433 protein-coding genes, 8 tRNA genes, 1 other RNA gene and 2 pseudogenes (1 of these 444 only partly in view) are annotated in these 456969 nt (G+C 66.9%); 256 read left to right on the top strand and 188 right to left on the bottom strand.

The window, feature by feature from the left end:
* The 3 genes in view from ACYVG2_RS15650 to ACYVG2_RS15640 are tightly spaced (at most 42 nt apart) and all read left to right on the top strand, a layout consistent with a single transcriptional unit that may run on beyond the window.
* A protein-coding gene (locus tag ACYVG2_RS15650) for a pyruvate carboxylase (protein WP_460781818.1) crosses the window boundary here: on the top strand, nt 1-432 show its 3' portion. 2976 nt of this gene lie to the left of the window's left edge; the window shows 432 of its 3408 coding nt (coding positions 2977-3408); the start codon falls outside the window, past its left edge; the stop codon is at nt 430-432.
* A gap of 42 nt (nt 433-474) precedes the next feature.
* A complete protein-coding gene (locus ACYVG2_RS15645; RefSeq protein ID WP_460781817.1) occupies nt 475-2472 on the top strand; it encodes a MinD/ParA family ATP-binding protein in 1998 nt (665 codons plus the stop codon).
* Nucleotides 2472-2963, top strand: coding sequence for a peptide deformylase (locus ACYVG2_RS15640; protein WP_460781816.1), 492 nt, complete (start codon nt 2472-2474; stop codon nt 2961-2963). Before ACYVG2_RS15645 ends, ACYVG2_RS15640 begins: the two co-directional genes overlap by 1 nt.
* Nucleotides 2964-3058: 95 nt before the next feature.
* Here the strand turns inward: ACYVG2_RS15640 and ACYVG2_RS15635 are convergent, their stop codons facing one another.
* Nucleotides 3059-4888 carry an AMP-dependent synthetase/ligase gene (locus ACYVG2_RS15635; protein WP_460781815.1) on the bottom strand — a complete coding sequence of 610 codons (1830 nt, stop codon included), beginning with the start codon at nt 4886-4888 and terminating at the stop codon, nt 3059-3061.
* 182 nt (nt 4889-5070) lie between these two features.
* Between ACYVG2_RS15635 and ACYVG2_RS15630 the strand changes: the two genes are divergently transcribed.
* Both ACYVG2_RS15630 and ACYVG2_RS15625 read left to right on the top strand, forming a co-directional pair.
* On the top strand, nt 5071-5757 hold the full coding sequence (locus ACYVG2_RS15630) for a lysophospholipid acyltransferase family protein (protein WP_448966164.1): 687 nt from the start codon (nt 5071-5073) through the stop codon (nt 5755-5757).
* 38 nt (nt 5758-5795) lie between these two features.
* Nucleotides 5796-7136, top strand: a complete 1341-nt coding sequence (locus ACYVG2_RS15625; protein ID WP_448965947.1) for a class II 3-deoxy-7-phosphoheptulonate synthase — start codon at nt 5796-5798, stop codon at nt 7134-7136.
* Between the two features lie 75 nt (nt 7137-7211).
* On the opposite strand, the gene pknB is transcribed toward ACYVG2_RS15625, so the two are convergent.
* A complete protein-coding gene (pknB, locus tag ACYVG2_RS15620) occupies nt 7212-9155 on the bottom strand; it encodes a Stk1 family PASTA domain-containing Ser/Thr kinase (RefSeq protein WP_460781814.1) in 1944 nt (647 codons plus the stop codon).
* 74 nt (nt 9156-9229) lie between these two features.
* Entirely contained in the window at nt 9230-10417 is a 1188-nt protein-coding gene (locus ACYVG2_RS15615) for a LysM peptidoglycan-binding domain-containing protein (RefSeq protein ID WP_460781813.1), read from the bottom strand.
* Between the two features lie 129 nt (nt 10418-10546).
* On the opposite strand from ACYVG2_RS15615, the gene ACYVG2_RS15610 reads away from it, so the two are divergent.
* Nucleotides 10547-10897, top strand: a complete 351-nt coding sequence (locus tag ACYVG2_RS15610) for an Rv2175c family DNA-binding protein (protein ID WP_448965944.1) — start codon at nt 10547-10549, stop codon at nt 10895-10897.
* Between the two features lie 6 nt (nt 10898-10903).
* Here ACYVG2_RS15610 and ACYVG2_RS15605 read toward each other — a convergent pair whose 3' ends face one another.
* Entirely contained in the window at nt 10904-11992 is a 1089-nt protein-coding gene (locus ACYVG2_RS15605; RefSeq protein ID WP_460781812.1) for a polyprenyl synthetase family protein, read from the bottom strand.
* Between the two features lie 86 nt (nt 11993-12078).
* On the opposite strand from ACYVG2_RS15605, the gene ACYVG2_RS15600 reads away from it, so the two are divergent.
* From ACYVG2_RS15600 to ACYVG2_RS15470, 27 genes are all read left to right on the top strand, one after another.
* The gene (locus ACYVG2_RS15600) at nt 12079-12471 is read left to right on the top strand and encodes a DUF3040 domain-containing protein (protein WP_448965942.1); all 393 of its coding nucleotides are present in this window, start codon (nt 12079-12081) and stop codon (nt 12469-12471) included.
* Nucleotides 12472-12746: 275 nt separating this feature from the next.
* Nucleotides 12747-13178, top strand: a complete 432-nt coding sequence (mraZ, locus tag ACYVG2_RS15595) for a division/cell wall cluster transcriptional repressor MraZ (RefSeq protein ID WP_230103047.1) — start codon at nt 12747-12749, stop codon at nt 13176-13178.
* A 99-nt stretch (nt 13179-13277) separates the two neighbouring features.
* The gene (gene rsmH / locus ACYVG2_RS15590; RefSeq protein WP_460781811.1) at nt 13278-14216 is read left to right on the top strand and encodes a 16S rRNA (cytosine(1402)-N(4))-methyltransferase RsmH; all 939 of its coding nucleotides are present in this window, start codon (nt 13278-13280) and stop codon (nt 14214-14216) included.
* Nucleotides 14213-14791 carry a hypothetical protein gene (locus tag ACYVG2_RS15585; protein WP_460781810.1) on the top strand — a complete coding sequence of 193 codons (579 nt, stop codon included), beginning with the start codon at nt 14213-14215 and terminating at the stop codon, nt 14789-14791. The genes rsmH and ACYVG2_RS15585 overlap by 4 nt, the downstream gene beginning before the upstream one ends.
* Nucleotides 14792-14811: 20 nt before the next feature.
* A complete protein-coding gene (locus ACYVG2_RS15580; RefSeq protein ID WP_460781809.1) occupies nt 14812-16593 on the top strand; it encodes a peptidoglycan D,D-transpeptidase FtsI family protein in 1782 nt (593 codons plus the stop codon).
* A 28-nt stretch (nt 16594-16621) separates the two neighbouring features.
* Nucleotides 16622-18034: a UDP-N-acetylmuramoyl-tripeptide--D-alanyl-D-alanine ligase gene (locus ACYVG2_RS15575; protein ID WP_460781807.1), complete on the top strand. Its 1413-nt coding sequence runs from the start codon at nt 16622-16624 to the stop codon at nt 18032-18034.
* Nucleotides 18031-19146: a phospho-N-acetylmuramoyl-pentapeptide-transferase gene (gene mraY, locus ACYVG2_RS15570; RefSeq protein WP_460781806.1), complete on the top strand. Its 1116-nt coding sequence runs from the start codon at nt 18031-18033 to the stop codon at nt 19144-19146. The genes ACYVG2_RS15575 and mraY overlap by 4 nt, the downstream gene beginning before the upstream one ends.
* A complete protein-coding gene (murD, locus tag ACYVG2_RS15565; RefSeq protein ID WP_460781805.1) occupies nt 19143-20678 on the top strand; it encodes a UDP-N-acetylmuramoyl-L-alanine--D-glutamate ligase in 1536 nt (511 codons plus the stop codon). Before mraY ends, murD begins: the two co-directional genes overlap by 4 nt.
* Complete coding sequence (ftsW, locus tag ACYVG2_RS15560; RefSeq protein WP_460781803.1) at nt 20647-21837, top strand: putative lipid II flippase FtsW; 1191 nt, start codon at nt 20647-20649, stop codon at nt 21835-21837. Before murD ends, ftsW begins: the two co-directional genes overlap by 32 nt.
* Entirely contained in the window at nt 21834-22913 is a 1080-nt protein-coding gene (locus ACYVG2_RS15555) for a UDP-N-acetylglucosamine--N-acetylmuramyl-(pentapeptide) pyrophosphoryl-undecaprenol N-acetylglucosamine transferase (RefSeq protein ID WP_460781802.1), read from the top strand. The genes ftsW and ACYVG2_RS15555 overlap by 4 nt, the downstream gene beginning before the upstream one ends.
* Before the next feature lie 12 nt (nt 22914-22925).
* The gene (gene murC / locus ACYVG2_RS15550) at nt 22926-24326 is read left to right on the top strand and encodes a UDP-N-acetylmuramate--L-alanine ligase (protein ID WP_460781801.1); all 1401 of its coding nucleotides are present in this window, start codon (nt 22926-22928) and stop codon (nt 24324-24326) included.
* A 3-nt stretch (nt 24327-24329) separates the two neighbouring features.
* Entirely contained in the window at nt 24330-25271 is a 942-nt protein-coding gene (locus ACYVG2_RS15545) for a cell division protein FtsQ/DivIB (RefSeq protein WP_460781800.1), read from the top strand.
* 188 nt (nt 25272-25459) lie between these two features.
* Entirely contained in the window at nt 25460-26614 is a 1155-nt protein-coding gene (gene ftsZ / locus ACYVG2_RS15540) for a cell division protein FtsZ (protein ID WP_448965931.1), read from the top strand.
* A 7-nt stretch (nt 26615-26621) separates the two neighbouring features.
* On the top strand, nt 26622-27332 hold the full coding sequence (locus tag ACYVG2_RS15535) for a YggS family pyridoxal phosphate-dependent enzyme (protein ID WP_460781798.1): 711 nt from the start codon (nt 26622-26624) through the stop codon (nt 27330-27332).
* Nucleotides 27333-27372: 40 nt separating this feature from the next.
* Nucleotides 27373-27855: a cell division protein SepF gene (locus tag ACYVG2_RS15530; RefSeq protein ID WP_460781797.1), complete on the top strand. Its 483-nt coding sequence runs from the start codon at nt 27373-27375 to the stop codon at nt 27853-27855.
* Between the two features lie 3 nt (nt 27856-27858).
* Entirely contained in the window at nt 27859-28158 is a 300-nt protein-coding gene (locus ACYVG2_RS15525; protein ID WP_448965928.1) for a YggT family protein, read from the top strand.
* Nucleotides 28159-28315: 157 nt separating this feature from the next.
* The gene (locus ACYVG2_RS15520; protein WP_460781796.1) at nt 28316-28942 is read left to right on the top strand and encodes a DivIVA domain-containing protein; all 627 of its coding nucleotides are present in this window, start codon (nt 28316-28318) and stop codon (nt 28940-28942) included.
* Between the two features lie 9 nt (nt 28943-28951).
* Nucleotides 28952-29566 carry a signal peptidase II gene (lspA, locus tag ACYVG2_RS15515; RefSeq protein ID WP_460781795.1) on the top strand — a complete coding sequence of 205 codons (615 nt, stop codon included), beginning with the start codon at nt 28952-28954 and terminating at the stop codon, nt 29564-29566.
* Between the two features lie 2 nt (nt 29567-29568).
* Nucleotides 29569-30489, top strand: coding sequence for an RluA family pseudouridine synthase (locus tag ACYVG2_RS15510; protein ID WP_460781794.1), 921 nt, complete (start codon nt 29569-29571; stop codon nt 30487-30489).
* Between the two features lie 61 nt (nt 30490-30550).
* The gene (locus tag ACYVG2_RS15505; protein WP_460781793.1) at nt 30551-31132 is read left to right on the top strand and encodes a GNAT family N-acetyltransferase; all 582 of its coding nucleotides are present in this window, start codon (nt 30551-30553) and stop codon (nt 31130-31132) included.
* A gap of 31 nt (nt 31133-31163) precedes the next feature.
* A complete protein-coding gene (locus ACYVG2_RS15500) occupies nt 31164-31769 on the top strand; it encodes an RNA polymerase sigma factor (RefSeq protein WP_460781792.1) in 606 nt (201 codons plus the stop codon).
* Nucleotides 31744-32883, top strand: a complete 1140-nt coding sequence (locus ACYVG2_RS15495; protein WP_460781791.1) for a hypothetical protein — start codon at nt 31744-31746, stop codon at nt 32881-32883. The genes ACYVG2_RS15500 and ACYVG2_RS15495 overlap by 26 nt, the downstream gene beginning before the upstream one ends.
* A gap of 108 nt (nt 32884-32991) precedes the next feature.
* Nucleotides 32992-36462: a DNA polymerase III subunit alpha gene (dnaE, locus tag ACYVG2_RS15490; protein WP_460781954.1), complete on the top strand. Its 3471-nt coding sequence runs from the start codon at nt 32992-32994 to the stop codon at nt 36460-36462.
* 106 nt (nt 36463-36568) lie between these two features.
* Entirely contained in the window at nt 36569-37801 is a 1233-nt protein-coding gene (locus ACYVG2_RS15485; RefSeq protein WP_460781790.1) for a hypothetical protein, read from the top strand.
* Nucleotide 37802: 1 nt separating this feature from the next.
* The gene (gene hisD / locus ACYVG2_RS15480; RefSeq protein ID WP_460781789.1) at nt 37803-39131 is read left to right on the top strand and encodes a histidinol dehydrogenase; all 1329 of its coding nucleotides are present in this window, start codon (nt 37803-37805) and stop codon (nt 39129-39131) included.
* Between the two features lie 4 nt (nt 39132-39135).
* The gene (gene nrdR, locus ACYVG2_RS15475; RefSeq protein ID WP_448965917.1) at nt 39136-39612 is read left to right on the top strand and encodes a transcriptional regulator NrdR; all 477 of its coding nucleotides are present in this window, start codon (nt 39136-39138) and stop codon (nt 39610-39612) included.
* A gap of 10 nt (nt 39613-39622) precedes the next feature.
* Nucleotides 39623-40657, top strand: coding sequence for a quinone-dependent dihydroorotate dehydrogenase (locus tag ACYVG2_RS15470; protein WP_460781788.1), 1035 nt, complete (start codon nt 39623-39625; stop codon nt 40655-40657).
* Here the strand turns inward: ACYVG2_RS15470 and ACYVG2_RS15465 are convergent.
* Complete coding sequence (locus ACYVG2_RS15465; protein ID WP_448965915.1) at nt 40632-41246, bottom strand: DUF3043 domain-containing protein; 615 nt, start codon at nt 41244-41246, stop codon at nt 40632-40634. The genes ACYVG2_RS15470 and ACYVG2_RS15465 overlap by 26 nt on opposite strands.
* Between ACYVG2_RS15465 and ACYVG2_RS15460 the strand changes: the two genes are divergently transcribed.
* The 5 genes from ACYVG2_RS15460 (at nt 41245) to ACYVG2_RS15440 (ending at nt 46310) form a co-directional block, all read left to right on the top strand.
* Nucleotides 41245-42654: a M20/M25/M40 family metallo-hydrolase gene (locus ACYVG2_RS15460; RefSeq protein ID WP_460781787.1), complete on the top strand. Its 1410-nt coding sequence runs from the start codon at nt 41245-41247 to the stop codon at nt 42652-42654. The two genes, ACYVG2_RS15465 and ACYVG2_RS15460, sit on opposite strands and share 2 nt — an antisense overlap.
* A 96-nt stretch (nt 42655-42750) precedes the next feature.
* The gene (gene erpA / locus ACYVG2_RS15455; RefSeq protein WP_448965913.1) at nt 42751-43113 is read left to right on the top strand and encodes an iron-sulfur cluster insertion protein ErpA; all 363 of its coding nucleotides are present in this window, start codon (nt 42751-42753) and stop codon (nt 43111-43113) included.
* A 96-nt stretch (nt 43114-43209) separates the two neighbouring features.
* Nucleotides 43210-44121, top strand: a complete 912-nt coding sequence (gene ctaC, locus ACYVG2_RS15450) for an aa3-type cytochrome oxidase subunit II (protein ID WP_460781786.1) — start codon at nt 43210-43212, stop codon at nt 44119-44121.
* Nucleotides 44122-44126: 5 nt separating this feature from the next.
* Complete coding sequence (ctaD, locus tag ACYVG2_RS15445) at nt 44127-45872, top strand: aa3-type cytochrome oxidase subunit I (protein WP_460781784.1); 1746 nt, start codon at nt 44127-44129, stop codon at nt 45870-45872.
* 3 nt (nt 45873-45875) lie between these two features.
* The gene (locus ACYVG2_RS15440) at nt 45876-46310 is read left to right on the top strand and encodes a cytochrome c oxidase subunit 4 (RefSeq protein WP_448965910.1); all 435 of its coding nucleotides are present in this window, start codon (nt 45876-45878) and stop codon (nt 46308-46310) included.
* A 75-nt stretch (nt 46311-46385) separates the two neighbouring features.
* Here the strand turns inward: ACYVG2_RS15440 and ACYVG2_RS15435 are convergent, their stop codons facing one another.
* The 6 genes from ACYVG2_RS15435 to ctaE form a co-directional block, all read right to left on the bottom strand.
* Entirely contained in the window at nt 46386-46805 is a 420-nt protein-coding gene (locus ACYVG2_RS15435; protein ID WP_460781783.1) for a rhodanese-like domain-containing protein, read from the bottom strand.
* 100 nt (nt 46806-46905) lie between these two features.
* Nucleotides 46906-47313: a RidA family protein gene (locus tag ACYVG2_RS15430; RefSeq protein ID WP_460781782.1), complete on the bottom strand. Its 408-nt coding sequence runs from the start codon at nt 47311-47313 to the stop codon at nt 46906-46908.
* A gap of 73 nt (nt 47314-47386) precedes the next feature.
* A complete protein-coding gene (gene qcrB / locus ACYVG2_RS15425; RefSeq protein WP_460781781.1) occupies nt 47387-49237 on the bottom strand; it encodes a cytochrome bc1 complex cytochrome b subunit in 1851 nt (616 codons plus the stop codon).
* The gene (gene qcrA, locus ACYVG2_RS15420) at nt 49234-50310 is read right to left on the bottom strand and encodes a cytochrome bc1 complex Rieske iron-sulfur subunit (protein ID WP_448965906.1); all 1077 of its coding nucleotides are present in this window, start codon (nt 50308-50310) and stop codon (nt 49234-49236) included. The genes qcrB and qcrA overlap by 4 nt, the downstream gene beginning before the upstream one ends.
* Nucleotides 50311-50346: 36 nt before the next feature.
* Nucleotides 50347-51150 carry a cytochrome bc1 complex diheme cytochrome c subunit gene (gene qcrC / locus ACYVG2_RS15415; protein ID WP_448965905.1) on the bottom strand — a complete coding sequence of 268 codons (804 nt, stop codon included), beginning with the start codon at nt 51148-51150 and terminating at the stop codon, nt 50347-50349.
* A gap of 20 nt (nt 51151-51170) precedes the next feature.
* Nucleotides 51171-51863: an aa3-type cytochrome oxidase subunit III gene (ctaE, locus tag ACYVG2_RS15410; RefSeq protein WP_448965904.1), complete on the bottom strand. Its 693-nt coding sequence runs from the start codon at nt 51861-51863 to the stop codon at nt 51171-51173.
* 142 nt (nt 51864-52005) lie between these two features.
* On the opposite strand from ctaE, the gene trpD reads away from it, so the two are divergent.
* Together trpD and ACYVG2_RS15400 are read left to right on the top strand one after the other, a co-directional pair.
* On the top strand, nt 52006-53070 hold the full coding sequence (trpD, locus tag ACYVG2_RS15405) for an anthranilate phosphoribosyltransferase (protein WP_448965903.1): 1065 nt from the start codon (nt 52006-52008) through the stop codon (nt 53068-53070).
* Nucleotides 53071-53076: 6 nt separating this feature from the next.
* Entirely contained in the window at nt 53077-54063 is a 987-nt protein-coding gene (locus ACYVG2_RS15400; protein WP_460781780.1) for a PHP domain-containing protein, read from the top strand.
* 21 nt (nt 54064-54084) lie between these two features.
* On the opposite strand, the gene ACYVG2_RS15395 is transcribed toward ACYVG2_RS15400, so the two are convergent.
* From ACYVG2_RS15395 to ACYVG2_RS15385, 3 genes are read right to left on the bottom strand one after another with little or no spacing between them, the layout of a single operon-like run.
* Nucleotides 54085-55005: a 5'-3' exonuclease gene (locus tag ACYVG2_RS15395; RefSeq protein ID WP_460781779.1), complete on the bottom strand. Its 921-nt coding sequence runs from the start codon at nt 55003-55005 to the stop codon at nt 54085-54087.
* Between the two features lie 37 nt (nt 55006-55042).
* Nucleotides 55043-55867, bottom strand: a complete 825-nt coding sequence (locus tag ACYVG2_RS15390; protein ID WP_460781778.1) for a hypothetical protein — start codon at nt 55865-55867, stop codon at nt 55043-55045.
* 17 nt (nt 55868-55884) lie between these two features.
* A complete protein-coding gene (locus ACYVG2_RS15385) occupies nt 55885-56430 on the bottom strand; it encodes a hypothetical protein (protein ID WP_460781777.1) in 546 nt (181 codons plus the stop codon).
* Nucleotides 56431-56638: 208 nt separating this feature from the next.
* Between ACYVG2_RS15385 and rpsA the strand changes: the two genes are divergently transcribed.
* From rpsA to ACYVG2_RS15335, 10 genes are all read left to right on the top strand, one after another.
* Entirely contained in the window at nt 56639-58093 is a 1455-nt protein-coding gene (rpsA, locus tag ACYVG2_RS15380) for a 30S ribosomal protein S1 (protein ID WP_448965898.1), read from the top strand.
* 247 nt (nt 58094-58340) lie between these two features.
* Nucleotides 58341-59195 carry an ABC transporter ATP-binding protein gene (locus ACYVG2_RS15375; RefSeq protein ID WP_460781776.1) on the top strand — a complete coding sequence of 285 codons (855 nt, stop codon included), beginning with the start codon at nt 58341-58343 and terminating at the stop codon, nt 59193-59195.
* Nucleotides 59192-60229: an aliphatic sulfonate ABC transporter substrate-binding protein gene (locus ACYVG2_RS15370; RefSeq protein WP_460781775.1), complete on the top strand. Its 1038-nt coding sequence runs from the start codon at nt 59192-59194 to the stop codon at nt 60227-60229. The genes ACYVG2_RS15375 and ACYVG2_RS15370 overlap by 4 nt, the downstream gene beginning before the upstream one ends.
* Nucleotides 60229-61089, top strand: coding sequence for an ABC transporter permease (locus ACYVG2_RS15365; RefSeq protein WP_460781774.1), 861 nt, complete (start codon nt 60229-60231; stop codon nt 61087-61089). Before ACYVG2_RS15370 ends, ACYVG2_RS15365 begins: the two co-directional genes overlap by 1 nt.
* The gene (gene acs / locus ACYVG2_RS15360) at nt 61086-63092 is read left to right on the top strand and encodes an acetate--CoA ligase (protein ID WP_460781953.1); all 2007 of its coding nucleotides are present in this window, start codon (nt 61086-61088) and stop codon (nt 63090-63092) included. The genes ACYVG2_RS15365 and acs overlap by 4 nt, the downstream gene beginning before the upstream one ends.
* Nucleotides 63089-64393, top strand: coding sequence for an O-acetylhomoserine aminocarboxypropyltransferase/cysteine synthase family protein (locus ACYVG2_RS15355; RefSeq protein WP_460781773.1), 1305 nt, complete (start codon nt 63089-63091; stop codon nt 64391-64393). Before acs ends, ACYVG2_RS15355 begins: the two co-directional genes overlap by 4 nt.
* The gene (locus ACYVG2_RS15350) at nt 64390-64971 is read left to right on the top strand and encodes a CoA-binding protein (protein ID WP_460781772.1); all 582 of its coding nucleotides are present in this window, start codon (nt 64390-64392) and stop codon (nt 64969-64971) included. Before ACYVG2_RS15355 ends, ACYVG2_RS15350 begins: the two co-directional genes overlap by 4 nt.
* Before the next feature lie 33 nt (nt 64972-65004).
* Entirely contained in the window at nt 65005-65604 is a 600-nt protein-coding gene (gene coaE, locus ACYVG2_RS15345; RefSeq protein ID WP_460781771.1) for a dephospho-CoA kinase, read from the top strand.
* A complete protein-coding gene (locus ACYVG2_RS15340) occupies nt 65580-66824 on the top strand; it encodes an MFS transporter (protein ID WP_460781770.1) in 1245 nt (414 codons plus the stop codon). The genes coaE and ACYVG2_RS15340 overlap by 25 nt, the downstream gene beginning before the upstream one ends.
* Nucleotides 66825-66834: 10 nt before the next feature.
* Nucleotides 66835-67626, top strand: a complete 792-nt coding sequence (locus ACYVG2_RS15335; protein WP_460781769.1) for a GNAT family N-acetyltransferase — start codon at nt 66835-66837, stop codon at nt 67624-67626.
* Here ACYVG2_RS15335 and ACYVG2_RS15330 read toward each other — a convergent pair.
* The gene (locus tag ACYVG2_RS15330) at nt 67611-68216 is read right to left on the bottom strand and encodes a DUF4126 domain-containing protein (protein ID WP_460781768.1); all 606 of its coding nucleotides are present in this window, start codon (nt 68214-68216) and stop codon (nt 67611-67613) included. The genes ACYVG2_RS15335 and ACYVG2_RS15330 overlap by 16 nt on opposite strands.
* 89 nt (nt 68217-68305) lie before the next feature.
* Here ACYVG2_RS15330 and uvrB point away from each other — a divergent pair, with 89 nt between their 5' ends.
* Together uvrB and ACYVG2_RS15320 are read left to right on the top strand one after the other, a co-directional pair.
* Complete coding sequence (uvrB, locus tag ACYVG2_RS15325; protein ID WP_448965886.1) at nt 68306-70381, top strand: excinuclease ABC subunit UvrB; 2076 nt, start codon at nt 68306-68308, stop codon at nt 70379-70381.
* A gap of 17 nt (nt 70382-70398) precedes the next feature.
* Complete coding sequence (locus ACYVG2_RS15320; RefSeq protein WP_460781766.1) at nt 70399-70731, top strand: TfoX/Sxy family protein; 333 nt, start codon at nt 70399-70401, stop codon at nt 70729-70731.
* A 15-nt stretch (nt 70732-70746) separates the two neighbouring features.
* Here ACYVG2_RS15320 and ACYVG2_RS15315 read toward each other — a convergent pair whose 3' ends face one another.
* On the bottom strand, nt 70747-70989 hold the full coding sequence (locus tag ACYVG2_RS15315; protein ID WP_460781765.1) for a hypothetical protein: 243 nt from the start codon (nt 70987-70989) through the stop codon (nt 70747-70749).
* A gap of 44 nt (nt 70990-71033) precedes the next feature.
* Here ACYVG2_RS15315 and ACYVG2_RS15310 point away from each other — a divergent pair, with 44 nt between their 5' ends.
* From ACYVG2_RS15310 to ACYVG2_RS15260, 11 genes are all read left to right on the top strand, one after another.
* The gene (locus ACYVG2_RS15310) at nt 71034-71489 is read left to right on the top strand and encodes a MarR family winged helix-turn-helix transcriptional regulator (RefSeq protein ID WP_460781764.1); all 456 of its coding nucleotides are present in this window, start codon (nt 71034-71036) and stop codon (nt 71487-71489) included.
* Between the two features lie 81 nt (nt 71490-71570).
* The gene (uvrA, locus tag ACYVG2_RS15305) at nt 71571-74459 is read left to right on the top strand and encodes an excinuclease ABC subunit UvrA (protein ID WP_460781763.1); all 2889 of its coding nucleotides are present in this window, start codon (nt 71571-71573) and stop codon (nt 74457-74459) included.
* Nucleotides 74459-76363, top strand: a complete 1905-nt coding sequence (uvrC, locus tag ACYVG2_RS15300; protein WP_460781762.1) for an excinuclease ABC subunit UvrC — start codon at nt 74459-74461, stop codon at nt 76361-76363. The genes uvrA and uvrC overlap by 1 nt, the downstream gene beginning before the upstream one ends.
* 46 nt (nt 76364-76409) lie before the next feature.
* Complete coding sequence (gene rapZ, locus ACYVG2_RS15295; protein ID WP_448965880.1) at nt 76410-77282, top strand: RNase adapter RapZ; 873 nt, start codon at nt 76410-76412, stop codon at nt 77280-77282.
* Between the two features lie 70 nt (nt 77283-77352).
* On the top strand, nt 77353-78330 hold the full coding sequence (gene whiA / locus ACYVG2_RS15290; protein ID WP_305686052.1) for a DNA-binding protein WhiA: 978 nt from the start codon (nt 77353-77355) through the stop codon (nt 78328-78330).
* Nucleotides 78331-78481: 151 nt separating this feature from the next.
* Nucleotides 78482-79108: a superoxide dismutase gene (locus tag ACYVG2_RS15285; RefSeq protein WP_460781761.1), complete on the top strand. Its 627-nt coding sequence runs from the start codon at nt 78482-78484 to the stop codon at nt 79106-79108.
* A gap of 103 nt (nt 79109-79211) precedes the next feature.
* The gene (gene gap / locus ACYVG2_RS15280) at nt 79212-80222 is read left to right on the top strand and encodes a type I glyceraldehyde-3-phosphate dehydrogenase (RefSeq protein WP_460781760.1); all 1011 of its coding nucleotides are present in this window, start codon (nt 79212-79214) and stop codon (nt 80220-80222) included.
* Between the two features lie 7 nt (nt 80223-80229).
* Nucleotides 80230-81450 (top strand): phosphoglycerate kinase, encoded by a 1221-nt coding sequence (locus ACYVG2_RS15275; RefSeq protein ID WP_460781759.1) that lies wholly within the window; start codon nt 80230-80232, stop codon nt 81448-81450.
* A complete protein-coding gene (gene tpiA / locus ACYVG2_RS15270; protein ID WP_460781758.1) occupies nt 81435-82232 on the top strand; it encodes a triose-phosphate isomerase in 798 nt (265 codons plus the stop codon). The genes ACYVG2_RS15275 and tpiA overlap by 16 nt, the downstream gene beginning before the upstream one ends.
* A gap of 82 nt (nt 82233-82314) precedes the next feature.
* Nucleotides 82315-82563 carry a preprotein translocase subunit SecG gene (gene secG / locus ACYVG2_RS15265; protein WP_448965874.1) on the top strand — a complete coding sequence of 83 codons (249 nt, stop codon included), beginning with the start codon at nt 82315-82317 and terminating at the stop codon, nt 82561-82563.
* A gap of 2 nt (nt 82564-82565) precedes the next feature.
* Nucleotides 82566-82922 carry an RNA polymerase-binding protein RbpA gene (locus ACYVG2_RS15260; RefSeq protein ID WP_448965873.1) on the top strand — a complete coding sequence of 119 codons (357 nt, stop codon included), beginning with the start codon at nt 82566-82568 and terminating at the stop codon, nt 82920-82922.
* Between the two features lie 18 nt (nt 82923-82940).
* Here the strand turns inward: ACYVG2_RS15260 and ACYVG2_RS15255 are convergent, their stop codons facing one another.
* The 7 genes from ACYVG2_RS15255 to ACYVG2_RS15225 all read right to left on the bottom strand — a co-directional run bounded on the left by ACYVG2_RS15255 (nt 82941) and on the right by ACYVG2_RS15225 (nt 87423).
* Nucleotides 82941-83429 carry a hypothetical protein gene (locus ACYVG2_RS15255; protein ID WP_460781757.1) on the bottom strand — a complete coding sequence of 163 codons (489 nt, stop codon included), beginning with the start codon at nt 83427-83429 and terminating at the stop codon, nt 82941-82943.
* A gap of 35 nt (nt 83430-83464) precedes the next feature.
* Complete coding sequence (locus tag ACYVG2_RS15250) at nt 83465-84094, bottom strand: hypothetical protein (protein WP_460781756.1); 630 nt, start codon at nt 84092-84094, stop codon at nt 83465-83467.
* A gap of 8 nt (nt 84095-84102) precedes the next feature.
* The gene (locus tag ACYVG2_RS15245; protein WP_460781755.1) at nt 84103-84729 is read right to left on the bottom strand and encodes a signal peptidase I; all 627 of its coding nucleotides are present in this window, start codon (nt 84727-84729) and stop codon (nt 84103-84105) included.
* A gap of 19 nt (nt 84730-84748) precedes the next feature.
* The gene (locus ACYVG2_RS15240; protein ID WP_460781754.1) at nt 84749-85312 is read right to left on the bottom strand and encodes a SipW-dependent-type signal peptide-containing protein; all 564 of its coding nucleotides are present in this window, start codon (nt 85310-85312) and stop codon (nt 84749-84751) included.
* 64 nt (nt 85313-85376) lie between these two features.
* Entirely contained in the window at nt 85377-85982 is a 606-nt protein-coding gene (locus ACYVG2_RS15235) for a SipW-dependent-type signal peptide-containing protein (protein WP_460781753.1), read from the bottom strand.
* 140 nt (nt 85983-86122) lie between these two features.
* Nucleotides 86123-87331 carry a hypothetical protein gene (locus ACYVG2_RS15230; protein WP_460781752.1) on the bottom strand — a complete coding sequence of 403 codons (1209 nt, stop codon included), beginning with the start codon at nt 87329-87331 and terminating at the stop codon, nt 86123-86125.
* An 18-nt stretch (nt 87332-87349) separates the two neighbouring features.
* Nucleotides 87350-87423, bottom strand: a tRNA-Gly gene (locus tag ACYVG2_RS15225).
* Nucleotides 87424-87531: 108 nt separating this feature from the next.
* Here ACYVG2_RS15225 and ACYVG2_RS15220 point away from each other — a divergent pair.
* From ACYVG2_RS15220 to ACYVG2_RS15180, 9 genes are all read left to right on the top strand, one after another.
* Nucleotides 87532-87608, top strand: a tRNA-Pro gene (locus tag ACYVG2_RS15220).
* Nucleotides 87609-87668: 60 nt separating this feature from the next.
* A complete protein-coding gene (tig, locus tag ACYVG2_RS15215) occupies nt 87669-89177 on the top strand; it encodes a trigger factor (protein WP_460781751.1) in 1509 nt (502 codons plus the stop codon).
* Nucleotides 89178-89243: 66 nt separating this feature from the next.
* Complete coding sequence (locus tag ACYVG2_RS15210) at nt 89244-89726, top strand: tetratricopeptide repeat protein (RefSeq protein ID WP_460781750.1); 483 nt, start codon at nt 89244-89246, stop codon at nt 89724-89726.
* 80 nt (nt 89727-89806) lie between these two features.
* Complete coding sequence (locus ACYVG2_RS15205) at nt 89807-90403, top strand: ATP-dependent Clp protease proteolytic subunit (protein WP_448965865.1); 597 nt, start codon at nt 89807-89809, stop codon at nt 90401-90403.
* A 20-nt stretch (nt 90404-90423) separates the two neighbouring features.
* Nucleotides 90424-91065 carry an ATP-dependent Clp protease proteolytic subunit gene (locus ACYVG2_RS15200; RefSeq protein WP_460781749.1) on the top strand — a complete coding sequence of 214 codons (642 nt, stop codon included), beginning with the start codon at nt 90424-90426 and terminating at the stop codon, nt 91063-91065.
* A 286-nt stretch (nt 91066-91351) separates the two neighbouring features.
* Nucleotides 91352-92287 carry a sugar-binding transcriptional regulator gene (locus ACYVG2_RS15195; RefSeq protein ID WP_460781748.1) on the top strand — a complete coding sequence of 312 codons (936 nt, stop codon included), beginning with the start codon at nt 91352-91354 and terminating at the stop codon, nt 92285-92287.
* Nucleotides 92284-93285 carry a deoxyribose-phosphate aldolase gene (gene deoC, locus ACYVG2_RS15190; RefSeq protein WP_448965862.1) on the top strand — a complete coding sequence of 334 codons (1002 nt, stop codon included), beginning with the start codon at nt 92284-92286 and terminating at the stop codon, nt 93283-93285. Before ACYVG2_RS15195 ends, deoC begins: the two co-directional genes overlap by 4 nt.
* A 9-nt stretch (nt 93286-93294) precedes the next feature.
* A complete protein-coding gene (locus ACYVG2_RS15185; RefSeq protein WP_460781747.1) occupies nt 93295-94737 on the top strand; it encodes an aldehyde dehydrogenase family protein in 1443 nt (480 codons plus the stop codon).
* Nucleotides 94734-95585 carry an aldehyde dehydrogenase family protein gene (locus tag ACYVG2_RS15180; RefSeq protein WP_460781746.1) on the top strand — a complete coding sequence of 284 codons (852 nt, stop codon included), beginning with the start codon at nt 94734-94736 and terminating at the stop codon, nt 95583-95585. Before ACYVG2_RS15185 ends, ACYVG2_RS15180 begins: the two co-directional genes overlap by 4 nt.
* Here the strand turns inward: ACYVG2_RS15180 and ACYVG2_RS15175 are convergent.
* Nucleotides 95582-96184 carry a LysM peptidoglycan-binding domain-containing protein gene (locus tag ACYVG2_RS15175; protein WP_460781745.1) on the bottom strand — a complete coding sequence of 201 codons (603 nt, stop codon included), beginning with the start codon at nt 96182-96184 and terminating at the stop codon, nt 95582-95584. The two genes, ACYVG2_RS15180 and ACYVG2_RS15175, sit on opposite strands and share 4 nt — an antisense overlap.
* Nucleotides 96185-96312: 128 nt before the next feature.
* Here ACYVG2_RS15175 and clpX point away from each other — a divergent pair, with 128 nt between their 5' ends.
* Nucleotides 96313-97581, top strand: a complete 1269-nt coding sequence (gene clpX / locus ACYVG2_RS15170) for an ATP-dependent Clp protease ATP-binding subunit ClpX (RefSeq protein ID WP_460781744.1) — start codon at nt 96313-96315, stop codon at nt 97579-97581.
* Between the two features lie 101 nt (nt 97582-97682).
* Nucleotides 97683-98792 carry an epoxide hydrolase family protein gene (locus ACYVG2_RS15165; RefSeq protein WP_460781743.1) on the top strand — a complete coding sequence of 370 codons (1110 nt, stop codon included), beginning with the start codon at nt 97683-97685 and terminating at the stop codon, nt 98790-98792.
* Between the two features lie 94 nt (nt 98793-98886).
* Here ACYVG2_RS15165 and ACYVG2_RS15160 read toward each other — a convergent pair whose 3' ends face one another.
* A complete protein-coding gene (locus ACYVG2_RS15160; protein WP_460781742.1) occupies nt 98887-100938 on the bottom strand; it encodes a M3 family metallopeptidase in 2052 nt (683 codons plus the stop codon).
* A gap of 79 nt (nt 100939-101017) precedes the next feature.
* On the opposite strand from ACYVG2_RS15160, the gene ACYVG2_RS15155 reads away from it, so the two are divergent.
* The gene (locus ACYVG2_RS15155; protein WP_460781741.1) at nt 101018-101635 is read left to right on the top strand and encodes an ArsR/SmtB family transcription factor; all 618 of its coding nucleotides are present in this window, start codon (nt 101018-101020) and stop codon (nt 101633-101635) included.
* Nucleotides 101632-101865, top strand: a complete 234-nt coding sequence (locus ACYVG2_RS15150; protein WP_460781740.1) for a hypothetical protein — start codon at nt 101632-101634, stop codon at nt 101863-101865. Before ACYVG2_RS15155 ends, ACYVG2_RS15150 begins: the two co-directional genes overlap by 4 nt.
* A gap of 12 nt (nt 101866-101877) precedes the next feature.
* Here ACYVG2_RS15150 and ACYVG2_RS15145 read toward each other — a convergent pair whose 3' ends face one another.
* Both ACYVG2_RS15145 and valS read right to left on the bottom strand, forming a co-directional pair.
* Nucleotides 101878-102093 (bottom strand): hypothetical protein, encoded by a 216-nt coding sequence (locus tag ACYVG2_RS15145; RefSeq protein WP_460781739.1) that lies wholly within the window; start codon nt 102091-102093, stop codon nt 101878-101880.
* The gene (valS, locus tag ACYVG2_RS15140) at nt 102093-104681 is read right to left on the bottom strand and encodes a valine--tRNA ligase (protein WP_460781738.1); all 2589 of its coding nucleotides are present in this window, start codon (nt 104679-104681) and stop codon (nt 102093-102095) included. The genes ACYVG2_RS15145 and valS overlap by 1 nt, the downstream gene beginning before the upstream one ends.
* Nucleotides 104682-104850: 169 nt before the next feature.
* Between valS and ACYVG2_RS15135 the strand changes: the two genes are divergently transcribed.
* Genes ACYVG2_RS15135 through ACYVG2_RS15120 form a run of 4 tightly spaced genes read left to right on the top strand, consistent with a single transcriptional unit; the run spans nt 104851 to nt 109790 of the window.
* The gene (locus tag ACYVG2_RS15135) at nt 104851-106470 is read left to right on the top strand and encodes an ABC transporter substrate-binding protein (protein WP_460781737.1); all 1620 of its coding nucleotides are present in this window, start codon (nt 104851-104853) and stop codon (nt 106468-106470) included.
* Nucleotides 106471-106477: 7 nt separating this feature from the next.
* On the top strand, nt 106478-107431 hold the full coding sequence (locus ACYVG2_RS15130) for an ABC transporter permease (protein ID WP_460781736.1): 954 nt from the start codon (nt 106478-106480) through the stop codon (nt 107429-107431).
* On the top strand, nt 107428-108291 hold the full coding sequence (locus ACYVG2_RS15125; RefSeq protein ID WP_460781735.1) for an ABC transporter permease: 864 nt from the start codon (nt 107428-107430) through the stop codon (nt 108289-108291). Before ACYVG2_RS15130 ends, ACYVG2_RS15125 begins: the two co-directional genes overlap by 4 nt.
* The gene (locus ACYVG2_RS15120; RefSeq protein WP_460781734.1) at nt 108291-109790 is read left to right on the top strand and encodes a dipeptide ABC transporter ATP-binding protein; all 1500 of its coding nucleotides are present in this window, start codon (nt 108291-108293) and stop codon (nt 109788-109790) included. Before ACYVG2_RS15125 ends, ACYVG2_RS15120 begins: the two co-directional genes overlap by 1 nt.
* 15 nt (nt 109791-109805) lie before the next feature.
* On the opposite strand, the gene ACYVG2_RS15115 is transcribed toward ACYVG2_RS15120, so the two are convergent.
* Nucleotides 109806-110453, bottom strand: coding sequence for a pentapeptide repeat-containing protein (locus ACYVG2_RS15115; RefSeq protein WP_460781733.1), 648 nt, complete (start codon nt 110451-110453; stop codon nt 109806-109808).
* A gap of 291 nt (nt 110454-110744) precedes the next feature.
* Between ACYVG2_RS15115 and ACYVG2_RS15110 the strand changes: the two genes are divergently transcribed.
* From ACYVG2_RS15110 to ndk, 5 genes are all read left to right on the top strand, one after another.
* Nucleotides 110745-111551 carry a DUF559 domain-containing protein gene (locus ACYVG2_RS15110; RefSeq protein ID WP_460781732.1) on the top strand — a complete coding sequence of 269 codons (807 nt, stop codon included), beginning with the start codon at nt 110745-110747 and terminating at the stop codon, nt 111549-111551.
* A 352-nt stretch (nt 111552-111903) separates the two neighbouring features.
* Entirely contained in the window at nt 111904-115260 is a 3357-nt protein-coding gene (gene ileS / locus ACYVG2_RS15105; protein ID WP_460781731.1) for an isoleucine--tRNA ligase, read from the top strand.
* Nucleotides 115257-116609 (top strand): bifunctional folylpolyglutamate synthase/dihydrofolate synthase, encoded by a 1353-nt coding sequence (locus ACYVG2_RS15100; protein ID WP_460781730.1) that lies wholly within the window; start codon nt 115257-115259, stop codon nt 116607-116609. Before ileS ends, ACYVG2_RS15100 begins: the two co-directional genes overlap by 4 nt.
* Nucleotides 116606-117031 (top strand): DUF4233 domain-containing protein, encoded by a 426-nt coding sequence (locus ACYVG2_RS15095; RefSeq protein WP_460781729.1) that lies wholly within the window; start codon nt 116606-116608, stop codon nt 117029-117031. The genes ACYVG2_RS15100 and ACYVG2_RS15095 overlap by 4 nt, the downstream gene beginning before the upstream one ends.
* Nucleotide 117032: 1 nt before the next feature.
* Nucleotides 117033-117449: a nucleoside-diphosphate kinase gene (gene ndk, locus ACYVG2_RS15090; RefSeq protein WP_448965842.1), complete on the top strand. Its 417-nt coding sequence runs from the start codon at nt 117033-117035 to the stop codon at nt 117447-117449.
* An 84-nt stretch (nt 117450-117533) separates the two neighbouring features.
* Here the strand turns inward: ndk and ACYVG2_RS15085 are convergent, their stop codons facing one another.
* Nucleotides 117534-118145, bottom strand: coding sequence for a vitamin K epoxide reductase family protein (locus ACYVG2_RS15085; protein WP_460781728.1), 612 nt, complete (start codon nt 118143-118145; stop codon nt 117534-117536).
* A gap of 299 nt (nt 118146-118444) precedes the next feature.
* On the opposite strand from ACYVG2_RS15085, the gene ACYVG2_RS15080 reads away from it, so the two are divergent.
* The gene (locus tag ACYVG2_RS15080) at nt 118445-120901 is read left to right on the top strand and encodes an Rne/Rng family ribonuclease (protein ID WP_460781727.1); all 2457 of its coding nucleotides are present in this window, start codon (nt 118445-118447) and stop codon (nt 120899-120901) included.
* Here the strand turns inward: ACYVG2_RS15080 and ACYVG2_RS15075 are convergent.
* Nucleotides 120851-121132, bottom strand: coding sequence for a DUF4031 domain-containing protein (locus ACYVG2_RS15075; RefSeq protein ID WP_460781726.1), 282 nt, complete (start codon nt 121130-121132; stop codon nt 120851-120853). The two genes, ACYVG2_RS15080 and ACYVG2_RS15075, sit on opposite strands and share 51 nt — an antisense overlap.
* 212 nt (nt 121133-121344) lie before the next feature.
* Between ACYVG2_RS15075 and rplU the strand changes: the two genes are divergently transcribed.
* The 10 genes from rplU to ACYVG2_RS15025 all read left to right on the top strand — a co-directional run bounded on the left by rplU (nt 121345) and on the right by ACYVG2_RS15025 (nt 128870).
* A complete protein-coding gene (gene rplU / locus ACYVG2_RS15070) occupies nt 121345-121653 on the top strand; it encodes a 50S ribosomal protein L21 (RefSeq protein WP_033107562.1) in 309 nt (102 codons plus the stop codon).
* Nucleotides 121654-121673: 20 nt separating this feature from the next.
* Nucleotides 121674-121934: a 50S ribosomal protein L27 gene (gene rpmA, locus ACYVG2_RS15065; protein ID WP_033107563.1), complete on the top strand. Its 261-nt coding sequence runs from the start codon at nt 121674-121676 to the stop codon at nt 121932-121934.
* A 75-nt stretch (nt 121935-122009) separates the two neighbouring features.
* Nucleotides 122010-123521, top strand: coding sequence for a GTPase ObgE (gene obgE, locus ACYVG2_RS15060; protein WP_460781725.1), 1512 nt, complete (start codon nt 122010-122012; stop codon nt 123519-123521).
* The gene (gene proB / locus ACYVG2_RS15055) at nt 123518-124312 is read left to right on the top strand and encodes a glutamate 5-kinase (protein ID WP_460781724.1); all 795 of its coding nucleotides are present in this window, start codon (nt 123518-123520) and stop codon (nt 124310-124312) included. The genes obgE and proB overlap by 4 nt, the downstream gene beginning before the upstream one ends.
* A 48-nt stretch (nt 124313-124360) precedes the next feature.
* The gene (locus tag ACYVG2_RS15050) at nt 124361-125695 is read left to right on the top strand and encodes a glutamate-5-semialdehyde dehydrogenase (RefSeq protein WP_460781723.1); all 1335 of its coding nucleotides are present in this window, start codon (nt 124361-124363) and stop codon (nt 125693-125695) included.
* A gap of 52 nt (nt 125696-125747) precedes the next feature.
* Complete coding sequence (locus ACYVG2_RS15045) at nt 125748-125972, top strand: hypothetical protein (RefSeq protein ID WP_448965835.1); 225 nt, start codon at nt 125748-125750, stop codon at nt 125970-125972.
* A 5-nt stretch (nt 125973-125977) separates the two neighbouring features.
* Nucleotides 125978-126580, top strand: a complete 603-nt coding sequence (gene nadD, locus ACYVG2_RS15040) for a nicotinate-nucleotide adenylyltransferase (RefSeq protein WP_448965834.1) — start codon at nt 125978-125980, stop codon at nt 126578-126580.
* Entirely contained in the window at nt 126577-127758 is a 1182-nt protein-coding gene (locus tag ACYVG2_RS15035; protein WP_460781722.1) for a hypothetical protein, read from the top strand. Before nadD ends, ACYVG2_RS15035 begins: the two co-directional genes overlap by 4 nt.
* A complete protein-coding gene (gene rsfS / locus ACYVG2_RS15030; RefSeq protein WP_448965832.1) occupies nt 127758-128138 on the top strand; it encodes a ribosome silencing factor in 381 nt (126 codons plus the stop codon). Before ACYVG2_RS15035 ends, rsfS begins: the two co-directional genes overlap by 1 nt.
* A gap of 18 nt (nt 128139-128156) precedes the next feature.
* Nucleotides 128157-128870, top strand: coding sequence for an SDR family oxidoreductase (locus ACYVG2_RS15025; RefSeq protein WP_460781721.1), 714 nt, complete (start codon nt 128157-128159; stop codon nt 128868-128870).
* 77 nt (nt 128871-128947) lie between these two features.
* Here the strand turns inward: ACYVG2_RS15025 and ACYVG2_RS15020 are convergent, their stop codons facing one another.
* The 5 genes from ACYVG2_RS15020 to ACYVG2_RS15000 form a co-directional block, all read right to left on the bottom strand.
* Nucleotides 128948-129082, bottom strand: coding sequence for a putative transporter small subunit (locus ACYVG2_RS15020; protein WP_448965825.1), 135 nt, complete (start codon nt 129080-129082; stop codon nt 128948-128950).
* Nucleotides 129079-130752: a sodium:solute symporter family protein gene (locus ACYVG2_RS15015; protein WP_460781952.1), complete on the bottom strand. Its 1674-nt coding sequence runs from the start codon at nt 130750-130752 to the stop codon at nt 129079-129081. The genes ACYVG2_RS15020 and ACYVG2_RS15015 overlap by 4 nt, the downstream gene beginning before the upstream one ends.
* A 421-nt stretch (nt 130753-131173) precedes the next feature.
* The gene (locus ACYVG2_RS15010) at nt 131174-132331 is read right to left on the bottom strand and encodes a calcium:cation antiporter (RefSeq protein ID WP_460781720.1); all 1158 of its coding nucleotides are present in this window, start codon (nt 132329-132331) and stop codon (nt 131174-131176) included.
* A 128-nt stretch (nt 132332-132459) separates the two neighbouring features.
* Nucleotides 132460-133965: a carboxylesterase/lipase family protein gene (locus ACYVG2_RS15005; protein WP_460781719.1), complete on the bottom strand. Its 1506-nt coding sequence runs from the start codon at nt 133963-133965 to the stop codon at nt 132460-132462.
* 1 nt (nt 133966) lies between these two features.
* A complete protein-coding gene (locus ACYVG2_RS15000; RefSeq protein ID WP_460781718.1) occupies nt 133967-134881 on the bottom strand; it encodes an MBL fold metallo-hydrolase in 915 nt (304 codons plus the stop codon).
* 161 nt (nt 134882-135042) lie between these two features.
* Here ACYVG2_RS15000 and ACYVG2_RS14995 point away from each other — a divergent pair, with 161 nt between their 5' ends.
* The 6 genes from ACYVG2_RS14995 (at nt 135043) to ACYVG2_RS14970 (ending at nt 144390) form a co-directional block, all read left to right on the top strand.
* Nucleotides 135043-137844 carry a helix-turn-helix transcriptional regulator gene (locus tag ACYVG2_RS14995; protein ID WP_460781716.1) on the top strand — a complete coding sequence of 934 codons (2802 nt, stop codon included), beginning with the start codon at nt 135043-135045 and terminating at the stop codon, nt 137842-137844.
* Nucleotides 137845-137911: 67 nt separating this feature from the next.
* Entirely contained in the window at nt 137912-138895 is a 984-nt protein-coding gene (locus tag ACYVG2_RS14990) for an FUSC family protein (RefSeq protein WP_460781715.1), read from the top strand.
* A gap of 671 nt (nt 138896-139566) precedes the next feature.
* Nucleotides 139567-140040, top strand: coding sequence for an FAD-dependent oxidoreductase (locus ACYVG2_RS14985; RefSeq protein WP_460781951.1), 474 nt, complete (start codon nt 139567-139569; stop codon nt 140038-140040).
* Between the two features lie 288 nt (nt 140041-140328).
* Nucleotides 140329-141858, top strand: coding sequence for an aminopeptidase P family protein (locus tag ACYVG2_RS14980; RefSeq protein WP_460781714.1), 1530 nt, complete (start codon nt 140329-140331; stop codon nt 141856-141858).
* On the top strand, nt 141855-142847 hold the full coding sequence (locus ACYVG2_RS14975) for an EamA family transporter (protein WP_440748376.1): 993 nt from the start codon (nt 141855-141857) through the stop codon (nt 142845-142847). The genes ACYVG2_RS14980 and ACYVG2_RS14975 overlap by 4 nt, the downstream gene beginning before the upstream one ends.
* Before the next feature lie 10 nt (nt 142848-142857).
* On the top strand, nt 142858-144390 hold the full coding sequence (locus ACYVG2_RS14970; protein ID WP_460781713.1) for a leucyl aminopeptidase: 1533 nt from the start codon (nt 142858-142860) through the stop codon (nt 144388-144390).
* Nucleotides 144391-144501: 111 nt separating this feature from the next.
* Here ACYVG2_RS14970 and ACYVG2_RS14965 read toward each other — a convergent pair whose 3' ends face one another.
* Genes ACYVG2_RS14965 through ACYVG2_RS14955 form a run of 3 tightly spaced genes read right to left on the bottom strand, consistent with a single transcriptional unit; the run spans nt 144502 to nt 147504 of the window.
* On the bottom strand, nt 144502-145884 hold the full coding sequence (locus ACYVG2_RS14965; protein WP_440748374.1) for a M14 family zinc carboxypeptidase: 1383 nt from the start codon (nt 145882-145884) through the stop codon (nt 144502-144504).
* 11 nt (nt 145885-145895) lie between these two features.
* Nucleotides 145896-146810, bottom strand: coding sequence for an ornithine cyclodeaminase family protein (locus ACYVG2_RS14960; protein ID WP_440748373.1), 915 nt, complete (start codon nt 146808-146810; stop codon nt 145896-145898).
* Nucleotides 146800-147504: a GntR family transcriptional regulator gene (locus ACYVG2_RS14955; RefSeq protein ID WP_460781712.1), complete on the bottom strand. Its 705-nt coding sequence runs from the start codon at nt 147502-147504 to the stop codon at nt 146800-146802. Before ACYVG2_RS14955 ends, ACYVG2_RS14960 begins: the two co-directional genes overlap by 11 nt.
* 191 nt (nt 147505-147695) lie before the next feature.
* Here ACYVG2_RS14955 and ACYVG2_RS14950 point away from each other — a divergent pair, with 191 nt between their 5' ends.
* The 7 genes from ACYVG2_RS14950 to ACYVG2_RS14920 all read left to right on the top strand — a co-directional run bounded on the left by ACYVG2_RS14950 (nt 147696) and on the right by ACYVG2_RS14920 (nt 156021).
* Nucleotides 147696-149255 carry an ABC transporter substrate-binding protein gene (locus ACYVG2_RS14950; RefSeq protein ID WP_440748371.1) on the top strand — a complete coding sequence of 520 codons (1560 nt, stop codon included), beginning with the start codon at nt 147696-147698 and terminating at the stop codon, nt 149253-149255.
* A gap of 72 nt (nt 149256-149327) precedes the next feature.
* The gene (locus tag ACYVG2_RS14945; RefSeq protein ID WP_440748370.1) at nt 149328-150278 is read left to right on the top strand and encodes an ABC transporter permease; all 951 of its coding nucleotides are present in this window, start codon (nt 149328-149330) and stop codon (nt 150276-150278) included.
* The gene (locus ACYVG2_RS14940; RefSeq protein WP_440748369.1) at nt 150275-151138 is read left to right on the top strand and encodes an ABC transporter permease; all 864 of its coding nucleotides are present in this window, start codon (nt 150275-150277) and stop codon (nt 151136-151138) included. The genes ACYVG2_RS14945 and ACYVG2_RS14940 overlap by 4 nt, the downstream gene beginning before the upstream one ends.
* Entirely contained in the window at nt 151135-152964 is a 1830-nt protein-coding gene (locus ACYVG2_RS14935) for an ABC transporter ATP-binding protein (protein ID WP_440748368.1), read from the top strand. The genes ACYVG2_RS14940 and ACYVG2_RS14935 overlap by 4 nt, the downstream gene beginning before the upstream one ends.
* Nucleotides 152961-154250 (top strand): aconitase X, encoded by a 1290-nt coding sequence (locus tag ACYVG2_RS14930; protein WP_460781711.1) that lies wholly within the window; start codon nt 152961-152963, stop codon nt 154248-154250. Before ACYVG2_RS14935 ends, ACYVG2_RS14930 begins: the two co-directional genes overlap by 4 nt.
* Nucleotides 154247-154669 (top strand): aconitase X swivel domain-containing protein, encoded by a 423-nt coding sequence (locus ACYVG2_RS14925; protein ID WP_440748366.1) that lies wholly within the window; start codon nt 154247-154249, stop codon nt 154667-154669. Before ACYVG2_RS14930 ends, ACYVG2_RS14925 begins: the two co-directional genes overlap by 4 nt.
* 437 nt (nt 154670-155106) lie before the next feature.
* Nucleotides 155107-156021: a hypothetical protein gene (locus ACYVG2_RS14920; RefSeq protein WP_460781710.1), complete on the top strand. Its 915-nt coding sequence runs from the start codon at nt 155107-155109 to the stop codon at nt 156019-156021.
* Nucleotides 156022-156254: 233 nt separating this feature from the next.
* Here ACYVG2_RS14920 and ACYVG2_RS14915 read toward each other — a convergent pair.
* Both ACYVG2_RS14915 and ACYVG2_RS14910 read right to left on the bottom strand, forming a co-directional pair.
* Nucleotides 156255-156327, bottom strand: a tRNA-Ala gene (locus ACYVG2_RS14915).
* Nucleotides 156306-156467 carry a hypothetical protein gene (locus ACYVG2_RS14910; RefSeq protein ID WP_460781709.1) on the bottom strand — a complete coding sequence of 54 codons (162 nt, stop codon included), beginning with the start codon at nt 156465-156467 and terminating at the stop codon, nt 156306-156308. The genes ACYVG2_RS14915 and ACYVG2_RS14910 overlap by 22 nt, the downstream gene beginning before the upstream one ends.
* Here ACYVG2_RS14910 and ACYVG2_RS14905 point away from each other — a divergent pair.
* The 4 genes from ACYVG2_RS14905 to ACYVG2_RS14890 all read left to right on the top strand — a co-directional run bounded on the left by ACYVG2_RS14905 (nt 156466) and on the right by ACYVG2_RS14890 (nt 159657).
* The gene (locus tag ACYVG2_RS14905) at nt 156466-157545 is read left to right on the top strand and encodes a flavin-containing monooxygenase (RefSeq protein WP_460781708.1); all 1080 of its coding nucleotides are present in this window, start codon (nt 156466-156468) and stop codon (nt 157543-157545) included. The genes ACYVG2_RS14910 and ACYVG2_RS14905 overlap by 2 nt on opposite strands.
* A 32-nt stretch (nt 157546-157577) precedes the next feature.
* On the top strand, nt 157578-158369 hold the full coding sequence (locus tag ACYVG2_RS14900; RefSeq protein ID WP_460781707.1) for a hypothetical protein: 792 nt from the start codon (nt 157578-157580) through the stop codon (nt 158367-158369).
* Nucleotides 158366-158899 (top strand): hypothetical protein, encoded by a 534-nt coding sequence (locus ACYVG2_RS14895; RefSeq protein ID WP_460781706.1) that lies wholly within the window; start codon nt 158366-158368, stop codon nt 158897-158899. The genes ACYVG2_RS14900 and ACYVG2_RS14895 overlap by 4 nt, the downstream gene beginning before the upstream one ends.
* 101 nt (nt 158900-159000) lie before the next feature.
* A complete protein-coding gene (locus ACYVG2_RS14890) occupies nt 159001-159657 on the top strand; it encodes an SDR family oxidoreductase (protein WP_448965820.1) in 657 nt (218 codons plus the stop codon).
* 18 nt (nt 159658-159675) lie between these two features.
* Here the strand turns inward: ACYVG2_RS14890 and ACYVG2_RS14885 are convergent, their stop codons facing one another.
* Complete coding sequence (locus ACYVG2_RS14885; protein ID WP_460781705.1) at nt 159676-160224, bottom strand: DUF805 domain-containing protein; 549 nt, start codon at nt 160222-160224, stop codon at nt 159676-159678.
* A gap of 63 nt (nt 160225-160287) precedes the next feature.
* Between ACYVG2_RS14885 and ACYVG2_RS14880 the strand changes: the two genes are divergently transcribed.
* A complete protein-coding gene (locus ACYVG2_RS14880; RefSeq protein ID WP_460781704.1) occupies nt 160288-161508 on the top strand; it encodes a glycoside hydrolase family 3 N-terminal domain-containing protein in 1221 nt (406 codons plus the stop codon).
* On the opposite strand, the gene ACYVG2_RS14875 is transcribed toward ACYVG2_RS14880, so the two are convergent.
* Genes ACYVG2_RS14875 through ACYVG2_RS14865 form a run of 3 tightly spaced genes read right to left on the bottom strand, consistent with a single transcriptional unit; the run spans nt 161412 to nt 164083 of the window.
* Nucleotides 161412-162362 carry a 3-methyladenine DNA glycosylase gene (locus ACYVG2_RS14875; RefSeq protein ID WP_460781703.1) on the bottom strand — a complete coding sequence of 317 codons (951 nt, stop codon included), beginning with the start codon at nt 162360-162362 and terminating at the stop codon, nt 161412-161414. The two genes, ACYVG2_RS14880 and ACYVG2_RS14875, sit on opposite strands and share 97 nt — an antisense overlap.
* Before the next feature lie 4 nt (nt 162363-162366).
* On the bottom strand, nt 162367-163395 hold the full coding sequence (locus tag ACYVG2_RS14870; protein WP_460781702.1) for an App1 family protein: 1029 nt from the start codon (nt 163393-163395) through the stop codon (nt 162367-162369).
* Nucleotides 163396-163399: 4 nt separating this feature from the next.
* A complete protein-coding gene (locus tag ACYVG2_RS14865; protein WP_448965815.1) occupies nt 163400-164083 on the bottom strand; it encodes a DedA family protein in 684 nt (227 codons plus the stop codon).
* A 42-nt stretch (nt 164084-164125) separates the two neighbouring features.
* On the opposite strand from ACYVG2_RS14865, the gene ACYVG2_RS14860 reads away from it, so the two are divergent.
* The 5 genes from ACYVG2_RS14860 to holA all read left to right on the top strand — a co-directional run bounded on the left by ACYVG2_RS14860 (nt 164126) and on the right by holA (nt 172369).
* The gene (locus ACYVG2_RS14860; protein ID WP_460781701.1) at nt 164126-165442 is read left to right on the top strand and encodes an anthranilate synthase component I family protein; all 1317 of its coding nucleotides are present in this window, start codon (nt 164126-164128) and stop codon (nt 165440-165442) included.
* Between the two features lie 41 nt (nt 165443-165483).
* Nucleotides 165484-168102 carry a leucine--tRNA ligase gene (gene leuS / locus ACYVG2_RS14855; RefSeq protein ID WP_460781700.1) on the top strand — a complete coding sequence of 873 codons (2619 nt, stop codon included), beginning with the start codon at nt 165484-165486 and terminating at the stop codon, nt 168100-168102.
* Between the two features lie 311 nt (nt 168103-168413).
* Nucleotides 168414-168962, top strand: a complete 549-nt coding sequence (locus ACYVG2_RS14850) for a ComEA family DNA-binding protein (protein WP_460781950.1) — start codon at nt 168414-168416, stop codon at nt 168960-168962.
* Nucleotides 168959-171322, top strand: coding sequence for a ComEC/Rec2 family competence protein (locus ACYVG2_RS14845; protein ID WP_460781699.1), 2364 nt, complete (start codon nt 168959-168961; stop codon nt 171320-171322). Before ACYVG2_RS14850 ends, ACYVG2_RS14845 begins: the two co-directional genes overlap by 4 nt.
* A 9-nt stretch (nt 171323-171331) precedes the next feature.
* Nucleotides 171332-172369, top strand: a complete 1038-nt coding sequence (gene holA, locus ACYVG2_RS14840) for a DNA polymerase III subunit delta (RefSeq protein WP_448965810.1) — start codon at nt 171332-171334, stop codon at nt 172367-172369.
* Nucleotides 172370-172557: 188 nt separating this feature from the next.
* Here the strand turns inward: holA and rpsT are convergent, their stop codons facing one another.
* On the bottom strand, nt 172558-172818 hold the full coding sequence (gene rpsT / locus ACYVG2_RS14835) for a 30S ribosomal protein S20 (protein ID WP_448965809.1): 261 nt from the start codon (nt 172816-172818) through the stop codon (nt 172558-172560).
* A 199-nt stretch (nt 172819-173017) separates the two neighbouring features.
* On the opposite strand from rpsT, the gene ACYVG2_RS14830 reads away from it, so the two are divergent.
* Together ACYVG2_RS14830 and ACYVG2_RS14825 are read left to right on the top strand one after the other, a co-directional pair.
* Complete coding sequence (locus ACYVG2_RS14830) at nt 173018-174385, top strand: GH1 family beta-glucosidase (protein ID WP_460781698.1); 1368 nt, start codon at nt 173018-173020, stop codon at nt 174383-174385.
* Nucleotides 174382-175644, top strand: coding sequence for an MFS transporter (locus tag ACYVG2_RS14825; RefSeq protein ID WP_460781697.1), 1263 nt, complete (start codon nt 174382-174384; stop codon nt 175642-175644). Before ACYVG2_RS14830 ends, ACYVG2_RS14825 begins: the two co-directional genes overlap by 4 nt.
* Here the strand turns inward: ACYVG2_RS14825 and ACYVG2_RS14820 are convergent.
* From ACYVG2_RS14820 to ACYVG2_RS14800, 5 genes are all read right to left on the bottom strand, one after another.
* Complete coding sequence (locus ACYVG2_RS14820) at nt 175583-176320, bottom strand: alpha/beta fold hydrolase (protein ID WP_460781696.1); 738 nt, start codon at nt 176318-176320, stop codon at nt 175583-175585. The genes ACYVG2_RS14825 and ACYVG2_RS14820 overlap by 62 nt on opposite strands.
* 67 nt (nt 176321-176387) lie before the next feature.
* Entirely contained in the window at nt 176388-178100 is a 1713-nt protein-coding gene (locus tag ACYVG2_RS14815) for an ABC transporter family substrate-binding protein (RefSeq protein ID WP_460781695.1), read from the bottom strand.
* 132 nt (nt 178101-178232) lie between these two features.
* Nucleotides 178233-180161 (bottom strand): ABC transporter ATP-binding protein, encoded by a 1929-nt coding sequence (locus tag ACYVG2_RS14810; protein WP_460781694.1) that lies wholly within the window; start codon nt 180159-180161, stop codon nt 178233-178235.
* Entirely contained in the window at nt 180158-181087 is a 930-nt protein-coding gene (locus ACYVG2_RS14805; RefSeq protein ID WP_448965803.1) for an ABC transporter permease, read from the bottom strand. The genes ACYVG2_RS14810 and ACYVG2_RS14805 overlap by 4 nt, the downstream gene beginning before the upstream one ends.
* Before the next feature lie 2 nt (nt 181088-181089).
* Complete coding sequence (locus tag ACYVG2_RS14800; protein WP_460781693.1) at nt 181090-182073, bottom strand: ABC transporter permease; 984 nt, start codon at nt 182071-182073, stop codon at nt 181090-181092.
* Nucleotides 182074-182246: 173 nt separating this feature from the next.
* On the opposite strand from ACYVG2_RS14800, the gene lepA reads away from it, so the two are divergent.
* The 13 genes from lepA (at nt 182247) to leuA (ending at nt 196028) form a co-directional block, all read left to right on the top strand.
* Nucleotides 182247-184097: a translation elongation factor 4 gene (gene lepA, locus ACYVG2_RS14795; RefSeq protein WP_460781692.1), complete on the top strand. Its 1851-nt coding sequence runs from the start codon at nt 182247-182249 to the stop codon at nt 184095-184097.
* 61 nt (nt 184098-184158) lie between these two features.
* Nucleotides 184159-184812 carry a DUF1990 family protein gene (locus ACYVG2_RS14790; protein ID WP_448965800.1) on the top strand — a complete coding sequence of 218 codons (654 nt, stop codon included), beginning with the start codon at nt 184159-184161 and terminating at the stop codon, nt 184810-184812.
* A gap of 13 nt (nt 184813-184825) precedes the next feature.
* On the top strand, nt 184826-186043 hold the full coding sequence (hemW, locus tag ACYVG2_RS14785; protein WP_460781691.1) for a radical SAM family heme chaperone HemW: 1218 nt from the start codon (nt 184826-184828) through the stop codon (nt 186041-186043).
* A gap of 89 nt (nt 186044-186132) precedes the next feature.
* Nucleotides 186133-187167 carry a heat-inducible transcriptional repressor HrcA gene (hrcA, locus tag ACYVG2_RS14780; protein WP_460781690.1) on the top strand — a complete coding sequence of 345 codons (1035 nt, stop codon included), beginning with the start codon at nt 186133-186135 and terminating at the stop codon, nt 187165-187167.
* Nucleotides 187168-187207: 40 nt separating this feature from the next.
* The gene (gene dnaJ / locus ACYVG2_RS14775) at nt 187208-188323 is read left to right on the top strand and encodes a molecular chaperone DnaJ (protein WP_448965797.1); all 1116 of its coding nucleotides are present in this window, start codon (nt 187208-187210) and stop codon (nt 188321-188323) included.
* Between the two features lie 12 nt (nt 188324-188335).
* On the top strand, nt 188336-189064 hold the full coding sequence (locus ACYVG2_RS14770) for a 16S rRNA (uracil(1498)-N(3))-methyltransferase (RefSeq protein ID WP_460781689.1): 729 nt from the start codon (nt 188336-188338) through the stop codon (nt 189062-189064).
* A 61-nt stretch (nt 189065-189125) separates the two neighbouring features.
* Nucleotides 189126-189473, top strand: coding sequence for an HIT domain-containing protein (locus ACYVG2_RS14765; protein WP_460781688.1), 348 nt, complete (start codon nt 189126-189128; stop codon nt 189471-189473).
* A 49-nt stretch (nt 189474-189522) separates the two neighbouring features.
* Nucleotides 189523-190551, top strand: a complete 1029-nt coding sequence (locus ACYVG2_RS14760; protein WP_448966161.1) for a PhoH family protein — start codon at nt 189523-189525, stop codon at nt 190549-190551.
* Nucleotides 190545-191006, top strand: a complete 462-nt coding sequence (gene ybeY / locus ACYVG2_RS14755; protein ID WP_460781949.1) for an rRNA maturation RNase YbeY — start codon at nt 190545-190547, stop codon at nt 191004-191006. The genes ACYVG2_RS14760 and ybeY overlap by 7 nt, the downstream gene beginning before the upstream one ends.
* On the top strand, nt 191003-192289 hold the full coding sequence (locus ACYVG2_RS14750) for a hemolysin family protein (RefSeq protein WP_448965793.1): 1287 nt from the start codon (nt 191003-191005) through the stop codon (nt 192287-192289). The genes ybeY and ACYVG2_RS14750 overlap by 4 nt, the downstream gene beginning before the upstream one ends.
* Nucleotides 192286-193182 carry a GTPase Era gene (era, locus tag ACYVG2_RS14745; RefSeq protein ID WP_448965792.1) on the top strand — a complete coding sequence of 299 codons (897 nt, stop codon included), beginning with the start codon at nt 192286-192288 and terminating at the stop codon, nt 193180-193182. The genes ACYVG2_RS14750 and era overlap by 4 nt, the downstream gene beginning before the upstream one ends.
* 1 nt (nt 193183) lies before the next feature.
* Nucleotides 193184-194116 carry an NADP-dependent oxidoreductase gene (locus tag ACYVG2_RS14740; protein WP_460781687.1) on the top strand — a complete coding sequence of 311 codons (933 nt, stop codon included), beginning with the start codon at nt 193184-193186 and terminating at the stop codon, nt 194114-194116.
* Between the two features lie 157 nt (nt 194117-194273).
* Nucleotides 194274-196028 carry a 2-isopropylmalate synthase gene (leuA, locus tag ACYVG2_RS14735; RefSeq protein WP_460781685.1) on the top strand — a complete coding sequence of 585 codons (1755 nt, stop codon included), beginning with the start codon at nt 194274-194276 and terminating at the stop codon, nt 196026-196028.
* Between the two features lie 12 nt (nt 196029-196040).
* On the opposite strand, the gene ACYVG2_RS14730 is transcribed toward leuA, so the two are convergent.
* Nucleotides 196041-196727 carry a trimeric intracellular cation channel family protein gene (locus ACYVG2_RS14730; protein WP_448965789.1) on the bottom strand — a complete coding sequence of 229 codons (687 nt, stop codon included), beginning with the start codon at nt 196725-196727 and terminating at the stop codon, nt 196041-196043.
* A 36-nt stretch (nt 196728-196763) separates the two neighbouring features.
* On the opposite strand from ACYVG2_RS14730, the gene recO reads away from it, so the two are divergent.
* The gene (gene recO / locus ACYVG2_RS14725) at nt 196764-197507 is read left to right on the top strand and encodes a DNA repair protein RecO (protein ID WP_448965788.1); all 744 of its coding nucleotides are present in this window, start codon (nt 196764-196766) and stop codon (nt 197505-197507) included.
* A complete protein-coding gene (locus ACYVG2_RS14720; protein ID WP_460781684.1) occupies nt 197504-198301 on the top strand; it encodes an isoprenyl transferase in 798 nt (265 codons plus the stop codon). Before recO ends, ACYVG2_RS14720 begins: the two co-directional genes overlap by 4 nt.
* Here the strand turns inward: ACYVG2_RS14720 and ACYVG2_RS14715 are convergent.
* Nucleotides 198247-198867 carry a P-loop NTPase family protein gene (locus ACYVG2_RS14715; RefSeq protein ID WP_460781683.1) on the bottom strand — a complete coding sequence of 207 codons (621 nt, stop codon included), beginning with the start codon at nt 198865-198867 and terminating at the stop codon, nt 198247-198249. The two genes, ACYVG2_RS14720 and ACYVG2_RS14715, sit on opposite strands and share 55 nt — an antisense overlap.
* Nucleotides 198868-198919: 52 nt before the next feature.
* On the opposite strand from ACYVG2_RS14715, the gene ACYVG2_RS14710 reads away from it, so the two are divergent.
* A complete protein-coding gene (locus ACYVG2_RS14710) occupies nt 198920-199621 on the top strand; it encodes a DsbA family oxidoreductase (RefSeq protein WP_460781682.1) in 702 nt (233 codons plus the stop codon).
* On the opposite strand, the gene ACYVG2_RS14705 is transcribed toward ACYVG2_RS14710, so the two are convergent.
* Nucleotides 199618-200112: a glutathione peroxidase gene (locus ACYVG2_RS14705; RefSeq protein WP_460781681.1), complete on the bottom strand. Its 495-nt coding sequence runs from the start codon at nt 200110-200112 to the stop codon at nt 199618-199620. The genes ACYVG2_RS14710 and ACYVG2_RS14705 overlap by 4 nt on opposite strands.
* 61 nt (nt 200113-200173) lie before the next feature.
* Here ACYVG2_RS14705 and dusB point away from each other — a divergent pair, with 61 nt between their 5' ends.
* From dusB to ACYVG2_RS14680, 5 genes are all read left to right on the top strand, one after another.
* Entirely contained in the window at nt 200174-201328 is a 1155-nt protein-coding gene (dusB, locus tag ACYVG2_RS14700; RefSeq protein ID WP_460781680.1) for a tRNA dihydrouridine synthase DusB, read from the top strand.
* The gene (locus tag ACYVG2_RS14695) at nt 201321-202727 is read left to right on the top strand and encodes a deoxyguanosinetriphosphate triphosphohydrolase (RefSeq protein ID WP_460781679.1); all 1407 of its coding nucleotides are present in this window, start codon (nt 201321-201323) and stop codon (nt 202725-202727) included. Before dusB ends, ACYVG2_RS14695 begins: the two co-directional genes overlap by 8 nt.
* Nucleotides 202727-204586 (top strand): DNA primase, encoded by a 1860-nt coding sequence (gene dnaG / locus ACYVG2_RS14690; RefSeq protein WP_460781678.1) that lies wholly within the window; start codon nt 202727-202729, stop codon nt 204584-204586. The genes ACYVG2_RS14695 and dnaG overlap by 1 nt, the downstream gene beginning before the upstream one ends.
* A 36-nt stretch (nt 204587-204622) precedes the next feature.
* Entirely contained in the window at nt 204623-205399 is a 777-nt protein-coding gene (locus tag ACYVG2_RS14685; RefSeq protein WP_460781677.1) for an ATP-binding cassette domain-containing protein, read from the top strand.
* Nucleotides 205400-205493: 94 nt separating this feature from the next.
* Nucleotides 205494-205569, top strand: a tRNA-Asn gene (locus tag ACYVG2_RS14680).
* 191 nt (nt 205570-205760) lie between these two features.
* Here ACYVG2_RS14680 and ACYVG2_RS14675 read toward each other — a convergent pair.
* Nucleotides 205761-206303: a septum formation family protein gene (locus ACYVG2_RS14675; protein WP_460781676.1), complete on the bottom strand. Its 543-nt coding sequence runs from the start codon at nt 206301-206303 to the stop codon at nt 205761-205763.
* Nucleotides 206304-206424: 121 nt separating this feature from the next.
* The gene (gene def, locus ACYVG2_RS14670; protein ID WP_460781675.1) at nt 206425-206991 is read right to left on the bottom strand and encodes a peptide deformylase; all 567 of its coding nucleotides are present in this window, start codon (nt 206989-206991) and stop codon (nt 206425-206427) included.
* A 61-nt stretch (nt 206992-207052) separates the two neighbouring features.
* Between def and ACYVG2_RS14665 the strand changes: the two genes are divergently transcribed.
* Nucleotides 207053-208087 (top strand): DMT family transporter, encoded by a 1035-nt coding sequence (locus ACYVG2_RS14665; protein WP_460781947.1) that lies wholly within the window; start codon nt 207053-207055, stop codon nt 208085-208087.
* On the opposite strand, the gene pgl is transcribed toward ACYVG2_RS14665, so the two are convergent.
* The 6 genes from pgl to tkt are packed head-to-tail and all read right to left on the bottom strand — an operon-like array spanning nt 208081 to nt 216182.
* Nucleotides 208081-208860, bottom strand: a complete 780-nt coding sequence (gene pgl / locus ACYVG2_RS14660) for a 6-phosphogluconolactonase (protein WP_460781674.1) — start codon at nt 208858-208860, stop codon at nt 208081-208083. The genes ACYVG2_RS14665 and pgl overlap by 7 nt on opposite strands.
* Before the next feature lie 5 nt (nt 208861-208865).
* Entirely contained in the window at nt 208866-209801 is a 936-nt protein-coding gene (locus ACYVG2_RS14655; protein ID WP_448965773.1) for a glucose-6-phosphate dehydrogenase assembly protein OpcA, read from the bottom strand.
* Nucleotides 209798-211345, bottom strand: a complete 1548-nt coding sequence (gene zwf, locus ACYVG2_RS14650) for a glucose-6-phosphate dehydrogenase (RefSeq protein ID WP_460781673.1) — start codon at nt 211343-211345, stop codon at nt 209798-209800. The genes ACYVG2_RS14655 and zwf overlap by 4 nt, the downstream gene beginning before the upstream one ends.
* Nucleotides 211346-211366: 21 nt before the next feature.
* Nucleotides 211367-212974: a glucose-6-phosphate isomerase gene (locus ACYVG2_RS14645; RefSeq protein ID WP_460781672.1), complete on the bottom strand. Its 1608-nt coding sequence runs from the start codon at nt 212972-212974 to the stop codon at nt 211367-211369.
* Nucleotides 212971-214083, bottom strand: a complete 1113-nt coding sequence (tal, locus tag ACYVG2_RS14640; RefSeq protein ID WP_460781671.1) for a transaldolase — start codon at nt 214081-214083, stop codon at nt 212971-212973. The genes ACYVG2_RS14645 and tal overlap by 4 nt, the downstream gene beginning before the upstream one ends.
* Nucleotides 214080-216182, bottom strand: a complete 2103-nt coding sequence (tkt, locus tag ACYVG2_RS14635; protein WP_448965769.1) for a transketolase — start codon at nt 216180-216182, stop codon at nt 214080-214082. Before tkt ends, tal begins: the two co-directional genes overlap by 4 nt.
* A gap of 210 nt (nt 216183-216392) precedes the next feature.
* On the opposite strand from tkt, the gene ACYVG2_RS14630 reads away from it, so the two are divergent.
* On the top strand, nt 216393-217298 hold the full coding sequence (locus tag ACYVG2_RS14630; RefSeq protein WP_460781670.1) for a heme o synthase: 906 nt from the start codon (nt 216393-216395) through the stop codon (nt 217296-217298).
* Here ACYVG2_RS14630 and ACYVG2_RS14625 read toward each other — a convergent pair.
* Both ACYVG2_RS14625 and ACYVG2_RS14620 read right to left on the bottom strand, forming a co-directional pair.
* A complete protein-coding gene (locus ACYVG2_RS14625; protein ID WP_460781669.1) occupies nt 217244-217699 on the bottom strand; it encodes a hypothetical protein in 456 nt (151 codons plus the stop codon). The genes ACYVG2_RS14630 and ACYVG2_RS14625 overlap by 55 nt on opposite strands.
* A gap of 85 nt (nt 217700-217784) precedes the next feature.
* On the bottom strand, nt 217785-218885 hold the full coding sequence (locus tag ACYVG2_RS14620) for a COX15/CtaA family protein (RefSeq protein ID WP_460781668.1): 1101 nt from the start codon (nt 218883-218885) through the stop codon (nt 217785-217787).
* Nucleotides 218886-219117: 232 nt separating this feature from the next.
* Between ACYVG2_RS14620 and sufB the strand changes: the two genes are divergently transcribed.
* The 6 genes from sufB to ACYVG2_RS14590 are packed head-to-tail and all read left to right on the top strand — an operon-like array spanning nt 219118 to nt 224355.
* Nucleotides 219118-220536, top strand: coding sequence for a Fe-S cluster assembly protein SufB (sufB, locus tag ACYVG2_RS14615; RefSeq protein WP_448965765.1), 1419 nt, complete (start codon nt 219118-219120; stop codon nt 220534-220536).
* Complete coding sequence (sufD, locus tag ACYVG2_RS14610) at nt 220537-221757, top strand: Fe-S cluster assembly protein SufD (protein ID WP_460781667.1); 1221 nt, start codon at nt 220537-220539, stop codon at nt 221755-221757. It begins immediately after the preceding gene.
* Complete coding sequence (locus ACYVG2_RS14605) at nt 221754-222080, top strand: non-heme iron oxygenase ferredoxin subunit (protein WP_448965763.1); 327 nt, start codon at nt 221754-221756, stop codon at nt 222078-222080. The genes sufD and ACYVG2_RS14605 overlap by 4 nt, the downstream gene beginning before the upstream one ends.
* The gene (gene sufC, locus ACYVG2_RS14600) at nt 222081-222851 is read left to right on the top strand and encodes a Fe-S cluster assembly ATPase SufC (protein ID WP_448965762.1); all 771 of its coding nucleotides are present in this window, start codon (nt 222081-222083) and stop codon (nt 222849-222851) included.
* A 9-nt stretch (nt 222852-222860) separates the two neighbouring features.
* Nucleotides 222861-223190 (top strand): metal-sulfur cluster assembly factor, encoded by a 330-nt coding sequence (locus tag ACYVG2_RS14595; protein ID WP_144796387.1) that lies wholly within the window; start codon nt 222861-222863, stop codon nt 223188-223190.
* A 7-nt stretch (nt 223191-223197) separates the two neighbouring features.
* Nucleotides 223198-224355 carry a MalY/PatB family protein gene (locus ACYVG2_RS14590; RefSeq protein WP_460781666.1) on the top strand — a complete coding sequence of 386 codons (1158 nt, stop codon included), beginning with the start codon at nt 223198-223200 and terminating at the stop codon, nt 224353-224355.
* On the opposite strand, the gene ACYVG2_RS14585 is transcribed toward ACYVG2_RS14590, so the two are convergent.
* From ACYVG2_RS14585 to ACYVG2_RS14570, 4 genes are all read right to left on the bottom strand, one after another.
* Nucleotides 224274-225638 carry an acyltransferase family protein gene (locus tag ACYVG2_RS14585; protein ID WP_460781665.1) on the bottom strand — a complete coding sequence of 455 codons (1365 nt, stop codon included), beginning with the start codon at nt 225636-225638 and terminating at the stop codon, nt 224274-224276. The genes ACYVG2_RS14590 and ACYVG2_RS14585 overlap by 82 nt on opposite strands.
* Before the next feature lie 100 nt (nt 225639-225738).
* Nucleotides 225739-226407, bottom strand: coding sequence for a response regulator (locus ACYVG2_RS14580; protein WP_460781664.1), 669 nt, complete (start codon nt 226405-226407; stop codon nt 225739-225741).
* Nucleotides 226404-227681, bottom strand: coding sequence for a sensor histidine kinase (locus ACYVG2_RS14575; protein WP_460781663.1), 1278 nt, complete (start codon nt 227679-227681; stop codon nt 226404-226406). Before ACYVG2_RS14575 ends, ACYVG2_RS14580 begins: the two co-directional genes overlap by 4 nt.
* A gap of 5 nt (nt 227682-227686) precedes the next feature.
* Nucleotides 227687-228358 (bottom strand): DedA family protein, encoded by a 672-nt coding sequence (locus tag ACYVG2_RS14570; protein ID WP_460781662.1) that lies wholly within the window; start codon nt 228356-228358, stop codon nt 227687-227689.
* 192 nt (nt 228359-228550) lie between these two features.
* Here ACYVG2_RS14570 and ACYVG2_RS14565 point away from each other — a divergent pair, with 192 nt between their 5' ends.
* Entirely contained in the window at nt 228551-230149 is a 1599-nt protein-coding gene (locus ACYVG2_RS14565; protein WP_460781661.1) for an ABC-F family ATP-binding cassette domain-containing protein, read from the top strand.
* Nucleotides 230150-230179: 30 nt separating this feature from the next.
* The gene (locus ACYVG2_RS14560; protein WP_460781660.1) at nt 230180-230917 is read left to right on the top strand and encodes a class I SAM-dependent methyltransferase; all 738 of its coding nucleotides are present in this window, start codon (nt 230180-230182) and stop codon (nt 230915-230917) included.
* A gap of 46 nt (nt 230918-230963) precedes the next feature.
* Here the strand turns inward: ACYVG2_RS14560 and ACYVG2_RS14555 are convergent, their stop codons facing one another.
* Together ACYVG2_RS14555 and map are read right to left on the bottom strand one after the other, a co-directional pair.
* The gene (locus tag ACYVG2_RS14555) at nt 230964-231560 is read right to left on the bottom strand and encodes a histidine phosphatase family protein (protein WP_460781659.1); all 597 of its coding nucleotides are present in this window, start codon (nt 231558-231560) and stop codon (nt 230964-230966) included.
* Nucleotides 231561-231599: 39 nt separating this feature from the next.
* Nucleotides 231600-232382: a type I methionyl aminopeptidase gene (map, locus tag ACYVG2_RS14550; protein WP_460781658.1), complete on the bottom strand. Its 783-nt coding sequence runs from the start codon at nt 232380-232382 to the stop codon at nt 231600-231602.
* 116 nt (nt 232383-232498) lie between these two features.
* Here map and ACYVG2_RS14545 point away from each other — a divergent pair, with 116 nt between their 5' ends.
* The 8 genes from ACYVG2_RS14545 (at nt 232499) to ACYVG2_RS14510 (ending at nt 238443) form a co-directional block, all read left to right on the top strand.
* Nucleotides 232499-233014: an MFS transporter permease gene (locus tag ACYVG2_RS14545; protein ID WP_460781657.1), complete on the top strand. Its 516-nt coding sequence runs from the start codon at nt 232499-232501 to the stop codon at nt 233012-233014.
* A gap of 166 nt (nt 233015-233180) precedes the next feature.
* The gene (rplS, locus tag ACYVG2_RS14540; RefSeq protein WP_307364253.1) at nt 233181-233525 is read left to right on the top strand and encodes a 50S ribosomal protein L19; all 345 of its coding nucleotides are present in this window, start codon (nt 233181-233183) and stop codon (nt 233523-233525) included.
* 124 nt (nt 233526-233649) lie between these two features.
* Nucleotides 233650-234381 (top strand): signal peptidase I, encoded by a 732-nt coding sequence (gene lepB / locus ACYVG2_RS14535; protein ID WP_460781656.1) that lies wholly within the window; start codon nt 233650-233652, stop codon nt 234379-234381.
* Complete coding sequence (locus tag ACYVG2_RS14530) at nt 234378-235037, top strand: ribonuclease HII (protein ID WP_460781655.1); 660 nt, start codon at nt 234378-234380, stop codon at nt 235035-235037. The genes lepB and ACYVG2_RS14530 overlap by 4 nt, the downstream gene beginning before the upstream one ends.
* A gap of 20 nt (nt 235038-235057) precedes the next feature.
* The gene (locus tag ACYVG2_RS14525) at nt 235058-235384 is read left to right on the top strand and encodes a DUF2469 family protein (protein ID WP_033107234.1); all 327 of its coding nucleotides are present in this window, start codon (nt 235058-235060) and stop codon (nt 235382-235384) included.
* A 93-nt stretch (nt 235385-235477) separates the two neighbouring features.
* The gene (locus ACYVG2_RS14520) at nt 235478-235840 is read left to right on the top strand and encodes a YraN family protein (RefSeq protein ID WP_460781654.1); all 363 of its coding nucleotides are present in this window, start codon (nt 235478-235480) and stop codon (nt 235838-235840) included.
* On the top strand, nt 235837-236784 hold the full coding sequence (locus tag ACYVG2_RS14515) for a YifB family Mg chelatase-like AAA ATPase (RefSeq protein WP_460781653.1): 948 nt from the start codon (nt 235837-235839) through the stop codon (nt 236782-236784). The genes ACYVG2_RS14520 and ACYVG2_RS14515 overlap by 4 nt, the downstream gene beginning before the upstream one ends.
* A 15-nt stretch (nt 236785-236799) precedes the next feature.
* The gene (locus tag ACYVG2_RS14510) at nt 236800-238443 is read left to right on the top strand and encodes a recombinase family protein (protein ID WP_460781651.1); all 1644 of its coding nucleotides are present in this window, start codon (nt 236800-236802) and stop codon (nt 238441-238443) included.
* Here the strand turns inward: ACYVG2_RS14510 and ACYVG2_RS14505 are convergent.
* The 12 genes from ACYVG2_RS14505 to ACYVG2_RS14450 form a co-directional block, all read right to left on the bottom strand.
* A complete protein-coding gene (locus tag ACYVG2_RS14505; RefSeq protein ID WP_460781650.1) occupies nt 238427-238627 on the bottom strand; it encodes a hypothetical protein in 201 nt (66 codons plus the stop codon). The two genes, ACYVG2_RS14510 and ACYVG2_RS14505, sit on opposite strands and share 17 nt — an antisense overlap.
* A complete protein-coding gene (locus ACYVG2_RS14500; protein WP_460781649.1) occupies nt 238624-239223 on the bottom strand; it encodes a hypothetical protein in 600 nt (199 codons plus the stop codon). Before ACYVG2_RS14500 ends, ACYVG2_RS14505 begins: the two co-directional genes overlap by 4 nt.
* A gap of 9 nt (nt 239224-239232) precedes the next feature.
* Entirely contained in the window at nt 239233-239697 is a 465-nt protein-coding gene (locus tag ACYVG2_RS14495; RefSeq protein ID WP_460781648.1) for a single-stranded DNA-binding protein, read from the bottom strand.
* 46 nt (nt 239698-239743) lie between these two features.
* A complete protein-coding gene (locus ACYVG2_RS14490) occupies nt 239744-241561 on the bottom strand; it encodes a type IV secretory system conjugative DNA transfer family protein (protein ID WP_460781647.1) in 1818 nt (605 codons plus the stop codon).
* The gene (locus tag ACYVG2_RS14485; protein ID WP_460781646.1) at nt 241558-242133 is read right to left on the bottom strand and encodes a hypothetical protein; all 576 of its coding nucleotides are present in this window, start codon (nt 242131-242133) and stop codon (nt 241558-241560) included. The genes ACYVG2_RS14490 and ACYVG2_RS14485 overlap by 4 nt, the downstream gene beginning before the upstream one ends.
* A gap of 239 nt (nt 242134-242372) precedes the next feature.
* On the bottom strand, nt 242373-245321 hold the full coding sequence (locus tag ACYVG2_RS14480) for an RHS repeat domain-containing protein (RefSeq protein ID WP_460781645.1): 2949 nt from the start codon (nt 245319-245321) through the stop codon (nt 242373-242375).
* 69 nt (nt 245322-245390) lie between these two features.
* Nucleotides 245391-246404 carry a DNA-processing protein DprA gene (locus ACYVG2_RS14475; protein WP_460781643.1) on the bottom strand — a complete coding sequence of 338 codons (1014 nt, stop codon included), beginning with the start codon at nt 246402-246404 and terminating at the stop codon, nt 245391-245393.
* 181 nt (nt 246405-246585) lie between these two features.
* Nucleotides 246586-248064: an ATP-binding protein gene (locus ACYVG2_RS14470; protein WP_460781642.1), complete on the bottom strand. Its 1479-nt coding sequence runs from the start codon at nt 248062-248064 to the stop codon at nt 246586-246588.
* Entirely contained in the window at nt 248061-248843 is a 783-nt protein-coding gene (locus ACYVG2_RS14465; RefSeq protein WP_460781641.1) for a hypothetical protein, read from the bottom strand. The genes ACYVG2_RS14470 and ACYVG2_RS14465 overlap by 4 nt, the downstream gene beginning before the upstream one ends.
* A gap of 16 nt (nt 248844-248859) precedes the next feature.
* Entirely contained in the window at nt 248860-250329 is a 1470-nt protein-coding gene (locus tag ACYVG2_RS14460; RefSeq protein WP_460781640.1) for an SCO6880 family protein, read from the bottom strand.
* A gap of 3 nt (nt 250330-250332) precedes the next feature.
* Nucleotides 250333-251715: a conjugal transfer protein TrbL gene (locus ACYVG2_RS14455; RefSeq protein ID WP_460781639.1), complete on the bottom strand. Its 1383-nt coding sequence runs from the start codon at nt 251713-251715 to the stop codon at nt 250333-250335.
* 30 nt (nt 251716-251745) lie between these two features.
* Nucleotides 251746-252015 (bottom strand): DUF6112 family protein, encoded by a 270-nt coding sequence (locus tag ACYVG2_RS14450; RefSeq protein ID WP_036278399.1) that lies wholly within the window; start codon nt 252013-252015, stop codon nt 251746-251748.
* A 347-nt stretch (nt 252016-252362) separates the two neighbouring features.
* Here ACYVG2_RS14450 and ACYVG2_RS14445 point away from each other — a divergent pair, with 347 nt between their 5' ends.
* Nucleotides 252363-252524 (top strand): hypothetical protein, encoded by a 162-nt coding sequence (locus ACYVG2_RS14445; protein ID WP_185986158.1) that lies wholly within the window; start codon nt 252363-252365, stop codon nt 252522-252524.
* 8 nt (nt 252525-252532) lie between these two features.
* Here the strand turns inward: ACYVG2_RS14445 and ACYVG2_RS14440 are convergent, their stop codons facing one another.
* The 19 genes and pseudogenes from ACYVG2_RS14440 to ACYVG2_RS14350 all read right to left on the bottom strand — a co-directional run.
* Nucleotides 252533-252799: a DUF6112 family protein gene (locus ACYVG2_RS14440; RefSeq protein WP_460781638.1), complete on the bottom strand. Its 267-nt coding sequence runs from the start codon at nt 252797-252799 to the stop codon at nt 252533-252535.
* Nucleotides 252799-253980, bottom strand: coding sequence for a M23 family metallopeptidase (locus ACYVG2_RS14435; RefSeq protein ID WP_460781637.1), 1182 nt, complete (start codon nt 253978-253980; stop codon nt 252799-252801). The genes ACYVG2_RS14440 and ACYVG2_RS14435 overlap by 1 nt, the downstream gene beginning before the upstream one ends.
* A gap of 6 nt (nt 253981-253986) precedes the next feature.
* Nucleotides 253987-254673 (bottom strand): hypothetical protein, encoded by a 687-nt coding sequence (locus ACYVG2_RS14430; protein ID WP_460781636.1) that lies wholly within the window; start codon nt 254671-254673, stop codon nt 253987-253989.
* 73 nt (nt 254674-254746) lie between these two features.
* Nucleotides 254747-255814 carry a ParB N-terminal domain-containing protein gene (locus tag ACYVG2_RS14425; protein ID WP_460781635.1) on the bottom strand — a complete coding sequence of 356 codons (1068 nt, stop codon included), beginning with the start codon at nt 255812-255814 and terminating at the stop codon, nt 254747-254749.
* On the bottom strand, nt 255811-256680 hold the full coding sequence (locus ACYVG2_RS14420; RefSeq protein WP_460781634.1) for a hypothetical protein: 870 nt from the start codon (nt 256678-256680) through the stop codon (nt 255811-255813). The genes ACYVG2_RS14425 and ACYVG2_RS14420 overlap by 4 nt, the downstream gene beginning before the upstream one ends.
* 84 nt (nt 256681-256764) lie before the next feature.
* A complete protein-coding gene (locus ACYVG2_RS14415) occupies nt 256765-257199 on the bottom strand; it encodes a hypothetical protein (protein ID WP_460781633.1) in 435 nt (144 codons plus the stop codon).
* Complete coding sequence (locus tag ACYVG2_RS14410) at nt 257196-257876, bottom strand: DUF2637 domain-containing protein (RefSeq protein ID WP_460781632.1); 681 nt, start codon at nt 257874-257876, stop codon at nt 257196-257198. Before ACYVG2_RS14410 ends, ACYVG2_RS14415 begins: the two co-directional genes overlap by 4 nt.
* A complete protein-coding gene (locus tag ACYVG2_RS14405) occupies nt 257873-258787 on the bottom strand; it encodes a bifunctional DNA primase/polymerase (RefSeq protein ID WP_460781631.1) in 915 nt (304 codons plus the stop codon). The genes ACYVG2_RS14410 and ACYVG2_RS14405 overlap by 4 nt, the downstream gene beginning before the upstream one ends.
* Nucleotides 258787-259869: an ArdC-like ssDNA-binding domain-containing protein gene (locus ACYVG2_RS14400; protein ID WP_460781630.1), complete on the bottom strand. Its 1083-nt coding sequence runs from the start codon at nt 259867-259869 to the stop codon at nt 258787-258789. Before ACYVG2_RS14400 ends, ACYVG2_RS14405 begins: the two co-directional genes overlap by 1 nt.
* 195 nt (nt 259870-260064) lie before the next feature.
* Nucleotides 260065-261003, bottom strand: a complete 939-nt coding sequence (locus ACYVG2_RS14395) for a helix-turn-helix transcriptional regulator (protein ID WP_460781629.1) — start codon at nt 261001-261003, stop codon at nt 260065-260067.
* A 179-nt stretch (nt 261004-261182) separates the two neighbouring features.
* Entirely contained in the window at nt 261183-262040 is an 858-nt protein-coding gene (locus tag ACYVG2_RS14390) for an ABC transporter permease subunit (RefSeq protein ID WP_460781628.1), read from the bottom strand.
* Nucleotides 262037-262972, bottom strand: a complete 936-nt coding sequence (locus ACYVG2_RS14385; protein ID WP_460781627.1) for an ABC transporter ATP-binding protein — start codon at nt 262970-262972, stop codon at nt 262037-262039. The genes ACYVG2_RS14390 and ACYVG2_RS14385 overlap by 4 nt, the downstream gene beginning before the upstream one ends.
* Nucleotides 262969-263766 carry an ABC transporter permease subunit gene (locus ACYVG2_RS14380; RefSeq protein ID WP_460781626.1) on the bottom strand — a complete coding sequence of 266 codons (798 nt, stop codon included), beginning with the start codon at nt 263764-263766 and terminating at the stop codon, nt 262969-262971. The genes ACYVG2_RS14385 and ACYVG2_RS14380 overlap by 4 nt, the downstream gene beginning before the upstream one ends.
* Nucleotides 263763-264719, bottom strand: coding sequence for an ABC transporter ATP-binding protein (locus ACYVG2_RS14375; protein ID WP_460781625.1), 957 nt, complete (start codon nt 264717-264719; stop codon nt 263763-263765). Before ACYVG2_RS14375 ends, ACYVG2_RS14380 begins: the two co-directional genes overlap by 4 nt.
* Complete coding sequence (locus ACYVG2_RS14370) at nt 264716-265015, bottom strand: PLD nuclease N-terminal domain-containing protein (RefSeq protein ID WP_460781624.1); 300 nt, start codon at nt 265013-265015, stop codon at nt 264716-264718. The genes ACYVG2_RS14375 and ACYVG2_RS14370 overlap by 4 nt, the downstream gene beginning before the upstream one ends.
* Before the next feature lie 257 nt (nt 265016-265272).
* Nucleotides 265273-266145, bottom strand: coding sequence for a DUF5808 domain-containing protein (locus ACYVG2_RS14365; RefSeq protein WP_460781623.1), 873 nt, complete (start codon nt 266143-266145; stop codon nt 265273-265275).
* On the bottom strand, nt 266142-266489 hold the full coding sequence (locus tag ACYVG2_RS14360) for a PadR family transcriptional regulator (protein WP_460781622.1): 348 nt from the start codon (nt 266487-266489) through the stop codon (nt 266142-266144). The genes ACYVG2_RS14365 and ACYVG2_RS14360 overlap by 4 nt, the downstream gene beginning before the upstream one ends.
* A gap of 323 nt (nt 266490-266812) precedes the next feature.
* Nucleotides 266813-267253: a hypothetical protein gene (locus ACYVG2_RS14355; RefSeq protein ID WP_460781960.1), complete on the bottom strand. Its 441-nt coding sequence runs from the start codon at nt 267251-267253 to the stop codon at nt 266813-266815.
* 43 nt (nt 267254-267296) lie between these two features.
* Nucleotides 267297-267680 (bottom strand): annotated as a pseudogene (locus ACYVG2_RS14350) (DNA cytosine methyltransferase); the annotation flags it as partial.
* A gap of 292 nt (nt 267681-267972) precedes the next feature.
* Here ACYVG2_RS14350 and mobF point away from each other — a divergent pair.
* The 4 genes from mobF to ACYVG2_RS14330 all read left to right on the top strand — a co-directional run bounded on the left by mobF (nt 267973) and on the right by ACYVG2_RS14330 (nt 274163).
* Nucleotides 267973-271509: a MobF family relaxase gene (mobF, locus tag ACYVG2_RS14345; protein WP_460781946.1), complete on the top strand. Its 3537-nt coding sequence runs from the start codon at nt 267973-267975 to the stop codon at nt 271507-271509.
* A gap of 152 nt (nt 271510-271661) precedes the next feature.
* Complete coding sequence (locus tag ACYVG2_RS14340; RefSeq protein WP_460781621.1) at nt 271662-271991, top strand: hypothetical protein; 330 nt, start codon at nt 271662-271664, stop codon at nt 271989-271991.
* Between the two features lie 333 nt (nt 271992-272324).
* On the top strand, nt 272325-273455 hold the full coding sequence (locus ACYVG2_RS14335) for a hypothetical protein (protein WP_460781620.1): 1131 nt from the start codon (nt 272325-272327) through the stop codon (nt 273453-273455).
* A 66-nt stretch (nt 273456-273521) separates the two neighbouring features.
* On the top strand, nt 273522-274163 hold the full coding sequence (locus tag ACYVG2_RS14330) for a hypothetical protein (protein ID WP_460781619.1): 642 nt from the start codon (nt 273522-273524) through the stop codon (nt 274161-274163).
* 16 nt (nt 274164-274179) lie between these two features.
* Here ACYVG2_RS14330 and ACYVG2_RS14325 read toward each other — a convergent pair whose 3' ends face one another.
* The 3 genes from ACYVG2_RS14325 to ACYVG2_RS14315 all read right to left on the bottom strand — a co-directional run bounded on the left by ACYVG2_RS14325 (nt 274180) and on the right by ACYVG2_RS14315 (nt 276359).
* Nucleotides 274180-274386 carry a DoxX family protein gene (locus tag ACYVG2_RS14325; protein ID WP_460781618.1) on the bottom strand — a complete coding sequence of 69 codons (207 nt, stop codon included), beginning with the start codon at nt 274384-274386 and terminating at the stop codon, nt 274180-274182.
* A 205-nt stretch (nt 274387-274591) separates the two neighbouring features.
* Nucleotides 274592-275056 carry a GNAT family N-acetyltransferase gene (locus ACYVG2_RS14320; protein ID WP_434142317.1) on the bottom strand — a complete coding sequence of 155 codons (465 nt, stop codon included), beginning with the start codon at nt 275054-275056 and terminating at the stop codon, nt 274592-274594.
* Nucleotides 275057-275162: 106 nt separating this feature from the next.
* Nucleotides 275163-276359, bottom strand: coding sequence for a benzoate/H(+) symporter BenE family transporter (locus tag ACYVG2_RS14315; RefSeq protein ID WP_460781617.1), 1197 nt, complete (start codon nt 276357-276359; stop codon nt 275163-275165).
* 111 nt (nt 276360-276470) lie between these two features.
* Between ACYVG2_RS14315 and ACYVG2_RS14310 the strand changes: the two genes are divergently transcribed.
* Nucleotides 276471-277850, top strand: coding sequence for an aminotransferase-like domain-containing protein (locus ACYVG2_RS14310; RefSeq protein WP_434142314.1), 1380 nt, complete (start codon nt 276471-276473; stop codon nt 277848-277850).
* Between the two features lie 259 nt (nt 277851-278109).
* Here the strand turns inward: ACYVG2_RS14310 and ACYVG2_RS14305 are convergent, their stop codons facing one another.
* The 4 genes from ACYVG2_RS14305 to ACYVG2_RS14290 all read right to left on the bottom strand — a co-directional run bounded on the left by ACYVG2_RS14305 (nt 278110) and on the right by ACYVG2_RS14290 (nt 284872).
* Nucleotides 278110-281205 (bottom strand): type I restriction endonuclease subunit R, encoded by a 3096-nt coding sequence (locus tag ACYVG2_RS14305; RefSeq protein ID WP_460781615.1) that lies wholly within the window; start codon nt 281203-281205, stop codon nt 278110-278112.
* Between the two features lies 1 nt (nt 281206).
* A complete protein-coding gene (locus tag ACYVG2_RS14300) occupies nt 281207-282385 on the bottom strand; it encodes a restriction endonuclease subunit S (RefSeq protein ID WP_460781614.1) in 1179 nt (392 codons plus the stop codon).
* A complete protein-coding gene (locus ACYVG2_RS14295) occupies nt 282378-284021 on the bottom strand; it encodes a type I restriction-modification system subunit M (protein ID WP_460781613.1) in 1644 nt (547 codons plus the stop codon). The genes ACYVG2_RS14300 and ACYVG2_RS14295 overlap by 8 nt, the downstream gene beginning before the upstream one ends.
* Before the next feature lie 374 nt (nt 284022-284395).
* Nucleotides 284396-284872, bottom strand: coding sequence for an HXXEE domain-containing protein (locus tag ACYVG2_RS14290; RefSeq protein WP_460781612.1), 477 nt, complete (start codon nt 284870-284872; stop codon nt 284396-284398).
* Nucleotides 284873-285541: 669 nt separating this feature from the next.
* On the opposite strand from ACYVG2_RS14290, the gene ACYVG2_RS14285 reads away from it, so the two are divergent.
* Nucleotides 285542-287035, top strand: a complete 1494-nt coding sequence (locus ACYVG2_RS14285) for a glycoside hydrolase family 43 protein (RefSeq protein ID WP_460781610.1) — start codon at nt 285542-285544, stop codon at nt 287033-287035.
* Nucleotides 287036-287079: 44 nt separating this feature from the next.
* Here the strand turns inward: ACYVG2_RS14285 and ACYVG2_RS14280 are convergent, their stop codons facing one another.
* The 3 genes and pseudogenes from ACYVG2_RS14280 to ACYVG2_RS14270 all read right to left on the bottom strand — a co-directional run.
* Complete coding sequence (locus tag ACYVG2_RS14280) at nt 287080-287886, bottom strand: mechanosensitive ion channel family protein (protein ID WP_460781609.1); 807 nt, start codon at nt 287884-287886, stop codon at nt 287080-287082.
* Nucleotides 287887-288024: 138 nt separating this feature from the next.
* Nucleotides 288025-288465 (bottom strand): hypothetical protein, encoded by a 441-nt coding sequence (locus tag ACYVG2_RS14275; RefSeq protein WP_460781959.1) that lies wholly within the window; start codon nt 288463-288465, stop codon nt 288025-288027.
* 9 nt (nt 288466-288474) lie between these two features.
* Nucleotides 288475-288642, bottom strand: a pseudogene (locus ACYVG2_RS14270) (TetR family transcriptional regulator); the annotation flags it as partial.
* Between the two features lie 452 nt (nt 288643-289094).
* Here ACYVG2_RS14270 and ACYVG2_RS14265 point away from each other — a divergent pair.
* Nucleotides 289095-289265 (top strand): hypothetical protein, encoded by a 171-nt coding sequence (locus tag ACYVG2_RS14265; RefSeq protein ID WP_460781608.1) that lies wholly within the window; start codon nt 289095-289097, stop codon nt 289263-289265.
* Between the two features lie 29 nt (nt 289266-289294).
* On the opposite strand, the gene ACYVG2_RS14260 is transcribed toward ACYVG2_RS14265, so the two are convergent.
* A complete protein-coding gene (locus tag ACYVG2_RS14260) occupies nt 289295-290377 on the bottom strand; it encodes an SIR2 family protein (protein WP_460781607.1) in 1083 nt (360 codons plus the stop codon).
* 281 nt (nt 290378-290658) lie between these two features.
* Here ACYVG2_RS14260 and ACYVG2_RS14255 point away from each other — a divergent pair, with 281 nt between their 5' ends.
* The 10 genes from ACYVG2_RS14255 to ACYVG2_RS14210 all read left to right on the top strand — a co-directional run bounded on the left by ACYVG2_RS14255 (nt 290659) and on the right by ACYVG2_RS14210 (nt 301335).
* Nucleotides 290659-291486: a GIY-YIG nuclease family protein gene (locus ACYVG2_RS14255; RefSeq protein WP_460781606.1), complete on the top strand. Its 828-nt coding sequence runs from the start codon at nt 290659-290661 to the stop codon at nt 291484-291486.
* Nucleotides 291487-291872: 386 nt separating this feature from the next.
* Nucleotides 291873-292556 carry a hypothetical protein gene (locus ACYVG2_RS14250; RefSeq protein WP_460781605.1) on the top strand — a complete coding sequence of 228 codons (684 nt, stop codon included), beginning with the start codon at nt 291873-291875 and terminating at the stop codon, nt 292554-292556.
* Between the two features lie 197 nt (nt 292557-292753).
* Nucleotides 292754-294811 (top strand): ATP-binding protein, encoded by a 2058-nt coding sequence (locus ACYVG2_RS14245; RefSeq protein WP_460781604.1) that lies wholly within the window; start codon nt 292754-292756, stop codon nt 294809-294811.
* 83 nt (nt 294812-294894) lie between these two features.
* The gene (locus ACYVG2_RS14240; RefSeq protein ID WP_460781603.1) at nt 294895-295824 is read left to right on the top strand and encodes a hypothetical protein; all 930 of its coding nucleotides are present in this window, start codon (nt 294895-294897) and stop codon (nt 295822-295824) included.
* 147 nt (nt 295825-295971) lie between these two features.
* Nucleotides 295972-296127: a hypothetical protein gene (locus ACYVG2_RS14235; protein WP_460781602.1), complete on the top strand. Its 156-nt coding sequence runs from the start codon at nt 295972-295974 to the stop codon at nt 296125-296127.
* A 42-nt stretch (nt 296128-296169) separates the two neighbouring features.
* Nucleotides 296170-296448 (top strand): hypothetical protein, encoded by a 279-nt coding sequence (locus ACYVG2_RS14230; protein WP_460781601.1) that lies wholly within the window; start codon nt 296170-296172, stop codon nt 296446-296448.
* A 6-nt stretch (nt 296449-296454) separates the two neighbouring features.
* Nucleotides 296455-298071, top strand: a complete 1617-nt coding sequence (locus ACYVG2_RS14225; protein ID WP_460781600.1) for a recombinase family protein — start codon at nt 296455-296457, stop codon at nt 298069-298071.
* 432 nt (nt 298072-298503) lie between these two features.
* A complete protein-coding gene (locus ACYVG2_RS14220) occupies nt 298504-299154 on the top strand; it encodes an ATP-binding protein (protein WP_460781599.1) in 651 nt (216 codons plus the stop codon).
* On the top strand, nt 299151-300314 hold the full coding sequence (dprA, locus tag ACYVG2_RS14215; RefSeq protein WP_460781598.1) for a DNA-processing protein DprA: 1164 nt from the start codon (nt 299151-299153) through the stop codon (nt 300312-300314). The genes ACYVG2_RS14220 and dprA overlap by 4 nt, the downstream gene beginning before the upstream one ends.
* 118 nt (nt 300315-300432) lie before the next feature.
* Nucleotides 300433-301335, top strand: coding sequence for a tyrosine recombinase (locus ACYVG2_RS14210; RefSeq protein ID WP_460781597.1), 903 nt, complete (start codon nt 300433-300435; stop codon nt 301333-301335).
* On the opposite strand, the gene ACYVG2_RS14205 is transcribed toward ACYVG2_RS14210, so the two are convergent.
* A complete protein-coding gene (locus tag ACYVG2_RS14205) occupies nt 301298-301888 on the bottom strand; it encodes a murein hydrolase activator EnvC family protein (RefSeq protein WP_460781596.1) in 591 nt (196 codons plus the stop codon). The genes ACYVG2_RS14210 and ACYVG2_RS14205 overlap by 38 nt on opposite strands.
* Before the next feature lie 315 nt (nt 301889-302203).
* Here ACYVG2_RS14205 and rpsB point away from each other — a divergent pair, with 315 nt between their 5' ends.
* From rpsB to ACYVG2_RS14160, 9 genes are all read left to right on the top strand, one after another.
* A complete protein-coding gene (gene rpsB, locus ACYVG2_RS14200; RefSeq protein WP_460781594.1) occupies nt 302204-303196 on the top strand; it encodes a 30S ribosomal protein S2 in 993 nt (330 codons plus the stop codon).
* Between the two features lie 41 nt (nt 303197-303237).
* The gene (tsf, locus tag ACYVG2_RS14195) at nt 303238-304065 is read left to right on the top strand and encodes a translation elongation factor Ts (RefSeq protein WP_460781593.1); all 828 of its coding nucleotides are present in this window, start codon (nt 303238-303240) and stop codon (nt 304063-304065) included.
* Nucleotides 304066-304159: 94 nt separating this feature from the next.
* Nucleotides 304160-304876, top strand: coding sequence for a UMP kinase (gene pyrH, locus ACYVG2_RS14190; RefSeq protein ID WP_448965741.1), 717 nt, complete (start codon nt 304160-304162; stop codon nt 304874-304876).
* 69 nt (nt 304877-304945) lie between these two features.
* Nucleotides 304946-305500, top strand: a complete 555-nt coding sequence (frr, locus tag ACYVG2_RS14185; protein WP_460781592.1) for a ribosome recycling factor — start codon at nt 304946-304948, stop codon at nt 305498-305500.
* Between the two features lie 6 nt (nt 305501-305506).
* Complete coding sequence (locus ACYVG2_RS14180; protein WP_460781591.1) at nt 305507-306610, top strand: phosphatidate cytidylyltransferase; 1104 nt, start codon at nt 305507-305509, stop codon at nt 306608-306610.
* A gap of 20 nt (nt 306611-306630) precedes the next feature.
* The gene (locus ACYVG2_RS14175) at nt 306631-307200 is read left to right on the top strand and encodes a DivIVA domain-containing protein (protein WP_460781590.1); all 570 of its coding nucleotides are present in this window, start codon (nt 306631-306633) and stop codon (nt 307198-307200) included.
* A gap of 58 nt (nt 307201-307258) precedes the next feature.
* Nucleotides 307259-307951, top strand: a complete 693-nt coding sequence (locus tag ACYVG2_RS14170; RefSeq protein ID WP_460781589.1) for an aggregation-promoting factor C-terminal-like domain-containing protein — start codon at nt 307259-307261, stop codon at nt 307949-307951.
* Between the two features lie 9 nt (nt 307952-307960).
* Nucleotides 307961-308248 (top strand): hypothetical protein, encoded by a 288-nt coding sequence (locus ACYVG2_RS14165; RefSeq protein WP_448965736.1) that lies wholly within the window; start codon nt 307961-307963, stop codon nt 308246-308248.
* A gap of 2 nt (nt 308249-308250) precedes the next feature.
* Nucleotides 308251-308958 carry an alpha/beta hydrolase gene (locus ACYVG2_RS14160; protein WP_460781945.1) on the top strand — a complete coding sequence of 236 codons (708 nt, stop codon included), beginning with the start codon at nt 308251-308253 and terminating at the stop codon, nt 308956-308958.
* 18 nt (nt 308959-308976) lie between these two features.
* Here the strand turns inward: ACYVG2_RS14160 and ACYVG2_RS14155 are convergent, their stop codons facing one another.
* On the bottom strand, nt 308977-310029 hold the full coding sequence (locus ACYVG2_RS14155; RefSeq protein ID WP_448965735.1) for an AI-2E family transporter: 1053 nt from the start codon (nt 310027-310029) through the stop codon (nt 308977-308979).
* 176 nt (nt 310030-310205) lie between these two features.
* Between ACYVG2_RS14155 and ACYVG2_RS14150 the strand changes: the two genes are divergently transcribed.
* Both ACYVG2_RS14150 and ACYVG2_RS14145 read left to right on the top strand, forming a co-directional pair.
* Nucleotides 310206-312101: a glycosyl transferase gene (locus ACYVG2_RS14150; RefSeq protein WP_460781588.1), complete on the top strand. Its 1896-nt coding sequence runs from the start codon at nt 310206-310208 to the stop codon at nt 312099-312101.
* Complete coding sequence (locus ACYVG2_RS14145) at nt 312098-313051, top strand: tetratricopeptide repeat protein (RefSeq protein WP_460781587.1); 954 nt, start codon at nt 312098-312100, stop codon at nt 313049-313051. Before ACYVG2_RS14150 ends, ACYVG2_RS14145 begins: the two co-directional genes overlap by 4 nt.
* A gap of 18 nt (nt 313052-313069) precedes the next feature.
* Here the strand turns inward: ACYVG2_RS14145 and glgB are convergent, their stop codons facing one another.
* The 3 genes from glgB to glgX all read right to left on the bottom strand — a co-directional run bounded on the left by glgB (nt 313070) and on the right by glgX (nt 319467).
* Nucleotides 313070-315247, bottom strand: coding sequence for a 1,4-alpha-glucan branching protein GlgB (gene glgB, locus ACYVG2_RS14140; protein WP_460781586.1), 2178 nt, complete (start codon nt 315245-315247; stop codon nt 313070-313072).
* Nucleotides 315244-317334, bottom strand: a complete 2091-nt coding sequence (locus tag ACYVG2_RS14135) for a maltotransferase domain-containing protein (protein WP_460781585.1) — start codon at nt 317332-317334, stop codon at nt 315244-315246. Before ACYVG2_RS14135 ends, glgB begins: the two co-directional genes overlap by 4 nt.
* A 63-nt stretch (nt 317335-317397) precedes the next feature.
* The gene (gene glgX, locus ACYVG2_RS14130) at nt 317398-319467 is read right to left on the bottom strand and encodes a glycogen debranching protein GlgX (protein ID WP_460781584.1); all 2070 of its coding nucleotides are present in this window, start codon (nt 319465-319467) and stop codon (nt 317398-317400) included.
* A 109-nt stretch (nt 319468-319576) separates the two neighbouring features.
* Here glgX and ACYVG2_RS14125 point away from each other — a divergent pair, with 109 nt between their 5' ends.
* Genes ACYVG2_RS14125 through ligA form a run of 3 tightly spaced genes read left to right on the top strand, consistent with a single transcriptional unit; the run spans nt 319577 to nt 324219 of the window.
* Nucleotides 319577-320752, top strand: a complete 1176-nt coding sequence (locus ACYVG2_RS14125) for a cysteine desulfurase family protein (protein WP_460781583.1) — start codon at nt 319577-319579, stop codon at nt 320750-320752.
* A gap of 9 nt (nt 320753-320761) precedes the next feature.
* The gene (mnmA, locus tag ACYVG2_RS14120) at nt 320762-321859 is read left to right on the top strand and encodes a tRNA 2-thiouridine(34) synthase MnmA (RefSeq protein WP_460781582.1); all 1098 of its coding nucleotides are present in this window, start codon (nt 320762-320764) and stop codon (nt 321857-321859) included.
* A gap of 41 nt (nt 321860-321900) precedes the next feature.
* The gene (ligA, locus tag ACYVG2_RS14115; RefSeq protein ID WP_460781581.1) at nt 321901-324219 is read left to right on the top strand and encodes an NAD-dependent DNA ligase LigA; all 2319 of its coding nucleotides are present in this window, start codon (nt 321901-321903) and stop codon (nt 324217-324219) included.
* Here ligA and ACYVG2_RS14110 read toward each other — a convergent pair whose 3' ends face one another.
* The 5 genes from ACYVG2_RS14110 to ACYVG2_RS14090 are packed head-to-tail and all read right to left on the bottom strand — an operon-like array spanning nt 324220 to nt 328846.
* Entirely contained in the window at nt 324220-324495 is a 276-nt protein-coding gene (locus ACYVG2_RS14110; protein ID WP_460781580.1) for an acylphosphatase, read from the bottom strand.
* A gap of 38 nt (nt 324496-324533) precedes the next feature.
* Nucleotides 324534-325769, bottom strand: a complete 1236-nt coding sequence (locus ACYVG2_RS14105; RefSeq protein WP_460781579.1) for an Nramp family divalent metal transporter — start codon at nt 325767-325769, stop codon at nt 324534-324536.
* A complete protein-coding gene (locus ACYVG2_RS14100; RefSeq protein ID WP_460781578.1) occupies nt 325762-326742 on the bottom strand; it encodes a Gfo/Idh/MocA family oxidoreductase in 981 nt (326 codons plus the stop codon). The genes ACYVG2_RS14105 and ACYVG2_RS14100 overlap by 8 nt, the downstream gene beginning before the upstream one ends.
* The gene (locus ACYVG2_RS14095; RefSeq protein WP_460781577.1) at nt 326739-327815 is read right to left on the bottom strand and encodes a dihydrodipicolinate synthase family protein; all 1077 of its coding nucleotides are present in this window, start codon (nt 327813-327815) and stop codon (nt 326739-326741) included. Before ACYVG2_RS14095 ends, ACYVG2_RS14100 begins: the two co-directional genes overlap by 4 nt.
* Complete coding sequence (locus ACYVG2_RS14090) at nt 327815-328846, bottom strand: NAD-dependent epimerase/dehydratase family protein (RefSeq protein WP_460781576.1); 1032 nt, start codon at nt 328844-328846, stop codon at nt 327815-327817. The genes ACYVG2_RS14095 and ACYVG2_RS14090 overlap by 1 nt, the downstream gene beginning before the upstream one ends.
* A gap of 142 nt (nt 328847-328988) precedes the next feature.
* Between ACYVG2_RS14090 and ACYVG2_RS14085 the strand changes: the two genes are divergently transcribed.
* A complete protein-coding gene (locus tag ACYVG2_RS14085) occupies nt 328989-330131 on the top strand; it encodes an ROK family protein (protein WP_460781575.1) in 1143 nt (380 codons plus the stop codon).
* A 33-nt stretch (nt 330132-330164) separates the two neighbouring features.
* Here ACYVG2_RS14085 and ACYVG2_RS14080 read toward each other — a convergent pair whose 3' ends face one another.
* Nucleotides 330165-331976, bottom strand: a complete 1812-nt coding sequence (locus tag ACYVG2_RS14080) for a DEAD/DEAH box helicase (RefSeq protein ID WP_460781574.1) — start codon at nt 331974-331976, stop codon at nt 330165-330167.
* 70 nt (nt 331977-332046) lie between these two features.
* Complete coding sequence (locus tag ACYVG2_RS14075; RefSeq protein ID WP_460781573.1) at nt 332047-333747, bottom strand: long-chain-fatty-acid--CoA ligase; 1701 nt, start codon at nt 333745-333747, stop codon at nt 332047-332049.
* 72 nt (nt 333748-333819) lie between these two features.
* Between ACYVG2_RS14075 and gatC the strand changes: the two genes are divergently transcribed.
* From gatC to ACYVG2_RS14045, 6 genes are all read left to right on the top strand, one after another.
* Nucleotides 333820-334119 (top strand): Asp-tRNA(Asn)/Glu-tRNA(Gln) amidotransferase subunit GatC, encoded by a 300-nt coding sequence (gene gatC / locus ACYVG2_RS14070; RefSeq protein ID WP_448965722.1) that lies wholly within the window; start codon nt 333820-333822, stop codon nt 334117-334119.
* The gene (gene gatA / locus ACYVG2_RS14065; protein ID WP_460781572.1) at nt 334116-335633 is read left to right on the top strand and encodes an Asp-tRNA(Asn)/Glu-tRNA(Gln) amidotransferase subunit GatA; all 1518 of its coding nucleotides are present in this window, start codon (nt 334116-334118) and stop codon (nt 335631-335633) included. The genes gatC and gatA overlap by 4 nt, the downstream gene beginning before the upstream one ends.
* Nucleotides 335633-337165 carry an Asp-tRNA(Asn)/Glu-tRNA(Gln) amidotransferase subunit GatB gene (gatB, locus tag ACYVG2_RS14060; protein WP_460781571.1) on the top strand — a complete coding sequence of 511 codons (1533 nt, stop codon included), beginning with the start codon at nt 335633-335635 and terminating at the stop codon, nt 337163-337165. Before gatA ends, gatB begins: the two co-directional genes overlap by 1 nt.
* A 159-nt stretch (nt 337166-337324) precedes the next feature.
* The gene (gene dinB, locus ACYVG2_RS14055) at nt 337325-338581 is read left to right on the top strand and encodes a DNA polymerase IV (RefSeq protein ID WP_460781570.1); all 1257 of its coding nucleotides are present in this window, start codon (nt 337325-337327) and stop codon (nt 338579-338581) included.
* Nucleotides 338582-338618: 37 nt separating this feature from the next.
* Nucleotides 338619-338939, top strand: a complete 321-nt coding sequence (locus tag ACYVG2_RS14050; RefSeq protein ID WP_448965718.1) for a hypothetical protein — start codon at nt 338619-338621, stop codon at nt 338937-338939.
* Nucleotides 338923-339504: a nucleoside/nucleotide kinase family protein gene (locus ACYVG2_RS14045; protein ID WP_460781569.1), complete on the top strand. Its 582-nt coding sequence runs from the start codon at nt 338923-338925 to the stop codon at nt 339502-339504. The genes ACYVG2_RS14050 and ACYVG2_RS14045 overlap by 17 nt, the downstream gene beginning before the upstream one ends.
* A gap of 30 nt (nt 339505-339534) precedes the next feature.
* Here the strand turns inward: ACYVG2_RS14045 and ACYVG2_RS14040 are convergent, their stop codons facing one another.
* From ACYVG2_RS14040 to ACYVG2_RS14015, 6 genes are read right to left on the bottom strand one after another with little or no spacing between them, the layout of a single operon-like run.
* Nucleotides 339535-339879, bottom strand: coding sequence for a YciI family protein (locus ACYVG2_RS14040; protein WP_460781568.1), 345 nt, complete (start codon nt 339877-339879; stop codon nt 339535-339537).
* Nucleotides 339880-339906: 27 nt separating this feature from the next.
* Complete coding sequence (locus ACYVG2_RS14035; protein WP_460781567.1) at nt 339907-340419, bottom strand: DUF2017 family protein; 513 nt, start codon at nt 340417-340419, stop codon at nt 339907-339909.
* A complete protein-coding gene (gene clpS, locus ACYVG2_RS14030; RefSeq protein ID WP_448965714.1) occupies nt 340416-340712 on the bottom strand; it encodes an ATP-dependent Clp protease adapter ClpS in 297 nt (98 codons plus the stop codon). Before clpS ends, ACYVG2_RS14035 begins: the two co-directional genes overlap by 4 nt.
* Nucleotides 340709-341056, bottom strand: a complete 348-nt coding sequence (locus ACYVG2_RS14025; protein ID WP_460781944.1) for a metallopeptidase family protein — start codon at nt 341054-341056, stop codon at nt 340709-340711. The genes clpS and ACYVG2_RS14025 overlap by 4 nt, the downstream gene beginning before the upstream one ends.
* Before the next feature lie 28 nt (nt 341057-341084).
* Complete coding sequence (locus tag ACYVG2_RS14020; protein WP_460781566.1) at nt 341085-341714, bottom strand: LysE family transporter; 630 nt, start codon at nt 341712-341714, stop codon at nt 341085-341087.
* A gap of 21 nt (nt 341715-341735) precedes the next feature.
* Complete coding sequence (locus tag ACYVG2_RS14015) at nt 341736-342191, bottom strand: DUF2000 family protein (protein WP_460781565.1); 456 nt, start codon at nt 342189-342191, stop codon at nt 341736-341738.
* A 48-nt stretch (nt 342192-342239) separates the two neighbouring features.
* On the opposite strand from ACYVG2_RS14015, the gene ACYVG2_RS14010 reads away from it, so the two are divergent.
* On the top strand, nt 342240-343019 hold the full coding sequence (locus tag ACYVG2_RS14010) for a helix-turn-helix transcriptional regulator (protein WP_460781564.1): 780 nt from the start codon (nt 342240-342242) through the stop codon (nt 343017-343019).
* 2 nt (nt 343020-343021) lie between these two features.
* Here ACYVG2_RS14010 and ACYVG2_RS14005 read toward each other — a convergent pair whose 3' ends face one another.
* The 5 genes from ACYVG2_RS14005 to ACYVG2_RS13985 all read right to left on the bottom strand — a co-directional run bounded on the left by ACYVG2_RS14005 (nt 343022) and on the right by ACYVG2_RS13985 (nt 346874).
* Nucleotides 343022-345112 carry a heavy metal translocating P-type ATPase gene (locus ACYVG2_RS14005; protein WP_460781563.1) on the bottom strand — a complete coding sequence of 697 codons (2091 nt, stop codon included), beginning with the start codon at nt 345110-345112 and terminating at the stop codon, nt 343022-343024.
* Nucleotides 345113-345231: 119 nt separating this feature from the next.
* A tRNA-His gene (locus ACYVG2_RS14000) sits at nt 345232-345307 on the bottom strand.
* Nucleotides 345308-345343: 36 nt separating this feature from the next.
* On the bottom strand, nt 345344-345970 hold the full coding sequence (orn, locus tag ACYVG2_RS13995; protein WP_448965709.1) for an oligoribonuclease: 627 nt from the start codon (nt 345968-345970) through the stop codon (nt 345344-345346).
* Between the two features lie 41 nt (nt 345971-346011).
* Nucleotides 346012-346083, bottom strand: a tRNA-Arg gene (locus ACYVG2_RS13990).
* Nucleotides 346084-346604: 521 nt separating this feature from the next.
* Entirely contained in the window at nt 346605-346874 is a 270-nt protein-coding gene (locus tag ACYVG2_RS13985) for a hypothetical protein (RefSeq protein WP_448965708.1), read from the bottom strand.
* Nucleotides 346875-347071: 197 nt separating this feature from the next.
* Between ACYVG2_RS13985 and ACYVG2_RS13980 the strand changes: the two genes are divergently transcribed.
* The 4 genes from ACYVG2_RS13980 to ACYVG2_RS13965 all read left to right on the top strand — a co-directional run bounded on the left by ACYVG2_RS13980 (nt 347072) and on the right by ACYVG2_RS13965 (nt 350400).
* Nucleotides 347072-347593 (top strand): single-stranded DNA-binding protein, encoded by a 522-nt coding sequence (locus tag ACYVG2_RS13980; RefSeq protein WP_460781562.1) that lies wholly within the window; start codon nt 347072-347074, stop codon nt 347591-347593.
* An 81-nt stretch (nt 347594-347674) separates the two neighbouring features.
* A complete protein-coding gene (locus ACYVG2_RS13975) occupies nt 347675-348175 on the top strand; it encodes a DUF6993 domain-containing protein (protein ID WP_460781561.1) in 501 nt (166 codons plus the stop codon).
* A gap of 58 nt (nt 348176-348233) precedes the next feature.
* On the top strand, nt 348234-349913 hold the full coding sequence (gene ettA, locus ACYVG2_RS13970) for an energy-dependent translational throttle protein EttA (RefSeq protein ID WP_460781560.1): 1680 nt from the start codon (nt 348234-348236) through the stop codon (nt 349911-349913).
* A complete protein-coding gene (locus tag ACYVG2_RS13965; RefSeq protein WP_460781559.1) occupies nt 349906-350400 on the top strand; it encodes an acyl-CoA thioesterase in 495 nt (164 codons plus the stop codon). Before ettA ends, ACYVG2_RS13965 begins: the two co-directional genes overlap by 8 nt.
* Nucleotides 350401-350421: 21 nt before the next feature.
* On the opposite strand, the gene ACYVG2_RS13960 is transcribed toward ACYVG2_RS13965, so the two are convergent.
* Nucleotides 350422-351306: an acyl-CoA thioesterase gene (locus ACYVG2_RS13960; RefSeq protein WP_460781558.1), complete on the bottom strand. Its 885-nt coding sequence runs from the start codon at nt 351304-351306 to the stop codon at nt 350422-350424.
* Between the two features lie 50 nt (nt 351307-351356).
* On the opposite strand from ACYVG2_RS13960, the gene ACYVG2_RS13955 reads away from it, so the two are divergent.
* A complete protein-coding gene (locus ACYVG2_RS13955; RefSeq protein WP_460781557.1) occupies nt 351357-352022 on the top strand; it encodes a hypothetical protein in 666 nt (221 codons plus the stop codon).
* On the opposite strand, the gene ACYVG2_RS13950 is transcribed toward ACYVG2_RS13955, so the two are convergent.
* The 4 genes from ACYVG2_RS13950 to pepN all read right to left on the bottom strand — a co-directional run bounded on the left by ACYVG2_RS13950 (nt 352019) and on the right by pepN (nt 357852).
* Entirely contained in the window at nt 352019-353683 is a 1665-nt protein-coding gene (locus tag ACYVG2_RS13950; RefSeq protein ID WP_460781556.1) for an FAD-binding dehydrogenase, read from the bottom strand. The genes ACYVG2_RS13955 and ACYVG2_RS13950 overlap by 4 nt on opposite strands.
* Nucleotides 353680-354132, bottom strand: a complete 453-nt coding sequence (locus ACYVG2_RS13945; protein WP_460781554.1) for a globin — start codon at nt 354130-354132, stop codon at nt 353680-353682. The genes ACYVG2_RS13950 and ACYVG2_RS13945 overlap by 4 nt, the downstream gene beginning before the upstream one ends.
* Nucleotides 354129-355205, bottom strand: a complete 1077-nt coding sequence (locus ACYVG2_RS13940) for a mechanosensitive ion channel family protein (RefSeq protein WP_460781943.1) — start codon at nt 355203-355205, stop codon at nt 354129-354131. Before ACYVG2_RS13940 ends, ACYVG2_RS13945 begins: the two co-directional genes overlap by 4 nt.
* A gap of 79 nt (nt 355206-355284) precedes the next feature.
* Nucleotides 355285-357852, bottom strand: coding sequence for an aminopeptidase N (gene pepN, locus ACYVG2_RS13935; protein WP_460781553.1), 2568 nt, complete (start codon nt 357850-357852; stop codon nt 355285-355287).
* Between the two features lie 124 nt (nt 357853-357976).
* On the opposite strand from pepN, the gene ACYVG2_RS13930 reads away from it, so the two are divergent.
* The 7 genes from ACYVG2_RS13930 (at nt 357977) to ACYVG2_RS13900 (ending at nt 366584) form a co-directional block, all read left to right on the top strand.
* Entirely contained in the window at nt 357977-359161 is a 1185-nt protein-coding gene (locus ACYVG2_RS13930; RefSeq protein WP_460781552.1) for a ferrochelatase, read from the top strand.
* 37 nt (nt 359162-359198) lie between these two features.
* Nucleotides 359199-359702 (top strand): ribose-5-phosphate isomerase, encoded by a 504-nt coding sequence (locus tag ACYVG2_RS13925; protein ID WP_460781551.1) that lies wholly within the window; start codon nt 359199-359201, stop codon nt 359700-359702.
* 2 nt (nt 359703-359704) lie between these two features.
* Complete coding sequence (locus ACYVG2_RS13920; protein ID WP_460781550.1) at nt 359705-360721, top strand: Fpg/Nei family DNA glycosylase; 1017 nt, start codon at nt 359705-359707, stop codon at nt 360719-360721.
* Between the two features lie 43 nt (nt 360722-360764).
* Nucleotides 360765-362273 (top strand): alanine/glycine:cation symporter family protein, encoded by a 1509-nt coding sequence (locus ACYVG2_RS13915; protein WP_460781549.1) that lies wholly within the window; start codon nt 360765-360767, stop codon nt 362271-362273.
* A 9-nt stretch (nt 362274-362282) separates the two neighbouring features.
* Complete coding sequence (locus tag ACYVG2_RS13910) at nt 362283-362927, top strand: FMN-binding negative transcriptional regulator (RefSeq protein WP_460781548.1); 645 nt, start codon at nt 362283-362285, stop codon at nt 362925-362927.
* Complete coding sequence (locus tag ACYVG2_RS13905) at nt 362924-364402, top strand: amidohydrolase (protein ID WP_460781547.1); 1479 nt, start codon at nt 362924-362926, stop codon at nt 364400-364402. The genes ACYVG2_RS13910 and ACYVG2_RS13905 overlap by 4 nt, the downstream gene beginning before the upstream one ends.
* Before the next feature lie 67 nt (nt 364403-364469).
* A complete protein-coding gene (locus ACYVG2_RS13900; protein WP_460781546.1) occupies nt 364470-366584 on the top strand; it encodes an acyltransferase family protein in 2115 nt (704 codons plus the stop codon).
* Nucleotides 366585-366655: 71 nt separating this feature from the next.
* On the opposite strand, the gene ACYVG2_RS13895 is transcribed toward ACYVG2_RS13900, so the two are convergent.
* Entirely contained in the window at nt 366656-367141 is a 486-nt protein-coding gene (locus ACYVG2_RS13895) for a Dps family protein (RefSeq protein WP_460781545.1), read from the bottom strand.
* 130 nt (nt 367142-367271) lie between these two features.
* On the opposite strand from ACYVG2_RS13895, the gene ACYVG2_RS13890 reads away from it, so the two are divergent.
* The 3 genes from ACYVG2_RS13890 to ACYVG2_RS13880 all read left to right on the top strand — a co-directional run bounded on the left by ACYVG2_RS13890 (nt 367272) and on the right by ACYVG2_RS13880 (nt 368537).
* Nucleotides 367272-367808 carry a gamma carbonic anhydrase family protein gene (locus ACYVG2_RS13890; protein ID WP_460781544.1) on the top strand — a complete coding sequence of 179 codons (537 nt, stop codon included), beginning with the start codon at nt 367272-367274 and terminating at the stop codon, nt 367806-367808.
* A 33-nt stretch (nt 367809-367841) separates the two neighbouring features.
* Nucleotides 367842-367916, top strand: a tRNA-Ile gene (locus ACYVG2_RS13885).
* 144 nt (nt 367917-368060) lie between these two features.
* Complete coding sequence (locus ACYVG2_RS13880; protein ID WP_460781543.1) at nt 368061-368537, top strand: hypothetical protein; 477 nt, start codon at nt 368061-368063, stop codon at nt 368535-368537.
* 119 nt (nt 368538-368656) lie between these two features.
* On the opposite strand, the gene ACYVG2_RS13875 is transcribed toward ACYVG2_RS13880, so the two are convergent.
* Entirely contained in the window at nt 368657-368953 is a 297-nt protein-coding gene (locus ACYVG2_RS13875; protein WP_448965690.1) for a hypothetical protein, read from the bottom strand.
* On the bottom strand, nt 368953-370950 hold the full coding sequence (locus ACYVG2_RS13870) for a DUF262 domain-containing protein (protein ID WP_460781542.1): 1998 nt from the start codon (nt 370948-370950) through the stop codon (nt 368953-368955). Before ACYVG2_RS13870 ends, ACYVG2_RS13875 begins: the two co-directional genes overlap by 1 nt.
* Nucleotides 370951-371127: 177 nt before the next feature.
* On the opposite strand from ACYVG2_RS13870, the gene ACYVG2_RS13865 reads away from it, so the two are divergent.
* Together ACYVG2_RS13865 and ACYVG2_RS13860 are read left to right on the top strand one after the other, a co-directional pair.
* Nucleotides 371128-371901 carry a hypothetical protein gene (locus ACYVG2_RS13865; RefSeq protein ID WP_448965688.1) on the top strand — a complete coding sequence of 258 codons (774 nt, stop codon included), beginning with the start codon at nt 371128-371130 and terminating at the stop codon, nt 371899-371901.
* A 174-nt stretch (nt 371902-372075) separates the two neighbouring features.
* Nucleotides 372076-372579 carry a DUF3145 domain-containing protein gene (locus ACYVG2_RS13860; protein ID WP_448965687.1) on the top strand — a complete coding sequence of 168 codons (504 nt, stop codon included), beginning with the start codon at nt 372076-372078 and terminating at the stop codon, nt 372577-372579.
* A gap of 146 nt (nt 372580-372725) precedes the next feature.
* On the opposite strand, the gene ACYVG2_RS13855 is transcribed toward ACYVG2_RS13860, so the two are convergent.
* The 7 genes from ACYVG2_RS13855 to aceE all read right to left on the bottom strand — a co-directional run bounded on the left by ACYVG2_RS13855 (nt 372726) and on the right by aceE (nt 380806).
* Nucleotides 372726-373187 carry an ASCH domain-containing protein gene (locus ACYVG2_RS13855; protein WP_460781541.1) on the bottom strand — a complete coding sequence of 154 codons (462 nt, stop codon included), beginning with the start codon at nt 373185-373187 and terminating at the stop codon, nt 372726-372728.
* Nucleotides 373187-374422, bottom strand: a complete 1236-nt coding sequence (locus tag ACYVG2_RS13850; RefSeq protein WP_460781540.1) for a beta-ketoacyl-[acyl-carrier-protein] synthase family protein — start codon at nt 374420-374422, stop codon at nt 373187-373189. Before ACYVG2_RS13850 ends, ACYVG2_RS13855 begins: the two co-directional genes overlap by 1 nt.
* A gap of 99 nt (nt 374423-374521) precedes the next feature.
* The gene (locus ACYVG2_RS13845; RefSeq protein ID WP_259062007.1) at nt 374522-374770 is read right to left on the bottom strand and encodes an acyl carrier protein; all 249 of its coding nucleotides are present in this window, start codon (nt 374768-374770) and stop codon (nt 374522-374524) included.
* A gap of 68 nt (nt 374771-374838) precedes the next feature.
* Nucleotides 374839-375840: a beta-ketoacyl-ACP synthase III gene (locus ACYVG2_RS13840; RefSeq protein WP_460781539.1), complete on the bottom strand. Its 1002-nt coding sequence runs from the start codon at nt 375838-375840 to the stop codon at nt 374839-374841.
* Nucleotides 375837-376757 (bottom strand): ACP S-malonyltransferase, encoded by a 921-nt coding sequence (locus ACYVG2_RS13835; protein WP_460781538.1) that lies wholly within the window; start codon nt 376755-376757, stop codon nt 375837-375839. Before ACYVG2_RS13835 ends, ACYVG2_RS13840 begins: the two co-directional genes overlap by 4 nt.
* A gap of 97 nt (nt 376758-376854) precedes the next feature.
* Entirely contained in the window at nt 376855-378048 is a 1194-nt protein-coding gene (locus ACYVG2_RS13830; protein ID WP_448965682.1) for a PucR family transcriptional regulator, read from the bottom strand.
* 31 nt (nt 378049-378079) lie between these two features.
* Nucleotides 378080-380806, bottom strand: coding sequence for a pyruvate dehydrogenase (acetyl-transferring), homodimeric type (aceE, locus tag ACYVG2_RS13825; RefSeq protein ID WP_448965681.1), 2727 nt, complete (start codon nt 380804-380806; stop codon nt 378080-378082).
* Between the two features lie 153 nt (nt 380807-380959).
* On the opposite strand from aceE, the gene ACYVG2_RS13820 reads away from it, so the two are divergent.
* A tRNA-Val gene (locus ACYVG2_RS13820) sits at nt 380960-381032 on the top strand.
* 281 nt (nt 381033-381313) lie between these two features.
* Here the strand turns inward: ACYVG2_RS13820 and ACYVG2_RS13815 are convergent.
* Complete coding sequence (locus ACYVG2_RS13815) at nt 381314-382339, bottom strand: NADPH:quinone reductase (protein WP_460781537.1); 1026 nt, start codon at nt 382337-382339, stop codon at nt 381314-381316.
* A 41-nt stretch (nt 382340-382380) separates the two neighbouring features.
* Nucleotides 382381-382875 carry a MarR family winged helix-turn-helix transcriptional regulator gene (locus tag ACYVG2_RS13810; protein ID WP_460781536.1) on the bottom strand — a complete coding sequence of 165 codons (495 nt, stop codon included), beginning with the start codon at nt 382873-382875 and terminating at the stop codon, nt 382381-382383.
* 80 nt (nt 382876-382955) lie between these two features.
* Here ACYVG2_RS13810 and ACYVG2_RS13805 point away from each other — a divergent pair, with 80 nt between their 5' ends.
* Complete coding sequence (locus tag ACYVG2_RS13805; RefSeq protein ID WP_460781535.1) at nt 382956-383747, top strand: SDR family NAD(P)-dependent oxidoreductase; 792 nt, start codon at nt 382956-382958, stop codon at nt 383745-383747.
* Between the two features lie 19 nt (nt 383748-383766).
* On the opposite strand, the gene ACYVG2_RS13800 is transcribed toward ACYVG2_RS13805, so the two are convergent.
* On the bottom strand, nt 383767-384606 hold the full coding sequence (locus ACYVG2_RS13800; protein WP_460781534.1) for an aldo/keto reductase: 840 nt from the start codon (nt 384604-384606) through the stop codon (nt 383767-383769).
* Between the two features lie 49 nt (nt 384607-384655).
* Between ACYVG2_RS13800 and ACYVG2_RS13795 the strand changes: the two genes are divergently transcribed.
* From ACYVG2_RS13795 to rnpB, 4 genes are all read left to right on the top strand, one after another.
* Nucleotides 384656-385030 carry a YchJ family protein gene (locus ACYVG2_RS13795; RefSeq protein WP_460781533.1) on the top strand — a complete coding sequence of 125 codons (375 nt, stop codon included), beginning with the start codon at nt 384656-384658 and terminating at the stop codon, nt 385028-385030.
* A 45-nt stretch (nt 385031-385075) separates the two neighbouring features.
* Complete coding sequence (locus ACYVG2_RS13790; RefSeq protein WP_460781532.1) at nt 385076-385807, top strand: zinc ribbon domain-containing protein; 732 nt, start codon at nt 385076-385078, stop codon at nt 385805-385807.
* The gene (locus tag ACYVG2_RS13785; RefSeq protein WP_460781531.1) at nt 385804-387498 is read left to right on the top strand and encodes a bifunctional 3'-5' exonuclease/DNA polymerase; all 1695 of its coding nucleotides are present in this window, start codon (nt 385804-385806) and stop codon (nt 387496-387498) included. Before ACYVG2_RS13790 ends, ACYVG2_RS13785 begins: the two co-directional genes overlap by 4 nt.
* A 14-nt stretch (nt 387499-387512) precedes the next feature.
* An RNA gene (gene rnpB, locus ACYVG2_RS13780) (RNase P RNA component class A) lies at nt 387513-387880 on the top strand.
* Nucleotides 387881-387929: 49 nt separating this feature from the next.
* On the opposite strand, the gene ACYVG2_RS13775 is transcribed toward rnpB, so the two are convergent.
* Both ACYVG2_RS13775 and ppgK read right to left on the bottom strand, forming a co-directional pair.
* A complete protein-coding gene (locus tag ACYVG2_RS13775) occupies nt 387930-388412 on the bottom strand; it encodes a hypothetical protein (RefSeq protein ID WP_460781530.1) in 483 nt (160 codons plus the stop codon).
* A 95-nt stretch (nt 388413-388507) separates the two neighbouring features.
* On the bottom strand, nt 388508-389266 hold the full coding sequence (gene ppgK / locus ACYVG2_RS13770; protein WP_448965654.1) for a polyphosphate--glucose phosphotransferase: 759 nt from the start codon (nt 389264-389266) through the stop codon (nt 388508-388510).
* Between the two features lie 92 nt (nt 389267-389358).
* Here ppgK and ACYVG2_RS13765 point away from each other — a divergent pair, with 92 nt between their 5' ends.
* The 4 genes from ACYVG2_RS13765 to ACYVG2_RS13750 are packed head-to-tail and all read left to right on the top strand — an operon-like array spanning nt 389359 to nt 394874.
* Nucleotides 389359-389595: an SPOR domain-containing protein gene (locus ACYVG2_RS13765; protein WP_206476448.1), complete on the top strand. Its 237-nt coding sequence runs from the start codon at nt 389359-389361 to the stop codon at nt 389593-389595.
* Between the two features lie 10 nt (nt 389596-389605).
* Nucleotides 389606-390943: a glutamine synthetase family protein gene (locus ACYVG2_RS13760; protein WP_460781529.1), complete on the top strand. Its 1338-nt coding sequence runs from the start codon at nt 389606-389608 to the stop codon at nt 390941-390943.
* Nucleotides 390944-390947: 4 nt separating this feature from the next.
* Complete coding sequence (locus ACYVG2_RS13755; protein ID WP_460781528.1) at nt 390948-393923, top strand: bifunctional [glutamine synthetase] adenylyltransferase/[glutamine synthetase]-adenylyl-L-tyrosine phosphorylase; 2976 nt, start codon at nt 390948-390950, stop codon at nt 393921-393923.
* A 36-nt stretch (nt 393924-393959) separates the two neighbouring features.
* A complete protein-coding gene (locus ACYVG2_RS13750) occupies nt 393960-394874 on the top strand; it encodes a diacylglycerol/lipid kinase family protein (RefSeq protein WP_460781527.1) in 915 nt (304 codons plus the stop codon).
* 10 nt (nt 394875-394884) lie between these two features.
* Here ACYVG2_RS13750 and ACYVG2_RS13745 read toward each other — a convergent pair whose 3' ends face one another.
* The 3 genes from ACYVG2_RS13745 to glnA form a co-directional block, all read right to left on the bottom strand.
* Nucleotides 394885-395196 (bottom strand): DUF7882 family protein, encoded by a 312-nt coding sequence (locus ACYVG2_RS13745; RefSeq protein ID WP_460781526.1) that lies wholly within the window; start codon nt 395194-395196, stop codon nt 394885-394887.
* Nucleotides 395197-395242: 46 nt separating this feature from the next.
* The gene (locus tag ACYVG2_RS13740; RefSeq protein ID WP_460781525.1) at nt 395243-396037 is read right to left on the bottom strand and encodes an aminoglycoside adenylyltransferase family protein; all 795 of its coding nucleotides are present in this window, start codon (nt 396035-396037) and stop codon (nt 395243-395245) included.
* 94 nt (nt 396038-396131) lie between these two features.
* The gene (glnA, locus tag ACYVG2_RS13735) at nt 396132-397556 is read right to left on the bottom strand and encodes a type I glutamate--ammonia ligase (RefSeq protein ID WP_448965648.1); all 1425 of its coding nucleotides are present in this window, start codon (nt 397554-397556) and stop codon (nt 396132-396134) included.
* A gap of 121 nt (nt 397557-397677) precedes the next feature.
* On the opposite strand from glnA, the gene ACYVG2_RS13730 reads away from it, so the two are divergent.
* Complete coding sequence (locus tag ACYVG2_RS13730) at nt 397678-398073, top strand: RDD family protein (protein WP_460781524.1); 396 nt, start codon at nt 397678-397680, stop codon at nt 398071-398073.
* 27 nt (nt 398074-398100) lie between these two features.
* Here ACYVG2_RS13730 and ACYVG2_RS13725 read toward each other — a convergent pair whose 3' ends face one another.
* Nucleotides 398101-398589: an ATP-dependent zinc protease family protein gene (locus ACYVG2_RS13725; RefSeq protein WP_448965646.1), complete on the bottom strand. Its 489-nt coding sequence runs from the start codon at nt 398587-398589 to the stop codon at nt 398101-398103.
* 17 nt (nt 398590-398606) lie between these two features.
* On the opposite strand from ACYVG2_RS13725, the gene ACYVG2_RS13720 reads away from it, so the two are divergent.
* Complete coding sequence (locus ACYVG2_RS13720; RefSeq protein ID WP_460781523.1) at nt 398607-399791, top strand: RimK family alpha-L-glutamate ligase; 1185 nt, start codon at nt 398607-398609, stop codon at nt 399789-399791.
* Between the two features lie 46 nt (nt 399792-399837).
* Here ACYVG2_RS13720 and ACYVG2_RS13715 read toward each other — a convergent pair whose 3' ends face one another.
* The gene (locus tag ACYVG2_RS13715; RefSeq protein ID WP_460781522.1) at nt 399838-400548 is read right to left on the bottom strand and encodes a DUF4191 domain-containing protein; all 711 of its coding nucleotides are present in this window, start codon (nt 400546-400548) and stop codon (nt 399838-399840) included.
* Between the two features lie 146 nt (nt 400549-400694).
* Between ACYVG2_RS13715 and ACYVG2_RS13710 the strand changes: the two genes are divergently transcribed.
* Nucleotides 400695-402185, top strand: a complete 1491-nt coding sequence (locus tag ACYVG2_RS13710) for a hypothetical protein (RefSeq protein ID WP_460781521.1) — start codon at nt 400695-400697, stop codon at nt 402183-402185.
* A 12-nt stretch (nt 402186-402197) separates the two neighbouring features.
* On the opposite strand, the gene sucB is transcribed toward ACYVG2_RS13710, so the two are convergent.
* The 3 genes from sucB to ACYVG2_RS13695 form a co-directional block, all read right to left on the bottom strand.
* A complete protein-coding gene (gene sucB, locus ACYVG2_RS13705) occupies nt 402198-404027 on the bottom strand; it encodes a 2-oxoglutarate dehydrogenase, E2 component, dihydrolipoamide succinyltransferase (RefSeq protein ID WP_460781520.1) in 1830 nt (609 codons plus the stop codon).
* Between the two features lie 65 nt (nt 404028-404092).
* Complete coding sequence (gene lpdA / locus ACYVG2_RS13700) at nt 404093-405466, bottom strand: dihydrolipoyl dehydrogenase (protein WP_448965641.1); 1374 nt, start codon at nt 405464-405466, stop codon at nt 404093-404095.
* The gene (locus ACYVG2_RS13695) at nt 405466-406941 is read right to left on the bottom strand and encodes a leucyl aminopeptidase (RefSeq protein WP_460781519.1); all 1476 of its coding nucleotides are present in this window, start codon (nt 406939-406941) and stop codon (nt 405466-405468) included. The genes lpdA and ACYVG2_RS13695 overlap by 1 nt, the downstream gene beginning before the upstream one ends.
* Before the next feature lie 102 nt (nt 406942-407043).
* Between ACYVG2_RS13695 and ACYVG2_RS13690 the strand changes: the two genes are divergently transcribed.
* Entirely contained in the window at nt 407044-407988 is a 945-nt protein-coding gene (locus ACYVG2_RS13690) for a proteasome assembly chaperone family protein (RefSeq protein ID WP_460781518.1), read from the top strand.
* 88 nt (nt 407989-408076) lie between these two features.
* Here ACYVG2_RS13690 and ACYVG2_RS13685 read toward each other — a convergent pair whose 3' ends face one another.
* The 3 genes from ACYVG2_RS13685 to ACYVG2_RS13675 form a co-directional block, all read right to left on the bottom strand.
* Nucleotides 408077-408862, bottom strand: coding sequence for an ABC transporter permease (locus ACYVG2_RS13685; protein ID WP_460781517.1), 786 nt, complete (start codon nt 408860-408862; stop codon nt 408077-408079).
* Nucleotides 408859-409608, bottom strand: coding sequence for an ABC transporter ATP-binding protein (locus ACYVG2_RS13680; protein WP_460781516.1), 750 nt, complete (start codon nt 409606-409608; stop codon nt 408859-408861). Before ACYVG2_RS13680 ends, ACYVG2_RS13685 begins: the two co-directional genes overlap by 4 nt.
* Before the next feature lie 70 nt (nt 409609-409678).
* Complete coding sequence (locus tag ACYVG2_RS13675) at nt 409679-410221, bottom strand: PadR family transcriptional regulator (protein WP_460781515.1); 543 nt, start codon at nt 410219-410221, stop codon at nt 409679-409681.
* Nucleotides 410222-410476: 255 nt separating this feature from the next.
* Here ACYVG2_RS13675 and ACYVG2_RS13670 point away from each other — a divergent pair, with 255 nt between their 5' ends.
* The 3 genes from ACYVG2_RS13670 to murJ are packed head-to-tail and all read left to right on the top strand — an operon-like array spanning nt 410477 to nt 414061.
* The gene (locus ACYVG2_RS13670) at nt 410477-411721 is read left to right on the top strand and encodes an RNA polymerase sigma factor (protein WP_448965635.1); all 1245 of its coding nucleotides are present in this window, start codon (nt 410477-410479) and stop codon (nt 411719-411721) included.
* Entirely contained in the window at nt 411721-412413 is a 693-nt protein-coding gene (locus tag ACYVG2_RS13665; RefSeq protein ID WP_448965634.1) for a coenzyme F420-0:L-glutamate ligase, read from the top strand. Before ACYVG2_RS13670 ends, ACYVG2_RS13665 begins: the two co-directional genes overlap by 1 nt.
* 58 nt (nt 412414-412471) lie before the next feature.
* Nucleotides 412472-414061 carry a murein biosynthesis integral membrane protein MurJ gene (gene murJ, locus ACYVG2_RS13660; protein WP_460781514.1) on the top strand — a complete coding sequence of 530 codons (1590 nt, stop codon included), beginning with the start codon at nt 412472-412474 and terminating at the stop codon, nt 414059-414061.
* Between the two features lie 25 nt (nt 414062-414086).
* On the opposite strand, the gene ACYVG2_RS13655 is transcribed toward murJ, so the two are convergent.
* Nucleotides 414087-415121 carry a sugar-transfer associated ATP-grasp domain-containing protein gene (locus ACYVG2_RS13655; RefSeq protein WP_460781513.1) on the bottom strand — a complete coding sequence of 345 codons (1035 nt, stop codon included), beginning with the start codon at nt 415119-415121 and terminating at the stop codon, nt 414087-414089.
* Nucleotides 415122-415216: 95 nt separating this feature from the next.
* On the opposite strand from ACYVG2_RS13655, the gene ACYVG2_RS13650 reads away from it, so the two are divergent.
* From ACYVG2_RS13650 to ACYVG2_RS13640, 3 genes are read left to right on the top strand one after another with little or no spacing between them, the layout of a single operon-like run.
* Nucleotides 415217-416248, top strand: a complete 1032-nt coding sequence (locus ACYVG2_RS13650) for a sugar-transfer associated ATP-grasp domain-containing protein (protein ID WP_460781512.1) — start codon at nt 415217-415219, stop codon at nt 416246-416248.
* On the top strand, nt 416245-416937 hold the full coding sequence (locus tag ACYVG2_RS13645) for an alanine racemase C-terminal domain-containing protein (RefSeq protein ID WP_460781511.1): 693 nt from the start codon (nt 416245-416247) through the stop codon (nt 416935-416937). The genes ACYVG2_RS13650 and ACYVG2_RS13645 overlap by 4 nt, the downstream gene beginning before the upstream one ends.
* Entirely contained in the window at nt 416925-417977 is a 1053-nt protein-coding gene (locus tag ACYVG2_RS13640) for an alanine racemase (RefSeq protein ID WP_460781510.1), read from the top strand. Before ACYVG2_RS13645 ends, ACYVG2_RS13640 begins: the two co-directional genes overlap by 13 nt.
* 25 nt (nt 417978-418002) lie before the next feature.
* Here ACYVG2_RS13640 and ACYVG2_RS13635 read toward each other — a convergent pair whose 3' ends face one another.
* Complete coding sequence (locus ACYVG2_RS13635; protein WP_448965628.1) at nt 418003-418221, bottom strand: DUF7455 domain-containing protein; 219 nt, start codon at nt 418219-418221, stop codon at nt 418003-418005.
* A 183-nt stretch (nt 418222-418404) separates the two neighbouring features.
* Here ACYVG2_RS13635 and ACYVG2_RS13630 point away from each other — a divergent pair, with 183 nt between their 5' ends.
* Entirely contained in the window at nt 418405-420483 is a 2079-nt protein-coding gene (locus tag ACYVG2_RS13630) for a DNA gyrase/topoisomerase IV subunit B (protein WP_448965627.1), read from the top strand.
* Entirely contained in the window at nt 420480-421445 is a 966-nt protein-coding gene (locus ACYVG2_RS13625) for an arginase family protein (protein WP_460781509.1), read from the top strand. Before ACYVG2_RS13630 ends, ACYVG2_RS13625 begins: the two co-directional genes overlap by 4 nt.
* 6 nt (nt 421446-421451) lie before the next feature.
* On the opposite strand, the gene ACYVG2_RS13620 is transcribed toward ACYVG2_RS13625, so the two are convergent.
* Nucleotides 421452-423896 carry a DNA gyrase/topoisomerase IV subunit A gene (locus ACYVG2_RS13620; protein ID WP_448965625.1) on the bottom strand — a complete coding sequence of 815 codons (2445 nt, stop codon included), beginning with the start codon at nt 423894-423896 and terminating at the stop codon, nt 421452-421454.
* A gap of 44 nt (nt 423897-423940) precedes the next feature.
* Here ACYVG2_RS13620 and ACYVG2_RS13615 point away from each other — a divergent pair, with 44 nt between their 5' ends.
* Nucleotides 423941-425068 (top strand): alkaline phosphatase family protein, encoded by a 1128-nt coding sequence (locus tag ACYVG2_RS13615; RefSeq protein WP_460781508.1) that lies wholly within the window; start codon nt 423941-423943, stop codon nt 425066-425068.
* Nucleotides 425069-425115: 47 nt separating this feature from the next.
* Here ACYVG2_RS13615 and sepH read toward each other — a convergent pair whose 3' ends face one another.
* Nucleotides 425116-426174, bottom strand: coding sequence for a septation protein SepH (sepH, locus tag ACYVG2_RS13610; RefSeq protein WP_460781507.1), 1059 nt, complete (start codon nt 426172-426174; stop codon nt 425116-425118).
* A gap of 198 nt (nt 426175-426372) precedes the next feature.
* Between sepH and ACYVG2_RS13605 the strand changes: the two genes are divergently transcribed.
* Nucleotides 426373-426666, top strand: coding sequence for a DUF4193 domain-containing protein (locus ACYVG2_RS13605; protein WP_033107339.1), 294 nt, complete (start codon nt 426373-426375; stop codon nt 426664-426666).
* Nucleotides 426667-426781: 115 nt separating this feature from the next.
* On the opposite strand, the gene ACYVG2_RS13600 is transcribed toward ACYVG2_RS13605, so the two are convergent.
* Entirely contained in the window at nt 426782-427264 is a 483-nt protein-coding gene (locus ACYVG2_RS13600) for a DUF3093 domain-containing protein (protein ID WP_460781506.1), read from the bottom strand.
* A 12-nt stretch (nt 427265-427276) separates the two neighbouring features.
* Between ACYVG2_RS13600 and dut the strand changes: the two genes are divergently transcribed.
* From dut to dxs, 5 genes are all read left to right on the top strand, one after another.
* Entirely contained in the window at nt 427277-427750 is a 474-nt protein-coding gene (dut, locus tag ACYVG2_RS13595) for a dUTP diphosphatase (protein ID WP_460781505.1), read from the top strand.
* Nucleotides 427747-428337 (top strand): DUF3710 domain-containing protein, encoded by a 591-nt coding sequence (locus ACYVG2_RS13590; protein ID WP_460781504.1) that lies wholly within the window; start codon nt 427747-427749, stop codon nt 428335-428337. The genes dut and ACYVG2_RS13590 overlap by 4 nt, the downstream gene beginning before the upstream one ends.
* On the top strand, nt 428334-429071 hold the full coding sequence (locus ACYVG2_RS13585) for a DUF3159 domain-containing protein (RefSeq protein WP_460781503.1): 738 nt from the start codon (nt 428334-428336) through the stop codon (nt 429069-429071). The genes ACYVG2_RS13590 and ACYVG2_RS13585 overlap by 4 nt, the downstream gene beginning before the upstream one ends.
* 106 nt (nt 429072-429177) lie before the next feature.
* Complete coding sequence (gene acnA, locus ACYVG2_RS13580; protein WP_460781502.1) at nt 429178-432054, top strand: aconitate hydratase AcnA; 2877 nt, start codon at nt 429178-429180, stop codon at nt 432052-432054.
* Between the two features lie 170 nt (nt 432055-432224).
* Nucleotides 432225-434165, top strand: a complete 1941-nt coding sequence (gene dxs, locus ACYVG2_RS13575) for a 1-deoxy-D-xylulose-5-phosphate synthase (RefSeq protein ID WP_460781501.1) — start codon at nt 432225-432227, stop codon at nt 434163-434165.
* A gap of 6 nt (nt 434166-434171) precedes the next feature.
* On the opposite strand, the gene ACYVG2_RS13570 is transcribed toward dxs, so the two are convergent.
* The 7 genes from ACYVG2_RS13570 to ACYVG2_RS13540 form a co-directional block, all read right to left on the bottom strand.
* Nucleotides 434172-434759: a hypothetical protein gene (locus ACYVG2_RS13570; protein ID WP_460781500.1), complete on the bottom strand. Its 588-nt coding sequence runs from the start codon at nt 434757-434759 to the stop codon at nt 434172-434174.
* The gene (locus ACYVG2_RS13565) at nt 434756-435433 is read right to left on the bottom strand and encodes a TetR/AcrR family transcriptional regulator (RefSeq protein ID WP_460781499.1); all 678 of its coding nucleotides are present in this window, start codon (nt 435431-435433) and stop codon (nt 434756-434758) included. The genes ACYVG2_RS13570 and ACYVG2_RS13565 overlap by 4 nt, the downstream gene beginning before the upstream one ends.
* A gap of 52 nt (nt 435434-435485) precedes the next feature.
* Nucleotides 435486-436145 (bottom strand): SPFH domain-containing protein, encoded by a 660-nt coding sequence (locus ACYVG2_RS13560; protein WP_235272443.1) that lies wholly within the window; start codon nt 436143-436145, stop codon nt 435486-435488.
* A gap of 185 nt (nt 436146-436330) precedes the next feature.
* On the bottom strand, nt 436331-438475 hold the full coding sequence (locus ACYVG2_RS13555; protein ID WP_460781942.1) for a 3-hydroxyacyl-CoA dehydrogenase NAD-binding domain-containing protein: 2145 nt from the start codon (nt 438473-438475) through the stop codon (nt 436331-436333).
* A gap of 8 nt (nt 438476-438483) precedes the next feature.
* On the bottom strand, nt 438484-439689 hold the full coding sequence (locus ACYVG2_RS13550; RefSeq protein WP_460781498.1) for a thiolase family protein: 1206 nt from the start codon (nt 439687-439689) through the stop codon (nt 438484-438486).
* Between the two features lie 72 nt (nt 439690-439761).
* Nucleotides 439762-440955 carry a ribonuclease D gene (locus ACYVG2_RS13545; RefSeq protein WP_460781497.1) on the bottom strand — a complete coding sequence of 398 codons (1194 nt, stop codon included), beginning with the start codon at nt 440953-440955 and terminating at the stop codon, nt 439762-439764.
* On the bottom strand, nt 440948-441529 hold the full coding sequence (locus ACYVG2_RS13540) for a DUF3000 domain-containing protein (protein ID WP_033107125.1): 582 nt from the start codon (nt 441527-441529) through the stop codon (nt 440948-440950). Before ACYVG2_RS13540 ends, ACYVG2_RS13545 begins: the two co-directional genes overlap by 8 nt.
* A gap of 25 nt (nt 441530-441554) precedes the next feature.
* Between ACYVG2_RS13540 and ACYVG2_RS13535 the strand changes: the two genes are divergently transcribed.
* Nucleotides 441555-442712: an alpha/beta hydrolase family protein gene (locus ACYVG2_RS13535; protein ID WP_460781496.1), complete on the top strand. Its 1158-nt coding sequence runs from the start codon at nt 441555-441557 to the stop codon at nt 442710-442712.
* On the opposite strand, the gene ACYVG2_RS13530 is transcribed toward ACYVG2_RS13535, so the two are convergent.
* Nucleotides 442713-443144, bottom strand: a complete 432-nt coding sequence (locus ACYVG2_RS13530; protein WP_460781495.1) for a SufE family protein — start codon at nt 443142-443144, stop codon at nt 442713-442715.
* Nucleotides 443145-443163: 19 nt separating this feature from the next.
* Nucleotides 443164-444060 carry a sulfurtransferase gene (locus tag ACYVG2_RS13525; protein WP_460781494.1) on the bottom strand — a complete coding sequence of 299 codons (897 nt, stop codon included), beginning with the start codon at nt 444058-444060 and terminating at the stop codon, nt 443164-443166.
* A 129-nt stretch (nt 444061-444189) separates the two neighbouring features.
* Between ACYVG2_RS13525 and zapE the strand changes: the two genes are divergently transcribed.
* From zapE to ACYVG2_RS13510, 3 genes are all read left to right on the top strand, one after another.
* Nucleotides 444190-445236 (top strand): cell division protein ZapE, encoded by a 1047-nt coding sequence (zapE, locus tag ACYVG2_RS13520; RefSeq protein ID WP_460781493.1) that lies wholly within the window; start codon nt 444190-444192, stop codon nt 445234-445236.
* 116 nt (nt 445237-445352) lie between these two features.
* A complete protein-coding gene (locus tag ACYVG2_RS13515; protein WP_460781492.1) occupies nt 445353-446591 on the top strand; it encodes an ammonium transporter in 1239 nt (412 codons plus the stop codon).
* A 36-nt stretch (nt 446592-446627) separates the two neighbouring features.
* Nucleotides 446628-447191 carry a type II toxin-antitoxin system PemK/MazF family toxin gene (locus ACYVG2_RS13510; RefSeq protein ID WP_460781491.1) on the top strand — a complete coding sequence of 188 codons (564 nt, stop codon included), beginning with the start codon at nt 446628-446630 and terminating at the stop codon, nt 447189-447191.
* Between the two features lie 40 nt (nt 447192-447231).
* Here the strand turns inward: ACYVG2_RS13510 and ACYVG2_RS13505 are convergent, their stop codons facing one another.
* Complete coding sequence (locus ACYVG2_RS13505) at nt 447232-447657, bottom strand: GIY-YIG nuclease family protein (protein ID WP_460781490.1); 426 nt, start codon at nt 447655-447657, stop codon at nt 447232-447234.
* Nucleotides 447658-447742: 85 nt separating this feature from the next.
* Between ACYVG2_RS13505 and ACYVG2_RS13500 the strand changes: the two genes are divergently transcribed.
* Nucleotides 447743-448546 (top strand): MerR family transcriptional regulator, encoded by an 804-nt coding sequence (locus tag ACYVG2_RS13500; RefSeq protein ID WP_460781489.1) that lies wholly within the window; start codon nt 447743-447745, stop codon nt 448544-448546.
* A gap of 18 nt (nt 448547-448564) precedes the next feature.
* Here ACYVG2_RS13500 and ACYVG2_RS13495 read toward each other — a convergent pair whose 3' ends face one another.
* On the bottom strand, nt 448565-449659 hold the full coding sequence (locus ACYVG2_RS13495) for a DUF1611 domain-containing protein (RefSeq protein WP_460781488.1): 1095 nt from the start codon (nt 449657-449659) through the stop codon (nt 448565-448567).
* Between the two features lie 318 nt (nt 449660-449977).
* On the opposite strand from ACYVG2_RS13495, the gene ACYVG2_RS13490 reads away from it, so the two are divergent.
* Nucleotides 449978-450184, top strand: coding sequence for a multidrug transporter (locus tag ACYVG2_RS13490; RefSeq protein ID WP_460781487.1), 207 nt, complete (start codon nt 449978-449980; stop codon nt 450182-450184).
* Nucleotides 450185-450275: 91 nt separating this feature from the next.
* Nucleotides 450276-450656: an SPW repeat domain-containing protein gene (locus ACYVG2_RS13485; RefSeq protein ID WP_460781486.1), complete on the top strand. Its 381-nt coding sequence runs from the start codon at nt 450276-450278 to the stop codon at nt 450654-450656.
* A gap of 41 nt (nt 450657-450697) precedes the next feature.
* Here the strand turns inward: ACYVG2_RS13485 and ACYVG2_RS13480 are convergent, their stop codons facing one another.
* On the bottom strand, nt 450698-451357 hold the full coding sequence (locus tag ACYVG2_RS13480) for an SAM-dependent methyltransferase (protein WP_460781485.1): 660 nt from the start codon (nt 451355-451357) through the stop codon (nt 450698-450700).
* Entirely contained in the window at nt 451354-452331 is a 978-nt protein-coding gene (locus ACYVG2_RS13475; protein WP_460781484.1) for an NAD(P)/FAD-dependent oxidoreductase, read from the bottom strand. The genes ACYVG2_RS13480 and ACYVG2_RS13475 overlap by 4 nt, the downstream gene beginning before the upstream one ends.
* Before the next feature lie 87 nt (nt 452332-452418).
* Between ACYVG2_RS13475 and ACYVG2_RS13470 the strand changes: the two genes are divergently transcribed.
* Nucleotides 452419-453027, top strand: coding sequence for a helix-turn-helix domain-containing protein (locus tag ACYVG2_RS13470; protein WP_460781483.1), 609 nt, complete (start codon nt 452419-452421; stop codon nt 453025-453027).
* Here ACYVG2_RS13470 and ACYVG2_RS13465 read toward each other — a convergent pair.
* The 4 genes from ACYVG2_RS13465 to ACYVG2_RS13450 form a co-directional block, all read right to left on the bottom strand.
* Complete coding sequence (locus ACYVG2_RS13465; protein WP_460781482.1) at nt 453021-453584, bottom strand: dihydrofolate reductase family protein; 564 nt, start codon at nt 453582-453584, stop codon at nt 453021-453023. The genes ACYVG2_RS13470 and ACYVG2_RS13465 overlap by 7 nt on opposite strands.
* A 118-nt stretch (nt 453585-453702) precedes the next feature.
* Nucleotides 453703-454224: an SOS response-associated peptidase gene (locus tag ACYVG2_RS13460; RefSeq protein WP_460781481.1), complete on the bottom strand. Its 522-nt coding sequence runs from the start codon at nt 454222-454224 to the stop codon at nt 453703-453705.
* A 205-nt stretch (nt 454225-454429) separates the two neighbouring features.
* Nucleotides 454430-454702: a hypothetical protein gene (locus ACYVG2_RS13455; RefSeq protein WP_460781480.1), complete on the bottom strand. Its 273-nt coding sequence runs from the start codon at nt 454700-454702 to the stop codon at nt 454430-454432.
* Nucleotides 454703-454774: 72 nt separating this feature from the next.
* Nucleotides 454775-455113 (bottom strand): DUF7882 family protein, encoded by a 339-nt coding sequence (locus tag ACYVG2_RS13450; protein WP_460781478.1) that lies wholly within the window; start codon nt 455111-455113, stop codon nt 454775-454777.
* Nucleotides 455114-455230: 117 nt separating this feature from the next.
* Between ACYVG2_RS13450 and ACYVG2_RS13445 the strand changes: the two genes are divergently transcribed.
* A complete protein-coding gene (locus ACYVG2_RS13445; protein ID WP_460781477.1) occupies nt 455231-455530 on the top strand; it encodes a DUF7882 family protein in 300 nt (99 codons plus the stop codon).
* 3 nt (nt 455531-455533) lie between these two features.
* Here the strand turns inward: ACYVG2_RS13445 and ACYVG2_RS13440 are convergent, their stop codons facing one another.
* The gene (locus ACYVG2_RS13440; RefSeq protein ID WP_460781476.1) at nt 455534-455854 is read right to left on the bottom strand and encodes a hypothetical protein; all 321 of its coding nucleotides are present in this window, start codon (nt 455852-455854) and stop codon (nt 455534-455536) included.
* A 482-nt stretch (nt 455855-456336) separates the two neighbouring features.
* On the opposite strand from ACYVG2_RS13440, the gene ACYVG2_RS13435 reads away from it, so the two are divergent.
* Complete coding sequence (locus ACYVG2_RS13435) at nt 456337-456882, top strand: replication initiator (protein ID WP_460781475.1); 546 nt, start codon at nt 456337-456339, stop codon at nt 456880-456882.
* Nucleotides 456883-456969: the final 87 nt, after the last annotated feature.

The following is a 456969-nucleotide window of genomic DNA, read 5'->3' as shown; positions in this document are numbered from 1 at the left end:
TACCTCTACGGTCTCGTGCAGGGCCAGGAGCACCTGGTCGAGATCGACCGCGGTGTGCAGTTGTACGTCGGTCTCGAAGCCATCGGTGAGGCAGACGATCGCGGCATGCGCACGGTCATGACCACTCTGAACGGCCAGTTGCGCCCGGTGTTCGTGAGGGATCGATCCATCGCGGTCGATGCCCACGAGGTCGAGAAGGCCGACACCGCCAAGCCCGGTCAGGTCGCAGCACCGTTCTCGGGTGTGGTCTCGCTCAAGGTGGAGGTCGGGGTCACCGTGCGTGCGGGTGAGCCGGTCGCGTCGATCGAGGCGATGAAGATGGAAGCGGCCATCACCGCGCCCGTCGACGGCGTCGTGGAGCGGCTCGCGATCGGCGCCACCCAGCAGGTGGATGCGGGTGACCTTTTGGTCGTCATACGTCCAGCCCAGTAATCTTGTGCGAGCGACACGCTCGCACAAGCTTGGAGTGACACAGTGACACCGAAGAACGAATCAGACTCCGCGGAGGACGACAGCCGCGGCGTGCTCGACGAGGCCGCCTCGTTGGACACGACCGGCATCGGCATACTCGGGCAGACGGCGCAGGTGAGCGTCGCCCTTCCGCAGCATGAGGATGACGACCTGGTCGACGACGCGGTGGTCGACGGTGAGATCCTCTCGGAACTCATCGTCGACCCACCGCTCGAGGCCGCCGCGGTCTCGGTGGCCGACGAACGTGTCGGCCGGATCCAGGAAGACCGGATCGGGATCATCATCGAACTGCCGGCGGAAGAGCCTGCGGCGACGGCGACCGACCCGGTGCCGGTTCCTGAGGCCGATGACGACGTCGCCGAGGGTGTCATAGAGCCGGATGCGGCATCGGAGCCCGAGTCGGGATCAGAGCCGGGACGCGACGCGGAGCCGGCGGCGACGTCGGATTCGGACCGCGAGATCATCGTCGACCCCGTCATCGCGGCTGCTCCTGCCGCGACCGCCGCTCCGGCTGCTGCGGCCGCGAAGCCGAAGACCAAGAAGAAGCCTCGTGCTCGGCCTGCGGCGAAGCCAGAGCCGACAACGGCATCCGGGTCGGACACCGCACCCGAGCCGGCAACCGCGATTGAGTCGGAGATCGCATCCGAGACGGTCACCGAGTCCCAGCCGACATCCGAGCCCGTCTCCGCACCCGACGCAGAGCCGGCGGCCGCGTCCGAGGATGGGTCTGCGGACAAGTCGATGGAATCGGCCGTGGCACCGCGCGAAGCGAAGAGCGGCGAAGCGAGGAACGGCGAGACAGGGCCGCGCGGCGAGAGCGCGACGTCGGCATGGATCGCTGCCGCGCTGAAGAAGGACGCCTCGTCGAACCCGACTCCGGCGCCGGCGGCATCCGTTCCTGCAGAGAAGGCGAAGAGCGAGACCGTGATGAACTCCCAAGAAGATCAGCATCCGGCCGAGAAGACCGCAGAGACCGCGATCGCACAGCGACCCGCGGTCTCGCGACCGGAGGTGGCCCTGACCTCCAAACGGCTCGGTGACCAGCTCGGCGAGTCGTCTCGCGAGTCCGCGGATCTGCTGACGGCCGACCGCCTGCTCGATCCGCATCAGGTGACGAAGCCCGAGCCGGAGGGCGCGTGGAGCCACTTCCTGTACGCCGCATCCGGACGACGCATCAACATCGGCGACGGCCGACGTGCCCGCGAGCGCAAGGCGCTCACCGCACGCATCGCCGCACCGCTCGTGGGCGGCGCACGATTCGTGCCTGTGCTCTCGCGGAAGGGCGGGGTCGGCAAGACGACGATCACGGCGCTGCTCGGGATGGCACTGGCGGATGCGCGTGACGACAGGGTCATCGCGGTGGACGCGAACCCGGATCGCGGCACTCTGGCTGACCGGATCGTGCGCACGCACAGCAGGTCGGTGCGCGACCTCGTACGCATCCACGACGATGTCAAGGGATACCACGACGTGTCGTCCATCGTGGCCCGCGATTCGACGCGTCTCGACGTGCTCGCATCCGATGCGGATCCGCGCATCGCCGAGGCGTTCAGCGATGACGACTACCGTGATGTCGCCGACGTCGCGGCGCACTACTACTCCCTCGTGCTGACGGACACCGGCACGGGGATCGTGCACTCCGTGATGGGGGCGACCCTCGATCTCGCGGATCAGCTCATCATCGTCTCGGGCCTCAGCGTCGATGAGGCGCGACTCGCCTCCGAGACGCTGACATGGCTGGAGACCAACGGCTACGCCGAGTTGGCCCGACGGTCGATCGTCGTGCTCAACCAGTCGACCCCCGGCAGCCCGCTCGTGCGGCTCAACGAGCTCGAGGCGCACTTCGCCACGCGTGCGAAGAGCGTCGTGCGGATGCCGTACGACTCGCAGATCGCGGGCGGCGGTGCGATCGTGTTCGCCAACCTGCAGCCCGAGACGCGACAGGCGGCCCGCGAGCTCGCCGCCTCCCTCGTCGAGGGCCTCCGGGCGAGCGCGGCCTGATGGCGGTTCGCGAGATCCGGGTCTTCGGCGACCCTGTGCTGCGTACGGCGTGCGCGCCCATCACCGAGATCGATGAGGGCGTGCGGGCGCTCGTGGCCGACCTCGTCGACACCGTCGAACTGCCAGGGCGGGCCGGCGTCGCGGCCCCGCAGATCGGCGTGGCCGTGCGCGCGTTCAGCTACAACATCGACGGCGACATCGGCTATGTGCTCAATCCCGTGTTGACCGAGGTGCGCGGTGAGCCGGTTCCGACGGGGGAGGGCTGCCTGTCCGTACCGGGACTCTGGCACGACGCCCTCCGTCATCCGTGGGCCAGGGTCGAGGGGATTGACCTCGACGGCAACCCGGTCGTCCTGGAGGGTGAGGGGCTGCTCGCCCAGGCGCTGCAGCACGAGACGGACCACCTCGACGGCACGCTCTACCTCAACAGGCTCTCGCCGGAGGACCGCAAGACCGCGATGCGCGAGGTCCGCGAGAGCGACTGGTTCTAGCGGTTCCACCGCCGAGACCCGTCTTCGCGCCGAGACCCCGCCCTGCTGACATACGCAAGGCGGGGTCTCGGTGATGAAGCGGGGTCGCGGCGAATTCAGCCGCCGATCGCGACGTTCGTGGTGTTGACCGGCTCGTCGTAGATGGCTGCGACCTCGTCTGCGAAGTCCGCCATGATCACGTTGCGCTTGATCGACATCTTCGGCGTGAGGTGTCCGCTGTCCTCTGTCCACTCCTTGTCGAGGATCGTGAACTTGCGGATCGACTCCGCGCGCGACACATTGCCGTTGGCGATGTCGACGGCGCGCTGAATCTCGGCCCTGACCGCCTCGTTCTTCGAGGCCTCCGTCAGCGTCATTCCGGCGGGCAGGCCGTTGTTGCCGAGCCATGTCGGCAGCATCTCGGAGTCGAGCGTGATCAGTGCGGAGATGAAGGGCTTCTGATCGCCGACGACGACGACCTGTCCGACGATCGGGTTGGCGCGGATCGGGTCCTCGAGCGCGGCCGGTGCGACGTTCTTGCCGCCCGCTGTGACGATGATCTCCTTCTTGCGGCCGGTGACTGTGAGGAAGCCCTCTGAGTCGAAGCTGCCGATGTCGCCGGTGCGGAACCAGCCGTCGTGGAACGCTTCGGCGGTCGCCTCCGGATTGTTCCAGTACTCCTTGAAGACGTTGATGCCCTTGACCTCGATCTCGCCGTCGTCCGCGAGGCGGACGCCGACGCCGGGGAGTGCGGGACCGACGGTGCCGATCTTCGACTTGTCGGCGAGGTTCACCGTCGCGGGAGCCGTCGTCTCGGTGAGGCCGTAGCCCTCCAGGATCACGACGCCGAGGCTGTGGAAGAAGTGGCCGAGCCGCGGGCCCAGGGGAGCGGAGCCGGACACCGCGTAGACGATGTTGCCGCCCATGGCCGCGCGGAGCTTGCTGTAGACGAGCTTGTCGAACAGCGCGAACTTGATCTTCAGACCGAAGGGGATCTTCTTGCCCTCTTCGAGCAGACGCGAGTGCTCGATCGCGGCTGCGGCAGCGGCACGGAAGATCTTGCCCTTGCCGCCGGCTTCTGCCTTCTGCTCCGCCGAGTTGTAGACCTTCTCGAACACGCGCGGCACGGCGAGGAGGAAGGTCGGCTTGAACGAGCCCAGCGCTGGCAGCAGCTGCTTCGTGTCCGGCTGGTGGCCAGTGCGCACGCCGGCATGGATGTTCAGGTGCGAGATGAACCGGGCGAAGATGTGCGCCGTGGTGATGAACAGCAGGGTCGACGCGCCCGGGGTCTCCACGACGGCGTTGAGCGACTTGGCGGAATTGCGGCACAGCTCGACGAAGTTGCTGTGCGTCAGCACGCAGCCCTTCGGGCGACCGGTCGAACCGGACGTGTAGATCAGGGTCGCGATGTCGGATCCGACGGCGATGTTGCGACGGCGCTCGATCTCCGCGTCCTCCACGGCGACGCCGGCAGCGGTGAGAGTGTCGATGGCCCCCAGATGCAGCTGCCACACCTCGCGGATCAGCGGAAGATCGCCGCGGACCTCGTCGAGCTTGGCGAAGTGGTCCGCGGACTCCACGATGAGCGCGGTCGCCCCGGAGTCTTCGAGGATCCACTGGATCTGCGACGGAGAGCTGGTCTCGTAGATCGGCACCATGACGGCCCCGGCGTAGAACAGCGCGAAGTCGACCAGCGTCCACTCGTACGTGGTGCGCGCGAGGAAGCCGACCTTCTCTCCGGGCTGGATGCCCACGGCGACGAAGCCCTTGGCGAGGGCGATCACCGCGGTCTGGAAGTCGGCGGCGCTGATGTCGCTCCAGCCGTCGCCGGCCGGCACCGAGAACAGTGCCCGGTCGGGAGTCGCTTCGACGCGCTTCACGAGCAGGTCGGTGATGTTCGCGTCGGGATCAGCAGGGACGATCGCGGGAACTTCGAATTGAACCACGGCAACTCCTTCGGTACCGGTCGGGCACGGGTTTCCCCTGAGTCTAGGGCACATCCGTCCGCGAGTCGGGTCAATTTTGGAATCGAGTCACGCGAAAGCTGACACTCAGTCGCGCCTCCTGGAGTGCGCTTTCACGAGTGTCATGACGGATGGTGCCGAGCCCGGGGATAGACTTCGTGACGATGTTCTACTGGCTGATGAAGTACGTCGTGATCGGCCCCGTGGTCAAGGCGATCTTCCGTCCCTGGATCGTGGGTCGCAGCAACGTGCCCCGCAACGGCGCCGCGATCCTCGCGAGCAACCACCTGTCGGTGTCCGACTCGGTGTTCCTCCCGCTGCTGATCGACCGGCCGATGTCCTTCCTCGCGAAGAGCGACTACTTCACCGGGCGCGGGCTCAAGGGCTGGGCCACGAAGTACTTCATGAAGGCCACGGGCCAGATCCCCATCGACCGCTCAGGCGGGAAGGCGTCCGAGGCCTCGCTGAACACGGGGCTTCAGGTGCTCGGCCGAGGAGACCTGCTCGGGATCTACCCGGAGGGCACACGCAGCCCGGACGGGAAGCTGTATCGCGGTCGCACGGGAATCGCGCGGATGGCGCTGGAAGCGAAGGTTCCCGTCATCCCAGTGGTCATGGTCGACACGGACTCGGCGATGCCGATCGGCCGCACCGTGCCGCGGATCGTCAGGGTGGGCATCGTCATCGGCGAGCCGCTGGACTTCTCACGATTCGAGGGCATGGAGAACGACCGCTACATCCTGCGATCGGTCACCGACGAGATCATGGTCGCGCTCCAGCGTCTGGGGGAGCAGCAGTACGACGACGTCTACGCCTCCTCTGTGAAGGACCGGCTTCCGCAGCGCTCCTGACGGCGAACCGGGGCGTCTCCGGCCAGTAAGCTGGGAAGATGCCTCAGCAGCTCGACGCCGCCCTGGATGCCTGGCGTGCACTCCCGATCAAGCAGCAGCCGTCCTGGCCCGATGCCGACCGCGTCGCAGACGTGTCGGCGCAGATCGCGGGGCTCCCGCCTCTCGTGTTCGCCGGTGAGGTCGACAACCTCCGCGACCGCCTCGCACGCGCGGCATCCGGACAGGCGTTCCTGCTGCAGGGAGGCGACTGCGCAGAGACGTTCGCGGGAGCCACTGCCGAGCAGATCCGCAACCGGATCAAGACGGTGCTGCAGATGGCCGTCGTGCTCACATACGGCGCGTCGATGCCGATCGTGAAGATGGGCCGTATGGCCGGGCAGTTCGCCAAGCCGCGCTCCAGCGACTCCGAGACCCGTGGAGACATCACGCTGCCCGCGTACCGCGGCGACATCGTGAACGGCTATGACTTCACCGAGGTCTCCCGCCAGGCCGACCCGGGTCGACTGCTGCAGGGGTATCACACGGCAGCGTCCACGTTGAACCTGATCCGCGCGTTCACGCAGGGTGGATTCGCCGACCTGCGCGAGGTGCACTCCTGGAACAAGGGCTTCGCGCAGAACCCCGCCAACCAGCGGTACGAGCGGATGGCATCTGAGATCGACCGTGCGATCAAGTTCATGGAGGCCGCGGGCGCGGACTTCGACGAGCTCAAGCGCGTCGAGTTCTTCACCGGCCACGAGGGTCTGCTGATGGACTACGAGAGCCCGATGACGCGCATCGACTCGCGCACGGACACGCCGTACAACACCTCGGCCCACTTCCTGTGGATCGGGGAGCGCACGCGCGACCTCGACGGCGCGCATGTCGACTACTTCTCGAAGATCCGAAACCCCATCGGCGTGAAGCTCGGGCCGACCACGACCCCTGAGACCGCACTCGCGCTGATCGACAAGCTCGACCCGAACCGCGAGCCGGGCCGTCTCACGTTCATCACCCGCATGGGGGCGGGCAAGATCCGTGACGCGCTTCCCCCGCTTCTTGAAGCGGTGCGCGAGTCAGGTGCGCAGCCGCTCTGGGTGACCGACCCCATGCACGGCAACGGCATCACGACTCCCACCGGTTACAAGACGCGCCGCTTCGATGACGTGGTCGACGAGGTGCGCGGCTTCTTCGAGGCCCATCGCGCGGTGGGCACCTTCCCCGGCGGCATCCACGTCGAGCTCACCGGCGACGACGTCACCGAGTGCCTCGGCGGGTCGGAGCACATCGACGAGGCCGCTCTGGCGACGCGCTACGAGAGCCTGTGCGATCCGCGACTGAACCACATGCAGAGCCTCGAGCTCGCGTTCCTCGTGGCAGAGGAGCTCGAGAAGCGCTGAGTCTGCGCCGCTGGCCGGGGCGTCGCCTCCGGCTGCCGTCCCCCGGGCTGTCGTCCTTGGCGGCGCCGTCGGGGCTCAGAGCGCGCTGCGGATCAGCAGCGTGACCTCGCTGCCGGCCCTGCGCATGGTGCCCGCGGCGGGGTCGGTGCCGGTGACCTCGGTCAGACCGTTCGGGAACGGGGTCCACAGCGGGTTCCATGTGGGTTCGAAGCCGGCGTCACGCAGGGTGTTCGCCGCGTCGTCACGATTCTGACCGGTGACGTCGGGCACCTCGAAGAGCTGGGGCCCCTTCGAGATCACGAGCGTCATGGTGTCGCCGGGGCGCCAGTTCGCGCCGCCTTCGCGTTCGTAGGTGCTGATGACGCGACCCTGTTCGACCGAATCGTGGAACTCTTCGACCGTCGTCGTAGCGATGTCCTTCTCGCCCAGCGCCGCTGACGCCTCGTCGGCCGTCATGCCGACGACGTCGGGCAGGCCGCCCAGGGAGACGATCAGGTCGACGGTGTCGGCCTCGAACGCCGAGCATCCCTCACCGCACTCGTACGCGTCGCCTCCTGCGCGCGGGGTGACGCTCGCATTGATGACGATGCCTTCGTCGGCCCTCGAGTACAGCAGCAGATCCTCATCGGACACCGTGATGTTGAGATCGGCCAGATAGGCGCGTGCTTCGTCGGCGCTCTTGCCGTTGAGCGCCTCGAGAGCATGCTCCGCGGGTCCGGTGGAGATGAAAACGGTGACCTCAGTGCCCTTGTCGAGCCGCACGCCCTCTTCGGGATCGCTGCGGATCGCGATGCCGGCTGCGACGTCGGTCGAACTCTCTTCGCCCTGCACGGGGGCGAAGCCCTCCTCGGTGAGCACCGCTGAGGCATCCTCGTAGCTGAGACCCGCCACCGGAGGCACGCCGACGAGCGAACCGGGTCCTGACCCGAACCACCAGCCGACGCCACCGGCGAGGACCGCGAGCAGCAGAACGAGTGCCAGCAGGAATGCTCCGCGCGCACGGCGCTTCGACGTGCGCCGTCGCAGCACGGTCGCGTTGTCGAGCGGCTGTGACGGCGCCTGCGCCGGTGCATCGTCGATCACCATCGTCGACGGCATGACCTTGGTCAGGTCGCCCGAATCGCCCTGCGAGCGGATCGGCGTGGTCGCCGTCGTGACGGCCGCGGGGGAGACGCCGAGGGACCGCTCGATCTCGCGCAGTCGATCGAGCATCTCCTGCGCGTCGTTCGGGCGCTCGTCCGGCGACTTCTCGGTCGACCACAGCACGAGTTCGTCGAGCTGCTCCGGCACACCGGGGTTGCGCGCACTCGGGCGCGGCACTGACTCAGTCGCGTGCTGGAAGGCGATCTGCATCGGCTGTTCGCCCTTGTACGGCTGCTCGCCGACGAGCATCTCGTAGAGCATGATGCCGAGCGCATAGATGTCGCTGCGCGCGTCTGCGGTGCCGCGGGTGACGAGTTCGGGGGCGAGGTAGGCGATGGTGCCGAGCAGCTGCTGGCCCGTCGCGGTGTTCGCCGTCGTGGCGCGGGCGAGGCCGAAGTCGCCGATCTTGATGCGGCCGTCCTCGGCGAGCAGCACATTCTCCGGCTTCACATCGCGATGCACGATGCCCGCCTTGTGCGCTGCTGCGAGGCCGGCGAGGATCGCGTCCATGATCGTGATGGTCTGCGCGATCGTGAGCCGACGCTGCTCGCGCATCAGCTCGCGCAGGGTGATGCCGGGAAGGTATTCCATGACGAGGTAGGCGAGTTCGCCGTCCTGGCCTTGGTCGAAGACGTTGACGACGTGCGGGTCGGCGAGCCGCGCGGCCGCGCGCGCCTCCTGGATGAACCGGCTCTGGAACACCGAGTCATCGCTGAGATGGCCGTGCATCACCTTCAGCGCGATCCTGCGTTCGAGACGCAGATCTGTCGCCACGTAGACCGTGGCCATTCCGCCGCGAGCGATCCTGGCACGCACGCGATAGCGGCCGTCGACAAGCCGCCCGATGAGGGGATCAGCCTGCTGATTGGTCGTCACGTACAGAGTCTATGAATAAGTGGCTGACAGACCGCGGAGCGGCTCACCCTTTGGGCGATCGGATCGGCTGGGAATCAGCCATACAGCGCGATCCACTCGTAGGCCTGAGCCTCCCACTGGGCGTAGCGGTCCGGGTAGGCCGAGATCTGCACGGCCTGCGCGGCATCCTTGAAGGCCATGCCCTCCCAGCCAGCGATGTCGAGAAGGCCTCGTGTCGTCGTCCCGTTGGGGTCGTGCGCGCCGCCGTAGAAGACGCGGATGCTGCGATCGCGGTCCATGATCTGATCTGCCGTGCCCCAGCCAGTGCTCGGCCGCTGCTGGAAGAGGCCCAGCGAGTCGCGGTCTCCCCAGTCGAGGTTGCGCAGCCATGACTCGACCATGGACGTCGCCAGGGCGATCGCGATACCGCGATCGGACACGCCGAGCTCGCGCCCGATGCGGATGATCATCGCGGCGTTCTCCGCCTGAGGTGCGTTGAGCACAGCCGTCCGGGCCGGCGCGGATGCGGCGGGCGCGGTCGTGGCCGCCGGCGCAGGCGCCGAGATGGCGATGCTCTGCCCCGGGTAGATGATCGACGCGGCGCTCAGGCCGTTCGCCGCGTAGATCGTGCTGACCGACACTCCGTGCTTCTGCGCGATGGCGAAGACGGTGTCGCCCGCCACGACCGTGTGCGTCGCGCCCGAGGGCTTCGGCGTGACGGCGGCGGGAGCCGTGGTCTGCGCCGGTGCCGCGGCGGGCGCTGCGGAGATCGTGATCGTCTGCCCTGGATAGATCACCGACGCGCTGCTCAGTCCGTTGGCGGCGAAGATCGACGCCACGGACGTTCCGTGCTTCTGCGCGATCGCGAAGATCGTGTCGCCTGCCACCACCGTGTGCGTCGTTGAAGTGGAAACGGGGGCGGCAGGAGCGGGCGCGGCAGGAGCGGGAGCGGAGGCCGGCGCCGTCACCCTGAGCGTCTGACCCGGGTAGATCACCGAGCGCCAGCCGAGACCGTTCCAGGTGAGCACATCGACCGTTCGCAGTCCGAAGCGCTGCGCGATCGAGAAGACGGTGTCGCCGTCCTGCACGGTGTAGTTCGTCGGATTCGTGGTGGCGGGCAGTACCCGCGGCAGTGCGGTGAGCCGGCTCTCCGAGCCGCGCTCAGCGGGTACCGCGGCGTGGGCCGGCGCGGCAGCGATCGCGCTTGCGAGCACGCCGAGGACGGCAGCGGGAACGCCGAGCTGGACGTATCCGGCATGGCTGTTCATCGTGTTCGGTCTCAAGGTTCCCCCCTTTGCTGACCCTGAAACGCTGACACGTATGTATACAGATGTCAATCAAAGTGACTGATGTGACTGAAGTGATAGAAGTTCTGATGTGCGATGGGACGCCGAAGGTGAGATAGTCGAGACGTGTCTGAGACTGCCCCTGAACCCACGGCCATCGAGTGGCTGACGATGCCCGAACTCGTCGAGAGGCTCGACGAGCCGCTGGGTCGCGTGCGTCGGATGATCTCCGAGCAGTACCTGGTCGGATCGAGCAGGAACGGCGTCTTCGGCGTACCAGCGCAGTTCATCGTCGACGGTCACCCGTTGTCGTCGCTGCGCGGCACGATCATCGTCCTCACGGACGCCGGTTTCACTGATGACGAGGTGATCGACTGGCTGTTCTCTGAAGAGGAAGAGCTCGGACGGACGCCGATCGCAGCGCTCCTCGACGGACACAAGAGCGCAGTGCGCCGCGTCGCACGCACCCTCGCCTGAGCGGGGTCAGGCCGAGCGGACGGTCGCCGCGCGCGCGAGATCGCGCAACTCGCCGACTGCCGCGTTGTCGAGTCGTGCCCCGGAAAGGGCGCGGTCTGCCTCCTGCGCATATGAGGTGATCAGCTCTTCGACCCTGGCCAGCGCCCCGGATTCTGCGATCGTCGCCTGCAAGGACGACACCTGATCCGCGGTGAGCGTCGGATCGCCGAGGAGTTCGTCGAGCAGGCGGCGCGCTGATGCATCCAACCGCTCGCGGGTGAAGGCGATGAGCACGGTGCGCTTGCCTTCGCGCAGGTCGTCACCGGCGGGCTTCCCCGTGACGGCGTGGTCGCCGAACACGCCGAGCACGTCGTCGCGCAGTTGGAACGCCATGCCGATCGGGCGCCCGAAACGGCGCAACGACTCCTGCTGAGCACCATCAGCGCCCGCGAGCAGCGCGCCGAGCAGAAGGGGCTGTTCGATGCTGTACCGCGCCGACTTCAGCGCCACCACGCGCAGTGCACGATCAGCATGCTCCGCGACCGGGTTGACCGCCCACGCCGATTCCTCGGCGATGTCGAGGAACTGGCCGGTCGTGACATCGCGACGCATGCGGGCGTACTCGCTGCGCACGGCCGGGGCGTGCACGGCATCCGACAACGCCTGCTCAAGGAGGTCGTCGCTCCACGCGACGAGGAGATCCCCCAGGAGGATCGCGGCGGCGCGCCCGAACGACTCTGCGTCCCCCGACCAGGCGAGCGACCTGTGCTGCTGCTCGAGCGCGCGGTGCGCCGCAGGGCGTCCGCGCCTGGTGTCCGAGTTGTCGATCAGATCGTCGTGCACGAGCGCGGCGGACTGGAAGATCTCCAGGGCGGCGCAGAGATCCCACAGGGCGTCCGTCCCGACGGCGTCACGATCGGAGAATCGAGCCACCGCGCGCCAGCCCGCGTGGCAGAACCGAGCTCTCAATCGTTTGCCGCCGCGCAGCGTGGCCGCCGCGGAGGCGATGAACATCGCGGCATCCGGACCGTATTCCTCCGACTGCGATCCGAGGGCGGCGAGGAAACGATCCAACCGAACGGAGACGGCGTCCTGGACAGGCGTGGAGGAGGGCACGATAATCAGCTTAGGTTCTCAGCCGATAACTAGCCTCGGCGGTTCTGCGAGCGTAGAATGAAAGACACTGAACCAAGGGGGGCGTCATGCCACTGTCTGAACAGGAGCAGCGTCTGCTCGACGAGATGGAACGCCATCTCTTGCACAACGACGCAGACATCGTAACCGCGCCCTCCGGCGATCGCACGCTCAGCTACCGCAACCTCGTGTACGGAGCCGTCCTGCTGCTCGTCGGCATCGGCGCTCTCGTCGCCGGTGTGGCGCTCGGCGGCCAGCTCGGCGCTGTCGCGAGCATCATCGTCGGAGTGATCGGGTTCGCCGCGATGGTGGCGGGCGTCATCCTCGCAGCCACACCGGTACGTCGAGTCGGTGGCACCCCTCGTCCCAAGACCGGAGCGTCGACGAAGCCGCCACAGACTTCGGCTTCATTCATGGATCGTATGAACGACCGATGGGATCGTCGCCAAGACGGTCGCTGACCTCTCCGCTTTCACAGCCCGGATGCATTGAGCATCCGGGCTTTTTCTTTGTCCGGGCAGCGTTCGATGCCTCGCCGACGCGCCTGAGGCGCGATCTCCCTCCACCTTCCTCCACAGCCGTCTCCCGCTGATCGTGCCCGGAATCTCGGGGCTCTCTGACGGCCGCGGTGCGAGATATGCCATGCTCTACTCGTTTGCTCATATGAAAGTGGAGCAAAGTGGAGTAAAGTGGGGGACACCTCGAAGTTGGCCGGACACAGAGGGGGTGATGGCCGATGTTGCTGGGAACGCATTCACCGAAGCTCGACGACAAGGGCCGAGTCATCCTGCCGGCGAAGTTCCGCGAAGACCTCGGTGGCGGCATCGTCGTCACCCGTGGTCAGGAACGATGCCTGTACGTCTTCAGCACGGCCGAGTTCGAGGCCATGCACGAGCGGATCCGGCAAGCACCGCTCAGCAACAAGCAGGCACGCGACTTCCTGCGCATGTTCCTCTCGGGAGCGAGCGCGGAGATGCCCGACAGCCAGAACCGCATCACCATCCCCGGCCACCTCCGCCAGTACGCGGGGCTCGAGAAGGAGCTCATCGTCACCGGTGTCGGCGCGCACGCCGAGATCTGGGATGCCGCGGCCTGGAACGACTATCTCGCCGCCGGCGAGGACAACTACTCAGAACTCGAACAGGAGGTGATTCCGGGACTCTTCTGACCTCGACTGTGATGCCCCGCCGCTCCCGCCCCGACACACTTCCCCGGTGCCGGGTCGAGAAGCGGAGGGGGATCAGAGTCGAAGGTCACCCGAAAGATCATGAACCTTCGCGACATCCACACCCCGGTCCTCCTCGAGCGCTGCATCGAGCTGCTGGCACCCGCCCTGCAGCACGACGGAGCGGTGCTCGTCGACGCGACGCTCGGCATGGGCGGGCACTCCGAGGCGCTGCTCGAACGATTCGACAACATCCGGTTGATCGGTCTCGATCGCGACACCGACGCCCTGCGCATCGCCGGGCAGCGGCTCGAGCGTTTCGCGGACCGGATCACGCTCGTGCACACGGTGTACGACGAGATCGGGATCCACGCGCATGGCGCGTCGGGCATCCTGATGGACCTCGGCGTCTCGTCTCTGCAGCTCGATGAGGCCGAACGCGGGTTCGCCTATTCGAAGGATGCTCCGCTGGACATGCGCATGGACCAGACGAAGGGCACGACAGCGGCCGACGTCCTCGCGACGTACAGCGAGGGCAACCTCCGCCGCATCTTCGAGCGCTACGGCGAGGAGAAGCTCGCCGCCCGCTACGCCCGCTTCATCGTGCAGGCCCGTGACGCGAAGCCCCTCGTGCGTTCGCAGGATCTCGTGGACCTGCTCCAGGCCGCGACACCGGCCGCCGCGCAGCGCGCCGGTCACCCGGCCAAACGCGTGTTCCAGGCGCTGCGCATCGAGGTCAATTCCGAGCTCAGTGTGCTCGCCGATGCGATCCCCGCGGCGATGGACGCACTGGCCGTCGGCGGACGGATCGTCGTGATGAGCTATCAGTCGCTCGAGGACCGCCTCGTGAAGCAGGCCTTCGCCGCGGCATCCGCCTCCACCGCTCCCGCAGGCCTCCCCGTCGAGCTTCCGCAGCATGCGCCGCGCTTCCGCACCATCACCAAGGGGGCCGAGCTCGCGAGCGACGAGGAGAAGGCCCGCAACCCCAGAGCCATTCCGGTGCGACTGCGCGCCGCCGAGCGAATCCGGGAGGCAGCATGAGCCGCCAGGCGACTGCAGCGATGCTGCCCGAACCGATCGCTCCCGCGCCGCGCGCGCCACGGAGGCTGAAGCCCGTCACCGCTCCGGCACGGCGGGGCAAGCCGAAGCTCGCGTACGCACTCATCGCGCTGGGGGGAGCGGCAGCGATCGGCATCGCGCAGATCGGACTGTCGCTCGCGATCACCCACGACTCCTTCGAACTGGCGGAACTGACGTCGCAGCAGCGTGAGCTGGACCTGCAGGCGAGCGCGCTGGAGGACGAGCTGGCGGGGACGAGCTCCCCGCAGCTGCTCGCGATCAAGGCGGCAGAGCTGGGGATGGTCGTCGCCGGCTCGGCGTCGTACCTGCGTCTGAGCGATTCCGCCGTTCTGGGCGCGAACACCGGCGCGGACGGCCTGTCCACGATCGATCCGAAGGGCACCGGCGCAGTGCACAACGCACTGCTCGAGCAGAAGACGCCGGTCGCCGCGACGGAGGACGACACCGCTGCATCCTCTGACGGCACCACCGAGACCGTGGATCCGAATCTTCCCCCGCCCATCACCGACGGACTCCCGAGCCCCACCACCCGCTGAACACCGATGGAGAGAGTGAAATGACGACACGAGCCACTCGCGGCCCACGGCGCCGTACCGTCGTCGCACTCGCGGTCATCCTCGCGGTGCTGTCGGCCTTCGTCGTGCGCCTCGTCGACATCCAGGTGGTCAGCGCCGACGATCACGTCGAGGACTCGCTGCAGGTGGGCCAGCTCGGCTCGACGGTGACGCTGCCGGGCAGTCGCGGATCGATCGTCGATGCGAACGGCACGCTGCTCGCATCCAGCATCACGGTCTACGACGCGCAGCTGGACCCGAAGGTCATGAAGCTGCTCGAGGACAACACCGAGAACCCGCCGAAGGTGGCCTGGTCAGACGCGGCCGATCAGATCGCGGCGATCACCGGGCAGGACGCGGAAGAGATACGGACAGGTGTCGCGGAGACGATCGCGGCGGATCCGAGCTCGCAGTACTACCCCTTGAAGAAGGGCCTCAGCACCGAGAAGTATCTGGAGCTGCGCGAGCTCGGTCTCGTCTACCTGCACATGAAGCCGCGCGAGACGCGTGTCTATCCGAACGGCGCCGTCGCCGGAAACATCATCGGCTACGTCGACAGTGCGGGAGCCGGCCAGTCCGGCGTGGAGAAGCTCGAGACGCAGTGCCTCTCGCCCACCAACGGGGAGCGCACGTATCTCCGGGGCAAGGACGGCAACGTCATCCCCGGCAGCGACCGCACAGTCGACGCCCAGGACGGCGGATCCGTGCAGCTGACGATCAACAGCGATCTGCAGTGGTACCTGACGCAGATGATCGCTGAGGAATCGCAGAAGATGGGTGCCCAGTCGGGCACCGTGACGGTCGTCGAGGTGAAGACGGGAAAGATCAGGGCGGCCGCGGAATGGCCGTCGCTCGACCCCAACGACCTCAACGCCTCGTCTCCGGAGGACTGGGGCACCAGGCTCTTCACCCACACGTTCGAGCCGGGGTCGCCGTTCAAGGCGATCACGGCCGCCGCCGTGTTGGATTCCGGCGCAGCCGACGTGAACACGACGGTGACCGCATCGAGCAGGGAGACGTTCCCCAATGGCGCCGTCATCAACGATGCGTTCGTGCACGGCGCGGACAACTACACGCTCGCCGGCGGACTCATCGATTCGTCGAACGTCACGCTCTCGAAGTTCGGCACGATGATCGATCCGCAGGTGCGATTCGACTATCTGCAGAAGTTCGGCGTCGGCGAGAAGACGATCGGCTTCCCCGGGGAGGAGCCAGGCGTCCTGCACCCGGCATCGGAGTGGGATGCCCAATCGTTGTACACAACGACCTTCGGACAGCACTTCACCGTCACGGCGCCTCAGCTCGCCGGCGCGTATCAGGCGCTCGCGAACGGCGGCGAGAAGATCGACCTGTCGCTCATCGAGTCGTGCACGGATCAGGACGGAGACGTCGTGAAGCCCGACGCCCCCGAGCGCGAGCAGATCATCTCGGAATCGACCGCTGCCACTGTGAGCAGGATGCTGGAGAACGTCGCTGTGCAGGGCGGCCTCGCCGAGATGATCGAGGTTCCCGGGTACCGTGTCGGGATCAAGACCGGTACCGGTGAGGTGCCGGACGGGAACGGCGGGTACAAGCAGGGACTGTACTTCACGAGCATGGTGGGCTTCGCTCCGGTGGACGATCCGCAGTACGTGGTGGTGGTCACCCTCGATCAGCCGACTAAGGTTGTATCGTCCACCGCCACGGCATCCGCCTTCCAGCAGGCGATGACACAGGTGCTGAAGACCTACCGTGTCTCGCCCTCGACCGTCCCGATGGACGAGCTGCTTCCCAAGTTCAACTAGCCGGCACTGAGCCGCGCATGGAGATTTCATGATCGCCCTGACGCTTGCCGAGATCGCCGCGATCACCGGTGGCGACCTGCGTCTCGCAGAGCTCGACACCCCCGAGACCACTGTGTCGGGCGTCGTCGACACCGACTCGAGGAACATGACCGCCGGCGGCGTGTTCATCGCCAAGCCCGGCGCCGAGACCGACGGGCATCGCTTCGTCGCAGCCGCGGCGCACGGCGGTGCGGCAGTGGCGATCGTCGAGCACATCGTGGATGCCCCGGTGTCGCAGATCGTCGTGCCGGATGCCGTCGCCGCACTCGCCGTCCTCGCGCGTGCCGTCGTCGCTCGCGTGCGCGCCGAGGGCGCGTTGAAGATCGTCGGCATCACGGGCTCGAACGGCAAGACGACCACCAAGAACCTGCTCGCCCGCATCCTCGAGGACGAGGGCGAGACGATCGCACCGATCAACTCGTACAACAACGAGGTCGGCGCACCCGTGACCATGCTTCGCGTCACGGACACCACGCGGTATCTGGTGAGCGAGTTCGGTGCGGCGGGCCCTGGCAGCATCGCTCATCTGGCGGGACTGGTCGAACCGGACGTCGCGGTCGTCCTCATGGTCGGTATGGCCCATGCCGGCGGCTTCGGCGGCATCGAGGAGACCGCCAAGGCGAAGGCGGAGCTCATCGCGGCCTCGCGCCCCGGTGGCATCGCGATCCTGAACATCGACGACTCGAGGGTCGCCGCCATGCGTCACGCGGCTGTGACACGCGGCATGCGCGTGGTCGGATTCGGCCAGGATTCGTCCGCCGACATCCGCGCGACCGACGTCCAGGTGGCCGCGGACGGCACCAGGGCGACGATCACCACATCGGAGGAGAGTCTGCCCCTGCACCTGAAGGTGCTCGGTGCCCACCACATCACGAACGCCCTCGCCGCGATCGCCGCCGCGGGCGTCCTCGGCGTGCCTCTCGCCGACGCGATCGCGCGGATCGAGACGGTCCAGGTCGCCGAGCGCTGGCGCATGCAGCCCCTCGGGAACGATCGCGTGCGCATCATCAACGACGCCTACAACGCCAGCCCCGACTCCATGGCGGCTGCTCTGCGGACGCTCGCCCAGATCACCGGACCCGACGAGCGCACGGTCGCCGTTCTCGGCGCCATGAGCGAACTCGGCGAGAGCGCAGGGGAGGAGCACGACCGGATCGGGCTCCTCGCCGTCCGCCTGAACATCCGCCGCATCGTCGTGGTCGGTCCCGAAGCGCGCCGCCTCTACCTCTCCGTCGTCGGAGAGGGCTCCTGGGACAGCGAAGCCGTGCACCTTCCCGACCAGGACGCGGCCTACGAATACCTGCGCACCGAGCTCCGTGACGGAGATCGCGTGCTCGTGAAATCATCCAATTCCGTGGGCCTTCGGCATCTCGGCGATCGTCTGGGAGAATTGTTCTCGTGAGATCACTCCTCATGGCGGCTGCGATTTCGCTCGCCTTCACCCTGTTCCTGACTCCTGTCTTCCTCCGGCTGTTCCGCCGGTGGGGCTGGGGGCAGGTGATCCGCACCCCCGAAGACATCGCGAATCCCAGCCACAGCGCCAAACGGGGCACGCCGACCATGGGCGGTCTCATCTTCATCGTCGGCACGATCGTCGGCTACTTCGTCGGGGTCTACGCCGGTGGCAGCGAGCCCGCACTGTCGGCGCTCCTCGTGCTCTGGCTCATGATCGGCTTCGGAGCCGTCGGCTTCATCGACGACTACATGAAGGTGAAGTCCCAGCGCAGCCTCGGACTCTCGGGGTGGCGCAAGGTGATCGGCCAGCTCGTCGTGATGATCCCGTTCGGGGTGGTGGCGCTGAACTTCCCGAACCAGTTCGGTCAGCGGCCGGCGAGCGGCTACGTCTCGCTGTTCCGTGACATCACCTGGCTCGACATGTTCGCGTTCGGCGTCGTCATCGGCTGGATCGTCTACCTGATCTGGATCGCAGTGATCGGCATCGCCACGTCCAACAGCGTGAACCTCACCGACGGTCTCGACGGTCTCGCATCCGGCGCCGGAGTGTTCGTCGTCGGCGCCTACAGCCTGATCGCCTTCTGGCAGTTCAAGCAGTCGTGCGCGAGCATCGGAGTCGATCCCGGCACGCTCGACGCGTGCTACGAAGTGCGGGATCCGTTCAGCCTCGCGATCGTGTCCGCGTCGTTCGCCGCGGGCCTCATCGGATTCCTCTGGTGGAACGCGCCCAAGGCCAAGGTCTTCATGGGCGACGTCGGCTCGATGGCCATCGGCGGCGTCATCACCGCGATGGCGATCCTCACGCGCACCGAACTGCTCCTCTTTGTGATCGCCGGCGTTTTCGTGCTGTCGTCCGGATCCGTCATCCTGCAGCGGCTGTACTTCAAGATCACCCGCGGCAAGCGGCTGTTCCTGATGAGCCCGTTCCATCACCACCTGGAGATGCGCGGCTGGTCGGAGATGACGATCGTCGTGCGACTGTGGATCATCGCCGGTCTGCTCGCGGTATCCGCGGTCGGTCTGTTCTATGTCGAATGGCTCACCGGGGTCGACGGATGAGCGACGCGCGTCTGGATGCGCTGACCAGCTGGCATGCCGATTGGAAGGGGCTGCGCGTCGCGGTGCTCGGCCTGTCGGTCACAGGATTCTCCGCAGCCGACACGCTCGCCGAACTCGGCGCGGACGTCCTCGTGCTCTCGGAATCCGCCGCGGAGGAGTACGAGCGCCTCATCCCCGTGATCGGCGCGCGACTCGAGCTCGGCGCACTCGGCGAGGTGCCGCAGTCGCTGCGCGACTTCGATCCTGAGGTCGTCGTCGCGTCACCAGGCTTCTCGCCGTCGCATCCGATCATCCGCTGGACGCAGGATGAGGGAATCGCCCTGTGGGGCGATGTCGAACTCGCCTGGCGCGTACGCGACAAGGTCGTCCGCCAGGACGGGACCGCCGCGGACTGGGTGCTGATCACCGGCACCAACGGCAAGACGACGACGACGCAGCTCACCGCGACGCTGCTCGTCGAGGGCGGCCTGCGCGCGGCGCCGTGCGGCAACATCGGCGTCCCGGTCCTCGATGCCGTCCGCGACCCCGCCGGCTTCGACGTGCTCGTCGTGGAACTCTCCAGTCATCAGCTCTGGTACATCGGTCAGAGCACGACCGCAGGCGAGCTCGTGCCGTACGCCTCCGTGTGCCTGAATCTCGCGGACGATCACCTCGTGTGGCACGGCAGCGCCGAGGCCTACCGCGACGCGAAGGCGTTCGTCTACCGGAACACGCGCGTCGCCTGCGTGTACAACAAGGCGGACACCGCGACGCGGATCATGGTCGAGGAGGCCGAGGTCACCGACGGAGCACGGGCGATCGGATTCGACCTCGGAGTGCCGGGGCCGAGCGACCTCGGCGTCGTCGACGGCATCCTCGCCGACCGCGCGTTCCACCCTGACCGCGCGCACAGCGCACTCGAGCTCACCACGGTCGCAGACCTCGCAGATGCGGGGCTCGCCGCTCCGCACATCGTCGAGAACATCCTCGCTGCCAGCGCTCTCGCACGATCCCTCGGCACTGCGCCGGAAGCGATCCGGCGGGCGCTGCAGACCTTCCGCCTCGACGAGCACCGCATCCAGGTCGTCGCGCGCCACGCAGGCATCACCTGGGTCGACGACTCGAAGGCCACCAACCCGCACGCTGCGGCCTCCTCGCTGCGCGCATACCCCGGTGCCGTGTGGATCGTCGGCGGAGATCTCAAGGGCGTCGATCTCTCCGACCTCGTCGCCGATGCCGGCCGCACCGCCGGTGCAGCGCTCGTGATCGGCGTCGAGCGGGGCGAGGTCGTCGCGGCATTCGAGCGACACGCGCCAGCGGTGCCGGTGATCGAGGTCGTCACTGGCGAGACTGAAGATGTCATGACCCGCGTGGTGGAACTCGCCGCAGGGATCGCTGATGACGGGGGCACGGTTCTGCTGGCTCCCGCGGCGGCATCCTTCGACCAGTTCACCAGCTACGGGGATCGTGGCCACCGCTTCGCCGACGCGGTGCGCAAGTGGATCGACCGGGGGAGCGCCGATGACACAGGTAGCCCGCCCGCCGCGCACTGAGCAGGGACAGCGCCGAGGCCTCGCCGCACGCGTCTCACTGGGCCGCATCTTCACGCCGCCGTCGAGCGAGTTCATGCTCATCGCCTCCACGGCGCTGCTGCTGACCGTCTTCGGGATCATCATGGTGATCTCCGCGACCAGCGCCACGGAATCGGGCGTGATGGACACGGCCATCAAGCAGGCGATGTTCGCCGCGATCGGCATCCCCATGATGTTCCTGGTCAGCCGCCTGCCCGTCTCCTTCCTGAAGAAGATGGCCTGGCCGGCGCTCATCCTCGCGACGATGCTGCAGCTGCTCGTCTTCATCCCCGGTATCGGCGTCGAGAACGACGGCAACCGGAACTGGATCAACATCGCCGGCTTCTCGCTGCAGCCCTCGGAATTCCTCAAGCTGGCGATCGCGCTGTGGGTGGCGTACGTGCTCTTGCGCAAACGCGTGCTGCTCGGCATCTGGCACCACGTCTTCATCCCCGTCATCCCGGTCTCGCTGCTCGCGATCGGGACGGTCATGGCCGGACACGACCTCGGCACCGTCATGGTGCTGGTGCTGATCCTGCTCGGCTGCCTGTTCTTCGCGGGCGTCAAGCTGCGCCTGTTCATCCTCCCTGTGCTGCTGGGCATCGTGGGCGTCATCGCCCTCGCGGTCGTGAGCCCCGACCGCATGCGGCGCATCTCGGCGGTCTGCTCCGACATGACCAACTACGAGAACGACTGCTATCAGTCGATCCATGCCGTGTGGGGAATGGCGAACGGCGGGATCTTCGGACTCGGTCTCGGCAACTCGCAGGAGAAGTACGGCTGGCTGCCGGCGGCGGCCAACGACTTCATCTTCGCCATCGTCGGGGAGGAGCTCGGCCTCATCGGGTGCCTCGTCGTCCTCGCCCTCTTCACGTTCTTCGCCGTCGGGGCCTTCCACATCATGCGCAAGACGACGGACCCGTTCATCCGCGTCGCGGCCGGTGGCATCACGGTCTGGATCCTCGGCCAGGCGCTCATCAACGTCGGCGTCGTCATCGGGGTGTTCCCGGTGCTCGGCGTGCCGTTGCCCTTCATGTCGCAGGGCGGCACGGCCCTGCTCGCGGTGCTGCTGGCATGCGGGGTGCTGCTGGCCTTCGCTCGCACGATCCCCGCATCCCCGCGGGGTAAAGTCACCAGGTGACCACGTACCTCCTCGCCGGCGGCGGCACCGCCGGCCACGTCAACCCCCTGCTCGCCGTCGCCGACTCACTGCGTGAGCGCGATTCCGAATCGACGGTCCTCGTGCTCGGGACCAAGGAGGGACTCGAGGCCAGACTCGTGCCCGAACGCGGTTACGAGCTGCTGATCGTGGACAAGGTGCCGTTCCCGCGACGCCCGAACACGCAGGCACTGGCCTTCCCCGCACGCTTGCGCAGAGCGATCGCGCAGGTGCGCACGCACATCCGGGAGCACGGCGTCGACGTCGTCGTCGGTTTCGGCGGCTACGCATCGGCGCCCGCCTATGTGGCCGCGCGCCGGGAGAAGGTGCCGTTCGTGGTGCACGAGGCCAACGCGAAGCCCGGGCTGGCGAACGTGCTGGGCGCGCGCAGCGCCGCCGGCGTGGGCGTCGCCTTCGAAGGCACTCCGCTCAAGCGCGGGGAGGTGGTCGGCATGCCGCTGCGCCACGAGATCGTCGACCTCGACCGTGCGGCGAGCCGATCGGAGGCGGCCGAGCATTTCGGTCTGGATGCCGCGCGGCCGGTGCTGCTGGTCTTCGGCGGTTCGCTCGGCGCGCAGCGGCTCAACGAGGCGCTGGCGGACTCATGGAAGGACGTGCTCGCTGCGGGATGGCAGCTGCTGCACGTGACAGGGGAGCGCAGCGACCTCGCCGATCCCGGAGTTCCCGGGTACGTCGTGCGCCGCTATGTCGACCGGATGGACCTGGCCTTCGCGCTTGCCGATCTGATCGTCTCCCGCGCGGGTTCCGCGACGGTGAGTGAGATCAGCGCCCTCGGCATCCCCGCCGTGTACGTGCCGTACGCGGTCGGAAACGGCGAGCAGCGACTCAACGCCGCGTCGGCCGTGGCGGCAGGGGCTGCGACGCTTCTGGAAGACGGCGGCTTCACCGGCGAGACAGTGCGCGCCGCCGTGGTGCCGATGCTCGCGGATCGTGAGCGCATCGAGCGGATGGCACGCGCGGCGGAGCACGTCGGCACGCGTACCGGAACCGAGAACGTCGTCGCGATGATCGACCATGCGCTGCGCGCCGCGAATTAGAATGGACAGGACATGATCAGACCTGACCTCTCCCTCCCGATTCCGGAGCAGATCACCGCAGCCCACTTCATCGGGATCGGCGGATCCGGGATGAGTGGACTCGCGAGGATGTTCCTCGACGCCGGCATCCGCGTGTCCGGATCGGATCGCGCGGACAGCGATGCGCTTCGATCGCTCGCCGCCGCGGGAGCGACTGTGCACGTCGGCCACGATGCGGCCCACTTGGGTGATGCCGACACCGTCGTGCACACCGGGGCGATCTGGCCGGAGAACCCCGAGTTCGTCACGGCGAAAGAGCGCGGGCTGCACGTCATCCACCGCTCGCAGGCCCTGCACTGGCTCATCGGAGGGCGACGGCTGGTCTCGGTCGCCGGTGCGCACGGAAAGACGACGTCGACCGGCATGATCGTCACAGCGCTGCAGTCGCTGGGCGTCGACCCGAGCTTCGTCAACGGCGGGGTGATCGAGCAGCTGGGCACGTCCAGCGCCTCCGGATCCGATGACCTCTTCGTGGTGGAGGCCGACGAGTCCGACGGCACCTTCCTGCTGTACGACACGGCGATCGCCCTGATCACGAACGTCGATCCCGACCACCTCGACCACTACGGATCCGATGACGCGTTCCACGACGCGTTCATCCGGTTCGCGGATGCGGCGAGCGAAGCGGTGGTCATCTCCAGCGACGATCCCGGCGCGCTTCGCGTCAAGGCAGGGTTGTCGCACCGCAACGTGATCAGCTTCGGCGTCGCGACGGACGCCGACGTGCGACTCACCGACATCTCGACGGCGGGCCCCGTGGCCGCCACCATCACGCACGAGGACCGCAGCGAGCGCCTTCAACTCGTCGTACCCGGCGCTCACAACGTGATCAACGCGGCAGGGGCCGTCGCCGTCCTGCTGACACTCGGGCACGACCTCGCCGCCGCCGTGCGCGCCGTCGAAGGCTTCGCCGGTACCGTTCGCCGATTCGAGTTGCACGGCGTGGAGCGGGGGGTCAGCGTCTTCGACGACTACGCCCATCATCCGACCGAGGTGAAAGCGGCCCTCGAGGCCGCGCGCAGCGTCGTCGGCGAGGGCCGACTCATCGCGATCCAGCAGCCGCACACGTACTCGCGCACCCAGCACATGTACCGGGAGTTCGCCGAGGTGCTCGAGGCCTTCGCGGATCACACCGTCATGCTCGACGTCTACGGGGCGCGTGAAGACCCCGTTCCAGGCGTGACCGGGGCGCTCGTCAGCGACGCGTTCAACGACCAGGAGCACGTGCACTACGTCGCCGACTGGCAGGAGGCCGCCGACTACACGGCGACCGTGGCCCGCGAGGGCGACTACGTCATCACGCTCGGGTGCGGCAATGTGAACCTGATCATCCCGCAGGTGCTGGAATCGCTGCGGCGGACGACCGGAGCCTGAACCGTGCGTCGTCCGGCCCCGCTTCCGACACCGCCGGAGCAGAAGGCGAAGCCCGAATCCGTCCGCCCATCACGCCGTGCGCGTGGCGGGCAGACCGACGCGGGCCCGGCGGCGGAGCCTGTCGCGATCGTCGACAGCCTGGATGACAAGCGAGCGGATGCCGCGGGCGCAGAGCAGGAATCGCTCGACGGTCTCACCGCGGGAGACGTGTGGCGCGCCGCGCGTGCCAGGCGCAAGGCCCTCCGCGCGGAGATCCGCCGGTTCACCCAACGATCGCGGCGTCGGCGACTGATCTGGCTCTGCGCGATCGGCGCCGTGGTCCTGCTGATCGGCGGCAGCGTCGCAGCGGCGTACAGTCCGCTCTTCGCCGTCGAGAAGATCACCGTCGCAGGTGCGTCGACGCTGGACGCAGCGGCCGTGGAAGCGGCGCTGGATGACCAGCTGGGAACGCCGCTGGCACTGGTCAGCGAGAGCGAGGTCAAGGCGGCGCTCATCGCGTTCCCACTGATCGAGACCTATGCGCTCGAGGCCAAGCCACCGCACGACCTCGTGGTGCGCATCGTGGAGCGCACACCGATCGGCGTGATCGAGTCCGGAGCCGGGTTCACGCTCGTCGATGCCGCAGGCGTCGCACTGTCCACGACGCAGGATCGCCCTGAGGGGCAGCCGGTGATCGCCGTCGACGGAGGGATCGAGTCGGCTGCGTTCGAATCGGTCGGGCTGGTCGTTCGCTCGCTGCCCGCAGACGTGCGTGCCCTGGTCGCCGACGTGTCCGCGTCGACCCTGGACGACGTGACCCTCACGCTGTCGAGCGGTCTGACAGTGGTGTGGGGGAGCGCGGAGAAGTCCGTGGAGAAGGCGAGGACTTTGAGCTCGGCGATGCTGGCGAATCCGAACGCCAGGTCCATCGACGTCTCCTCTCCCGACGTCGTCGTCGCCGGCTGAGCGGACTGGATCGCCACCGCAGACCGTTCTGTACGTCAAAGCGGCGACACGCCCGTGTCGTTGCGCCCGCGCGGCCCCGCGGCGCATACCTTCGATCAAGAGAACGCAATACCGGGAAATACTTTACACCTCTAGTTGAGGTTTAAGGTTCACATTCGTTTCCAGGCTCGACACATCGGAGGCCGGCCATGAGCCAGAACCAGAACTACCTCGCCGTGATCAAGGTCGTCGGCGTCGGCGGTGGCGGCGTCAACGCCGTGAACCGCATGATCGATCTCGGCCTGCGCGGGGTCGAGTTCATCGCTGTCAACACCGACGCCCAGGCGCTGCTCATGAGCGACGCCGACGTCAAGCTCGATGTGGGCCGCGAACTCACCCGCGGTCTGGGTGCAGGAGCCGACCCTGAGGTCGGGCGCCGCGCCGCCGAGGACCACGCGGAGGAGATCGAACAGGCGCTCACCGGCGCCGACATGGTCTTCGTCACCGCGGGTGAAGGCGGTGGAACGGGTACCGGTGGCGCTCCCGTCGTCGCCCGCATCGCCAAGTCGATCGGCGCGCTGACCATCGGCGTCGTCACCAAGCCGTTCTCGTTCGAAGGCCGTCGCCGTCAGAGCCAGGCCGAAGCCGGCGTCTCCAAGCTGAAGGAAGAGGTCGACACCCTCATCGTGGTGCCGAACGACCGTCTGCTGGAGATCAGCGACCGCGGCATCTCGATGATCGAGGCGTTCGCCACTGCGGACCAGGTGCTCCTCGCCGGTGTGCAGGGCATCACGGACCTCATCACGACGCCCGGCCTCATCAACCTCGACTTCGCCGACGTCAAGTCGGTCATGCAGGGGGCAGGCTCGGCCCTCATGGGCATCGGCTCCGCTCGCGGCGCCGACCGTGCGATCAAGGCCGCGGAGCTCGCTGTCGAATCGCCGCTGCTGGAGGCCTCGATCGAGGGTGCGCACGGAGTTCTGCTCTCGATCCAGGGTGGATCGAACCTCGGCATCTTCGAGATCCACGACGCCGCCGATCTGGTCAAGGAGGCAGCGCACCCCGAGGCGAACATCATCTTCGGTACCGTCATCGACGACACCCTCGGCGACGAGGTGCGCGTCACGGTCATCGCGGCCGGCTTCGACGGGGGAGAGCCTTCCCTGCGACTCGACCCGATGGTCGTCTCGCGCCCGGCGGCGGACACCCTGCCCGAGGTCTCGCTCTCCGACGACACGGAGGCACCCGCAGCGGAGCAGCGGCCGAGTGAAGCTCCGCAGCAGCCGGCACCTCGCATTCCGGCCACCAGCCTCGAGCCCGCTTTCGCGGATGACGACATCGACATCCCCGAGTTCCTGAAGTAGGGGCGCGTTGTCCGACCTCGCTGCGCGGCTGTCCGCGATCGATTCTCAGATCGCGGACGCCGCGCGCAGTGCAGGGCGGGATGCCGCCGACATCACCCGCATCGTGGTGGCCAAGTTCCATCCCGCTTCGCTCGTGCGTGAACTGCACGCCCTCGGCGTGCGAGATGTCGGCGAGAACCGGCAGCAGGAGCTCGTGTCGAAGCGAGCCGAGCTCGAACAGGACCAGCCGTCGCTCGACGGACTGCACTGGCATTTCATCGGGCAGGCGCAGACCAACAAGGCCGCGTCGATCCGTCGGAACGCGGATGCTGTGCACTCCGTCGACCGCATCAAGCTCGCCGATTCGCTGCACCGTGCATCGGAGCACCCCGATGAGGGCGCACAGGGCGCACTCGACGTGCTCGTGCAGGTCAACCTCACCGAGGACGCTGGTCGCGGCGGCGCCGCACCCGACGATGCGCAGCGGCTCGCCGAGCACATCCTCGCTCTGCCCTCGCTGCGCCTGCGCGGCGTCATGGGCGTCGCACCGCTCGACGAGGAACCGGCATCCGCCTTCGCGCGGTTGCGCGATGTCGCAGACGGCATCCGGTTGCTCGATGCGAGTGCCACATGGATCTCCGCCGGCATGACCGGCGACTTCGTCGAGGCGATCGCGGCAGGTGCGACACACCTGCGGATCGGCTCGGCAATCACAGGACCCCGGCCCGACCGGGGTTAACCTCGAATCAGATCAGCCCACGTCGAACACGGAGGACACGATGGGAAACCCGCTCAAGAAGACCATGGTGTACCTGGGGCTCGCCGATGAGGAAGAGGCCTACGAGGAGCAGCTGGCACCGGCTCCCGCTCGGGCCAGCCGCGAGCGTGACCGCGATCGCGAACAGGACGACGCGCCGCCGGCACCCGTGACGCCGTTGCGTCGCCCCGTCGCCGTGCGTCAGCCCTCTGCCGGCACGGTGAACGAGATCCTCACCGTGCACCCCAAGCAGTACCGCGACGCCCAGCTGATCGCCGAGAGCTTCCGCGAGGGTGTTCCCGTCATCATCAACCTGTCGCAGATGAGCGACGCAGACGCGCGTCGCCTGATCGACTTCGCCAGCGGTCTCTCCCTCGGTCTGTACGGCCGCATCGAGCGCGTCACCAGCAAGGTGTTCCTGCTCTCGCCGGAGAACATCGCAGTGTCGGGTCATGGCGGCATCGCGAGCGCAGATCCGGAGTCTGCGGGCTTCGATCAGTCATAAGCCGTGACCGCTCTGGTCTCGGTGATCGCATCGATCATTCATCTGGTCCTGCTGATCTACATCTTCGTGCTCTTCGCGCGCCTGATACTCGACTACATCCCGCTGTTCAATCGTGAATGGCGACCCAAGGGCGCCGGCCTCATCGCGGCGGAAGCCGTGTACACGGTGACCGATCCTCCGATCCGGCTGTTCCGGCGCTTCATCCCTCCGCTGCGCATCGGCACGCTCTCATTGGACTTCGGATTCACCTTCACCATGCTCGCCGTGCTGATCCTGATGTCGATCGTGCGCGCGTTCATCTGAGCGCGCTGCGCGCCCTCCGCAGAGCTCTCACATCGCGTCACTTGCGAGCGGGGACTATGCTTGCTCGGAGGTGCGCGCCCCGGGTACGCGCCGGATCAATACCGAGCCACACTTCAGTCACTGGCAACAGAACTCATCGAAAGAGGAGCCGAGAACAATGGCACTGACCCCGGATGACGTCGTCACCAAGCAGTTCCAGCACGTCCGTTTCAAGGACGGCTTCGACCCGGACGAGGTCGACGACTTCCTCGACGAGATCGTCGTCGAGTGGCGCAAGGCCCTCGAGGAGAACGCTGAGCTGAAGGCGAAGCTCGCCGCCTACGAGTCCGGCGAGACCCCCGCTGCTGCTCCCGCCGCGGCCGAAGAGACCCCCGCTGTCGTGGACGAGGTTCCCGCTCCCGTCGTGGCCGCAGCTCCTGCCCCCGCTCCTGCGGTCGAGGCTCCGGCCGCCGGCCCGACCACGGCCACGGCCGGCATCATCGAGCTGGCGCAGCGCCTGCACGACGAGCACGTCGCCGAGGGCGAGGCCAAGAAGAGCCAGCTGATCTCCGAGGCGCAGACCGAGGTCGACCGCATCCGTGCCGACGCTCAGGCCAAGGAACGCGAGGAGTCCGCCCGCCTCGAGCGCGAGCGCAACACCCTCGAAGCGCGCATCACCGAGCTCCGCAACTTCGAGCGCGACTACCGCACTCAGCTTCGCGGCTACATCGAGGGCCAGCTCCGCGATCTCGACGAGAAGTCGGCATCGACGGACTCGACCCCGGTCTCCGCCATCGGGCTGTAGGTCGTCCCTTTGCCAGGACGTCGTCCACTCAGTCGGTCGGCGGCCGGCGTCATCGTCGCGATTCTCGCGGCAGTGGTGCTGGCCGCCGATCAGTTTGTGAAGCACCTCACCATCGAGCATCTGCCTCTGCACGAGGTCGTGCCGGTTCTCGGTGAGTTCCTTCAGCTGTACTACATCCGCAACTCCGGCGCGGCGTTCTCGCTCGGCAGCGAGGTGACGTGGATCTTCACGATCGCGCTCACCGTCGTCGCGGGGATCATCATCTGGAAGTCGTTCGGCCTGCGCTCCCGGCTGTGGGCCGTGGTGCTGGGTCTGCTGCTCGGCGGTGTGCTCGGCAACCTCACGGACCGACTGCTGCGCGAGCCGGGCTTCGCCGTCGGACATGTCGTGGACATGATCTCGATGCCGTGGATGATGCCGGCGATCTTCAACGTGGCCGACATCTTCATCGTCGGCGGCATGATCTCGGTCGCTCTGCTCGTCGTGCTGGGCCTGCGGTTCGACGGCACACGTGAGAAGGACGACGTCGCATCGGACGAGGATGCGACCGGCGAGGCGGAGGGCGACGTCGTCGCCGAGAAGCCTGCCGCTCCGATCGACGCCGAGCCCGAACAGGCCTCCTGAGGATGCAGTCCCGGTCGTTGCCGGTGCCGGACGGGCTCGAAGGCGCGCGTGTCGACGCCGCCCTGGCGAAGATGCTCGGTTTCTCCCGCACTTTCGCCGCAGAGGTCGCCGAGGCCGGTGGTGTGAGCCTGGACGGCGTGACACTGGGCAAGTCCGACCGTCTTCGCGCGGGCGGATGGCTGAGCGTCGAATGGCAGCCGAGGGAAGAGCCGAAGATCGTGCCGGTGGTGGTGCCCGAGCTGGGGATCATCCACGATGATGACGACATCGTCGTGGTGGACAAGCCATCCGGTGTCGCGGCTCACCCGTCGCAGGGATGGGACGGTCCGACCGTTCTCGGGGCTCTGGCCGGCGCCGGCTTCCGGGTGGCCACCAGCGGTGCGGCGGAACGGGCGGGGATCGTGCATCGTCTGGATGTCGGCACGAGCGGCCTCATGGTCGTCGCGAAGACCGAATCCGCGTACACGGCGTTGAAGCACGCGTTCAAGGAACGCACGGTCGAGAAGGTCTACCACGCAGTGGTGCAGGGCCGCCCCGACCCTCTTGCCGGCACGATCGATGCGCCGATCGGCAGGCATCCGAATCATTCATGGAAGTTCGCCGTCACGCCCTCCGGCAAGGACTCGGTAACTCACTACGAGACGCTCGAGGCGTTCCCTGGGGCGTCGTTGCTGGAGATCCATCTCGAGACCGGGCGCACGCATCAGATCCGTGTGCACATGGCCGCTCACCGGCATCCGTGCGTCGGTGATCCGCTCTACGGCGCCGACCCGACGATGGCGGCGCGGCTGGGGCTCACGAGGCAGTGGCTGCACGCGCACCGGCTCGGCTTCACGCATCCGGCCACGGGGGAGTGGGTGCAGTTCGAGTCGCCGTATCCCGCCGACTTCCTGCACGCCCTGGAGGTCCTGCGCGGGGAGTGAACGGCGCCATCGCTGATCGGGGTCCGTGGCGGATGTCGACGGCATCCGCCACACTGTCGGCATGAGCATCCGTGTCCGACCGGCGACGGTCTTCGACGACGTCGTAACGCTCGTCGGCCCGAAGAAGCCGACGTCGAACGTGTGCTTCTGCCTGAGCTATCGGCTGGGGAACAAGGAGAACGTGGCACTGCGCGGAGAGGCGCGTGCTGCGCGCGTGCGCGAGCTGTGCGAGCACGATCCGCCACCGGGGGTGATCGCCTACCTCGATGATGAGCCCGTCGGATGGGCGGCGCTGCATCCTCGGCGAGACACGAGTTTCGCGCGCAACCGGCTGATCCCGCACGTCGACGATCTCGATGTCTGGTCGTTGTGGTGCTTCCGCGTGCGGCCGGGATATCGCAAGCAGGGCATCTCTCATGCGCTGATCGAGGGCGCCGTGGCTTACGCCCGTGAACGCGGCGCTCCGGTCATCGAGGGGTACCCCGTCGACAATCGGGGGGAGAAGGTCGATCTCACAATGGCGTACGTCGGCACGAAGGCGATGTTCGAGAAGGCGGGTTTCGTTCAGGCCGCCGAGACGAGTTCTGTGCTGAACGGTTTCCCACGGGTGCTGATGCGGCTCGACCTGCGGAAGATTTCGTGAACTGTTCTCGCACGGCAGGGCAATACATAGTGTGAGCACAGACAGCGAGATCATCCGGCGATCGCTCGAGCACCCTCGAGTCTTCGCTGAATTGTTCGATCGGCATGCACGGAGCGTCGGCGGCTTCGCGGCGCGACGAATCGGATCCGACGCAGCTGAAGACGTGGTCAGCGAGACATTCCTCGTCGCCTTCAAGCGCAGGGAATCGTTCGACCTGACGGTGGAGTCATCTGTCCCGTGGCTGCTCGGGATCGCATCGCGCCTCATGCGGAAGCACCGTGCGCAGGAGGCGAAGAACTGGCGCACTCTCGTGGCGACCGCCGGACAGGGGATCGATCACTCCCACGACGGCACCGAACCGCTGATCGCCCGGTTGGATGCCGCGAGTTCGACCCGGCGGCTGGCGCCGTTGATCGCAGCGTTGTCCACGAAGGACAGGGAGACCCTTCTGCTGTACGCGTGGGGCGACCTGACTTACGGGGAGACCGCGTCCGCACTCGGCGTGCCGATCGGTACTGTCCGTTCACGACTCAACAGGGTTCGCCGACGACTGGACCCGGACCGGTCAACTCGAATCGAACCGAAGAGCTATGAGAAGGAAGGAGAGGTCGATGGACGTTTTGGAAAGCGTGCGTGAGGTCAACGGAGGAGTGGATCTCGCGGAGGCGCGCTACGCCCGGTCTCGATCGTTTCTCATGGAGGAGATCGACGCGAGCGTCAGCTCCGCGCGCAAGCGCGCGGCCCGGCGGCCGATGTTCGTGATCGCAGGGATCGCGGCCGGAGCCGCTGCGGCCACCGTCGGCGTCGTGGTCGTCAACCAGATGACCTCGTTGAGTCCGCAGGTCGGTGCGAATCCGGTCGAGACGTCCGATCCGCGAAGTCCGGTCCGGACCCCGGTTCCTACTCCCGTCCCGACCCCATCATCTCCGAGCGAGGTCCTCAACTCCGCGGCCAACACCGTGGAAGGGCTCGGCACTCCGCAACTCGAGCCGGGGCAGTACCTGCGCAGGGAGTGGACGAGCACGGAGCTGGTTCTCAGTGACGAAAGCGGTTCCGGCAGCTGGGGCATGGGCGGCTCGCACCAGACGGCGACAAGCGCGTGGCAACTGCTGATGGACGGCGTCACCTACATACCGGCGGACTTGTCAGACACCTGGTACGCGGAGGGAAGCGCCCCTCGACTCGGAGAGTTCTACGGGGATCTGGCGGAGGCGTACGAGCGGTCGCAGCTCGACGCCGCGACGCACATGGCGGGACGCCCGCTCGAAGGGTTCACCAAGTTCGCGCCATGGGATGGAGTCGGTGAAACCGAGACGTTTGACGTGTTCTTCGCGAGCATGCCTCGTGACCCTCAGGAACTCGTCGCGTGGGCACAGGAATTCGCTGGGACGGACCAGCCGGGATGGGCCGAGGGAAAGGTGGGATGGTTCTTCATCGACATGCTTTCATACAACATCGGCCCGCCCGACTTGCGAGCGGCGATGTACCGTGCGCTCAGCCTCCTGCCTGGATCGACCGTCTCGGACGAGGTCAGCGGTGTGCGGACGGTAACGTTCGACGCTCAGTTGGCGCTCTCCGGCGCGACGGAATCCGGTTCGTACCGGATGACGATCTCGATCGAGATGAGCACGGGGAACGTGCTTGAGGTTTCGGAGCGCGCCGAGGCGGGCATCGGGGTCGTGCCGTCGGACGTGCCCGATCATTGGGTGCGCTACTCCACCAGCATCGTGGATTCGCTGCCCACCGGATAGGGACGAGACGAAGGCCATATCAAAATGCCGGCGTCCCTGCCCCGACGTAGACTCGAAGACGTGGCATCCGACTCCTTCGTACACCTGCACGTGCACAGCGAGTACTCGATGCTGGATGGTGCTGCCAAGATCAACTCGATGACGCAGGCGGCTGCCGATTACGGCATGCCGGCCATCGCGGTCACCGATCACGGCAACACCTTCGCGGCCTTCGAGTTCTACAACGCGGCGAACAATGCGGGCGTCAAACCGATCATCGGCCTCGAGGCCTACGTCACCCCCGGAACCCACCGCAGCGACAAGTCGCGCGTGGCGTGGGGTTCCCCTGATCAGAAGCGCGACGACGTCTCCGGTTCCGGTGCCTACACCCACATGACCATGTGGAGCCAGAGCACCGAGGGCATGCACAACCTCTTCCGGCTGAGCTCGCTCTCGAGTCTCGAGGGCCAGTACTTCAAGCCCCGCATGGATCGCGAGCTGCTGCAGACATACGGCAAGGGGCTCATCGCCACGACCGGATGCCCGTCGGGCGAGATCCAGACGAGGCTGCGTCTCGGTCAGTACGACGCTGCGCGAGCGGCTGCGGCCGAGTTCCAGGACATCTTCGGCAAGGAGAACTACTTCGCCGAGATCATGGATCACGGGCTCTCGATCGAGCGCCGGATCATGACCGATCTGCTGCGCCTTGCGAAGGATCTCGGCATCCCGCTGGTCGGTACGAACGACTCGCACTACACGCATCAGCACGAGGCCGACGCGCACGCGGCACTGCTGTGCGTGCAGTCCGGATCGACGATGGACGACCCGAACCGCTTCAAGTTCGACGGCGACGGCTACTACATCAAGACCGCGCAGGAGATGCGCCAGCTCTTCCGCGACAACCCGGAGGCGTGCGACAACACGCTGCTCATCGCCGAGCGCTGCCAGGTCGACTTCAACACCTCCGCGAACTACATGCCGCGTTTCCCCGTGCCGGATGGCGAGACGGAGGACAGCTGGCTCATCAAGGAGGTCGAGGCAGGGCTGCACTACCGCTACCCGTCCGGCATCCCCGACAATGTGCGCAAGCGCGCCGAGTACGAAACCGGCATCATCCTGCAGATGGGGTTCCCCGGCTACTTCCTCGTCGTCGCCGACTTCATCAACTGGGCCAAGGACAACGGCATCCGCGTCGGTCCCGGCCGTGGTTCCGGTGCGGGATCGATGGTCGCGTACGCGATGAAGATCACCGACCTCGACCCGATCGAGCACGGCCTCATCTTCGAGCGGTTCCTCAACCCCGACCGCGTCTCGATGCCCGACTTCGACGTCGACTTCGATGATCGTCGCCGCGGCGAGGTGATCGACTACGTCACCGAGAAGTACGGCTCGGAGCGCGTCGCGCAGATCGTCACGTACGGCACGATCAAGTCCAAGCAGGCCCTGAAGGATGCCGGACGCGTTCTGGGCTTCCCGTTCAGCATGGGGGAGCGCCTGACCAAGGCGATGCCGCCGCCCGTGATGGGCAAGGACATGCCGCTGGACGGCATGTTCGACTCGAAGCATCCCCGGTTCAAGGAGGCCAGCGAGTTCCGCACGCTGATCGAGACCGACCCGGAGGCGAAGACCGTCTTCGACCGCGCCGTCGGACTCGAAGGACTGAAGCGGCAGTGGGGTGTGCACGCCGCGGGCGTGATCATGTCGAGCGAGCCCCTGCTCGACATCATCCCCATCATGCGCCGCGAGCAGGACGGCCAGATCGTCACCCAGTTCGACTATCCGTCATGCGAGAGCCTCGGGCTCATCAAGATGGACTTCCTCGGGCTGCGCAACCTCACGATCATCTCGGATGCTCTCGACAACATCCGCACCAACAGGGGCGAGGAACTCGATCTCGAGCACCTCGCACTCGACGACCAGGGCGCATACGATCTGCTCGCCCGCGGCGATTCGCTCGGGGTCTTCCAGCTCGACGGCGGACCAATGCGCTCCCTCATGCGCCTCATGAAGCCCGACAACTTCGGCGACATCTCGGCACTCATCGCGCTGTACCGCCCGGGACCCATGGGTGCGAACTCGCACACGAACTACGCGCTGCGAAAGAACGGGCTGCAGCCGATCACTCCGATCCATCCCGAGTTCACCGAGTCGCTCAAGGACATCCTCGACGAGTCGTACGGCCTCATCATCTACCAGGAGCAGGTGATGGCGATCGCGCAGAAGGTCGCCGGGTTCTCCCTCGGGCAGGCAGACATCCTCCGCCGCGCGATGGGAAAGAAGAAGAAGTCGGAGCTGGACAAGCAGTTCGAGGGCTTCCAGGCGGGGATGCACGCCAATGGGTACTCCGACGGCGCGGTCAACGCGATCTGGGAGATCCTGCTGCCGTTCTCCGACTACGCGTTCAACAAAGCGCACTCCGCCGCGTACGGCGTCGTCTCGTACTGGACCGCCTACCTCAAGGCGCACTATCCCGCCGAGTACATGGCGGCGCTGCTCACGAGCGTCGGCGACTCCAAGGACAAGATGGCGATCTACCTCAACGAGTGCCGCCGCATGGGCATCCAGGTGCTGCCGCCTGACGTGCGCGAGTCGATCAACTTCTTCGCGGCAGTCGGCGACGACATCCGTTTCGGTCTCGGCGCAGTGCGCAACGTCGGCAGCAACGTCGTCGACGGGATCGTCAAGGCACGTGAGAAGAGCAACTTCGATTCCTTCCACGACTTCCTCAAGAAGGTGCCGCTGCACGTCTCGAACAAGCGCACTGTCGAGTCGCTGATCAAGGCCGGCGCATTCGACTCGATGGGCGACACGCGCCGTGCACTCATGGAGATCCATGAGGATGCCACCGAGGCCGCCGTCGATCAGAAGCGCAACGAGGCCCAGGGCGCGATCGGGTTCGACTTCGACAGTCTGTACGACGCGGTCGAAGAGGCCGTTCCCGCCAAGGTCCCTGCGCGCCCCGAGTGGGTGAAGAAGGACAAGCTCGCCTTCGAACGCGAGATGCTCGGCCTGTACGTCTCCGACCACCCTCTTGCCGGGCTCGAGGTGCCGCTGGCGAAGCACGCATCCATCTCGATCCACAACCTGCTCGCCTCTGAAGACCTGCAGGACGGCGATCAGGTCACCGTGGCCGGTCTCGTGACCAGCGTGCAGCACCGTGTGGCGAAGGCCAGCGGAAACCCCTACGGCATGATCACGATCGAGGACTTCAACGGCGAGGTCACCGTGATGTTCATGGGCAAGACCTACACCGAGTTCCAGCACACGCTGCAGCAGGACGCGATCCTCGCGGTGCGCGGCCGGGTCTCACGTCGTGACGACGGCCTCAACCTGCATGCGCAGTCGGCCTTCTCTCCCGATGTCGGTTCGTTCGATGCGACCGGTCCGCTCGCGCTGGTGCTCGCCGAGCAGCGCGCCACCGAGCGGGTGATGCACGACCTCGCCGAGGTGCTGCGCCGACACAACGGCGAGACCGAAGTGGTGCTGCGGGTGCACCGCGGCAGCACGGCGAAGGTGTTCGAGGTGCCGATGCCGGTGAAGGTCTCCGCCGATCTGTTCGGTGACCTGAAGTCGCTTCTCGGGCCCGCCTGCCTGGGGTGAATGGGTATTCCTGCACCATGCGCCTCCCGGATGCAGCGGGTAGTATCGGGACGCGTTGGGCGCACAAGCTCAGTCAGAGTGCGCCACGTTGAAAGGACCACGCTTCATGAGCACGGAATCCCCCCTGTCCGGCGAACGAGAGCCGTCCGACCCGGTCGAGTCCGCACCCTTCGCGGACGACGACGGAGTGCTCTACGACGAAGAGGTCACTCCTCAGCACGGGTTCTTCGGCTTCACGCTGCGTGAGGTGCTCATCGTCGGCGTGTGGTTCATCGCCTTCGTCACCTCCTTCTTCCCGATCCACGCCTACGACGGCTCCGGATCGCTGTGGGGGCAGGGAATCCAGTGGGTCCTCGCTCTCGGATTGCCGACAGCCGCCGTGTTCCTCATCGTGCTGCGTCGCTTCTCCCCGGAGGGCATCCGCAGGGTGGGGTCGCTCGGAATCGACCAGTTCGCGTCCGTCGCGTTCTCGGTGAGCGCCCTCTATTGGGCGACCGGCAACTGGGACCTCATGATGGTCTCCGCAGCAACGGGCGAGTTCGCGTTGACATGGCTCACGATCCTCCAGCTCGTCGCGGCACTCGCGCTCGTCGCGCTTACGGTCTTCGCACCTCTGATCCCGAGGCTGCGCGAGGACTTCCATGGACGTCTGGTCACGCTCGCCCATCGCAACGCCAACCCGGTCAGGCCTGTGATCCCGCGTCCGCGTCCTGAGAAGCCCGTCCCGGCCGCACCGGCGCCGTCGGTCATCGATGAAGAACCCACCGATGAGCACCCGAGCGACGAGATCGCGCAGCTCGGACTCGGCGAGCGAGTGTCGTCGACTGCGCACGCATCGAGCGGCGACCTTCGCGGCACGTCGGGATTCGCATCCGACATCGGTCTCGGAACGACGGTGGGCGCAGACGACAGCGATTACGTCCCCGCATACGCTCGCACTTCTCGTGCGCAGTCCGAAGACGATCAGGACGGCGAGACGGACGCCGCCGACGAGCTCACGGACGGCACCGCGTATGCGGAGGTTGCCGCGCCCGCTGCCGAGAACAGCACCGAGGTGATCGAGGATCTCGACACCACGTCGCCGCGCGCAGTGACTCAGCCGGATGCGGCGTCCACGGTTGCGGCGTCCGATGCCGCGACTGTCGTGTCATCGCAGCCGTTCTGGGCCCTCGCGCCCACGGAGCGCGATGTGTACGACGAGCGCGGTGAGCCGCTGTTCCGCATCGGGCCGACCGCGTGGGCGCTGGTGGTCGAAGATCGAGGCGGCGCATACGTGATCCGACACGACGACGGACGTATCGGCTACCTGCACGACATCGCAGACATCACGAAGGGCTGAAGTGCGAACGATCGATCTACGAGGGCAGAAGCTCTCGCCGGCTGACATGCTCGCCGCCGTGCCCCGCGCCACGCAGGCCAGAGCCGAGGCGCTGGAGACCGCGGCGCGGATCGTCGATGACGTCCGTGCCGGGGGAGAGGATGCGCTGCGCGCTCAAGCGGAGAAGTTCGACGGAGTCACCGGCCACGATCTCCTTGTGCCCGTGTCTCACATCGATGATGCCCTCGCGGCCCTCGCACCCGAAGTCAGATCTGCTCTCGACGAAGCGATCGTACGGGTGCGCCGGGCTTCGACCGCACAGGTGCCGGATCCTCGTGTGACAGAGATCGGCCCCGGTGCACGCATCACGCAGCGTTGGCAGCCGGTTCAGCGCGTGGGTGTCTACATCCCTGGTGGCAAGGCTGTCTACCCATCCAGCGTGATCATGAACGTCGTGCCGGCGCAGATCGCCGGCGTCGAGAAGATCGCGCTCGCCTCTCCGCCGCAACATGACCAGGGCGGTCGGGTCCATCCTGTGATTCTCGCAGCAGCAGGTCTCCTCGGCATCACCGAGGTGTACGCCATGGGAGGGGCCGGCGCCATCGGCGCATTCGCCTGGGGCGTTCCCGGAATCGGCCTCGACCCTGTGGACGTCGTATCCGGTCCAGGCAACAACTACGTCGCGTCGGCCAAGCGCGTGGTCGCGGGAGTCGTCGGCACGGATTCCGAAGCCGGGGCGACCGAGATCCTCATCGTCGCGGATGCGGCGGCGGATGCGCGCCTGATCGCTGCAGACCTCGTCAGCCAGGCGGAGCACGATGAGCAGGCGTCTGCCGTGCTCGTCACCGATGACGCTGGCCTCGCCGAGCGCGTCGCCCTCGAGATCGAACAGGCTGCGGCCGTCACCATGCACAGCGAACGCGTCGCGGTCTCGCTCGCCGGGCCGCAGTCGGCGATCGTCCTGGTCGATGACCGCGAGATGGCGACCGCCTTCAGCAACGCGTACGCCCCGGAGCACCTCGAGCTCCACCTGGCGGACGCCGAAGCAGCGGCATCCGTCTTCACCAGCGCCGGTGCCGTGTTCGTCGGCGACCAGACCCCGGTGAGCCTCGGCGACTACATGGCCGGCAGCAATCACGTCCTGCCGACCGGTGGCCAGGCCCGCTACGCGCCGGGCCTGGGGGCGTACACGTTCCTGCGCCCGCAGCAGGTGATCTCCTACGATCATGCAGCCCTCGCGGCCGTGCGCGAAGGGGTCGTCGCCCTCGCGAACGCCGAAGCGCTTCCCGCTCACGGCGAAGCGATCGAGGCCCGCTTCCAGGGAGCAGCCGGGGTAGCGACTACGCTGTAACACCATGCACTGCCCCTTCTGCCGTCATCCGGACTCCCGCGTGATCGACTCCCGCACGAGCGACGACGGACTCTCGATCCGCCGACGCCGTCAGTGCCCCGAGTGCGGGGGAAGATTCACCACCACCGAGACCGCGAGTCTCAACGTGATCAAGCGCTCAGGCGTGATGGAGCCCTTCAGTCGGGAGAAGGTCATCTCGGGCGTCCGCAAGGCGTGCCAGGGCAGGCCGGTGACCGAAGCCGACCTCGCGATCCTCGCTCAGCGGGTCGAGGAGGCGGTGCGCCAGACCGGTGTGTCGCAGCTCGACGCCAACGAGATCGGTCTCGCGATCCTCGGGCCGCTGCGCGACCTCGACGAAGTCGCGTATCTGCGCTTCGCGAGCGTCTACCAGGCCTTCGACTCGCTGGAGGACTTCGAGAGCGTCATCGGCGAGCTGCGCGCCGAGCATGCGGCGTCCCGACAGGATTCCGCCGACCGGTAATCTGGCAGGGATGTATCCGCTGCTCTTCCGCGCTGTCCTGACGCGCTTCGACCCCGAGTTCGCCCACCACGCCGCGATGGCGGTGATCCGAGTGCTCGGCGTCCCCCCGTTCTCGTGGGTCACGCGCACGATGACGTCGCCGTCGCCTGAGCTGCGGGTTCAGACGCTCGGGCTCACGTTCGAATCGCCCTTCGGCGTAGCCGCCGGGTTCGACAAGAACGCCGTGGGCGTGCGCGGACTCGCCGCCCTCGGGTTCGGGCATGTCGAGATCGGGACGATCACGGCTGTCGGACAGGACGGCAACCCGAAGCCGCGCCTGTTCCGTCTCGTGCCGGATCGAGCGGTGATCAACAGGATGGGCTTCAACAACGCCGGAGCCGACGCTGCGGCGCGCCGCCTCGAGAGGCTGCGCCGGCGTCGCCCGAAGACGGTCATCGGCGTGAACATCGGCAAGAGCCGCATCGTCGAGGTGGAGCACGCGACGGCCGACTACGTCGCCAGCACGACGAAGCTCGCACCCCTCGCCGACTACCTGGCCGTGAACGTGTCATCGCCCAACACCCCGGGCCTCCGCGGCCTGCAGGCGGTCGAGACGCTCGCACCACTGCTGCGTGCGGTCAAAGCCGCCGCCGGACCCACACCTCTGCTGGTGAAGATCGCTCCTGACCTGCCGGACGAGGAGATCGCCGCGATCGCGCGGCTCGCCGTGGCTGAAGGACTCGACGGCATCATCGCGCACAACACCACGATCAGTCGCGAGGGGCTGAGCACGGATGCCGCAGTCGTCGAAGCGGCCGGCGCGGGCGGACTCTCCGGAGCACCGCTGCGTGAGCGGTCGATGGAGGTGCTGCGAGTCGTGCGCGACGCCGTGCCGAGCGATTTCTGCGTCATCTCGGTGGGAGGCGTCGAGACATCATCCGACGTGCAGGAGCGCCTGGATGCCGGTGCCACCCTGGTGCAGGGCTACACGGCGTTCCTCTACCGCGGACCGCTGTGGGCCCGTCAGATCAATCGAGGGCTCAGCCGGGGTACTGCCCGCGCTTGACCTGCGGCTTGGGCAGGCGCATGAAGCGCATCTGCAGTGCGCGCATCGCGGCGTACCAGCCGAGACCCTTCTCCATGCGGTCCTTGCCGAACTTGGCGGCGACCTTGCGCTTGACGCGGATGCCGAGCAGCACCATGTCGATCACCGCGATGACGATGAACGCCCACAGGCCGATGAATGCGAAGAACGAGAATGTCGGGTCGGGCACGAGCGACACGAGGATCACAACGACCATGAGCGCCATGACCCACTCCGACAGGTGCCAGCCGGCGTCGACGTAGTCGCGCACCCAACGGCGCTGCGGACCCTTGTCGCGCGGCGGAAGGTACTTGTCCTCGCCTGCGGCCATGCCGGCCTGCGCGCGCTCGCGCTGTTCGCGCATCTGCTGCTTCGCAGCGGCGCGGGCCTCCTTCGTGTCGGCGACCAGCGGACGACGACGTGCGGCCTCCTGCTCGGCGCGGCTGGGCGTCGGGCGTCCCTTGCCGACGGTCGGCGTCTGGGCGGCCGCGTCGTCGTTCGTGGGTGGGGTGGAAGTGGCCACGAGGCTCCTCGGATAGAAATCGGTGTTCAGCCTTAAGATTACTCGCATGACTTCACAGACGCCGAACGTCGACCCAACGATCGAATCAGCAGTCACGGAGGCGGTGGCCATCGGCATCCCCTCGGCGCTGTCCGACCTGGGAGATCTCGTGCGGATCCCCGGCATCGCCTGGCCGTCGTTCGATCAGACCCAGCTCGAGCGCAGCGCGGAGCGCGTCGCGGCGCTCGCGACCGGCACCGGCGTCTTCGACGACGTCAAGGTGCTGCGTGCCGCGATACCCGGCACTGACGAGCACGGCCAGCCCGCAGTGCTGGCGACGAGGGCTGCGCGCAACGGAAAGCCGACGATCCTCCTCTACGCGCACCACGACGTGCAGCCTCCCGGGGCCGACGAGCTCTGGGAGACGCCGCCGTTCGAGCCGACAGTGCGCGACGGGCGCCTGTACGGGCGCGGAGCCGCCGACGACAAGGCCGGCATCATGGCGCACATCGCGTCGTTGCGAGCGGTCTCCGAGGTTCTCGGCGACGACCTCGAGCTCGGCGTCTCGTTGTTCATCGAGGGCGAGGAGGAGTACGGCTCGCGGTCGTTCGCGCAGTTCCTCAGCGACAACGCCGATGCCCTGCGCGCTGACGCCATCGTCGTCGCCGACTCGGGCAACTGGGATTCGGTCACTCCGGGACTCACCGTGTCCCTGCGGGGGAACGCGCGCTTCACGATGAAGGTGCGCACCCTCGACCACGCGTCGCACTCCGGGATGTTCGGGGGAGCGGTGCCCGACGCCATGATGGCCACGGTGCGCCTGCTCGCCACCCTCTGGGACGACGACGGCGCGGTGGCCGTCGACGGTCTCACGGAGACCGACACGCCGACGCCCGACTACACCGAGGAGACGCTGCGTGATGAGGCCGGGCTCCTTTCCGGCACGTCACCGATCGGACGGGGAACCATCCTGAGCCGGATCTGGAACAAGCCGGCCGTCACGGTCATCGGCATCGACGCGACCAGCGTGGCGTCGGCATCCAACACCCTGCTGCCCGAGGTGACCGTGGTGATCAGCGCACGGGTGGCCCCCGGGCAGTCCGGCGAGGAAGCGTATGCCGCGCTGGAGTCGCATCTGCGCGCCCACGCGCCGTTCGGTGCGGAGCTGACCTTCTCCGACGTCGACCTCGGCAACGGCTTCCTCGTGGACACCAGCGGGTGGGCGGTCGGCCTCGCACGCCAGGCCATGGCGGACGGCTACGGCGCCGATCCCGTCGACCTCGGAGTGGGAGGATCCATCCCGTTCATCGCCGATCTCGTGCGGGAGTTCCCCGAGGCGCAGATCCTCGTCACCGGGGTGGAGGATCCGCACGCGCGGGCGCACAGTCCGAACGAATCCCTGCACCTCGACACCTTCCGGCACGCGATCGCGACCGAAGCACTGCTGCTCACGCGCATGAACGAGATCAGGCAGTGATCGGCTCTCGCATCGAGATCAGCGCCCCTGCGGGCGCCCGAAGGTAGAATCAGAACACACCGCCGCCTGCACGCGCGGCCTGTCACAAGGAGCGACATGAGCGACACCACGCTGACCACAGAGACTTCGACCGCACACGGCGTCACCCTCACCGACGCCGCGGCGACCAAGGTGAAGAACCTCCTCGAGCAGGAGGGCCGCGACGACCTGCGCCTGCGCGTGGCCGTCCAGCCCGGCGGATGCTCGGGTCTGATCTACCAGCTGTACTTCGACGAGCGCTATCTCGAGGGCGACGAGACCGTCGACTTCGGCGGCGTGGAGGTCATCGTCGACAACATGAGCGTGCCGTACCTCGACGGCGCGGCGATCGATTTCAAGGACACGATCTCGGAGCAGGGCTTCACCATCGACAACCCGAATGCAGCGGGAAGTTGCGCATGTGGAGACAGCTTCCACTGAGTGACAGCCGTGCCCGACCTGCGTGGTTGGCATGAATCAGGTGTGAGGTTGCCCTAGACTTGACTACGCCTTGTCCGTCATCTTGAAAGGTGCATCGTGCCCTCGAAACGCCGCCTTCGTTGGGTCGCCATTCCTGTGGGAATCGCGACAGCCGTGGCCCTGGCGGGATGTTCTCCCACCGAGCTTCACGGATTCCTCCCGGGCTTCGTAGAAGACGGCACCGCCGCGACGAACCAGACCGACCGCGTAGCCGGCCTCTGGGTCAACTCCTGGATCGTCCTCCTCGCGGTCGGCATGATCACGTGGGCTCTGATGGGCTGGGCTGCTGTCGCATACCGCCGTCGCAAGGGCCAGGCCGGCCTGCCGGTGCAGATGCGCTACAACATGCCGATCGAGATCTTCTACACGGTGATCCCGCTGATCCTCGTGATGGGGATGTTCTTCTTCACGGCGCGCGACCAGGCCGAGATCGAGACGCAGTGGGACGACGCAGACGTCGAGATCACCGCGATCGGCAAGCAGTGGGCGTTCGACTTCATGTACGCCGGCGAGGACGACGATCTGTCCGACGCGGTGTGGACGATGGGTGTGCAGGCTCAGCCCGACGCCGAGGGCAACATCGACACCGAGAAGCTGCCGACGCTGGTCCTCCCGGTCGACCAGAAGGTGCACATCAGCCTTCAGTCCCGTGACGTCATCCACTCCTTCTGGATCATCGACTTCCTCTACAAGAAGGACATGTACATCGGGAAGGACAACTCCTGGTCCTTCATCCCGACCCGCGTGGGCGAGTACGCCGGTAAGTGCGCCGAGCTCTGCGGCGAGTACCACTCGATGATGCTCTTCAACGTGAAGGTCGTGGAGCAGGACGAGTACGACGCCTACGTCGAGTCCCTCCGCGAAGAGGGCAACACCGGCGACATCACGGACGCGTACGACCGTCTGAACAACCTCCCCGGCACGACAGGCACGACGTCCGAGACGGACTCCGAGGAAGAGGGAGAGTAAACCTCATGTCGACCAACTCCGCAGCAGGCGACGTCCACGGATCCCGCCCCACAGCCATCCCGGCCCGTCAGGCCGCGTTGATGAGCTCCTCGCGCGTCGAGCAGAAGGGCAACATCGTCGTCAAGTGGATCACCTCCACTGACCACAAGACCATCGGGTACATGTACCTGATCGCCTCGGTGCTCTTCTTCCTCCTCGGCGGTGTGATGGCGCTCGTCATCCGCGCCGAGCTGTTCGCTCCCGGGATGCAGATCGTCCCCACCAAGGAGCAGTACAACCAGCTGTTCACCATGCACGGCACGATCATGCTTCTCATGTTCGCGACGCCGCTGTTCGCCGGATTCGCCAACGCGATCCTCCCGCTGCAGCTCGGTGCGCCGGATGTGGCGTTCCCGCGTCTGAACGCGTTCGCCTTCTGGCTGTTCACGTTCGGTTCCATCATCGCGATCGCCGGCTTCCTCACCCCGCAGGGCGCTGCGTCGTTCGGCTGGTTCGCATATCAGCCGCTCGCGAGCGCCACCTTCACGCCCGGCGCCGGTGGAAACCTCTGGATGGTCGGACTCGGCATGTCCGGTTTCGGAACCATCCTCGGTGCCGTGAACTTCATCACCACGGTCGTCACGATGCGCGCCCCCGGCATGACGATGTGGCGTATGCCGATCTTCAGCTGGAACACGCTGATCACGAGCCTGCTGATCCTCATGGCCTTCCCGGTGCTCGCGGCCGCGATCTTCGCCGCCGCAGCCGACCGCATCCTGGGTGCGCACATCTACGACCCGGCCAACGGCGGTGTGCTGCTGTGGCAGCACCTGTTCTGGTTCTTCGGCCACCCCGAGGTGTACATCATCGCGCTGCCGTTCTTCGGCATCGTCTCGGAGATCTTCCCGGTGTTCAGCCGCAAGCCGATCTTCGGATACAAGACCCTCGTCTACGCGACGATCGCGATCGCGGCTCTGTCCGTCGCCGTGTGGGCGCACCACATGTACGTCACCGGTTCGGTGCTACTGCCGTTCTTCGCGCTCATGACGATGCTCATCGCGGTGCCGACGGGCGTGAAGATCTTCAACTGGATCGGAACGCTCTGGCGAGGATCGGTGACCTTCGAGACGCCGATGGTCTTCGCACTCGGCTTCCTCGTGTCGTTCGTCTTCGGCGGTCTGACCGGTGTCATCCTCGCGGCGCCGCCGCTGGACTTCCACCTCAGCGACTCGTACTTCGTGGTCGCGCACTTCCACTACGTCGTGTTCGGCACCGTCGTGTTCGCGATGTTCGCCGGCTTCTACTTCTGGTGGCCCAAGTGGACCGGCCGCATGCTGAACGAGCGTCTCGGCTATGTGCACTTCTGGATGCTGTTCGTCGGTTTCCACATGACCTTCCTCATCCAGCACTGGCTGGGCGTGGACGGCATGGTGCGCCGCTACGCGGACTACTCGGCAGCTGACGGCTGGACCTGGGGCAACCAGGTCTCGACGATCGGCGCGATCATCCTCGGAGCCTCCATGCTGCCGTTCTTCCTGAACGTGTGGATCACGGCGCGCAAGGCGCCCAAGGTCATGGTCAACGACCCGTGGGGTTACGGAGCGTCGCTCGAGTGGGCGACCAGCTGCCCGCCGCCGCGTCACAACTTCACGTCGATCCCGCGCATCCGCAGCGAGCGTCCCGCGTTCGATCTGAATCACCCCGAGGCTGCGGAGCATCCTGTCGCCGCCCCGGAGCCGGCCCTTGCCGGTGCGAGCGGAGAGGCCAAGTAAGCCATGCGATCAAATGTCGTCCTCTGGTGGGTTCTCACCGTCTTCTTCCTCATCGTCGCGGTGGTGTACACGGGGTGGAACATCCTGGCTCACCCCGACCTCGAGCTCGTCAACCGAATCGAGTGGGTGGGCTCGGTAGCACTGCTGTTCACCGCCTTCATGGGTGCGATGGTGGCGGTCTACCTTCAGCGCACGCACAAGGCTCAGGGCGGCGAGCTGCCTGAGGACATCCTGACCGCCGACATCGATGATGGAGATCCTGAGCTCGGTGAGTTCAGCCCGTGGTCCTGGTGGCCCATCGTTCTCGCGGCCTCCGCCGCGGTGTTCCTGATCGGCATGGCCGTCGGACACTTCCTCCTGCCGATCGGCGTCGCCATCTTCGTCGTCGCGATCGTCGGCTGGGTCTACGAGTACTACCGCGGGAACTTCGCTCGCTGAGCAGTCCCTACGAACGTTGAGAAGGCCCCCGGACTCCGGTCCGGGGGCCTTCTGCCTTTCCGGTAGGGAAGTGGTTCACGCGTGCGTGCGGATGCGGGCGACTCCGGTGAGCGGGTCGACGGGCCGTCGATGGATGCCGTCGGCATCGGCGACCGGATACCCTTCGCGCACCCAGTACTCGAATCCACCGATCAGTTCTCGTACGGTGAAGCCGAGCTTCGCGAACTCCAGGGCACCCTTGGCTCCTGCGTTGCAGCCAGGGCTCCAGCAGTACACGATCACTTCGCTGCCGGACGCGATCTCCGCCGGCGCCCGCGTCGCGATCTCGCTGTAGTGCATGTGCACGGCCTCAGGGATGCGTCCCTGCGCCCACGCCTCGTCGGAGCGGACGTCGATGACCACGACATCGTCAGAGTCCTTCAGACGGGCGTACAGGTCGCTCGCGTCGGTCTCGTACGCGAGCTTGGCGGCGAAGTAGTCAGCACGATCGATCATGGTTTCAGCCTATTGCGATGCTGCGACCCGCCACCGCACCGGCCCGGACGCCGTACGTAGGATTTCCGCCATACTTCAGCGGTACCGTTCGGACGCGTCCTCAGGCGTCTGCGACCGCCGCGATCGCTTCGATCTCGACGAGCTGGTGATCGTATCCGAGCACCGTGACGCCGAGGAGCGTGCTGGGCACGTCGTGATCGCCGAAAGCAGCGTGGACCACGTCCCATGCATCGACCAGATCCTGCTGTGCGGACGAGGCCACCAGCACGCGCGTGCTGATGACGTCGGTCAGCGACGCGCCTGCCGCACGGAGCGCCTCGGTCAAGGTCTCGACGCAACGAGACGCCTGACCGGCATAGTCGCCCGGGAACGCCGTCGATCCGTCGTCGTTGAGCGGGCATGCACCGGCGAGGAAGATCAGCCGTGACTGCGATGGAGCTGTCGCCGCGTACGAATAGGGGGCATCGGCGAGCGTGGAAGAGCGGATGAGACGAACGACGGAGGACATCCTTCGAGCGTAACGAAGAAGGGCCCCGACCGTGCTCCGAAGAGCGACGGCCGGGGCCCAGGGGGCGGCGTCGTTACTCGCCGTCCTCCGACTTCTTCTCGGGTGTTCCGACCTCGCCGTGCGCCGAGCCCTTCTTGGGCTTCTTCACCGGGTCGGTGGCGATCACCGAGCTGGGGGTGTTGGCGGTCTCGTCGATGTGCGTCTCGGCCGGAGCGGTCAGGGGAGCGTCAGGGGCACCTGCGCGCTCGTGGGCTCCCTGGATCTCTTCGGCCTCTGCCTCGTCCATGTGGGCCGTGACGTGGCTCTGGTGCGCGTCAGCCGCGGCGACCTCGGCCTGCGTGAGCGGGGCGAGACGGTCCTCGAAGAACCAGCGCGAGATGGACGAGCGCAGGTTCTCCGTCCACGGGATGCGTCCCTTGTCGTTCGGGCGCACGACGAGCGGCTCGTAGCCGTCGACATCGATGAGCTTCCAGCGATCGTAGGTGTCGACCGGCTGGTGCACCTCGATGTACTCGCCTCCGGGAAGACGGACGATGCGACCGGACTCGTAACCGTGCAGCACGATCTCGCGGTCCTTCTTCTGCAGCGCGATGCAGATGCGCTTGGTGATGAAGTAACCGAGGATCGGGCCGAGGAACAGCAGCGCCTGCAGCGCGTGGATCACGCCTTCCATCGTGAGCATGAAGTGCGTCGCGATGAGGTCGGAGGATGCTGCAGCCCACAGGACCGCGTAGAAGATGACGCCGGCGGCGCCGATCGCGGTGCGCGTGGCGGCGTTGCGGGGGCGCTGTGCGAGGTGGTGCTCCCGCTTGTCTCCGGTGATCCACGCCTCGAGGAACGGGTAGATCGCGACGGCGACGATGAACAGTCCGAGCACCAGCACCGGAACGATGATTCCGAACGACCAGGTGTGACCGAGGAGGACGAGGTCCCAGTTCGACGGCGCGAGGCGCAGGGCCCCGTCCGCGAATCCGATGTACCAGTCCGGCTGGGTACCCGCCGAGACGGGGGAGGGGTCGTATGGTCCGTAGGCCCAGATCGGGTTGATCTGGACGAATGTCGCTATCAGCACGATCGAGCCGAAGACGATGAACAGGTAGCCGCCCATCTTCGACATGTACACCGGCATCATCGGGTAGCCGACGACGTTGTCGTTCGTGCGGCCGGGGCCGGCGAACTGGGTGTGCTTGTTGATGACCATCAGCATCAGGTGCACGACGATCAGGGCGATGACCAGCATCGGCAGCAGCAGGATGTGCAACGAGTACAGACGACCCACGATGTCGGTGCCGGGGAATTCGCCGCCGAAGATCAGGAACGACGTCCAGGTGCCGATGAGGGGGAGGCCCTTGACCATGCCGTCGATGATGCGCAGGCCGTTGCCCGAGAGCAGGTCGTCAGGCAGCGAGTAGCCGGTGAAGCCCTCGGCGAGAGCCAGGATGAACAGCACGAAGCCGATCACCCAGTTCAACTCACGCGGCTTGCGGAACGCGCCGGTGAAGAACACGCGCAGCATGTGGATGCCGATGCCGGCGACGAACACGAGAGCCGCCCAGTGGTGGATCTGGCGAACCAGCAGGCCACCGCGCAGATCGAAGGAGATGTGCAGCGTCGATTCGAGCGCTGCCGACATCTCGATGCCGCGCATGGGGGCGTACGCACCCGTGTAGTGGGTCTCGACCATCGACGCCTGGAAGAAGAACGTCAGGAATGAGCCCGAGATGAAGACGACGACGAAGCTCCACAGCGCGATCTCGCCGAGCATGAACGACCAGTGGTCGGGGAAGATCTTGCGACCCAGCTCCTTGACGAAGCCCGAGAGGCTGGTTCGCTCGTCGATGTAGTTCGCCGCTCCACCGACGAAGCGGCCGCCGAGAGGCGCCTTGTTGTCCTTGTCCTCTTTGGACAGCGTTGCGGTGCTCAATGGCGCTCCCAGAAGCTCGGGCCGACAGGCTCGGTGAAGTCGCTGCGTGCGACGAGGTAGCCCTCATCGTCGACCGTGATCGGCAGCTGCGGCAGTGGACGGGCAGCCGGTCCGAAGATGACCTTCGCGTGATCGGTGACGTCGAACTGCGACTGGTGACACGGGCACAGCAGGTGGTGCGTCTGCTGCTCGTACAGCGCGACAGGGCAGCCCACGTGCGTGCAGACCTTGGAGTACGCGACGATGCCGTCGTACGACCAGTCCTTGCGGTCCTCGGCCTCGACGAGCTGCTCAGGACGAAGGCGCATCATCAGCACGATCGCCTTGGCCTTCTCCTCGAGATAGCCGTCGTGGTGGCTGAGCTCGGCGAGATCCTCGGGGATCACGTGGAAGGCCGAGCCGAGGGTGACGTCAGCAGCACGGATGGGTGTGCCGTCGGGGTCGCGGACCAGACGCTGTCCCTCCGCCCACATCGTGTGCTTGAGCAGCACGACCGGGTCGCCGGCCGTGGGGTCGTCCGGGGTGCTGTGCGGTGCGAGACCGCGGAAGAGAGCGACACCGGGGATGATCGACGCGACCACGGCTGCGAACAGCGAGTTGCGGATCATGGTGCGGCGTCCGAAGCCGGACTCCTCGTTGGCGTCGGCGAACGCCTGGACGGCCGCCTCACGCGTCGAGTCCTTGCCCCGGGTGGGGTGGCGGTGCTCGACGAACTCCTTGTCGGACATCAGCGCCTTGGACCAGTGGATGGCCCCGATGCCGAGGGAGAGCAGCGCCAGTGCGATGCCGAGTCCGATGAAGAGGTTGTTGTAACGGATCGAGACCATCGAGCCGTCTTCGATCGGGAACAGCATGTACGCGGCGACGGCCCAGATGCTGCCGGCGAGCGACAGGTAGAACAGTGTGTAGACCGTGCGGACCGCGCGCTTCTCAGCCTTGGGGTCCTTGTCGGTCATCCGCTCACGGTGTGGCGGCAGCCCCGGGTTCTGCACGGGATCGCTGACTGCGACACCCAGCCCCGGTGAGGGCTGGTAGGCCCGGTCAAGGGCCTTCGAGTCGTCGTCGTGTGCCATGGTGCTCCTCGTACGTTCCTCTTCGATGAATAAGCGTCAGTTGGACTTCGCCGTGATCCACACGGTGATGGCGACGAGGCCACCGATACCGAAGATCCAGACGAACAGGCCCTCCGAGACGGGGCCAAGGTTGCCGAGCGTGAATCCGCCGACCGAAACCGACTCCTGCTGGAAGAGCAGCGCGGAGATGATGTCGCGCTTGTCCTCGTCGGACAGGTTCATGTCTCCGAACACCGGCATGTTCTGCGGGCCGGTGACCATCGCCGCGTAGATGTGCAGCGCGCTGGTCGAGGTCAGGGCCGGGGCGTACTTGCCCTCGGTGAGCGCACCGCCGGCTGCCGACACGTTGTGGCACATGGCGCAGTTGACGCGGAACAGCTCGGCTCCGTGTGCGACATCGCCTTCGCCGTCGAGGATCTCATCGTCGGGGAACGTCGGGCCGGGCGCCTCCGACTGCACGTAGGCGGCCATCGCGTCGATCTGCGGCTGCGTGAACTGCGGGCTCTTCTGGGGAGCCTGCGGTCCCTGCATCTGCAGCGGCATGCGGCCGGTCGCCAGCTGGAACTCGACGGACAGTTCACCGACGCCGTACAGGCTCGGACCGTTGTCGGTTCCCTGCAGGTCGAGACCGTGGCAGGTGGCGCAGTTCGCCTGGAACAGCTTCTCGCCGTCCTCGATGCTGAGCTCGGTGCTCGCGCTCGTCTGAGTGTCGGTGGCGGCGATGGCCGCTGACGCTCCGGCGTAGATGCCTCCCGTGATGAGGAGGCCGGCACCGATCAGTGCCGCAGCCGCCAGGGGGCTACGGCGTCCGTTCGAGCGACGCTTCTTCTCTCGTGCCATTTCGCAGGTCAGCTCCGCTCTTATTTCAGGAAGTAGATGACGAAGAACAGCACGATCCAGACGACGTCGACGAAGTGCCAGTAGTAGGACACAACGATCGAGGAGGTCGCCTCCTTGTGCGTGAAGTTCTTCACTGCGAACGCGCGGCCCATGATGAGCAGGAACGCGATGAGTCCGCCGGTGACGTGGAGGGCGTGGAAGCCCGTGGTCAGGTAGAAGGCCGAGGCGTAGGAGTCCGCCTGGATCGGCATGCCCTCAGCGACGAGCTGCGCGTACTCCCAGACCTGACCGGAGACGAAGATCGCACCGAGTGCGAACGTGAGCCAGAACCACTCGATCATTCCCCAGCCGAAGAGGCGTCGACGGCCTGCGCCGTTCACCTGGCCCTTCGCGATGCGGTACGGCTGAAGGTCTTCCGCCGCGAACACGCCCATCTGGCAGGTCACGGAGGAGAGCACGAGGATCGCGGTGTTGACACCCGCGAATGTCACGTTGAGCAGCTCCGTGCGGTCTGCCCAGAGCTCGGGAGACGTGCTGCGGAGGGTGAAGTAGATCGCGAACAGTCCCGCGAAGAACATCACCTCGCTGCCGAGCCACACGATGGTGCCGACAGCTACCGAATTCGGGCGCTTGATCGTTCTTGCCGCCGGGGCATAGGTCGCTGAGGTGGTCACCCCTCCATTATGGCCGATCTGCGAGCGTGATTCTTGCATCGGCAGGGCCCGATTCCCCGAACCGATGCTTAGGGGACCCTAAGAAGTCCCTGCGAATCCTCGGTGAATTCAAGGGAAATCAAGGATGCACGTCAGCGAGGCTCTGCGCAAGGAATTTATTCGCGCCGATAGGATCGCAGACATGCTTGATTCCCCGACCTGGCCGGATGTGCTCACCACGCTCCTGGAGGGGCGCGATCTCAGCGTGTGGGAGTCCACGTGGGCCATGCGCCAGGTCATGCAGGGGAACGTCTCGGATGCCAAGCTCGCCGGCTTCCTGGTCGCTCTGCGGGCCAAGGGCGAGACGATCGATGAGATCGTCGGATTCCGCGACGCCATCCTCGAGGCCGCTGTTCCGTTGCCGGTCTCCTCCAACGTGCTCGACATCGTCGGAACCGGCGGCGATCGCGTGGGTACCGTCAACGTCTCGACGACCGCGGCGATCATCATCGGCGCGACCGGCATCCCCGTGGTCAAGCACGGCAACAGGGCTGCCAGCTCGGCGTCCGGGTCATCCGACGTTCTGGGTGCCCTGGGCCTTCAGCTCTCGCTCTCTCCCGAAGAGGTCGCGGCCGTGCTCGACCGCACCGGCATCACGTTCGCATGGGCCGCTGCCTTCCACCCCGGGTTCAAGCACGCCGGCAACGCCAGAGGAGAGCTCGGCGTGCCCACCGTGTTCAACATGCTGGGCCCGCTCTGCAACCCCGCCCGCGCGGAGGCGAACGCTGTCGGCGTCGCTCAGCTCGAGCGGGTCCCTCTGATCACGGGTGTGTTCCGCACCCGCGGGGCGACCGCGCTCGTCTTCCGCGGCGATGACGGTCTCGACGAGTTGACGACCACCGGCCACAGCCGCATCTGGGAAGTCAGCCTCGGCGACATCCACGAGCACGACCTCGATCCTCGTGATCTCGGCATCCCGACCGCAGAGCTCGCGGACCTCATCGGAGGATCGCCCGAGCACAACGCCGGCGTGCTCCGCGACACTCTCGAGGGCACGAAGGGCCCGGTGCGCGACATCGTGCTGCTGAACGCCGCGGCGGGGATCGTCGCATTCGAACTGTCCCAGGATTCGACGCAAGTGCAGCGTCCGATCCTCGATCGCCTTCGTGACGGGTACGCGCGTGCGGAGGCGGCGATCGATGACGGCAGCGCCGCTGCCAAGCTGACGGCGTGGGTGGATGCGACGCGAGAGCTCGCCTCTGCGTGAACGATCATGGATCCCGTAGACGCGCTGCTTGAGATCGCGACCCTGCTCGAGCGGGAGCGCGCCTCGCGATACCGGGCGAAGGCCTTCCGCCAGGCTGCGGCGACCCTGCAGGGGTTGTCCGACGACGTGCGCAACGATCCCACACGACTCCGTGCGGCCAAGGGCATCGGCGAGTCGACCTTCGCCGTGATCCGTCAGGCGCAGGCCGGTGAGACTCCGGACTACCTGGTGGAACTGCGCGGCGAGGTCGAACCGGAACGCGCCTCCGTGCTCCGTGGGAAGCTGCGCGGCGACCTGCACGCTCACACGGACTGGTCGGACGGGACGACCTCGATCGCCACGATGGCGGCGGCCGCACGAGCTCTCGGGCATGAGTATCTTGCGATCACCGATCACTCGCCGCGGCTCAGAGTCGCCCGTGGGCTGTCCGCCGAACGGTTGCGTGAGCAGATGCCGCTCGTGCGCGGCGAATCGGCAGACGGCTTCACGATGTTCGCCGGGATCGAGGTCGACATCCTCGAAGACGGCGCCCTCGATCAGGACCCCGAGCTGCTGAGTGCGCTCGACATCGTGGTCGCCTCCGTGCATTCCAAGTTGCGCATGGAACCGAGGCCGATGACCGCGCGCATGATCGCCGCGGTGCGCAGCCCGTACGTGAACGTGCTCGGCCACTGCACCGGGAGGCTGGTGCAAGGCGATCGCGGCACACGGCCGCCCTCGCAGTTCGACGCCCGCGCGGTGTTCGACGCATGTGCCGAGAACGGAGTCGCCGTCGAGATCAATGCGCGACCCGAGCGGCAGGATCCGCCCGATGAGCTGATCGCGATCGCGCTGGATGCCGGGTGCCTGTTCTCGCTCGATTCCGACGCACACGCGCCGGGGCAGCTGTCGCTGCTCGACTACGGCGCCGAGCGTGCCGAGAAGGCCGGTGTGCCGGCCGAGCGGATCGTGACGACGTGGGGCGTGGACCGGCTGAGAGCCTGGGCCGAGTAGCTTGCTGACTCGGCCGCCGCGTCAACGGCCGAGGGCCGCGATGGCGCGGTCCATCGACGAGCCGAGATTCCACTTCTGCGCGAGCGCGATGGCGGCGTCCGCCTCTGAGGGGTCGAGTGCGCGCACCGGATCGATGGGGGGTGCGATGTCGAGCCCGCGTGCGACCTCGACCACCGTCGGCGCGACATCGAGGTAGAGGGAGGCGGCGAGGATCTTCGCGCGCAGCCCGGCGCTCATGCCCTCGCCTGCTTCCGCCGCCGCGCGGATGCCGGCGAGATCGCCGTGCGTCTGCAGAAGCGTGGCCGCGGTCTTCTCGCCGACGCCTGGAACCCCGGGCAGACCGTCGGAGGCGTCGCCCCGCATGGTGGCGAAGTCGGCGTACTGCGAGGGGAGCACGCCGTACTTCGCGACGACGCTCGTCTCGGTGAGGACGTCGAGGTTGCTCATGCCTCGCGCGGTGTAGACGATGCGGATGCCGCGATCATCGTCGATCAGCTGGAACAGGTCGCGGTCGCCGGTGACGATGTCGACCGGCATGGTCGCGAGCGTGGCGAGGGTGCCGATGACGTCGTCGGCCTCGTGCGCCGTGACCCCGATGATCGGGATGCCGAGGGCGGTCAGCTCTTCGCGGATCAGCGGGATCTGAGTTTCAAGAGGGTCGGGCACCTCTTCGACGTCCGGACCGGCTGGAACGATCTCGACGACTCGATGCGCCTTGTAGCTGGGGATGAGGTCGACGCGCCACTGCGGACGCCAGTCATCGTCCCAGCACGCGACGATGTGCGTCGGCTCGTACAGGGTGACGAGCTTGGCGATCATGTCGAGCAGTCCGCGCGCGGCGTTGATGGGGGAGCCGTCGGGGGCCTTCACCTTGTCCGGAACGCCGTAGAAGGCACGGAAGTAGAGGGAAGCGGTGTCCAGCAGCATCAGCCTGTCGCTCATGGGATCAGCATGTCACAGCGCCTCGACGGATCCGGCGTCAGCAGCCGGGGGAGTCGGGAGCCTGCTCGCAGGTGTGCGCCACCAGAGCCGTGTGCGCCTCGAAGATGCGGACCTCCTGCGCAGCTCCCGACGAGGTGACTTCGCCCGAGATCGGGAACCAGCCGATGCCGAAGTCGACCTCCGCCGCGTAGCGCACATCGACCGCCGCGGAATAGGTGCCGCGCTCGGTGTAGGTGTGGCTCGTGGGGGTGGGTGTGAACTGGGCTTGTCCGAGATCGGCCCACGATCGACCTCCCTCGGTGGTCGTGGTGGTCGTGCCGTCGCCGAATGTGAAGTCGTAGCCGACGGGGGTGAACCTCACCGCGATGGGGAACCCGAACAGCGAGTCGTTCACGGTGTGGACGGATGCTGCCGCCACGAAGTTCGTCGGCAGACCGACGACCCCGACATTGTCGGGCTCTGCGGAGATCGCAGAGCCCGCGGGAGCGAAGCGGGCGACATCGGCGATCGTGACGGCGGGGATCGCGGGGGCCGCGGCTTCCTCTGCCGGAGTCTCTTCCGCTTCTTCCTCCTGCGCACGGAAGCACTGGATGTAAGAGTCCCAGTCGTTCAGACACTGCGCGAAATTGAACTCCGGAGGAGGCGCCCACCCCGGCGGCGGCGTCCAATCCGAGTCCGTGCCGGGATCGGAGTCGCCTATGGGAGAGTTCCCAGGAGTCTCGGGTCGGGTGTGGCTGTCATCGATGATGATCTCGCTGCCGGTGTTGGTACATCCAGTCGTCGCCTGTTCGATCGCGGTACAGCCGCCTGCAGACGCACGGACATCCGTGCTGGCGAGAGCGGGCGCTGATACGGCCATCATGACCGAAGCCGCGAGCGCTACGAAGACGCGCACCCGGGGTCCTCGGTGGGAGTTGCGCTTTCGATGCGCAACGCAGAGTCGGCAACAACGAGGGTCAGAAGTAACACGTATCGGTCGGGCCGATCTTTGGGGACAAGGTTGGTTCCGTCTTCGTCGGTGAACGTTGTAGCGCTGACGTCGTTGCAGGTGATTGCTTCGACGTGGTCGCCGCCGTCGTACGCGGTGCCTTCAAAGGTGACGATCTTAATGGCGCCATCGCGGAGATGTCCCTCCGCGTGCAGTTGAGAGAGCGATGCTTTCTCGCTGCTCAGGTAGTCGCCGGTCGAGTACTGGAATACGGTTTCGAATGTCGACGGATCACGCAGATCCACTTGATTGAATGCATCCATGTACTCCCGATAGACCTCTTCCGCCGCGGCGAATGCTTCCTCCTCCGATGCGAATGCCGCGCTCGGAGTCGGCGTCGGCTCCGGGGTCGGCGTGCAGGCGCTCAGGGCGGTTGCTGCGAGTGCGAGCAGTGCCAGCATCCGGATCCGGCTCGTCTTCGATCGGGGGAGGGTCACCCGTTCACGCTAACGCGAAGCGCCCGCATCCGCCGGAGTTATCCACAGCAGCGTTCAGGACGAATCTCTGATAATCTGAAGTGTCACTCGTGGCGTGCACTCGCATGCCCGTTGATTGAAAATCCAAATCCATTCGCTTCAGGCGATCACTCATGCGTGCATGAGCGCCCGTGGCCCGAGTACCCACCCAACAAGGACAACCCACTACATGACTACCGCAACGACCGCCCCGGCCACCAAGCAGGTCGCCATCAACGACATCGGATCTGCTGAGGACTTCCTGGCCGCGGTCGAGAAGACTCTGAAGTTCTTCAACGACGGCGACATCATCGAAGGCACGATCGTCAAGATCGACCGCGATGAGGTTCTGCTCGACGTCGGTTACAAGACCGAGGGTGTCATCCCCTCCCGCGAACTCTCCATCAAGCACGACGTCGACCCTAACGAGGTCGTCAAGGTCGGCGACGAGGTCGAGGCTCTTGTTCTCCAGAAGGAGGACAAGGAAGGCCGTCTGATCCTGTCCAAGAAGCGTGCGCAGTACGAGCGCGCCTGGGGCGACGTCGAGAAGATCAAGGAAGACGACGGCGTCGTCACCGGTACGGTCATCGAGGTCGTCAAGGGTGGACTCATCGTCGACATCGGCTTGCGCGGCTTCCTGCCGGCATCGCTCATCGAGCTGCGCCGCGTCCGCGACCTGACCCCGTACCTGGGCCAGGAGATCGAGGCGAAGATCCTCGAGCTGGACAAGAACCGCAACAACGTCGTCCTCTCGCGCCGCGCTCTGCTCGAGCAGACGCAGTCCGAGTCGCGCACGACCTTCCTCAACAACCTCCACAAGGGCCAGGTCCGCAAGGGCACGGTCTCGTCGATCGTCAACTTCGGTGCGTTCGTCGACCTGGGTGGCGTTGACGGCCTCGTGCACGTCTCCGAGCTGTCCTGGAAGCACATCGAGCACGCATCCGAGGTCGTCGAGGTCGGCCAGGAGGTCACCGTCGAGATCCTCGAGGTGGACCTCGACCGCGAGCGCGTCTCCCTGTCGCTCAAGGCGACGCAGGAGGACCCGTGGCAGGTCTTCGCCCGCACCCACGCGATCGGCCAGATCGCACCGGGCAAGGTCACCAAGCTCGTTCCGTTCGGTGCGTTCGTCCGCGTCGCAGACGGCATCGAGGGCCTCGTGCACATCTCCGAACTCTCCAGCAAGCACGTCGAGCTGGCTGAGCAGGTCGTGTCCGTCGGCGAAGAGGTCTTCGTCAAGGTCATCGACATCGACCTCGAGCGTCGTCGCATCTCGCTGTCGCTCAAGCAGGCCAACGAGTCGGTCGACCCCAACGGCACCGAGTTCGACCCGGCCCTGTACGGCATGCTCGCCGAGTACGACGAGAACGGCGAGTACAAGTACCCGGAGGGCTTCGACCCCGAGACCGGTGCGTGGAAGGAAGGCTTCGACTCCGCACGCGAGGCTTGGGAGCAGGAGTACGCTGCAGCTCAGACCCGCTGGGAGGCTCACAAGGTCGCGGTTGCCAAGGCAGCCGAGGCAGAGGCCGCTGCAGGCGACGACTTCGCCGCTGCACAGTCCTTCACGAGCGACTCCGGCGCCGGAACGCTTGCCGACGACGAGGCACTCGCGGCTCTGCGCGAGAAGCTCTCGGGCGGCAACGCGTAATAACGCCTCACACGGAACGGGTCGTCACCTTCGGGTGGCGGCCCGTTCCGCGTTTCCGGCATCGGTGCCGAGCATCCCGGCACCGATGCCGCATCGATGGGAGCTTTCCGCATCCAAGGCGCGCCTTTCACGTGCGAAAAGCTCCCATCGGCGCGATCTGCACGGCGCAGGACGGATGCCGTGCGCGGTGTGACGGAACATTACGCCCGCTTTCGTAACATGGGTGCGCCTCCGCGACGATGGGGGTATGACATCCGCAGTCCTCGCCCCGCGCACCGGTGACGCGCCGGTCGCTCTGGGTGCGGCGAACGCCGTCCGCCTCGAGAACATCGAGCGCACGTTCCCGATGCCCGAGGGGCGACGCGAAGTGCTGCGCGGCGTCGACGTCGAACTGGCCCCCGGCGAGATCGTCGCAGTGGTCGGTCCGTCGGGCTGCGGGAAGTCGACGCTCCTGCGCCTCGTCGGAGGACTCGATTCGCCCACGAACGGACGCATCAGCCTCGACGGCACCGGCGTCACCGACACGGATGAGCGCACCGCCGTCGCATTCCAGGAGCCCCGGCTGCTCCCATGGCGCACGCTGGCCCAGAACGTCGAGCTCGGCCTGCCCCGCGGCACACGGCGCCGCGACGGCCGCGAGCGCGTGCGGGAACTGCTGCACCTCGTAGGCCTCGACCACGCCGCCGACCAGCATCCCCGTGAGGTCTCCGGGGGCATGGCGCAGCGCGCTTCGCTCGCCCGCGCTCTGGCGCGAAACCCCGGCGTCCTCCTGCTCGACGAACCGTTCGGTGCGCTCGACGCGCTCACCAGGCTGCGGATGCAGGACCTCCTGCTCGACATCCACACCGCCGAACCCACCACCGTCCTCCTCGTCACCCATGACGTCGAGGAGGCCCTCTACCTCGCCGACCGCGTGCTGCTGCTGCGCTCGCTCGCCGGCGAAGCCGGCAGTGGCGCGACATCCATCGCGCGCACCATCACCGTGCCCGGCATCCGCCCGCGTGACCGCGCCGATCGCGGTCTCGCGGACCTCCGCGCCGACCTTCTCGAAGGCCTCGGCGTCGACACCCACCACCGCATTTCCACCGAGGAGACCCGATGAGCACCATCACACGCCGAATCGTTCCTGCGATCGCCATCGCCGGCACGATGATGCTCGTCGCCACCGGCTGCGTAGCCGGGGAGAACGCCGGTGCCTCTGAGTCCGACGGCTCCGCCGCGACGGGCGAGTGGTCGTCCGACACGCTCACGGTCGACTTCGCGACGTACAACCCACTGAGTCTCGTCATCAAGGACCAGGGCATCCTCGAGGACATCGTGGGCGACGACGTGACCGTCGAGTGGGTGCAGTCCGCCGGATCCAACAAGGCCAACGAACTGCTGCGCTCCGGCTCGGTCGACGTCGGATCGACCGCCGGATCGGCCGCGCTGCTCGCCCGCGCGAATGGGTCGCCCATCCAGGTCATCGACATCTACTCGCAGCCGGAGTGGTCGGCCATCGTCACCGGTCCGGACAGCGACATCACGTCGTTGGAAGACCTCGCCGGCGCCTCCATCGCCGCGACGAAGGGCACCGACCCCTACTTCTTCCTGCTGCAGGCACTCGAAGAGGGCGGTCTCTCGCTCGACGACGTCGAGGTGCAGAACCTGCAGCATGCCGACGGCCGCGCGGCGCTCGACGGCGGCTCCGTCGACGCGTGGGCGGGCCTCGACCCGATCATGGCCGCAGCCGAGGTCGAGTCCGGTGACCAGCTCATCTACCGCAACGTCGACTTCAACACGTACGGGTTCCTCAACGCCACCGAGGACTTCATCGACAACCACGCCGACCTCGCCCAGGCCGTCGTCGACGCCTACGAACAGGCACGCGTCTGGGCTCTCGAGAACCCGGAGGAGACCGCTGCGCTGCTCGCCGAGGTCGCCGGCATCGACATCGAGGTCGCGACGACCGTGATCGAGGAGCGCTCCAACCTCGACGTGAGCGGCATCCCCGGCGATGCGCAGCTCGAGGTGCTCGAGAAGATCGCTCCCGTGCTCGTCGACTCCGGCGATGTGCAGGGCGGCCAGGAGTCGGTCGACAAGGCCCTCGAGACGATCATCAACGCCACGTTCGCCGAGAAGGCGGCCAAGGGCTGATGACCATTCCCGACCAGCGAGTCGTCGTTCCGGCGGATTCGCGGGACGCGCTCGATTTCGCCAAGGGGGAGCGCCGGAGACCGGATGCCGGAACCCGAGGCATCTGGGATCGCACCGGCGTCCGCGTGGCCGCCGGGCTGATCCTGCCCGTCGTCATCCTCGTGGCATGGCAGTTCGCCACCACGAGCGGGCTGGTGCCGCCGTACCGTCTTCCCACACCGGCATCCGTCTTCACCGCCGGCGTCGAGCTCGCCGAGGCCGGCCAGCTGTGGACGCACATCGCGATCTCGGTGCAGCGCGTGCTGCTCGGCTTCGCGATCGGTTCCGTGATCGGCCTCGCGTTCGCCGGCTTCGTCGGGCTGTCCCGGCTCGGTGAAGTGCTTCTCAGCCCGACCCTCGCGGCACTCCGCGCCGTGCCGTCACTCGCCTGGGTGCCGCTGCTCATCCTGTGGCTGCAGATCGGCGAGGAATCGAAGGTCACGCTGATCGCGATCGGCGCCTTCTTCCCGGTGTACACGACGGTCGCATCAGCACTTCGGCACGTCGACCCCCAGCTGGTCGAGGCAGGGCGCTCGTTCAGCCTGCGCGGGTGGTCGCTGTTCCGCACGGTGCAGCTCCCGGCCGTGGTGCCGTCGGTGGTCTCCGGCCTGCGCCTCGCACTGGCACAGGCATGGCTGTTCCTCGTCGCCGCCGAGCTCATCGCCTCGTCGATGGGGCTCGGATTCCTGCTCACCGACTCGCAGAGCACCGGTCGCGTCGACCGTATCCTGCTCTCGATCGTGCTGCTCGCGCTGCTCGGAACGATCACGAACGGGATCCTCGCACTGGTCGAGAAGCACCTGCTCAAGAAGTGGGCCTGAGGGTGAGCGAAGCACGACTGCTGGAGACCCGCGAATACGCGCCTCCGGCCGCGTTCACCGCGCAGGCGAACGTCACGGCTGAGACCTACGCCGAGGCGGATGCCGACCCCACCGCTTTCTGGGAGCGGGCTGCCGCGCGGCTCGACTGGGCAGAACCGTGGCACACCGCTCATGAGTGGGAGCCGCCCACAGACGGGGCGATCCCCGCGGCACGCTGGTTCGTCGGCGGAAAGCTGAACGTCGCGTACAACTGCGTCGACCGCCACGTCGACGCCGGCCGCGGCGACACGGTCGCGTTGCACTTCGAAGGCGAGCCGGGGGACCGGACCGAAGTGACGTACGCAGATCTGCAGCGGCGCGTCTCGCAGGCCGCCAACGCCCTGCTCGCCCTCGGCATCGAACCGGGCGACCGTGTCGTGATCTACCTTCCGGTGCTCGTCGAGACGATCGTCATCACACTCGCCTGTGCGCGCATCGGCGCCGTGCACTCGCTCGTGTTCGGCGGCTTCTCCGCCGAGGCCGTGCGGTTCCGGCTCGAGGACACCGGAGCGAAGCTGCTCGTCACCAGCGACGGGCAGTTCCGCAGGGGCGTGGCGACCGAGGTGAAGACGACGGCGGATGCCGCGGCCGCCGAGCTGGCCGAACTCGAGCATGTCCTCGTGCTGCGGCGTACAGGCCAGGAGGTGCCATGGACCGAGGGTCGCGACCTCTGGTGGCACGACGTGGTCGACACCGCGTCGACGACGCACGACGCGCAGCCCTTCGACGCCGAGCATCCGCTGTTCATCATCTACACCTCAGGCACCACGGGGAAGCCGAAGGGTCTCGTCCACACCTCCGGCGGCTACCTGGCGCACACGAGCTGGGCGCACTGGGCGCATTTCGACGCCAAACCGGACGACGTGCACTGGTGCACCGCCGACCTGGCATGGGTCACCGCGCACACCTACGAGATCTACGGACCGCTCTCCAACGGACTCACCCAGGTGATCTACGAGGGCACACCCGACTCCCCGAACAGGGAGCGGCACCTCGAGATCATCGAACGCTATGGCGTGACGGTCTACTACACCGCACCGACGCTGATCCGCACGTTCATGACCTGGTTCGGTGCCGAGCTGCCCCGAGGGCACGACCTCTCCAGCCTGCGTCTGCTCGGAACGGTCGGCGAGGCGATCAACCCGGAGGCGTGGATCTGGTTCCGTCGCAACTTCGGCCGCGACGAGCTGCCGGTCGTCGACACGTGGTGGCAGTCCGAGACCGGGGCCGCGATGATCGCCCCGCTTCCCGGTGTCACGACCCTCAAACCCGGATCGGCGACCGTGCCGCTGCCGGGCATCGACGCGACCGTCGTCGACGAGCACGGTCACGAGGTCGCACCAGGAAGCTCCGGGACACTCGTCGTGCGCCGCCCCTGGCCAGGCATGGCACGAACCGTCTGGGGCGACCCGCAGCGCTACCGCGACGCGTACTGGGCGGCGTTCGCCGGTCACGGAGACTTCGGCGGCTACTATGTCGCGGGCGACGGCGCGACGAAGGACGCCAACGGTCGCATCTGGCTCCTCGGCCGCCTCGACGACGTCGTGAACGTCTCCGGCCATCGCCTCTCCACGATCGAGATCGAGTCCGCCCTCGTCGCGCACGAGAGCGTGGGAGAAGCCGGTACCGCCGGCGTCTCCGATCCGGTGACCGGTCAGGCGGTGGTCGCCTTCGTGACGCCGTCCGGAGCGGCCGCGGTCACGGCATCCGCCCTGCGCGATCAGGTCGCGATCGCGATCGGGCCGGTCGCCAAGCCGAAGCACATCGTCGTCGTTCCCGACCTGCCCAAGACGCGCTCCGGGAAGATCATGCGCAGGCTGCTCGCGCAGCTGTGGGAGGCTGAACAGGACCGACGCGCCGGCCGCGAGCCGGAGGCGCTCGGAGACACGACATCACTGCAGAACCCGTGGGCCGTCGACGGCATCGCCGACGTGCTGGCCGCGGCCGAACCGAGGACGACATGACGGAAGAGCACCGCTTCGGGTTCCGCACCCGAGCACTCCACGCGGGCGGCACGCCCGACGCATCCACCGGCGCACGCGCCGTGCCGATCTACCAGACCACGTCGTTCGTCTTCGACGACGCGACGGATGCCGGGAACCTCTTCGCTCTGCAGAAGTACGGCAACATCTACTCCCGCATCGGCAACCCCACCGTGGCTGCGCTTGAGGAGCGGCTGGCATCGCTGGAAGGCGGGATCGGCGCCGTGGCCACGGCATCCGGCATGAGCGCCGAGTTCATCACCTTCGCCGCCCTCGTGGGTGCAGGTGACCACATCGTCGCCTCCGCGCAGCTCTACGGCGGAACGGTCACGCAGCTGGATGTCACGCTGCGCCGCTTCGGCGTCGAGACGACCTTCGTGCCGTCGAGCGACCCGGCCGACTACGCCGCCGCGATCCGCCCGGAGACCAAGGTCGTCTACGTCGAGATGATCGGCAACCCCTCGGGCGAGATCGCCGACATCGAAGGACTCGCGGCGGTCGCACACGACGCCGGCGTGCCGCTCGTCGTCGACGCGACGCTCGCGACGCCGTACCTTGCGCGACCGCTCGAGCACGGCGCCGACATCGTGATCCACTCGGTCACGAAGTTCCTCGGCGGCCACGGCACGACACTCGGCGGCATCGTCATCGAGAAGGGCACGTTCGACTGGGGAAGCGGCAAGTTCCCGCAGATGACCGAGCCGGTCGAGTCGTACGGCGGCATCAAGTGGTGGGACAACTTCGGTGAGTACGGATTCCTCACCAAGCTCCGCACCGAGCAGCTGCGCGACATCGGTCCTGCGCTGAGCCCGCAGTCCGCGTTCAACCTGCTGCAGGGCGTCGAGACGCTGCCGCAGCGCATCGACGGGCACCTGGCCAACGCACGGATCGTCGCGGAGTGGCTGGACGCCGACCCTCGGGTGTCGTACGTCACGTGGGCGGGCCTCGATGGTCATCCGCACCGCGACCGCGCGGCCAAGTATCTTCCGCTCGGACCCGGATCGGTCTTCGCCTTCGGCGTCGCGGCCGCTGACGGTCGCGCCGCGGGGGAGGCCGTGATCGAGAACCTGCAGCTCGCGTCGCATCTGGCGAACATCGGCGATGCGCGCACGCTCGTGATCCATCCGGCATCCACGACCCATCGTCAGCTGACCGCGTCGCAGCTCGACGCCGCCGGCGTGCGCCCCGATCTGATCCGCATCTCGGTCGGCCTGGAAGACGCGGACGACATCATCTGGGATCTGGATCAGGCTCTCACCGCAGCGACAGGAGCGACCCGATGAGCACCTCGAATCCCGCGGACTCTTGCGCCCTTCCCGCGCCGACGGATGCTGTCGCCTGCGCTCTGCCCGGTACCGCAGTTGCCGCCGCCTCCGAGCGGACGTGGACCGGTCCGAATCAGCAGGAGCGCTTCGCGCTGCTGCGCCGTTCGAAGTCGATCGCGATCGTCGGGGCGTCCAACAACCCCGCACGCGCCTCGTACTTCGTGACGACCTATCTGCTGTCGAGTTCGCCCTATGACGTGTATCTCGTGAACCCTCGCGAGACGGAGATCCTCGGACAGCCGGTGTACGCGTCGCTCGCCGACCTGCCTGTCGTGCCCGACATCGTCGACGTGTTCCGCAAGCACGACGATCTACCAGGCGTCGCGCAGGAGGCCATCGATGCGGGAGCCGCGACGCTGTGGCTCCAACTCGGCTCATGGAACGAGGAAGCGGCCGCCCTCGCGGAGTCCGCAGGCCTCGCGGTCGTCATGGATCGCTGCATCAAGATCGAGCATGCGCGGTTCCACGGCGGCCTGCACCTCGCCGGTTTCAACACCGGAGTGATCAGCTCCAAGCGGCAGGTGCTCGCACGCTGAACCACTCCCGCGACGAACCCTAGACTGGGCGTCATGCCTCTCATCGCGCTGACCGGGGGAATCGCCTCCGGTAAGTCCACGATCGCCCGTCGGCTCGAAGCGCATGGCGCGGTGGTCGTGGATGCGGATCAGATCGTGCGCGACGTGCAGGCCCCTGGTGCGCCGGTGCTCGGTGAGATCGCCACGGCATTCGGCGGGCACCTGATCGACGAAGAGGGCGCGTTGGACCGCGCGGCGCTCGGCGCGATGGTGTTCTCCGACCCCGAGGCGCTCGCGCGGTTGAACAGCATCGTGCACCCCGCCGTCCGGCGAGAGTCGCAGCGCAGATTCGAGGCCGCGTTCGCCGCGAACCCGCACGCGATCGTCGTGTACGACGTGCCGCTGCTCGTCGAGGCCCGCGTCGAAGATCGCTGGGACGCCATCGTCGTCGCGCACGCCCCAGCGGAAGTGCGGCTGCGTCGTCTGATCGAGCTGCGCGGAATGCCGCCGCAGGAGGCGCAGAACCGCATCGACGCCCAGGTGCCGGACGAGAAGCGGCTCGCGATCGCCGATGTCGTGATCGACACCGCGGGTTCCCTGGCGCAGACCGAGCAGCAGGTGGACGCGCTGTGGCGGCGTCTGACGCAAGAGTGAACTCGGACGACCTCTTCGCGGGCCACCTTCCACGGACTCCGTCGTATCGACGTCTGATCGCCGGACTCTTCTTCGCGGGCGTCGCGACGTTCGCGCAGCTGTACTCGCTGCAGGCCGTGCTGCCTCAGGTCGCCGCTGACCTGGACGTGCCCGCGGCGACAGCGGCGCTGACGGTGTCCGCCGCGACGCTCGGGATCGCCATCGCCGTGATCCCGTGGTCGCTCGTCGCCGACCGGGTCGGGCGGATCCCCGCGATGGCGATCGGCATCATCGCCGCGACCTCTTTCGGGCTCGCGGCACCGCTCAGCACCGAGATCACGGTGCTGCTGGCACTGCGCCTCGGCGAAGGGCTCGCTCTCGGCGCCGTGCCCGCCGTGGCGCTCGCGTACCTCAGCGAGGAAGTGCACGCACGGCATGTCGCGGCCGCCGCTGGCAGCTACACCGCGGGGACGACCGTCGGCGGGCTCACGGGGCGACTGGTGGCCGGACCGATCGGGGAGGCGTTCGATTGGCGCATCGGCGTATGGAGCGTCACCGTGCTGTGCACTGCCGCGGCCGTGCTCTTCCTCTGGCTGGTGCCGCGCGCCCGGCGATTCGTGCCGGGGCGGATGCGGGCGGATGCCGGACCCGGTATGCGCGCACGCCTCTTCCGAGCCTTGCGCTCGCCACGCCTGCTGGCACTGTACGCGCAGGGCTTCCTTCTCATGGGTGCGTTCGTCGCGGTGTACAACTACCTCGGCTTCCATCTCATCGCCCCGCCCTTCCTGCTTCCGGTCTGGGTGGTGACGCTGCTGTTCCTCGCCTATCTGGCGGGAACGTTGTCGTCGCCGTTGGCGGGGTCGCTCGCCGTGCGGCACGGGCGTCGAACCGTGCTGCTCGGCGCGATCGGTCTGTTCATCACAGGGACGGCGCTGATGTACGTGCCGTCGCCGATCGTCATCCTCGTGGGTCTGGTCGTGTTCACCGCCGGTTTCTTCGGAGCCCACGCGATCGCCTCGAGCTGGGCTCCCGTGCTGGCCGATCCGGAGAGCCGCGCGCAGGCTCCTTCGCTGTACTACTTCGCCTACTACGCCGGCTCGAGCCTGTTCGGATGGGCCCTGGGGGTGGTGTTCGGCCACGCGGGGTGGGAGTGGTTCCTCGCACTGGTGATCTTCATGGGCGTGCTCGCGGCGGTCATCGCCTTGGCCCTGCTGCGGTCTGATCGAGCGATCGATGCCTAGACTCGAGCCCGTGCGACACACCCTCCTCGATGCCTACGACTCCCAACTGCGCACGTCTTCGGAGATGCCGCGCTCCGCGCGCGTCGTGCGCACCGGACCGTTGTGGTTGGCAGTTCTTCCTGGCGGACGCGGCTTCGTCACGTACGAGTCGCTCGATGGTGCCGATGAGGGTGTGATCGCCGAACTCGTGGATGCGGCCCTCGCGCACTTCGCCGCGTATCCCGAGGTCACGGTCATCGAATGGAAGACACGGGGGCATGACCTCGCGCCGGGCCTGCACGAGGCTCTCGTCTCGCGGGGCTTCGCACCGGACGAGCCCGAATCGATCATGATCGGCGAGGCCGCGCTGCTGGCCCAGGGCGCACCTGCTCCGGCGGGAGTGGAGATCCGGCAGGTGCGGGACGAGGCCGAGATCTGGGCGATGGAGGAGATGCAGGGCACCGTCTTCGGCGACCCCGGCTGGCGGGCGCGCGCCGAGACGACGGTTGCCGAGTGGTCGGCCGGGTCAGGCATCGGCTTCTGGATCGCTCTGGTCGAGGGCGACATCGTGAGCGCCGGACGACTGGAACCGGTCGAGGACACCGAGTTCGCCGGGCTCTGGGGCGGGGCCACGCTGCGGCAGTGGCGTGGTCGCGGGATCTATCGGGCGCTGACGGCCAGACGTGCGCGTTCAGCGCTGCTGCAGGGCAAGAAGTACCTCAATGCCGATTGCACCGAGCTCTCACGGCCGATCCTGGAGCGGTCGGGCCTGATCAAGGTCTCGACCACCACGCCGTACATGCGCCGTCAGCCGTCCGTCTGAGCAGCCGCCTGTCCGCTGCGGCGCCGTCGCCGCCGGAAGAACATCGCGATCGCGATGATCAGGCCGATCAGGAGCAGACCTGCCAGCACGGGGACGATGATGGCGAGCGCCGCGAGCAGGAATGACGCACCGTCCTCGGCCGTGCTCAGCACCGGCGCTGCGAGACCGCCCGTGACCGTGTTCGCGGTCACGCGCGCAGTGGCCTTGACGATGTGCACGATCAGGGCGATCACGATGCCGGTGACGATGGGCACCCACGTGTTCTCCGAGAAGAAGGACGAGGGGTCGTCGACGGCCACAGTCTCCGCGCTGGCACCCGCACCGAACACGATGCCGCCCGAAGCCGGCCGCAGCACGCTCTGGATGACGTCGTTGATCGAGTCCAGTGCGGGGACCTTGTCGGCGACGACCTCGAGCAGCAGCAGGATGCCGAGGATCCAGAGGGCGAGGTCGCTCGAGATCCACGACCATCCGGAAGGGAGATTCACAGCCGGAAGGAATCGGTCGGCGAGGCCCAGCAGGAAGAGCGGCATCCAGGCGTTCAGCCCGGCCGATGCCGCGAGGCTGGCGCCGATCAGGAACTCGATCACGACCTCACTATAGGGCGACGGCACGACGTCACCGCGGTGCGGTCGCAACCGGCGACCCCGATGTCCGAGGCTCCGCATACGCTGGAACCATGCAACCCACGCGCAGCGTCCGTCCGTTCGAGGTGATCAGCGAGTACGAGCCGGCCGGTGACCAGCCGCAGGCGATCGCCGAGCTCGCCTCGCGTATCAACGCCGGCGAGACCGATGTCGTGCTGCTCGGCGCCACCGGTACCGGCAAGTCGGCGACGACGGCCTGGCTGGTCGAGCAGGTGCAGCGCCCCACGCTGGTGCTCGCACACAACAAGACTCTGGCGGCTCAGTTGGCGAACGAGTTCAGAGAGCTCATGCCGAACAACGCGGTCGAGTACTTCGTCTCGTACTACGACTACTACCAGCCAGAGGCATACGTGCCGCAGACCGACACCTTCATCGAGAAGGACTCGTCGATCAACGCCGAGGTCGAACGGCTGCGCCACTCCACGACGAACTCGCTGCTCTCCCGCCGTGACGTGATCGTGGTCTCGACCGTGTCGTGCATCTACGGCCTCGGTGCGCCGGAAGAGTATCTGCGGGCGATGGTCGCGCTCCAGGTGGGGGAGCGGTACGACCGCGACGCCCTCATCCGCCAGTTCATCGCGATGCAGTACAACCGCAACGACGTCGACTTCTCCCGAGGCAACTTCCGCGTGCGCGGCGACACGATCGAGATCATCCCGGTCTACGAAGAGCACGCGATCCGCATCGAGCTGTTCGGTGACGAGATCGAGGCGCTGTACACGCTGCATCCGTTGACCGGCGAGGTCATCGAGAAGCTCGATGCCGTGCCTATCTTCCCGGCATCGCACTATGTCGCCGGCACCGACGTGGTCCAGCGCGCGATCGGCACCATCGAGGATGAGCTCGCCGATCGTCTGAAGGAGTTCGAACGGCAGGGCAAGCTGCTCGAAGCGCAGCGACTGCGCATGCGCACCACCTTCGACCTCGAGATGCTGCAGCAGCTCGGGTTCTGCTCCGGCATCGAGAACTACTCCCGCCATATGGACGGGCGCGCGCCGGGAGAGCCGCCGCACACGCTTCTCGACTTCTTCCCCGACGACTTCCTGATGGTGATCGACGAGTCGCACGTCACGGTGCCGCAGATCGGAGCCATGTACGAAGGCGACGCGTCGCGCAAGCGGACACTGGTCGACCATGGCTTCCGCCTGCCCAGCGCGATGGACAATCGTCCGCTGCGATTCGACGAGTTCAAGAACCGCATCGGGCAGACGGTGTATCTCTCGGCGACCCCCGGCAAATACGAGATGGGCATCGCCGACGGCGTAGTCGAACAGATCATCCGTCCGACAGGACTCGTCGACCCCGAGATCATCGTCAAGCCCTCCAAGGGGCAGATCGACGACCTGCTGGAAGAGATCCGCGTGCGCGCAGGGCGTGATGAGCGCGTGCTCGTCACGACGCTGACGAAGAAGATGGCCGAAGAGCTCACCGACTTCCTCGGCGAGCACGGGGTGCGGGTACGGTACCTGCACTCCGACGTCGACACGCTGCGACGGGTCGAGTTGCTCAGTGAACTCCGCTCCGGCGTCTACGACGTGCTCGTCGGCATCAACCTGCTGCGCGAAGGGCTCGACCTCCCCGAGGTGTCGCTGGTCGCGATCCTGGATGCCGACAAGGAGGGGTTCCTGCGCTCCGGTACGTCCCTCATCCAGACGATCGGTCGTGCCGCTCGAAACGTCTCCGGCCAGGTGCACATGTACGCCGACAAGATGACCGACTCGATGGCGAAGGCGATCGAGGAGACGGACCGCCGTCGAGAGAAGCAGGTCGCGTACAACAAGGAGCGCGGCATCGACCCGCAGCCGCTGCGCAAGAGGATCGCCGACATCACCGACGTGCTGGCACGCGAGGCATCAGACACGGAAGACATGCTGCGCAGCAAGAACAGGACGAAGTCCGGGCGTGGCAAGAGCCCGACGCCGCAGCTGCGCCGTGAAGGGATCGCCGCTGAGGGCGCCGATCAACTGGAGGACATGATCAAGGATCTCTCCGACCAGATGCTCGCGGCGGCGGCCGAGTTGAAGTTCGAGCTCGCCGGCCGGCTTCGCGACGAGGTGCAGGACCTCAAGAAAGAGCTGCGCGCCATGGAACGCGCTGGGCACGCGTAGGGGCGGTGCAGTCGAGCATGGATGCTGCCGCCACTGAACTCGCCGATCGTGTCCGAGCGCTGCTGATGTCGGAGCCTGGGCTCGAGGAGAAGCGGATGTTCGGTACGCGCGCGTTCCTGCTGCACGGTCGAATTCTCGTGGGAGTGCGGAAAGAGGGCGTCCTTCTCGTGCGTGTCAGTGAGGAGAGGGGTGCTGAGCTGCTGACCGAGCCGGGTGTCTCCGTCGCCGTGATGGGGGCGAAGACGATGGGGTCGAGCTGGTTGGACGTGGCAGCGGCGGCCACCGAGAACGATGAGTCGCTGATGCGATGGATCGATGCGGCGCGGGAGAGTGCAGAGGCGAAGCCCTGACGAGCGCCCGATCGATCAGGGGCAGTGCATGAGCGGCTTCGGGCCGGACCTGTCGATCTCATGCGCGCTCATGGGCTGGCCGCACAGCGGACACGCCCGCTCGGCTCGTTGCGATGCCGTCGGCGGAGGGGTGGCTTCGTAAGGCCCGACAGCGGCCGGACCAGCGAGGCGGATGAGGTTCTTGTTGAACCAGCGATACAGCCCACCCGCTTCGCGGATGCGTGCGCGGAGCGGCACTCGGTCTGAACTGTTCGACATGTTCCTTAGTGTACTAATGATTAGCCCGTCTGTATAATCGGGATGTGACCGCTTCGGATGATCTGCTCAGACTCGAGAACCAGCTCTGCTTCGCGCTCGTGACCGCAGCGCGCAACGTCGTGGCGATCTACCGCCCGATCCTCGAGCCGCTCGGGCTCACGCACCCGCAGTACCTGGTGATGCTCGCTCTGTGGGAACGGTCACCGCGTTCGCTCAACGACCTCGCCGCAGACCTCGCGATGGATCCGGCCACTGCCTCGCCCTTGGTCAAGCGGCTCGAGAAGGAGGGCCTGATCGTTCGGGAGCGCAGCGCCGAAGACGAGAGGCGCCTCGACATCCGCCTGACGGAGGCCGGGCAGGCGCTTCGACAGCGGGCCCTCGACGTCCCGCGGCAGGTGATGGCGGCTGTACACATGGACATCGAGCAGGTGGCCATCCTGCGCGATGGGTTGTCGCCGTTCGCGGGTCGCGCTCCGATCGACGGTGTCCTCACACCCTAGGGCTCCGGCGCCTGACTCCGTGGAACCGTTCCTGAGGACGGACACAGAGCCGATGTCCGTGGCCCCTCGTAGACTTGTGCGGTGCCCATTGTCCCCGTTGCCACCCCCAGCAAACTCAGTGTTCGCGGCGCCCGCGTACACAATCTCAAGAACGTCGACATCGACATCCCTCGCGACTCGATGGTCGTCTTCACTGGCCTGTCAGGGTCGGGAAAGTCGAGCCTCGCGTTCGACACGATCTTCGCCGAAGGCCAGCGTCGCTACGTCGAATCGCTGAGCGCGTACGCGCGGCAGTTCCTCGGCCAGGTGGATCGTCCGGACGTCGATTTCATCGAGGGTCTGAGCCCCGCGGTCTCGATCGACCAGAAGTCGACGAACCGCAACCCGCGCTCGACCGTCGGTACGATCACCGAGATCTACGACTACATGCGCCTGCTGTGGGCACGCATCGGCATCCCGCACTGCCCCGAGTGCGGCGAGAAGATCCAGCGGCAGACGGTGCAGCAGATCGCGGATCAGCTCATGGAGCTGCCTGAGCGCACGCGCTATCAGATCGTCGCTCCGATCGTCTCGCAGAAGAAGGGCGAGTTCGTCGATCTGTTCCGCGAGCTCGGCGCCAAGGGATACTCCCGGGCCATCGTCGACGGCGATCTCATCCAGCTCGCCGAGCCGCCGACGCTCAAGAAGAGCTACAAGCACGACATCGCGGTCGTGGTCGACAGGCTCGTGGCGTCCGACGACATCCTCGGTCGCGTCACCGACTCGGTAGAGACCGCTCTCGGGCTCGCCGGCGGCGTCGTGCAGGTCAACTTCGTGGATGAAGAGGGCGACGACGCATGGCAGTCGTACTCCGAGAAGCTGGCCTGCCCGAACGGGCACGCGATCACGCTGACCGAGATCGAGCCGCGCACCTTCTCGTTCAACGCTCCGTTCGGCGCCTGCCCGACATGCTCCGGCCTCGGCACGCGCATGTCCGTCGACGTCGACCTGATGCTCGACGACGAGGAGCTCTCGATCCGCGAGGGCGCCATCATCCCGTGGACCACGCAGGGCAAGGGACTCTTCCAGTACTACGAGCGTCTGCTCGAGGGCCTCGCGCGCGATCTGAAGTTCGATCTCGACACCCCATGGAAAGACCTGCGCGTCGATGTGCAGGACGCGATCCTCCGCGGCGACAACTACAAGGTCACTGTCAAGTGGAAGAACCGCTACGGCCGTGAGATGCGGTACGCGTCCGGCTTCGAGGGCGTCGTGCCCTACATCGAGCGCCAGTACGCCCAGGCGGAGAGCGACAACCAGCGGGCGCGCTGGGCCGAGTACCTCCGTGAGGTGCCGTGCCCGACGTGCGACGGCAACAGGCTGAAGCCCGAGGTGCTCGCGGTCAAGGTGCACGGGCACTCGATCGCCGAGGTCTCGCACCTGAGCCTGGCCGATGCCCGCGGCTTCATGGAGACGCTGACCCTCACCGATCGCGAGGCGAAGATCGCGGCGCAGGTGCTGCGCGAGATCCGGCTGCGTCTCGACTTCCTGCTGCAGGTGGGGCTCGCCTATCTGAACCTCAGCCGCGCGGCCGGCTCCCTCTCCGGCGGTGAGGCCCAGCGCATCCGACTGGCGACCCAGATCGGATCGGGACTCACCGGCGTGCTCTACGTGCTCGACGAGCCGTCGATCGGTCTGCACCAGCGAGACAACCGGCGCCTGATCCAGACCCTGCAGACGCTGCGCGACCTCGGCAACACCCTGATCGTCGTCGAGCACGACGAAGAGACGATCGAGGCGGCCGACTGGGTCGTCGACATCGGACCGGGTGCCGGTGTCAACGGCGGTGCCGTCGTGCACTCCGGCCCGTACTCGGCGCTGCTCGCGGAGACCGAGTCGATGACCGCCGATTACCTCTCGGGTCGCCGTGAGATCCCGACACCGACGAAGCGCCGCAAGATCGACAAGAAGCGGATGCTGAGCGTCGTCGGTGCGCGCGCGAACAATCTGCGCAATGTCACGGCCGAGTTCCCCCTCGGCGTTCTCACCGCCGTCACCGGTGTGAGCGGCTCGGGTAAATCGTCGCTGGTCAACGACATCCTCTACCGGGTCCTCGCGTCCAAGCTCAACGGGGCACGCACGCTCGCGGGCAAGCACACCCGCGTCACCGGGCTCGACAACCTCGACAAGGTGGTGCACGTCGATCAGGCGCCGATCGGCCGCACCCCGCGCTCGAACCCCGCCACCTATACGGGCGTCTTCGACCGCATCCGCACCCTGTTCAGCGAGACGCCCGAGGCGAAGGTGCGCGGCTACCAGCCGGGCCGATTCAGCTTCAACGTCAAGGGCGGTCGCTGCGACGCATGCTCAGGCGACGGCACGATCAAGATCGAGATGAACTTCCTGCCCGACGTGTACGTCGACTGCGAGGTCTGCCACGGCAAGCGGTACAACCGCGACACGCTCGCAGTGCACTACAAGGGCAAGAACATCGCCGAGGTGCTCGAGATGCCGATCGTGGAGGCGGCCGAGTTCTTCGAGCCGATCCAGGCGATCCACCGGTACATGAAGACGCTCGTCGACGTCGGCCTCGGCTACGTTCGACTCGGCCAGTCGGCGACGACGCTCTCCGGGGGCGAGGCGCAGCGCGTCAAGCTCGCCACCGAGCTTCAGCGTCGCAGCAACGGCCGCAGCATCTACGTGCTCGACGAGCCGACCACCGGCCTGCACTTCGAGGACGTCCGCAAGCTCCTCGAGGTGCTGAACGGGCTGGTCGACAAGGGCAACACGGTGATCGTGATCGAGCACAACCTCGATGTCATCAAGTCCGCCGACTGGGTCATCGACCTCGGCCCTGAGGGCGGCTCCGGCGGCGGTCAGATCCTCGCCACCGGCACGCCCGAGCAGATCGCGCGTGTCGAGGAGAGCCACACCGGCATGTTCCTCGGAGAGATCCTCGGCGCGGGACGCGGGGCGCGGAAGGCCAGCTGATGGCCGACGTCCTCCCGTACAAACCCTCGCAGGGGGAGATCCCGACCGATCCCGGTGTGTATCGCTTCCGGGACGCAGAGGGGCGCGTGCTGTACGTCGGCAAGGCCAAGAATCTGCGTCAGCGGCTGTCGAACTACTTCGCGCCGCTGCGCACCCTCCACGAGCGCACCAGGCGGATGGTCACGACAGCGTCCTCGGTGGAGTGGACGGTCGTACCGACCGACGTCGACTCCCTGCAGCTGGAGTACATGTGGATCAAGGAATACGATCCGCCGTTCAACGTGCGCTACAAGGACGACAAGTCGTACCCGTTCATGGCGGTCACGCTGGGGGATGAGGCACCACGCGTGCTCGTCACCCGCAATCGCAAGATTCCTCGTGCGCGGTACTTCGGGCCGTATCCGAAGGTCTGGGCGGTGCACGAGACCATCGATCTGATGATCAAGGCGTTCCCGATCCGCACCTGCAGCGATGCGAGCTACAAGCGCGCCATGGCGACGGGGCGGCCGTGCTTCCCCGGACAGATCGGCAAGTGCGGCGGGCCGTGCTCCATGAAGGTCTCGATCGAAGAGCACCGGGCGATGGTCGACGACTTCGTCGCGTTCATGGCCGGGGGCGACGAGCGCTTCACCAAAGAGCTCACGAAGCGGATGCTGTCGGCGTCGGCCGCCATGGACTACGAGGCGGCCGCGAAGTATCGCGACCAGCTCGCCTCGATCGAGGCCGTGCTGGGCAAGAGCTCGCTGGTGCTGCCCTCCGACGAGGATGCCGATCTGTTCGGCATCGCGGAGGACGAACTCGCGGCGACCGTGCAGCACTTCGTGATCCGCGGAGGGCGCGTGCGCGGGGTACGAGCCACGACGATCGAGAAGGAGATCGACATCTCCGGGGGCGACCTCGTCGAGCAGGTGCTGCAGCGCACATACGGCGAAGGGGTCGACGTGCCCCGCCGCATCCTGGTGCCCTCGCTCCCGGACGACGCCGCCGAGCTCGAGGTCTGGCTGCGGGAGCGGCGCGGACGCAAGGTCGAGATCGCCGTCGCACAGCGCGGTCAGCGCGCGGAGCTCATGCGCAACGCAACCCTCAATGCGACCCAGGCCCTCATCCGTCACAAGACCAGGCGCACGAGCGATTACGTCGCGCGCACGCAGGCGCTCACCGACCTGCAGGAGGCACTGGACCTCGAGACGGCACCGCTGCGCATCGAATGCTTCGACATCTCGCATCTCGGGGGCACGAACGTCGTCGCCTCCATGGTGGTGTTCGAGGACGGGCTGCCGCGCAAAGACCAGTACCGCTCCTTCAACATCGCCGAGACCACTGACGACACCGACTCGATGTACCAGGTGCTCATGCGGCGCCTGGCGTACCTCGATCGGCCCGAGGAGGATCCGGTCGCCGAACCGCCGGCCGACCCGCTCTCGGACGGTGAGGACGTCGTCGCCGTCGCGCGGAAGAAGCCCCGGTTCTCGTACCTGCCTCAACTGCTGCTCGTCGACGGCGGCAAGCCTCAGGTCGAGGCGGCGGCGCGGGCCCTGCGTGACGCCGGACACACCGAGATCGGGCTGTGCGGAATCGCGAAGCGATTGGAGGAGGTGTGGCTGCCGGGTGAGGACTTCCCGGTCATCCTGCCGCGCACCAGTGAGGCGCTCTACCTGCTGCAGCGCCTTCGCGACGAAGCGCACCGGTTCGCGATCATCCACCAGCGCAAGCGGCGCAGGCGCGACATCACCACGGTGCTGGAAGAGGTACCAGGACTCGGCGCATCACGCATCAAAGTGCTGTTGAAGCACTTCGGTTCGGTGACGGCGTTGCGCGGTGCGAGCTCCGACGAGATCCAGCAGGTGCAGGGGATCGGACCGGCACTGGCCCAGAGCATCCACACGCACCTCGCGAATCGATAGGCTGGTCTTCAGAGCGAGAGCTGATCTTCACAGGGAGGAACCGTCGATGACCGTCGAGGAGAAGAACGAGTTCCTCATCGTCACCGGCATGTCCGGTGCAGGGCGCTCCACCGTGGCCAACGCCCTGGAGGATCTGGGCTGGTACGTGGTGGACAACCTCCCGCCGCAGATGCTGCGCCCACTGCTCGATCTGACCGACCTCGGCGGGGGAGCGCTGCCCAAGGTCGCCGCGGTCGTCGACGTGCGCGGTCGCAATCTGTTCAACGATTTCCCCGAGGTCGCGCGTGCGCTGCGTTCGCGCGGCAGCGTGCGCGTGGTGTTCCTGGACGCATCGGATGACGTGCTGGTGCGCCGGTTCGAGTCGGTGAGGCGACCGCACCCCCTGCAGGAGGACGGCACGCTGCTCGACGGCATCCGGCTCGAGCGCTCACGCCTGACGCTGGTGCGCGAAGCGGCCGACATCGTCATCGACACCTCGTCGCTCAACATCCATCAGCTCGCGACGCAGGTGTTCGAGGCATTCTCCGATGAAGGAGCGGCACGGCACAGGCTGACGATCCTGAGCTTCGGCTTCAAATACGGTCTGCCCACCGACGTCGATCTCGTCGCAGACATGCGCTTCCTGCCCAACCCGTTCTGGAACGATGACCTGCGCGGTCTCACCGGGCAGGATGCTCCGGTTCGCGACTACGTGCTCTCGCGCGAAGGGGCAACGGAGTTCCTCGATGCATACGCCGCAGCGCTCGCACCGGTGCTCGAGGGGTACCAGCGGGAGAACAAGGGTCATTCCACCGTCGCGATCGGCTGCACCGGCGGTAAGCACCGTTCGGTGGCCACTGCGGAAGAGCTCGCGAAACGGCTCTCCTCGATCCCGGGCGTGGCGGTAAATGTCCGTCATCGAGACCTCGGCCGCGAGTAGAACGGCGCGACGCCCGGTAAACTGTTCCTTTGCGTCGCGATCCGGCGCATGACGCTTTACAAGGAGTCCCGTGGCACTAACCACCGACGTCAAGGCTGAGCTCGTCAGCATCCGCAACGCACCGCCGACGGTGCGCGTCGCGGAAGTCACCGCGATCCTCCGGTTCGCCGGCGGACTCCACTCGATCGCCGGTCGCGTCGCGGTCGAGGCAGAGGTGGACGCCGACCTGCTCGCTCGTCGCGTGGCACGCGATCTCGCGGAGATCTATGGAGTGCGCCCCGAGATCGCGCAGGTGCAGTCCGCCAGCTCGCACGACGGAGCACGCTACGCCGTCCGCGTGATCGCAGCGGGAGAGACGCTCGCGCGCCAGACCGGACTGCTCGATCAGCGCCGCCGCCCCGTGCGCGGACTCCCCAACAGGCTCACGACGGGATCCCGCGAGGAGATCGCCGGTCTGTGGCGCGGTGCGTTCCTCGCTGCGGGGTCGCTCTCGGAGCCGGGCCGCTCCGCGATGCTCGAGGTCTCCTGCCCGACGTCCGAGGCGGCGATGGCGCTCGTCGGCGCCGCGCACCGGCTCGGGGTCGCAGCCAAGGCCCGCGAAGTGCGCGGCCTGCCGCGCGTCGTCGTGCGCGAGGGGGAGGCGATCCGCTCGATCCTCAGCCAGATGGGTGCCCAGAAGACGGCAGCCGCGTGGGAGGAGATGCGTCAGCGCCGCGAGGTGCGCGCAGGCGTCAACCGCCTGGTGAACTTCGACGACGCGAACCTTCGTCGCTCCGCGCAGGCGGCGGTCGCGGCGTGCGCGCGCGTCGAACGCGCGCTGGAGATCCTCGCCGAGGACGTGCCGGACCACCTGCGTGTCGCCGGTGAACTGCGTCTCGCGCACCGCGACGCGAGCCTCGACGAACTCGGCCACCACGCGGACCCGCCGCTCACGAAGGATGCTGTGGCCGGACGCATCCGCCGCCTCCTGGCGATGGCCGACAAGCGCGCGCAGCAGGAGGGCATCCCCAGCACGGAGGACGCCGTACCCGCAGGGCTCGACGTCTGAGACGACGGCGTCTTTTCTCGTCATCCGCGGAAGGATCCGTACCGACCTGTCGTTGACGTCAGTAGGATGAAAAAGTCTGCTCCGCACCGCACACGGGTGGCGCGGGGGACCGACAAGCGCCGCGGCGCGGCGCGGATTGGATGAAAGCGACATGGCGATCTACACGCTCCCCGACCTTCCCTACGACTTCGCAGCTCTTGAGCCGCACATCAGCGGAAAGATCATGGAACTGCACCATGACAAGCATCACCAGGCGTATGTCACCGGCGCCAACACGGCGTTGGAGCAGCTCGCTGAAGCGCGCGAAAGCGGTAACCTCGCGAACGTGAACAAGCTCGAGAAAGACCTCGCGTTCAACCTCGGCGGTCACGTGAACCACTCGATCTTCTGGACCAACCTCTCCCCGGACGGCGGCGGGCAGCCCGAGGGCGAGCTCAAGGCGGCGATCGACGAGTTCTTCGGCTCCTTCGACAAGTTCCAGGCGCACTTCACTGCGGCGGCCACCGGCATCCAGGGCTCCGGCTGGGCGGTACTGAGCTGGGACACGATCGGCCAGCGCCTGATCATCCAGCAGTTGTTCGACCAGCAGTCCAACACCGCGCAGGGCACGATCCCGGTCTTCCAGCTGGACATGTGGGAGCACGCCTTCTACCTCGACTACCTCAACGTCAAGGCGGACTACGTGAAGGCCGTGTGGAACATCGCCGACTGGCAGAACGTCGCTCAGCGCCTCGACGTCGCCCGTAAGCAGACGAACGGCCTGCTGGTACTGTCGTAACCAAGACGGGCGTCCCGACGGACTGAAGCCCGTCGGGACGCCGTCGTCCACGAATTCTCTATTGATAACGCGCGAAAGCGCACGAGAAACACAGGAGACCTGAGTGTCTGTAAAGATCGGCATCAACGGCTTCGGCCGTATCGGACGCAACTACTTCCGCGCGGCTCTCGCGCAGGGAGCAGACCTTGAGATCGTCGCGGTCAACGACCTCACCGACAACAAGTCGCTTGCGCACCTGCTGAAGTACGACTCCGTGGGCGGCGTCTTGGATGCCGACATCAGCTACGACGACGACAGCATCACGGTCGACGGCAAGAAGATCAAGGCATTCGCCGAGCGGGACCCCGCCAACCTTCCCTGGGGTGAGCTGGGTGTCGACATCGTCATCGAGTCGACGGGCTTCTTCACCAAGGCCGACCTCGCCAAGAAGCACATCGATGCCGGCGCGAAGAAGGTCCTCATCTCGGCCCCGGCCACGGGTGCTGACGGCACGTTCGTCATCGGCGTGAACGAGGAGACCTACGACCCGGCCAACCACCACATCATCTCCAACGCCTCCTGCACCACGAACGCGCTCGCGCCGCTCGCCAAGGTGTTCAACGACGCGTTCGGCATCGAACGCGGCTTCATGATGACGGCCCACGCCTACACCGCCGACCAGAACCTTCAGGACGGCCCGCACAGCGACCTGCACCGCGCTCGCGCTGCGGCGATCAACATCGTCCCCGCCTCCACGGGTGCGGCGAAGGCCATCGGCCTGGTCCTCCCTGAGCTGGACGGTAAGCTGAGCGGCTCGTCGTACCGCGTCCCGGTTCCCACCGGCTCCATCGTCGACCTGACTCTCGTCACCGAGCGCACCGACCTCACGGTCGATGAGATCAACGAGGCCTACCGCAAGGCGGCAGCCGAGGGAAGCCTCGTCGGCTACCTGCAGTACAACGCGGACCCGATCGTGTCCAGCGACATCCAGCACAACCAGCACTCGTCGATCTTCGACTCGACGCTCACCAACGTCAGCGGCAACCTGGTCAAGGTCTCCAGCTGGTACGACAACGAGTGGGGCTACTCCAACCGTCTCGTCGACCTCACCGAGTACGTCGCAGAGCGCATCTGAGTTCCTCATGACTCTGCGCACCCTGGATTCACTGGGTTCGCTCGAAGGCAAGCGCGTCATCGTCCGTTGTGACCTCAACGTCCCCCTGAAGGACGGCGTCATAACGGACGATGGGCGTGTGCGCGCTTCGCTGCCGACTCTCAACGCCCTCATCAATGCGGGTGCACGAGTGATCGTGTGCTCGCACCTCGGCCGTCCTGACGGGTCGCCCGACCCGCAGTACAGCCTCGCGCCCGTCGCGCAGCGACTGTCGGAGCTTCTCGGTAAGCCGGTGGCGTTCGCGCGTGACACCGTCGGCGAGTCGGCGAAGGAAGCGGTCGCCTCGCTTGAGGACGGCGGCATCGTCGTGCTCGAGAACCTCCGCTTCAACGCGGGGGAGACGGCGAAGGACGACGCCGAGCGTCACGCGTTCGCCGCAGAGCTCGCCGAACTGGGCGACGCTCTCGTCTCCGACGGCTTCGGGGTCGTGCACCGCAAGCAGGCGAGCGTCTACGACCTCGCCGAGATCCTGCCGTCCGCGGCCGGTCTGCTGATCGCCACCGAACTCGATGTGCTGGACCGGCTCACGGAGAAGCCCGAACGCCCCTACACGGTCGTTCTCGGCGGATCGAAGGTGAGCGACAAGCTCGGTGTGATCTCGCACCTGCTTCCGCGCGTCGATCGGATCCTCGTCGGCGGCGGAATGCTGTTCACCTTCCTCAAGGCGCAGGGACACGCAGTGGGTTCGAGCCTCCTCGAAGAGGACCAGCTCGAGACCGTGCGCGGTTACCTCGCGGAGGCCGCCGACCGCGGCGTCGAGATCGTGCTGCCCACCGATGTGGTCGTCGCCGAGTCGTTCTCAGCGGATGCTGCGCACGAGATCACGGCGGCGGATGCGATCGAGAGCACTGCATTCGGAGCATCCGGCATCGGCCTCGACATCGGCCCGGAGACCGCTCAGGCGTTCGCCGATGCGATCCGCGGTTCGAAGACGGTGTTCTGGAACGGCCCGATGGGCGTGTTCGAGTTCCCGGCGTTCGCCGCAGGAACCAAGGCCGTCGCGCAGGCGCTCACTGAGGTCGACGGCCTCGGAGTCGTCGGCGGCGGTGACTCAGCGGCTGCCGTGCGCCAGCTCGGTTTCACTGATGACCGGTTCGGTCACATCTCGACGGGCGGAGGCGCAAGCCTCGAGTTCCTCGAGGGCAAGAAGCTACCCGGCCTGGAGGTGCTCGGATGGGCAACAGCATGATCACCCGGACCCCGCTGATCGCGGGCAACTGGAAGATGAATCTCGACCACCTGCAGGCGGTGGCGTTCGTGCAGAAGCTGCACTGGGCGCTCAAGGACGCCAAGCATGAGGACGGCTCGGTCGAGGTGGCGGTCTTCCCGCCGTTCACCGACATCCGCAGCGTGCAGACGCTGATCGACGCGGACAAGATCCCCTTCGCGCTCGGTGCGCAGGACGTCTCGGCGCACGACTCGGGCGCGTACACCGGTGAGGTGTCCGGCGCGTTCCTGGCGAAGCTCGATGCGAAGTACGTCATCATCGGCCACTCCGAGCGCCGTGAGTACCACGCCGAAGGTGACGATGTCGTGGCGGCGAAGGTGCAGGCAGCGCTCAAGCACGGGCTCGTCCCGGTGATCTGCGTCGGCGAGACCGCTGAGGACCTCGAGAAGTTCGGCGCGAGCGCCGTTCCGGCCGGACAGCTGGAAGCGGCACTGAAGGGTGTCCCGGCATCCGCTGACATCGTCGTCGCCTACGAGCCCGTCTGGGCGATCGGCTCCGGTCAGGCTGCGACGCCTCAGCAGGCGCAGGACGTCTGCGCGGCACTGCGCGCAGTCCTGGCGAAGTCGCTCGACGAGGACGCGGCGGCACGTACCCGCATCCTCTACGGCGGATCGGTGAAGGCGGCCAACATCGCCAGCTTCATGCGCGAACCCGATGTGGACGGCGCGCTCGTCGGTGGGGCGAGCCTCGTCGTCGACGACTTCGCGGCAATCATCCGGTTCGAAAAGCACGTCGGAGTGTAGGTGGTGACGGGGCTGCGGCCCCGTCACTGCGTATACTTGACCCTTACGGGCAGACAACAGCCCCTTCGAAAGGCTCTTCTTCGTGGCAATTCTTGAGTTCGTCCTTCAGGTCCTGCTGGGCATCACCAGCGTCCTGCTGACACTCCTCATCCTTCTCCACAAGGGCCGCGGTGGCGGTCTGTCCGACATGTTCGGCGGTGGGATGACCTCTGCTGTCGGCTCGTCCGGTCTCGCAGAGCGCAATCTCAACCGTTTCACCATCGTTCTGGCGCTGCTCTGGTTCATCTCCATCGTCGCGCTCGGACTCATCACGAAACTCGAGGTGATCTGACCATGGCCAGTGGAGGAAACGCGATCCGCGGAACCCGGGTGGGCTCGGGCCCGATGGGTGAGCAGGACCACGGCTACCACGCCGACCGCATCGCGGTGTCGTACTGGGACGGCCTCGGAAACGAGACGGTCCGATACTTCGCCGCCGGTCTTCCCGAAGAGGAGATCCCGGACACGATCGATCACCCGCAGTCCGGACTTCCCGCCGGCCGCGACAAGGCGAACCCGCCGGCACTGGCGAAGAACGAGCCGTACAAGACGCACCTCGCCTACGTGAAGGAGCGTCGCACCGACGACGAGGCCTCGCAGCTTCTCGACGACGCGCTCACGCAGCTGCGCGAACGCCGCGGACAGGCCTAGTCCACTCGCTTCCGGCGATCATCCGTTGGTGATCGTGCAGCTCACTCCGAGGGCGATCGGTGCGTTGTAGACCATCCTGGAGACTCCAGTTGAGGTCCAGTTCTGCGTGACCGTGCGCATCTCGATCGGGACGTTCACACCGAGCAGACCGCCGACGAGTCCGCCCAGCAGTCCGGTGGTGAACGTGGTCGAATAGCGACCCTGCCCGTCAGGACCGGTCGACGAGACGACGACGCCGTCCGTGGTGCCCACCTTCCAGCGCACGTTCGCGGCGGTGGTGAACGTACTGTACGGCGCCGCCGTCGACGGCCATCGCCAGCGGATGGTGAACAGATTGCCGCCGCCGACGAGCGGGGGGCGTTGGCAGAGCGGCGTGTCGAGGATGACAGGTGGCGCCAGCGTGGTCGCGGCCACCTGCGCCGACCCGTGTTCGGCGTCCACGAACGCCGCTTCCGTGATCTGCGCCGACGGCAGCAGCAGCACCGTTGTGAGCACGGTCGTGCCCAAGACCCCGGACAGTATGCGCGTCCGCAACGACGTTCTCATCGCCCCACGCCCCCTTCGCGGGAACGGCGCCTGACGATCAGCAGCAGGCCGACGACCATGAGCAGCGCCGCGGTTCCTGTGATCCAGGGCGCGAGAGGAACCTGACCCGTCGGCGCGAGCGGCGCATCGGGAGAGACGCTCACCGAATCGCCCGCCCCCTCGGCGTGCACTCGCACCTCGGTCGCCCCTGCGGCGGGGTCGGCCTCGGGATCGAGTGCGATGGTCAATCGAAGATGCGCGATCTCGGTGCTGGTGATCTCGACGAGGGGAGTGCGGGAGCCACCACGCACGACTTCCCATCCCGAGAGGAGCGGCTCCGTCTCACCGGGGCACTCCGCATTCGCCCACTCGGCCGAGCACGCGCTGGCGCTCATCACGAGAGGCGCGTCGCCCATGGCGCTCACCTCGATCGCCACCGTGCCGGGATCCGGCGCATCCGCGCTCACCTCGAGGTCCCATCGGACTGTGTCGGCGACCCCCAGGCTCTGCGCTGCGTTCCAATCAGCCGTCGACACGATGCGCAGGTATGTGCCCTGGATCGTCTCGGTCGAGGACGCGGCCAACGCTGGCTGGGCGCTCGCGACGACGACCGCCGCTAGCGCTGCGGCGGCGGACAGGCGAATCATCGACCGGCTCATCTGTCGTCGATCGCCTCCGCAGGAGCAGACGGCTCATCCGTCGCTCGTGGTGATCGATCGCGCCGCGATCCTCGCGGCCAAAACGCCCATCCGACGAGCAGGGCCGCCGCGATGGTGATTCCGCCGAGCACGAACGGATTGCCGAAGGCGACGATCACCGGCGCCAATCCGGGGATCGCGAACCGCACGATGCGCACAGTGTCGACGGTGTACGGGAAGGGATCGTCGTCGACGTTCGCATCGCCGCGCAACGTGAGGATGCGTTCGGTCGTCGTCGGTCCGCTCTCGATCGATGTGACCCTGTGCGTAACGGGCAGCTCATCGGGACGATCGACGGTGACGACGTCACCGACCGAGATGTCGGATGCCGGGATCTCCTGGACGAGCGCGACGGAGCCGGCGGGGATCGCGGGCGCCATCGAGCCGGTACGGAACATGATCAGCGTGATGTTGGCCGTGTACGCGAGGATCACGAGCACGATGCAGATCACGCCCAGCAGCGCGGCGACCCACAAAAGCACCTCGCCGACGATCGCCGCGGGGGAGAGCCTTCGACGTGGGTTGGCTGACGCGTCTTCGCCCGGTCTCTCGGCTCTCAGCATCCGCCTGGTCGGTGCGGTCATCACGTGCGTCATCCCCTCGTCACGACGACGTCGCGGTGAACGTCCACCGTGCTGTCGTGCTGAGTCCCTGCGCCGCGTTCGGGGCCGTCGTGGGAAGGGTCACGGCGAAGCAGTAGTTGACAGGTGACGCGCCGTTCGCCGCCAGCGTCTGCGTGAGCGTGGCTCCCGTCGTGAGCGTGGATCCGGCGGGGACGATCACGGTCTCGCCCGTCTGCGGGGTCGCGTTGCACGTCGTTCCCGGGATCGTCTTCACCGTGTAGCGAAGATGCGTCCCGAGCCCGGCGCCGTTGGCGCCGTCGGCGGTCAACTGCACGGTTCCGGCCACGGAGGGGTTCACGGTCCGCACGCTGAACAGCGCGTAGACGGTGTTGCCCGGTGCCATCGCTGCAGCGGTCGCCGGCAGTTGGAAGCTCAGGGTCGCGGCTGAGGCGGGAGCGGGGTGCTCGGTGAACGTCGCGCCGTTCGTCGCACCGACGATGCCGAAGACGCCGGCGGTGAAGTTCGCCTGCGTGTACTCGGAATCGTTCCACGCGGCGAGCGTGGATGCGGCACCGACGCCCAGCACGACACCGGCTGCCAGCACAGCCCGTATGCGGCGGGAACGCCGAAGCCTGGCCTCCCGCGCCGTTCGGCGGGTCGACACGGAATCAGTTCGATTCGGCGGTGAACGACCAGGTGGCGGTTGCGGTTCCGGATTCGACGAGGTCCGTGCCCGCTGTCACCACGAAGCACAGCTGCGCGGCCGCGCCGGCCGCAGGCGCAGGGCCGGCGGCCAGCGGAACGTCCGTGCCATCGGTGAAATCGGTCAGAGTGGCACCCGATGCGACGAGCGTTCCACTCGTGGCCGTCGCATCGCACGGCGCCGTCGCCCCGATCGAATACACGTCGTACGAGATGTTCGCAGCGTTGTTTCCGATCGATGTGGGCGCGTTCGCCGTCAACGTCGCGGGGCTGGTCGTGGTGGCGTCGAGCCGCACCCAGAACGGTGCGTAGACGACGTCCTCCGGCGCGATGTTGTCGAAGCCGGCCGTGAATGCGATCGCGGCGGCGCTGGCCGCATCAGGGTGCTCGGCGAACCCGGCTGTCGCAGACGTCGTGGAACCCTCGAGATTGAAGGCACCGGCCGTGAAGGTGCCGGTCGCGAACTCCGAGTCGTTCCAGGCAGCGAGCGTCACCGCCGTGCCGACGCCGAGTACGAGGCCTCCGGCCAGTATCGCGAGCACCTTGCGCCGTTTGGTGGCTTTCACATCCATGATCTACCCTCCGTGTGTCCCCTCGGCCGCCGGACGCACTCTCCGAAGAGCCCCGTGTGCGCGCAGGCGATGTTCCGTCCATACTGGTCGGTCGGCTGCCCGGTTTCAAGGAAACAGTGATGAACGGACCGTGGAACTGTTCAGCGGCACCCGGCGGCGGCGTCGATCATCGACTGCGGGGGAGCGCCGTAGGCCGACGTGCCGTTCGCGGCATCCGTGAACCCCATGCTGATCGCCCAAGCAGTGGCCCACGCCTCGATGTTCGCCTGGTCGGAGTCGTCGTACATCCCGTCGCACTTGACGCTGATGGCATGGCCGACCTCGTGCGCGACGAGTGCTTGACTTCGTGCCCCTGGCCAGTGGGCGGCGACCGAGTCCGACAGCTCGATGGTCGCGTAACCGGGATCCTGATACCACCACGTGGCATAGCCACCCATACTGTCGCCGTAACCGTACCCGTTGACGAGTTCGGACCAGTCGAAGTCGAGAAGCACTCCGGGCGCGAGGGATCGCGCGAACTCCTCCACCTCCAGGCGCGCGCTGTACAGCGGCCCGCTCTTCTCCGCGAGCTCTGCCTGTTCCGACACCAGCATCTGCGACGCGGCAGCCTCGAGGTCGGCGTATGCGGCTGACGCAGCCTCGTCCAGGGTGCCGTCGCCGAGCTGAACCCGCTCGGCTGCCGAGCGCAGTGCGATGATGTCGAGGTTCCGCGCGGAGATGTGCGCTGCTTCGAAGCCCGCCGCCGCGTCAGCCGCCGACGCGACCGCCGCCGCACCCGCTTCTGCGACCGCGCTCGACGCCTCGCCGGCGTCCTCGCCGGCGGTGTCGAAGTCTTCGTCGAGAGCGTCGGCCTCATCGCGTTCCGAGTTCAGCTGCGCCGTCTCACCGAACAGTTCCCATGCCCACACAGGCTTGTCCCCGGTGGACGGCAGCTCCTGCTCCCGCACCGCGGCGCCGTCGGTCATCGCCGTCCGCGCCTCCTCGACGGCTGCGAGCAGTGCATCCTTCGACGCGCCGTCCATCAGCGTTCCTCTGTCGGCCTCTACGATCCCCGAAGCGATGGCGAGCGTGCCGTCAAGAGCGGCGAGCTCCTCGTCGAGGACGAGGCCGCTGTCCTTGGCGCCGTCGACCGCGGTCTCGAACCCGCTGAGGGCGTCGTCATAACCCAGGTTCGCGCTCACCTGGACCGCGGTGCATGCCGTCGCGAGCACGACGATGCCGACACCGGTCCAGATGAACCCTGCACGTCTTCCGCGTGGTCTCGGGGCGAGGGCGGCGGTGGCTGACGAGCCGAACGCGGTACCGAGATCGTGACCGCCCGATGGAGGAGGAGCAGCCGTTGCGGTCACGAATCCTCCTGAGGAAAGTGGAGGGGCTGACGAGAATCGAACTCGCATCATCTGTTTGGAAGACAGAGGCTTTACCACTAAGCTACAGCCCCGGATGCCGCCCCTCGAGAGGGTGCGGGAACCGACTCCATAATCATAGCGGACGATGAGCGACCCGCTGTCCGTTAGACTCGACAAGGCCGTTCCCGCGCGCGGGGTCACGGGGCGTAGCTCAGCTTGGTAGAGCGCCCGCTTTGGGAGCGGGAAGTCGCAGGTTCAAATCCTGTCGCCCCGACCACGGCCCTCCATACCTCACGACCGCATCATCACGCGGAAATCACAAGGAGAACACACAAGCATGGCGAACAGCACCGTTGAGAAGCTGACCCCGACCCGGGCCAAGCTCACCATCACGGTCACCCCGGACGACCTCAAGCCCAGCGTCGCGCACGCCTATGAGCACATCGCCCAGGACGTCCAGATCCCCGGCTTCCGCAAGGGCAAGGTTCCCGCCCCGATCATCGACCAGCGCATCGGTCGCGGCGCTGTGATCGAGCACGCCGTCAACGAGGGCCTCGACAAGTTCTTCCGCGAGGCTGCCAATGAGCAGAAGCTGCGCGTCGTCGGACGCCCCTCCGCTGACATCACCCAGTGGCCGAACGAGAAGGACTTCTCCGGCGACCTGATCGTCGAGGTCGAGGTCGATGTCCGCCCCGAGATCGAGGTTCCCTCGTTCGACGACATCACGCTCACGGTCGACGCCGTCGAGACCGATGAGGCCGCGCTCGACGCCGAGCTCGACACTCTGCGTGCACGCTTCGGCACTCTCATCCCTGTCGACCGCCCGGCTGCGAAGGGCGACTTCGTCGAGCTCGACCTCGTCGCCACGATCGACGGTGCAGAGATCGACCGTGCCGAGGGCGTCTCCTACGAGGTCGGCTCCGGTGAGCTTCTCGAAGGCATCGACGACGCCATCGAATCCCTCACCGCCGGTGAGGACACCACGTTCAACTCCAAGCTCGTCGGCGGAGACCACGCCGGTTCCGAGGCCGAGGTGTCCGTCTCCGTCAAGGCTGTCAAGGAGCGCGAGCTTCCGGACGCCGACGACGACTTCGCGCAGATCGCGAGCGAGTTCGACACGATCGCAGAGCTCCGTGCGAGCCTCGCCGAGCGCGTGAGCGAGCAGGCCGTCTTCGGTCAGGGCTCCGCCGCGCGCGACCAGCTCATCGAGACGCTTCTCGAGAAGATCGACATCCCCGTTCCGCCGAAGCTCATCGAGGACGAGGTGCACAACCACCTCGAGTCGGAGAACCGTCTTGAGGACGACGAGCACCGCGCAGAGGTGACCGAGGCGAGCGAGAAGCAGTTCCGCACGCAGGTCCTCCTCGACACGATCGCCGAGCAGGCCGACGTGCAGGTCTCGCAGGAGGAATTGAGCCAGTACATCGTCCAGTCCGCTGCGCAGTACGGCATGGCTCCTCAGGAGTTCGTCGAGGCTCTGCAGTCGTCGAACCAGCTTCCGGCGCTCGCCGGCGAGGTCGCCCGCAACAAGGCCCTCGCTGTCGCGCTTGGCAAGGTGAAGGTCGTCGACTCCAACGGCAAGACCGTGGACCTGTCGGGCTTCGTCGCCGTCGATGACGAGGACGAGCAGGCCGAGGCCGAGGCCTCCGCGGACGAGAAGCCCGCCAAGAAGGCCCCCGCCAAGAAGCCTGCTGCGAAGAAGGCCGACGACGCCGCGGAGAAGCCCGCTGCGAAGAAGGCTCCGGCGAAGAAGGCCGCGGCCGCGGACGACGCGGAGAAGCCCGCTGCCAAGAAGCCCGCTGCCAAGAAGGCGCCCGCCAAGAAGGCTGCCGACAAGGCCGAGTGATCTCACACCGATCGTGACGGAAGGACGGATGCCACGGCATCCGTCCTTCCGCGTATGAGGAGCAACATGGACGACTGGCAGGACCGCGTGGATGCGGTCTGGGCGGACGATGCCCTCTCGGACGACGACAGGGTCAGGGCGATCGACTCACTCGCGCTCGAGCGGGGGTACGAAGATGCCGTCGCGCTGTTCGAACGCGCAGGCGTCAGAGACTCCGCCGGCGCGGAGATGGCCGCGGTGTCCTACTACCGTCGCGCTCTCGCAGCCGGTCTCGACGAGTCCCGTCGGGCTCAGGCCACGATTCAATTGGCCAGCACCCTGCGCAACCTCGGTCGCATCGAAGAGAGTCTGCAGATGCTGAAGGAGGAGCGCGAACGAGGGGGAGCGCTCAGCGACGAAGCCACGGCGTTCTACGCACTCGCTCTCGTCTCGTCCGGCGACAGCGCGGCCGCGGCATCCGTCGCTCTGGAGGCGCTGGCCCCGCACCTCAGCCAGTACCGGCGTTCGGTGACGGCGTACGCACGCGAGATCGGCGAGCGGGACGCCTGATATGCCGACGGCGAACACGGCCTGGGCGCCGCGCGCGCGCCGGTAGATTCGAATCACCGAACACGGAAACAGGAGCTGACATGGCTGCAGAACCCCTCCTCGCGACGAGCGTCTTCGACAGGCTGCTGAAGGATCGCATCATCTGGCTGGGCTCAGAGGTGCGTGACGAGAACGCCAACGAGATCTGCGCGAAGATTCTTCTTCTCGCTGCAGAAGACTCTGAGAAGGACATCTACCTCTACATCAACTCGCCCGGTGGCTCGATCACCGCCGGCATGGCCATCTACGACACGATGCAGTACGTCTCGAACGACATCGTCACCGTCGGCATCGGCATGGCCGCCTCGATGGGTCAGCTGCTGCTCACCAGCGGCACCAAGGGCAAGCGCTACATCACCCCGAACGCACGCGTGCTGCTGCACCAGCCGCATGGCGGCTTCGGCGGCACGTCGAGCGACATCCAGACCCAGGCCCAGCTCATCCTTTCGATGAAGCGGCGCCTCGCGGAGATCACGGCCGGCCAGACCGGCAAGACCGTCGAGCAGATCAACGAGGACGGCGACCGCGACCGCTGGTTCACCGCTGACGAGGCACTCGAGTACGGTTTCGTCGACCACATCCGCGAGCACGCCAGTGACGTGACCGGCGGCGGCGGAACCGACCAGGACGCCAACTAAGCGGATTCGAAAGGACTCCTATGTACACCCCCACCTTCCAATCCGCCGGCAACCTGCCGTCCAGCCGCTACGTGCTCCCGCAGTTCGAGGAGCGCACCGCCTACGGCTTCAAGCGTCAGGACCCGTACAACAAGCTCTTCGAAGACCGCGTGATCTTCCTGGGCGTGCAGGTCGACGACGCGTCAGCCGATGACGTGATGGCTCAGCTCCTCGTTCTGGAGAGCCAGGACGCCGAGCGCGACATCACGATGTACATCAACTCGCCCGGTGGCTCGTTCACCGCGATGACGGCGATCTACGACACGATGCAGTACGTCGCGCCGCAGATCCAGACGGTCGTCCTCGGACAGGCGGCATCCGCAGCATCCGTGCTGCTCGCCGCCGGTGCGCCCGGCAAGCGCCTCGCGCTGCCGAACGCCCGTGTGCTGATCCACCAGCCCGCCATGGGCGAGGCGGGCCAGGGCCAGGCGTCCGACATCGAGATCCAGGCGGCGGAGATCCTCCGCATGCGCACCTGGCTCGAGGAGACCATGGCCAAGCACACCGGGAAGCCGGTCGAGCAGGTCAACCGCGACATCGACCGCGACAACATCCTGTCTGCGGCCGAGGCGCTGGAGTACGGCATCGTCGACCAGGTGCTCACGACGCGCAAGCGCGCGTAGCATCCGACGATAAGGGGCGACGGTCTTCGGACCGTCGCCCCTTTTTCGTGCCCTCCGCGTGTGCGCTTCGCTCGGAGAAGTGCGCCTGCTTCGGAGTGATTCCCCCGATTCCTCCGAGCGAAGCGCACATCTCCGAACGAAGCGCACGGCGCGCGAGAGACGAGGGCAGGGCGAGCGCGGGCGAGGCCCACGAATGTGCAGCGCCGCCTCCACGTTATGCGCATATGAGCAGGTGCGTGCGCGCGTGCGTGCTCACGCGTACGCTGGAGGAGGAAGGGAGGATGCCGTGGATGAAGACCTGCTCACTGTACGAGTCGCCGAGCTGTACTACGACGAGGCGAAGACGCAGGACGAGATCGGCGCCCTCCTGAAGATCTCACGGTGGAAGGTGGGACGGCTCCTCACACAGGCACGCGAGAAGGGCATCGTGCGGATCGAGATCGTGCATCCGCGCGCACGCAGACTCGGTCTCGAGCGCGAGCTGACCGAGCGTTTCGGTCTCGTGGATGCCGTCATCGTGCCGATGCCGGACGAAGAGAGCGCCACGCTCGATCGCGTCGCTCAGGCCGCAGCGGACCACCTCACGGCTCTTCGCCCTGTGCCGCGCACGCTGGGCGTGAGTTGGGGCCGTACGCTGACGGCCGTCGCAGAGGCGCTGCCCGACGGATGGGCGAACGGTGTGACGGTGGTGCAGCTCAACGGCGGTGTGAGCCTCAACCGGCGTTCAGGAGGGGCGGCGAGTCTCGCGATGACGATCGCCCAGCGCGCCGGTGGCCAGGCCACGCTGCTGCCGAGCCCCGCGATCCTCGAACGCGTCGAGACCAAGCAGGCGATCGAGTCGGATCGCACCGTCTCCGCGATCCTCGAGCACGCCGCCGCCGCACAGACCTACCTCTTCTCCGCCGGCCCCGCTGACGCGTCATCCGCCCACGTCGAGAACGGCTATCTGACCGCCGCCGACGTCGAGGAGCTCGCTCGGCGCGGCGCCGTCGGAGACGTGCTAGGCCGATATATCGACGCGGACGGCAACATCGTCGATCCGCAGCTCGACGCGCGCACGGTCGGCGTCGACCTCGATCGCCTGCGCTCAGCGAAGCAGGCGATCTTCGTCACCGCCGGCGCCCCGAAACATGACATCACGCGTACAGTCGTGACCAGCGGCCTTTGCAGCGTTCTGGTCACCGATGAGAACACAGCCCGAGCATTGTTGGAGGAACGATGACGACCAAAGAACTCACCCGCCGCACTGCGGTGGATGTGCTGGGCGGAGAGCCCGACGATGCCACTCTGCGTCGATTCCTGCATGGACTGCCCGGCGTGGACGCGACCGGTCTCGAGCAGCGCGCAGCAGGACTCGGCACCCGTTCGATCAAGACGACGTCGAAGGCATGGGCGATCGACAAGATCATCTCACTGATCGATCTCACCACCCTCGAGGGTGCGGACACCCCCGGTAAGGTGCGTTCGCTCGTGGCCAAGGCGAAGACACCGGATGCCGGTGACCCGGCGACACCGCTCGTCGCGGCCGTCTGCGTATACGGCGACATGGTCGGATACGCCATCGACGCCCTCGGCGCGCTGCATGGTGACCCCGACGACGGAAAGATCTCGGTCGCCGCGGTCGCGACGGCGTTCCCGAGCGGCCGCTCCTCGCTCGCGATCAAGCTCGCCGACACCGCTGAGGCGGTCGCCGCGGGCGCCGACGAGATCGACATGGTGATCGACCGAGGAGCGTTCCTCTCGGGGCGCTACGGACTCGTGTTCGATCAGATCTCAGCAGTGAAGGAGGCGTGCCGCCGTGAGGACGGCAGCTACGCCTCGCTCAAGGTGATCCTCGAGACCGGTGAGCTCAACACCTACGACAACATCAAGCGGGCATCGTGGCTCGGCATCCTCGCGGGCGGCGACTTCATCAAGACGTCCACGGGCAAGGTGCAGCCCGCGGCCACGCTGCCCACCACGCTGCTCATGCTCGAGACCGTGCGCGACTGGTACCGGGCGACCGGCGAGAAGATCGGTGTGAAGCCGGCCGGCGGCATCCGCACCTCCAAGGACGCCATCAAGTACATCGTCACGGTCGCGGAGACCGCGGGGGAGGACTGGCTGCAGCCGCATCTGTTCCGATTCGGCGCCTCGAGCCTGCTGAACGATGTGCTGCTGCAGCGGCAGAAGATGACCACCGGCCACTACTCCGGCCCCGACTACGTCACGATCGACTGAGGACCAGACATGTCTTTCCTGGAATACGCCCCGGCGCCCGAATCGAAGGCGATCCTGAACCTGCGCGACAGCTACGGGCTGTTCATCGACGGCGAGTTCGTCGACGGTTCGGGCAAGAGCTTCACGACCATCTCCCCGGCCGACGAATCGCACATCGCGGAGATCGCCGGAGCCTCGGACGAGGACATCGATCGCGCCGTCGCCGCGGCCCGCCGTGCCTACGACAAGGTGTGGTCGAAGATGAGCGGTCGCGACCGAGGCAAGTACCTCTTCCGCATCGCCCGTCTCGTGCAGGAGCGCGCTCGCGAACTCGCCGTGGCCGAGAGCCTCGACAACGGCAAGCCCATCAAGGAGAGCCGCGACGTCGACGTGCCGCTCGTCGCATCGTGGTTCTTCTACTACGCGGGCTGGGCCGACAAGCTCGATCACGCCGGTCTCGGTGCGGATCCGCGTGCGCTGGGTGTCGCGGGGCAGATCATCCCGTGGAACTTCCCGCTGCTGATGCTCGCGTGGAAGATCGCACCGGCTCTCGCCGCGGGGAACACGGTGGTCCTCAAGCCCGCTGAGACGACGCCGCTGACCGCGCTCATCTTCGCGGAGATCCTGCAGCAGGCCGACCTTCCCGCCGGTGTCGTCAACATCGTCACCGGCGCCGGTTCGACCGGAGCGACCCTCGTGCGTCACCCGGACGTCGACAAGGTCGCCTTCACGGGGTCGACCGGCGTCGGGCGCGACATCGCCCGCGCCGTCGCGGGTACGGGCAAGAAGGTCACGCTCGAGCTCGGCGGCAAGGCGGCGAACATCGTGTTCGACGACGCGCCGATCGATCAGGCCGTCGAGGGCATCGTCAACGGCATCTTCTTCAACCAGGGGCACGTGTGCTGCGCCGGCAGCCGGCTTCTCGTGCAGGAGTCGATCCACGATGAGGTCATCGACCGACTGAAGGCGCGCCTGTCGACTCTGCGCCTCGGCGACCCGCTCGACAAGAACACCGACATCGGGGCGATCAACTCCGCCGCGCAGCTCGATCGCATCCGCGAACTCAGCGACATCGGCGAAGCCGAGGGCGCCGAGCGCTGGACGGCCGACTGCGTCATCCCCGACAAGGGATTCTGGTTCGCTCCGACGATCTTCACGGGTGTCGAAGCGTCCCACCGGATCGCCCGCGACGAGGTGTTCGGCCCTGTGCTGTCGGTGCTCACATTCCGCACCCCCGCCGAGGCGATCGCCAAGGCGAACAACACGCCGTACGGCCTTTCGGCCGGCATCTGGACCGACAAGGGATCGCGCATCCTCGCCGTCGCCGACCAGCTGCGCGCCGGTGTCGTGTGGGCGAACACCTTCAACAGGTTCGACCCTGCGAGTCCGTTCGGCGGCTACAAGGAATCCGGATACGGCCGCGAGGGCGGCCGACACGGTCTCACCGCATACCTGAAGGGGGCTTCGGCATGAGCAAGCGACTGACTGTTCCGAAGACGTACAAGCTCGCGATCGGCGGAAAGTTCCCGCGCAGCGAGTCGGGTTGCACCTACGAGGTGCTCTCGAGCAAGGGCGCATTCCTCGCGAATGCTGCCAAAGGCTCTCGCAAGGACGCTCGGGATGCCGTGGTCGCCGCTCGCTCGGCGGTCAAGGGGTGGTCCGGCGCGACGGCGTACAACCGCGGGCAGGTGCTCTACCGGGTCGCAGAGGTGCTCGAGGGTCGATGCGCGCAGTTCGTCGACGAGATCGTGGCTCAGGAGGGCGTATCGGCCGCAGCCGCAGGGGCACAGGTCGATGAGGCTGTCGACCTCTGGGTCTGGTACGCGGGGTGGTGCGACAAGTACACCCAGGTCGCGGGAGGCGCCAACCCCGTCTCGGGCGCGTACTTCAACATCTCCGTGCCGGAGCCGACGGGAGTGGTGGCCATCGTCGCGCCGCAGGACTCGGCGTTGCTCGGACTCGTCTCGGTGGTCGCTCCCGCTCTGGTCGCAGGCAACGCCGTCGTCGTGATCGCGAGCGAACAGCATCCGCTCTCCGCCATCAGTTTCGCCGAGGTGCTCGCGACGAGCGATGTGCCAGGGGGAGTCGTGAATGTTCTCACCGGCTCGCCCGCGGAGATCGCACCGTGGCTCGCGTCGCATGCCGACGTCAACGCGCTCGACCTCGCCGGCGCTGACGGGCTGGAATGGGTCGACCTGCAGATCGCGGCCGCCGACACGCTCAAGCGGGTGCTCACGCCCGGCGAGGTGACGGCTTCGCCGGAGCGGATCGCGGCGTTCACCGAGACGAAGACGGTGTGGCACCCCAAGAGCCTGGTCTAGTCGATCGGGTACGGGTACACGAAGTCGGTGGCGTAATCCGCATTCAGCGTGAGAATGTCACCGGGCTGGATCATCGCCCCGCCAGGGTAATTGTTGAGCGTGGCGAGCGTCATACCGTTGTAGATGCAGAAGCGATCGCCGATGCGGGTCAATACGTCACCGGGCGCTACCGTGTAGGTCGCCGGACGTCCCTGTTCATCCAGACCGACGTCACCGACGGCGAACTCGAGCGGTCCCATGTCGACCAGATCCGCGCCGGTCATCTCGGCGCGCATCGGCTCGCCCTCGTCGCTTCCGATCCAGATGTAGGCCGACGCTGTGCACTCGCCGGGTCCGCCAGCAGGAATCGAAGTGCCATGGCCGACGTCGACGTAGCCACTGGGCGGGCCAGCGGTGTCGGACTGCGTCGCCGGTTCGGCGCTCGGCTCGGAGGTCGGCGCGGCCGTGGTATCTGCGGGAGAAGAGGACGAGGAAGCGCTTGCGAGCGGGGTCACAGCGTCCCACACGGCGCTTATAGCGGGAGTCGCGAGCGCGATCAGCCCGGCTACGGTCACCAGCGTCACGGTCGTGACAACGATCTTCGTGGCGCGCGGGGTCATGACGCCGAATCTACCGGTCGAGCCGTGCGGAGGGAATGATCTGATCAGGTCGGCCGCCAATGCGCCGGAGTGTCTGAGGGAGAGGTTAGGCTCGAAGATGTCTCTCAGGCTCTCCAAGGAGGATGCGCATGGCCCGAATCGGTGAAAGCGCTGACCTGTTCAAGTGCTCGTTCTGTGGAAAGAGCCAGAAGCAGGTCCAGCAGCTGATCGCTGGCCCCGGTGTGTACATCTGCGACGAATGCGTCGAGCTGTGCAACGAGATCATCGAAGAGCGCATGGCGGAGTCGTCCGCCGAGGGCGTCGCAGATTTCGATCTGCCCAAGCCCCGCGAGATCTTCTCGTTCCTCGAGGAGTACGTGGTGGGGCAGGATTCCGCGAAGCGCTCGCTCGCCGTCGCGGTGTACAACCACTACAAGCGCGTCCGCGCGCACGGCACGCTGCAGCTTGCTGAGCAGAAGGCCGACGAGGTCGAGATCGCCAAGAGCAACATCCTGATGATCGGTCCGACCGGTTGCGGCAAGACGTATCTCGCCCAGACCCTCGCCAAGCGGCTCAACGTGCCCTTCGCTGTCGCGGATGCGACGGCGCTCACCGAGGCCGGCTATGTCGGTGAAGACGTCGAGAACATCCTGCTCAAGCTCATCCAGGCCGCGGATTACGACGTGAAGCGCGCCGAGCAGGGCATCATCTACATCGACGAGATCGACAAGATCGCCCGCAAGGCTGAGAACCCCTCCATCACGAGAGACGTATCGGGTGAGGGCGTTCAGCAGGCGCTGCTCAAGATCATCGAGGGCACCACCGCCTCGGTACCGCCGCAGGGCGGCCGCAAGCACCCGCACCAGGAGTTCCTCCAGATCGACACGACGAACGTGCTGTTCATCGTCGCCGGCGCTTTCGCCGGCCTCGAAGACATCGTGTCCGCACGCGTCGGCAAGCACGGGGTCGGATTCGGCGCTCCGCTGCATGACAAGTCGAAGGATCTCGATCTGTTCAGCGAAGTGCTGCCCGAAGACCTGCACAAGTTCGGGCTGATCCCCGAGTTCATCGGGCGTCTGCCGATCATCGCCTCGGTTTCGCCGCTCGACCAGGACGCACTGATCGACATCCTCACCGGACCGCGCAACGCACTCGTCAAGCAGTACCAGCGCATGTTCGAGATCGACGGTGTCGAGCTCGAGTTCGACGAAGACGCACTGCGGTCGATCGCCGACCTCGCGGTCGAGCGCAAGACGGGTGCCCGCGGGCTCCGCGCGATCCTCGAAGACGTGCTCGGACCGATCATGTTCGAGATCCCGTCGGCCGAAGACGTCAAGAAGGTCGTCGTCACTCGTGCGGCGGTCGATGAGGGTGCGCCGCCTACGGTCGTGATGGAGCGCAAGCGCAAGAGCGCGTGAGCGGTCCGGACGATCTGGACTGAACCGACACAGGTTCTCGCGCACCACGGATACGGTAGCCGCCACCGTGGGATGTCAGTGACCCGCTCTAGGGTGAGCGCATGCGCAGCTTCCGAGTCTCGGTTCCCGAAGATGTCATCGTCGATCTTCGTCAGCGCGTGTCACGCTCGCGCCTGCTGCCCGACTCACCGCGGCGCCCCGAGACCGGGATGAATGCGGCATACCTTCGCGAACTGGTCGATTCGTGGAGCACGTTCGACTGGCCCGCCCGTGAGGAGTGGCTCAATCAGCATCCGCAGTTCATCGCGGACATCGAGGGCACCGACGTGCATTTCGCCCACCTGCGATCTGAGCGCCCCGATGCTCCGGCGCTGCTGGTGATGCACGGCTGGCCGCACTCGTTCGCCTTGCAGCTCGAGTTCGCCCGACTGCTTCCGGATTTCCACGTGGTCGTTCCGAGCATGCCGGGTTTCGCGTTCTCCGCACCGTACGACGGCACGATGACGGAGTCCGTGATGGCCCGATTGATGCACGCGCTGATGAGCGACGTGCTGGGTTATGAGCGCTATCTCACGTACGGCGAAGACATCTCTGCGAATGTGAGCGACCTGATCGCTGCGACGTATCCGGCGCACGTGCACGGCATCCTTGTGACGCATGCGCACTTCGGCACCGACGAGGAGCGGGCAGGGGTCGAGGATCCGGCGGCACGTGCCTTCTTCGACCGGCTGTCGGCGAGCGGCGGGCCGGACGGCGCCTATGGGCACATTCAGGGGACGCGCCCCGACACGCTTGCTGCGGCGTTGAACGATTCTCCGGCGGGGCTCCTGGCGTGGCTGGTGGAGAAGCTCGTCGAGTGGAGTGACACGCCGACGGGACGCCCTGAAGTGCTCGAGCGCAGGATCTCGCGTGACCGCATCCTCACCGAGGCGATGATCTACTGGTCGACGCAGAGCATCGCCACGTCGTTCAGGCGATACTTCGATGCCGAAGAAGATGAACGGATACCACCGGTCGAGGTGCCGGCCGCGATCGCCATCCAGCGGCACGAGCACGACTATCCCGAGAGCGTCGCACGAAGCTTCTACCGCGACCTGCGCTCATTCGATCGGATGCCGGAGGGCGGACATTTCGCGGTTGCAGAAGAGCCGCAGGCGATGGCTGCCAGGATGCGCGACTTCGCTCGTGAACTGGGGCTGCTGTCCGCCTGACCGCGTACCGTCGGTCGCAGATGTGCACGATCTTCGCAGGCTATCCCCGAATCCCTGCGAGGCTGACGCACATCTGCGAAGGAAGCCCCGATTCTCACCCACCGAGCCCGCGGCGGGTGAGCAGCGGCGCGATCTCGGCGTCGCGGCCTCGGAAGTCGCGGTACGCCTCAAGCGGATCCTTCGAACCGCCCACGCCCAACAGACGCGCACGGAAGCGATCACCGTTCTCGCGCGCGAGACCGCCGCTCTCGCGGAACCATTCCACGGTGTCGGCGTCGAGCACCTCGCTCCAGATGTACGAGTAGTACCCCGCGCTGTAGCCGCCGGAGAACACATGCGCGAAGTACGTGGAGGAGTACCGCGTCGGCACCGCGGGGTTGTCGAGCCCGATCTCTGCGAGTGCGGCCGCCTCGAAAGCGGCGACATCACCGATCTGCGCATCGGTGCCCACCCGGTGCCACGCCTGATCGAGCCATGCGGCGGCGAGGTACTCGCTCGTGTCGTGCCCCTGGTTGAACGCCTCTGTCGCGCGCAGCCGCTCGACGACAGCCGCATCCAGCGGCTCGCCCGTCTCGTAGTGGCGCGCATAGTTGTCGAGAACCTCCGGCCACAGGATCCACATCTCGTTCACCTGGCTCGGGAACTCCACGAAGTCGCGGAACACATTGGTCCCCGCGAAGTGCGGGTAGTTGACCGTCGCGAACAGGCCGTGCAGCGCATGCCCGAACTCATGGAACAGGGTTGTTACCTCGTCGAGCGTCAACAGCGTCGGCTGCCCATCGCCCGGCTGCGACACGTTCAGGTTGTTCACGACGACCGGTGCGGTGCCGCGCAGCGCTGATTGGCTGACGATCGGATTCATCCACGCCCCGCCTCGTTTGGTGTCGCGGGTGTAGAGGTCGAGCACGTACAGGCCGAGCGCACTGCCGCCGGCGTTGTGCACCTCGAAGATGCGCGCACCAGGGTGGTATGCGACGAGATCCGCACGCTCGGTGAACGTCACGCCGTACAGCTGCGTCGCCGCGTGGAAGACACCGTCCTGCAACACCCGCTCGGCTTCGAACCAAGGGCGCAGTGCCGCCGTGTCGATGTCGTACTTCGCGCTGCGCACCTTCTCGGTGAAGAAGGCCCAGTCGTGCGCCTCCAGCGCGAACGGCTGCTCCTCGGTCTCGTCGATGATCGCCTGGAGCGCCTCCTGCTCGGCACGGGCGTTGGATGCTGCGGCCGGTGCGAGCCGGTGAAGCAGATCCGATACGGCCTCCGGCGTCCCGGCGGTCTCGTCGGCGGTCACATAGGCGGCGTGCGAGGGATAGCCGAGCAGTACCGCGCGCTCGGCACGCAGCGCGACGATCTCCGTCAGCACGGCGCGGTTGTCGTTCGCGTTGCCGCGGATGCCGCGCGAGCGGGAGGCCTCCATGATGAGACGGCGGCTCTCACGGTTCGTCAATGACGCGAGGTAGGGATGCCCCGTGAAGAGCGGCAGCGAGATGAGGAAGCCTCCATCGTGACCGCGTTCGGTCGCCGCCCGCGCGGCAGCCGAGAGCTCGCCGTCGGTCAGCCCGTCCAGCGCTTCGGCGTTCTCGAACAGCACGGCGAGGTCATTGGTGTCGGCGAGCAGATTCTTCTCGAACGTGGTCGTGAGTGTCGACAGCTGCTGGTTCAGCGCGGTGAGCCGCGACTTCGCTTCCTCGTCAAGGGCGGCTCCGGCGTGCGTCATCTCACGGAAGTGCCGCTGGACCAGATAGCGGCTCTCGCCGTCGAGCTCCAGTTCATCGAGCTGCTCGTGCAGGGTCTTGACCCGCCAGTACAGCTGCGCGTCGAGGCGGATGGCATCCTCGTGCGCCGCCATCAGCGGGGCGAGTTCCTCGTCGATCGCCTGGATCTCGTCCGTGGCATCGGCTGAGCTCACCGTGTAGAAGGCGTGCGCGATGCGATCCAGAGCTGCACCGGACTGCTCGAGCGGCACCATCGTGTTCTCGAACGTGGGCATCGATCGCACCATCGTGATGCGCCGGATCTCCGCGAGATGCTCATCGAACGCCGCGCGGAAGGCCGGCATGTAGTGCTCGGGCCGGATCGCGCCGTAGTCCGGGAGCGCGTAAGGGAGAGCGGATGGCGTCAGGAGCGGGTTCACGGCATCGGTCATCCCACGAGCCTATGGCCAACTCGAAAAGCAATGCAAAGAATCACTTGCAAAGAAATACTTGCAAAGGTATCTTTGCATTATGACCGAGAACAGGAAGACCCCCGCACCGCAACGCCGGGTGCTGGACGCCGGCGCTCTCCGTGCCCTGTCGCACCCGTTGCGGGTGCGGATCTTCGACATCCTCGCTCAGGAAGGCCCGCAGACCGCGAGCACCCTCGCCGAGATCCTGGGGGAGTCCTCCGGTGCGACCAGCTATCACCTGCGGGCGCTGGCGCGACATGATCTGATTCGCGAGCTCGCCGGCGAGCACGGTGGACGCGAACGCTGGTGGGAGCGTCCGGTGGGCGGCATCGTCTACGACTCGCGAGCTGTGCAAGGCTCTCCCGCGGGCGAAGCCGCGCTTCAGGTCGCCGTCGCGGAGGTGCATCGCCGTCGCCACGAAGAACTGATGGAGTTCTTCGGCGGCCGCATCGACAAGGAACCGGCCGAGTGGGCCGATGCGAGCTCGTCGATGACCAGCGGCATCAGCATGACCGCTGAGCAGACGATCGACCTCATCAAGAGGATCGAGGCCGTCATCGATGAGGCCTCTGAGACCTATCGCGGACAGAAGGGTGAAGGCGTTCGCCGCGTCAGCGTGCGTGCAGACGTCTTCCCCCTGAAGAATCTCACGACCAAGAAGGAGGCCGCATCGTGAGCGCAGTGGCCATCACCCGGGTGATCCCGGTACCGAGGGGCGCATCCCTGATCGAACGCGCGTCCATACGCCTCGCGGCCGCGATCACCCGCTGGGCCACGGGGCGTGCACAGCGCCGAGAGGACCGGCGTGCGACGATGCTCACCGCGATCCAGGCTGAGCAGACGCGAAGGACCGATCCTCTGGCGACGGAGCACCTGCTCGCACAGGTGGGTCTGATGGGGCGCTGAAGTCGAGCGCGCTCAGTCCTGGAAGGGACGGGCGACGACCTCGCCGGATGCCGTGACCAGCACTTCCCACCCCGCATCCAGCTCCGCGATCGGGCGGCCCTCCAGCCACGTGAGGGTCCACATGCCGGTGATGCCCTGCGCCTCGACCTCGGCGATGGCGGGCTTCAGAACGGCGGGAACGGATGCCGGGGCAGCCGAACCCGTCGCCCAACGCGTGCCGAGTTGCATCAGCTCGCCTCCACGGGAGCCAGTTCGATCTCCGTGACCGCGAGCTCGTCGCCCTCCGCGAACTCGAGCACGGCGATGCGGCCGACGGCACGCAGATCGTCCGCCGCGGCGCGCAATGCCTCGAGGGTCTCCGCCGGGGCGACGATCACCGCACGTGACACCGGCGTCTTCTGAGAGGCCTTCGCCTCGGTCTTGGCACGACGGATGCCGATCAGCGCGGCGCTCGCGGCAGCCAGAACTGCGGCGTCGCCTTCGGTGCCGAGCGGCTCCGGCCAGGACGCCGTGTGGATCGAGCCCTGTTCGAACCAGCTCCACGACTCCTCCGTGGCGAACGACACGACAGGTGCCAGCAGGCGCAACAGCGTCGACAGCGCGATCCGCAGCGCGAGCGCGGCGGAAGGCTGGCCGACATGGGTCTGGTCGTACGCGCGCTCCTTGACGAGCTCGAGGTAGTCGTCGCAGAAGGCCCAGAAGAACGACTCCGTGACCTCCAGCGCGCGGGCGTGGTCGAACGCGTCGAACGCCTTGGTCGTCTCACGGACGACCTCGTCGAGCGCCGTCAGCATGGACGCGTCCAGCGCGTGCGTCACCTGCGCACCCTCCGGCACCGGGAACGACAGCACGAACTTCGCCGCGTTGAGCACCTTGATCGCCAGACGGCGGCCGATCTTCATCTGCGTCGGGTTCTGCGGATCGAACGCGGCATCCACTCCGAGGCGACTGGAGGCCGCCCAGTAGCGCACGGCATCCGACCCGTGCTTCTCGAGGATGTCTGCGGGCGTGACCACGTTGCCCTTCGACTTCGACATCTTCTTGCGGTCGGGGTCGACGATGAAGCCGGAGATCGAGGCGTGCTTCCACGGCGACCTGCCGTCTTCGAGCGTCGAGCGCAGCATGGTCGAGAACAGCCAGGTGCGGATGATGTCCTGCGCCTGGGGGCGCACGTCGAACGGGGCGACGAGGCTCCACAGCTCCTCGTCACGCTGCCATCCACCGGCCAGCTGCGGGGTCAGAGACGAGGTGGCCCAGGTGTCGAGGATGTCGGTCTCGGCCTCGAAACCGCCCGCGACGCCGCGCTGGTCCTCGGTGTAGCCGGCCGGCACATCGCTGGTCGGGTCGATGGGCAGCTGCTCCGGCGACGCCATCAGCACGCGGTCGTAGTCGCGTTCGCCGTTCTCGTCCAGGCCGTACCAGACCGGGAGCGGCACGCCGAAGAAGCGCTGACGCGAGACGAGCCAGTCGCCCGTGAGGCCGCCGACCCAGTTCTCGTAGCGCACGCGCATGAAATCGGGGTGCCACTGCAGCTGCTTGCCGTGCGCGATGAGCTGGTCGCGGAGTGCCTCGTCACGGGCGCCGTTGCGGATGTACCACTGACGCGTCGAGACGATCTCGAGCGGGCGGTCGCCCTTCTCGAAGAACTTCACGGCATGGTTAAAGGGCTTGGAGACCTCGAGGAGCTCGCCCGACTCCTCCAGCAGCTCGACGACGCGCTTCTTGGCGCTGAAGACGGTCTTGCCCGCAAGCTCCGCGTAGGCGGCGGTGCCGGCATCCGATTCGATCGCTTCTGGAGCATCCGCGATCACGCGACCGTCGAGGCCCAGGATCGTGCGGATCGGCAGGTCGAGCTCGCGCCACCAGATCATGTCGGTGACGTCGCCGAACGTGCAGACCATCGCGATGCCGGAGCCCTTGTCCTGCTGCGCGAGGTGATGCGCGAGCACCGGGACCTCGACGTCGAACAGGGGCGTGCGCACTGTCGAGCCGAAATACGGCTGGTAGCGCTCGTCGTCGGGGTGCGCGACAAGAGCCACGCACGCCGCGAGCAGCTCGGGGCGGGTCGTCTCGATGTGGATGTCACCCGAGCCATCGGACTTGTGGAACGCGATGCGGTGGTACGACGCCTGCTGTTCGCGATCCTCGAGCTCGGCCTGCGCGATGGCGGAGCGGAAGTCGACATCCCACAGCGTCGGCGCGAGTGCCTGGTACGCTTCGCCGCGCTCATGGTTGCGGATGAAGCCGAGCTGGCTCTGGCGGATCGTCTCGTCGGAGATCGTGCGGTATGTCTGCGTCCAATCGACGCTGAGACCCATCTGGCGGAAGACATCCTCGAACTGCTTCTCGTCCTCCACGGTGAGGCGCTCGCACAGCTCGATGAAGTTGCGGCGGCTGATGGGCTGCTGGTCGGCGGCCTTCAGGCTCTTCGCGTTGCCCTCGAAGGGCGGGGTGAAGTCCGGGTCGTAGGGGAGCGTCGGGTCGACGCGCACGCCGTAGAAGTTCTGCACGCGGCGCTCGGTGGGCAGGCCGTTGTCGTCCCAGCCGATCGGGTAGAACACGCTCTTGCCGCGCATGCGCTCGTAGCGCGCCTTGACGTCGGTGTGCGTGTACGAGAACACGTGGCCGATGTGCAGAGAACCGGATGCCGTCGGCGGAGGCGTGTCGATCGAGTAGACGCCTTCGCGTCCGAGCTCTGCGGCGCGCAGGCGATCGAACAGGTAGGTTCCCCGCTCCGCCCAGACGCCGTCCCACTTCGCCTCGAGACCTTCGAGTGCGGGCTTGTCGGGGATCTGGTTCTGGACGGTTGCCGACATGGAGGTCTCCTTGCGCGATGTATGCGGCACTGTGTGAGCGTGCCTGAGTGTGGGTTGTGACAGCCAGTCTACCGAAGGCGGTCAGGGCCGGATGTCGATGTAGATCGACTGCGTCCAACAAACCGGGGCTAGAATCGAGAGACCCCCTTCACTCTTCCTGAGGACTCGCATGCCCACTCCGCACGTGCGCCGTATTCTTCCCATCACCGCGCTCGCCGCGGTCGCCGCCCTGACGCTGAGCGCCTGCGCCGGTCCCGCGGATTCTTCCGGCGGTGACAACGGTGGGGAAGTGATCTGGGCCATCGAGGGCGCGAACCTGTCGGCCGGGCACATGGACCCGCAGACGAGTCAGCTCGACGTGTCGAGCATGGTGCAGCGGGTCGTGCTCGACTCGCTGGTGTTCCAGGAGTCGGACGGCTCGTTCTCGCCGTGGCTGGCCACCGACTGGACCGTCTCCGAAGACGGCACGACGTACACGTTCGATCTGCGCGACGACGTCACCTTCCACGACGGGGAGCCGTTCGACGCGGAGGCGGTGAAAGCGAACTTCGATCGCATCGCCGACCCTGAGACGGCATCCGCCCAGGCCGAGAGCATGCTCGGTGGCGAGTTCTATGCCGGTACGGAGGTCATCGACGAGCACACCGTCGAGGTCAGCTTCAGCCAGCCGTACGCGCCGTTCCTGCAAGCCGCCAGCACCCCGCTGCTCGGCTTCTACTCGCCGGCGGTGCTGGAGAGCTCTGCCGATCAGCTCAAGGCCGGCGGTCCCGACGTCACAGTGGGGACGGGCCCGTTCGAACTGACCGAGTACACACCTGACCAGGAGATCGTCTATACCCGCAACTCCGACTACGCGTGGGGCCCGGGGGGCGCGGAAGCCGTGCAGTTCGAGACGCTGCGCGTCGAGATCCTGCCGGAGGCGTCCGTGCGCGCCGGTGTCGTGGAAAGCGGCGAGGCCGACCTCGCCAGCAACATCCCGCCGAACCTCGCCGCCGAGTTGCCCGACACGCTCGCTGTCGACTCGAACGAGTATCCCGGGCTTCCCTACTCGCTCTACCTGAACGAGAAGTACGGCGTCTTCGCCGACGAGAAGGTGCGACAGGCGTTCGCCCGTGGCATCGACGTCGACGCGGCCGTCGAGGAGATCTTCTTCGGCCAGTTCCCGCGTGCCTGGAGCATCCTCGGCTCGACGACGCCCGGATACGACGCCTCGCTCGAGGGCGACCGGCCGTTCGACCAGGATGAGGCGAACAGCCTGCTGGACGAGGCCGGCTGGACCGAGCGCGACGGCGACGGCATCCGAATGAAGGACGGGCAGCGTCTCTCGGTGCGTTGGATCGCGTACACGCCGGTGTCCGACGACAACGCGGCGCTGGCCAACGCCATCCAGTCCGACCTCGCCGACATCGGCTTCGAGGTCGTGCGAGAGGTGCTCGAGCCCGGCGCCTACAACGAGCAGTACGGACCCAAGACCTTCGACCTCACCGACTGGGGCTTCTCCGGCGTCGATGGCGATCTGCTGCGCAGCCACCTGCACACCGACGGGTTCCAGAACGCCTCGCAGGTCACCGATCCGGAGATCGACGGACTGCTCGAAGAGGGCATCGCGACCAGCGACGTCGACGCGCGGGCCGCGATCTACCAGCAGCTGCAGCAGTGGAATGCTGAGTACACTGCGATCGTGCCGCTCTACAGCCCGTCGCTCATCACCGCCGTGAACGACACCGTCTCGGGTCTCGAGTACGACCTGTACGGGCGCCCGCTGTTCTACGAGGTCACGGTCGGCTGATCCGGTCGTGAAGCCTCTGCTCTCCCGGATCGCAGGACTCGCGGCATCCGTCGTCATCGTCCTGTGGGGCGCGGCGACGCTCGCCTTCCTCGCCTTCAGGGTGATCCCTGGCGACCCGGTCTCGGTGATGCTGGGGCCGCAGGCCCAGGTGAGCGAAACGGTCAAAGACGGCATCCGTGCCGAGCTGGGGCTGGACCGCCCGCCGCTGGAGCAGTACTTCTCGTACCTCTGGCAACTGCTGCAGGGGAATCTGGGCGAGTCGTACCAGCTGCGGATGCCGGTGACCGAGGTGATCGGTCGGCAGCTCGGTGCGACGGTGCAGCTGACGGCGCTCGCGCTCGTGATCGCGGTGGTGCTCGCCCTCGCCGTGGCGCTGTTCGCCCGTGGGCGGGTGTCGCGTGGAATCGTCGCTGGGGTCGAGCTGGTCGTGCTTTCTTCGCCGGTGTTCTGGATCGGCATCCTGCTGCTCAGCGTGTTCGCGTTCGGCCTCGGCTGGTTCCCGGTTTCCGGTACGCGCAACCCCGCCACGATCATCCTGCCGGCGGTCACCCTGGCACTGCCGGTCGCTGCTCTGCTCGGCCAGGTGCTGCGGGACGGCATCGAGGCGGCCGAGCGCCAGCCGTGGGCGACCACCGTGCGGGCGCGCGGAGCAGGACAGGTGCGGCTCACCGCGCATCACACGCTGCGCCACGGCGCGGCAGGAGCACTCACCCTCGCCGCCTATCTGGTCGGGTCGCTGCTCGGAGGCGCGGTGCTCGTGGAGACGGTGTTCGCCAGGCCGGGACTCGGGCGGGTGACGCTTTCGGCGATCACCGACCGCGACCTCCCTGTCATCACCGGGATCATCCTGTTCAGCGCGCTCGTCTTCGTCGTCGTCAATCTCATCGTCGAACTGCTCTATCCGGTGCTCGACCCTCGGCTGCGACCGATCGACGCGCGGGTACGGGAGGTGAGGACATGAGCGTTTCTGCTCGTGCGGACATCGATCGCCGCGTGCGCGTGTCGACGCGGGGGACCGGCCCACGGCGCGCGCTGCTATGGGCCGCACTCGCCATCCTCGCCGTGGTGGCCGTCATGGCGCTGTTCCCGCAGCTGATCGCGACGCAGGACCCGCTGCGCACGGATGTGCGGGCCGCGCTGGAGCCGCCCAGCGCGGCGCACCTGTTCGGCACGGATCAGAGCGGACGCGACGTGTTCTCGCGCGTCGTCCACGGCGCAGGGCGTTCGGTGGGCATCGGACTGCTCGCTACCGCACTCGCGTTGGTGATCGGCCTCGTCGTCGGCGCGCTGTCCGGCATCGCCCCGCGGGCGGTGGATGCCACGGTCATGCGCGTCACGGACGTGCTGCTCGCCTTCCCTGAGTTCCTCGTCGCGCTCGTGGTGGTCGCGATTCTCGGACCGGGCCCGACCAACGTCGCGATCGCGGTGACGATCGCCGCCGTGCCCGTGTACGTGCGGCTCGCGCGGGTGCAGACGCGCTCGCTCTCCCTCGCCGAGCACGTCGAGGCCGCTCGCATTCTCGGGGTGCCGCCGATGCGGGCGTTCGTCCGGCACGTTGTCCCCGGGGTGCTCGGCTCACTCAGCGTGCTGGCGACGATCGGGATCGGCTCCAGCATCCTCGCGGCCGCCGGCCTCAGCTTCCTCGGACTCGGACCGACCGAACCGTCGCCCGAATGGGGGCTCATGCTCTCGGGCGGACGCAACGCGCTCGGCACGGCATGGTGGATCGCGGCGTTCCCCGGTGTCGCGATCACGCTGACCGTGGTGTCGGCGACCATCGTCGGTCGCAGTCTGCGGGCCAGCGCCGAGGGGAGAGCGTGATGAGCGCACTCGTCGTGCAGGGGCTGTCGGTGACGGTGCAGGGGATGCTGCTCGTCGACGGCGTCTCGTTCGACGTCGCCGCAGGGGAGTGCGTGGCGATCGTCGGGGAATCCGGCGCTGGCAAGACGATCACCGCATCCGCCCTGCTCGGACTGACGCCTGAGTCGGCACGCGTCACCGCAGACGTGCTGAGCATCGACGGCGTGGACGCGCGCGCGTTCTCGGAGAGCGAGTGGCGTGACCTGCGGGGCAGCCGTGTCGGCTTGGTCTCGCAGGACGCGCTGGTGTCGCTGGATCCGCTACGGCGCGTCGGTTCCGAGGTGGCCGAACCGCTCGCGATCCACACGCGCCTCTCGCGACGCGAGCGCCGCGAACGCGCGATCGACCTGCTCGAGTCGGTGTCGATGACGGATGCTGCGCGCCGGGCCGGCCAATACCCCCATGAGCTCTCCGGCGGCCTGCGGCAGCGCGCGCTGATCGCATCCGCGCTCGCCGGTGAGCCCGCCGTGCTCGTCGCGGATGAGCCGACCACGGCTCTCGACGCCACGGTGCAGGCGCGGGTGCTCGCGCTGCTGCGCTCGATCGCGGACGCTGGCACTGCTGTGGTCTTCATCAGTCACGACATCGCGGCCGTGCGGCGGGTCGCGGACCGCGTGCTCGTGATGCGGGCGGGGCGCGTCATCGAGCAGGGGACAGCGGCCGATGTGCTGAGCGCACCGCAGCACGAGTACACCCGTGAGCTCATCGCCGCGACGACGCACCCCCCGCGCGCCGATCGATTCGGGCTCGGCGATGCCGTGCTCACCGGCGTCGAGGTGTCCAAGGCGTTCGCGGGTGCTCCGGCGGTCGACGGCGCGTCGTTCACGCTGCTTCAGGGGCAGACGCTCGGGATCGTGGGGGAGTCGGGGTCGGGCAAGACGACGCTCGCGCGCATGATCGTCGGTGTGGACCGGCCCGACTCGGGAGAACTGCGCTGGAGCCGCGGACCGGGTGCGCATCGAGTGCAGCTCGTGCATCAGAATCCGCTCGGCGCGTTCGATCCGCGCTGGACCGTCGGGCGGTCACTGCGCGAGGCGCTCGAGGCGGGCGGCGTGCCGCGTGCAGCCCGGGCCGCCCGCGTCGCGGCGTTGATGACGGAGGTCGGGCTCGACCCCGTGCTCGCGCGACGTCGGCCCGCCGCGCTGTCAGGCGGGCAGCGGCAGCGTGCGGCGATCGCTCGGGCGCTCGCCGCAGCCCCCGACGTCCTGGTGCTCGACGAACCGGTATCCGCGCTGGACCCGTCGGTGCGGGAGAAGGTGCTGCAACTGCTCGGACGTCTGCAGCGCGATCGCGAGCTGACCATGATCTTCATCTCGCACGACCTCGACGTGGTCGCCGCGGTCTCCGACGACGTGCTCGTGATGCAGGACGGGGTAGTCGTCGAGCAGGGGCCCGTCGCCGCGGTGTTCGCTGCGCCGCAGCATCCGTTCACTCAGGAACTGCTCGCCGCGGGGCGGTGATGACCCGTTTCGATCTCAGTCCGCGACCTGGATGCCGACCCCGGCGGCCAGGGCCGGGGCGAGCTGCTGCACCTGGAACGTGGTGAGCGTGGTGCCGCGAAGGCCGTTCGTGTCCGTGAACGCGATGGCGTCGAGTCCGCGCAGGTCGACGTCGCTCGCCCTGAGCCCACGCGGGTCGATCTCGTCGCTGCGGCAGTCGTCGAAGAGCACGCGGGTGAGTTCGGCCTGCGGCATGTCGAGGGTGCGGATCGTGCATCCGGCGAACAGCAGATCGGTGCCCTTGGCGCCGCCGAGGTTGAGGTAGTCCACGCGCAGATCGCGCAGTTCGAGCTCATCGATGCGGGCACCGCTGAGGTCGAGGGTTCCTATGCGGCCGCCGGAGATGCGCAGGCGACGGATGCCGGAGTTGCGCAGACTCAGCGATGCGATGCGAACCCGGGTCATCTCGACATCGAGGATCGTGGCACCGACCAGATCGACGCCGTCGGTGTCAGCGGCGATGACGCACTGCTCGAGCGAGGCGTAGGCGAGGTCGACCGTGCCGGAGAGGTCGAGTCGCGCGGCCAGCAGATCCGCACTGCGTGCGGGCGCGGCATCGGCGAGATGGGGCGGGATGTCAGGGGCGGAGACACGAGGAGCGGCGGGGGAGTCGGAGCGGGGCACTCCTCGAGCGTATGCGGTGGTGCGGACACGCCACGACGCCTCAGCCGCACGCGTTCGTTGCGCGGCGTGCACGTTCTTCGGAGAACTGCGGCTTCTTCGGAACTGAAGCATTGGATGGCTCCGAAGAACGTGCAATTCTCCGGTACGGGCGCATGCGTCAATAGCTCTGCACCGTCGACGATCCGTGGGATCGCTCCACCGTTCCTGTGATCTCACCGGGCACGTCTGCCGGCTGCAAGGCAGAATCACCGGATGCTGTATCCCACTGCCAGCCTCCCCGTCGAGCTCGTCGTGGAGCTGGGCGGCGTCGTTCGTACGCAACGCTTGCGCGCACAGGGTGTGAGCCGCACTGCCCTGGAACGTGAGGTGGACGCCGGCCATCTCATCCGGATTCGCCGAGGGTGGGTGGCGACGAAAGATGCCGACCCGGTGCTGGTTGCTGCGGCTCGTACCGGTGTGGTGGTCACCTGCATCTCGCAAGCAGCCCGCCTCGACCTGTGGGTGCACGAGAAGCCGGACAGATTCCACGTCGGCGCGGATCCGCATGGCTCGGGCGGCAAGACCGAGCGCGCGCATGTGCACTGGTCTGAGCCCATGCTGCCGCGGCATCCTGATGCCCTCGTCGATCCGATCGAGAATGTACTCGCGCTCGTGGCCGACTGCGAACCGTTCGAACGCGCGCTGGCCACTTGGGAGTCCGCTCTGAACAAGGGACTGGTGACGGTTGCCGGTCTCGCCGAGTATCCCTGGAAGGGGGCGGCACGCAATCTGCTCAATCGGGCCAGTCCTTTCGCCGACGCCGGAACCGAGACCTATATCCGTGAGCGCCTGGGCTGGTTGAAACTCCGACTGCTGATTCAGACGTGGATAGCGGGGCACCGCGTCGATGTGCTCATCGGCGGCCGGCTCGTGCTGCAGATCGACGGGAAACATCACGTCGGTGCCCAGCGCAGCGAGGATATCCGGCACGATGCGGAACTCCGTCTCATGGGTTACCACGTGATCCGCGTCAGCTATCAGCAGCTGATGCACGATTGGCCTGCTGTGCAGGATCTGATCATGCGGGCCGTGGCGCAGGGGCTGCACCTCGCAAGTTGAGGTCTGGGTCTGAGGACTGAACACCGAGCACTAACTTCGGAGAAGTGCGGCTTCTTCGGAGCTGAAACAGTGGATGGCTCCGAAGAACGTGCAATTCTCCGACCGAAGCGCACAACTGCGACGCACCGTTCGCCGCGCGCCGCCGCGTACAATGGATTCACACGCGTTGATCCGGCCATCACCGGGGAGCTCTCGGAAGAACAGCCGCAAGGCCCAGTAGAACCGAGCGGGGCAGGCCCGTCATCGCCGCAGTGAGAGTGGCAGTGCCGTGAGGCACCGCACGCGAGGTGGTACCGCGGTCCGAGAGGATCGTCCTCGCACGGAGCATCCGCCACGAGCACTGCGAGCACACATGACCTACCCCAGAATCTCATCCTTCGGCCCGGCCGCCGATGTCGTCCCCAGCCCTCGATTCCCGCAGATCGAGCGCGAGGTGCTCGACTTCTGGGAGCAGGACGACACCTTCCGCGCGTCCATCGCCCAGCGCGAGGGCGCCGAGGAGTGGGTCTTCTACGACGGCCCTCCGTTCGCCAACGGTCTGCCGCATTACGGCCACCTGCTCACCGGATACGCCAAAGACCTCTTCCCGCGTTTCCAGACCATGATTGGCAAGAAGGTCGATCGCGTCTTCGGCTGGGACACGCACGGTCTGCCCGCTGAGCTCGAGGCAATGAAGCAGCTCGGCATCACCGAGAAGAGCGAGATCGAGGCCATGGGCATCGACGTCTTCAACGCGAAGGCGCGCGAGTCCGTGCTCACCTACACGGACCAGTGGCAGGACTACGTCACCCGCCAGGCGCGCTGGGTCGACTTCGAGCGCGGGTACAAGACGCTCGACACGAACTACATGGAGAGCGTGCTCTGGGCATTCAAGACCCTGTACGACAAGGGCCTCGCGTACGAGGGGTATCGCGTGCTGCCGTACTGCTGGCGCGACGAGACTCCGCTCAGCGCTCACGAGCTGCGCATGGATGACGACGTCTACAAGATGCGTCAGGACCCTTCGGTCACTGTCACGTTCCCCCTCACCGGCGCGAAGGCCGAGTCGCTCGGACTCACCGGCGTGCGCGCTCTCGCGTGGACGACGACCCCGTGGACGCTGCCGACCAACCTCGCGCTCGCCGTGGGGCCGGAGATCGAGTACGTCGTCCTTCCCGCTGGCCCTGCCGGAGCTGCGGACGTCCACAACGAGGGCGAGACGGTCGAGGCATCGGCTCATCGCTACCTGCTCGCGCGCGACCTGCTCGCCGGCTACGCCAAGGATCTCGGCTACGAGACGGCAGCGGATGCTGCGGCCGCCGTCGACGCGACCGTCATGGGCGCGCAGCTGCAGGACGTCACCTACGACCGGCTGTTCGACTACTACGCCGACACCGAGACCTACGGCACCGAGAACGCCTGGCGCATCCTCGCGGATGACTACGTCACCACCACGGACGGCACGGGCATCGTCCATCAGGCTCCGGCCTACGGTGAGGACGACCAGCGCGTGGCTGGGGCGGCCGGCATCCCCACGATCATCTCGCTCGACGACGGCGGGCGTTTCCTGCCCAACGTCACCGATGTCGCCGGCCAGCTGTGGATGGACGCGAACCGTCCGCTCATCCGTCAGCTCAAGGACGAGGGCCGCCTCGTCCGCGAAGCGAGCTACGAGCACTCCTACCCGCACTGCTGGCGGTGCCGGAACCCCCTGATCTACAAGGCCGTCTCGAGCTGGTTCATCCGCGTGACAGACATCAAGGACAAGATGCTCGCGAACAACGAGCAGATCACCTGGGTGCCCGAGAACGTCAAGCACGGTCAGTTCGGCAAGTGGCTCGAGGGCGCGCGCGACTGGTCGATCAGCCGCAACCGCTATTGGGGCTCGCCGATCCCGATCTGGAAGAGCGACGATCCTGAGCACCCTCGCGTCGACGCCTACGGCTCGCTGGAAGATCTGGAGCGCGACTTCGGAACCCTTCCGCGCAACCCGGAGGGCGAGGTCGACCTGCACCGGCCGTACATCGACGAGCTGACGCGCCCCAACCCCGACGACCCCAGCGGGAAGTCGACCATGCGGCGCATCGAAGACGTCTTCGACGTCTGGTTCGACTCCGGATCGATGCCGTACGCGCAGGTGCACTACCCGTTCGAGAACCAGGAGTGGTTCGACTCGCACTCACCCGCCGATTTCATCGTCGAGTACATCGGGCAGACCCGTGGCTGGTTCTACCTGATGCACGTGCTGTCGACCGCCCTGTTCGACCGGCCGGCGTTCACCGGCGTCAGCTGCCACGGAATCGTGCTGGGCAGCGACGGCTACAAGATGTCGAAGTCCCTGCGCAACTACCCGGACGTCTCGGAAGTGCTCGATCGCGACGGATCCGACGCGATGCGCTGGTTCCTGATGTCGAGTTCCGTGCTGCGCGGCGGCAACCTCGCCGTCACGGAGGAGGGCATCCGCGCCGGCGTGCGCGAGTTCCTGCTGCCGCTGTGGAGCTCGTGGTACTTCTTCGCCACGTACGCGAACGCCTCGGACGGCGGCTACGAGGCCGAGTGGCGCACCGACTCGACCGACGTGCTCGACCGGTACATCCTGGCGCGCACCGGCGACCTCGCCCGAGAGGTACGCGCCGATCTCGAAGGGCTCGACTCGACCACGGCATCCGCTCGCCTCCGCGACTTCGCCGAGGTGCTGACCAACTGGTACATCCGCCGCTCGCGCGACCGCTTCTGGACCGGCGTGACCGACGACCCGAAGAGCCGCGAGGCATTCGACACGCTGTACACCGTGCTCGAGACGCTCACCCGCGTCGCCGCACCTCTCGTGCCGCTGATCAGCGAGCGGGTGTGGCAGGGGCTCACAGGCGGGCGCAGCGTGCACCTGACCGATTGGCCGGATGCCGACGCCTTCCCCGCCGCGGATGACATCCAGGGCGCAATGGATGCTGTGCGCGAGCTCTCCAGCGTCGGCAACGCCCTGCGCAAGAAGGAGAAGCTGCGCGTTCGTCTGCCGCTCGCGCGTTTCAGCGTCGTCTCGCCTCTGGCCGGTTCGCTGGGCCAGTTCGAGGACATCCTCCGCGACGAGCTGAACGTGAAGTCGGTGGAGCTCGTGCAGCTCACCGAGACGGCAGCGGTCGAGTACGGCATCAGCCACCGGCTGAGCGTCAACGCTCGCGCAGCAGGACCTCGTCTGGGCAAGCAGGTGCAGCACGTGATCGCCGGCGCCAGGGCCGGGCTCTGGGAGGAGAAGGACGGCACGGTCATCGTCGACGGCATCGCGCTCGAGCCCGCCGAGTACGAGCTCGAGCTCGAGACGACAGGACGGCCGGAGGGCGAGGCGCTCGCGATCGTGCCGAGCGGCGGCTTCGTACTGCTCGATACGCAGACCACGCCCGAACTCGAATCCGAGGGCATGGCCCGTGACGCGATCCGCGTCGTGCAGGAGGCTCGGAAGAACGCCGGTCTCGATGTCAGCGACCGCATCGTGCTGGCGCTCAACGTCTCGCCGGAGAACGCCGACGCGTTGCGCTCGCACGCCGACCTGATCGCAGGGGAGACGCTCGCCATCGCCTTCGCCGTGCAGCCGACGGACGACATGGACGAACTGGTGAAGGACGTCACCAACCCCGGCGACGGCGTGTTCCGCACCGGGGCCACGGCGCTCGGGTCGGACAAGTCGGCGATCATCGTGACGATCGACTCCCACATCGAAGGAGCATCCGCATGAACGACCGCGCACGCGCAGACGCCGTCTACGAGGCGCTGCTGAGCAGGGCGGGGGAGCGGTGGGTGCAGCCGCGCAAGGAGCGCACCGCTCGCATCCTCGAACTCCTCGACGACCCGCAGAAGACGTACCGGGTCATCCACATCACCGGTACCAACGGCAAGACGTCGACCGCTCGGATGATCGAGAGCCTGCTGCGCGCCCACGGATTGCGCACCGGGCTGTTCACGAGCCCGCATCTGGAGCGCTTCACGGAGCGGATCATGATCGACGGGGAACCGGTCGAGGACGGCGCGATCGCCGATGCGTGGGACGAGATCGAGCCCTTCGTGTCCATCGTGGATGCCGAGCTCCAGAAGACCGGCGATGCGCCCCTGACGTTCTTCGAGCTGCTCACGGTGCTGGCGTTCGTCGCGGCATCGGATGCTCCGGTCGATGTCCTCGTGCTCGAAGTGGGCATGGGCGGCTCGTGGGATTCCACGAACACCGCCGACGGAGACGTCGCGGTGTTCGCGCCGATCGCCATCGATCATGCCGACAGGCTCGGCGACACGATCACTGCGATCGCGGAGGTCAAGGCCGGGATCATCAAGGACGGCGCCGCCGTGGTGTCGGCCCAGCAGCCCGCAGAGGCCGCTGAGGTGCTGCGCCGGGTCGCCGCGGAGAAGAATGCGACGATCGCGTTCGAGGGCGATGAATTCGGCCTGACGGAGCAGAAGCTCGCGGTCGGCGGCCAGCTGCTGACGATACGCGGCCTCGCCGGCGCCTACGTCGAGGAGTACCTGCCGCTGTACGGCGCGCATCAGGGGCACAACGCGGCCCTCGCCGTGGCGGCCGTCGAATCGTTGATCGGCGCGGGCTCTCAGCACATCGCGGGCGACATCATCACCGAGGGCCTGCAGGGGGCGACCTCCCCTGGACGACTCCAGCTGCTGGGAATCGCGCCGACGGTCGTCGTCGACGCGGCCCACAACCCGCACGGCGCCAAGGCGCTGGCCCAGTCGCTCGACGACAGCTTCGACTTCGACGAGTGGGGGCTCGTACTCGGCATCCTCGCGGACAAGGATGCCGCGGGCATCATCGCCGAACTCGCACCGGCTGCGGCTCACGTGTTCGCGACCGCGCCCGAGACCGAGCGCGCGAGCGACGCCGACGCGATCGCCGACCTCGTCGAGGCCGCAGGGCACCGCGCATCCGTGCACCCCTCACTGGCCGACGCCGCGGACGCGGCGCGCGAGTGGGCCGCCACGTCGGAGCGTCGCGCCGTCGTGATCGCAGGGTCAATCGTGCTCGCAGGCGAGGCGATCGCGCTGGCGGAGGAAGAGGACTGGAAGTCGGGGTGGCGCGCATGAGCGACGCCCCGGCGCCGCGACCGGCCCGTGCGCCGCGCACGCTGGTGCAGAAGCTCGCCCCGATCGTGCTGGGATTCGAAGCCATCGTCGTGCTGCTCGTCGGGCTCACGATCTTCGGCCTGAACTCCCTGCCGTGGGGCCTGCCGCAGTGGTGGGCGATCATCGGAGGCATCATCGTGGCGCTCGCGATGGTGGCCGTCGCCGGGATGATCACAAGGCCCTGGGCGATCAGCGCCGGTTGGGTGCTGCAGGTGATCGTGGCGCTGTCCGCGTTCTTCGTGCCCGCCATCCTGCTCGTCGTGCTGGTTTTCGGAGGCATGTGGGCGTATGCGACGATCATGGGGGCCCGTCTGGACGCACGACGTCCGGCGGAGCAGAGCCGACTGACCGAAGAAACCGATACTCACACAGAGAGCGATTGACATGGCCACCGAAGAAACACTCGTCCTCGTCAAGCCCGACGGCGTCGCCCGCGGCCTCACCGGCGCGATCCTCGCCCGGATCGAGGCGAAGGGATACGCACTGGTCGACATCCGCCTGGTCGAGCCCGACCGCGATGTGCTCGCCGAGCACTACGCCGAGCACGAGGGCAAGCCGTTCTACGAGCCGCTGCTCGAATTCATGATGTCCGGCCCGTCCGTGGCGATCCGGCTGGCGGGCAACCGCGTGATCGAGGGCTTCCGTTCGCTCGCGGGCACCACCGATCCCACGAGTGCCGCGCCGGGCACGATCCGTGGCGACTTCGGCCGCGACTGGGGCCTCGCCGTGCAGCAGAACCTCGTGCACGGCTCCGACAGCCCCGAGTCCGCCGCACGCGAGCTCGGAATCTGGTTCGACTGACCTTCTACGAGCTCAGCCCGAAACACGAAGCCCGTCGCACTCCTGCGCAGGAGTCGGCGGGCTTCGTCGTAGGGTCTTGCTGCCTCAGAACAGGATCTTCGCCATCTCGCCGAGGAAGTCGAGACCCTGCAGCTGCGCCATCAGCACGATGAGTGCGAAGGCGAGGATCGTGGCGAGCGGAACCCATGGCATCAGACGCCCCGCGCGATCGTGCATCTTCTCGGAACCGCCGAAAGTGCCGTTGCGGAGCAGATGCACCATCGTGGCGAAGAAGGTCGGGATCGTCACCGCCCACGTCACCATGCACCAGGGGCACAGCACGAACAGGTCGTAGAGGCTCTGCGCGATCAGCCAGCAGACGAACCCGAACGCGAAGGTGATGCCGGCACCGAAAAGGGCCCAGAACCACCGCGGGAAGCGGGCGCCGGCGAGAACGGCCACGCCCACCACGAGCGGCGCCATCCATCCGGTGAGGCCGATCAGCGGGTTGGGGAAACCGAAGACAGCCCCCTGCCAGGACTGCAGGTTCGTGCTGCACTGGATGAAGGGGCTGAGATCGCAGGCGAGCGCGTCCTGGGGGTTCTCCAGCAGCGCGAACTTCTCCACGGTGAGCTGGAACGCGGCCCACCAGCCGATCACACTGGCGATGATCAGCCAGATTCCGAAGCCGACGGGGCGGGTGCGCTGCTCGCTCATGAGTGCGATTATCTCAGCGGATCCTATGGATCCCCAGGCCCGCCGCACCGGGCGAACCCGTAGGTGCTCCGCCGCGCAGAAGTGAGCGGATGCCGCGAACTGCTCGACAAGGTGCGATAATGACATCTGATGCATCGCGCGGCGCCGCCGCAAAACGCATCGACGCAGACTTCGGGGTCCAATGCCCCTCGCGATCAGAGCCATGAGCCGGTCGCAAACCGAGTGAGTTCGCGGCACCCGCGGGTGTCGCATGAGATTTCGCGGAGCACCCGGTGCTCCGCGCAGGGAGTTAGCCAGAGATGGCCGATGAGAACAATGACAACAACACCCCTACCCTCGACGCGCACACGGAGGCTCCGGTAACACCGGAGGAGACGCTCCCCGCGCCGGACACGGTCGCTGAGACCGAGTCCGACGGCGCGGTCTCCGAGGTGGTCGAGCCGGTCGCCGACGCGGCTGAGCCTGCCGAGCCTGCCGACGACGCGGTTCCCGCCATTGAGGCTGAGCCCGCCGTTGAGGCTGAGCCCGCCGTTGAGGCTGAGCCCGCCGTTGAGGATGAGCCCGCCCCTGAAGCGGAGCCCGCCGAGAAGGCCGAAGCCAGCGTCGACGAGGCGCCGGCCGCGCCGAAGAAGCCCGAACCGGTCACCGCGGTGACGCTCGGTCTGATCCCCGAGGTCTTCGTCTCGCAGGTCTCGACCCAGCTGCGGTTCTATGCGCCCGAGATCGTTCCGCTGCCCGCACTGCCCGGCCGTCGTGAGAGCGATTCGCGAGGCGACTCCCGCGGAGGACGCGACCGCGACGTCCGCGACAGCGATGAGGACGAAGCGCCGTCGGCACGCCGCGGACGTCGTCGCCGGGGCGGCAGCAACGACGGTGACGATCAGCGCGACGAGCCGCGTCAGCGTCAGCGCGCGGTCGAGTACATCACCGAGCCGAAGGCCATCAAGGGGTCGACTCGGCTCGAGGCGAAGAAGCAGCGCCGTCGCGACGGTCGGGATGCAGGGCGTCGCCGTCCGGTCGTGACCGAGGCGGAGTTCCTCGCACGTCGCGAGTCCGTCGACCGCAAGATGGTCGTGCGGTCCAAGAACTCGCGCACCCAGATCGGCGTGCTCGAGGACGGCGTGCTCGTCGAGCACTACGTCGCCCGCAACCAGGACGCATCGCTGATCGGCAACGTCTACCTCGGCCGCGTGCAGAACGTGCTGCCGAGCATGGAGGCGGCCTTCGTCGACATCGGTCGCGGCCGCAACGCGGTGCTCTACTCCGGCGAGGTCGACTGGGACGGTGTCGAGACCGGCAACCAGCCACGTCGCATCGAATTGGCGCTCAAGCCGGGCGATCGCGTCCTCGTGCAGGTCACGAAGGACCCGGTGGGCCACAAGGGCGCCCGTCTCACGAGCCAGATCTCCCTCCCTGGCCGCTACCTCGTGTACGTGCCCAACGGGTCGATGAACGGCATCTCCCGCAAGCTCCCCGACAACGAGCGCGCCCGCCTCAAGCGCATCCTCAAGGAGGTGCTGCCGGAGTCCTCCGGCGTCATCGTGCGCACCGCTGCGGAAGGGGCCACCGAGGACCAGCTGACGCGCGACGTGCAGCGCCTCACCACCCAGTGGGAGCACATCCGCAAGCAGGTCGAGAACCAGTCGGCGCCGTCGCTGCTGCACGCCGAGCCTGACCTTCTCGTCAAGATCGTCCGTGACGTCTTCAACGAGGACTTCACGAAGATGCTGATCCAGGGCGAGGATGCTCAGCAGACCATCCGTGCGTACCTGGAGAGCGTCGCACCTGACCTGCTCGAGCGCGTCGAGCCCTACGAGGACGAGACCGATCCGTTCGATGCGTTCCGCATCACGGAGCAGATCGAGAAGGCGCTGGACCGCAAGGTGTGGCTGCCCTCCGGAGGCTCGCTCGTCATCGACCGCACCGAGGCGATGACCGTCGTCGACGTCAACACCGGCAAGTTCGTCGGCTCGGGCGGCAACCTCGAAGAGACGGTCACCAAGAACAACCTCGAGGCTGCGGAGGAGATCGTCCGTCAGCTGCGACTGCGCGACATCGGTGGCATCATCGTCGTCGACTTCATCGACATGGTGCTCGAGTCCAACCGCGACCTCGTGCTCCGCCGCCTGATCGAATGCCTCAGCCGCGACCGCACCAAGCACCAGGTCGCCGAGGTCACCTCGCTCGGCCTCGTGCAGATGACGCGCAAGAAGCTCGGCCTCGGTCTGCTCGAGACCTTCAGCGAGCCGTGCGAGGTCTGCGCGGGTCGCGGCGTGGTCGTCCACCACGACCCGGTGGTCAAGCACCGCACGAGCTCGGGCAACGGCGGATCGTCGAGCAACCGCCGTCAGCGCGGAGGCAACGGTCAGCAGAGCCAGGGCGCTCAGGTATCGAGCACGGCGACTCACAGCATCCCCGAGGGAGCCAAGACGGCGCTCGCGCAGATCGCAGCCTCGACGCGCGCGCCCAGCGGCGACGCCGTCGCCGAGCCGACGCCGGTCGTCGAACCCGAACAGCCCGTAGCAACCGAGAGGCCGAAGAAGCCCCGCAAGAAGCGCTCGTCCGAGCGCGGCAAGGCGGCGCCGAAGACGCAGGCCGAGCAGCTGCTCGACTCGGTGCTGGATGCCCTTCCCGAGCCGAAGGCCCCCGGTCAGGGCCGCAACAGGCGCCGGGTGACGACGGCGGCGCTCACTGGCACCCCGGTGTCAGTCAACTCGTCGGCGACCGCGGTCGCGAGCGGGGATCCGGAGTCCTGAGGCGATCAGCCTCCTCGTGAGCTCTTTTCCACCGACGTGCACAGCGCCGGCGGCGATGAGCCGGGGGAGGGCATCGGCGGGAACGTCGTAGTGATCCAGGTCGAAGGCGCGAGCCGGAAGGTCGTTCGCGAGCGCGAAAGCGTGCAATTCCTCGAGGCTGTGCTCGCTGACCAGGTGCGCCCAGAGCCGTCCGTGTGCGGGCCAGATGGGGTCATCGATCAGAACGGTCACTCGGCGATCCTACGGCTCCGGACACGCGGTCCGGCTCGCTTTGCGGCTGGGCCATCTATCCGGTAAAGTTGTCCTTTGGTGCGCGAGCTGAGTCGTCCCCACGGGCGGCGCCGTACAACCGGGCTCGCACCCGTCGGACTTGCGACGAACGCAGGCACAGTCTTCCCGTGAGATTTACGGAGCCGTGAGCTCCCCAACGAAACAGGTATGAAGTGGTTTACGCAGTAGTGCGCGCCGGTGGACGGCAGGAGAAGGTCGAGGTCGGCACGATCGTTCAGCTCGACCGTGTCAAGGCGGCCCAGGGCGAGAAGATCGAGCTGGCAGCAGTGCTCCTCGTCGACGGCGCCACGGTGACCACCGACGCCGACAAGCTCGCGAAGGTCAAGGTGACCGCCGAGGTCATCGGAAACCTCCGCGGCCCGAAGATCATCATCCAGAAGTTCAAGAACAAGACCGGCTACAAGAAGCGCCAGGGCCACCGTCAGGACCTCACGCGCGTCAAGATCACCGGCATCAAGTAAGCACAGAAGAGGCTCAGGACATGGCACACAAAAAGGGCGCAAGCTCCACCCGCAACGGTCGTGACTCCAACGCCCAGCGACTTGGCGTGAAGCGCTTCGGCGGTCAGCAGGTCAGCGCAGGCGAGATCATCGTCCGTCAGCGCGGCACCCACTTCCACCCCGGCGTCAACGTCGGCCGTGGCGGTGACGACACGCTGTTCGCTCTTGAGGCGGGCGCTGTCGCATTTGGCGCGAAGGGCGGCCGCAAGGTCGTCAACATCGTCGCCGCTGCTGCCGAGTAATCGCAGCACAGCACACATCCGGTTCGGGGCGGGCTTCGGCTCGCCCCGTCCGCGTATCTGAGGGGTAATCCAGACATGGTCTCGTTCGTCGACACGGTGACGCTGCATCTGCGCGCCGGCAAGGGCGGCAACGGCTGTGTCTCCGTTCACCGTGAGAAGTTCAAGCCCCTCGGAGGTCCCGACGGCGGCAACGGCGGCAACGGCGGCGACATCGTGCTCGTCGCCGACGCCCAGACCGGCACGCTGCTGTCGTACCACCACTCGCCGCACCGCAAGTCCGCCAACGGCGGCTTCGGCATGGGCGATCACCGCTCCGGTTTCGACGGCGAAGCACTGGAGCTTCCGGTGCCGGTGGGCACCGTCGTCAAGACCACCGACGGCGAGGTCCTCGTCGACCTGGTCGTCCCCGGCGATCGCTTCGTGGTCGCGCAGGGCGGACGCGGTGGGCTCGGAAACGCCGCCCTGGCCACCACCAAGCGCAAGGCTCCCGGTTTCGCGCTGCTCGGCACTCCCGGCTTCGAGGGCGACATCGTCCTCGAGCTCAAGACGGTCGCAGACGTCGCGCTCGTCGGATACCCGTCCGCCGGCAAGTCGAGTCTGATCGCCGCGGTCTCCGCCGCTCGCCCCAAGATCGCCGACTACCCGTTCACGACGCTGCACCCGAACCTCGGTGTCGTCCAGGCGGGCGAAGCCCGGTACACGGTCGCCGACGTGCCCGGTCTCATCGAAGGCGCGAGCGAAGGACGCGGTCTCGGACTCGAGTTCCTCCGCCACGTCGAGCGCTGTTCCGCGCTGCTGCACGTGCTCGACTGCGCGACCCTCGAGCCCGGCCGCGACCCGATCTCGGATCTTGACGTCATCCTCGGCGAACTCGCCGCCTACGAGGTGCCGGAGGGGCAGACCCCTCTGCTCGAGCGCCCGCAGCTGGTGGCCCTCAACAAGGTCGACGTTCCCGAAGCGCGCGACCTCGCCGACCTGGTGCGTCCCGAACTCGAGGCCCGCGGATTCCGCGTCTTCGACATCTCGACCGTGTCGCACGAGGGCCTGCGCCCTCTGACATTCGCACTGGGTGAGATCGTCGAGAAGCACCGCGCCGAGGCAGCGGTCGAGGTTCCCGCGGAGCGGGTCGTCATCCGCCCCAAGGGTTCGGAGAAGCCGTTCACGATCCGCGTCGAGGGCGGCTCATACGGCACGTACTACCGCATCCTCGGCGAGAAGCCGGTGCGCTGGGTGCAGCAGACCGACTTCCAGAACGAGGAGGCCGTCGGGTACCTCGCGGATCGTCTCGAGCGTCTCGGCGTCGAGACCGAGCTGTTCCGTCTGGGCGCGACCCCCGGCGCAACCGTCGTCATCGGCGAGGGCGAGGGGCTCGTGTTCGACTGGGAGCCGGCCATGTCGTCGGCCGCGGAGCTCATGACCGCCCCGCGCGGCACCGACCCGCGTCTTGCCCCGAACGCCCGCCGCACGACGACCGAGCGTCGCGAGAAGTACTACGAGCGGATGGACGCCAAGGCGGCGATCCGTGCCGAGCAGGATCTGAAGCGACGTGTCACGGTCGAGGAGGACTTCGACGGAGACGGCGCATGACCGCACGCACGCGCGCAGAGCTGGCGACGGCCGAGCGCATCGTGGTGAAGGTCGGTTCCTCGTCGATCAGCGGTGAGTCCTCGTGGCGCATCCCGATGATCGTCCACGCCCTGGCGTCGGCGCATGCGCGCGGATGCGAGATCGTACTCGTCTCATCGGGCGCCATCGCGACCGGCATCCCCTTCCTCGACCTGGATGCCAGGCCCACCGACCTCGCGACGCAGCAGGCGGCGGCCGCCGTGGGGCAGAACATCCTCGTCTACCGCTACCAGGAGGCCCTGCGGCCGTTCAAGGTCGTCGCCGGGCAGGTGCTGCTCACCACCGGTGACCTCGAGAACCCGACATCGCGCAGCAACGCACGGCGGGCGATGGAACGACTGCTCGGCTTGCGGATCCTTCCGATCGTGAACGAGAACGACACGGTCGCGACCCAGGAGATCCGCTTCGGCGACAACGACCGTCTCGCGGCTCTGGTCGCCCAGCTCATCCAGGCGGATGCGCTGGTGCTGCTCAGTGACATCGAAGCGCTCTACACGAAGCCGCCGACCGAACCGGATGCAGAGCCGATCGAACTGATCGCCGCGGACGCGGATCTTGCCGGTCTCGAGTTCGGGGCGACCGTCGTGAACAGCGTCGGGACGGGTGGCGCGGCCACCAAGGTGTCCGCTGCGCGGCTGGCCGCGGCATCCGGGATCGGTGTGCTCGTCACGAGCGCCGACCTCGTCGCCGAGGCACTCAAGGGTCACGACATCGGTACGTGGTTCGAACCGCTGGTGACCGCCGCGGACTGAGACGTCATCGAGCGCTCTGCCGCCGACGGCCGTCGGTAGAATGACCGGATGATCGATGCCGCGTCAGAGACCACTTCTTCGACCGAGCCCTCTGGGACGTCCGAGTCGTCGGAGGCCCTCCTCCCGGTGGCGACGGAGGAGACCGCGCAGGACCGTCTCGCACGAGCCAAAGAGGCATCCCGTGAGACCGCGCGACTGACCAGCGACGACAAGGCACGCGCGCTGGAGGCGATCGCACGGGCGCTCGAGGCGAACAGCGCCGTCATCATCGCGGCCAACGCGCGCGACATCGAACGCGGTCGCGCCGATGGCATAGGGGAAGGGCTGATCGATCGCCTGCGCCTCGACGAGAAGCGCGTCGCCGCTCTCGCGTCGGCGGTGCGGGACGTGGCCGCCCTCGCGGACCCGGTCGGACAGGTCGTGGGCGGACATCGCATGCCGAACGGCGTCGCTCTCGAACAGGTTCGGGTGCCCTTCGGCGTTGTCGGGGCGATCTACGAGGCGCGTCCCAATGTCACGGTCGACATCGCGGCCCTGGCACTGCGCTCGGGCAACGCCAGTGTGTTGAGAGGCGGAAGCGCCGCCCGCGATTCCAACACGGTCCTGGTGCGCGTGATGCGCGATGCGCTCGCGGGCGCCGGCGTCACGCCGGAGGCGATCCAGACGGTCGACGACTTCGGTCGGGACGGCGCGAAGGCGCTCATGCGCGGCCGTGGATTCATCGATGTGCTCGTGCCGCGTGGAAGCGCATCCCTGATCGAGACCGTCGTCACGGAGTCGATCGTGCCGGTGATCGAGACCGGAGCGGGCAACGTGCACATCGTGCTCGACGAATCGGCGCCGGACGACTGGGCCAGGGAGATCGTCGTGAACGCCAAGGTGCAGCGCCCCAGCGTCTGCAATGCCGTGGAGACGGTGCTCGTGCTGCGGCAGGCGGCACCCCATCTCGTCCCCATGGTCGCCAGCGCACTGCACAGCGAGGGCGTCGCGATCCACGGCGACGACATCGTCGCAGGGATGGTGGCGAACATCATCCCCGCCACCGAGGAGGACTGGGCCACCGAGTACCTCAGCCTCGACATCGCGATGAAGGTCGTCGACACTCTCGACGATGCACTCGCGCACATCCGCCGCTACAGCACGGGGCACACGGAGTCGATCGTGACGACCGACTCCCGCAACGCCGAGCGGTTCCTCGCCGAAGTCGACTCCGCGGTCGTCATGGTGAACGCGTCCACACGGTTCACCGACGGGGGTGAATTCGGATTCGGCGCGGAGGTCGGCATCTCCACCCAGAAACTGCATGCGCGTGGTCCGATGGGCCTCGCCGAGCTGACGAGCACGAAGTGGCTGGCGCGTGGGTCGGGTCAGACACGCGCCTGAGAGATAGGATGGGGGAGCGTCTTCTCGCAACCGGTCACGAAACGGAGTCAGGATGAACCTCGTCGCACAGATTGCGATGGCTGCAGCCGAAACTGAGCACCACGGGAACGTGGCGATGGAGACCCTCATCTTCGGCGTCATCGCCGCGGCACTGTTCGCACTGCTCGGCCTCGTCACGTTCTCGTACCGCAACGTCGCGAACCGTCACTCCGCCAAGGCCGAGGCCTGGGCCGAGAAGCACGGCAAGGACGGCCACGGGGCAGGGCACGGCCACTAGGGCGTATGGAGACCACGACCACGCGCGCCCCGAGAATCGGAGTGATGGGCGGAACCTTCGACCCGATCCACCACGGGCACCTGGTCGCGGCGAGCGAGGTCGCGCACTCCTTCGACCTCGATGAGGTGGTGTTCGTCCCCACCGGTCATCCCTGGCAGAAATCGAACGTCACCCCGAGCGAGCACCGTTATCTCATGACGGTCATCGCCACCGCCTCGAACCCGCAGTTCACGGTGAGCAGGGTCGACATCAATCGTGACGGTCCCACCTACACGATCGACACTCTGCGAGATCTGAAGCAGGAGCGCCCCGATGCGGAGCTGTTCTTCATCACCGGAGCCGATGCCATAGCGCAAATTCTCAGTTGGAGGGACCATGATGAGTTGTGGGAGTTGGCCCACTTCGTCGCGGTATCCCGTCCAGGACACGTCCTCAGCACAGATGGACTGCCGAGCGAGAACGTCAGCCAATTGGAGGTCCCGGCCCTCTCGATCTCGTCGACAGCCTGTCGCGAACGGGTAGGCGATGATCAGCCGGTCTGGTATCTCGTCCCCGATGGGGTCGTTCAGTACATAGCAAAGCATCATCTGTATCGGAGCAAGGCATGAGCACATCGGATCAGCAGGGGAGAGCGCCGCTGACCCGCAAGCAGCTGCGGGAGATCCGTCTCACCGGCACCACGCCGGTGATCAGCGAGGAAGAGGCGGCGGCAGCCGCGGCCGAAGCGCAACCTGCCCCGGTCGTTCCCGTGCCCCGACCCGCTCAGCCCGTGGATGTCCCGCCCGCGCCGACCCCCGATGGCGACGTCGATCTGAACGATGCCCCGCTGACCCGTCGTCGGGCTCGCGAGCAGGAGCGCATCCGCACCGCGTCCGTTCCCGTGATCACGGATGACGAAGCGGCATCGGCCGAGCAAGCGCAGCAGGCGGAGAAGGACGATGCCCCTGACGACGAGGTCGTCTCGGGTGTGCCTTCGTTCGCCAAGCCCGGCACGGAGCAGCAGATCTCCGCTGATGCCGGCGACGACGACGACCAGGACGACCTCGATGAAGAGGCCATCGACATCGTGCCCGTGAGCGCGGCCGTCGCCGCGGACTCCGTCGGCGAGATGCCCCTCGACGCCGACGAAGACGCGGACGAAGCCGCCGTCGACATCGAGCAGGCCGCCGAGCAAGAGGGCGATGTCGCCCCGATCAGCGCCTCGACTCCCGATGCGAGCGGTGACGACGACGAGCAGGAGGCCGACGACCTTCCCGTCGCCGAACCGGTCGAGACGGGCGAGAACCACGTCGTCAGCCCGACGTTCGGAAACGGATTGCTCGCGGAGAAGAGCGAGGTGCCGTCGTTCGCGCCTTCGTTCGACGAGCTCATCACCGCGGACTCCGGCGGTTCCCAGCACCTCGCTCCGAACACGCTGATCTTCACCCCGTCGCCAGGAGAAGGGTCCCTCTCGGGACCGGTCGCCTCGACGGGCGAGATCCTCGTGACGGGCAGTTACGAGCTTCCGCGCGGGATCGGCTCGCAGGGGCACGCGCACGGCACTGCAGACGGCAAAGAGTCGGATGCGGTCCTCATCGATGGAGAGCTGCCACCGGCATCCTCCCCGACGCCGATCGCGGCGAGTTCTGCGATCAGCACGATCAAACCTGCCGGTGAGGTCATCCGACCGCCGGCGCCTGAAAAGGGCAACAAGCTCATGCTGATCTTGGCGATCACCGCCGGCGGGCTCGCGCTCGCTCTGGCGGTGGCGCTCATCGTCGCATTCACCACGAATATATTCAATTGATGCAATCACCTGAAAACGCCGAGGAGATGCTGCAGCTCGCAGCATCCGCCGCCATCTCCAAGGGCGGGGAGGATCTCGTCGCGCTGAACGTGTCGGAGCCGCTTCCGCTCGTGGACATCTTCCTCATCGTCACCGGCAACAGCGAGCGCAACGTCGCCGCCATCGCCGATGAGATCGAGGACAAGCTCATCGAATCGGGGCACAAGCGCGTCCGTCGCGAGGGACGCCAGGAGGCCCGCTGGGTGCTTCTGGACTTCGGCGATCTCATCGTGCACGTGTTCCACTCGGAAGAGCGGGTCTACTACGGCCTCGAGCGCCTCTGGAAGGACTGCCCGGTCGTTCCGATCGACGTGTCCGAGCCCGCGGTCGACCGCCCCTGACGTGGTTCCGCTGCTGACATGACGGTGCACCTGATCACCGGTGCCGGATCGGGCATCGGCGCGGCGCTGGCTCGCCGACTGCTGGATCGAGGCGACGAGCTCGTGCTCTTCGCGCGGGATGCAGGGCGTGCGCGAGAGATCGCTGCGCAGTTCCCCGGCGCGTCGACCCTGGTCGGCGATCTGGCGCAGCCGGGCCGTATCTCCTGGGCGTTGTCGAAGCAGAATCTTCCCGAACGCATCGACTCACTCATCCACGTGGCTGGCGTCGTCGATCTGGGGAGCGTCGCCGATCTCTCACCGACGCTGTGGGAGCGGCAGCTCGCCGTCAACCTGGTCGCTCCGGCGGAACTCACCCGCCTGCTCCTTCCCGTGCTGCGGGTCTCGCGCGGGCAGGTGGTGTTCGTCAACTCCGGAGCGGGCCTGCGCGCTCACGCGGACTGGTCCGCCTACGCCGCCTCGAAGCACGGCCTCAAGGCTCTCGCTGATGCCCTAAGGGCGGAGGAGGCCGAGAACGGGGTGCGCGTGACGTCGGTGTTCCCCGGGCGCACGTCCACGCCCATGCAGGCCCGTGTGCACAGGCAGGAGGGGCGCGAGTACGATCCCGAGCTCTTCATCGATCCCGACTCCGTGGCGACCACGATCCTCACCGCTCTCGATCTGCCGCGCGATGCGCAGATCGTCGACCTCTCGGTGCGGCCGGCCGGTGGCGGACGGCAGAGCCTGCCTTCTTGACAGTCTGACTGATCATCCCACTGAGCGGCGGATGGGCGCCGGCAGACCGCGCACGCTGACGCCCATCCCGATGGTCATCAGATGATCTGACGGCCCTCACGCTTGGCTTCGCGCGCGTCCTTCACGAACGCGCGGATGATCACGGCGAGTGCACCGATGACGATCACCGGCCAAACGAGCACGTATGCGGTCATGAGGAAGATGTCCATCATGCGTCCTTTCCTGCGAGTGCACCGTCTCCGGCGGCATCCGCATCGTTCGCGAGACGCTCAGTGGCGATCATGGTCTCGGTCTCGGCGGTGTCGAACTCGCCAGTGCGCTCCTTGATGAGGGCGAAGTCGAACCTCCTGGTCCTGTTCGACATCGTCAGCGCGACGCACACGATCGTGCTCACCGCGTACGCGACCAGCGATCCCGACAGCACCGGATAGGTGTGCAGGAAACCGATCGCGAACGGAGCGGATGCCACGATGGACACCGCACCGACGCCGATGGCGACCCTCAGGCCGAAGAATCCGAACGACATGAGCGCCAGAACCACGCCGATGCCGATCACCGACAGCACATCGCTGACGATTCCGAGGCCGCCGGAGAGATCGACCCATTCGAAGCGCACCGGGAGGAACGCGGCGAGGGCTGCGATGACCGCGACGCTGAAGGCCACGTTCGTGACGCGGTTCCAGTAGAAGCTCGCGATCACCGGGAACACCAGTGCACCCCACATGGCGCCGACGAATACCAGCAGGTCGAGGATGTTGAACTGCATCGACGCGAAACCGAGTGCCGCAGCGGTTGCGCCGACCATGGTCAGTCGCCCCACCAGGAGCATCGTCTTCGGGTTCGCGTTCTTCTTGCCCGCGATGTTCTGACCGTAGATGTCGGCCATCATGATCGACGAGAGCGCCGTCATGTCGGCATCCGCCGTCGATGACAGCGAGCCGATGATCATCACGAAGAACACGCAGATCAGGAGCGGACTGAGATACGTGGCGGCCATCTGCGGGATCAGGTTGTTGACGTCGCCGTCCATCGGCTGGATGCCGGCGTACAGGGCGATGACGCCCAGCATTCCGACGCCGATGATGGTCGCGCCGTAGCCGACCGTCGCCGTGATGAACGTCTTCTTGATGAGGTCCTCACGCACCGCGAACAGTCGCTGTGCGATCGTCTGGTTCCCGATCGCGTAGGCGAGCACCGCGGCGATGTACGGGGCGCCCTGGTTGAAGAACGCGTCGGAGGAGAAGAAGTCGCCCTGCTGCGGGGTGAGATTCGACGCTCCGGTGACGAACAGATCGGGGCCGCCGGCGGCGAAGAAGATCACCGGGATGATGATCGCCACGGCCCCCAGCATCGCCAGTACCTGCGCGAAATCGGTGAGCACCGATGCGCGGAACCCCGACCACAGCGTGTACGCCAGAACACCGATCGCGATCGCGACGATGCCCTGGGTGAAGGTGAACGGCGAGAGCATCGCGATGAGCGCACCGCCGGCGATCAGGTTCGAGGTGAGGCTGATCAGGCTGCCGAGTACGTTGGAGCCGGCGAGCATGAGCTGACTCGAGCGGCCGTGCCGCGCGAACATGACCTCGGCGATCGTGTGGGCCTTCGGAGCCACCTTGCGGATGCGGCGGCCGAAGGGATAGATGAGCAGGATCATCAACGCGCCCCAGAGCCCGTAGTGGATGGGGCCGGAGATCCCGTAGGTGTAGCCGGACGTGGCCGAGGCGTACATCGACGACGCCCAGATCCAGGTCGCCGTCATGGATGCGGCGGAGATGCCGAAGCCGATCTTGCCGCCGCCGGTCATGTAGCCGTCGGCGTTCTCCTTCTTGCGGGAGATCCGGATGGACATGTAAAGGCTGCCACCGAAGAACAGCAGCATGAGCAGGACCACGATCGGTCCTGAGAGTGTGTGGAGGTCTCCCACCGGGTGTTCTCACTTTCTCGTCTTGGATGCGGCGATGCCGCTGGTCGGATGAGAAAGCGCTGGCTAAGTGGGGGCGTAGACGGTGGGGACTCTGGTGGACATCGAGAGATCTGATGCTGTGAGCATGGCGAACGAACCTGGGCCACTGAGGCGCATATGAGCGCGCAGACGAGAGGCCCGGGGTGCGGCTCCTTTCTCATGGTCGTGCGCGGGCACGCCGAACGTCGGCGCATCCTCGGCGGGATTCGAATCGTCGCGGTGAGCGCGCAGACGGGCGCGCTTCGCGTGGGAGCGCGCAGCGCCCCCTGCTCATGCATGCACGAGCATTCTTTCCACCATAGCAAATTCCCAGGGAACTCCCGGCGACCGCGTGGGATCAGCGGAACAGCACGACGATGTACACGGCGAACAGCGCCAGGTGCGCGGCCCCGTGCACGGATGTCACGCGCTTCGCCGCGAACGTGCCCACCGACAGCAGCAACGTCACGCCGAGCAGAAGCAGATCCGCCGGGGTCTCGGCCAGGATCACCGGCTGCCCGGTGAACATGCCGATGATGAGGACGGCAGGAATCGTCAGGCCGACGGTGGAGACGAGCGCGCCGTGGCAGAGGTTGACCACGCGTTGCGCCTCGCCCCCGAGTGCCGCGCGAACGGCGGTGATCGACTCCGGGAGGAAGACGATGGCCGCGATGAGGACGCCGGCGAGTGCCGGCGGCGCACCCAGACGGCCGAGGCCGTCATCGAGCAGGCTCGCCATGTCGTGGGAGAGCAGCACGATCGGGATGACGGTGATCACGAGGAGCGACAGACGGACCGTCACCTCGGTGCGGTGACGGCGGAGGATCTCCCTGATGTCTGACGCCTCGGGTCGAGATCGAGGAGCACGTGCCGCAGTCGCTCGCACACGATCGTCCACCTCGGTGAAGTCGTTCGCCTGCGCACCCATCTGGCGGAACAGGAAGAACCCGTACAACGCGAGTGTGAGCAGGATGATCGGGATCTCCTGAGCGAGCGTGTACGCGCCGTTCTCACCGATGAGCGCCGGCAGCGCGAAGGCGAGTGCGGTGAGGACGATGAGCATCGCGAGGTACGCCGACGTCCCCGTGCGGTTGTGGGACATCCCGCCGTGACGGATGCCGCCGAGCAGCAGCGCGAGGCCGATCACGAGGTTCAAGATGATCATCGACACGGCCATGACGGAGTCGCGGGCGATCGTGGCGTGCTCTCCCGGGCCCAGCATCACGGCCGAGATGAGGATGACCTCGATGAGCACGATCGACAGCGTGAGCACGAGCGAGCCGTAGGGGTCGCCGAGTCGATGCGCGAGGGCTTCGGCCTGCTTCACGACGCCGAAAGCGCACACCAGGATGACGGCGATGATCACACCGAGCGCCATGATTAGAAGAGGCGCGGGGACCGGCGCCTCGAGGACGGGGGCGGCGAGCAGCAGAGCGCCGAACGCACCCCATCCGAGCGCGATGCGGACGATGTCGGATGCGCTGAGGAACTGCCGGAGGACTCGTCTGCGGGACATGGCCTGAACTCCTTGCGGGGCCGTCCCCTTGTGATGATGTCGACGCGGGTCGTCCTGCGCGGGTCCATCCTATCAATCACGCTGTCGCGATGCCCGCTGCTCGTCTCGAGCGGCGGGCATCGCGACGGTCAGGCGGAGCGGTCGCGCTCCCAGGCCAGCCGTTCCCCCCGGTGCGGGTCCATGACCAGCCCGGGCCGTTCACCGATGCGCATCGTCGCCCGCTCCTGGACGGTGTAGCGCTGCCAACCAGGGTTCCCCGTGCGTGCGAAGTCGACCCAGGCCGCGTGCATCTGCCTGGCGAGCTCCTTCGGTGGCTCGTGCGGACCGAGCAGGGCGTGGGTGCCCCGCAGCTCGGGCAGGTGGATCGCATCGAAGACGAAGGGGAGCTCCATGGCGTGCGTCGCTCCGAGGTCGCCGTCGAGCGCCCCGGAACGCCAGGTGAACTCATACGCGAATGTCGCGGTGTCCGCCCCGGCGGCGTGGGCTGCGACCAGCGCCCACGTTCCGGCACCGAACAGCGCATCGCCGAGGACCGCCGAACGCAATTGGGCGGGGGAGGCATCAGGGCGCCCGCGCTCGTAGGCCCGGACGAGCGCGGCCGGTTCCGGGTGCGCACGTTCTGCGGTTCGGAGCACGTCGTGGGCGGTGCTGCCGTGATAGTTGCCGAACGGAACGAGGTAGAGGTGCCCTTCCTCCGCGTTCGTGCCGATCATCACATCGATGTCCGCAGCCCGTCCGGAGGCGACGGCCTCGGCGGGCTGGACCTCGCTCACCAGGCTGAACGGGCTCAGGCCCACCAACGGGTCACGCGCATGTTCGGTGTCGAGATCGATGCCGGCGAGCTGCCCGGCGACATCGACGAGCTGTTCGTCGGAGAGTTCCGCGAACGCGGCAGCCGTCGCCTCCACGCCCAATCGCCGCGCCGCCTCCTCGGTCACTCTCGCGGCCTGCTCGGGGGTGAAGGCTCCGAGACCGCTGCCGCTCTGGATGATCGCGCGCCGGATCAGACCTCGTGCCTCTGCAGCGACGAGGACGCCGCCCACGATCGTGGCACCGGCGGACTGCCCGGCGAGCGTGACGTTGTGCGGGTCGCCCCCGAAAGCGGCGATGTTGTCGCGCACCCACTCGAGCGCCGAGATGACGTCGAGCATTCCACGATTGGCAGGGGCATCCGGGAGATCGAGGAACCCCGCGATCCCCAACCGGTAGTTGAGCGTCACGAAGACCACGCCGTCTCGGGCGAACGTGGTCCCGTCGTACAGGCTCGCGCGGCTCGATCCGGCGACGAACCCCCCGCCATGGACGAACACCATCACCGGGAGCGCGCCCGTCGACGCAGGCGACGACGGAGACCGGACGGTCAGGCTCAGATAGTCCTCGCCCCTGCTCCACCCCTCTCCGAAGTAGGCGGACATCTCGACGTCGCCGAGGCGCCGCACCGATTGCGGCGCATTCGGGCCGGGAACGGTCGCATCACGAACTCCTGACCACGGCTCATGCGGACGCGGTGGCGCGAACCTGTCCGCACCGCGCGGAGGTGCGGCGTAGGGGATCGCTCGGTAGGTGTCGACGCCATCGCGGCGCTCGCCGCTGACCGCTCCCTGAGCGGTCTCGACGACCGGTGCCGTGACCATCTCAGGCCTCCTTCGCGTACGGCGTGAACGGGGCCCATCCGGCGATGGCGAACCCGTCGCCCTGCTTGCTGACCTCGGTCGCGCCGTGTCCGCCGAGGTGCGCGGGGAACACGAGTGCGTTGTTGTCCGCCGCCCAGCCGAGCACGCGCCGCCTGGTCTGCCTCGCCTGCACCGGGTCCTCGCAGAAGCAGCTGTTGGTCTCGGGGTCGAGGATCTGCACCGGACTGTGGATCATGTCGCCGACGAAGACGGCCCGATCGGTGCCGGAGGCGAGGGTGAGGATCGAAGAGCCGGGTGTGTGGCCCGGCGCGGACTCCAGGCGCAGGTGGGAGTCGAGGTCGTAGCCGTCCTCCCACAGGTGCACCAGACCGGCGTCGTACACGGGTGCGACGCTGTCCTCGAAGACGTTCTGGTTGCCTCGTCCGAGCACCGCCTGGTTGTCGTTCGCCGGATTCCAGAAGTCGAAGTCCCTCTTCGGCATCAGGTACTTCGCGTTGGGGAACGTCGGCACCCATTCGCGCCCGTCGAGGAAGGTGTTCCAACCGACATGATCGACGTGCAGGTGGGTGTTGATGACGATGTCGACGTCCTCCGGTGCGACTCCGGCCCTCGCGAGGTTGTCGAGATAGTTCGTCTCGCGATGACTCCACACGGGGGAGTACGGGCGCTCCTTGTGGTTGCCGACACCGGTGTCCACCAGGATCGTGCGCCCTTCGCTTCGCAAGACCCAGGTCTGGATCCCGGAGTGCACGACTCTGCTCTCCGGATCCACGAAATGGTGATCCAACAGATCGGCGTTGTCCTTCCAGACCTCGTCGGACGCTCCGGGGAAGAACATCTTCGTCGTCATGTCGACCGGCCCGAAGTACTCCCATACCCGTGTGACCGTCACATCGCCCAATGCGATCTGGTGCATACCTTCTCCGCTCTTCGTTACCGCGCTCGCCGGCGGAGGCGCGTCTGCGCCGTCCACTGCCTGAGACAACGACACTATGAAGGGTGGTGGATGCGCGGTATCCGTCACACGACTGCACCTCCACGCGGAAGAAACGGAGCACCGCTGACGCTGTCACAAGCGTGAAGCCCCACCTCGACATGAATCACCACGATCCGGATCGCCTCGACCTGACGCGCACGACCGACGGTGAGCTCGTGGGGCGCACTCGTGAGTCCTCGCTTCTGCAGGACGCCGTCAGGGGCCTCGGCCTCGCCGATGGTCATGATCATGTCCTGCTGGTGTCCGGTACAGCAGGATCGGGTAAGTCGATGCTGCTCGGCGCAGCCATCGCGTTCGCCGAGGCCCGAGGAGCGAGTGTGCTCAGCAGCCACGGCAGCCAGGCCGAGACGACCCTGGCCTTCTCCGGTCTCGATCAGATCGTCCGACCCCTCGGCTCCTTCCTCGATTCGGTCGACCCCGGCCTGCGTCATGCTCTCCTGACCGCTCTCGGCGGGTCGAGGTCCGGCGAGGCGCCGGGCGTGCAGACACCGGATGTCATGACGGTCGGGTCGGCCGTGCTCGCTCTGCTCGCGGTTGCCAGCCGGAGCGCACCGCTCGTCGTGACGATCGACGACGCCCACTGGTGCGACCCAGAATCCCTGTCGGTCCTCGCCTTCGTCGGGCGCCGGCTGCGCACGGAGGCGGTGCTCATCCTCCTCGGCGCTCGATCCGATGAGCGATTGGCGGGTTTCGACGCTCGCGTGCCCGCGCTCCTGCTCGATCCGCTCGATGATCGTGATGCGGGTGAGCTGCTCGACCGGCAGCCCCATCCGCCCGTCGGCGCCGCACGAGTGCGGATCCTCGAGGAGGCCGAGGGCAACCCGCTCGCACTCGTCGAGCTGGCGGCGGTCAGCGTCGCCGCGGCCGAGGTGATGTCGGATGCGGGCCCGCTTCCCGTTCCCGAGCGGCTGGAGGGCCTCTACACGCGCCGCTGGAGGCAGTTGCCGGCTCCGACCCGTGCAGCGCTGCTTCAGCTCGCCGCGATGGACACCACCGACGCCGATGTCGCGCTCGTCGCGGGGCTGCCTGCGGCCACCGACGACGTCTGGCGTCCGGCAGAGGAAGCCGCACTGATCCGTCGTACGGCGCGGAAGGTGCGGTTCCGTCATCCGCTCGCCCGCTCGGGGATCTATCACGCCGCCGACTTCGTTGAGCGTCGCCGCGCACATCTCGCATTGGCGGCACGTCTCGGGGATGAACCCGATCGACAGGCGTGGCACAGGGCGGCGGCCACGAGCGACACCGACGCCGCCATCGCGGCCGATCTCGAGGCGACCTCCGGACGCGCGCTGCGCCGCGGCGGATACGCCGCAGCGGCCTCTGCGCTCCAGCGCGCCGCCGAACTGCACCCCGACCCGCACGAGAGCGCCAGGCTGCTCACCGAGGCGGCGTCCACGGCGACTGCGACCGGCGACATCACGTGGGTGGAGCAGCTGGCGGCGGCGACCAGGACGCTCACCGATGACCCGGCCCTGCTCGCGCGGGTCGCGGTTCACAGTGGACGACTGGCCGCCCTGACCTCTCGCCATTCCACCAGCTTCACGAGGCTGACCGCTGATGCCGCCGCGTTCATGGCCGAGCAGCCCGCGCCGGCACTCGATCTCGTCGCCGACAGCGCCGTGGTCGCCTTCTACTCCGGCGACGACGCGCACCGTCGGAGGGTCTCCGGCCTGCTCGTGCACTGTCCTCCCGGACTGCAAGGCGGGTGGCCATCCGTGTTCATCGATTCGGTGCTCGCTCCGCACCGAAATCGCCGGCAGGTCATGGACGCACTCGCCGATCTGCCCGGCGGCACCGATCAGGCGCCCGCACTGCTGACCCGTGCCGGTATCTCGGCCTGGCTGATCGATGAGACGCCCACCGCGGTGTCCCTCTTCGATGCCGCAGCCGCGCACGGGCACCCCGCCACCCCTCTTCCGGATCCGCTGGGCGGCGCCATCGCCTGGGCGTACGTCGAGCGGGGCCGATGGGACGACGCCCTCGCGGTGTGCGCACGGATCACCGATCTCGGGACGGCCGCACGACTCGACCACGCCGTCGCATGCGCAGCGACCGTCGAGGCGGCCGTGCTCGCCCACCGAGGGGACACCGAGGCCGCGCGTGAACGCGCTCGGGATGCGCTGACGTCGATCGATCCGTTGGAGAGCCGTTCGGTGTACGTCTACGCACGTCGTGCGCTGGCGGCCGCGGCGGCCGCCGACGGCGCGTTCGATGAGGCGTTCGACCACTTGCGGATGACGTTCCACGGCGACGGGTCGCCCGTGCACTACCACGCGTCCTACCCGGGAATCGCCGATCTCGCGACCGCTGCGGCACGGTCAGGACGCACAGCAGAGGCATCCCTCGTGGTCGATCGCACCGCCCGGGAGCTGGCCGGCTCTGCATCGCCCCGGCTGGCGGCGCTCCTGGATCGTGCCAGGGGCCTGCTCCTCGCCGAGGAGGGGGACCCCGCCGCCGAGATGCACCTGGCCGCCGCGGTCGCCGACCGGACGCTCGCTGCATGGCCCGTCGAATGGGCTCAGGCTCATCTCCAGCTCGGGGAATGGCTCCGGCGCGAACGACGCATCGCCGAGGCGCGCAGGCCCCTGCGCGAGGCCGTCGACACCTTCCGCGCCCTCGGGGCGCACCCGTGGACGGAGCGGGCGCTCGCCGAGTCCCGCGCGGCGGGTGTCTCCTCACCGTCACGATCGTCGGACGTCCTGTCAGCGCTCTCGCCGCAGCAGCAGGAGATCGTGCGGCTCGCCGCCGACGGCCTGACCAACCGGGAGATCGGGGAACGGCTCTTCCTGTCTCCGCGCACGGTCGGCTCGCACCTCTACCGGAGCTTCCCGAAGCTGGGTGTCAGTTCGCGGTCGAGACTGCGCGACCTGCTCGGTCCCTGAGCGGGGCCGACAAGGATCAGTCACATGACGCATACCCCTGCGAGCGCCCGACCGTCAGCCTGGGAGCATGGGGAGCCGGCACACGACAGCGGTGAGGGCCGCGCTCGCGTTCGCCGGCACGATGGCGGTTCTGCTCTCCCAGGACTCGAGCACCCAGATCGCGCTGGTCGGCGGATTCACCTCTGTCGTGCTGTCCCTCGGCAACACAGGATGCGGCCCCGCTGCGCGGCGTACGACGGTGATCCGCGTCGTGCCCGTCTCATTCCTCGCCCTGACCGCGAGCGCGTTGCTCACCTCTACGCTGATCGGCTCGATGATCGGTTTCCTCGCCGTCATCTTCACCGGATCGTACGTTCGACGCTTCGGCCGCCCAGGACTCGATCTCGGCGTCACCGCGTTCCTGAGCTACTACCTGGCGCAGTTCGCCCATCTCGACATCGCATCGCTCGGGGCCGCCTGGGGTGCATGGGCGGTCGCCGTCATCGCGCAGGTCTTCGCCCACGCGCTGACTCTCGGGCGCGCCGAGGCCGTTCCATGCGTCGGCGTATCGGCGCCTCGGTCAGCAGCTCCAGGTCGGGCGGCGTTGTCGCACGCGGCGCAGGTGACCGCCGCGGCCGCCCTTTCGATCCTCGGTGGGTTCGCCGTCTCCCCGACGCTGTGGTGGTGGGGCGTCGCGACATCCTGGCCGATCTTCATCAATGCCGATCATCCCCGCGCGGTGATGCGCAGAAGCGGTCAGCGTCTGGCCGGCACGGCGATCGGACTGATCGGTGGCGGCCTGCTCGTGACCCTCACCGACCTCGGGGCCGTGGCTCTCGGCCTCCTGCTGCTGGTCGCGGTCTTCGGGATCTTCGCCGCCGACGGCCGTTACGGCCAGGTCACCTTCTTCATCACGATCGCGCTGATACTGACGCTGGAGCTCCTCGGCGTGTCCTCACCGGAGACGCTGCTCGTCCGCATGGCGCTCACGGCGCTCGGCGCGGCACTCGGAGTCGCCGTCGCTCTCGCAGCCGCCTACTGGGGCGCACGGAGGAGGAAACGACCGGCGTGACGCCTGGAGACCGGCAGTCGTCACCTCGGATCAAGGTGACTCTCAGATGGTGGACCTGAGGGGACTCGAACCCCTGACCCCCTGACTTCGGTTCGAGTATCCCTGCCTATCCCGCCCTGGCCCAGCGATGCCCTGTATGACTGGCTTCGCGGCAACCTCGTCGAGCATGTCTGATGAGAGCGCCGAACGCAATGCGGGCACTTATACGGGCACCTATGCGGGCAAGGCGGCTCGATGAGCGCGGCGCCGTTGAGTCAGAATCCTGCTTCGCCGCAGACCTCTCCGCGCCCCGGCCGGGGTGTGGTTCGCACAAGCCCTCAGGACCGCGCATAGAGACCTCAGAGGCCGCCGCAGACGGCGCGGCCCCAACGAAAGTCGGCTTTCATGTCCCGTCTCACCCGCTTCTCCAAAGTCATCGCTGACTCCGTCAGCGGGCACGCAGCCATGCTCTCTGACGAAGGCGTCCCCACTTGGGTCCGCTATCACGGGGAGCTTGACGACCGGCTCGTCGGCGACGGCGACCTCATCCTCGACCTCTCGGACGTGTCGCGCATCGAAGACGGTGGCATCGATCAGAGTCGTGCCTACGACTTCTGGGACAACAACGGAGTGAGCTTCTCTCCGGACTATGACGACCCGAGGGTTCTCGGCATGATCACCGGGGCGCGGAGATCGGCCAATCGGGAGCCGCGAAGAAGCTCTGGGCGCTCGTCGCGGGGCTGCCGACGAAGGTCGTCGGAGTCGGCGAGCATGACGCCCCGATCGATGTCTTCTTCACGGACTACCCGGCCGACGAAACGGGTATGGAGGGCGACCTCGTCGTCGGCTTTTCGACGCAGGAGCGGAAGCTGGACATCGTCGACCGCGCGGATGTGGAAGAGGCGTTCCGTCGGTTCGTCCCGGAGGCAGGGGTTCTGAAGGTCGATGGACACGACTGGCTCGCCGATCCGTGGTCCAAAGGCACATGGTGCACCCCTCCCGCGGGCCTGCTCTCGACGTACGCCTCCGCCCTCGAGTCGACCGAGGACCGTCTCGTCTTCGCCGGGTCGGACATCTCCCATGCCTTCCGAGGGTGGATCGAGGGTGCGTTGCGAACCGGCGCGGTGGCTGCGGCTCGACTCGCGGCGATCATCGACGAGGGGTGAGAGGAGCTGCAGCATGGCTTGCCTAGCGCGTTGCGGTCATCCCCTCAAGCGTTTGGAAGTCATGCTCGATCTAACTTCGATGCGCAGCGAGGTCGCCGCCCTTTCCCGATGCGAGCGCGGGCAACGGATCGCCCTTCGCTGCGCACAGTGAGGTATCACATCCGCGGCGCTGAGAGAAGGCCCACGGAGCGGATGTTTTTTGGGCTGATCGCTCGAGACCCGCGTTTCAAGGTGTGATACCTTACCTGTACCGAAAGAGCTGCATCGGTGTGCGAGGAGGGATGTGCGATGAGCGACGAGGTCTCTGGAGCGACGGGCGAGGAACGGTCGGCCACGCAGTCGGCGCTCTCCGGGTGGGGGAGCCGCACGCATCCGCGACGCACGGATGCTCTCTCGGAGTTCATGGGGCAGGGCTGGGATGTTCGCGCCACGGCCTGGGGCTTCGACCAGCACGCGACCGCACTCGCCGGCGAGCGTCGTCGGATGCTGGCCTCACTGCACCCCGATGCCGTGCTCGTCATTCCCAGCGGTGCTCGGAAGATCCGCTCGAACGATGTCCCCTACGTCTTCCGCCCTCACACCTCGTTCGCGCAGCTGACCGGGCTCGGCAGTCGCGGTGAGGCCGATGCTGCGCTCGTCGTCGTCGGCGGTGATTCCGCCGAGGCGACACTCTTCCAGCGTCAGCCGATGGGACCAGGGACCGAGGACTTCTATCTCGACGGTGCGGCCGGCGAGTATTGGACGGGTCGTCGCCCGTCGACATCCGATCTCGAGGACGTGCTGGGTATCGGCGTGCGACGGTTGACGGAACTCGCGGATTCTCTTCGGCGCCTCGGTCGCCGGGTTTACCTCGTGCCGAACGCGTCGCCCGCCGTCGAAGAGCTTCTCGCCGCCGAGGGACTGTGGACACCGAGCGACGACGACGCCGCTCTCGCCACCGCGCTCGATGAGATGCGCCTGACGAAGACCGCGTGGGAGATCGCGCAGCTGCAGACGGCCGTCGACATCTCCATCCGCGGATTCGCGGACGTGGTCGAGGCCCTGCCGCGAGCGATCGACACCCCGCGCGGCGAGCGGGTCATCGAATGGGCCTTCCTCGGACGGGCGCGCACCGAGGCGAACGACGTCGGGTACGGCACGACCGCTGCTGCCGGCGACAATGCGACCACCCTGCACTGGGAATCGTGCGACGGTCCTGTACGCGAGGGTGACCTGGTGCTGCTGGATGCCGGTGTCGAGCTCGAGAGCCTCTACACGGCTGACATCACCAGGACGGTCCCTGCATCCGGAACGTTCTCGGACGCGCAGCGTCGGATCTACCAGGCGGTGCTCGACGCCGCGGACGCCGGGATCGCGGCGGCTGTGGTCGGACGGCCGTTCCTCGACATCCACGATGCGGCCGTGCGGGTGCTGGCTGAACGCCTCGAGGAGTGGGGTATCCTGCCCGTGTCCGCGGCGGAGTCGGTGTCGGACACCGGCCAGCAGCATCGTCGCTGGATGCCGCACGCGACGAGCCACCACCTCGGCCTGGATGTGCACGACTGCGCGGCATCGCGCCCGGAGAACTATCGGGGCGCACTGATCCGGCCCGGCATGGTCTTCACCGTGGAGCCGGGGCTGTACTTCAAAGCCGACGATCTCTCGGTGCCCGAGGAGTTCCGCGGCATCGGTGTGCGCCTCGAAGACGATCTCGTCGCGACCGAGGACGGGCCGATCAACCTCAGCGCGGCGCTTCCGCGCACGGTGGACGAGATCGAGGAATGGATGGCGGCCCTTCTCGAGCGCGGACGCCGTCTGGGCTCGGAGACGCGGTCGTGACCGCGCGGAGCGAGCGCGGCGTCGGCCTGATCCTGGCCGTCGTGGCCTGTGCAATCTTCGCGACCTCAGGGCCCGTGGGCAAGATGCTCATGGAGACGGGGATCGAGCCTCAGCATGTGTCATGGCTGCGAGTGGCCGGGGCCGCAGTGGTCTTCATCCCGGTGGTTCTGCTTCTGCGGGGGAAGGAACTCGTTGCCGCCTGGCGATCGTCGTGGCGCCTTCTGATCGCTTACGGCGCGGTCGGCATGGCCGCGTCCCAGACGCTGTTCTTCTATGCGGCCTCGCGACTGCCCATCGGCGTCGCCGTCCTGCTGCAGTTCTCCGGGCCCCTGCTCATCATCCTCTGGACGAAGTTCGTGCGACGCCGGATCGTCCCCCGTTCGGCCGCGATCGGGGTCATCATCTCGCTGGTCGGTCTGATGATCGTCGTCGAGGTGTGGGCAGGCCTCGCATTCGACCTGTCTGGCGTGCTCGCCGGAGTCGGCTCGGCGGTGTGTCAGGCGGCGTACTTCATGATCATCGAAGATCTCAAGGGTTCCGCCGACGTGCTGGTCATGACGGCATCCGGCGCAGTCGTCGGGGGCATCGTCCTGACCTTCACGACATTGCCCTGGACGCTGCCGTGGGGCGCGATCGGAGACTCCGTCAGCCTCGCCGGTGCAGAGATCTCCGGCTGGCTCCCCTTCGTCTGGCTGGTCGTGGTCTGCGCGATCCTGGCCTTCCTGATCGAGGGAGCAGCCGTGCGCCGCCTGTCCGCGGTGATCGCCGGCGCCATCGCGTACATCGAGGTGGTCTTCGCCGCGGTGATCGCCTGGCTGCTTCTCGGGGAGCACCTCGGTGTCGCGCAGATCGTCGGCGGGGTCATCGTCATCACCGGTGCCTACATCGCCCAGCGGCCGGCGAAGTCGGCCGCGCTCGACACCGACGAGCAGATCGAGTTCCCCGGAATAGTCGGGGCGACCACCATGATCCACAAGAACCCTGAATGATCGGAGCACGATGACCTCGCTTCTCGACATCCTCGCCGAGGCTGACCGCCTGCCGACCGTGAGTCTCGCGAAGGACTCCCGACCCGCCGGACTGTGGAGCGTCGTGATCGGAGTCCATTCCGACTGGGCCCGACCGGCCATCGTCGATCCGCACGCGCAACTCGATCCGGAGACACGCCGAGCCGTCGAGGTTTCGCTCGACGTGCTGTCCGTGGACTGGCACGGCTCTGCCGTGATCCTGGCGGCACCGGCGAGCAGCCCGTATGACTTCATCACCCTGACCGGCCTCGATGACGCCGACCCGACTGCCGACTCGACCGTTCGTCTGCGTCGAGCCGCCGGGTCCGCTGCCCGTGCGTCCGAGCGGATCACCGATCTCACGTTCGCGCTTCCCGTCGAGTCCGCCGCCGACGTGCGCGCCGTCGTCGAGGGTGCCCTGCTCGGTGGGTACTCCTACCCGGGGGTGCACGGTTCGCAGCCCGACACCGCCACGACGCGCACCGTCGAGATCGACGTGCTGGGCGGCGACGCGCATGCCGGTCAAGGCGACGTCACCGCCGCGGTCGAAGCCGCCAGGGCGACGAGGCTCTCGCGCACCCTCGTCGATCTGCCGCCCAACCTGCTGTATCCGTCGTCCTTCGCGCGCGTGGCCGCGCATCTGGCCCGCGATGCCGGCATCGACGTCGAGATCAAAGACGCCGACGCCCTCCGCGCGGAGGGCTTCGGGGGACTGATCGGGGTCGGACAGGGAAGCGAGCACGAGCCCGCTCTCGTGCGCGTCGACTATGTGCCGGACGAGCCCGCGCGCGGGCATCTCGCCTTCGTCGGCAAGGGGATCACCTACGACGCGGGCGGCATCAACCTCAAGCTGTCCCAGCAGGACTACATGAACTTCGACATGTCGGGCGCAGCCGCGGTGCTGGCTGCGGCACTCGCGTGCGCGCGTCTTCGGGTGCCGGTGCGGGTCACCGCGTGGATGGCGCTGGCGGAGAACGTCCCGTCCGGGACATCTCAGCGTCCGAGCGATGTGCTCACCCTTCGCGATGGGACGACCGTCGAGGTCCGCGACACCGATGCCGAGGGTCGCCTGGTGCTGGCCGATGCGCTCGTCGCGGCGATCGCGGAGCACCCCGACGTTGTCGTCGACATCGCCACGCTCACCGGCGCACAGCAGATCGCGCTCGGTGACCGAGTGACCGGTCTGATGTCCAACGACGACGACCTGGCGTCGGAGCTCGACGGTGCCGCGACCTCGGCGGACGAGAGGCTGTGGCGGATGCCGCTGCCGGTCGATCTGGCCGACGGACTGCGTTCCCGGGTCGCCGACATCGCGAACAAGGCAGACCGCCCTGGTGGGATGCTCACGGCCGCACTCTTCCTCGAGCACATCGTCTCGCGGGCCGAGTCGGTGCCGCGCTGGGCGCACCTGGACATCTGCGGTCCGGCGATCAACCGCAAGAAGCCCTACGGATTCACGCCGCTGGGAGGCACGGGTGTGGGCGCGCGGACTCTTCTCGCACTGGCCCAGCACACCGCGGAATGACCCGAAGGTTCGTTCTCGCACCCTGACGCCGCATCGCCCCCGCTCGACGGAGCGGGGGCGATGCGGCGTCAGGCGTGTGGCGCCCTGCGACGCCGTCAGTCTGTGACGCCGTCAGTCTGCGACGTCGGCGTGGCGGCGCGCGATCTCGTCGGCCACGACCAGGATCGAGCCGAGCTGCTGCCCCACCATCGCTCTGACCGGCAGTGCGTGGGTCTCGACGCGGCTGCTCCGGCGCAGCCATCCCTCGATGAGGTCGGTCACCTCGGCGGCCGCTGAGCGCACGGCGGGGTCCGCGAGGCCTGCGTCGACCTGCGCCTGGAGGGCGCGACGGAACATGCCGCCGTAGCGCAGGATGAATCCGCGCACACGTGTCTCCCGACTCACCGTCTCTGCCACCGTGGCGAGTCGATCGGGTGACGACGAGCCTGCGCGAACGCCGTCGGCCGCAGCATCGGCGACGAGGAAGGGAAGGAAGGCCGCGGATGCGCGCCAGAACGGAGAGTCGACGGACATCGAGGGCTGCACTCGCACGCGGAGCTCGTCGAGGCGCGAGGCGACGGACCCCAACTGGTCGGCGGTGCGCTCGATCATGGCGGCGTGCGATTCGTCGGTCTCCGCCGTCGAGGGAGCGGTCGGGCTCCAGTAGGGCACTTCCGGGATGAGGGTGACCGCGCCGCGGGCGGCGGCGTACTCCACGGATTGCGAACCGAGGAAGCCCTGGGTGGGGTCCTGACCGGCGGCCTCCGCGGCCTCGTACCCGACCTCGAACCGCGGAGCGAGGAACACTCCGGGGGACAGCCGGGTGAGGTGCGGGGACTCCGCCTCGCCGCGGTCGACGATGACGCCGGCCGTCTCCGACACGCGATGCAGGTCATCGAGCAGCTGTGCATCCCAGTGCGAGACGTACCAGTACGCGCCGCCGGTCTCCGAGTTGTGAAGGCTCACATACAGTTCGGGTCGGATGTCGTCGATGACGCGTGCGAGTGCCTGCGTCTCGGGCAGCATCCGGTCGAAGAAGGCGCGCTTGTAGTCGGTCGGGAACGTCCACTCCGGCTGCTCGTCGGGGGCGGGCCGGAAGAACCCGCGCACGTAGGAGTCGAAGTCGCCCGGGCGATCGAACCAGGTCTCGTTGAGACGCGTTCCGTCGGGGTCGAGGTTGTGGACGAAGTGCCAGGTGTAGTCGTAGCGGGCTCGGAAACGCGCATCCTCGACGACGAGTCGGGCGAGATGGGCCGCGGTGCGGAACCCCGTGACCTCGTTGGGATGGACACCTGCGACGACGACCGCGTCGCGGGATCCGGCGCCGACCGTGGTCAGCAGGAGCGCTTCGCCGAGTCGCGAGGTGCCGACGCGTCGAGTGCGGGCGCTCGACGGATGCCGCCGTGCCAGGTCGGCGAATCCGTCGTCGATCTCGTCGACCCCGAGAAAGCGGTCGTCGGTGTCGACGGCGGTGATCCAGCCGGCGACGTCATCGAAGTGGTGCGGGGTCGTCATCGTCTCTGCTCCTATGCTCTCGTCGCGGACTGCTGTGCGATCGCGGACGCAGCGGCCCAATCCTGGATCGCGAGACCGACCGATTTGAAGATGGTGCGGGCTGCGCGAGAGCCGGCGTCGGCGTCGAGGCGCGCTCCCAGCTCACTCACCGCGTCTTCGTGCAGATGACCGGAGGTGAGCGCGGGCATCAGATCGCCGGCCTCCTCGCGGATGGCGTCCCAACTGTCGATCACGACGTCGGCGCCGGTGAAGGCGTCGGCGGGCAGCTCCCGCATGTCGAGGCGATAGGAGCCGACCGCGTTGATGTGGATGCGCGGCGGGAGGTCGGCCGCATCGAAGACGGGCGTCGTCGACGATGTCACACACGTGAGGACGTCGGTGTCGCGGAGGGCTGCGGCCAGATCGTTCACCGTCACCACGAGCACCTCGGGATGCTCCTCCCGCAACCGTGCCACGAGGGCTGCGGCGCGAGAAGGCGTGCGCGCGCTGATGCGCACCTCACGGATCGGGCGGACGGCGAGAACCGCGGCCACCTGACGATACGCCTGGGCGCCTGCGCCGATGATCGTCATCACCGAGGCATCCGGCGCGGCCAGCAACGCGGTCGCGACCCCGCTCGCAGCCCCGGTACGGATGGCGGTGATCTCGGCGGCATCGAACACCATCTCCCCGCGGGGAGCCGTCCACACGATGACGCCGGAGATCGCGGGATCGCGGGAGGGCTCGATGCGCAGCACCTTGACGACTGCGGTGCTGCTCGGGCGATGATGCACCGGCATGGTCAGGATGCGCCCGCCGTCGAAGGCGACCCGCACCGGGAGGTCGAAGTCGCCGCGATGGAACCCGATGAAGGCCTCACGCACGGCGTCGATGACGGTGGTCAGGGCGACAGGAACCCCCCGTTCGACCACGGCGTCATGCGTCATGGGTCGGGTCGCCCTCGTCGAGCCCCGCCCAGAGGCCCCGGACGTGTCGGATGTGCATGGACATGATGTCGGCGGCGCGGTCGGCATCACCGGCAGCCATCGCCTCGATGAGGTCGTCGTGCTCCTGCAGCGAGCGCTCGAACGTGACCGTGTCGGCGATCGTGTCGAGCCCCAGGAGTCGGCTGCGATCGCGCAGCGTCCCGACCAGCGAGACGAGTTCCTGGTTGCCGAGCTCGGCCAGCAGTCCGAGGTGGAACTCGCGGTCGGTGGCGACGAACGAGGCCCAGTCTCGCGCCATGGCGTAGCCACGGGTGCGCATGCACCGCTCGCGGTGCGGTTCGTAGTCCTGGATCATGTGGTTCTCGGTGATCGAGCGGATGGCGGGGATCTCGAGAAGAGCGCGGACCTCGTTGATCTGATCGAGTTCCTCCGGCGTGGGGCGGCGGACGATGAAGCCCCGATTGCGCCGCATCTCCACCAGGCCGTCCTTGGCGAGATCGTGGAGGGCCTCGCGGACAGGGGTGATCGAGACCTTCAGACGCTCTGCCACAGAGCCGATGGAGAGCAGGGTGCCCGCCTCCAGCCGCCCCGACACGATCTGCGAGCGGAGGATCGCGGCTGCTTGGGAGCGATAGCTCTGCTGCTGCACCTCGGTGCCCGCCGTCGCATCCGACCAATCCAGTGTCGTCGCCACCCTGTCCTCCAAGATCGTATGAGGCCGTGATTTAGTGAGGCCTTACGTTCGGAACGCTATCACGTACTCACGGCGCGCAACCGGTCGGCTGAATATTTCGTGCTCGTGAACCGCTATTACGTCCTTGTAACGCTCGACATTCTTCCGAAAAAAGAGTGAGGTATTACACCCAGTCGTGTTAGCGTCTGCTCATGACAACCTCAATGCCCGCCCGAAGGGCCTCCGCCGTCGCCGCGCTCGGCATCGTCGCCGCGCTCGCTCTCACCAGCTGCTCAGGGGCGTCGTCGACCTCGTCCGCCGACACCGATCTGACCTGGGCCACCGTGTCCGCTCCGCAGAGCCTGGACAACACGAAGGCGATCTCCGCTGTCTCGTACACGGTGCAGGCCGCTGCGCTGGAGACACTCCTGCATGTCAACGGCGACGGCGAGCTCGAACCGTGGCTCGCCGAGTCGTGGACCACGTCCGACGACAAGACGTTCGTCTTCACCCTCCGCGACGACGTCACGTTCTGGAACGGCGACCCGCTCACCGCCGAGGACGTCGCCTATTCGCTCACCAGACTGGCCCAAGACTCTTCCCTCACCAGCTACAACTTCGTCTCCTTCGAACAGGCCACGGCGACCGGCGACAACGAGGTCACCGTCACCCTGAGCGCGGTGGACCCCCTGTTCCTGCCGGTGGCGGTCGCATCGAACGGCTTCATCGTCCAGCAGGCCTTCGCCGAGGAGGCGGGCGACGCCCTCGGTGACCCCGAGGTCCTCACGATGGGCACCGGCCCCTATCAGGTGGAGTCCTTCTCGAAGACGGGCGATACGGTGCTCGCCCGCTACGACGACTACTGGGGCGATGCTCCGTCAGCCGACAGCGTCACATTCACCACGATCACAGACCCCGAGACGATGCGCATCGCTCTGACCCAAGGGCAGGTGGACGGCACCTTCGACGCCCGTCTCGCCGACGCCGAACGGTACTCCTCGGAGAACGCGGTGACCACGACGCTCGCTCCGGGCCTCTCCATGGAGTACCTGTCGCTCGATGTCCGCGAGGCGCCGTTCGACGACATCCACCTGCGCAAGGCGATCGCATACGCGGTCTCGAAGGACGATCTCGTCACCGCGCAGCTCAAGGGCAACGGTCAGCCGGCAGACGTCGTCATGACACGCCCTCAGCTCGAGGCGATGTTCGGTGAGGACGGAACCGAACTGACCGATCAGATCGAGACCTACGACAACGACATCGACGCCGCGAAGGAAGAGCTGGCGCAGTCCGCGTACCCGGACGGCCTCACGATCGACGCGACCTTCGCCGAGTACGACTCCGTCGTCTTCCAGGTCCTCCAGGCCGACCTCGCCGAGATCGGCATCACCCTGAACGGATCGTCCGTGACCGCCGAGCAGTTCTACGACGAGACCAGCCAGATCGACCAGCCGCAGGGGCTTCGGCTGATCTACACCGGCTATGGATCGCTGGACCCATGGGAGTCCCTTCGCGGTCTGTTCGCCGAAGCGAACACCGCCGGTTACTCCAGTGCGGTCGGCACGGAGAACCTCGCCACCCTGGCATCGACCCTCGACGAGGACGAGCGGAAGGCGGCAGTCGTGGCGATCTCGCAGGATCTGGCCGAGAATGTGCCGTACATCCCGTTGTACACCGAGCAGAAGCTGCTCGTGCTGGGCAACGACTGGACCTATGAGGACTTCGCGCCGCGCGGAGCGGACTGGATCCATCGCATCGCCGCCGATCAGTGATCGAAAGAGCGGGACGCATCGGCGTCCCGCTCTTTCACCGCCCCGAATCCGATGTACGCGAAGGAAGTCAGCGTGGCACTCTATCTCCTCAGGAAACTCGGTCAGACCGCGGCACTGCTGATCCTGGTGTCGGTGCTCGTCTTCGCGCTCCTGTATCTGGCGCCGGGCTCCGTCGAGCGGACCCTGCTGCAGGGCCAGCCGGCGACTCCCGAGACCATCGCGGCGATCCGTGAGCAGTTCCATCTCGACGACCCCTTCCTCGCCCAGTACTGGCGATGGGTGAGCGGTGCGATCACCGGCGACTTCGGCTCGTCCATCGTGGAGCGCCAGCCCGTCACGACGGTCATCGGCGGGCGCCTCGAGATCTCGGCCACCCTCGCCCTCATGTCGATCGTGCTCGTGCTCCTCACAGCGATCCCGCTCGGAATGATCGCCGGTCTCCGACAGGGCAGAGCGGCCGATGCCCTCATCAGCGGGATGGCCGTCACCTTTCTGGCGGCTCCCGTGTACGCCACGGCCACGATCCTCCTCTACGTCTTCGGGATCGCCCTCGGGCTGTTCCCCGTGTTCGGAGCCGGCAACGGATTCGCCGATCGTCTCTGGCATCTGCTTCTGCCGGCGATCACGCTCGCGATCGCGCAGTTCGCCGTGGTCGCGCGCCAGATGCGCGCGAGCGTGCTCGGAGTCGAGAGCGCCGACTACGTCACCTTCGCGCGTGCGAGAGGGCTCGCTCGCGCGAGGATCCTCGTCGCCTACACCTTCCGCAACAGCATGCTGCCGGTTCTGACGGTCACGGGGCTGCTGCTCGCAGGAAGCCTCGGCGGCGTCGTCTTCATCGAGAACATCTTCTCCATCCCTGGGCTCGGGTCCCTGCTGGTCGAATCGATCCAGTCGAAGGACATGCCGGTGGTGCAGGCGGTGGCGATCCTCCTCGCGACGATCATCTTCGTCTTCAACTTCATCATCGACATCATGTACGCCGTCGTCGATCCCCGCATCCGCATGGCAGGAGGTCAGCGATGACCACGCAGCGCATCGTCACCCAGCTGGCCAAGGAGCGCGCTCGCCGCCCCAGGATCACGGCCGTCACCGTCGCCTGCCTCGTCGTCCTGATCGTCGCAGGGGTGTGCGCGGCGATCGGCCCGATGATCGCACCGCTGGATCCCACAGCACAGGACATCGCGCTGGGAGCGACGGCATCCAGCGCGGCCCATCTGCTCGGCACCGACGGCCTCGGACGCGACGTGCTATCGAGACTGATCGCGGGCAGTCAGACCGCCATCGTCGGCGCGATCGTAGTGGCGATCGGCGCGACCCTGATCGGAACAGTCGTCGGCCTCGTCGCCGGATTCCGCGGGGGGATGCTCGACAGCTTCCTGATGCGCACCACCGATCTGGTGTGGGCGTTCCCCTCGCTGTTGACCACGCTCGTCGTCGTCGGCGTGTTCGAGGGCGGCTACTGGGTCGCGGTGGCGATGTTCACCCTGTTCGGCTGGCCGATCGAGGCGCGTCTCGTGCGCAGCGTCACCCTCGTCCAGCGCACGCTCCCCTACGTGGAGGCGGCACGCACGCTCGACGTGAGCGAATCGGTGATCGTCTTCCGACACGTCCTGCCCAACGTCATGCCCACCGTGGTGGCGAACCTGCTCCTCGGCTTCGTCGGCGCGCTCGTCGGATTGTCCGGTCTGTCGTTCCTGGGCCTCGGCGTGCCGCCAGGCGTGCCCGACTGGGGGCTCATGATCAACGAGAACCGCTCGATACTCGACCTCAACATCTGGGGGTCGCTGGCCCCATCCCTCGCCCTGATCCTCGTCGGCCTCGCGGCCACACTCGCAGCGGATCGATGGTACGGCAAGGTGTCGACGAACGGAGGAGCACGATGACCATCGGACTCGACGCAGAGGTGTGCGCGGAGATACGCGGGCTCTCGCTCTCGTTCGAACGCGACGGCGTGCAGGTGCCGCTCACCTTCGACACCGACATCACCCTCTATCGCGGTGAGACCCTGTGCCTGGTGGGGGAGTCGGGAAGCGGCAAGTCGATCACCGTGCGGACCCTGGCTGGCCTCGTGCCGCCCGGTGTCACGGCGACCGGTTCGGTGCGCGTGGGAGGTCTCGAGCTGATCGGCGCGCCGGAGCGTGTGGTGGCGGGCATCCGTGGCAGGACGGTGGCACTCCTGATGCAGGATCCGTTCACGATCCTGAACCCGCTCCAGACGATCCGCACGCATCTCGTGGAGTCGCTGCCGCCGGAGCGGCGTCGCGCACGTGACCTCGACGATGTCGTTCGACGGATGCTCGAGGAGGTGCAGATCACCGATGAGACCGTCCTCGCGCGGTACCCCTTCCAGCTGTCCGGGGGCATGCGCCAGCGCATCGCGCTCGCGGCCGCCCTGGCTCAGGATCCCGAGATCCTCATCGCAGACGAACCCACGACCGCACTCGACGCGACGACCCAGAGGGCGGTGCTCGATTTGATCCGCCGCATACAGGCAGAGCGGGGGATGTCGGTCGTCCTCGTCACACACGACCTGCAGCTGGGCTTCACGTACAGCGATCGCGTCATGGTGATGTACGCCGGGAACATCCTCGAGACGGCCAGCGGCGAGGCGCTGCGCGAAGGGTCGGCGCACCCGTACACCGAGGGCCTCCTGAGATCCATCCCCAGCAGTCGGGAGCGACTGACCGTTCTGGAGAGCATCCCCGGCTCCATCGTCCCCGCTCGCGACACCGTCGGGCACTGCGCGTTCTCGAACCGGTGTCGTTGGGCGGCTCCCGAATGCCTGGTGGCCTCTCCGCCGCTGCACGAGATCGGGAAGGACCACGCGACGGCCTGTGTGCGCATCGAGGAGATCCGTGCGGAGGTTCTCTCGGAGACACCTGCGGAGACGGAGCTGGTGGTACCGCCGAACTCCGCTCTCGTCGCGGCGCGCTCGAACGCCCCTGCGCTGGTGATCGACTCACTGAGCAAGACGTTCGGCACGTCGCGACGCCCGGGTCAGCGCGCAGTGGTCGACGCATCCCTGGTCGTCGAGCGGGGCGAGAGCGTGGGAATCATCGGTGAGTCAGGCTCTGGCAAGACCACTCTCGCGCGGTGCGTTCTCGGTCTCGAGTCTCCGTCGTCGGGTCGCATCGTCGTCGGCGGCAGGGACGCGACCTCGTACGCGGCGATGAGTCGCGCCGATCGCCATGCGGTCCGCCGAGCGGTGCAGTGCGTGTTCCAAGACCCGTACACATCATTGAACCCCGCGCACAGCATCGGCAGCACCCTCAGAGAAGCGCTCTCGAAGTCGACCTCCGACATCACCCTCACCGTCGCCGAGATGCTCGAGCTCGTGCGGCTGCCCGCTTCCTACGCGACCAGGCGTCCGAGTGCACTGTCCGGCGGTGAACGTCAGCGGGTCGCGATCGCGCGCGCGCTCGCGGTCAAGCCCGACCTCATCGTGTGCGACGAACCGGTGGCCTCCCTCGACGTCAGTGTGCAGGCCCAGATCCTGGGGGTGCTTCGCGCGGCGAACGAAGAGCTCGGCACCTCATTGCTCTTCATCACGCACGACCTCGGAGTAGTGCGTCAGGTGACCGAGAAGGTCGTGGTGATGCTGAAGGGTGAGATCGTCGAGCGCGGCGACACGGCGACGGTCCTGGACGCCCCGAGCCACTCGTACACCCGGCGGCTCGTCGCCGCCACCGACTTCGACAGTGCGGCATGAGCGGAGCGGACACGCTGCAACTGACTCCGGACGAGTCGGCGATGCTCGCGGGCGCCGACGGCGCTGCCGTCGCGCTGGCGATGAGAGTCGTCGTGCAGCTGGCGAGGACGCTGCAGGCACCGAGACTGGTCCCCGTCGCCTCGGCGCACATCGATTCCGCGTTGTATCACGGACGGGTCAGTCTCGACTTCGCCGACCGATTGGTCGATCTGGGGGCGCGGGTGCGCGTGCCCACCACGCTGAACGTCGGATCGATGGATCTGCTGCATCCGCACTACGTCCGCACCGACACCGCGCATGAGAGAGAGGTCGCTGACGGCGGACGATCCCTGATGTCGGCGTACGTCGCCATGGGGTGCACGGCGAGCTGGACGTGTGCGCCGTACCAGCTGCCGGGCCGCCCGTCATTCGGCGAGCACATCGCCTGGGCCGAGTCCAACGCGATCGTCTTCGCGAACAGCGTGTTGGGCGCGCGCACCGATCGATACGGCGACTTCCTTGACATCGCTGCGGCGATCACCGGTCGTGCGCCCTTCTCAGGCCTGCACACGACCGCCGCGCGTCGGGGGCAGGTCGTGATCGACTGCACGGCCCTCTCTGCCGAGACCGTCGCCGCGGAGGCCTTCTGGCCGACCCTCGGCTATCTCGCCGGCGGGCTGAGCGGCACGCGCAATCCGGTCTTCACCGGCCTCCCCGCAGACACGGGCGAGGATCGGCTCAAGGCCCTCGGCGCAGCCGCGGCATCGGCGGGCGGCGTGGGCCTCTTCCATGTGGTCGGTCGCACGCCGGAGGCGCCGACCCTGCACGCGGCGCTGCAGGGGGCGGCGCCGGAGGAGGTGCACGTGCTCGACGAGGCGATGCTCAGGTCGGCGCGGCGCGATCTGTCGACCTTCGACGACGGCGCGATCGATGCGGTGAGCATCGGCACGCCCCATGCATCCTTCGACGAGCTGACACAGCTCGCGGAGCTCCTCGAGGAAGGGCCGCCGATCCACCCCGATGTCGACTTCTTCGTGTCGACCGGGCGGGCGCAGCTCGCGTTCGCCGAGGAGACCGGAGCCGCGGGGATCCTCCGCGCCGCGGGTGTGCGAGTGGTCGTGGACACCTGCACGTATGTCACGGCGATGCTCGCGCCTTCCGTGCGTCGCGTGCTCACGAACTCCGGCAAATGGGCGCACTATGCGCCGGCGAACATCGGCGTCGACGTCATGCTCGTCTCGATGCGGGATTGCGTGGATTCCGCTCGCACCGGTCGAGTGGTGCTCGAAGGCGGGGCAGCCGGATGACCGCGGTGCTCCTCGAGGGGCGCGGCACCGGGCCGCTGTTGCGCCTGCAGGCTCCCCTCTCCTTCTGGGGCGGAGTGGGTCATGACGGTACCGTCGTCGACGTGCATCATCCCGATCGGGGGAGAAGCCTCTCGGGGGTCGTCCTCGCGATGGACGCGGGGCGCGGGTCCAGCTCTTCGTCGAGCGTGCTCGCGGAGCTGATCCGCGCGGGGGTCGGCCCGTGCGCGATCCTTCTCGCGAGTCGCGATGCGATCGTCGTGACCGGGGCTCTCGTCGCCGCCGAGCTCTACGACGTGCGGGTCCCGGTGGTGCTGGTGCCGCCCGCCGCGCAGGCAGGGTTGGCAGGCAGGCTCACCGTTGACACGAGCCAGGACCCGATCGTCAGAACAAGCGGCGATGCCTCTTCGCTCCGCTCATGAGGTCTGATGGCGCGTACTGCCCTTGTTCGTAGAGCGGAAACGCTGTGGACTCTAAGGCTGTCCGATGGATCCGCCACAAAATACTCTGGTCGGCTGAGGTGCGCTTCCAATCCGCCGGATCTGACATCTCGCACGCGCTCGGCGGGCGGATCGACGGAGTAATGCGACGCCAGAAGAGGTGCGACGAGCGCTCCTTCTCTGCTTGTACGCAGGAGCAATCGTGCATCTAAGGAGCCGCAACAGCCCGGCCGTACTCTCTTCATTTACGAATGAGCGATTTCGCTTAACGTATCTGCTATCGGTACGAGACGGTAAGGAACTCCCCCTACGACTTGGCAAAGACGTGCGGCTAACCAGTGTGCTCGGGGTGCCCCGCACACGGCTCCAAAGGCGTCCGGTCGATCTCGGGTCCGCTCTTCCTCTGGAATGGAATCACTATGAAGGTTCGTGACGTCGTTTTCTCCAGGTCCGAGCGGGTTGATCTCCTGATCACCGTTTGCGGTTACGAGCGCAGATCCCAGTATGTCGCTCGTGTTAGCGCGGAAGCGGTGCGACATGTGGTAATCGACTACGACTCGTCGGGGGTTGGCGCTTACGATGCCAACCTCGCAGCGCTTAGCTCGTCGGATGCCGAGCTGCACTCGGAGGAGAGCGCGTTGGAAGTCGCCGTCGCCGCTGCTGCATCGGGGGAGCGACTGCGAGTCGACATCAGCAGCATGCGAAGATCTACGATTGCCGCCGTAGTTGATGCGCTCCAATCGTCGCCAGGCGAGAGGGATGTGCAATTTGTCTACTCACCGGCCGCCTATGAAGCGAGTTCGGGTGCAGTAACTGATCACTTGACCCTGAGTGCGGGGCCCGTATCGGATGCTTTCCGCGGCGATCTTCGTCCGTCATCGGTCCCGGTCGGTTTGGTCGCTGGCCTTGGACTCGAGCCTCACCGCATCATGGGGCTGACGGAACTTCTTGAGCCCGATCAGGTCTGGGCTTTCATCGCCTCGAGTGACGATTCTCGGTTCCAACACGATGCCCGTAGCGTTAACCAACTCACCCTTGAAGACCCGCACACGTCGGCAGTTACCTACGAGATCCGTTCGATCGCAGAAACGTATCTAGCCTTGGACTCGCTGGTCTTCGCCGCTTCCCCTCAGAGGCGACTCGTTCTGGCGCCATCGGGTCCCAAGATGTTCTCATTGGTTTGCATGCTGGTCGCCGCATCACAGCCGGACCTTCGGCCGGCCGTATGGAGAGTTGGTCCTGCGTCAGCTTCCAGCGCGACGCCGCTCGAAGCAGCCGGTGACGTGGTTGCTGCCGAGGTCAATTTTCGCGCCTCCGCAATCGACGGCGGCTAGAGCTCCGGTGCAGCATTGCTGAGGCGAGTTGTCGGGCAAGTCGGAAACTGAAGTGCCATTGGTGATCCTCGCGTCCCGACGTGTCCCGGCACATCTCGGCGGTGCCCGAGGGGTGTCGGTTCGGCGTTCGCTGCCGTGAATCCGGGCAGACACTCGCGAGAATGCCCTCATTTCTCGGGGTCCCCTACGTGCGAAAATACAAGAAAACCCGCGATCTCTCGCGGGTTTCGTTGTGGACCTGAGGGGACTCGAACCCCTGACCCCCTGCATGCCATGCAGGTGCGCTACCAGCTGCGCCACAGGCCCATCTTCGCCGCCCGCGTGAGCGGGGCAACTTGAAAAGAATACAACAGGTGAAGCGGCCACCGCCAATCGAGCGGCATGACCGTGTCGCGCACCGCGATCGCCGGGAACACTCCCGGCGATGCATGCGTTGTCATAGACATGCAGCAAATGGAGAGTGTCGTCATCGGTGCAGGGCAGGCCGGTCTCTCCACTTCGTACCATCTGAAGCGACTCGGCATCGAGCACCTCGTGCTCGATGCGAACCAGGCCCCCGGTGGCGCGTGGCAGCACCGCTGGGATGCACTCAGCATGAACGACGTCCACGGCGTCGCGGAGCTTCCCGGATCCACACCACCGGCGAGAGATGCGAAGCGCGCCAACGTCGTGGTCCCGGCATCCTTCGCGGAGTACGAGCGCGCGCACGACCTGCCGGTCATCCGGCCGGTCCATGTCGACAGGGTGACGGACGACGACGGGATGCTGGTGGTGCACGCCGGCGGGAGCGAGTGGCGCACGCGAACCGTCGTCAACGCCACGGGAACCTGGACGCAGCCGTTCCTGCCGCACTACCCGGGGATGGAGACGTTCATCGGCGAGCAGATGCACACCGTGGACTATCCCGGGCCCGATCACTTCCGCGGTGAACGCGTGCTGGTCGTCGGCGGGGGAGCCTCCGCCGTCCAGTTCCTCGGTGCGCTGGCTCCGATCACCGACACGCTGTGGGCCACCCGGCGTGAGCCGATCTGGCGTGGCGACGATTTCACGCCGGAGGCCGGCGCAGCCGCCGTCGCCCTCGTCGAGCAGCGTGTCGCGCAGGGACTGCCCCCGCAGAGCGTCGTGAGTGTGACCGGACTCATGCTGCGCCCGCAGGAGCGCGAAGCGGAGCGGCTGGGCGCCTACGCCGATCGGCGGCCCATGTTCGAGCGGATAGAGCCCGACGGAGTCCGCTGGGCCGATGGTTCGTTCGAACGGGTGGATGCGATCCTCTGGGCGACGGGCTTCCGCCCCGCGATCGGCCACCTCGCGCCGTTGCACCTTCGCAGTGAGGCGGGTGGTATCCAGCTCGATCGCGGCGGCCGGGGGACGACGGCGGTCAAGGATCCTCGCGTGCAGATGGTGGGTTACGGGCCGTCGGCGAGCACGATCGGTGCGAATCGAGCCGGCCGCACCGCGGCCAAGGGCGTGCAGCGGGCACTGTCGAAGACGAGCGCGGCCGTCGCCGACGTGCGCGATCTGTGATCGGGAGACACGACGCTCGATAGCCTTGGCCCATGATCCGAATCGTCGTCATGGGTGTCTGGCTGCTCCTGTCGGCCTGGTTGCTGGTCTGGGTGGGCGAAGGTCTCCTGGGCGTCGATCAGCGCTCGTCGATCCTCCCGTTCATGGGCGAGGACACGCTCGGGGCACCGATATTCATCGGGGTGGCGTGGGGGCTCATCCTGACGTTCGGCGGGACGATGGGCGCGCTCGTCCCGCGCGGTCGACTCCGCGGGGAGACCCAGCTCGGCGTCGGACGCGTCATCGATGTGAGCCGCACGGGTCTCACCGTGAACGACGTGCCTCAGTACGACCTCTTCGTGCGGGTGGCGCCCGCCGACGGCCCCGAGTTCGTGAGCCGTCTGAGAACCCTGATCGATCCGGTCGGACAGGGCTCCATCGAACCAGGACTCGTGCTGCCGGTCCGGTACAGCCTCGCCGACCACGATGACGTGGAGATCGCGGACATGGAGAACCCCACCGTGCGCGAGGCGATGCTCGAATGGCGGATCCGACGCGGCCTGATCGCGCCGCATCTCGTGCGCGCTCGGCGGGCAGGAATGCAGGCGCCGGCATCCGTGCTCGCGATCCGACCCACCGGTGTGCGCCGTGAGGGCCAGAGCGAGCTCGCGCTGCGACTGCTCGTTTCGCCGGAGGGGCAGCAGAGCTGGGAGGCGGACACGACCGTCTTCGTCTATCCGGAAGCGCTGTCCCGCGTGCAGGTCGGCTCACCGGTATGGGCGCGCTACCTGCGTGACGACCCTCAGACGGTCGCCATGACGATCGAACGGGAGGACACGGCGTGAACCCCATGGACACCCTGATCTGGCTGCTCAACTTCCCCGTCGGCCACGCCTATCCGACGGTCTTCATCGCGGGCTTCTCGCTCATGGGGCTCGGAGTGCTCTCGTTCCGCGGCGTGGGAGGCGCGAACCCGAAGCTGACGGCGATGCGCGAACGGGAGGGCCTGCCCGAAGCACGCAGTGCCGGTGGCGTCGGACACCTCGCCGCCCGCGTGCAGCGGTTCGGATTCCGCATCCTCGCCGTCGTCATGGTCTCCGGTCTGGTCATGGGCATCCTCGCCCTGACCGGAGTACCGCTGACGCGCGCGTACATCCACGAGAACGGCGTGCCGACGACAGGTTCCATGGACGGTGACTGGGTGACGTTCTCGACGGCGGGCGGGCAGACCTTCACGATCGAGAGCAACTTCTTCTCGCCGGCGGTGTATCCGGACACCGGCGCATGGGTGTCGTCGGACGCTCCTGTCGTCGTGAGATACCTTCCCTCTCACCCGCAGGCGTTCGTCATCGACACGACCCAGCTTCCCCAATGAGCGCGATGCGCTGGCCGGTCCGCACTCCACGGTGCGGGATCGGCCCGTCCGCGAGCTCTGGCCGTTAGCCTGGACATCGAGCCGTCAGACAGGAGATCCTCATGTCCAGAATCATCGTCTTCGGCGGCCACGGCCGCATCGCCCTTCTGCTCGCGCCGTTGCTGGTCGCGAACGGCGACGAGGTGACAGCCGTCATCCGCAATCCCGCGCACACCGCAGATGTCGAGGCAGCGGGCGCCAGCGCGCTCGTGGCCGACGTCGAGGCGATGGATGCCGCGGCACTCGCCGAGATCGTCCGCGGTCATGACGCGATCGTGTGGTCGGCCGGTGCCGGCGGGGGAGATCCGGAGCGCACCTACGCGGTGGACCGTGATGCGGCGATCCGCACCATGTACGCCGCCCCGCTCGCGGGTGTGCGCCGCTACGTGATGGTCTCGTGGCTCGGGTCGAAGGCGGACCACGGTGTTCCGAAGGAGGACTCCTTCTTCGCGTACGCCGATGCGAAGTGGGCCGCGGACGAGCATCTGCGCGGCAGTCAGCTCGACGGCACCATCCTCGGCCCCGGCACGCTCACGTTCGACGAGCCGACCGGACGCATCGAACTGGATCCGCACGGCCGCGGAGCGGTATCACGTGCGGACGTCGCAGCCGTGATCGTCGCGGCTCTCGACGAGCCGCTGACGATCGGTCGGACCATCCGCTTCGGCAACGGCGACGCCGAGACGTCCGAGCCCATCGAGACGGCGCTCGCGCGCTGACCGTCCTGGCACCGGGTCTCAGGGGTGCTTCGACGGCTGCGCGCACATGATCAGCAGCGCGATGCTGCCGAACGGGGCGAGGCAGATGAAGATCCATGCCCAGTGGAAGCCGGCATCGCGCAGACGCCTGACCGTCACGGCCAGCAACGGCACGAGCGAGGCCATGGCGAACGCCCACAGCACGAGCAGCGCCAGCCACCCGACGAACGGGATCCACACGACCAGGAGCGCCGAGAACGCGACGATCAGTGAGGCGAGCTGGGCGTACCAGAACTCGGGGCGGCTCGCACGGCCGTCGAAGCGGGCGTACTTCTGCACGCACACGCGCACCGCGTCGAAGATGTCGCGCACGACCGGACGCGAATCCGCCGGGCCGCGCCAGACTCCGACGGGAACGCCCAGGGGGACCTGCTGCGGATAGAGCACCATCGGCGCAGCAGCAGGAACGATCGTCTCTGGCACCGGTCGGGTGTGCGCCGTCCACGCGACGCCGTCCCAGTAACGCAGGAACCGTGCTCCCGACGGATCCGGATACCAGTTCGCGGGCTGCACGTGCGGTGTCGACATGGGGTCCCCTCCGCCACACATTCAAGCATGTCGGGCGTCGGATCGCAGACGTAGGGTGGACGTATGCGCCGTCATCTCCCGTACCGCGTCGCCGCGGCAACGGCGGGGGTGTTCGCGGTCTCGATCGCTCTCGCCCCGACAACGGCGGGCGCGACGGCGTTGGCCGGCGCGACGGCGCCGGGGACGGCGGGACCGCGTCCGGCGGTGGTCGAGCCGGCGGATGCCGGCGGAGCATCCGAGACGGCAGAGCGGCTCGTGTCGCAGATGACCACTGCGCAGCAGGCGTCGAGCGTCGTGATGGGCCATATTCCGTCCACCGACACGGCGTCCCTGGCCGCGTACATGGACTCCGGTCTGGGCGGTTTCATCCTGATGGGCGCGAACATCCCGGCGAGCGAGGCCGAGCTGCGGGCGGTGACAGCGGCTCTGACGACCGATCCCGCACGTGCACCGCTGGTCGCGATCGATCAGGAGGGCGGGCTCGTCTCACGACTGCCATGGGATGAGTTCTCCGCCTCGCAGACGCTCAAGGACAGGCCGGCCTCCGAGACCGCTGCCGCGTTCGCCGCGCGCGCATCGCTGGTGGCGCGCACGGGTGCCAACGTCAACTTCGGCATCGTCGCCGACACCACGGCCGACAGCTCGTCGTTCATCCACGGCCGCTCGCTCGGAGCCGATCCGGCGTCGGCGGCCGAACGCGTCGCGGCGGCCGTGACCGCAGAAGAGCCGTTCGTCGCGTCCACGATCAAGCATTTCCCCGGCCACGGAGCAGCTCCCGGTGACTCCCACTCGTTGATTCCCCGCACCGACAAGACTCTGGAGGAGTGGCGCCGCACGGACGCCCTGCCCTTCATCGCCGGCATCGACGCCGGGGCCTCGGTGCTGATGTTCGGTCACCTGGACTACGCGGCCGTGGACGCGAAGCCCGCATCGCTCTCCGCGCGCTGGCATGAGATCGCCCGTGATGAGCTCGGCTTCGAGGGCGTCATGGTCACCGATGATCTCGGCATGCTGCAGTCGACCGGCATCGCCGAGTACGCCGATCCGGTCGCGAACGCCGTCGCGGCGATCGCCGCCGGCAATGACCTGGTGCTGATGATCGCGCATTCCACTCCTGAGACGGCCGATCGGCTCTCGGCGGGCATCGCGGCTGCCGTCGAAGACGGCGCACTTGCGGCCGATCGTCTTCAGGATGCTGCGGAGCGCGTCATGACACTGCGACTGGAGCGCGCGGCGTCCGGCGCCGTCTGGGCGCTCTGCGCGACCTGCACTCCGGTGCCCTGACCGTCTCCGAGCCAGGCGGCGAGCAGCAGTCGGCGCAGCGCATTGCCCCGCTCGGCGAACCCGCGCTGGCGGCGCACGTACTCGGCCTTGCCGTCCGCGGTCTCGATGGGCACGGGTACGACGCCCCAGGCGGACAGATCGTACGGCGCGGCCTCCATGTCGAGCAGGCGGATGTCGCGGGCCAGTTCGAACGCGTCGAGCAGCAGCTCGCCCGGCACGAGCGGACCGAGCTTCATGGCCCACTTGTACACATCCATGCCCGCATGCAGGCACCCCGGCTGTTCGAACTCCGGCTGGTCGGCGCGGCTGAGCGCACGTCGATTGCGCGGCACGGCCTCCGGGGTGAAGAAGCGGAACGCATCGAAGTGCGTGCATCGCAGCTCGTGCGCCTCCACAACCGCATCGGTGCCGCCCTGTCCCAGTCGCAGCGGGGCGGTGTGCCGGTGTTCCGTGTCGCGGTAGACCATCGCCCACTCATGCAGTCCGAAGCACCCGAACTGCCCCGGCCGGGCCGCCGTGCGGCGCAGCATCCGCTCGATGAGATCCGCGAGCGCGGATTTCTCGATCGCGAAGGCACCTGCGTCCGGCACGGCGGAACCCGGATCGGTACCGGGGGAGTACCAGCGCCAGTCGAGCCTGTCCTGGGCGTCGTCGAGCTGCACTCCGGCTCCGGGATGCCAACGGCGCAACTGCGAGGGCGAGTACGAGTAGTAGGTGAAGAGGAAGTCCCACACCGGATGCTTCTCGCCCCGTCGTGCGCGTTCGCGGTGCGCGGCCGTCAGCGCGTCGACGCGCTCGTGGTGCGCACGCTCGCGCGCCGTCCACGTCACGCGGTCGAGAATGAGAGCGGACATCTCGTCAGCGCAGGATGCCCGCGTCGGTGAGGCGCTCCCGGAGCCCGGCCCCGTCGGATGCCGCGACCCAGGGCGCCGCGTCGTCGGAGTGGTCGTCCGACTCCGAGCGTCCACCGGCGAGGATAGCCTCGGTCGGCGACAGGCGGCGGATCGCCACCCCGGCGACCGAATCGGGGTTCTCCTGCATGAATTCGGTGTAGATCGCCTCGTCGTGCTGCCCGTCGTCACCGATCAGCAGCCACTTCACGTTCGGGAACTCGGTCGCCAGGCGGCGAAGGTTGGTGAGCTTGTGCTCGCGTCCGCTGCGGAACCACCGGTCATGCGTGGGGCCCCAGTCGGTGAGGAGCATCGAACCGGTCGGGAACAGGTGGCGACTCATGAACCGGCTCAACGTCGGCGCCACGTTCCACGCGCCGGTGGAGAGGTAGATCATCGGGGCGCCGGGGTGCTGGCGCATCAGCTGCTCGAGCAGCACGGCCATGCCAGGCACAGGAAGGCGGGCGTGCTCGTCGACGACGAAGGAGTTCCACGCGGCGATGAAGGGCCTCGGCAGGGCGGTCACCATGACGGTGTCGTCGATGTCGGACAGCACGCCGAAGTCCACCTCGTCACCCACGATGAAGGCCGTGGCCTCGACCGCGGCCTGACCCTCGACCGACATCGTGAACGTCTGCCAGCCGGAGGGGAGCTCCGCGTCGAGCACGGTGTCGACGACGCCACCGCGATCGGCGACGACCTCGTGCGTGCGACCGGCGACGGTGATCCGCACGTTCGCGAAGCTGACGGGGATGCCGACGAAGCTGCGCCAGCCCCGCACGCTGGCGTACTCGCCGTTCTCGGTGCGGCGCTGCGGGGGCACGATCAGCACTCTGCCGACGACGCGCACCCATCCGCTGCCGCCGTATCCGGCGAAGGGCAGCACGGTCGCGGTGCGCCCACGCCGGCGCGCCCTGCTCTCCCGCCAGACGTGCAGGCGGTGCTCCAAACGTGCGAACCAGTGGATCCTGGCGTTGGGGGCGCTGTCTTCGGACATCGCCTCAGTCTTTCATGCCGGAGGAGGCGTCCTCATCTGCGTCCTCCACGACGACATGCATGTGGCGGCTCTCCCAACGCGTGAGCAGTTTCTTGCCGATGAAGATGAGGAGCAGGAACGCCACGATGATGCCGACGAAGATGTAGCCGGCGAAGTGCACCTGGTCGACGAGATCGCGGAAGCTACCCGCCGCGAGAGAGGTGACGCTGACGTAGGCGGTCGCCCAGATGAGACACGCGGGTGCTGTCCATGCCAGGAAGCGCCGGTAGGAGTACGCGCTCATCCCGACGGTGAGGGGGACGAGGGAGTGCAGCACCGGCAGGAAGCGCGACAGGAAGATCGCGAGCCCGCCCCGTCGCCGCAGGTACCGTTCGGCGCGCTCCCAGTGCGATTCGCCGATCCGTCGTCCGATCCAGGATCGGCGGATTCGCGGACCCAGCCAGCGACCCAGCCAGAATCCGATGCTCTCGCCGATCAGCGCCCCGATCACGACGGCGACGACCATCGCCACGGTCTCGACGACGCCCTCCACGCCCATGGACGCGATGATCACGATCGTGTCGCCCGGAACGATGAGGCCGATCAGGATGCTGGTCTCCAGCATGACGGCCAGACCCGCGATGAGCGTGCGAGCGACAGGGTCGACGGCCTGCACGGCGTCGAGTATCCACAGCAGGATGTCGTCCACACGGTCGAGAATACGTGCTCCCGCGCACCGTACGCTGAGAAGGTGACCCGCCACCCTCTGCTCGAGCTGCGTCGTCCGGACGCGGCCGTCGATGTCGAGGCGCTGTTCCGGTCGCTCGCGGCGGTCCACGAGGACGTGTTCTGGCTGGATGCCGGTGCCGGGGCCACGGACGGCTGGAGCATGCTCGGGGTGGGGGAGCGCGACGCGAACGGGCCGCGGGATGTCCGGCTCGATGCCGCGGACACCGCCGTCCCCGACCACCCTCCGCTGCGCGGAGGGTGGGTCGGATGGCTGGACTACGAGAGCGGCGCGGCCGCCGCAGGCGCTCCGGCAGCGCATTCGGAGGGAGGACCGGCATGGCTGCGCGTGACCGCGGCGGTGGCGGTGGACCACGCGACCGGTGCGGTGTGGGAGATCGGTGAACCGTCGTCGTCACTCCTGGCCATGACGAGCGAGCGCAACGAGACAGGACGGGGAGAGCGGGAAGCCCGTCGACCAGGCGGAGCGGCGGCGCGCACGGCATCCGCTCGTCACACCCCCGCCGAGTACGCAGCGCTGATCCAGCGGTGCCGAGACGCCATCCGTGCCGGTACCGCGTATCAGCTGTGCCTCACCACCCGGTTCCACGTCGACGGCGTGCACGACGAGATCGAGGCGTACCTGCGGCTGCGCACCGCGACCCCCGCCCATCACGGCGGATTCGTGCGCATCGGCGGCAGAGCGCTCCTGAGTGCGAGCCCTGAGACGTTCCTGCATGCGTCCGGCGGCCTGATCCGCACTCGTCCCATCAAGGGCACACGCCCGCGCGGCGCGGATCCGGCATCCGACCGCGCGCTCGCCGCGGAGCTGCTGGCCAGCGAGAAGGAGCGCGCCGAGAACGTCATGATCGTCGACCTCATGCGCAACGATCTCTCCCGTGTATGCGTTCCCGGCAGCATCCGCGTCGACGGACTGTGGGAGGTGGAGTCGTATCCCGCCGTGCACCAGCTCGTCAGCACCGTGAGCGGGCAGGCGGTGGACGGGCTCACGGTCGGACGGCTGTGGGATGCCGCGTTCCCCGCCGGCAGCATGACCGGTGCTCCGAAGCTGTCGGCGATGACCCGGTTGCACGCGCTGGAGGGTGGAGCGCCCCGCGGTGTGTACAGCGGGTGCTTCGGCTACGTCGGAGTGGACGGCGCGATGGATCTCGCGATGGTGATCCGCAGCATCCTGGTGGACGGTGAGCGCGCGGTGGTCGGTGCCGGTGGGGGCATCACGTGGGGGTCCGATCCCGATGCCGAGGTCGACGAGGTGGCGACCAAGGCGCGGGCCCCGTTGGCCGCTCTGGGCGCGGAACTGCCGGAAGCCTGGCGTCGTTAGGGATCCGATATCCTGGAAGTTCCTGACTTCTGCAGTTCGAAATGAATCTGTGCAGTCCGCTCCCTGAGATTGGCCGTTCGTTGTCTGAAAATCTGTCGTCCTCCGCCGAGCCCGTCGACGAGTCGTCCTCGGCGCACGCCATCCAAGCCAAGTGGCAGAAGTACTGGGCGGATGACGAGACGTTCCTCGCAGGAGGCGCCGACGACAGCCGCCCGCGCAAGTACGTGCTGGCGATGTTCCCGTACCCCTCGGGCGACCTCCACATGGGGCACGCCGAGAACTATCTCTACTCCGACATCGTGGCGCGCTTCTGGCGTCACCGGGGCCACAACGTGCTGAACCCGATCGGCTGGGATTCGTTCGGCCTGCCCGCCGAGAACGCCGCCATCCGCCGCGGCGCCGATCCTCGCGAGTGGACGTACCGGAACATCGCGCAGCAGAAGTCCGCATTCCAGTCGTACGGTGTGTCGTTCGACTGGAGCCGCGAGCTGCACACCTCCGATCCGGAGTACTACCACTGGAATCAGTGGCTGTTCCTCAAGCTCCACGAGCGCGGGCTGGCGTACCGCAAGAAGAGCCCCGTCAACTGGTGCCCGAACGACCAGACAGTGCTCGCGAACGAGCAGGTCGTCGACGGGCGCTGCGAGCGCTGCGGCGCCGAGGTCATCAAGAAGAAGCTGACGCAGTGGTACTTCAAGATCACCGATTACGCCGACCGTCTGCTGGACGACCTGAATCAGCTCGAGGGATCGTGGCCGCACAAGGTGCTGCAGATGCAGCGCAACTGGATCGGTCGCTCGATCGGTGCGGACGTCGACTTCGTGATCGAGGGTCGCGACGAGCCGGTGACGGTGTTCTCGACGCGCCCCGACACCCTGCACGGTGCGACGTTCTTCGTGGTCGCCCCGGACGCCGACCTCGCCTCCGAGCTGGTGGCGGATGCCTCGGATGAGGTGCGCGAGAGCTTCGCGGAGTATCTGGCCAAGGTGCAGAAGACCACCGACATCGATCGGCAGGCCACCGACCGGCCGAAGACCGGCGTGTTCCTGGAGCGCTACGCGGTCAACCCCGTGAACGGCGAGAAGCTGCCGATCTGGGCCGCCGACTACGTGCTCGCCGACTACGGTCATGGTGCCGTGATGGCGGTTCCCGCCCACGACCAGCGCGACCTCGACTTCGCACGCGCCTTCGACCTGCCGGTCAAGGTCGTCGTCGACACCACCGCGCCGATCACGGGCGCCATGCCGGTCATCGAGGTCGACGACGACGGCGTGCCGATCGACACGCTGCCGAGCCTGGACGACCAGCATCCGTCGGTCACCGGCATCGCCCTGACCGGTGAAGGCCGGATGATCAACTCCGGAGACCTGAACGGGCTGTCCAAGCGCAACGCGGTCGCTCGCGCGATCGAGCAGCTCACCGCGAACGGCACGGGCCGTGCGGCGAAGAACTACCGCCTGCGCGACTGGCTGATCTCTCGTCAGCGGTTCTGGGGCACGCCGATCCCGATGCTGCACCACGAGGACGGCGAGGTGACGCCCGTTCCCGAGGCTCAGCTGCCGGTCACGCTGCCGAGCGTGGAGGGTCTCGACCTGTCGCCGAAGGGCACGTCGCCACTGGGGGCGGCGGAGTCGTGGGTGCGGACGGTCGATCCCGTCTCCGGAGACCCGGTGCTGCGCGATCCCGACACCATGGACACGTTCGTGGACAGCTCGTGGTACTTCCTGCGGTTCCTCTCACCGAACAGCGACCAGTTCGCGTTCGACGCGAAGGAAGCCGCACGCTGGGCTCCCGTCGACACGTACATCGGCGGTGTCGAGCACGCGATCCTGCACCTGCTCTACGCGCGTTTCATTACCAAGGTGCTCTTCGACATGGGGCTGATCGACTTCACCGAGCCGTTCTCGAGCCTCATCAACCAGGGCATGGTGATCCTGAACGGCGCGAAGATGTCCAAGAGCAAGGGAAACCTCGTGCTCTTCCAGGACGAGCTCGGCGCATACGGCGCGGATGCCGTGCGCGTGGGCATGGCCTTCGCAGGGCCCGTCGAGGATGACAAGGACTGGGCCGACGTCTCGATGACCGGCGCCCAGAAGTTCCTCGCGCGTGCGCTGCGTCTCAGCCACGACGTGGCGAGCCCCGTCGACGTGCTGTTCAAGGGCGGGGATGCCGCGCTGCGCCGCGGTACGCACCGCCTGCTCGCCGACGCGCCAGCGCTGGTCGAGCACACGAAGTTCAACGTGCTCGTCGCGCGGCTGATGGAGCTCGTGAACCTGACCCGCAAGACGATCGACGCAGGCAGCGGCGCGGCGGACCCCGCAGTGCGCGAAGCCGCTGAGACGGTCGCCGTGATGCTCGACCTCATCGCTCCGCACACCGCGGAGGAGATGTGGGAGATCCTCGGGCACGAGCCCTCCGTCGGACTCGTACCCTGGCGTCAGGCCGATCCGACGCTGCTCGTGGAGGACTCGGTCACCGCGGTCGTGCAGATCGCCGGCAAGGTGCGCGCGCAGCTCGAGGTGCCCGCCCGCATCAGCGAGGCGGAGCTCGAGGCGCTCGCGCGCGCGGACGAGCGCGTCATCCGTGCGCTCGGTGACAAGGAGATCGTGCGGGTCATCGTTCGCGCTCCGAAGATCGTGAGTTTCGCCGTCAAGGGCTGAGGACCTTGCCGGCGCCGGGTGCCGGCGCCGGCTGGTGACGCGAGGTGGTGAGCAGGCGACGCGAGAACAGTTTCCCGGGTTGCGAGCGTCTGGAACCCGGGAAAGTCTTCCGGCCTCGGGCACTCTGCGCATCTGCAGTCTCTCTGCACCCAATGTCTGCAGCGGGCGTCTGTCCACGAGTGCGGGGATCCCGGCATCCGTGCGTCGGCCCGCTATCCTAGCGTGGGCGGGTGCCAGCGACTGACGAGGAGCCTTCGTCCCCGAGTGCGGGCGTCGCTGCGCGCCCGGCGCGATCGAGGCTGCGACTGAGCATGGGTGCCGCCGTCGTGCTCGGGCTCGTCGTGCTGTCGGCCGCGGTCGGGCTCGGCATCATGCGAGGTCAGGCGCAGCCGGTGCAGAACGTGCCGCTCACGGAGACCTCCGAGGAGGTCGCCGTCGACGGCGAGCTGTACGTGCACGTGCTCGGGCAGGTCGCGCAGCCCGGCCTGTACATGCTCGAGCTCGATGCCCGCGTCGTCGACGCCCTCGCTGCGGCCGGAGGGACTCTCGACGGCGCCGACCTCCAGTCCGTCAATCTCGCCAGGCCGCTCAGCGACGGCGAGCAGCTGATCGTGCCCGTGGCGGGCGCGGCGGCGGAGCCGGGGGAGGCGACGGCACCCGTCGGTGACGGTCTGATCGACCTGAACAACGCCGATCAGGCGGCTCTGGAGACTCTTCCGCGCATCGGGCCGGCCTTGGCGCAGCGGATCATCGAATGGCGCGACACGAACGGTCGGTTCCAGTCGGTCGACGACCTTCTCGCGGTGCCCGGCATCGGCGAGAAGATGCTCGCCGGTCTCGCGGAACTGGTACGGGTGTGACGGCCGGTATCCGATCGCGCGACCTGCGGCTCGTGCCGATCGCGGCCGTCGTCTGGGCCGTGTCCCTGATCTGCGTGTTCCTGCCCGGCGCACCATGGTGGTGCGTGATCGGGTGCGCGCTGGCGGGTGCGGCGGCGTTCGGGATGCTGGTGCGCGCGCACATGCGCGGTGAGGTGCGAGCGCGGGGCGGGCTGCTCGCTGTGCTCGCGGTGGCCGCTGCGGCCGCGGCCATCACGGCGGCGCTCGCGATGCCGCAGCGTGAGATCGCCGGGGAACTGGATGGGCGGGTGGTCGACGTCTACGCCGAGATCTCGTCATCGTCCACGAGCGGGAGCGACGGCCGGGCGTGGTTCGACGCGCAGACGACGCATGCGGGCACACCGAACCATCCCGAACCGCTGACCGCAGCGATCCGCATCGGAGTGGAACGCGTGCCGGGGCTGGACCTCGGCGCCGTCATCCGCGTCAGGGGGCAGGTCATGATCACGGATCCGGGTGAGCGCGCGGCGCTGGTGATGTTCGGCACCGAGGTCGAGATCATCACCCCGGCGCAGGGCGTCTTCGCCGTCGCGGCTCAGGTGCGCGAGGACTTCGTCGCGCGTGCTGTCCGGCTGCCGGAGCCCGGCGCCGGGCTGCTGCCGGGACTCGCTGTCGGGGACACCAGAGCGGTGACGCAGGAGCTCGATGACGCCATGCTCGCGTCAGGGCTGAGCCACCTCACCGCGGTCTCCGGGGCGAACTGCGCGATCGTGGTCGGCGCGGTGTTCTGGCTCGTCGCGCTGTGCGGAGGCGGGCGCACGCTGCGGGTCGCCATCGCGTTGAGCGCTCTCGCCGCGTTCGTCGTGCTCGTGACGCCCGAGCCCAGCGTGATCAGAGCCGCGGTGATGGCGGCCACGGCGATGCTCGCCGTTCTCTGCGGTCGGCCGAGCGCAGGCGTCGGCGTGCTCTGCCTCGCTGCGACCGGCATCCTCATCGTCGATCCATGGCTCGCCGCGACCCCGGGGTTCGCCCTGTCGGCGGCGGCGACCGGGGCGTTGATCGTGCTCGCGCCACCGCTGGCGCGCGGTCTCACCAGATGGATGCCGCAGCCGCTCGCCCTGGCAATCGCGATCCCGCTCGCAGCGCAGCTGGTCTGCGGACCGATCATCGCGCTGTTCTCCGAGCAGCAGTCGATCGTCGCGATCATCGCGAACATGATCGCCGATCCCGCTGCGCCGCTGGCCACGGTGATCGGTCTGCTCGCGTGCCTGGCTGCGCCCATTCCGCTGCTGGCCGATCTGCTCGCGGCGTGCGCATGGCTGCCGGCTGCGTGGATCTCCACCACCGCGACGGTGACGGCAGGGCTGCCAGGAGCGCAGGTGGCGGTGATCCCCGGCATCCCGGCCGCGCTGCTGGTCGCGGTGCTGAGCGCCGCGACCGGCATGGTCCTCTGCACGGACGGGATCGCTGCGCGCCGTGGCGTGCGCGGGGTCTCGGTCGTGGTGCTCGTCGTCGCCGTGGCACTGGCCGGTGCTCGGATGCTGCTCACCGGTCCGCTCGTGGGCGCCGCGGTGCCGGAGGCATGGGCGATCGCGGCTTGCGATGTCGGGCAGGGCGATGCGCTGGTGGTCCGATCGGAGCGGCAGGTGGCGCTGATCGACACCGGGATGGAGGTGGAGCCGCTGTCGTCGTGTCTGAACGCACTCGGGATCGGCAGGATCGATCTGCTCGTGCTCACCCACTTCGACGCCGATCATGTCGGCGCCGCGTCTTCGGTCGTGGGCCGTGTCGGCACAGTGCTGCACGGCCCGGTGGGATCTCCGGAGGACGCGCTTCTGCTGAGCGAACTCGAGAGCGGTGGCGCGGCGCTCGTGGAGGCATCGACCGGGATGCGCGGCACTCTGGGCGCGTCATCGTGGCGGGTGCTGTGGCCGCGGAAGGATTCGGCGGCGTTCCCTGCGGGCAACGACGCCAGCGTCGTGCTCGAGTTCGACGGGGGAGAGGTGCCGCGCTCGCTCTTCCTCGGCGATCTCTCGGCCACCCCTCAACGGATGCTGCGCGAGCAGCTGCGCGGCGCGTACGCGGTGGTGAAGGTGGCTCACCACGGCAGCGCCGATCAGGACACCGGCCTGTACGAGCTTCTCCGGCCGACTGCGGCGATCTTCAGCGCCGGCGCGGACAACGACTACGGTCATCCGAGACCGGAGACGCTGGCGTTGCTGGATGCGGCAGGCGCCGTGCCGCTGCGCACCGATCTGCAGGGACGGATCCTGATCGGCCTGGACGCGGACGAACTCGTGCTGTGGACCGAGCGCACCGCCGATCCCGTCGATGCCGGTGAGCCCGCCGACGAGCCGGTCGATGTCGATGACCACCGGTAAGCTCGGATCATGGCCGCTCCCCGTTCCTCAGCCCGTGGCGGTGCGAAGGCGACCAAGATCCCGCAGGTGTCGTGGCGAGACCCGCGGCCTGCGCCGATCGTGCTGGTGTTCGGACCCGAAGAGGTCTGCGCCGAACGCGCGATCGCGGGTATCCGCGACTATCTGCGCGCTGAAGACCCTGCGCTCGAGATCAGCGACGTGCGCGCCGACGATTACGCGCCGGGCACGCTCCTGTCGCTCACCTCGCCCTCGCTGTTCGGCGAGCCGCGGCTCGTGCGCGTGTCCGGAGTGGAGAAGTGCTCGGACGCCTTCCTGCAGGAAGCCGTCTCGTACCTGGCGAACCCGCAGGAGGGCGCCACCGTGCTGCTGCGTCACACCGGCGCCAGCGTGCGCGGCAAGAAGCTGCTCGACGCGCTACGGGCCGGAACCGGCGGCGGCATCGAGATCCCTTGCCTCGCGGTCAAGCGCGACGGCGATCGCGTCGACTTCGCGGCGGGTGAGTTCGCTGCCGCGAAGAAGCGCATCGCACCGGCAGCGCTGCGCGCACTCGTCTCGGCTTTCGCCGATGACCTCACCGAGCTCGCGGCGGCCTGTCAGCAGCTGATCCGCGATGTCGACGGCGACATCGCGGAAGAGACCGTGACCAAGTACTACGGCGGGCGCGTCGAGGTCTCGGCGTTCGTCGTCGCCGACACGGCGATCTCGGGGCGATACGGTGAGGCTCTCATCGCGCTGCGGCACGCGCTCGACTCCGGAGCGGATCCGGTGCCGATGGTGGCGGCGTTCGCCATGAAGCTGCGGACCATGGCACGCGTGGCCGGCCAGCGCGAACCGAGTCGCAGCCTTGCCCAGCGGCTGGGCATGAAGGACTGGCAGGTCGATCGGGCCCGGCGCGACCTGAGCGGATGGAACGAGCGCTCCTTGGGCCTCGCGATCCAGGCCACCGCACGGGCGGACGCCGAGGTCAAGGGCGCGGCGCGCGATCCGATCTTCGCGCTGGAGCGCATGGTGACGGTCATCGCCACGCGCGCGCCGTTCGGGGAGTAGTTCCGAGCTTTTGCCGCTCCACACGGCGTCCTTCACGCGTTCGGCGTGCCTCCGCTGCACTTTTCGGCACCCGCGCCATCGATCGGTGTAGCGGACGTCACGAACTGCAGCGTGAACGCTCCGGACGACTGAGCAGAGAAACGAAAGAACCCGCCCCAGCGGGACGGGTTCTTTCAGACGTTCTCGGTTCAGAGAGCGGCGACCTGCTTGGCGATCGAGGACTTGCGGTTCGCAGCCTGGTTAGCGTGCAGCACGCCCTTGCTGACGGCCTTGTCGAGCTTCTTCGACGCGACCTTCAGCGATGCCTCGGCAGCAGCCTTGTCGCCCTTGGCGATGGCCTCGCGGGTACCGCGGACGAGGGTCTTGAGTTCGCTCTTGACGGCCTTGTTGCGCGCCGTAGCCTTCTCGTTGGTCTTGTTGCGCTTGATCTGCGACTTGATGTTTGCCACGCGTGGAAACTTTCGTTCAGGGATGGATGGGATGTGCCGTAAGCAGGAAGAGGGCTGCTGTTCGGCGGTCGTGAGGGAAGAACCCACACGCAAGCCAAGAACCAACTCTACCAGGTCTGACACGAATTCATCGCGCGCCGCTGTCGCGGAGTCCGATGCATGCGGCATGCTGAGCGCTATCGACCCGAAGGAGTCATCCATGGCGGATGCGACTGTCCGAACCTTCACCGTGCCGGCCGGGCTGCGCTGGTCCGCGGCTACTGCGGCCTTCCAGATCGAGGGCGCGCGCCGCGCCGACGGGCGCGGACGCTCGATCTGGGATGACTTCGTCGACACTGCCGGCCTGGTCAGAGACGGCTCGACCGCGGAGCCAGGGCCCGAGAGCTACCACCGCATCGCCGAGGACATCGCACTGCTGCAGGAACTCGGCGTCGACCGATATCGCTTCTCGATCTCGTGGGTGCGCGTGCAACCGGACGGTCGCGGTGCGGCGGAGCCCAGAGGGCTGGCTTACTACGATCGCGTGGTCGACAGTCTCCTCGAAGTGGGGATCGAGCCGTTCCCGACGCTGTACCACTGGGATCTGCCCTCATCGCTGGAGGCCGACGGCGGATGGCTCGCAAGAGACACCGCCCTGCGGTTCGCCGAGTACGCGGAGATCGTGGGAACCGCGCTGGGGGAACGCGTGAAGAACTGGTACACGATAAACGAACCCGTCTCGACCTCGCTGCAGGGTTACGCCATCGGCGAGCTCGCGCCGGGTCGTCAGCTGCTGTTCGATTCGCTTCCGACCGTGCACCATCAGTTGCTCGCGCACGGGCGGGCGGCGGGCGTCCTGCGCGACCACGGCGCCACATCCGTCGGCATCGTGAACAACCACACCTGGGTGCAGCCGGCGACCGAGTCCGAGGCCGATCAGGTCGCCGCCCATGTCTATGACCTGATCCACAATCGGCTCTTCGCAGACCCGGTGCTCACCGGCGCCTACCCCGACCTCGCCGCTCTCGGCGTCGAGATGCCGGTACAGGACGGTGACATGGAGCTCATCTCGGCAGCATCCGAGTTCTACGGCGTGAACTTCTACAACCCCACGACGATCGCCGCGGCGCCTGAAGGCGCACCGGTGCCGTTCGTGCAGGTTCCCACCCCCGGCGCTGCCCATACCGGGTTCGGCGAGCTGTGGGGGATCCAGCCGCAGGCGCTCACCGCGTTCCTCACGGATGCCCTGCGTCGTTACGGTGACCGTCTGCCTCCCGTCATCATCGGCGAGAACGGCGCCTCCTTCTCCGAGCTCGACGAGGTCCACGCGCCGCTCGTCGACCGTCAGCGGATCGACTACCTCGCCTCCCACATCAGCGCAGTGGCGGATGCTGTCGCGCAGGGCGTGCGCATCGACGAGTACACCGTGTGGAGCCTGCTCGACAACTTCGAATGGGCCGACGGCTTCACACAGCGGTTCGGTCTCGTGCATGTGGATCAACGGACGTCGAAGCGCACCCCCAAAGCGTCGTATGAGTGGTATCGCCGGCTGATCGCCGAGGCGAAGTCCGACCGAGCGCGAGCATGAAAGCGCTGACACCGCGCGACGGGCGCGTCGGCGGGGGATGGCTCACACTGTTCGCGGTCGCCTGGCTCGCCGTGTGGACCGTGCAGCTCACGCCTGTGCAGCTGCTGCTGCCGTTGCAGCTGGATACGCCGGGTGGTGAGAGGGACTGGATCACCGGCGTGATGTGGTCGGGGTTGATCCTGTCCGTCGGCGGTGTCGCGGGAGTGATCGCAGGTCCGCTCGCCGGCATGCTCTCGGACCGCACGAGTTCTCGCTGGGGGAGGCGCCGGCCCTGGGCCATCGGCGGCTCGGTGCTCACCGCGGGGTCGCTCCTGCTCACGGGAGCGGCCTCCGAACCCCTGGCCGTCGGCGCGGCCTGGATAGGCGTATCGGTCGGCATCGCCGTGGTGTCCGCGGCGCTGACCGCGATGATCGCCGACCAGGTGTTCGCACAGCGGGGCACAGCATCCGCATTCGTGAGCTCCGCGCAGGCGGTCGGAATCGTGGTCGGCGTCGGAGCCGTCGTGCTGCTCGGCCTGGGCATCGGCGCCAGCTACGTCGTCCTGGCGGTCTTCATCCTCGTCGTGGGGGTGGGAACCGCGGTGCTGCTGCCGGACCCGCCGGCCACCAGGGAGCGACCGCCCGCACATCGAAGTCGGCGCGATCGGATGGGTCTACTCCAGGACCGCGACTTCATGTGGGTGCTGGCGAGCCGGCTCACGGTCAACATCGGCAACGCGCTCGGCACGGCGTTGCTGCTGTTCTTCCTGCTCTACGGCGTGGGTTCGCCGGTGGCCACCGCGGAAGACGATCTGCTCGTGCTGGTCGTGATCTACACGGTCTTCGTGGTCGTGGCTTCGCTCGTCGCCGGCTCGCTCTCCGACCGGACCGGCCGCCGCAAACCGATCGTGATCATCGCCGCTCTCGTGCAGGCGCTGTCGGCCGTCATGATCCTCGTCTCGCCGACGTTCATCGGAACCGCGATCGCGGCAGGTGTCATGGGCGTCGGATACGGCGCGTACATGGCGGTGAGCCTGGCCCTCGCCACGGATCTGCTCCCGCGAGTGGAGGACCACGCACGCGACCTCGGCATCGTCAACGTCTCCGCGAGCCTCGGTCAGCTGCTGGGTCCGCTGCTCGGAGCCGGGCTCGTGGCACTCGTCGGCGGCTTCTGGCTGCTCTTCCTCGTAGCGGGCGTCCTGTCCGTCGTCGGCGCGATCATGACGGTCGCCGTGCACCCTGCTCGAGCGTCGCGACTGCCACATCCAGCAGCGCGTTGAAGACTCGGGGCCGCATGGCCGTCACGAGATGAGAGGTGCGAGGGACCACGATGAGCTCGGAGTGCGGGGTGAGCCGAGAGAACAGCCGCTCCTGAGAGCGCAGCTGGTCGAACTGTCCGTTGATCCACCACAGCGGCATGCGGAGCCGGTGCACGTCCGCCGCGAGATCGAGTGCAGCGAGGCTCGCGAGTGCGACGTCCTGCGCATCGAACGCGTAGCCACCGGCGGCGAAGTCGGCCCTGGTCTCATCGGGCAGCGTGGCCGCGAGCACCTGCGTCGTCAGCCACAGGCCCTTGTCCGGCAGGGCATTGAACCGACGTGCGAGGAACCGGTACGCGGCGAGACCCGCGCCGCGGGGGAGCGCCGTGCACGACGCTCCGATGAAGCCGGCGACAGGCGGCGGAGAGTCCTCGGCGCCGGCGTAGGCGATCGAGAGCAGCCCGCCCATGGAATGCCCCACGAGCAGCACAGGGCCACGGGTCGCGGCATCCCGCACCGCCGTGTCGATCGCGGTCATCGCCGCGTCGAGCACGAAGCCCTCGGCGATGCGTGTGCCGTGCCCCGGCAGGTCGACCGCGGTCGCTGCGACGCCACGGTCCGCGAGGTGCGAGAGCTGCGCGCGCCACATCGTGGCGGATGTGCGGATGCCGTGCACGAAGACGACCTGGATGCCCATGGATACAGCATAGAAAAGCGGGGCCGGTGGATGGACCACCGACCCCGCTCAGAGTGCTGCGAAGTGCTTACTTCTCCCAGCCCACGTTCTCCACCGGCGTGATGCCGAAGAGGTCCTGACCCACGTAGGGCTCGGGGGTGAGGTTGGCGAGACCCTTCTTGGCAACGGTGATGTTCGGGCCGTTGTAGAGCGGGATGACGCCCCAGGTCTCAGCGATGATCTCGGCCTCGAGCTTCATCGACGCAGCGGTCCATTCCTCGGCCGTCGTCTTCGACTCGACCTCGTCCTTGATCTTCTGGTCGATCTCCGGCGTTCCGGTGGCGGACAGGTTCAGGCCGCTGTCGGAGCAGTAGAGCTGGCAGAACCACGCCGGTCCGAACGGGTCGGAGTCGGTGAAGCGCAGGCCGACGACGTCCCAGTTCTTCGAGGTCAGATCCGCACCGAAGTCAGTCGACGGACGGATGTCGATCTGGAGGTCGATTCCGAGCTCCTTCTGCTGTGCCTGGAGCGACTTGGCGATGGCCTCCTGAGTGGGGTCGTCGCTGAAGACCGGGTAGGTGACCGTGAACTTCTCGCCGTCCTTCTCGCGGATGCCGTCTTCGCCTTCGACCCAACCGGCCTCGTCGAGCAGCTTCTTGGCCTCTTCGACGTCGTACTTGAGGCCGGCCTCGGCGAACGAGTCGCTGTAGCCTTCCTGGAACCCGTACATGTTGAGCGAGCCTGCGGGCTCCTCCTCATATCCGAGGCCGTTCCAGGCGATCTCCTTCTGCTGATCGATGTTGATGCCGAGGAAGAAGGCCTTGCGCACGTCGAGGTCGGCGAACTGCGGCTTGTCGGCGTCGACCATGATGATGGTCTTCGCGGTCTGCTGGGCGCGGTAGATTACCGAGTCCTCGACGTCCTCGACCTGAGACAGGCGGTCCTTGGAACCTGCGACGACCGTGTCGATCTCGCCGTTCTTGTAGGCGTTGAGCGATGCCGACGCCTCCATGGCCTGGAAGGTCACCTCGTCGAGCAGCGGCTCATTGCCCCACCACTCCGGGTTCGGCTTGAACGAGACGAAGCCTGCATTCGTGTCGAGCTTGTCGACCGTGTACGGGCCGGCACCCCACTCGGGGTGCAGCTCGCCGATGAACGCCTCGTTGAAGAGCTCGGGCGTGTTGATGGCCGGGTGCACGAGTCCGCCGGTGAGGAACGCCATCGACGGCCAGGCGTATTCTCCGTCGAAGGTGACGACAGCGGTCTTCGCCGTCTCGCCCTGCTCGACCGTCTTGATCTGCTTGTAGCCGTCCGTGGCGTTGGGCGCGTAGCCCTCTTCCGAAGAACGGTTGGCGATCCAGGTGTTCTCGACCGACTTCCAGTCCATGTCGGTGCCGTCGTTCCAGTGGGCCTCGTCCGTGAACGTGAACGTGACGGTCGTGTTGCCGTCGACGTCCTCGATCTTCCATTCGTCGAGGTACGCGTCGTTCTTGGAGAGCTCGCCCTCCGGGCTCACCAGCAGGATCTGCGGCATGTACCAGTACGCCACACGCATGGTGTCGGCGGTTCCGTCGCTGTGGAACTGGTTCAGCTGCTCGGGGATCTCGTTGATGGGGAAGCGGACTTCTCCACCCTGCTGCAGGTTCTCGCGAGGTTGCGGGTTGAAGTCCGCCGCCTGCGTCTCCACGGGCTCGTCGCCACCGTCGCCACTGTTGTCGCCGGTGCCGCTCGCGCAGCCCGCGAGGGCAAGTGCGAGGACGCCGCTGAACGCGATCGCCCCCATCAGCTTGTGCTGCTTCATGGTTCTCCTTCCGCCTTTCGGCGTGTCATACAGGGAAGAATAGTTCGGACGCTCACCGAATGCGTGTGGCCGCAGTGAATCGCGCCTAACTGTTATCGGACGGTGACCAGCTGTCATCGGCCGGAAATATGCTCAGACCGATGAGGTCTCGACCTGCATGGTCTCCGGGTTGAACGTGAGCCGCTCGCGTGTGCGCTCGATGTCGGGATCCGGCACCGGGATGGCAGACAGGAGGGCCTTCGTGTACGGATGCTGCGGGTTCTCGAAGATGTCGTCGACATCGCCGTGCTCGACGAAATCGCCGAGGTACATGACGGCGACGCGGTCGGCGATGTGGCGCACCACCGAGAGGTCGTGCGCCACGAACAGGTACGAGACGCCGAGCTTGGCCTTGAGCTCGTCGAGCAGGTTGATGACGCCGGCCTGGATCGAGACGTCGAGTGCCGACACGGGCTCGTCGAGGACGATGATCTTCGGGTTCGTCGACAGCGCACGGGCGATGCCGATGCGCTGACGCTGGCCGCCCGAGAACGCGCCGGGGAACCTGTCGATGTGGGCGGGGTTGAGTCCCACCAGATCCATGAGTTCCTTGACGCGACGGTGCACCTCATCCTTCGAGGTGCCGATGGCGCGCAATGGCTCGGCGATGACATCGGCCACCGTCATGCGCGGGTCGAGGGCGCCCATCGGGTCCTGGAACACGATCTGGATGTCGCGGCGGACCTTGCGTTCGATCGAGTGACTGGTGATGTCGTTGACGCTGGTGCCGTTGATGATGATGTCGCCGTCGTTCTGCTTGACGAGGTCCATGATCTGCAGCAGCGTCGTGGTCTTCCCGCTGCCGGACTCGCCGACGATCGCCATGGTCTCGGCTTCGCGGACGTCGAAGCTCACGCTCTTGACCGCGTGCACCTCGCCGACCTTGCGCTTGAAGAACGCACCCTTCATGAGGGGGAAGACCTTGTTCATGTTGCGGACGTCAAGCGTGATCGGACGCTGCTCGCGCGGCGTGCGGGTCAGGTCGCTCTCCGGGATCTCCGGCACGGGGTAGACGGGGAGACCGCCGATGAGCCCGTTCTCGTCGATCTCGTGCGCGCGGATGCACGCCGCCTGGTGGGGAGCGTCGGTCAGCGACGGCACATCGAGCAGCTCGGGCTCGCGCTGGCGGCATGCGTCGACCACGATCGGGCAGCGGTCGGCGAACGGGCACGCGTCAGGCAGGTTGATCAGCAGCGGCGGGTTGCCCTTGATCGGGGTCAGCGGCTCCTTCTCGGCCTTGTCCACGCGGGGGATCGCGCCGAGCAGTCCGATCGAGTACGGCATCCGCGTATTGTGGAACAGTTCGCGGACCGGCGCGTGCTCGATGGGCTTGCCCGCGTACATGACCATGACGTCGTCTGCCAGCCGGGCGACGACACCCATGTCGTGGGTGATCATGATCGTCGCAGCACCGGTCTCGGCCTGTGCCTTCTCGATGAGGTCGAGGATCTGCGCCTGGATCGTGACGTCGAGCGCAGTGGTGGGCTCGTCAGCGATGATCAGCTTCGGGTTGTTGGCCATCGCGATGGCGATCACCACGCGCTGGCGCATGCCGCCGGAGAACTCGTGCGGGAAGCCCTTCATGCGCTTCTCCGGCTGCGTGATGCCGACCACGCGCAGCAGTTCGATCGCGCGATCCCACGCTTCCTGCTTCGACATGCTGCGGTGCACGGTGAGCGCCTCGATCAGCTGGTCGCCGACGGTGAACACCGGCGTGAGCGACGTCAGCGGATCCTGGAAGATCATGGCGATGCCGTTGCCGCGGATGACGGACATCTGCTTGTCCGACTTGCCCAGCAGTTCCTGGCCGTCGTACACGATCGAACCCGTGACGCGGGCGTTCTCGTCGAGGAGTCCCATGATCGCGAGCGACGTGACCGACTTGCCTGAACCGGACTCGCCCACGATGCCGAGCGTCTTGCCCGCCTCGAGGTCGAAGGAGACGCCGCGGACGGCGTCGACGCGGCCGGCCTCGGAGGGGAAGCTGACCGTGAGATCACGGACGGAGAGAACAGTGCTCATGCGCGGCCTCCTGCTGCCGAAGTGGGATCGAGCGCGTCGCGCAGGCCGTCGGCGACGAGCGCCATCGAGACGGTCAGCAGCGTCAGGGCGGCGGCCGGGAAGTAGAACAACCACGGGGCGCTCGTGATGGTGTTCGCGCCGGAGCCGATCAGTGAACCGAGCGACACATCGGGGATCTTGACGCCGAAGCCGATGAACGACAGGCCGGTCTCGGCCATGACCGCGCCGACGATGCCGAGCGTGAAGTTGATCACGAGCAGCGAGCCGATGTTCGGGAGCAGATGGCGGATGACGATCGTCATGCCGCGCACGCCCATGTAACGGGCCGCGTGGATGTATTCGCGCTCGCGCAGGGAGAGCGCGGTCGTCCAGATGACGCGCGCCGGGAAGTACCAGCCCACGACGAAGATCATGATCAGCGCGATCACTCGCCAGTCGCCACCCGAGCGGTTCGACAGCAGCGAGAGGATGAGGAAGCTCGGGATCACCATCATGAAGTGGATGATCGTGAGGCTGATCTTCTCGGTCCAGCCGCCGAAGTACGCGGCGGCCGTGCCGACCAGGGCGCTGATGACGGTCGTTCCCACCGACACGGTCACGGCGATCATCAATGAGCGCTGCGTGCCGACGGCGACTTGCGCGAAGATGTCGTTCCCGGATGCCGTGGTGCCGAACCAGTGTTCGAGCGACGGAGGAGTACCGAGGTTGAGGAAGTCGAGTTCGATGTGATCGTACTTCGCGATGAGCGGACCGATGATCGCGAACAGGACGAGCAGCACGAAGATCACGATGCCGCCGACGGCGGGCTTGTTGCGCATGAAGCGCCGCGTGTACAGCGTCCATTTCGACATCGGCTTGCCGTCGGACTTCTCGGCGATCACGGGGTCTGCGGGTGCCTCGACGGTGGGGTCGATCATTTCGCTCATGGTCAGCTCACCCTCACTCGCGGGTCGAGAACGACGACCACGATGTCGGAGAGGATCGCTCCGAGCGCGGTCAGAAGGCCGGCGAATGCCGCGGTGGCGACGACGCCGTTGATGTCGCTCTTCGTGATGGTCTCGATGAAGTACTTGCCCATGCCGTTCCACGCGAAGATCGACTCGGTGAGGATCGCACCGGTGAACACAGCCGGGATGCTGAACGCCACCTGCGTCGCCACCGGGATGAGCGAGGTGCGCAGTGCGTGCTTGCGGATGGCCTGCTGCTTGGTGAGCCCCTTGGCCCTCGCGGTGCGCACATAGTCGGCGTTGATGTTGTCGAGCAGCAACGAGCGCTGCAGGAAGTGCGTTCCCGCGTAACCGACGATGATGAGCGCGATGGTCGGCAGCGTCACGTGCTGGAGCTTGTCCACCAGGACGGGGAAGAAGCCTTCCACCCCCTGGCTGGAGGCGCCCGTCACGTAGAAGACCCGCACGCCGAGCCAGTCGTTCAATGCGATCGCGAGAAGCACGATGCCGAGCGCCGCGACGATGACGTTGATGTTCATCGTGATGATCGACGTCGCCTGACCGATGCGGTCGGCGAGCTTGTACTGCCTAGACGCGGTGTACACGCCGAGCGCGATGCCGAGCACCGTCATGATGATCGTCGCACCGAGCACGAGCTCGGCGCTCACCCACATGCGGTAAGCGAGCTGCTCGTTCACCGAGCCGCCCGTCGGGCTCACGCCCCAGTCCCAGCGGAAGATCACCCCGCTGAACCAGTTCCACCACCGCTCCCAGATCGGGACGTTGGAGTCCAGATTGCGGGGGAGGAGAAGGTTGGAGATCTGCTCTTCGCTGAGCGGGGGCCTACGACCGACGAAGTTGTTCCGGGGGTTGAGGAAGCCCCAAGCCAGGAAGAACGTCAGATTGGTCGCGACCACGATCATCAACAACCAGCCGAGGGTACGGCGGAGGAGATACTTGATCAAGGTTTTGTCTTTCTCTTTTACAACGCGCTCGGGATCGTCCGATGCGACGTCGAATCGGGAGGATCGCCCGTGGCACTCAGTCCCACAGATCTGAACCAAGGCAACCTCGGGAGACTATCACCCGTCAAGTCGAATCGGGGATTAGGGCCCCCTGAACGTAGAATCGTCGGAACATGTCCCCACGCGCTCTCACTCCGCTCTCGCCTGCCGCGACGCCGCCTTCGCAGATCCGCAATTTCTGCATCATCGCCCACATCGATCACGGCAAGTCGACCCTCGCCGACCGCATGCTCCAGATCACCGGCGTCGTCTCCGACCGCGACATGCGGGCGCAGTATCTCGACCGCATGGACATCGAGCGCGAGCGCGGGATCACCATCAAGAGCCAGGCGGTGCGGATGCCGTGGCAGGACGACTCCCAGACGTTCGCGCTGAACATGATCGACACCCCTGGACACGTCGACTTCACCTACGAGGTGTCGCGGTCGCTGGCCGCATGCGAGGGTGCGATCCTGCTCGTGGACGCGGCGCAGGGGATCGAGGCGCAGACGCTCGCGAACCTCTATCTCGCGCTCGAGAACGATCTGCACATCATCCCGGTCCTGAACAAGATCGATCTGCCTGCCGCGGACCCGGACAAGTTCGCCAAGGAGCTCGCGGATCTCATCGGCGGGCGCCCCGAGGACGTGCTGCGCGTGTCGGGCAAGACCGGTGTGGGCGTGGAAGAGCTGCTCGACCGCATCGTGCGCGACATCCCTGCGCCCAAGGGCGACGCGGATGCTCCGGCCCGCGCCATGATCTTCGACTCCGTCTACGACGCCTACCGCGGCGTCGTCACCTACGTGCGGATGATCGACGGCAGTCTGTCCCCGCGTGAGCGCATCCAGATGATGTCGACGCACGCGAACCACGAGCTCCTCGAGATCGGCGTCTCCAGCCCTGAGCCGATCCCCTCCGACGGACTGGGTGTCGGCGAGGTGGGCTACCTCATCACCGGCGTGAAGGATGTGCGGCAGTCGAAGGTCGGCGACACCGTCACGACCAGTCGCGGCGGAGCGACCCAAGCGCTTCCGGGCTACACCGACCCCAAGCCGATGGTGTACTCCGGTCTGTACCCAATCGACGGAAGCGACTACTCGGAGCTCCGCGAGGCGCTCGACAAGCTGAAGCTGTCCGATGCCTCCCTCGTGTACGAGCCCGAGACGTCGGTGGCCCTCGGCTTCGGCTTCCGCTGCGGGTTCCTGGGCCTGCTGCACCTCGAGATCATCACCGAGCGGCTCGCGCGCGAGTTCGACCTCGACCTCATCACCACCGCTCCGAGCGTGATCTACGAGGTGACCACCGATACGGGCGAGAAGGTGACGGTGACCAACCCGAGCGAGTACCCCGACGGCAGGGTCGCGTCGGTCGCCGAGCCCATGGTGAAGGCGGCGATCCTCCTTCCGAAGGACTACGTCGGCACCGTGATGGAACTGTGCCAGACGCGCCGCGGTTCGCTGCTGGGCATGGAGTACTTCTCCGAGGAGCGGGTGGAGCTGAGATACAACATCCCCCTCGGCGAGATCGTGTTCGACTTCTTCGATCAGCTGAAGTCGAAGACCCAGGGCTACGCGAGCCTCGACTACGAACCCTCCGGCCAACAGGCCGCCGACCTCGTGAAGGTCGACGTGCTGCTGCAGGGCGACAAGGTCGACGCGTTCAGCGCGATCGTGCACCGTGACAAGGCGTACGCCTACGGCACTCTCATGGCGGAGCGGCTGCGCAAGCTGATCCCTCGCCAGAACTTCGAAGTACCGATCCAGGCGGCGATCGGTGCGCGGATCATCGCCCGCGAGACGATCAGGGCCCTGCGCAAGGACGTGCTCGCCAAGTGCTACGGCGGTGACATCAGCCGTAAGCGCAAACTGCTCGAGAAGCAGAAGGAGGGCAAGAAGCGCATGAAGATGGTCGGCCGCGTCGAGGTCCCCCAGGAGGCGTTCATCGCCGCGCTGAGCGGTGACGTCGACGGCAAGGACAAGAAGTAGCATTGCACCTCCCGCGGCGCGGGAGGTGTCCGTTCAGGTAACCCGAAGTAGGCTGGAACTCATGCGGCGCGGGACTTTCCGAGACGACACGGTGGACTATGCCGCCGTCGGGGCCACTCATGCCCCTGACCTGATGCAGTACCCGCCGGAGCGCAGCGTGCCGGCCGAGGACTCCTGGCGCATCGGCAGCGGCGAGGAACGATTCCGCTCCGCCGGTGAGGCGCTGCTGTCGTGGACGGCGCAGCGGGCGGCCGGGCTCGGCATCGAAGACGTGCGCCCCGCTGCCGGTCCGGCATACTCCGGGGTCAGCTTCGATGCGGAGGGCAATCCGATCGCGCCGAGCACGCGCGAGATCGAGCAGCGCTTCGACGCGGAGGGCGTGCCGTTCGTAGGACCGGGCATGACTCTGCGCCTGCATGGGCGGGTCGCCGGAATGCGTGCCGATGCTGAACTCCGCGTCATCTCGGTGACCGAGGAACCGCGGCGGATCGGATTCGTGCTCGGCACGGTCGGCGGGTCTGTCGTCAGTGGTGAAGAGCTCTTCGAGATCGAGTGGCGCGAGGGCACCGACGAGGTCTGGTTCACGGTCCGCGCGTTCGACGCACCCAACGCCTTGATCTATCGGATGCTGCGTACGCTCGTGAAGCGTCGTCGCAAAGAGCTCTTCGCGCGCTACCTCCGCGCGATCTCTCCGCTGTACGCGACGCCGCTGTGATGGCGCGACTCTGATGGCCGGGCCCTTGCCGCTCGGCGACCCCGCGCCGTCCGACGGCCGGCTTCCCGCCGACCTGCCGATCGATGCGGAGGTGCCATTCTCGGCATACCTGCACATCCCGTTCTGCCGCGTGCGCTGCGGATACTGCGATTTCAACACGTACACGTCCGGTGAGCTGCGCGGTGCGCGGCAGGAGGACTACGCCGACACGCTCTCCGCAGAGATCGCGCTCGCCCGACGGGTGCTCTCCGATGCGGGCGCACTGCGCCCGATGGACACGGTGTTCTTCGGCGGCGGAACGCCGACGCTGCTTCCGGCCGGAGACCTGGCGCGGATGCTGGAGCGCGCGGTCGACGCGTTCGGGATGGCCGACGGCGCCGAGGTGACGGTGGAGGCCAATCCCGATACGGTCACGCCCGCGGTCGCGCGAACGCTCGCGGATGCAGGGGTGACCAGGCTGTCGGTCGGCATGCAGTCCGCCGTTCCGCACGTGCTGGCCGCGCTCGACCGGACCCACCGGCCCGAGAACGTGCGCACGGCGGTCGACGCCGCGAAGGACGCGGGACTCGCCGTCAGCGTGGATCTGATCTACGGCGCGCCCGGGGAGTCCCTCGCCGACTGGGAGGCATCGCTGGATGACGCGCTCGCTCTGGATTCCGACCACATCTCCGCCTACGCACTGATCATCGAGGACGGCACGAAGCTCGCGCGCCAGATCCGTCGCGGCGAGGTGCCGATGCCGGACGACGACCTGCAGGCCGACATGTACGAGCTCGCCGACGCGCGTCTCGCGGCTGCGGGATACGACTGGTACGAACTGAGCAACTGGGCACGCAGCGACGAGCAGCGCTCGCGGCACAACCTGGCGTACTGGCGGGGGAGCGACTGGTGGGGTTTCGGTCCCGGCGCGCACAGTCACGTCGCGGGGCTCCGCTGGTGGAACGTGAAGCATCCTGCCGCGTACGCGCAGCGGATCGCGGCATCCGAATCGCCGGCGGCCGGAACAGAGCGTCCCGATGCGCAGGCGCACCTGCTGGAGCGGGTGCTGCTGGAGAGCAGGCTCGCGGAAGGTCTCGCGATCGCCGATGTTCCCGAGCACAATCGTGACGGCGTCGCAGGTCTCATCGCCGACGGACTGATCGACGGCGTCGCTGCGCTGCGCGGACGTGTGCGTCTCACACTGCGAGGACGGATGCTCGCGGATGCCGTGGTGCGCGCGCTGACCGACTGACGCGTGCTGCGGGTCTCCCGCCGGCTCTCAGCGCGCGCGGGGTAGAATTGGCACTCCGAGTATTCGAGTGCCAGATGGGAGGGTGCGACATGGTCACTGAACGCGGTCTTCAGGTTCTCAGAGCCATCGTGCAGGACTACGTCGAGTCGCACGAGCCCGTCGGCAGCAAGTCGATCGTCGACCGGCATTCCTTCGGCGTCTCGGCGGCGACGATCCGCAACGACATGGCGCAGCTCGAGGACGAAGAGCTGATCACCGCGCCGCACACGTCCTCGGGGCGCGTGCCGACCGACAAGGGATACCGCGTCTTCGTCAACCACTTGGCGCAGCTGCGACCGCTCTCGTCGGCGCAGCGCAGCGCCATCGAGTCGTTCCTCACCGATCCGACCGACCTCGACGACCTGATGGCGCGCACCGTCAGGGTTCTGACGCAGCTCACCGGTCAGGTCGCGCTCGCGCAGTACCCTTCGTTCGCGCGGGCGCACCTGACGCACATCGAGCTCGTCGCGCTCGCACCCAACCGACTGCTCGTGGTGCTGGTCACGGATGCCGGCGGCGTCTCGCAGCGCATCGCGGGTCTGCCCATCGATCTCGATGACGAGGATGTCGCTGTGCTGCGCGCCCGTCTGTCGGCGCTGCTCACCGGTCAGTCGGTGCGTGAGGCGTCCGATCGGGTGCAGCTGCTCGTCGAGGGGCAGAGCGACAACCGCACGGACGCGGCGGTGCGGGTGCTCGGGGGCATCATCGGCGAGGAGCTCGACGAGTTCCGGCAGGAGCGCCTGGTCATGGCGGGAGCGGCGACACTCGCGCGCCGCGAGCAGGATTTCCGCGGCAGCATCCATCCGCTGCTGGCAGCCATCGAAGAGCAGGTGACGCTGCTGCGTCTGATGAGCGAGATGGTCACCGACGAGCACGGACTCGCGGCGAGCATCGGCACGGAGAACGAGCCGTTCGGGCTCCCCGAGGCCTCGATCGTGGCGAGCAACTACCTGACGCCAGGCGGCACGGCGCGGGTCGGTGTGATGGGCCCGACGCGCATGGACTATCCGAGCAATCTCGCGGCGGCGCGGGCTGTGGCCCGTTATCTGTCGCGAATGCTCGATGAGGACGAAGCGAGCCGCTGACGCGGACCGCTCGACAGTTTGCACATGCAGGAAGGTGATTGTGGCGGACCACTATGAGGTTCTCGGGGTGTCGCGTGACGCGACGACGGACGAGATCAAGAAGGCGTACCGGAAGCTCGCTCGACAGCTGCACCCGGATGTGAATCCAGGCGAGGACGCGGCCGAGCGCTTCAAGAGCGTGACCCACGCCTACGACGTGCTCAGCGATGACGAATCGCGTCGTCGCTACGACATGGGCGGTGGCGACGGCGCCGGTGGCGGTGACTTCGGCGGTTTCGGAGGCTTCGGCGACATCTTCGAGACGTTCTTCGGAGCAGCCCAGGGCGGCGGCCGGGGCGGCCGGCCGCGGTCTCGTCGCGAACGCGGCCAGGACGCCCTGGTTCGCGTCACGCTCGACCTCGGCGACGTCGTGTTCGGGGCGCACCGCGACATCGAGGTCGACACGGCGGTGCTGTGCGAGACCTGTCAGGGCTCATGCACGCAGCCGGGCACCTCGCCCGTGACCTGCGACATCTGCGGCGGAACGGGGCACGTGCAGCGCCAGGTGCGCAGTCTGCTCGGCAACGTCGTGACGTCGCAGCCGTGTGGCAGCTGCGAGGGCTACGGCACCACGATCCCGCACCCGTGCGGCACGTGCGCCGGCCAGGGCCGCGTGCGCTCGCGTCGCACCGTCTCGCTCGACATCCCCTCGGGCGTCGAGACCGGTCTGCGCCTGCAGCTGCCGGGCTCTGGCGAGGTCGGCAGGGCGGGCGGCCCGAACGGCGATCTCTACGTCGAGGTCACCGTCTCGCCGCACGCCGCCTTCAGCCGTGACGGCGACGATCTGCTCGCGACGCTCGAAGTGTCGATGACCGACGCGATCCTCGGCACGGAGACGGCGATCGACGGCCTCGACGGCAAGGTGGATCTCGAGATCCGTCCGGGCGTCCAGTCCGGCGACGTGCTCACGATCAAGGGCCGCGGCATCACGCCGCTGCGCGGCACCCAGCGCGGCGACCTTCGAGTAGGCGTGCAGGTCGTGACACCGACCAAGCTCGACTCGTCGCAGCGCGCGCTGATCGAGGACTTCGCGAAGAAGCAGAAGGCGCCCGGTCCGCAGCTCGCACAGTTCCAACAGGGGCTGTTCTCGAAGCTGCGCGACAGATTCCGTCACTGATCGGAGGACCCTATGGCGTTGCACTTCCTGGTGGAGAGCTCGGGCTCGGCATCGATCGGCGACATCGTGTCCTTGACGGGCACCGAGGCCAAGCATGCGGCGGTCGTGCGGCGACTGCGCGTCGGTGAGACCGTGACGATCGGCGACGGTGCAGGTACGTGGCTGGACGGTGCGGTCACGGACGTGTCAGCGTCACGTGTCGACGTGAGGATCACCGGCCGAGTGCAGGCCGAGGCCCCGTCGACTCGACTCGTGCTCGTGCAGGCCCTCGCGAAGGGCGATCGTGATGAACTCGCGGTGCAGGCGGCGTGCGAGTTGGGCGTCGACGAGGTCGTGCCGTGGCAGGCAGCGCGGAGCATCTCGCGCTGGGAGGGCCCGAAAGCCGCCAAGGGACGCGACCGGTGGAGCGCGATCGTGCGGGAGGCATCCAAGCAGGCGCACCGCGCATGGGTGCCGGAGGTGTCAGCCCCTCTCACGACGGCGCAGCTCGTCGCGCAGACCGTGGGGCAGCGGATGCTGGTGCTCGATCCGACCGCCGACTCGCGGCTGTCGTCGGTCAGGCCGGACCACCGCGACATCGTGCTCATCGTCGGGCCGGAGGGCGGGATCGCCCCGGAGGAGCTCGCGACGTTCGAGGCCGCCGGTGCCGAACGGGTCCGCCTCGGCGACACGGTGCTGCGCACGTCGACGGCGGGCCCCGCGGCGATCGCCGTGCTGTCCGCGACACTCGGTCGCTGGTAAGCCCCCAGCCGAGCCTTCAGAAGCTCGCCGCCCGAGGGGCACCGCCCCGTAGACTGGGAACATGACGGAACCCTCGATCTTCACCCGCATCCTCAACGGTGACGTTCCCGGTGAGATCATCGCGTCCACGGGGAAGCTGTTCGCCATTCGCGACATCGCACCGCAGGCACCCGTTCACCTGCTCGTGATCCCGAAGACCGAGCAGTACCGCGATGTCACCGAGCTTGCCGCAGGCGATCCGGAGTTGCTCGCCGAGCTGATCTCGTTCGCCGGTCAGCTCGCCTCTGACCACGCCGACGGCGACTTCCGTCTGGTCTTCAACACCGGCGCCAACGCCGGGCAGACCGTGTTCCATGTCCACGCGCACATACTCGCGGGCGGACTGACCGAGAAGAGCCTCGTTGCCTGACCCCAACTCTGCCCAGACCGTCGAGCGGATCTATGTCGACGGGATCGCCATGGTGCAGCTGCTCGGACCGCAGGACCGGCTGCTTCGGATGCTCGAGAAGGAGCACACCGAGGTGCAGGTGCTCGTGCGCGGCAACGAGATCACCCTGACCGGTGCGGCCGCACCCGTCGCCGCTGCGAAGACCCTGGTGGAGGAACTGCTCACGATGACCAGAGACGGCTACGATCTCGCGCCGAGCGATGTGCAGAGCTCCGCCCGCATGCTGCGGCAGGAGGGCGGCCCGCGACCGAGCGAGGTGCTCGGCGAGGCGATCCTGTCGACGCGCGGCCGTGTGATCCGCCCGAAGACCGAGGGGCAGAAGGACTACGTCGACGCGATCGAGGAGAACACGATCGTCTTCGGCATCGGCCCCGCGGGAACGGGGAAGACCTACCTCGCGATGGCGAAGGCCGTGCAGGCGCTGCAGCGCAAGGAGGTCACCCGCATCATCCTCACGCGTCCGGCCGTGGAGGCGGGGGAGCGGCTCGGGTTCCTGCCGGGCACGCTCAACGACAAGATCGACCCGTATCTTCGCCCGCTCTACGACGCCCTCAACGAGATGATGGATCCCGATGTCGTCCCCCGGCTCATGGCGACGGGGACGATCGAGGTCGCGCCGCTCGCCTATATGCGAGGCCGCACGCTCAACGACTCGTTCGTCGTGCTCGACGAGGCGCAGAACACCACCCCCGAGCAGATGAAGATGTTCCTCACCCGTCTCGGCTTCGGCACGAAGATGGTCGTCACCGGAGACATCACGCAGGTGGACCTGCCGCAGGGAGCATCCGGCCTCCGTCTCGTCACGCGCGTGCTGGACGACATCGAGGACATCCACTTCGCCCGCCTCACCAGCGCCGACGTCGTGCGTCACTCCCTGGTCGGCCGGATCGTGGATGCGTACAGCGAGTACGACGAGCAGCGCACGGCGCAGCGCGCGGAGCGCGAGCAGGCCCACGAGTTCGCGAATCGCGCGGAGCGCCGTGCAGGGTTGCGCCCCGGTCCGAGGGACCGCGCGCCGAAACGAGGACACTCATCATGATCGAGATCAACAACGAATCGGCCATCGAGGTCGACGAGACGGTGCTGCAGCGCCTCACGGACTACAACCTCGCCCAGCTGCACGTCAGCGCTGACGCGGAAGTCGCGATCGTCCTGGTCGACGAGGGCGCCATGGAGGCCCTCCACGTGCAGTGGATGGACGAACCGGGGCCGACCGACGTGCTCAGCTTCCCGATGGACGAGCTGCGCCCCGGCACCGAGGACCGCCCGACGCCTCCCGGGCTGCTCGGGGACATCGTGCTGTGCCCGCAGGTCGCCGAGACCCAGGCGCAGGCCGCCGGCCACACCCTGATGGACGAGCTCATCCTCCTCACGACCCACGGGCTGCTGCACCTGCTCGGATACGATCACGCCGAACCCGAAGAGGAGCGTGAGATGTTCGGGCTGCAGAAGGCGCTGATCCAAGGGTTCGCGCGCGTCGAACACGGCCGATGACCGAGATTCTCCTGCTTCTGGGCGCCGTCCTGCTGGTCGCGTTCGGCGGACTCATGGCGTCCATCGACGCCGCGTACAGCGTCACCTCGCGCGGTGATCTCGCCGAGATGGCGTCCGAGGGACGCAGGGCGCAAGCCCTCTCCCGCATCGCCGACGATCTGGACGCCCACGTCAACGCCATCGCGTTCATCCGCGTCCTCGTGGAGGTGACCGCCGCGGTGCTCGTCACCGTCGCGTTCACGATCATGTTCGAGAACCTCTGGTGGGCCATGCTCGCCGCGGCGATCCTCATGACGGGCATCACCTTCGTCCTGGTCGGCGCGAGTCCGCGCACGTTCGGACGACAGCGCTCGGAGGGCATGATCCGCGGCACGGCGTCGATCGTCCGCGGACTGCGCCTCATTCTCGGTCCGATCGCCCAGGGCCTGGTCGTGCTGGGCAACAAGGTCACCCCTGGGACAGGACGCAGCTCGTTCGCGAATGAGGATCAGCTCCTCAGCATGGTCGACGAGGCGGCCTCGAACGATCTCATCGAAGAGGACGACCGCGACCTCATCCACTCCGTGTTCGATTTCACAGACCAGTTCGTGCGCGCCGTCATGGTGCCGCGCACCGAGATGGTGACGGTCGATGCCGAGGCCACGAACAGCGAGGCGATGGCCCTGTTCCTGCAACGCGGCGTATCGCGGATGCCGGTGGTCGATGATGACGCGGACGACGTCGTCGGCGTGCTCTACCTCAAAGACCTGGTCCAGTTCGCGTATCGCGACGACAGCGCCTGGCGCACGGCGTCGATCCGACCGATCGCGAGGCCTGCCACCTTCGTGCCGGAGTCGATGCGGGCGGAGACGCTGCTGCAGCAGATGAAGCGCGATGCGGTGCACGTCTGCCTCGTCATCGACGAGCACGGCGGCATCTCCGGCCTCGTCACGCTCGAGGATCTGATCGAAGAGCTCGTCGGGGAGATCTCCGACGAGTACGACCACGCCGCTGCGGAGGTCGTGGAGCTGGGCGATGGCCGCTACCGTGTCAGCGCGCGGTTGTCGTTGGACGACGTGGGCGATCTCTTCGGCATCGAGCTCGAGGACGAGGACGTCGACTCGATCGGCGGGCTGCTCGGCAAAGCCGTCGATCAGATCCCGCAACCGGGGGTGACGGCGACGATCGACGGGCTCGTCCTGACCGGTGGCGCATCACGCGGCCGGGGCAGGGGCATCGCCACGGTGTTCGTGGAACGGGCGGCCGGCACCAATGAGGACACGCACGATGGAGAGACACGATGACTGAGATCACCCGCAGCGGATTCGCGACCTTCGTCGGGCGTCCCAACGTCGGAAAGTCCACCCTGACGAACGCTCTGGTGGGCGAGAAGATCGCCATCACCAGCGAGAAGCCGCAGACGACCAGGCGCGCCATCCGCGGCATCCTGAACCGTCCTGCAGGTCAGCTCGTGATCGTCGACACCCCAGGGATCCACAAGCCCCGCACGCTGCTCGGAGAGCGACTCAACGACCTCGTGGAGCAGGTGCTGGGCGATGTCGATGTGATCGGCTTCTGCGTGCCGGCGACGGAGAAGGTCGGGCCGGGCGATCGCCGGATCGCGGCGTCGCTGGACGGATACGGACGCGCGAAGAAGGTCGCGATCGTCACGAAGACCGACATCGCCGATCGCGACCAGATCACCGAGCGCCTGATCGAGGTCGATGCACTGCGCGAGGACTGGGCCGCCGTCATACCGTTGTCCGCGCTCACGCGCGAGCAGCTCGATGTGCTCACCGATGAGATGCTCGCGATGATGCCGGAGGGTCCTGCGCTGTACCCCGAGGGGATCACGACCGACGAGTCCCAGGAGGATCGGATCGCGGAGATGATCCGCGAAGCCGCGCTGGAGGGCGTGCGCGATGAGCTGCCGCACTCGATCGCAGTGGTCATCGACGATGTGGCTCCACGCGAGAACAGCGATCTCACCGATGTCCACGCCCAGATCGTCGTCGAACGCGACAGCCAGAAGGCGATCATCATCGGTCACAAGGGCAAGCGCCTGGCGGATGTCGGCAAGCGTGCCCGCGTCGGGATCGAAGAGCTGCTCGGCACCAGGGTCTTCCTCGCGCTGCATGTGAAGGTCGCCAAGGAATGGCAGCGCGACCCGAAGCAGCTGGGCAAGCTCGGGTTCTGACGTGGCGAAGCACTGGGTCGCGACGCGGCCGGGAACACCCGACACGTGGGAGCTCGTCGAGTACGACGTGGGCGCGCCTGGCCAGGGCGAGGTCACCGTCCGCGTGCATGCGGCCGGGATGAACCCCTCGGACTACAAACGCGTCGCAGCGAACGCGACCGTCGAGTTCCCGTTCCCCATCGGCGGTGAGATCTCGGGCGAGATCACGGCTATCGGCCCGGACACCGTGATCGGCTCCGGCGCCGCGCAGGCGGGCGACGAGGTCATCGCCTACCGAGTCAAGGGCGGATATGCCACCGAGCTCACGATCCCGGCGGAGAAGGCGTTCGCAAAGCCCACGAACCTCACCCACGCGGCCGCAGCGAACCTCCTGCTCGCCGGCACGACCGCCAGGGAGATGCTCGTCCTGACGGCCGCTGAGGCGGGGGAGACCATCCTGCTGCACGGGGCATCCGGTGCAGTGGGTGTGAGCGTGCTGCAGCAGGCCGCGCACCGCGGGATTCACGTGATCGGCACGGCCAGCGAGGCCCGTTTCGACGAGGTGCGTCGTTTCGGCGGTACGCCGATCGCCTACGGGGAGGGCCTCGTCGAGCGCGCGCGTGCGGTCACGGACGCTCCGATCGTCGCCGCGCTGGACGCCGTCGGCACGGACGAAGCCGTCGACGCATCACTGGAACTCGTGCGCGATCGTGAACGCATCGTCACGATCGCAGCAGCTCGGCGTGCGGAACGTGACGGCTTCCGCTGGATCGCAGGGGTATTGCCGGACAGCCAGCGTTTTCGCGACAGCATCCGCGGCGAACTCGTGGCTCTCGCGCAGCAGGGACTCCTCGAGGTGCCGGTCGCTCGCACCTATCCGTTGGCCGATGCGCGCGAAGGCGTACGTCTTCTGGCTGAGGGCCATCCCGGTGGAAAACTCGCACTCATCGTGTGACGCGGTGCGTGAGCATGATCACACCCTGCTAGCATGACCACATGCCATTCGGCGGACTGCTTCTTCTTAGCTGCCGCGACGAGTCCTCAAACTAGGGCCTTCCTCGTCGCGGCGCTTGTGTTGGCCCGATCATTCTGACGAAGAGAAGAAGCCCATCATGCACAACTCCCAGCGCCCGTCCGCGATGCCGATCCACAAGTACCGGCCGTTCCACGAGCTCATCACCGTCGATCTTCCCGACCGCACCTGGCCGTCGCAGCGCATCACCGAAGCACCCCGCTGGTGCGCGGTCGATCTGCGCGACGGCAATCAGGCGCTCATCGATCCGATGTCGCCGGAGCGCAAGCGCGTCATGTTCCAGCTGCTGGTCGACATGGGATACAAGGAGATCGAGGTCGGTTTCCCGTCCGCCAGCCAGACGGACTTCGATTTCGTGCGTCAGCTGATCGAAGAGGACCTCATCCCCGACGACGTCACCATCCAGGTGCTGACCCAGGCGCGTGAGCACCTGATCGAGCGCACCTACGAGTCGATCGCCGGCGCGAAGCAGGCCATCGTGCACCTGTACAACTCCACCAGCATCCTGCAGCGCGACGTCGTGTTCCGCACCGACAAGCAGGGCATCATCGACATCGCTCTCGAGGGCGCACGTCTGTGCCGCGAGTACGAGAAGCGCATCCCCGAAACTCAGGTCTACTACGAGTACTCGCCGGAGAGCTACACGGGGACCGAGCTCGAGTTCGCCCTCGACATCTGCAATCAGGTCATCGAGGTCTTTGAGCCGACGCCGGATCGCAAGGTCATCATCAATCTGCCCGCCACGGTCGAGATGGCCTCGCCGAACGTCTACGCCGACTCGATCGAGTGGATGAGCCGTCGCCTCGCCCACCGCGAGAACATCATCCTCTCGCTGCACCCCCACAACGACAGGGGCACGGCGATCGCCGCGGCGGAGCTCGGGTACATGGCCGGTGCCGATCGCATCGAGGGCTGCCTGTTCGGCAACGGCGAGCGCACCGGCAACGTCGACCTCGTCGCCCTCGGCATCAACATGTTCACGCAGGGCATCGACCCGCAGATCGACTTCAGCGACATCGATCAGGTCAAGCGCACAGTCGAGTACTGCAACCAGCTGCCGGTGCCGGAGCGCAGCCCCTGGGCGGGAGATCTCGTCTTCACCGCTTTCAGCGGCTCGCACCAGGACGCCATCAAGAAGGGCTTCGAGGCGATGGCCGCCGAGGCGAACGCCGCGGGCAAGACGGTCGATGAGATCGAGTGGGCGGTGCCGTACCTGCCGATCGACCCGAAGGACCTCGGCCGCTCGTACGAGGCCGTCATCCGCGTCAACTCGCAGTCCGGCAAGGGCGGCGTCGCCTACCTGCTGAAGACCGACCACGCGATCGACCTGCCCCGCAAGCTCCAGATCGAGTTCTCCGGCGTCGTGCAGTCGAAGACGGACGCCGAGGGCGGTGAGGTCACCAGCGACCAGATCTGGTCGATCTTCAACGACGAGTACCTCCCGTCGGATGACGCCGATGCGAAGTGGGGTCGCTTCGAGCTGCTCGCGACGCAGACGCGCAGCGACATGTCGGGCGACGTCGTGCTCGATGTCACCCTCCGTGACGAGGAGCAGCAGCACACGGTGTCCGGCCACGGCAACGGTCCCGTCGCCGCGTTCGTGGAGGTGCTGCGCGCTCAGGGCTTCGACATCACGGTCTACGACTACGTCGAGCACGCTCTCAGCTCGGGCGGTGACGCGCAGGCCGCGGCCTACGTCGAGCTCCAGGTGGGCGACGAGCGCCTGTGGGGTGTCGGTATTGACGGCGACATCTCCACGGCGAGTCTGAAGGCGATCGTCTCCGGTGTGAACCGTTCGATCCGCACCCGTCAGTCGGAGCTCGCCGCAGTCTGAACCGATCGTGCGCTACGGCTTCACGATCGGGATGGCGCCGGTCTCTGCCGCCACCTTGCGGCGGTAGAGACGGCGCTGCTCCGGCAGTGAGACGTCGAAGATCACGGCGAGCACACGGATCACCGCGGTCACCACGAGGCCGATGATGCCCGCGATCGTGATGCTGACGCCGAAGGCGTGCACAGTGACGATCACGCTGCACCCGAGAAGGGCGGCGACCGCGTAGAGCGAGCCGACGTGCATGATCGCGACGGGCAGCCCCATGATGACGTCGCGCAGGATGCTGCCGCCCACAGCGGCGCATGCGCCGATGAAGACCGCAGGCACGGGCGGAACACCCAGACCGAGTGCCTTGCTGGTGCCAAAAGCACCGAACATTCCGATGACGACGGCATCGAGACCCACGATGACGGCGTTCGCCCGGTTCAGGAGACCGGCCAGCAGCATGCCGATGATGGCGGCGCCACCGGCGGCGATGAGATACCAGTTGTTCTGCAGCGTCGCCGGTGGCTGTCCGAGCAGGAGATCGCGGATGAGGCCGCCGCCCATTCCGATGAGGATGCCGATGATCGCCACTCCGAGCAGGTCGAGTCGTCGCTGGCCCTGGAACCCGGAGGCGAACATCGCCCCCTGGATGCCGCCCAGGCCGACGCCGAGAAGGTCCGCCCAGAGCGGAATGGTGAAGAGCGGTTCGGTCACGCATCCATTCTGTCGTGGACGGAGGATAATCGGACAGTGCCCACCTATCGAGATGAAGCGGTGATCCTGCGCACTCACAAGCTGGGTGAGGCGGACCGGATCGTCACCATGCTCTCTCGGCGCAACGGCAAGATCCGCGCCGTCGCCAAGGGGGTGCGGCGCACGTCGTCGAAGTTCGGCTCTCGGCTCGAGCCCTTCATGGTCGCCGATCTGCAGCTGTATCAGGGCCGTTCGCTCGACATCGTGCAGCAGGCGGAGTCGCTGGGCGCGTACGGCGCCGACATCGCTGCGCACTACGACCGGTTCACATCGGCGAACGCGATGGTGGAGACGGCCGACCGTCTGAGCGACGCCGAGGCGACGCCGGAGCAGTACCTGCTGCTCGTCGGCGGCCTCCGTGCGCTCTCTCGCGGCGAGCACGCCCCGCGCAGCATCCTGGACTCCTACCTGCTGCGGGTGATGGCGCTCTCGGGCTGGGCGCCTTCGCTCAGCGATTGCGCGCGGTGCGCCGCGCCAGGTCCTCACACGCACTTCGTCGGCCAGCTCGGCGGCCTCGTGTGCCCGAACTGCGCCCCCGCAGGCAGCCCCCGCGTGTCGCAGTCCACGCTGCAGTTGCTGCGCGCCCTCATGCAGGGGGAGTGGGAGGCTGTCGATGCGGCACCGCACGCGGAGACCGCCGCCGCATCCGGGCTCGTGTCTGCATATGCCCAGTTCCACCTCGAACGCGGCATCCGCTCGCTCGCCCATGTCTCAGACTCGTCTCGAGAGGACGCGCGTTGACCCCGAAGCCGTACACGCACAAGGACGCCGTCGCGTACCGTCCGCTGGATTGGACCGGCGTGCACCCGCCCGCGTTCGCCAAGGTGCCGGAGCACGTGGCCATAGTGATGGACGGCAACGGTCGCTGGGCCAACAAGCGTGGCCTCACCCGGATCGAGGGGCACAAGGCCGGTGAGGAGGTACTGCTCGACGTCGTCGCCGGCGCCATCCAGGCAGGGGTGAAGCACCTGTCGGTCTATGCGTTCTCGACCGAGAACTGGGCGCGCTCGCCCGAAGAGGTGCGCTTCCTGATGGGATACAACCGCGACGTGCTGCATCGTCGGCGCGACCAGCTCAACGAGTGGGGCGTGCGCATCCGCTGGGCAGGGCGGAAACCGCGACTGTGGGGATCGGTGATCAAAGAGCTCCAGCGCGCCGAGGATCTCACGAAGGACAACGACGTGCTGACCCTCACGATGTGCGTGAACTACGGCGGGCGCGTCGAACTGGTCGATGCCATGCGCTCACTGGCGACCGAGGTGGCGGCGGGCCGGCTCAAGCCGAAGGCGATCACCGAGAAGATGATCGGCCGGCAGCTGTACGTGCCGGAGATCCCTGATGTGGATCTGTTCCTTCGCAGCTCCGGGGAGCAGCGCACCTCGAACTTCCTGCTGTGGCAGTCCGCGTACGCGGAGATGGTGTTCCTCGACACGCTCTGGCCCGACTTCTCCCGCCAGGAGCTTTGGCGCGCGATCGAGATCTACGTGTCGCGCGATCGCCGCTTCGGCGGTGCGGTGGACGCACCCTCCGCCTGAGCCTCGCCACGGGCCCTCAGCCAGCGTTCCGTCTCGCGCGGATGCGTGAGACGCACGATCGTGAGATGCGGAAAGCGCTCTCGGACGTCCGGCATCTTGGCCCTCCAGTACCCCAGCGTCTTCGTCTGCCACGCGAGGATGTTCTCCTCGGGTTCGCGGGTCGCCAGCAGCTTCCAGATCGGCTTCTCGACGTTGCCGTTGTACACCTCGGTGCGCAGGATGCTGCGGCCGAGAGTACGACGGATCAAACGGGAGCGCACCACCCGATACGGATAGTCCAGCCAGACAACCAGCTCGGCACGCGGCGCGAGGATCTCGTCGGTGCCCTTGGAGGTGTACTGCCACTCGGTGATCCAGCGGTCCGTCGCGGCGAACGAGCGGACATCGTCGAGGAACTCAGGGCGGGGCATCCAGTCCGGGCCGTGGAAGAGCGCATCGATCTCGATGTGCTCGAGCGACCAGGTCTCTGCCAGACGGCGTGCGAGTGTCGTCTTCCCCGAGCCGGTGACGCCGGCGATCAGCACGCGCTCGGGGCGGAAGGGGAGCGGATCGTCGGCCGAGAGCATCCGAAGATGCTACCAACGGAATACTCGCGCCATCGAGAAGGTTCCAACAGAGGTGAGCCAACCTATCTCGATCGACATCTGGTCCGACATCGCCTGCCCCTGGTGCTACATCGGCAAGCGCAATCTCGAAGCAGGCCTCGCAGCCGTCGCGGGAGACGAGGATGCTCCTGAGGTCTCGGTGACCTTCCACTCGTTCGAGCTCTCGCCCGACACCCCTGTCGACTTCGACGGCGACGAGATCGACTTCCTCGCCGGGCACAAGGGCATGCCTCGCGAGCAGGTGCAGGGCATGCTCGACAACGTCACCGGCATCGCGAAGAACGCCGGTCTGGAGTACCGCTTCGACCTCTTGAAGCACACGAACACGGTCAAGGCGCACGAGCTGCTGCACCATGCCAAGGCCAACGGTCTGCAGCACGAGATGGAGGAGCGCCTGATGTCGGCGTACTTCACCGAGGGCAAGCACGTCGGCCGCATCGACGATCTCGTCGAACTCGCCGTCGAGGTCGGGCTGGATGCCGATGAGGCCCGCGCGGCGCTCGCGAGTGACCGGCACCTTCCCGCCGTCCGACAGGACCAGGCGCAGGCGCGTGCCTACGGCATCCAGGGCGTGCCGTTCTTCGTGATCGACGGCCAGTACGGAATCAGCGGTGCGCAGCCTCCGGAGACGTTCGAGAACGTGCTGCGCGATCTCTGGGCAAAGCGCGGCGACAGCGAAGCCGTGACGGCCGATCAGGAAGAAGCCGCGGTCTAGCGGACCAGGGCGCCCTCGATCGCCTCGACGATCTCGGGGGCGTCCGGCTTCTGCTTCGGACGGAAGCGCTTGACGGAACCGTCCGGCAGCACGAGGAACTTCTCGAAGTTCCATTCCACGCGGCCGGCCTTGCCACCGGCATCCTGCGTCTCCTTGAGAGCCTTGTAGAGCTCGGTGGCGTTCCTTCCGTTGACCTTGACCTTGTCGTTCACGGGGAAGGTCACGCCGTACGTGGTGGAGCAGAACTCCAGGATCTGCTCCATGGAGCCCGGTTCCTGACCCATGAACTGGTTGCTCGGGAATCCGACGACGCTGAAGCCGCGGTCGCCGTAGGTGCGCTGCAGCTGCTCGAGCTGCTCGTACTGCGGCGTGAGACCGCATTTCGACGCGACGTTGACGACGAGCAGCACCTCGGCGCCGAAGTCGTCGAGCGTCTTCTCAGCGCCTGTCGCGTCGGTGAAGGGGATCTGGCGGACACTGGTTTCGCTCATATCCACAGCCTATGACGCGTTGCGGCGCCGAGGGCCGCAGGGGTGGGAGAATGGAAAGGATATGACTCTCGCTTCTGCCCCCGCTCGCGCCCTGCGCATCGGTCCGATCGACCTCGACGTGCCGGTCGTCCTCGCTCCCATGGCGGGCATCACGAACACCGCGTTCCGCCTTCTGTGCCGTGAGTACGGCGCGGGTCTCTACGTCAGCGAGATGATCACGTCGCGGGCGCTCGTCGAGCGCAACGACACGACGATGCGGCTCATCCGCCACCACGAGAGCGAGACGCCGCGGTCGATCCAGCTGTACGGCGTCGACCCCAAGACGATCGCCGAGGCCGTGCGGATCATCGTGGCCGAAGACCACGCCGACCACGTCGATCTGAACTTCGGATGCCCCGTTCCCAAGGTCACCCGCAAGGGCGGGGGAGCCGCGCTGCCGTGGAAGAGCAGCCTCTTCGCGGAGATCGTCGAGCAGGCGGTGAAGGCCGCCGGTGACATCCCCCTGACGGTCAAGATGCGCAAGGGCATCGATCCCGACCACCTGACGTTCCTCGACGCTGGCCGTGCCGCAGAGGATGCCGGCGCCGCCGCGGTTGCGTTGCACGCCCGCACGGCGAGCGAGTTCTACTCCGGCCACGCCGATTGGAACGCTATCGGCGAGCTGAAGCAGGCCGTCACCAGCATTCCCGTGCTCGGCAACGGAGACATCTGGTCGGCGGACGACGCCGTGCGCATGATGGCCGAGACCGACTGCGACGGCGTCGTGGTCGGGCGCGGATGCCTCGGCAGGCCGTGGCTGTTCGGCGACCTCGCCGCGGCGTTCGGAGCGGAGTCGCGCCCTGTCGACGCGACCCTCGGGTTCGTCGCTGACGCGTTCCGTCGGCACGCGCAGCTGCTCGTCGAGTTCCTCGACGATGAAGACCACGGATGCCGCGACATCCGCAAGCACGTCGCCTGGTACTTCAAGGGCTATCCGGTGGGAAGCGACATCCGCACGGGGCTCGCCACCGCGCAGAGCCTCGCGCACATCGACGACCTCCTCGGCCAGCTCGATCGGGATGCGCCGTACCCCGGAGCGGATGCCGAGGGTCAGCGCGGTCGTGCCGGTCGGCCCAAGCGCCCCGCGCTGCCCGACAAGTGGCTGGAGTCGCGCGAGGTCGCCGCCGACACCGGCGAGATGCTGCGCGGAGCGGAGATCGAGAACAGTGGTGGTTGATCGCTCGACCGCTGAGCCCGTCGAAGCGTCGGGCACCGCGCGCACCGACGGCTACGAAGCGCGCGACACCGCACGATTCTTCAGCGAGCAGCATCGTTCCGAACGCGACGATTTCGCGCGAGACCGTGCACGTGTGCTGCATTCGGCCGGGCTTCGCCGTCTGGCCGCCAAGACGCAGGTGCTCAGCCCCGCGAGCACAGCCGACTTCGCCCGCAACCGGCTGACCCACTCGCTCGAGGTCGCCCAGGTCGGTCGAGAGCTCGCCGTCGCTCTCGGCGTCTCGGCGGACGTCGTGGACACCGCCTGCCTCAGTCACGACCTGGGGCATCCGCCCTTCGGGCACAACGGCGAGCGCGCACTGAACGAGTGGGCCGAGCCCATCGGCGGGTTCGAGGGGAATGCGCAGTCCCTGCGCATCCTCACCCGTCTGGAGGCGAAGGTCCTCGACGCCGACGGGCACTCCGTCGGCCTCAACCTCACCAGGGCGAGCCTCGACGCGACCTGCAAGTATCCGTGGAGGGTCGACAGCCCGATCCCCGATCCTGGCGGACGCCTGAAGTTCGGCGTGTATCCCGAGGACGAGGAGGTGTTCCGCTGGATGCGCGAAGGGGCCCCCGGGCGCCTGCGGTGCATCGAGGCGGAGATCATGGATCTCTCCGACGACATCGCGTACTCCGTGCACGACTTCGAGGACGCGATCGTCAACGGCTATCTCGATGTCGCGGTGCTGTCGGACCCGAAGGAGCACGATGCGCTGGTCGGGCGCATCCAGCAGTGGGTCGGCTATGACTTCACCAGGGAAGAACTCGCCGATGCGCTGTACCGCCTGACGACTCAGCCGATGTGGCTGGGATCGTTCGATCGTTCCCGGCGCGACCTCGCCGGCCTGAAGAACCTCACCAGCGACCTGATCGGCCGGTTCGCGCGCGCCGCGGTCGCAGCCACGCGTGAGACGTACCGCGGCCCTGTGCTCGCCCGCTACAGCGCGCACGTGGTCGTGCCGCGCGTCGTCGAGGCCGAGATCGCCGTGCTCAAGGGCATCATGGGCCAGGCCATCGTCACGATCGATGCGCGCAAGGGCGTCTACAAGGAGCAGCGCCGCGTGCTCAAGCGGCTGGCGGATGCGCTCTGGTCGACGGATGCCCTGTGGACCGCGGGCGCCGACGTGCTCGAACCCGCGTACGCCGCCGACTTCCATGACGCGTCCACGGATGCGGAGCGCGCTCGAGTGGTCGTGGACCAGATCGCCAGCCTCACCGACCAGACGGCGCTGGACTGGCACAGCCGTCTCGTGGGGGATGTCGATCCCGCCGAGGTCGGCATCTGGTCTCCGCGCCACGTCCGGCCCCGGCCGCGCGGTCACGAGCCCGAGCATGCCGTCGCCGAAAGGGCGCGCTGATGCCGAGGATCCGGCAGGCCGACGTCGATGAGGTCAAGGCCCGCACGAACATCGGTGACATCGTGGGTGAGCGCGTCGCACTGAAATCCGCCGGTGTCGGCTCGCTCAAGGGTCTGTGCCCTTTCCACGACGAGAAGAGCCCCAGTTTCCACGTCAGGCCGCAGGTCGGCTACTACCACTGCTTCGGCTGCGGCGAGTCGGGTGACGTGTACTCGTTCCTGCGCGAGATGGACCATGTCAGCTTCACGGAGGCCGTCGAACGCCTCGCCGGCCGCATCGGGTACACGCTGCACTACGAGGACGGCGGCGCCGCACCTGAGAACAGCGGTCGCAGCCGGCTCTACGCAGCCAACACCGCTGCGGCGGAGTTCTTCCGCGGGCAGCTGCTGTCGGCCGAAGCGGAGACCGGTCGGAAGTTCCTCGGCGAACGCGGGTTCGACGCCGGTGCCGCAGCCCATTTCGGCGTGGGATACGCGCCGCGCGGCTGGGACGGGATGATGAAGGCCCTCACCGCGCAGGGCTTCACCCGTGATGAGCTGCTCGCGGCCGGGCTCGTGTCGCAGGGGCAGCGCGGCGTGTACGACCGGTTCCGCGGTCGTCTGGTGTGGCCGATCCGCGATGTGACCGGCCAGACGATCGGTTTCGGCGCACGCAAGCTCTACGACGACGACCAGGGGCCGAAGTACCTGAACACCCCCGAGACGATCATCTACAAGAAGGCGCAGGTGCTCTACGGGCTCGACCTGGCCAAGCGCGACATCTCGCGCGGCGACCCGCGCAGGGTCGTGGTGGTCGAGGGGTACACCGACGTCATGGCGTGTCACCTCGCAGGTCTCACGACCGCCGTCGCGACCTGTGGAACGGCGTTCGGCGCCGAGCACATCAAGGTGCTGCGCCGCGTGATGGGCGACGACAACGCCTCGGGTGAGGTCGTCTTCACGTTCGACGGTGACGAGGCGGGGCAGAAGGCGGCGCTGCGCGCCTTCACGGAGGACGACCGCTTCAACGCGCAGACCTTCGTCGCCGTCGCACCGAACGGCCTCGACCCGTGCGATCTGCGGCTGCAGCGCGGCGACGCGGCGGTGCGCGGGCTCATGGACGCGAAGGTGCCGATGTTCGAGTTCGCGATCGACCGGCGGCTCGCGGGATTCGATCTCGCGACGGTCGAGGGGCAGGTCGGCGCGCTGCGCGCCGCAGCGCCGATCGTCGCCGAGATCCGCGATCGTCTGCTGCGGCCGGGGTACGAACGCGTGCTCGCACGGCGCTTGGGCATGGACCCCACCGAGGTGCGCGCCGAGGTCGAGCGCGCGGCACGCGGTGCGAGTCACGCGTCCGCGCGACGTGAGACCGCCGAGCCTGCAAAGGAGAGCGCGGAGCCGGCGGCGGTCGCGCCCGTCACCCTGGCCGGCCTGCCCCGCACGGCCGACGTCGCGCTCGAGCGCGGCGCGCTGATGGGGGCGCTCCAGTACGGTCATCAGGTCGATCAGGAAACGCTGACCCGCGCATTCGAGGTGCCGTTCCGCCACCCGGCACTGGAGGCGATCCGCGAGGTCATCATGGCCGCGCAGGACCGCACTCGGGTCGGCTGGGCGATGGATGCCGTCAACGCCGTGCGCGAACCTTACCGCTCGCTCGCGGGGGAGTTGCTGATGTCGCCGTTCCCCGCACGCGACGAACAGGGTGCCGTCGCCTCGACGGCGGATCTCTGTCGCCGTATGATCCTGCGAGGCCTCGATCGCGAGAAGAACGAGCTGCTCGGAGCCGTGCAGAGAGTGCCAGCCGATTCCGACGGGGGCCGAGCGCTGCGGATGCGACTGAGAGATCTCGACATCGAGCGCCAGCGCTTCACCGAGTCGTAACGGCTCGGATCACCGATTCAGGGGAGGATGGAACCCATGTCCCGCACGCACCACTCCTCCCACGCGATCGAATGCTCCGACCTGGTCATAGATCGCATCGGACACGGCGCCCCCACGCGTGCCGTCGACGGGGTGACGTTCGCGCTGTCCCCTGGAGAGCTCATCTGCGTCGCCGGTCCCACCGGATCCGGCAAGTCGACGCTGGTCGCGGCGCTCGCAGGTTCGACGGACCCGTCGGTGCGCATCGTCGGCGGAACCGCCGAGGTCTGCGGCGTGAACGTGCGCAAGCCTGGCCGCCGGCACCGTGAGCTGACCTATCTCACCGGCTTCATCCCGCAGAGCGCCGGTGCGGATCTGCCGCCCACACTCACGGTGAGCGAAGTGATCGCGGAGCCGATCCTGATCCGTGAGAAGCGCGTCAACAGCAAGGCTCTCTCGATCCGCATCGCGACACTGCTGGACGAGCTGCATCTGCCGCTGGGCACTGCGGCGAAGTTCCCGTACGAACTCAGCGCCGGGATGCGTCAGCGGGTCGCGATAGCCAGGGCGTTCGTGCTGGAGCCGCGGGTGCTGATCGCCGACGAGCCGCTCGCGAACCTCGATCTCGAAGTGCGCCCGGTGGTGTTCGACGCGATCACCCGTCGTCGCAAGGAGCAGGGGATGGGCGCGCTGCTCGTCACGAATGACGCCGCCTTCATCCGTGAGCTCAACGCGGAGACCCTGATGCTCCGCGCCGGTCATGTGGTCGCCCGCGGAGTGGGAAAGGACCTGCTCTGGGTCCCCAACGCCGAGGCAGACTCGCTCGGCCGCTGACCTGCGACCGACACGCCCGAGAAGGGTTCCCGGTGTCACGACCACCCTCGGGTGTTTGCTAAGATTGTGGAGTTGCTTCGGCGACATCGCCTGATCCCCAATAGCTCAATTGGCAGAGCAGCCGACTGTTAATCGGCAGGTTATTGGTTCGAGTCCAATTTGGGGAGCCAGATCAGTAGGCCCCGTCATGACGACGGGGCCTACTGCTTTCCGCGGTGCTCCCGGCACTCGATGGGAGGTTTTCGCGCGTGCGCGGGGTCCGAGACGTGCGAGAATCTCCCGTCGGCCGCCGCAAGACATGGCGGAAGCGCAGAAGAGGTCCCATCCTGTCGGACGGGACCTCTTCTCAGTCAGGAGCGGATCAGCGCGCGGCGCCCTCGAGCGTTCCGGTGACCTCGAGCGAAGCCTGCGGGTCCTCGGGGTCGGGCTCGTAGATCACGCACTGCACGAGGCGGTCGTCGGCCTGGGTCCAGGTGTCTTCGGTGGGGGTGAGCCACCAGAAGTCGAGTGCGGAATCGTAGTAGTCGATGCCGACGAACTCGCTGAACGCGGGGACGCACTGCGCCTCGACCTCGGCGGTGATCTCCTCGTCGGTGGGAAGGTCGCCTTCCGGGAGGTCGAACTCGAAGAAGACCTCGTCGGCGTGCGGTTCGGAGCAGGGGACGACGTCGGCGTCGGTGATCTCGCCGGAGGTGTCGCTCGCGGGCATGCAGTCGCCGACCTTGAGGGAGAAGATGTCGATCGTGTCGCCCTCGGTGACCTCACCGGTCTCTTCATCGCGCTGAGCGTCGTTGCCGCCGCCCACGATGAGGTTGTTGAGCGCGCTGCAACCGCTGAGCGCGATGCTCAACGCGACGGCGGTTCCAGCGAGTGCCAGCGCTCGTCGATTGCGCAGTTTCATCATGTGAGTTCCCCTCCGAGGACTTTGTCTGCAGCGGGCACCGATGTCCCGCCCCCAACCGGAACCGTACTCATCCTGAACCTGAGGCGCAACTTTGAATTCGTTATGCAGAAGCTGTACGTCTTCAGGCGTCGAGGTCGTCGACTCCCGGCATCCAACTCGCGCCGGGCTTGCCCCAGCCGCGCTTGCGGGCGATCTTCTGCACCGTCTTCCAGTCGCCGTCCGAGAGCCTGTCCACATAGAGGATGCCGTCGAGATGATCGAACTCGTGCTGCATGATGCGGGCTCGCCACCCGTCCACCTCGATCCGCACGTCTGCGCCGTCCAGATCGGTGGCGGTCACGAGCACGCGGTCCGCCCGGCGCAGCGGGAACCGCTCACCGGGAAAGGACAGGCAGCCCTCGGACTCCTCGTCCGGGTCGGGAACGCCGGGTTCCGGGGGAGACATCCACAGCACGGGGTTGATGAGCACACCTCGCCACGGCTGATCATCGTCGTCGACGTAGGAGTAGGTGTAGATGCGAAGGGGCACACCGACCTGAGGGGCCGCGAGACCGACACCGGGTGCGGCATCCATCGTCTCGAACATGTCGGCGACGAGGGTGCGGATGTCGTCGTCTATCTCGCCGACGGGCGATGCGGGGGAGTGCAGAACGGTGTCGCCCATGATGCGAATCGGTAGAACAGCCACGCCACAACCCTACTGCGGGCCAAGTGCCCGGTAGTGTTTCAGTGTGAGTGCGGGCGCGTGGATGTCAGGGGCGGAAGTCGGCGACCAGCTTGTCGGTGCCTTCCAGAACCCGGGGTTGCTTCTCGGCATTCCTCTCGCGCTGGCCGGTGCGGTGTTCATGTCGCTCGGAGCGCAGTACCAGCACCGCGGAGTCGAGAAGGTCGAACGCCTCAGCGGCGCCGACGGCGCGAGCGGGCTGAGCGTCGAGCAGCTCAAGCGACTGCTCACCCGTCCGTCATGGATCCTCGGGACGCTCATGCTGGGTCTCGCGATCGTGTGCCAGCTCGCGGCGCTGTCCGTCGCGCCGCTCATCGTCGTGCAGCCGCTCGGAGCCATCGCGCTCGTGATCACCACGCTGCTCAACGCACGGGTCTCGGGGCACTCGCCGACCAGAAGATCGCTCATCGCCATCGGGGCGTGCGTCGGCGGCATCTTCATCTTCGTGTTCTTCGCGGCGATCTTCGCCGTCGAGCAGGACATCACAGATCGCGAGCTCTTCGTGATCCTGGCGATCCTGCTGGTCGTGATCATCGTGCTCGGCGGATGCTGGCTGATCCTGCGCCACCGGATGCGGGCACTGTTCTACGTCGTCGGGGCCGGAATCCTCTACGGGTTCGTGGCGACGCTCGCCAAGGCCGTTATCAAGCGCGTCCAGGCCGAGGAGTTCGACTGGGTGACGCTGGTGTGCGTGATCGCCCTGATCGCGGCGTCGGCGGTGGGGGCGTACTTCGTCCAGACCGCCTACAGCTCCGGACCACCCGACCTCGTGATCGCCGGATTGACGGTCGTCGACCCGATGATCGCGGTTTTGATCGGAATGCTCGTCCTCGGTGAGGCCGCTGCGGCGCCGCCATGGGTTCTGGTGTGCTTCGGCATCGCCGGTGCGATCGCCATCTGGGGAGTCGTCGGGCTCGCCAGGTATCACCCGCAGGTGCTCAGTGAGAGCCAGGAGCTCGGCATCACGCGGGGAAGCGGACCCTCGAACTCCACGGGCACGGCCACCGGGGAACGCGATCCCGGCCGCGACCCCGGATCAGCACCGGAACGCGATCAGTAGGCCTGGTCGATGAGGTCTTCCGAGACCTCTGAGGCCGCAGCCTGATCGACGAAGAAGATCGTGCGCTTGCGCCCCTTCGCGCCCGCTGCGGGCACGTTGGTGTAGCTGGCGCCGGCGAGGGCCAGGCCCAGGGCGGAGGCCTTGTCCGCCCCGGTGAGCACCAGCCAGACGCGCTTGGAGGAGTTGATCACCGGACGCGTCAGCGTGACGCGCTCCGGCGGCGGCTTCGGAGAGTCGCGCACCGGCAGCGCCGCCGCATCCGTCTCCGTCACCTCGGAGCGATCGGGGAACAGCGAGGCGATGTGTCCGTCCGGTCCGACGCCGAGGAAGCACACCGCGAACGACGGCCAGTCATGCTCCTCGTCACCGAACCTGGCGAGTTCCGAGGCATAGGCCTGCGCGGCTTCGTCGAGCGTCATACCGTCATCGGCAGCGGCGATCTCATGGATGTTCTGCGCAGGCACTTCGATACGATCCAGCAGCGCCTCGCGGGACTGCAGCGCGTTGCGGTCCTGATCGGTGCGGGCGACGAAGCGTTCGTCACCCCACCAGAAGTGCACGAGCGACCAGTCGATCCGGTCGACCTTCGGATGCGCGGCGACGGCGCGAAGGACCGTGCTCCCCATCGACCCCCCAGTGAGGGCGATGTGGGCGATCCGGCCGTTCTTCGTGCGCGCCTTCACACGGGTCAGGAAACGATCCGCGACCCGTTCGGCGACGGCTGCAGGCGTCGCCTCCACGACGACCAGCTTCTCGGCAGAAGATGCCTGCATGTCGCTCACTCTCCGGTCTCGGGCGGACCCAGCTTCTCCCAGCCCTCGGTGATGACTCGACCGTACAGGACGTCGGGGTCCAGACGACGCAACTCCTCCGCCAGGCACTCCCTGAGGGTGCGGCGCGGCAGGTGCAGGTCGTGCTCAGGCTGTCCCGGCTGCGTGAGGACGGCATCGCCGGGGACCGGTCGCTGCAGCAGGATGTCGCCGCTCGAGCGGGTGAGCCGGACGGATTTGATGCCTTCGTCCCACTCCTCGCGCTTCTCGTACGCCCAGCGGACGGGGACGTCGAGGGCGAGCTGGAGCCACGCCGCGAGCAGCGCGGTGGACGGCGAGGATGCCGCGCCGCGCACCTCGACGGTCGTGACCTCCTCGAACGGCGGCTGATCGAGCACGGCGGCGAGCTGCTCGCGCCAGTGCGTCAGACGCGTCCACGCGAGGTCGGTGTCACCGGGGGCGTGCGAACGCCCGAGGGACTCGATCTGCGCACGCACGTCGATGGCGGTGGCGGCGTCGGTGATGCGGCGCTGCGCGATGCGCCCGAGGGGCGTTGCGGAGGGCTCTTCCGGCGCGTCATCCGGCCACCAGGCCACGACGGGCGCGTCCGGGAGCAGAAGACCGGTGAGGAGGCTCTCCTGGTTGCTCGCCGCGTCGCCGTGCGCACGGAGCACGACCACTTCGCTCGCGCCGGCGTCGCCGCCGACACGGATCTGGGCATCGAGTCGTGCGTCACCGTCGCGCTCGGACAGCACGATGACCCGCATCGGGTGCTCGCGGGACGCGTCATTTGCCGCTTCGATGGCCTCTTCGGCCATGTCCTCGCGTGCGGCGATGACCAGCGTGAGCACGCGGCCGAGGGCGACGGCGCCGCCCTCCTCGCGCAGCTTGACGAGGTGCTTGGCGACCTGGCTGACGGTCGTATCGGGAAGGTCGATGATCACGGTCGTCTCCAGACTCGTCCGTCGCGGGCCAGGAGGGCGTCGGCGGAAGCCGGACCCCACGAACCGGGTGCGTACTGCTCCACCGGTGTGTCCTGCGATGCCCAGTACTTCTCCACCGGGTCGAGGATCTTCCAGGACAGCTCGACCTCTTCGTGGCGGGGGAACAGCGGCGGGTCGCCGAGAAGCACATCGAGGATGAGCCGCTCATACGCTTCAGGGCTGGCTTCGGTGAAGGCGTGACCGTACCCGAAGTCCATCGTCACGTCACGCACGTTACTGCCCGCGCCCGGCACCTTGGAGCCGAACCGGATCGTGACGCCCTCGTCGGGCTGCACGCGGATGACGAGCGCGTTCTGACCGAGCTCGGCAGTGTTCGAGCGTCCGAACAGGTGCTGCGGCGCGCGCTTGAACACCACGGCGATCTCGGTGACGCGGCGTCCGAGGCGCTTGCCGGTGCGCAGGTAGAACGGGACGTCGGCCCAGCGCCGCGTGTTGATGTCGAGCTTGACGGCGGCATAGGTCTCCGTCGATGACTCCGGGCTCATCCCGTCCTCATCGAGGAATCCGGTGACCTGCTCGCCACCCTGCCATCCGCCCGCGTACTGACCGCGTGCTGTGGCGAGCGAGAGATCCTCGGGGAGGGTCACCGCGGCGAGGACCTTCTCCTTCTCCGCACGCAGGTGCTCTGCGCTCAGGCTGATCGGCTCCTCCATCGCGGTGAGCGCGAGCAGCTGCAGGAGATGGTTCTGGATGACGTCGCGTGCAGCGCCGACGCCGTCGTAGTATCCGGCGCGACCGCCGACGCCGATGTCCTCGGCCATCGTGATCTGCACGTGGTCGACGTAGTTGCGGTTCCAGATCGGCTCGTACAGCTCGTTGGCGAAGCGCAGAGCGAGGATGTTCTGCACCGTCTCCTTGCCGAGATAGTGGTCGATCCGGAATATCGCATCAGCCGGGAACGCGACTTCGAGCGCCTCGTTCAGATCACGAGCCGATTCGAGGTCGTGGCCGAACGGCTTCTCGATCACGACGCGCCGCCACCGCTCATCGCCTTCGTCATCGCCGACCAGCCCGGATTCCTTCAGCTGCTTCGTGACGACGGGGAACGACTTCGGCGGGATCGAGAGGTAGTACGCGTGGTTTCCCATCGTGCCGCGTTCGACGTCGAGCTTCTCGACGGTCTCGCGCAGTTTCACGAACGACTCGGGGTTGTCGAACTCGCCGGAGACGAAGCGGATGCCCTGCAGCAGCTGCTGCCAGGTCTCCTCACGGAACTCGGTGCGCGCGTGCTGCTTCACCGCGTCGTAGACGACCTGGGCGAAGTCCTGATCCTCCCAGTCGCGGCGTGCGAAGCCGACGAGGGCGAAGCCTGGTGGCAGCAGCCCTCGGTTCGCCAGGTCGTACACGGCCGGCATGAGTTTCTTGCGCGACAGGTCGCCGGTCACGCCGAAGATCACCAGCGCGCTGGGACCTGCGATGCGATTGAGGCGACGGTCGTCTGGGTCGCGCAGCGGGTTCTGGCCGCGTGATACGGGAACGGTCATCGGCGGGGGATTCTCCTACGACTACTTCTGGGCGGCTTCGAAGAGGGCGAGCACGTCGGCCGAGTCCTCTGTGATCGTCAGAGAGACGACGGGACGACCGTGCTCGGCGAGCACACCGGCGTCGCCGGCAGCCTGCGCCTGGATGAGCTGTCCGAACGTGAACGGACGCTCGGGGATCTCGAGATCGACGTCGGTGCGCTCCAGGATCTGCAGGAACACGCCCTGTGCGGGACCGCCCTTGTGATACTGGCCGGTCGAATGCAGGAAGCGTGGTCCCCATCCGAACGTGGTCGGGCGACCGGAGTCGGCGGCGACCAGTTCGCGCAGGCCCTGCAGCTGCGGCAGCTCCAGGCGGTTGACGTACGCCTGGATCGACACGTAGCCGTCCTCCGGCAACTGGGCCCACAGGGCGTCCAGCACGGCCTCGATGTTGCCCGACACCGCGAGCGCGGGATCCGACACGCGCACCTCGATGCCGCTCTCGACGAACGCGGGAGCAGTGGGCTCGGGGCGCGCATCCAGAAGACCACGGGTGGCGACCTTGGCGGACTCGACGTCGGGCTGGTTGAACGGATCGATGCCGAGCAGGTGCCCGGCGATCGCCGTCGCGTACTCCCAGACGATGAGGTTCGCACCGAGCGACCCGCTCACGAGAACCTCGCCCTCGTGACGTTCGCGCAGGTGGAACTCGTTCGCGTCGTCGACCAGGCGCACGATCTGCAGGTCGGCCGGAACAGCATCCAGCTCCGGCGAGACCGGCAGCAGCACGACGGGCAGGATGCCGGTGCCGTCCTTGCCGGTGGACTCCGCGATCAGCTGCTCGATCCAGTCCGGCAGACCGTTGATGTGCGTGCCGTCGGTGATCAGGCCGAGCTTGTCGCGTCGCGGGGTCGTGCCGGCGATCGCCGCGCCGAGGCGCAGGGCCGGGTTGTCCGCAGCGTCGACGGCGACCTGGAGCAGCGTGGCCTCGGCCTCGTCGAGCAGCTCTGAGATGTCGGCGCCGGCGAGCCCGGACGGCACCAGGCCGAAGGCCGTGAGCGCCGAATAGCGGCCGCCGACGTTCGGGTCGGCGTTGAACACGCGGTACCCGGCCTCGCGGGCGGATGCATCCAGCGGCGAGCCTGGGTCGGTGACGACGACGATCCGCTCCACGGGGTCGATGCCCAAGTCGCGGAACGCCGTCTCGAAGGTGCGACGCTGGGAGTCGGTCTCGACCGTGGACCCCGACTTCGACGACACGACCAGCACGGTCTGCTCGAGACCCTCATCCAGTGCGGCGAGCACCTGGCCCGGCGCAGTCGAATCGAGGATCGTGAGCGCGACACCCGCGGTCTGCGTGATCACCTCTGGCGCGAGCGACGATCCGCCCATACCGGCGAGCACGACGCGGGTGACGCCCTTGGAATGCAGTTCATCGCGAAGTGCGACGATCTCAGGAACGAGCGGCCGTGACACCGAGACGGCTTCCACCCAGCCGAGACGCTTGGCGGCCTCCTCTTCGGCGGCCTCGCCCCAGAGCGTCGAGTCGAAGCCCGTGATGCGCGATGCGATGAGATCGCCGACCAGTCGGGGGACGACCGCGTCGATCGCCGACTTCGCGGCGCCCGACGCGTGGATCGAGAACGTCATCGCTGCGCCTCGAGCCCCTCGGCGACCTGGGTGAGCAGGTCGTGCCAGGAGTCGATGAACTTCGCGACGCCCTCGTCCTCGAGCACCTGAGTGACATCGGCGAAGTCGACGCCGACCTTCTCGAGCCCGGCGAAGACCTCACGGGCCTCCTCGTAACCGCCGGTGATCGTGTCGCCGGTGATGACACCGTGATCGAACGTCGCCTCGAGCGTCTTCTCCGGCATCGTGTTGACGACGCCCTCCGCGACGAGCTCGGTGACGTACAGCGTGTCGGGCAGCGCCGGGTCCTTGACGCCGGTCGAGGCCCACAGTGGGCGCTGCAGGTTGGCGCCGGCGTCCAGGAGGGTCCTTGCACGATCGCCGGCGAACGTCTTCTCGAAAAGCTCGTAGGCGAGCCGCGCGTTGGCGAGGCCTGCCTTGCTCTTGAGGGCGAGCGCCGCATCCGTGCCGATGGCCGAGAGGCGCTTGTCGGTCTCGGTGTCGACCCGCGACACGAAGAACGAGGCGACCGAGTGGATCGTCGACAGGTCGATGCCGGCGGCCTTGGCCGTCTCGAGACCCGTGAGATACGCGTCGATGACGTCGGCGTAGCGGTCCAGGCTGAAGATCAGGGTGACGTTGACGCTGATGCCCGCACCGATCGCCTCCGCGATGGCCGGAAGGCCGGCCTTGGTCGCCGGGATCTTGACGAGCAGGTTCGGGCGGTCGATCTCCGCCCACAGCTGCTTGGCCTGTGCCACGGTGCCCTCGGTGTCGTGTGCGAGGTCGGGTGAGACCTCGATCGAGACGCGGCCGTCCACGTGCCCGGACTTCTCCCACACGGGGCGGAAGACGTCCAGTGCTGCACCGACGTCCTGCGTGGTGGCCGCGAACACGGCTTCCTCGGCAGTCGCACCCGATGCGGCCAGTTCGGTGACCTGCGCGTCGTACGACGTGTCGTCGGGGTTGGTGATCGCCCCGGCGAAGATGGTCGGGTTCGTGGTGACACCCACGACGTTGCGGGACTCGATCAGCTCCGCGAGATTTCCGGAGTTGATCCGGGTGCGGGAGAGGTCATCCAGCCAGATGCTGACGCCTGCGGCTGCGAGGTCTGCGGTGGGGGTGCTCATGCGTTCTCCTTGACAGTTGCGCGTGCCGCCTCGACGACGGCCTCGGCGGTGATGCCGAACTCCTGGAACAGTGTCTTGTAATCGGCGGATGCGCCGAAGTGATCGATCGCGACCGAGCGACCCTTGTCTCCGACGATGCCGCGCCAGGTGAGCGCGGAGCCCGCCTCGACGGACACTCGAGCGGTGACGGCTGCAGGCAGCACCGACTCGCGGTACGCGGCGTCCTGCTCCTCGAACCACTCCAGCGACGGAGCCGACACGACGCGGGCGTTGATGCCGTCAGCGGCGAGCGTCTCGCGTGCTGCGACGGCGAGCTGCACCTCGGATCCGGTCGCGATGAGGATGACGTCCGGGGTGCCGTTCGGCGCCTCGGCGAGCACGTAGGCGCCCTTGGTCGCGTTGTCGGCGGACGCGAACACGTCGCCGGATGCTGCGCCCTCTCCGCGCTCGAACACGGGGATGTTCTGACGGGTGAGGGCGATGCCTGCCGGCCCAGCGTGGCGGCGGAGGAGTTCGAGCCAGACGACCGAGGTCTCGTTCGCGTCCGCAGGTCGCACCACCGCGAAGTTCGGGATGGCGCGCAGCGTCGCGAGCTGCTCGATCGGCTGGTGGGTCGGGCCGTCTTCACCGAGCGCGACCGAGTCGTGCGTCCAGACGAAGATGCTCGGGATGTTCATCAGCGCGGCCAGTCGCACCGACGGGCGCATGTAGTCGCTGAAGATCAGGAACGTGCCGCCGAAGGCGCGCGTCGGACCGTGCAGGACGATGCCGTTGACGATCGCCCCCATGGCGTGCTCGCGGATGCCGAAGTGCAGCACGCGCCCGTACGGGTTGCCCGACCACTCGTGCGTCGACCACTCGGCCGGGATGAACGAAGGGGCGTTCTTGATCGTGGTGAGGTTCGATTCGGCGAGGTCGGCCGACCCGCCCCACAGCTCGGGAAGCTCGGCAGCCAGGGCGTTGATGACCTGGCCGGACGCGGCGCGGGTGGAGACTTCCTTGCCCGCCTCGAAGGCCGGCAGCGCGGCGGCGATGTCCGTCGGCAGGTCCTTGGCCAGGAGTCGGTCGAGCAGAGTCTTGCGCTCGGGGTTCGCGGCGGCCCACGCGTCGAAGGACTCCTGCCAGGCGGCACGGGCTTCGGAGGCGCGATCGGCCAGCGCGCGGGTGTGCGCGATGACCTCGTCAGCGACGACGAAGGTCTGCTCCGGGTCGAAGCCCAGCACCTTCTTGGTCGCCGCCAGCTCGTCTGCGCCGAGAGCCGAACCGTGGATCTTGCCCGTGTTCTGCTTGCCGGGCGACGGCCAGCCGATGATCGTCTTCAGGATGATGAGCGACGGCTTGTCCGTCTCGCCCTTCGCGGCCTCGACGGCGGCGGAGAGCTCAGCGAGGTCTTCGACGTACTCGCCGCTCTTCTTCCAGTCGACGGTCTGGACGTGCCAGCCGTACGCCTCGTAGCGCGCCGCGACGTCCTCGGTGAAGGCGACGTTCGTGTCATCCTCGATCGAGATCTGGTTGGAGTCGTAGAACGCGATGAGGTTGCCCAGCTGCTGGTGACCGGCGAGCGAGCCCGCCTCGCTGGTGACGCCTTCCTGCAGGTCGCCGTCACCGGCGATCACGTACACGAAGTGATCGAACGGGCTCGTGCCCTCGGCGGCCTCCGGGTCGAACAGGCCGCGCTCGTAGCGTGCCGCGTACGCGAAGCCGACGGCCGACGCCAGGCCCTGACCCAGCGGCCCTGTCGTGATCTCCACACCCTTGGTGTGGCCGAACTCGGGGTGACCCGGAGTCTTCGAGCCCCACGTGCGCAGCGACTTCAGGTCGTCGAGCTCGAGGCCGAAGCCGCCCAGGTAGAGCTGGACGTACTGCGTCAGGGAGGAGTGACCCGCGGAGAGGATGAATCGGTCGCGGCCGAGCCAGTCGGTGTCAGCCGGGTCGTGGCGCAGCACGCGCTGGTAGAGGAGGTAGGCGAGAGGAGCAAGGCTCATCGCTGTGCCAGGGTGACCGTTGCCGACCTTCTCGACAGCATCCGCCGCCAGAATCCGTGCGGTGTCCACCGCGCGCCGGTCAATCTCTTCCCACTGCAATTCCGACAAGGTCATGCCCTTTCCAACGGTTACGAGGGCGCCCGAATTCCCTGCGCCTCCGCAACGTCACGGACAGGAGCACAGCGCCGGGCGCGCGAGTGGTTTCAGCATAGCGGGGCACGGCGGAGGGTGAAACGACTCTTACGTCGCAAGTCGCGCCACCGGCGTGTCCTAGACTGGAAGGGTTGGCGGAGTGTGCGCTGGGAGGCGATCGATATCTCGACTATGTCCGAGGCGACGGCGGTGAAACGGCCGATCGGCCAGACGATCAAGGCATACGTCTCGTTGACGAAGCCGCGCGTGCTCGAGCTTCTGCTCGTCTCCACCGTGCCCGTCATGTTCCTCGCCGAAGGCGGGATGCCCGACCTGTGGCTCGTGCTCGCGACCGTGATCGGCGGCTCGATGAGCGCAGGGTCCGCGGCGTCGTTCAACATGTACCTCGATCGGGACATGGACGCCCACATGCACCGCACGGCGAAGCGTCCGCTGGTCACCGGCGAGATCTCGCCGCGCGCCGCGCTGATCTTCTCCTGGACGCTCGCCGTGGCATCCACTCTCTGGCTGCTCGCGACGACGAACTGGCTGACAGCCGCGCTCTCGGTGGCAGCGATCTTCTTCTATGTCGTGATCTACACGATGATCCTCAAGCGCCGTACCGAGCAGAACATCATCTGGGGCGGAATCGCCGGGTGCTTCCCCGTCGTGATCGGTTGGTCCGCTGTCACCGGTGACGTCGCGTGGCCGGCCGTCGTGCTGTTCGCGCTGGTGTTCCTGTGGACGCCGGCGCACTACTGGCCGCTGTCGATGAAGTACCGCGACGACTACGAGGGCGCCGACGTCCCCATGCTCGGCGTCACCCGCAACGCGTCCCAGGTCGGACTCCAGGTCATCCTGTACGCATGGGCCACGCTCGCGTGCTCGCTGCTGCTGATCCCGGTGGCCGACATGGGTCTGGTGTACTCCGTGTCCGCGGTGGTGTTCGGCGGGTGGTTCGTGTACGAGTCGCACCGGCTGTACTCGCAGGCGGTGCGTGGAACGAACCCGCGTCCGATGCGGGTGTTCCACGCATCCATCACCTACCTGACGCTGATATTCGTGGCCGTGGCGGTCGACCCGCTGCTGCCGTTCTGATCCTCTTCGGCGTCATCGTCTGCGGTCTCGGCCGCTGAATCGGTCGGGGCTTCGGCGTCTTCGTGCGCCGCGTCCGTGCGGGATCCGCTAGCCTCATCGGCCTGCGCGGACCAGTCGATCTGCTCGACGACGGCCGGGGCGGCGTGGGGGACGAGCGACTTCGCCGCCGCAAGCGCGAGGGTGAGGAGCACTCCGATCACTCCGGCTCCCAGCAGCGCGGCGCCGACGACGATCCACGGCTGGCCGACATAGACCTCGACCCCGGTCGCCGTTCCGTCCAGCAGGCGAGCGGTCATGGTGGCGGTGTTGTCGGAGATGATCCAGCCGCCGACGGCGGCGGAAGCGAGCGAGAGGACGAGCAGGAGCCAGTACGAGACGCTGCGTGTGAGTGATTTCTTCATGCCGACGAGCCTCACGGACGCGTTGATGCGCGCGCTGTGCAGCGCTTATGCGCGGCCTGTGCGCACGGCCCCGTCCCCGCTCGCCTCAGGGCATCGGACGCTTCATGCGCAGCACCGTCACGGTGTACGCCGCCGCCGAGAGCGACGCGAGCACCATGTGGATGCCCACCAGCAGCTCCGGCAATCCCTCACGCGACTGCCAGATGCCGACCCCGACCTGCACGACGATCGCGGCCACGAGCACCAGCAGCCAGCGGCGCGGAGCGAGCTGTCGCATCCATGCGATCACGGTCAGGGCCGCGACCAGGACGGCGAGGACGTACCCGGGCCAGGAGTGCACATGGGCGAGGATCGTGGCGTCGAAGCCGTCGCGCACGACGTTCGCATCGCCGGAGTGCGGTCCGGATCCTGTCGTCAGCACGCCGAAGAAGATGGTCACGGCCAGCGCGAGGCCGGTGATGTGCGACAGGATCGCGAACCAGCGGGGCACGACGCGCTCGCGGTTCGTGCCGGGCTCGTACATCCGCACGAGATACGCAGCGGTCACGCACACCAGGAGGAGCGATGATGCGTAGTGGAAGCCCACGATGTAGGGATTCAGGCCCGTGAGCACGGTGATGCCTCCGACGAAGGCCTGCGCGACCACGCCGATCAGCACGATCCACGCGAGCAGGGTCAGATCGCGTCGACGGGGAGTGATCCGCATCGAGTGCACGGCGCCCACCACCGTCGCCAGCAGCAGTCCGAGTGAGAAGAACGGGAATGCCGGGACCCCGGCCGCCCAGGCCACGGCGAAGCAGAGCACGCCTGCGCCGATTCCTCCGAGCGCGAACCACAGTGCGGCCTTGAGGGAGCGGCGTCCGCCGACGGCGGTCAACGTGAGCAGGAGCACGGCGATCGCGATGATGCCGACCACGCCCGTCATCGTCCGGTTTCCGAACTCGATGACGCCGTGGATGCCCTGCTCCGGTGTCGGCACCAGCGACTCCGGCGTGCACAGCGGCCACTCAGAACATCCGAGACCGGACCCGGTCAGACGCACGGCTCCGCCGGTCGCGATGATGATCACCTCGGCGATGAACGACAGCCACGCCAGCACTCGCAGCGGTCGGCCGAAGGCTGGGGAGTGGCTGTCCCCGCGGCCTTCGTATGGTGAAGTGGCGGCGCGCGCTGCGGTGTCGGGCATGTGTCCTCCGGTTCCGCGCCCGAGCGTACGGGCGCGGCCCGTTTGTCAGGGGGAACCTGTAGAATCGGATTGTTGCGATGCCCGCGGAAAGCGCGAGGTGCATCACCAACAGTTTAGGCGCGAAGAATGCGTCCGTGATGAGGCCCACCAGCGGCACCCACACCCGTGAACTCGAGCGGGCCATGAGGTGTCGGGGCGGATGACACCGTTGAGGCCTGACAAGGAGAGTGTGATGTCGGATGTGCTGATCGACCGCCCGGAGCTCGATGGTCTGGGGGTGTACGAGTTCGGCTGGCACGATGAGGACGCCGCAGGCGCCATCGCGAAGCGAGGTCTCTCCGAAGACGTCGTTCGCGGCATCTCCGCGCTCAAGAACGAACCCGAATGGATGCTGAAGACCCGTATGAAGGGTCTGTCGCTGTTCGGGCGCAAGCCGATGCCGACGTGGGGTGCAGATCTCAGCGACATCGACTTCGACAACATCAAGTACTTCGTCCGCTCCACCGAGAAGCAGGCGCAGTCGTGGGAAGACCTTCCCGCCGAGATCCGTGAGACCTACGAGCGTCTCGGGATCCCGGAGGCCGAGCGCCAGCGCCTCGTCGCCGGTGTGGCCGCGCAGTACGAGTCCGAGGTCGTCTACCACCAGATCCGTGAAGACCTCGAGCAGCAGGGCGTCATCTTCATGGACACCGACACGGCGCTGCGCGAGCACCCCGAGTTCTTCGAGGAGTACTTCGGCAGCGTGATCCCGGCCGGTGACAACAAGTTCGCCGCGCTCAACACGGCCGTCTGGTCGGGCGGATCGTTCGTGTACGTGCCCAAGGGCGTGCACGTCGAGATCCCGCTGCAGGCCTACTTCCGCATCAACACCGAGAACATGGGGCAGTTCGAGCGGACCCTGATCATCGCCGACGAGGACAGCTACGTCCACTACATCGAGGGCTGCACGGCCCCGATCTACAAGTCGGACTCGCTGCACTCCGCCGTGGTGGAGATCATCGTGAAGAAGAACGCACGCGTTCGCTACACGACGATCCAGAACTGGTCGAACAACGTCTACAACCTCGTCACCAAGCGCGCGGTCGCCCATGAGGGCGCCACCATGGAGTGGGTCGACGGCAACATCGGCTCCAAGGTCACGATGAAGTACCCGTCGATCTACCTGATGGGTGAGCACGCCAAGGGCGAGACGCTCTCCGTGGCCTTCGCCGGCCCCGGCCAGCACCAGGACGCCGGCGCGAAGATGATCCACATGGCTCCGTACACGCAGTCCTCGATCGTCTCCAAGTCGATCGCCCGCGGCGGTGGTCGCGCCGGCTATCGCGGCGAGGTCCGAGTGGACGCCAACGCGCACCACTCCGCGAACACCGTGCGCTGCGACGCGTTGCTGGTCGATACCAAGTCCCGCTCCGACACGTATCCGGCGATCGACATCCGCGTCGACGACGTGCAGCTCGGCCACGAGGCCACGGTCTCGAAGGTCAGCGAAGAGCAGCTCTTCTACCTGCAGTCCCGCGGCATGCCTGAGGACGAGGCGATGGCGATGATCGTGCGAGGCTTCATCGAGCCGATCGCGCGCGAGCTGCCGATGGAATACGCCATGGAACTGAACAAGCTCATCGAGATGGGCATGGAAGGATCGGTCGGCTAGATGGCGGCCTCGACGACAGCGCCCAGCGAGGCGCAGCAGACGAACGCGCCCCAGGCAGGCGCGCACATCGACCCGGCCGCGCAGGTCGCGGCTGCCGGATTCGTTCCGGTGCAGACGCGTTCGGCGCGACCCCGCTCATTCGAGCCGGGCGACTTCGGTGCACCGACCGGCCGTGAGGTCAACTGGAAGCACACCCCGGTCGACCGTCTCTCGGGCATGTTCGCCGTCGCGGCTCAGAACGACGGCGTCGACTACGAGATCACGGCCGGCGATCAGTACATCGCCGAGCCGCTGACCGCCGGCACCGCGCCGCGCGGCGAGCACTTCCTCTCCGAGGACGTCGTCTCGGCCGTCGCATGGCAGGGCGCGAGCGAGTCCCTCCACGTGCGCATCCCGCGCGAGGAGGAGGTCGCAGAGCCGATCGTCGTGACGATCACGGGCAAGGGGGCGGACGCGAGAGCCGATGCCCACATCGTGATCGAGGCGCTCGAGCGCAGCTCGGCCACGGTGATCCTGCGTCACCTCGGGTCCGCGCAGTACGCCCAGAACGTCGAGATCATCGCGCGCGCCGGGTCCCGGCTGACCGTCGTGTCGGTGCAGCGCTGGGACGACGACGCCGTGCACGCCGCATCGCACCAGGCCCGCGTCGACAATGACGCCGTGCTCAAGCACTTCGTGGTCAGCTTCGGCGGCGGACTCGTGCGAGTGAACCCGAATGTCGAGCTCGCGGGCAGCGGCTCGGAGGGCTACCTCTACGGACTCTCGTACGCGGATGCGGGGCAGCACCTGGAGAGTCAGGTCTACCTGCACCACAAGGGCGCCCACACCAAGGGCGACGTGCTGTACAAGGGCGCGCTGCAGGGCGAGAGCGCGCACAGCGTGTGGATCGGCGACGTGCTGATCGGTGCGGACGCCACCGGCACCGACTCGTACGAGGCGAACCGCAACCTGGTGCTCACCGAAGGCGCTCGCGCCGACTCGATCCCCAACCTGGAGATCGAGACCGGCGACATCCTCGGTGCAGGCCACGCGAGCGCGACCGGTCGTTTCGACGACGAGCAGCTGTTCTACCTGCAGGCACGAGGGATCACCGAGGAAGAGGCACGCCGTCTCGTCGTCCTCGGCTTCCTCACCGACATCGTGCAGCGGCTCGGCATCCCGGCCCTCGAGGAGGAGCTGCTCATCGCCATCGAGGCCGAGCTCGCGGCGGTGAGCGCATGAGCGCACAGCGCGCCTGCGGTCTGAGCGAACTCGAGCAGGACACCCCACTGCGCGTGGAGCTCGACGGCGTGCCGATGGCCGTCGTGCTCGACTCGGCGGGTGAGGTGCACGCCATCGGCGACACCTGCACCCACGGCGAGATCTCCCTCTCCGAAGGCTTCGTCGAGGGCGACACGCTGGAATGCTGGGCGCACGGCTCCGCGTTCTCGCTGCGCACCGGCATCCCCCAGAATCTCCCCGCATATGAGCCCGTTCCGGTCTACGTCGTCGAGATCGACGGCGACGACGTGCTCATCGATCCGACTGTAACTAAGGAAGTCTGAATGTCTGTTCTCGAGATCCGCGACCTGTACGTCACGGTCGACACCGAGGCCGGGACGACCCCGATCCTCAACGGCATCACCCTCACGATGAACACGGGTGAGACGCACGCCATCATGGGCCCGAACGGTTCGGGCAAGTCCACACTGGCGTACACGATCGCCGGCCACCCCAAGTACACCGTCACGAGCGGGTCGATCACCTTCGACGGTGAGGACGTCCTCGCCATGACCGTGGACGAGCGCGCGCGGGCCGGTCTGTTCCTCGCCATGCAGTACCCGGTCGAGATCCCCGGCGTCACCGTGACGAACTTCCTGCGCACGGCCAAGACGGCTCTCGACGGTGAGGCACCGTCGATCCGCTCGTGGACCAAGGACGTCAAGGGCGCCATGACGAACCTTCGCATGGACCCGAAGTTCGCGCAGCGCAACGTCAACGAGGGCTTCTCCGGCGGCGAGAAGAAGCGCCACGAGATCCTGCAGCTCGAGGTGCTCAAGCCGAAGTTCGCGATCCTCGACGAGACCGACTCCGGTCTCGATGTCGATGCGCTGAAGATCGTCTCGGAAGGCGTGAATCGCGCCAAGGAGAACACCGGTCTCGGCGTCCTGCTGATCACGCACTACACCCGCATCCTCCGCTACATCCGTCCTGACCACGTGCACGTGGTCGTCGCGGGCAAGATCGTGGAAGAGGGCGGTCCTGAGCTCGCCGACCGGCTCGAGGACGAGGGATACGACCGTTTCCTCGACCCTGCAGCCCCGATAGAGGCGTAGGCTGATCGCATGACCGCGACTCTTGCTCCAGAGAAGTTCGACGAGGTCACCGAGGCTCTCAAGGACGTGATGGATCCGGAGCTCGGGATCAACGTCGTCGATCTCGGACTCATCTACGATCTCGCCTGGGACGACGAGAACGACGCACTCGTGATCCACATGACGCTCACGAGCGCCGGTTGCCCGCTCACCGACGTGCTCGAGGAGCAGACGGCGCAGGCGCTCGACTCGGTCGTCGACCGATTCCGCATCAACTGGGTGTGGATGCCGCCGTGGGGTCCCGAGCGGATCACCGACGACGGGCGCGACATGATGCGTGCGCTCGGCTTCGCCATCTGACACCGCCGTGAGCGCGTCGGTCCGAGCTCTCCCGCTCGAGCAGTTGCGCGAGCGCACGAGCGAGAAGTGGCGGGAGTATCCCGCCGATGTCCTGCCGTTGTTCGTGGCGGAGACCGACTTCCCGCTGGCTCCGGCGATCACGCGGGCCCTCGAGCGCGCCGTCGCGACCGGCGACACCGGTTACGTCGCGTCGCGCACACCACTCGCAGCGGCGTACGCGGAGTTCGCTGAACGACGGTTCGGATGGACGCCGGATCCCGGGCGCATGCGCTCGACCGCCGACGTCAGCATGGGCATCGTGGAGATCCTCCGGCGTGTCACGTCACCGGGCGAACGCGTGATCGTGATGCCGCCCGTGTACCCGCCGTTCTACGATCTCGTGGAGGAAGCCGGCGCGGTGGTCGAGCGGGTGCCGCTGCGCGACACCGGGACGGCGTGGGAGATCGACCTCGACGGCATCCGCACAGCGCTCGAGGGCGGTGCATGCGCCGTGCTGCTGTGCAGCCCGCACAATCCGACCGGTACCGTGCACTCCGCTGTCTCCCTCGCACGTCTCGCCGAGCTCGCCGCTGCGCACGGAGCGGCGGTGGTCTCCGATGAGATCCACGCGCCGCTCGCTCAGCCGGAAGCCGGATTCACACCGTTCCTCGCTGTGTCGGATGCCGCGCGCGAGATCGGGTACGCCCTCGTCAGCGCGAGCAAGGCGTTCAATCTGGCTGGGCTCAAGTGCGCTCTGATGGTCACGGCATCCGACGGACCGACGCGGGTGGTGCGCTCTCTGCCGATAGAGGTGGAGTGGCGTACCGGCCAGTTCGGTGTTCTCGCCGCCGTCGCGGCGTTCAGTGCGGAGAGCGATGAGTGGCTCGACGGCCTGCTCTCGACCCTCGACGACAACCGGCGTCTCATCGCGGATCTCATCGCCGCCCATCTGCCCGGCGCGCGCTATCGGATGCCGGACGCCGGCTACCTCGCCTGGATCGACCTGACCGACCTCGGTTGGGGCGAGAACCCGGCCAGACGGATCCTGCGTGAGGCGAAGGTCGCACTGCACTACGGACCCGCCTTCGGTGCGGAGGGCGCAGGTCACGTGCGGGTGAACTTCGGCACGAGCCCCGAGATACTCTCGGAGGCCTTCGAGCGCATCGCCGCGATGCCGGAGCTGTGACCGACGTCGGTCGTCGAGGCGCCCTGCCCGGGCCGTGCCAGTCGCAGTGAGACGATCAGCAGCGCCACGGCGATCATCGCGGTGACCGGCGTCGTGCCGATGACCAGCAGGCCGACGATGGCCACCGTACCGATGGCACTCGCAGCGACGAGTCGTGCGGCGGAGCGCGTAGGGGTGGGAATCCGTCGCGCTTCGATCCCGGCGAGCAGGAAGGCGATGCCGGCCGTCAGCACCACGACGGTCACGAGCCACATCGGCCTCGTCATCCACCACTCGATGCTGCTGGGCTCTGGCAGAGCGATGCCCGTCGTCATCGCGAACACGGCCGAGACGCCCGCCATCGCCAGGAGCACCGGCATGTGCCAGAGGTAGATCGTCATCGCGCGGGGAGTGACGAAGGTGAGGAAGCGGTGAGGGAGGGGGAGCCTGCTCCATCTCTCGACGCGCTCGCGCATGATCGACAGCACCATGGTGTGCGCCACTCCGACCAGGAGGAGCGAGGCGGTGGGGGGATTGATGTTCGCGATCAGGTCGGGGGAGTAGACGCCCGTCACGAAGGTGACGATCAGCGCGGCCACTGCTCCCGCGGCCACCACGGTCCTGGTGCGGCGGCTCAGTGCATCGATGCGTCCGTCAGCGAAGAAGAAGCCGAGCTGCTGCAGTGCGAGCCAGACGAACGCGAGATTCATGAAGCCGAAGCCGTCGATGCCCGTCGTGTTCCGCACGGCGTCCACCGCCACGGCAGTGGCGACCATAACAGTGATCGTCATCCAGGGCGCGCGACGGTGGGCGGCCGCGAAGAGCGGCAGCAGAGCCTGGCAGAGCAGGAACACACCGAGGAACCAGAGCGGCTGCCCGTAGCGGTATCCTGCTATCGCGACGAGGTCGGCCGGTACCCCGTTGAGCAGGAGCACCGTCAGTACGACACCCACGATGCCGATCGTGAACACCGCGGGCAGAACGAGCCGGTGGATGCGGGCTGCGACGAACTCCCGCGCGGTGCCGCCGCGCTGCTGCGCGCGTCGAAGCGCCGTGTAGCCGGCGAATCCGCCGATGACGAAGAACAGCGGCATGACCTGGAGCACCCAGCTCAGCGGCGTGATCCATGCGGCGCCGTCGCTCGCATTGGCGAACAGCGGGCCCGCGTCGGTGACGGTGACACCCACCATCAGCGAGTGCAGCACGACGACGCCGAGCACGCACAGCGCTCGGACCAGGTCGATGCCGGTGTCGCGCGTCGGCGTGCTCGTCGTGATGCTGGATCGCAGTTCTGCGATGGCCATGAAGTCCTCCTCGGTGGGTGTTCGAGGAGGCTATTCACGCAGTGACCCGGGTCGCATCACCCTGCGGGGTCGACATGACCCCTACCGCGGTAGGGGCGGATCAGGCGGGCTCTGCGAGGCCGGTGTCGTAGGCGAAGATCACGGCCTGCACGCGGTCGCGCGCGCCGATCTTGGCGAGGACCTTGCCCACGTGGGTCTTCACGGTCTGCTCTGCGATGAACAGCGTCGCGGCGATCTCGCTGTTCGAGCGGCCCTGCCCGATGAGCACGAGCACCTCTCGTTCGCGGTCGGTCAGCTCTGCGAGCAGATTTCCGGATGCCGTGGTGCGCGGCTTCTGCGCAGCGAACTGCGCGATCATCCGTCTGGTCACACTCGGCGAGAGCAGCGCGTCGCCCGCGGCGATCACGCGCACGGCATGGACGAGCTCTTCAGGCAGGGCGTCTTTCAGCAGAAAGCCGCTGGCACCGGCCTGCAGAGCGTCGTAGACGTAATCGTCGATGTCGAACGTCGTGAGCATGAGGATGCGCGGCACCTTGGCCGCGGGGTATCCGGGGCCCAGGATGCGCCTCGTCGCCTCGATGCCGTCGAGTTCCGGCATCCGCACGTCCATCAGGATGACGTCGGGATCGAGCCTGGCCGCGAGCGAGACCGCCTCGGCACCGTCCGATGCCTGGCCGGTGACCGTGATGCCCTCGTGCGCGTCGAGGAGTGCGGCGAACCCGGCGCGCACCATCGCCTGATCGTCGGCGATGAGGACTTCGATGCTCACACACTCTCCTGCTCGGATATCCATGGGAGCGCTGCGGCGACAGTCCAGCCGCCGTCCGCATCCGGACCGGCCTCCAGAGTACCGTCGACGAGTGCGACGCGTTCGCGCATTCCGCGGAGCCCGTGCCCACCGGACGGCACCGACCCAGGGGAGACGGATGCCTCACCGGTCGCGGCGGTGTTGTGCACTCGGAGGCGGATCACCGTGTCGTCCGTGCGGACGCTCACCGAGACGCGAGAGCCTGGGGCGTGCCGCACGGCGTTGCTCAGCGCCTCCTGGACGATGCGGAACGCGGCGATCTGCACGCCGGCCGGCGCCGCGGTGACATCTGCGGTGACCAGCTCCAGCCCGACATCCACTCCCGCGCGGCGGATGCTGTCCACGAGCGCGGGAATGTCCTCGATCCCTTTCTGCGGCGCGAGTTCGGCGGACTGGTCCTCCGTTCGGAGCACGCCCAGCAGCCGACGCATCTCCGTGAGCGATGAACGCGCGGTCGCAGCGAGGTCGTCGAACTCGGCCGCGACCTCGCTGGGAAGATCCGACAGCCGGTATCGGGCGGTGGACGCCTGCACCTGGATCACCGACATGCTGTGCGCGACCACATCGTGCAGTTCACGGGCGATACGGGTGCGCTCCTCGACGAGTTCCCTGCGCGCCTGCTCCTCCGCGGTGTGCTCACGCTGACGGGTGAGCTCGTCGCCCAGGCGCAGCCGCGCTGCCAGCAGCGCCGCGATGAGGTAGATGCCGCCGACGACGGAGGTGGTGACGATGAGGGAGTTCGCACTCGGCACGGTCGGGAGCATGATCGACGCGATGAGCCCCGACCCCGTGCCCAGTGCGAACGTGATCAGGCCGCGGCGCCATCCGTGCTGGAAGGTGAGGGCGGCCACGGTGACGGCGAAGGAGATGAGCATCGGCACCGACCACGGCCACGGCGCGGTGAGCGCGGCATCTCTGCTGATGGTCAGAGGCACCAGCACAGCCGTCACGGTGAACATGATGATCGCCAGGTTCGGATACCGGACGCCGACGAGCGCGGCAGTGACCGCGACCGCGGCGAGCAGCATCATGATCGGAACCGAGCTCGCGTACAGCGCGACGTGCACGGGGACCATGACCGAGTACAGCGTGATCGCGATCACCGAGAGGATCACGACCATCACCGTGCGGCGGCTGATCGGAGGGCGAGCGGCCCGCGCGCGCTCCTTCTGCTCGCGCCGGTTCTTCTTCAGTTCGCGCTTGTGTTCGCGCTTCTCGATTCGGGCCGCCCTCATGGGTGTCATCCTGTCACCCCGGCCGGGTCGCCGGCGCGAGCCTCATCGGCGACGATGGATCCGGCGTCGGAGGCTGCGGCCCCGCGGCGACGACGGACGGCCGAGGCCACCCGATCGATCACGAAGCCCAGAACCAGTGCGAAGGTGACGCCGATGACGACGCTGAGCAGGGGCTGATCCTCGAGCCAGTGGCCGGCGAGCAGGCCGATGCCTGCGCTGTAGGCCGCCCAAGTCACGCCGCCGATCATGCTCAGGGGCAGGAATCGTCGCCACGAGTAACCGAGCGCTCCGGCCGACATATTCACGGCGACGCGGCCCACCGGGATGTAGCGGGCGCCGAGGATCAGGGGAGCGCCGTTGCGGGACAGTGTGCGCTGCGCGCGGTCGAATGCGGCGGCGACCTTGGGACGGCGCATCCATGCGAAGCGGGTGGTGCCGAGTGAGCGGCCGATCGCGTAGGCGATGTTGTCGCCGATGATCGCTCCGAGCGCCGCGACGGCGATCAGGAGCGGGATGTTCGTCTCCCCGGAGGATGCCGCCACCGCCGCAGCAGCGACGAGCACGGTCTCACTCGGAATGGGAGGGAAGAAGCCATCGATCACAGCCGTCGCGAACATCACGAGGTAGAGCCATGGTGAGGCCGCGGCTTGAAGGATGAGGTCGTTGATGATGTCCACCCGTAGAACGTACGTATCGGCCGGGTGCGCACACATCACCCTCAGGTATCGAGGTCGTCATACTGCGGAGGGGTCTTGTCCATGTGCCTGTGGGCGTCCTGACAGACGGGCCGACCTATACTGAGAGGCTGGCCCGGTGTCTTCACACTTCGCGGGCCACTCCACCCCTCCCTGACGAAACGGAGCATCGCTGTGCTTGCCGTGCACGACCTCGAGATTCGCGTTGGCGCCCGCCTCCTCATGGATGGCGTGTCGTTCCGCGTCTCCGACGGCGACAAGATCGGTCTGGTCGGACGCAACGGCGCCGGCAAGACGACTCTGACGAAGGTGCTTGCAGGAGACGTGCTGCCCTCCGACGGCAAGGTCACGAAGTCCGGCGAACTCGGCTATCTTCCTCAGGATCCCCGCACCGGTGACCCGGAGATGCTCGCACGTACCCGCATCCTCGATGCGCGAGGCCTCGGCACGATCCAGCTCGGCCTGACCAAGGCGGCCGAGGACATGGCGTCCTCCGACCCTGCGGTCGCCGACAAGGCGATGCGTCGATTCGGGAACCTCACCGAGCAGTTCGAAGGGCTCGGCGGCTACGCGGCGGAGGCAGAGGCGGCATCCATCGCGAACAACCTCTCCCTGCCGGATCGGATCCTCGACCAGCCGCTCTCGACGCTCTCCGGCGGTCAGCGCCGACGCATCGAGCTCGCGCGCATCCTGTTCTCGGATGCCCAGACGATGATCCTCGATGAGCCCACCAACCACCTCGATGCCGACAGTGTCGTGTGGCTGCGCGAGTTCCTCAAGAACTACAAGGGCGGGCTGATCGTGATCAGCCACGATGTCGAACTCGTCGGCGAGACGGTCAACAGGGTGTTCTACCTCGACGCGAACCGTCAGAGCATCGACATCTACAACATGAACTGGAAGAACTACCTGCGTCAGCGGGTGGCGGACGAAGAACGTCGCAAGAAGGAGCGCGCGAACGCCGAGAAGAAGGCGACGACTCTGCAGCAGCAGGCCGCGCGATTCGGCGCGAAGGCGTCCAAGGCCGCAGCAGCCCACCAGATGGTGGCTCGTGCGGAGAAGCTGCTCGCGGGGCTCGATGACGTGCGCGAGGTCGATCGGGTCGCGAAGCTGCGCTTCCCCAAGCCGGCGCCGTGCGGGAAGACCCCGATGATGGCGACCGGGCTGTCGAAGTCGTACGGCTCGCTGGAGATCTTCACGGATGTCGACCTGGCGATCGACCGCGGATCCAAGGTCGTCGTCCTCGGCCTCAACGGTGCGGGGAAGACGACCCTGCTGAGGATGCTCGCCGGTGTCGATCAGCCGGACACGGGGGAGCTGCAGCCCGGCTTCGGCGTCAAGATCGGCTACTACGCGCAGGAGCACGAGAACCTCGACGTCGAACGGTCCGTGCTGCAGAACATGGTCTCGGCGGCTCCGCACATCACCGAGATGGAGGCGCGGCGTGTTCTGGGTTCGTTCCTCTTCACGGGCGACGATGTGCTCAAGCCCGCTGGTGTCCTCTCCGGCGGCGAGAAGACGCGCCTGTCCCTGGCGACCCTCGTCGTGTCCTCTGCGAACCTGCTGCTGCTCGATGAGCCGACGAACAACCTCGATCCGGCCTCCCGCGAGGAGATCCTCGACGCTCTGGCGCACTACGAGGGCGCCGTGGTGCTCGTCTCGCACGATCCGGGCGCCGTGCAGTCGCTCAATCCCGAGCGCGTGCTGATCCTGCCCGACGGTGTCGAGGACATCTGGAGCCAGGAGTACCAGGACCTGATCGAGCTCGCGTAGCCCACTGCGTGCTGCTGTTAGCGTCGAGGTATGACGAGGCAGCAACTGGCGAAGTCGTTCGAGAACATCGGCGAGGAGTACGACCGGTTCCGGCCGGGTTTCCCGGACGCCGCTGCGGCCGAGATCCTTCCGTCCCGCGTGAGCGCGGTGCTCGATCTCGGGGCCGGCACCGGCAAGTTCACCGCGCTGCTGCCCGCTCGTGCCGGTCGGGTGATCGCCGTCGAGCCGTCCGAGGCGATGCTCGACGTGCTGCGGGCGAAGCTTCCCGGCGTCGAAGCGATCGCGGCGGGTGCGGAGAGCATTCCGCTGCCGGACGCATCGGTGGATGCCGTCACCGTCGCGCAGGCCTTCCACTGGTTCGATCGGGAGCCGGCGTGCGCCGAGATCGCACGGGTGCTGGTGCCGGGCGGGACTCTGGGGCTGCTCTGGAACCACTCCGATCCTGACTGCGCGTGGGACCGCGCCTGCCATCGGATCGCGCATCCGGCCGTGGCCGAGAAGGACGCCACGACCGATTCCGCAGCGGACGAGCTGCCCGGCTTCACCTTCGACCGCAGGGCTGAGATCGCATGGTCGGAGAGCATCACCCGTGCCGACTACATCGCCCGTTGGCTCACCGTGAGCAGCTTCCTGGTCGCCGACGACGAGACCCGCGCGCAGATGGTGGCTCGACTCGAGGCGATTCTGGATGCTGATCCCCAGACCGCGGGTCGCACGCGGTTCGAGCTCCCGATGCTGACGGACGTGTTCGTCTACACGGCCTCCTGACCGCGGATCAGGTCCCGTTCGCGAGGGCGCCTGCGCTCCGCCGCGTCTACAGCATCCGTTCCGAGTGGGCGGTGACGTCGAACACCGCGCCCAGCGGATGCCGCAGCGCGAGTGCCTGAGCGGCATTCAGTCCACGCAGCTCTGCGCGCAGCATCCGTCCGATCATCTCGTGCGTGACCAGGACCGGGGTCCCCTCGGCTTCCCAACCGCACGTCGACAGTGCCTTGCGCGCACGACCCCGTGCGATCGCATAGCTCTCGCCGCCGCCGGGAAAAGCCCATCCGTATCGATTCTCCGCGCGGGCCGCCCTCGCTCCTGGGAAGGCCTCCTCGATCTCCGCGCGCGTCATCCCGGCCATCGCCCCCATGTGGAGCTCGCTGAGCTCCGGCACCTCGATGAGATCGGCGCCGAGCCGTTCGGCGATGATGACCGCTGTCCGCAGGGCTCGGCCCAGCGGACTGGAGCACACCGTGCGCACTCCGAGCGGCAAGAGCCGCTCTGCGACCGCCGACGCCTGGGCGATCCCCTCGGCCGTCAGACCCGAATCGAGCTGTCCGTGCAACCGTCCCTCGAGGTTCCACCGCGTCTGACCGTGGCGGACCATCAGCAGGCGCTGCGGCACGTGACGGTCTTCCGGGATCATGCCCTCAGATTGGCATATCCGGACCCGAAACCGGAGTCCTCAGTCCACGCCGAGGAACGAGCGGTCGGTGAGCACGATCGGACCGTCCTCTGTGACGGCGATCGTGTGCTCGGAGTGAGCGCCGCGCGAACCGTCGACGCTGCGCAGGGTCCAGCCGTCGGGGTCGGTGACGAGTTCGTCCGTGGTGGCGAGCAACCAGGGCTCGATCGCGAACACGAGACCGGCGCGCAGCGGGAACCCGCGTCCCGCGCGCCCGTCGTTCGGGATGTGCGGGTCGCCGTGCATGATGCGGCCGACGCCGTGCCCGCCGAAGTCGGTGTTGATGGAATAGCCCTCGCCGTGCGAGATCGCGGCGATCGCCGCCGAGATGTCGCCGATGCGATGGCCGACCGTCGCGGTCTCGATCGCCGCATCCAGCGCGCGCTGCGTGGTGTCGATGAGACGGAGATCCTCATCCCGAGGCGTGCCCACCACGAACGACACGGCGGAGTCGGCGACCCAGCCGTCGACCGAGACGGCGAAGTCCAAGGTCACCAGGTCGCCGTCGCGCAGAGTGTAGTCATGGGGGAGTCCGTGCAGCACCGCATCGTTGATCGAGGTGCAGATGACCTTGCCGAAGGGGCTGGCGCCGAACGAAGGGTGGTAGTCGATGTAGCACGACTCCGCTCCGCGCGCGCGGATCATGTCGTGCGCCCGCTGATCGATCGAGAGGAGATTCGTTCCGATCCTGGTCTCGTCGCGCAACGTCGCCAGTGTCTCGGCGACGAATCGTCCGGCCGCTCGCATCTCGTCGATCTCGGCAGGGGTGCGCAGTTCGATCATGGTGTTCCTCTCGTCCCCTCCATTCTCTCCGATCTGCGCGGCCTGTCCGATCGCGCCCGTCCATGCTCACAGCGAACACCCGCCGTGCGCGCAGGCGAGCGTCGTACGATCTGAGCATGTGGTTGCGACGCGCTTTCTACCGATGGCTGATGCCGGCGGCTTTCGTGCTGCCGCTGTGGCTGCTGATCGGCTGGGGCATCTTCAACGCCGGGGGATGGGCGTTCCTCTGGGTTCTCTTCATCGCGATCCCGTCCGTCTTCATCGGTCAGCTCACGCTCACACTGCTGGTGCGCGCGCGTGCATCCGTGCGCGAGACGCGCATGGTCTCCTGGTGGGACGTGCTCGGCTTCACCGTGTGGCACGCGCTGACGATCGCGGTCGGATGCTATCCGCAGGCGTGGTTCCCCCTTCTGCTCACCGGAGCCATCGTCGTGGCGATCGCCATGTTCTGGCTGGTGCTGAGGCAGCTGTGGGACGAGGCGCGCGGTGCGGTCGGCATCAGCGTCACCACTCCGGCCGGCACGATGCCGACAGCCGAGCCGCAGCCTGCAGCCGAGCCCCGGCGCCCGCGGCAGACGAGCGCTCAGGGCGATGTCTTCGTCATCCGGGAGAAGCCGGCCTCAGAGCACTGATCCGTGTTTTGGCGCCATGCCGGATCCATGGCAGAATAGATCTTTGTGCCGTCACCGGCTCTGCCCCAGGGGAGCCCGCGGTCGCATCATGCGCCGTAAAGCACACATTCACGTAATCCTTCCATTCCATGCATCCGACCTGAGGCGAGTGCAGAGAGAGACGATCATGCAGATCCTGGACGCCGTCGACGCGGCTTCGCTCCGTTCCGACATTCCTGTCTTCAACCCCGGTGACACCGTCAAGGTGCACGTGAACATCACCGAGGGCACCCGCTCCCGTGTCCAGGTCTTCCAGGGCATCGTCATCGGCCGCCAGGGCGATGGCGTGCGCGAGACCTTCACGGTCCGCAAGATCAGCTTCCAGGTGGGCGTCGAGCGCACCTTCCCCGTGCACAGCCCGGTGATCGACCACATCGAGGTCGTCACCCGTGGCGATGTGCGTCGCGCGAAGCTCTACTACCTGCGCGAGCTCCGTGGCAAGAAGGCCAAGATCAAGGAGAAGCGCGGCTGACAGCCGCCCGCTTCTCAAAGGCACCCCGGGACACAGCGTCCCGGGGTGCCTTTGTTCGTCCAGGAGTGTGCGAACCTAGATGATGCCGTCAGAGCGCGGTGCGAAGAACCCCTGAAGGAATGCGATGACGACTGAATCCGCCCCCGACGTGCGCCCCAGGAGGCGACGCGGATTCCTGATCTTCCTTCGAGACGTGCTGGTGATCATCGTCATCGCCGCGCTGGTGTCCTTCCTCGTGAAGACCTTCGTGGTGCGCTCGTTCTACATCCCGTCCGCCTCGATGGAGCGCACGCTTCTCGTCAACGACCGGATCCTCGTCGACGAGCTGACGCCGAGGTGGACGGGCTACGAACGCGGCGATGTCGTGGTGTTCCAGGACCCGGGCGGGTGGCTCCCCGCGCACGCGCAGGAGCCGGCAGGCCCGCCGCTCGTCGAAGCCGTCGACTCCCTGCTCACGCTGATCGGCCTCTCCGCCTCCGACAGCGAGGACCATCTCGTGAAGCGCCTGATCGGGCTGCCGGGCGATCACGTGGTCTGCTGCAACTCCCTCGGCCAGATCGAGATCAACGGCGCCCCGATCGACGAGCTGTCCTATCTGAACCTGCCCGAGGGCGACACCGCGGCATCGAATGAGCCCTTCGACGTCACTGTTCCGGCGGATTCGCTCTGGCTGATGGGCGACAACCGCGACCGATCGCAGGATGCACGCGCTCATCAGGACCTCCCCAGTGGTGGCTTCGTGCCGCTGGACAACGTCGTGGGCAAGACCTTCCTGACCACCTGGCCGCTCGACCGGATCGGCACGGTCGACGGCCATCACGACATCTTCAACGGCGTACCGGAACCGCAGGGATGACCGTCGTCGCGCCCACGCTGCGCCTCGAGCGCAAGCTGCTCGCCGAGTTCGACCTGATCATCGCGCTCGACGAGGTCGGTCGGGGTGCGCTGGCCGGACCTGTCGCCGTCGGCGCGTCGGTGATGGATGCCGCGGGCTGCAGGCGCCGCGTCCCCGAAGGGCTCCGCGACTCGAAACTCGTCACCGAGAGACGCCGGCCCGACGTGGCGGCCAGGGCTGCGTCGTGGGTGCAGGCCTCCGGTGTCGGCTGGGCCACGGCGGCCGAGATCGATGATGCGGGCATCATGCATGCGCTGGGACTCGCGGCATCCCGAGCGATCGACGCGGTCGTCGCCCTCGGTGCGTCGCTCGACGGCGCGCTGGTGATCCTCGACGGCAACCACGACTACGTGTCCCGTGTGCACCCGGCTCCGCTGGAGGTGCGCTCGGTGATCAAGGGCGACCGCGACTGCGCCTCGGTGTCCGCGGCATCCGTGATCGCCAAGGTCGCGCGGGATTCGCACATGACCGAACTGCACGTCGATCACCCCTCATATCAGTGGGATCGCAACAAGGGTTACGCAAGCCTCGAGCACCGCGCCGCGATCAGGGACGGCGGCCTCTCGCCCTTCCATCGGGCGTCGTGGGCGATCGCCGATGCCCCCACGCTCTTCTGAACTCATAGGATGGACTCATCATGGACGAAGAGGCATTCGACGATTACGACCGCGAACTCGAACTCGCACTGTTCCGCGAGTATCGCGACGTCGTGGGGCAGTTCCAGTACGTCGTCGAGACCGAGCGCCGGTTCTACCTCGCGAACGAGGTGAATGTCGTCCGCCGGGACACGGAGCACGACTTCTACTTCGAGATCTCGATGACCGACGTGTGGGTCTGGGACATCTACCGTGCCGACCGGTTCGTGAAGGCGGTCAGGGTGCTGACGTTCAAGGACGTCAACGTCGAAGAGCTGCAGCGACGGGAGTTCGAGCTCCCCGAGGAGCTGTCGCTCGACGGCAAGTGACTCTTCCGGCACGGTGTTTCTTTTCCGTGCGGAATCCACAGCTCGTGTGAATCACGCGGGCGACGATCCGGAGATTGCGCGCATGCTGTCTCCATGGCAGCGAAAGACGACCTCGGCCGCGCAGGTGAAGACCGCGCGGCACAGCACCTGACGGCCCGCGGGTATCGGATCCTCGACCGCAACTGGCGGTGCGCGCAGGGCGAGCTCGACATCGTCGCCGAGCACGACGACGTGCTGGGTATCGTCGAGGTCAAGACGAGGCGCAGCACCGGTTACGGCCATCCGTTCGACGCGATCGACGAGCGCAAACGGCAACGACTGTGGCGCCTCGGGTACGCGTGGGCGGCCGAGCACCCCGGGCTCGCCGGGCATCGGATGCTGCGCCTCGAGATCATCGGGATCATAGGAGCGGACCCGGCGACCGGTGTGCTCGAGCATCTCGTGGATCTGCGATGAAGACGGCGCGCACCTGGGCAGTGGCGCTCACCGGTGTGGACGGCCATCTCGTCGAGATCGAGGCGGACGTGTCGAATCAGACGCCGGGGTTCAAGATTGTGGGACTGCCGGACAAGGCGCTCGGCGAAGCCGCGCAGCGCGTGCACAACGCCGTGACCAATGCACAGCTGCAGCTCACCCGCCGCCGGCTGACGGTGAACCTTTCGCCGGCGAGCCTGCCCAAGCACGGCAGCGGGTTCGATCTCGGCATCGCCGTGTCGGCCGTGGCCACGGGCGGAGTGCTCGACGCCGCGTCGATCGCGCGCACCGTGCACATCGGAGAGCTGGGACTGGACGGCCGGGTGCGCCCCGTTCCGGGGGTGCTTCCCGCGGTGTTCGCGGCCGCACGCGCGGGTTTCGAACGGGTCATCGTGCCTCACGCCAACGAAGCCGAGGCGAAGCTGGTCCCTGGGATGCAGGTGCGCGCGGCGACGACGCTCGCCGAAGTGGCGATGTGGCACGGCGCCGACATCGCGCCGGCAGACGTGGAGCCCGTGGCAGCGGCCGTCGCGCCGCGACCCGAGCCCGAGACGCTCGATCTCGCCGATGTCGTCGGGCAGGAGGAGGCCGTCGAGGCCCTGATCGTGGCCGCGGCCGGCGGGCATCACCTGCTGATGAGCGGCCCGCCAGGAGCCGGGAAGACGATGCTGGCGCGTCGGCTGCCCGGCATACTGCCTCCGCTGAGCGAGGAAGCCGCCCTCGAGGTCGCCTCCATCAGATCGCTCTCCGGCGGCTTCGTCGACGTCCTCGACGACCTGCCGCCTCTGGAAGCACCGCATCACAGCACCTCTGTGGCGGCACTCGTCGGCGGCGGATCGAGAGCCGTCCGGCCGGGTGCGATCGTTCGCGCGCATCGAGGCGTGCTGTTCCTCGACGAGTTGGGTAATGGAAAGTGCACCTCCTGATCAAGGAGGAGGCACATGGAGACTCTGGAACGTCGTCCTGGCACGCATGCGCGTCCGGGCCGCGCAACTCGCGCGGTGGTCTACGCAGCGTTCAATCACACTGGTCCTGAGGTCCCGGTCGCGGGGACAAAACCGATCTATCTGTATCTGCGGTTGTCGAAATATCACAAGGACAAAGCGGATGCCATCGAGCGGCAGAGGATCGATCTGACGCGGATGTTGGCTCTTGAAGGTGGCTGGACTGTGATGGGGGAGTATATCGACAATGACTCCGCAAGCTCGTCGGCACAAAAGACGCGGAAGGGCTGGCGTCAGCTAAATCTGGACATCAAGGCTGAGAAGGTGAAGGCGGTCGCCTTCTGGAAGCTTGACCGGACGAATCGAATCGCCGCGAAGTGCATCGAGTGGATCGGTGATTGCCAGCGCGCGAGTGTTCAGTTGCGATCCCATCAGGACTCGACCGATGAACTGAATACTGCGACGGCCGGAGCGAAACTGGTGACCGGGATCAAAGCGCTGCTGGCGGAAGTTGAGACAGATTCGATGAGCGAGCGGCAGCTTGCTTCGAAGCGACACCTTGCCGAGGCTGGCTTCCATCACGGTGGAACACCACCCTTTGGCTGGATGTCCGGACCACGCGTCACGGATGAGCTGGGTCGCACGGGGATTCGGCTGGTTCCTCATCCGGTAGAGCATCAGGCATTGAAGGATGCAGTGGATATGGTTCTGGCCGGGAAGAGCTTGTCCCAGATCGGTCGCTACTGGAAGGAGCAGTACGGGATCACGACGGCTTCCGGCGCATTCGTATACGAGGCGACGATCTACCGGTCGTTGGTCTCGCCACGAATGATCGGATACCGGATGCGACAGGTGCCTGAGCATCAGCGAGGTGTGAAGCTTGATCTTCTTGACTACATCGCTTTGGACGCAAATAGTCAACCGGTGGTCTCACAGGAGCCGGTGTGTGATCGCGCAACCTGGTTGCGCGTGCGGCGCTTGTTGGAGCAGGCCAAGACTTCCAAGGCGCGGAAGCCGTGGGGCTCCCATGAGTGGCTTTTGACGGGACTCCTGTTCTGCCGGTGCGGTGGACGTCTTTACGGCCTTCAGAAGACGCGGAAGCGCGCTGGTGGTGAGTCCGAGACTGAGTATGTGTACCGCTGCATGACGAACCGGCATCGTGGTGCGGGGAACTGCCCGGGCAGCTGCACCATCGGTGCGCGCAAGGCTGAGGCTTACGTGTTGGGCTGGTTCTTCTCCCAGATCACCGACGACGCGTTGGCGAAGGCCCGCGCCAGGCGGAGGCTGGCGCGGGCAGACGATGAGGTGAACACTCTCCTTACTCAGCTCGATGAAGCCACCGCGGAGAAGGACGCTCTTCTGCTCAAGCAGGGAACCGCGGCTTACAAGGGGGCGATGGTGACCGTGCTCCTCGGGCTCATCGAGGACGCCCAGAACCGCATCGATGCTCTCCAACGCCGGGTGGACGCGGTGGAACTGGACGAGCTGATGATCGTTGACGGCCCGGACGTGATTCGTTCGTGGGAGAGCAAGGGGATCAAGGAAAAGCGAAACTATCTACGCCGGATGATCCACCAGATCGACGCCCTGCCGGGACGCGGACCTATCGAGGAGAGGATCAAGATCACTCCGGTGGGTTGATCCTCGAGACCAGGTCAGCCGAGTCAAGGAGTAGAGCGAGATCTTCGATTACTCCGATCGGTACGGGGTTCGCGATGCGACGGGCGACACCGTCATGCCATCCCGCATCGAACTCGGCGTAGTCGCCGGGGTCGACGAGTCCGGCGAGCTTCGTCGGTGAGGGGCATGGAACCGACTCGCTCATCCCACTTCACCCACCAGGCCGCTGTAGAACGCGTCCTCCTCGGCGCGCCGGACTCGCACATCGGAGTGCATGTACTCCACGAAGTCTTCTTCCCTGTTCGGAATGATGATGTCCTCAACTGGTTCGACGGGTTCTTCGCCGGGCCAGATGATGCGGCGGGTGGGACGGTCGGTGTTCAGGCGTGTGCCGCAGGCGGCGGTCCAGTCGCGGAGGCGTTCGCGAGCTTCGGCGAAGTCGCGGTGCCAGACGAGCATGGCGCTGCCCTTGGCTTCGGGGTGGATCGCGCACAGCCAGTGGATGTGGAGCGCGGAGAGCTCCCATACGAGCTCGGGGTGGCGGTGCCAGAACGGTGGGACGACGGCGACGGGCAGCCCGTAGGTGTGGCGTAGCCAGTGCACCCATTCGTTGAGTGCGAGCCACTCCTCTTCTGCGGCCTCAGCAGTGAGGAAGTTCCAGTTCACCGGCCCCGGAGGCCCGGCCAGTCCCTCATCGTCAGCGCCGGAGGTCTCGGAGTCCGGGTCGTAGCTCTCATCGAACTCGTCCTCCGCCACCTCACTCGGATCGAGGCCAGTTGTGTCGGGTAGTTCATCGACCATGATCCGCACTCACCTCCCGACCGACCCGACACCCGCAGACGTGCGGCGCGGTGTGTCGTGCGACAGCGTGGCGTCCTCGAGCCCGGTATCCAGCGAGTCGGGTTCCTGGGCTCTTCTGGGTCGGTCGACGGCGTAGCGAGTCCGGGCGAGGTCGTGGCCGATCTTCTTCGCGACGAACTCCTCGGCCTTGATCGTCTGGCCGTTGTCGTCGGTGTGGTCGTAAGTGTGGGTGTAGCCCTCGGCAACGAACTTGTCGCCTTTCGCGAATCGCTGGTGGATGCCTTCGGCGGTTTTGCGGAACGCGACGAGGTCGTGGAAGGTCGTCTCGGTCTGGGTGAACGATCCGTCGTCTGCGCGGCGGTAGTGTTCCTGCCCGATCTTCACGAACAGGCGCGCGTCGCCTTTCTCGGTGAACGACAGATGGGGTTCGGAGGCGATGAACCCGGACAGGGACTCTTGGGTGTGGATGGCCATGGGACACTCCTCGTGATGACGGCACCCCGCCGTTCGGGGTGCTCTGTCACTCAGGTGCGCCAGCCGACCCCTGCCCACCCGGAGATACCGGGGTGCCGGTTTGCAGCAGTTCCTCCACGCCGCGGCGTTGCGCCTGCAGCTCGCTCGCGTCTTTGCGGCGGGTCCAGGGTCGGAGTCTCGCGACGATCGGGGGTGCGGCGCGGAGGAGGATGAGGCCGGTGCCGAAGGGGAGGGTGCGGATCACGTCGGGCGGCATGATCGACACCCGACGGATGGACCGTTGTGCGGTGCGGGAGCCGTGGTCGCCGATCGTGGTGGAGTCGGTGATCTCGTCGCGTTCTCCGATGAGGGTGGTGAGGTCTTGAAGGTCGCGACTGTTGGATGCGCCGCCGAGGATGATCTTCACGATGCTGGCGTCCCAGATCGCGCCGGCCGCGTTGTCCGACCACTTCTCCCGTGCTTGTGCGAGAGACTGCAGCACCGGCATCGTCGTGATCCCGGTGCCGCCGCCCTCGGCCATCAGCGTGGGGAGGGATGGGAGCGGGGCGAGGTTTCCGATCTCATCGAGTGCGAGGAGCAGGGGTGGGTCGAGGCGTGCGGCGGGGGATCGGGCGGCGAGGCGTCGGGCGGCTTCGACGAGGTCTTCAACGAACGCCGACACCAGTGCGGCGCTGTTGTTCGCCCCCGCACCCGTGGCGAGTAGGTACACGGTGCCGCGTTTGCGCAGAAACTCCTCCGGGTCGAACCGCTCCTCCGGGCCGGGGCTCACCGCGTCGAGCACGCGGGGGTCGGCGAGTGCGGCGAGTGAGAGGGACACGCCTTGCCAGATCGAATCTCTTGTGCGGGGGTCGGCGTCGATCATCGCTTGCAAGGAGTCCGCCCACCCGGTTGCCGCGTTGGGGTTGGCGGTGAGGATAGCGACGGCATCGGAGGCGGCGGCAGGGTCGAGGGTCCACCGGAACAGCTCGGCTGGGGTGCGCTGGTCGAGGGCGGCGGCGTGGAGGAGGGCTTGGAGCGCCGTGCTGGTTTTCCCTTCCCAGAAATCCCCGCCCTCGACACCACCGGCGGACAGGCCGGTGCCGGCGGCGAGTCCGGTGGCGCGGATCATCGCCGTCAACGGGTCCTCGCATCCCCGGATCGGCGACCACCTGAGCCCCGCCGGCACCCCTTCGGCCAGGTGCTGAGGGTCGAACACGGCGACCGGCCGTCCCTCGGCGCTGCGCGCTTTCAGGGTGGCGGTGAGGTTGTCGGGTCGGGTGGAGGTGGTGACGACGGCGCCGGGGGCGTCGAGGATCGCGTTGATGACGACATGCAGGCCTTTGCCGGAGCGGGGCGGTCCGAGCAGCAGGATCGAGTCCTCCACACTCGCCCACACGCTCATGCCGCGTGATGCGCCCAGGAGGTAGCCGACATCCGCTGACGTCGGCTTCGCCAGCGATGGACGGAGCTGCCCCGCCCGCCGCAGCAGCGCCCTCTCGGACGCGGCGGTGGTGACGTCGGTGCGAGTGGCGATTCCGACGATCCGGTACGGGTCGATCTTCGTTCGCCGCGAGTGTTCCCGGAAAGCCCGCCACACCCACCACCCCGCACCCCCGACCGTGAGGGTCAGCAGGCCGGCGACGACCCAGTACACGACAGGGTTCAGCCCGTCGGCATCGAGCGCGCTCCCCGGGTCCGTGGGGTGCAGAAGCACGCGAAGACCGGCCTCGATCCCGCCGGTCGGTTGCGTGGTCCCGGTGGCCCAGGCGGCGATCGTGCCGGCGGCGCGGAGGATGACGGCGAGGACGGCGGCGGCGATGAGGGCGATGACGCCGAGGTTCGCCAGCTCATCCCCGAGCGCCCCGCCCTGCCTGGGGGTGCTCACGGGACCCTGCTGACGGTGAGGGTGCCGGAGACGCGGCCGAGGAGGATCACTTCACCCGTCACCGCAGCCGCGGCCTGTTCGGCGGTGAGGAGGGTGCGGGCTGTGCCATCACCGGTGGCGTCGGTGTGGGCGTGGATGATCGCGACCGCGACATCCTCACCCGGCACGAACCCTGCCCCTGCCACCTGATGCAGCACCGCCGGTGCTGCGCGCACTGGCGCCGGCACGGCGTCGTCCGGGGCGGGCATCTCCCATGGCTTCGGTGTGGGACGTTCGCGGGGCGGGGTGATGATGTCGGTGAACGTCGACCCGTCCGCCTCCTGCACCTGCACTCGCAGCGGCGACCGGTACTGGGCGGTGAGGGCGTCGAGGATCGCGGGGAACGATTCGCGTCGCCAGCCCGGCGCGAACGGCTCCGGCATGTACAGCACCCCGTCCACGGTGACCGTCATCGCACCATCGCCGTCGATGCTGAACTCGACCGCCGGTACCGTGATCGGCCCGCCGGGGTCGGGCTTCGGCGATGGCGGGGTGTCGGGGTTGGTGCGGCGGTAGCGGGGCTTCGGCGTCACAGGGGCGGGTCCTCTCCAGGTCGTGCAGGGGGTCGCCTTGCAGGTGCACCCGCACGGCCCTGGGGACGCAAAGGTGGGAGGGCACGAACCAGGGGTGTGGTTCGTGCCCTCCCGTGCTGAGCCGCCATGTATGGGGGTGCCGACCGGTCAGCAGCTTCCGGTTAGTCCTCCTTTGCTTCCTCGAACTGGGCCTTGAACTCCTCGAACGCCTCGTCTTCCTCTCGGACGTACCCTGCGCGTTAGCGGGCGATCGCGAGGCGGCGACCGAACAGCAGCGCCCCGCCGGTCGCCGCGGCCATCAGCCCACCGGCGACACCGAGCGGCCACCAGTCGCCGCCGCCCGTGTGAGCGAGCTCACCCGGCCCACCCGGCTTGCCAGGTGTCCCGGGTTCGTCCGGGGTGTCGGTGTCGGTGACGGTGGTGGTCTCGTCCGGTGCGCCGCAGACACCACGGTGAAGGACCGTGCCGCCCTGATCGGTGACGGTCTCCACCCAGTAGTAGGTGCCCGCCTTCTCGAAGATCACCTCGTCAGAGGCATACTCGCCCGGACCATCCAGCTCGATCACCGTCGAGGTGAACACCAGCTCCTCCGGCGTGCACGTCGCGGTGTCGCCGTCCTGCCGGTACGCCTCGAACATCAGCCGCGCCCCGTCCGGGACAATGCCGGTGACGGTCGCGACATCATGCGCCGGATCCCCGAGCGTGACAGTCGGGACCGCGTTCGTCTTCACGATCAGCTCCTCCGGCTGCTCCCGGATCACGGTCGTCTCACCCGGTGCCCCGCAGGTGCCCTCCGCCATCACCACACCGTCAGCGTCGTAGAGCGTTTCGATCCAGTACACATTCCCCGCAGTGTCCGCGGTGGTGGTACCGGAGCGGTAGATCCCCGCGTGGGTGACGGGGATCTCGGCGCTCACGTAGAACGGCGTCTCACACACCGGGTCGGCGTCTGCCGGGTGCGGCCCGTACGCACGGAACACCAGGAAGGCGCCGTCCGGAATCGTCGTGCCCTGCACGAGCGCCGTATCCTCGAACGGTTCACCGACGAACGCTTCCGGCGTCGCCTGCGTGATCACGGTCACGGGCACCTCGGTGCCGGTGGGCGGGACGTAGAACCGTTCCAGCACATCCGCCGGGGAGGAGGTGTAGGGCTGGACGCGGTCGTCGCCTTCGAAAGTCGTGACGAGGACGTAGAAGCCGGGCTCGGTCGGCACGATCTTGTCCTCATCCGTGTACCCGAGCTTGTACACCCCATTCCTCGCCGGCGTCGTAAGCTCCGTCAGCACCGGAGCACCGTTCAGGTCGAGATCATCGGTGAGTTCCGCATCCGACGCGAACGGGCCGTAGACGGTGTGGTGCAGTTCATCGACGTCGGCGCCCCAGTAGCCGTCGCCGGTGAAATCCCCATGGTTCGCAGGGAACCCGGTGACCGTGATCACGTCGAAGGCACGTCCGCCGGGGTGCACGTTGTACTCCCGCATCAGCGAGGTCACCGTGACCGGCCACCGCACCGACGTCGTCTCCACCGTGATCCCGTACTCGTCCAGCCAGTCGGAGGCGAGGTAGTCCCGCACCCACTCCGGCTGCGAGACCTTCTTCACCTCCCACACCCAGGTGACGAACCCGCCCGTCGGCGCGATCACCGACGGGGAGGTGTAGACGCCGGGGCCGTCTGCGGTGATCGTCACGGTGCCGAGCGGCACCGCGTTCGGGTCGATCGCGGCGCTCTCCGCCGGGGGCAGGGTGCCGGGGACTTGATAGGCGGTGCCCTCGAACACCACTGGAATGTGCGCGCCGTCCTTCTTCAACCACGCACCATTGCTGCTCGACACCGTGATCGTGTCCGTCAGCGCGTCACCGGGAACCGCGAGCCGCTGATCCGCTTCCGAAACGGCCTCGGGCTGGAACGGCACCACCGAGCTCTCCGCCACCTGCCCGAAGCGGTCGGTGAACGAATCGGTGAGGTACTTCGCCTGCGCCCCGTGCGCGGTCTTGTCGATCGCCCATACCCACGTGTAGAACCCTGATTCCGGGGCGATGATCGTGCCCGGTGAGGTGTACGACCCGGCACCCGTGAGCGTCACGGTCTCCGTGCCCGCGACAGGTGCTCCGGCGGGTGGGGTGTCGGCCTCGGTGGGCTGCTCATCGAACGGCCCATACAAGGTGCCCGTCGCGGTGACCTCGATCGGGTTCCCGCCGAGGTGAATCCAGGTGCCCTTCGACACCGACACGCTGAGCCCATCCACGAACGCATCCCCCTCGGCGACGTAGCGGGAGGCGACCTGGGTGGTGATCTCCGGCTGGAAATCCAGCTCGATCACCGGCGACTCCACCCGCGCCGACAAGCCCGTGGATGATCCCGCGACGGCGGCGACGAGGCGCTGCGCCCCGGGCGTCGTATACAGGTCGACTGCCGCCCCGTAGCCCGCCGCAGGGACGCTCATCGACGCCCCGACCCGGTACGACGGCACGCCGTCTGCCGGGGTGCCCGTGATCGGGTGCGCACCGGCACCGATCGTGCGCGCCGAGGAACCGTCCGTGAAGACAGCGTCCGTCAGCGTCGCTGTGCCGGTAAGTCCCGCGGGGTGCGTGGACACGGTGAGGGTGCCGGCGTATTGATCCACCATGTCCAGGCTCAGGGACAGTGAGGGGTCGGTGACGGCGTTCACGGCGGCTTGCTGGCGCATCATGTCCAGGTTCGCGAGGATCGCACCCCGTACTGCGGCAGGTGCACGGCCGACGTAGTAGATGTCGCCGGACATGCCGTGCGAGTTGTAGGTGCCAGGGTCGGTGACCGACCACACGAAGAGGGCGACCGCTGCGGTCACATTCGGGTCGCCTGACTGCCCCCACTGGTCCAGCACATAGTTGAGCTCTGCGAGCTGCTGTCGCGACAGCGAATCCAGTGACGTGACCGTTTCCGGGCCGGAGGTCTGTCCGAACGGTGAATCCGCTCCCAGGTCCGCGCAGTACGCCTGCCGGCCATCGACATCGGTGTTGTACGCGCCGAGGAAGCCGTTCCCGATGTCGTACCCGACCCCGAGACTGCCCGCATGAGCAGCCGGCGCATTCAGCGCGAGCGACCCTGCCAGCAGGAACAGGGCCAGCAGCACCGACAACCAGCGCCGCACCCCCGTTCTGGGTGGCGCAGCCTCCGGCTGCGTGATGTGGGCGAGTGATCCTGACACGAGATACCTCCTGGTGTTGTCCATCAGCGACGCGAGCCGGCCGCCTTCACACCAGGTGCACCACCCGCCTCACCGGTCCAGGCCCGGCCCCTCACGCTGAGCAGAGGGAGTCGGGGTGTCGAGGGGGTCGACCTCAAGCCCCGCGGTGCGGCGTACGGCCCGATGAGCTCCATCCCGCACCCCGTCGAGGAGGCCGCGCACATCGTCGTAGCCGGTGATGACCGTGGCGAGGCCATCCCGCAAGAGTCGGTGACAGCCTGAGGACGCTGCGCTGGTGATCGGGCCAGGTATCGCCCCGACGGGGCGGCCGAGCTCTGCGGTGCGGGCGGCGGTGTGGAGGGTCCCGGAACGGTAGCCGGCCTCCGCAATGAGGACGGTGCCGGAGAGCGCGGCGAGGAGCCTGCCTCGTTGCAGGAACCTCCACTTCGTCGGCGCCGCGCCCGGCGGCAACTCCGACAGCAACAGGCCGTCTTTGCCGACATGGGTCAGCAGATCAGTGTGCCCTGCCGGATACAGCCGGTCCAGGCCGCCTGCAAGCACGGCGAACGTCGCACCGCCCGATGCGAGCGCGGAACGGTGCGCGGCACCATCGATCCCATACGCGCCGCCGGAGAGCACCAGCCGGAAGTCGGCGACCGCCGACTGCACCAGCTCCGTGGTGACGTGCTCCCCATACCCGGTGGACGCCCGAGCGCCGGTGATGGTGAGGCGATCCCACAGCGGGCCGGTCAGCAGCCCCGCGTTGCCTTTCGTCCACAGCGCCACCGGTGCACGGTCTCCGAGCGCATCGATCGAGGCCGGCCATTCGGTATCGCCGGGGATCAGCACCCGCATCCCGTGACGCTCGGTCTCCGCGAGCACCCTCCGGGTCTCCTCAGCATTGATGCGGGGTGCGAGGCGCCGCTGCCAGGTGTCACCATCCGGTCCCGCCGGAACTTCATTCGAGACGGCGCGGGCGACCGTCTCGGATGCGCCGATGGTGCGGATCATCCGTCCTGTCACCGCGTCTCCTGGTTCGGAGGCGATGGCGAGGATGATCCTCGCGGTGCGCTCATCTGCTGCCAGCTCGTTGATCGTGTCCATTGGTGCTGCTCCCTCTGTCGTGGCGTATCAATCGAGGGATAGGTGCGAACCGGCCCGCCCAGACAGTCACCGTGAGTGAGCAAATGGCCGCGGGAACCTGCACCCTCACAACGCCCCACAAATCGGCTGAAACTGGCGGAATGACGCGGAATCAGGGTTCAGAAATCCTGAACGTGAGCGTTTAGCCCTTCATTCGTGCTGTGGTGTCGAACGCGGCGAGCTCGGCGGGGTGGAGCTGGTGCTGGACGACGAAGGAGCGTTCCTTGATGCGCCAGAGCCCCTGTCCGGTGCCGAGGCCGGGGAGGAGTTTCTGTTCGGTGCCGGTGAGTCCGAGGGCTGCGGCGGTGGCTCCGAGCTGGTCGGGTTCTTGTCGGTAGATGATCCTCGTCTCCGCATTCGCCAACAGCGAGTTCGCGAGGGCACGCATCGCGGAACCCTGGTCGCCGACGTTGTCGAGGTCGGTGAGTTTGTGGAAGATCAGCATGTTCGCGATCCCGTAGTGCCGTGCGAGTCGCCATTGCGCGTCCATCCGGCGCAGGAGCGCTGGGTAGGCCATGAGTCGCCAGGCTTCGTCGTAGATCACCCACCGGTGCCCGCCGTTCGGGTCCATCAGCGCCGACTCCATCCACGCACTGGAGCAGGTCATCAGCACGGAGATCAGTGTCGAGTTCTCCGCGACGCGGGACAGGTCCAGGCTGACCATCGGCAGCGATGGATCGAACCGCACGGTCGATGGCCCGTCGAACAGCCCTGCGAGGTCGCCGGCGACGAGGCGACGGAGGGCGTGGCCGACGAGCCGGCCGTCTTCCGCGAGCCGCCGGTCGGTATTCGTCGCTGGTTCAGGGCTCAGGATGCGGTCGACGACCATCGGCAGGATCGGCACCTGAGCGGAGCGGACGCTGTCTCTCAGTGCGAGGTCGATCGCCGTGTGCTCCAACGGGGACAGCACCCGATCCAGCACCGTCTCCGCAAGAGCACCGATCAACTCCCGGCGGCGGGACGCGACCTGCGCGGCCCATTCCGCGTCGCTGACTCCCGAGGTGCGGTGGCCTTCATCGAGCGGGTTGAGCCGGTTCCGGAGCCCGTGCCCGAGGACGATCGCCCGCCCACCGACCGCCTCCGCGACCGCGGTGTGTTCGCCTTTCGGGTCACCGGGCACATACACTCGGCGCCCGAACGGGATTGACCGCGTGTAGAGGGACTTGGCGAGTGAGGATTTGCCGGAGCCGACGATGCCGGCGAGGACGAGGTTGGGTGCAGTGATGACGCCGCGTGCGTAGAGGGTCCACGGGTCGTAGACGAACGAACCGCCGGAGTAGAGGTCCTGCCCGACGAACACCCCATCAGCGCCGAGTCCGCCTTCCGCGAGGAACGGGTACGCCCCCGCGAGGGTCGCGGAGGTGTCCTGATGTCGCGGCAACCGGAACCGCCCCGGCGTCCGCAATGCCGCCGCCCCTGGTTCGCCGGCGGCGGGCAGATAGGTGGTGTTGCGGCGCTCCGCACGCTCTGCCGCCAGCCGTTCACGCTCCGCCGTCTGCTCGGCGCGACGGGCGGTGGTCTCGATCTTCGCGGCGGCGTGCTTGCGTGCCTTTCGCTGCTTGCGGCGTTCCCCGGCCGGTTCGACCAGCGCCGCGGTATGGAGCTTCTGGCGATCACTCACAGCGCCCGCCCCCGTAGCGCCGGCGAGGACTGCGAAGGTGCGAACCAGTCGTCTTCCTCTTCGACCACCGGTGCGTGCCTGCGCGACGGTGGACGGCTCGGCGTTGTCCGCGCCGACGGAGCCTGAGCATCCGGCTCTCGTGTTTCTGGGTGTGCGCGGAGCAAGGAGACGTGCCCGTGGTCTTGGTTGTAGGTCAGCGCGTAGGTGTCTGTGGTGGTGGTGCGGTCGAGGGGGCCGGTGGGGATGGTGTTGTAGACGTATCCGTTGACGAGCGCGGCCTGCGTGGTCTCCTCGCCCATGTCGAACACGGCCAGGTGCTCGATCGCCGCGTCAGTGCCGTCGCGGTCGATGATCGTCAGCACTTCGTCGGCGTCCTGCCCTTGCAGGAACACCACGCTCACCCACCGCGACACCGGGCCTGGTTCTCGAGCCGCGGGGTACCAGGCGATCCGTCCTGAATCAGCCATCGCCGCATCCACTCGCTGATGCACGCCATCCAGCAACGCCGCCGCCTGCTGCAGATCGGCGGCCGCGGCGAGCGCGTAGGTTGCGCCGGCGGTCTGATCCCCGACGTCGTCGTGCGCGCGCACCCGGTTCGTCACGTGGGTGGTGGCGAGCTGGTCGAGCACTTGCCGGAGGGATCGCACCCCGGCGAGGAGGTCACCGAGCACCGTGTAGGTGTCAGCGGGGTCCTCGAACACGCGGGAGGCGTGCGCGAGCCCACGGAGCGCTTCGGACGCTTCCGCGGCGTCCGTGGTCGGGTTCTGGAAGGTCGGCATGACGGGCTCCTGTCGTTCAGACGGTGCGGCACAGCGGCAACGCTGCGACAGTGAAGGCTTGTGCCTGCTGCCCGACCAGGCGCCGGGTCTCGCAGGATGCTTGGATCGCGGCCTGTTCGATCGCCGCGACCGCGGTATCGAGTTCTTCCGAAGTGGGCGCGCTGACGCTGATGAGGCCGGTATAGCGGAGGACGCCGTGGCCGGCGGTGAGGTCGGCTTCCTGTTGGAGCACGTCGCCGTATTCGGCGGTCTGGGAGGCGTCTTCGATCTGCCCCATCTTCTGCCGCTGCGCAGCATCCGAGATCAGCTCGGTCTTCTTCTTCCTGATGTCCCGTGCCGCCTGATCCGACCGGATCGGCGTGCACACCAGCGAGAACGAACGTTGAATCCCCGACGACAACAACACCGGGGCGAGGAACCCCGGATACACCTGCGACCTCGGCCATTCCGACACCCACAGCACCGCATGGAACGCGGAATCCGACCTGAGCCGATCCCAGGACTCGGTGACCGCGACCGGCCCCGCGGTCGCAAGCGTGCGTCCGATGTCGGTGTTCCGTTCGAGGATCGCGGCCGTGGCGGGGTCATAAGCGGATCGGAGGATCACTGCGACCTGTGCGGGGGTGAGCCACCCGGTGATCGTGAGCTCCGCCGCCCGCAGCGCCGTCACGAGGGTGGTCATCTCCTGTCGTAGGACGGCAGCGGCTCCCTTGATGCCGCCGCCGTTGGTGCGGACCTGGCGGGCGGCAGCTTTGAGGTCGAGGGCGAGACTGATGGTGGTGGCGTGGCGTTCCCCGGCGGGTCCGGCACGGTCGATGAGCTCGCGGTACACGGTGGAGGCCCAAGACCCGTCGTCAGTGCCGTGGCGTTGCCACCACTCGATCAGTCCGGAACCTCCATCGGGGAGGGTGCGTTCGCACACTTGCAGGCGGGCGATCCGCCCGGACCGGCAGGTCGTGGCGAGCACGCGCCCCCAGGTGGCGACGCGGCGTTCCTGCTCGCCGGGGTCGAGGAGCACGAACGCGGGATGTGAGATGCCGACGATCGCGGTGAGGGTCTGGGCGTGGGGGTCGTGGATCATCGCCGCCCCCGTCTCCGGGTCCTCCCACTCCCGCAGCGACGCCGCATCACCAGGAAGAGCGAGCGTGCCCGCAGGACGGGGCTTCACGACCCGCCGCTGGAACACCGTCTGCCGTGCCTGCGTGCGGGCCACCCACTGGAAGGTGACGGGCACCCACTCGATGAGCTTCCTGCCGCCGATGGGTGTCCAGGCGAGGGCTGCACAGAGCAGCCAGATAGGTGCGGTCCAGGCCAGCAGCATCCCACCTCCCGCGTAGAGGGCACCGACGATGGAGAGCACGCCTGTGGCGAGGACGATGAGTTGCGGGAGGGAGAGGCCGAGGAGGATGCCGCGTCGGGTGAGGCGGGAGAACTGCACCGCCCGCAACCCGAACTCCGCACTACTCGTGTTCTGCTGAGTCGACATCAGTCACTCCTTCCCAGCAGACGGCTTCGATGACGGCGCAGGTGCCGGGCGTGCCGGTGGCGCGGTCGGAGTGTGACTCGGTGCAGGCGGTGGTGCGGGTTGCACGGTCTCACCGGCCCCCGCCGCGTGACCTTCCGCGGCACCGTCGACCTTGCCGCCGAGCTTCGGCCCCGCGGTCGCTGCCGCACCGACCACCTGAGCTCCGACAACGACCGCTGCCGCCGGTCCCGCAGCAGCAGCCCCGCCAGCTCCGGCACCGGCTGCGCCCGCACTGCCGCCCGCGCTCCCGGCACCCGCACCGGCCGCGGCACCAGAACCACCACCTGCCGCTGCGCCCCCTCCTGCAGCGGGCGTCGCAGTCGTTCCGGGCGGGGTGCCTCCACCGGACGGTGCCGCGCCGCCGCGCTTATCGCCGGCGGCATCGAGTACCTTCTTCGCCCCGTCGGTCTTCGGTGCTGACGGCACAGGGACGGGACGGTTGAGCGCGGACTTAGCTTCTTGCTCCGCGCTCATCGAGTGGTACATATCGAAGCCGATGAACGTGACGAACTTGTACGTCATGTACGGAGCGAACGCGGCAATGAACATCAGTACGACCCCGGCGATGGGATCACTGATCGACGCGAGATCCAGCTCAATCGGAGCGGACACTTGGGTGATCGCGACGAGGAAGATCACCACCAGCACGAGCTTCGACAGGATCAGCGCGATCACGAACGTCGCCCACTTCCCGAACCAGCCCTTGGTCGCATCCCACGAGAACCCAGCGAGAGCAATCGGGGCGAACACGATCGCGACCAGCAGCAGGGCTTTGCGGATCAGGAGGGAGAACCACACGATCGCAGCCGCACTGATGGCAAGGCCGGCGAGGAAGATCGTGACGATCGCCCCGACACCGGGAGCGGCGATGTTGATCCCCGCGAACCCCGCCGCGAGCAGGGTGATCCGGTCGCCGATGGATTCCATCGTGTTCCCCGTCGCCTGCACGATCCCGACCGCGAGTTGATCAGTGATCTCCAACAACAGCCCGGTGAGTCCGATGGCGACGAACGAGCCGAGGATACTCTTCGCGGCCCCGAGGGCGGCGCGGGTCAGGGCGGTCGGGTCGCGGTGGATAAGGCCGGTGATCAGTTGCAGGCAGAAGAAGATCAGCACCACGAACACCGCCACCCCGAACAGGATGTTGTAGACCCCGACGTAGCCTTCGTCGGTGACGTCGACGAGGGTGGTGGTGTCGAACACCGCCCAGACCGCCTCGAACAGCCACGCCGCCGCCCCGCCCATCGCCTGGGCGAGCCAGTCGAACGGGGCCGCAATCAACGTCGCGGCTCCTTGGCCGACGGTGTCGCACACGGCCGAGATCACTGGCACATCACACACACTCACCGCATCCTCCTTCCCTCGTAAGCGATGGGGCTAGACGGCTTGGCCGACGCCCCAGAAGAAGTTGATGAGCGTCACCGCTGCACCGCAGATGATCGCCGCCCCACAGGACACGAGGACGCCGACCTTCCCTCGCGACGCGAGGTGCGGGTTTGAGGAGTTCGCGCCGAAACCCCACACGATCGCGGAGATGATCAGGGCGAGGACGGACAGGATCAGGCCGACGGTCATGACCGCGCCGACGATGATGCGCAACTGCTCGATACCGGGAAGCCCGGTACCGTTCGGATCGATATCAATCACAGGGTGCTCCTTCAGCTCACAAGCGCCGGGGAATGGCGGACTTGCCAGCCAGGTGCACCACGAGCCCCTTGATAGGCTCGATTGGTCATAGGCGGATTCGCGTTGCCCTGATTTCGGCAAACGAAGGAACGGGGCCAGGGGTGATTCTCACCGATGTGATTGCCGCGACTCGGGTTACGAGGAGGGGCCGGTACCTTCTGACGATGTGTGCTGTCGCCACTAGCGTGCTGCTAGCGGGATGCTCTCAGGTTTCCGACGTGAGGTTCGTGGACGGAAACGGCAACCAGTGGTCGGTCGGCGTCGCTGATCCACGTTTCTCCGGGGACGACCGATGTGACTCTGATTCCATGATTGAGAGCACGGTCATGAGCGCGGACCTGCCAAGTTCCGGCCTCGGCATCACTCTCAAGCCCGAAGCGGCCGAAGATGATGCGCAGCGCATTGCTGAGTGCCTTCGTAACGCGCTCACCAGCGGCGAGATCACCATCAGCCGGCCGACGGGCGGCTAGAACCATAACTAGAGGCGTTCGCCGACGTCCAGGAGGAAGTTGACCCAGGCGACGCCGGCACCGGCGAGGGCTGCGGTGCCGAGCGCGACCCAGGCCCCGAGTCGGGCTTTGGTGGCGGTGAGCGGGTTGCCGGTCGAGGATGAGATGGCCCAGATGATCGCGGAGACGATTAGCATGAGGACGGCGATGATGAGCACGAACATCAACAGAGCGCCGATGACGGTGCGGAGGTCGCCGGCGGCGCCGAGGCCGCCGAAGTCGGGGAACACGTCCATCAGCGTCCACCTCCGCTCAGGGTGCAGGACGCACGGGAGGCGCTGCCGCCGGTGATGCCCTCGGCCTCGTGGTCGGTGAGCCATTGATCGGAGTCGATCGCGGGCTGACCGGTCCCGCCGGGCCGGATTTCGAGGTGCAGGTGGGGGCCGGTGGATTTACCGGACGAGCCGACATCACCGATGTGCTGCCCCGCGGTGACGGTCATGCCTTCGGTGACGTGGATGCCGTACTCCCACATATGCGCGTAATACGACGCAACCCGCTCCCCGCCGACGGTGTGCTCCACAATGATGAGTCCGCCCCAGGAGCCGGTGTATCCGGCGTGGGTAACGATCCCATCGGCGACGGCGTAGATCGGGGTGCCGTCGGCGGCGGCGAAGTCGCTGCCGGAGTGGAACGCGATCTCGAACGTGATCGGGTCGGTGCGCCACCCGAACGGGCTGGTCCGCACCCAGGAGCCCTCCGGCAACGGGAACACGACCCTGGTGGTCTCCGGCACCACCACATCACCACCGTTGCCACCGCCGCCTGATGGTGCGGGGCGGGTGAGGGCGGTGAGGATCGCTTCGGCGACGGGCTGATAGTTCTGATACCGATCCGGGTACGCCGACACCTCAACGGCTTGCGCGGCTTCGCCTGGGTCGAGTTGCTGCCACCCCGGAATGTCGAGCAGCCCGCGCGGTGAGGGGTAGTTGGGTCCAGTGGGCCCGCCGTAGAACGCGCGGGCTTGATAGTTCGGGTCCATGAGCTCGGCGACGGTGCCCCACCCGGCTTGCGGACGCATCTGGAACAGGCCAAGGGAGTCGTGATCCGAGGCGTCTCCGTCGTTGGGGTAGTTCGCGGATTCGGGATAGGTGCCGGTGTTAGCGAGCATCCGCAGGTGCGACTCCGTGAGCGCTGCCATGAACGCGATCACCACACCAGGCCGCCCAACTCCATCAACTTGTCCGCCGACGGTGATGATCGTGGCGGCGTGGGTGAGCTGCTGACGATTCAGCGTCACCGTCTCACCGTTGCGCGTGGTCGCGGTCAGTGAGTCCGGGATCGGCCCGACGATCAACGACCCCGGCGCGCACGCGGCGACGGCGGGGTTGGCGACGACGGCGACGGAGAGGAGAACGGTCGCGGGACCGAAAAATACGGCAGCGACGGCGAGGGCTGCGAGGAGCTTCTTGAGCATGGCCGGTCACCGCAGCGGGTTGTCGAGCTGTGACAACCGCAACAAGAGGCAGGTGTCGGTGATCGGATCGGCAGGCGGCGGGGCGGGGTTCCGTTCGGGAGTGCAGGTGAGGAACACGGTGAACGCGACCGGGTGCGTCGTCGTTACCGGGTCGGTGCCCCAGTAGCCGGTGCGGTAGCGGGTGCCGGAGATCGTGTACGCGACCGCACCGTCAGGAATCTGCCCCGGCACAGCCTGCGCCACCGCGTCATCCCATGCGGCAGGGATTTCGATGGTGTCGATGGTGAGCTGCTGCCGGGTCTGGTGGGTGCGGAGCTGCGCCCACACCTCTGCCGTCGGCAGGTACGCGCGGACGTCGGATGCTGCGCCGTCTGCCTCGGTGTCGGCGGTGACATCGGCGAGCATCTGCGCGTAATCGGCAGGCCCATACCCGCTGGTCGTATCCCAGGTGAACAGCGCCTCGGCCACCGCCACCGCGAACTCCTCCGGCCCGCCGAGCGCGACCACCGGCTCCGGTTCTGCCGGGACGAGTACCGGGCTCGTTGCTGTCGGGCCATCGGTAGAAGTGGGTTCGGTGGTCTGGGGTCCGCGGATGAGTCCGTAGACGCCGACGCCGATGAGGAGGAGCAGGATGAGGCCGCCGGCGATGGCGGCGATGAGCACGGTGCGGCGGCGGCGAGCGGTGGGGTCCATCCTGGTGTCCTTCCCGACGAGATGCGGATCACCAGACAGGTGCACCACAGCACTCAGGGAGACGGCGGAGGGTTCAGGCGGTTTCGCGGCGCACGTTTCGCGCGGTGCGGGCGGTATCCAGGAACGCGATGGTCGCGGTGACGGCGTTCTCGAACATCGCCCACTGCTCACCCGATAGGGCCGGGCCGATGGTTTCGGGGTCGTAGCGTTCGGTCCAGGTGGAGAGCTCGTCCCAGAGGTAGACGAACGACCGTACCGGCAGGAACGCCCGCGGCTGTTCCTCAACCGCGTGGAGCCGTGCTGATGCGAGCTGGGCGGGGCGCTTCTTCGTCGCAGACTTCGCACGTTCAACGGCAAGCACCGCCAGGCGTTCCAAGTCTGCCGGCCGTGCGGTGTTTTCAAGTTCCCGGAGACGGGCAGCTCCTGCGGCTGCGGTGTTGCGGATGCCTGCCGGTTGTGCGGGGTCGCTGGCGAGGGCGTCGAGTTCGGCGAGGGCTTGTGCGGCGCGGATGCGATGCTGCGCTCCGGTGATTGACCCGCCCGCGTCGATCTGGTCAAGTTCCTCCCGCGCCCGCCGCTGGACGTCGTTGGGTTGCGCAGGGCCAGCGGCAAGGTTCTGCAGTTCGTTGATGCGTTCTAGCGAGGTGTACGCGTTGCGGCCGGTGACCATGAGCGCGGCCTGCTGCCTGGTCTCGCCTTTCTGCGGTGCCGCCACGGTGGCGGCACCGTGTGACCTGGGGTTTTCTTGTTTCGATGTGAACCGTGATGCTTCCTGCCGACCGGTCGCATCTTCGAGCATGAGGGCTTTCAGTTCGGCGTAGAGGGTGGCTTCCTCGGTGCGGGTGAGGGGCTTGTGGAGGAGGTTTTCGTCCTGTTCGGCGAGGAGCTGTCCGAGGGTGGTGGAGATGCCGGAGCGCACCCACACGTTCACCGTCTTCCACCCGAGTCGGCGGATCGCTGCCAGACGGCGGGCGCCGCAGATCAGCATTCCGTCCGGGGTGATCGTGATCGGCTGCAACAGCCCATCCCGCGCGATCGACTCCACCAACGGATCAAGGTCGCCGTAGTCTTCGCGGTGGCGGCGGCCGGCCCAGATCGAATCGACGGCACGCTCCAGCTCGATATGCCCCGGCTCGCTCATGGCCGGCCCCGCATTACGCCGGGTGCGGCGATCGTGATCGCCGCTTTCAGGTCGGCATCGTTGAACAGGTGCCGGAGGGAGTCGCCGATCAGCAGCCGCAGCAGCACGCCACGGCCTGCGTTCGTACCGGCCAGGTGTAGGTCGGGGGTGCCGAGGATGATCCGCAGCAGCCGGTACCACGATGGTGCGGGGATATCGAGCAGGGCTCGGGCGTGCTGGTCGCGTCGTAGTGACTCGTACGCTCCTGCGCGCGAGACGGACTCTGCGAGGCGTGCGCAGATGCACTCGACCGCAGCTCGCGCGACCTCTGGCTCCCACCCGTACCAGCACAGCAACGCGATCGTGTCCTCGACCGCCGACTCCACCCCCGTCGACCCCGACACCTCCACGCGGTCGCCTTCGCCGTCGACGTCATCGTTTGCGAAGGGGTCGGCGCGGAATGCGGGGTGGTAGTCGGTGAGTGGGTTTTCGCGGTCGGAGAAACGTTCGGCGTCATGGAAACTCGAGTACCTGGGCCTGCGCGCTTGATGCACGGAACACAGCAGCCCGTTGGCGCGGTTCTCCGCGATACAGGTGATCTGCACGGCCCGGGTGATGACCGCCCACGGATCATCCGCCCGCCGCACCGAGGGCGTGCGCATCGCCTCAAACGCGGCAGCCGCCGCCTCCCACGGATCGAGGCCGTGCTTGCGGGCGAGCGCGGCGTACTTGTCGGCCGCGTGCCGCATGAGTGCTGCTGCATCGGGGTCCGTCCGCCAGGCGTCGGGGCCGGCAGTGGTGAGGCGGGTGAGGAGTTCGCGGAGTCGTTCTGAGTTCTCGAACCCACGCCCGCGACCGTCGCGGCGTGGGGTGTGGGGTTGTGGCATGGTGGCACCTCCTAACAAGCAGGTGCGCACCGGCTCCCCACCAACCACAATCCCGTCGCGCCACCGTCTTCTGCGCATGGCGGCTCACCCCAGCCCGGTTCCAGATGGCCGCACCCACGACGACGAGCGCGGCCGACCCTGCGGCTCGAACACATCGAACGACTCGAACACCGACGACCCCGCAGGTGCCGCTCGTTCCGCTCGGCGCTCCCGGAAGTCACGGGCACGGTCACGGGTCATCCGGTAGGTCTGACCTGGCGCGCGGCGGGCACGGTGCGCGAGTTCGGTCTGGAAGTTGATGCCGCGGCCCGCGATCCTGGCGGTGCTCGACGCGATCAGATCCGTCAGACGTACCCACGCGATCCCGCGCCCCACCCGCGAACCAGGATCAGCGCCGGGGGTGGTGAGTGAGGGGTCGCGGTGCACGGCGAACGCTGATCGCTCCGCCTCCCCACCCTCAACCATCTCGGGCCGCGTCTCCGGTAGTTCCGTGCGGCTCGTCTCTGCGTTCTCGTTCACGAGGTCTCCTCCTTGCTAATGGCCGGGGTGAACCAACGGCCGACGGTCGAGGGATGCACGCCCAGATGCCGGGCGATCTGCTTGTTCGACCACCCCTCCACCTCCCGCAACGTGGTCGCCTCAGCTCGCCGCTCACGCACCGACACCACCGGCAACACCACTGCCTGCGCCGGCTCAACTTCCGGCACGACGACCGGCCCCGAGGAAGTGGTGGCTTCGACCGGAGCATCCTCGATCGCGTTCGCAGCGCGCGCGGTGGTGGGGCGGGTGAGGATGACGGTGAGGTGCGTGATCGATAACAGCACCAGCGGCGGGATCGCAGCGACCGATGCTGCAAGAACCGCCGGTACGTCGGTGTCGGCGGCGATGATCGCGTGGATCGCGTTCGCCGTGACCGACACGACGGCGCCGGCGGCGAGGAGCGTCCAGGGGTACCAGGTCGGGCGGGACTGGTTGGCGAGGGCGACGACGGCGACGGTCGCGACGACGATGATGCCGTCCACGATCAACGGCCACGCCCACGCCTGCCCCGCATCAATCCCAGACCGCCGCGCAAGATCAGCAAGCGCCGTGAAGGACAGCCAGAACGCGCCGGCCGCGATGAACACCGTTCCCGTGATCGCCGTCACCACCGCCAACCGGCGACCCTGCGTCGAGACGAGTTCGACGGCGCTCATGAGATCACCCGCCCTGGCGATCCGCGCACCACACGCCGCTCATCCGCCACGGGCTCCACGGACGTGCGAGGCGCGGGGTGGGTGGTGCGGTAGGCGGAGCGAATCGTCGCGATGATCTCCCGCGGCCTGAGCCCCGCGTGCTCGGCCGCCGGGCCCAGTGCGTCGAGGGTCGCATTGGGTGGGATGCCGGCCTCGGCGAGACGGCAGGCGGCCCAGAACAGGCCCCGATTCCGCTCGCCCTCACCACGCCCGGCCACCCAGCCCGCGAGCACCTTCGCATCCGAGCCTCGCCGCTCAAACCGAGCAGCACGTGCACGGTCACGGTCGATAGGGATTGGGGTGCGGGGGTCGAGGAACTCGCGCAGTCGCGCCGCATCCACCGGTACCGTGGTATCACCTGATGCGACGATGAGCCGGTACGGTGCCCGCACTCCGCCAGAGCGCAGCACCGTCGACGGTGGGGCGATGATGTAGCCGCCGTCACCCCGAAAATCAACATGCGCCCGCGCTGCCTGCCACGACGACTGCGCACGGTCTGGGTGCGCCGGGTAGTAGGCGTGCAGCCCGCCGGAGGGGGTGCGCACGAGAGCCGCCCACCCCGCCGCATGCCCTTCGCGGTGCGCTTCGCGGAAAGAGGGGAATCCGGTGCCGGTCGCGTGCACGTCGACATCAACGACCTCGACCCCGGATGCGGCACCGGTGGGGATGCCGATGTTCGCGGACGGCCACCTCGACCACCACCCTGCAACCTGCCCCGGATCGGCAGTCGCGTCATGGAACCCGCGGGACACGAGCGGACGCTTCTCACCCGGCACGCACGGAAACACCGGCACCCCAGCCGCAGCGAACCGCGCCGCCGCCTCGGAGAGCGGCATCCCGCCGACTTCGGAGAACAGATCAACGGCACCCATCACAGGCTCCTCACCGACGACGCCACGGCGCGGCGCGGCTCCTCCGCCAAGGGATCAGCAGTCGTCTCGACCGCAGGCTCGGGGCGTTTCTTTGCTGGGGTTTCGCGGGTGAGGCCGGGAGGGTCGCCGTTGCTGATCTGCACGGTGGGGAGCTGGTCGAGAATCGCGGCGGATGTTTTGCGGACTCGTTCGCCGGTGGCTTGGACGACTTCGACCGGGGACTTCTCCGGCACCGTCACCGCCCACCCCGACACATACGGGACCGTGTAGTCGCTGGTGTCCATCCCGTGAGCGGCGGCGACCATCAACGCCACCGAATCCGCCTCCACCTCACCAATCCCGCGATGCCCCGTCGCATCCGCGTTGTCCGGGCCGTGCATGAGGACGTGGGCGAGCTCGTGCACGAGGGTCTTCACCTGCGCCGCCTCGGGCATGTTCTCCCGCACCGCCACCGTCCGCGCACCAAAATCAGTGACACCGTTCGCACCGTGGATCATGCCCTCATGCGGCACCCGCAACACCCTGAACCCCTCCGCCTCCACAAGCCGCGCGACGCCATCCCAGAGCCCATCGGGTGCTTCCCCTTCCAGCAGCCGCGGTGACGGTGGTGCGGGGATCGGGTCACCCGCGGTCTGTGAGACATCCCAGACATAGGCGGGACGGACACCGACCATCCGCGACCGCACAGCCTCACGGGGCTTCGGCTTCTCGAACCTGCCGAGCCGGCGCCACGACTCCGCCACCTTCGGCGTAAACGACGCGAAACGGCCCGTCACCGGGGCGATGATCATGTACCCCGACTGGCCCTTCTCGACTCGCCGGCCGAGCGCCTGCCACTGCTTGAACCCCGCCACATACGACGACACCGGCTCCGGCACCCGGCCCGCCTCAAACGCCGCCTGATGCTGCACGAAGATCAGCAGGGTGTTGTTGAACGAGCGGGCCCGGAACCTGGCCGCGAACTCCAACGCCCGCTTCCAGTCCTCACCCGACACCAACGACTCCACAGCACCGGCAAGCTGTTCATGCAGCGCGTCGAGCTTCGCATCCCGCGCCACCCGCGCCTCCTCGCTGGTTGCCATCGCCGTCCTCCTTCCGCGGACACCTGCACACGGCGGGTGACCTCTGCGACCAGAAGGTGCGCGAAGGGACTCAGGAGACGCAATCGAGGCGGACGACGGACAGAGTGTGAGCGACCGACAGGTGCATCACTGAACCCGACGTGGTCAGCCCACCTCTACCTCAGAAGCAGGATGCCTGGTGATCCGAGCGCCGCATCATGCCCTTTTCACCGGGTCATGATGCGCTATTGATCGGGGTGTCACCCTCCGGCTGATCCGCCGGTACTCGCTTGGAGAGACCCCGACACTACGGCGAAACTGACGTGCCGCGAACTCAGGATCAGTCCAGCCGACCTCATTGGCAATGGACGATATGAGGAGGTCTGTTGAGCGCAGCAACTCGGCCATTCGTTCCGCTCGGAGCATCGTCAGAAACGCAATCGGCGATTTCCCGAAGGCATCAACAAAGACCCGCCGGATCTGGGAAACAGACAGATGCACCTCATCAGCTAGTTCGGGGATCTTCCATGGGCGCGCACGATCGTTCGACAGCAACTGGGCGACGTGACGCGCTTCATCGCGTAGAGGGCGAAACTGACGATGTCGCGGTTGCGATGGGAGCACTGCGGTGCGCTGCGTGGCGCTTTCTCGTCTGCCTGTCACTTTTAGCGATGGCACCACGAGATCAAGCACCGAGAACAGCAGCGCTTGTGCCCGGTAGAACTGCTCGGGTGCCAATCCGTCCAAGCTCAACGCTGCGAGTTCATCCAGCCAAGGCATGAGCAGCCCGGCCCGGCCCTCACCTATGCGGACGATTTGCGCAGGCTCCGCATAATGCACGTCAAGGAAGTCGCTGGCATCGTGCCGAGTACGAAACTGTGCCGCGTACTGCCAAAAGACTTGGTCTATGACGTAATCACGGTCCAAGTACAGCGTCGTGGTCGTGATCCAGTCCTCTGGCTCTGCCCCACAGAGCGTGTTCGCTGCAAGTACGACGACATCACCGACGTTGACGTTCTGGCATCCGAACTCGCTGAAGAGACGTGCGGCTCCGCTGCGAACGACAATGAACTTCACGCTGTCATAGGCGACAGGATCTACTTGACGGTGAAAGGTCTCCGTGCGTGCACGCACCGGAACGAAGAGGCGATTCATCTGCTCGATTGATGTGACTTCTGACAGTGCGGTGCAGTCACCGCCGTGCAACTGCTATCGGCTGCGAACCTGAGCACAAGCAGTCCTTCACGCCGAGTGCTCGGCATCGTCAGGAGCGACAGGCGCACTCTTCGCCAACTGTCCGATACCCAATGCGCAGATGGCAATGCTCTTGAGTTTCAGAGTTTCGTGACGATGCGTTCTCTCTGGAACTTCGCCACGATGAGGATAAAAGCGAGTAGATCAACGATCGCGAGCACCACGGCCGCGACAAGAGCGACCGTGACGTTGAAGAGCATGAGGCCGGTGGCTTGGCCGATGACGAGGGCGAGGATCGGGAACACAACAAACATCGCTGTGCCCTGGGCGCCCTGCATGGTGGTTGAGCGGCCTGATACCGCGACGATCAGGCTGGTGGCGAGAAACCCGACGAGCGGCACGAGCAGGATGATGAGTACGGCCCATGTCCAGGTCGGGAAGAAGAGGCCGCCCATCATCGGTGCACCGAGTACTCCCACGATCACCGTATAGGCGATGAATGCGATCCAGGTGAGAGCGACTGCGGGGATAACCGAGCCGAGCACTTTGGCGAGCACGAGTTCCCGGTTCGTCAGCGGCGTGTACAGCAGGCCCTCGATGGTGCGACGCTCTTTCTCGCCGACAAGGCTGGAGGAGGCGGTGATCGACGCGGTCATGACGGGGATGACCAGGAAGAACGGTGCGAGGAAGTATACGATCACCGCGTACACGATGGTCTGGTCTGGTGTGTACCCAGACGGTGCGACGCCGTGAGGGAGGTTGTCGAGGAATCCTTGCAGGCCCGCGATCGTCGAGGTGAGGATCCCGGAGCCGCCGAGCAGGATGATCGCCGCGGGCAGCAGGACCGCGAACACGAGAGGCACCGCGATCAGTGAGCCGAGTACCTGCTTGTTGCGGAGCACCTCGAGCCAGTCTTTGCGCATTACCGCTGTGACCCGCTGCCAGCCGATCCCGCTGCGGGTCTTGGACGCCTGTGAGGTGAGGGGCTGGGGGTTCATGCTCCGGTCTCCTTGTCGAGCGTGGTGAAGTAGAACTCTTCGATCGTGGGATGCTGCGGGACGACTGCTCGCACTGCGATCCCCGCCCGCACGAGCGTTGCGACGATCTCTGAAACGGTGCCCTCGTCCTCCGTGTGAAAGGCCAGCTCGTCGTCCGCTCCGATATCGGTTGTCGCGAGCGACGCCACGATTCGGTTTGCAACATCCAGGTCGCCCTCGACTCGCAGGCTGAAGCGGTTTCCGGGCCATTCGTGCTGCAGGAGGTCATCGACAGGGCCGGCGGTGAGAAGCCTGCCTTGTTTGATGATGCCGATGTCATCGCAGAGAGACTCAAGCCCCGCGAGCTGATGCGTGGAGATCACGACAGTTGTGCTCCGGGCCTGGATCATTCGCTTCAGATAGTCGATCAGCTCGGCAGCTGCCTCTGGGTCCAAGCCGGCTGTTGGCTCGTCGAGAAACAGCAACTCTGGCTCATGGATGACGGCGCGTCCGATCGCGAGTTTCTGCCGCATCCCTTTGCTGAACTCGCCCACCAGGGATTCGGATCGGGAGTCGAGGCCGAAAGCGCCCAGGACCTCGTCCACGCGATGATCGAGGGAGCGGCGGTCGAGGCCGTAGAGCGCGCCCCAGGCGCGGAGGTTCTCGCGAGCAGAAAGCGTGTCGTAGAGATTCGTGTCCGTCTGCACGCCGATCCGCTGCCTGAGCCCGTCCGCGTTCTTCGCGGTCACCTGCTCACCGAACAGGGTGACGGTGCCACCGTCGGGGGTGAGCAGACCGTTGAGCAGCCGGATGGTGGTGGTCTTGCCCGACCCGTTCGGGCCGAGCAGCCCGAACGCTCGCCCGCGGGCGACGGTGAAGGAGAGCGCGGTGACGGCCTCGTGCTCGCCGAAGCGTTTCGTGAGGTGGTCTGCGGTGACGGCCGGGTGGGTCATCGGAGTTCCTTTCGACGGAAGACGAGCACGGCGGAAGCGAGCAGAACCACGGCCATGATCACGCCAGTGATGACGGGCCACCACAGCGCAGCATCGTTCACCGGCACGCCGGTGGCGATCGCCGACGCCGTGGGGATCAGACCTGCCGGGGTGTATTCGGCAAGGCGCGGCATGGTTCCTGCAAGGAGGAGAAGGAAGTATGCGCCGATACCGATGCCTGCCGCAGCGGCCAGTGCATCGAAGGCTGCGGATGCAAGCAGCGACGCGGTGATGAGCACAGCCGCGAGGACGATCCACATTCCCGTCGCGCCGAGCATCGTACCGAGCCTGTCTACCCCGGTACCCATCTCGCCGTCGCCCCATACGAGCCGGGTCACCGCCCATGAGGCGACCACGCCGATGAGGGCTGACACTGCGACGAACAGAATGAGCACGATGGCGTGGCTGACGACATATGCGGTGCGGGATGCGGGCTTCACGAGCATCAGCGAGGCGACCCCGGAGCGCACTTCGCCGTTGATCGCACCCGCTGCCATGACGACGACCACGAAGACGGCGAGCTGGGAGAGGTCGGTGATCCACCGCCCAGCCGCATCCGCCGCTGTCGGATCGGGCAGGAGGATCGCGCCGGCCTCACCGCCACCGAGCGCACCGGCGAGGATCTCCTTCGTGAACCGGGTGATGATCGGCCCCGTCGCAGCCAGGAACACGAGCACCGCGGGGAGCACCCAAACGCGCCAGGTGCGCATCACCTCGTCTGTGCGCAGAAGCAGCAGCGGACGCATCGCGTTCATCGGCCCGCCTCCACCAGGTCAACGAACACGTCTTCGAGGCTGGCCTCGTGCGGATCCAGCCGGTACAAGCGGAGACCGCAGGAGGCGACCTTGGCCGCGACCCGTGCGGCACCTTCCTCGATGTCATCCACCGTGAGCAGGAGAGCGCGTGAGTCTCGTTCCGTGTTGCCGATCTCCAGAACCCAGGGCTCGGCTTCGAGCACTATGCGCAGGCGGCCTGGTTCATCCGTTTCCACGATGATTCGTCCGCGAGTGCTTCCGAATCTCGAACGCACCTCTCCGATCGAGCCCGCGGCGGCGACGCGACCGGCGCTGAGGATCGCCACGTCATCGCAAACACGTTCCACATCGGGGAGAAGATGCGTGGAGAAGAACACCGTCGTATTGCCTTTGAGCTCGGTGATGAGTTCGAGAACGGCGCGGCGGCCCATCGGGTCCAGCGCGGAGGTCGGCTCGTCGAGGATCAGGAGTCGCGGACTGTTGATCAGAGCTTGGGCCAAGCCGAGGCGCTGCCGCATCCCGCGAGAGTAGCCGCCGACTTTGGCCTTGGTATCGGCCAGCCCGGTGAGGTCGAGGAGGTCGGGCACGCGACGGCGAACCGTCTGCTTGGAAAGCTGAAACAGTGACGCTGCCTGTTCGAGTACTTCTCGGGCCGTCATCCAGGACGCGAACCCGGGTACGTCCGGGCAGTAGCCGATGAGGGAGCGCGCCTCAGCGCTCCCCGGAGCATTCCCGAAGATGCGCACGGTCCCGCTGTTCTCACGTGCCAACGCGAGCAGTATCCGGATAGCGGTAGTCTTCCCCGCGCCGTTTGCGCCGAGGAACCCGAATACCGATCCCGGTTCGACAGAGAGGTCGAGCCCGTCGAGCACGCGCTGGTCCCCATACTGTTTCGTCAAGCCGCGAACAGCGATGGCAGAGGACTCCAGGCCGGGCGTATGGCGGGCGGTCACTGCTGCTCGCCGTCATACAGATTCCGTACGGTGCTGGCCGTATCGGCCGACGTTGCGGGCGACACATCTGCGACTGGGGCAGGGCTGCGGCCGATCGCAAGAAACAGGATCGTCCCGATCGTGTTGATGAACAAGATGATGAGCGCCCAAGGCCACTTGCGACCAAACACCAGCCGATCGCTGGGTGTGCGAGCGAGCACGACGAGACCAATCACGGCGAAAAGCGCCTGCAGTCCCAGCGCGATCCCGATCACCAGCCCCGTCGTGCCGGAGAGAACGGAAGTGTCGAGGTTCATGAGTAGACCGCTTTCTGCGTGAGAGATCGAACAAGAGGATGCGGGTTATGTGCCACTTGCATGTATCGCCTATATCCTTGCATTACATACTAGTTGAGGCAAGTCGACCATGCTCTTCCCGGCGTGATCCTCAGTCGCCGCGTCCCAAGGGGTCATCAGGGCAGCCTGGAGGCGGCATCTACCCTGTGATCTCAGGCGCCGAAGGTATCAGCGGTGAAGAGTGTGCATTGCGGTCAATGACGATCCTTGTGTTGACCTCAGCGCTCGCGATCGATGTAGTCAGGGGTCGCCTTGGCGTTGCGCCAGGCGTGACGCAGTCCCGCGCGAAGCGGGAGTACGATCACCCCGAGGGATGCCGCAACTCCGAGTAGGAGTCCCGCAGGAACGAGCAGGCCCCATCGGCCACGTGGCCCGCGCGCGCTGAAAATCGAAGCCGCGACGGCTGAAGCTGAAACAGTAGCCAGGGTTGTCGCGCTTGCGGCGCTCACGAGTCGATCCTCTGTCGAAGCCTGCTTGCGTAGCGCCCACAGCGCTGGCGCGACGCCCAGCATCAGGCTGCCGAGCATGGAGAGTTTTGAACTCGTCCGATTCTGCCGCCCAAAGGCATCAAAACCAGATGCAACCCGGTCCGGCATCTTCTTCCACATGAGTGCCAACGCGCCTGCGGTCGCACCTGCTGCCAGGAGCGGTGCGAGCTGCGCGGCACGGACGGAGCGTTCGGGGATCTGGTCGAGTACGTCGCTGGTTGCGTCGTCAGGGCGGATGAGCTTGAGTCTCACGGCGAGAGCGCCGAGGTTGAGTGTCCAGCCGACTCCGAGCAGTCTCGGCACCACGAGGCGCGGGCTCTCCGGATTCCATGTTCGCGAACGGACCCTGGCACTCACCAGGCCCCGTGTTTCCACGGGGAGACCCAGTACTCGGAGGTGGGGCTCATCAGCGGACGCATCGCTCGCAAGCGCATCGAGAAGCTCGCCCGCATAGTCCTCAGGAGCGCCCAGCGCTTCCACTGGCTCGATTCCCGCATCCACCAGTTCGACGAGCTGAGCTTCGAGCCCTTCCAAAGCGAGGATGCGGTCAGTTCGGCTGAGGCTCCCGAGGTGGGCGCCAACCGCCCGCAGATATGACTTCACGAGATGAGGCCACCTTTCCGGAGTAGCTCGCCCATCGCGCCACTCAGCGCATCCCAGGCCGCCGCTCCCTCTTCGAGCGCCGCGCGGCCCTCATCTGTGAGGCTGTAGTATTTCCGCGGAGGACCACCGCTCCCCGCCTCGACCCAACGAGTCGTGACTTTATCGGCCTTGTCCAGGCGTGCGAGCAGTGGATACACGGTCCCTGGAGTCGCGGTCAGCGCGGGCTGCGTGCCCAACTGTTCGATGATCTCGATGGAGTAGTACTCCTCACCGTCAAGCACAGCAAGGATCGCGAGCTCCAGAACTCCCTTGCGGAGTTGGGCGGTCCGGTCCCTGGTAGCCATGCGAACAAGCCTTGCAATACAAAGTAGCTGTTGTCAAACAGTCCGTCGAGACGAACGCTGAGCGAGAACCGCGTGTGAACTCAGTGTTCGTCGGGCGACGGAGAGAAGCGAAGTGATAGCACTCACGGCTTGTAGAGGTTGAACCCCGTTGCCCAACGCCGCGAGCTGCTGGTTTGTGCTGAGACCCCGCGAAGGTGCAGTGACCCACCCGATTTCGAGACCCATCAGCCATTCCACGAACGCCGGGGCGGGTCGCGGTCCGCTTGTGTCGTTGAAGAGCGCAGGCGCAGGGGCCGGACGACCAGTGATTCGCTCCCACCGGGTCACAGCTTCGGCGTATCGTCCCCATCGTTGAAGAGCTGCCCGATCAGGCTCCACAGGCTCTCGGGTTCCTCGGTCTGCGGGTAGCCGTGTGACCCGTGTAAAGCGAGGTAGATGATCTGGTGACTCAGTGCGATCGTGCCGCGGCGTGCTTTCACTTGCTGCAAGGTCTCCCCGCCCCTTGCTGCGTCGGAGGCGAGTGGGGTGCGGAAGAGTGCGGTGGGCGAGGATGAAGACGCGGTATCTGGGGTGGGGTGCGCCGATGAGGGAAGCCGGAAGACCGAGCCATTGCGCGTCATACCGGAGGTCGGCCAGGTCTCCCAGAACTGCTCCTGCTGCCCGAAGAGGTCGAGGTGCGGTTTTCTCCCAGATACCACGGGTCGGGTTCCACACCGCGAGGGGTGGCATCGTCGGGGTTGCATATCCGGGGTTGCGTTGCTCATCGTTGTCTCCTTCGAGGTTCGTGCGGATGGCGGGTGCGGAGAGCAGCCCGCGGACGTTCTCGATCACGACCCACTCGGGTCGCAGTGTGTCGATGGCTTCCGCCATGTGCGCCCAGAGCCCGGAGCGGGTGCCAGGCTTGAGGCCGGTCATCTTGCCCACGGTCGATACGTCCTGGCACGGGAACCCGCCGCAGAGGATGTCGACCGGCGGTACGGTGTTCCAGTCGATGGTGGTGATGTCGCCGAGGTTGGGTGCGTCGGGCCAGTGGTGGGAGAAGACGCGGGCGACGGGTTCGTTGATCTCGGAGAACCAGATCGTCTTTGCTCCGAAGACTTCTTCGGCGGCGAAGTCGAGTCCGCCGTAGCCGGAGAACAGCGACCCGACACGCAGGGGCGCGGACGGGTCGGTGGGAGCCTGGTCTGCCACGGGCGAACCTCCTGGAACGGTGATCCTCGAAGCCGAACCTCGGCTCCGAACTGGTCACAAACCAGGTGCACGAACCACCCCACACGCCGACGGCCAGCAGACGCGACCCAAGTCACGACGACGGCCGCGAAGGCCAACGCCTTTCACCCCTCGCGGTTCGCTCGAACGAGTTGCCACGCGTCTTGCAAGCGAGGTTCGCGCCGTCGCGTGAGTCAACTCAGAGTTGACCGTGCCGGCGGGTCCTGACGCTCACCTCCTCACCAAGACAGGACGGTGAGCGGTGACGGTTTCGATGCGGGTGATGTCCGCCGGCGACGGCTACAAGTACCTCCTGCGCACTGTCGCCACCGGTGACGGCGACCGGGTGCTCTCCACGCCGCTCACGAGGTACTACACGGAGGAAGGAACACCCCCTGGGCGGTGGATTGGGTCAGCGGTCACCGCGCTCGGTGGCGGTTCGATCGTCGTTGACGATGAAGTCACGGAGGAGCAGCTTCAACGGCTGATTGGGCAGGGGTGCGATCCCGTCACTGATCAGGCGCTTGGGAGTCCGTATCGGAAGTATCCGACGGTGGCCGAGCGGATCGAACGTCGCACCGCAAGGCTCGACGTCGACCTCCCGGTGACGGAGCGTGCCGAGGCGGTTGCTGCAATCGAGGCGGAGGAGAGCGCTCGTGGGGTGCGGAAGGCGGTTGCGGGGTTTGATTTCACGTTCTCGATTCCGAAGTCTGCGTCGGTGCTGTGGGCGGTGTCGGATGCGGGTACGCAATCGTTGATTGCGGACGCGCATCACGCAGCGGTTGCGGAGATGGTTGCGTTCATCGAGCGCGAGGTTGCGGCAACTCGTGTCGGTGCGGCTGGACGCAATGGGGCGGTTGCGCAGGCTGATGTGTCCGGGGTGATCGCCACCGCGTTCGATCATTACGATTCGCGGGCGGGTGATCCGCATCTGCATACGCATGTGGTGATCTCGAACAAGGTGCAGACCGTCCACGACGGCAAATGGCGCTCCCTCGACGGACGCCCCCTCCACGTCGCCACCGTCGCTCTCTCCGAGCTCCACGAAGCCGTGTTCGCCGACCACCTCACCCGCACCTTCGGCGTCGAGTGGGAAGCGCGCGACATGGGACGTGACCGCAACCCTGCCTGGGCGATCACGACGGTGCCGGAGCGACTGGTTGCGGAGTTCTCATCGAGGTCACGGCAGATTGACGAGGAGAAGAACCGTCTCATTGCCGAGTACGTTGCGCGTCACGGTCGGCAACCGTCGTTGACGACGGTCATCAAGTTGCGTGCGCAGGCGACGTTGGCAACCAGGCCGGAGAAGCAGGTCCGTTCCCTCGTGGAACTTACCGGTGAGTGGCGGGATCGTGCGTCGCACCTTCTTGGTGAAGACGCCACCCGCTGGGCGCGCACCGTCACCGCCAACGACGCCCCGCTGTTGTTGCGTGCTGATGATGTGCCTTTGGATGTGCTCGACCTGCTCGGGCGCAGCGTGGTCGAAACAGTTGGTGAGAAGCGGTCGACCTGGCGGCGATGGAACCTCACCGCTGAAGCCGCACGGCTAACGATGCCGTACCGGTTCGCCACCACGCAGGATCGTGAAGCTGTCGTTGGAATGGTGGTCGACGGTGCCGAGCGCGCATCGATCCAGCTCACTCCGCCCGAGCTCGCGTCCAGCCCTGCCGTGTTCCGTCGGGCCGACGGCAGCAGCAGGTTCCGGCCTGTCGCGTCGACGGTGTACTCGTCGCCTGAAATCCTGGCGGCGGAAGATAGGCTCCTCGAGCGCGCCCGCAGCATGACCTCACCCACCGTCCCGGTCGAGGTGATCGAGAAGGTCACCCGTCGCCCGGACGGCGACGGTAGGTTCCTCGCCGATGATCAAGCAGTAGCCCTCACCGGGGTCGCGATCTCCGGTCGCGCAGTCGATGTGCTGGTTGGCCCGGCGGGGGCTGGGAAGACAACGGCGATGCGCGCCCTGCGCACCGCGTGGGAGCGGGAGCATGGGCGCGGCAGCGTCGTCGGGTTGGCACCGTCCGCGGTTGCCGCGCAGGCCCTTGCCGATGATCTCGGCATCCGGACGGAGAACACCGCGAAATGGTGGCACGACCACCAGAACATCGGTGCATCGTTCCGTAAGGGCCAGCTCGTGATCGTGGACGAAGCCTCCCTCGCAGGCACCCTCTCACTCGATCGACTCACGGCGCACGCGGTGGAGGTGGGTGCGAAGGTGCTGTTGGTGGGTGACTGGGCGCAACTGCAATCCGTTACCGCCGGCGGCGCGTTCTCCCTCCTCGTCCACGACCGCAACGACGCCCCCGAACTGCTCGACGTGCACCGCTTCGTCAACGACTGGGAAAAGTCCACCTCCCTCGACCTCCGCCACGGCCGCCCAGAAGCCATCGACACCTACACCGCCCACGACCGCATCAACGGCGGGAACACCGAGGCAATGATCGACGCCGCCTACACCGCCTGGCGAGCCGACACTCTCGCCGGGGCTTCAACCGTATTGATCGCGGACTCGAACGAATCCGTCCACGCCCTGAACCAGCGCGCCCGCGCCGACCTCATCCTCGACGGGACCGTGAACGCCCGCCGCGAAGTCCAACTCCAAGGAGATGCTCGCGCCGGGGTCGGGGACACGATCATCACAAGGAAGAACGACCGACGGCTCCGCACCCCGCGAGGTTGGGTGCGCAACGGGGACCGCTGGACCGTCACTGACATTCGCGACGACGGATCACTCACCGCTCGACGCGCCGACAGCCGCGGCACCGTGATCCTCCCCGCCGACTACATCTCCGACCACGTCAATCTGGGATACGCAGTGACCGCGCATAGGGCGCAAGGCATCACCACCGACACCTCTCGTGTGCTCGTTGATCCGTCTACGACGCGGGAGAACCTATATGTCGCGATGACTCGCGGCCGGCACACGAACCTCGTCTACGTCGCCACCGACCGCCCCGACGACAACCACGCCACCCCGCACCCCGCGGATGATCCTGATGCGACCGCGCGGAGCATCCTCTACGGGGTCCTGCAGCACACCGGCGCGGAACTCTCCGCACACCAGACGATCACCGCCGAACAAGAAGCCTGGGGGTCGGTGGGGCAGCTCGCGGCTGAGTACGAGACGATCGCGCAAGCCGCCCAACACGACCGTTTCGCCACCCTCATCCGCGAATCCGGCCTCACCCCAGAGGAAGCTGAAGACACGATCCACTCCGATATATTCGGCGCACTCACCGCCGAACTGCGGCGGGCGGAAGCGAACCACCACGACATCGACGCCCTCATGCCACGGCTGGTCGCGGTCCGCGGCTTCGGTGACGCCGATGACATCGCCTCCGTCCTTCACTACCGCCTCGCCCGCGCCACCGAGAGGCCGGTGGGTTCTGGTCGTACCCGCAAGGCACCCCGTCTGATCGCCGGCCTCATCCCCGAAGCAACCGGACCCATGAGCTCCGAGATGCGGAAGGCCCTCACTGAGCGGGGCGAGCTGATCCAGCAACGTGCCGAAGCCGTCCTCGACCAGGCCATCGCCGAACGGCAGGAATGGGCGCTCGCGCTCGGAGACACACCGGCAGAGACGAGAGCCGCGGCAGCGTGGAAACGGCAGGCACGGACCGTCGCCGCGTACCGCGACCGCTACGGCATCACCACACGCACTCCGCTCGGCCCCGCCCTCGATAGCGATGCGCAGAAGATCGACGCGGCACGGGCGAAAGCAGCACTTGCGAGGCTCCGCGACCTGGCTAGCAGTGATGGTCAGGATGCTCCGTCGCGGGTGATGCGGCGCGAGGGTGCGAGCCGGGGCCTGTGATCGGTTGCCCTTCCGAATGCCGCTGGTGCGTCGTACCCTGGTGGTGAGGCGGATTTCTCCTTGATATGACGCTCCTCGGGGCAGGCCGCAAGGCCACTCACACACGCACCGCCTCCGACGATCCGTCGTGCATGTGAGAGGTAACCCCCGTTATGATCCGCCAGCTTTGGACCCTCAGCGTCTACACCCGCGCATTCCTGCGCCGCTACATGCCCACCAACATCCTCCTCGACGCCATCCGCACCCGCCGAGGACTCAAATGGGGAGTCCCCGCGATGCTCCTCGCCGTGCCCTACCTCCTAGCCGCGAGCACCTTCACCACCCTCATCGCAGACGGCGGACCCGGATGGCTCAACTTCCTCGTCCTCCTCTGCCTGTGGAACACGATGAAGCTCGTCATCATGGGACCCATCAGCCTGATCCTGCTCGCCCGTACTCGTGTGCGGGAGGCCGTGGCCGCTCGCGCCGAACGACGAGCATGAACCGAACTGGTCAAGCAAGCGGTCTGACAGACCACTGCGGCACCGCTACGTCGCGTCGTCCGAACCGGCGCCACACACGAACTGCCGGTAAGCCTCTGGCGTTACCCCAAGGCTCCGTCGGAACTGGCGGGCCGCGAAGTCGGCAACCGCCCATCCCACATCTGCGGCGATCTGATTGATCGGAAGCATGGTCGAGCGCAGTAGCTGTCCCATCGTACGAGGCGTCGGAGAAGGACCGTCGGTGTCAGGCAGATGACTCGCGGGCGCGGGCTCTGGGGCGGATCGCATTGGCCTGTCATCCTTGAGGGAGACCGTTGAGCGGAGGGATGAAACATGACGCAAGCTGAGTTGGCGGCTGAGGTGGCGCGACGCCTCGGAGTCGTCGCGCACCCCGCCGTCGCTCAGATCGCCGAGGCGGTCGCGCTGTTTGCCCCGCTGGGGTGGGCGATGTGCGATCGCTGGCATCAGGCCGGTACAGTCGGGGTCCTACGCCTCGCCGCGAAGGGTGCTGGGCCCACGGCCATTGATGAGGCGATCACTGAGGTCTGGAACTCCGACAATCAGGTTCTTCTCCGGCATGCAGCGGCACCGATACGCCGGTGGTCAAACTCTCACTACCCGTTCAAGCAGGTCATCTGGGATCGTGTCGCGCTCATCGAGAAGGCGATTCAGCATCATCTCGCGGGAGCCTACGAGGCGTCGATCCCAATCATCCTCGCGCAGATCGATGGGATGAGCCGCGATCTTACCGGGCAGTCCTTTTTCTCCAAGGCCAACGCGGACCCCTATCTTGATGACGCGACACTGGCGGGGATTGAAGCGAACCTGCCGGTCGTCCGCCGTGTCTTTTCCGAGAACGTCGATGAGTCCGGCAGTTTCGGCCTCGTCTCGCGCCACGGCGTCCTACACGGCCGAGACCTTGGCTACGCGACACGGGTGAACTCGACCAAGACGATCGTGCTCATCGCCGCGCTGGCCGAGTATTTCCCGCGCATTGCGGACGACGCCGGCGCTCGACTGCGCAGGCTTCATGAAGAGTCCGTCGCGGGCTCGCGAGAACTTGATGAGTCTGGTCGGCTGGTCGATGATCGGCACATCCCTGAGTTGCTCAACTTTGCCTACGACTTCGACACCGAGTACCTCAACGCTGTGTTGCTTCGCCCCGGCCCGTTCGACGTGCATGCGACGCTCATAGAGGTTGCCAGAAAACACAACCTCGATCCCGACTCATTCGCCGTAGGCCAAGATCAGGTTGGCTGCTGGTGGCACTACACCGTCCCCGCGGGACAGACACTCGGTTACGCGGCTCGTCCGACAACGAGCACCGAACGACGACATCCTGACGTATGGCGATGGGACGCGTTCGATGTGCCCCGCGCATCACCGTGGGCGAACGCAGCGGGGTGGCGCTCAGACGATGACTTCCCGCGATCGCCAAACTGGGAACGCGACCCCGTCATCTGACGAGGCGAGGAACAGCAGTGCAGGCACATATCGACAGCGACATTGGCGCGGGGAGCGAGAACGAGAATGAGTGAGAGTTCGGGTGGCAGTGCCGCGGACATTATCGCGGGGTTCGACGCAATACTGCCTGAGCAGGAGCGCGTGCTGGAACAGGCTGCTCAGAACGTCAAGCTTGGCCTCGAACGGGACTCCGAGATTTATCGCCGCTTCACGCAGCTCCAGTTCTTCATCCTTACCGTCGACTTCGACATGCGGGTCATGCTCCGTGCGTTACTCGCGGACCCGCAGAACCGGCTCACCGCCGAGAAGTTCCTTGCCCTGACACTCGAAGAGGCGGAAGAGTCAGCCGGGAGAATGGTCAATGCCGTATCCAAGGCCATGCGGAGTCTCCCCAATGACACCGGCGCCCATCTGTTCGATATTGCGAAGTTCGATGAAGCAGTCCGCGCGTTCAAGCAGGCGATGTCCGAGATGAGGGATGACAAAGAGTTCAACAAGACTCTGCGTCTCATACGGAACACCATCTCCGGCCACATCGTCGGGGACGACGTTGGCGTTCAGAACAGCGCGATCTGGGTACTTACACGCCAAGGCGTGCCCCGCGACATCGACGGTGTCCTGCGGAGCCAGATCGTCTCCTACGCCATCGCGACTCTGAAAGCGCTCACCGAATTCGCACGCGGACTGCAAGGTACCCTGCGAACTTGACGACGGGCCCATTCGATTACAGGAAAGTGAAGATCAGCACAGCGAAGGAAAGAGTGAGCATGCCCAGGCAGTTCACCCAGAAAGATTGACCGGTGAACCGCGCTCGGATGTGTGCGGCGGCCGCCGCGATGAAGTAGACCACGACCCCGACGTTGGCCGCGAAGGCAATCCCCGGCACCCAGATGCCGACGATCAGGCCGACGGTTGCAAGATTCTTGATCACGATCAGTGCCCACCACCAGTCTCAGGGCACGCCGACCCCGTCGAGACAGTCTCGAATGGACTTCGGTGGCTGAATCGAGGCGATAACGTCGAAGAGGAGCGCGGCGGCGAGAATCGCCGGGAGTCACCAGGGATCGGGGATCAAGATCATGACGGGAGCTCCTCGTCGGTGCTGACTATGGCGATGATTCGGCGAAGTTCACGCATCACTTTCGTGTCGACTCGGCGTCGTAGGTCACCCAGGCGGTTCGGGTGGCGAGGGTGTTGTAGAGGGCCTGGGCCTGGTGGTTGTCCTCCGCTGTCATCCACTGCACCCCAGCGTGCCCCTCTGCGGCGGCCATGTCGGTGAGGCGTCCGATGAGTGCCCGCCCGACGCCGTGGCCGCGAGCGGCGGGAACGGTGAAGAGGTCGTCGAGGAAAATGTGACTCGTGCCGGTGTAGGGCGACGAGAATCGGCGGTGATGTGCGAAGCCGAGGATCTCGCCGTCGGCTTCGGCGACGAGTGCTTTGCACTCGTGGGTCGGATCCATGAACCAGCCCCATGCGCGGGAAACGACTTCTTCGGATGCTTCGAGCTTGTAGAACGAGCGGTAGGCGCGGAAGAGGACGCGCCACTGATCCTCATCGGCGGACGAGAGGAAACGAACGGTCGGTGCGATCGTGGTAGTCATTGAAGGGTCCTTCAGTGGTGGGTTGTGGGCCGCCGCTGCAACGGCGTCCCGCGGAGCGGGCGTGTGATGAGCGCCGACTCCTCGAAGTGGGATTGTGGTTGCTCGCTTATTGCGTCATGACAGCCTCGTTTCCCGCGCTGGGCCGTTGCGCATGCTCTCGGCGCGGGGCCAGCACGAGGTAGACGGCGCTGCCCGCGAGCAGACCCCAGAACGCCGCGCCCACGCTGAGGATGACGACCCCCGACATGGTGACCGCGAGTGTCGTGATCGCGGCCATGCCCGTGCGGGTGTCACCGCTCATCGCACTCGTGAGCGCGGTGAGCGCTGAACCCAGCAGCGCGACGGCGGCAACAACAGCGACGGTTTCGCTGGAGATCGCCTGGAACCCGGCGACCAGCACGCCGCCGAACGAGCCGACCAGCAGATACGTGAGGCCACCCGAGAGGCCCGCGATGTAGCGTTTGGTACGGTCGGGGTGGGATTCGGGGCCGAGCGCGATTGCGGCGGTGATCGCGCCGAGGTTGATGCCGTGCGCGCCAAACGGCGCCAAGGCCGCCGACACTGCGGAGATCGTGCCAACGAGCAGGCGGTCGCTCGGCTTGTAGCCCTGCGAGTGCAGCAGCGCGAGGCCGGGCGCGTTCTGCGACGCCATCGTGACGATGAACAGCGGCAGTGCCACACTCACCAGCGCGGCGGGCGTGAAGACGGGCATCGTGAACACCGGGCCACCCAGGGTGAGCACTGGCGCGACGTCATGGAACGCCCCGGAGGCCCAGGTCGTTGCTAGACCCGCCACGAGCGCCGCCAACACCGCGAAGCGATCGAAGAAACGCTTACCGAGAAAGAACGTGACCACGATGCTGCCCGCGATCAGCGGAGCACTCGCGAACGCTCCCGCCGCGGTCACAACAAAGGGAAGCAGAATGCCGGCGAGCAACGCTTGCAACACGGGGCCCGGCACCCTGGCGAGCAACCACCCGAACCAACCCGTGAACCCCACGACCGCCGCAGCAACCGACGCCACGAGGAATGCGCCGACGGCCTCGGCGAATGAGAAGCCGCCGAGGGAGGCGATGAGGAGCGCGGCTCCCGGCGTCGACCAGGCCACGATGACCGGGATGCGAGTGAAGAGGCTGAGCACGATGCTGCAGACGCCGTTGCCGATCGACAACGCCCACACCCAGGAAGCCGTCTGCACTTCATCAAGGCCCGCCGCTCTGGTCGCCTCGAGCACGATCAAGAATGGCCCGGCAAAGTTGATGAGTGCCGAGAGGAACCCCGCGACCACGGCGGAGATGGACACATCCCGCAGGACAGCAGCTACCCGGCTCATACCCGTGCAGACCCCGTGACGACAACTGGGCATGGCGGTAACGGACTTGTCAAATAGTGAGTAACGTTATCTACTAGCTTCATGTCCAATGATAACAGAGCGTCGGAGATCGCGGCTCGGCTGCACCAGCGGGTAGCAGCGGCGCCTACCGGAGAGAAGCTCCCCGGGGTGCGAGAACTGTCCAGGGAATTCCAGGCGAGCGCCGCCACAGTCTCCGCTGCCCTCTCCGAGCTCAGCGCCATGGGACTGGTGCGTGCCGAGCCCGGCAGGGGTACCTTCGTGGCCGAGCGCATGCGGCTCGCCGAGCCGGACTTCGCGTGGCAGTCGCAGGCGCTCGGCCCCGCCCGTGTAGACGCCGACCGGGCATCGCGCCTGGGCGGTTACGGCACGCCCGAGCACATCCCGCTCTCATGGGGGTACCTCGCCCCCGAACTCCTCCCGCACGACGACCTGCACAGGATCGGCTCGCGAGCGGCCAAAAGCAACAGGGCATGGATGATGACCTCGCCCGCAGGATCGCCGGAGCTTCGCCGCGTACTCGCCGCCGAGTATCGAGCTGATCCCAGCGACGTGCTCATCGTCTCTGGAGGTCAGCAGGGTCTCGTGTTCACGATGCGCACCCTCGCCGAGCCGGGCTCTACCGTGATCACCGAGAGTCCGAGCTACCCCGGCGCGATCCTCGCGGCACAAAGTGCGGGCCTCACCATCGCGTCCGTACCTGCCGACAAAGAGGGAATCATCGTCGAGCGTCTCGCTGACGCGCTCGAACGCACCCGCGCCCGCGTGATCTACCTGCAACCCAGTTACGCGAACCCGACCGGCGCGGTGCTCAACCCGGAACGCCGCACCCAGGTACTCGAACTCGCAGCTCAACACGGGGCATTCATCATCGAAGACGACTGGGCCAGGAACCTCGGCATCGACGGGCGCACACCGCCAGCGCTCATCACCGAAGACGCCAACGGCCACGTCGTCACCGTCACCACGCTCTCGAAGGCCGCCTCTCCAGGGCTCAGGCTCGGTGCGGTGATCGCACGCGGCCCCGCCGGTGACCGACTCCGCGCCTCCCGCACCGCAGACGACCTCTGCGTCGCTCCCATGGTGCAAGAGATCGCCCTGAGCCTGCTCACCTCGAACATCTGGCCACGACACCTCAAGCGCCTGCGCACCGAACTCGCAGAACGCCGCGACGCCCTGGTTGCTACGATCCGTCAGGTCTTGCCGAGCGTTCGAATCCAGAGCGTACCGAGCGGAGGTATCCACCTGTGGGTGCGACTACCTCACGGGGCCGATACCAGGCAGATTAGCGCCGACGCCTACGCCGTCGGGGTAATCGTCGGAGACGGGCGACACTTCTTCGTCGACGAGCCCCCAGCCCCGTTCCTCCGTTTCTCCTACGGCGCAGCCACCCCCGCCCAGATCACTGAAGGCATCGCACGACTCGCTCGCATCATCGCCTAACGCGCCGCCGAATCGACACGGCTCAACGGCTCGATTTCACCCCTGTTCGTTTGAACGAACGCAAGCTACGCAGTCGTAGATCCAAGGGTGGTCGTTCGCGTAAACTGGTAGCACACATCGGGGTGTACTTTCCATTCCTTGCTGAGGCGCGCAGGATCACTATTACACCCTTGGGCTGCCTGTAAGGCTGGCCAGTTGTGTGTGTGGCCAGCATGCCGGTGCTTTATCGCTTGGAGCCTAGCGACCCACCGCGTAGACGTCAGTCAACGAGATAGTGCGCTTCGGCGTAGGCGACGGTCGAGTCGTACGGCTCGCCGACAGGTTTCAGCTTGTAGCGCCTGAACACCGCGGCCGCAGCCCGCCGAAGCGCTCTTCCGCGCGCTTCGGCGTTGTCGTATTGAGCAGCAAGTGTGTGCCGCACCACTTTGTCGATCTCCTCGGCCAGCCGGCGTTCCGTGACCGATAAGCCGTTCGGCGGATGATCCGCAATGATGCGCGACAGGACACCGACGTGGTCATCGTCCACGACAACAACCTCATCCGGCTTCTTCTGAGCCTCAACCACCGTCTGAGCGATCTTCAGGGCTTCGGTCAGGAACTCGAGTGCGTCGGATGCGCCTTGGATGATGCGCTCTCGCAGGTCCCGCAGCCTCTCTGCGAGCGCCACGTACTTCACTGAGTGCTCGTCGACGCCTTCGTCGAGCACTGCCTTGACGCGGTCGAGGATCTCCTTCGCAGTCGGTCGCTTCTCGTCTGTCCCATCGACCTCATCGGGCTTTTTCACCAAGTTCATCAGGTCCCGTAGCACCCGAAGACCTTGTGCGTCCAGAGTCAGCGACTCCTCCTGGGACGCAGCGACCTCGAAGGAGTGCACGTTGGCGTTGATGATATCGAGCACCATCGGGCCGAGTTCGGCGAGTCGCTCCTTGCGCTCCGTGTCCGTCGCTTTCTTGAAGAGCGTCACGTAGACGGAGCCGAAGAGCGTGAACGAGTCCCGGTAGCGGTCGACTCGCTTGTCAGTGGAAATGTATGGGAAGAGCCGAGACAGCATGAGGTAGTTGTGCTTGAACGTCGCGGCCGCTGCATCGTCGGCGTCGAGAAAGGTCGAGATGGTCCGAACTGAATCGTACGAGTTGCTGTTGATGTCGAGACCGTCGGCGTCGGCAAGGAGATCCTCGATGCGTGCGAACGCCTCGCGGAACTCGGCAAGGAGATCATCGACATCGTCGATGAATGAGCGGCCCGCGGGCGACTGAGCTTTCGACGTCGGGTCCTTGACGGCGGTTTGCACCTCATTCGCCAGGCCGATGTAGTCCACCACGGCGCCGCGCGGCTTCACATAGCCGCTGACGGGGGAGACCCAAGTTCGGTTGGGCCGGGTGATCGTCTGGAAGAGTGTGTGAGCCTTCAGTGGCTTATCGAGGTATAGGACTCCCTCGTTCGGGGCATCGAATCCCGTCATCAACTTCGCGGTGACCACCAGGAACGACAGCGGGTTCTCGGGTGCAAGGAAGCGACGCTTCTGGTCCTCCTCCTGCACCTCGCTCAGTCGGTATGGACGCATCGCAGGGTCTTCGTCCTTGGCGTCCGAGACCGAGATGTTGACCTCGGCGTTGATCGCCTCGTGGCGCGGCTTGCCATCCTTGCCAAGGACGCTCTTCAAGACCTGCTTGACCTCGTAGCCGCTCAGGATCTCGTTGATCTTGTCGGCGTAGGCGACAGCGAGTTCCCGGTTGTAGGCGACGACCTGCGCCTTCATTCCGTTGCGGTATGTGCTGGCTAGGTAGTGATCGACGATGTGCTGACAGACGACCGCGATACGATCCGGATTGGCGAAGACCGATGTCAGACGACCGAACTTGCGTGAGAGCGCTTCGCGATCTGCGTCGTCTAGGTCCTGTTCGTCGGCGAACTCGTCGAACTCCTCTTGGAGGGCTTTGTCGTTCATCTCGAAGCCGACGGGGTGCGGCTCCAAGATGACGGGGACGGTCGCCTCATCGAGGAGGGAGCGCGTCATCGAGTACCGGTGCAGGACGCGGTCGGGGTCCTTCGCGTCGCCGAAGAGTGCGAAGGTATCCGTGTGCAGGTTGCGCACCGGCGTACCTGTCATGCCGAAGAACCGCGCGTTGGGGAGTGCTGCGCGCATCCGCCCGGCCAACGAGGAATCCCTCGCCGAGTGAGTGCGGTGTGCCTCATCGGCCATCACGACGATGTTGTCGCGCAACGAGAGATTCGCCCCCGCGTCCGCGAACTTCTGGATCGTCGTCGAGATGACGCCAGCAACGCCGTCCTTGAGGAGGGCGCGAAGGCCTGCGCTCGTGGCGGGCTCGTGGAAGTGTGCGTGACCCATGGCAGAGACGAAGACGCCTGCAGTCTGACGCACGATCTGAGTGCGGTCCGAGAGCAGCACGATCGTTGGCGAGTCTGCGCGGGTGTCGTTCAGCAGGAGTGACGCCGCGAACACCATCAGCAGAGTCTTTCCCGATCCCTGATGGTGCCAGATCAGGCCCTGCTTGCCGCCATCGACGACACGCTGGTGCATGAGGTGCGCCGCCTCCTTCTGCGGATAGCGTGGCAGGTACTTGCGGTCCGACCCACCACCTGACGTGTCGAAGAGGCAGAAGTTCCCGAGGATGTCGAGCAGGTTCGCGGGGGCGAATAGCAACTCGCACGATCGCTGTACGTCGGCGAGACCGTTCAGGCTCTCCTCATCCGCGCTCGACCGGAACGGCTGCCACGAGTTGGTCGGCGCCCCGGCCCCACCGAAGCGCATTTTCACGCCGTCGGTTCCTACGCAGAAGACGTTCGGGGTGAAGAACCACGGGTACTCAGCGGCGTACACCGTGTTGATTTCTTCCGCGGCGCTTCGCCACGAGGAGTCGGAGGTAGGCGACTTCACTTCAACGACGACGAGGGGGAGGCCGTTGACGAAGTAGACCAGGTCGAATCGTCGCGAGGTCTTCCCTGGTACCGACATCGTGACTTCGTCGGAGACGACGAAGGTGTTGTTGTTGGGTTCATCGAGATCGACGAAGGTCAGGGCGTTCCACTGGTCGTCTTTGTCGCGGAACTCCTTTCCGCCTCGAAGGATGTTCAGGACTCGCTCGTTCGCCGTGACAATGCCGCCCTCGACGTTGTTCACCGTCGTGATCACTTCGTCGATCACGGCGTCGACGTCGTAGTTGGTGATGACCTTGGGGTTGAGTCGCAGTACTGCATCGCGAAGGTGCTCGGTAACGACGGTCTGCGCCTGCTGGCGAGGCAAGCTGCGCCCTGCGACGTAGGTCCACCCGATCGGGATGGACCACTCGATCATCTTGTTCTGGAACTCGCGCTCCCGAATGCCCTTCGCCATGTCAGGTGACCGTCCTTTCGGCCTGGCTGATTTCAATCTCTCGATTCAGCATTGCGCTCAGAAGCGCAGCGCGAGTAGAGCGAAGGCTCTCGACCTCGGCTCGGGCCGCCGCGACCGCCGCCTCCATTGAGTGAAGTTCCGCCACCACCTTCGCTTGCTCCTCTGGGGATGGGATGGCCACCTCCGACGCCAGCAACATGCGCCGGTTTAGGGTTCGGTTCCGCCCAGCGCCGCCTGGCGAGCACGCGGCCAGGAGTCCGACTCCACTATTGGTGGAGAACATGAAGCGGAGGAACTCGACGTCGCCACCGTCTGGGCGTCGGTAAGTCGGGAATCTGTGTGACCCGCAGTAGCCGACGATCTCGGGCGGAATGACGGCCACGGCTCCTTCCCAAGCGAAGACTATGTTGATCACCAGGTCACCGGGCTCTACCCAATAGACCTTCTTGGAACCCAGGTCCTGGCCGCTGACGGCGTCCTTCGAGAACACGCCGCGGCCATGAGAGCGGACCCCAATCTGGCGGTAGTCAGAAGTGGCGTCGACATCGACCGGCCGCTTGACCTCGTTCATCTCGTCGCCCAGGCACTTCAGCGGGGAGCTTGCTTTGAATGCTGAGAACCGGGCTTCCTTATGACCGTTCAGCAGCGCGTTGAGCGCATCAGCCTCGGCATCCAGGGCGGCGATGTGAGTGTCGATCGCGGCGACGACCTCGATGATTCTTGCCTGGGCAGCAGGCGGAGGGAGTGGGACGGCCCAAGCCTCGAAATCGGCTTCCTTCCACCTTGCTCGCCCTTCAGATCCGGCGCGGGCGAGACCGATCTGTCGCCGGACCTCAGCCTGCTGGAAGTAGAGCAACAGGAATCGCGCATCGATCTGCTTCCGATCGACTTCGTAGAGCGGGAACTCGTTTGTCGCGAGCGAGCCGTCAAGGCCGTGGGGTACGACGTCGAAGGCGCCCTTTTGCGTATCGATGCGATTGAAGACGAAGTCCCCGGCACGTGCTCGGTAGAGAGTCTTCGCCTTCACGGTCTCCGTTGTGATGGTGCCGCGACTGTAGGCACCCTTGCCGTGCCATCGCACTCCCATCGCCCGGTACTCGATGCCCGGTTGAAGGCGCACCGTCTCGCGGCGCTGCTTCGTGACTGAGCCGGCCGGAACGAAGCGCCACTCCTCACTCATCGAGCCCGTCGACCCCGGCGTCCGAGAGGACTGCGAACATTCGCTCCTCAGTCTCCTGGCGCCTGGATCGTGCGAGGTTGTATCCATCTATGAGTGCACCGAGATCCTCTTGGTCGCCTGCGATCTGCTTGATGTACCGGCTGATGCTGAGGTCGAAGATGTTGCTGTCTATCTCCTCGCGCGTTACGAAACGCGCCTGGATGCGTTCCTCAGAAGGTCGGTCGGTCAGGCCGCCTGCCTTGTACGCGGACACAGCGACAGCGATGTCGTCGTCGGCCAAAACGTTACGGAGCGTGCTCTTGGCATATCGCTGGGAAGCGTCGACGAAGAGTACGCCGTTCTGCCGGTCGACGGGCTTCGTTCCCGGCGCTCGGAACACCAGGATGCAAGTCGCGATCTCAGTGGCGTAGAAGAGGTTCTTGGGAAGACCGATCACCGCATCCAGGAGGTCGTCTTCGACTATCCTGCGCCTGATTGCCCCTTCTTGGCCCCCGCGGAAGAGAACACCATGAGGAAGGACCACACCGGCACGACCCTTGCCAGGCTTCATGGAGGCGATCATGTGCTGGACGAACGCCCAGTCTGCGGAGGTACGCGGAGCGATGCCGCCAAGTGCTCGCGGGTCGGTTTTCCACGGGGTCCACTTCAGCGAGTACGGCGGGTTTGCGACCACGACGTCGAACTGAGCGACAGAGCCATCCGGCTGCTTGAACTGCGGGTTCTTCAATGTGTCGCCAACCTCCACCTGAAACTGGGTGAGGTTGTGCATGAACAGATTCATGCGAGCGACGCCCGCAGTGTCGCCGACGGACTCTTGTCCGTAGAGGCGCAGGGAGTAGCCACGGCCTCCGTGGCTCTTCAAGAGGTTCGCGGCTGAGATGAGCATGCCGCCGGAGCCGCACGTGGGGTCGTAGACCGACTCAAAGTTCTGCGGATCGAGGATCTCTGTGATGAGCTCGACTACCTCGCGCGGCGTGAAGAACTGTCCAGCGCGGGTGCCGGAACCGTCGGAGAATCGCTTTAGGAGGTACTCGTAGGCGCCGCCCAGCACGTCGTGCGACATGTTGCCCTCGTGCATCGCAGGGACGCGGTCCATCGCGCGCATCACGCCGGTCAGGACGCTCGTGCGGAGCACCTCGTCAGAAGTCCATGCGAGCGATCCGAACAACTTCGAGAACTTGTCGGGGTTGGCGGTCTCGATGGCCCGCAAGCAGGTTCGTACCCTGGCCCCGAGCCCGGGTTGTGTGATGGTCGCGCGAACCGCTGACCAGGACGCGCGCATCTCGCCGACCTTGCCCCGCTGAATGAGCGGGATCTCGAACGACTGGTAGTCGCGGTACTCGATCTCGTGAGCCTCTTGTTCGGAGAGGTCTTCCAAGCCCTCGTTCTCCTCCAGGAACAGGGCGTGGTTGTGATCCCACGTGTCCGATAGATACTTCCAGAACATCAGTGGGAAGATCACCGAGGCGTACTGAGCCTCGGGCATCGCGACGCGCAGCTCGTCAGCAGCATCCCACAGCCGATTCTCGATCGCTGACTGCTTGATCTCTTGTGCTGCCAACTCCCCATCTTCCGTCGCTCGACACCTGACTAGATTCCGTTCACAAGCCAGTCTACTGGGCGGGCTGCGGCCCACGTGCCTGGAAGCGAACCCTTCGAGGGTGCGGAGGCGGCCCGCCTCGGGGGCTGGCTAACCGGGTAAGAGGCGGAGCTAAACCAGATAGAGAACGCAGGATCTGGAGGACAGGGAGCATCTGTCCTGGCTCCAATTCCGCTAAACTGAAGACAGCCATCTGGGGTGTACTTTCCATTCCTTGCTGACAGGAACCGAAGCGCTACACAGGGCGGTGGCACGGCGTTCGAGTGCGCGACGATCACGTTAGCGCTGGGGGAGTTGAACTCCCACGTCACCCCGACCATGCAGAGGTCGACGGTAGATCGCTTCGCGGCCCATCTCAGTCAGTAAGCGGCGCTGGCAACCCGGGGCCCTGCGTTTGAAACCGAGGGTTTCTATCCTCTACGAATCAACATGCGCGCGAGGACCTGGCACACCAGCGCAGCAGGGATCAGGAGAGCCGCCCCGGTAGCGTAATCTCTCGCGCGAAGTGGGTCACCCAGGCTTCGAAGCTCCCGGCGAGCGGACTCGGCTCCGGGCAGCATGACCGGTAATGCGGTTATGACACCCGCCGTGTACCGACGTTGCAACACCGAAGCCAACAAATGCGTACCAACGTGTGCGCGGAGTCCCGCGACCATCCCTCGGTAGAACCACGAGCGACCGTTCGACACCGCACCTCGGCGACAAGCGAGAGCGACAACAACTCCCATCAGCCCGACGGCCAGCCATGACTGGCGCTGATCCATGCGCAGCGCCTCAATGCCAGTCCGATCGGCCAGCGCATCGCAGGTGCCAGGAAAAGCCACAGCCTCCTCGACATCGTGAACAGCCCACGCGATGAAGAGATGAGCGGGGCCACGAGGGTGCATGCCATAACGCTACCAAGCACGCTGCTTCGAGGCCGTTTTGGGTGCACGCGCCCCCAGGGTAGGGCGACATTGAGCCACCCGCAGAAACCCCGGTGCGTGGCACGGCACGGCAGCCGCTAGGCCGCGTTGCTAAAGTGTGAGACAGATGGGTCGATCTGATTGGCAGGTGCTGGAATGGTCGCTGTGGAACGTCGTCGGTCGATGCTGTTGGTCGGAGCGATTCTTGCGGTGTGCTTGTCATTCGGGTTCTCGTTCACAGACACAGACGTCGTGTGGTTCTGGGTCGAGGCTCCATGGTTCGCTGCCGCGGTCGTCACACTCGGAGCAGTGCTCGCCGCGACTTACGTGGTTCTTCAGCGCCGCTCGAAGCGCCGGCGGTTATAGCGCGGGCGCTCATTGAGTTCGAGACCACCATGAACACGGCAGTGCTGGTGCTGTGACTACAAGCTGTCACCCAAATGCAGCAGACCCTTCTCGACGCGTGTGCGGGCTTCGTGTGGCTGGCGCTGGGGGCGATCGTTGGAGGGCGTAAATCAGAGGCTGACCTCCGCAATCTCTCAAACGTTGGTGCTGCGCTATCTGTCATCTGTAAGATTAAGGCCGCGTGGCTTGTCAGGCTTCGCAGCCTGATATCACTTTTTGAGATTCCGACGAAGGAGACTGCCCACAATGTCGCTGCCTGCCATTCCCGGGTTTTACCCTGACCCGAGCATCTGCCGTGTGGGGGATTCGTACTTCGTCGTGAACTCCACGTTCCAGTACCTGCCTGGTGTCCCAATCCACGAGAGCGCGGATCTGAAATCATGGCGGTTCGTTGCGAACGCGTACTCCCGTCCGGACCAGTTGGATCTGAGCGGGGCGCCCTCGAATGCCGGTATTTACGCGCCGACGATTCGTCATCATGGCGGTCGCTTCTTTATCGTGACGAGCGATCTGCTCTCTGCTCGTGAGGGGCACCTGATCGTGCATGCCGATACGGTTGAGGGGCCGTGGAGCGTGCCGGTGCGCGCATCCGGTGCGATCGGTATCGACCCGGACTTGTTCTGGGATGAAGATGGCACCTGCTATCTGACCTGGAAGGGTGTTTCTGACACGGGGCTGTCTGGCATCTTGTCGTCAGCGGTCGACCCGCTGACCGGTGATCGTCGCGGTCAGGTGCGTCAGTTGTGGCAGGGCACTGGTGTCTTGACGGACCCTGAGGGGCCGCATCTGTACCGTCGTGACGGGTTCTATTACTGCCTGCTCGCGGAGGGTGGTACGACGCGGACGCATTCGGTGACCATTGCCCGTTCTGCGAGTTTGGATGGGCCGTGGGAAGCATGCCCGGAGAACCCGGTATTCACTCACCGTGGAACGGCGTCCGACGTGCAGAACGTGGGGCATGCTGATCTGGTCGAGAACGCTGATGGGACGTGGGCTGCGGTCTATCTCGGTGTGAGGCCGCGAGGTTTCGTTCCGAAGTTCCATGTCAATGGCCGCGAGACCTTCATTGCTGATGTGCGGTGGTTGGAGGGATGGCCAGTGTTCGACGACTCCCGACCAGTTGCGGTGTTCGAGACGGGATTCGTCGACGAGTTTGGCTCTGAGGAGTTGAACGGCCGGTGGATCTCACACGGTGGAGCACAGTGGTCATTCACAAGTTCCTCTGAGCAAGGCCGCTCGATCCGACCAGTCGAGCAGAACCACTTTCTCCCGGCGTTGAGTGTTCGTGCCCGTGACGAGTATTGGAACACCGAGGTCGAGGTCACAGGGGCGGCGGCACTACAGGTCCACATGGACACGGACAACTGGGCCGAGATCGCCGTCACCGACGGGACTGCCTCCGTCATCCTCTCTTCGGTAGGGCTGCGCCATACGCTTGCGTCCGTTCCGGTAGAGGCGCCCGTCGTTGCCCTGCGAGTAAGCGCGCAAGAGTGGAGCCCTGAGATGGGGTTCAACAGTGGGCCTGATCAGCTCGTGTTCTCAGTTCTCACGGCGGACGGGCTGGTCGAGGTGGCGCGCTTTGATGGGCGATTGCTGTCCACTGAGGTGACGGCAGGCTTCACTGGCCGGGTTGTTGGGGTGCGGGCCCTCGATACGAGCTGCGTTCTTCGACGTTTCAGTTATCAGCCGGTCGTCTCGTCAGGCGCCGCTGACGCGACCGAGAACCCCTTCAACGCTTGAGCTGGGGGTAGGGATCGCGCTGACCTTGGACGCTGCTCCGTAGTTCAAAGGGGGCTCGAGAGTCGCAGGGGAATGGCGAGCGTCAAGGTTGGATCATCGATGATGGCTTGCCTGACTGCGGTTCGCAGCGTCATTTCTAATGGGTACACGTCCGTCGCGGGTACCTCTGCGGTGAACCTGACGGTCACGGCGCTCCCGTCGAACGCGACCACACCCACGCACTCCGGCACGGCCTCGGGCCTTACAGGTGGGAGGTGCCGTGATAGCGCATCAGAGATCGCTGAGGTGACGACTTCGTCAGCATGGGAGAGTACGGTGTCGGGTGCCAAGGCGATATCAAGGACCACCTTTCGCCAGGATCGGGTGCCGTTGCCGATTCGGTCAATCTCACCATTACGGATAGACCAGAGCATCCCTGTCAGATCACGAACCTGCGTGACTCGGATGCCGACGCTCTCCACAACGCCTGTCGCCATGCCGGTGTCGACGATGTCGCCGACATCAAGCTGATCCTCGAAGATCATAAACAGGCCCGCCATGACATCCTTGATGACATTCTGCGCACCGAACGTAAGTACTGCCGCGAGTACCCCGGCTGACGCGAGAATCGCGGTGAGATTGACCCCCAGTAGCCCCAGGATCACTACTGTAGCGACTGCTACTTGGGTCCATATGACGACATTGACCGCCACAGTGCTCGCTGTTCGAGCGCGGCGCACCAGTTGCTCATGAGCTGCCACTGCGCGGACGTCTGTCTTGTCTCGTTTGTCCGCACGGCGAACTAGGCGGGCTGCTGCTCGGCGGATCACAGTCGTGAGAACGATGGTGTTCACAGCGATCACGACGGCCACGAGTGCGATCAGTAAGGGCACCCGATAGGTCCCGAGAAAGCTCGCTAGGTCTCCCCACATTCCCACTGACCACCCCTTGCCGCCGCGTCACGCGCGACATCGACTCATATCTGTCAGGTGACAGATTACCGGGGCCGACTAGCTGACAGACTTATCGGGGATGCGAGGGTTCTGTTCAGCACGGCGGACGAGGCCACGAAAGACTTGGTCCCGCGTGGCGACCCACTCTTCCCATCGATCGACAGGTTCCAAGTCGCGCAGCCATCGCGACCGCAACGCGTCCGCGAGAAGCGCCAGCATCGTTAGCGCCGCTTCGGGATCCTCGAACTCGCGCTCCGCCAACTCTCGAGTGATCGGCAGGGGCTGGATCGCGGACCGTGGATAGAGCCCGTGTGCGGGATGACCCGGCGCCAGAGACTCTGCTTCGAGAGCGTCAAAGTTCCGAGTCTCGGCAGCTTTGTCCGTGTAGTAGAAGTCGATGAGCGCATCGGCGAGCATCTGTAAAGTTAGGCCATCGCCTGCGCTGCTAACGATCTTAGCGATCGCTTCCCGCCCGACTCGCGCGCGCTCATCGATCACTGCGCGAAGCAAATCACCGAGAGTTGGAAAGTGGTAACTCAAGCCGGGAGCTGACATCTCACATCGTCGCGCCACTGACCGAAGACTCAGGCCATGCGGACCGTCCTCAGCGATCATCCGCATCGTTACCGCGACGATCTCCGCTCGCCGCACCGCCGGCGCCAGCCTTCGACCCATTACGCTCCCAAAATCAGGGACTCCACATAGTCATTATTCTTGCAGCAGGCAGCGCTACAGGCAGACCGGCTCCCCGCGGCAATGAGTTTCGCCGACCTCTCTTGCGGCCGCTCTCAGGTCGCGGGCGTCGAAACTTCCCACCCGCATCGGTGCGTCGGTGGTCGTGCTCGCCTTTGAATCCAGGTCCGAGACTGTCCAACCGTGGAGGAGCTCCCCGGAGCAAGCGTGTCGACTTGCACGGCAAAATCTGAGCTCGATCATCAAGCCTGCGCGATCCTCGGGATCACGGACTTACTGCCCCAACTCGGCCAGCTGATCAGTCCTGTTCTGCGGGTGCTGGCGTTATGCTGAGTACATCCAACGAGGTGTGCTTTCCATTCCTTGCTGATGGGAACCGAAGCGCTACACGGCGTTTGTGGGCACCGCATGAACGCGAGTTCTACGCTGGCTGAATGAGCGAACTCCACGTACACCTAGATCGAGTGCAGGACATCGTCACCCGTGCGAGTGCCTTCAGAGACAAGGAAGCGTCCGACCCGGAGGCGTTCTCCAAGACGGTCGTTGAAGACCTAGGTGTTCTCGCCGCGGCGATCGCAGAACTCATCAGGCGGTCAGAGAACTGAGAGCCGCCGGGGCCTTCAAGGCTGCGTCTTCAGATGTCGAAGATGTGCGGTAGCGCCTCTGTGGTTGGCGCAACGAGCTGGTGCAGCCTGCCAAGTCCCAGCCCTTGTCGAACTCCCTCGGGATCCCCGACGTATTCACCATCGAGGTGGTAGCGGAGGTAGCCGTAAAAGGAGTCCGTGTTCGTCTCTAGGCGCGGAACTGGGTCTACGTTGAGGATGCGGCGCCGAGAGTCGCTTCCCATCCATCTGAGAAGACTCTCGTTGACATGTGCGTCACGGAACGAATAGCCAACAACTACAAGCACCTCGGCGTTGTCAAGGAGGTCGCCGAGTTTGCGAAAGAGCGCGGGCCAGGGGCCGTCGGCGCGAAGCTTGTTGCCCGCACCGAAGATCTGGTCGCTATTGATCTGGTTGATCGGTGAGGGAGTATTGAGTCCGTCTACCTCATAGAGGCGTCGAAGCGGCACGTCATTGACTGGCTCTCTCACTCGCCCGTTACGCCATCCGAATGAACCGTGCAGCTTCAGCAAGGGGATCGAGTTGGCGGAGAATGACCAATTCAGTCCGCCGTCCCAGTCGTCGGCTCCTGTCGAGACCGGTACACCAAACATCGCGCTGGCCCGCTCAACCAGCATGTCGTAGTTCAGAGTGATGATTGCTTGCGGTCGGTAGTCGAGCATTGGCTTGAAATGTGAAAGGTCGGCGTCTTTACACCTCTGGTCGATGATTCCGAACGTTGCCGAGGCGAGCCGATGCAGAATCCAGTCCGCCGCTTGCTTGAAGCGTCTTCTGCCATCGGGCGTCTCGTCGTAGCCTCCGAGCGGTCGAAAACCAGTTATCCAGTGGCGCGTGGGGTCTTCATCCTGCTCCGCCAAGGTTCGCAGGGAATCTTGGAGCGCTTCGATGTCACCGCCGTTCTCGTAGATCGACGTGAGCGTAGGAGAGACGTCACGCCAGAGCCGCGCACCGAGAGCGTCATCAGCCATCTGTTCGTCGAGCTGTTCGATGACGAGCTTGGCCAGCTCTCGGGCTAGCGGTGCCGCAGGAGCCGACGCGCCGGCACCAAGCAGCAGCGAAACGCGCCCTACGGACTCTCGAAGCCATTCGTGCATGGTTCCGGTATAGCATTCACCCGCTGATCTGCCCTGTCAGGCAGTCGGCGAGAGCTAGAATGAGAACACCCAATCGAGGTGTACTTTTCATTCCTTCGCTTCGTGGAGGCGACGGTGATCGCGGCTACACTGAGGATCCACACCGGGGTGTAGTTTCCATTCCTTGCTGATAGGAACCGAGGCGCTACAACGACGTGGGTGGTGTGCTTTCCTAATCCCGCACCTCGGCCTGGCTCGTAGGCGAAACCAGTCGTATTCGCCTACAGCGATAGCCTTTGACCATGGATCCGATCTCGCTCGCAGCGTTGCTGCCGCCGGACTTCGATCCGACCCAATGCAAACTTCACTTCGCTGTGTTCAACGGTGAGTCTCATCCGATCGACGCCCTCGGCAGCGACCCGGATCAATGGCAGCGCTGGAACTCGTGGCGCAACGTAAACGACGACTTCAACCGACAGTTCATCTTCTCGCTCGCACAGGACCGACACGACCCGACGCTCTGGCTGTTCGGTGGCATCTGGGAAGTAGTGGGACGTCGCCCCGAGCCGCGGCAGCACTCCTACGATGTTGTTCTTCGCGACGACCTCATGGGCCCGTACATCAAGAGGCTCTACGTGCGAGTGGTACTTGCAGGTCGCAACCGCCGCCGGAACATGGAGGCGTGTCTCAACGACATGACTGTTGCGATGATCGCTGAGGAACCCTTCGGCGGTGATCCATTCCCGGGGCATGACCGCATCAATCACTCGCTAGCTGAAATCCAAGCGATCGTGAAGCAGGGGCGACCCGACTGGCGGATCGCTTTGGAACACATGAAGGGCGTCTACGTCATCCACGACACTGTGACGGGCGAGCCCTACGTCGGTTCAGCGTATGGCGACACCGGGATCTGGCAACGCTGGTCCTATTACGCGCACACACTCCATGGCGACAACGTCGGGTTGAAAGCTCACCTTGCTGCGACGGGAGAGGAGTACTTCCGAAGGACGATGCGATTCGCTCTGCTGGAGTTCTGGTCGATGCGAACTGACGACCAACATGTAATCGACCGCGAGACCTATTGGAAGAGGGTCTTGATATCCAGGTCCCTCGGTGACAACAGGAACTAAGGTTTCTGTGACCCAACCCGCAATCCCGTGAACCACTCTCAGCCCGCGTTCATCCCATGTTGGCCTGACCTGACGGTGAACACCAATCAGAAGCTCTACCCGAACGCGTTGGCAGATCACGAGAGCTAATATTGGCATTATGTGTAACTCGCTACGCGACCCGCGATGTGGTGATGGATAGCACTGGAGAAATCCCGCGAGCATTGTCGCAGGCTGATCGGACGGCATTTTCGGTAGCGCTTCTCCGATTCTTCGATGAGCTTGAACCGCTCATTTTGAGTGGTTTCGGAGAAGAGCTTGCTGGGTCGCGAGCTGAACGATTGGCAAAAGGGAGCTTCGGATCCCGCTCGCAGGGACCATACCCGGGACGAAATGCTCTTGAAACCGTGCTCTTCGCGACGCTGGCAGGGCTTGACCACTCACGCCTGCTCGCGAGATCGCTCCTTCACGAAGACGCAGCCTTTTCGATTGCAACTCTCACGCGCGGGGCGATCGAGGCATATGCGCGTGCTTGGTGGATGATCGAGCCGGAAGATGATCGAGAGATGGTGGTTCGGTGGCTTTCCGGGCTCGCATCGGAGCTGGATACTTTTGCACGCGTAAAACCCGATGCAGTCCTACATGAGATGCGCGGACGGGACTCAAATGCGCCAGTTGCACTTCAAGGAGTGCTTGACGATATCGAGCGCCTTACAGGAAGTCGTACGCCGAGAAAAGTGAGCTACACAGCGCTGGCCGCGACGCTGGCAGACCAGTGGAAAGCGAACGGTCGTGTCGTGTACTCCGATCTATCCGGGGTCGCGCATGGCGAATCGCTTGGGCTTCACGGGTTCGTGGAGGCCGACGATGAAGCGGGCTTATACCGTGTGGAACTCAGTGGTCGGTGGGGAGTCATGAGCGCGCAATGGGTGCTTTCGGCCTCGACGTTGGTGAGCCGCGAAGTTCTCAAGTTACTCGGCAGAGAGTTTTGTCCCACGCACCCCTGTGCTGCTGCTCACGATGCCGCAGCACAGGTGCTTGCCTCTGCTCGACGTCGTATTCTCGGCTTCGGCACAGCCTCAGGAAGCTGACACGGAACACCACAGCCCTACCGTTGCCCAAATTCTCGACGCGATGATCTTCGTCAGTCCGATCGGTAGTCAAACAAAACGATCTTTGACCGCCAGCCGTTGCGGAGGGCAGGCACATTTAGTGAGGTGTCTCGATGCCGTCCGTCGTGGAGAGACAAGAAGAGGGGGGTGTCTCACGTCCATGAGATAATCCGCGTATGGGGCGAGTAAGGGTCATAGCAGCGGCGGATCATCTTGATCGGTTCATCACCAGCCCTCGCGCGGGGCTGCTCGAACTTGTATGGAACGCTCTGGATGCGGACGCAGACGAGGTTCATGTAGATCTTCAGCTTGGGGGGATTGGCGGCATCGAGGCCGTGAGCGTCCGTGACAACGGTACTGGCCTCCCTGCTGACCGTGCTGAGAATGAGTTCGGGGCGCTTGGCGGCTCATGGAAGCGCCTTGCGCAATCGACTCCGAAGGGACGAGCCCTGCACGGACGTCTCGGTGGTGGTCGGTTCGCAGCGTACGGACTTGGGCACGAATTGCGGTGGGAATCGATCAATGACGCCACGACGGGTCGAAAGCTCGTTGTCATTCGAGGTTCGAGGGGCAGCGCTCATGAGTTCGATGTAGAGGTATCGGAATCCGACGCGGAAGCTACAGGCACAACAGTCACGATCACTTCCCCGACGGACGCAGCTTTGAAGTACGTGGACTCTGATCGCGTCATCGAAGACCTCACGAAGGCCCTTGCGGTATACATCACGCAGTACCAGCCGACGGTCTACTTTCGAGAGCGCGAGATTCGACCGGCTGACCTAATCGAGGAAACCACTCCCGTTGATCTCGAAGTCGTTATTGACGGTACCCGGGTCTCGATACCGATGTCCATCATCGAGTGGAAGTCGAACTACGACCGAGGGTTGTATCTCTGTGATGAACGAGGTGTCGCTCTCCACGAGATGAAGCCCGGTATTCAAGCGCCAGGCCATCACTTCACCGCTTACGTCAAGTGGGATGGATTTGCTGAACGCGTCCACGACCTAATGATGGAGGGCGCGATGGGCGAGCCAATCAGCTCGGTCATCGACGCCGCGCAAGACAAACTTCGGGAGCACTTTAAGAAGCGACGCGATGAGCGATATAGCCGGATGATCGAGTCATGGAAAACGGAAGATTCATACCCTTTCCGGCCGGATGAAAACGGTAGCGCACTCAAGACCGCTACACGCGAGTTGTTCGACATCGTTGCTATCGCTGCTGCCCCCGCCGTTGAGAAGACGGATATCGCCTCCCGAAAGCTCTCGCTTCGGCTGCTCAAAGAGGCGCTCGAGCACAGCCCCGAGACAGTACACACACTGCTTGAAGAGGTAGTCAATCTCTCAGAGCAAGATGCCGAAGACCTGCGAAGCCTGATTGACAAGACTTCCCTCGCCGGAGTCATCTCATCTGCGAAGACCATTTCTGACCGACTTGAGTTTTTGGCATCCCTGGAAGCGATCATCAACGAGCCAGATTTGAAGCGGGTCGTCAAGGAACGTTCTCAACTTCACCGCATCCTCGCGAAGGAAACATGGGTGTTCCGTGAGGAGTATGCGCTAGTGGGTGACGACCAAACCCTTCGGACGGTGCTGCGTAACAACCTTGGCATTCTTGGCGGTGAGGTCGTCACAGTTGAAAGTGTTGAAGCCGCAGAAGTCACGGACCCGGATGGGCATGTGCGCGTAATCGACCTCATGCTCAGCGCGGTTATCAAGTCACGTGAGAGCGACCGTGAGCATATCGTTATCGAACTAAAGCGCCCCAGTCAGCACATCGGACAGGACGAAATTCGACAGATCGAGAACTATGCCGAGACGGTAGCAAGTGACACAAGATTCGCCGAAACAGACACCAAATGGGAGTTCTGGATCATCGGTGACAAGATCGCAAACAACGCGAAACTCCGAACCCGTCAGAGCGGGCGCGAGAGGGGCGTCACGCTCGAAAGCGACTCACCGAGAATCAAGGTTCGCGCTGTCACCTGGGCGCAGGTCATTCGTGACGCAAAGCACCGCCTCCAGTTCGTTCGTGAGTCCATGGACTACGACCCGACTACAGAAGCCGGGATCGAATACTTGAAAGTCAGGCACGCGGAGTATCTGCCGGATGTACTGAAAGTGGATCCCGACAAGGATCTGTCGCCGCTTCCGGCGCCGGAAGCTACGGGTGCCGACGGCGTAGATTCTGTTGCCCCGGCCGAAAACTCGCCTGCCGCGATCGCCGCAGTCTGACCGCAACCTACAACATGCGTCGCCACAGTCTCAGTATCCGCCTATTGGCCGGCCTTGGTGGCTCCCTGCTCGTAGGCATTGCGATGCTCGCAGGCTCGTGGTTGCTGAGCGGATCGGAAAACTGGGCTTGGGGGAGCGACGCGCTCCTCAACGTAGGATCAGCGATTCTGCTCTTTGCGCCACTGCTTCTGCTCACCGAATGGTTGTTGGAGCGTCGTGTTCGCGATATCGAGGAGGATGCCGAGGAGACGCGCCAGGTGGTACGGCAAACTCAGCGTGAGGTAGGTGAGGCTCAAGCCCGAATCTCTGAACTGATCGACTACAACACGGCTGAAGGGCGTGAGGAAGCCGCCCGCCAACTGGACGAGGTCGTTCGCGAGGCAATGTTCAAGGAACACAACGACTTCGATGCCCTCTACGCTTCACTCGCCGGCGAACAGAACATCACGCCATTTGCGCACGCCCTCCGGTCCGGCATCGACCGAAAGCTAATCAGTAAGACCGGTGTGCGAGTGGAGTTGCTGTACTCCGAACTCCACCTGCGTTTCGAGCTGCGCGATGACAACGAAATCGACCTGCATATCGAATCGGATAACGGCGAGATTCTTGCCACGGTTCAGTGGCGAGCAGGCCGTACCATCGCGGAGGTACTCACCGACGTCTCGACTATCGCTAGCGGGCTCCCCGGATTCGATGGGATGGATAAGTTCTTTGCGGGTCAGACGCCCCGTCAGCTCGGGGAGACACTGATGTACGCAGCTCGGTTCAGCCCTCAGATGACGGGCAGTTACGACATCTATAAAGTGATGGAGATAACGGGAGAAGGATGGGTGATTGTCGAGCGTGGACTTGTCCCCAAGTCTGCTCGTCCATACATGATTGATTTTGATGGGGCAGCTCCCATTGACTGGGATGAGCACATTCTGAACAAGCCCTGGCCCGAGAGCCCCTATTTTCCCACCACAATGCGCTGGGCCGGTGAAATGAGAAATAGGCGACTCTCACTCCCATAGCACGGCTCATCTCGCCGAGGCACGGCGTGCGAACCCTACCTATTCGCCGCACGCGGTGCTGGCTCCGCGAAAGGCCATGAATACTCGCAGCGGCGTGAACGCGGCTTCTCCTCACATTGTCGAGAGATCACAGCGTAGTTTGGGGTCATGGAAGACCTCGATGGCAACTTGATGTACCGCACCTGCCCCGAGTGTGGCCGTGATCTTCCGCCTGAACCGTTCGAGGCCGACGGGCATCTGCGGATTGGATTTGTTTGTGCCGAGCATGGGGTGCATTCGGTTGTGAGCCCGTTCGAGGACTGACAGCACCGCGCAATTGTCAGTGGTCGAGCTGATGATCGTCGTATGGACTATCTGTATACGAAGAATGGCCGACCGCTGAAGCGTCGCGGCGATGACCTGTTCAGTTCCTCGGGCACCCACGTCGGTCGTATCCGGGGCGAGAAGGTTTTCGACTCCAACGGCCGGTATGCCGGCACCGTCGTGGGTGACCGAGTGATTTACCGCAGCACGCACTCGGCCTCGATCAGCAGCCCGTTCGCGCAGCGTGCGAGTGCGGGGTTCGGGCGTGCGAATCGTGCCGGTACGGGTGCGTGGGGTGATGAGCCGCCGTTTCCGGATTAGGCATCTATGACGACAGTCCTCCTTCGTCCCGCGCTGGTGAAGCCTCCGCCGTTTCGGTGGACCGGACCCGAGACACCCTTGCCGGGCACGCGGCCGGTGTTCCTGTACCTGCGGCTTTCGCGTGCGCACGGCGATGGTCGGGACGCGATCGAGCGGCAACGCGTCGATCTGACGCGCAAGCTCGCGGCGGAGGGCGGGTGGACGGTGATGGGGGAGTACGTTGACCGCGATTCCGCCAGCGCGTATGCCCGGACGGAGCGTGCGGGGTGGCGTGCGTTGAATGCGGGGATCGCGTCGGGGCGGGTGCGGGCGGTGGCGTTCTGGAAACTCGACCGCACTCTTCGGGTCGCGTCGCGCTGCCTGGAATGGGTGACCTCGTGCCAGCAGCAGGGTGTGACGTTGTTGTCGCATCAGGACTCCACCGAGGAACTGAACAGCGTCACCGCGGCGGCGAAACTCTCCACCGGGGTGAAGGCGTTGTTGGCAGAGGCGGAGACGGACACAATGAGTGAACGGCAGCGTGCCGCGAAACGTCACGCCGCGCAGGCCGGCTTCATCAACGGCGGCAGACCACCTTTCGGCTGGCAACCCGGCCCCCGCGTCACCGATCATGCAGGGCGCACCGGTCGGCGGTTGGAACCACACCCCGCCGAGCACCAAGCATTGAAAGACGCCGTCGCCCTCGTGCTCGCCGGCACTGGTCTCCGCGAGATCGCAGTGCACTGGAAAGCACACCTCGGGATCACCGGCCGCGACGGTGGGCTCGTGAGCGAGCAGAAGGTGCGTGCCGCGTTGACCTCGCCGCGCATGGTCGGCTACCGCCAGCACCAACTGCCGCCGCATCGTCGAGGCGTCAGTGTTGATCCGCTCGACTACATCGCCCGAACCGCGGACGGGGAGCCGGTGATCAGCCAAGAGCCGGTCTGCGACCTCGACACCTGGCATCGCGTCCAAGCCGTGTTGCGATCACGCAGTACGGGCGCGCGGAACGGGTGGGGTGCACGCGCGTGGTTGCTCACCGGTCTGCTGCGATGCCCCTGCGGGGGGTCTCTGTCGGGTGTCTCGCAGCCTCAGAAACCTGACGCCGACGGCCATCGGGTGGCCCGCTACGTGTACCGGTGCAAAGCGAACCGCCGCCACGGGCCCGGTACCTGCACAGGTGGTGCGTCGATCACGGCGCCGGCCGCGGAGCAGTACGTCATCGAGTGGTTGTTCGGGTTCTTCTCCAGCGACCGCCTCGACGCCCACAACAGAAAGGCTGCGAGGTCGAACGCCGCGGCCGTTGCTCGCATCGACGCAGAACTGGCGGTGGCGGGTGACGAACTCGACGCTCTTCGCAACAAGGCGTCTTCGCTGGTGGTCGGTAGCGATCTTCACCAGATCGTCACGGGGATGACTGGCCGCGTCATGGAGCGCATCGCGAACTTGAACGAGGAACGCGTTGCACTCACCATCGAACACCCGGCACCGCTGACACATGAGCAACTCGTCGCCGTATGGCCGACACTGAACACTGAGTCACGCCGGACGCTGCTGCGTCAGCTCATCGATCACATCGAACTCGCTCCGGGCCGCGGCCGCCCCGCCGAACGACTCAACATCGTTCTGCAGTCTGAGGAGTGACGCTCGCGCGGCGGCGACTCGTCGTTCCGCGCGAGAGAGCCGCCGGTTCAATCTAGCCACGTCGTTGAGCGCGTGGCGATGCTCAACCTGCGCTTCTCGGAGGCGCCAGGCCCGCTCCCGTAGCTTGTCCACCGGGGTCGATCCGAGCAGCCGGCGGCGATGCCCACAGTTGGCGCACGGCCAGGTCGGAGAGTCCGGGCCGTGGAGGCTGGCGTGCTGCCGATAACGAATCCTGTGACCGCACGCGAGTGAAAGCTCCCACTCCCGCAGCGGTGGATCGGTGGCAGCGGCGGACTCGATGAGGCTCCGCAACTGCTCAACGGCGGACGATGTCAACGGTGGGTTGGTGTTCGCGTTCATGCATCAATCTGATCGTGCTTGATGCAGATTCGCGTGCTGATCAGCCCCGTTCCGAGTCCGCTCGCGGCTAGAATGAGAGCACCGATTGAGGTGTACTTTCCATTCCTTGCTGAGGCCGCCGAGTTCTCGCGTGTCGCGCTGGATGCCCTGCGTCAACCTCTCGAGTCGGGGAGCATCGAGATCGACCGCTCCGGATTCCGGGCGCGATTCCCCGCACGGTTCCAGCTGGCGCTGGCGACCAACCCGTGCCCGTGCGGCAACCACGGCGTGCGCGGTGCGGAGTGCATCTGCCCGCCGATCGCGATCCGGCGGTACTCCGCACGGTTGTCGGGACCGTTGCGGGATCGTATCGACATCGACCTGCAGGTCGCACGCGTCGCCGCCTCGCGTGCGACGACGGCCGAGCGCCCGGTGACGACCTCGGCGCACGCCAGGGCACGGGTGCGCGAAGCGCGGGATCGCGCATCCCGGCGCTGGGCGGAGACCCCATGGGCGGTGAACGCCGAGGTGGCCGGATCACATCTGCGACAGGGGGCCCTGCGGCTCCCGACCGATGTGCGCGCTCCTCTCGACCGTGCGCTCGAGCGCGGACTGCTCACGTTGCGCGGCTACGACCGCGTGCTGCGGTTGGCCTGGACCATGGCGGACCTCGCCGGGGTGGACCGTCCTGGCCGTGACGAGCTCGGGCGCGCGCTCTTCCTGAAGAAAGGACTGATCCCGTGATCGACACGCTGCTCGCAGACACCGAGGCGTTCGCGGCGGCACGTCTCGCCCGACCGGATGACGATCCGGCGCAGACGCTGGCGCGTGTCAGCTGGGGCGTGATCGCCGAGCCCGGCGACGGCGTGGCCGGCGCGCTCATCGCGCGGCTGGGCGCCGTCGACGCGCTGCGTGTCGCGCTGGATGATTCGCGATTCGCGCTGTCGGACCGCGTCATCGGCGAAGCGCAGCGGCGTTGGCGGCCACGGGCGCGACAGCGCGACGTCGTGCGGTCATTGCAGGGTGCGCACGAGGTGGGGGCGCGACTGCTCCTGCCGGGCGATCCGGAATGGCCGGAGGCGATCGACGACCTCGGCGAGCACGCGCCGGTGCTGCTGTGGGTCCGCGGCGACGTCGGCCGGCTGTCCATGACCGAACGGGTCTCGATCGTCGGCGCACGAGCGGCGAGTGCATACGGCGAGTCGGTCGCCTCCGAGTTCGCCGGGGATCTGGCGGCGTCCGGCACCCTCGTGGTGTCCGGGGGTGCGTACGGCATCGACGGAGCGGCTCATCGTGCCGCACTCGGCGTGGGAGGCGGAACGGTCGCGTTCCTCGCCGGAGGGGTCGATCGTGCTTATCCCGCCGGACATCAGCAGCTGTTCGAACGGATCCGATCGACAGGAGCCATGGTGAGCGAACTTCCGTGCGGTGCGGCACCGACCAAATGGAGGTTCCTCGCCCGAAACCGCCTCATCGCCGCGCTGGGCATGGCGACGGTCGTCGTGGAGGCAGGCTGGCGCAGCGGGTCGTTGAACACCGCGGGTCACGCGGCGGCGCTCGGCAGGCCGCTCGGGGCGGTGCCGGGGCCAGTGACCTCAGCGGCGTCCGCCGGGTGCCATCGGCTGCTGCGCGAGTACGATGCGCGCTGCGTGACGAGCACCGAGGAGGTGCGGGAACTGCTCGGTATCGATGCGACGCGTGCGGGCGGCGGCGGGGCGGCCAGGGTCGATCCCGATCAGACCCGACTCATCGACGCGATGAGCACACGCACGCCCCGCTCCGCCGCAGAACTCGCGCGGATCGCCGGGCTGTCGGAGGATCGGGTGCGCGCGCTGCTGGGCCTGCTGTCGCTGGAAGAGCGCGTGCGCGGCGACGAGGCCGGGTGGCGGCTGCGGACCGGGTGAACGCTCCGCGATACGGGTGAGCAGCAGGTTCACTCCGGCATCGTTCTGCGGATCTCACCGTCTCACCGCGACGGCGAGGCGCCTCGTCCCAGTGAGCACTGCGAGGCATGCTGGATGGATGGACCTCGATGCCGCCGCCGATGCGTTCAGCACGCATCTGGCGCAGGTGCGCCGGCTCTCAGCGGCGACTGTGCGCGCGTACCGCTCGGACCTTCGCGATCTCTCGGATGCGGTCGAGGGCAGGCCGCTCGCCGACGTCGACCTCGAGGCGCTGCGGGACTGGCTCTGGCGTGCCACGCAACGCGGCGACGCGCGTTCCACGCTGGCGAGACGCGCCGCAGCCGCCCGCTCCTTCTTCGCGTGGGCGAAGGACGAGGAACTGATCAGCGTGGATCCGAGCCTGCGCCTGATCGCGCCGAAGCGGGGCCGAACGCTTCCCGCCGTCGCGTCGCAGGACGGCATGAGCACTCTGCTGGACGCCTACCGCGACGCGGCCACCGACGGCGACCCTGCACGTCTTCGGGACCACGCGATCCTCGAGCTCCTGTACGGCTCCGGCATGCGGGTCTCCGAGCTGTGCGGGATCGACGTCGACGACCTTGATCTGGATCGCGCCACGGCGCGGGTGCTCGGCAAGGGCTCGAAGGAGCGTGTGGTGCCGTACGGGACACCCGCTCGCGATGCTCTCGGCGCATACCTCACGCGGGCGCGCAGCACGCTCGCCGCGCGTGCGCAACGTCCGACACCGGCCGTCTTCCTCGGAGCGCGCGGTGGGCGGCTCGGCCCGCGTGCCGTCTACACGCTGGTCGCGCAGGCACTCGGACCGATCATCGGCGCCGAGGCGGTCGGACCGCACGCGCTCCGGCACTCCGCCGCCACGCATCTCCTCGACGGCGGTGCCGATCTCAGGGCGGTGCAGGAGATCCTCGGGCACGCGAGCCTGGGGACCACGCAGATCTACACGCACGTCTCCTCGGAGCGGCTCACAGCGACCTACCGACTCGCCCACCCTCGGGCATGAACGCGTCCGTCGAATCGGCGGCCGGATGCTGAGCGCAGCAGGGCAGCAGGATCGCGCGGGGGACATCGCCGAACATCAGCATCGGATTGATGTACACGTCGTCGTAGCGCACGCCGAGGTGCAGTTGACCGAGGGGAGTGTGGCCACCGCGCGCGACGAGGCCCACATCCTCGCCTGCGGTGATCGCGGTGCCTGGCGCGAGCGTCGACGTCACGGGCTCGAGCGTCGTCACGATGCCGCCACCGTGGTCGATCGTGACCAGCGGGCGGTCCACCACGACGCCGCGGAAGGCCACGACCCCGGCCGCGGGCGCGCGGACGACGCCGCCCACGGCAGCGGACACGTCGATGCCGCGGTGACCGGGGCCGTAGTCGTGCGCGGGTGCCCGGAACGGCGTGATGACGGATCGTCCTCCGTCGACCGGCCACACCCATGGTGGATCGGGCGTCGGCGGTACGAGCGACGCCGCGGGGAGCACGCACAGCAGCAGCACGAGAACGAGGAGGTTCCGCGCCGTGGAGATCCTGGGATTGCCGCCGCCCTGAGTCCGCATCAGACCATCCTGGGATCTCCGCCGCGGATGCGTGGAGGAGAACCCGCATCCGGGGGAGAATCAGCGAAGACCGCGTCATGTGCAGAAGCAGCCGACGCCGAGGGATCCTGTACACTGGAGGTCGCACCTCGATCATCGGGGTGACTACGCGTGCCCAGAGCGATCGAAGTCCGCACGGACGAGATCGTGGCATCCACCCCCTCAGGTCCTGCTCGCAAGAGCGGGTGGGAGTGCGCCGGGCACCAGGCATGCCGATCATCCGATCGGCGAGAACAACCTCAACGGCGCCAGGCGCGCCAGAACAAGGAGACGACCATGGCTGTGGTCACCATCCGCCAGCTGCTCGACAGCGGCGTGCACTTCGGACACCAGACCCGTCGGTGGAACCCGAAGGTCAAGCGCTTCATCCTCACCGAGCGCAGCGGCATCCACATCATCGACCTTCAGCAGTCGCTGGGGTACATCGACAACGCCTACGACTTCGTCAAAGAGACCGTCGCCCACGGCGGCACCATCCTCTTCGTCGGCACCAAGAAGCAGGCCCAGGAGATCCTGGCCGAGCAGGCCACCCGCGTCGGCCAGCCCTTCGTCAACCAGCGGTGGCTCGGTGGTCTCCTCACCAACTTCCAGACGATCTCCAAGCGTCTCGCACGCATGAAGGAGCTCGAGGAGCTCGACTACGAGACGCCCGCGAACAGCGGCTTCACCAAGAAGGAACTGCTGCTCAAGAAGCGCGAGCTCGACAAGCTGCACAAGTCCCTCGGCGGTATCCGCAACCTGACCAAGACGCCTTCGGCTCTGTGGGTCGTCGACGCCAAGCGCGAGCACCTGGCCATCGACGAGGCCAAGAAGCTCGGCATCCCCGTGATCGGCATCCTCGACACGAACGCCGACCCCGACGACTTCCAGTACCCGATCCCCGGCAACGACGACGCGATCCGCTCCGTCTCGCTGCTGACCCGCATCATCGCCGACGCAGCGGCCGAAGGCCTGCAGCAGAAGCACAACCCCGAGTCGGGCGACGCTGAGCCGCTGGCTGAGTGGGAGAAGGAACTTCTCGAGACGCCTGCTGAGGGTGCTGAGGCTCCCGCAGCGGAGACCGCCGCTGAAGAGGCTCCGGCCGCTGAGACGACCGAGACCGTCGAAGAGGCTCCCGCCGCTGAGGCGACCGAGACCGTCGAAGAGGCTCCCGCCGCTGAGGCGACCGAGACCGCCGCTGAGGCGACCGAGACCGTCGAAGAGGCTCCCGCCGCTGAGGCTCCCGCCGCTGAGGCGACCGAGGCTCCGGCCGAGGCCGACGCCAAGTAATTCCGCGTTCACACACATCACGAAGCAAGGAGCCACCACACATGGCCAACTTCACCATCGCCGACATCAAGGCGCTGCGTGAGCAGCTCGGCACCGGAATGGTCGACACGAAGAAGGCGCTCGAGGAAGCCGAAGGCGACCGCGAGAAGGCCGTCGAGATCCTCCGCCTCAAGGGTGCGAAGGGCAACGCGAAGCGTGCCGATCGTTCCACGAGCGAGGGCCTCGTCGTCGCTCGTGAGCAGGACGGCGGCGTCACGCTGATCGAGCTCGCCTGCGAGACCGACTTCGTTGCGAAGAACGAGCGCTTCATCGCGCTGGCCGACAAGGTCGCAGACGCCGCTGCCGCGGCGAAGGCGAACTCGGTCGATGACGCCCTCGCGGCATCCGCAGGCAACCAGAGCGTCGGAGACCTGATCTCCGAAGAGGCGGCCATCATCGGCGAGAAGGTCGAACTGCGCCAGGTGCGCACGGTGACCGGCGACGCCGTCGAGGTCTACCTGCACCGCACCAGCAAGGACCTGCCTCCGCAGATCGGCGTCGTCGTCGCCTACACGGGCAGCGACGCGGAGACCGCGCGCAGCATCGCTCAGCACATCTCGTTCGCGAACCCGTCGTACCTCAGCCGGGACGATGTGCCGGCCGACGCCGTCGAGAAGGAGCGCGAGATCGTCACAGAGATCTCGCGCAACGAGGGCAAGCCAGAGGCCGCGCTGCCGAAGATCGTCGAAGGCCGCGTGTCCGCGTTCATCAAGCAGGTCGCCCTGCTCGAGCAGGACTACGCCAAGGACAACAAGCTCTCTGTCGCCCAGGTGGCGAAGGACGCCGGTATCACCGTGACGGACTTCGCGCGCTTCAAGGTCGGCGCGTAGCAGTTGTGAAGGGGTTCGGATCCGATGTGATCCGAACCCCTTTTCCATGCCCACAAGGCACTATCTTGAATCGGGACGAGAGGACCACCCACCCATGACTGAACGCACCGGACGCCGACGCGTCCTTCTCAAGCTCTCCGGCGAAGCATTCGGGGCCGGACAGCTGGGCGTCAACCCGGACGTCGTCGGTCAGATCGCGCGTGACATCGCCGCAGCGGTGGATCAGGTCGAGGTCGCGATCGTGGTCGGCGGTGGCAACTTCTTCCGCGGCGCGGAGTTGAGCCAGCGCGGCATGGACCGCGGCCGCGCCGACTACATGGGCATGCTCGGCACGGTGATGAACGCCCTGGCGCTGCAGGACTTCCTCGAGCAGGCGGGCGCAGCCACTCGCGTGCAGTCGGCGATCTCGATGACCCAGGTCGCCGAACCCTACATCCCGCGCCGCGCAGAACGGCACCTGGAGAAGGGGCGCGTCGTGATCTTCGGCGCCGGTGCGGGTCTGCCGTACTTCTCGACCGACACGGTCGCCGCGCAGCGGGCACTGGAGATCGGCGCCGACGAGGTGCTCGTCGCCAAGAACGGCGTGGACGCCATCTACACCGCCGACCCCAACAAGGACACCACGGCCACCCGCATCGAGCAGGTCACCTACCGGGATGCGCTGCAGCGCGGCCTCAAGGTCGTCGACTCGACGGCGTTCAGCCTGTGCATGGACAACAACATGGACATGCGCGTGTTCGGCATGGAGCCGGTGGGCAACGTGACCCGTGCGATCCTCGGTGAGCCGATCGGCACACGCGTCACCGCCTGAGTGCATTACGCAGGGTGTGACCCCACGCCCGGATAGAATTGCTGGAACACCCCGACGATAGGAGTCACCGTGATCGCGGATGTCCTCGCTGAAACCACCTCCCGCATGACGCGTGCTGTCGAAGCCGCCAAGGAGGACTTCGCCACCGTGCGCACGGGCCGCGCGAACCCGCAGATGTTCCAGAAGGTGATGGTGGACTACTACGGCTCGCCCACTCCGCTGGCGCAGCTCGCGTCCTTGGCGAACCCTGAGGCGCGTTCGCTCGTGATCACGCCGTACGACAAGTCTGCGCTCAAGGCGATCGAGCAGGCGATCCGCGACATGCCCAACCTCGGTGCGAACCCGACGAACGACGGCAACATCGTGCGCGTGACCATGCCGGAGCTCACCGCAGAGCGCCGCAAGGAGTACGTCAAGATCGTCCGTTCCAAGGGCGAGGACGCGAAGGTGCAGATCCGCGGGATCCGCCGCAAGTCCAAGGACGAGCTCGACGCGCTCAAGAGCGACGTCGGTGAGGATGAGATCGCGCGCGGTGAGAAGGAGCTCGACGCCCTGACGCGTCAGCACGTCGATCTCATCGACGACGCCCTCAAGCGCAAAGAGACCGAGCTGCTCGAGGTTTAATCGAGGATGAGCGACGCAGTCGGTTCCGATGACGAGCAGCGCCCGTTGACGCGGCGCGAGGCCCGTGACGGAGCGACCCCGGAAGCCGACGTCCCCGTCGTGGACGAGACGGCGATCCCGCCGCGTCCGCCGCTGCCGCGCAGTGCTGCGCATCCGACCGATCCGGCCGCCGCCGTTCGGGGACAACTGCGTCAGGCGCGGGGGGAGTTCGAGACCCACGTGACGCAGGCCCGCGAGCACCTCGACCAGGCGAACGAACGGATCAAGGCGAGAACCGGTCGTGATCTGATCCTCGCGATCCTCGTCGGGCTGGGATTCGGCGCGATACTGCTGGCCTCCCTGATGTTCATCAAGGAACTGTTCGTGCCGATCGCCCTGGCGATCGCCGTGCTCGGCATCTTCGAGCTCACGCGCGCGCTGGGGGCCGCGGGGCGCAGGGTCGACATCGTCCCGCAGATCATCGCCGGCGTCGCCCTGGTGCTGGCTGGTTACTTCGCACCGCCGTGGCTCATCTGGGTGACGCTGCTCTTCGCCGTCGTGCTGGTGATCGTCTGGCGCCTTCTGGCGCAGATGCTCTCGAAGGACGGCCGCACCTACGGCGACGTCCTCACGGATGTCATCGTGAGCGGCTTCGTACAGATCTACGTGCCGTTCCTCACCGGGGTCGCGCTTCTGCTGCTCGCTCAGGAGGGCGGGCAGTGGTGGGTGCTCGCGTTCATCGGGATCGCCGTCGCATCCGACACCGGTGCGTATGCGGCCGGACTCGCCTTCGGGAAGCATCCGATGGCTCCGCGCATCAGCCCCAAGAAGACGTGGGAAGGCTTCGCAGGGGCGGTCGTCGCCGCTATCGCGGCCGGTGTGCTGCTCGCCATCTTCCTGCTGAATCTGCCGTGGTGGGCGGGAGTGCTCTTCGGCGTCGCCATCCTGCTCTCAGCGACCCTGGGTGATCTCGGCGAGTCGATGATCAAGCGCGACATCGGGATCAAGGACATGAGTTCCTGGTTGCCGGGTCACGGGGGGCTCCTCGATCGACTGGACAGCATCCTGCCGTCGACGATCCCGGCCCTGAGCCTCTACTTCCTCCTTTCACCATGGGTGACGCTGCCATGACTTCGGATACGGTGAACGATGTGAACGAGATCGACGACGACAGCACGACGACGCCGGCGTTCCGCACGGTGAGCGGCCGTGAGCGCGGATACCACCGCACTGCCGTGGACACCTTCCTGGCCGCCGCGCGCGACAGCTTCGAGCAGAACGCGGACGATCTGTCCGCCGCCGATGTGCGGATCGCGTCGTTCCCGCTGGTGAAGGGCGGCTACGACATCGCCGAGGTGGACGCCGCACTCGGTCGTGTCGAGGACGCACTGGCGGCACGGCAGCGCGAGCGCACGGTCCGCACGGAGGGTGCGGAGGCCTGGGTCGTGCAGGCACGATCCGAGGCGCAGGTGATCCTCGATCATCTCGCTCGCAGCCGACGGCACAAGTTCGCGCGAGCGGGTTTCCTCTCATTCGGCTACCGCGTCGACGAAGTCGATCACGTGGCGGCGCGCATCGTCCGTTTTCTGCGCGACGGCGATGAGCTCTCGGTCGAGCAGCTGCGATCCGCCGCATTCCGGATGCAGCGCGGCGGCTACCGCGAGGAGCAAGTCGACGCGCTGCTGGACGCCACCATCGATGTGATCCTCGCCGTCCGCTGATCTTTCACCGAGCATTCGGATGGAGGTATCAGGTGCGCCTGGATACACTGGAGCTATTGTGACTTCCGGTACCGAGATCGAGCCCACCGTCGCCAGCGCTGCGCCGGCGAGGTCTGCAACCCCGCGATCGCCTGTGCGCCCGCGTGGCCGCTGGTCGCGGCGTCGCGGCGTCGTCGGCGGTTTCGCGGCATTCGGAGTGGTCGCGTTCGCTGCGGCGATCGTCGCACCGACGGGGATGGCTCTGGCGGATCCGCCCACTGCGGACGTGCAGACGCCGTTCTCGATCGCCGCTCAGGACACGCAGGATCTGACTGTCACCACGGGTGCGTCGATCGAGACCGTCACACGCGGCGCCTATGACGTCTACGTGACGCCGACCCCCACTCCGACTCCAGAGCCGGAGCCAGAGCCCGCGTCCGCAGAGTCGTCCGAATCGTCCGGCGGCGGACCCGGCCCGGTGTATTACACGGGCGGTGGAGCACCGGCCGAGTGGATGGCCGCTGCGGGCATCGCCTCAGGTGATTGGGGCTACGTGGACTACATCGTCGCCAAGGAGAGCGGTTGGAACCCCAACGCGACCAACTCCTCTTCCGGTGCGTGCGGACTCGTCCAGGCGCTCCCGTGCAGCAAGGTTCCCGGTAACGGCTACGACCCGGTCGACAACCTGCGATGGGCGAACGGCTACGCCACGGGTCGCTACGGCAGCTGGGCCGGCGCGTACGAGTTCTGGATCAACAACAACTGGTGGTAATGCTCCGACATGCCCCGCTCCCACAGAAGGCGCCAGGAGCGCCCGGACACTGACGACTCCTTCGACAGGCTGCTGGCGGGGTGGAAGCGCAGCGAGACCCGTCACGGGCGTGAGTGGGTCGTGCAGCCGGTCTCGACGCAGCAGGCGCAGAAGGATTACACCTGCCCCGGATGCCGCGGCGTCATCGTCGCCGGCACCGCGCACCAGGTCGTATGGCGTGCGGACGGAGTGCTCGGCGATGCCGCCGATCTCGCCGCGCGCCGGCACTGGCACACCCACTGCTGGCGGATGGCGTGAGCATGGAGATCCGCGGACCGTTGGAACTGCCGGCATCGCGCGAGCCGGTAGAGCTCTTCACGGCGGATGAGCTGACGCTCGTGGGCGAACTGGCGCGGCCGGAGGCCGCTGCGCCCGTCGCGACGCTGGTGACGCTGCATCCGCTTCCGACCGCCGGCGGCTTCATGGATTCGCACATCGTGCGCAAGACCGCCGCGCGTCTGCCTGCTCTCGCCGACCTGGCCGTGCTTCGATTCAACACCCGTGGCACGAGTTCACCGCGCGGGACCAGCCAGGGGAGGTTCGACGGGGGCGAGGCGGAGCAGTTCGACGTCGCCGCGGCGATGGATCTCGTTCGAGAGCGGGCTCTACCGCGGCCCTGGCTCCTCGGGTGGTCGTTCGGCACCGAGCTCGCACTGAAGTACGGACGGGAGCACGACATCGAGGGCGTCATCCTGCTCGCGCCCCCTCTGCACAGGGCAACGGCGAGCGACATCGCGGCATGGGCGGATGACGATCGCCGCGTGATCGCGCTGATCCCCGAGTTCGATGACTACCTGCGACCCACGGAGGCGCGCGAGCGATTCTCGTCGATCCCCGACATCACCCTGATCGACGTCGAGGGCGGCTCTCACCTCTGGGTCGGCGAAGCGCAGGTGCGCCGTGTCCTCACCGAGATCGTGGCGGTCGTCAACCCGGATGCCCTGCCGCTGCCGAACGAGTGGCCCTGAGGATCCACGCCGGCCGCGTCATCTCTCGTTCATGCGTGGGATGAGCACCTGGCGGTAGATGATCAGGATGCTGGCCGCGACCGGGATCGCGATCAGGGCGCCGAGCAGCCCGAGCAGTGATCCGCCGGCGAGCGCCGCGACCACGACCACCGCGCCGGGCACGGACACCGCACGGCTCATGATGCGCGGCGAGATGATGTACGCCTCGATCTGCATGTAGATCAGATAGTAGATGCCTGCCGCGAGCGCCGTCGCCGGCGACCCGAGGCCGGGGATGAGGCATGCGAGCACGATGATCGTCGAGCCGGTGAGCGTTCCCACCAGCGGGATGAGGGAGAAGAAGAACGCGACGACTGCGAGCACCGCGGCGAACGGGGCGTCGATGATGCTGAGGAAGACCGCGCTGAGCACACCGTTGATCATCCCGAGCGTGACCTGGCCCATCACGTAGTACCCGACCGAATCGGTGATCTGCTCCGCCAGATCGATGAAGCGCGGTCGGCGCGAGGCGGGGACGAGCTGATACACCGACCGCTTGAGCGAAGGGGTGGACGCCGTCAGGTAGATCGTCAGGATCAGCACGATGAAGGCACCGAACAGACCGGTCACGAGGTTGAGGCTCACCGCGATGACGCCCCCGGTGATGTCTCCCATGTTGGCGAGGAGCCAGTCCTGCGCCTCGGTCAGGATGCGATCGATGTCGAGGGCGGGGAACACCGCTCCCAGCCATTCGCGCAGGTCGCCCCAGATGTCATTGCTCGACTGGACGAGCTTCGTGATCTGCTCGACGAGCTGGCTCACCTGATCGATGATGATCGGGAGCACGATGAGGACGATTCCGGCGAAGATGCCGAGCACTCCGAGGATCGTGACGATGACCGCGAGCCAGCGGGGGAGTTTGCGGCGCTCGAGGAAGGAGATGACCGGATCCAGTCCGAGACTGATGAACAGCGCGGTCCCGACGTACAGCAGCACAGTGGAGAGCGATTGCACGCTGCCGATCAGCAGGATGCCCAGTCCCACGCCGAGCGTGGCCACCAGGGCCGTGCGGAACGGATTGTGAAGCTTCATGCGCTCTCCTCGAGAAGACTGCTCTCAGGGTAGTCGTGAAGTGGCGACGTGAATTCGCGACGTGCCGATGGGTCGGGGTTGCGGCCCCTCGTAGTCAACACTCAGCCAGTTTCGATAGTCTGAAACGTCGAGCGGAGACCCGGGCGAGGCGCCGGGGTCACGTAAGGAGACTTTTCGTGCGTTTCGTGTGGGCCGTCGTGGCCTTCGTCCTGGCCACGCTTCTCATCGGAGCGGGCATCGCTCAGCGAACCATCTTCATGGGCCCATCGGCCCAGCAGACGGAACTGAGCGTGGAGGAGCCGGCTCCGTACCTGCTCGTCGACGGTGCCGTGCTCCGAGAGAATCCGGGGCAGCAGACCCTCCTGATCCGCGGTGAGGGAGACATCTTCGCCGCGTACGGCCGCACCGCCGACCTCGAAGCCTGGCTCTCGGATGCCACGTACAACTCGGTGAAGCTGGACTCGGACGGCACGACCGCGAGCACGCTCGTCGAGCCGGAGGACGCGGCCGACGAGCCGGAGGAGGGCGCCGAAGGCGAGGCTGCGCCGGAGGAAGGTCGCAACCCTGCGGGATCGGACCTCTGGCTGGACTCCTTCAGTGAAGCCGATCAGCTCATCACCGACATGCAGCTTCCCGCCGGCATGAGTGTCCTGATCGCGAAGGACGGCACGCAGGACGCGCCGGAGGACGTCGTCGTCTCGTGGCCGCTGGATCGCTCCACACCGTGGGTCGGTCCGCTCATCGTGGCAGGCGGTGCCGTGCTGCTGTTCGGCCTCGTCATGTACGTGCTGGCCATCCGTCATCAGCGGAGGGGACGGGGCCCGCGGCGCAAGGGACCTGGGCCGCTCCCGGCGACCGAGCCCATCGACCTCTCAGTGGAGCCGGCACCGGTGCGCAGAGCCATCGAGACGCCTGAAGGGGCGGAGCCCTCATCCGATGAGGTGCCCGCCGAGGGGTCGCCCGCCGATAAGGGCGCGCCGAAGAGCGAGCGCCGTGCGCACTCCGTCCGACGACGTCTGCTCGTGCTGCCGGCATTCGGAGTCGCCGCCCTGCTCTTCGCCGGTTGCTCGAGCGATTCCTGGCCGCAGTTCGGCGAAGCCTCGCCCACACCTTCGCCGACGCAGACGGTGATCACGCCGGAGAACCAGAAGCCTCCGGCAGTCACCGAGGCTCAGGCGTCGCGCATCCTCAAGAACATCGCGGCGACCCTGACGGATGCGGACACCGCTCTGGACATCGACCTCGCGGCGACGCGACTCGACGGCGCCGCGCTGGCCGCCAGGACCACGGACTACACGCTGCGCGCCACTCTCACCGACCGAGCCCTGCCGGCGCCGATCCCGACGGACGTCATCGAGGTCCTGCTCCCGCAGGCCACGGACGAATGGCCCCGCACGGTGCTGGTGCTCAGCAAGAGCAAGAGCGACGAGACGGTGCCGCCCGTCATCCTCACCATGACGCAGGCCGATCCGTGGTCGAACTACAAGGTCAACAATATCGCCGAGATGCAGGCGTCGGCCGAGGTGCCGGAACTCGCTCCGGCGTGGCTGGGCACCAGTCTCATCACCGAGAACGCGTCCGCGTTCCTCGCGCTCGCACCCGAGGAAGTCGCGACGGCCTTCGCCGACGTGGTCGACGCGGGGGAGAAGAGCGAATACCGCTCCCTCTTCGATCCGGTGAGCATCACCCTCGCGGACTCCATCGCCGCGAGCCGCGCGGCCGTCACCCAGTCCCTCATCGACAACGGCGCCGCCGAGACCTCGAAGACGGCGTTCGACATCGTGGCGGGCACGGCTCCGCCCGTCGCCCTCGCAACGCTCGACAGCGGCGCGATCGTGGCGGTGTCGACGATCGACAGCGAGACGATCACGCCGACCTCGACCGATGCGGTGATCAAGTTCGGGGAGAATCCCGAGGCGAAGACGCTCACCGGAGTCGAAGAGGCAGCCAAGGGCGTCGTGACCACTTACGGCCTCCAATTGTTCTTCTCGGTGCCGGCTCAGGGTTCGACCGAGCAGATCCGTCTCCTCGCTGTACACCAGGACATCCTCGACGTGGAAGTGATCAAATGACCGACATCTCACCCGCTGCCCTTCGTGGCGCCGTCGACCTCTCGAGCCTGCGCAACCGTCCGGCGCCCACCGCGGATGCGGCTCCCGCTCCGGCGGGTGGCGACGGCGCCGCGTCGGGAGGATTCATCGTCGATGTGACGGACGCCACCTTCGGCCAGATCATGGAGCTCTCCCGCACGGTGCCCATCGTGGTCGACCTGTGGGCCGAATGGTGCGGACCCTGCAAGCAGCTCAGCCCGATCCTGGAGAAGGTCGTCACCGAGCTCGCGGGACGCGTCGTGCTGGCGAAGGTCGACGTCGACGCCAACCCGCAGCTCGCGCAGAGCTTCCGGGCGCAGTCCATCCCGATGGTCGTCGCGCTGATCGCTGGCCAGCCGGTCCCGATGTTCACCGGTGCGGTGCCGGAGGAGCAGGTGCGGCAGGTGTTCGACCAGCTGCTGCAGGTGGCCGCGCAGAACGGTGTCACGGGCTCGGTCCCTGGCGCTCCGGCGGATGCGGACGGCGCCGACGAGGCCGAAGAGCCCCAGGAGCCGCCGCTGCCGCCCCTGCATGCAGAGGCCTTCGCCGCGATCGAAGCCGGCGACTTCCCGGCGGCGATCACAGCCTATGAGAAGGCTCTCGCTGAGAACCCGCGCGACGAGGATGCGCGCGCAGGACTCGGTCAGGTGCGTCTTCTCGACCGTGTGCAGGGTCTCGACCTGCAGCAGGCCCGCGCTGCGGCCGCCGCCGCGCCACTCGACGTGAACGCCCAGTTCGCCGTCGCCGATCTCGACATCTCCGGCGGACATGTGGAGGACGCATTCGGACGGCTGCTCGATCTGTTCGCCGCGCTGCCGTCCGACGAGCGCGCACCGGTGCGTGAGCGGCTCGTCGAGTTGTTCGGGCTCATCGGCGCCAACGATCCGCGTGTGATCGCGGCGCGCAACCGCCTGTCGTCACTGCTGTTCTGATCGCTCCGGCCCTGCGGGTCAGCTCCGGTGCCGGAGCCAGATCGTCGACAGGGGCGGAAGGGTGATCTTCGTCTTCGGCGTGCCGTGATCGCCGTCGATGTGGGCGGCGACCCGGCCGTAGTTGCCGATGCCGGACCCGCCGAACTCCACGGCATCCGTGTTGAGGATCTCATCCCAGACCCCCTCGACAGGAAGGTCGAGGGGGAGTGACGGCCGTTCGACGCCGGCGAAGTTGCTGATGACGATGACACGGCCGCCGTGCTCGTCGCGGCGTTCGAACGCGATCACGTTCGGATCCCACGACGGAGCGCCGAGGCGACGGAATCGCGTGCTGTCTCCGTCTCGCTCCCACAGCGGAGCGCTCGCGCGGTACACGCCGTTCATCTCGCCGACGAAGTGCTGCAACTGCGCGTGGGACGGCTGCTCCAGCAGCCACCAATCGAGCGAGCGCGACTCGGACCATTCCGCGAGCTGGCCGAACTCCTGTCCCATGAAGAGCAGGTTCTTGCCGGGGTGCCCCCACATGTACGCCAGGTACGCACGGACGTTGGCGAGCTTGTGCGCGTGATCTCCCGGCATCTTCGACAGCAGGCTGCCCTTGCCGTGCACCACCTCGTCGTGGCTGATCGGAAGCAGGTAGTTCTCGCCGAACGCGTACACGAATGAGAACGTCATCTCGCCCTCGTGGTGCGCACGGTACATCGGATCGCGGGCGATGTACTGGAGGGAGTCGTTCATCCAGCCCATGTTCCACTTGAACCCGAAACCCAGACCCGCATGATCCGTGGAGCCGGTGACACCGGGGAAGCTGGTCGATTCCTCCGCGATCATGACGATTCCGGGGTGCGCGCGGTACGCGGTCGCATTGACCTCCTGGAGGAAGCGGATCGCCTCGAGGTTCTCCCGGCCGCCGTGGACGTTGGGTTCCCACTCGCCGTCGCGCCGTGAATAGTCGAGGTAGAGCATCGAAGCCACGGCATCCACGCGCAGACCGTCGATGTGGAACTGGTCGAACCAGTAGAGGGCATTGGCGACGAGGAATCCGCGCACCTCCGGCCTGCCGTAGTCGAAGATCAGCGTGCCCCAGTCCTGGTGCTCGCCGCGCCGCGGATCGGGATGCTCGTACAGCGGCAGACCGTCGAACCTGGCCAGTGCGAAATCATCCTTGGGGAAGTGCCCAGGCACCCAGTCGAGGATCACGCCGATGCCGGCCTGATGCAGCCGATCGATGAGGTGGCGCAGATCGTCCGGGCTCCCGAACCGCGCCGTCGGCGCGTAGTAGCCGCTGACCTGGTACCCCCAGGAACCGCCGAAGGGATGCTCGGCGAGCGGCATGAACTCCACGTGTGTGAAGCCGGTGTCGAGGACGTGCGAGATGAGCGGTTCGGCGATCTCGCGGTAGCCGAGTCCTTCTCGCCACGAGCCCAGGTGCACTTCGTAGATCGACATGGGCTGGGCGACGGCATGCGTGGCCGCCCTTCTCGTCATCCAGGCGCCGTCGCCCCAGGAGTACGCGGAGAACGGCACCGCCGAGGCCGTCTCCGGCGGAACCTGGGTGCGCTGCGCCATCGGGTCGGCCTTGAGGATCCAGCGGCCGTCCTTGGTGAGGATCTGATACTTGTAGAGCGATCCAGGGGTGAGGTCGGGGATGAACAGCTCCCAGATCCCGCTCACACCCATCGAGCGCATGCTGTGGCCTTCACCGCTCCAGCCGTTGTGCTCTCCGACGATGCGCACCGCGCGGGCATTCGGCGCCCACACGGCGAACGAGACGCCGATCTCGCCGTCGAACAGGTGCACGTTGGCGCCCAGGACCTCCCACAGCCGCTCGTGGCGCCCCTCCGCGATCAGATGCAGATCGAGGTCGCCGATGCTCGGAAGATGGCGGTACGGGTCGCCGACGATCTGCTCCTCCTCGTCGGTGTACGTCGTCGCTACGCGGTACGCGACCGGTGATCCCTCATGCTGCCCCTCCCATATGCCGTGAGCGGCATGGACCAGCGGCAGCCTGGTGCCGTCCGAGAACACCGCAGCCACGCTCTCCGCCAGCGGTCGACGCACGCGGATCGTCGTGTGGGTGCGTCCGGTCGGATCCTGCACGGGGTGCGCGCCGAGCACGTCGTGCGGTGCATGATGCGCACCCTCGGCCACGCTCTCCCAATCGGGTGATGTGATGACGTCCTCGATGTCGCTCATGATCGTCCTTTCACCTTGAGGATGTGGACCGGCTCGGTGAATGCATCGAGCCTGACGAAGTCGTGATCGGACCACGTCCACACGGCGCCGGTGATGAGATCCTCGACCTCGAAGCGATCACCGGGTTCGACGCCCCAGATGCGGGTGTCGAGGTGCACCGTGGTCTCGCGCACGGAATGCGGGTCGACGTTCACGACGACGATGACGGTGTCGTCCGCGCCGGTCCCGGTGAACGCGGCGTCCAGATGCTTCGAATAGACCAGGATGCTGTCGTCATCGCTCCAGTGCACGTCGAGGTTGCGCAGCTGTCGCAGCGCAGGGTGGGCGGCGCGGATGTCGTTCAGGCGTCGGAGGAACGGCGCCAGTGAGTCGCCGGACGCCTCCGCAGCGGCGAAGTCGCGCAGCTTGTACTCGTACTTCTCATTGTCGATGTTCTCCTCCGAGCCCGGCCGCGCCACGTTCTCGTACAGCTCGTAGCCGGCGTAGACACCATATGTCGGTGCGGCTGTGGCCGCGATGGCCGCACGGATGCGATACGCGGCCCGACCGCCGAACTGCAGGTAGTCCGTGAGGATGTCAGGGGTGTTCACGAACAAGTTCGGCCTCAGGAAGTCCGCCGTGTCCTCGGCGAGGCCAGTGAGGAACTCCTCGAGTTCGCGTTTCGTGTTGCGCCAGGTGAAGTAGGTGTAGCTCTGCTGGAACCCCGCCGCGGCGAGTCCTCGCAGCGGGGCGGGACGGGTGAACGCCTCCGCGAGGAACACGACATCAGGATGCGCGGCGGTGACCTGTGCGATCAACCACTCCCAGAACCAGAGCGGCTTGGTGTGCGGATTGTCCACCCGGAAGATCGAGACGCCCTGCGACACCCAGTGCTCGACGATGCGCAGCACCTCGGCGGAGAGCCCGTCGGGATCGTCATCGAAGTTCAGCGGGTAGATGTCCTGATACTTCTTCGGCGGGTTCTCGGCGTAGGCGATCGTTCCGTCGGGGAGAGTCGTGAACCACTCCGGGTGCGAGGCGACCCACGGATGATCGGGCGAGGCCTGGAGGGCGAGGTCCAACGCGACCTCCACGCCGAGCTTGCGCGCTTCGCGCACGAAGAACCGGAAGTCCGCGAGGGAACCGAGATCGGGGTGGATCGCGTCGTGGCCGCCCTCGGCTGCGCCGATCGCCCACGGAGAGCCCGGGTCGTCCGGCGCGGCGTCGAGCGTGTTGTTCGGGCCTTTGCGATGGGTCTTGCCGATCGGGTGGATCGGGGGCAGGTACAGCACGTCGAAACCCATCGCCGCGACGGCGGGAATGCGCTTCGCGGCGGTGCGGAACGTGCCGCTCTTGATGCTGCCGTCCGCGCGACGCCTGGCGCCCTCTGATCGCGGGAAGAATTCGTACCAGGCACCGACGCCCGCTGCTGCCCGCTCGACGATCAGCGTCTGCTCGCGCGTCGCCGATGTGAGCGAGGTGAGCGGCCGCGCGTCGAACAGCGCGGCGAGGTCGGGATCGGCGGCGATCGAAAGGGCGGTGGAGGCATCCGCCCCGTCGAGTGCCGACGCGACCTCTTTGAGGCGCGTGCGTTCGCCTGCCGGACGGAGCTTCTCGGCCGCCGCGCGTGCGAACAGCCGGCGTCCGAGCGCCGCCATCACCTCGACGTCGACCCCCGCGGCGATCTTGACGGATGCGGCGTGGGCCCACGTGGCGTGGTCGTCGGCGAACGCCTCGAACCGGTACCGCCAGGTGCCCTGCCTGTCCAGGGCGATAGCGGCCTCCCAGCGGTCGGTGCCGTCTCCGATGGCCGTCAGCCGGTGCAGACTCTCCTGTCCGTCCGGCGCGGTCAGGCGCACGTGCACCCCGATCCGGTCGTGCCCCTCCCGGAACGCCACGACGCGGAACGGCACGACCTCGCCGGCGAACGCCTTCGCGGAGAAACCGCCCGGCGCGGCCGGCTGCGGTTCGGCCAGCGGGATGCGCCCGGTCAGCGTGTGATCGAGCCCGCCTGACGCCGGCGTGCGCTCAGCGGCGGCACGCGGCCGCAGCGGGATCTGTGCGGGGCTTCGAAGCTCCGCGGGACGATTGCCAGAACGTGCAGCCACACCCTGAATGTACCGCGCCTCGACCGGTGCCGACACCCGTGGGCGTGTCGTGCTCCCGAGGCCCTATTCGACGCGGAAGAGGCGCATCGAGGTACCGGTCATGGCCAGCACGTCGCCGGGCGAGAACGTCTCCGATGCAGCATCCGGACGCTCATCGGCGCTCGACCACAGCGAGACGAAGCGCGTGGCGTCCTCGACCGCCGGCAGCGTGATGTCGATGGGGGCCTCGATGCCGTGCACCACGAGGAGGATGCGGTTCGGCTGCTCGTCGACGGGAGTCGATGCCGCCACGTACTGCAGCGTGCGATTACCGGGGTCGGTCCACTGCGCCTGCTCCATCGTCTCGCCGTCCTGGTTGTACCAGTCCATCACCGAGGCGTTCGGGGTGTGCTCGCCGAGGCGGGCGTACCGACTCGGTCGAAGCGCCGGGTTCTCCCTGCGCACGCGGGTGAGTGCGGCGACATGCGCACGCAGGTCGTTCTGCCAGTCCTCGTGCTCCCAACTCATCCATGTGAGATCCGAGTCGTGCGCATAGGCGTTGTTGTTGCCGCGCTGGGTGCGGCCGTTCTCATCCCCTGCGGTGAGCATGGGGATGCCGGCCGAGAGCAGGAGCGTACCGAGCAGGTTCCGCATCGCCTTACGGCGGGCCGCCTTGATCGAGGGGTCATCGGTGGGGCCCTCGACGCCGTGGTTGAACGCGCGGTTCATGTCGGCGCCGTCGCGGTTGTCCTCGCCGTTGGCCTCATTGTGCTTGACGTCGTACGAGACGAGATCGCGCAGGGTGAAGCCGTCGTGCGCGGTGACGAAGTTCACGCTCGCGAGCGGACCTCGGGCTTCGCTGAAGGTGTTCGACGAGCCGGCGAGTCGCGTGGCGAACCCGCCGATGCCGACAGGCGCCGAAGCACGGCGTGCGTAGTCGATGTCGCTGAGCCAGAAGTTGCGCACCCGATCCCGGTAGCGATCGTTCCACTCGTGCCAGCCGTCCGGGAAATTGCCCGTCTGCCAGCCTCCCATTCCGACGTCCCATGGCTCGGCGATGAGCTTGACGCCCTTCAGCGCCGGATCGTCCCTGATCGCCAGCAGCAGGGGGTGTTCGCGCGAGTACTCGTGCGACGCATCCCGGCCGAGTGCTGCGGCGAGGTCGAATCGGAAGCCGTCGATCTGCATCTCCTGCGCCCAGTAGCGGAGCGAATCGAGGACCAGTCGTGCCCCGGCATCCATCGCGGTGTTGAGCGTGTTGCCGATCCCGGTGGTGTCCACGTACACACCGTCGGCCTGCTGGCGATAGTAGGCGGCGTTGTCGATGCCTCGAAGGCTCGAGCGCGGTCCGCCGATGCCCTCTTCCGAGGTGTGGTTGTAGACGACGTCGAGGATGACCTCGAGGCCTCCTTCGTGCAGCAGCTTGACCATGCCCTTGAACTCGGCGAGGACGGCCTCGGGGCCCTCCTTGCGTGCGTCCTCCGTGGCATACGCCGCGTGAGGGGTGAAGAAGTTGAGGGTGTTGTATCCCCAGTAGTTCGTCAGACCGCGCTCGAGCAGGCGGGGCTCCGGGACGAAGGCGTGCACGGGCAGGAGTTCGATGGAGGTCACCCCGATCGAATGGAAGTAGTCGATCATCGTGGGGTGCGCGAGGCCGGCGTAGGTGCCGTGCAGCGCGGGCGGCACGTCGGGGTGGCGCTTGGTGATCCCCTTGAGGTGCGCTTCGTAGATCACCGTGCGATCGAGCGGGATGCCTGGCTTGCGGGACCCGCCCCAGTCGAAGCCGTCGACGATGACGACCGAGCGCCATTCCTCGTAGCCGTCGCCCTGCGCGAGGCCTCTGGCGTACGGGTCGAGCAGCAGGGTCTCGGGGTTGAAGGTGTTGCCAGGACCGTGCGGTCCGCCCACACGGACGGCGTACCGGGTTCCCGGCTGCAGCAGGTCGGTGGTCACCTCCCAGACGTCACCAGGACCGCGCACGAGGTCGACTTCGTCGGTGACCCAGTCGAGGTCGGTCTCATCGAAGACGACGAGTTCGATCGAGGATGCGTGCTGCGACCAGACGCGCAGCGTCGCGACGCCGTCGTGCAGACGGACTCCGAGATCGTCGAGGGCGGCACCGCCGGGCGCGGTGAAGTCATGGGACTCAGGCATGAGTACAGATTAGGCGGGATGTGTTGCAGTCTCATGACAGTGAGTACTCGGTTCCACTCGTCGTGTCGCGAGAAGTGCCATGTCGTGAGAAATGCGGGAGAGTTGAGGGATGCGGTTCTATCTCGATCATGCGGCGACAACGCCGTTGCGCCCTGAGGCGCGGGATGCATGGCTGGCCGCCACCGACGTCGTCGGCAACGCGTCCTCGACGCACGGCGCAGGTCAGGATGCCCGTCGACTGCTGGAGGAGTCGCGGGAGCGGATCGCCGCGGTTCTCGGCAGCGACCCCATCGAGGTCGTTCTGACCTCCGGAGGCACCGAATCCATCAACACCGCGCTGCGCGGGCTGTGGGCTGCGCGCGCAGCGGACGCCGATGCGATCGTCCTGCCGGATGGCGAGCATCACGCGAGCATGGACACCGTGTCGGCTCTCGCCGCAGAGGGGGCAGTGGTGCGACGCGTGCCGCTGACCGGGACGGGCCGTATCGAGGCGGACGCGTTCGCGGAGGTGCTTACGGGTGCGGCGCTGGCGACGGCGCTCGTGGCGAACAACGAGGTGGGCACGGTCAACGATGTGGCCGCTCTCGCGGATGCAGCCGCAGCGGCGCGCGTCCCGCTTCACCTCGATGCGGTGGCGGCACTCGGGCATGCCGCGTTGTCGTTCCGCGATCTGCGAGCGGATGCGCCCGCGGGGGCGGGACTGGTCGCGATGAGCGCGGCGGGCCACAAGATCGGCGCCCCCGTGGGCGTCGGCGCACTCGTGGTCGCTCGCACCGCCCGACTCACCGGACTGCTGCACGGAGGTGCGCAGCAGCGTGGACTTCGAGCCGGGACGCAGGATGTCGCCGGCGCCGCGGCCTTCGCCGTCGCCTTGGAGCTCGCGGAGGCGGAGCGCGAAGCAGAAGGGGCGCGACTCACCGGACTGCGTGATCGCCTGATCGGCGGCATCCGCACCGCTGTTCCCTCGGCCGAACTGCTCGGAGACCCGGTCGACCGCCTGCCGAACAACGTGCACGTGCTGTTCCCCGGAGCGGTGGGGGAGAGTCTGCTCTTCCTGCTCGATGTCGCAGGGGTCGCGGCATCCACCGGTTCCGCATGCCAGGCCGGTGTCGCCGAGCCCTCCCACGTCGTCATGGCGATGGGGCGCAGCGAGCAGGACGCCCGCAGCGTGCTGCGCTTCACGCTCGGCCGCACGTCGACCGACGCGGATGTCGACGCCGTGCTCGCGGCGATCGCTGACGCGTATGCGCGCGCATCCGGGTCCGCATCAGCTTCGCGCTCGTAGACTGGACGAATGCGAATTCTTGCGGCGATGAGCGGCGGCGTCGACTCGGCCGTCGCGGCGGCCCGCGCCGTGGAGGCCGGCCACGACGTCACCGGCGTGCACCTCGCCCTCTCGAGGGCCGGTGGCACGCTGCGCACTGGCAGCAGGGGCTGCTGCACGATCGAGGACGCCATGGATGCGCGCAGAGCCTCGGACAAGCTCGGGATCCCGTTCTACGTCTGGGACTTCTCCGAACGGTTCCGCGACGACGTGATCGATGACTTCATCTCCGAGTATCAGGCCGGTCGCACCCCCAACCCCTGCATGCGCTGCAATGAGAAGATCAAGTTCGCCGCGTTGCTGGAGCGCGCGATCGAACTCGGCTTCGATGCCGTGTGCACCGGCCATTACGCGACGCTCATCGACGGCGAGGACGGGCTGGAGCTGCATCGGGCATCCGACAACGCGAAGGATCAGTCCTACGTCCTGGGCGTGCTCACTGCCGAGCAGCTCGCTCATACGTACTTCCCGCTCGGCTCGACGCCGTCGAAGGCCCTGGTGCGGGCCGAGGCGGCCGAGCGCGGGCTCAGCGTCGCGCAGAAGCCCGACAGCCATGACATCTGCTTCATCCCCGACGGCGACACGCGCGGATGGCTGGCCGAGAAGGTCGGGGCTGAGCAGGGCGAGATCCTTGACCGCTCCGGCGCGGTGGTCGGCTCGCACGACGGCGCACACGCTTTCACCGTCGGTCAGCGCCGCGGCCTCAAGCTCGGCGTACCTGCGGCCGACGGCAAGCCGCGGTTCGTGCTCGAGGTGCGTCCGGTGTCGAACACCGTTGTGGTCGGACCCAAGGAGGCGCTGGCGATCGGCGAGATCTCGGGGGAGCGGTACTCGTGGGCCGGTGCCGCCCCGACGGCATCGCAGTTCGACTGCCACGTGCAGATCCGCGCGCACTCCGAGCCGGTGCCGGCGCGTGCGACGGTCTCGGCGGACGGCGTGGACGTCGTGCCGGAGGTGCCCCTCGACGGCGTCGCCCCTGGACAGACCGCGGTGCTCTACATCGGCACCCGCGTGCTCGGGCAGTTCACGATCGACAGGACGGTCTCGGCCGTTCCGGTCGACGCGTGAGTCAGGCTTCGGATGTCGGTGCCCGCTCGTAGACTGGGACCGTGCCGGAGAACATCTCGCTGGAAGACGCCCGCGTCGAAGCAGACGACCTGACCACGCGAATCCTCGAGGCGAAGGACGCGTACTACGGTCGCGACACCTCGCTGGTCGACGACGCCACCTACGACGGCTGGATGCATCGACTCGAAGAGCTCGAGCGACTGCATCCCGAGCTGCAGGGGCAGGACTCGCCGACGCAGACGGTCGGTGCGGCCGAGGTCACCGGCCTCGCGACGATCGAGCATGCGGAGCGCATGCTGAGCCTCGACAACGTCTTCTCGATCGACGAGCTGCGCGAGTGGGCCGCGAAGACGCAGTCCTCGTCCGGCCGCGAGGTCGCCTGGCTCACCGAACTGAAGATCGACGGCCTTGCGATCAACCTGCGGTACGAGAACGGCATCCTCACGTCGGCCGCGACGCGCGGTGATGGCAGGGTCGGTGAGATCGTCACGGAGAACGCGCTCCGCCTCGCCGACATCCCCGAGAAGCTGACCGGTGAGGGGCATCCGCCCATCGTGGAGGTGCGCGGCGAGGTGTTCATCCCGGTCGCGGCCTTCGAACGGCTCAACGCGGCGCAGGCGTCGTTCCGCGACCGCGCGTACGCCGACACGCTGTCGCGGTGGGATGCACGAGGCGGCACCAAGAAGCCGTTCGAGGAGGAGAAGGCGCGTGCGGCCGCCGCGCGGCGCTTCCCCGCCTTCGCCAACCCCCGCAACGCCGCGAGCGGTGGCCTGCGGCAGCAGATCGACAAGAAGAGCGGGCTGGAACTCGAAGCAGGACTGTTGCGCGTGAACTCGCTGTCGCTGTACGTGCACGGCATCGGCGCATGGCCGAATCCGCCCGTCGATTCACAGAGCGAGATCTACGATCTGCTGGCCTCTTGGGGATTGCCGATGAGCCCGCACTCGCAGGTTTGCCACGGCATCGACGAGGTCGTCGCCTTCGTCGAGCACTTCGGCGAGCACCGGCACGACATCGAGCACGAGCTCGACGGCATCGTGGTCAAGGTCGACGAGCTGGCGCTGCACGACGAGCTGGGCATGACAAGTCGTGCTCCGCGCTGGGCGATCGCCTACAAGTACCCGCCCGAGGAGGTGCAGACGAAGCTGCTCGACATCGTCGTCTCGGTCGGACGCACCGGACGCGCGACGCCGTTCGCCGTGATGGCACCCGCGCATGTCGCGGGATCCGTCGTGCGCCAGGCGACGCTGCACAACAAGGACGTCGTGAAGGCCAAGGGCGTTCTGATCGGCGACACGGTCGTGCTGCGCAAGGCCGGCGACGTCATCCCCGAGGTGCTGGGGCCGGTCGTCGAGAAGCGCGACGGCACCGAACGCGAGTTCGTCATGCCGGACGGATGCCCCGAATGCGGAACACCGCTGCGCCCGATGAAAGAAGGCGACATCGACCTGCGCTGCCCGAACGCGCGCTCGTGCCCTGCGCAGGTGCGCGGACGCGTCGAGCACATCGGCTCGCGCGGCGCGCTCGACATCGAGGTGCTCGGCGAGGTTACTGCGGCAGCTCTCACGCAGGCCGAGGCGCCGGCTGTCGCCCCACTGGATACCGAGGCCGGTCTCTTCTCGCTCACGTTGGAGGACCTCGTACCCATCTCCGTCGTCGTGCGCGATGCCGAGACGGGGCTGCCGAAGGAGGACGAGGACGGTCTCGTCAAGACCCGATCGCCGTTCCGCCGCAATCCGACAGCGGCCGAGAAGAAGACCGGAGTGGAAGGTCCGCAGCCGTCGTCTCAGGCGGTCAAGCTGCTGGCCGAGCTGGAGAAGGCCAAGACGAAGGATCTCTGGCGGCTGCTGGTCTCATTGAACATCCGCCATGTCGGTCCTGTCGCGGCCCGCGCGCTGGCGCAGTGGTTCGGGTCGCTCGATGCGATCCGCGCGGCATCTCGTGAGGAGCTCGCCGCCGTCGAAGGCGTCGGAGGGATCATCGCCGACTCGCTGCTGGCCTGGTTCGAGGTCGACTGGCACGTCGACATCGTCGATCGATGGTCAGCCGCAGGAGTGCGGTGGACGACTCCGGGTCACCCCGGCCCTGGGGCGGCGACGGTCGAGGGCGGAGTGCTCGAGGGGCTCACGGTCGTCGCGACCGGTTCGCTCGACGGGTACACCCGCGACGGCGCGCAGGAGGCGATCATCAACGCCGGCGGCAAGGCCGCCTCGAGCGTCTCGAAGAAGACCGACTTCGTCGCGGCCGGTCCCGGTGCCGGCTCCAAGCTCGGAAAGGCGGAGGAACTCGGCATCCGCATCCTGGACGCCGCCCAGTTCCACATCCTCGTCACCGAGGGGCCGGACGCGCTGGACAGCTGATCAGGCGGTCGGGCGGATCTCGAATCCTCCCGCCGTGCGTGCCGGCACCTCGGTCACCGTCACCTCGTCGACCTGCGCACCGGACGGGCCCTGAGTCATCGCATCGAGGACGGACCGCACCTCAGCATCCGCCCCGTGCAGCTCGGCTTCCACCGTTCCATCGCGGGTGTTGCGAACCCAGCCGGTCACCGAGTGAGCGGTCGCCGCGTCCTGTGTGAACCACCGGAACCCGACGCCCTGCACTCGTCCGCGCACGACTGCTCGCACCGACCTCATCGTTCAAGGATGCCAGCGGAAGGAACGAGGAGAGCCCTTCACCGGAGGAAGTTTCCCAAGTAGGTCATGGCGAGGAAGACTAGGAACGCCAGCCCGATCAGCGCCAGCAGCAGTTGCGGGACACCGATCCTCAGCGCGCCGCGGTCCCGGTGTCTGCCGAGGATCACCATCACGACACCGATGAGCGGTACGGCGAGGATCGTCACGGCCTGGGCTGTGACGATGAGCTGGATGGGGACGCCACCGAAGACTGCGGCGACGACGCCGCCGAGGATGATCACGAGAGAGATGCAGAGCTTCACCGGAAGCGACGAGATCCCGCCGCCGTCCGCCTTGAAGACGCCCGCGAGCATCGTCCCGCCGATCGTCGAGTTTCCGATCATCGATGAGAACGCCGCGCACCACAGTCCGATCGCGAACAGAATGACGGCCCACGGACCGATCGGCTCAAGGATCTGCGCGAGCGCCGCGGGCGAGCTCACCTCGATGCCGGCGGGGTTCAGAGTGGCCGCTGCCGCGATCATGATGACGGCGGAGAGGACACCGAGAATCAGCGTCCCGATGACGGCGTCCCTGCGAGCACTCTTGAAGTCGGTGGCAGTCCACCCCTTCTCTCGAACCAGTTGGATCTGGTACAGCGCGCCGACGACGGAGAACGTCGTCGCCGCGAGACCGACGACGAGCGGTGCGGATCCGTCAGGTATGCGTGGAACGAGGCCCGCGATCACCGCACTCATGTCCGGCTTGCTGACGACGGCCGTCGTGATCATCGCCACGAGCATGACGAGGATGATGGCGATCATGACCTTCTCCAGCACGGAGTAGAACTTCGGAATCCACACGAAGACGAGACCCACAACGGTGAACACGACCGCGAAGACGCGAGGGTCCCCACCGAACAGAAGCTGGCCGGCGGCGCCGGTTCCGGCTGAGTTCCCAGCCTGGAACGAGGTGACGACGAGGAATGAACCGATCCCCACCAGGATTGCCACGACACCGGTGAGTCGCTTCGTGATCGTCCCGAGGATGCTCTTGTCCGTCGTCAGACCGATTCGGACCCCGATGTTCACGAAGCACAGCATGAGGATGGTGGCGATCACGGGAACCCAGAGCAGTTCGTATGCGAACGAGGCACCCATCGAACTCGCCGTCGCGATGGAGCCCGGACCGAACACGAGTGCGGCGGTGATGAAGGCCGGTCCGATCGATGAGAACACTCCCTTCTTCTTCGCGGAAGCCGTCGTGACCGGGGGAGACGAAGCCGAATTAGACATGACGCGAACTCTTTCCTGTGCGGGGGGAACCGCGCAGCGCATGTGCTGTGCGGATGGTGTTGCCGATCACGGTCTGCGCTGAACTCCACGGCGCCGTCGAGAGGCCACGAGAGGTGCGGGATATCAGGGTGCGCGCGAGTTCGGCGTAGCCCAGTGAATGGCCGGGATTCGGATGCTCGAGGTCGGCCCGGAGCACTCCATTTGAAGTGAAGACGTCGATCGAGAAGATCTCAGGGCCGGGAGATCCACCGATGACGATGCTGTAGGGGATGGACGTTCCGTCCGGCAGCGCAAAGGTGCCGCTCATCGCCGCGCCGTCCTCCGAGGCGGAACGCGAGCTCGGTGAGCGATGGACCCATCCGGACACGTCATTATCAGCGATCGCCCCGGGGAACACGCGGCCGATCATCTCCCACGCGTGGGTGCCGACAGTCACAAGCGTGCCGCCGCCTCTTGCCGGGTCGTCCTGCCACCGGCGATCAGGCGCCAGGAACATCCCGAGGTCATGCTGCGCCAGCACCCGCACCATCTGCACGTCGGCACTGCGGACTCGTTCTGCGATATTCACGATGGCGGGGGCGAACCGCAACACGGACGATGTGCCGACACGGTCCGGTGCTGCGCTGATCGCCTCCTGCCATTCCGAGAGCTGCGCTTCAGAGGCAGCGACGACCTTGTTGAAGAAGAGCTGCGCCTCAGTGTCGCGAAGCAGCGGTTCGACGGTCGGAGCTATCTCGTGCGGGCGAGGCGTGGCGATGACGAGGTCCGGTCCTGCCGCCGCGACGTCATCCAACGAAGAGACCTCGCGGATGGCGAACCGCCGGGCGAACTCGGAGAGCGTCCCCGCGTCGGAATCATAGGCCGCGACCAACGTGATGTCTTCGCCCTGCTCCCGGAGCGCCAGCAGGTTCGTCGCATCCGTGAACGGATGTGAGTGGGCGAGTCCTGCGAACGCGATGCGAAGAGTGGTCACGTCGGTCTCTCCTCGAGCCAACGGTGGAGATTCTCCGCGACGAAGTCGTCGTCGTTCAGATCAGGATATGCGCGACGCACTCGTCCGATCTCCTCGGCTTGACCGGGCGAGAGACCCTCCTCCGGATTCAGGCACCAGATGCCTTCGAGAAGACCCTGTTGACGGAGGAGTTCATGGACGCCGGCGATCACGCCGTGGAAGTCGTGGCCGGGGTCGAAGACCGCCTGGTTGAGGTCGGTGACATCCGAGCTCTGCCCGGCGAGCTGCTGCAGCGCCTGCAGATCGCCGGAAGCGGCGCGATGGGCGCGCTCGAGAAGACGCACCGCTGCTCGCGTGCCGACAGCCCACTGTCCCAGCAGTCCGCCCACGAATCTGAGCGTGCGCGGGCCGTCCGGTGAATCGACATGGAACTCCGAGAGCAGGTCGGCCACGATGGCATCGTCATTGCCGGTGTACAGTGCGATCTCGTCGGAGCGACCGGACTCCGCGATTCCGCGCACGAGCTCCAGCGTGCGGTACCGGTCGAACGGCGCCGCCTTCACCGCGACGACGGAAGGGATAGAGGCGAACTCCCGCCAGAACTCACGGGTGAGCGTGGGTCCGCCTATCGCTGTCTGCAGGTAGAACCCGACGAGGGGGAGCACTTCGCCGACGGCGCGGGCGCGCTCGAGAAGAGTCCGCTCGGTCGCCCCCGCGACCCGGGGGCTCACGAGTACGGCATCGTATCCGAGGCCACGTGCGAGTTCCGCTTCTGCGACCGCCTGTTCGGTCTCGCCTGCGACGCCGGCGATCAGCACGAGACTCTCCTCGCGCTGGGCGCGGACTTCCTCCGCGGCCAGAGACAGCACGGGCTCCAGGAGCGCGTGCTCGGGATCGCGGATCTCGAACTGTGTCGTGTGCACTCCGACGGCGAGACCGCCGGCACCGGCATCGAGGTAGTAGCGGGTGAGAGCCCGCTGACGGCGCTCGTCGAGCGTGCGCGCCGCGGTCAGGGCGAGCGGCTGCGCAGGAATGACGCACCCGCGGGAGAGCATGGTCGCAGCGGCAGGCCGAAGCCGTGGAGTGCTCGCCATCAGAATCGGCCGTCCCGTACGGCCCACTTGGTGGGCTTCGCCGTCATCGGGAGTCCGTCGCGTATCCATTTCGCCTGCCACTCGATCAAGGCGTCGGCGGAAACCTCGGGGTATCCGAAAAGAGCCATGCATCTGCGTGAATCACTGAGCAGAGCAGTCTGCTGAGGTTCGCCCGTGATCTCGACGTCACGACCAAGCAGGTCGCCGAAGCGTCGGGCCAGGTTCTCGACGTTGAGCATCTCGGGTCCGGTGAGATTGATCGTGAACACGTCAGGCGTCGCTCGGGTCAGACTGCGGAGGACGACCTCGTTCGCATATCCCTGCCAGACCACGTTCACGTTCGTCGTGGCGACAGACACCGGCTCGCCGGCGAAGACGGCGCTGCCGATGTCGGCGAGGACGCCGTAGCGGAGGTCGATGGCGTAGTTCAGCCGTACGAGCGAGACCCGCGTTCCTTGCCTCTGGGCAGCGAACTCGAGAACACGCTCACGGCCGAGGCAGGACTGCGCATACTCTCCGATGGGCGATGGATCGACCTCTTCTGCGCAGCCACCGGAGGAGGGCGATACGAAGGGATAGACATTGCCGGTGGAGAGCGCCGAGATGGCGCTGTCCGGATAGCGGCGGGCGATGCGGTCGGGGAGCGCAGCATTGACCGCCCAGGTCCACGCTGGACTGGACGCGGCACCGAACTTCGCACCGACCATGAACACGACGTTCTCCGCGTCGGGGAGTGCGGTCAGGTCGTCCTCCGCGATGAGATCGAACGGAATCACCTCCACGCGGGCTCCGGCCAGACGCTCTCTAAGGCGGGCATCGCCGAACCGGGAGACGGCGTAGACGGTGTCGCTCTCGCGCCCCGCCGCGTCGAGTGCGTTGCGGGCGAGGAGGGCGAGCGTCGGACCCATCTTGCCGCCGGCGCCGAGGATCGCGAGATCACCGCTGCCTTGGGCGAGGTCGGCGATGAGCGCGGGACTGGGCGTCACCAGTCGTGTCTCGAGTTCAGCTTCGGAAGCGGGTCCACGTGTCATCGGTGCTCCTCCAGGTGCGGTTTCCGAAATTAAACACCACAGTGTGATAATTCGCAATCATCGACGCGATCGGGTTCTGTTAGATGCGTTCAGACGTTGGCATCTTTCTGCCACTAGAGTGCTTTTATCGGAGGAGGCCGACATGCAGAAGCAACCGTCGTCGATCGCGGCGCGCATCGTCACGCAGCTCCGCGACGCGGGACCGGCGACAGTCAACGGTCTCGCCAGGTCGTTGCAGGTCTCGCGTACCTCGGTTGAGAATGCGATAGGTCCGTTGACGGATGACGGCGTGCTCAGCCGTACCACCACGAGCGGCGCAGGCGTGGGCAGGCCATCGAGGTCGTATGCGTTCGACGCCGGCCGAGGCTGCGTAGCCGGTGTCGATGTCGGCAACGCCAGCATCCGCGTCGTCATCTCCGACCTGAGCGGAGAGGTTCTGGCGCATCAGATCGGTGCGGGCGTGAGTGATCATCCCGATGGTGCATCAAAGCTCGCCGCCGTGGTCGGTGAGGTGCGGAGCACTCTCCGGACCGCGGGAATTCCGATGGCGCAGTTGCGGGCGATCGGGTTGTCCTTGCCGGGTATCGTCAGTGAGTCTGGCGTCGTGCTCAACTCCGTCGTCATACCCGAGTGGTCGGGCGTGGATATCGGCAACCATCTCGCAGGGTCGCTCGGTGTGACAGTCGCCGTCGACAACGGTGTGCGCCTTGCCGCCGTCGCGGAGCATCATCTCGGGGCGGCGCAACTCGTTTCAGACGTGCTCTATCTGTCGGTCGGCAATCGCGTCGCGATGGCCCTGATCCTCGGGGGACAAGCGCGCCGAGGCGTGCACGAGGTCGCAGGCGACATCGGACGTCTCATCATGCCGGAGCTCCAGGCGGGGGCCGGGGAGATCTCCTGGAGGAACGGTCGCACCGCCGCAGAGGTGTTCGCGCGCGCCCGTGATGGTGATGGCGAAGCCCGGGAGGAGATCGGGGGTTTCGTCGAACGACTGGCAAGAGCGCTGGCAATCCTCGTGATGGCGGTCGATCCTGCCAAGGTGGTAGTCGGCGGTGGTCTTTCACAGGCTCACGACGAGTTCCTGGCACCTCTGCGCGAAGCGGTCGCGCGACACCTGCGGCTCTCCGTCGAGATCCCCGTCGTCAAGGCGCGGCTCGGCGACGAAGCGGCCGCTCATGGAGCACTCGTCCTCGCATTCCGGAAGAACTCTTACGACATCTACGGGCTGGAGGAGATGGGTATTCCGCCGATCCTGCCGTGGCGCCACCACGACGTCACTGCGTGACGTGCCCGACAACGGGCGGCAGGATCGACCAGCTCAGTCCTTGTGGCGCGGCTTGCGGTAAGGCTTGTCGTCGCGGGCGGGGCGGTCGCCGTAGGACGGTCGCTCGCGGCGCTCGTAGCCGCCGCGCGATGCGCCGTCGCTGCTGCTGCGGCGCCCCGGGGCCCCGCGGTCGGCCTTGATCTCGATCAGGCGGCCGGAGATGCGGGTGTCCTTGAGCTTGTCGAGCACCGAAGGGCTGAGGTTCGCGGGCAGCTCGACGATCGAGAAGTCCGGGTTTATCTTGATCCCTCCGAAGTCGTCGCGCCCGAGGCCGCCCTCGTTGGCCAGCGCGCCGACGATCTGCCGGGGCTCGACCCGGTGACGGCGGCCGACCTCGATGCGGTACGGCGCGTAGTCGCTGCGGCTGCGGCGCTCGGTGCGTGGCCCGGTGCCGCGCTCGGGACGATCACCCGAATCACGGCGGGGACGGTTGTCGCGCTCGACCGCTGCGGTCAGTGGGTCGTTGGCGGGGTCGAGCAGCAGCGGCGTCTTGCCCTGCGCGACGACGGCGAGCGCGGCGGCGACGTCACCCTCTGGCACATCGTGATTGCGCACGTAGTGGGCGACGATGTCGCGGAACGCTTCGATGCGGCTCGTCTCGGCGAGCGCGGCAGTGATGCCGTCGTCGAAGCGAGCGAGGCGCGTGGTGTTCACGTCTTCGGTGCTCGGCAACGTCATCTGCGTCGGAGCCTGACGGGTCGCCTTCTCGATGCTCTTGAGCAGGTAGCGCTCGCGCGGCGTGATGAAGCTGATCGCGTCACCGGTGCGTCCTGCGCGACCGGTACGGCCGATGCGGTGCGTGTACGACTCGGTGTCGGTGGGGATGTCGTAGTTGATGACGTGGCTGATGCGCTCGACGTCGAGACCGCGGGCGGCGACGTCGGTGGCGACGAGGATGTCGAGCTTGCCGTCCTTGAGCTGGTTGACGCTGCGCTCGCGCTGAACCTGCGCCACATCGCCGTTGATGGCGGCGGCGGAGTATCCGCGCGCCCGCAGCTTCTCGGCGAGGGTCTCGGTCTCGTTCTTCGTGCGGACGAAGACGATCATGCCGTCGAAGTTCTCGACCTCGAGGATGCGCGTGAGGGCGTCGACCTTCTGCTGGTAGGAGACGACGAGGTAGCGCTGAGTGATGTTCGTGCTCGACGCGGTCTTCGACTTGACCGTGATCTCCTCGGCGTCATGCAGGTACTTCTGCGCGAGCCGGCGAATCTGCGGCGGCATGGTCGCGGAGAACAGCGCGACCTGCTTCTCGGCCGGAGTCTGCGCGAGGATCTGCTCGACGTCCTCGGCGAAGCCCATCTTCAGCATCTCGTCCGCCTCGTCGAGTACGAGGTACTTCAAAGCGGAGAGATCGAGCGTGCCCTTGGCGAGGTGGTCCATGATGCGACCCGGTGTGCCGACGATCACATGCACGCCGCGACGGAGCGCGGAAAGCTGCACGCCGTAACCCTGACCGCCGTAGACGGGCAGCACGTGCACGCCCTTCATCTTCGCCGCGTACGATTCGAACGCCTCGCAGACCTGGAGCGCGAGCTCACGCGTCGGCGCCAGCACGAGGGCTTGCGGCGTCTTCTGGGAGACGTCGAGTCGCTCGAGAACCGGCAGCGCGAACGCCGCGGTCTTGCCGGTTCCGGTCTGGGCCATGCCCACGACGTCGCGGCCGCCGAGCAGCGTCGGGATGGTGGCCGCCTGGATGGGCGACGGAGTCTCGTACCCGAGGCCGCGGATCGCGGCGAGGACGGGTCCGGTGATGCCGAGTTCCTCGAATCCGGGGGTCGTGGGGGATTCTTCGGTGGGCTCGTTCAAATCTGCATCTTCAGGGGTCACTACCTAAACGTAGCGCGTCGAGTCGCCGCGCACCTGTGAAGACGCGGCGTCAGCTGCTGCTCGTGAGCGATTCGAGCTTCTCCCTGACCTGACGACGCAGCACCTTTCCGATCAGTGACTTCGGGAGTTCGTCGACCACGAAGATCCTCCGCGGGACCTTGTACGCGGTGAGGATGCTGCGCGCGAACTGGCGAATGGCCTCCTCGTCGAGTTCGGCGCCGGCGTCCAGGACGACCGCGGCGACCACTTCTTCACCGGAGTGGTCGCTGTGCAGGCCGACCACTGCGGCGTCCGCCACCGACGGGTGCTGCCGCAGGGCGTTCTCGACCTCAGTCGGTGCGACGTTGAAGCCACCGGTGACGATGAGCTCCTTGATGCGGTCGACGATGCGCACGAATCCCTTCTCGTCGATCGTCACGATGTCGCCGGTGCGATACCAGCCGTCGACGAACGATTCCTCGGTGGCTTCCGGCTTGCCGTAGTAGCCGCCGAACACCTGCGGTCCGCGCACCACGAGTTCGCCAGGAGCGCCGGGCTCGACGTCCTCGGTGGGATTCTCCGGGTCCACGACACGGCACTCGGTGCCGGGGAGCGGAAGCCCCACCGTGCCGGGGACGCGGTGCTCCGCCACCGGATTCGCCATCAGCACGGGCGAGCATTCGCTGAGACCGTAACCCTCGACGAGGTAGCCGCCGGTGGCCTCCTCGAACGGCACGACCAGCTCGTGCGGCAGGGCCATCGCACCGGAGATCGCGACTTCAGTGCCGGCGAGCGAGATGCCTCTGGCCTCGGCGGCCTTGAGCAGCCGATCTGCGATCGGGGGCACGAGCGGCAGGAAGGTCGCCGGGTGCTTCTTCACGACGTCGAGGACCAACTCGGGATCGAACTTCGGGAAGAGCACGAGGCGCGCGCCCATCGACATCGCGAACGTCAGGCAGAGCGTCAGGCCGTAGGCGTGGAACATGGGCAGCACGGCGTACACGACGCAGCCGTGACCGCGTCGGATCGACGGCACCCAAGCCTTCGCCTGCGCGGCGTTGGAGAGCAGGTTGCGGTGGGTCAGCGCGGCACCCTTGGGCGTGCCGGTCGTACCGGAGGTGTACTGGATGATCGCGAGATCGTCGGTCGTGGGCTTCGGATGCGACGCGGGCAGCGGCGTCGCACCGACGACCTGCTTCCACGAGATCGCACCGCGCACCTTCTCTGTGAGCGCGGCGCGGGACTCGCGTGCCTTCGCGATCGGCAGGGTCAGGGCGATCCGTGTGAGCAGCGGCATCGCCGTCGTGACGTCCACCGACACCAGCGACGTGACGGCGAGGTCTGCGGGGAACTCCTGCACGGTCTTCACGACCTTGCTCCACACGATCGCGTGCTTGGCCCCGTGATCCTCGAACTGCTTGCGCAGCTCTCGCGGCGTGTACAGCGGGTTGTGCTCGACGACCACCGCGCCGAGGCGCAGGACGGCGTAGAACGCGATGATGTGCTGCGGACAGTTCGGCAGCACGATCGCGACAGGGTCTCCCTGGCCGACGCCCAGATCGCGCAGGCCTGCGGCGGCGCGGTCGATCGCGCTCTGCAGCTCGGCGTACGTCGTCTCCTGCCCGAAGAACTGCAGCGCGACAGCATCCGGATAGTCGCGTGCGGACGCCGCGACGATGTCGACGAGTGAACCGTCGACGGGGGAGAGCTCTTCGGGCACACCCTCGGCGTAGCTGGCGACCCATGGACGAGGGGGATCGAACGTCGTCATGGCGACAGCCTATTGCGCCGCACGGCCAGGACGGCGCGCGGGGCCGTCGATGGTGCGAACTAGACTGGAGTGGTGTCTGAAATCACCCCTGATCTCGTGCGCCATCTCGGCATGCTCGCACGCATCCAGCTGAACGACGACGAGGTAACGCGGCTCACGGGCCAGCTCGACGCCATCGTCGACAACATCGCGAAGGTGTCGGAGGTGGCGACGTCGGATGTGGCGGCGACCAGCCACCCCATCCCGCTCGCGAACGTCTTCCGGCCCGACGTGGTCGGCGAGACTCTCACGCACGAGCAGGTGCTGCAGAATGCGCCTGATGCCGCGGACGGCCGTTTCCGCGTGACCGCGATCCTCGGGGAGGAGCAGTGAGCGATCTGATCCGTCTGACAGCCGCGGAGCTCGCGGACAGGCTCGCCGCAGGCGACGTCTCCAGCCGTGAGGCCACGCAGGCCCACCTCGACCGCATCGCCGCGGTCGACGGCGATGTGCACGCATTCCTGCACGTGAACCAGGGCGCTCTCGCCGCCGCCGACGCGGTCGACGACGCTCGGGCAGCGGGGGAGCAGCTGCACCCGCTCGCCGGTGTGCCGCTCGCGATCAAGGACGTCCTGGTCACCACCGATCAGCCGACCACGAGCGGGTCGAGGATCCTCGAGGGCTACATGTCGCCGTACGACGCGACGGTCGTCGCGCGTGCACGTGCGGCCGGTCTCGTACCGCTCGGCAAGACCAACATGGACGAGTTCGCGATGGGCTCGTCCACCGAGCACTCCGCGTACGGCCCGACGCGCAACCCGTGGGATCTCGATCGGATCCCCGGCGGTTCCGGCGGTGGCTCGGCCGCTGCCGTCGCCGCCTTCGAAGCACCGCTCGCGCTCGGCTCCGACACCGGCGGTTCGATCCGCCAGCCCGCGCACGTCACCGGTACCGTCGGCATCAAGCCGACCTACGGCGGCGTCAGCCGCTACGGTGCGATCGCATTGGCCTCCAGCCTCGACCAGGTCGGTCCCGTCACACGTACGGTGCTCGACTCGGGTCTGCTGCACGACGTCATCGGCGGTCATGACCCCAAGGACTCCACCTCGCTCACCGACGCCTGGCCGTCGTTCGCGGATGCAGCCCGTGAGGGCGCGCGTGGCGATGTGCTCAAGGGGCTGAAGGTCGGCATCATCAAGGAGCTGCCGGACTCGGGCTTCCAGCCCGGCGTCGCCGCATCCTTCCGCGCATCGCTCGACCTGCTCGAGGGCCACGGCGCCGAGATCGTCGAGATCTCCACGCCGCACTTCGAGTACGGCGTCGCCGCGTATTACCTGATCCTCCCCGCGGAGGCATCCAGCAACCTGGCGAAGTTCGACTCGGTGCGCTTCGGCCTGCGAGTCACCCCTGACGGCAACCCCACGGTGGAGGATGTCATGTCGGCCACACGCGAGGCCGGGTTCGGCGACGAGGTCAAGCGCCGCATCATCCTGGGGACGTACGCGCTGTCGGCGGGCTACTACGACGCGTACTACGGCAGCGCGCAGAAGGTGCGCACGCTGATCCAGAAGGACTTCGACGACGCGTTCGCACAGGTCGACGTCATCGCGACGCCGACCGCGCCGACCACGGCGTTCAAGATCGGCGAGAAGATCGACGACCCGTTGCAGATGTACCTGAACGACGTCACGACGATCCCGGCGAACCTCGCCGGCGTCCCCGGCATCTCGATCCCTTCCGGGCTCGCAGAGGAGGACGGCATGCCCGTCGGCATCCAGTTCCTCGCGCCGGCGCACGAGGACGCCCGTCTGTACCGCGTCGGTGCGGCGCTCGAGACCGCACTCGTCGACTCGTGGGGTGCTCCTCTGCTCACCCGCGCACCCCAGCTCGCAGGAGGGACCCGCTGATGGCTGCCGCAGCAAAGCTGATGGACTTCGACAAGGCCCTCGAGCTGTTCGAGCCCGTGCTCGGATTCGAGGTGCACGTCGAGCTCAACACGAACACGAAGATGTTCTCCGACGCGCCGAACCCGGCCAACGAGAAGTATCACGCGGCGGAGCCGAACACGCTGATCGCACCCGTCGACATGGGCCTTCCCGGTGCCATGCCCGTCGTGAACGAGACGGCGATCCGCTCGTCGATCAGCCTCGGCCTCGCGCTGGGCTGCTCGATCGCGGATTCGAGCCGCTTCGCCAGGAAGAACTACTTCTACCCCGATCTCGGCAAGAACTACCAGATCTCGCAGTACGACGAGCCGATCGCCTACCGCGGATCGGTCGTCGTCGAGCTCGAGGACGGCACGCTCGTGACCGTTCCGATCGAGCGCGCGCACATGGAGGAGGACGCCGGAAAGCTCACCCACATGGGTGGGGCGACCGGCCGCATCCAGGGTGCGGAGTACTCGCTGGTCGATTACAACCGCGCCGGTGTACCGCTGGTCGAGATCGTCACCGACATCATCTACGGCACCGAGCACCGTGCGCCGGAGGTCGCGAAGGCGTATGTCTCCACGATCCGCGACATCGTGCGCAGTCTCGGCATCTCGGAGGCGCGACTCGAACGCGGCAACCTGCGGTGCGATGCGAACGTGTCGCTGCGGCCGCGTGTCGCGGAGGGCGAGCAGCCGGCGCCGCTGGGCACACGTACCGAGACGAAGAACGTCAACTCGATGCGCTCGGTCGAGCGCGCTGTGCGGCACGAGATCCAGCGTCAGGCGCAGATCCTCGCCGACGGCGGCACGATCATCCAGGAGACCCGTCACTGGCACGAGGACACCGGCACGACGTCTCCGGGTCGGCCGAAGTCCGACGCAGACGACTACCGGTACTTCCCCGAGCCCGACCTGCTGCCGGTGCAGCCCACCAGCGAACTGATCGAGGAGCTGCGGTCCGAGCTGCCCGAGCAGCCCGTGGCGCGACGTCGCCGTCTCAAGACCGAGTGGAGCTTCACCGACCTGGAGTTCCAGGACGTGCGCAACGGCAACCTGATCGACGAGGTCGAGGCAACCATCGCCGCCGGTGCGACGCCGGCCGCCGCACGCAAGTGGTGGACCGGTGAGATCTCCCGCCTCGCGAACTCCCAGGACAAGGATGCCGCGGGCCTCATCTCCCCTGAGAACGTCGCCGCGTTGCAGAAGCTCATCGATGAGGGAACGCTCACCGACAAGCTCGCCCGCCAGGTGCTCGAAGGCGTCATCGCCGGTGAGGGCACCCCGCAGGAGGTCGTCGACGGGCGCGGACTCGCCGTCGTCTCGGATGACGGCGCTCTCATCGCCGCGATCGACGATGCGCTCGCAGCGCAGCCCGACGTCATGGCGAAGATCAAGGACGGCAAGGTCCAGGCCGCCGGCGCGGTCATCGGAGCCGTCATGAAGGCCATGAAGGGGCAGGCGGATGCCGCTCGCGTGCGCGAGCTCATCCTGGAGCGCGCCGCGCAGTAGTCGTCGACCCCGACACTTCCGGGCGGTCGCACCCGCGCCGCCTGTCACTTTGGGGGCCGACACGCCAGATGTCGGACTGATTCTCGTGGTCCGTCCGACATCTGGTGGGTCAGCCCCCAGACTGTGACCGATGTCGGTGGCCTCGGGGAGAATGGAAGCATGGGGCGCGGTGACGGACGAGGCAGGCTCGTCTCTCCTGACGGTGCCGACGACACGGGCACACGCATCCTCCACGTCGACATGGATGCCTTCTATGCCGCCGTCGAGGTGATGGACGACCCATCGCTGCGGGGCCTGCCGTTGATCATCGGGGCACCTGACGGGCGATCGGTCGTGTCCAGCGCGTCGTATGAGGCGCGCAGATACGGAGTTCGCGCTGCGATGCCGGTGAGTCAGGCGATGCGCCTGTGTCCGAGCGCCAGGATCGTCATGCCGCACTTCGACCGCTATCAGGCGGTGTCGCGCCAGGTGATGGAGATCTTCGAATCGATCACGCCGCTCGTCGAGCCGCTCTCCGTCGACGAGGCGTTCCTCGACGTGCAGGGCGTCCGCCGTCTCTGGGGGAGCCCGGGGCAGATCGCGCGGCTCGTCAGAGAGCGCGTGCAGGCTGAAGTCGGCATCAGTTGCAGCGTCGGCGTCGCCGCGACCAAGCACGTCGCCAAGATGGCATCGACGATCTCGAAACCGGACGGGATGCTCATCGTCACCGCTGCGGACACACTCGACTTCCTCGCACCCCGATCGGTGCGAACGATGTGGGGCGTGGGACCGAAGGCGTCGGACGCGTTGGAGGCGCGCGGCATCCGCACGATCGGCGACATCCGCGACTCACCGCAGGACATGCTCGACCGCGCCGTCGGACCGGCCCTGGGAGCGCGCATCGCCCAGCTCGCGCGTGGAGAGGACGCGAGGGCTGTCGAGACCGAGCGGGTGGAGAAGAGCGTCGGGCACGAGGAGACGTTCGACGTCGACGTGACCGACCGCGAATTCCTTCGTGCCGAGCTGCTCCGACTCGCCGATCGTGTCGCTGTGCGGCTTCGGAAAGCCTCGTGGGAGTGCGCGACCGTCGCGATCAAGATCCGCTTCGACGACTTCACCACGTTGAGCCGATCCCAGACGCTCGCCGAGCCCACATCCGTCGGGCAACGCATCGGCGAGGCGGCGCAGAAGCTGTACGAGTCGATCGACCGGCGCGATCCAGTACGACTGGTCGGCGTGCGCGCCGAGAGGCTCCGCCCTGCCGGTGGAGCGGCTTTCGCGCTGTGGGACGACGACGAGCACTGGCGCAAGGTCGAGGGCGCTCTCGACGACGCCAGGGCTCGTTTCGGCAGCGCCACGATCACACGTGCCCGGCATGTCGGTCGCGGCGATGGACGCGGAACCGTCCGGCATCCGAAGGATCACGGCTTCGATTGAGCTCCCGGTCCGGCCTTCTGTCGACTAGCGTGGACTCATGCCGAACATCGCACTGGACCTCGGAAAGCAAGTCGCATCCTTCGGCGTGAAGAGCGCCTACGGCGAGCCGCAGGATGTCGACGGAGTGAGCATCACACCGGTCGCGCTGACCTGGGCGGGCTTCGGCGGCGGCTCGGACGAAACCGGGAACGGTGGCGGGGGAGGCGGAGGCGTCTCCATTCCCGTCGGGGTATACGTCCGCCGCGAAGAGGGTCTGCGCTTCGAGCCGAACCTGGTGGCGCTGTTGGCCGTGGCGATCCCGTTCGTGTGGGTCGCAGGGCGCGCACTCTCCCGCGTGATCCGTGCCCTCAAGAAATGACGACCCGGTCGCGCAGGCTCTTCAGCGCGCGGCCGTCGGTATCATCGACGCCATCATCGCGGTCGAAGCATCCAATCCTGTCGTCCTGATCGACGGCCGCGCCGGTGCCGGGAAGACGACCCTCTCCCGCATGGTCGCAGCGAACTGGCCCGTGGCCGGACGCCCGCAGTTGATCGCGCTGGACTCGCTCTATCCAGGATGGGACGGCCTCGACGCCGGTGTGGAACGCGCACTGCACGACATCCTGCGGCCGCACGCGCGCGGGCTGCTCAGCACGTGGCGCCGGTGGGATTGGGAGCTGGAGACCGACGCTGAGGCGCATGCTGTCACGCCCGCCCTGGGGGTCATCCTCGAAGGATGCGGGGCCGTGAACCCGGCGACAGCGCGTCTCGCCGATGTCAGCGTATGGGTGGAGGCCCCGGACGGTGCACGCAAACGGCGCGCTCTCGACCGCGACGGTGACGGATTCCGTCCGCACTGGGATCGCTGGGCCGCGCAGGAGCAGAGGCATCTGGACCGCGACGATCCGCGTGGGCTCGCGACGCTGCGGGTCACGATCCCCTGATCGACTTCTCGCTGGTCGGCTCCGTCTGGGTCAGCTGACCATTCCGCCGCTGTGGACGAGTCGGACCTCGACACCGGCGGAGCCGCGGATGGCGGGGTTGGTGCCCGCGATCGCGAGCGCGTCGTCCCACGTCTCCGCCTCGATGATGTAGACGCCGGCAACCACCTGCGCTGCATCGACGAACGGGCCGTCGGTCACTCCCTCGGCGCGGATCGATCGAGCGAGGTCTCGAGGAGTGAACGCCCACGCGGCCTTCATCGCACCGGACTCGGCGAGCTCGTCGCCGTGTCCGTTCGGCTCGGCGAGGTCTTCCTCGGACGCATCGAGGGCGTGTGCGGAGTCGTCGGTGTAGATCAGGACTGCGTACTGCGGCATGGCATCTCCGATGATGATGAGCTTCTCTTACTGCGCAGAGTACTCGTCGTGCGCGTCGGCGAGAGCGATCAGACCGTCGAGGCGGAAGCCCAGCCAGTCGTACACGCCGAATCGCGGATCCTCCAGGTCGTGCTCATCGTCTTCCGCAGTGATCTCCAGGCGGGTGGCGATCACGAGACGCAGGGCAGTGAGCGTGCGCAACCAGGAATCGACATCGGGAGCCGGGATCACGACATCGCGCTGGGCGAGTGCCTCGTCCTCGGCGAGATCCTCGGCCGCGGTCGTGAGGAACGGCGTCAGCCCGTTGCGCACGACGGCAGCGTCTGCCGTTCGCCTGTCGAGAAGGTCGTCGTGGGCGGCGGCGGAGAACTCCGCCGACGCCTCGGCATCCTCAGGATAAGGATCCGGCGTGAGCCGGGTCAGTCCTGGATCGGGTTCTCCGTCGAAGCCCGTGAGCATGTCTGTGAACTCTTCGACGAGACCGGCCAGGTGGATGCCCTCCACGACGGCGAGAGGGAGGCGGATCACGGGATCGGTCATTGCGGGGCCTTCCTCACCGTCGCCCACAGGCCGTAGTCGTGCATGGCCTGCGCGTGCACCTCCATCGTCTCGCGGGGACCGGTTGCGACGATCGCGTGACCGTCGTTGTGCACGGCGAGCATGAGCGTCGTGGCGTGCTCGGCCGAGTACCCGAAGTACGTGCGGAAGACCCGCGCGACGTAGCTCATCAGATTCACGGGATCGTTCCAGACCACGACCTGCCATGGTTCGAGGGGAGCCGCCCGGAGGTCGGTGACCTCGCCGAGGTCGGGCGTTGCGATCGGAATGCTCATGCCCATCCCATCTCGTGCAGCTGCGTGTCGTCGATGCCGAAGAAATGCGCGATCTCGTGGACCAGCGTCGTGTGGATCTCTTCGCGGAGTTCCTCTTCATCTTCGCACTCCGCGAGATGCGATTCACGGAACAGGATGATGCGATCGGGCAGTTCGCCCATGCCGTACTGGCCGCGCTCGGTCAGTGCGAGACCGTCGTACATCCCCAGCAGATCGAGACTCCCGTCCTCCGGGCGGTCCTCGACGACGAAGATCAGATTCTCCAGGCCGCTCACCATCTCATCGGGCAGTCTGTCGAGCTCGTCGACGACGAGCTGCTCGAAGGTCGCGGCATCCATTTCCATCATCGACAAGCCTATGGCCCGGCAGGGGTCAGTGGACGAACAGCAGCAGTGCGGCGACGGCGAGGAAGAGCACACCGAAGACGGTGTTCAGGATCCGCTGACCGCGTGCCGTGCCCGTCACGCGCTGGAACGGCCGCGCCGCGGTCGCGAAGAATCCCCACATCACGAGCACATCCACGGTGACGACCGTCGCGATCAGGATCAGATATTGGGGGAGGGCGGGCTGATCGAGTCGGATGAACTGCGGGATGAAGGCGAGGAAGAACACGATCGCCTTCGGATTGAGCAGATTGACCCAGAATCCGCGTCTGATCATCGACCAGCGGCTCGTCGGCAGCCGAGGCGCGTCGGTCGCCTTCTCGCCGGCATCGCGGACGCGGGTCAGGATCAGCCTGAGCCCGAGGTAAGCGAGGTACGCCGCACCCGCGTATCGGATAAGGGCGAACAGCACGGGCGATCGCGAGACGATGAGGCCCACACCAGCCGCGACGATCACGACGTGCACGATCAGAGCCACCTGCAGGCCGATCACGCCCCATATCGAGCGCCGCCACCCTTCGGTGAGCGACGTCGACATCGTGTTGATGGCGCCGGCCCCCGGGGTGAAACTGATGACGGCGGACGCCGCGAGCAGGGAGAGCCAGACCGTCAGTGACACCAGGCAATCCTATGGCGGCGTTCACGCATGCATGCGCGCACCCTTGAGCAGACGGTCCACCACGTTCTTCGGTCCGCGCAGCGCGACGCCGACCAGGTCGAGCTCGTCGGCCGATACCTCCGCGACGGTCGCGCGATTGGCCTCGTCGTGGGACGTCGAGAAGAGTTCGCTGATGTACACCGCGACGGCGACATCATCCCTCGCGGTGGCCTTCGCCCTGGCTCTGGCGAGCAGCGCGGAATCCGCGGTCATGACGAGGACGGGCTGGCGGAGCATCGGCAGGTACTCGGTGCCATCGTGATCGCGGTACGGCTCGCCGACGAGTCCAGGGCCACTGGTGGCGATCCCGCTCATGAGGAAGGCTGTCGCATTGAGCTCCTGCCAGGCTTTGAGATCGTCGCGCAGCACCACGGCCACTTTCGTGTCGAATCGGTACGGTGACGATTCCGCATCGGGAGCGGTGGCGAGGGAGGTCATCCTCCGATTCTGAGCCGTCGCCCGATACAGGTCTTGTACGTTTCTTGCATGGGCGATTCGATCCGTGCGTGGCATCCGGCCGTGTCGGGACTGCGCGAGGTGCTGCACGCGTCATTCGACGACCACGCCTATCCGATGCACGCGCACGACGACTGGACTGTGCTGCTGATCGACAGCGGTGCCGTGTCGTACGACTTGGAGCGGGTCCGCCATCTCGCGCTCCCGGACGCGGTGACCGTGCTGCCGCCCGGGGTTCCGCATGACGGGCGCTCTGCAACCAGGGGACGAGGGTTCCGCAAACGCGTGCTGTACCTCGAATCCTCGTGGTTGCCGAGGACGGCGCCGTCCGTCGCGGCCGCGAACCCGACATTCGACGACGTCGAGATCGTGGCGGCCGTGCGATCGATCCATCGTGCGCTGCGCGAGCCTGCGGAGCTCCTGGATGCCGAGCACGAGACGCACGTGCTCCGCGAGCGCCTGCTGATGAGGGTCGACACACCGGTGCACCGGCCAGCAGACACCCCGCTCGCGAGGCGAGCGCGTGCGCTGCTGGATGATCGTGCGCTGGAGGGATTCAGCATCGCCGATGTCGCCGCAGAACTCGGTGCGCACCCGAGCCATCTCACGCGGTCATTCACCCGCGCGTACGGAATGCCGCCGCACCGGTACCTGATCAGCCGACGGGTCGATCATGCCCGTCGGCTTCTGGTGGATGGCTGGAAACCGGCGGATGCCGCGGCATCCGCCGGTTTCCATGATCAGGCCCATCTCACCCGGCACTTCCGCAGGATCCTGGGAACGACGCCGGCGCGCTTCGCAGCCGCCTGAGTTCACGCTTCGGTGTTCGCATGAGACAGATCGACTCTTCTGAGCAGTTGCGCGTTGAGAGCGACCACGATCGTCGAGAGCGACATCAGGATCGCGCCGACCGACATCGGCAGAACGAAGCCGACGGGGGCGAGCACTCCGGCAGCCAGCGGCACGGAGATCAGGTTGTAGCCGGCGGCCCACCAGAGGTTCTGGGTCATCTTCCGGTAGCTCGCACGGGAGAGGTCGATCACCGACAGCACCGAGCGCGGGTCGTCGCCGGCGAGGATCACGCCTGCTGAGGCGATCGCGACGTCCGTACCCGCGCCGATCGCGATGCCGACGTCGGCCTGCGCGAGTGCGGGTGCGTCGTTGACTCCGTCACCGACCATCGCGACGCGGCGCCCTTCCGCCTGCAGCTCACGCACCTTGGACGCCTTGTCCTCCGGCCGCACACCGGCGTAGACGCGGTCGATGTCGAGCTCGGCGGCCACCGCGGACGCCACCGCCTCTGCATCGCCGGTGATCATCACGACCTGCACGCCGCGAGAGTGGAGGGCGGCGACGGCCTCACGCGATTCGGGTCGGATCTCGTCGGCCAGGCGCAGCGCGCCGGTCACCCGGCCGTCCACCAGGACGTGGAGGATGATCGCGCCTTCCTGACGCCAGTCGTCTGCGATGGGCCGCTCTTCGCCCTTCTCCTGTTCGAGGAGCCGAGGACCGCCGACCTGCACGGTTTCCCCGTCTACGACGGCGCGCACGCCGATCGCCGGCGATGACGAGAAGTCGGACGCGGCCGGGACGGTGAGACCCCGTGCTGCGGCCGCGCCGACGATGGCCTTCGCGAGCGGATGCTCTGAATCGCTCTCGGCTGCGGCTGCGAGTGCGAGCAGAGCGTCGCTGGAACGGTGCGCCGTGGTGTCCACGGCGGTGACTGTCGGCGCACCCTTTGTGAGGGTTCCGGTCTTGTCGAACAGCACGACGTCGACGGTCCGCATGCTCTCCAGCGCGAGTCGGTCCTTGACGAGGACGCCTGCTCGCGCAGCGCGCTCCGTCGCGATAGAGACCACCAGCGGGATGGCGAGGCCGAGCGCGTGAGGGCAGGCGATCACGAGGACGGTGACGGTGCGGATGATCGCCTGATCCGGCATTCCGAGCGTCGACCACGCCACGGCGGTGATGGCCGCCGCTCCGAGCGCGAACCAGAAGAGCCACCCTGCGGCCTTGTCGGCGATCCGCTGCGCGCGCGACGAGGAGTTCTGCGCTGCCGTGACCAGTCGCTGGATGCCGGCGAGCGCGGTGTCAGCGCCGACCGCGGTGATCTCGACGCGCAGGCCGGAGTCGGTCGCCACGGTACCGGCGACCACCTGGTCGCCGACGGTGCGACGCACAGGCTGGGATTCACCGGTGATCATCGATTCGTCGAGGTGCGCGCTGCCTTCGCGGATCGTGCCGTCGGCAGGCAGCCGGGAGCCCGGCCTGACCATCACGAGGTCGCCTTGGCGCAATGCGTCGGGGGAGACAGTCGTGATCGTGTCGCCGTCGATGCGTTCGGCTTCGTCGGGGAGCAGTGCGGCGAGCGAGTCGAGCGCCGAGCTCGTCTGAGCGAGCGAACGCATCTCGACCCAGTGTCCGAGCAGCATGATGACGATCAGCAGGGCGAGCTCCCACCAGAACTCGAGCTCGTGGTGAAGGATGCCGAGGGTCGCGCCCCATGAGGCGAAGAAGGCCACCGTGATCGCGAGCGCGATCAGCAGCATCATGCCAGGAGTGCGGGCGCGAAGCTCAGAGACAGCGCCGGAGAGGAACGGAGCGCCTCCCCATGCGTACATCACTGTGCCGAGCACTGCGGAGACCCACACCGCCCACTCGGGGAGCTGATACCCGAGCACCATGCCGAACATCGGGGACGTGGCGACGACCGGTACCGCGACGATGAGCATGATCCAGAACAGGCGTCGGAACTGACCGACGTGATCGGCATGGTCGTGATGCCCGTGCGAAGCGTGTTCGGCAGGAGCCTTCGCGTGCGCGTCGTGCTCGTGCGCAGCCGGCTCATGCTCGGCATGCTCCCGTACGACGTGCGTGTGATCGTCGTGGTGTGCGTGCGTCATGATCTCATCCTTCCGAAGGGGTCGATCAGTCACAACCGTATACCCCTAGGGGGTATTCCCGAAAGGGGCACGTGCACGAAGAAGGGCCCGAGTCTTCCGACTCGGGCCCTTCTCGTGATTGGGGTGGCTAACGGGGCTTGAACCCGCGACCCCCGCGACCACAACGCGGTGCTCTACCAACTGAGCTATAGCCACCATGTGCCTACCGGGGCAGGCAACCAGACGATTCTATTACACGTCTGAGGTGAACGACGACACGGTGCGTTCTGCGATCGCACGAGCCTCGTCGCTGGACGGCCCCGGCTCTGCGACGAAGACCGCCTCGCGGTAGTACTGCATCTCGCGGATGGACTCGAGTATGTCTGCGAGGGCGCGGTGGCCGCCGTCTTTGGCCGGTGCCTGGAAGAACACGCGGGGGTACCAGCGGCGCGAGAGCTCCTTGACGCTGGAGACGTCGACATTGCGGTAGTGCAGCCACTGATCGATCTGCGGCATGTACTTCGCGAGGAACATGCGATCGGTGCCGATCGTGTTGCCCGCCAGGGGCGCCTTGCGCTCGAGCGGTACGAATCGCTTGATGTACTCGAGGGTCTGGGCCTCGGCGTCCGCCAGGGATACTCCGTGGGGGATCTCGTTGATCAGCCCGGACGACTCGTGCATCTTCGTCACGAAATCGTTCATGTTGGCCAACGCCGAGTCGTTGGGCCTGATGACGACCTGGAAGCCGGGATCGAGCGGACGAAGCTCGAAATCGGTGATGACGACGGCGATCTCGACGAGTTCGTCAACCGAAAGATCGAGTCCCGTCATCTCGCAGTCGATCCAGACGAGTCGATCATTTTCGGACGCAGATACCATGCGCTCAGTCTACTGAGGGCATGGACATCGGCCTTCCTCGGTCCCCCAGGCACGATTCGAACGTGCGACCGGCGACTTAGAAGATCGATGCTCTTCCGCTGAGCTACTGGGGGTCGTCTTCTAGATTAGCGACACTTTGGCCGACGTTGTTCTCAGCCGGTCCCGGTGGGTTCTTTCGTCGCACGCGCCATTCCCGCGCATACGCGTTGCGGCGCTGCCGACAAGGTTCGCAGAGGCACCCCCTGCGACCCTTGCTTCCCCCGCCATGCGGAGTGAGTGTTCGATGGGCGGTGGTCGCGGGGACGACGGGGATCGGGATTCCCATCTTTATCAGATGCTTTCGGTGCCCTGCCCTTTCGGAGGTGCGCCGGCGGTGACAGTTGGCGCACACCACCTCGCACTTGGCGATCTCGCTCTCGATCAGTGACCACGAGCGGGTCGAAGCGCTCACTGCACGCGATATCTCAAACCTCTTGTCTACGCCGGGTAGATGATCGAAATCGAGGACCACCGGATCTGATTCGCCGCAGTCAGTGCACGCGTGAACGCTGAGATGGTCCATCATGCGCAGAAAATTGAGATAGCGGTGGCGCGCCTGCATAGCCTTCAGGCGTTCGCCTTTGCTGGGCACAACTCAGCCGTTGCGAAGCGCCTGCACCGCGTCATCAGGGCGCCAGAACTCGCCGACGATGCGGAACGCGCCGGTCGCCAGATGCAGGCGCTCGGCGCGATAGCGCAGTCCGTGAGGATCGGCGACGATGCGAACGTGGCCGAGGATGCGACCGTCGGCGTCTTGGACCCGCCAGAGCTGTTCCGACGCTCTCACGAGCCGCTCTCTTCTCGACTCGAGCTGCGGGGTGGCATAACGCACCTCTGGCAGGTGCAGGATCTGTGTATCGGACATCTGGTTCTCCTTCCGGTTCGAACATATGACCGACCACGGACATCGAGGCCGCTGTGGGTCAGCAGCCTTTCCTCCACTGATCAGGTGTTCGTCGCTTTGTCCACCGATCGCGGGTTATGTGCCCCGCTCGATGGGCACGACGAGGCACTCTGGGGCGATCCGGGCGCGTCCCGGCACAGATGGAAGAGGAGATTGACATGAACGACAACGTGACGATCCTGGGGCGCGTCGGCGCCGACCCGAAACGGAGCGAGACCGCGAACGGTGTCGCGGTGGTGAACCTCCGCGTCGCCAGTCCGCAGCGCCGCTTCGATGCGAAGACCCAGACGTGGCTCGAGACAGGCACCAATTGGTACAACGTCTCCGCGTTCCGTCAGCTCGCCGATCATGTGAAGGCGTCGCTGCACCAGGGCGACGGAGTCATCGTGACCGGGAAGCTCAAGCTGCGCGAATGGGAGAACGCGGAACGCAAGGGGATGAGCGCCGACATCGATGCCGAGGCGATCGGGCACGATCTGCGGTGGGGCGCCAGCGCCTTCGCGAAGGCGAGCCGCCCCGCAGCCGCGCCCGAATCATCGCACGCGGACGTCGACCTCGCGACCGGGGAGGTGCTCGACGCCGAGCCCGATGCGGAAGCCGATGACTCCGACGGCGAGCCCGGGGCATCCACGGATCCTGCGATGGCGCTCGTCGGTGGCCCGTGGTCGGCCGAGGACTGATCCGGCGCAGCAGGCGCACCGGCTGAGGCCCTGCGACACGGCGAGGTGGGGAGGACGACCGGGTCACCATAGACTCGGAGCGTGCCCCGTCGACTCCCCACCGCTCGTCTGCGTCTCGTGGCGGCAGGCGCGGTCATGGCGCTCGGTCTCGGCCTGGCCGCGTGCGCACCGGACTCGCCGGTGCAGCCGCCGTCGAGCCCGACCGCCAGCGCCGGATCCGCCTCGGCGGCGCAGACGGCGGAAGCACCGACCATTCAGCCCGACGGGACGGCAGAGGACAACCTTCCGCTCTTCTCCGCGATCACCGAGCAGGTGTGGTCGTCGGACGAACGCGCAGCCGGGCGTGCGTATGTCGACGCTCTCACCGCGGCAGGTTTCGATCGCAATGCGATGCAGGTGACGAAGGACGTCACGACCGTCGGCAACCCCGTGGAGAGCCTGCAGTTCTCGGTGCGCTGGGGCGAAGCGCACTGCCTCGTCGGACAGGTCGGTCCCTCGACGGGGGAGCCGGTCACCGCGGTCGTGGATCAACTCGCCGAAGGACGCTGCTTGATCGGCGAGACGCGACCGATCGACTGGTGATCCATAGCCGGTAGGCTGGAGTGTCGATCTTCGACGCCTACAAAAGGAGCGGTTCTCAGTGGCTGAGTACATCTACTCGATGGTTCGTGCGCGCAAGGCGGTGGGCGACAAGCTCATCCTCGATGACGTGACGATGTCATTCCTCCCGGGGGCGAAGATCGGCATGGTCGGCCCCAACGGCGCCGGTAAGTCGACGATCCTCAAGATCATGGCGGGTCTCGACCAGCCGTCCAACGGCGAGGCGAAGCTCACGCCGGGCTTCAGCGTCGGCATCCTCATGCAGGAGCCCGAGCTCGACGAGTCCAAGACCGTCCTCGAGAACATCCAGGACGGCGTCGCGATCAAGGCGAAGCTCGACCGCTTCAACGAGATCTCCGCGCAGATGGCCGACCCCGACGCGGACTTCGACACGCTGCTCGCCGAGATGGGCGTGCTGCAAGAGGAGATCGACGCGGCAGACGGCTGGGATCTTGACTCCCAGCTCGACCAGGCCATGGACGCACTGCGCACTCCTCCGGGAGACGCCGAGATCGCCCCGCTCTCCGGTGGTGAGAAGCGCCGCGTCGCACTCGCCAAACTCCTCCTGCAGAAGCCCGACCTGCTGCTCCTCGACGAGCCCACCAACCACCTCGACGCCGAGAGCGTGCTCTGGCTCGAGCAGCACCTGCAGGCGTACAAGGGTGCCGTCATCGCCATCACTCACGACCGGTACTTCCTCGACAACGTCGCGGAGTGGATCGCCGAGGTCGACCGTGGCCGCCTCATCGGCTACGAGGGCAACTACTCCACGTACCTGGAGAAGAAGGGCGAGCGTCTCGCCATCCAGGGCAAGAAGGACGCCAAGCTCGCCAAGCGCCTGAAGGACGAGCTCGAGTGGGTTCGCTCCAGCGCCAAGGGACGTCAGACCAAGTCCAAGGCGCGTCTTGCACGATACGAGGAGATGGCGACCGAGGCGGAGCGCACGAGGAAACTCGACTTCGAGGAGATCCAGATCCCCGCGGGTCCGCGTCTCGGCAGCGTCGTCATCGAGGCGAAGAACCTCAAGAAGGGCTTCGGCGACCGCACGCTGATCGACGGACTGAGCTTCAGCCTCCCGCCCAACGGCATCGTCGGCATCATCGGCGCCAACGGCGTCGGCAAGACCACGCTGTTCAAGACGATCGTCGGCCTCGAGCCGCTCGACGGCGGCGACCTGAAGATCGGCGAGACGGTCAAGATCAGCTACGTCGACCAGTCCCGCTCCAACATCGATCCGGACAAGAACCTGTGGGAGGTCGTGTCCGACGGGCTCGATTTCATCACGGTCGGCAAAACGGAGATCCCCTCTCGCGCCTACGTGTCGAAGTTCGGCTTCAAGGGTCCGGATCAGCAGAAGAAGGCCGGTGTGCTCTCCGGTGGAGAGCGCAACCGTCTGAACCTCGCCCTGACCCTGAAGGAGGGCGGCAACCTGCTGCTCCTCGACGAGCCCACCAACGACCTCGACATCGAGACGCTGAGCTCCCTCGAGAACGCCCTGCTCGAGTTCCCCGGTTGCGCTGTGGTCATCACGCACGACCGGTGGTTCCTCGACCGCATCGCGACGCACATCCTCGCGTATGAGGGCACGGACGAGAACCCGGCTCAGTGGCACTGGTTCGAGGGCAACTTCGAGTCGTACGAGAAGAACAAGATCGAACGTCTCGGCCCGGACGCGGCGAACCCGCACCGTTCCACGCACCGCAAGCTGACGCGTGACTGACGCTCCCACCGGCGCCGCGTCGAGGCTGCACGTCCCCATCCACCTGCGATGGGGCGATCTCGACGCGTTCAACCACGTCAACAACACCTCGATGCTCAAGCTCCTCGAGGAAGCGCGCGTGCGCGCCTTCTGGGCGGCGGAGGAGGGCGAGACGGCGCCACCGACGGCCGTACTCAACTCCGGCATCGAGGCGGGCACTCTGACGCTCATCGCGCGGCAGGAGATCGAGTACCTCGCGCCTGTGCCGTATCAGCGTCGTCCGCTCGAAGTACAGATGTGGTTCGGCAAGCTCGGCGGTTCCAGCCTCGAGGTCTGCTACGAGGTGTTCAACGACGCCGAGAGCGCGACGCGCGTGCTGTACGCGCGGTCCACGGCCGTGATCGTCCTCGTGGACGCGGCCACCGGCCGCCCCACGCGCATCACCCAGGAGATGCGCGACGCCTGGACGCCGTACATCGGCGAGCCGATCACCTACGCGCACCGCTGACGCTCGCGCAGGAGGTCGTGATCAGGTGGCTGGCACCCTGATCATGATCTCCTGCGTCACGCTCGCCGCCAGCACGCCGTCCTGCGTGTAGATGCGACCCGTCGCGAGACCGCGTCCGCCACGCGCGTTCGGCGACTCCTGCACGTACAGCAGCCATTCGTCGACCCGTGCCGGTCGATGCCACCACATCGCGTGGTCGAGGCTGGCGACCTTGAGTCCCGGCGTCGCCCATGGCACGCCGTGAGCGCGCAGGATCGACTCCTGGATGCTCATGTCGCTGAGGTACGCGAGCGCGGCGCGATGCAGCCGCTGATCCTCCGGCATCGGCGCTCGCATCCGCATCCAGACCGCCTGGTGCGCCTTGCGCTCCCCGTCGGCCACGACGTACAGCGGGGATTCGACATGACGCATGTCCACCGGCCGCTCCGTCAGCATCCGCAGCGCCCGTGGATGGACGCCTTCCACCCGCTCCTCGTCGGACGGAAGATCATCTGGTGCGGGGATGTCCTGCGGCATCGGCTGCGCGTGCTCGACTCCCGGCGCCTCATCCTGGAAGGACGCGATCATCGAGAAGATCGGCACGCCGTTCTGATACGCCTGCGAACGCCTGGTCGAGAAGGACCTGCCGTCATGAATGCGATCGACAGCGATCGTCAGCCCCTGAGTCGAGTCGCCAGGGCGCAGGAAGTATCCGTGCATCGAGTGCACGGCCCGATCCTCGGACATCGTCCGCTCAGCCGCGATGAGGGACTGGCCGAGCACCTGACCGCCGTAGATGCGTCCGGTCGGCATGCTGTGCGAGCGACCGGTGAAGATGTCCTCCTCGGTGCGCGCCTGCGTCTCGTCGAGATCCAGCACCTCGAGCAGGTGGTCGACGGATGCCTGAGCCTGTGCCGCTGCGCTCATGGCGCTCCTCCCCGCGACCGTTCAGCCGCCTCGTTGGTAGTTTAGAACGCGTGCCCCCTCGTCTCGTTCTCTCCGATTCCGACACGGCTCGAGACGTTCTCACGTTCCTCGGCCGCGCGATGCAGGTCTCTGACGACGGCATCCGTCTGCAGGGGCGCAACGGTGTCCTGGCGGTGACGGCCTCCGCACTGGCGCCGAAGGGACTGTTCGATCAGACCCCGACCGTCCTCGCGATGCGGATCGTGCACGCCGACCCTGAGCTGGAATGCGACATCGTGGTCGACGAACTGGGTCAGGACGAGGACAAGCGGATGCTGACGCTCCCGGAGACCGGACGCTCGCCCGCATGGGCCGGGGTGGCGCCGCCGCGCGGCGGGTGGGAGCCCGCCGGTGAGCTCTCCGCTGCGACGATCGCACGGCGCGCCCAGTGGGGCATCTCCGCCGTCGCCAGGGGAGCGACGCCGGGCGCGGGCGAAGAGGCCGTGAGAGCCCTCAGAGCAGCCATCTGGGGCGAAGCGGACGAGGATCTCAGTGGTCTCGTGCGCGGCGTCGCGTTCGCAGCCCACGCCTTCGGATTCATCTCCGGCGAGGAGCAGGTTCCTGTGACGACCTCGGGACGATGGACACGGCTGGCGTTCCGCCGAGGCCATGTGCTCGCCCGCGGCCCGATGGCCACTGGCCTCACCGCCGTGCGCAGCACCGGGTCGCAGGGCTAGCTCTCCCGCGCCGCGCCGCGACCCGCCTGGCGCCCGGAGAAGAGGCATCCGCCAAGGAAGGTCCCCTCCAGTGCGCGGTATCCGTGCACGCCTCCGCCGCCGAAGCCGCTGGCCTCGCCCGCCGCATAGAGTCCGCGGATGGGCGACCGGTCAGCGCCCAGGGCTCGTCCATCGAGATCCGTCTCGATTCCGCCGAGCGACTTGCGCGTGATCACATGCAGCTTGACCGCGATCATGGGTCCTGCGGACGGATCCTGCAGCCGGTGCGGAGTCGCTGTGCGGATGAGCTTGTCACCGCGGTAGGCCCGCATGGATCGCAGCATGCCGATCTGCGCGTCCTTGGTGAAGTCGTTGTCGATCTCCCGGTCACGAGCCTCGACTTCGCGACGCACACGATCCAGATCGAGCAGGTCGCCGTCGTCGGCACGCCCCATCTGCTCGAGCAGGGATTCGAGGTCGTTCTCCACGATGAAGTCCTCGCCCTCGTCCAGAAAGGACTGCACGGGCCCCGTCGGGCCCTTCGCGAGCCTCGACTTCAGCAGCAGAGCGATGTCCTTGCCGGTGAGATCGGGATTCTGCTCGCTGCCCGACAGCGCGAACTCCTTCTCGACGATCTGGCGGGACGTGACGAACCAGGAGTGGTCGTGCCCGGTCGCACGCAGGTGCTCGAGGGTGCCGAGGGTGTCGAACCCCGGGAACAACGGCACGGGCAGACGTGTGCCCGTCGCGTCCAGCCAGAGCGACGAGGGCCCGGGGAGGATGCGGATGCCGTGCGCCGGCCACACCGGATCCCAGTTCTTGATGCCCTCGACGTAGTGCCACATCCTGTCGCCGTTGATCAGGTTCGCTCCCGCGGCTGCGGTGACCGGGTACATGGATCCGTCGACGTACGCCGGCACGCCGGAGAGCATGTGAGACGGCGGCGTGCCCAGCCGTTCCGGCCAGGCGGCGCGCACCAGGTCGTGGTTGCCGCCGATCCCGCCGGACGAGACGATCGTCGCCCCGGCCGTGATCTCGAACTCGCCCACGGCCTCTCGGGAGGAGGAGACTCCTCGAGCGGTGGCGTCGTCGAGCAGCACCTCGCCCCTCGCACCGGTCACCGCACCGTCGGCCATCAGCAGCTCGGTGACCTTGTGGCGGGGGAGGATGGTGAGCGTGCCCGTCTCCTCGGCGCGCTGCGCGGCGTCAGCGAAAGGCGCGACGATGCCCGGCCCCGTGCCCCAGGTGATGTGGAACCTGGGCACCGAGTTGCCGGGACCGATCGCCCCGTACCCGCCGCGCTCCGCCCAACCGACCACCGGGAAGAACCCGACACCCCTCTCACGCAGCCATGCGCGCTTCTCACCGGCGGCGAACTGCAGGTACGCCTCGGCCCAGGCGCGAGGCCAGCGATCCTCCTCACGATCGAATCCCGCGTTGCCGAACCAGTCCTGCGTGGCGAGCTCGAGCGAATCCTTGATGCCGAACCGGCGCTGTTCCGGCGAATCGATGAGGAACAGTCCGCCGAAGGACCACCATGCCTGTCCGCCGAGATTGGAGCGCGGCTCCTGATCCACGAGGATCACGCGTCTGCCGGCGGAAGTCGCCTCCGATGCGGCGACGAGACCGGCCAACCCCCATCCGATCACGAGAACGTCTGCGGACAGGGGCGTGGTGGTCATGGGGTCTCCGTTGAATCCTGACTGCTGCTGCGGGTCTCGAGCGTCGATCGGCCCGCGGGCGCCGGACCGATGCCCGACGGCTCCATGGTGTTCACCATGGCATATGCGGCGCGCTCCAGGTAGTCCCAGAGCGTCGCGTCGTGCAACGGTGAGAGCTGCACCTCATCGAGCGAGGTGCGCATGCAGCGCAGCCAGCGATCGCGTGCGTCCGGGTCGACGCGGAACGGCATGTGACGCATCCGCAACCGCGGATGCCCTCGCGTCTCGCTGTACGTGGAGGGGCCGCCCCAGTACTGGGCCAGGAACATCGTGAACCGCTCGGCGGCGGGGCCGAGATCCTCTTCCGGATACATCGGATGCAGGACAGGATCGAGCGCCACCTCACGGTAGAAGCCGTCGACGATCCTCTCGAACGTGGCGTACCCGCCGACCTCGTCGTAGAAGGTCATGACTCGTCCTCCGGCTTGTCCTTCGGTGCCGCCTTGGTGTCCTTCTTGCGCCAGATGCCTCGTGAGACCGGCGGCACTCCCGTGACGGCGTTGGGCTTAGTGGTGGGCGGATTCGCGCCACGCACACGACGTGCGCCCTCGGGACCCGTGGGGACGACCGATTCGAGGCTGGGGATCGAGAGTCCCATCTCCTCGATCGCGCGCTTGAGGCGCATGCGCAGTTCGCGCGCGACGTCGTCCTTCGCGTTCGCTCGGGTCTTCAGCACCACCCGGATGACGAGGGCCTCACCGGTGATCGATTCGAGTCCCCACACCTCGGGACGCTCGATGATGCGCGTGCGCCACTTGGGGTCTTTCGCGAGCCCCTGCGCGGCATCCAGGAGCGCTGCTTCGACGTCGGGGACGACGGCGTCGACAGGGACGCCGAGATCGACGATGGCGCGCGCCCAGCCCTGCGACATGTTGCCGATGCGCAGCATCTCGCCGTTGCGCACGTACCAGAGCGTGCCGTTCACGTCACGCACCTGGGTGATGCGCACACTCACGTGCTCGACCACGCCGCTCGCGAGACCCGTGTCGACGACGTCCCCGATGCCGATCTGGTCCTCAGCGACGATGAACAGGCCGTTGAGGACGTCCTTGACGATGTTCTGCGCGCCGAAACCGAGACCCGCGCCGATCGCGGCGGTGAGGAGGGTGAGGGAGCTGATCAGGTCGGGAGCGATGACCGCCATCACCATCAGCAGCGCCACGATCACGACCGCGACGTTGATGATGTTCTGCAGGATGCTGCCGAGAGTGCGCGTTCGCTGGATCAGTCGCATGTCGGCGAGGGGGGAGCGCTCGAGCGCCTGCGTGTCGTCGACGTTCGCCTTCGACTTCGCGGTGTCGACGATGCGGTGCACGATCCTGCGTACGACGAAACGGAGCGCGAATCCGATCAGGAACGCCACGGCGACGATGATCGCGATGCTGATCGCCTTGCCGCCGATCAATCTGAGGATCTCGAGGAACGACACCCACACCTCGTTCGCCGTATCAGGCGCCGGATCGGTCTCGAAGGGAAGCAACAGCACCCTCTGATCCTAGCGATCGGGCCTCTGCGACAGCTGGAAGACAGCGTCGCAGAGGCCCGATCGATGAAAGGCGGTGTCAGCTGTCGCTGTCGTCGTCCTCGGCGTCGCGTGACTGCGCGGCGAGTGCGCGCTCGACGTCCGCGAGACCTTCGCTCACGAGGCGTCGCAGTGCGGGCGCGGCCTCGCCGTTGGCGGAGAGCCAGGCACGGGTCGCGTCGCGCAGCTCGGCATTCGCCAGTGCGGTCGGGTACAGGCCGACGATGAGGTAGCTGGCGATCTGATAGGTGCGCGATTCCCACACCGGCAGCAGCATGTCGAAGTACTCCGGCACGAACTCGCCGAGCACTCCGGTGCTGTTCGGATGCCCGAAGCCCAGCGCCGCGGAGCGCACGATCGTGTTCGGCAGCGTGTCATCGTCGATGAGCGAACTCCACGCCGTGCGCTTGTCCGCCGCGGTCGGCAGGGCGGCGCGCGCCTGAGCGGCGAACTCCGCTCCCTTGGACGTGTTGTCCGCGGCGAGAGCGACGTCGATCGATGCGGCATCCGTCGCGCCGATCGACGCGAGGCCGACGAGCAGCTGCCACGAGAGGTCGGTGTCGATCTCGAGACCGGGGAGAGTGTCCTCACCAGAGCGCAGGCGCCCGACGATGCCGGCGTGCTCGGCGTTCACGAGCGAGCTCGCGAAGGCGGTGACGAACTGCAACTGGCTGTCGCTGCCGGCTTCGGCGCCGTGGGCGAGCTCCCACAGGCCGTCGGCGATCCGCAGCCGCGCGGCGTCGCGGTCGGTCGGTGCCACGTAGAGCGTTGCGGCGGTGCGCAGCTGCGCGAGCGTGGTGCGAACCGTGGTGGATTCGGACTCCTTGCCGATGTTGCGCAGTACGAGCTCGATGTAATCGGATGCTGCGCTCTCGGCGTCGCGGGTCTGATCCCAGGCCGCGCCCCAGACGAGCGAGCGGGCGAGCGGGTCGGCGATCGCGCCGAGGTGATCGATCGCCGTGGCCAGCGAACGCTCGTCGAGGCGGATCTTCGCGTATGCGAGGTCGTTGTCGTTGAGCAGCACGAGGTCGGGTCGCTTGCGGCCCTGCAGCTCCGGCACCTCGGTGCGGTCGCCGTCGACGTCGATCTCGGCGTAGTGCGTACGTGTGAGGGAGCCGTCGACCAGGTCGTAGAAGCCGATGCCCAGGCGGTGCGGGCGGATCGTGGGATAGTCGGCCGGCGCCGTCTGGGTCACCGCGAAGCGTGTGATGACGCCGTCGGAGTCCTCGGCGATGACGGGGGAGAGAGTGTTCACGCCCGCGGTCTCGAGCCATTTCTTCGACCAGGTGCTCAGATCGCGGCCGCTGGTGGCCTCGAGCTCGGTGAGCAGGTCGCTCACCTCGGTGTTGCCCCACGCGTGCTTCTGGAAGTACTGCCCGACACCGGCGAAGAACGCCTCGATGCCGACCCAGGCCGCCAGCTGCTTGAGCACAGATCCGCCCTTGGCGTAGGTGATCCCGTCGAAGTTCACCTGCACGTCTTCGAGGTCGTTGATCTCGGCGACGATCGGGTGCGTGGAAGGCAGCTGATCCTGGCGGTAGGCCCAGGTCTTCTCCATGGCGTTGAACGTGGTCCATGCTTCGGTCCATTCAGTGGCCTCGGCGGTGGCGATGGTCGACGCCCACTCGGCGAACGACTCGTTCAGCCAGAGGTCGTTCCACCACTTCATGGTGACGAGGTCACCGAACCACATGTGCGCGAGCTCGTGCAGGATCGTGACGACACGACGCTCCTTGACGGCATCGGTCACCTTGCTGCGGAAGACATAGGTCTCGGTGAAGGTGACGGCGCCCGCGTTCTCCATCGCCCCGGCGTTGAACTCCGGCACGAACAGCTGGTCGTACTTCGCGAACGGGTACGGGACGCCGAACTTCTCCTCGTAGTAGGCGAAGCCCTCCCGCGTCTTGTCGAAGATGTAGTCGGCGTCGAGGTGCTGCCACAGGCTCTTGCGCCCGTACACCCCGAGCGGGATGACATCGCCGGAGGCGCTGGTCAGCTCGGAGAACGTGGACTCGTACGGACCGGCGACTATCGCGGTGATGTACGAGGAGATGCGCGGAGTGGGCTCGAACCCCCAGGTCGCGGTCGCGTTCTCGTCGTGGTTGATGGGCTCGGGCGTGGGGGAGTTGGAGACGACCTTCCACGACTCTGGTGCCGTGATCGTGAACTGGAACGTCGCCTTCAGATCGGGCTGCTCGAACACCGCGAACACGCGGCGGGAGTCGGGCACCTCGAACTGCGAGTAGAGGTACACCTCGCCGTCGACCGGATCGACGAAGCGGTGCAGTCCCTCACCGGTGTTGGTGTAGAGGCAGTCGGCGTCGACGACGAGGACGTTCTCCTCCTGCAGACCCGAGAGCGCGATCCGCGAGTCGGCGAAGACCTCTTCAGGGTCGAGCAGTTCGCCGTTGAGCGAGATCTCTCGGACGTCGCGAGCGATCAGATCGATGAAGGTGAAGCTTCCCGGCGTCGCGCGGAAGTGCACCACGCTGCGGGATCCGAATACCTCCGCGCCCTTCGTCAGGTCGAGCGAGATCCCGTACGACTGGGTGTCGATGAGAGCGCGACGCTCCTGAGCTTCGATTCGAGTGAGGTTCTCTCCAGGCACAGCTGATTCTCCCAGGGGTTCGGGGTCGGCACCGAGATCCGACGCGGCTGGCGCCGACGGCAACCATGACAGCCTACGCCAGGACCCGGCCGATGTCGGCGCGCGGTGGTGGAAAGATGGAAGTGTGACTGCACCCGCCTCGAACGTCGTCCCCTTCGCTTCCCCGGCCGCCGCTGGTGGCCCCGAGTTCGTCGAGACGCCGGTGGCGTACGACGCCCTGGTCCTGGCCAGCTTCGGTGGGCCGGAGGGACAGGATGACGTGATCCCGTTCCTGCGCAACGTGACGCGAGGCCGTGGCATCCCCGACGAGCGTCTCGAAGAAGTGGCCCATCACTATCGGCACTTCGGCGGCGTGAGCCCGATCAACGACCAGAACCGCGCGCTCAAGGCGGCGCTCGAGGCCGAGCTCGCCGGCCGCGGCATCGACCTGCCCGTGTACTGGGGCAACCGGAACTGGGAGCCCTTCCTCGATGACGCGTTCACCGCTGCCACCGACGACGGTCACTCGACGCTCCTGGTGCTCGCCACCAGCGCGTACAGCTCGTACTCCAGCGACCGGCAGTACCGCGAGGACATCGCTCTGGCGATCACGGACGCCGGCCTCGAAGACCGCGTGACCGCCGACAAGGTGCGCCTCTTCTTCGATCACCCAGGATTCGTGAAGCCCTTCCAGGAGGGGGTGGATGCTGCGGTCGCCGGGTTCCTGGAGCAGGGGATCGCGGCATCCGACATCCACGTGCTGTTCTCGACTCACTCGATCCCCACTGCCGATGCGGAGCGGTCGGGGCCGAGAGACGTGGACTGGGGGGAGGGCGGCGCATACGTCGCACAGCACCGGGCGGTCGCCACGCACATCGTCGAGCAGCTCGGTGTCACCGTCACCGGTGGGACGAGCGTGCCCTGGCAACTCGTTTTCCAGTCGCGCTCCGGCCCCCCGTCACAGCCGTGGCTCGAGCCCGACATCAACGATGTGATCGCCGAGCTGCCCGCCGCGGGTGCGAAGGCGGTCGTCATCGTCCCGCTCGGATTCGTGAGCGACCACATGGAGGTCCTCTGGGATCTGGACACGGAGGCGATGGAGGCCGCCGGGGAAGCCGGTCTGCTCGCGGTGCGCACGCCGACCCCCGGCGTCCATCCCGCGTTCGTCGCCGGCCTGATCGATCTCGTGCTCGAGCGCATCGAGGGGACACCGGCATCCCAGCGCCCGCACCTGACCGATCTCGGCCCGTGGTACGACGTCGCGCGCCCCGGCGACTGCGAGAACGTACGGCTCGGGTTCAAGCCCGCTGCGGCGGGTCTCGTACCCTGACGCGGGCCCGCGCCTCGACGCTTCTAGGATGGTGAGCATGCGCATCCACATCGCCACCGACCACGCGGGGCTGGAGTTCTCGACCAAGCTGCAGGATCATCTGCGGACCGCGGGCCACGAGGTCATCGACCACGGCCCGCTCGAGTACGACGCGGTCGACGACTACCCGGCGTTCTGCATCCGTGCCGCGCAGGGCGTCGTCGCCGATCAGGTCGCGGGCGTCGAAGCCCTCGGCGTCGTGTTCGGCGGCTCGGGCAACGGCGAGCAGATCGCCGCGAACAAGGTGCAGGGCATCCGCGCGGCGCTGGTGTGGAACCTGTCCACAGCGGAACTGGCGCGCGAGCACAACGACGCGAACGTCATCTCGATCGGGGCACGCCAGCACACCTTCGAAGAGGTCACCTCGTTCATCGACCGCTTCATCTCCACGCCGTTCTCGAACGACGAACGCCACGTGCGCCGCATCGGACAGATCGCGGACTTCGAACGCGACGGCTCGTTGCTTCCCGACCCGCGCGAACTGCCCGACCCGCAGGCCTGAACATGCCCGAGGGTCACTCCGTCCACCGGATCGCTCGGCAGTTCGAGCGCAACTTCATCGGCAAGCGACTGCAGGCGTCCAGCCCTCAAGGCCGCTTCGCGGAGGGAGCGGCCGTGCTCGACGGCCGCGAGGCCATGAGCGTCAAGGCTGTCGGCAAGCAGATGTTCCTCGAGGCGGAGGGTGACGTCTGGCTGCGTGTGCACCTCGGCCTCTACGGTGCATGGGACTTCGCGGGCGAGATCCTCATCGATCCGACCATCGCCTCGGCGAACGGACGCATGGGCCAGACCAATCAGCGGGGCACCGATCTGGATGCGCCGATCCTCGACAGCGCCCCGATCCTCGACAGCGCCGGGGAGAACTCGCTGGCCTCGATCGGCGCCCCCCGGCGCGCGCGGGTGCACGTGCGGATGTCGGAGCAGACCAGGGGCCTTGCGGATGAGGGCACCGAGTGGCCCCCTCCCATCGTCGGCCAGGTGCGGCTGCGACTGATGACCGACATCACCGCGGCAGACCTGCGCGGTCCCACGGCGTGCCAATTGCAGACGCCGGACGAGATGCTCGCGAGCGTCGCCAAGCTCGGACCGGACCCCCTCGTCGGCGATCCAGTCGCCAACGAGGAGCGCTTCGTGCAGGCCGTTCGCAAGAAGCAGACCCCGATCGCCCTGCTGCTGATGGACCAGTCCGTCGTCAGCGGGATCGGCAACGTCTACCGTGCGGAGATGCTGTACCGCGCGAGGCTCGATCCGCACAGGCCGGGGCGCGACGTGCCGGAGGAGATCGTACGACAGCTGTGGCACGACTGGGTGCGTCTGCTCGCCATCGGCGTCGAGACCGGTCAGATGATGACCATGGACGACCTCTCCCCGGCGGACTACCGAGCCGCGATGGCCAGCCGCGACGACCGGCACTGGGTGTATCACCGTGCGGGCCTGCCATGCAGGGTGTGCGGAACCGAGATCGCCCTCGAAGAACTCGGCGCGCGGAAGCTCTACTGGTGTCCGAGGTGCCAGGTCTGACTAGTGTGGTCCCATCGATCGCACCGACGCAGACAGGAGCATCATGGACCTCACAGGCGTGCAGAGCGCGTTGGAGACATTCAGCGGCTGGATCTGGGGACCTTGGTTCCTCATACCTCTCCTGCTCGGCACCGGGCTGTATCTCACGATCCGCCTCGGTGGGCTGCAGTTCATCCGCCTGGGCTCCGCTCTGCGCCTCGGCCTGCTGACCCGTAAGGATCCGGGATCCGATGGCGACATCTCGCAGTTCCAGGCGCTGACGACGGCACTCGCTGCCACGGTCGGGACGGGGAACATCGTCGGCGTCGCGACGGCGATCGGCATCGGCGGGCCCGGCGCGCTGTTCTGGATGTGGGTGACCGGACTGCTCGGCATGGCGTCGAAGTACTCCGAGGCCTTCCTCGGTGTGCGCTTTAGGACGACCGATTCGGCGGGTGAGAAGAACGGCGGACCGCAGCAGTACCTGGAGCGCGGGATCAAGGGGCCGATCGGCAAGATCCTGGGTCTCTCCTTCGCGATCTTCGCCGTGATCGCGTGCTTCGGGATCGGCAACATGACCCAGGGCAACTCGATCGCGACGAACCTCGAGTCGAGCTTCAACGTCCCGACCTGGGTCACCGGCCTCGCGCTGACGGCGTTCGCACTGGTCGTGCTCGTCGGCGGCATCAAGTCCATCGGGCGGGTCACGGCGGGTCTCGTGCCCATCATGATCGTCTTCTACGTGCTCGGGGCGATCTACATCCTGATCGCCAACGTGGGCGCGCTTCCCGCCGCGTTCGCGCAGATCTTCACCGAGGCGTTCACCGGCACCAGCGCCGTGGGCGGATTCGCGGGATCGGCGATCATCATCGCCGTGCAGTTCGGCGTGGCCCGCGGCATCTTCTCGAACGAATCCGGCATGGGTTCCGCAGCGATCGCCGCAGCGGCTGCGAAGACGAGCCACCCGGTCCGCCAGGGGCTCGTGTCGATGACGCAGACGTTCATCGACACGATCATCGTCGTGACCTGCACCGGTCTCGTCATCATCGCGACCGGAACGTGGAATCAGATCGATCCGGACACGGGCGAGCAGATCAGCCCTGCCCTGATGACGGGCGAAGCCTTCTCGCACGGGTTGCCGGGCGATTGGGGTCACATCATCGTCACGTTGGGGCTCGTGATGTTCGCGGGCTCGACGATCCTCGGCTGGTCCTACTACGGCGAGCGAAACGTCGAGCGGTTGTTCGGGCGTCGCGCGGTCGTACCCTTCCGCATCCTCTTCTCGCTGGTCGTCTTCGTCGGCTGCACTGTGCAGCTCGGTGTCGTCTGGGCGTTCTCCGATGCCATGAACGGCTTGATGGCCTTCCCGAACCTGATCGGCCTGCTGGTGCTCTCCGGGTTGGTCGCCCGCGAGACGAGGCAGTACCTGAAGCACGACCCCAAGCTGCGCGCGAGCCGCGAGGAGATCGACGCGTTCATGGCGGGCACTCCCGGATGGGAGGAGTGGAAGACGGAGGGCGCCGTTGCCGCCGCGTCACCCGGCCGGAAGGACGGAATCCTCCCGCAGCCCTAGGCTGGGCGTATGCGTCAGAACCCCAGTTTCACTCTTGCCGACGTCGCCGAGATGCGCCGTGTCATCGAGCAGAATCCGTGGGCCACGATCGTCAGCGACGGCGACGAAGGACAGGTCGCCTCGCACTACGTCATGATGCTCGATGAGGACCACGACGACCTCACGATCGTGGGGCACGTCGGCCGACCCGACGACCTGATCCACGGCATGGGAGAGCGTGAGCTGCTGGTGGTCTTCCAGGGTCCGCACGGGTACGTGTCGCCGGGCTGGTACGGCGCCGAGACGCAGGCGGTTCCCACATGGAACTACATCGCGGTGCATCTGTCGGGGGTGCCGGAGATCCTCACCGACGACGAGAACCTGCGAGTGCTGGACCGGCTCGTCGAACGGTTCGAGGGCCGGATGCCCGATCCGCGGCTGATGTGGGAACGACCGAACGACGAAGCCTTCGTGCGCCGGCTCGCGGCCGGCACGGTCGGATTCCGTCTGACTCCGACTCGGGTGGTGGCCAAGCGCAAGCTCAGTCAGAACAAGGATGCCGCGACGGTCGAACGCGTGATCGCCGAGTTGCAGGGCGACGGCGTGTACGCGAATCCCGCATTGGCCGACGAGATGCGCAGAGCGCAGGACGCTCGGCCCGGCCGAACGGCATGAGCGGGGTCGGTACCCACGTCTCGGCGATCCTGAACGCGCGGGTCGCCGGACCAGGGCGCGAGTTCCTCGCCGACGAGGAGCCGGTCGACATCCACATCGATGGCGCACAGATCGTCGACATCGCTCCGGCCGGCGCCTTGCCGGTGAAAGGCGAGGTCCTCGATGCGGAGGGCGCGTGGGTCGTTCCTGGGCTCTGGGACAACCACGTTCATACAGTTCAGTGGGCGCTGGCGTCCGAGCGCGAGCGACTCTCGGCCGCTGCATCAGCTGTCGATGCCGCGTCGAGGATGTCGGGCGTCGCACCGCTGGCAGACGGGCGCCGGGTGGGTACGGGATTCCGCGACGCGTTCTGGAATGATGCTCCGTCACTCGACGTGCTCGATCGGGCGACCGGAGCGGTGCCGACGTATCTGATCAACGCCGACGTGCACAGCGTGTGGTTGAACTCGGCGGCGCTCCGGCGCGAGGGCTTCTCCAGTCCCGATGGCATGCTGCGCGAAGAGGACGCGTTCGAGATCTCGAAGCGGGTGAATGCCGTCGAGCCGGATCACAGCGATCGTGCGGTGCGAGTGGCCGCGGAGGCGGCAGCCGCAAGGGGAGTGACGGGGATCGTCGACTTCGACATGGCGTGGAACGCCGATGCCTGGGTCCGCCGCGCGGGCGCGGGCCCCGCGATGCAGCGCGTGGAGTTCGCCGTGTACCCGGCAGATCTCGAACGAGCCATCGCGGCGGGTTTCCGCACGGGTGAGACGTTGCCGGGTACCGGTGGGTTCGTCCGCATCGGAGCGCTCAAGATCATCACGGACGGATCGCTCGGCACACGCACCGCTGCGTGCTCGCACGCGTATCCGGGCGACGCTGCCGACTTCGGCGTGCTCAACATCGCACCCGACGAGCTGATCGGACTCCTGACGGATGCCGTGGGCTCCGGTCTCGGCGTCGCGATCCACGCGATCGGTGACCGCGCCGTGTCATCCGCACTCGATGCGGTGACCGTCACCGGTGCGTCCGGGACGATCGAGCATGCGCAGCTGGTGCGCCACGCGGATCTCGCCCGTCTCGCCCGGCTCGGCCTCACCGCCAGCGTGCAACCGCAGCACGCGGTCGACGATCGTGATCTCGTCGAGGGATATTGGGCTGCGCAGACGGCCGTGGGCTATCCCATGGCGTCCCTGCTGCGTGCGGGCGCGCAACTGAGACTGGGCTCTGACGCGCCGGTGGCGCCATTGGATCCGTGGCGGTCGATCGCCTCGGCCGTGCTCCGCACACAAGATGAACGTGAGCCGTGGCATCCGGAGGAGCGTCTCAGCATCGATGAAGCGCTCCTCGCGAGCGTCCGCTCGTCCGTCCGTCCGGGCGAACCAGCGGACCTGGTGGTGTGCGCCGCAGATCCTCGCACGGCGGACGGGACGATGTTGTGCACCATGCCGGTGCCGGCGACGCTGCTCGGCGGTCGCATCACGCATCAGGGCTGATCGGGGAGACGCCGCCACCGCTCCGCGGTGCGCGTGATCTCAGCGTGCGCACGATACCGTTGTAGCCGTGAACTCCACAGCGCAGACTCCGCCTCTCACTCGGTCCCAGCGTCGACGAGAGCGCTCACCGGAGCATGCCGCATCCTCGCGGTTCATCCCGCACGTGCAGGGTCTCAGGGCGATCGCCGTCCTCTTCGTCGTGCTGTACCACTTCTGGCCTGCGCGTCTCAGCGGCGGCTATGTCGGCGTGGACATCTTCTTCGTGATCTCAGGCTTCCTGATCACCTCCCACCTGGCTCGAGAGCTCACCTCGACGGGAACCGTCAAGCTCGGACAGTTCTGGGCACGTCGTGCGCGCCGTCTGCTGCCGGCCTCGCTTCTCGTGCTGTTGTTCTGCGCTGTCGTCGCGGCGATCCCGTTCCTCACACCGACATCCGCCCTCCCGGCGGAGGTCAAGGAGATCATCGCCTCCACGTTCTACGTGGAGAACTGGTACCTCGTCTTCAACTCCGCCGACTATCTGGCGCATTCCGGAGACCCGACGACGGTGCAGCACTACTGGTCGCTGTCGTTGGAGGAGCAGTTCTACGTGCTGTGGCCGCTCATCATGCTGCTCGCGGCATGGGTCGCGGTGAAGTGGTTCCGCGGGGACCGGCTGCGCGCCGCGGCGATCGCGATCGGAGTCGTCTCCGTCGCGTCGTTCGTGTTCTGCGTCGTGTACACGATCACCGACCCCGCACCCGCCTACTTCATCACGATGGGGCGGATGTGGCAGTTCGGGGTGGGGGCGATCATCGCCCTCGTGCCGCTGCTGCGGGTGAGCAACGCGGCGTTGAGCTTCATCCTCGGATGGGCCGGGATCATCGCGCTCGTGTACACCGCGTTCCGATTCGACGGGCAGACCCCGTTCCCCGGCTACTCGGCGCTGCTGCCCACGCTGGGGGCTGCGGCCATCATCATGGCTTCGAACACCGATCGCTGGTGGTACCCGACCCGGCTGCTGTCGATTCCCCCCATGCGATTCACCGGCGACATCTCCTACAGCCTGTACCTCTGGCACTGGCCGCTGATCATCATCGCGCCCTCGGTGCCGTTCTGGGGACTCACGATCTACCACCGTGTCGCGCTGCTCGTGATCTGCTTCGTGCTCGCCTGGCTCACCAAGCGATTCGTGGAAGACCCCGCGCGTTCATGGAAGCCGCTCACGTCGCGGCCTCCGAAGGTCACGCTCTGGTCGGCGCTCGCGGCGATGGTGGTGGTGGGCGCGGTCGCCGTCGGCGGGTGGGCGGTCAACGCTCCGGCGTATCAGCAGGGCGTGCAGGCGATCGAGGATGTGCGCGAGAACCCCCCGGCGTGCTTCGGCGCGGCGTCCGTGCTCGATGAGTCCTGCGCGGGCACCGAGCTCGACACGATCCTCCCGGCTCCCGGCTTCGCAGGCGTGGACAGGCCGACCGACGAGCAGTGCTTCATCCAGCTGAACGACTCCCGACCCGTGTCGTGTGAGTTCGGCGTCGACGATCCTGATGCGCCACAGGTCGCCTTGGTGGGCGACAGCCACGCGTACCAGCTGCTCCCGACGTTCCAGAGCATCGCAGACCGCGAAGGCTGGCATCTCACGACGTTCTTCAAGGGCGCGTGCCCCTGGAACGCGACACCGCTGGCCACCGGCGGCTCGTTCGGCGCCGCATGCTCCGACTGGCGCGCCGGCGTCGACGCCCAGCTCGCGGATCGAGACTTCGACGTGGTCTTCACCTCCGCGATCTCGAACACGCCGTACTCCTCCGCCGGATTCGACTCCGCTCACGACGCAGCGGTGGCCGGGTACCAGGAGGCGTGGTCGACCATGACGGAGCGCGGCATCCCCGTGGTCACGGTCGTCGACAACCCGGTGTTCGAGACCGACCCGAACAAGTGCCTGCGCACCCGGGATCAGGCCGAATGCCACGGACCGCGGTCGGATGTCCTGCTCGAGGACGACCCGCTCCGCGATGCCGCCGAGGGTGCCGAGAATGTCACACTGCTCGACTTCACCGATGTGTTCTGCGACGACGAGACCTGCAAGACGGTCATCGGCGGGGCGAACGTGTACCGGGATCAGGACCACCTGACGGTGACGTTCGTCGACACGCTGGCGCCGCAGTACACGAAGGCGCTCAAGGACGCGATGGCGGCGGCGGGCTGATCGCCGCATCCCGCGAAGGAACGAAGAAAGGCACCGGACGGATCCGGTGCCTTTCTTCGTGTGTCTTCCGATTACTCAGCGACGTGAGCGACGAGGAACCAGCGGTCCTTCTCGAGGCCGCGCATGATCTCGATCGCGACGTCCTGGCTCGTGAGGTCGATCTCATCGAGACCGTCGATGGCGGCCTTCGTGTCGACGAGGATCGCATCGATGTCCGCGACGATGTGGCGGATCAGGTCAGCCGACTGCGTGAAGCCTGCCGGAACGGCGGATGCGCCGGCCTTCGAGGCGACCGCGCTGAGTCGCGCGTCGATCGGGAGACCGAGAGCGACGATGCGCTCCGCTGCGGTGTCGGCGAATGCGCCCGCGTTCGCGACGACGGAGTCGAGCAGCTCGTGGACGCCGATGAAGTTGGCGCCACGGACATGCCAGTGAGCCTGCTTGCCGTTGATCGTCAGAGCCTGCAGCCCGAGGACGACGGGGGAGAGGAACTGCGCCGCGGCCGCGGCGACCGTCGGGTCACTGGCGGTGGTGGAGATGGTCTGTGCCTTGCTCATTTTTCTTCCTCCAGAACGGCGAATTCGAACCTTATGCAGATAACGCTACTCAGCCTGAAACATTCCGCAAGCAAGCTGAGGCTCGGCTCACTTCCGCGGAAACACGCGGAAGTGAGGATAGTCTCGCCTCATGAGCATCTCGTCGACAGCATCCGTCCTGGCCCTTCAGAACAAGATTCCGCGCATCGCGGATGACGCCTTCGTCGCCGACGGAGCGCGGCTCATCGGCGCGGTCACTCTCGAACCGGGTGCGAGCGTCTGGTACAACGCGGTGCTGCGAGCCGACTCGGACGGGATCACCGTCGGCGCCGGCAGCAACGTGCAGGACAACGTCTCGGTGCACGTCGACAGCGGCCATCCCGTGGTGATCGGGGAGAACGTCTCGATCGGTCACAACGCCGTCGTCCACGGCTGCACGATCGGCGACGGATCGCTGATCGGGATGGGCTCCGTGATCCTCAGCGGCGCGGTGATCGGAAAGGGCTGCCTGATAGCAGGCGGCGCCGTCATCCTCGGGGGCACCGAGATCCCCGACGGCTCGCTGGTCGCAGGGGTTCCTGCGAAGGTTCGCCGTGAGCTCAGCGCGGAGGAGCGTGCAGGCCTCATCGCGAACGCGGAGATCTATCACTCGCACCTGCAGACGCATCGCGAGGCCACGTCGCTCTGAGACCGAATGGCACCGCTAGGCTATTAACCCTGCGGGGCGGTGGCCAAGTTGGTTAAGGCAGCGGGCTCATAACCCGACGATTCGTGGGTTCAAGTCCCACCCGCCCTACTCGAGTTCCCATTGCGTCACTCAGTGTTCATACGGAGTTGCGCTGATGTAGTGCCTCGTCGCGAGGCGATGCGGATAATCTTTCGCTGCATTCAGCACCTGGTTCGACAGAACCGACTCCGAAGACTCTGATTGGACCTGCATATGAGCACGAACGACTCGCCGCCCTCCGGACCCTCCCGCCGCACCGTCATCAAGGGCGCGGCATGGTCAGTGCCCGTCGTGGCTGCGGCCGTTGCAACGCCGCTGGCAGCAGCATCCACGACTCCGCCGGAGGCCACCTTCTGGGCCACGGGCGCGACGGTCAGCGTCGTGAGCGGCAATGTCACGAACTTCACGGTCGAGGGCAGCGACGCGAACGGCGACCTCGCACTTCTTCCTGCAGGCAGCAGTGTGACGATCATTCCGGACGCCGGCGTGACCCTGGCGCTCGTGAGCGCCACGGGCATCGTCGCCACTGCGAACGCCGACGGCTCCATCACTGCGATCATCACCGGTGCCGATGTCACGAACGTGCGCATCCAGATCCGCCCGACCGGGCCGTCCGGCTCGGGCTACGCGATCACGACCAACGTCGACATCGAGCCCTTCACGGAGACGATCGGCGTCGTCCTCCGCTGAATCGACTCAGAACGATCGCGCACGGCTCTCGCCTGCCCTCCGGGCGGGCGAGAGCCGTTCGCCCGGTCAGGGAGTCTCGGTGCGGTAACCGATTCGATGTCCTGAAGCGGCGACGGTGATCACAACGGACGTGCGGTGATGGCCTCGTTGCCGAGGTCCTTGCGTGCCGTGCGCAGACACTTCGTGCACAGCAGCTCCACCGTGCGCGGATGGTTCTCGCCGCACGTGCAGTCGATCGTCACACGCCACTTGGCACGGCGACCGCAGGCCGCGTAGGCCTCGTCATCGCCGTGGTCGCATTCGCATTCCAGGGGGACGTCGGCGTCCCACCCGAGTGAAATGTCCTCGAACGCCTGGTCGACCGGATCGGCTGCCTTCGGCGCGGCCGGCGCGTCGGTATGAGTCTTCTGTCGCATCACATCACGTTCCCGATGTAGGAGTATTTCACGAACACCTCGGCGGCGATACCCGATTCCTCCAGAACGCCCTGAAGGGCGCTCATCATGTAATTCGAGTCCCAGCCCATGTAGAGGAAGTTCTCCTCATCCAGGGCGTCCCAATGACCCTTCCAGGCCATCTCGTCGTATATGGGGCCGCCATGCCGTCTGCTGTACGAGAGCGCCGCCGGCCGCGCGTCCGTCCACGCGCGCCGGAACACCCGGTTGAAGAGCGCGCGGACGTCCTTGACCTCCCAGTGCTCTCCCCGGTACTCGACGTAATCGAACTCACGGTCCCAGCCCGCCGGCCACCCGCGCCGCCGTACGGCGTCGAGCACGGGTGTCAAGGCGTCGTCATCGATCTCGGGGAGCGCGGGACGCGCCCAGATGCGCACCAGCCGCTCCGTGAGCCGCACCGTGCGCTGCGAGATGGCTGCGGTACCCCACGATTCGGTCTCGACGAGCGCGCGGGTCTCCGCGACCGCGCTGCGCGCGTATGCATCACGCCGTTTGTCGTCGTAGGAGGCGCCGAACACACGCTCCGTGAGGCCCTGCTCCAACAGCGTGAGGTTGCCCAGCGTCGGCGCGAGCGCGCGGTGGCTGTTGCGCTCGTCCTCCGAGTAGTCGATCCAGGGCCTCGTCCCGTCGCCCGACCAGGAGTCGCTGGGTACGAGCGGCACGATGTGCTCGACGTCGTAGTCCGCCGTGTCCTCCACCTCTTCGAGCCGCGCGAGCACGTAGGCGGCGTGGGGGAGTTCGGCGTACTTCAGCACGGCGCTGACGCGTTCGTCCGAAGGTGTGATCCGGGCGAACGCGCGCATCAGCGCGTCACGCCCCTCGGCGCGTGCGCGGCAGAGCCTGGCGATCAACCGCTCTGCGGGCAGGCCGACCAGGGCCCTGCGCAGGTAGAGGGCCTGGATCCATTCGAGCGTCTCGATCAGTTCCCGGCGGGGGATGAGGCCACGTGCGTGATCGCTGTAGGCGCTCATCGCGAGGGGGTACGCCGCACGGCCGAACGTGTTGATGTAGTCGAGCTGCCTGCGGATCTCGGCATCCTCTTCAGCCGACGGGTCCAGCAGCAGGCCGTAGATCTCGGCGTAGTGCCGCCAGATGTCGGCATCCGCCTGCAGACGTTCCACGTCCACGCGGGGGAAGGAGTGCCGGAACGCGCTGTACACGCCGTGCTCGCCGCCTGCCGCGACCTCGCGACCGGTGGTCATCACGAGGTAGTGACGCCAGAACGCGCCGATCGTCTCGCCCGTGTGACGCTCGATCGGCAGCCAGTAGCGCTCTTCGACGTCGAGCTGCTCGGCGTGGGTGAGCCCCATCAGGATGTAGTTGTGGATCAGTTCATGATCCCGCAGCGGTTCTCCGGTGGAATTCAGACTCTCGAAGATCTGCTGCGCGTTGGCGGAAGGCCCCAGCGTGATCGACACGTGCTCGAGCCTCTGCAGCCCGCGCCAGATGAGCGGCGCCTCGTCGGCGTGCACCTGGCTGCGGAAGAACGCGTAGTTGTCGTCGAAGCGCGACTCGCGATCGGCATCCTCCCGCTGGTCGAGAACCACGGATTCGTAGAGCTCGGCCCACGCGTGATGGGGGCGCAGCTTGGTGCGCGACCGGTCCTCCGCGCGCACGAGAACCCGCTCGAGCTCCGCCGCCATCGCAGGCTCGGAATCGCGGACCGTATGGTGAAGAGCGGCGACCAGCAGCATCAGGGTCGTGATGCGCTGCTGTCCGTCGATGAGGATCAGATCGATGTCGGAGGCGTCCTGCGCGGAGAGGATGGAACCGATGAAGTGACGGTTCGTCTCACCTTCGCGGGCGACGGCACGGATGTCGGAGAGCAGGCGTTCGCATCCGCCGATGTCCCAGCGGTATTGCCGCTGATACACCGGCACGACGATCGTCGTCCCCGGCGCGGAAAGCCACTCGATCGTGTTGACGGCGGTCGCTTCGACATTCGTGGCGGTTGCCATGTTGTTCGCTCTTGCTCCTCACGACGGCGCAATCCCGCGCTGCGCCGACAACGAGTCTAGCCGCCGACGAATCGCGGGCGCCGGGGCACGCTGGCGTCGAGGGAGGCGCTGTTAGGCTTGCCTTATCAGGGCCTGTTAAAACGTGCTGGCCCCCGATGAAAGGACATGACCTAGATCATGGGATACATCAAATCCGCGGCTCTCGAGGAAAAGGGCTTCGTCGTCCTCGACAGCTACAACCAGGACCTCGATCCCAAAGAGTGGCTGGACATCGAGTACAACGACTGGAAGTCGTCGGGTGACACCCGCTTCGCGCCGCTCGCGAGTGCGTTCGGCGACATCGAGTGCAACGGCTTCTGGAACCACAAGCCGCCGCGCACCGACAAGGACGGCGTGTGGATCGACTCGCAGGTCGCGAAGGCCCCCAACCTGACGCGTCGCGCGCAGGAGCCCGGCGCGAACGTCGGTCGCTGCCGTGTGATCGAGCTGCAGCCGACCCCGTACGGCGACTGCCTCTACAACCTCCACCAGGACGACAACAACCGCCTCAACCCCGATGGAACCGGATGGGTGGTCCGAGGCTTCTTCAACCTCACCGACGACAAGGACAGCTTCTTCGTCCTGCGCGAGAACCGCACGGATCCGGCCGGTGAGGTGCGCATCGCGCTTCCGGCCGGCGCGCAGCTGATCATCGACACGCAGCGTCTGTGGCACGCCGCGACGCACGTCGGGTCGGAGCCCCGTTACAACCTCATCACCTCGTGGACGTCGGGTCCTGAGCTGGATGCCTACATCGAGAAGTACCACGGCACCGACCAGGTCGAGAACTTCGAGGTCCCTCAGGACGTTCTCGAGGCAGGCTATGCCGAGCAGGCACGCAAGGATGCTGCGCGCGCCGCTTACTACGCAGCCAAGGGCCAGCAGGTCAAGCAGGCGATGAGCGAGGCGTAACCCGCACATCGCTGTTCGAAGACAGCCCCGGCCGGCAGGCCGGGGCTGTCTTCATAATCACACGCTTGTGATTTCCGCCTGTCTGGGCGATAATCGGCGTATAACCGCATATTCTCGCCACACTTCGTTGGCTCAGGTCGTTGGGGAAGACGCACCTGAAGAAACGGAGAGATCATGGCGACGGCTTACGCACGCGGAGTGGTGTACATCCACTCCGCGCCTCGCGCGCTTTGCCCGCACCTGGAATGGGCGGTCGGACGCGCTATCGGTCGTGCGGTGAACTTCGAGTGGGCTGAACAGCCTGTACTCGAAGGATCTCGTCGTGCCGAGTTCTACTGGGACGGCCCCGTCGGCACCGGCGCTGCGCTCGCGACCGCGATCCGCGGCTGGGAGCACCTGCGCTTCGAGGTGACCGAGGACCCGACGCCGCGCAGCGACGGAGGACGCTGGCTGCACACGCCCGATCTCGGCATCCACTACGCGCAGACGGACGCGGCAGGCAACATCGTCATCGGCGAGGACCGCATCCGCTACGCCATGGAGATCGCGGCAGGGAGTGCTCTCGAACTGCAGCGCGAGCTCGACGTCGCGCTCGGATCCGCCTGGGACGACGAGCTCGAGCCGTTCCGCCACGCCAGCGACGATGCGACGGTCGTCTGGCTTCACAAGGTCGGCTGAGGCCGACCCGCAGACCCGGGGCGCAGGAGGCGTCAGTAGCGGATGCCGGTGAATCATCCCGGACTCCGAGAACGCGAATCCCGCCCCGCACGACGAAGGCCTCGCTCCGACAGCGTCGGAGACGAGGCCTTCATCATGCGCCCGATTCAGCTCGGGTGCATCAGGCGGAAGCGTTCGCAGACGACCGGCATGTCCGCCTCGAAGCCACGAGGGTTCTCCGAATGCATGCGCCAGTACCGCTCGTGGACCTCGCGCCAATGCGCGAGCGTGCGGTCGCCCTCGCCCTCGGCGTGCGCATGCTCAGCGGTGACCTGGTCGAAGGGCACGGTGCGCACGTCGACCGTCTCGATGACCGCCCGCGGTTCACCGGCGCCGTCGAGGATGATGCTCAGCTCGCCGTGCTCGGGAACCGGATCTCCGCTGGCCTCGTAGTCCCACAGGGAGGAGGCGGTGCCCGTCTTCGTACCGGCCAGCACCAGCTCCAACAGCCCGTCGGCGTGCGCGGGCGTCGCCCCGAAAGCCCACGCGACGGGGAGCCGGGGCGGCAGCTCAGGGTGAGCCGTGCGCGCCTCGGCCCAGAACGCGGCCAGAGACGCGGGATCGATCATCAGTCCTCGTAGGACGCGAACGCGGCGACGGCGTTGTGCCCTCCGAAGCCGAACGAGTTGCTGATCGCGAGCTGCGGACCGTCGCCGAGGGGTTGCGCATCCCCGGACACGCGCAACGGGATCTCCGGGTCCTGCGTGGTGAGGTTGATGGTCGGGGGAGCGACGCGGTTCTGGATCGCGAGGATCGTGAAGATCGCCTCTAGTGCTCCGGTGCCGCCGAGCAGGTGACCGGTGGATGCCTTCGTCGCCGACACGGGGATGTCGTGCACGCGGTCGCCGATGACGCTCTTCAGCGCGGCGTACTCGTTGGGGTCGCCGACCGGGGTCGACGTCGCGTGGGCGTTGACGTGTGTGATCTCGTCGGGTGTGCGACCGGCGGTCTCGAGCGCCAGCGTGACCGCGCGCGCTGCGCCCTCGGGTGCGTTGGCGGTGATGTGGTACGCGTCTGCCGTGACGCCGCCGCCGACGAGCTCGGCGTAGATCTTGGCACCGCGCGCCTTGGCGTGCTCTTCCGTCTCGAGGATGAGGACGGCGGCTCCTTCACCCATCACGAAGCCGTCGCGGTCTTCCGAGTACGGGCGGGAGGCGGTGGCGGGGTCGTCGTTGCGACGCGACAGCGCCTGCATCGAAGCGAATGACGCGATCGTGATCGGATGGATGGCCGACTCCGTGCCACCGGCGATCACGACATCGGCCAGACCGGCCTGCAGGTGCTCGTAGGCGTTGACCAGCGACTCCGTGCTGGACGCGCAGGCGGAAGCGACGGTGCGCGCGAAGGCGCGTGCAGTGAAGTGGAGGGAGAGGTTGCCGGCTGCCGAGTTCGGCATCAGCATGGGGACCGTCATCGGCATGACGCGACGGGGGCCCTTCTCGCGAAGCGTGTCCCAGGCGTCCAGCAGCGTCCATACGCCGCCGATTCCGGTGGCGAAGTCGACGCCGAGCCGTTCGGGATCGACGTCGGGAGAGCCCGCGTCCTCCCAGGCCTCCATCGCCGCGATCAGCGCGAACTGCGACGAAGGGTCGAGGCGCTTGGCGACCGGACGTGCGAGCACCTCTTCCGGACGCACCATCGCCTCAGCGGCGAACGTGACGGGGAGCTGAAGTTCTTCGACCCACTCGTGCTCGAGGGTACGGCCCCCGGACTTGCCGGCCAGCAGATTGGTCCAGTTCTCCGGAGCCGTGCCGCCGATGGCGGAAGTGGCGCCGATACCGGTGACGACGATGCGCTTGGTCATTGGGTGTGGTTCCTGTCGAAGGGGACGAGAGCGGTCTCTGGAGAGGGAAGGCAGAGGATGCCACGCCCCGCAGGACGCGAGGGTGGCATCCCTCAGGTCTTACGCCTGGCCGGCGACGATGAAGTTGACGGCGTCTCCGACGGTCTTGAGGTTCTTGACCTCGTCGTCGGGGATGGTGACGCCGAACTTCTCCTCGGCGTTGACGACGATCGTCATCATCGAGATCGAGTCGATGTCGAGGTCGTCCGTGAAGGACTTCTCGAGCGCGACCTCTGAGCCGTCGATGCCGGTCTCGTCGGTGATCAGCTCTGAGAGGCCGGCGAGGACCTCATCGTTGGTGAAAGCCATGTGGTTTTCCTCTTTCTTGCGGGTTGTATTCGGAACCGATGAACAGTTTAGGAGGTCGCCGGGCGGGATCAGGGGAGGACGACGACCTGCGCGGCGAACACCAGACCGGCGCCGAAGCCGATCTGCAGGGCGAGCCCACCCGACAGTTCGGGGTGCTCGGCCATCAGCCGATGGCTCGCGAGAGGGATCGAGGCCGCCGAGGTGTTGCCGGTGGTCTCGATGTCGCGTGCGATGACTGTGGTCTCCGGAAGCTTCAGCTGCTTCGCGAACTCGTCGATGATGCGCATGTTGGCCTGGTGCGGGATGAAAGCGGCGATGTCCGCCGCTTCGACTCCTGCGACCTCGAGGGCCTCCCGCGCGACCTTGGCCATCTCCCACACAGCCCAGCGGAACACGGTCTGCCCCTCCTGACGGAGTGTCGGCCACGGCACCTCGCCGTCGCGGAACTGGGTGAGCGTGCCGTTCATGCCCACGGCATCCGCTTTCGAGCCGTCTGAGCCCCAGACAGCCGGTGCGATGCCCGGTGTCTCGCTGGGGCCGATCATTGCCGCACCAGCGCCGTCGCCGAGCAGGAACGAGATGCTGCGATCTGCGGGGTCGACGACATCCGAGAGCTTCTCGGCGCCGATCACGAGCGCGTAGTGCGCGGCGCCGGCGCGGATCAGCGCGTCGGCCTGTGCGATGGCGTACGCGTAGCCGGCGCACGCGGCGTTGACGTCGTATGCGGCAGCCGGGTTCGCGCCGACCCGGTCGGCGACGATCGCCGACACCGAGGGCGACTGCTTCGGATTGCTGATGGTCGCGACGATCACGAGGTCGACCTCGGATGCTGCGACACCTGACTTCTCGATCGCTTCCGCTGCCGCGATGGCGGCGAGGTCGATCGCGTCGGTCTCCTTGACGGCGCGCGCACGGGTGATGATGCCGGTGCGCTGGCGGATCCACTCGTCACTGGAGTCGATGGGACCGATGAGGTCCTCGTTCGGTACGGCGTTCTCTCCGCGTGCGGCGCCGAACGACAGGATCCGGGTGTACTGCGGGCCGGTGGCCTGCTTCAGGGTGGCGGTCATGCGGCTGCTCCGTTCAGCAGCTCAGCCGCTGCATCGAGGTCTTCTGGTGTCTTGACGGCCACGGTGGGCGTGCCGCGGAGGCCGCGCTTGGCGAGACCGGTGAGCGCCCCCGCCGGAGCGAGCTCGATGAGGCCGGTGATGCCGTTGTCGGCGAAGGAAGCCATGCAGAGGTCCCACCGCACCGGTGCAGAGACCTGGTTGACGATCAGGTCGAGCGCCGTTGCGCCCGACGTGACGATCGTGCCGTCGCTGTTGGTCCAGAGCGTGATCCGCGGATCGCTCGGGACGACCTCGCCGACAGCGTCGCGCAGCGTCTCGACGGCGGACGCCATGTACGAAGTGTGGAACGCACCGGCGACCTGCAGCGGGATGACCCTGGTGCCCTTCACCGGCTCGTCGGCGAGGCGCGCGAGCGCAGGGAGGGCTCCGGCGACGACGATCTGACCGCCGCCGTTGTAGTTGGCGGGGGAGAGTTCGAGTTCTGCGAGGCGATCGAGCACTGCCTGCTCGTCTCCGCCGATCACCGCGCTCATCCCCGTCGGTGTCTGTGCCGCGGCATCCGCCATCGCGCGTCCACGCACGCCGACCAGGCGCATGGCCTGCTCTGCAGAAATGACCGCGGAGCCCACCAGAGCCGCGAGCTCGCCGACCGAGTGACCGGCGACGCCGTCAGGAACTCGACCGGCGCGGTCGACCAGTGCCTTCGCTGCGATCAACGACGCCGCCACGATGAGCGGCTGCGCGATGCGCGTGTCACGGATCGTGTCGGCGTCCGACTCCGTGCCGTGGAGGATGAGATCGACTTCGGAAGCCTCGGAGTACGCCGCGAGGGTGTCGGCGACGCCGTCCAACTCGAGCCATGGGGTGAGGAAACCGGGGGTCTGTGAGCCCTGTCCAGGGCAGCAGGCGACAATCACCTACTCAGTCTGCCAACGTTCGCGCCAGAACGGTGGATGAACCCTCACAAGATTCCGAGATTCCCTTGTGTGTGGCGTACAGCGTTCGGGCGTGGGGTCAGCGTGTGCGGCGGTTGGCCGGGCGTCGGCGCACGGGATCCGTGGCGCCGATCGATCCGATGATCAGCGCCGTCTGCAGGATCAGGGCCTCGCGGGGACCTGTGGCATCCCAACCGATGACCTCGCTCACGCGCTTGAGGCGATAGCGCACAGTGTTCGGGTGCACGAAGAGCTCGCGCGCCGTGGCCTCGAGGGAGCGGCCGTTGTCGAGATAGCTCCACAGCGTCGTCACCAGATCGGTCGAGTGCGCCTGCAGAGGACGGTAGATGCGTTCGATGAGCGTCTGCTTCGCCAGAGGATCACCGGCGAGTGCGCGCTCCGGCAGCAGGTCATCGGCCTCGACGGGGCGGGGGGCCGTTCGCCATGCCCGCGCGACGGCGAAACCGGCGAGAGCAGCGCGTGCACTCTGACCCGCGTCGACGAGAGCCGCGACCGGAGGGCCGAGCACGACATAGCCCGGGCCGAATGAAGGCTCCAGACGCGCGGCGATGTCTTCGAAGGCGAGCTCGTCCGCGACGTCCTCGCGCCCGACGACGCGTGCGCGGCCCAGCACCAGCACGAGGCGCGAGCCCTGAACGCCGATGAGGACGTCGACCGAGAGCTTGCGGGCGGTGCGGCGCACGTGGTCGACATCGAACTGCGGAGGCGTCGTGCCCACCAGCACGCACACCTCGCCGTGGCCGTGCCAGCCGAGAGCCGCGATGCGGCTGGGCAGTTCTTCGTCCGCCTCGCCGGTCAGGATGGAATCGACCACGAGCGCTTCGAGTCGTGCATCCCAGAGGCCGCGTGCTTCGGCGGCGCGTGCATAGACGTCGGCCGCGGCGAACGCGACCTCGCGGGAGTACAGCAGGATGGCCTCGCGCAGATCCTCGCCCTTGCCCGCGACCCGCTCCTCCGTGACCTCGACGGTCACGCGGATGAGCTGGAGGGTCTGGGTGAGGCTGACGCTTCGCAGCAGCTCGCGGGGAGCGGCGGCGAAGATGTCGGCCGCGATCCACGGAGTGGAGGTCGGATCGTCGAACCACTGGATGAACGAGGTGATGCCCGCCTGGGCCACCAGCCCGACCGCGGAGCGGCGAGCTGGTGGCATGTCGGCGTACCAGGGCAACGTGTCCTCAAGGCGCTGGATCGTCGCGGTGGCGAGATCGCCGGATATGCGGCGCAGCCAGGCGAGTTTCGTTGCCTTGTCCATCGAAGCGGGAGACGATCCGGTCACACGGCGCTCAGCTCTCGCCGCCGGCGTTTCCGCTCGTGCCGGCGTTGACGTTGTGCAGGTCGTACTTGGAGATCGCCTGAGCGATCACCGAGCGCTCGACCTGCCCCTTGTCTGCGAGACCCTGGAGCGCACGGACCACCATGGAGGGGCCGTCGATCTTGAAGAATCGACGGGCCGCCGCACGGGTGTCAGCGAAGCCGAAGCCGTCGGCGCCGAGCGTGTAGTAGTCGCCCGGAACCCACTGGCGGATCTGGTCCTGCACCGCGTGCATGAAATCGCTGGTCGCGACGAACGGACCCTCGGCGCCCTGCAGCTTCTGCGTGATGTACGCGACCTGCGGCTCTTCCTCGGGGTGGAGGAAATTGTGCTCGTCTGCGGCGAGGCCGTCGCGGCGCAGCTCCGTCCAGCTGGTGACGGACCACACATCGGCGACCACGCCCCAGTCCTTCGCGAGCAGTTCCTGTGCCTCGAGAGCCCACGGCACGCCGACGCCGGAGGCGAGCAGCTGGACGCGGGGGCCGTCGCCCTGGCCCTCGGAGACCCGGTGCAGGCCCTTGAGGATGCCCTCGACGTCGACGTTCTCCGGTTCGGCCGGCTGCTTGAACGGCTCGTTGTAGACCGTGAGGTAGTACATCACGTCGGGGTCGGGGTGCGATCCGCCGTACATGCGCTCGATGCCCGCCTGCACGATGTGCGCCACCTCGTAGCCGTAAGCCGGGTCGTACGTGATCGTGGCGGGGTTGGTCGACGCGAGCAGCGGGGAGTGGCCGTCAGCGTGCTGCGTGCCCTCACCTGTCAGCGTGGTGCGACCCGCGGTCGCCCCGATCACGAAGCCGCGAGCCATCTGGTCGGCTGCGGCCCAGAACGCGTCTCCGGTGCGCTGGTAGCCGAACATCGAGTAGAAGATGTAGATCGGGATGAGCGGTTCGCCGTGCGTCGAGTACGCCGTGCCGGTGGCGGTGAACGCCGCCGTGGCACCGGCCTCGTTGATGCCGACGTGCATGATCTGGCCCTGCGGGCTCTCCTTGTAGGCGAGCAGCAGTTCGCGGTCGACGGCCGTGTAGTTCTGGCCGTTCGGGTTGTAGATCTTCGCGGTCGGGAAGTACGCGTCCATTCCGAAGGTCCGCGCCTCGTCGGGGATGATCGGCACGACCCGCTCGCCGAAGCCCTTGACCTTCATGAGGTCCTTGAGCATGCGGACGAACGCCATCGTCGTGGCGACCTCTTGGTTGCCGGAGCCCTTCTTCGGGAACGCGTAGTCCTTGTCCTCGGGGAGGGTGAGACCGACGTGGGTGGTGCGACGCTCGGGCAGGAAGCCGCCGAGGTCACGACGGCGATCCAGCATGTACTGGATCGTCTCGTCCTGCGCGCCGGGGTGGAAGTACGGCGGCTGGTACGGGTTCTCCTCGAGCTGCGCATCCGTGATCGGGATCTGCATGGTGTCGCGGAAGAGCTTGAGGTCTTCCAGCGTCATCTTCTTCATCTGGTGCGTCGCGTTGCGCCCCTCGAAGTGCGGGCCGAGGCCGTAGCCCTTGACCGTCTTCGCGAGGATCACCGTCGGCTGGCCCTTGTGCTCCATCGCGGCCTTGTACGCCGCGTACACCTTGCGGTAGTCGTGGCCACCGCGGCGCAGCTTCCAGATCTGGTCGTCGGTGTAGTCCTTGACCAGAGCGGCGGTGCGCTCATCGCGACCGAAGAAGTTCTCGCGCACGAACGCGCCGTTCTCGGCCTTGTAGGTCTGGTAGTCGCCGTCGGGGGTGACGTTCATCAGGTTGAGGAGCGCGCCCTCGGTGTCGCGGGCGAGCAGGTCGTCCCACTCGCGTCCCCAGACGACCTTGATGACGTTCCAGCCGGCGCCGCGGAAGTACGACTCGAGCTCCTGGATGATCTTGCCGTTGCCGCGCACCGGGCCGTCGAGACGCTGCAGGTTGCAGTTGATCACGAAGGTGAGGTTGTCGAGGCCTTCGTTGGCGGCGACCTGCAGCTGACCGCGCGATTCGACTTCGTCCATCTCTCCGTCGCCGAGGAACGCCCACACGTGGGAGTCGGCGACGCTCTTGATGCCGCGGTTCTCGAGGTACTTGTTGGCCATGGCCTGGTACACCGCGTTGATCGGGCCGAGGCCCATCGAGACGGTCGGGAATTGCCAGAAGTCGCGCATCATGCGCGGGTGCGGGTACGACGGGATGCCGTTGGGCGCGCCGGACTTCTCCTGGCGGAACGCGTCGAGCTGTGCCTCGCTCAGGCGTCCTTCGAGGAATGCGCGGGCGTACATGCCGGGGGAGGCGTGGCCCTGGTAGAAGATCTGGTCGCCGCCGGACGAGTCGTCCTGTCCGCGGAAGAAGTGGTTGTGGCCGACCTCGTAGAGCGAGGCCGCCGATGCGTAGGTCGAGATGTGCCCGCCGACGCCGATGCCCGGACGCTGGGCGCGGTGCACCGTGATCGCCGCGTTCCAGCGGATCCAGTGACGGTAGCGGCGCTCGAGTTCTTCGTCGCCGGGGAAGTCCGGTTCGTTCTCCGACGCGATCGTGTTGATGTAGTCGGTGGTCGGAACCATCGGCACGTTGAGGTGGAGCTCCTTCGACCGCTTGAGCATGCTGAGCATGATCTCGCGGCCGCGGCCGTGACCCTTGGAATCGACCAGCCCGTCAAGTGACTGCTGCCACTCGCCGGTCTCCTCCGGATCGCTGTCGAGGGGGCCCTGGGAGTACGGATCCTGGTCGTGAACGGTCACAAGGAGCCTTTCGTCAAGCTGGCAGGTCTTGCCAAGGAAACGGGAAGCGACGCGGGGAGCCTTGTCGGCTCGGCACAACGCGCGCCGCATTCAGCCTAGCCCTCTTAACAGACTCCGTCGCGCATCCGCGACATGGATAGACTGAACGCACCAGGGCCTTTAGCTCAGCTGGTAGAGCGCCACGTTTACACCGTGGATGTCGTCGGTTCGATCCCGGCAGGGCCCACTTCTCACTCGCGAACGTGATCACGAGCGTCGTGCCCCAGGTCTGCACTTCTGCGGCGCCCTGATGAAAAGGGCGGGGCCGCGAACCCGATCGCTGACCCCGCCCGGGGTCGGCTTTGCCCGAGTGCCTGACCCTCTGCCGTGCCTTCTGGCTCACGGCGACAACATCAACGCTACGAGCCGCGACCTCCGCTCGCATCCACCGCTGGGCCCATATCCATTGGTACCGGAGGATGACTCGACCGTGTCGGTCCGAATGGACGACGCGAGTGCCGCGCCGAGTCAGTCGTCCTCTGCGACGCGGATGAGCACCTTCCCGATCGTGCCCTGCTGCACGGCGTCGTGCGCGGCAGCCGTCTCCTCTAGAGGAAACCAGGTCAGGGGGAGCCCGACCGCCTCTCCGACCGGAAGCGCGTCGTCCTCCAGCGCGGCCGTGATGTCCTTCACCGCCGCAGCGAGAGCTTCCTCGCCGACCGTGTAGAGCAGCAGTCCCTGCCAACGCGTGTTCTTCGCGAAGGTGGCGATGATCGGGATGGTGATCGTGTCGCCCTTGTCGTTCGCGTAGAACGCGATCGAACCGTGGTTCGCGACCACGGCGACGTCCAGGGCCGCGTTCATCGCGGGAGAGACCTCGACGATGTGATCCACGCCGCCGGGCGCGACCTCGAGGATGCGCTCGGCCAGTCGTTCGTCGGGATAGCGGAACACATGGTGGGCACCGGCTGCGCGGGCGAGGGCCTCCTTCTCATCGCTGCTCACGGTCGTGAGCACGGTCGCTCCTGCCCAGACGGCGAGCTGGATCGCCGCGTGCCCTACCGCTCCTGCCCCGCCCTGCACCAGCACGATGCGACCGGAGAGGGCACCTGGTGCGAGGCGCGAAGGGCCGAACTCGTGCACGGTCAGCGCGCGATGCGCGGTCATGGCGGGAACGCCGAGGCTCGCGGCGACGTCGAAGTCGATACCGTCCGGGAGACGTACGGCGCGGATGGCGGGGACGATCGTCACGTCCTGCGCGGTACCGGTCGGACGCTCATGCGCGGCGAGGTACAGCCACACGCGATCGCCCACCTGCAGATTCGCGACATCGTCGCCGACGGCATCCACGACACCGGCACCGTCCTGATTCGGCACGACATGATCGAAAGGCATCGGCGCTCCCGTCGATGCACGCGCCTTCCAATCGGTGGGATTCACTCCGGACGCATGGATGCGGACGCGCACCTCACCCGGACCCGGCTGCCCCGCCTCGCGCTCGATCAATGTGAGCGTCTCGGAGCCGCCCTTGTCCGTGTACACGATTGCTCTCATGTCGGTTGCAAGGCGCAGGCGTCTGCGGGTATTCCGTGGCGTCAGCGATGTGCGGCGGGTCGCCAGCCCTCGTCCTCGCGGATCGCGCCGAGGATCCGACGGCTGATCGACGTCAGCTGCTTCGCCTGCGCGGTCGTCAGCGGATCCATGACCAGCCGGCGCACGATCTTCACGTGACCGGGGCTCGCCTGCTCGACCTTGGTCATCCCCGCGTCCGTGAGTGTCGCGAGCGTGAAGCGGCCGTCAGCCGGGTCGGGGGCCCGGCGCATCCACCCCCTTTTCTCCAGGCGTGAGGCTGCGCGTGAGAGACGGGAGAGCGAGCTGTTCGCGTAGTCGGCGAGCACGCTCATGCGGAGGGTCGTCTCGGGGGCGTCCGCGAGGGCGTACAGGATCCCGTACTCGAAGTGCGTCATCCCGGAATCGGCGAGCAGCTGCGCATCGAGCGCTGCGGGCAGCCACTCGAGGAGCGTGGCCAGAGACGACCAGGTCGCCAGCTCATCGTCGTCGAGAGCCGGGGATTCAGGAAGATCGGACATGCCAGCAGACTACTCGAATGACTTGCGCAGTCAAGTCAAATGATGGAGCATGACTTTACTGAGAAAGTGATTGGAGCGAGATGGAACTGAAACTGCAAGGCAGGACCGCGTTCGTGAGCGGATCGACGCAGGGGATCGGCTTCGCGATCGCGAGCGCGCTGCTCGACGAAGGCGTGTCGGTCACCATCAACGGCCGCAGCGAGGAGATGGTCGACGCCGCGGTTCGTCGACTGAAGGCACGGGATGCCGGTGCCGCCGTCACGGGCATCGTCGCGGACTTCGGGGATGAGCGGCAGACAGCGCGGCTGATCGCAGAGCTGGGTGACGTCGACGTCCTGGTCAACAACGTCGGACTCTTCGGACTCTCTCCCTTCGGCGAGATCGGTGATAACGACTGGCAGCAGTACTTCGACGTCAACGTCATGAGTGCGGTGCGCCTCTCGCGACACGCCCTCCCGAAGATGCTCGAGAAGCGTTGGGGTCGCATCCTCTTCATCGGCAGCGAATCAGGCGTGAACATCCCGGCTGACATGGTGCATTACGGCGTCACGAAAGCCGCGATGCTGGCGCTGAGCAACGGGTTGTCGAAGCTCACCCGCGGTACCGAGGTGACGGTGAACACGATCGTGGGCGGCCCGACGTACTCCGACGGCGTCGCAGACACCGTGACCACGCTCTCCCAGGCGCAGGGCATCGCGGAGGATGCGATGAAGACGGCCATCATCGGTGAGAACAGGACGTCGCTGCTCCAGCGCTTCATCGAACCGGACGAGATCGCCAACCTCGCGCTCTACCTCGCGAGTCCGTTGTCGTCGGCGACCAACGGCGCGGCCCTGCGAGCAGATGGCGGCGTGTTGACGACCATCGTCTGATCTGCGGCGGTGCCGCCGCTCAGGACTCCTCGTGCGACCTCGGGTCGGCGTCGAACAGGCGGCCGTCCGCACGCCCCAGGGCAGTGATCGCGGCGACCTCGGCGTCGTCGAGGACGACGGAAGCTGCGGCGAGGTTCGCACGCTGGTGCTCCAGCGACGAGGCCTTCGGGATCGCGACGCTCTGACGCGCGACGTGCCAGGCGAGTACGGCCTGCGCGGGCGAGATGTCGTGAGCGGTCGCGACCTCGACGATCACCGGCTCCTCGAGCAGCGCCTTCGCGCGTCCGATCGGGCTCCACGCCTCGGTGATGATGCCGTGCTCGAGGTGGTAGGCGAGCTGCTCCTCCTGGGGGAAATACGGGTGCAGCTCGATCTGGTTCACGACGGGGCGCACACCGGTCTCGTGCTCGAGGCGCTCCAGGTGCTCCGGCAGGAAGTTGGACACGCCGATCTGCCGGACCACGCCGCGCTGCTGCGCATCGACGAGTGCCGTCCACGCCTGCACGTACTCGTCCTGGATGGGATTGGGCCAGTGGATCAAGTGCAGATCCGTCGCGTCCAGGCCCAGACGGAACCGGCTCTCCTCGATGCTCGTACGCGCCTTCTCGATGGGATGGTGGCGGCCGGGGAGCTTGGTGGTGACGATGACCTCGGAACGATCTGTCGTCGCATCCGCCACGCCTCGCCCTACGGTTCCCTCGTTCTCGTAGTTGAACGCCGAGTCGATCAAGCGGTAGCCGGCGTCGATTCCCGCGGCGATCGCCGCAGCCCCCTCCGCGCCGTTGAGGCGGTACGTTCCCAGCCCGATGGCGGGGAGGGTGAAGCCGTTGTGGGCTGTGCGGGTGGGCAGAGCGGTCATCGTGTTCTCCTTCAGGTTCGCTCATCAGCGTACGCGGCACAATGGACACATGCGATGTCCCTGCCTCTCCGGCGACACATTCGAGTCGTGCTGCGGCCCGCTGCTCTCCGGTGGTGCGAAGGCGCCGACGGCAGAGCGTCTCATGCGTTCGAGATTCACGGCGTTCGCGGTCGGGGATGCTGCGTATCTTCTGCGTTCGTGGCACGCGTCGACCCGGCCGCTCGACCTCGACCTCGACGACGATCTCCGATGGACGCGCCTCGACATCCTCGGGACCGAGGCCGGCGGTCCGTTCGATTCCACAGGGATCGTGTCGTTCGAGGCCTTCTACAGGGAGGGCGGTGCGCAGGCATCGATGAAGGAGCGCAGCCGGTTCATCCGCGAGGACGGGGTCTGGTCGTACGTCGATGGCACGCCCGGCTGAACGATCCGATCGTCGGATGTCCACGCGCGCGGGTAGGTTGGAGATGTGAACGCCAGCCCCGAGCATCAGCGCCTCCTTCTCGACGTCGCCGACCTGGATCGCCGTATCCAGCAGGCCGAGCGCGCACGCACCACGCCGCCACAGGGGCCGCGCATCAACGAGCTCGCGAAAGAGCGCCAGGAGCAGCTGCGCGAACTGACGGCCCTCACCGGCGCCCGCGACGACGCCCGCACCGAACTCGCTCGACTGGAATCCGACGTGAAGCTCGTGGAGCAACGGCGCACGCGCGACTCCGAGCGGCTGGCCGCCACCACCAACTCGAAGGATGCGCAGGCGTTCGAGCACGAGCTCGCCAGCCTCGCCAAGCGGGTCAGCCACCTGGAGGACATGGAGCTCGAAGTCATGTCGCGCGTGGAAGAGGCCGAGGCCGCCGTCGCGGCCCAGCAAGCTCTCATCGATGTGACCACGGCGGAGGGAACCGAGCTCACCGCGCAGGCGAAGGCGGCGGTGGCGGCGGCGACGACCGAGGGCGAGCACCTCGCGCGCGATCGCGCGGCCATCACGGGGACCATTCCCGCCGATCTGCTCGCCGACTACGAGCGCCGCGCATCTCGTGGCATCGGCGTCGGCCTGTTGCGCCGCGGAACCTGCGAGGGGTGCCGGATGATGCTGTCGGGAACGCATATGAGCGAAGTGCGTCAGGCAGCACCCGACGCCGTGCTGTCCTGCCCCGAGTGCGGCGCCATCCTCGTGCGCACCGACGAATCAGGCCTGTGAAGGGGGCGTCCGCATCGGACGCGAGAATCCTGCTGGCGTCCGCCGGCAGCGGTGACTTCATCGCCGTCGAGCTCGATGCCGACGGCGCGGAGCGCGATCGCATCGAACTCCCGCGGGCCGACCTCGTCGATTGGGTGCGCGACACCGAAAGCACGCGGTCCCCGCGCTGGGTGATCCGCAGCGCGAGACAGCTGTACCCGCGGTTGCTGGGCGAGGGCGTCCTCCTGGCGCGGGCGCATGACCTGCTGCTGTGCCATGCGATCCTCAGGGACACCGACAGCGTGGCGCGCCCGCTCGCGCCCTCCGCGGACTGGCTTCCACGCGACGCGGATGACGGCGCTCCGGCGCTGTTCGACCTGATCGCGCGGCCGTCCGGCGACTCCGTGGATGACCTGCTTGAGCAGTACGGCGAACAGTGCCGGGTGATCGCGTCGGACAAGACGGGTCGGCTGTCGCTGCTGTGCGCGGCGGAATCGGCAGGCGGGTTGATCGCCGAGGAGATGCGCGCGGGCGGAGTACCGTGGGATGCCGAGGCGCACGACCGCATCCTCGTCGATGTGCTCGGTCCGAGACCTGCGGGTGGCGGCCAACCCGCGCGCATGGCCGAACTCGCCGAGAAGGTGCGTTTCCACCTCGGTGACGCGCAGCTCCACCTCGACAGCCATGTGAAACTGCTCCGAGCGCTGCATCGCGTGGGCGTGAACGTCGAATCGACGAGCCAGTGGGAGCTGAGCGAGGTGGCGCATCCGGTTATCGAGCCGCTGCTGGCCTACAAGAAGCTCTCGCGCCTGCTGAGCGCGAACGGTTGGGCGTGGCTGTCCGAGTGGGTGCACGACGGTCGCTTCCGCCCCGTGTACATCCCCGGGGGCGTCGTCACCGGCCGTTGGGCGTCATCTGGCGGGGGAGCGCTGCAGATCCCGCGCATCCTCCGCCCTGCCGTGCACGCGGATGAGGGCTGGATGCTGGTCGTCGCGGACGTCGCCCAGCTCGAGCCGCGCATGCTGGCGGCGATGGCCGGTGACAAGGCGATGGCAGAGGCGGCCAGGGGGCGTGATCTCTACGCGGGCGTCGTGGCATCCGGGGCGGTGGCCACGCGTGAGGAGGCGAAGTACGCCGTGCTCGGTGCGATGTACGGGGCCACCACTGGCGACAGCGGGCGATTGGTCCCTCGACTGCGCAAGGTGTATCCGCGGGCCATGCGGCTCGTCGACGATGCCGCCCGCACAGGAGAGGACGGCGGTGTGGTGTCGACGAGCCTCGGCCGGTCCTCGCCTCGTCCCGATGCGGCATGGCAGGCCGCACAGGGCGATGCGAGTGGTGCGGACGTCGACCCGATCCAGGTGAAGCGCGCGCGGCAGAGTGCGCGCGAGCGCGGCCGCTTCACCCGAAACTTCGTGGTGCAGGGCACGGCCGCCGAATGGGCGCTGATCTGGCTCGCCGAGATCCGGCACCGACTGCGCGGACTTCCGGAAGCATCGACTCCGGCCGCGGCATCCGGGCCTTTCGCGCACAACGCGCATCTGGCCTTCTTCCTCCACGACGAGGTCATCCTGCACGTTCCCGCGGAGTCCGCGGAAGCCGCCGCAGAGGCCGTGCGGCAGGCAGCCGCCGTCGCGACCCGACGGCTGTTCGGCGGGTTCCCGATCGATGTGCCCCTTGACCTGCGAATCGTCCGGACTGCGGAGAAGTAGACTGGAAGTGCGAATGGGTCGGCCGGACGGTCGCGTTGCGGGAGACCGCACCGAGGAACGTCCGGGCTCCACAGGGCAGGATGGTGGGTAACACCCACCCGGAGCAATCCGCGAGAAAGTGCCACAGAGAGCAGACCGCCGGGGCTCGCCCCGGTAAGGGTGAAAGGGTGGTGTAAGAGACCACCGGGGGTCATGGTGACATGACCCGCCAGGTAAACCTCGTCCGGAGCAAGGTCAGACAGAGGATGTTGACGCGGCTCGCCGAGTCCTCGGGTAGACCGCTGGAGCGGCACGGCAACGTGTCGCCGAGAGAGATGGCCGTCGAAGGGAATCCTCGAGAGAGGCCCCGGAACAGAACCCGGCGTACAGGCCGGCCCATTCGTTTAATCAGACTTGACCTGGCCACATGGTCGCCTAAGGGCCAGTCCCTTTCAGCGCACGATCATGTAGGCGCCATCGGACGGATCGACGATGACGGGAAACGACCGTCCCAAACGTTCGATGGCGCTGTCACTCCCTCGGTGCGTCGTCTCGAACGTAGGAACGTCAGGTCCGCTGATGCGCAGGGTGACTTCGATACCTGTCTCTTCTCCGAGGCTCACCGATCTCGGATCCTGTACCTCGGCGGTCGCTGGACGACCGTGCATCTCGAGGCGGCGCACCCGTCGCTGCATGCGGGCGGTGGAGACGATCGTTGCCAGTCCCAGCCCGCCGACGATGACGATGATCGCCACTCCGCCGATCAGCGTGGGCAACTCGAACGCGCCGACGACTGCGAGTGTGATCATCAAGGCGGGGCCGATGAGCAGCTCGATCACACCGCCGACGTAACTCACGAACCGCGCCACAGGGCCTTTGACGCGCACCTGGGTGAAGTTGCCGTCTTGCGCCAGCCAAAGCTCGTCGCGCTTCATGAGAAGACCATAGTCCCTGCGCGGGGCCCCACCATGTCAAAGGGCTCGGCGACCGGATCAGGTCGCCGAGCCCTTCGTATGCGGTCGGGGCGGGATCAGTCGGCCGCGAGAGACGCGGCTCCGATGATGCCCGACGAGTTGCGGTGGATGGCCGGGATGATGGGCGTGTTGAGCTCGAGCAGCGGGATGAACTTCTCCGGGTGCTTGGACACGCCGCCGCCGACGACGAACAGATCGGGGCTGAACAGGAACTCGACGTGCGAGAAGAACACCTGGAGCCGTGCCGCCCAGTCCTCCCACGAGAGCTTCTCGCGCTCCATCGCCGAGTACGCCGTCCACCGCTCGATGGACGCGTCGCCGACCGTCGTGCCGTTGTAGAGCAGGTGGCCGAGTTCGGTGTTCGGCAGCAGGACGCCGTCGTACAGAAACGCCGAGCCGATGCCGGTGCCGAGCGTGGCCAGGATCGTGAGCCCGTCGACGTCACGCGCCGCGCCGTGGCGCACTTCGGCGACTCCGGCGGCATCCGCGTCGTTCACGAAGGCGATGTGACGGCCGAGGCCGTCCTCGAAGAACTTCTCGGCCTCGAAGCCGATCCACTTGTCGGAGACGTTGGCCGCCGAGAGCGTCTTGCCGTTCTTCACGATCGCGGGGAAGGCCACGCCGAGAGGCAGATCCGACTCCCGCACCTCGAGTGTGTCGAGTACCTCATTGACGGCCTTGAGGACGTCGTCAGGAGATGCACCCTTGGGGGTGTCCACGCGAACACGATCCGAGTCGAGGGACCCTTTATCGAGGTCGACGATTCCTGCCTTGATGCCTGTGCCGCCGATGTCGACGCCGATCGCTTTTGCCATGGTCAATAGCCTAGCGAGCACGCGAGACGACAGTAGGATCGTGACAGAAGCTTACGAAGGGAGCGGCCATGTCTCGCGGTGAGGATTCATACATGTCCAGCGGGGAGCGCAAGTACTGGTACAACACCAGCACCGGCCAGGTGGAGCACGGCTACGAGTCGCCCGCTGTCGACCGAATCGGTCCCTTCGACACCGCCGAGGCGGCTGCGGGTGCACTCGACCTGCTGCGCGCGCGCTCGGAGGCGTGGGCGGTGGAGGAAGCCATCGACGAGGACTGGCGCAAGGCGACCGACGTGCACAAGGCGACCGACGCGGATGGGAAGCACTAGTCATATGGGAATGGACAAGCAGCGGGACTTCGTGCTGCGCACGATCGAAGAGCGCGGCGTGAAGTTCGTGCGCCTCTGGTTCACCGACGTGATCGGCACTTTGAAGTCGGTGGCGATCGCGCCGGCCGAGGTCGAGGGCGCGTTCGCCGAGGGCATCGGATTCGACGGCTCCGCGATCGAGGGCCTCACTCGCACGTACGAGTCCGACCTGCTGGCGCAGCCCGACCCGACGACCTTCCAGACGCTGCCGTGGCGCGGCGAGGTCGACCCGACCGCCCGCATGTTCTGCGATCTCACCACCCCTGACGGCCAGCCCGCCGTCGCCGACCCGCGGCACGTGCTCAAGCGCACGCTCGCCAAGGCCGCCGACGCCGGCTTCACGTTCTACACTCACCCCGAGATCGAGTTCTACCTGCTCAAGTCGTCGCTGATCGGCCCTGAGGGTCCGGTGCCGGTCGACTCCGCCGGGTACTTCGACAACGTGCCGGGTGGAACGGCGCACGACTTCCGCCGACGTTCGGTGCGGATGCTGGAAGACCTGGGCATCTCGGTCGAGTACAGCCACCACGAGGGCGGGCCTGGTCAGAACGAGATCGACCTGCGCTACGCGGACGCGCTCACGATGGCCGACAACATCATGACGTTCCGCACGGTCGTCAAGGAGGTCGCGATCGAGCAGGGCGTGTACGCCACGTTCATGCCGAAGCCGATGAGCGACCAGCCCGGCAGCGGCATGCACACGCACATGTCGCTCTTCGAAGGCGATCAGAACGCCTTCTGGGAGGAGGGTGCGCAGTACCAGCTCTCCAAGACCGGGCGGCACTTCATCGCCGGCCTGCTCAAGCACGCCAACGAGATCGCCGCCGTCACGAACCAGTTCGTGAACTCGTACAAGCGGCTGTGGGGCGGTGACGAGGCGCCGAGCTTCGTGACCTGGGGGCACACCAACCGCTCAGCCCTCGTTCGCGTGCCGATGTACAAGCCGCACAAGAGCCAGTCCTCGCGCGTCGAGTACCGCGGCCTCGATTCTGCGGCCAACCCGTACCTCGCCTATGCGCTGCTGCTCGCGGCCGGGCTCAAGGGGATCGAAGAGGAGTACGAGTTGCCGCCTGAGGCGGAGAACAACGTGTGGTCGCTGAGCGACGCGGAGCGTCGTGCTCTCGGATACTCCTCGTTGCCCGCCAGCCTCGACCACGCACTGGAGCACATGGAGTCCTCGGAGCTCGTCGCAGAGACCCTCGGCGAGCAGGTCTTCAACTACGTGCTGCTCAACAAGCGCAAGGAGTGGGAGGCCTACCGCGGTCAGGTCACGCCGTTCGAGCTGAAGAGCAACCTCGAGCTTCTCTGAGCCGATGGCTCGATCGGACTCCACCTCCTCACTGTCCTCCCTCGCGAAGATCGGCTTCACTGAGCTGAGGGCTGCAGCCGAGTTTCTCGACGAACTGTCGACGCTGGTCGGCATCGAACGCGCGGCACTCGTCGACGGTGCGGTCTGCGCGGATCCCGACGGCGCGGCCGCCGGGATGGTGCGCGTGGCGCGTCGTGACCCGATCGCGCTGCAGCAGGTGCTGCGGGATGAAGACGCGCGCGCTGTGTGCTGGCGCGTGTTCGGCGCGTCGACAGGACTGGCGGACTTCTTCCTCAGACATCCTGCGCAGCTCTCCGTGCTGAGCGAGGTGGGGCCGCTGGTGCCGAGCGCGGTGGCACTGCGCGAGCGTCTGCTCGACGCCGTCGGCGCCGAGGACGGATTCGCCGGCTCCGCAGACGATTCCGCGCTGGTCGCCCTCCGGGTCGAGTACCGTCGCTCGCTCGCCGAGATCGCCGCCGTCGATCTCTCGGCGCCCGAACCCGCACTCCGGATCGCCGCCGTTTCGGCCGCTCTCGCGGACGCCGCAGGGGCGGCGCTGGAAGCATCGCTCGCGGTGGCCCGCACCAGGGTCGCCGCCGTCCGTTCGCGAGACGAAGTCGCCCTCACGCAGCTCGCGATCATCGGGATGGGCAAGGCAGGTGCCCGAGAACTCAACTACGTGAGCGACGTAGACGTGATCTTCGTCGGCGGCACGGCGGATGAGGAGCGACTCGAAGAGGGCCGCGCGATCGACATCGCGACGAAGCTCGCCATCGAAACCATGCGCGGGCTGTCCGGAATCGAAGTCGAGCCGCCGCTGTGGGAGGTGGACGCGAACCTTCGTCCCGAGGGCAAGCAGGGAGCGCTGGTGCGCTCACTCGGCTCTCATCTGGCGTACTACGACAGATGGGCGAAGAGCTGGGAGTTCCAGGCTCTTCTCAAGGCACGACCGCTCGCCGGCGATCCGGCGCTCGGTGAGGCATACATCGACGCCGTGCAGCCCAAGATCTGGTCCAGTGCGGCACGCGAGAACTTCGTGGACAGCGTGCAGCGGATGCGCGAGCGCGTCACGGAGCACATCGACCCCGAGGACGCGGCCCACCAGATCAAGCTGGGAACGGGCGGACTGCGCGACATCGAGTTCACGGTGCAGTTGCTGCAGCTCGTGCACGGGCTCACGGACCCGAGCCTGCGCACCAAGGGAACCCTGGAGAGCCTGGACGCCCTCGTGGCAGGCGGGTACATCGGACGCGAGGACGCGGCGACCTTCGCGACGGACTACCGGACGCTCCGCCTCCTCGAGCACCGCCTGCAGCTGCGTGAGCTCGCGCGCACGCACCTCATGCCCAGAACGACCGACGAGCTGCGCATCCTCGCCAGGGCCACCGGACTGGCCGACACCGGAGACGGGATCTGGGCGCTCTGGGAGAGCGTGCGACGCGAAGTCCGCGACATCCACACCCGGCTGTTCTACCGGCCGCTGCTGAGCGCCGTCGCCGCGCTTCCGGAGGAGGAGCGCACCCTCTCGACGGCGCAGGCTCATGATCGTCTCGCCGCCATCGGCTTCAGGGATGCTGCGGGCGCACTGCGTCATATCGGCGCGCTCACCTCCGGCATCAGCCGAAAGGTCACGATCCAACGCCATCTCATGCCGATCATGGTGCGCTGGTTCGCGGACGGCAGCGATCCCGACTACGCCCTGCTCGCGTTCCGGCGGATCAGCGAACGACTCGGCGACACCTCCTGGTTCCTGAGGATGCTGCGCGACTCGTCCGGCGCAGCGGAGAGCCTGACGCGCCTGCTGTCGGCCTCGCGCTACATCGGCGAGTTGCTGGAGTGGATACCCGAGTCGGTCGCCTGGCTGGACAGCCCGGAGCGGCTTCGTCCGCGCGCCGCGTCGCAGCTCTACGAAGAGGCACGGGCCATCCAGACCCGTCACAAGTCGGTGGGCCCGGCATTGAAGGCCGTACGCGCGCTTCGACGACGGGAGCTGCTGCGCACGGCCATGGGCGCTGTGCTCGACGTCCTCACCATCGAGGAGATCGCGACATCGCTCACTGCGATCACCGACGCGACGATTCAGGCGGGTCTGCGAGCCGTGCGCCGAGAAGTGGTGCCGCCCGAGGACGATGCACTCGATTTCGCGGTTATCGGCATGGGGCGCTTCGGCGGCGCGGAGCTGGGCTTCGGATCGGATGCCGACATCCTGTACGTCTACGACCCCAACGGGATCGATCCTCAGCGTGCCCAGAGCCTCTCGACCAAGCTGGTCGCCGGCCTCCGCGAGCACCTGACCGACCACCGCGTGCCGCTCGAGCTCGATGCGGATCTGCGCCCGGAGGGACGACAGGGGCCCGTGGTGCGCTCCATGGCGGCGTACACCGAGTACTACCGGCGTTGGTCGGTGTCGTGGGAGGCGCAGGCGCTCCTGCGCGCTCGTGGCGTCGCAGGCAGTGCGCAGCTGCTCGCGAAGTTCATGCAACTCGCCGACAGCATCCGCTATCCGGAACAGGTCGACGAGCAGGGACTGCGCGAGATCAAGCGGATCAAGGCGAGGGTGGAGGGCGAGCGCCTTCCTCAGGGTGCAGACCCGCGTCGCCACCTCAAGCTCGGGCCGGGCTCACTGAGCGATGTCGAGTGGCTGATCCAGCTCGTGCAGCTGCAGCACGCGCATGCGGTGCCTGCGCTGCGGACGACGTCGACGTTGGACGCTCTTCACGCCGCGGTCGACGCTGGCCTCGTCCCGGCGGATGATGCGGAGAAGCTCCGGGAGGCGTGGCTGTTGGCCAGCAGGCTGCGTTCGGCCATCACGCTGCGGACGGGACACACCTCGGACATGCTTCCGGCCGATCGCCGAGAGCTCGATGCGCTCGGTCATCTGCTCGGCTACCCCGACGGGTCTGCCACTGCCGTCGAGGAGGACTACCTCGGCGTCACCAGACGAGCACGTCGGGCGTTCGAGAACCTCTTCTACGGCTGAGTTGCGCAATCGTCGGCGCTGGCTCAGGCTGAGCACATGACAGCGACGAAGATCGGCATCATCTGGAACCCGTCGAAGATCGAGGAGGACGTGCTGCGGACGGCTGTCGCCGACGCGATCGACGGCGATGTCCGGTGGTGGGAGACGAGCGAAGACGATCCCGGCCTCGGCATGGCGAAGGAAGCCCTCGAGGCGGGTTGTGAGACCGTGATCGCGGTCGGCGGCGACGGCACGGTGCGAGCGGTCGCAGAAGCCCTTGCCGGATCGGATGCCGCACTCGGCATCGTGCCTCAGGGCACGGGCAACCTGCTGGCGCGCAACCTCGAGGTGCCGCTGGACGACATCCCCGCCGCTCTCGCCCGGATCAGCGCCGGCGAGACCAGGCGGATCGATCTCGGCTGGGTCAACACCGGCGGCGAGGACCAGGCGTTCATGGTCATGGTCGGGTTCGGTGTCGACGCGCAGATGCTCGTGGAGACCGACGACGATCTCAAGGATCGCGCGGGCTGGCTCGCCTACGTCGAGGCGATGGGACGCGCCATGGCCGGCACCGAGATGACCAGCATCTCGATCGCACTGGACGGGGGAGAGGCGCAGGATGTGCGTGGACACACGCTCCTGATCGGCAACTGCGGCATGGTGCAGGGCGGTATCCGCCTGCTGCCGGATGCGAAGCTCGACGACGGCCTGCTCGATCTGCTGCTCGTGAGCGCCGACGGCGCGCTGCAGTGGCTCGACACCGTGCGCTCCGTCGTCTGGGACAACGGCATCCGTCGCCTTCTCACGCGTGACGAGACGGCGGTGAGCACCGAGTCCACCCGGCACCTCACCGCCGAGCGGATCAAGGTCGAGCTCCAGCAGCCATTGGCGTTCGAGGTCGATGGAGAAGAGGTCGGCGAGGTCTCATCGTTCGAGGTGCGGGTTCAGGCTGGCGCAGTGCGCGTGCACTGATCGGCCGGACTCACTCGATCTCGACGCGCACGAGGTCATCGAGCATGAGCTCGCCGGTGGCGTTGGTCGCGTGCATCATCTCCTCCAGCCGCTTCGCATCGATCGGGGGGACTTCGACGCTGTCGAACATGAACACCAACGGCACGGCAGGGTGGATCCACGCGCTCATCCGGCCGTTGGGTTCGCCATCGATCGGAAGCCATGTCATCATGAAGCTCTCCTGGCGCCGCAGCTTCGTCGCGACGATGACCTTCAGGTGCGCCAGCGTCTCGTCTTCGATCCCGATCGCCTCGGCCGTGTGATCGTATTTGAGTCTGCCCATACTGCACCTTAACGTCCGCGCCCGGACATCAGCGGATCCGGAACGGTCACGGCGCGTCGAGAGCGCGTTCGACGCGAACCCTCAACGCACGGATGAGGTCTTCGAGGGCGTTCGGGTCTGACGACAGCTCGTCCCGGGCGTCGCCGAGATAGATCGCCCTGGCCATCCTGAGCAGAGGATGCAGGTGATCCGGGAGGCGGGACAGGGCCCATGACGCCGCGGCGTCCTTCGCAGCGATGTCGCCCGTCTCGGCCGTGAACCAGAGCCGAGCCAGGGCCAGGACCACGGTCAGCTCGTCGCCTTCCCAGTCCTGCGGTCGCTGCCACTGCGCGATGGTGTCCGAGAGCGCACGGAGGAGGTCGTCGGTGGGGACGGCCGGGAGCAGGTGCTCCGCCGACGGACCGTGCAGCACGACGTTGTGGCGGCGGGCTTTGGTGAGGATGATCGCGAGGTCAGGATCCACCTCACGTCGCGGGTAGAGTCCCGCATCGATCTCTGCGCGCTCCCATTCGCCGAACTGGAGCTCTCGTGTCGGCGGGTATCGCCACGGATGAATGTCGTCGTGCCGCAGAACGGTGACCTCGACGGCCCGCAGATCGGGATCGTCGCCGGGCGGGGCGGACACCAGGAGCAGGGCATCCACCATCTCCCGCTGAGCGCCGGACGACAGCGGGCTGTGCACGAGAACCAGCACATCGATGTCGCTGTGCGGCTTCAATCCGCCGTCGACAGCCGAGCCGAACAGGAGCATTCCCTCGATTTCGTCCCCCAGGACAGCCCGCAGCACTGTCGTGACCCGACTGAGCTGGAGGCTGATGCCTGCGGGAATCTCGGGAGCCACGTGCTCAGCCTAGACACTCAGATCCAGTTCGTCGTGACGCGAGAGAGCCCGCCTCGGCGCGATGCTGAGGCGGGCTCTCTCGGGGCAGGGCCGGTCAGACCCCGTAGTACAGCTCGAACTCGAACGGGTGGGGACGCTGCGCCATCGGCAGGATCTCGTTCTCGATCTTGTAGGAGATCCAGGTCTCGATGAGCTCGGGCGTGAAGACGCCGCCCTCAAGAAGGAACTGGTGGTCGTCACGCAGCGCGTCGAGCGAGTCCAGCAGCGAGTTCGGGACCTGAGGGATGTTCTTGGCCTCCTCTGGCGGGAGCTCGTAGAGGTCCTTGTCGACCGGCTCGTGCGGCTCGATGCGGTTCTTGATGCCATCGAGGCCTGCCATGAGCTGCGCGGCGAACGCGAGGTACGGGTTGCCCGAAGCGTCCGGTGCGCGGAACTCGATGCGCTTGGCCTTGGGGTTCGAGCCCGTGATCGGGATGCGGATCGCAGCCGAGCGGTTACCGGCGGAGTAGACCAGGTTGACCGGAGCCTCGAAGCCCTTGACCAGGCGGTGGTAGCTGTTCAGCGTCGGGTTCGTGAAGGCGAGCAGGGCCGGCGCGTGCGCCAGGATGCCACCGATGTACCAGCGGGCCACGTCGCTGAGCTGGCCGTAGCCGGCCTCGTCGTAGAACAGCGGCTTGCCGTCGCTCCACAGCGACTGGTGCGTGTGCATGCCCGAGCCGTTGTCGCCGTAGAGCGGCTTCGGCATGAACGTCGCCGACTTGCCCCACTCCTCAGCGGTGTTCTTGACGATGTACTTGAACTTCAGGATGTCGTCCGCCGCGTGCACCATCGTGTCGAAGCGGTAGTTGATCTCCTGCTGTCCACCGGTGCCGACCTCGTGGTGCGAACGCTCCAGGATGAAGCCCGCCTCGATCAGCTTGAGGGTGATGTCATCGCGGAGGTCAGCCGTCTTGTCGACCGGGCTCACGGGGAAGTAACCGCCCTTGTACGGCGTCTTGTTGCCGAGGTTGCCGCCCTCTTCTTCGCGGCCGGTGTTCCAGGCGCCCTCTTCCGAGTCGACGCTGTAGAAGCTGGAGTTCGAGGTCACCGAGTAGCGGACGTCATCGAAGATGTAGAACTCCGCCTCGGGAGCGAAGAACGCCGTGTCGGCGATGCCGGTCGAGACGAGGTACTTCTCCGCCTTCTTCGCGACCTGACGCGGGTCCTTCGAGTAGATCTCGCCCGTGCGCGGGTTGTAGATGTCGAACAGCATCACGAGGGTGCTCGCCTCGCGGAACGGGTCGACGTACGCGGTGGTGACGTCGGGGATCAGCTGCATGTCGGACTCGTGGATGCTCGCGAATCCGCGGATGGAGGAGCCGTCGAACAGCTGGCCGTCGGTGAAGAACGCCTCGTCGACCGTCGACGCGGGGATGTTGAAGTGCTGCTGGACACCGGGCAGATCAGTGAAACGGATGTCAAGGAATTTGACGTCGTTCTCCTTGATATAGCTCAGAACCTCGGACGAATCGGTGAACATTTATCACTCCAGATGATGCGGATCGGGGCCTCGAAGGCTGCAAGCAGGTTATGGCCGAGGGGTTACCCCACCATGTCCTCTATGTTTCCGCCATGTTACAGACCGCCGATAGACTGGACGTGTGACGGATGCTGAGAACACATACCCCGGCGAACGTCTCGGACTCCCCACGACCGGCTCGCGCAGCGTCGCCAGGGTGGGCCGTCGCATCGGCGCCCTCGCCATCGACTGGGCGGCGGCCGTGATCATCTCGATCGCGTTCTTCCAGTACGACTCGATCGCCACGCTCGTGATCTTCGCCGTCGTGCAGATCGTCTTCATACCGACGATCGGCGGCAGTCCGGGGCACCGCATCCTCGGTATGCGATTGGTGATGCTGGGCGGGGGATGGGTCGGCCTCTGGCGCCCGATCGTACGGACACTGCTGCTGGTCGTCGTCATCCCCGCGGTGATCTGGGACCAGGACCAGCGAGGACTGCACGACAAGCTCGTGGGCACCATCCTGATCCGCGCCTGAGTCCGATCCGGGAGCCCGTAGACGGGGTCAGTTCCGCCCGCGATTGCGGCGGCGGGTCTCCTTGGGGGCGCGGCCGCCCAGGAAAGAGCGCGCGGGGTCCACGATGAACCCCCGACGCAGCGCCTCCCGCCCGATCAGCATCCGGAAACCCATCTCATCGCGATTGCTGAGGGTGACCTCGGACACGATGAGCTGATCGACGAGACGGATCGCGAGAAGCACGACGATTCGTCGCTGGGCGTGACCGGACGAGCTGCGGACGGCACGTCTGTCGTGCACGGGGCACTCGACGATCGTGGCGTCCGCGTTGGTGTGCTGCCAGGGGTTCACGCGGAATCGCACCCAGGCCTCGCCTTCGCGCTCGAACTCCTCCACGTCGAACGCGTGCAACGAGGACGTACGCGCGCCGGTGTCGACCTTGGCCTTGATCCAGTCCACTCCGGCGTCAGGCAGGCTCACCCATTCACGCCACCCCGTAAGAGTGTTTGAATGAGATGTCTTGGTCACTCGATACATCTTGGCAGGAAACATACGTGAAGCTCGCAGTTCTCTCCCGCGCTCCGCAGGCGTATTCGACGCAGCGCCTCCGCGCGGCGGCTCTTCAACGCGGGCACATCGTCAAGGTGCTGAACACGCTGAAGTTCGCGATCGATCTGACGGCGGATGAACCCGACCTCCACTACCGCGGTCGACCGCTGAGCGACTACGACGCGATCCTCCCTCGCGTCGGCGGCTCGATCACCTACTTCGGTACCGCTGTGGTGCGCCAGTTCGAGCAGATGGACGTGTACACGCCCAACACGGCCAACGGCATCTCGAGCGCCAGGGACAAACTCCGTGCGAATCAGATCCTCTCGCGCCACAACATCGCGATGCCGGCGACAGCGTTCGTGCGCAATCGTGCTGATGTGCGTCCCGCGATCGAGCGGGTCGGCGGGGCGCCGGTGGTCATCAAGCTGCTCGAGGGCACGCAGGGCATCGGCGTCATCCTGGCCCCGCAGGTGAAGGTCGCCGAAGCGATCATCGAGACGCTGCATTCGACGAAGCAGAACGTGCTGATCCAGAAGTTCATCGCGGAGAGCAGGGGACGCGACATCCGTGCGCTCGTCGTGGGCGACCGCGTCGTCGCGGCCATGCGTCGCGTGGCCGCAGGTGATGAGTTCCGATCGAACGTGCACCGCGGTGGCAGCGTCGAGCGCGTCCAGCTCGACCCCGCGTACGAGCAGGTGGCGGTGCGGTCGGCGCAGATCATGGGGCTGAGGGTCGCCGGCGTCGACATGCTCGAAGGCGATGAGGGGCCCCTGGTGATGGAGGTGAACTCCTCACCCGGGCTGCAGGGCATCGAGCAGGCGACCAATCTCGACGTGGCGGGAGCCATCATCGACTACATCGCCGGGCAGGTCGCCTTCCCCGAGATCGACGTGCGTCAGCGTTTGACGGTGTCGACGGGATACGGCGTGGCCGAGTTGCTCGTTCACAACGCGGCGGAACTCGTCGGCAAGACGCTGGGCGAATCCGGTCTCTGGGAGCGCGACATCACCGTGCTGACGCTGCACCGCGGGGTCAGCGTGATCCCCAACCCGCGCAAGCACGTCGTGCTCGAGGCCGATGACCGTCTGCTGTGCTTCGGGAAGCTCGAGGAGATGCGCGGGATGATCCCCGAGCGCCGCCGTCGCAGGGCGAAGGTGCGGCGCCTGCCGAAGGAACCGCTGAGCTGACGTCGCCGCCGTGGCCGGAGCCGGCGGGCAGTGACTGCTCTTCGGCTCAGCGCGGACGCTGTGCGCGGACCTTCGTCGGGTCGATGCCCTTCGGGATGGGCAGCGACGAGACCGACTGCGAGACGGAGTCGATGCGGCGGATGACCGCGGCCATCGTCGTCTTGTTGATCGCCTTCGGGAGCTTCTTGATCGTCTTCGAGAGGTCGGCGATCGCGACCTCGTCGTCACCGTGGCCGACGTAGAGCACATGGACGGGAACACCGTTCGCGACGCGCTGCGCCTTGCTGCGCTCTTCGTTCACGAGGCGAGTGAGCCGGCCACGGGCGCCTTCGCCCACGACGACGATGCCGCCTCGCCCGATCGCGCGGTAGACCGCCTCCTGCGTCTTGGGGTTGATGCCGACCGGAGTGTCCGAGGCCTGCCAGTTCCGGCCGAGACTCGTGCTCAGCACGTGCCCGGAGGCGCCGGGCATGCCGTCGATCTTCGCGTACATCGCGTTGGTCGACAGGCGCGTCATGAGGAAGAGGGCGCCGAGCACGCCGAGCATGAGTCCGGTGATCGCCCAGAGGATGAGCGTCCACACCTGGAACGGCGGGATGAGGTAGCCGACGACGAGGCCGAGCAGTACGCCCGCGACGAGGATCGCGATCTGCGCCCAGGGGAGCCAGCCGTACACCTCACGCGTGAACCGGAACAGGGACTTGATCTGGGAGAAGAACCCCGGACGCTTCTCGGGTTCTGGAGCACGCTTAGCCATGAGTACAAGACTACCGAGTCCTCGCGTCGTTCACGTGCGCGTTCGCGGGCGGCGCACTCGTCCTGCACATCCGGCGAAACCGCCGATCGCTGCACATTCCTCGGTTGTCGGGACCATCAGCGCATGCGTTGCGCTGTGATGGGGCGATGAGCGAGACGGATGCCGCAGTCGACCATGGCGCCCTTGTCCCCGGGGTGCATCGAGTGATCCGCGCCATCGACGGGAAGGAGGGGCCCTTCGCCGGCACGCTCGTCGCGTTCGAGGAGAGCGTCGCCGTGTGCGTCGACGCCGAGACGCTCCAGGAGTGGGCGGGGTGGGCGTTCTCCGGCTCCGAGCATGTCTGCGGGGTGCTCGACATCCGACGCCGGGTCGACGGGCATGACGCGCTTCTGCCCTGGTGCACGCAGCGCGTCGAGACGTTCCTGGGACGGCGGGAGGCTTCGGGCTCGCTGCTCACGCCGGGAGAGTCGGGCACCCTCGTCGCGAGCCTGTTGCGCGGCGTGCGTGAACTGGGTGCGGACGGCGACGTCCTCGGTGATTGGTGGCTGACCAGCGACGGACGCCCGTTGTTCGTGCACGGTGATGGCGGCAGCGCCAGGGCGCGCACAGCGACGCTGATCGAGCGCGCGGCGCGTCAGCAGGGTGATCGTGTCACGATCAGGAACCTGGAGGAGGCGGCATCTGCGCTGCGCCAACCGCGTCATCCCGTCGACGACGACCGTCGTTGGGAGGAGGAGCTGTTCGCGCGCGCCGCGCCACGGGCTCTGCAGCTCGACGTGTTCGCGCCCGAGCGCGTGAGCGATGTCGCTCCCCGGCTCGTGGCAGCGGATGCCGCGGCCCGCCCCATCGAGGGCAGACGGTCCCGGCGCGCTGCGGGTGAGAGTCGCCGCGCTGCGGGTGGGAGTCGCCGCGCGGAGGCGACGCGGCGCGCGCTCGACGCGCCGAGGGGCGCAGAGAGCTCCGCGTCCAGCGCGTCCGCCATGCTGCGAACGGGGATGCAGGAGGCGCGCGCGGTCATGGAACGCCTGCGCGAGCGAGCGCGCGTTCGCCGGCCCGCGCGATCGAGAGCAGCGCCCCGAGGTCGAGTGGACGATGCGCGCACCGCGAAGCCTTCGCGTCGTCGGACTGTTCTCGTGGCCGGGGCATTCGGGATCGTCGTGCTGATCGTCGGGCTTCTCTGGCCCAGCGATGGCGGGGAGGCGCCGGCAGTGGCGACGTCCCAGACCGGGCAGACCACGGAAGAACCTGATGCATCGGGCGATGGTGAGCAGCCCTCCCCGGCGACGCCGCCACCGACACCCGCACCGGTGCCGTCGGACTCGGCGTCAGGCCAGGGCGGTGCGCTCGACGCGGTTCCGGGCCTTCTCGACGCGATCAGTGCGTGCGTCGAGGCAGCCGTCGAAGACTGTGCTGACGCCGTGGCGGAGGGCGCACGGTCTCCGTCCGACGGCATCGTCGTGCTCGGCACAGCCGGGAGCACCGCGTCGCTGGTGGACGACTACGGTGATGTCGCGGTGATCCGCCTGACACCGATCGATGCCGGGAGCGGATCCGCAGAGCAGATGATGGTGCTCGAACGCCACAACGACATCTGGCTGGTGCGCGACGTGTATGACGTCGCGCACCAGCCAGATTAGGTGGTGCGGTGCTCAGGCTCCGAGGTTGGCTGCGAAGTCCGCGGCCTCCAGGCGTGCCTTGATCGCACCGAGGAAGCGGGCGGCGTCCGCTCCGTCGATGATGCGGTGGTCGTACGACAGCGCGAGGTAGACGTACGAGCGCACGGCGATCGCGTCGACGCCGTCGACCTTGACCAGACCGGGGCGCTTGATGACCGTTCCTGTGCCGAGGATGGCGGACTGCGGCAGGAACACGACGGGCGTGTCGAACAGCGCGCCGCGCGATCCGGTGTTGGTCAGCGTGAAGGTGCCGCCGGCGAGCTCGTCGGGCTTCAGCTTGTTGTCGCGAGAACGTGCAGCAAGATCAGCGATCTCGTGCGCGATCTGCGCCAGGTTCTTCGAGGCGGCGTCGCGCAGCACTGGGGTGAGCAGCCCGCGCTCCGTGTCGACGGCGATCGAGACGTTCTCCGTGTCGGGGTAGACGATGTTCTCGCCGTCGACGGTGGAGTTGATGATCGGGAACGCCTGCAGAGCCTCGGCCGCAGCCAATGCGAAGAAGGGCAGGAAGGAGAGCTTGTCGCCCGTCTTCTGCTGGAACTCCGCCTTCACGCTGTCGCGGTAGCTGGCGACGTTCGTGACATCGACCTCGACCACCGTGGTGAGCTGTGCGGTCTGCTGCATCGACTCGACCGCGCGCTTGGCGACGACCTTGCGCAGACGCGACATCGGCTGTGTGGTGCCGCGCAGCGGCGAAACCTCGAGCGGTGCGGCTGCGGGTGCCTGGGCCGCGGCGGGAGCCGCAGACTTCGACTCGGCAGCCTTCAGGACGTCTTCCTTGCGGATGCGTCCTCCGACGCCCGAGCCCTTGACCGTCGAGAGGTCGACACCCTGCTGCGTTGCGAGACGGCGCACCAGCGGCGTGACGTAGACGCTGTCGCTCGCGGCCGGAGCCGACTCCGCAGGCGCCGGAGCTGGGGCAGCTGCCGGAGCGGCCGGGGCCGCGGCGGGTGCAGCGGGAGCCTCGGCGGCAGGGGCAGGGGCAGGGGCAGGGTCAGGTGCCGGGGCTGCAGGCGCGGGAGCCTCGGCAGCCGGTGCCGGAGCGGCGGGTGCCGGAGTGGCTGGAGCCTCAGCGGCCGGAGCCTCAGCGGCCGGTGCAGGAGCCTCAGCAGCCGGTGCAGCTGCTGCCGGAGCACCGGAGCCGACGCGTGCGAGCACGCTGCCGACGGCGATCGTCTCGTCTTCGGCCGCGAGGATCTCCTGTAGGACGCCGGCGACCGGGGAGGGGATCTCCGTGTCGACCTTGTCGGTGGAGATCTCGAGCAACGGCTCATCGACGGCGATCTCTTCGCCGACCTGCTTCAGCCAGCGGGTGACGGTGCCCTCGGTGACGCTTTCGCCGAGCTCGGGGAGCAGGATGTCGGTGGAGTCACCGGATGCGGCAGGAGCCGGAGCGGCCTCGGCGGCAGGCGCCGGTGCGGCTTCAGCGGCAGGCGCCGGAGCGGCCTCGGCCGCCGGCGCAGCCTCAGCAGGTGCCGCCGCAGCCGGTGCGGCCTCAGCCTCGGTCGGCGCGGTCTCTGCCGCGGGCTCGGCGGCTGCCGGAGCATCCGAGGCGGGCGCCGACGCGCTGCCATCTCCGATCCTGGCCAGCAGGGCGCCGACCTCGACGGTCTCGTCCTCGGCGACCAGGATCTCCTCGATCACGCCGGAGACCGGCGAGGGGATCTCGGTATCGACCTTGTCGGTCGAGATCTCAAGCAGGCCTTCATCCGCCTGCACGGTGTCTCCCACCTGCTTCAGCCAGCGGGTGACCGTACCCTCTGTGACGCTCTCACCGAGAGCGGGGAGGACCACGGATGTGCTCATGACGGAGTCTCCTTCAAGAATGTTTGTGACATGTTCAGCTTAGTGACCCTGACACCGGTTGGTGTTCAGAGAGCGTGCAGTGGTTTTCCGGCGAGTGCGAGGAATGCCTCACCGAGGGCCTCGCTCTGCGTCGGGTGGGCGTGGATAAGGGGTGCGATGTCTTCCGGGTGGGCTTCCCAGGCCACGGCGAGCTGGCCCTCTGTGATGAGTTCGCCCACGCGGTCGCCGAGCAGGTGGACGCCCAGCACTGGACCGTCTTTGAGCCGCACGACCTTGACGAGGCCGGCGGTGCCGATGATCTCGCTCTTGCCGTTGCCGGCGAGGTTGTACTCGTAGGAGGTGACAGCATCCGCGCCGTGCTCGGCGACCGCCGCCTGCTCGGTCACCCCGACGGATGCGACCTCAGGGTTGCAGTACGTGATCTTCGGGATCTGCGATTCCGGGATCGGTGCGGGGGAGAGCCCCGCGATCCGCTCGGCGACGTCGATGCCCTGCATGAAGCCGCGATGCGCGAGCTGAAGGCCCGGGACGATGTCGCCGACGGCCCAGAGACCCGCGACGCCTGTGCGCAGTTCCTCATCGACCGTCACGAAACCGCGCTCGAGCGTGACACCGGCCTCCTCGAAGCCGAGGTCGGCCGTGACGGGCCCGCGCCCGACGGCGACCAGCAGATAGTCGCCGGTGAAGGTCTTGCCGTCCTCGAGCGTGACCGTGACGCTCGCGTCGTCCTGCGTCGCCGTCTGGAACCGGGTGCCGAGCGAGTACGCGATGCCGCGGCGACGGAACGCGCGCTCGAGCCCCTTGCTGAGGGCGATGTCCTCGTTCGGCACCAGGTGCTCCAGCGCCTCGATGATCGTCACCTCGGCGCCGAACGAGCGCCACACGCTCGCGAACTCGACGCCGATGACGCCGCCGCCGAGCACCAGCACGCGCTCGGGGATCACATCGAGCGCGAGAGCCTGCTCGCTGGTGATGACGCGTCCGCCGATCTCGAGTCCGGGGAGAGAACGGCTGTACGAACCGGTCGCCAGCACCACGTCCGCACCGACGTAGACGTCGTCACCGACGCTCACGCTGCGGTCGGCGTTCAGGTGCCCGTGGCCGGCGACAGTGGTGATACCCCTGGCCTTGATGAGGCCCTCGAGACCCTTGAACTTCTTCGCGACGATGTTCTCGCGGTAGCTGCGCACTCCGGCGGCGTCGACGCCCTCGAAGGTGGCTGACACACCGACGGATGCCGCGTCGCGCACGTGATCGGCGACCTCGGCGGCGTGCAGCAGTGCCTTGGTCGGGATGCAGCCGCGGTGCAGGCACGTCCCGCCGACCTTGTCCTTCTCGATCAGCGCGACAGTCTTTCCCAGTTCGGCCGCTCGAAGGGCGGCGGCGTACCCGCCGCTGCCGCCACCGAGTACGACGATGTCGAACGAATGCGTGGTCATCATGCCTCCTGTGCGCGTGCTTCGGCGAACGCGACGAGCGAGCGAACCGTCGCCCCCGTCGGTCCCTTGTCTGTGAACCCGTACGGTGAGCTGCCGTGCTCGGCGGAACCTGCGACGTCGAGGTGCACCCAGGGGATGCGCGGCGCGTCGTCCTCTTCACCGGTGCGACCGACGAAGCGCTGCAGGAAGAGCCCGGCGAACATCGTGCCGCCCGCGCGGTCGCCCATGTTGGCGTTGATCATGTCAGCGATAGGGGAGTCCAGCGACTCCCGCATGTAATCGGGGAGCGGCAGCGGCCATGCGAGCTCGCCGACCTGCTCGGACACGGTGAGGTACTCCGCGACAGCGTCGTCGTCGCCCATGACGCCCGTGTGACGGTGTCCGAGGGCGACGAGGACGGCACCGGTGAGGGTCGCGACGTCGAAGATCACGTCGGGCCGCTCGCGGCTCGCCGCCACCAGACCGTCGGCGAGCACCAGCCGGCCCTCAGCATCCGTGTTCAGCACCTCGACCGTCGTGCCGTCGAGCATCCGCAGCACGTCGCCCGGTCGAGTTGCCTTGCCGGAGGGCATGTTGTCGGTGATGCACATCCACGCGGTCACCCGCACCGACAGCTTCAGCGATGCGATCGCGCGCAGCGTGGCGAGCACAGTGGCCGATCCGGCCATGTCGAACTTCATCCCGACCATGCTGGCGGCAGGCTTGAGGGAAAGGCCGCCGGTGTCGAACGTGATGCCCTTGCCGACGAGCGCGATGTGAGCGGCGGCGTCTGCCGGTGCGTAGTCGAGGCGAACCACGCGCGGAGGGCGATCGGAGCCCTGAGCGACGCCGAGGACGCCACCGAATCCCTGCTCGGCGAGAGCCGTTTCGTCGAGCACCTCGACCGTGACATCGAGATCCGCGACCGCGTCGACCGCACTCTGAGCGAGCTGTGCGGGGCTCTGCCATTCGGCGGGGACGGAGACGAGGTCTTTCACGAGGGCGAGTGCATCGCCGAGGATCTGGGCGTGTGAGACGTCGTCTGAAGTGAGCGTCGCACTGTGCACACTCACGCGGGCGGCACGCGTCTTGCCCGGCTTCGCTCGGTACCCCTCGAAGCGGTAACCGCCGAAGACGGCGCCTTCTGCCGCCTCTGCGGCGAACTGGTCGAGGTCGCCGGCAAGGGCGAGCGAGATGTGATCGAATCCGGTCAGCGTGCGAAGCGCCGCCCCTGCGGCATCGCGCACCGCCGCGCCGTCCGGCGCGCTGCCGGCGCCGACCACGGCCAACGGCATCGAAGTCAGCGAAGGAAGATGAACGCGAGCGAACGCAGAGGCGGAACCGGTGAATCCGATGCCGGCGAGCACCTCGGCGAGGCCTGGATAATCCTCCAGCGCCTCGGGGAACGCTTCGGTGTCCGGGACGACGAGCACTGCTGCGTCGGCAGCGCTCCCGGGGAATCGGTCATCGGTATGCGAGAGCGCAGGAAGCGTCATGCTTCCATCCTAGGCTCGTCGGGAGCAGCGTTCCCCAGTTCTGTTCGCTGTGAGCATGACGCAGCCGCCCCCGGCGGCATCCCGTCCTCGTAGCATGGAGGCATGCCCGTCTCCGGAGAGCTTTACGAACGCGTCGCCAACGCCCCCGCCGTCCCGCAGGGGCTGCCACTCGTGATCCTCCTCACCGGATTCACGGATGCCGGAAGCGCCGTATCCGGTCTCATCGATCACCTGCGGGACGTCTCCGACCCGCAGCCCGTCGTCGTCTTCGACAACGACGTGCTCCTCGACTACCGGGCGCGTCGCCCGATCGTGGTGTTCGAGCAGGACCATCTCACCGAGTTCCGTCCTTCGCGCCTCGAGCTGTCCCTCGCACATGACACCCTCGGTCAGCAGTTCCTCCTGCTCGCCGGCTACGAGCCGGATTTCGCGTGGAACGCATTCAGCGAGAAGGTGCTGGCCCTCGCTGAGGAGTTCAGTGTGTCCGGTGTCAGCTGGGTGCACTCGATCGCGATGCCAGTGCCGCACACGCGTCCGATCAGCACGACGGTCAGCGGAAATCGCAAGGAGATCACGGCGAGCCTGTCCGTCTGGCGGCCGCGGACCCAGGTGCCGGCGACGGCAGGTCATCTGCTCGAGTACCGCTTCGCCGAACGCGGCGACCGCATCGTGGGCTTCGTCCTGCTCGTGCCTCACTATCTCGCCGAGACCGAGTATCCGGATGCCGTTATCGCCGCCGCCGACCGGGTGATGGGCTCCACGGGTATCGTGCTCGCGCTGGATGACCTGCGCGAGAGCCGAGAGGACTACCTCACGAAGGTGAACGATCAGGTCACGGGGAACGACGAGCTCCGCCAGATGGTGCAGACCCTCGAGAACCGCTACGACGCGTACATGGCAGGGCGCGACCCCGAGGACATGGACCGCTACGACGAGGGCGGCTTCGACGAGCGCGATCTGCCCAGCGCAGATGAACTCGCCGCCGAACTCGAGCGCTACCTCGCCACCCGTCCGCCGGGCGACGACGACAAACGACCGCGTTCCTGATCCCGGATGTGAAGGTGCCGGTCCATACCGAGCACATCGGAGCCGGTGCCAAGGCGTCCCGCTGCGAATCGCAGACGTGAGTGCTCGATCATTCCCAGCGGAAGAGCGCTGCGGCCACGCCGACGCCGAGAACGGTGGTGGCTCCGAGGCTCGCCCAGTTCTGCCAGCCCACGGTCTCACCGATCCACGTGGACTGGAACGCTTCGACGGCGGCACCGAAGGGCAGCCAGGATCCGATCTCGGCCAACTGCTCCGGCAGGCTCTGCATGGGGCCGAACATGCCGCCGAGCGCGGCCATTGCGAAGAAGGCGATCAGGCCCATGGCCGCCGCGGTGTTCGGCGTCGGGGCCACTGAGGCGACGACCATGCCCAGCGCGTACATCGCGGTGCAACTGGCGAGCAGCACCAGCACGGCCGTGGCGATGTCAGTCGGAAGATGAGCATGGAAGAACAGCATCGCGACTGCGAACGCGAGGACGATGCCCACCAGTACCTGGATCAGGCCGACCACCATCTGGGCCACCATCACCATGGCGGGAGATACCGGGGTGACGGCCAGGCGGCGCAGGATCTTGGTCTTGCGGTAGGTCGACAGGAAGCTGGGGAAGTTCATCACGCCGATATACGTCACGACGATGCTCAGCACTACGGGCAGCGCGTAGTAGTCCATCGAGGTGACGCCCGGGGCCACTTCCTGACCGAGGTCGTCCGTCCTCAGACCCTGCATGACCAGCAGCAGGATGGGCAGCCCCAGAGGAACGACGAGGTTCGCGGTCGAGCGGGTGATCATCTTGCCTTCGGCTTGGATCATCCGCATCCATGCTCTGCCCCCTGGGCGACGAGCACGGGTACCGGGGATCGTCATGGTGGTCATCGGTCGTACTCCTTCTCGTGCTCGAGTGCCGCGCCGGTCAGCGTCACGAATGCGTCTTCCAGGGTGGTCGCGGAGGCCTGAGCTCTCAGTTCTTCCTGGGTGCCCTGGGCGACGATGCGGCCCGCGTCGATGAGCGCCACCCGGTCGCAGAGCCGTTCGACTTCGTCCATGGCGTGGCTGACGAGAATCACGGTCTGATCCTTCAGCGCCTCGATCGTCGACCACACCCGACGGCGGGCCATGGGATCCAGCCCGGTTGTGAGCTCGTCGAGGATCACGACCTGCGGGCGGCCCACCAATGCCAGAGCGATCGAGAGGCGCTGCATCTGCCCGCCGGAGAGGTTTCCGAACCGGGTCTTGGCCCGCTCCTGCAGTTCGACCATGGCCAGTGCTTCATCCGTGTCCAATGGGTTCGGATAGAAGCTGCGGTACAGGTCGACGAGCTCGCGAGCGCTCAGGGCATCGTGCAGATTGGCGTGCTGCAGCTGTACACCGAGGATCTGACGGATCTCGGCCCGGTCGGTGAAGGGATCCAGACCCAGGATTCGGACCGAACCCGAGGTGGGCTTTCGGAGGCCTGCGATCATCTCCATCGTGGTGGTCTTGCCGGCCCCGTTGGAGCCCAGCACGCCGAAGGTCTCCCCGGCGGTGATCCGCAGGCTGATGCCATTCACCGCGGTCTTGTTCTTGTATCGCTTGACCAGTGAGTGGGTCTCAACGGCCAGCTGCGACATCGTCTTCGTCATGCGGATCCCTCCCCGGACCGTGAGAGGCGCTCGGTTCTACGGCGGCGTTCATTGCTTTTGCTGGTCACGTTCACTCCTCGGGGTGTCGGGAAGATTCGACAGTTCCGAGAATCCGTCGCGTCTCGCGCACCCATTCCCGTTCAGCCTCGGCGTGGATCAGGCCGTTGCGCAGCGTCGCCTTCTGCAACCGCCCCGTCATGTCATCGGCTTCGATCGCGATCGCGGACAGTTCGCCCAGTGCCTCGTTCATCTGGCGCTCCCGCTCGTCGAGCAGTCGCGCCACCCCTTCGCCTCCGATCTGGGATGCGAAGAACAGTCGCGCGAGGAACGGCGCCTTGGACTGGTCGACCTCAAGCGGGGATGACAGCCAGTCGATCAGTTCCTGGTGTCCGATATCGGTCAGCGAGTGCACCTTGCGGTCGGGCTTCCCGTCCTGCGGAATCACCTCCGTACTGATCTCCCCGGACGCGCTCATCCGATCCAGCGTCCGATAGATCTGGGATCGATCGGCATGCCAGAAGTGCGCCACTGTGTCGGCAAAAGCACGAGCCAGGTCGTAGCCGCTCAACGGACGGATCGAGAGCAGTCCGAGGATCGCGTGTTTCAACTCCATGTGCATAGTCTACAACACACATAGATGCGGATGCACCTATTGCGGTATCTGTGGTCCTGAGGGGAGCGCGCCCGGCCGAGGCACGCACGAGTCGTGGATGTCAAGACCGTGATGCGCCTTGCATCGCCAATCGTGTGCGATACTGGTAATCCGACCCGTTGTCAATCGTCGGCCGCAAGGCTGCTGACTTGACAAGGGTCTTACTAGTGTCCGAAATGTCCCGGGGCGGGCGCGCTGCCCCGTGAAAGGCGAAACGTGACTCCTGCCGCGACCAAGAACTCCCGGACGACGAAGACGAAGACCGCAGCCGAGGCTGCCTCGACCGAAGACGTCGAGCCGGAGACCACCGCTGCCGCAAAGAAGCCGGCAGCCAAGAAGGCCCCCGCCGCGAAGAAGGCGCCGGCACGGCGCAAGAAGGCTGACGACGTCGTCGAGGAAGACGCTCCCGATGGTGAAGTCGTCGCCGACGACGCTGACGAGGACGACAAGAAGCCCGCGTTCACCGAGCCGCTTCCCACCGGCGCGATCGTCCTGACGTCCAAGGACGAGGACGACGTCCCCGTCTACTCGACGCAGATCACCGGCGCCACCGCTGACCCCGTCAAGGACTACCTGAAGCAGATCGGTAAGGTCGCACTGCTGAACGCGGCCGAAGAGGTCGAGCTCGCGATGCGCATCGAGGCCGGACTCTTCGCCGAGGAGAAGCTGTCGAACATGACGGCTGCAGAGAAGACCAGCCAGCTCGGTCTCGACCTGCAATGGGTCGCCCGCGACGGCCACCGCGCCAAGAGCCACCTGCTCGGCGCCAACCTCCGCCTCGTGGTCTCCCTCGCCAAGCGCTACACCGGCCGCGGCATGCAGTTCCTGGACCTGATCCAGGAGGGCAACCTCGGTCTGATCCGTGCGGTCGAGAAGTTCGACTACACCAAGGGCTTCAAGTTCTCGACCTACGCCACCTGGTGGATCCGTCAGGCGATCACCCGAGCCATGGCCGATCAGGCCCGCACGATCCGCATCCCCGTGCACATGGTCGAGGTCATCAACAAGCTCGCCCGTGTGCAGCGTCAGATGCTGCAGGATCTCGGCCGCGAACCCACTCCGGAAGAGCTCAGCCGTGAACTCGACATGACGCCTGAGAAGGTCGTCGAGGTGCAGAAGTACGGTCGCGAGCCGATCTCGCTGCACACGCCGCTCGGCGAGGACGGCGACAGCGAGTTCGGCGACCTCATCGAGGACACCGAGGCCGTCGTCCCTGCAGACGCCGTGGGCTTCACAATGCTGCAGCGCCAGCTCGAGCAGCTGCTCGACTCGCTCTCCGAGCGCGAGGCCGGCGTGATCCGCATGCGCTTCGGCCTCGGTGACGGCCAGCCCAAGACCCTCGACCAGATCGGCGACACGTTCGGCGTCACGCGCGAGCGCATCCGCCAGATCGAGTCGAAGACGATGGCGAAGCTGCGCCACCCGAGTCGCTCGCAGTCGCTGCGGGACTACCTCGAGTGATGCAGGCGAACGACGGCAAGGCGCTCGAGGCGAGCGTCGACGGCAAGAAGTACGCCCGGATCCCGCTGCGCACGCGCGTCGTGATGCCGGAGGACGACATCGATCAGATCGTCACCGAGTACGCGAAGGACGCCGTGCAGCCCGGCGACCTGCTGTTCGTGACCGAGAAGATCGTGGCGATCACGCAGGGGCGCTCGTACCGCCTCGATGAGATCCAGCCGCGCAAGCTCGCGCTGTTCCTGTCGAAGTACGTCACGCGCACGCCGTACGGCATCGGCCTCGGTATGCCCGAGACGATGGAGATGGCGCTGCGCGAATGCGGCACGCCCCGGATCCTGCTCGCGGCCGCCGTCGCGGCGGTGACGAAGGCGTTCGGGCGCAAGGGTGACTTCTACCGCATCGCCGGTGACAAGGCGCGCGCGATCGACGGACCCACCTCGCACACGATCCCGCCGTACAACGAGGCCGTCGTGCTGGGCCCGAAGAATCCGCGTCAGGTCGCCACGCATCTCAAGACGCTCATCGGCGGCACCGCTGATGTCGCGGTCGTGGACATCAACGATCTCGGTGGGAACATCCTGGGTTCCACGCTCGACAAGGTCGGAGAACAGCGGCTCGTGCGTATCCTGAAGGACAACCCGCTCGGGCAGGGACGCGAGTCCACCCCGATGGGCATCATCCGCACCGTCTGAGATCGCACCGTCTGACGTCGGATCACCGACGACGGGCGCGGAGGGGAACACCACACGCATGGGACTCGGTCGCGCCAGCGCCATGATCGCGGCGGGTACGCTCACATCCCGCATCACGGGCCTGCTGCGAACGGTCGTGCTCGTCATCGCGATCAACTCGGTCGGCCGCGCCCCTGATGCGTTCGCCGTCGCCAATGCATTGCCCAACAGCATCTATCAGGTGATCTCGGCGGGAGTCCTCACCGGCGTGATCGTGCCTCAGGTGGTACGTGCTGCGACTCAGAAAGACAGCGGGCACGCGTTCCTCGCCAAACTGTTGACGCTCGGCGCGCTGATCATGGGGTCCGTCACGGTCGTCGCGACGCTATGTGCGCCGTTGCTGATCGACCTGTACTCGAACTTCGACGTACCGGAGCAGCACGCCCTCGCCGTGCAGTTCGCCTACTGGTGCATTCCGCAACTCTTCTTCTACGGCATGTTCGCGTTGCTCGGCGAGATACTCAACGCCCGCAAGATGTTCGCCCCTTACGCCTGGGCTCCGATCGTGAACAACTTCGTGTCCATCGCGGGTTTCGTCGTGTTCATCGTGCTGTTCGGACAGAACCGCGACTCACTCGAGGGCTGGGACGGTTCGATGGTGCTGGTACTCGCCGGCACCGCGACGCTCGGAGTGATCGCGCAGACAGTCGTTCTGACGCTGTTCTGGCGACGTGCCGGGATCCCGCTACGACTCGACTTCCGCTGGCGGGGCATGGGGCTCGGTCATATGGGGAAGCTGGCGACATGGACGCTACTGACGACCTTGATCGGCCAGGCCGTCGGCATCGTGCAGTCGCTCACGATCACGACGGCCTCAGGAGAGCACGCCTCCACTGCGGCATCTCAGTACGCCTGGCTCGTCTACATGCTGCCGTATTCGATGATCATCCTCGCGATCGGGACCCCGTACTTCACGCGTATCAGCGAGCACTCTGCGGCCGAGCGCCACACCGAATTGCGCACTGACGTCGGGCAGTCGATCAGGGTTCTCGGACTCTTCACGGTGATAGCGGCGGCCGCGGTCATCGCAGCAGCGGTACCGGCATCCCGAGTGTTCAGCAACACACCCGAAGACGCGAGTGCGATGGCGCCTGTGCTCATCGCCTATCTGGTGAGCCTCGTCCCCATGGGAGTGCTTTTCGTCATCCAACGGACGTTCTACGCGTATGGCGACGCTCGAACCCCGTTCATATTCACCATCGTGCAGGGGTCGCTGGTGCTCGTGCTGACTCTCGTTGTCGCAGCGAGCGTCCCGGTGGAGCACCTGGCTGCCGCTGTCGCCTTGGCGCAATCATTGTCGGGGATCGTGCAGACGGTGATCGCGACGATCCTCCTGCGTCGTAAGATCGGTCCGCTGGGGCTCGGTGCGACGTGGTGGGCGTTGTGCCGGTTCATCCTTCTGGCGATCCCTGCAGGAGCGGCGGGATGGGGAGTCTTCGTCCTGTCCGGCGGGGCGAACGGATGGATGCTGCAGGGGATGATCTGGGGAGCGCTAGGTTCTGCGCTCATCGGCGCCACCAGCGTCGTGGTCTACATCGGCCTGCTCGCGGTGTTCCGAGCACCTGAACTCCGGGTCGCCATAGACACCGTGCGCCGCCGTCGCGGCTGAGCCGTCAGAGTTGCGTGAGCGATTCTCAGCGCTTGTTGTCGACCACGTCCGCGCCGATCGCGTCACGGTAGCGGTACAGCAGTCCGGTGCGGATGCCGGAGGCAGAGGGCTTCATCTGGAAGACGCTCGAGTTGTGGTTCGCTTCGATGAGCGCAGGTCCGTCCGGCGTGATCGCGATGTCCCAGCCGACATAGGGCACAGTGGGCAGCCTCTTCGACGCCTCGGCGATCATCGCCACGACCTCCGGGTAGAACGGCACCTGCAGGCCCTTGATCGTCGTGCCGGTGGCCGGGTGCCGGTGATAGATGTTCGACTGCTTGTCGACTCCCGGATACAGGGCGACGCCATCGTCATCGAGCATGGTGAACATGCCGCCTGAAGCGAAGTTGTCGATCACCGCGCCGTTGCCGATGCGCAGGACGGAGGCGATCACATGCAGTTCGCCGGCCGGGTCGCGGTACGTGATCATCCGCACGGTGTTGACGCTGTCGGGATACAGCGCGTTCAGATCGTCGTGCTGGGCGAGCACTTCTTCCAACAGGGTCTGATCGCGTTCGACCAGCAGCGCACGCCACGCGGAGATGTCCGACACGTCGGCCGTCTCGTAGATGCCGATGCCCGCGCCTCCCTCGCCCGCAGCAGGCTTGGCGATCACGCGCGGATGCCGATCGATGAACGCGCGCAGATCGTCATCCGACGCCGCTGCCGCATCGATCCACTCGCGACGGGTGAGGTCGGCGAAGTCTGTGAGGAACCGCATCTTGTCGCCCAGGATCACTTTGGAATCCGGCCCGTTGAGCGTGCGGTTGAGACGGAACGCCTTGGGATGCGTCATCCAGGTCGCGCGCTCGCGCGAGTTCAGGATGCGGATGTCCCACACGACGTAGTCGCGGAAGCCCATCTCGTAGCGGACGGAGCACCACAGCATGTCGCCGATGATGACCGGGAGAGGCGCCTTCGACACCTTCTTGACCTGCCGTGCCAGTTCGAAGAGCTGCGTCGGATTGAGCCGCCGAGCCCGGTCGAAAAGATACCGGATACGCAGCCGCTTCTGATCCACCGACCCAGGCTAACACGCGGGTGTCAACGGACTCGGGCAGGTGGAGCGAGTAGCATGAGACGTTCTGACATGCCCCCGCCGAAAGGTCTTTCCCCTTGTCTCGAGACGTCGCACTCACTGCGCGCCTGAAGTATCTCCTGCGGCGCCTGACCTCGTTCGATCCGCGACGGGTGTGGGGATTCGCGAGCCAGATCGCCAAGGAGCAGGGCAAGTGGACACCGAGGATCTTCGTCGACATGCTGGTGTGGGCGGCGGTGCACGACACCGCCTACATCGACTACTACGAGGCCGACTTCGCGCTGCTCACCAAGAGCGAGCGCAAGACCTTCATGACCTCGCTGATCCAGCACCATCTGGCGCAGGCGCTCAACGACCGCACCGACGTGCTGCAGTTCGAGAACAAGATCACCTTCAACCGCCGCTTCGCCGACTACCTCGGCCGCGACTGGCTCGACCTCGACGACGTGGACGCCGATGGTCTGCGCGCCTTCGCGGAGAAGAACCCGGTGTTCATCGCGAAGACGCCGGTCGGACGCGAGGGCAAGGGAGTCTTCCGCTACGAGGCATCCGAGGTCACCGACTGGAACGCGTTCCGCGACGAGCTGCGCGACAAGGGGCAGCGGCTCATCGAACAGCGCATCGTGCAGCATCCGTATCTCGCCGCGTACTGCGAGGGCACCGTGAACACGACACGCGTCGCCACGTTCTTCGACGGCACGAAGGTGCACGTGCTGATGGCAGCGCAGAAGTTCGGCCGCGGCGCGGTGAGCGACCAGTTCACGTGGGGCGGGTTCTTCACGATGATCGATGAGAACGGCAAGTCTTTCGGCCCCGGGCACACCGGCAAGCACAAGTCCCGCTACGAAACGCATCCGGACTCGGGAAAGTCCATCGTCGACTTCGAAGTCCCGATGTGGGATCGCGTGGTCGACCTGGTCACACGCGCGGCCCAGGAGGTGCCTTCCGTGCCGTACATCGGCTGGGACGTCGCCGTCGGGCCCGACGGTCCGATGCTGATCGAGGGCAACTGGACACCGGGGCTCTACGAGACCCGCGTCAGTGCCACGGGCATCCGCACGGGCAGCCGTGCACGGCACCGTCCGGTGATCGAGGCCAGCAGGCGGTGACGCCCACCGGGAGCCTCCCGCGCGCACTTGTCTCGGCGGGCGCGCTGCGCGACAACGCCCGCGAGGCTGTGGCACGCGGCGGCGCGCTGGCCGATCTGAGGGGCGACGCGCTCGGACACGGCGTGCTCGAAGTCGCCGCGGTGGTGCGGGATGCCGGAGTGCAGACGGTGTTGGTGGATGACACGGACGTTGCCGACCTCGTGCGTGCACAGGGCATCCGCGCCGTGACCAGCGGCGACGTCGACATCGACAACCGGGTGCTGTACGGGCTTCCGGGCGCCGATGCATCACCCGCCATGCGACTCGTCGGTCGTGTCATCTCGACCAAGCCGCTGCGAGCGGGTGAAGCGGTCTCGTACGGCTATCTGCATCGCGCCGCCGCGGACACGACCGTGGCGCTGGTCACCGGCGGTTACGCGCAGGGGATCGTCCGTGCACTCGGCAACTCCGCTCACGTCGAGCTCGACGGTGTGCGGCGGCCGATCGTCGGCCGGGTGGCGATGGACGTGTGCGTGGTCGATCTCCAGGACTCGGCGGCCGACGCGTCCGCCGGCGCGGACGTCGTGTACTTCGGTGGGACAGGCGCGGCCAGGGACGCTCTGGCGGAGTGGGCCGAGATCACGGGGCTCGGCATCGCCGAACTGATCGCCGTGGCCGGATCAAAGGCGGTGCGCGAATGGATGCGTTGACGGCTCCCACGCTCGAGATCTCGCGGGCGCGCTTCCTGCAGAACCTCGCTGCGGTGCAGGACAGGATCGCGCCGGCGCAGCTCATGCTCGCCATGAAGGACGACGCGTACGGCCACGGTGTGGAATGGGCCACCACCGCTGCCCTCGACGCCGCGCGGCCGGTGGGGTTCTTCGGCGGTTATGACGTGCACACATCGTTGCGCATCCGTGAGCGGGCACAGGAGGCGCGGGTGTTCGCCTGGGCGGATTCGAGCGATGACGAGATCGCGCAGGCACTCGCTGCGAACATCGAACTGGGCGTGGGTACCGCCGCCTACCTCGACCACATCATCGACGCCTCCTCGGGCCTCGGCGCCGCCGCCCGCATCCATCTGAAGATCGACACCGGGCTTCATCGCAACGGGATCCGGCCGGAGGACTGGCCCGATGTGGTCGGCCGAGCGATGCAGGCGCAACGTGCGGGACTCATCGACGTGGTCGGGGCCTGGAGTCACCTCGCCGAAGCGAGCGACGCCGAGGACGACGAGTCCGCGCGAGAGTTCCGCAGTGCGGTGGACGTGCTTCGTGCGGCAGGTGGCGATCCGGAGTCGGTGCATCTCACCGCGTCTGCTGCATCCTGGTGGCGTCCTGAGCTGCGCGGCACGGTGTGCCGGATCGGCGCGTTCTGCTACGGCATCCGATCCGCCGACGGTCCCGAGATCCCTGGTGCTTCGCCGATCGCGTCACTGCGTGCGCGAGTGGTCGACGAGCGGGAAGACGATGTCGTGATCGGGCTGGGCGCGTTCCACGGGCTGCCATCGGTCCTCGCGGGCGCGAGCGTGGGAACCCCGGGCGGCGTGCGCGAGATCGTGCGCATCGATGAGACGACCGCTGTCGTCCGCGGCTGGACGGGCGCGCGACCCGGAGACACGGTCACCGTGTTCGGACCAGGGGAGCAGGGCGAGTCGGATGCGACGGCATTGGCGGAGCGCATCGGTACCGTGGGCGAAGAGATCATCACCCGCCTCACCTCTGCGGTGCGGCGGGTGATCGTGGACTGAAGAGTCAGTCGGACGGCGAGTCCTGTCAGACGGCTTCGGCGAGACGGGCGGTCTCGTCGTGCCATGACGTCGCGACGTCGCGAAGCTTCTCTTCGTACTTGCGGCCGTGGTGGGCGCAGAAGAGCAGCTCGGAGCCGTTGACCTCAGCGGCGATGTAGGCCTGTGCGCCACATGAGTCGCAGCGGTCCATCGCGGTCAGACGGTACTCGACAGTGGAGGTCTCACGTTCGGTTGTAGCGTTCATCTCGGTGCCTCCTCGGGTATCGGCATCTCCAGTGGGAATGTGCTCAATACAACCACGGCTGGCTGGTAGTCATGCCCGATGAGCGGCGTGTTTCGCTCAGCGCGTACGCGGGAGCCCCCAGGGTGGGTCCCCAGGGGAGTGTCTGCGAGGCTTCGAAGCCCGTCGCGAATAGAATCGAGGATTGTGACCGCTGAGTATTCCGCCCATCATCTTCAGGTTCTCGAAGGCCTTGAAGCGGTTCGCAAGCGCCCTGGCATGTACATCGGGTCGAACGGCTCGCCGGGGCTCATGCACTGCCTGTGGGAGATCATCGACAACTCCGTCGACGAGGCTGTCGCTGGCAACGGCACGCGCATCGACGTGATCCTGCATGCGGACGGCAGTGTCGAGGTGCACGACAGGGGCCGCGGCATCCCGGTCGACATCGAGCCGCGCACCGGGCTGACGGGTGTCGAGGTCGTCTACACCAAGCTCCACGCCGGCGGGAAGTTCGGTGGCGGATCGTACGCGGCATCCGGTGGCCTGCACGGCGTCGGCGCGTCGGTCGTCAACGCGCTCTCAGAGCGCCTCGACGTCGAGGTCGACCGCGGTGGCAAGACCTATGCGATGTCGTTCCACCGAGGGGAGCCCGGCAACTTCAAGGACTCGGGGGAGAAGCGTCCGGATGCGCCGTTCTCGCCGTTCGAGAAGAGCAGCGAACTCCGGATCGCCGGCAAGGCACCGCGCGGCGTCACCGGCACGCGAGTGCGGTACTGGGCCGATCGCCAGATCTTCACGAAGGACGCCGCATTCCAGCTCGGGGAGCTCGAGAACCGGGCGCGCCAGACCGCATTCCTCGTTCCAGGGCTCGAGATCGTCGTCCGAGACGAGCGCGGCGAGGAGAGCAGCGAGACCTCGTACCGCTACGACGGGGGCATCGCCGAGTTCGTCGATTACCTGGCTGTGGACGCGCCGATCACCGACACCTGGCGCATACAGGGCACCGGCACCTTCAAGGAGACCGTCCCCGTGCTGCAGGCGAACGGCCACATGGCTTCGCAGGAGGTCGAGCGGGAGTGCCGTGTCGACCTCGCGATGCGCTGGGGGACCGGATACGAGACCGTCACGCGCTCGTTCGTGAACATCATCGCGACGCCAAAGGGTGGCACGCACCAGCAGGGCTTCGAGCAGGAGCTGTTGAAGGTGCTGCGCACACAGGTCGAGCAGAACGCCCGCCGGCTCAAGGTCGGAAACGACAAGGTCGAGAAGGACGATGTCCTCGCCGGCCTCACCGCCGTGCTCACCGTCGAGGTGCCCGAGCCGCAGTTCGAGGGTCAGACCAAGGAGGTGCTCGGGACACCGGCCGTGCGCCAGATCGTCTCACAGGTGCTCCGCAAGGAGCTCGGGGCGCGTTTCGCCTCGACCAAGCGCGACGACAAGAACCAGGCCAGCCAGCTGCTGGACAAGGTCGTCGCCGAGATGAAGGCACGTGTCTCGGCGCGAGCGCACAAGGAGACGCAGCGTCGTAAGAACGCGCTGGAATCCTCCTCGCTTCCGGTCAAGCTCGTGGATTGCCGATCCAATGACGTCTCGCGCAGCGAGCTGTTCATCGTCGAGGGCGACTCCGCGTTGGGGACGGCTCGTCGTGCCAGGGACAGTGAGATCCAGGCACTGCTTCCCATCCGCGGCAAGATCCTCAACGTCCAGCGCGCATCGATCGGCGACATGCTCTCGAACGCCGAGTGCGCCGCGATCATCCAGACCATCGGCGCGGGCTCCGGACGCACCTTCGACATCGATGCGGCCCGCTACGGCAAGATCATCCTGATGAGCGACGCGGATGTCGACGGCGCGCACATCCGCACCCTGCTCCTCACGCTGTTCTTCCGCTATATGCGTCCGCTGATCGAAGAGGGGCGCGTGTTCGCCGCGGTACCGCCGCTGCATCGGGTGATCGTGATGAACCCTGGTTCGAAGCCCAACGAGACGATCTACACCTACACCGAGCAGGAGCTGCACGCGCTGCTGGCCAAGCTGCGCAAGTCGAACAAGCGCTGGCACGAGCCGATCCAGCGCTACAAGGGTCTCGGCGAGATGGATGCCGATCAGCTGGCGAACACGACGATGGACCGTGGCGGGCGCCTTCTGCGCCGAGTGCGCATGGAGGATGCCGAGGCCGCGGGACGCGTGTTCGAGCTGCTGATGGGCAACGAGGTTGCACCCCGTCGTGAGTTCATCGTCGACTCCTCCGACCAGCTCTCGCGGGAGTCGATCGACGCGTGACGTCGAGAGGCCGGGACCGACGCGATGTCACGGGGGACGCCGACCCCGTGATCGCGATCATCTCCGCTCCGACGAATCTCGGTCTGAGGCCCCCGCAGCCGGGTTCGGTACCCGGCACCGCCAAGGCGCCGGAGGCGCTGCGCGAGGCGGGGCTGCATGAGGAACTGCACAGACGGGGTGCTGTGGACTGGGGCGCGGTGCTGCCCGGTCGCTATGTGGACGACGACGGACGCCGTGCGGCGGGGACGGTGCGCAATCAGGGCGCGATCATCTATCACGCGCGTCTCCTCGCACGCCGCCTCGTCGAAGCTCGCACCTCCGGGCTGGCTCCGCTCGTGCTGGGCGGGGACTGCAGCCTGCTCCTCGCCGCGGGGATGGCCGCCAAGGTGTCCGGCGGAGGAGGACTCGTGCACGTCGACGGGCACACCGACTTCCGTCATCCCGGAAACGACGATGCCTACGGCAGTCTCGCCGGCGAGGATGTCGCTGCCGCGATCGGACTGCACCTTCCGGAGCTCGCCGATATCGACGGTCTCGGACCGTACTTCGACCCGGCGGAGACGGCGCACATCGGATGCCGACGCGAGGACGAGCACATCGCCGAGGTCGCGGACCTGATCTCGCTGGCAATTCCGGCCGCGACCGTGATTCTGCACGGTGGCGCGCGCGCAGCGGCACAGGTCGTCGCCGTACCGGAGATCGAACGCGGATTCTGGCTTCAGGTCGACGTGGACGTGCTCGATCCGGAGTACATGCCCGCCGTCGACAGCCCCGATCCTGGTGGGCTCTCACCGGAAGAGCTCATCGCGCTGCTCCGCGGGCTCGCGCCACGCGCCTGGGGCGCATCTGTCACGGTGTTCGACCCGGATCTGGACCCGGACGGCGCCTACGCCGAGACCGTCTCGCGCATCATCGAGGAGGGCCTCGGCGAACTCGGAGCGGATGCCGTCGCTAACGGCTGAGACCGCTCAGATGACCGGTCGACCGATCGAGCCGATCACTCCGTCGATCAGCTGTCCGGACGCATCGCGCTTCGCTGGCGCCTCCGGCAGCGTGCGTACGGCACCGTCGGTACCCACCGCATAGGCGGGTGCGGCACCGACCCACGCCACGGTGAGGCGGTCCTCGCCGCGCAGGAACGAATGCGCACGCACACCACCGGTTCCTCGGCCCTTGCCCGGGAACTCCGCAAAGGCGGAGACCTTGGCCCGCCCGGCATCCGTCCCTGGGATGACACCATCGGCGCCCGAGACAGTGGCCACTGTCACGTCATCCGTGGCAGCGGTGGCTCCGAAGAAGAGCACCGCGGCGCCTGAGCCGAGCTTGATCCCGGCCATGCCACCGGCCGCTGCGCCCTGGGGACGCACTGCGGATGCGGTGAAATGAAGCAACTGGGCGTCGGAGGTGATGAACACGAGCTCGTCGTCGTCCGCAGCCGTCGCGGCACCGACCACCGTGTCGCCGGGCTTGAGCGAGATGACCTCGATCTCGGGGCGCACCGCCAGGCCGGAGGGCACGATGCGCTTGACCGTTCCCTGCGCGGTGCCCAGCGCGACGGGGACGTCGGAGGAGAGGTCCACCAGCGCGAGCACCTTCTCAGAACGCGAAGTGATGCCCAGGTAGTCGCGCAGCGGCGTTCCGGCGGCGAGCTGCACCGATGTCGCAGGGACGGACGGCAGGTCGACGGGGGAGAACCGCAGCAGACGCCCGGCGGTCGTGATCGCGCCCGCCTCCCCGCGCACCGTGGTGGTGGTCGTCGAAAGGATCGCGTCGTGCTTGCTGCGGCGGGCCGGTCGCGTGAGCTCCTGCCCCTCCGCGAGGTCGACCCGCACCGCGCGTCCCGTCGTCGACAGTGCCAGGATCGTGGGTGCGTCGGCGATCTGCAGATCCGCCTCACCGGGCTTGGCCCGACGCGGCGCGGCCGGCTTGCCGTTCATCAGCAGCGTGCGCCGCGGCGTGCCGTAGGCCTCGGCCGCGGCATCCAGTTCCTTCGCGACCTGCGCGCGCATCTGCACATCGCTGCCGAGCAGTTCGCGGAGCTGGGCGATCTCCGCCAGGAGCGCATCCCGCTCGGATTCCAGCTCGACGCGGGAGAACTTCGTCAGTCTGCGCAGGCGCAGCTCGAGGATGTACTCGGCCTGCGCTTCGGAAAGGTCGAACACGGTGCGCAGGCGCGAGCGCGCCTGCTCCGAGTCATCCGAGGAACGGATGACCTGGATGACCTCATCGATGTCGAGGATCGCCACGAGCAGACCCTCGACGAGGTGGAGGCGCTCTTCTCGTCGGGCGAGCCGGTAGCGGCTGCGTCGGGCTATCACCTCGAGGCGATGCCCCACGTAGACGCTGAGCATCTCTTTGAGGCCGAGCGTCCGCGGCTGGCCGTCCACGAGCGCCACGTTGTTGATGTTGAAGGAGTCTTCCAACGGGGTGAGGCGGTAGAGCTGCTCCAGGATGGCGTTCGGATCGAAGCCGGTCTTGATGCCGATCGCGACGCGCAGGCCATGCTGGCGGTCGGTGAGATCGTTGACGTCGCTGATGCCCTGCAGCTTCTTCGCCTGCACCGCGTCGCGGATCTTCTCGATCAGCCGTTCCGGGCCGACCATGTACGGCAGCTCAGTGACGATGATGCCCGTGCGCCGCGGACCGATGGATTCGACCGAGACCTTGCCCCGGACCTTGAACGCGCCGCGACCACTCGCGTAGGCGTCCTTGATCCCATCGAGTCCCATGATGATGCCGCCGGAGGGGAAATCGGGCCCTGGCACGAACTCCATCAGTTCGTCGAGACTGGCTTCGGGGTTCTCCAGCAGGTGGATCGCCGCCGCCACGACCTCGATCAGGTTGTGCGGCGCCATGTTCGTGGCCATGCCGACCGCGATGCCGCTGGCGCCGTTGACCAGCAGGTTGGGGAACGCCGCGGGCAGCACAGCGGGCTGCTGGAACTGACCGTCGTAGTTCGGGACGAAATCGACGACGTCCTCGTCGAGGTTCTCGGTGAGCGCGAGCGAGGCCGGGGCGAGGCGTGCTTCGGTGTAGCGGGAGGCTGCCGGTCCGTCGTCGAGGGAGCCGAAGTTGCCGTGCCCGTCCACGAGCGGAACACGGAGGGCGAAATCCTGGGAGAGACGCACGAGCGCGTCGTAGATGGCGGAGTCGCCGTGCGGGTGCAGCTTTCCCATCACCTCGCCCACGACGCGGGCGCTCTTGACGTGGCCGCGATCGGGGCGCAGACCCATCTCAGCCATCTGGTAGAGGATGCGGCGCTGCACGGGCTTGAGTCCGTCACGGGCGTCCGGGAGCGCGCGGGAGTAGATCACCGAGTAGGCGTACTCGAGGAATGATCCCTGCATCTCCGTGGACAGATCGATGTCCTGGATGCGCTCCTCGACGGGCTCGGCGGATTCGGTGCGGGGCATGGACTTCCTGGGGACGGTGCTGTGCCTGTGAAAGACTGGCTCGGATGTCACTGATTCTATCGTCCGCGCCCTCCGCAGCCCGCAGCCTGACCGGGGTGGCGGGGGACTTGCTGGGGGTGCTCGAGGGGGCTGACGGGCCGCTCGGGCACGCCCGCTCCGCCGTGCTCGTCATCGTCGACGGGCTCGGCGCGATCCAGCTGCGCGCGCACGCGGGTCATGCCCGTCACCTGACGGCCGGACTCGGCAAGAGGGACATCGCGTACTCGGTGTTCCCGACCACGACGGCTACCGCGCTGACGAGCATCCTCACCGGTGTCGAGCCCGCTGCGCACGGTCTGGTCGGCTATCGCGTGCTCGATCGCGAGCACGACCGGCTGGTCAACCAGCTCTCCGGTTGGGAGACCGACGGCATCGATCCGCTCGTCTGGCAACCGGTGCCGACCGTGTTCGAGCGGGCCGTCGAGGCAGGCCACGGCGCCTTCGCGGTCGGCTTCGCCGGGTATGCACGAAGCGGCTTCACCCGCGCGACCCTGCGGGGGGCCACATTCGTCGCCGCCGGGTCGCCTGCCGAACGGATCGCCGTCGCCTACCAGCTGGCGGCAGACAATGCGGGCTCTCTCGTCTACTGCTATCTGCCGGAGGTCGACAAGGCAGGGCACAAGCACGGCGTCGACTCCACGGAATGGATCACCGCGCTCGAAGAGATCGATGCCGCGCTCTCCGTCGTCCCGCCGAAGCATGTCGGAGTCCTCGTCACCGCAGACCACGGCATGATCGACGTGCCGGCGCATCGGCACGTGGTGCTGGACGAAGGCGACACGCGCTTCGATGGCGTGCGGCACATAGGGGGAGAGCCGCGCATGCTGCATGTGTATCTCGAGGCGGATGCCGATGCGGAGGACGCCGTTCAGAGATGGCGAGTCGCGAGCGAGGGTGACGCCGACGTGCTCAGCCGCGCGGAAGCGCTCGCGGGCGGACTGTTCGGCGCGTCAGCGACACCGGATGCGGTCTCGCGCATCGGAGACATCGTGGTGGCCGCGCGCGGCAACAAGGCTTTCTACGACGGAACCGCTGAGGATCAGCGTGCACGAGGCATGATCGGCCAGCACGGGGCGCTGTCGCCTGAAGAACGGCAGGTGCCGTACATCAGGAAGGGCGCCTTCGCGGCTTGAACGCATCGGCGGGCGCTCAGCGCGCGCTGGTCCCCGCTGAGCGGACGTCAGTCGTCGGTGCGTGCGCCGAAGACGATCTCGTCCCACGACGGCATGGCGTTGCGGCGCCGGCGACGGCCCTGGTTCTCCTGACTGGAGTCCTCGGGAGTCCGCTCGGCCGTGCGCGACGGCTTGGGCTCGACGTACTCCGGTTCGAGCGATTCGAACAGCGCGATCGGTCCTGACTCGTCGGGCCGATCGGAGTGCGAGGACGACTCGTCGTCGAGCAGCGGTGCACTTTCGCGCTGGCCACGGCGCCGTCGCAGCGCCTCGAGCAGGTCTGCCGTCTCGGCGCTCGTGACCGACTCGTCCGGAGCTCGCTTTATCGCGGCGGCCTGCGCGGCCGCGTTGGAACGCTCGGGGGCCGTGGGCTCCTCGACGTCGGCCTCGGGGGCGGGAAGCAGCCGGGGGCCGAACGCACCGGAATCGAAGCGGCTGTCGTCCTTGTACGGAGACTCGGTCCGGTCGCTGTCGACGGCGCGCAGACGGGGAATGAGCCCTTCTGGCAGCGACCCCTGGCGCGACAGCTGAGTCGCGTCGGCATTCAGGGGCGACAGCGCGCTCCGGCGGGGGTCGAAGGACCAGCGAGCGTCATGCGACACGTCATTGGCGACGAACTCCAGCTTCACGATCCAGCCGGAGTCCTCCTTCCAGCTCGCCCAGCGTTCGCCGGAGGCTTGAAGATCTGCGAGTTTGGCGTGGATCGCCACGCCGAAAGTGGGCTGCGCGTCTGGTTCGACCTCGCTGCCGATCAGCACAGGGACGGCGAGCGCCTGCCCGATGATGTGCTCGCGCTCCGCGAGCACGGGTCCTTCGAAGCGGGCGACCTCGTCGAGGCCGATGCCGAGGAGCTCGGCGACCTCGGCGGCGGACAGACCGGAACGGACGTGCGCCTGGATCTCGCGCGGGCTCGCGCTGACCTTCGGCGTGTCCTCCTGGTCGCGGCGGCGCGCGCGACGGATCTCACGCTGCAGCACGTCATCGATGGCGAGCGCGAATCGCTCGCCGGAACCGGTGGCGAGGATCAGCAGGTCGTCTTCGGTGCCGACGATAGTGACGTTTTCCATGCGAATGCCCCTCTGATGGGTGTCCGATCATGGTGTCACGGAGACGGCGTGAGTCCCGGGAATACGCTGGGCGTGCCGTGAGTTTGATCTGTCGCGCGTGGCGGCATTTGCTTATTGCCTCCGCGTCGTGCAAACTATGCCCGCCGCGTACCCGACGGCGCACCGCCCACTAGCACCATGAAAGTGGAGATCTACCGCATGGCAACCGACTACGACGCCCCCCGAAAGAGCGAAGACGACTCCGAGTCGATCGAAGCCCTCAAGGAGCGTGTGCCGGACAAACTGTCTGGCACGACCGGTGACGAGGACTCCGACAACCCGTCGAGTTTCGACCTCCCGGGTGCCGACCTCTCCGACCTCGAGCTCGATGTCGTCGTGCTGCCCGCGCAGCAGGACGAGTTCACCTGCATGAGCTGCTTCCTCGTGAAGCATCGCTCGCAGCTCGATCACGAAGGCGCAGAAGGTCCGATCTGCAAGGAGTGCGCTGCCTGACAGCAGACGCACCGCGTTCACGCGCCCCGGCCGGATGGCTTGGGGCGCGTTGTCGTTCCCGGACGGCGCGATCGGATGTGCGCGATGGCGAGCGCGGCGAAGACGAGCTGCCGGGTCAGACGGGCGTGGAAGCGGCGACCTGCGCGTCGCGGATCGCCGCGAGAAGCCGGTCCGGTGTGCGCGTCGAGATCGTCCAGCTCGTCACCGGATCGTCCGGATCGATGTTCTGCACGACGACCACACCGTCGATCCCGCCGCGGATCAGGTGCCAGCCGCGTGCGGGCAGCGCGGTGCCCCGCGCCTGTCGGGCGTCGTCGCCCACCAGTGCGACCCCTGAGCCGAGCCAGCGCGCATCGATGTGCGCCCTGCCGGCATGCAGCACGGTGCCTGTCACCCGTATGGCGGGCGATGCCGCGATCAGCAAGCCGATCAGCAGGACCGCGGCTGCGGCACCGATGAGCAGGGCAGGCAGCGAACCGAGCGGCGTGAAGGTGAGCGCCACCATCGGGCCGGCCACGGCTGCGGTCACGAGCAGCCACAGGCTCGGGGAAAGACGTTCGCGATAGCGAACGAGCGTGTCAGGTGCGGGGTTCTGCATTAGCCTCGTGGGGTGAGCGATTCCGTTGATCTCCCCATTATCGCGTCTGTGCTGCCGCACTACGCCCATCCGGGTGATGCCGGTGCCGATCTGGTGGCCGCCGAGGCCGTGCGTCTCGAGCCGGGTGAGCGCGCTCTCGTGCCCACCGGAGTGCGCATCGCGCTGCCGGACGGCTACGCGGCTTTCGTCGTGCCCCGCAGCGGCCTCGCCGCCAAGCACGGGATCACGATCGTCAATTCCCCCGGAACAGTGGACGCCGGTTACCGGGGCGAGATCAAGGTGAGCCTGCTCAACACGGACAGTTCGAGCGCGTACGATGTGGCGGTCGGCGACCGGATCGCCCAGCTGATCCTCATGCCGGTGACGAGGGCGAACTTCATCCCCGTCGACGAGCTTCCGGACAGTGCCCGCGGTGCAGGCGGATTCGGATCCACTGGATATCAGGCGCCGCAGCAGAGCGCCGAACAGGCAGGAACACGCAGATGACTGAAGAGATCACCCAGCCGACTTCGAAGTCGGCGCCGTCGAACCGCTCCACCGAGGGGCCGTTCGACGAGTCCGAGGCGAATCCGATCCGCCCGTACATCGACCTCGGCGGCATCAAGATCCTTCCCCGTGAAGGGCTGAATCTTCGTCTCGAGGTCGAAGAGCAGACCAAACGGATCGTCGCCGTCGGGCTCGACTATGCCGACTCGTCCCTTCAGGTGCAGCCGTTCGCCGCGCCGCGGACGCTCGGCCTGTGGCACGAGACGCGGATGCAGCTCGTGGATCAGGTCCGTCAGCAGGGTGGCCGCGTTGAGGAGCGGGAAGGGCCGCTCGGCAAGGAGCTGCTCGCCGAGGTGCCCAGCGCGGCCTCCGAGGGCTCCGAACTAAGGCTGGCACGATTCGTCGGCGTCGACGGCCCCCGCTGGTTCCTCCGCGGAGTGATCGGCGGAGCGGCGGCGTCCGACCCTGACGCCGCGGAGAAGATCGAGGATCTCTTCCGCTCGATCGTCGTGGTCCGCGGCGGCGCACCGATGCCGCCGCGAGACCTGATTCCGCTGAAGATGCCGGCGACGCCGGGATCCGCGTGAGCGGCGACCGCGAAGGCGAAGAGCCGCGCGAGCAGAGCACGTCGGAGCTGCTCGGCGCTGCACTCGGCGGAGCGGCACGCCGGGCCGGAATCGACCCCGCTGAGAATGCCAGCACGCAGAAGGTCGTCTGGTCCGCGATCGGCGGGTGGCGCGGGGTGCTCGAATCCGTGTTGCCGAGTCTCGCGTTCGTCATCCTGTTCACGCTCCGGCCGGAGCCGCTCATCCTGTCGCTCGGTGTCTCCGTCGGCCTCGCCGCGGTGTTCACGATCGTGCGCCTGGTGCAGAAATCACCACCGTCGGCAGCACTGGGCGGGCTGATCGCCGCCGGTGCGGCTGCGGCCCTGGCGCTATGGACCGGTCGCGGCGCGGACAACTTCGTTCCCGGGCTGATCACGAACGCCGTCTACGGGACGGCCTTCCTCGTGTCCGCCCTGATCGGATGGTCGCTGATCGGGATCGCGGCAGGGTTCCTCATGGGGGAGGCCACGGCCTGGCGCGGGGACAAGCGCAAGCGGCGCGCATTCCGTCTTCTCGGCATCGCGTGGGCCGCGCTGTTCTTCGCCCGACTCGCGGTGCAGCTGCCGCTGTACCTGACCGATCAGGTCACGGCTCTCGGAACACTGAAACTCGTCATGGGACTGCCGTTGTTCGCACCGCTCATCGCGGTCACCTGGCTCGTCGTCCGTGCGCTCTACCCCCGCGAGTCGCCGCAGGCCACAGCATCCGGTTCGTGATAGATTTATCTTGACATCAAGATAAATTGTGGGCTTTTGCCCGCGGCTCGCACGGCGCACACTGTTAGGTGTGCCTTGCTAGCCGACAGGCCCGCACGCGAGCAAGATGGAGTCGCCTGTCGCTTCCATCAGACAAGAAGGAGACGGATTCGTGTCCACGGTGAACAGCTTCGGTGCCAAGAGCACCCTGACGGTCGGCAGTACCGACTATGAGATCTTCCGAGTTGACGCGGTTCCCGGCTTCGAGAAGCTTCCGTTCAGCCTGAAGGTGCTCCTGGAGAACCTTCTTCGCACCGAAGACGGCGCGAATGTGACGAAGGCGCAGATCGAAGCGCTCGGCTCGTGGGATGCCGCGGCGGAGCCGAGCACCGAGATCCAGTTCTCGCCCGCGCGCGTGGTGATGCAGGACTTCACCGGTGTGCCGTGCATCGTCGACCTCGCGACCATGCGCGAGGCGGTCACCTCACTCGGTGGCGATCCCAACAAGATCAACCCGCTCTCGCCGGCCGAGATGGTCATCGACCACTCGGTCATCGCCGACCTGTTCGGGTCGGACAACGCGCTGGAGCGCAACGTCGAGATCGAGTACGAGCGCAACGGCGAGCGTTACCAGTTCCTGCGCTGGGGCCAGACGGCGTTCAACGACTTCAAGGTCGTTCCCCCCGGTACCGGCATCGTGCACCAGGTCAACATCGAGCACCTCGCCAAGGTCATCTACGACCGCGTCAACGGCGGTGTGCTCCAGGCCTACCCCGACACCTGTGTCGGCACCGACTCGCACACCACGATGGTCAACGGCCTCGGTGTGCTCGGCTGGGGCGTCGGCGGCATCGAAGCAGAGGCCGCGATGCTCGGACAGCCCGTGTCGATGCTCATCCCGCGGGTCGTGGGCTTCAAGCTGACCGGTGAGATCCCGGCCGGTGTCACGGCCACCGACGTGGTGCTGACGATCACCGACATGCTGCGCAAGCACGGTGTGGTCGGCAAGTTCGTCGAGTTCTACGGCGCGGGCGTCGCATCCGTTCCGCTCGCGAACCGCGCCACCATCGGAAACATGAGCCCGGAGTTCGGCTCGACGGCCGCGATCTTCCCGATCGACGACGTCACCACCGAGTACCTGCGTCTGACCGGCCGTGACGAGCAGGCCGTCGCGCTCGTCGAGGCGTATGCCAAGGAGCAGCGCCTCTGGCACGATGCCGACAACGAGCCCGTCTTCAGCGAGTACATGGAGCTCGATCTGGGGACCGTCGTCCCCTCGATCGCCGGACCCAAGCGCCCGCAGGACCGCATCCTCCTCTCTGAGGCCAAGACGCAGTTCGAGCAGGACATCGTCAACTACGCCGAACCGTCCACGTCGGATGACCTCGTCGACCTCGAGTCGAAGCACTCGTTCCCGGCGTCCGACCCCGGCCAGGTACCGGGGGAGGAGAACCACGACACCCGCCCGGTGCACATCTCCAGCGGCGTCAACGGCACGTCCAAGCCGGTTCCGGTCACGACTCCCGACGGTGAGAGCTACATCCTCGACCACGGCGCGGTGACGCTCGCGGCCATCACGTCGTGCACGAACACCTCCAACCCGTCGGTGATGATCGCGGCAGGTCTGCTCGCACGGAAGGCGCGCGAGCGCGGACTGAAGCAGAAGCCATGGGTGAAGACGACGCTCGGCCCCGGTTCCAAGGTCGTCACGGACTACTACGAGAAGTCCGGACTCGACAAGGACCTCGAGGGACTCGGGTTCTACACAGTCGGCTACGGCTGCACGATCTGCATCGGCAACTCCGGTCCGCTGATCGAAGAGGTCTCCGAGGCCATCAACGACAACGACCTCGCTGTCACCGCTGTGCTCTCGGGCAACCGCAACTTCGAGGGTCGGATCAGCCCCGACGTCAAGATGAACTATCTGGCCTCGCCGCCGCTCGTCGTCGCGTACGCGCTGGCAGGATCCATGCACTTCGACTTCGAGACCGATGCGCTCGGCAAGGACGAGAAGGGCGAGGACGTGTTCCTGAAGGACATCTGGCCCGCGCCGGGTGAGATCCAGGACATCATCGACTCGTCGATCTCGCGCGAGCAGTTCATCAAGCAGTACGCGACCGTCTTCGACGGCGACGAGCGCTGGACGAGCCTGCCCACCCCGACCGGCCCGATCTTCGAGTGGGACGACCAGTCGACCTACGTGCGTCGTCCTCCGTACTTCGAGGGCATGACGATGGAGCTGACCCCGGTCAGCGACATCACCGGCGCGCGTGTGCTGGCGACCCTGGGCGATTCGGTCACGACCGACCACATCAGCCCTGCCGGCAACATCAAGATCGGCACGCCGGCGGCGAAGTACCTCGAGGAGCACGGCGTGCGCCAGAAGGACTTCAACTCCTTCGGGTCGCGCCGAGGCAACCACGAGGTGATGATCCGCGGCACGTTCGCGAACATCCGCTTGAGGAACCAGCTGGTTCGCGCGGTCAACGACGGTGCGGAGGTCGAGGGTGGATTCACCCGCGACTTCACGCAGACGGACGCACCGCAGTCGTTCATCTATGACGCCAGCCAGAACTACCAGGAGGCCGGCACTCCGCTGGTGATCTTCGGTGGCAAGGAGTACGGCTCCGGCTCCTCCCGCGACTGGGCGGCCAAGGGCACCAGCCTGCTGGGCGTCAAGGCGGTCATCACCGAGAGCTTCGAGCGCATCCACCGCTCGAACCTCATCGGCATGGGCGTCGTTCCGCTGCAGTTCCCGGCGGGCGAGAGCTGGGAGTCACTGGGACTCGACGGTACCGAGGTCGTCTCGATCAGCGGTCTGGAAGAGCTCAACAACGGCACCACTCCGAAGACGGTCCACGTGACGGCCTCCCCGAGCGAGCACTCGCCTGAGGGCAAGCAGGTCGTGGAGTTCGACGCGGTCGTCCGCATCGACACACCCGGTGAAGCCGACTACTACCGCAACGGCGGCATCCTGCAGTACGTGCTGCGTTCACTCGTCTGATCGATCGCACAGGAGGGCCCGGGCGCACAGCGCCCGGGCCCTCCTGGCATACCCGGTGCGCTCGCGCCGCGCAAGCGGGTTAACCGTAAGTTCTCGGGCTGCGAGGATAGAATCGACGGATGGAACCGACCGGCTGACCGGCACTGTTCCCGGAACGAGGAGGAGGGCGGATGCCGATTCTGCAGCGCATCAGCGGACCACGAGATCTCGATGACCTCACCCTTGACGAACTCGTGGAGCTCGCCGCAGAGACCAGAGAGTTCCTCGTGCAGAACGTCTCGCGAACGGGAGGGCATCTGGGTCCCAACCTCGGTGTCGTCGAACTCACGATCGCGCTGCACCGCGTCTTCGAATCGCCCGCTGACCCGATCATCTTCGACACCGGTCATCAGTCGTACGTCCACAAGCTGCTCACGGGCAGGCAGGACTTCTCGGCTCTTCGCGTGCGTGGTGGGCTCGCCGGCTACCCGCAACGCAGTGAGAGCCCGCACGACGTCGTGGAGTCCTCCCACGCGTCCAGCTCGCTGAGCTGGGCGGACGGCGTCTCCAGGGCCCTGACGGCCACCGGGCGGTCGGATCGTCATGTCGTGGCCGTCGTGGGTGACGGCGCTCTCACGGGCGGGATGACGTGGGAGGCACTGAACAACATCACCGACGACAACGACCGCAATCTCGTGATCGTCGTCAACGACAACGGGCGCTCCTACGCTCCGACGATCGGCGGCATGTCCCGCTATCTCAACCGCGTGCGCACGGCGGCGGCTTACAAGGACCTGCACCGCAAGTCCGACCGGCTCTTCCGCGTGTTCGGTCCGGTGGGTCGCGCGATGTTCCGCGGCATCCGAGGCGGCACGCACGGGTTCCTGTCCCGCTTCACGAACAACGAGGCGCTGTATTCCAATCTCGACATAAAGTACCTCGGACCCGTCGACGGCCATGACATACCGGCACTGCTCGAGACACTCGAGCTCGCCAAGTCCTACGGTGCTCCAGTGCTCGTGCACGCCATAACCCAGAAGGGGCGTGGTTACCAGCCCGCACGCGACGACGAGGCCGACCAGTTCCATGCCGTCAATCGCATAGATCCGGTGACCGGCGAATCGCTGTCGAGCAGCGGGCAGAGCTGGACTGATGTGTTCTCCGATTCGCTGGTGCGCGTGGGGGAGCGCGACCCGAAGGTCATCGCGATGACCGCGGCGATGCTCCGACCGACCGGCCTCGCTCCGTTCGCGGAGCGCTTCCCCGACCGCGTGTACGACGTCGGGATCGCCGAGCAGCACGCCGTGGCATCCGCCGCCGGGCTCGCCTTCGGCGGGCTGCATCCGGTTGTCGCCCTCTACGCCACCTTCATGGGGCGCGCCTTCGACCAGGTGCTGATGGACGTCGCCCTGCACAGAGCCGGTGTCACGTTCGTCCTGGACAGAGCGGGCGTCACCGGGCCCGACGGACCCAGCCACCACGGCATGTGGGATCTCGCGATGCTGCAGATCGTGCCGCACATCCGCATCGCGGCACCTCGCGACGGCGCGCGGCTCAAGGAAGCCCTCGACGAGGCGGTGGCCGTCGAAGACGCGCCGACCGTCATCCGGTTCCCGAAGGGTGAGGTCGCCGCGGACATCCCCGCGATCGAGCGCATCGATGACGGTGTCGATGTGCTGTCGCGCGGCGAGAGCGAAGACGTGCTGATCGTCGCGATCGGACCGTTCGCCGCCATGGCCATGGATGTCGCCGCGCGTCTTCGTGCGCAGGGCATCGGTGCGACGGTCATCGACCCGCGCTGGGCGATCCCCGTGCAGCGTTCGGTCATCGACCTGGCGCGGGCTCACCGTCTGGTGATCACTCTGGAGGACGGCATCCGCGTGGGCGGCATCGGCACGCGCGTGCGCCAGGTGCTTCGCGAGGCCGGCATCGACACGGCAGTGGATGAGCTGGGGCTGCCGGATGAGTTCATCGATCATGCATCCCGTGATCAGATCCTCGCGGATGCGGGGCTCACGGCGCCGAAGATCGCACAGGACATCGTGTCGCAGGTGCTCGGCACCCGAATTCCCGTCGCCCGCAATGCGGGGGAGACCGGCGCCATCGACCTGCCTCTGCACGACCGGCGCTGAGTCGCGTCAGAGCGAGTCCTCGACGGCGGCGTCGGGGTCGATTCGTGCGATCCGTCGCCGGGCGCGCCGAGTAATCCCTCGATCCGCTCGCACCGCTTCACGCGCGACCGACCACCACCCGAATGACACGGCAATCGCGCTGAGGGCTCCTGCGATGAGAGCGGCGAAGATCACGGGCTCGACGATCGACGATCCACCGCGGACAAAGGCCAGCGCATACGAGCCACCGCCGATGAGTGCACCGAACCCGAAGCCGTACAGGGCGAAGGCGATCACGTGCACCCTGACACGCCGCTCGTGTTGCAGAGCCGTGGCGATGCGACGCGCGATCGGGATGCCGATGACGAGGCTCACTCCGGAGATCGCTCCGCCGACGAGCAGCGACACCACCAGTACGAGCAAGAGGAGCATCAGCGTCGATCCAGCCGAGCTCCACAATCCGAGCGGATCGCTGATCACGACCGCCACGACCTCGAGCGCGAGTAGCAGCAGCAGGAAGATGCCCCACGCGCGCATTGCTCCTCGCCAGAACTCGTCGCGTGTGAAGGCCATCGGGGCATCAGTGGTACGCGGACTCGACGATGCCGCGCTCATGATCGCACCTCTGCGACGAGCGTGAGCAGTTGGCGTGACACGGCATGGATGCCTGGAATCTTGACGAAAGGCAGTGCGAGTCCCAGCAGGCGCAGACCGGCGTCTAGTATCCGCTTGGTCTGATTCGCCTCGACGGAGGAGTCATAAGTCCAGCGCAGCACGAGGGCGAGATAGGCGACGAACAGCGCCTTCGGCAGCAGAGCCGCGATGTCATCAGGCAGACGATGCTGCGCGCCGTCGACCGCCTTTCGGAACAGTTCGATCGTCATCTCCCGCGCCGGGTCGGATTCCTCCGCCAGCGGGTTGAGAGGCGAGTCCGGTGGGATCATCGCGGCGAGGAATCCGGGAGCGACGCGCTGGTACGGCGTGACCGACGTCAGTCCGGTGTCGAAGACGACACGCAGCCTGTCGACAAGGCCGCTTTTCGTGTTGAGCTGCGGTTCAGCCAGCGCAGCGTGCTCGTGCTGCACGCGGACGTAGAGCTCCTGCACCAGGTGCATCTTGGATGGGTAGTAGTAATAGGCGTTGCTCACCGAGACCTCGGCAATGTTGGCGATGGCCCGCATCGTCGTGTCGGTGTATCCGTGCTCGATGAATGAAGCGATGGCAGCATCGCGGATCCTCGCTCGCGTGCGCTCGCTCTTGGTCTGCGGCCGGTCGCCTGTTTCGAACATGTTCAAAAAGTACCACAGACGTGTCTCACACAGAGCACTAGACGACCGTCGCTCAGTTGAGTGCGTGCAGCGCGGCGACGGCGGCGGACCCGCGGTCCGTCTCCCGCAGCGCCTGCGAGAGGAGGTACCCGTCGGTGAGGGCGTCGCCGGTGATCATGACGGAGAGGATCTCGATGCCGCCGGCGGACTGCGCGCGCTCCGCGCACTGGGAGAGGACCATGACGTTGACGTCCTCGTTGCGTGGCAGCACCGCGCCGTCGGTCGCGTGGATGACGTCTCGCAGAGCGGCGCCGACGATGTTGGCCGCCCGTTCTTTCACATTCACGACGTCGAGTTCGAAGACGCGAAGATCTCGCCCCGAGGGGACGGGGCGCCATTCGAATGACGCGTGGATGAGATGCTGATGCCCTGTTGCGCCGGTGAGATGACGCGCGGGCAGATCCGTCGATCGGACACGAACGTCGATGAGTTTGTACCAGTAGAAGAGCGGGAACGCCCCGTGCGAGCCGGAGTGGAGCACGACCACCTCGCCCGCCGTGCCCTTGCCGGTGCGCACGCTGCGCGATGTGGGCTTGCGGACGATGGGTTTGCCGTTGCGGGTTCGGATCGCCGCCCACCCCTCGTCGACGGTCACGATGAAGAGCTTCAGGAGCGCAGGAACCACGAGCAACGTGGTCAGGACGGCAGTGCCGGATTTGACGAGAGTGCTCATTGTCCCGGTTCCCAGTGCGCTGAATATCGCATCCACACTCACACTCTGCCTGCTCACCTGCGCGACACGGCACCAGTTCACGGTCCAGCACGAGTTGTTCACCCGGATTTCGTGAGTGGTTGGCCGCTTGGACGCAGTGAAGGGGCCGCGTCCGAGGACACGACCCCTTCGGGAGCGACGCAGCGTCAGACGTGCGCGATACCGCGGATCGGCGGAGTGTGGAACGTGCCGTCGAACACGCGTTCCGATGCGCCCTCGCGATCGAGATACGCAGAGGCGCCGCCGTCGATGAACGGCCAGCCGGCACCGAGGATGAGGCAGAGATCGATGTCCTCGACCTCGGGCACCACATCCTCGTCGAGCATGAGCTTGATCTCCTGCGTGAGTCCGTCCTGGACGCGTCGCAGGATCGTCTCAGCCGAGGCGGGAGTGCTGCCCACGTGGCCCTTGAGTGCCTTTTCGGCGGCCTTGGTCCAGCCGGTGACTCGGCCTCCCTTGTCCTTCTCCACGACCTGCTCCAGCTCGGCGAGAGCGTGGAAGTTCTCGTTCGCGTAGAAGCGGTCGGGGAAGTGGCGCACCATCGTGTCCTGCACGTGCGCCGCGACCTTCCAGCCCACCAGATCGATGAGCTGGAACGGCCCCATCGGCAGCCCGAGCGGGCCGAACGCCTTCTCGACATCGGCGACGGGGGTTCCCTCGTAGACCGCGCGTGCTGCCTCTCCCATGACCTTCGCGAGCAGACGGTTCACGACGAAACCGGGAGCGTCGGCGGTCAGCACGGCGTTCTTTCCGAGCCCCTTCGCGACCACGAATGCCGTCGAAAGGGTCTGCTCGTTCGTGCCGGGTGTCTTGACGATCTCGATGAGCGGCATGACGGCGACCGGGTTGAAGAAATGGAAGCCCACCAGACGCTCGGGGTGAGCGAGCTTCGCACCGATCTCCTCGACCGAGAGCGACGAGGTGTTGGTCGCGAGGATCGCGTCCTCGGCGATGAACTTCTCGATGTCACCGAAGACCTGCTGCTTGACGCCGACCTCCTCGAAGACCGCCTCGATCACGAAGTCGCAGTCTGCGTATTCGCTCTTGTCGACCGTGCCGTGGATGAGCCCGCGCAGCTGGTTGGCGCCGTCGGCGTCCAGACGCCCCTTCGCCTCGAGCTTGCCGATCTCGTCGTTGATGTAGGAAACGCCCTTGTCGACGCGTGCCTGGTCGATGTCGGTGATGAGCACGGGCACCCGAAGCTTCCGCACGAACAGCAGTGCGAACTGGCTGGCCATGAGACCCGCGCCGATGATGCCGACCTTGGTGACCTTCTTCGCCAGCGCCTTGTTCGGTGCGCCCACCGGGCGCTTCGCCCGCTTCTGCACCAGGTCGAACGCATACATGGATGCCGCGAACTGATCTCCGGCGACGAGCTCGCTGAGCGCCTCATCCTCGCGGGCGAAACCTTCTGCCCTTGTCCCGCTCTTCGCCTTGTCCAGCAGCTCGAGCGCCACGTACGGCGACTTCGGCACCGTACCGATCTTCGACTCGAGCATCCCGCGCGCCATCTTGATCGCGATCGGCCACTTCGTCAGACGCTCCAGCTTGCCCGGCTCGTTCTTGCGCTCGACCTTCTTGCCTCCGAGGACGGCATCCGCCCAGGCGAGCGAGTTCTCGAGATAGTTCGCCGCAGGGAAGATCGCGTCGAAGATGCCGAGGTCGAACGCCTGCTGCGGCTTGAGCATGCGGTTCTGCTTGAGCGGGTTCGAGATCACCACCTCGAGTGCGTTCTCGATGCCGATGAGGTTCGGCAGCAGATACGCGCCTCCCCACCCGGGGATGATGCCGAGGAACACCTCGGGCAATGCGACGGCGGCCGCGGAGGCGTCGACCGTGCGATAGGTCGAGTTCAGGGCGATCTCGAGGCCGCCACCGAGCGCGAGTCCGTTCACGAATGCGAACGACGGCACGCCGAGCTCGCTGAGCGAGCCGATGACCTTGTGGCCGAGCTGGGCGATGAGGCGGGCATGGTCCTTCGACTCGACCTTCGAGATGTCCGAGAGGTCGGCGCCGGCGGCGAGGATGTACTGCTTGCCGGTGATGCCGACCGCCTGGATCTCGCCGGCCGCGGCGCGGGCCTTCAGCCCGGACAGCGTCTCACCCAGCTCGGTCAGCGTGGCGGGGCCCAGCGTGTTCGGCCGCGTGTGATCGCGACCGTTGTCGAGGGTGATGAGCGCCAGGACCTTGCCGGATGGGAGGCGGATGTCGCGCACGGGGGAGTGCGTGACGACCTCGTCGCCCGCGAGCGCCTCGATGGGTGAGAAGTCGATCTCTTCGTAGTTCGTCACGTGCGCACTCACTTCCGCTTCTTGCCGTCGTAGAAGGGGTTCTCCCAGATGACGGAGCCACCCTGACCGAGGCCCACGCACATGGCGGTGAGGCCGTAGCGCACGTCGGGACGCTCGGCGAACTGCGCCGCCAACTGGATCATCAGACGCACACCGGATGCGGCGAGCGGGTGTCCGATCGCGATCGCGCCGCCCCACTGGTTGACACGCTGGTCGTCATCAGCGATGCCGAAGTGATCGAGCAGCGAGATGACCTGGATCGCGAACGCCTCGTTCAGCTCGAACAGTCCGATGTCGGAGATCGTCAGACCGGCCTTCTTCAGCGCCTTCTCGGTCGACGGGATCGGACCGATGCCCATGATCTCCGGCTGCACACCTGCGAAGGCGAACGACACCATCTTCATCTTCGGCTTCAGACCGAGCTCCTTGACCGCCCCGCCACCGGCGAGCAGCGACATGGTGGCGCCGTCGGTCAGCGGAGACGATGTGCCGGCGGTCACGCGACCGTGCGGGCGGAACGGCGTCTTCAGCGCGGCGAGGTCTTCCATCGTCGTCTGGGGACGGCGCCCCTCGTCCTCCGCGGCGAGGCCCCAGGCACCGTCGGCGCCCTTGATCGCCACGGGCACGAGGTCGGGCTGGATCTTGCCCGCGTCGTACGCGGCCTGCACCTTGTGCTGGCTCAGCATGCCGAAGCGGTCGGAGCGCTCCTTGGTGAGGTGAGGGAAGCGGTCGAAGATGCGCTCGGCCGTGACGCCCATGTTCAGGGCGCCGGGGTCGACCATCTTCTCCGCGACGAAGCGGGGGTTCGGGTCGGCATTGCCGCCGATCGGGTGGTGGCCCATGTGCTCGACGCCGCCCGCGAGGGCGAAGTCGTACATGCCGATGCCGATCGACGCACCCATGGTGGTGACACTGGTCATCGCACCGGCGCACATGCGCTCGACCGCGAGGCCGGGGACGGTGTTGGGCAGGCCCGCGAGGATCGCGACCGAGCGGCCGAGCGTCAGACCCTGATCGCCCGTCTGCGATGTGGCGGCGATCGCGACATCATCGATGCGCTCGGCCGGAATGCCGGCGTTGCGCTCCATCAGACCGATCGTCGCCTTCACAGCGAGATCATCCGCGCGTGTGTTCCAGTACATGCCTTTTTCGCCGGCGCGCCCGAACGGGGTGCGTACGCCATCAACGAAGTAGACGTCCGAGATCTCGGCCACTCTGCCTCCAAGGTTAGGTTTGACCTCAGACTACGAGTCGCCGGATACCGTGGGGAATCGGTTGGATCGAATCTACGACTCGGACGCGGCGGGCTGATCTGCCGATTGACCGGCTTCTACAAAGGCATCCACGATCTTCTGTGCAGTCTGCTCAATCTGCCACGGCCGCGCGCCGAGATCTGCCAGGGCTGCGCCGACGGCATCCGCCGTCAACTCGGGGGGAGCCCATGCGACCCGCCGAAGCGTCTCGGGCTTCAGCAGGTTCTCCGTCGGCATTCCGAGTTCTTCGGCGCGGGCCTCCACGACCGGACGCGCGAGTTTGAGGCGCGCGTCGGCCTCAGGGTTCCGCTCGCTCCAGGCCCTCGCGGGAGGCAGAGCGTCGCTGTGTCCCCGTTCGCGGGGCACCGCTGGAGCCTCGCGCCCCCTGACGATCGCGTCCCACCACCGGTCGAGCTGAGACCTGCTGGCGCGCCCGTTGAACGCCTGGACGCCGGCGAGTGCCTGCTTGGTCTGCGGGTTGGCGAGGACTGCGGCGACCAGCGAGCGGTCGGGAACGAGGCGCCCTGGAGATGTGTCCTGTTGCTGCGCGAATTCTTCGCGCGCCTCCCACAGCGACCTGGCGACAGCGAGTCCGCGGGCGCCCTTCACTTGATGCAGACCGCTCAGGCGGCGCCAGGGGTCTTCTCTCGGCGGACGGGGCGGCTGTGCGAGCGTGGCGGCGAACTCCTGCGCTGCGAAGTCGGTCTTGCCCTGCTCCTCGAGTTCGGTCGCGATGACGTCGCGCACGTCGACGAGATGCAGAACGTCGAGCGCTGCGTAGTCGAGCCACGCGTCGGGCAGCGGGCGCGTCGACCAGTCGGCGGCGGAGTGCTCCTTCTTCAGCGTGATGCCGAGGGTGTCCTCCACCACCGCTGCGAGGCCGACGCGTTCGTGGCCGAGCAGGCGGGCGGCGAGCTCGGTGTCGAAGATCGTCGCCGGCACGAGTTCGAGCTCGCGCAGCGACGGCAGGTCCTGGCTGGCGGCATGGAGTACCCACTCGACGTCGCCGATCGCATTCTGCAGCGCGGCGAAGTCGCCGATCGCCGGCGGATCGAAGAGGAAGACGCCAGCGCCGCGGCGGAACACCTGCACGAGATATGCGCGCTGCGAATAGCGGAACCCTGATGCCCGTTCGACGTCGACCGCGACAGGTCCTGAGCCCGCGGCCAGCGATCTGCAGGCCGCCTGGAACTCGATCGGGTCGTCGATGACTCTGTACTCAGTCACGCCCTGCCTTTCGTGCGCCGAACACGGCGATGTTCTCTGAGCCGGGCGGGAGACCGGCGAGCATGCCGACGAGCTCGGCCCATGCTTCCACGTGCGGTCGGAACGGTTCTTCCGGCGTCCAAGAAGATCGTAGTTCGATCTGGGCTCCATCGCCTTCCTCAGCCAGCGCACCGAAGCCCTTCGAGAGAGTCTTCGTCGCCGTGCCGGACGCGGAGTGGTACGAGGCATCCCGAGAATCCAGAGCGTCCACGAGCCACGACCACGTCACATCCGCGAGGAGGGGATCGGTGCCGATCTCCGGCTCGAGAGGAGCCTGGGCGAACGTCACGATCCGCCATGCTCCGCCCCATGCGGGCGGGGCGTCGGGATCATGCAGCAGGACGAACCGTCCGGTGCCGTAGATCGAGTCACCGTGGTCATCGGGGCGGACGTCGGCTGCGAGAGCGATCGAGAACGGTGCGAGGCCCTGGGGGGAGGGGATCTCGCGGATCACGATGTCGTCTCGGAAGACCGTGTCGCGCAGCTCGGCTGCGGCACGTTCGAAATGCGCTCCGGCATCGGGATGTGCGCTCACGCTGACAGGCTAGAGTCAGGAAGCGATGAAGAGTCTCAGGCACGCCGTTGCACTGCTCGTCCCTGCGCTGATCGCGATGCTCGGGACTGCGGCCGCGTTTCTCGTGTTCGCGGTCGCTCGGCGCGTCGTCACCCCGTCGCCTCGCGCGGCGGACACCGAGATCCTGGCCGTCGACACCGGGGCGCAGACGATCGAGCTCTCGCGCACTCCGGACACCGAGCTCCCCGGTCGTTACGGGTTGTTCACGACGGGCACGCACGGTTATGTCAAGCTCGGCGCCGTGCTGAGCGCAGACGCGACACGCGTACGACGCAAGCTCCTCACGCAGATCGAGTCCGGCGCGAAGATCGATCGGGCCGCCGGGTTCAGCGGCTGGTACTACTCGTCACCGAGCGAACTGCACCTGCCGTGGGAGAACGTGCTGATCGGATCGCCCGCCGGACCGTGCCCCGCGTGGATGTTCCCCGCCGACTCATCGACGTGGGTCATCCAGGTGCACGGCCGCGGAGTCACTCGCGCGGAGTGCCTGCGGGCGGTGCCGGTGTTCCATGCGCTGGGAATGCCCAACCTCGTCGTCTCCTATCGCAACGACGGTGAAGCGCCGCGCAGCAAGGGCGGGTCGTACGCCCTCGGTGCCTCGGAATGGCGTGACGTCGATGCGGCGATCTCGTACGCGCTGCGACATGGGGCGACCAGAGTGCTGCTGATGGGCTGGTCCATGGGGGGAGCGATCGCTCTGCAGACGGCCGTGTCGTCCGCGCATCGGGAGGCCATCGCCGGCCTCGTGCTCGATTCGCCCGTGGTCGACTGGCGGGGAGTCCTGCGCTTCCAAGCGCGCGAGGAGGGGATCCGTGATCCGTTCCCCGCGCTGGCGATGAATGCGCTGTCGTCACCTCTGACCGCTCGGCTCTCCGGGGCGGAGTTCGTGATCTCCTTCGACAAGCTCGACATGGTCGCGCGCGCCGACGAGCTGACCGTGCCGATCCTCGTTCTGCACAGTGAGGACGACGGATTCGTGCCGGCCGATGCCTCGCACGCGCTGGCCGAAGCGCGCCCCGATCTCGTGACGATGCCGAGGTTCACGGGGGCACGGCACACGAAGATCTGGAACTACGACCAGATCGGGTGGACGAAAGCGATCACCGACTGGATGTCGGCGAACGGCTTCAGCGCTTCGGAGTGATCAGCGTTTCTGCGTGACCTGGCGCTTGACGCGCATCAGCATCCCGGTCATCCCGCCGATGCGCAGGGGCGAGACGGCACGGGTGAGGCCGATGCTCTGCGGGTAGTCGTCGGGGATCGCGAGCACCTCGTCGGCCGACAGCCCGGTGATGCCCTGCACGAGGATGCTCGCGAAGCCGCGGGTCGTCGGCGCCTCCGGCGGCGCCATTGCATGCATCGTGACGACGTCGTCGTGTACTTCGACGTAGATGTAGACGGGAGACTGGCACTCCGCCACCCGCTCGCACATCTCCGGGTGGTTCGCGACCTCGTCCGACACCTCCGGGAGCTCGTTGGAGAACTCCAGCAGCAGCTGAAGGCGCTCGGCCTCAGGCAGCTCGAGGAAGTCGTCGCGGATCTCCGCGAGGGTGTCAGGAACGTGCGTGGTGCTCATCCCTGTCATTGTCACACGCTCAGAGGGAGCCTGGCTCGCTGCCGGTGACGATCGGCACACGCACGGCGCTGCCCCACTCGGTCCATGAACCGTCGTAGTTGCGCACGTTCTCGAATCCGAGCAGGTGCTTCAGCACGAACCAGGTGTGGCTGGAGCGTTCGCCGATGCGGCAGTACGCCACGATGTCGTCGCCGTCTTTCACTCCCGCTCCGTCGCGGTAGATCGCGTCGAGCTCGGCGCGGGTGCGGAAGCCGCCGTCCTCTGCGACGGCCTTGGCCCACGGCACGCTCTGCGCGGTCGGGATGTGCCCGGCGCGCAGCGTGCCCTCCTCCGGGTACGCCGGGGCTGTCGTGCGCTCACCGTTGTACTCCTCGGGGGAGCGGACGTCGATCAGGGGTCCGTTGCCGATGAACGCGACCACGTCGTCCTTGTAGGCCCGCAGTACCGAGTCGTCGCGCTCGACGACCGGGTAGTCGGTCGGTGCGATCTCCGTACGGTCGGTGGTGATCTCGCGGCCCTCGGCGATCCAGCGGTCGCGTCCGCCGTCGAGCAGGCGCACGTCCTCGTGGCCGAAGAGGGAGAAGACCCACAGGGCGTACGCCGCCCACCAGTTGTTCTTGTCGCCGTAGATCACAACGGTGTCATCGCGGGAGATGCCCTTCCGGCTGAGCAGTGCGGCGAAACCCTCTCCGTCGACGTAGTCGCGCACGACAGGGTCGTTGAGCTCGGTGTGCCAGTCGACCTTCACGGCTCCGGGGATGTGCCCCGTCTCGTAGAGCAGTACGTCCTCATCGGACTCGACGACGACCAGACCCGGTTCGCCGAGGTGCGCTGCGAGCCAGTCGGTGGTGACGAGACGGCCCGGCTCGGCGTACTCGGCGAACTTCTGAGATGAGGAATCGAACTCGATGGTCACGTGGCGCTCCAGGGTGAGGTGCGAGCGAAGGCTCTGGCTGTGACGGCGTAGTGTTGAGCCGTCCCTTCGACGATAGAGCCGTTCGGTGCGCCTGGCACCCGTTCTGTAAGACTTCGACACAGGAAACCGATGAACGACACCGACAACGCGAACGTCATCCATCTCACCGAACGTCAACCGGTGGTGACCGGCCCCGAGATGCTCGCGAGCCTGGTTCCGCCCCCGCAGTTCGACGATGCGACATTCGAGAGCTACCGGTCGGATGACGCGTACCCGTCGCAGGCCGAGTCGAAGGCACTGCTGGAGAAGTTCGCCGGAAGAGGCGCGCCCGCGAAGCGAGGCGGGTTCTTCAGCCGGGCCAAGAAAGAGCCGGAACTGAAGCCCGGCGTATATCTCGACGGCGGCTTCGGCGTCGGCAAGACCCACCTGCTCGCGTCGATCTATCACGCGATGCCCGCACGTCGTAAGTACTTCGGCTCGTTCATCGAGTACACGGCGCTGGTCGGAGCGCTCGGCTACCGCAACACGGTCGACCTGCTGCGCGGTGCGGATCTGATCTGCATCGACGAGTTCGAACTCGACGATCCCGGCGACACCATGGTGATGACGCGGCTGCTCGGTGAGCTGGTAGCCACTGGCACCCGCCTGGCCGCCACGTCGAACACGCCGCCGAACGCTCTCGGAGAGGGGCGCTTCGCCGCGCAGGACTTCCTCCGCGAGATCCATGCGATGTCGGACAGCTTCGAGACCATCCGCATCGACGGCGTCGACTTCCGTCAGCGTGCTCTCGACGGTCACGCGGTCACGCTGGAGGAGGTCGAGTACGCGCAGCGGATCGCCGACACAGCGGGCACAGCATCCGACGATCTCTTCGGTGACGTCATCCGGCATCTGGCCAAGGTGCACCCGTCCCGTTACATCCGCCTCATCGACGGGCTCGATCTCGTCGGGCTCCGTGAGGTGCAGGTGCTGACGGACCAGTCGGAGGCGCTGCGGTTCGTCGCGTTCGTCGACCGCGTCTACGACGCGCAGGTTCCGATCGTCGCGACTGGGGTGAGCCTGGATCAGGTCTTCGCCGAAGAGATGCTGGGCGGCGGATACCGCAAGAAGTATCTCCGCGCCATCTCCAGACTCAACGCCCTCACACATTCTGCGCAGCAATCCAGCGTCGCGTAACGCGATGGTTACATCGGGCGGTCGGGTGTAACCGCGCGGTAACACTCACTGCGCTTCCCGGAAATCGGGCCTCGCCACACTGAAGCTCTCAATTACTTCGGATGTGAGGTTTTCCTATGGATGCTCCCGGCAACATCTCGTGGGCGATCACCGCGACAGCGCTGGTCTTGCTGATGACGCCAGGCGTCGCGTTCTTCTACGGCGGTCTCGTCAAGGCGAAGAGCGTGGTCAGCATGATGATGATGAGCTTCGGCTCCATCGGACTCGTCGCGGTGCTCTGGATCCTGTTCGGCTTCTCGATGAGCGCGGTCGAGAGCCCGACGCAGTTCGCGGGCAACCCGTTCGCCGACTTCGGGCTCTCCAGCCTCGCCTCCGGTGAAGGTTCGAACGTCGCGCTGCTCGGTGTCGCGTACGGCGCCACCTTCGCGATCATCACGATCGCGCTGATCTCGGGAGCCATCGCCGACCGTGCCAAGTTCGGCAGCTGGCTGATCTTCGCCGGGATCTTCGCCACGGTGGGGTACTTCCCGATCGCCGCGTGGGTCTGGGGCGGCGGATGGATCATGAACCTCGGCACCACCCTGTTCGGTGAGGACAGCGGCATCGGCGTGATCGACTACGCGGGTGGAACGGCCGTGCACATCAACGCGGGTGCTGCCGCTCTCGCTCTCGCTCTCGTTCTCGGCAAGCGCATCGGATTCCAGAAGGGCATCCTCAAGCCGCACAACGTGCCGCTGACGCTTCTGGGCGCTGCGCTGCTGTGGTTCGGCTGGTTCGGTTTCAACGCGGGAGCGGAATGGCTGTCGGAGGACATGGGCGGTGTCGGCCTCATCGGACTGAACACGCTCGGCGCGACCGCCGCCGCGATCCTCGGATGGATCCTGATCGAGCGCATCAAGGACGGCAAGGCCACCTCGGTGGGCGCGGCCTCCGGTGCGGTCGCAGGTCTCGTCGCCATAACGCCCGCCTGTGCGAACCTGACGCCGGGATGGTCGTTGCTGCTCGGCGCTCTCGCTGGTATCGTCTGCGCACTCGCGGTCGAGCTGAAGTTCCGTCTCGGCTTCGACGACTCGCTCGACGTCGTCGGCATCCACCTGGTCGGTGGCCTGCTCGGCACGATCTACCTCGGCTTCTTCGCCTCGGAGACCGGACTGTTCGTCGGCGGCGACGCCCGCCAGCTCGCTGTTCAGGTGATCGCCGCACTGGGCGTGCTGATCTACGCCTTCGTCGTCGCCTTCATCATCGGGTTCGCGATCCAGAAGACGATCGGGTTCCGCATCACCAACGAGGACGAGATCGCCGGCGTCGACTCCGTCGTCCACGGCGAGGAGGGCTACGCCCTGGTCGACGCCTGAGCCGACTCGGCCGCATGTCGCCGGTAGGGTGACGGGGTGACCTCCTCCAAGAGCATCCTGTCTCAGCTCGCCGACATCGTCCTGAAGGCTTTGACATCTCGGACGCCCCGTTCTCCTGGGAAGGAGACGGGGCGTTCGAACGTGTCGGACACTGTCGCCACCGAGGGCGATGCGGGCCGGCTGCGGGGGAGCGAGACCGTACGGGTCGATCCCGACCGCATCGGGGATCTTCAGGTCGGCTACAGCCCCGCCAAGGACGATGCGCCGGATTCGGGCGAGATCATCTGGACGTGGGTGCCTTATGAGGAGAACGACGGCCGGGGCAAGGACCGCCCGGTGCTGGTCATCGGGAGGCAGTCCGCAGACCGCGTCTACGCGGTGCGGATGACGAGCAAGCCGCATGATCGTGACAGGGACTTCCTCTCGATCGGCAGCGGCGCCTGGGATTCGCAGGGGCGCGAGTCGTGGGTCGACATCGAACTGCTCTACAGCGTGCACGACGGCGGGATGAGACGAGAGGCTGCGGTGTTGAAGCGGACGCTGTACGACCGGGTGGCGTCGGCGCTGATCTCCCGCTACGGGTGGGCGCGGCTCGACTGATCTCGCGCAGTGGAGCGTCTGGGCGTCCCGAGCGTGCGGGTCATGAACGAAGGGCCTCGCTCAACCACCGCGCGTGAAGTCGCCACGGGTCGCCCTCCGCGCGGAGCGTCGTGGTGTGCACCTGGAGATCACGGCTGAACGTGAACCATTCGCCGCCTTCGCGAAGGTGCGCGAACTCGCGATGCCGCTGCTGTTCGACCGGTCTGCCTCCGGGCTCGAACGCGAGCAGTTCGTCATGGCGGATGCTGGCGAGCCGCTGACGCGGACGCATGCTGGTGCCGATCTTCACCCGACAATCGAAGCGCAGGTAGTACACGACGTCGATGCGGGGCAACGGGAGGTCGGGATCGGGCACGTCGCCGTATCTCCAACCGCATGCGGCGCAGTACCAGGAGCCGCTCACACGTCGGCCGTCGGCACCGCCGCACAGGGTGCAGGGACCGGGGAGCGCAGTGGACGTGGACATCACGGAGAGCGTAGCGCTGGCCTACGACGTCGGCTTCTGCGGCGATACTTGACTCTCACACTGTGGAAGACGAGAGAACTGAGTCATGTTATCCATCGGAGCGTTCGCGCAGATCGGTCAGGTGACCCACCGGATGCTGAGGCACTGGGACACCGCCGGTCTGCTCGTGCCGGCTCACGTGGACGAGTTCAGCGGCTATCGATCGTACGACCCCTCCCAGCTTGAGCGCCTGCACAGGATCGTCGCTCTGCGACAGCTCGGGTTCGGCCTCGACGACATCTCATCGATTCTCGATCAGGGGGTCGATGCGGATCGCATCGCCGCCCTGCTGCGCATCCGTCGCGCAGAGGTTGAGCAGGAGCACAGGATCGCAGCCGGAAGACTCGTCGACGTGGAGCGGCGCCTCCATCTCATAGAGAGCGAGAACCACATGTCCCAGATCGAGATCATCGAGAAGCCCTTGCCCGCCGTCCGTCTCGCGGCACGCCGCACTGTCGTCGCCGACCAACCAGAGGTGGCCGGTGTCGTCGGTCCGTCCTTCGACGCCGTCGCTGAGATCATCGGCGGTGAGCAGGGGTCTCTGGCGACGCCGATCGCGCAGTACGACACGACCGAGGACGGGCTTCAGATCGTCGCCGGGTACGCGTACAGCGGGCCCGCGGGCGAAGGGTTCGAGATCGTGGACCTTCCTGCCTCCGAGACCGCGGTGTGCGGCATCCATCTCGGCTCGATGGACCGCATCGCGGAGAGCTGGCAGGCGATCCATTCCGAGATCTTCGCGCGTGGCCTGGTTCACGCCGGTCCCTGCCGGGAACTGTATGTCCGCGCCATATCGGATGACCAGTCCGATTGGGTGACCGAGCTGCAGCAGCCCGTCAGACGACGCTGACGACGCGGGTTCCGCTCGTCAGGCGGGGCTCTGTGTGAGCGCCTTCGACAGTTCGGGGAACGCCTGCAGCACCATGTCGACGAGTTCGTCCAACGGCCTGGTCAGCGGATCCGTCGCGGGGACTCCGAGGTCGAGTTCGATCTCGTCGATGGCTGCGGCGATCTGCGTCTCGGTGAGGTTCTCGTGGTTCACGGTCACGCCGATCACCCGGGTGTCGGCGAAAGCCTCGATCAGGGTGACTTCACTGGCGACGTCCGGCATCGGCATCATCGGGAAGTCGCCGAGCACACGTCTGCCCGGTGCGTGCTGCACGATCACGCCGGCCGGTCGGCTGCCGCGAAGGATGTGGGCGGAGGTCAGATACGCGGGGTGGCTGAGCGCGCCCTGCCCTTCGACGATGATCACATCAGGATCCTCGCCTTCGAAGGCGGCGACGACCTGGTTCTCCACCTCGCCGGAGCAGAACTGGGGCACGAGCGCATCCAATGCGACCCCGTAGCGTCCGCCCTGGATGATCGTCGTCTGCCCGGTTCCGACCATGACGGCGCGGATCCCGCGGTCATTGAGCGCCTGGACGAGCAAGGTCGACGTGGTGCGCTTGCCGATCGCGCCGTCGGTGCCCAGCACGGCGATCCTCGGGCAGGTGACGTCGAAGATGCGCCCGGAGAAGAGGTGGAGGTCCTTCTTGTCCTTCGGTCGTCGAACGTCGGTGATCGTGACGCCGGCGAGGAGCGCGGCCGCGACGAACTCGGCGTCGTCGTTGAGGAACTCGTGCAGACCGTTGATGATGTGCATGCCGTGCGCGATGCCGTCCAGCAGCACGACGCGCTGCGCGTCCGAGAGCAGGCCGTCTGCGGGGGCGACGCCGCAGATGAGGTAGTCGGGCGTGCTTCCTGCGTGTGTGATGGCTTCCGTCAGGCTCGCCAGGATCGGGATGCCGTTGGCCGTGCCGTCGAGCAGAGCGCCGGCATCCGCTCCTGCATGGTGGCTGTCGATGACGCTGAGGATCTCGTACTTCTCGGAATGCCGGACAAGGCCGTTGGCCGTCTTGCCGTCCTGCTCTCCGAACTGGGCCTCGCAGTAGACGATCGCTGTCGAACCGACCGGAAGCATCGGAATCGGTACCGACGAATCATTCGACTGCGAATCAGCGGAGTGGGTATACGGGTGCACGGAAATCGGGTCTCCTCGAGATGATCCAGAGGAGGCGACGGAGAACGAAGTGGCCAGAAAGGGCCCGTTGGTCGACAAGAAGTCTTCCCTGACGCCGGCGAGATGCCGACTTCGCTCACCGTAGCAGTGAAACCTGCGGGTCAGGCGTGAACAGGTTCTGGCCGGCCGTCGGGGTAGCTGCGTCGATGATGAACTTCAAGCCCCTGATATCGAGCTCCTCACGCGGCTACCGTGGGAGCCTCGACGAAAGGACGCGCTATGTCGCACGAAGAGATGACACCCGAGCAGAAGCGCCACGATCAGCTCACGACGGCGCCGAACGCCACCGAAGAGGATGCGGCGCCGCGCGTGGATGTCACTGAGCACGACGGAGTGACACGGGTCGACGTGGCCGAGGGCGCGGCTGTGCGACCTGGGCCTGGCCCGGGGATGCCGGAAGCAGATGGAGAATCCGACTCCGAGTGAGATCAGTTTCGTCGGTGTCCCATCCGATTTCCCCGCTGCCACGAACCTCCTATGACAGCCGCGATACCGCGGCCATACTCAAGGAGGAATCATGCGCTTCATCCCCACCAAGGTTCACGGCGTCCTCGACTACCTCGTCGGCATCGCTCTCATCGCGGCGCCGTGGCTGTTCGGGTTCGCCGGAGTCGGAGGACCTGCCGTCGTCATCCCGATCGTTCTCGGCGTCGGGCTGATCGTCTACAGCCTGTTCACGAAGTACGAGTGGGGCCCCTTCGGATTCATCCCGATGCCCGTTCACCTCGTGTTCGACATCGTCGCGAGCCTGTTCCTCGCGCTCTCGCCCTGGATCTTCGGCTTCGCAGGCGAGGCGCTGAACGTGTGGCTGCCGCATGTCGTGGTCGGCGTCACGGTGATCATCGTGGTGCTGTTCTCGAAGCCGCAGCCCGGACCGACGGCGAACCGCGACCGCTGATCGGACTCCGAGCCGCGAAAGAGCCTGCGCGTGCGCCGTGTCTACCCGAACCGGCGCACGCGCAGCACTGTGTCCAAGAGGACCACGTCCTCGTCGCCACGCCACTTGGCCGTTCGCTCGACCGCCGTGTTCGTCTCGATCGTCCAGTCGTTCGTCAGCTCGAGCGACGCCAGTACCTCGTCGGACGTGGGAAACGGTGGGATCTCGGTGTCGTGCACATGCTCGGACGTCGGGGGGAACCCTCCGTGCCCGACGATCAGCAGCCTGCCTCCAGGAGCTACGGCGGAGACCGCGCGTCGGAGGACTGCATCCCGGGGGAACTCGACGGGGGAGTGCAGGAACGCTGACGTGACGAGGTCGTACTCGTCCGACGGGGACCAGCTCGCCAGATCGGACTGAACCCAATCGATCCGGTCGGAGAGCCCCGCCTTCGCAGCCTCTGAGGCTCCGACCTCGAGAGCGACGGTCGAGATGTCGACAGCGGTGACCCTCCAGCCCCGCTCCGCGAGCCAGAGAGCGTCGGCGCCTTCACCTGACCCGAGCTCGAGCACACGGCCAGGGGCGAGTCCGGACACCTGTTGAGCGACGGTCGCGTTCACGCGCCCGCTCCACATCCGGCCATGCTCCGTGCGGCGGCTCGTGTAGCGCTCGTCCCAGAATCGGGTCGCCTCCGTGGCGATGTCATCCGGCTGGGCCGTCATCGCACGCCCGCATCCTGCTCGGCGTCAACCGCAGCCGCGGCCGCAGCCACTTCTTCTGCGACGAACTCTCCGTTCAGCGCGAGGGCGGCCGTCGCTCCCGATCCCATCGCGATCGGCACGAGCGCGGCCGGATTCGCCGTGTTGCCCACCGCCCATAGTCCTGGAACACTCGTCCGGCCGAACTCATCCACGGTCGGCCACGAGCCGAACGGCGTCTCCGTGCGCGTTGCGCCGAGCTGCTGGACCACGTCATCGAGCGGCACGAGTCGTGGTTCTGCGAAGAGCGCATCCACCGGCACGACGGTGCCGTCGGCGAGCGCGATTCCGGTCAGCCGATCGCCGTCGGAGGTGACGCCCGAGACCCTCTGATCCTCGAGGTGGATGCCGCGTTGCAGGAGGATGCGCCGCTCGGAGTCGGGGATGGGGTCTGCGAGTGCTGTGAACACCGTGATGTCGTCGGAGTACGAACGCAGCATGTGCGCCTTGTGGATTCCAGCGACGGAGCCGAGCAGAACGCCGATCCGCCGACCGGCAGCCTCGTAACCGTCGCAGTACGGGCATGCCACGACGCCCCGCCCCCACTGCTCGGCGAGTCCGTCGATCTCGGGAAGCGCGTCGCGGGTCCCCGTGGCGACGATGAGACGACGGGCGACAATGCGAGCGCCGGTGTCGGTCCTGACCTCGAACCCGTCGGGAACAGCCTGGGCATCGACGACGTGTGCAGTGCGGATGACTCCGTCCGCGGCGAGTACTTCGCGCCGCCCATCGGCGACGAGGTCGAGCGGCGAGTAGCCGTCGCGGCTCAGCACGCCGTGCATGTGCGGGGCGAAGCGATTGCGCGGCTGCTGCGCATCGAGCACGAGAACACGTCGTCTGGCTCTGGCGAGGATGAGCGCGGCGCTCAGGCCGGCCGCGCCTCCTCCGATGATCACCACATCCCAGGGCTCTGCGTCTGGGGATGCGGGGACTGTCATGGAACTCTCGTCGATTGTCATGAGTCCAGATTGCGTGAATGATATCGTTGTGGCAAGTATCAATGCCGAATCAGCAAGGAGATGGCTATGCCGGACGACGCGGTCGCACTTATCGGGCCTCGGCTCAAGAGCTGGCGGGAGAAGCGCAGCATGACGCTCGCCGACCTGTCGGATGCGACGGGCATCTCATCGAGCACGCTGTCGCGCCTCGAAGCGGGCAAGCGGGCGCCGAATCTGGAGCTCGTCGTGCCCATCGCCAGAGCGTTGAGGCTGGAGCTCGACGACATCGTTCCGCGCAAGGCGCCGGACCCGCGTGTGGCCCGCACGAGGAAACGGATGGGGGACACCTGGTACGAATCGCTCTCGCCGGAGTCGAGCCCGGTGCAGACGTACAAGGTCACGTTCCCGCCGAACCCTTCGGGCATCACGGCGGTGCCGGAGCCGAAGGTGCACGACGGTCAGGAATGGCTCTACGTCCTGTCGGGTCGCCTGCGGCTGGTGATCGGCGAACAGGACGTCATCCTCGGACCAGGGGAGGCCGCCGAGTTCGACACGCGCATCCCGCACTGGCTGTCGGGCGTCGGAGGGCAGCCGACGGAGGTGCTGTCGATCTTCAGCAAGGAGGGCAAGCGCATCCATCTGCGTGCACGCACCGGTGCTCCGACCGCGGAGAGAGTCGCGAACGCATCTCAGTGATCGAGCGCGCGCCGGTAGTGCATCGCGACGACCCCGTTGCGCATCGGCGTCGCTGAGATCAGGTCGAGGCGCCTCGTGTCGGGGAGCCCGCTTCGGTACAGCGTGGGGCCACGGCCGGCGATCATGGGATGGACGAGGAACTTGTATTCGTCGATCAACCCCAGTCGGTCCAGTTCGACTGCGAGCGCACCGCTGCCGAGCAGCACACCGGCCGCGGTCGCGTCCTTGAGTTCTTGCACGCCCGCGCGCAGTTCGCCGGCGATGTGGTGGCTGTTGGCCCAGGGGAAGTCCTGCCGCGTGGAAGAGACCACGTACTTCGGCTTGGCGTCCAGCTTGACCGCCCAGTCGCGCATCGGCTGCGACGCTTCCTCATCGCCGCGGGCGATCGCCGGCCAGGAATTCTCCATCATCTCGTAGGTGACACGGCCCCACAGCATCGCCCCGGCCTCGTCCATGAGGCGGGTGAAGTAGGCGTGGGTCTCGTCGTCGGCGATGCCCACTTGATGGTCGACGCATCCGTCCAGAGTGACGTTGATGCCGAATGTCAGCAGTCCCATGCGGGGATTCTAGAGCTGAGCGTACGGTGGGCGATACCGGATTCGAACCGATGACCTCTTCCGTGTGAATGGCTCTAAGGCCGTATAGCGGGTGAAGCACCGTATAGCCGGAGGCAACTTATGCCAGGTCAGCGGGAGAATATCGCGTAACGGCGCGTAGTCCCGTGAAGTGCCCTGTAGTAGAGGTCTGCCCCACGTTTGCCCCACGCGGGTCCCTCATCGCGTGCGCGATATCGTCGGCCGACCATGTGAGTCCGGCTGCGGCGAGGAGTCCGTTACCGTGGAGGAAGTGCGGGGTCTTGTCGCCCTTCTCGCCGGTCCATTCGTAGTAACCGCGCATCGGCACGACGCATCGGGCGGCAGTGAACGCGGGCGCCCAGAACCCGGTGGCGAGCTTCTCCATCCGCGCGTTGATGATCGGCGCACCCTTTGGCCGGTTCGCGGGCTTCTGCCAGTCCCACCGCACCAACTCGAGGATGCGTCCTTCGCCGCGGTCGCGGACGATCGGCGCGGCGTCGGTCGGCGCGATCGAGTACGACCCGTTCCAGGACTTCCACCAGTCCTCCGGGCTGCCACCCTCGGCGACGAATTCGCGCACGAGCTCGTCCGTCTTGGCATCCATCGCGAAACGTCCGCACATGGCAGCGACACTACTCCGGTGTCATCACGGCAGCGACCCTGCGGGTCCTTCGGATCGCCACACGCCATAGGGTCTGGACATCCGAGAGGCGGCCGTCATATCCTGCTTTCTCAGCGCGGCGCGGCGGGGCTAGGGGAGTCGCCTACCGCTCTGAGGCCCTCCGCCGAACCGACCTGGGGGTTGTCCGGCGCAGCGGAGGGCCGACCTATGTGTCCCAGTCGCTGATCGAGCTGCCGAACGGGTTCTGCTCGGTCGCCGCCGACGATTCCCGGCCCGTGGTGACCACGATCCTGGATTGCTCCGAGACGAGTACGGAGATATGGGGGTCGCTGTCAGTGAGGTCGACGAAGGCTGGTCCGGATCGTGCGGCTGCTTCAATCCGTGCCATGACGTCGACCCGGTCCTGATCATCGCCGAGCAGGTACTCTCTACCGTCGATCTCGACGTACGTTCTGGTGTCTCCTTCGTTGCCACCCATGCGTGCAGAGTAGAACGCGGTCCTGCGCGCGCTGAGGGGCTTGCGCGATGCAAGGCGAAGAGAGTACAGGCGTCACACGGTGGCAGATTCCGCGGAGGAAACCAGAGGTACGTCCTCGGCAGGCTCGTGCACAAGGTAAAGCCCGGTCGGAGAATTGGCGGCGTACGCGAGCGCTTCGACCCAGGCACGGTTGATCGAGGGCTGACGGCCACCATGGAACTTGAACACGAGCGAGCTACCGCCATGCACCCACACCGTTGTGCGCCCACCACCGACGCTGGCATCCTCGCGCCAACTGAAGGAGAAAGGCTCACCGCGCCGCAGCTTCGCCATCACCACCATCTGGACGTGCGCGAGAGCACGATCTTCGATCTCCGTCTTGACGTTGCCTTCGTAGATGAACTTGCCCATTGCGCTCACCCTCTCGCTCTCCACGGAAGCCCATCGAAGGCCGCTCAGACCTGATCCCAGTGGTCCCCTCAGAATACAGGCGGGTATCAGGGTCTACGTGGCGCGTATTGTCGTTTCATGGGCACGCTCGAATACAACAGTTCTCGTCCGCCGATCGAAGTTGACGACGAGACGCTCGCGCATCTGAAGATCGTGATCGGCACGAAGCTTCGCCGCCAGGAGAGTTTCATGATGACCTGGCTGCCGGATGAGAAGAGTCCTTCAGGTCGACTCACCATCTGGATGCATCCCAGCATCCCTTTGGTGCTGGACTTCAAGGCATCGAAGATGCCGCAGATCGATCCGAAGCGGATTGAGCGAATGATGGAGCACCTCAGTGCGCGCGGCGAACTCATCCTCGATCAGATGCCGCGGTAAGTCTCACCCTTCGGGAAGTTCGCGCACGGTGATGGCATTGCCCCATACCCAGCACCGGTAGGTCTGTTCCCCGTCGCTGAACTCGATCCCCGCCGCGGTCGGAGTGGAGCGAACCAGCCTCGCATCGACACGCACGGCGGTGGGGCCAAACCGTACCCAGGCACGAACGGGCTGGGGTCGCGGGTGGATCGTCAACGGCTGCTCGAAGAGGTCGACCTCAGCACGCGTGAGGGACTGCAAAGGCCCAGACTTCGATGCTTTCAGGATCTGCTTCTCTGCCGCGTACCTGTCGTACAGCGGTGCGAGTCGATTTGACGATCCCATGGCCGGTAATCCTTCCTCCGGCCGAGGACATCAAGTCTACGCGCGAGACCCGAGCGCACCGATGTACGCCTGGTTGCACTCGACGCAGACGTACCCGGTCTTCACGTCGCGGAGCACGGTCCCGCACTTCGGACACTTCGGTTGTGCGCGGCATCGAGATCATCCATGCGGCCACGGTACGCGCGGCCCGCGCACTCTGCGAGTTATCCACAGGGGCGCTCGGAGTTCGCCTGGCCACGCATGAGGCTCGTCTGCCCCACGTTTGCCCCACGATGACAGTGAGCAACGAAGAAGCCCCGTCAGGATTTAGGTCCTGACGGGGCTTTCTCTGGTGGGCGATACCGGACTCGAACCGATGACCTCTTCCGTGTGAAGGACTCGGACCCTGCTGTGCAGCGGGTTCCACGTGGTGATTCTGTTGCATCGTGTGCGCCGATACATGGTCGGCTGCATGGTCGGGGTGCGCCGGGGGTGCGCGCGATATGACCTCCACGGGCACATCTGACTTACCGTCCGATGATGTCCTCGCCGCGATCCGCTCGCACATCTGCGCCCGTCCGTATGAGGTTGAGCCTGGCCGGTTCATTCGGTGCCAGTCTCGCCGTACAGCGGTGTGCCCGTCGTGCGCTGGTCTGTATCGGGGCGATTGGCAACGCATCGCACGGTCGGGCATCTATGACGCCGACGGGCACCCGCTCCCGTCGTACAAGTACTTCTTCATCACGCTGTCGGCTCCATCGTTCGGCTCGGTGCATCTGGTGCCGAAATGGGAGCGTGACGCGGGCAAGCGTTGCAAATGCGGGCAGACCCATGGGCACGACGACGTGCACCTACGCGGGCTGCCGATTGACCAGGATTCGTACCGGTATGAGGATCAGGTGCGGTGGCACGGGGCGCTCGGGCGGCTGTGGAAGTCGGCGGCTGCGGCGATGCGGCGACTCTGCCCGGATGCCGAGTACTACGCGGTCCGAGAGTTGCAATCACGTATGGCGCTGCACGTTCATGCCGTTGTGCGAGTGCCTGCTTAGGCTGCGGTCGGTGCTGAGACGATGGGACACGCTGAACCGCCCTGGGTTCAGTTCCGTTGTCTATGTGAGCGCCGGTTCGGCGTTGTG

Source organism: Microbacterium shaanxiense, assembly GCF_054779995.1.
This window is presented reverse-complemented; position numbering and strand designations above follow the sequence as displayed.

Excerpts from the sequence above, each read along its gene's own strand:
- ACYVG2_RS15640 (WP_460781816.1), top strand. The coding sequence starts at position 2,472 with ATGGCGGTTCGCGAGATCCGGGTCTTCGGCGACCCTGTGCTGCGTACG.
- ACYVG2_RS15630 (WP_448966164.1), top strand. The coding sequence starts at position 5,071 with ATGTTCTACTGGCTGATGAAGTACGTCGTGATCGGCCCCGTGGTCAAG.
- ACYVG2_RS15625 (WP_448965947.1), top strand. The coding sequence starts at position 5,796 with ATGCCTCAGCAGCTCGACGCCGCCCTGGATGCCTGGCGTGCACTCCCG.
- ACYVG2_RS15600 (WP_448965942.1), top strand. The coding sequence starts at position 12,079 with ATGCCACTGTCTGAACAGGAGCAGCGTCTGCTCGACGAGATGGAACGC.
- mraZ (WP_230103047.1), top strand. The coding sequence starts at position 12,747 with ATGTTGCTGGGAACGCATTCACCGAAGCTCGACGACAAGGGCCGAGTC.
- rsmH (WP_460781811.1), top strand. The coding sequence starts at position 13,278 with ATGAACCTTCGCGACATCCACACCCCGGTCCTCCTCGAGCGCTGCATC.
- ACYVG2_RS15585 (WP_460781810.1), top strand. The coding sequence starts at position 14,213 with ATGAGCCGCCAGGCGACTGCAGCGATGCTGCCCGAACCGATCGCTCCC.
- ACYVG2_RS15580 (WP_460781809.1), top strand. The coding sequence starts at position 14,812 with ATGACGACACGAGCCACTCGCGGCCCACGGCGCCGTACCGTCGTCGCA.
- ACYVG2_RS15575 (WP_460781807.1), top strand. The coding sequence starts at position 16,622 with ATGATCGCCCTGACGCTTGCCGAGATCGCCGCGATCACCGGTGGCGAC.
- murD (WP_460781805.1), top strand. The coding sequence starts at position 19,143 with ATGAGCGACGCGCGTCTGGATGCGCTGACCAGCTGGCATGCCGATTGG.
- ftsW (WP_460781803.1), top strand. The coding sequence starts at position 20,647 with ATGACACAGGTAGCCCGCCCGCCGCGCACTGAGCAGGGACAGCGCCGA.
- murC (WP_460781801.1), top strand. The coding sequence starts at position 22,926 with ATGATCAGACCTGACCTCTCCCTCCCGATTCCGGAGCAGATCACCGCA.
- ftsZ (WP_448965931.1), top strand. The coding sequence starts at position 25,460 with ATGAGCCAGAACCAGAACTACCTCGCCGTGATCAAGGTCGTCGGCGTC.
- ACYVG2_RS15530 (WP_460781797.1), top strand. The coding sequence starts at position 27,373 with ATGGGAAACCCGCTCAAGAAGACCATGGTGTACCTGGGGCTCGCCGAT.
- ACYVG2_RS15520 (WP_460781796.1), top strand. The coding sequence starts at position 28,316 with ATGGCACTGACCCCGGATGACGTCGTCACCAAGCAGTTCCAGCACGTC.
- ACYVG2_RS15510 (WP_460781794.1), top strand. The coding sequence starts at position 29,569 with ATGCAGTCCCGGTCGTTGCCGGTGCCGGACGGGCTCGAAGGCGCGCGT.
- ACYVG2_RS15505 (WP_460781793.1), top strand. The coding sequence starts at position 30,551 with ATGAGCATCCGTGTCCGACCGGCGACGGTCTTCGACGACGTCGTAACG.
- ACYVG2_RS15495 (WP_460781791.1), top strand. The coding sequence starts at position 31,744 with ATGGACGTTTTGGAAAGCGTGCGTGAGGTCAACGGAGGAGTGGATCTC.
- dnaE (WP_460781954.1), top strand. The coding sequence starts at position 32,992 with ATGCTGGATGGTGCTGCCAAGATCAACTCGATGACGCAGGCGGCTGCC.
- ACYVG2_RS15485 (WP_460781790.1), top strand. The coding sequence starts at position 36,569 with ATGAGCACGGAATCCCCCCTGTCCGGCGAACGAGAGCCGTCCGACCCG.
- nrdR (WP_448965917.1), top strand. The coding sequence starts at position 39,136 with ATGCACTGCCCCTTCTGCCGTCATCCGGACTCCCGCGTGATCGACTCC.
- ACYVG2_RS15470 (WP_460781788.1), top strand. The coding sequence starts at position 39,623 with ATGTATCCGCTGCTCTTCCGCGCTGTCCTGACGCGCTTCGACCCCGAG.
- ACYVG2_RS15460 (WP_460781787.1), top strand. The coding sequence starts at position 41,245 with ATGACTTCACAGACGCCGAACGTCGACCCAACGATCGAATCAGCAGTC.
- ACYVG2_RS15465 (WP_448965915.1), bottom strand. The coding sequence starts at position 41,246 with ATGCGAGTAATCTTAAGGCTGAACACCGATTTCTATCCGAGGAGCCTC.
- erpA (WP_448965913.1), top strand. The coding sequence starts at position 42,751 with ATGAGCGACACCACGCTGACCACAGAGACTTCGACCGCACACGGCGTC.
- ctaD (WP_460781784.1), top strand. The coding sequence starts at position 44,127 with ATGTCGACCAACTCCGCAGCAGGCGACGTCCACGGATCCCGCCCCACA.
- ACYVG2_RS15440 (WP_448965910.1), top strand. The coding sequence starts at position 45,876 with ATGCGATCAAATGTCGTCCTCTGGTGGGTTCTCACCGTCTTCTTCCTC.
- ACYVG2_RS15435 (WP_460781783.1), bottom strand. The coding sequence starts at position 46,805 with ATGATCGATCGTGCTGACTACTTCGCCGCCAAGCTCGCGTACGAGACC.
- ACYVG2_RS15430 (WP_460781782.1), bottom strand. The coding sequence starts at position 47,313 with ATGTCCTCCGTCGTTCGTCTCATCCGCTCTTCCACGCTCGCCGATGCC.
- qcrA (WP_448965906.1), bottom strand. The coding sequence starts at position 50,310 with ATGGCACACGACGACGACTCGAAGGCCCTTGACCGGGCCTACCAGCCC.
- qcrC (WP_448965905.1), bottom strand. The coding sequence starts at position 51,150 with ATGGCACGAGAGAAGAAGCGTCGCTCGAACGGACGCCGTAGCCCCCTG.
- ctaE (WP_448965904.1), bottom strand. The coding sequence starts at position 51,863 with ATGCAAGAATCACGCTCGCAGATCGGCCATAATGGAGGGGTGACCACC.
- trpD (WP_448965903.1), top strand. The coding sequence starts at position 52,006 with ATGCTTGATTCCCCGACCTGGCCGGATGTGCTCACCACGCTCCTGGAG.
- ACYVG2_RS15400 (WP_460781780.1), top strand. The coding sequence starts at position 53,077 with ATGGATCCCGTAGACGCGCTGCTTGAGATCGCGACCCTGCTCGAGCGG.
- ACYVG2_RS15395 (WP_460781779.1), bottom strand. The coding sequence starts at position 55,005 with ATGAGCGACAGGCTGATGCTGCTGGACACCGCTTCCCTCTACTTCCGT.
- ACYVG2_RS15390 (WP_460781778.1), bottom strand. The coding sequence starts at position 55,867 with ATGATGGCCGTATCAGCGCCCGCTCTCGCCAGCACGGATGTCCGTGCG.
- rpsA (WP_448965898.1), top strand. The coding sequence starts at position 56,639 with ATGACTACCGCAACGACCGCCCCGGCCACCAAGCAGGTCGCCATCAAC.
- ACYVG2_RS15375 (WP_460781776.1), top strand. The coding sequence starts at position 58,341 with ATGACATCCGCAGTCCTCGCCCCGCGCACCGGTGACGCGCCGGTCGCT.
- ACYVG2_RS15370 (WP_460781775.1), top strand. The coding sequence starts at position 59,192 with ATGAGCACCATCACACGCCGAATCGTTCCTGCGATCGCCATCGCCGGC.
- ACYVG2_RS15365 (WP_460781774.1), top strand. The coding sequence starts at position 60,229 with ATGACCATTCCCGACCAGCGAGTCGTCGTTCCGGCGGATTCGCGGGAC.
- ACYVG2_RS15355 (WP_460781773.1), top strand. The coding sequence starts at position 63,089 with ATGACGGAAGAGCACCGCTTCGGGTTCCGCACCCGAGCACTCCACGCG.
- ACYVG2_RS15350 (WP_460781772.1), top strand. The coding sequence starts at position 64,390 with ATGAGCACCTCGAATCCCGCGGACTCTTGCGCCCTTCCCGCGCCGACG.
- coaE (WP_460781771.1), top strand. The coding sequence starts at position 65,005 with ATGCCTCTCATCGCGCTGACCGGGGGAATCGCCTCCGGTAAGTCCACG.
- uvrB (WP_448965886.1), top strand. The coding sequence starts at position 68,306 with ATGCAACCCACGCGCAGCGTCCGTCCGTTCGAGGTGATCAGCGAGTAC.
- ACYVG2_RS15320 (WP_460781766.1), top strand. The coding sequence starts at position 70,399 with ATGGATGCTGCCGCCACTGAACTCGCCGATCGTGTCCGAGCGCTGCTG.
- ACYVG2_RS15315 (WP_460781765.1), bottom strand. The coding sequence starts at position 70,989 with ATGTCGAACAGTTCAGACCGAGTGCCGCTCCGCGCACGCATCCGCGAA.
- uvrC (WP_460781762.1), top strand. The coding sequence starts at position 74,459 with ATGGCCGACGTCCTCCCGTACAAACCCTCGCAGGGGGAGATCCCGACC.
- rapZ (WP_448965880.1), top strand. The coding sequence starts at position 76,410 with ATGACCGTCGAGGAGAAGAACGAGTTCCTCATCGTCACCGGCATGTCC.
- ACYVG2_RS15285 (WP_460781761.1), top strand. The coding sequence starts at position 78,482 with ATGGCGATCTACACGCTCCCCGACCTTCCCTACGACTTCGCAGCTCTT.
- ACYVG2_RS15275 (WP_460781759.1), top strand. The coding sequence starts at position 80,230 with ATGACTCTGCGCACCCTGGATTCACTGGGTTCGCTCGAAGGCAAGCGC.
- tpiA (WP_460781758.1), top strand. The coding sequence starts at position 81,435 with ATGGGCAACAGCATGATCACCCGGACCCCGCTGATCGCGGGCAACTGG.
- ACYVG2_RS15260 (WP_448965873.1), top strand. The coding sequence starts at position 82,566 with ATGGCCAGTGGAGGAAACGCGATCCGCGGAACCCGGGTGGGCTCGGGC.
- ACYVG2_RS15250 (WP_460781756.1), bottom strand. The coding sequence starts at position 84,094 with ATGATTCGCCTGTCCGCCGCCGCAGCGCTAGCGGCGGTCGTCGTCGCG.
- ACYVG2_RS15245 (WP_460781755.1), bottom strand. The coding sequence starts at position 84,729 with ATGACCGCACCGACCAGGCGGATGCTGAGAGCCGAGAGACCGGGCGAA.
- ACYVG2_RS15235 (WP_460781753.1), bottom strand. The coding sequence starts at position 85,982 with ATGGATGTGAAAGCCACCAAACGGCGCAAGGTGCTCGCGATACTGGCC.
- tig (WP_460781751.1), top strand. The coding sequence starts at position 87,669 with ATGGCGAACAGCACCGTTGAGAAGCTGACCCCGACCCGGGCCAAGCTC.
- ACYVG2_RS15210 (WP_460781750.1), top strand. The coding sequence starts at position 89,244 with ATGGACGACTGGCAGGACCGCGTGGATGCGGTCTGGGCGGACGATGCC.
- ACYVG2_RS15205 (WP_448965865.1), top strand. The coding sequence starts at position 89,807 with ATGGCTGCAGAACCCCTCCTCGCGACGAGCGTCTTCGACAGGCTGCTG.
- ACYVG2_RS15200 (WP_460781749.1), top strand. The coding sequence starts at position 90,424 with ATGTACACCCCCACCTTCCAATCCGCCGGCAACCTGCCGTCCAGCCGC.
- deoC (WP_448965862.1), top strand. The coding sequence starts at position 92,284 with ATGACGACCAAAGAACTCACCCGCCGCACTGCGGTGGATGTGCTGGGC.
- ACYVG2_RS15185 (WP_460781747.1), top strand. The coding sequence starts at position 93,295 with ATGTCTTTCCTGGAATACGCCCCGGCGCCCGAATCGAAGGCGATCCTG.
- ACYVG2_RS15180 (WP_460781746.1), top strand. The coding sequence starts at position 94,734 with ATGAGCAAGCGACTGACTGTTCCGAAGACGTACAAGCTCGCGATCGGC.
- ACYVG2_RS15175 (WP_460781745.1), bottom strand. The coding sequence starts at position 96,184 with ATGACCCCGCGCGCCACGAAGATCGTTGTCACGACCGTGACGCTGGTG.
- clpX (WP_460781744.1), top strand. The coding sequence starts at position 96,313 with ATGGCCCGAATCGGTGAAAGCGCTGACCTGTTCAAGTGCTCGTTCTGT.
- ACYVG2_RS15165 (WP_460781743.1), top strand. The coding sequence starts at position 97,683 with ATGCGCAGCTTCCGAGTCTCGGTTCCCGAAGATGTCATCGTCGATCTT.
- ACYVG2_RS15160 (WP_460781742.1), bottom strand. The coding sequence starts at position 100,938 with ATGACCGATGCCGTGAACCCGCTCCTGACGCCATCCGCTCTCCCTTAC.
- ACYVG2_RS15155 (WP_460781741.1), top strand. The coding sequence starts at position 101,018 with ATGACCGAGAACAGGAAGACCCCCGCACCGCAACGCCGGGTGCTGGAC.
- ACYVG2_RS15145 (WP_460781739.1), bottom strand. The coding sequence starts at position 102,093 with ATGCAACTCGGCACGCGTTGGGCGACGGGTTCGGCTGCCCCGGCATCC.
- valS (WP_460781738.1), bottom strand. The coding sequence starts at position 104,681 with ATGTCGGCAACCGTCCAGAACCAGATCCCCGACAAGCCCGCACTCGAA.
- ACYVG2_RS15135 (WP_460781737.1), top strand. The coding sequence starts at position 104,851 with ATGCCCACTCCGCACGTGCGCCGTATTCTTCCCATCACCGCGCTCGCC.
- ACYVG2_RS15125 (WP_460781735.1), top strand. The coding sequence starts at position 107,428 with ATGAGCGTTTCTGCTCGTGCGGACATCGATCGCCGCGTGCGCGTGTCG.
- ACYVG2_RS15120 (WP_460781734.1), top strand. The coding sequence starts at position 108,291 with ATGAGCGCACTCGTCGTGCAGGGGCTGTCGGTGACGGTGCAGGGGATG.
- ileS (WP_460781731.1), top strand. The coding sequence starts at position 111,904 with ATGACCTACCCCAGAATCTCATCCTTCGGCCCGGCCGCCGATGTCGTC.
- ACYVG2_RS15100 (WP_460781730.1), top strand. The coding sequence starts at position 115,257 with ATGAACGACCGCGCACGCGCAGACGCCGTCTACGAGGCGCTGCTGAGC.
- ACYVG2_RS15095 (WP_460781729.1), top strand. The coding sequence starts at position 116,606 with ATGAGCGACGCCCCGGCGCCGCGACCGGCCCGTGCGCCGCGCACGCTG.
- ndk (WP_448965842.1), top strand. The coding sequence starts at position 117,033 with ATGGCCACCGAAGAAACACTCGTCCTCGTCAAGCCCGACGGCGTCGCC.
- ACYVG2_RS15085 (WP_460781728.1), bottom strand. The coding sequence starts at position 118,145 with ATGAGCGAGCAGCGCACCCGCCCCGTCGGCTTCGGAATCTGGCTGATC.
- ACYVG2_RS15080 (WP_460781727.1), top strand. The coding sequence starts at position 118,445 with ATGGCCGATGAGAACAATGACAACAACACCCCTACCCTCGACGCGCAC.
- rpmA (WP_033107563.1), top strand. The coding sequence starts at position 121,674 with ATGGCACACAAAAAGGGCGCAAGCTCCACCCGCAACGGTCGTGACTCC.
- obgE (WP_460781725.1), top strand. The coding sequence starts at position 122,010 with ATGGTCTCGTTCGTCGACACGGTGACGCTGCATCTGCGCGCCGGCAAG.
- proB (WP_460781724.1), top strand. The coding sequence starts at position 123,518 with ATGACCGCACGCACGCGCGCAGAGCTGGCGACGGCCGAGCGCATCGTG.
- ACYVG2_RS15050 (WP_460781723.1), top strand. The coding sequence starts at position 124,361 with ATGATCGATGCCGCGTCAGAGACCACTTCTTCGACCGAGCCCTCTGGG.
- ACYVG2_RS15045 (WP_448965835.1), top strand. The coding sequence starts at position 125,748 with ATGAACCTCGTCGCACAGATTGCGATGGCTGCAGCCGAAACTGAGCAC.
- nadD (WP_448965834.1), top strand. The coding sequence starts at position 125,978 with ATGGAGACCACGACCACGCGCGCCCCGAGAATCGGAGTGATGGGCGGA.
- ACYVG2_RS15035 (WP_460781722.1), top strand. The coding sequence starts at position 126,577 with ATGAGCACATCGGATCAGCAGGGGAGAGCGCCGCTGACCCGCAAGCAG.
- rsfS (WP_448965832.1), top strand. The coding sequence starts at position 127,758 with ATGCAATCACCTGAAAACGCCGAGGAGATGCTGCAGCTCGCAGCATCC.
- ACYVG2_RS15025 (WP_460781721.1), top strand. The coding sequence starts at position 128,157 with ATGACGGTGCACCTGATCACCGGTGCCGGATCGGGCATCGGCGCGGCG.
- ACYVG2_RS15020 (WP_448965825.1), bottom strand. The coding sequence starts at position 129,082 with ATGATGGACATCTTCCTCATGACCGCATACGTGCTCGTTTGGCCGGTG.
- ACYVG2_RS15015 (WP_460781952.1), bottom strand. The coding sequence starts at position 130,752 with ATGCTGCTGTTCTTCGGTGGCAGCCTTTACATGTCCATCCGGATCTCC.
- ACYVG2_RS15010 (WP_460781720.1), bottom strand. The coding sequence starts at position 132,331 with ATGTCCCGCAGACGAGTCCTCCGGCAGTTCCTCAGCGCATCCGACATC.
- ACYVG2_RS15005 (WP_460781719.1), bottom strand. The coding sequence starts at position 133,965 with ATGGTCACGGCACCGGTCGTCGAGACCGCTCAGGGAGCGGTCAGCGGC.
- ACYVG2_RS15000 (WP_460781718.1), bottom strand. The coding sequence starts at position 134,881 with ATGCACCAGATCGCATTGGGCGATGTGACGGTCACACGGGTATGGGAG.
- ACYVG2_RS14990 (WP_460781715.1), top strand. The coding sequence starts at position 137,912 with ATGGGGAGCCGGCACACGACAGCGGTGAGGGCCGCGCTCGCGTTCGCC.
- ACYVG2_RS14980 (WP_460781714.1), top strand. The coding sequence starts at position 140,329 with ATGAGCGACGAGGTCTCTGGAGCGACGGGCGAGGAACGGTCGGCCACG.
- ACYVG2_RS14970 (WP_460781713.1), top strand. The coding sequence starts at position 142,858 with ATGACCTCGCTTCTCGACATCCTCGCCGAGGCTGACCGCCTGCCGACC.
- ACYVG2_RS14965 (WP_440748374.1), bottom strand. The coding sequence starts at position 145,884 with ATGACGACCCCGCACCACTTCGATGACGTCGCCGGCTGGATCACCGCC.
- ACYVG2_RS14960 (WP_440748373.1), bottom strand. The coding sequence starts at position 146,810 with ATGACGCATGACGCCGTGGTCGAACGGGGGGTTCCTGTCGCCCTGACC.
- ACYVG2_RS14950 (WP_440748371.1), top strand. The coding sequence starts at position 147,696 with ATGACAACCTCAATGCCCGCCCGAAGGGCCTCCGCCGTCGCCGCGCTC.
- ACYVG2_RS14940 (WP_440748369.1), top strand. The coding sequence starts at position 150,275 with ATGACCACGCAGCGCATCGTCACCCAGCTGGCCAAGGAGCGCGCTCGC.
- ACYVG2_RS14935 (WP_440748368.1), top strand. The coding sequence starts at position 151,135 with ATGACCATCGGACTCGACGCAGAGGTGTGCGCGGAGATACGCGGGCTC.
- ACYVG2_RS14930 (WP_460781711.1), top strand. The coding sequence starts at position 152,961 with ATGAGCGGAGCGGACACGCTGCAACTGACTCCGGACGAGTCGGCGATG.
- ACYVG2_RS14925 (WP_440748366.1), top strand. The coding sequence starts at position 154,247 with ATGACCGCGGTGCTCCTCGAGGGGCGCGGCACCGGGCCGCTGTTGCGC.
- ACYVG2_RS14920 (WP_460781710.1), top strand. The coding sequence starts at position 155,107 with ATGAAGGTTCGTGACGTCGTTTTCTCCAGGTCCGAGCGGGTTGATCTC.
- ACYVG2_RS14905 (WP_460781708.1), top strand. The coding sequence starts at position 156,466 with ATGCAGCAAATGGAGAGTGTCGTCATCGGTGCAGGGCAGGCCGGTCTC.
- ACYVG2_RS14910 (WP_460781709.1), bottom strand. The coding sequence starts at position 156,467 with ATGTCTATGACAACGCATGCATCGCCGGGAGTGTTCCCGGCGATCGCG.
- ACYVG2_RS14900 (WP_460781707.1), top strand. The coding sequence starts at position 157,578 with ATGATCCGAATCGTCGTCATGGGTGTCTGGCTGCTCCTGTCGGCCTGG.
- ACYVG2_RS14890 (WP_448965820.1), top strand. The coding sequence starts at position 159,001 with ATGTCCAGAATCATCGTCTTCGGCGGCCACGGCCGCATCGCCCTTCTG.
- ACYVG2_RS14885 (WP_460781705.1), bottom strand. The coding sequence starts at position 160,224 with ATGTCGACACCGCACGTGCAGCCCGCGAACTGGTATCCGGATCCGTCG.
- ACYVG2_RS14880 (WP_460781704.1), top strand. The coding sequence starts at position 160,288 with ATGCGCCGTCATCTCCCGTACCGCGTCGCCGCGGCAACGGCGGGGGTG.
- ACYVG2_RS14875 (WP_460781703.1), bottom strand. The coding sequence starts at position 162,362 with ATGTCCGCTCTCATTCTCGACCGCGTGACGTGGACGGCGCGCGAGCGT.
- ACYVG2_RS14870 (WP_460781702.1), bottom strand. The coding sequence starts at position 163,395 with ATGTCCGAAGACAGCGCCCCCAACGCCAGGATCCACTGGTTCGCACGT.
- leuS (WP_460781700.1), top strand. The coding sequence starts at position 165,484 with ATGAATCTGTGCAGTCCGCTCCCTGAGATTGGCCGTTCGTTGTCTGAA.
- ACYVG2_RS14850 (WP_460781950.1), top strand. The coding sequence starts at position 168,414 with ATGGGTGCCGCCGTCGTGCTCGGGCTCGTCGTGCTGTCGGCCGCGGTC.
- holA (WP_448965810.1), top strand. The coding sequence starts at position 171,332 with ATGGCCGCTCCCCGTTCCTCAGCCCGTGGCGGTGCGAAGGCGACCAAG.
- ACYVG2_RS14830 (WP_460781698.1), top strand. The coding sequence starts at position 173,018 with ATGGCGGATGCGACTGTCCGAACCTTCACCGTGCCGGCCGGGCTGCGC.
- ACYVG2_RS14825 (WP_460781697.1), top strand. The coding sequence starts at position 174,382 with ATGAAAGCGCTGACACCGCGCGACGGGCGCGTCGGCGGGGGATGGCTC.
- ACYVG2_RS14820 (WP_460781696.1), bottom strand. The coding sequence starts at position 176,320 with ATGGGCATCCAGGTCGTCTTCGTGCACGGCATCCGCACATCCGCCACG.
- ACYVG2_RS14815 (WP_460781695.1), bottom strand. The coding sequence starts at position 178,100 with ATGAAGCAGCACAAGCTGATGGGGGCGATCGCGTTCAGCGGCGTCCTC.
- ACYVG2_RS14810 (WP_460781694.1), bottom strand. The coding sequence starts at position 180,161 with ATGAGCACTGTTCTCTCCGTCCGTGATCTCACGGTCAGCTTCCCCTCC.
- ACYVG2_RS14805 (WP_448965803.1), bottom strand. The coding sequence starts at position 181,087 with ATGAGCGAAATGATCGACCCCACCGTCGAGGCACCCGCAGACCCCGTG.
- lepA (WP_460781692.1), top strand. The coding sequence starts at position 182,247 with ATGTCCCCACGCGCTCTCACTCCGCTCTCGCCTGCCGCGACGCCGCCT.
- ACYVG2_RS14790 (WP_448965800.1), top strand. The coding sequence starts at position 184,159 with ATGCGGCGCGGGACTTTCCGAGACGACACGGTGGACTATGCCGCCGTC.
- hemW (WP_460781691.1), top strand. The coding sequence starts at position 184,826 with ATGGCCGGGCCCTTGCCGCTCGGCGACCCCGCGCCGTCCGACGGCCGG.
- hrcA (WP_460781690.1), top strand. The coding sequence starts at position 186,133 with ATGGTCACTGAACGCGGTCTTCAGGTTCTCAGAGCCATCGTGCAGGAC.
- ACYVG2_RS14770 (WP_460781689.1), top strand. The coding sequence starts at position 188,336 with ATGGCGTTGCACTTCCTGGTGGAGAGCTCGGGCTCGGCATCGATCGGC.
- ACYVG2_RS14765 (WP_460781688.1), top strand. The coding sequence starts at position 189,126 with ATGACGGAACCCTCGATCTTCACCCGCATCCTCAACGGTGACGTTCCC.
- ACYVG2_RS14760 (WP_448966161.1), top strand. The coding sequence starts at position 189,523 with ATGGTGCAGCTGCTCGGACCGCAGGACCGGCTGCTTCGGATGCTCGAG.
- ACYVG2_RS14750 (WP_448965793.1), top strand. The coding sequence starts at position 191,003 with ATGACCGAGATTCTCCTGCTTCTGGGCGCCGTCCTGCTGGTCGCGTTC.
- era (WP_448965792.1), top strand. The coding sequence starts at position 192,286 with ATGACTGAGATCACCCGCAGCGGATTCGCGACCTTCGTCGGGCGTCCC.
- leuA (WP_460781685.1), top strand. The coding sequence starts at position 194,274 with ATGCACAACTCCCAGCGCCCGTCCGCGATGCCGATCCACAAGTACCGG.
- ACYVG2_RS14715 (WP_460781683.1), bottom strand. The coding sequence starts at position 198,867 with ATGCTCTCGGCCGACGATCCGCTCCCCTTCCGCCCCGAGCGCGTGCTG.
- ACYVG2_RS14705 (WP_460781681.1), bottom strand. The coding sequence starts at position 200,112 with ATGAGCGAAACCAGTGTCCGCCAGATCCCCTTCACCGACGCGACAGGC.
- dusB (WP_460781680.1), top strand. The coding sequence starts at position 200,174 with ATGACTCTCGCTTCTGCCCCCGCTCGCGCCCTGCGCATCGGTCCGATC.
- dnaG (WP_460781678.1), top strand. The coding sequence starts at position 202,727 with ATGCCGAGGATCCGGCAGGCCGACGTCGATGAGGTCAAGGCCCGCACG.
- ACYVG2_RS14685 (WP_460781677.1), top strand. The coding sequence starts at position 204,623 with ATGTCCCGCACGCACCACTCCTCCCACGCGATCGAATGCTCCGACCTG.
- ACYVG2_RS14675 (WP_460781676.1), bottom strand. The coding sequence starts at position 206,303 with ATGATGAAACTGCGCAATCGACGAGCGCTGGCACTCGCTGGAACCGCC.
- ACYVG2_RS14665 (WP_460781947.1), top strand. The coding sequence starts at position 207,053 with ATGTCAGGGGCGGAAGTCGGCGACCAGCTTGTCGGTGCCTTCCAGAAC.
- pgl (WP_460781674.1), bottom strand. The coding sequence starts at position 208,860 with ATGCAGGCATCTTCTGCCGAGAAGCTGGTCGTCGTGGAGGCGACGCCT.
- zwf (WP_460781673.1), bottom strand. The coding sequence starts at position 211,345 with ATGACCGTTCCCGTATCACGCGGCCAGAACCCGCTGCGCGACCCAGAC.
- ACYVG2_RS14645 (WP_460781672.1), bottom strand. The coding sequence starts at position 212,974 with ATGACGTTCTCGATCCACGCGTCGGGCGCCGCGAAGTCGGCGATCGAC.
- tal (WP_460781671.1), bottom strand. The coding sequence starts at position 214,083 with ATGAGCACCCCCACCGCAGACCTCGCAGCCGCAGGCGTCAGCATCTGG.
- tkt (WP_448965769.1), bottom strand. The coding sequence starts at position 216,182 with ATGACCTTGTCGGAATTGCAGTGGGAAGAGATTGACCGGCGCGCGGTG.
- ACYVG2_RS14630 (WP_460781670.1), top strand. The coding sequence starts at position 216,393 with ATGTCCGAGGCGACGGCGGTGAAACGGCCGATCGGCCAGACGATCAAG.
- ACYVG2_RS14625 (WP_460781669.1), bottom strand. The coding sequence starts at position 217,699 with ATGAAGAAATCACTCACACGCAGCGTCTCGTACTGGCTCCTGCTCGTC.
- ACYVG2_RS14620 (WP_460781668.1), bottom strand. The coding sequence starts at position 218,885 with ATGCCCGACACCGCAGCGCGCGCCGCCACTTCACCATACGAAGGCCGC.
- sufB (WP_448965765.1), top strand. The coding sequence starts at position 219,118 with ATGTCGGATGTGCTGATCGACCGCCCGGAGCTCGATGGTCTGGGGGTG.
- sufD (WP_460781667.1), top strand. The coding sequence starts at position 220,537 with ATGGCGGCCTCGACGACAGCGCCCAGCGAGGCGCAGCAGACGAACGCG.
- ACYVG2_RS14605 (WP_448965763.1), top strand. The coding sequence starts at position 221,754 with ATGAGCGCACAGCGCGCCTGCGGTCTGAGCGAACTCGAGCAGGACACC.
- sufC (WP_448965762.1), top strand. The coding sequence starts at position 222,081 with ATGTCTGTTCTCGAGATCCGCGACCTGTACGTCACGGTCGACACCGAG.
- ACYVG2_RS14595 (WP_144796387.1), top strand. The coding sequence starts at position 222,861 with ATGACCGCGACTCTTGCTCCAGAGAAGTTCGACGAGGTCACCGAGGCT.
- ACYVG2_RS14585 (WP_460781665.1), bottom strand. The coding sequence starts at position 225,638 with ATGGCCATCGCAGAACTGCGATCCAGCATCACGACGAGCACGCCGACG.
- ACYVG2_RS14575 (WP_460781663.1), bottom strand. The coding sequence starts at position 227,681 with ATGAGGGCGGCCCGAATCGAGAAGCGCGAACACAAGCGCGAACTGAAG.
- ACYVG2_RS14560 (WP_460781660.1), top strand. The coding sequence starts at position 230,180 with ATGACGAGGCAGCAACTGGCGAAGTCGTTCGAGAACATCGGCGAGGAG.
- ACYVG2_RS14555 (WP_460781659.1), bottom strand. The coding sequence starts at position 231,560 with ATGATCCCGGAAGACCGTCACGTGCCGCAGCGCCTGCTGATGGTCCGC.
- map (WP_460781658.1), bottom strand. The coding sequence starts at position 232,382 with ATGATCGAACTGCGCACCCCTGCCGAGATCGACGAGATGCGAGCGGCC.
- ACYVG2_RS14545 (WP_460781657.1), top strand. The coding sequence starts at position 232,499 with ATGTGGTTGCGACGCGCTTTCTACCGATGGCTGATGCCGGCGGCTTTC.
- rplS (WP_307364253.1), top strand. The coding sequence starts at position 233,181 with ATGCAGATCCTGGACGCCGTCGACGCGGCTTCGCTCCGTTCCGACATT.
- lepB (WP_460781656.1), top strand. The coding sequence starts at position 233,650 with ATGACGACTGAATCCGCCCCCGACGTGCGCCCCAGGAGGCGACGCGGA.
- ACYVG2_RS14530 (WP_460781655.1), top strand. The coding sequence starts at position 234,378 with ATGACCGTCGTCGCGCCCACGCTGCGCCTCGAGCGCAAGCTGCTCGCC.
- ACYVG2_RS14525 (WP_033107234.1), top strand. The coding sequence starts at position 235,058 with ATGGACGAAGAGGCATTCGACGATTACGACCGCGAACTCGAACTCGCA.
- ACYVG2_RS14520 (WP_460781654.1), top strand. The coding sequence starts at position 235,478 with ATGGCAGCGAAAGACGACCTCGGCCGCGCAGGTGAAGACCGCGCGGCA.
- ACYVG2_RS14515 (WP_460781653.1), top strand. The coding sequence starts at position 235,837 with ATGAAGACGGCGCGCACCTGGGCAGTGGCGCTCACCGGTGTGGACGGC.
- ACYVG2_RS14510 (WP_460781651.1), top strand. The coding sequence starts at position 236,800 with ATGGAGACTCTGGAACGTCGTCCTGGCACGCATGCGCGTCCGGGCCGC.
- ACYVG2_RS14505 (WP_460781650.1), bottom strand. The coding sequence starts at position 238,627 with ATGAGCGAGTCGGTTCCATGCCCCTCACCGACGAAGCTCGCCGGACTC.
- ACYVG2_RS14500 (WP_460781649.1), bottom strand. The coding sequence starts at position 239,223 with ATGGTCGATGAACTACCCGACACAACTGGCCTCGATCCGAGTGAGGTG.
- ACYVG2_RS14495 (WP_460781648.1), bottom strand. The coding sequence starts at position 239,697 with ATGGCCATCCACACCCAAGAGTCCCTGTCCGGGTTCATCGCCTCCGAA.
- ACYVG2_RS14475 (WP_460781643.1), bottom strand. The coding sequence starts at position 246,404 with ATGGACACGATCAACGAGCTGGCAGCAGATGAGCGCACCGCGAGGATC.
- ACYVG2_RS14465 (WP_460781641.1), bottom strand. The coding sequence starts at position 248,843 with ATGCCGACCTTCCAGAACCCGACCACGGACGCCGCGGAAGCGTCCGAA.
- ACYVG2_RS14460 (WP_460781640.1), bottom strand. The coding sequence starts at position 250,329 with ATGTCGACTCAGCAGAACACGAGTAGTGCGGAGTTCGGGTTGCGGGCG.
- ACYVG2_RS14445 (WP_185986158.1), top strand. The coding sequence starts at position 252,363 with ATGATTGAGAGCACGGTCATGAGCGCGGACCTGCCAAGTTCCGGCCTC.
- ACYVG2_RS14440 (WP_460781638.1), bottom strand. The coding sequence starts at position 252,799 with ATGGACGTGTTCCCCGACTTCGGCGGCCTCGGCGCCGCCGGCGACCTC.
- ACYVG2_RS14435 (WP_460781637.1), bottom strand. The coding sequence starts at position 253,980 with ATGCTCAAGAAGCTCCTCGCAGCCCTCGCCGTCGCTGCCGTATTTTTC.
- ACYVG2_RS14430 (WP_460781636.1), bottom strand. The coding sequence starts at position 254,673 with ATGGACCCCACCGCTCGCCGCCGCCGCACCGTGCTCATCGCCGCCATC.
- ACYVG2_RS14425 (WP_460781635.1), bottom strand. The coding sequence starts at position 255,814 with ATGAGCGAGCCGGGGCATATCGAGCTGGAGCGTGCCGTCGATTCGATC.
- ACYVG2_RS14420 (WP_460781634.1), bottom strand. The coding sequence starts at position 256,680 with ATGCCACAACCCCACACCCCACGCCGCGACGGTCGCGGGCGTGGGTTC.
- ACYVG2_RS14410 (WP_460781632.1), bottom strand. The coding sequence starts at position 257,876 with ATGAGCGCCGTCGAACTCGTCTCGACGCAGGGTCGCCGGTTGGCGGTG.
- ACYVG2_RS14405 (WP_460781631.1), bottom strand. The coding sequence starts at position 258,787 with ATGGGTGCCGTTGATCTGTTCTCCGAAGTCGGCGGGATGCCGCTCTCC.
- ACYVG2_RS14400 (WP_460781630.1), bottom strand. The coding sequence starts at position 259,869 with ATGGCAACCAGCGAGGAGGCGCGGGTGGCGCGGGATGCGAAGCTCGAC.
- ACYVG2_RS14395 (WP_460781629.1), bottom strand. The coding sequence starts at position 261,003 with ATGAATCGCCTCTTCGTTCCGGTGCGTGCACGCACGGAGACCTTTCAC.
- ACYVG2_RS14390 (WP_460781628.1), bottom strand. The coding sequence starts at position 262,040 with ATGAACCCCCAGCCCCTCACCTCACAGGCGTCCAAGACCCGCAGCGGG.
- ACYVG2_RS14385 (WP_460781627.1), bottom strand. The coding sequence starts at position 262,972 with ATGACCCACCCGGCCGTCACCGCAGACCACCTCACGAAACGCTTCGGC.
- ACYVG2_RS14380 (WP_460781626.1), bottom strand. The coding sequence starts at position 263,766 with ATGAACGCGATGCGTCCGCTGCTGCTTCTGCGCACAGACGAGGTGATG.
- ACYVG2_RS14370 (WP_460781624.1), bottom strand. The coding sequence starts at position 265,015 with ATGAACCTCGACACTTCCGTTCTCTCCGGCACGACGGGGCTGGTGATC.
- ACYVG2_RS14360 (WP_460781622.1), bottom strand. The coding sequence starts at position 266,489 with ATGGCTACCAGGGACCGGACCGCCCAACTCCGCAAGGGAGTTCTGGAG.
- ACYVG2_RS14355 (WP_460781960.1), bottom strand. The coding sequence starts at position 267,253 with ATGAGCAACGCAACCCCGGATATGCAACCCCGACGATGCCACCCCTCG.
- mobF (WP_460781946.1), top strand. The coding sequence starts at position 267,973 with ATGCGGGTGATGTCCGCCGGCGACGGCTACAAGTACCTCCTGCGCACT.
- ACYVG2_RS14340 (WP_460781621.1), top strand. The coding sequence starts at position 271,662 with ATGATCCGCCAGCTTTGGACCCTCAGCGTCTACACCCGCGCATTCCTG.
- ACYVG2_RS14335 (WP_460781620.1), top strand. The coding sequence starts at position 272,325 with ATGACGCAAGCTGAGTTGGCGGCTGAGGTGGCGCGACGCCTCGGAGTC.
- ACYVG2_RS14330 (WP_460781619.1), top strand. The coding sequence starts at position 273,522 with ATGAGTGAGAGTTCGGGTGGCAGTGCCGCGGACATTATCGCGGGGTTC.
- ACYVG2_RS14320 (WP_434142317.1), bottom strand. The coding sequence starts at position 275,056 with ATGACTACCACGATCGCACCGACCGTTCGTTTCCTCTCGTCCGCCGAT.
- ACYVG2_RS14310 (WP_434142314.1), top strand. The coding sequence starts at position 276,471 with ATGTCCAATGATAACAGAGCGTCGGAGATCGCGGCTCGGCTGCACCAG.
- ACYVG2_RS14305 (WP_460781615.1), bottom strand. The coding sequence starts at position 281,205 with ATGGCGAAGGGCATTCGGGAGCGCGAGTTCCAGAACAAGATGATCGAG.
- ACYVG2_RS14300 (WP_460781614.1), bottom strand. The coding sequence starts at position 282,385 with ATGAGTGAGGAGTGGCGCTTCGTTCCGGCCGGCTCAGTCACGAAGCAG.
- ACYVG2_RS14290 (WP_460781612.1), bottom strand. The coding sequence starts at position 284,872 with ATGCACCCTCGTGGCCCCGCTCATCTCTTCATCGCGTGGGCTGTTCAC.
- ACYVG2_RS14285 (WP_460781610.1), top strand. The coding sequence starts at position 285,542 with ATGTCGCTGCCTGCCATTCCCGGGTTTTACCCTGACCCGAGCATCTGC.
- ACYVG2_RS14265 (WP_460781608.1), top strand. The coding sequence starts at position 289,095 with ATGAGCGAACTCCACGTACACCTAGATCGAGTGCAGGACATCGTCACC.
- ACYVG2_RS14260 (WP_460781607.1), bottom strand. The coding sequence starts at position 290,377 with ATGCACGAATGGCTTCGAGAGTCCGTAGGGCGCGTTTCGCTGCTGCTT.
- ACYVG2_RS14255 (WP_460781606.1), top strand. The coding sequence starts at position 290,659 with ATGGATCCGATCTCGCTCGCAGCGTTGCTGCCGCCGGACTTCGATCCG.
- ACYVG2_RS14245 (WP_460781604.1), top strand. The coding sequence starts at position 292,754 with ATGGGGCGAGTAAGGGTCATAGCAGCGGCGGATCATCTTGATCGGTTC.
- ACYVG2_RS14240 (WP_460781603.1), top strand. The coding sequence starts at position 294,895 with ATGCTCGCAGGCTCGTGGTTGCTGAGCGGATCGGAAAACTGGGCTTGG.
- ACYVG2_RS14235 (WP_460781602.1), top strand. The coding sequence starts at position 295,972 with ATGGAAGACCTCGATGGCAACTTGATGTACCGCACCTGCCCCGAGTGT.
- ACYVG2_RS14230 (WP_460781601.1), top strand. The coding sequence starts at position 296,170 with ATGGACTATCTGTATACGAAGAATGGCCGACCGCTGAAGCGTCGCGGC.
- ACYVG2_RS14225 (WP_460781600.1), top strand. The coding sequence starts at position 296,455 with ATGACGACAGTCCTCCTTCGTCCCGCGCTGGTGAAGCCTCCGCCGTTT.
- ACYVG2_RS14220 (WP_460781599.1), top strand. The coding sequence starts at position 298,504 with ATGAGAGCACCGATTGAGGTGTACTTTCCATTCCTTGCTGAGGCCGCC.
- ACYVG2_RS14210 (WP_460781597.1), top strand. The coding sequence starts at position 300,433 with ATGGACCTCGATGCCGCCGCCGATGCGTTCAGCACGCATCTGGCGCAG.
- ACYVG2_RS14205 (WP_460781596.1), bottom strand. The coding sequence starts at position 301,888 with ATGCGGACTCAGGGCGGCGGCAATCCCAGGATCTCCACGGCGCGGAAC.
- rpsB (WP_460781594.1), top strand. The coding sequence starts at position 302,204 with ATGGCTGTGGTCACCATCCGCCAGCTGCTCGACAGCGGCGTGCACTTC.
- tsf (WP_460781593.1), top strand. The coding sequence starts at position 303,238 with ATGGCCAACTTCACCATCGCCGACATCAAGGCGCTGCGTGAGCAGCTC.
- pyrH (WP_448965741.1), top strand. The coding sequence starts at position 304,160 with ATGACTGAACGCACCGGACGCCGACGCGTCCTTCTCAAGCTCTCCGGC.
- ACYVG2_RS14180 (WP_460781591.1), top strand. The coding sequence starts at position 305,507 with ATGAGCGACGCAGTCGGTTCCGATGACGAGCAGCGCCCGTTGACGCGG.
- ACYVG2_RS14165 (WP_448965736.1), top strand. The coding sequence starts at position 307,961 with ATGCCCCGCTCCCACAGAAGGCGCCAGGAGCGCCCGGACACTGACGAC.
- ACYVG2_RS14160 (WP_460781945.1), top strand. The coding sequence starts at position 308,251 with ATGGAGATCCGCGGACCGTTGGAACTGCCGGCATCGCGCGAGCCGGTA.
- ACYVG2_RS14155 (WP_448965735.1), bottom strand. The coding sequence starts at position 310,029 with ATGAAGCTTCACAATCCGTTCCGCACGGCCCTGGTGGCCACGCTCGGC.
- ACYVG2_RS14145 (WP_460781587.1), top strand. The coding sequence starts at position 312,098 with ATGACCGACATCTCACCCGCTGCCCTTCGTGGCGCCGTCGACCTCTCG.
- glgB (WP_460781586.1), bottom strand. The coding sequence starts at position 315,247 with ATGAGCGACATCGAGGACGTCATCACATCACCCGATTGGGAGAGCGTG.
- glgX (WP_460781584.1), bottom strand. The coding sequence starts at position 319,467 with ATGCCTGAGTCCCATGACTTCACCGCGCCCGGCGGTGCCGCCCTCGAC.
- ACYVG2_RS14125 (WP_460781583.1), top strand. The coding sequence starts at position 319,577 with ATGCGGTTCTATCTCGATCATGCGGCGACAACGCCGTTGCGCCCTGAG.
- mnmA (WP_460781582.1), top strand. The coding sequence starts at position 320,762 with ATGCGAATTCTTGCGGCGATGAGCGGCGGCGTCGACTCGGCCGTCGCG.
- ACYVG2_RS14110 (WP_460781580.1), bottom strand. The coding sequence starts at position 324,495 with ATGAGGTCGGTGCGAGCAGTCGTGCGCGGACGAGTGCAGGGCGTCGGG.
- ACYVG2_RS14105 (WP_460781579.1), bottom strand. The coding sequence starts at position 325,769 with ATGTCTAATTCGGCTTCGTCTCCCCCGGTCACGACGGCTTCCGCGAAG.
- ACYVG2_RS14095 (WP_460781577.1), bottom strand. The coding sequence starts at position 327,815 with ATGGCGAGCACTCCACGGCTTCGGCCTGCCGCTGCGACCATGCTCTCC.
- ACYVG2_RS14090 (WP_460781576.1), bottom strand. The coding sequence starts at position 328,846 with ATGACACGTGGACCCGCTTCCGAAGCTGAACTCGAGACACGACTGGTG.
- ACYVG2_RS14085 (WP_460781575.1), top strand. The coding sequence starts at position 328,989 with ATGCAGAAGCAACCGTCGTCGATCGCGGCGCGCATCGTCACGCAGCTC.
- ACYVG2_RS14075 (WP_460781573.1), bottom strand. The coding sequence starts at position 333,747 with ATGACGACGTTCGATCCCCCTCGTCCATGGGTCGCCAGCTACGCCGAG.
- gatB (WP_460781571.1), top strand. The coding sequence starts at position 335,633 with ATGGCTGCCGCAGCAAAGCTGATGGACTTCGACAAGGCCCTCGAGCTG.
- dinB (WP_460781570.1), top strand. The coding sequence starts at position 337,325 with ATGGGGCGCGGTGACGGACGAGGCAGGCTCGTCTCTCCTGACGGTGCC.
- ACYVG2_RS14050 (WP_448965718.1), top strand. The coding sequence starts at position 338,619 with ATGCCGAACATCGCACTGGACCTCGGAAAGCAAGTCGCATCCTTCGGC.
- ACYVG2_RS14040 (WP_460781568.1), bottom strand. The coding sequence starts at position 339,879 with ATGCCGCAGTACGCAGTCCTGATCTACACCGACGACTCCGCACACGCC.
- ACYVG2_RS14035 (WP_460781567.1), bottom strand. The coding sequence starts at position 340,419 with ATGACCGATCCCGTGATCCGCCTCCCTCTCGCCGTCGTGGAGGGCATC.
- clpS (WP_448965714.1), bottom strand. The coding sequence starts at position 340,712 with ATGAGCATTCCGATCGCAACGCCCGACCTCGGCGAGGTCACCGACCTC.
- ACYVG2_RS14025 (WP_460781944.1), bottom strand. The coding sequence starts at position 341,056 with ATGGAAATGGATGCCGCGACCTTCGAGCAGCTCGTCGTCGACGAGCTC.
- ACYVG2_RS14015 (WP_460781565.1), bottom strand. The coding sequence starts at position 342,191 with ATGACCTCCCTCGCCACCGCTCCCGATGCGGAATCGTCACCGTACCGA.
- ACYVG2_RS14010 (WP_460781564.1), top strand. The coding sequence starts at position 342,240 with ATGGGCGATTCGATCCGTGCGTGGCATCCGGCCGTGTCGGGACTGCGC.
- ACYVG2_RS14005 (WP_460781563.1), bottom strand. The coding sequence starts at position 345,112 with ATGACGCACGCACACCACGACGATCACACGCACGTCGTACGGGAGCAT.
- orn (WP_448965709.1), bottom strand. The coding sequence starts at position 345,970 with ATGGTATCTGCGTCCGAAAATGATCGACTCGTCTGGATCGACTGCGAG.
- ACYVG2_RS13985 (WP_448965708.1), bottom strand. The coding sequence starts at position 346,874 with ATGTCCGATACACAGATCCTGCACCTGCCAGAGGTGCGTTATGCCACC.
- ACYVG2_RS13980 (WP_460781562.1), top strand. The coding sequence starts at position 347,072 with ATGAACGACAACGTGACGATCCTGGGGCGCGTCGGCGCCGACCCGAAA.
- ACYVG2_RS13960 (WP_460781558.1), bottom strand. The coding sequence starts at position 351,306 with ATGAGCGCAGCGGCACAGGCTCAGGCATCCGTCGACCACCTGCTCGAG.
- ACYVG2_RS13950 (WP_460781556.1), bottom strand. The coding sequence starts at position 353,683 with ATGACCACCACGCCCCTGTCCGCAGACGTTCTCGTGATCGGATGGGGG.
- ACYVG2_RS13945 (WP_460781554.1), bottom strand. The coding sequence starts at position 354,132 with ATGACCTTCTACGACGAGGTCGGCGGGTACGCCACGTTCGAGAGGATC.
- ACYVG2_RS13925 (WP_460781551.1), top strand. The coding sequence starts at position 359,199 with ATGCGCATCCACATCGCCACCGACCACGCGGGGCTGGAGTTCTCGACC.
- ACYVG2_RS13920 (WP_460781550.1), top strand. The coding sequence starts at position 359,705 with ATGCCCGAGGGTCACTCCGTCCACCGGATCGCTCGGCAGTTCGAGCGC.
- ACYVG2_RS13915 (WP_460781549.1), top strand. The coding sequence starts at position 360,765 with ATGGACCTCACAGGCGTGCAGAGCGCGTTGGAGACATTCAGCGGCTGG.
- ACYVG2_RS13910 (WP_460781548.1), top strand. The coding sequence starts at position 362,283 with ATGCGTCAGAACCCCAGTTTCACTCTTGCCGACGTCGCCGAGATGCGC.
- ACYVG2_RS13905 (WP_460781547.1), top strand. The coding sequence starts at position 362,924 with ATGAGCGGGGTCGGTACCCACGTCTCGGCGATCCTGAACGCGCGGGTC.
- ACYVG2_RS13895 (WP_460781545.1), bottom strand. The coding sequence starts at position 367,141 with ATGAGCAAGGCACAGACCATCTCCACCACCGCCAGTGACCCGACGGTC.
- ACYVG2_RS13890 (WP_460781544.1), top strand. The coding sequence starts at position 367,272 with ATGAGCATCTCGTCGACAGCATCCGTCCTGGCCCTTCAGAACAAGATT.
- ACYVG2_RS13880 (WP_460781543.1), top strand. The coding sequence starts at position 368,061 with ATGAGCACGAACGACTCGCCGCCCTCCGGACCCTCCCGCCGCACCGTC.
- ACYVG2_RS13875 (WP_448965690.1), bottom strand. The coding sequence starts at position 368,953 with ATGCGACAGAAGACTCATACCGACGCGCCGGCCGCGCCGAAGGCAGCC.
- ACYVG2_RS13870 (WP_460781542.1), bottom strand. The coding sequence starts at position 370,950 with ATGGCAACCGCCACGAATGTCGAAGCGACCGCCGTCAACACGATCGAG.
- ACYVG2_RS13865 (WP_448965688.1), top strand. The coding sequence starts at position 371,128 with ATGGGATACATCAAATCCGCGGCTCTCGAGGAAAAGGGCTTCGTCGTC.
- ACYVG2_RS13860 (WP_448965687.1), top strand. The coding sequence starts at position 372,076 with ATGGCGACGGCTTACGCACGCGGAGTGGTGTACATCCACTCCGCGCCT.
- ACYVG2_RS13855 (WP_460781541.1), bottom strand. The coding sequence starts at position 373,187 with ATGATCGATCCCGCGTCTCTGGCCGCGTTCTGGGCCGAGGCGCGCACG.
- ACYVG2_RS13850 (WP_460781540.1), bottom strand. The coding sequence starts at position 374,422 with ATGACCAAGCGCATCGTCGTCACCGGTATCGGCGCCACTTCCGCCATC.
- ACYVG2_RS13845 (WP_259062007.1), bottom strand. The coding sequence starts at position 374,770 with ATGGCTTTCACCAACGATGAGGTCCTCGCCGGCCTCTCAGAGCTGATC.
- ACYVG2_RS13840 (WP_460781539.1), bottom strand. The coding sequence starts at position 375,840 with ATGACCGCCACCCTGAAGCAGGCCACCGGCCCGCAGTACACCCGGATC.
- ACYVG2_RS13830 (WP_448965682.1), bottom strand. The coding sequence starts at position 378,048 with ATGGACAAGGCAACGAAACTCGCCTGGCTGCGCCGCATATCCGGCGAT.
- ACYVG2_RS13815 (WP_460781537.1), bottom strand. The coding sequence starts at position 382,339 with ATGAGAGCAATCGTGTACACGGACAAGGGCGGCTCCGAGACGCTCACA.
- ACYVG2_RS13810 (WP_460781536.1), bottom strand. The coding sequence starts at position 382,875 with ATGTCCGATCTTCCTGAATCCCCGGCTCTCGACGACGATGAGCTGGCG.
- ACYVG2_RS13805 (WP_460781535.1), top strand. The coding sequence starts at position 382,956 with ATGGAACTGAAACTGCAAGGCAGGACCGCGTTCGTGAGCGGATCGACG.
- ACYVG2_RS13800 (WP_460781534.1), bottom strand. The coding sequence starts at position 384,606 with ATGACCGCTCTGCCCACCCGCACAGCCCACAACGGCTTCACCCTCCCC.
- ACYVG2_RS13795 (WP_460781533.1), top strand. The coding sequence starts at position 384,656 with ATGCGATGTCCCTGCCTCTCCGGCGACACATTCGAGTCGTGCTGCGGC.
- ACYVG2_RS13775 (WP_460781530.1), bottom strand. The coding sequence starts at position 388,412 with ATGAAGCGCGACGAGCTTTGGCTGGCGCAAGACGGCAACTTCACCCAG.
- ppgK (WP_448965654.1), bottom strand. The coding sequence starts at position 389,266 with ATGGCAAAAGCGATCGGCGTCGACATCGGCGGCACAGGCATCAAGGCA.
- ACYVG2_RS13765 (WP_206476448.1), top strand. The coding sequence starts at position 389,359 with ATGTCCAGCGGGGAGCGCAAGTACTGGTACAACACCAGCACCGGCCAG.
- ACYVG2_RS13760 (WP_460781529.1), top strand. The coding sequence starts at position 389,606 with ATGGACAAGCAGCGGGACTTCGTGCTGCGCACGATCGAAGAGCGCGGC.
- ACYVG2_RS13755 (WP_460781528.1), top strand. The coding sequence starts at position 390,948 with ATGGCTCGATCGGACTCCACCTCCTCACTGTCCTCCCTCGCGAAGATC.
- ACYVG2_RS13750 (WP_460781527.1), top strand. The coding sequence starts at position 393,960 with ATGACAGCGACGAAGATCGGCATCATCTGGAACCCGTCGAAGATCGAG.
- ACYVG2_RS13745 (WP_460781526.1), bottom strand. The coding sequence starts at position 395,196 with ATGGGCAGACTCAAATACGATCACACGGCCGAGGCGATCGGGATCGAA.
- glnA (WP_448965648.1), bottom strand. The coding sequence starts at position 397,556 with ATGTTCACCGATTCGTCCGAGGTTCTGAGCTATATCAAGGAGAACGAC.
- ACYVG2_RS13725 (WP_448965646.1), bottom strand. The coding sequence starts at position 398,589 with ATGTATCGAGTGACCAAGACATCTCATTCAAACACTCTTACGGGGTGG.
- ACYVG2_RS13715 (WP_460781522.1), bottom strand. The coding sequence starts at position 400,548 with ATGGCTAAGCGTGCTCCAGAACCCGAGAAGCGTCCGGGGTTCTTCTCC.
- ACYVG2_RS13710 (WP_460781521.1), top strand. The coding sequence starts at position 400,695 with ATGAGCGAGACGGATGCCGCAGTCGACCATGGCGCCCTTGTCCCCGGG.
- sucB (WP_460781520.1), bottom strand. The coding sequence starts at position 404,027 with ATGAGCACATCCGTGGTCCTCCCCGCTCTCGGTGAGAGCGTCACAGAG.
- lpdA (WP_448965641.1), bottom strand. The coding sequence starts at position 405,466 with ATGACCACGCATTCGTTCGACATCGTCGTACTCGGTGGCGGCAGCGGC.
- ACYVG2_RS13695 (WP_460781519.1), bottom strand. The coding sequence starts at position 406,941 with ATGACGCTTCCTGCGCTCTCGCATACCGATGACCGATTCCCCGGGAGC.
- ACYVG2_RS13690 (WP_460781518.1), top strand. The coding sequence starts at position 407,044 with ATGCCCGTCTCCGGAGAGCTTTACGAACGCGTCGCCAACGCCCCCGCC.
- ACYVG2_RS13685 (WP_460781517.1), bottom strand. The coding sequence starts at position 408,862 with ATGACCACCATGACGATCCCCGGTACCCGTGCTCGTCGCCCAGGGGGC.
- ACYVG2_RS13680 (WP_460781516.1), bottom strand. The coding sequence starts at position 409,608 with ATGACGAAGACGATGTCGCAGCTGGCCGTTGAGACCCACTCACTGGTC.
- ACYVG2_RS13675 (WP_460781515.1), bottom strand. The coding sequence starts at position 410,221 with ATGGAGTTGAAACACGCGATCCTCGGACTGCTCTCGATCCGTCCGTTG.
- ACYVG2_RS13665 (WP_448965634.1), top strand. The coding sequence starts at position 411,721 with ATGCAGGCGAACGACGGCAAGGCGCTCGAGGCGAGCGTCGACGGCAAG.
- murJ (WP_460781514.1), top strand. The coding sequence starts at position 412,472 with ATGGGACTCGGTCGCGCCAGCGCCATGATCGCGGCGGGTACGCTCACA.
- ACYVG2_RS13640 (WP_460781510.1), top strand. The coding sequence starts at position 416,925 with ATGGATGCGTTGACGGCTCCCACGCTCGAGATCTCGCGGGCGCGCTTC.
- ACYVG2_RS13635 (WP_448965628.1), bottom strand. The coding sequence starts at position 418,221 with ATGAACGCTACAACCGAACGTGAGACCTCCACTGTCGAGTACCGTCTG.
- ACYVG2_RS13620 (WP_448965625.1), bottom strand. The coding sequence starts at position 423,896 with ATGCCCCGCACCGAATCCGCCGAGCCCGTCGAGGAGCGCATCCAGGAC.
- ACYVG2_RS13615 (WP_460781508.1), top strand. The coding sequence starts at position 423,941 with ATGTCACTGATTCTATCGTCCGCGCCCTCCGCAGCCCGCAGCCTGACC.
- sepH (WP_460781507.1), bottom strand. The coding sequence starts at position 426,174 with ATGGAAAACGTCACTATCGTCGGCACCGAAGACGACCTGCTGATCCTC.
- ACYVG2_RS13605 (WP_033107339.1), top strand. The coding sequence starts at position 426,373 with ATGGCAACCGACTACGACGCCCCCCGAAAGAGCGAAGACGACTCCGAG.
- ACYVG2_RS13600 (WP_460781506.1), bottom strand. The coding sequence starts at position 427,264 with ATGCAGAACCCCGCACCTGACACGCTCGTTCGCTATCGCGAACGTCTT.
- ACYVG2_RS13590 (WP_460781504.1), top strand. The coding sequence starts at position 427,747 with ATGACTGAAGAGATCACCCAGCCGACTTCGAAGTCGGCGCCGTCGAAC.
- acnA (WP_460781502.1), top strand. The coding sequence starts at position 429,178 with ATGGAGTCGCCTGTCGCTTCCATCAGACAAGAAGGAGACGGATTCGTG.
- dxs (WP_460781501.1), top strand. The coding sequence starts at position 432,225 with ATGCCGATTCTGCAGCGCATCAGCGGACCACGAGATCTCGATGACCTC.
- ACYVG2_RS13570 (WP_460781500.1), bottom strand. The coding sequence starts at position 434,759 with ATGAGCGCGGCATCGTCGAGTCCGCGTACCACTGATGCCCCGATGGCC.
- ACYVG2_RS13565 (WP_460781499.1), bottom strand. The coding sequence starts at position 435,433 with ATGTTCGAAACAGGCGACCGGCCGCAGACCAAGAGCGAGCGCACGCGA.
- ACYVG2_RS13560 (WP_235272443.1), bottom strand. The coding sequence starts at position 436,145 with ATGAGCACTCTCGTCAAATCCGGCACTGCCGTCCTGACCACGTTGCTC.
- ACYVG2_RS13535 (WP_460781496.1), top strand. The coding sequence starts at position 441,555 with ATGAAGAGTCTCAGGCACGCCGTTGCACTGCTCGTCCCTGCGCTGATC.
- ACYVG2_RS13530 (WP_460781495.1), bottom strand. The coding sequence starts at position 443,144 with ATGAGCACCACGCACGTTCCTGACACCCTCGCGGAGATCCGCGACGAC.
- zapE (WP_460781493.1), top strand. The coding sequence starts at position 444,190 with ATGAACGACACCGACAACGCGAACGTCATCCATCTCACCGAACGTCAA.
- ACYVG2_RS13515 (WP_460781492.1), top strand. The coding sequence starts at position 445,353 with ATGGATGCTCCCGGCAACATCTCGTGGGCGATCACCGCGACAGCGCTG.
- ACYVG2_RS13505 (WP_460781490.1), bottom strand. The coding sequence starts at position 447,657 with ATGTCCACGTCCACTGCGCTCCCCGGTCCCTGCACCCTGTGCGGCGGT.
- ACYVG2_RS13500 (WP_460781489.1), top strand. The coding sequence starts at position 447,743 with ATGTTATCCATCGGAGCGTTCGCGCAGATCGGTCAGGTGACCCACCGG.
- ACYVG2_RS13495 (WP_460781488.1), bottom strand. The coding sequence starts at position 449,659 with ATGCTTCCGGTCGGTTCGACAGCGATCGTCTACTGCGAGGCCCAGTTC.
- ACYVG2_RS13490 (WP_460781487.1), top strand. The coding sequence starts at position 449,978 with ATGTCGCACGAAGAGATGACACCCGAGCAGAAGCGCCACGATCAGCTC.
- ACYVG2_RS13485 (WP_460781486.1), top strand. The coding sequence starts at position 450,276 with ATGCGCTTCATCCCCACCAAGGTTCACGGCGTCCTCGACTACCTCGTC.
- ACYVG2_RS13480 (WP_460781485.1), bottom strand. The coding sequence starts at position 451,357 with ATGACGGCCCAGCCGGATGACATCGCCACGGAGGCGACCCGATTCTGG.
- ACYVG2_RS13475 (WP_460781484.1), bottom strand. The coding sequence starts at position 452,331 with ATGACAGTCCCCGCATCCCCAGACGCAGAGCCCTGGGATGTGGTGATC.
- ACYVG2_RS13470 (WP_460781483.1), top strand. The coding sequence starts at position 452,419 with ATGCCGGACGACGCGGTCGCACTTATCGGGCCTCGGCTCAAGAGCTGG.
- ACYVG2_RS13465 (WP_460781482.1), bottom strand. The coding sequence starts at position 453,584 with ATGGGACTGCTGACATTCGGCATCAACGTCACTCTGGACGGATGCGTC.
- ACYVG2_RS13460 (WP_460781481.1), bottom strand. The coding sequence starts at position 454,224 with ATGTGCGGACGTTTCGCGATGGATGCCAAGACGGACGAGCTCGTGCGC.
- ACYVG2_RS13455 (WP_460781480.1), bottom strand. The coding sequence starts at position 454,702 with ATGGGTGGCAACGAAGGAGACACCAGAACGTACGTCGAGATCGACGGT.
- ACYVG2_RS13450 (WP_460781478.1), bottom strand. The coding sequence starts at position 455,113 with ATGGGCAAGTTCATCTACGAAGGCAACGTCAAGACGGAGATCGAAGAT.
- ACYVG2_RS13445 (WP_460781477.1), top strand. The coding sequence starts at position 455,231 with ATGGGCACGCTCGAATACAACAGTTCTCGTCCGCCGATCGAAGTTGAC.
- ACYVG2_RS13440 (WP_460781476.1), bottom strand. The coding sequence starts at position 455,854 with ATGGGATCGTCAAATCGACTCGCACCGCTGTACGACAGGTACGCGGCA.
- ACYVG2_RS13435 (WP_460781475.1), top strand. The coding sequence starts at position 456,337 with ATGACCTCCACGGGCACATCTGACTTACCGTCCGATGATGTCCTCGCC.